This is a genomic window from Mesorhizobium sp. M0001 (assembly GCF_040324255.1).
In the GTDB taxonomy this organism is placed as follows: Bacteria; Pseudomonadota; Alphaproteobacteria; order Rhizobiales; family Rhizobiaceae; genus Mesorhizobium.
Map to the genome: position 1 here is coordinate 55,499 of NZ_JAMYVS010000005.1, position 423,338 is coordinate 478,836.

At 62.5% G+C, this 423,338-nt stretch carries 432 protein-coding genes, 2 tRNA genes and 5 pseudogenes (1 of these 439 cut by a window edge); 178 read left to right on the top strand and 261 right to left on the bottom strand.

Features of this window, described 5'->3' with window-relative positions:
* The 3 genes in view from NKK50_RS15780 to nanR are tightly spaced (at most 47 nt apart) and all read right to left on the bottom strand, a layout consistent with a single transcriptional unit that may run on beyond the window.
* On the bottom strand, nt 1–485 hold the 5' portion of the coding sequence (locus tag NKK50_RS15780) for an HpcH/HpaI aldolase family protein (protein WP_023730901.1). 292 nt of this gene lie to the left of the window's left edge; 485 of the gene's 777 nt are visible here — the first part of the coding sequence; the start codon lies at nt 483–485; its stop codon lies off the left edge, out of view.
* Between the two features lie 47 nt (nt 486–532).
* Entirely contained in the window at nt 533–838 is a 306-nt protein-coding gene (locus tag NKK50_RS15785; protein ID WP_023693328.1) for a putative quinol monooxygenase, read from the bottom strand.
* Nucleotides 838–1,545 carry a transcriptional regulator NanR gene (gene nanR, locus NKK50_RS15790; protein WP_352543622.1) on the bottom strand — a complete coding sequence of 236 codons (708 nt, stop codon included), beginning with the start codon at nt 1,543–1,545 and terminating at the stop codon, nt 838–840. The genes NKK50_RS15785 and nanR overlap by 1 nt, the downstream gene beginning before the upstream one ends.
* A gap of 1,101 nt (nt 1,546–2,646) precedes the next feature.
* Between nanR and NKK50_RS15795 the strand changes: the two genes are divergently transcribed.
* The 7 genes from NKK50_RS15795 to NKK50_RS15825 all read left to right on the top strand — a co-directional run bounded on the left by NKK50_RS15795 (nt 2,647) and on the right by NKK50_RS15825 (nt 11,047).
* Nucleotides 2,647–4,284, top strand: coding sequence for a methyl-accepting chemotaxis protein (locus NKK50_RS15795; RefSeq protein WP_023693326.1), 1,638 nt, complete (start codon nt 2,647–2,649; stop codon nt 4,282–4,284).
* Nucleotides 4,285–4,307: 23 nt separating this feature from the next.
* Complete coding sequence (locus tag NKK50_RS15800; protein WP_023730900.1) at nt 4,308–4,775, top strand: chemotaxis protein CheW; 468 nt, start codon at nt 4,308–4,310, stop codon at nt 4,773–4,775.
* Nucleotides 4,772–6,013, top strand: a complete 1,242-nt coding sequence (locus NKK50_RS15805) for a CheR family methyltransferase (protein ID WP_023734098.1) — start codon at nt 4,772–4,774, stop codon at nt 6,011–6,013. Before NKK50_RS15800 ends, NKK50_RS15805 begins: the two co-directional genes overlap by 4 nt.
* Nucleotides 6,013–6,717, top strand: a complete 705-nt coding sequence (locus NKK50_RS15810; protein WP_084569959.1) for a chemotaxis protein CheW — start codon at nt 6,013–6,015, stop codon at nt 6,715–6,717. Before NKK50_RS15805 ends, NKK50_RS15810 begins: the two co-directional genes overlap by 1 nt.
* A complete protein-coding gene (locus tag NKK50_RS15815; RefSeq protein WP_023815638.1) occupies nt 6,714–8,987 on the top strand; it encodes a hybrid sensor histidine kinase/response regulator in 2,274 nt (757 codons plus the stop codon). The genes NKK50_RS15810 and NKK50_RS15815 overlap by 4 nt, the downstream gene beginning before the upstream one ends.
* Nucleotides 8,988–9,009: 22 nt before the next feature.
* Complete coding sequence (locus NKK50_RS15820) at nt 9,010–10,029, top strand: chemotaxis response regulator protein-glutamate methylesterase (RefSeq protein ID WP_023693323.1); 1,020 nt, start codon at nt 9,010–9,012, stop codon at nt 10,027–10,029.
* A 64-nt stretch (nt 10,030–10,093) separates the two neighbouring features.
* Nucleotides 10,094–11,047, top strand: a complete 954-nt coding sequence (locus NKK50_RS15825; RefSeq protein WP_023669440.1) for a response regulator — start codon at nt 10,094–10,096, stop codon at nt 11,045–11,047.
* A 13-nt stretch (nt 11,048–11,060) separates the two neighbouring features.
* Here NKK50_RS15825 and NKK50_RS15830 read toward each other — a convergent pair whose 3' ends face one another.
* From NKK50_RS15830 to NKK50_RS15850, 5 genes are all read right to left on the bottom strand, one after another.
* Nucleotides 11,061–11,750, bottom strand: coding sequence for an RraA family protein (locus tag NKK50_RS15830; RefSeq protein ID WP_023730897.1), 690 nt, complete (start codon nt 11,748–11,750; stop codon nt 11,061–11,063).
* Nucleotides 11,743–12,915: an alpha-hydroxy acid oxidase gene (locus NKK50_RS15835; RefSeq protein ID WP_352543623.1), complete on the bottom strand. Its 1,173-nt coding sequence runs from the start codon at nt 12,913–12,915 to the stop codon at nt 11,743–11,745. Before NKK50_RS15835 ends, NKK50_RS15830 begins: the two co-directional genes overlap by 8 nt.
* A gap of 68 nt (nt 12,916–12,983) precedes the next feature.
* On the bottom strand, nt 12,984–13,889 hold the full coding sequence (locus NKK50_RS15840; RefSeq protein WP_023693321.1) for an SMP-30/gluconolactonase/LRE family protein: 906 nt from the start codon (nt 13,887–13,889) through the stop codon (nt 12,984–12,986).
* 645 nt (nt 13,890–14,534) lie between these two features.
* A complete protein-coding gene (locus NKK50_RS15845; protein WP_023682292.1) occupies nt 14,535–14,939 on the bottom strand; it encodes an MAPEG family protein in 405 nt (134 codons plus the stop codon).
* A 194-nt stretch (nt 14,940–15,133) separates the two neighbouring features.
* Nucleotides 15,134–16,066, bottom strand: a complete 933-nt coding sequence (locus NKK50_RS15850) for a LysR family transcriptional regulator (RefSeq protein WP_023742812.1) — start codon at nt 16,064–16,066, stop codon at nt 15,134–15,136.
* A gap of 92 nt (nt 16,067–16,158) precedes the next feature.
* Here NKK50_RS15850 and NKK50_RS15855 point away from each other — a divergent pair, with 92 nt between their 5' ends.
* Nucleotides 16,159–17,172, top strand: coding sequence for an NADP-dependent oxidoreductase (locus NKK50_RS15855; RefSeq protein WP_023743583.1), 1,014 nt, complete (start codon nt 16,159–16,161; stop codon nt 17,170–17,172).
* Nucleotides 17,173–17,233: 61 nt separating this feature from the next.
* On the opposite strand, the gene NKK50_RS15860 is transcribed toward NKK50_RS15855, so the two are convergent.
* The 6 genes and pseudogenes from NKK50_RS15860 to NKK50_RS15880 all read right to left on the bottom strand — a co-directional run bounded on the left by NKK50_RS15860 (nt 17,234) and on the right by NKK50_RS15880 (nt 21,559).
* On the bottom strand, nt 17,234–17,869 hold the full coding sequence (locus NKK50_RS15860) for an SGNH/GDSL hydrolase family protein (protein ID WP_023743584.1): 636 nt from the start codon (nt 17,867–17,869) through the stop codon (nt 17,234–17,236).
* Between the two features lie 130 nt (nt 17,870–17,999).
* Complete coding sequence (locus tag NKK50_RS31355) at nt 18,000–18,236, bottom strand: alpha/beta fold hydrolase (protein ID WP_348524527.1); 237 nt, start codon at nt 18,234–18,236, stop codon at nt 18,000–18,002.
* A gap of 10 nt (nt 18,237–18,246) precedes the next feature.
* A pseudogene (locus NKK50_RS15865) lies at nt 18,247–18,846 on the bottom strand (alpha/beta fold hydrolase); the annotation flags it as partial.
* Nucleotides 18,847–19,077: 231 nt separating this feature from the next.
* Nucleotides 19,078–20,007 (bottom strand): ribokinase, encoded by a 930-nt coding sequence (gene rbsK / locus NKK50_RS15870; RefSeq protein WP_023697413.1) that lies wholly within the window; start codon nt 20,005–20,007, stop codon nt 19,078–19,080.
* 4 nt (nt 20,008–20,011) lie between these two features.
* Nucleotides 20,012–20,464, bottom strand: coding sequence for an RbsD/FucU family protein (locus tag NKK50_RS15875; RefSeq protein ID WP_023834209.1), 453 nt, complete (start codon nt 20,462–20,464; stop codon nt 20,012–20,014).
* A gap of 42 nt (nt 20,465–20,506) precedes the next feature.
* Nucleotides 20,507–21,559 carry an ABC transporter ATP-binding protein gene (locus tag NKK50_RS15880; RefSeq protein WP_352543625.1) on the bottom strand — a complete coding sequence of 351 codons (1,053 nt, stop codon included), beginning with the start codon at nt 21,557–21,559 and terminating at the stop codon, nt 20,507–20,509.
* 272 nt (nt 21,560–21,831) lie between these two features.
* Here NKK50_RS15880 and NKK50_RS15885 point away from each other — a divergent pair, with 272 nt between their 5' ends.
* The 3 genes from NKK50_RS15885 to NKK50_RS15895 all read left to right on the top strand — a co-directional run bounded on the left by NKK50_RS15885 (nt 21,832) and on the right by NKK50_RS15895 (nt 25,637).
* Complete coding sequence (locus NKK50_RS15885) at nt 21,832–23,496, top strand: ABC transporter substrate-binding protein (protein WP_352499246.1); 1,665 nt, start codon at nt 21,832–21,834, stop codon at nt 23,494–23,496.
* A gap of 98 nt (nt 23,497–23,594) precedes the next feature.
* Complete coding sequence (locus NKK50_RS15890; RefSeq protein ID WP_023689462.1) at nt 23,595–24,710, top strand: carbohydrate ABC transporter permease; 1,116 nt, start codon at nt 23,595–23,597, stop codon at nt 24,708–24,710.
* Between the two features lie 9 nt (nt 24,711–24,719).
* A complete protein-coding gene (locus NKK50_RS15895; RefSeq protein ID WP_023669427.1) occupies nt 24,720–25,637 on the top strand; it encodes a carbohydrate ABC transporter permease in 918 nt (305 codons plus the stop codon).
* 233 nt (nt 25,638–25,870) lie between these two features.
* Here NKK50_RS15895 and NKK50_RS15900 read toward each other — a convergent pair whose 3' ends face one another.
* Nucleotides 25,871–26,614 (bottom strand): creatininase family protein, encoded by a 744-nt coding sequence (locus NKK50_RS15900; protein WP_023689463.1) that lies wholly within the window; start codon nt 26,612–26,614, stop codon nt 25,871–25,873.
* Between the two features lie 3 nt (nt 26,615–26,617).
* Nucleotides 26,618–27,184 carry an SIS domain-containing protein gene (locus tag NKK50_RS15905; RefSeq protein ID WP_023821099.1) on the bottom strand — a complete coding sequence of 189 codons (567 nt, stop codon included), beginning with the start codon at nt 27,182–27,184 and terminating at the stop codon, nt 26,618–26,620.
* A gap of 183 nt (nt 27,185–27,367) precedes the next feature.
* Between NKK50_RS15905 and NKK50_RS15910 the strand changes: the two genes are divergently transcribed.
* On the top strand, nt 27,368–28,390 hold the full coding sequence (locus NKK50_RS15910; protein ID WP_023669424.1) for an aldo/keto reductase: 1,023 nt from the start codon (nt 27,368–27,370) through the stop codon (nt 28,388–28,390).
* A 90-nt stretch (nt 28,391–28,480) separates the two neighbouring features.
* On the opposite strand, the gene NKK50_RS15915 is transcribed toward NKK50_RS15910, so the two are convergent.
* From NKK50_RS15915 to clpP, 4 genes are all read right to left on the bottom strand, one after another.
* Nucleotides 28,481–28,753: an HU family DNA-binding protein gene (locus NKK50_RS15915; protein WP_023669423.1), complete on the bottom strand. Its 273-nt coding sequence runs from the start codon at nt 28,751–28,753 to the stop codon at nt 28,481–28,483.
* A gap of 196 nt (nt 28,754–28,949) precedes the next feature.
* Nucleotides 28,950–31,361 (bottom strand): endopeptidase La, encoded by a 2,412-nt coding sequence (gene lon, locus NKK50_RS15920; protein WP_023682304.1) that lies wholly within the window; start codon nt 31,359–31,361, stop codon nt 28,950–28,952.
* Between the two features lie 273 nt (nt 31,362–31,634).
* Nucleotides 31,635–32,909 (bottom strand): ATP-dependent Clp protease ATP-binding subunit ClpX, encoded by a 1,275-nt coding sequence (gene clpX / locus NKK50_RS15925; protein ID WP_023682305.1) that lies wholly within the window; start codon nt 32,907–32,909, stop codon nt 31,635–31,637.
* A gap of 295 nt (nt 32,910–33,204) precedes the next feature.
* Complete coding sequence (clpP, locus tag NKK50_RS15930) at nt 33,205–33,834, bottom strand: ATP-dependent Clp endopeptidase proteolytic subunit ClpP (protein ID WP_023682306.1); 630 nt, start codon at nt 33,832–33,834, stop codon at nt 33,205–33,207.
* Between the two features lie 310 nt (nt 33,835–34,144).
* Between clpP and NKK50_RS15935 the strand changes: the two genes are divergently transcribed.
* From NKK50_RS15935 to NKK50_RS15945, 3 genes are all read left to right on the top strand, one after another.
* Nucleotides 34,145–34,735, top strand: coding sequence for a hypothetical protein (locus NKK50_RS15935; protein ID WP_023689466.1), 591 nt, complete (start codon nt 34,145–34,147; stop codon nt 34,733–34,735).
* Nucleotides 34,736–34,842: 107 nt separating this feature from the next.
* Nucleotides 34,843–36,090, top strand: coding sequence for a cytochrome P450 (locus tag NKK50_RS15940; RefSeq protein WP_352543626.1), 1,248 nt, complete (start codon nt 34,843–34,845; stop codon nt 36,088–36,090).
* 18 nt (nt 36,091–36,108) lie between these two features.
* The gene (locus NKK50_RS15945) at nt 36,109–36,825 is read left to right on the top strand and encodes a transporter substrate-binding domain-containing protein (RefSeq protein WP_023669417.1); all 717 of its coding nucleotides are present in this window, start codon (nt 36,109–36,111) and stop codon (nt 36,823–36,825) included.
* A gap of 21 nt (nt 36,826–36,846) precedes the next feature.
* Here NKK50_RS15945 and NKK50_RS15950 read toward each other — a convergent pair whose 3' ends face one another.
* The 6 genes from NKK50_RS15950 to NKK50_RS15975 form a co-directional block, all read right to left on the bottom strand.
* Nucleotides 36,847–37,179 carry a cupin domain-containing protein gene (locus NKK50_RS15950; RefSeq protein ID WP_488505273.1) on the bottom strand — a complete coding sequence of 111 codons (333 nt, stop codon included), beginning with the start codon at nt 37,177–37,179 and terminating at the stop codon, nt 36,847–36,849.
* Between the two features lie 221 nt (nt 37,180–37,400).
* Entirely contained in the window at nt 37,401–38,681 is a 1,281-nt protein-coding gene (locus tag NKK50_RS15955; protein WP_023693295.1) for an O-acetylhomoserine aminocarboxypropyltransferase, read from the bottom strand.
* Between the two features lie 167 nt (nt 38,682–38,848).
* A complete protein-coding gene (locus tag NKK50_RS15960) occupies nt 38,849–39,370 on the bottom strand; it encodes a CoA-binding protein (protein ID WP_023711525.1) in 522 nt (173 codons plus the stop codon).
* A complete protein-coding gene (locus NKK50_RS15965) occupies nt 39,367–40,149 on the bottom strand; it encodes an AAA family ATPase (RefSeq protein WP_352543627.1) in 783 nt (260 codons plus the stop codon). The genes NKK50_RS15960 and NKK50_RS15965 overlap by 4 nt, the downstream gene beginning before the upstream one ends.
* 8 nt (nt 40,150–40,157) lie before the next feature.
* On the bottom strand, nt 40,158–40,580 hold the full coding sequence (locus tag NKK50_RS15970) for a VOC family protein (RefSeq protein WP_023689472.1): 423 nt from the start codon (nt 40,578–40,580) through the stop codon (nt 40,158–40,160).
* Between the two features lie 11 nt (nt 40,581–40,591).
* Complete coding sequence (locus NKK50_RS15975) at nt 40,592–41,413, bottom strand: enoyl-CoA hydratase (protein ID WP_023689473.1); 822 nt, start codon at nt 41,411–41,413, stop codon at nt 40,592–40,594.
* Between the two features lie 146 nt (nt 41,414–41,559).
* On the opposite strand from NKK50_RS15975, the gene NKK50_RS15980 reads away from it, so the two are divergent.
* From NKK50_RS15980 to rpsI, 3 genes are all read left to right on the top strand, one after another.
* Complete coding sequence (locus NKK50_RS15980) at nt 41,560–42,024, top strand: PaaI family thioesterase (RefSeq protein WP_023693292.1); 465 nt, start codon at nt 41,560–41,562, stop codon at nt 42,022–42,024.
* Between the two features lie 216 nt (nt 42,025–42,240).
* Nucleotides 42,241–42,705, top strand: coding sequence for a 50S ribosomal protein L13 (gene rplM, locus NKK50_RS15985; RefSeq protein WP_023669409.1), 465 nt, complete (start codon nt 42,241–42,243; stop codon nt 42,703–42,705).
* Between the two features lies 1 nt (nt 42,706).
* Nucleotides 42,707–43,189: a 30S ribosomal protein S9 gene (rpsI, locus tag NKK50_RS15990; protein WP_023669408.1), complete on the top strand. Its 483-nt coding sequence runs from the start codon at nt 42,707–42,709 to the stop codon at nt 43,187–43,189.
* A gap of 266 nt (nt 43,190–43,455) precedes the next feature.
* On the opposite strand, the gene NKK50_RS15995 is transcribed toward rpsI, so the two are convergent.
* Complete coding sequence (locus tag NKK50_RS15995) at nt 43,456–44,355, bottom strand: LysR family transcriptional regulator (protein ID WP_023693291.1); 900 nt, start codon at nt 44,353–44,355, stop codon at nt 43,456–43,458.
* A gap of 91 nt (nt 44,356–44,446) precedes the next feature.
* Here NKK50_RS15995 and NKK50_RS16000 point away from each other — a divergent pair, with 91 nt between their 5' ends.
* Nucleotides 44,447–45,319, top strand: a complete 873-nt coding sequence (locus NKK50_RS16000; protein WP_023689475.1) for an aldo/keto reductase family oxidoreductase — start codon at nt 44,447–44,449, stop codon at nt 45,317–45,319.
* A 200-nt stretch (nt 45,320–45,519) separates the two neighbouring features.
* On the opposite strand, the pseudogene NKK50_RS16005 reads toward NKK50_RS16000, so the two are convergent.
* Nucleotides 45,520–45,739, bottom strand: a pseudogene (locus tag NKK50_RS16005) (glycerophosphodiester phosphodiesterase family protein); the annotation flags it as partial.
* A gap of 98 nt (nt 45,740–45,837) precedes the next feature.
* Between NKK50_RS16005 and speB the strand changes: the two are divergent.
* The 3 genes from speB (at nt 45,838) to NKK50_RS16020 (ending at nt 48,699) form a co-directional block, all read left to right on the top strand.
* Entirely contained in the window at nt 45,838–46,839 is a 1,002-nt protein-coding gene (gene speB, locus NKK50_RS16010) for an agmatinase (RefSeq protein ID WP_023669405.1), read from the top strand.
* A 29-nt stretch (nt 46,840–46,868) separates the two neighbouring features.
* Entirely contained in the window at nt 46,869–47,795 is a 927-nt protein-coding gene (gene argC / locus NKK50_RS16015) for an N-acetyl-gamma-glutamyl-phosphate reductase (protein WP_023743592.1), read from the top strand.
* Nucleotides 47,796–47,859: 64 nt separating this feature from the next.
* Nucleotides 47,860–48,699: an aminoglycoside phosphotransferase family protein gene (locus NKK50_RS16020; protein WP_023669403.1), complete on the top strand. Its 840-nt coding sequence runs from the start codon at nt 47,860–47,862 to the stop codon at nt 48,697–48,699.
* A gap of 53 nt (nt 48,700–48,752) precedes the next feature.
* Here NKK50_RS16020 and NKK50_RS16025 read toward each other — a convergent pair whose 3' ends face one another.
* The gene (locus tag NKK50_RS16025; protein ID WP_023669402.1) at nt 48,753–49,877 is read right to left on the bottom strand and encodes a COX15/CtaA family protein; all 1,125 of its coding nucleotides are present in this window, start codon (nt 49,875–49,877) and stop codon (nt 48,753–48,755) included.
* A gap of 150 nt (nt 49,878–50,027) precedes the next feature.
* Between NKK50_RS16025 and NKK50_RS16030 the strand changes: the two genes are divergently transcribed.
* On the top strand, nt 50,028–50,243 hold the full coding sequence (locus NKK50_RS16030; protein WP_023669401.1) for a DUF2842 domain-containing protein: 216 nt from the start codon (nt 50,028–50,030) through the stop codon (nt 50,241–50,243).
* Nucleotides 50,244–50,258: 15 nt separating this feature from the next.
* Here the strand turns inward: NKK50_RS16030 and NKK50_RS16035 are convergent, their stop codons facing one another.
* Nucleotides 50,259–51,317, bottom strand: coding sequence for a polysaccharide deacetylase family protein (locus NKK50_RS16035; protein WP_023669400.1), 1,059 nt, complete (start codon nt 51,315–51,317; stop codon nt 50,259–50,261).
* A gap of 91 nt (nt 51,318–51,408) precedes the next feature.
* On the opposite strand from NKK50_RS16035, the gene NKK50_RS16040 reads away from it, so the two are divergent.
* On the top strand, nt 51,409–52,638 hold the full coding sequence (locus NKK50_RS16040) for a GNAT family N-acetyltransferase (protein ID WP_023669399.1): 1,230 nt from the start codon (nt 51,409–51,411) through the stop codon (nt 52,636–52,638).
* Between the two features lie 3 nt (nt 52,639–52,641).
* On the opposite strand, the gene NKK50_RS16045 is transcribed toward NKK50_RS16040, so the two are convergent.
* Nucleotides 52,642–53,352, bottom strand: coding sequence for a GntR family transcriptional regulator (locus tag NKK50_RS16045; protein WP_352499245.1), 711 nt, complete (start codon nt 53,350–53,352; stop codon nt 52,642–52,644).
* Nucleotides 53,353–53,616: 264 nt separating this feature from the next.
* Here NKK50_RS16045 and NKK50_RS16050 point away from each other — a divergent pair, with 264 nt between their 5' ends.
* The 6 genes from NKK50_RS16050 to NKK50_RS16075 all read left to right on the top strand — a co-directional run bounded on the left by NKK50_RS16050 (nt 53,617) and on the right by NKK50_RS16075 (nt 59,601).
* Nucleotides 53,617–54,717 (top strand): ABC transporter ATP-binding protein, encoded by a 1,101-nt coding sequence (locus NKK50_RS16050; RefSeq protein WP_352499244.1) that lies wholly within the window; start codon nt 53,617–53,619, stop codon nt 54,715–54,717.
* Nucleotides 54,718–54,751: 34 nt separating this feature from the next.
* Entirely contained in the window at nt 54,752–56,041 is a 1,290-nt protein-coding gene (locus NKK50_RS16055; RefSeq protein ID WP_023682324.1) for an ABC transporter substrate-binding protein, read from the top strand.
* 237 nt (nt 56,042–56,278) lie between these two features.
* Complete coding sequence (locus NKK50_RS16060) at nt 56,279–57,190, top strand: ABC transporter permease (RefSeq protein ID WP_352543628.1); 912 nt, start codon at nt 56,279–56,281, stop codon at nt 57,188–57,190.
* A gap of 1 nt (nt 57,191) precedes the next feature.
* The gene (locus NKK50_RS16065) at nt 57,192–58,010 is read left to right on the top strand and encodes an ABC transporter permease (RefSeq protein ID WP_023834215.1); all 819 of its coding nucleotides are present in this window, start codon (nt 57,192–57,194) and stop codon (nt 58,008–58,010) included.
* Nucleotides 58,011–58,012: 2 nt separating this feature from the next.
* A complete protein-coding gene (locus NKK50_RS16070; RefSeq protein WP_023682327.1) occupies nt 58,013–58,759 on the top strand; it encodes an aspartate/glutamate racemase family protein in 747 nt (248 codons plus the stop codon).
* Nucleotides 58,760–58,764: 5 nt separating this feature from the next.
* Nucleotides 58,765–59,601, top strand: a complete 837-nt coding sequence (locus NKK50_RS16075) for a GNAT family N-acetyltransferase (protein ID WP_023834216.1) — start codon at nt 58,765–58,767, stop codon at nt 59,599–59,601.
* Between the two features lie 113 nt (nt 59,602–59,714).
* Here the strand turns inward: NKK50_RS16075 and NKK50_RS16080 are convergent, their stop codons facing one another.
* Nucleotides 59,715–61,910 carry a GumC family protein gene (locus tag NKK50_RS16080; RefSeq protein WP_352543629.1) on the bottom strand — a complete coding sequence of 732 codons (2,196 nt, stop codon included), beginning with the start codon at nt 61,908–61,910 and terminating at the stop codon, nt 59,715–59,717.
* A gap of 264 nt (nt 61,911–62,174) precedes the next feature.
* On the opposite strand from NKK50_RS16080, the gene NKK50_RS16085 reads away from it, so the two are divergent.
* The 4 genes from NKK50_RS16085 to NKK50_RS16100 all read left to right on the top strand — a co-directional run bounded on the left by NKK50_RS16085 (nt 62,175) and on the right by NKK50_RS16100 (nt 66,765).
* Nucleotides 62,175–62,738: a polysaccharide biosynthesis/export family protein gene (locus NKK50_RS16085; RefSeq protein ID WP_023669390.1), complete on the top strand. Its 564-nt coding sequence runs from the start codon at nt 62,175–62,177 to the stop codon at nt 62,736–62,738.
* A 7-nt stretch (nt 62,739–62,745) separates the two neighbouring features.
* Nucleotides 62,746–63,876, top strand: coding sequence for a glycosyltransferase (locus NKK50_RS16090; RefSeq protein ID WP_023669389.1), 1,131 nt, complete (start codon nt 62,746–62,748; stop codon nt 63,874–63,876).
* Between the two features lie 85 nt (nt 63,877–63,961).
* Complete coding sequence (locus tag NKK50_RS16095; protein ID WP_023834217.1) at nt 63,962–65,497, top strand: undecaprenyl-phosphate glucose phosphotransferase; 1,536 nt, start codon at nt 63,962–63,964, stop codon at nt 65,495–65,497.
* Nucleotides 65,494–66,765 (top strand): O-antigen ligase family protein, encoded by a 1,272-nt coding sequence (locus NKK50_RS16100; RefSeq protein WP_023743601.1) that lies wholly within the window; start codon nt 65,494–65,496, stop codon nt 66,763–66,765. The genes NKK50_RS16095 and NKK50_RS16100 overlap by 4 nt, the downstream gene beginning before the upstream one ends.
* A gap of 37 nt (nt 66,766–66,802) precedes the next feature.
* On the opposite strand, the gene NKK50_RS16105 is transcribed toward NKK50_RS16100, so the two are convergent.
* Nucleotides 66,803–67,786, bottom strand: coding sequence for a glycosyltransferase family 8 protein (locus tag NKK50_RS16105; RefSeq protein ID WP_023743602.1), 984 nt, complete (start codon nt 67,784–67,786; stop codon nt 66,803–66,805).
* A 48-nt stretch (nt 67,787–67,834) separates the two neighbouring features.
* The gene (locus NKK50_RS16110; RefSeq protein WP_352543630.1) at nt 67,835–68,803 is read right to left on the bottom strand and encodes a glycosyltransferase family 8 protein; all 969 of its coding nucleotides are present in this window, start codon (nt 68,801–68,803) and stop codon (nt 67,835–67,837) included.
* A 145-nt stretch (nt 68,804–68,948) separates the two neighbouring features.
* Between NKK50_RS16110 and NKK50_RS16115 the strand changes: the two genes are divergently transcribed.
* Nucleotides 68,949–69,025, top strand: a tRNA-Pro gene (locus NKK50_RS16115).
* Nucleotides 69,026–70,165: 1,140 nt separating this feature from the next.
* On the opposite strand, the gene NKK50_RS16120 is transcribed toward NKK50_RS16115, so the two are convergent.
* The gene (locus tag NKK50_RS16120) at nt 70,166–70,447 is read right to left on the bottom strand and encodes a hypothetical protein (protein ID WP_352543631.1); all 282 of its coding nucleotides are present in this window, start codon (nt 70,445–70,447) and stop codon (nt 70,166–70,168) included.
* Nucleotides 70,444–70,683, bottom strand: coding sequence for a hypothetical protein (locus NKK50_RS16125; RefSeq protein ID WP_502896509.1), 240 nt, complete (start codon nt 70,681–70,683; stop codon nt 70,444–70,446). The genes NKK50_RS16120 and NKK50_RS16125 overlap by 4 nt, the downstream gene beginning before the upstream one ends.
* A gap of 222 nt (nt 70,684–70,905) precedes the next feature.
* On the opposite strand from NKK50_RS16125, the gene NKK50_RS16130 reads away from it, so the two are divergent.
* The 3 genes from NKK50_RS16130 (at nt 70,906) to NKK50_RS16140 (ending at nt 72,464) form a co-directional block, all read left to right on the top strand.
* The gene (locus NKK50_RS16130; protein WP_352543632.1) at nt 70,906–71,208 is read left to right on the top strand and encodes a hypothetical protein; all 303 of its coding nucleotides are present in this window, start codon (nt 70,906–70,908) and stop codon (nt 71,206–71,208) included.
* A 486-nt stretch (nt 71,209–71,694) separates the two neighbouring features.
* Nucleotides 71,695–72,114 carry a hypothetical protein gene (locus NKK50_RS16135; RefSeq protein ID WP_352543633.1) on the top strand — a complete coding sequence of 140 codons (420 nt, stop codon included), beginning with the start codon at nt 71,695–71,697 and terminating at the stop codon, nt 72,112–72,114.
* Nucleotides 72,115–72,179: 65 nt separating this feature from the next.
* Entirely contained in the window at nt 72,180–72,464 is a 285-nt protein-coding gene (locus NKK50_RS16140; protein ID WP_352543634.1) for a hypothetical protein, read from the top strand.
* A gap of 170 nt (nt 72,465–72,634) precedes the next feature.
* On the opposite strand, the gene NKK50_RS16145 is transcribed toward NKK50_RS16140, so the two are convergent.
* Both NKK50_RS16145 and NKK50_RS16150 read right to left on the bottom strand, forming a co-directional pair.
* A complete protein-coding gene (locus NKK50_RS16145) occupies nt 72,635–75,379 on the bottom strand; it encodes a phage tail length tape measure family protein (protein ID WP_352543635.1) in 2,745 nt (914 codons plus the stop codon).
* Nucleotides 75,379–75,765 (bottom strand): hypothetical protein, encoded by a 387-nt coding sequence (locus NKK50_RS16150; RefSeq protein WP_352543636.1) that lies wholly within the window; start codon nt 75,763–75,765, stop codon nt 75,379–75,381. Before NKK50_RS16150 ends, NKK50_RS16145 begins: the two co-directional genes overlap by 1 nt.
* A 149-nt stretch (nt 75,766–75,914) precedes the next feature.
* Between NKK50_RS16150 and NKK50_RS16155 the strand changes: the two genes are divergently transcribed.
* Entirely contained in the window at nt 75,915–77,411 is a 1,497-nt protein-coding gene (locus tag NKK50_RS16155) for a hypothetical protein (protein ID WP_352543637.1), read from the top strand.
* Nucleotides 77,412–77,961: 550 nt separating this feature from the next.
* Here NKK50_RS16155 and NKK50_RS16160 read toward each other — a convergent pair.
* The 15 genes from NKK50_RS16160 to NKK50_RS16230 form a co-directional block, all read right to left on the bottom strand.
* The gene (locus NKK50_RS16160; protein ID WP_352543638.1) at nt 77,962–78,297 is read right to left on the bottom strand and encodes a P27 family phage terminase small subunit; all 336 of its coding nucleotides are present in this window, start codon (nt 78,295–78,297) and stop codon (nt 77,962–77,964) included.
* Nucleotides 78,298–78,419: 122 nt separating this feature from the next.
* The gene (locus NKK50_RS16165; RefSeq protein WP_352543639.1) at nt 78,420–78,944 is read right to left on the bottom strand and encodes an HK97 family phage prohead protease; all 525 of its coding nucleotides are present in this window, start codon (nt 78,942–78,944) and stop codon (nt 78,420–78,422) included.
* On the bottom strand, nt 78,937–79,128 hold the full coding sequence (locus tag NKK50_RS16170) for a hypothetical protein (protein ID WP_352543640.1): 192 nt from the start codon (nt 79,126–79,128) through the stop codon (nt 78,937–78,939). The genes NKK50_RS16165 and NKK50_RS16170 overlap by 8 nt, the downstream gene beginning before the upstream one ends.
* Complete coding sequence (locus tag NKK50_RS16175) at nt 79,118–79,747, bottom strand: hypothetical protein (protein WP_352543641.1); 630 nt, start codon at nt 79,745–79,747, stop codon at nt 79,118–79,120. Before NKK50_RS16175 ends, NKK50_RS16170 begins: the two co-directional genes overlap by 11 nt.
* Nucleotides 79,748–79,750: 3 nt before the next feature.
* Nucleotides 79,751–80,284 (bottom strand): hypothetical protein, encoded by a 534-nt coding sequence (locus tag NKK50_RS16180; RefSeq protein WP_352543642.1) that lies wholly within the window; start codon nt 80,282–80,284, stop codon nt 79,751–79,753.
* Between the two features lie 174 nt (nt 80,285–80,458).
* Nucleotides 80,459–81,232: a hypothetical protein gene (locus tag NKK50_RS16185; protein ID WP_352543643.1), complete on the bottom strand. Its 774-nt coding sequence runs from the start codon at nt 81,230–81,232 to the stop codon at nt 80,459–80,461.
* A gap of 1,125 nt (nt 81,233–82,357) precedes the next feature.
* Entirely contained in the window at nt 82,358–82,564 is a 207-nt protein-coding gene (locus NKK50_RS16190; RefSeq protein WP_352543644.1) for a hypothetical protein, read from the bottom strand.
* A gap of 155 nt (nt 82,565–82,719) precedes the next feature.
* Nucleotides 82,720–84,060 carry an AAA family ATPase gene (locus tag NKK50_RS16195; protein ID WP_352543645.1) on the bottom strand — a complete coding sequence of 447 codons (1,341 nt, stop codon included), beginning with the start codon at nt 84,058–84,060 and terminating at the stop codon, nt 82,720–82,722.
* Nucleotides 84,041–84,298, bottom strand: coding sequence for a hypothetical protein (locus tag NKK50_RS16200; protein ID WP_352543646.1), 258 nt, complete (start codon nt 84,296–84,298; stop codon nt 84,041–84,043). Before NKK50_RS16200 ends, NKK50_RS16195 begins: the two co-directional genes overlap by 20 nt.
* A 220-nt stretch (nt 84,299–84,518) precedes the next feature.
* Nucleotides 84,519–84,725, bottom strand: coding sequence for a helix-turn-helix transcriptional regulator (locus tag NKK50_RS16205; protein ID WP_031244595.1), 207 nt, complete (start codon nt 84,723–84,725; stop codon nt 84,519–84,521).
* A 79-nt stretch (nt 84,726–84,804) separates the two neighbouring features.
* Complete coding sequence (locus tag NKK50_RS16210; protein ID WP_352543647.1) at nt 84,805–85,179, bottom strand: hypothetical protein; 375 nt, start codon at nt 85,177–85,179, stop codon at nt 84,805–84,807.
* Entirely contained in the window at nt 85,179–86,414 is a 1,236-nt protein-coding gene (locus NKK50_RS16215; protein ID WP_352543648.1) for a site-specific integrase, read from the bottom strand. The genes NKK50_RS16210 and NKK50_RS16215 overlap by 1 nt, the downstream gene beginning before the upstream one ends.
* Before the next feature lie 276 nt (nt 86,415–86,690).
* Nucleotides 86,691–87,254 (bottom strand): CatB-related O-acetyltransferase, encoded by a 564-nt coding sequence (locus tag NKK50_RS31360; RefSeq protein ID WP_280806358.1) that lies wholly within the window; start codon nt 87,252–87,254, stop codon nt 86,691–86,693.
* Nucleotides 87,251–88,039 carry a hypothetical protein gene (locus NKK50_RS16225; protein WP_023743604.1) on the bottom strand — a complete coding sequence of 263 codons (789 nt, stop codon included), beginning with the start codon at nt 88,037–88,039 and terminating at the stop codon, nt 87,251–87,253. Before NKK50_RS16225 ends, NKK50_RS31360 begins: the two co-directional genes overlap by 4 nt.
* A 94-nt stretch (nt 88,040–88,133) precedes the next feature.
* The gene (locus NKK50_RS16230) at nt 88,134–88,592 is read right to left on the bottom strand and encodes a YbaK/EbsC family protein (RefSeq protein ID WP_023743605.1); all 459 of its coding nucleotides are present in this window, start codon (nt 88,590–88,592) and stop codon (nt 88,134–88,136) included.
* A 244-nt stretch (nt 88,593–88,836) separates the two neighbouring features.
* Between NKK50_RS16230 and NKK50_RS16235 the strand changes: the two genes are divergently transcribed.
* Nucleotides 88,837–89,289, top strand: coding sequence for a cupin domain-containing protein (locus NKK50_RS16235; protein WP_352543649.1), 453 nt, complete (start codon nt 88,837–88,839; stop codon nt 89,287–89,289).
* Between the two features lie 77 nt (nt 89,290–89,366).
* On the opposite strand, the gene NKK50_RS16240 is transcribed toward NKK50_RS16235, so the two are convergent.
* Nucleotides 89,367–89,660, bottom strand: a complete 294-nt coding sequence (locus NKK50_RS16240; protein ID WP_023682373.1) for a helix-turn-helix domain-containing protein — start codon at nt 89,658–89,660, stop codon at nt 89,367–89,369.
* Nucleotides 89,661–89,956: 296 nt separating this feature from the next.
* On the opposite strand from NKK50_RS16240, the gene NKK50_RS16245 reads away from it, so the two are divergent.
* A complete protein-coding gene (locus NKK50_RS16245; protein WP_023669379.1) occupies nt 89,957–90,571 on the top strand; it encodes a hypothetical protein in 615 nt (204 codons plus the stop codon).
* A gap of 41 nt (nt 90,572–90,612) precedes the next feature.
* Here the strand turns inward: NKK50_RS16245 and NKK50_RS16250 are convergent, their stop codons facing one another.
* From NKK50_RS16250 to NKK50_RS16260, 3 genes are all read right to left on the bottom strand, one after another.
* Nucleotides 90,613–90,942, bottom strand: coding sequence for a hypothetical protein (locus tag NKK50_RS16250; RefSeq protein WP_352543650.1), 330 nt, complete (start codon nt 90,940–90,942; stop codon nt 90,613–90,615).
* Between the two features lie 231 nt (nt 90,943–91,173).
* Complete coding sequence (locus NKK50_RS16255; protein ID WP_023669377.1) at nt 91,174–91,377, bottom strand: hypothetical protein; 204 nt, start codon at nt 91,375–91,377, stop codon at nt 91,174–91,176.
* Nucleotides 91,378–91,565: 188 nt separating this feature from the next.
* Nucleotides 91,566–91,754, bottom strand: coding sequence for a hypothetical protein (locus tag NKK50_RS16260; RefSeq protein WP_155921569.1), 189 nt, complete (start codon nt 91,752–91,754; stop codon nt 91,566–91,568).
* Between the two features lie 36 nt (nt 91,755–91,790).
* Between NKK50_RS16260 and NKK50_RS16265 the strand changes: the two genes are divergently transcribed.
* On the top strand, nt 91,791–92,060 hold the full coding sequence (locus NKK50_RS16265) for a hypothetical protein (RefSeq protein WP_023669376.1): 270 nt from the start codon (nt 91,791–91,793) through the stop codon (nt 92,058–92,060).
* A gap of 73 nt (nt 92,061–92,133) precedes the next feature.
* On the opposite strand, the gene NKK50_RS16270 is transcribed toward NKK50_RS16265, so the two are convergent.
* From NKK50_RS16270 to NKK50_RS16300, 7 genes are all read right to left on the bottom strand, one after another.
* Nucleotides 92,134–92,436: a hypothetical protein gene (locus NKK50_RS16270; RefSeq protein WP_023669375.1), complete on the bottom strand. Its 303-nt coding sequence runs from the start codon at nt 92,434–92,436 to the stop codon at nt 92,134–92,136.
* 85 nt (nt 92,437–92,521) lie between these two features.
* On the bottom strand, nt 92,522–93,064 hold the full coding sequence (locus NKK50_RS16275; RefSeq protein ID WP_023669374.1) for a MerR family transcriptional regulator: 543 nt from the start codon (nt 93,062–93,064) through the stop codon (nt 92,522–92,524).
* 134 nt (nt 93,065–93,198) lie between these two features.
* Entirely contained in the window at nt 93,199–93,522 is a 324-nt protein-coding gene (locus tag NKK50_RS16280) for an integration host factor subunit alpha (protein ID WP_006201891.1), read from the bottom strand.
* Between the two features lie 103 nt (nt 93,523–93,625).
* On the bottom strand, nt 93,626–94,597 hold the full coding sequence (locus NKK50_RS16285) for a beta-ketoacyl-ACP synthase III (RefSeq protein WP_352543651.1): 972 nt from the start codon (nt 94,595–94,597) through the stop codon (nt 93,626–93,628).
* Between the two features lie 9 nt (nt 94,598–94,606).
* Complete coding sequence (plsX, locus tag NKK50_RS16290; RefSeq protein WP_023700539.1) at nt 94,607–95,677, bottom strand: phosphate acyltransferase PlsX; 1,071 nt, start codon at nt 95,675–95,677, stop codon at nt 94,607–94,609.
* A gap of 147 nt (nt 95,678–95,824) precedes the next feature.
* Entirely contained in the window at nt 95,825–96,373 is a 549-nt protein-coding gene (locus tag NKK50_RS16295; RefSeq protein ID WP_023669370.1) for a YceD family protein, read from the bottom strand.
* A gap of 15 nt (nt 96,374–96,388) precedes the next feature.
* Nucleotides 96,389–96,931 carry a ubiquinol-cytochrome C chaperone family protein gene (locus tag NKK50_RS16300; protein ID WP_023669369.1) on the bottom strand — a complete coding sequence of 181 codons (543 nt, stop codon included), beginning with the start codon at nt 96,929–96,931 and terminating at the stop codon, nt 96,389–96,391.
* 115 nt (nt 96,932–97,046) lie between these two features.
* On the opposite strand from NKK50_RS16300, the gene NKK50_RS16305 reads away from it, so the two are divergent.
* Nucleotides 97,047–97,559, top strand: a complete 513-nt coding sequence (locus NKK50_RS16305) for an outer membrane protein assembly factor BamE (protein WP_502896511.1) — start codon at nt 97,047–97,049, stop codon at nt 97,557–97,559.
* A 100-nt stretch (nt 97,560–97,659) separates the two neighbouring features.
* Here NKK50_RS16305 and NKK50_RS16310 read toward each other — a convergent pair whose 3' ends face one another.
* The gene (locus NKK50_RS16310; RefSeq protein ID WP_352511363.1) at nt 97,660–98,700 is read right to left on the bottom strand and encodes a helix-turn-helix domain-containing protein; all 1,041 of its coding nucleotides are present in this window, start codon (nt 98,698–98,700) and stop codon (nt 97,660–97,662) included.
* A gap of 209 nt (nt 98,701–98,909) precedes the next feature.
* On the opposite strand from NKK50_RS16310, the gene NKK50_RS16315 reads away from it, so the two are divergent.
* The gene (locus NKK50_RS16315) at nt 98,910–99,824 is read left to right on the top strand and encodes a LysR substrate-binding domain-containing protein (RefSeq protein ID WP_023727524.1); all 915 of its coding nucleotides are present in this window, start codon (nt 98,910–98,912) and stop codon (nt 99,822–99,824) included.
* Nucleotides 99,825–99,882: 58 nt separating this feature from the next.
* On the opposite strand, the gene NKK50_RS16320 is transcribed toward NKK50_RS16315, so the two are convergent.
* Nucleotides 99,883–100,440, bottom strand: coding sequence for a hypothetical protein (locus NKK50_RS16320; protein WP_352543653.1), 558 nt, complete (start codon nt 100,438–100,440; stop codon nt 99,883–99,885).
* A 75-nt stretch (nt 100,441–100,515) separates the two neighbouring features.
* A complete protein-coding gene (locus NKK50_RS16325) occupies nt 100,516–100,977 on the bottom strand; it encodes an anthrone oxygenase family protein (protein WP_023727523.1) in 462 nt (153 codons plus the stop codon).
* 301 nt (nt 100,978–101,278) lie between these two features.
* Here NKK50_RS16325 and NKK50_RS16330 point away from each other — a divergent pair, with 301 nt between their 5' ends.
* Together NKK50_RS16330 and NKK50_RS16335 are read left to right on the top strand one after the other, a co-directional pair.
* Nucleotides 101,279–101,824: a dTDP-4-dehydrorhamnose 3,5-epimerase family protein gene (locus NKK50_RS16330; protein ID WP_245259899.1), complete on the top strand. Its 546-nt coding sequence runs from the start codon at nt 101,279–101,281 to the stop codon at nt 101,822–101,824.
* A 1-nt stretch (nt 101,825) separates the two neighbouring features.
* Nucleotides 101,826–102,824: a glycosyltransferase family 2 protein gene (locus tag NKK50_RS16335; RefSeq protein ID WP_352498379.1), complete on the top strand. Its 999-nt coding sequence runs from the start codon at nt 101,826–101,828 to the stop codon at nt 102,822–102,824.
* Between the two features lie 77 nt (nt 102,825–102,901).
* Here NKK50_RS16335 and NKK50_RS16340 read toward each other — a convergent pair whose 3' ends face one another.
* The 18 genes from NKK50_RS16340 to NKK50_RS16425 form a co-directional block, all read right to left on the bottom strand.
* Nucleotides 102,902–105,043, bottom strand: a complete 2,142-nt coding sequence (locus NKK50_RS16340; RefSeq protein ID WP_023689501.1) for a sodium-translocating pyrophosphatase — start codon at nt 105,041–105,043, stop codon at nt 102,902–102,904.
* Between the two features lie 260 nt (nt 105,044–105,303).
* A complete protein-coding gene (locus tag NKK50_RS16345; protein WP_023834248.1) occupies nt 105,304–106,071 on the bottom strand; it encodes an ABC transporter permease in 768 nt (255 codons plus the stop codon).
* The gene (locus NKK50_RS16350) at nt 106,068–107,006 is read right to left on the bottom strand and encodes an ABC transporter ATP-binding protein (protein ID WP_023669359.1); all 939 of its coding nucleotides are present in this window, start codon (nt 107,004–107,006) and stop codon (nt 106,068–106,070) included. The genes NKK50_RS16345 and NKK50_RS16350 overlap by 4 nt, the downstream gene beginning before the upstream one ends.
* A complete protein-coding gene (locus NKK50_RS16355; RefSeq protein WP_352499238.1) occupies nt 107,003–108,166 on the bottom strand; it encodes an ABC transporter permease in 1,164 nt (387 codons plus the stop codon). The genes NKK50_RS16350 and NKK50_RS16355 overlap by 4 nt, the downstream gene beginning before the upstream one ends.
* A 316-nt stretch (nt 108,167–108,482) precedes the next feature.
* On the bottom strand, nt 108,483–109,394 hold the full coding sequence (gene osmF, locus NKK50_RS16360) for a glycine betaine ABC transporter substrate-binding protein OsmF (protein ID WP_023689505.1): 912 nt from the start codon (nt 109,392–109,394) through the stop codon (nt 108,483–108,485).
* 177 nt (nt 109,395–109,571) lie between these two features.
* Nucleotides 109,572–110,789 (bottom strand): MFS transporter, encoded by a 1,218-nt coding sequence (locus NKK50_RS16365; RefSeq protein ID WP_023689506.1) that lies wholly within the window; start codon nt 110,787–110,789, stop codon nt 109,572–109,574.
* Complete coding sequence (nusB, locus tag NKK50_RS16370; protein WP_023669355.1) at nt 110,786–111,286, bottom strand: transcription antitermination factor NusB; 501 nt, start codon at nt 111,284–111,286, stop codon at nt 110,786–110,788. Before nusB ends, NKK50_RS16365 begins: the two co-directional genes overlap by 4 nt.
* Nucleotides 111,283–111,777 carry a 6,7-dimethyl-8-ribityllumazine synthase gene (gene ribH, locus NKK50_RS16375; protein WP_352499237.1) on the bottom strand — a complete coding sequence of 165 codons (495 nt, stop codon included), beginning with the start codon at nt 111,775–111,777 and terminating at the stop codon, nt 111,283–111,285. The genes nusB and ribH overlap by 4 nt, the downstream gene beginning before the upstream one ends.
* A gap of 94 nt (nt 111,778–111,871) precedes the next feature.
* On the bottom strand, nt 111,872–112,489 hold the full coding sequence (locus NKK50_RS16380) for a riboflavin synthase (protein WP_023669353.1): 618 nt from the start codon (nt 112,487–112,489) through the stop codon (nt 111,872–111,874).
* Between the two features lies 1 nt (nt 112,490).
* Nucleotides 112,491–113,621 (bottom strand): bifunctional diaminohydroxyphosphoribosylaminopyrimidine deaminase/5-amino-6-(5-phosphoribosylamino)uracil reductase RibD, encoded by a 1,131-nt coding sequence (gene ribD, locus NKK50_RS16385; protein ID WP_352499236.1) that lies wholly within the window; start codon nt 113,619–113,621, stop codon nt 112,491–112,493.
* A gap of 2 nt (nt 113,622–113,623) precedes the next feature.
* The gene (gene nrdR, locus NKK50_RS16390) at nt 113,624–114,118 is read right to left on the bottom strand and encodes a transcriptional regulator NrdR (RefSeq protein ID WP_352499235.1); all 495 of its coding nucleotides are present in this window, start codon (nt 114,116–114,118) and stop codon (nt 113,624–113,626) included.
* A gap of 138 nt (nt 114,119–114,256) precedes the next feature.
* Complete coding sequence (locus NKK50_RS16395; protein ID WP_023669350.1) at nt 114,257–114,841, bottom strand: invasion associated locus B family protein; 585 nt, start codon at nt 114,839–114,841, stop codon at nt 114,257–114,259.
* A gap of 80 nt (nt 114,842–114,921) precedes the next feature.
* Nucleotides 114,922–116,235, bottom strand: coding sequence for a serine hydroxymethyltransferase (glyA, locus tag NKK50_RS16400; protein ID WP_023669349.1), 1,314 nt, complete (start codon nt 116,233–116,235; stop codon nt 114,922–114,924).
* Nucleotides 116,236–116,406: 171 nt separating this feature from the next.
* Nucleotides 116,407–118,053 carry a Na+/H+ antiporter gene (locus NKK50_RS16405; RefSeq protein WP_352499234.1) on the bottom strand — a complete coding sequence of 549 codons (1,647 nt, stop codon included), beginning with the start codon at nt 118,051–118,053 and terminating at the stop codon, nt 116,407–116,409.
* Nucleotides 118,054–118,236: 183 nt separating this feature from the next.
* On the bottom strand, nt 118,237–119,490 hold the full coding sequence (locus NKK50_RS16410) for a L,D-transpeptidase family protein (RefSeq protein WP_023708671.1): 1,254 nt from the start codon (nt 119,488–119,490) through the stop codon (nt 118,237–118,239).
* A 378-nt stretch (nt 119,491–119,868) separates the two neighbouring features.
* Nucleotides 119,869–120,384: a transcriptional regulator LdtR gene (gene ldtR, locus NKK50_RS16415; protein WP_023672997.1), complete on the bottom strand. Its 516-nt coding sequence runs from the start codon at nt 120,382–120,384 to the stop codon at nt 119,869–119,871.
* A gap of 203 nt (nt 120,385–120,587) precedes the next feature.
* Nucleotides 120,588–121,010, bottom strand: a complete 423-nt coding sequence (locus NKK50_RS16420) for a DUF6163 family protein (RefSeq protein ID WP_023705073.1) — start codon at nt 121,008–121,010, stop codon at nt 120,588–120,590.
* A complete protein-coding gene (locus NKK50_RS16425) occupies nt 121,007–122,044 on the bottom strand; it encodes an enoyl-CoA hydratase/isomerase family protein (protein WP_023672999.1) in 1,038 nt (345 codons plus the stop codon). The genes NKK50_RS16420 and NKK50_RS16425 overlap by 4 nt, the downstream gene beginning before the upstream one ends.
* Nucleotides 122,045–122,224: 180 nt before the next feature.
* Between NKK50_RS16425 and NKK50_RS16430 the strand changes: the two genes are divergently transcribed.
* Nucleotides 122,225–122,731 (top strand): pyridoxamine 5'-phosphate oxidase family protein, encoded by a 507-nt coding sequence (locus NKK50_RS16430; protein ID WP_023705074.1) that lies wholly within the window; start codon nt 122,225–122,227, stop codon nt 122,729–122,731.
* 88 nt (nt 122,732–122,819) lie between these two features.
* Nucleotides 122,820–123,875: a porphobilinogen synthase gene (hemB, locus tag NKK50_RS16435; protein ID WP_023724522.1), complete on the top strand. Its 1,056-nt coding sequence runs from the start codon at nt 122,820–122,822 to the stop codon at nt 123,873–123,875.
* 34 nt (nt 123,876–123,909) lie between these two features.
* Here hemB and NKK50_RS16440 read toward each other — a convergent pair whose 3' ends face one another.
* Nucleotides 123,910–124,236, bottom strand: coding sequence for a DUF1330 domain-containing protein (locus tag NKK50_RS16440; RefSeq protein ID WP_023693250.1), 327 nt, complete (start codon nt 124,234–124,236; stop codon nt 123,910–123,912).
* A gap of 176 nt (nt 124,237–124,412) precedes the next feature.
* Here NKK50_RS16440 and NKK50_RS16445 point away from each other — a divergent pair, with 176 nt between their 5' ends.
* The gene (locus NKK50_RS16445; protein WP_023682403.1) at nt 124,413–125,108 is read left to right on the top strand and encodes a winged helix-turn-helix transcriptional regulator; all 696 of its coding nucleotides are present in this window, start codon (nt 124,413–124,415) and stop codon (nt 125,106–125,108) included.
* A gap of 109 nt (nt 125,109–125,217) precedes the next feature.
* Nucleotides 125,218–125,862: a dihydrofolate reductase family protein gene (locus NKK50_RS16450; RefSeq protein WP_023727512.1), complete on the top strand. Its 645-nt coding sequence runs from the start codon at nt 125,218–125,220 to the stop codon at nt 125,860–125,862.
* Between the two features lie 228 nt (nt 125,863–126,090).
* Here NKK50_RS16450 and ppk2 read toward each other — a convergent pair whose 3' ends face one another.
* Nucleotides 126,091–127,011: a polyphosphate kinase 2 gene (ppk2, locus tag NKK50_RS16455; protein ID WP_023682405.1), complete on the bottom strand. Its 921-nt coding sequence runs from the start codon at nt 127,009–127,011 to the stop codon at nt 126,091–126,093.
* A 240-nt stretch (nt 127,012–127,251) separates the two neighbouring features.
* Here ppk2 and NKK50_RS16460 point away from each other — a divergent pair, with 240 nt between their 5' ends.
* Nucleotides 127,252–128,295, top strand: coding sequence for an aldo/keto reductase (locus tag NKK50_RS16460; protein WP_023715391.1), 1,044 nt, complete (start codon nt 127,252–127,254; stop codon nt 128,293–128,295).
* 20 nt (nt 128,296–128,315) lie between these two features.
* Here NKK50_RS16460 and NKK50_RS16465 read toward each other — a convergent pair whose 3' ends face one another.
* The gene (locus NKK50_RS16465; protein ID WP_023682407.1) at nt 128,316–129,287 is read right to left on the bottom strand and encodes a glycosyl transferase family 90; all 972 of its coding nucleotides are present in this window, start codon (nt 129,285–129,287) and stop codon (nt 128,316–128,318) included.
* Nucleotides 129,288–129,465: 178 nt separating this feature from the next.
* Between NKK50_RS16465 and NKK50_RS16470 the strand changes: the two genes are divergently transcribed.
* The gene (locus NKK50_RS16470) at nt 129,466–129,624 is read left to right on the top strand and encodes a hypothetical protein (protein ID WP_023673009.1); all 159 of its coding nucleotides are present in this window, start codon (nt 129,466–129,468) and stop codon (nt 129,622–129,624) included.
* Nucleotides 129,625–129,696: 72 nt separating this feature from the next.
* On the opposite strand, the gene NKK50_RS16475 is transcribed toward NKK50_RS16470, so the two are convergent.
* Both NKK50_RS16475 and NKK50_RS16480 read right to left on the bottom strand, forming a co-directional pair.
* Nucleotides 129,697–129,930: a DUF982 domain-containing protein gene (locus NKK50_RS16475; RefSeq protein WP_245259900.1), complete on the bottom strand. Its 234-nt coding sequence runs from the start codon at nt 129,928–129,930 to the stop codon at nt 129,697–129,699.
* A 109-nt stretch (nt 129,931–130,039) separates the two neighbouring features.
* Nucleotides 130,040–130,705: a GntR family transcriptional regulator gene (locus NKK50_RS16480; protein WP_352543654.1), complete on the bottom strand. Its 666-nt coding sequence runs from the start codon at nt 130,703–130,705 to the stop codon at nt 130,040–130,042.
* Nucleotides 130,706–130,848: 143 nt separating this feature from the next.
* Between NKK50_RS16480 and NKK50_RS16485 the strand changes: the two genes are divergently transcribed.
* On the top strand, nt 130,849–132,114 hold the full coding sequence (locus NKK50_RS16485; protein WP_023727509.1) for a multidrug efflux MFS transporter: 1,266 nt from the start codon (nt 130,849–130,851) through the stop codon (nt 132,112–132,114).
* 43 nt (nt 132,115–132,157) lie between these two features.
* A complete protein-coding gene (locus NKK50_RS16490) occupies nt 132,158–132,532 on the top strand; it encodes a DUF423 domain-containing protein (protein WP_023673013.1) in 375 nt (124 codons plus the stop codon).
* 39 nt (nt 132,533–132,571) lie between these two features.
* On the opposite strand, the gene NKK50_RS16495 is transcribed toward NKK50_RS16490, so the two are convergent.
* Both NKK50_RS16495 and NKK50_RS16500 read right to left on the bottom strand, forming a co-directional pair.
* On the bottom strand, nt 132,572–132,715 hold the full coding sequence (locus tag NKK50_RS16495) for a hypothetical protein (protein WP_023834256.1): 144 nt from the start codon (nt 132,713–132,715) through the stop codon (nt 132,572–132,574).
* 64 nt (nt 132,716–132,779) lie between these two features.
* The gene (locus tag NKK50_RS16500; protein WP_023705079.1) at nt 132,780–132,923 is read right to left on the bottom strand and encodes a hypothetical protein; all 144 of its coding nucleotides are present in this window, start codon (nt 132,921–132,923) and stop codon (nt 132,780–132,782) included.
* Nucleotides 132,924–133,069: 146 nt separating this feature from the next.
* Between NKK50_RS16500 and NKK50_RS16505 the strand changes: the two genes are divergently transcribed.
* Entirely contained in the window at nt 133,070–134,152 is a 1,083-nt protein-coding gene (locus NKK50_RS16505; RefSeq protein ID WP_023682412.1) for a LacI family DNA-binding transcriptional regulator, read from the top strand.
* A gap of 15 nt (nt 134,153–134,167) precedes the next feature.
* On the opposite strand, the gene NKK50_RS16510 is transcribed toward NKK50_RS16505, so the two are convergent.
* Nucleotides 134,168–135,403: an OpgC family protein gene (locus NKK50_RS16510; protein WP_023727508.1), complete on the bottom strand. Its 1,236-nt coding sequence runs from the start codon at nt 135,401–135,403 to the stop codon at nt 134,168–134,170.
* Between the two features lie 195 nt (nt 135,404–135,598).
* On the opposite strand from NKK50_RS16510, the gene NKK50_RS16515 reads away from it, so the two are divergent.
* Nucleotides 135,599–136,291 carry an alpha/beta hydrolase gene (locus tag NKK50_RS16515; RefSeq protein WP_023834257.1) on the top strand — a complete coding sequence of 231 codons (693 nt, stop codon included), beginning with the start codon at nt 135,599–135,601 and terminating at the stop codon, nt 136,289–136,291.
* A gap of 57 nt (nt 136,292–136,348) precedes the next feature.
* On the opposite strand, the gene sthA is transcribed toward NKK50_RS16515, so the two are convergent.
* Complete coding sequence (gene sthA, locus NKK50_RS16520; RefSeq protein ID WP_023682415.1) at nt 136,349–137,737, bottom strand: Si-specific NAD(P)(+) transhydrogenase; 1,389 nt, start codon at nt 137,735–137,737, stop codon at nt 136,349–136,351.
* Between the two features lie 190 nt (nt 137,738–137,927).
* Here sthA and NKK50_RS16525 point away from each other — a divergent pair, with 190 nt between their 5' ends.
* The 3 genes from NKK50_RS16525 (at nt 137,928) to NKK50_RS16535 (ending at nt 140,319) form a co-directional block, all read left to right on the top strand.
* Nucleotides 137,928–138,398, top strand: coding sequence for an RDD family protein (locus NKK50_RS16525; protein ID WP_023673020.1), 471 nt, complete (start codon nt 137,928–137,930; stop codon nt 138,396–138,398).
* Nucleotides 138,399–138,537: 139 nt separating this feature from the next.
* The gene (locus NKK50_RS16530) at nt 138,538–139,302 is read left to right on the top strand and encodes an arginyltransferase (protein ID WP_023682417.1); all 765 of its coding nucleotides are present in this window, start codon (nt 138,538–138,540) and stop codon (nt 139,300–139,302) included.
* A 120-nt stretch (nt 139,303–139,422) separates the two neighbouring features.
* Nucleotides 139,423–140,319 carry a DMT family transporter gene (locus NKK50_RS16535; RefSeq protein ID WP_352543655.1) on the top strand — a complete coding sequence of 299 codons (897 nt, stop codon included), beginning with the start codon at nt 139,423–139,425 and terminating at the stop codon, nt 140,317–140,319.
* On the opposite strand, the gene NKK50_RS16540 is transcribed toward NKK50_RS16535, so the two are convergent.
* Nucleotides 140,307–141,521 carry an AI-2E family transporter gene (locus NKK50_RS16540; protein WP_352543656.1) on the bottom strand — a complete coding sequence of 405 codons (1,215 nt, stop codon included), beginning with the start codon at nt 141,519–141,521 and terminating at the stop codon, nt 140,307–140,309. The genes NKK50_RS16535 and NKK50_RS16540 overlap by 13 nt on opposite strands.
* Nucleotides 141,522–141,756: 235 nt before the next feature.
* The gene (gene parC, locus NKK50_RS16545; protein ID WP_023673024.1) at nt 141,757–144,009 is read right to left on the bottom strand and encodes a DNA topoisomerase IV subunit A; all 2,253 of its coding nucleotides are present in this window, start codon (nt 144,007–144,009) and stop codon (nt 141,757–141,759) included.
* 404 nt (nt 144,010–144,413) lie between these two features.
* Here parC and NKK50_RS16550 point away from each other — a divergent pair, with 404 nt between their 5' ends.
* On the top strand, nt 144,414–145,604 hold the full coding sequence (locus NKK50_RS16550) for an aq_1923 C-terminal domain (RefSeq protein ID WP_023682420.1): 1,191 nt from the start codon (nt 144,414–144,416) through the stop codon (nt 145,602–145,604).
* A gap of 230 nt (nt 145,605–145,834) precedes the next feature.
* Here the strand turns inward: NKK50_RS16550 and aspS are convergent, their stop codons facing one another.
* Together aspS and NKK50_RS16560 are read right to left on the bottom strand one after the other, a co-directional pair.
* Entirely contained in the window at nt 145,835–147,622 is a 1,788-nt protein-coding gene (aspS, locus tag NKK50_RS16555) for an aspartate--tRNA ligase (protein ID WP_023682421.1), read from the bottom strand.
* A 637-nt stretch (nt 147,623–148,259) separates the two neighbouring features.
* Nucleotides 148,260–149,018 carry a DeoR/GlpR family DNA-binding transcription regulator gene (locus NKK50_RS16560; RefSeq protein WP_023689527.1) on the bottom strand — a complete coding sequence of 253 codons (759 nt, stop codon included), beginning with the start codon at nt 149,016–149,018 and terminating at the stop codon, nt 148,260–148,262.
* Nucleotides 149,019–149,125: 107 nt separating this feature from the next.
* On the opposite strand from NKK50_RS16560, the gene NKK50_RS16565 reads away from it, so the two are divergent.
* From NKK50_RS16565 to rnd, 3 genes are all read left to right on the top strand, one after another.
* Complete coding sequence (locus NKK50_RS16565; protein WP_023682424.1) at nt 149,126–150,331, top strand: MFS transporter; 1,206 nt, start codon at nt 149,126–149,128, stop codon at nt 150,329–150,331.
* Nucleotides 150,332–150,435: 104 nt separating this feature from the next.
* A complete protein-coding gene (locus NKK50_RS16570; RefSeq protein WP_023689528.1) occupies nt 150,436–151,680 on the top strand; it encodes an MFS transporter in 1,245 nt (414 codons plus the stop codon).
* A gap of 75 nt (nt 151,681–151,755) precedes the next feature.
* The gene (rnd, locus tag NKK50_RS16575; protein WP_023682426.1) at nt 151,756–152,907 is read left to right on the top strand and encodes a ribonuclease D; all 1,152 of its coding nucleotides are present in this window, start codon (nt 151,756–151,758) and stop codon (nt 152,905–152,907) included.
* Nucleotides 152,908–152,970: 63 nt separating this feature from the next.
* On the opposite strand, the gene NKK50_RS16580 is transcribed toward rnd, so the two are convergent.
* From NKK50_RS16580 to NKK50_RS16600, 5 genes are all read right to left on the bottom strand, one after another.
* Entirely contained in the window at nt 152,971–153,390 is a 420-nt protein-coding gene (locus NKK50_RS16580; RefSeq protein WP_023673032.1) for an MAPEG family protein, read from the bottom strand.
* 22 nt (nt 153,391–153,412) lie between these two features.
* Complete coding sequence (locus tag NKK50_RS16585) at nt 153,413–153,982, bottom strand: hypothetical protein (RefSeq protein WP_023673033.1); 570 nt, start codon at nt 153,980–153,982, stop codon at nt 153,413–153,415.
* Between the two features lie 19 nt (nt 153,983–154,001).
* Nucleotides 154,002–155,504: an IMP dehydrogenase gene (gene guaB, locus NKK50_RS16590; RefSeq protein ID WP_023673034.1), complete on the bottom strand. Its 1,503-nt coding sequence runs from the start codon at nt 155,502–155,504 to the stop codon at nt 154,002–154,004.
* Between the two features lie 142 nt (nt 155,505–155,646).
* Nucleotides 155,647–156,102 carry a PIN domain-containing protein gene (locus NKK50_RS16595; RefSeq protein ID WP_352543657.1) on the bottom strand — a complete coding sequence of 152 codons (456 nt, stop codon included), beginning with the start codon at nt 156,100–156,102 and terminating at the stop codon, nt 155,647–155,649.
* Complete coding sequence (locus tag NKK50_RS16600) at nt 156,099–156,344, bottom strand: type II toxin-antitoxin system Phd/YefM family antitoxin (RefSeq protein WP_023673036.1); 246 nt, start codon at nt 156,342–156,344, stop codon at nt 156,099–156,101. Before NKK50_RS16600 ends, NKK50_RS16595 begins: the two co-directional genes overlap by 4 nt.
* A gap of 243 nt (nt 156,345–156,587) precedes the next feature.
* Between NKK50_RS16600 and NKK50_RS16605 the strand changes: the two genes are divergently transcribed.
* Complete coding sequence (locus tag NKK50_RS16605; RefSeq protein ID WP_352543658.1) at nt 156,588–158,009, top strand: MFS transporter; 1,422 nt, start codon at nt 156,588–156,590, stop codon at nt 158,007–158,009.
* Between the two features lie 217 nt (nt 158,010–158,226).
* Here NKK50_RS16605 and NKK50_RS16610 read toward each other — a convergent pair whose 3' ends face one another.
* Nucleotides 158,227–158,937 (bottom strand): RlmE family RNA methyltransferase, encoded by a 711-nt coding sequence (locus tag NKK50_RS16610; RefSeq protein WP_023694903.1) that lies wholly within the window; start codon nt 158,935–158,937, stop codon nt 158,227–158,229.
* A gap of 247 nt (nt 158,938–159,184) precedes the next feature.
* The gene (locus NKK50_RS16615) at nt 159,185–160,528 is read right to left on the bottom strand and encodes a Ppx/GppA phosphatase family protein (protein ID WP_023834264.1); all 1,344 of its coding nucleotides are present in this window, start codon (nt 160,526–160,528) and stop codon (nt 159,185–159,187) included.
* A gap of 350 nt (nt 160,529–160,878) precedes the next feature.
* Between NKK50_RS16615 and NKK50_RS16620 the strand changes: the two genes are divergently transcribed.
* The 8 genes from NKK50_RS16620 to NKK50_RS16655 all read left to right on the top strand — a co-directional run bounded on the left by NKK50_RS16620 (nt 160,879) and on the right by NKK50_RS16655 (nt 170,778).
* Entirely contained in the window at nt 160,879–161,826 is a 948-nt protein-coding gene (locus tag NKK50_RS16620; RefSeq protein ID WP_023834265.1) for a lysylphosphatidylglycerol synthase domain-containing protein, read from the top strand.
* A gap of 147 nt (nt 161,827–161,973) precedes the next feature.
* A tRNA-Gln gene (locus NKK50_RS16625) sits at nt 161,974–162,047 on the top strand.
* A 9-nt stretch (nt 162,048–162,056) separates the two neighbouring features.
* Complete coding sequence (locus NKK50_RS16630) at nt 162,057–162,683, top strand: hypothetical protein (protein ID WP_031204235.1); 627 nt, start codon at nt 162,057–162,059, stop codon at nt 162,681–162,683.
* Nucleotides 162,684–163,125: 442 nt separating this feature from the next.
* A complete protein-coding gene (locus NKK50_RS16635; RefSeq protein WP_245274163.1) occupies nt 163,126–163,569 on the top strand; it encodes a hypothetical protein in 444 nt (147 codons plus the stop codon).
* 291 nt (nt 163,570–163,860) lie between these two features.
* Nucleotides 163,861–167,202: a M10 family metallopeptidase C-terminal domain-containing protein gene (locus NKK50_RS16640; RefSeq protein WP_023834267.1), complete on the top strand. Its 3,342-nt coding sequence runs from the start codon at nt 163,861–163,863 to the stop codon at nt 167,200–167,202.
* Between the two features lie 74 nt (nt 167,203–167,276).
* A complete protein-coding gene (locus NKK50_RS16645; protein ID WP_352499233.1) occupies nt 167,277–167,699 on the top strand; it encodes a hypothetical protein in 423 nt (140 codons plus the stop codon).
* A gap of 35 nt (nt 167,700–167,734) precedes the next feature.
* On the top strand, nt 167,735–169,471 hold the full coding sequence (locus NKK50_RS16650) for a type I secretion system permease/ATPase (RefSeq protein ID WP_023698050.1): 1,737 nt from the start codon (nt 167,735–167,737) through the stop codon (nt 169,469–169,471).
* Nucleotides 169,468–170,778, top strand: coding sequence for an HlyD family type I secretion periplasmic adaptor subunit (locus NKK50_RS16655; RefSeq protein WP_023700598.1), 1,311 nt, complete (start codon nt 169,468–169,470; stop codon nt 170,776–170,778). Before NKK50_RS16650 ends, NKK50_RS16655 begins: the two co-directional genes overlap by 4 nt.
* Before the next feature lie 63 nt (nt 170,779–170,841).
* On the opposite strand, the gene NKK50_RS16660 is transcribed toward NKK50_RS16655, so the two are convergent.
* The 3 genes from NKK50_RS16660 to NKK50_RS16670 all read right to left on the bottom strand — a co-directional run bounded on the left by NKK50_RS16660 (nt 170,842) and on the right by NKK50_RS16670 (nt 173,259).
* Nucleotides 170,842–172,275 carry an aldehyde dehydrogenase family protein gene (locus tag NKK50_RS16660; protein ID WP_352543659.1) on the bottom strand — a complete coding sequence of 478 codons (1,434 nt, stop codon included), beginning with the start codon at nt 172,273–172,275 and terminating at the stop codon, nt 170,842–170,844.
* 116 nt (nt 172,276–172,391) lie between these two features.
* On the bottom strand, nt 172,392–172,775 hold the full coding sequence (locus NKK50_RS16665; protein WP_023705798.1) for an ACT domain-containing protein: 384 nt from the start codon (nt 172,773–172,775) through the stop codon (nt 172,392–172,394).
* Between the two features lie 13 nt (nt 172,776–172,788).
* A complete protein-coding gene (locus tag NKK50_RS16670) occupies nt 172,789–173,259 on the bottom strand; it encodes a GNAT family N-acetyltransferase (RefSeq protein WP_023742718.1) in 471 nt (156 codons plus the stop codon).
* A gap of 394 nt (nt 173,260–173,653) precedes the next feature.
* On the opposite strand from NKK50_RS16670, the gene NKK50_RS16675 reads away from it, so the two are divergent.
* A complete protein-coding gene (locus NKK50_RS16675; RefSeq protein ID WP_352544737.1) occupies nt 173,654–174,688 on the top strand; it encodes a YeiH family protein in 1,035 nt (344 codons plus the stop codon).
* Here the strand turns inward: NKK50_RS16675 and msrC are convergent.
* A complete protein-coding gene (msrC, locus tag NKK50_RS16680) occupies nt 174,685–175,182 on the bottom strand; it encodes a free L-methionine (R)-S-oxide reductase MsrC (RefSeq protein ID WP_023824573.1) in 498 nt (165 codons plus the stop codon). The two genes, NKK50_RS16675 and msrC, sit on opposite strands and share 4 nt — an antisense overlap.
* 183 nt (nt 175,183–175,365) lie before the next feature.
* Here msrC and NKK50_RS16685 point away from each other — a divergent pair, with 183 nt between their 5' ends.
* The 5 genes and pseudogenes from NKK50_RS16685 (at nt 175,366) to NKK50_RS16705 (ending at nt 181,952) form a co-directional block, all read left to right on the top strand.
* Nucleotides 175,366–176,262, top strand: coding sequence for a GlxA family transcriptional regulator (locus NKK50_RS16685; protein WP_352543717.1), 897 nt, complete (start codon nt 175,366–175,368; stop codon nt 176,260–176,262).
* Between the two features lie 322 nt (nt 176,263–176,584).
* Complete coding sequence (locus NKK50_RS16690; RefSeq protein ID WP_352543661.1) at nt 176,585–177,889, top strand: M24 family metallopeptidase; 1,305 nt, start codon at nt 176,585–176,587, stop codon at nt 177,887–177,889.
* A 340-nt stretch (nt 177,890–178,229) separates the two neighbouring features.
* Nucleotides 178,230–178,907 (top strand): isochorismatase family protein, encoded by a 678-nt coding sequence (locus NKK50_RS16695; RefSeq protein ID WP_023826099.1) that lies wholly within the window; start codon nt 178,230–178,232, stop codon nt 178,905–178,907.
* A 3-nt stretch (nt 178,908–178,910) separates the two neighbouring features.
* Nucleotides 178,911–179,897 (top strand): alpha/beta hydrolase, encoded by a 987-nt coding sequence (locus NKK50_RS16700; RefSeq protein WP_031204238.1) that lies wholly within the window; start codon nt 178,911–178,913, stop codon nt 179,895–179,897.
* 414 nt (nt 179,898–180,311) lie between these two features.
* Nucleotides 180,312–181,952 (top strand): annotated as a pseudogene (locus tag NKK50_RS16705) (ABC transporter substrate-binding protein).
* 45 nt (nt 181,953–181,997) lie between these two features.
* Here the strand turns inward: NKK50_RS16705 and NKK50_RS16710 are convergent.
* Nucleotides 181,998–182,942 (bottom strand): DarT ssDNA thymidine ADP-ribosyltransferase family protein, encoded by a 945-nt coding sequence (locus NKK50_RS16710; RefSeq protein WP_081726112.1) that lies wholly within the window; start codon nt 182,940–182,942, stop codon nt 181,998–182,000.
* Nucleotides 182,927–183,811: a macro domain-containing protein gene (locus NKK50_RS16715; protein ID WP_023702282.1), complete on the bottom strand. Its 885-nt coding sequence runs from the start codon at nt 183,809–183,811 to the stop codon at nt 182,927–182,929. The genes NKK50_RS16710 and NKK50_RS16715 overlap by 16 nt, the downstream gene beginning before the upstream one ends.
* A 209-nt stretch (nt 183,812–184,020) precedes the next feature.
* Between NKK50_RS16715 and NKK50_RS16720 the strand changes: the two are divergent.
* A pseudogene (locus NKK50_RS16720) lies at nt 184,021–185,705 on the top strand (hypothetical protein).
* 36 nt (nt 185,706–185,741) lie between these two features.
* On the opposite strand, the gene NKK50_RS16725 reads toward NKK50_RS16720, so the two are convergent.
* The 3 genes from NKK50_RS16725 to NKK50_RS16735 form a co-directional block, all read right to left on the bottom strand.
* On the bottom strand, nt 185,742–186,497 hold the full coding sequence (locus NKK50_RS16725) for a hypothetical protein (protein ID WP_023715256.1): 756 nt from the start codon (nt 186,495–186,497) through the stop codon (nt 185,742–185,744).
* Between the two features lie 27 nt (nt 186,498–186,524).
* Nucleotides 186,525–187,403: a hypothetical protein gene (locus tag NKK50_RS16730; RefSeq protein ID WP_352543662.1), complete on the bottom strand. Its 879-nt coding sequence runs from the start codon at nt 187,401–187,403 to the stop codon at nt 186,525–186,527.
* A gap of 63 nt (nt 187,404–187,466) precedes the next feature.
* The gene (locus NKK50_RS16735) at nt 187,467–188,324 is read right to left on the bottom strand and encodes a hypothetical protein (RefSeq protein ID WP_352543663.1); all 858 of its coding nucleotides are present in this window, start codon (nt 188,322–188,324) and stop codon (nt 187,467–187,469) included.
* Between the two features lie 144 nt (nt 188,325–188,468).
* Between NKK50_RS16735 and NKK50_RS16740 the strand changes: the two genes are divergently transcribed.
* The 7 genes from NKK50_RS16740 to NKK50_RS16770 are packed head-to-tail and all read left to right on the top strand — an operon-like array spanning nt 188,469 to nt 194,787.
* Entirely contained in the window at nt 188,469–189,101 is a 633-nt protein-coding gene (locus tag NKK50_RS16740) for a DUF4129 domain-containing protein (RefSeq protein WP_352543664.1), read from the top strand.
* Entirely contained in the window at nt 189,098–190,306 is a 1,209-nt protein-coding gene (locus tag NKK50_RS16745) for a DUF4350 domain-containing protein (RefSeq protein ID WP_352543665.1), read from the top strand. Before NKK50_RS16740 ends, NKK50_RS16745 begins: the two co-directional genes overlap by 4 nt.
* Nucleotides 190,293–191,249 (top strand): AAA family ATPase, encoded by a 957-nt coding sequence (locus NKK50_RS16750; RefSeq protein ID WP_023747705.1) that lies wholly within the window; start codon nt 190,293–190,295, stop codon nt 191,247–191,249. The genes NKK50_RS16745 and NKK50_RS16750 overlap by 14 nt, the downstream gene beginning before the upstream one ends.
* Nucleotides 191,246–192,556, top strand: coding sequence for a DUF58 domain-containing protein (locus NKK50_RS16755; RefSeq protein ID WP_352543666.1), 1,311 nt, complete (start codon nt 191,246–191,248; stop codon nt 192,554–192,556). Before NKK50_RS16750 ends, NKK50_RS16755 begins: the two co-directional genes overlap by 4 nt.
* Nucleotides 192,553–193,572: a stage II sporulation protein M gene (locus NKK50_RS16760; RefSeq protein WP_023829526.1), complete on the top strand. Its 1,020-nt coding sequence runs from the start codon at nt 192,553–192,555 to the stop codon at nt 193,570–193,572. Before NKK50_RS16755 ends, NKK50_RS16760 begins: the two co-directional genes overlap by 4 nt.
* Nucleotides 193,559–194,425 (top strand): RDD family protein, encoded by an 867-nt coding sequence (locus tag NKK50_RS16765; protein WP_352543667.1) that lies wholly within the window; start codon nt 193,559–193,561, stop codon nt 194,423–194,425. Before NKK50_RS16760 ends, NKK50_RS16765 begins: the two co-directional genes overlap by 14 nt.
* Before the next feature lie 14 nt (nt 194,426–194,439).
* Nucleotides 194,440–194,787, top strand: coding sequence for a hypothetical protein (locus NKK50_RS16770; protein WP_023829525.1), 348 nt, complete (start codon nt 194,440–194,442; stop codon nt 194,785–194,787).
* 35 nt (nt 194,788–194,822) lie between these two features.
* On the opposite strand, the gene NKK50_RS16775 is transcribed toward NKK50_RS16770, so the two are convergent.
* Nucleotides 194,823–195,509 carry a D-lyxose/D-mannose family sugar isomerase gene (locus NKK50_RS16775; RefSeq protein ID WP_023829524.1) on the bottom strand — a complete coding sequence of 229 codons (687 nt, stop codon included), beginning with the start codon at nt 195,507–195,509 and terminating at the stop codon, nt 194,823–194,825.
* Between the two features lie 143 nt (nt 195,510–195,652).
* Here NKK50_RS16775 and NKK50_RS16780 point away from each other — a divergent pair, with 143 nt between their 5' ends.
* From NKK50_RS16780 to NKK50_RS16790, 3 genes are all read left to right on the top strand, one after another.
* A complete protein-coding gene (locus tag NKK50_RS16780) occupies nt 195,653–196,711 on the top strand; it encodes a D-TA family PLP-dependent enzyme (RefSeq protein ID WP_023829523.1) in 1,059 nt (352 codons plus the stop codon).
* A gap of 69 nt (nt 196,712–196,780) precedes the next feature.
* Nucleotides 196,781–197,071, top strand: coding sequence for a type II toxin-antitoxin system RelE/ParE family toxin (locus NKK50_RS16785; protein WP_502881986.1), 291 nt, complete (start codon nt 196,781–196,783; stop codon nt 197,069–197,071).
* 5 nt (nt 197,072–197,076) lie between these two features.
* The gene (locus NKK50_RS16790; RefSeq protein ID WP_023672893.1) at nt 197,077–197,373 is read left to right on the top strand and encodes an addiction module antidote protein; all 297 of its coding nucleotides are present in this window, start codon (nt 197,077–197,079) and stop codon (nt 197,371–197,373) included.
* A gap of 47 nt (nt 197,374–197,420) precedes the next feature.
* Here the strand turns inward: NKK50_RS16790 and NKK50_RS16795 are convergent, their stop codons facing one another.
* From NKK50_RS16795 to hutI, 10 genes are all read right to left on the bottom strand, one after another.
* On the bottom strand, nt 197,421–199,010 hold the full coding sequence (locus tag NKK50_RS16795; RefSeq protein ID WP_352543668.1) for a tetratricopeptide repeat-containing sulfotransferase family protein: 1,590 nt from the start codon (nt 199,008–199,010) through the stop codon (nt 197,421–197,423).
* Nucleotides 199,011–199,087: 77 nt separating this feature from the next.
* On the bottom strand, nt 199,088–199,771 hold the full coding sequence (locus NKK50_RS16800) for an outer membrane protein (protein ID WP_023672895.1): 684 nt from the start codon (nt 199,769–199,771) through the stop codon (nt 199,088–199,090).
* 201 nt (nt 199,772–199,972) lie between these two features.
* Nucleotides 199,973–200,725, bottom strand: coding sequence for a heme ABC transporter permease (locus tag NKK50_RS16805; protein ID WP_023672896.1), 753 nt, complete (start codon nt 200,723–200,725; stop codon nt 199,973–199,975).
* Between the two features lie 173 nt (nt 200,726–200,898).
* The gene (locus NKK50_RS16810; RefSeq protein WP_023672897.1) at nt 200,899–202,671 is read right to left on the bottom strand and encodes a glucan ABC transporter ATP-binding protein/ permease; all 1,773 of its coding nucleotides are present in this window, start codon (nt 202,669–202,671) and stop codon (nt 200,899–200,901) included.
* A 344-nt stretch (nt 202,672–203,015) separates the two neighbouring features.
* Complete coding sequence (locus tag NKK50_RS16815) at nt 203,016–211,595, bottom strand: glycoside hydrolase family 94 protein (protein ID WP_352543669.1); 8,580 nt, start codon at nt 211,593–211,595, stop codon at nt 203,016–203,018.
* Between the two features lie 312 nt (nt 211,596–211,907).
* Entirely contained in the window at nt 211,908–212,486 is a 579-nt protein-coding gene (locus NKK50_RS16820) for a HutD/Ves family protein (RefSeq protein WP_023739269.1), read from the bottom strand.
* A 12-nt stretch (nt 212,487–212,498) separates the two neighbouring features.
* A complete protein-coding gene (hutU, locus tag NKK50_RS16825; protein WP_023739268.1) occupies nt 212,499–214,169 on the bottom strand; it encodes a urocanate hydratase in 1,671 nt (556 codons plus the stop codon).
* A gap of 28 nt (nt 214,170–214,197) precedes the next feature.
* The gene (gene hutG, locus NKK50_RS16830; protein WP_023739267.1) at nt 214,198–215,010 is read right to left on the bottom strand and encodes an N-formylglutamate deformylase; all 813 of its coding nucleotides are present in this window, start codon (nt 215,008–215,010) and stop codon (nt 214,198–214,200) included.
* Between the two features lies 1 nt (nt 215,011).
* Nucleotides 215,012–216,550 (bottom strand): histidine ammonia-lyase, encoded by a 1,539-nt coding sequence (hutH, locus tag NKK50_RS16835; RefSeq protein WP_023739266.1) that lies wholly within the window; start codon nt 216,548–216,550, stop codon nt 215,012–215,014.
* On the bottom strand, nt 216,547–217,782 hold the full coding sequence (gene hutI / locus NKK50_RS16840) for an imidazolonepropionase (protein WP_023834283.1): 1,236 nt from the start codon (nt 217,780–217,782) through the stop codon (nt 216,547–216,549). Before hutI ends, hutH begins: the two co-directional genes overlap by 4 nt.
* An 88-nt stretch (nt 217,783–217,870) precedes the next feature.
* Here hutI and NKK50_RS16845 point away from each other — a divergent pair, with 88 nt between their 5' ends.
* Both NKK50_RS16845 and hutC read left to right on the top strand, forming a co-directional pair.
* Nucleotides 217,871–219,223, top strand: a complete 1,353-nt coding sequence (locus tag NKK50_RS16845) for a formimidoylglutamate deiminase (RefSeq protein ID WP_352543670.1) — start codon at nt 217,871–217,873, stop codon at nt 219,221–219,223.
* Complete coding sequence (gene hutC, locus NKK50_RS16850) at nt 219,220–219,960, top strand: histidine utilization transcriptional repressor HutC (RefSeq protein WP_352543671.1); 741 nt, start codon at nt 219,220–219,222, stop codon at nt 219,958–219,960. The genes NKK50_RS16845 and hutC overlap by 4 nt, the downstream gene beginning before the upstream one ends.
* Nucleotides 219,961–220,082: 122 nt before the next feature.
* On the opposite strand, the gene NKK50_RS16855 is transcribed toward hutC, so the two are convergent.
* Nucleotides 220,083–220,427, bottom strand: a complete 345-nt coding sequence (locus NKK50_RS16855; protein ID WP_023672906.1) for a RidA family protein — start codon at nt 220,425–220,427, stop codon at nt 220,083–220,085.
* A gap of 206 nt (nt 220,428–220,633) precedes the next feature.
* Between NKK50_RS16855 and NKK50_RS16860 the strand changes: the two genes are divergently transcribed.
* Nucleotides 220,634–220,972, top strand: a complete 339-nt coding sequence (locus tag NKK50_RS16860; protein ID WP_023672907.1) for a protein tyrosine phosphatase family protein — start codon at nt 220,634–220,636, stop codon at nt 220,970–220,972.
* Between the two features lie 221 nt (nt 220,973–221,193).
* Here the strand turns inward: NKK50_RS16860 and NKK50_RS16865 are convergent, their stop codons facing one another.
* Nucleotides 221,194–221,661 (bottom strand): Lrp/AsnC family transcriptional regulator, encoded by a 468-nt coding sequence (locus tag NKK50_RS16865; RefSeq protein ID WP_352543672.1) that lies wholly within the window; start codon nt 221,659–221,661, stop codon nt 221,194–221,196.
* A 139-nt stretch (nt 221,662–221,800) separates the two neighbouring features.
* On the opposite strand from NKK50_RS16865, the gene hppD reads away from it, so the two are divergent.
* Complete coding sequence (gene hppD / locus NKK50_RS16870) at nt 221,801–222,916, top strand: 4-hydroxyphenylpyruvate dioxygenase (RefSeq protein WP_352543673.1); 1,116 nt, start codon at nt 221,801–221,803, stop codon at nt 222,914–222,916.
* Nucleotides 222,917–222,981: 65 nt separating this feature from the next.
* Nucleotides 222,982–223,206 carry a type II toxin-antitoxin system Phd/YefM family antitoxin gene (locus NKK50_RS16875; RefSeq protein ID WP_023698019.1) on the top strand — a complete coding sequence of 75 codons (225 nt, stop codon included), beginning with the start codon at nt 222,982–222,984 and terminating at the stop codon, nt 223,204–223,206.
* Nucleotides 223,207–223,209: 3 nt separating this feature from the next.
* Here the strand turns inward: NKK50_RS16875 and NKK50_RS16880 are convergent, their stop codons facing one another.
* From NKK50_RS16880 to hmgA, 6 genes are read right to left on the bottom strand one after another with little or no spacing between them, the layout of a single operon-like run.
* A complete protein-coding gene (locus NKK50_RS16880) occupies nt 223,210–223,746 on the bottom strand; it encodes a DinB family protein (protein ID WP_023698018.1) in 537 nt (178 codons plus the stop codon).
* A gap of 1 nt (nt 223,747) precedes the next feature.
* The gene (locus NKK50_RS16885) at nt 223,748–224,044 is read right to left on the bottom strand and encodes a hypothetical protein (protein WP_023698017.1); all 297 of its coding nucleotides are present in this window, start codon (nt 224,042–224,044) and stop codon (nt 223,748–223,750) included.
* 7 nt (nt 224,045–224,051) lie between these two features.
* Nucleotides 224,052–224,348 carry a hypothetical protein gene (locus tag NKK50_RS16890; RefSeq protein WP_023698016.1) on the bottom strand — a complete coding sequence of 99 codons (297 nt, stop codon included), beginning with the start codon at nt 224,346–224,348 and terminating at the stop codon, nt 224,052–224,054.
* 14 nt (nt 224,349–224,362) lie between these two features.
* On the bottom strand, nt 224,363–225,376 hold the full coding sequence (locus NKK50_RS16895; RefSeq protein WP_023694416.1) for a fumarylacetoacetate hydrolase family protein: 1,014 nt from the start codon (nt 225,374–225,376) through the stop codon (nt 224,363–224,365).
* Complete coding sequence (locus NKK50_RS16900; protein ID WP_023826117.1) at nt 225,373–226,260, bottom strand: MBL fold metallo-hydrolase; 888 nt, start codon at nt 226,258–226,260, stop codon at nt 225,373–225,375. Before NKK50_RS16900 ends, NKK50_RS16895 begins: the two co-directional genes overlap by 4 nt.
* A 10-nt stretch (nt 226,261–226,270) precedes the next feature.
* The gene (gene hmgA, locus NKK50_RS16905; RefSeq protein WP_352543674.1) at nt 226,271–227,584 is read right to left on the bottom strand and encodes a homogentisate 1,2-dioxygenase; all 1,314 of its coding nucleotides are present in this window, start codon (nt 227,582–227,584) and stop codon (nt 226,271–226,273) included.
* 123 nt (nt 227,585–227,707) lie between these two features.
* On the opposite strand from hmgA, the gene NKK50_RS16910 reads away from it, so the two are divergent.
* Nucleotides 227,708–228,142 carry a MarR family winged helix-turn-helix transcriptional regulator gene (locus tag NKK50_RS16910; RefSeq protein ID WP_023834284.1) on the top strand — a complete coding sequence of 145 codons (435 nt, stop codon included), beginning with the start codon at nt 227,708–227,710 and terminating at the stop codon, nt 228,140–228,142.
* Between the two features lie 225 nt (nt 228,143–228,367).
* Here the strand turns inward: NKK50_RS16910 and tdh are convergent, their stop codons facing one another.
* A complete protein-coding gene (gene tdh / locus NKK50_RS16915; protein ID WP_023672918.1) occupies nt 228,368–229,402 on the bottom strand; it encodes an L-threonine 3-dehydrogenase in 1,035 nt (344 codons plus the stop codon).
* A 169-nt stretch (nt 229,403–229,571) separates the two neighbouring features.
* Complete coding sequence (locus tag NKK50_RS16920; RefSeq protein WP_023750492.1) at nt 229,572–230,759, bottom strand: glycine C-acetyltransferase; 1,188 nt, start codon at nt 230,757–230,759, stop codon at nt 229,572–229,574.
* Nucleotides 230,760–231,068: 309 nt separating this feature from the next.
* Between NKK50_RS16920 and NKK50_RS16925 the strand changes: the two genes are divergently transcribed.
* Nucleotides 231,069–233,135 carry a putative bifunctional diguanylate cyclase/phosphodiesterase gene (locus NKK50_RS16925; RefSeq protein WP_023745498.1) on the top strand — a complete coding sequence of 689 codons (2,067 nt, stop codon included), beginning with the start codon at nt 231,069–231,071 and terminating at the stop codon, nt 233,133–233,135.
* 21 nt (nt 233,136–233,156) lie between these two features.
* On the opposite strand, the gene NKK50_RS16930 is transcribed toward NKK50_RS16925, so the two are convergent.
* On the bottom strand, nt 233,157–233,561 hold the full coding sequence (locus tag NKK50_RS16930) for a MarR family winged helix-turn-helix transcriptional regulator (RefSeq protein ID WP_023672921.1): 405 nt from the start codon (nt 233,559–233,561) through the stop codon (nt 233,157–233,159).
* Between the two features lie 192 nt (nt 233,562–233,753).
* Here NKK50_RS16930 and NKK50_RS16935 point away from each other — a divergent pair, with 192 nt between their 5' ends.
* Nucleotides 233,754–234,161 carry a hypothetical protein gene (locus NKK50_RS16935; protein WP_023745497.1) on the top strand — a complete coding sequence of 136 codons (408 nt, stop codon included), beginning with the start codon at nt 233,754–233,756 and terminating at the stop codon, nt 234,159–234,161.
* 220 nt (nt 234,162–234,381) lie between these two features.
* Here NKK50_RS16935 and NKK50_RS16940 read toward each other — a convergent pair whose 3' ends face one another.
* A complete protein-coding gene (locus tag NKK50_RS16940) occupies nt 234,382–236,427 on the bottom strand; it encodes an oxidoreductase (protein ID WP_023835128.1) in 2,046 nt (681 codons plus the stop codon).
* A gap of 140 nt (nt 236,428–236,567) precedes the next feature.
* Here NKK50_RS16940 and queF point away from each other — a divergent pair, with 140 nt between their 5' ends.
* Complete coding sequence (queF, locus tag NKK50_RS16945; protein WP_023682931.1) at nt 236,568–237,029, top strand: preQ(1) synthase; 462 nt, start codon at nt 236,568–236,570, stop codon at nt 237,027–237,029.
* 219 nt (nt 237,030–237,248) lie between these two features.
* Here the strand turns inward: queF and NKK50_RS16950 are convergent, their stop codons facing one another.
* The 4 genes from NKK50_RS16950 to NKK50_RS16965 all read right to left on the bottom strand — a co-directional run bounded on the left by NKK50_RS16950 (nt 237,249) and on the right by NKK50_RS16965 (nt 241,699).
* Nucleotides 237,249–237,860, bottom strand: coding sequence for a hypothetical protein (locus NKK50_RS16950; protein WP_031204700.1), 612 nt, complete (start codon nt 237,858–237,860; stop codon nt 237,249–237,251).
* 4 nt (nt 237,861–237,864) lie between these two features.
* Entirely contained in the window at nt 237,865–238,344 is a 480-nt protein-coding gene (locus NKK50_RS16955) for a DUF3828 domain-containing protein (protein WP_023835126.1), read from the bottom strand.
* A 93-nt stretch (nt 238,345–238,437) separates the two neighbouring features.
* Nucleotides 238,438–240,087 (bottom strand): ABC transporter substrate-binding protein, encoded by a 1,650-nt coding sequence (locus NKK50_RS16960; protein WP_023698003.1) that lies wholly within the window; start codon nt 240,085–240,087, stop codon nt 238,438–238,440.
* A gap of 61 nt (nt 240,088–240,148) precedes the next feature.
* Nucleotides 240,149–241,699, bottom strand: a complete 1,551-nt coding sequence (locus tag NKK50_RS16965) for a trimethylamine methyltransferase family protein (protein WP_023694427.1) — start codon at nt 241,697–241,699, stop codon at nt 240,149–240,151.
* 89 nt (nt 241,700–241,788) lie between these two features.
* Here NKK50_RS16965 and NKK50_RS16970 point away from each other — a divergent pair, with 89 nt between their 5' ends.
* The gene (locus tag NKK50_RS16970; protein ID WP_023671586.1) at nt 241,789–242,691 is read left to right on the top strand and encodes a LysR substrate-binding domain-containing protein; all 903 of its coding nucleotides are present in this window, start codon (nt 241,789–241,791) and stop codon (nt 242,689–242,691) included.
* Between the two features lie 274 nt (nt 242,692–242,965).
* Nucleotides 242,966–244,819, top strand: a complete 1,854-nt coding sequence (gene mutL / locus NKK50_RS16975) for a DNA mismatch repair endonuclease MutL (protein ID WP_352543675.1) — start codon at nt 242,966–242,968, stop codon at nt 244,817–244,819.
* Nucleotides 244,820–244,844: 25 nt separating this feature from the next.
* Here the strand turns inward: mutL and NKK50_RS16980 are convergent, their stop codons facing one another.
* Both NKK50_RS16980 and NKK50_RS16985 read right to left on the bottom strand, forming a co-directional pair.
* Nucleotides 244,845–245,606 carry a hypothetical protein gene (locus tag NKK50_RS16980; protein WP_155923615.1) on the bottom strand — a complete coding sequence of 254 codons (762 nt, stop codon included), beginning with the start codon at nt 245,604–245,606 and terminating at the stop codon, nt 244,845–244,847.
* Between the two features lie 109 nt (nt 245,607–245,715).
* Nucleotides 245,716–246,609, bottom strand: coding sequence for a DMT family transporter (locus NKK50_RS16985; RefSeq protein ID WP_352499221.1), 894 nt, complete (start codon nt 246,607–246,609; stop codon nt 245,716–245,718).
* A gap of 92 nt (nt 246,610–246,701) precedes the next feature.
* Between NKK50_RS16985 and NKK50_RS16990 the strand changes: the two genes are divergently transcribed.
* A complete protein-coding gene (locus NKK50_RS16990) occupies nt 246,702–247,628 on the top strand; it encodes a LysR substrate-binding domain-containing protein (protein WP_023826123.1) in 927 nt (308 codons plus the stop codon).
* A gap of 17 nt (nt 247,629–247,645) precedes the next feature.
* On the opposite strand, the gene NKK50_RS16995 is transcribed toward NKK50_RS16990, so the two are convergent.
* Complete coding sequence (locus NKK50_RS16995; protein ID WP_352499220.1) at nt 247,646–248,251, bottom strand: hypothetical protein; 606 nt, start codon at nt 248,249–248,251, stop codon at nt 247,646–247,648.
* A gap of 113 nt (nt 248,252–248,364) precedes the next feature.
* Between NKK50_RS16995 and NKK50_RS17000 the strand changes: the two genes are divergently transcribed.
* Nucleotides 248,365–248,598, top strand: coding sequence for a DUF2093 domain-containing protein (locus tag NKK50_RS17000; protein WP_023671580.1), 234 nt, complete (start codon nt 248,365–248,367; stop codon nt 248,596–248,598).
* Between the two features lie 23 nt (nt 248,599–248,621).
* Here the strand turns inward: NKK50_RS17000 and NKK50_RS17005 are convergent, their stop codons facing one another.
* From NKK50_RS17005 to epmA, 8 genes are all read right to left on the bottom strand, one after another.
* The gene (locus NKK50_RS17005) at nt 248,622–249,140 is read right to left on the bottom strand and encodes a PM0630 family protein (RefSeq protein WP_352543676.1); all 519 of its coding nucleotides are present in this window, start codon (nt 249,138–249,140) and stop codon (nt 248,622–248,624) included.
* Nucleotides 249,141–249,229: 89 nt separating this feature from the next.
* Nucleotides 249,230–250,258 carry a tetraacyldisaccharide 4'-kinase gene (gene lpxK / locus NKK50_RS17010; RefSeq protein WP_023705757.1) on the bottom strand — a complete coding sequence of 343 codons (1,029 nt, stop codon included), beginning with the start codon at nt 250,256–250,258 and terminating at the stop codon, nt 249,230–249,232.
* Entirely contained in the window at nt 250,259–251,575 is a 1,317-nt protein-coding gene (gene waaA, locus NKK50_RS17015; RefSeq protein WP_352497297.1) for a lipid IV(A) 3-deoxy-D-manno-octulosonic acid transferase, read from the bottom strand.
* Nucleotides 251,572–252,360, bottom strand: a complete 789-nt coding sequence (locus NKK50_RS17020; RefSeq protein ID WP_023682942.1) for a lysophospholipid acyltransferase family protein — start codon at nt 252,358–252,360, stop codon at nt 251,572–251,574. The genes waaA and NKK50_RS17020 overlap by 4 nt, the downstream gene beginning before the upstream one ends.
* Before the next feature lie 5 nt (nt 252,361–252,365).
* Nucleotides 252,366–252,611, bottom strand: a complete 246-nt coding sequence (locus NKK50_RS17025) for a DUF4170 domain-containing protein (RefSeq protein WP_023682943.1) — start codon at nt 252,609–252,611, stop codon at nt 252,366–252,368.
* 68 nt (nt 252,612–252,679) lie between these two features.
* Nucleotides 252,680–253,486, bottom strand: coding sequence for a 3'(2'),5'-bisphosphate nucleotidase CysQ (locus tag NKK50_RS17030; protein ID WP_023682944.1), 807 nt, complete (start codon nt 253,484–253,486; stop codon nt 252,680–252,682).
* Nucleotides 253,473–254,816 (bottom strand): TldD/PmbA family protein, encoded by a 1,344-nt coding sequence (locus tag NKK50_RS17035; RefSeq protein ID WP_031194038.1) that lies wholly within the window; start codon nt 254,814–254,816, stop codon nt 253,473–253,475. The genes NKK50_RS17030 and NKK50_RS17035 overlap by 14 nt, the downstream gene beginning before the upstream one ends.
* Nucleotides 254,817–255,012: 196 nt before the next feature.
* Nucleotides 255,013–256,059 (bottom strand): EF-P lysine aminoacylase EpmA, encoded by a 1,047-nt coding sequence (gene epmA / locus NKK50_RS17040; RefSeq protein ID WP_023745485.1) that lies wholly within the window; start codon nt 256,057–256,059, stop codon nt 255,013–255,015.
* 129 nt (nt 256,060–256,188) lie between these two features.
* On the opposite strand from epmA, the gene efp reads away from it, so the two are divergent.
* The 3 genes from efp to NKK50_RS17055 all read left to right on the top strand — a co-directional run bounded on the left by efp (nt 256,189) and on the right by NKK50_RS17055 (nt 259,117).
* Nucleotides 256,189–256,758, top strand: a complete 570-nt coding sequence (gene efp / locus NKK50_RS17045) for an elongation factor P (RefSeq protein ID WP_023682947.1) — start codon at nt 256,189–256,191, stop codon at nt 256,756–256,758.
* A 71-nt stretch (nt 256,759–256,829) separates the two neighbouring features.
* A complete protein-coding gene (locus NKK50_RS17050; RefSeq protein WP_352543677.1) occupies nt 256,830–258,290 on the top strand; it encodes a phospholipase D-like domain-containing protein in 1,461 nt (486 codons plus the stop codon).
* Between the two features lie 26 nt (nt 258,291–258,316).
* Complete coding sequence (locus tag NKK50_RS17055; RefSeq protein WP_023671569.1) at nt 258,317–259,117, top strand: endonuclease/exonuclease/phosphatase family protein; 801 nt, start codon at nt 258,317–258,319, stop codon at nt 259,115–259,117.
* A gap of 1 nt (nt 259,118) precedes the next feature.
* Here NKK50_RS17055 and NKK50_RS17060 read toward each other — a convergent pair whose 3' ends face one another.
* From NKK50_RS17060 to NKK50_RS17085, 6 genes are all read right to left on the bottom strand, one after another.
* The gene (locus NKK50_RS17060; RefSeq protein ID WP_352543678.1) at nt 259,119–261,086 is read right to left on the bottom strand and encodes a glycoside hydrolase family 127 protein; all 1,968 of its coding nucleotides are present in this window, start codon (nt 261,084–261,086) and stop codon (nt 259,119–259,121) included.
* A 37-nt stretch (nt 261,087–261,123) separates the two neighbouring features.
* Nucleotides 261,124–261,981, bottom strand: coding sequence for a carbohydrate ABC transporter permease (locus NKK50_RS17065; RefSeq protein ID WP_023745483.1), 858 nt, complete (start codon nt 261,979–261,981; stop codon nt 261,124–261,126).
* Entirely contained in the window at nt 261,981–262,901 is a 921-nt protein-coding gene (locus NKK50_RS17070) for a carbohydrate ABC transporter permease (RefSeq protein ID WP_023682952.1), read from the bottom strand. The genes NKK50_RS17065 and NKK50_RS17070 overlap by 1 nt, the downstream gene beginning before the upstream one ends.
* A gap of 328 nt (nt 262,902–263,229) precedes the next feature.
* Nucleotides 263,230–264,468, bottom strand: a complete 1,239-nt coding sequence (locus tag NKK50_RS17075; RefSeq protein ID WP_023689585.1) for an ABC transporter substrate-binding protein — start codon at nt 264,466–264,468, stop codon at nt 263,230–263,232.
* 63 nt (nt 264,469–264,531) lie between these two features.
* The gene (locus NKK50_RS17080) at nt 264,532–265,587 is read right to left on the bottom strand and encodes a LacI family DNA-binding transcriptional regulator (protein WP_352543679.1); all 1,056 of its coding nucleotides are present in this window, start codon (nt 265,585–265,587) and stop codon (nt 264,532–264,534) included.
* Between the two features lie 310 nt (nt 265,588–265,897).
* Complete coding sequence (locus NKK50_RS17085) at nt 265,898–266,158, bottom strand: hypothetical protein (protein WP_352543680.1); 261 nt, start codon at nt 266,156–266,158, stop codon at nt 265,898–265,900.
* A gap of 440 nt (nt 266,159–266,598) precedes the next feature.
* On the opposite strand from NKK50_RS17085, the gene NKK50_RS17090 reads away from it, so the two are divergent.
* From NKK50_RS17090 to NKK50_RS17100, 3 genes are all read left to right on the top strand, one after another.
* Nucleotides 266,599–267,180 (top strand): AAA family ATPase, encoded by a 582-nt coding sequence (locus NKK50_RS17090; protein WP_352520928.1) that lies wholly within the window; start codon nt 266,599–266,601, stop codon nt 267,178–267,180.
* Between the two features lie 116 nt (nt 267,181–267,296).
* Nucleotides 267,297–268,106 (top strand): bis-aminopropyl spermidine synthase family protein, encoded by an 810-nt coding sequence (locus NKK50_RS17095; protein WP_352521094.1) that lies wholly within the window; start codon nt 267,297–267,299, stop codon nt 268,104–268,106.
* The gene (locus tag NKK50_RS17100; RefSeq protein ID WP_352520929.1) at nt 268,099–268,680 is read left to right on the top strand and encodes a hypothetical protein; all 582 of its coding nucleotides are present in this window, start codon (nt 268,099–268,101) and stop codon (nt 268,678–268,680) included. Before NKK50_RS17095 ends, NKK50_RS17100 begins: the two co-directional genes overlap by 8 nt.
* Here NKK50_RS17100 and NKK50_RS17105 read toward each other — a convergent pair.
* The 4 genes from NKK50_RS17105 to NKK50_RS17120 all read right to left on the bottom strand — a co-directional run bounded on the left by NKK50_RS17105 (nt 268,663) and on the right by NKK50_RS17120 (nt 272,665).
* Entirely contained in the window at nt 268,663–269,331 is a 669-nt protein-coding gene (locus NKK50_RS17105) for a hypothetical protein (RefSeq protein ID WP_352543681.1), read from the bottom strand. The two genes, NKK50_RS17100 and NKK50_RS17105, sit on opposite strands and share 18 nt — an antisense overlap.
* Entirely contained in the window at nt 269,328–270,317 is a 990-nt protein-coding gene (locus NKK50_RS17110; RefSeq protein WP_352520931.1) for an ImmA/IrrE family metallo-endopeptidase, read from the bottom strand. The genes NKK50_RS17105 and NKK50_RS17110 overlap by 4 nt, the downstream gene beginning before the upstream one ends.
* A gap of 60 nt (nt 270,318–270,377) precedes the next feature.
* Nucleotides 270,378–271,136: a hypothetical protein gene (locus NKK50_RS17115; RefSeq protein ID WP_352543682.1), complete on the bottom strand. Its 759-nt coding sequence runs from the start codon at nt 271,134–271,136 to the stop codon at nt 270,378–270,380.
* A gap of 635 nt (nt 271,137–271,771) precedes the next feature.
* On the bottom strand, nt 271,772–272,665 hold the full coding sequence (locus NKK50_RS17120) for a LysR family transcriptional regulator (protein ID WP_352543683.1): 894 nt from the start codon (nt 272,663–272,665) through the stop codon (nt 271,772–271,774).
* A gap of 141 nt (nt 272,666–272,806) precedes the next feature.
* Between NKK50_RS17120 and NKK50_RS17125 the strand changes: the two genes are divergently transcribed.
* The 10 genes from NKK50_RS17125 (at nt 272,807) to NKK50_RS17170 (ending at nt 283,790) form a co-directional block, all read left to right on the top strand.
* Complete coding sequence (locus NKK50_RS17125) at nt 272,807–273,997, top strand: MFS transporter (RefSeq protein ID WP_352543684.1); 1,191 nt, start codon at nt 272,807–272,809, stop codon at nt 273,995–273,997.
* On the top strand, nt 273,994–274,464 hold the full coding sequence (locus tag NKK50_RS17130) for a cyclophilin-like fold protein (RefSeq protein ID WP_352543685.1): 471 nt from the start codon (nt 273,994–273,996) through the stop codon (nt 274,462–274,464). The genes NKK50_RS17125 and NKK50_RS17130 overlap by 4 nt, the downstream gene beginning before the upstream one ends.
* 19 nt (nt 274,465–274,483) lie before the next feature.
* Complete coding sequence (locus NKK50_RS17135; protein ID WP_352543686.1) at nt 274,484–274,879, top strand: (R)-mandelonitrile lyase; 396 nt, start codon at nt 274,484–274,486, stop codon at nt 274,877–274,879.
* A 22-nt stretch (nt 274,880–274,901) separates the two neighbouring features.
* A complete protein-coding gene (locus NKK50_RS17140; protein ID WP_352510795.1) occupies nt 274,902–275,918 on the top strand; it encodes a zinc-dependent alcohol dehydrogenase family protein in 1,017 nt (338 codons plus the stop codon).
* 56 nt (nt 275,919–275,974) lie between these two features.
* Nucleotides 275,975–276,409, top strand: a complete 435-nt coding sequence (locus tag NKK50_RS17145; protein ID WP_352510796.1) for a lipocalin-like domain-containing protein — start codon at nt 275,975–275,977, stop codon at nt 276,407–276,409.
* A gap of 29 nt (nt 276,410–276,438) precedes the next feature.
* On the top strand, nt 276,439–277,620 hold the full coding sequence (locus NKK50_RS17150; RefSeq protein ID WP_352543687.1) for an arabinose transporter: 1,182 nt from the start codon (nt 276,439–276,441) through the stop codon (nt 277,618–277,620).
* Between the two features lie 308 nt (nt 277,621–277,928).
* Nucleotides 277,929–282,017 carry a Pls/PosA family non-ribosomal peptide synthetase gene (locus NKK50_RS17155; protein WP_352543688.1) on the top strand — a complete coding sequence of 1,363 codons (4,089 nt, stop codon included), beginning with the start codon at nt 277,929–277,931 and terminating at the stop codon, nt 282,015–282,017.
* Nucleotides 282,017–282,475, top strand: coding sequence for a GNAT family N-acetyltransferase (locus NKK50_RS17160; protein ID WP_031199606.1), 459 nt, complete (start codon nt 282,017–282,019; stop codon nt 282,473–282,475). The genes NKK50_RS17155 and NKK50_RS17160 overlap by 1 nt, the downstream gene beginning before the upstream one ends.
* Nucleotides 282,472–283,140: a 4'-phosphopantetheinyl transferase family protein gene (locus tag NKK50_RS17165; RefSeq protein ID WP_023752074.1), complete on the top strand. Its 669-nt coding sequence runs from the start codon at nt 282,472–282,474 to the stop codon at nt 283,138–283,140. Before NKK50_RS17160 ends, NKK50_RS17165 begins: the two co-directional genes overlap by 4 nt.
* Before the next feature lie 113 nt (nt 283,141–283,253).
* Nucleotides 283,254–283,790 carry a dihydrofolate reductase family protein gene (locus tag NKK50_RS17170; RefSeq protein ID WP_023712768.1) on the top strand — a complete coding sequence of 179 codons (537 nt, stop codon included), beginning with the start codon at nt 283,254–283,256 and terminating at the stop codon, nt 283,788–283,790.
* A gap of 168 nt (nt 283,791–283,958) precedes the next feature.
* Here NKK50_RS17170 and NKK50_RS17175 read toward each other — a convergent pair whose 3' ends face one another.
* From NKK50_RS17175 to NKK50_RS17195, 5 genes are all read right to left on the bottom strand, one after another.
* A complete protein-coding gene (locus NKK50_RS17175; protein ID WP_023712767.1) occupies nt 283,959–284,819 on the bottom strand; it encodes a patatin-like phospholipase family protein in 861 nt (286 codons plus the stop codon).
* On the bottom strand, nt 284,816–286,192 hold the full coding sequence (locus NKK50_RS17180; protein WP_352543689.1) for a M16 family metallopeptidase: 1,377 nt from the start codon (nt 286,190–286,192) through the stop codon (nt 284,816–284,818). Before NKK50_RS17180 ends, NKK50_RS17175 begins: the two co-directional genes overlap by 4 nt.
* Before the next feature lie 188 nt (nt 286,193–286,380).
* The gene (locus NKK50_RS17185) at nt 286,381–287,736 is read right to left on the bottom strand and encodes a M16 family metallopeptidase (RefSeq protein ID WP_352543690.1); all 1,356 of its coding nucleotides are present in this window, start codon (nt 287,734–287,736) and stop codon (nt 286,381–286,383) included.
* A gap of 96 nt (nt 287,737–287,832) precedes the next feature.
* Nucleotides 287,833–288,387 (bottom strand): 16S rRNA (guanine(966)-N(2))-methyltransferase RsmD, encoded by a 555-nt coding sequence (rsmD, locus tag NKK50_RS17190; RefSeq protein WP_023671544.1) that lies wholly within the window; start codon nt 288,385–288,387, stop codon nt 287,833–287,835.
* A 47-nt stretch (nt 288,388–288,434) separates the two neighbouring features.
* The gene (locus NKK50_RS17195) at nt 288,435–290,618 is read right to left on the bottom strand and encodes a pseudouridine synthase (RefSeq protein ID WP_352446223.1); all 2,184 of its coding nucleotides are present in this window, start codon (nt 290,616–290,618) and stop codon (nt 288,435–288,437) included.
* 180 nt (nt 290,619–290,798) lie between these two features.
* Between NKK50_RS17195 and NKK50_RS17200 the strand changes: the two genes are divergently transcribed.
* Entirely contained in the window at nt 290,799–291,251 is a 453-nt protein-coding gene (locus NKK50_RS17200; protein ID WP_023694762.1) for a nucleoside deaminase, read from the top strand.
* A 27-nt stretch (nt 291,252–291,278) separates the two neighbouring features.
* Here NKK50_RS17200 and NKK50_RS17205 read toward each other — a convergent pair whose 3' ends face one another.
* The 3 genes from NKK50_RS17205 to NKK50_RS17215 form a co-directional block, all read right to left on the bottom strand.
* Nucleotides 291,279–291,962 (bottom strand): hypothetical protein, encoded by a 684-nt coding sequence (locus NKK50_RS17205; RefSeq protein WP_023700630.1) that lies wholly within the window; start codon nt 291,960–291,962, stop codon nt 291,279–291,281.
* A gap of 200 nt (nt 291,963–292,162) precedes the next feature.
* Nucleotides 292,163–295,135 (bottom strand): isoleucine--tRNA ligase, encoded by a 2,973-nt coding sequence (gene ileS, locus NKK50_RS17210; RefSeq protein ID WP_352446225.1) that lies wholly within the window; start codon nt 295,133–295,135, stop codon nt 292,163–292,165.
* A 233-nt stretch (nt 295,136–295,368) separates the two neighbouring features.
* Entirely contained in the window at nt 295,369–296,172 is an 804-nt protein-coding gene (locus tag NKK50_RS17215; protein WP_352446227.1) for a MipA/OmpV family protein, read from the bottom strand.
* Between the two features lie 212 nt (nt 296,173–296,384).
* Here NKK50_RS17215 and NKK50_RS17220 point away from each other — a divergent pair, with 212 nt between their 5' ends.
* The 4 genes from NKK50_RS17220 (at nt 296,385) to NKK50_RS17235 (ending at nt 298,278) form a co-directional block, all read left to right on the top strand.
* On the top strand, nt 296,385–296,690 hold the full coding sequence (locus NKK50_RS17220) for an ArsR/SmtB family transcription factor (protein ID WP_031244613.1): 306 nt from the start codon (nt 296,385–296,387) through the stop codon (nt 296,688–296,690).
* Nucleotides 296,687–297,169, top strand: coding sequence for an SRPBCC family protein (locus tag NKK50_RS17225; RefSeq protein WP_352543691.1), 483 nt, complete (start codon nt 296,687–296,689; stop codon nt 297,167–297,169). The genes NKK50_RS17220 and NKK50_RS17225 overlap by 4 nt, the downstream gene beginning before the upstream one ends.
* Before the next feature lie 12 nt (nt 297,170–297,181).
* Nucleotides 297,182–297,595, top strand: coding sequence for an MAPEG family protein (locus NKK50_RS17230; protein ID WP_352446229.1), 414 nt, complete (start codon nt 297,182–297,184; stop codon nt 297,593–297,595).
* Between the two features lie 128 nt (nt 297,596–297,723).
* Nucleotides 297,724–298,278 carry an HdeD family acid-resistance protein gene (locus tag NKK50_RS17235; protein ID WP_023671535.1) on the top strand — a complete coding sequence of 185 codons (555 nt, stop codon included), beginning with the start codon at nt 297,724–297,726 and terminating at the stop codon, nt 298,276–298,278.
* A 29-nt stretch (nt 298,279–298,307) separates the two neighbouring features.
* Here NKK50_RS17235 and NKK50_RS17240 read toward each other — a convergent pair whose 3' ends face one another.
* Entirely contained in the window at nt 298,308–299,291 is a 984-nt protein-coding gene (locus NKK50_RS17240; RefSeq protein ID WP_023682976.1) for a bifunctional riboflavin kinase/FAD synthetase, read from the bottom strand.
* A 9-nt stretch (nt 299,292–299,300) separates the two neighbouring features.
* Nucleotides 299,301–300,161: a TIGR01459 family HAD-type hydrolase gene (locus NKK50_RS17245; protein WP_023671533.1), complete on the bottom strand. Its 861-nt coding sequence runs from the start codon at nt 300,159–300,161 to the stop codon at nt 299,301–299,303.
* A 336-nt stretch (nt 300,162–300,497) separates the two neighbouring features.
* Between NKK50_RS17245 and NKK50_RS17250 the strand changes: the two genes are divergently transcribed.
* The 4 genes from NKK50_RS17250 to NKK50_RS17265 all read left to right on the top strand — a co-directional run bounded on the left by NKK50_RS17250 (nt 300,498) and on the right by NKK50_RS17265 (nt 306,029).
* The gene (locus NKK50_RS17250) at nt 300,498–302,393 is read left to right on the top strand and encodes a pilus assembly protein TadG-related protein (RefSeq protein WP_352543692.1); all 1,896 of its coding nucleotides are present in this window, start codon (nt 300,498–300,500) and stop codon (nt 302,391–302,393) included.
* A gap of 196 nt (nt 302,394–302,589) precedes the next feature.
* Entirely contained in the window at nt 302,590–304,563 is a 1,974-nt protein-coding gene (locus tag NKK50_RS17255) for a pilus assembly protein TadG-related protein (protein ID WP_352543693.1), read from the top strand.
* Between the two features lie 156 nt (nt 304,564–304,719).
* Complete coding sequence (locus tag NKK50_RS17260) at nt 304,720–305,352, top strand: LysE family translocator (protein WP_023715207.1); 633 nt, start codon at nt 304,720–304,722, stop codon at nt 305,350–305,352.
* A gap of 242 nt (nt 305,353–305,594) precedes the next feature.
* Complete coding sequence (locus NKK50_RS17265; RefSeq protein ID WP_245265806.1) at nt 305,595–306,029, top strand: CAP domain-containing protein; 435 nt, start codon at nt 305,595–305,597, stop codon at nt 306,027–306,029.
* A gap of 29 nt (nt 306,030–306,058) precedes the next feature.
* Here NKK50_RS17265 and NKK50_RS17270 read toward each other — a convergent pair whose 3' ends face one another.
* The 5 genes and pseudogenes from NKK50_RS17270 to NKK50_RS17290 all read right to left on the bottom strand — a co-directional run.
* Complete coding sequence (locus NKK50_RS17270; RefSeq protein ID WP_352543694.1) at nt 306,059–308,677, bottom strand: EAL domain-containing protein; 2,619 nt, start codon at nt 308,675–308,677, stop codon at nt 306,059–306,061.
* A gap of 334 nt (nt 308,678–309,011) precedes the next feature.
* The gene (locus tag NKK50_RS17275) at nt 309,012–310,547 is read right to left on the bottom strand and encodes a DHA2 family efflux MFS transporter permease subunit (protein WP_023734258.1); all 1,536 of its coding nucleotides are present in this window, start codon (nt 310,545–310,547) and stop codon (nt 309,012–309,014) included.
* A 349-nt stretch (nt 310,548–310,896) separates the two neighbouring features.
* Nucleotides 310,897–312,090: an HlyD family secretion protein gene (locus NKK50_RS17280; RefSeq protein ID WP_023671526.1), complete on the bottom strand. Its 1,194-nt coding sequence runs from the start codon at nt 312,088–312,090 to the stop codon at nt 310,897–310,899.
* Nucleotides 312,087–312,557: a MarR family winged helix-turn-helix transcriptional regulator gene (locus tag NKK50_RS17285; RefSeq protein WP_023705728.1), complete on the bottom strand. Its 471-nt coding sequence runs from the start codon at nt 312,555–312,557 to the stop codon at nt 312,087–312,089. Before NKK50_RS17285 ends, NKK50_RS17280 begins: the two co-directional genes overlap by 4 nt.
* A gap of 126 nt (nt 312,558–312,683) precedes the next feature.
* Nucleotides 312,684–312,892: pseudogene (locus NKK50_RS17290) on the bottom strand (iron chelate uptake ABC transporter family permease subunit); the annotation flags it as partial.
* Between the two features lie 128 nt (nt 312,893–313,020).
* Between NKK50_RS17290 and NKK50_RS17295 the strand changes: the two are divergent.
* Nucleotides 313,021–313,851 carry an AraC family transcriptional regulator gene (locus NKK50_RS17295; RefSeq protein WP_352543695.1) on the top strand — a complete coding sequence of 277 codons (831 nt, stop codon included), beginning with the start codon at nt 313,021–313,023 and terminating at the stop codon, nt 313,849–313,851.
* Nucleotides 313,852–313,857: 6 nt separating this feature from the next.
* On the opposite strand, the gene NKK50_RS17300 is transcribed toward NKK50_RS17295, so the two are convergent.
* Both NKK50_RS17300 and NKK50_RS17305 read right to left on the bottom strand, forming a co-directional pair.
* A complete protein-coding gene (locus tag NKK50_RS17300) occupies nt 313,858–314,793 on the bottom strand; it encodes a bifunctional helix-turn-helix transcriptional regulator/GNAT family N-acetyltransferase (protein WP_352520949.1) in 936 nt (311 codons plus the stop codon).
* Between the two features lie 79 nt (nt 314,794–314,872).
* Entirely contained in the window at nt 314,873–316,060 is a 1,188-nt protein-coding gene (locus NKK50_RS17305; protein ID WP_027049676.1) for an MFS transporter, read from the bottom strand.
* A gap of 170 nt (nt 316,061–316,230) precedes the next feature.
* On the opposite strand from NKK50_RS17305, the gene NKK50_RS17310 reads away from it, so the two are divergent.
* A complete protein-coding gene (locus NKK50_RS17310) occupies nt 316,231–316,857 on the top strand; it encodes a TetR/AcrR family transcriptional regulator (RefSeq protein WP_023712752.1) in 627 nt (208 codons plus the stop codon).
* Here the strand turns inward: NKK50_RS17310 and NKK50_RS17315 are convergent.
* Nucleotides 316,854–317,723, bottom strand: coding sequence for a hypothetical protein (locus tag NKK50_RS17315; RefSeq protein ID WP_352520950.1), 870 nt, complete (start codon nt 317,721–317,723; stop codon nt 316,854–316,856). The genes NKK50_RS17310 and NKK50_RS17315 overlap by 4 nt on opposite strands.
* A gap of 83 nt (nt 317,724–317,806) precedes the next feature.
* Between NKK50_RS17315 and NKK50_RS17320 the strand changes: the two genes are divergently transcribed.
* The 3 genes from NKK50_RS17320 to groL all read left to right on the top strand — a co-directional run bounded on the left by NKK50_RS17320 (nt 317,807) and on the right by groL (nt 320,805).
* Nucleotides 317,807–318,604 carry a class I SAM-dependent methyltransferase gene (locus NKK50_RS17320; protein WP_352543696.1) on the top strand — a complete coding sequence of 266 codons (798 nt, stop codon included), beginning with the start codon at nt 317,807–317,809 and terminating at the stop codon, nt 318,602–318,604.
* Between the two features lie 185 nt (nt 318,605–318,789).
* Nucleotides 318,790–319,086, top strand: a complete 297-nt coding sequence (gene groES, locus NKK50_RS17325) for a co-chaperone GroES (RefSeq protein ID WP_006203049.1) — start codon at nt 318,790–318,792, stop codon at nt 319,084–319,086.
* A gap of 63 nt (nt 319,087–319,149) precedes the next feature.
* Nucleotides 319,150–320,805 (top strand): chaperonin GroEL, encoded by a 1,656-nt coding sequence (groL, locus tag NKK50_RS17330; protein ID WP_023709705.1) that lies wholly within the window; start codon nt 319,150–319,152, stop codon nt 320,803–320,805.
* Between the two features lie 71 nt (nt 320,806–320,876).
* Here the strand turns inward: groL and NKK50_RS17335 are convergent, their stop codons facing one another.
* The gene (locus NKK50_RS17335) at nt 320,877–321,485 is read right to left on the bottom strand and encodes a TetR/AcrR family transcriptional regulator (RefSeq protein ID WP_023697706.1); all 609 of its coding nucleotides are present in this window, start codon (nt 321,483–321,485) and stop codon (nt 320,877–320,879) included.
* A 102-nt stretch (nt 321,486–321,587) separates the two neighbouring features.
* On the opposite strand from NKK50_RS17335, the gene NKK50_RS17340 reads away from it, so the two are divergent.
* From NKK50_RS17340 to NKK50_RS17350, 3 genes are read left to right on the top strand one after another with little or no spacing between them, the layout of a single operon-like run.
* Nucleotides 321,588–322,598, top strand: coding sequence for a zinc-dependent alcohol dehydrogenase family protein (locus NKK50_RS17340; RefSeq protein WP_023697707.1), 1,011 nt, complete (start codon nt 321,588–321,590; stop codon nt 322,596–322,598).
* Between the two features lie 41 nt (nt 322,599–322,639).
* The gene (locus NKK50_RS17345; RefSeq protein ID WP_023697708.1) at nt 322,640–323,089 is read left to right on the top strand and encodes an OsmC family peroxiredoxin; all 450 of its coding nucleotides are present in this window, start codon (nt 322,640–322,642) and stop codon (nt 323,087–323,089) included.
* 17 nt (nt 323,090–323,106) lie between these two features.
* Nucleotides 323,107–323,493, top strand: coding sequence for a nuclear transport factor 2 family protein (locus NKK50_RS17350; RefSeq protein WP_352543697.1), 387 nt, complete (start codon nt 323,107–323,109; stop codon nt 323,491–323,493).
* A 76-nt stretch (nt 323,494–323,569) separates the two neighbouring features.
* On the opposite strand, the gene NKK50_RS17355 is transcribed toward NKK50_RS17350, so the two are convergent.
* Nucleotides 323,570–324,085, bottom strand: coding sequence for an OsmC family protein (locus tag NKK50_RS17355; RefSeq protein ID WP_023671510.1), 516 nt, complete (start codon nt 324,083–324,085; stop codon nt 323,570–323,572).
* A 56-nt stretch (nt 324,086–324,141) separates the two neighbouring features.
* The gene (locus NKK50_RS17360) at nt 324,142–324,567 is read right to left on the bottom strand and encodes a GFA family protein (protein WP_023734267.1); all 426 of its coding nucleotides are present in this window, start codon (nt 324,565–324,567) and stop codon (nt 324,142–324,144) included.
* Nucleotides 324,568–324,749: 182 nt separating this feature from the next.
* Here NKK50_RS17360 and NKK50_RS17365 point away from each other — a divergent pair, with 182 nt between their 5' ends.
* Nucleotides 324,750–325,742 (top strand): AraC family transcriptional regulator, encoded by a 993-nt coding sequence (locus tag NKK50_RS17365; protein WP_023697711.1) that lies wholly within the window; start codon nt 324,750–324,752, stop codon nt 325,740–325,742.
* Between the two features lie 23 nt (nt 325,743–325,765).
* On the opposite strand, the gene NKK50_RS17370 is transcribed toward NKK50_RS17365, so the two are convergent.
* The 8 genes from NKK50_RS17370 to NKK50_RS17405 form a co-directional block, all read right to left on the bottom strand.
* Nucleotides 325,766–326,377, bottom strand: coding sequence for a LysE family translocator (locus NKK50_RS17370; RefSeq protein WP_023689918.1), 612 nt, complete (start codon nt 326,375–326,377; stop codon nt 325,766–325,768).
* A gap of 69 nt (nt 326,378–326,446) precedes the next feature.
* The gene (locus tag NKK50_RS17375; protein WP_023671506.1) at nt 326,447–326,779 is read right to left on the bottom strand and encodes a YkgJ family cysteine cluster protein; all 333 of its coding nucleotides are present in this window, start codon (nt 326,777–326,779) and stop codon (nt 326,447–326,449) included.
* Between the two features lie 52 nt (nt 326,780–326,831).
* Nucleotides 326,832–326,996, bottom strand: a complete 165-nt coding sequence (locus NKK50_RS17380) for a hypothetical protein (RefSeq protein WP_023671505.1) — start codon at nt 326,994–326,996, stop codon at nt 326,832–326,834.
* A gap of 1 nt (nt 326,997) precedes the next feature.
* The gene (locus NKK50_RS17385) at nt 326,998–327,405 is read right to left on the bottom strand and encodes a hypothetical protein (RefSeq protein WP_023814785.1); all 408 of its coding nucleotides are present in this window, start codon (nt 327,403–327,405) and stop codon (nt 326,998–327,000) included.
* Nucleotides 327,405–327,629, bottom strand: coding sequence for a hypothetical protein (locus NKK50_RS17390; protein WP_023689917.1), 225 nt, complete (start codon nt 327,627–327,629; stop codon nt 327,405–327,407). Before NKK50_RS17390 ends, NKK50_RS17385 begins: the two co-directional genes overlap by 1 nt.
* Before the next feature lie 291 nt (nt 327,630–327,920).
* Nucleotides 327,921–328,130: a cold-shock protein gene (locus tag NKK50_RS17395; protein ID WP_023671502.1), complete on the bottom strand. Its 210-nt coding sequence runs from the start codon at nt 328,128–328,130 to the stop codon at nt 327,921–327,923.
* A 467-nt stretch (nt 328,131–328,597) separates the two neighbouring features.
* Complete coding sequence (locus NKK50_RS17400) at nt 328,598–328,927, bottom strand: YciI family protein (protein ID WP_023705709.1); 330 nt, start codon at nt 328,925–328,927, stop codon at nt 328,598–328,600.
* 29 nt (nt 328,928–328,956) lie between these two features.
* Nucleotides 328,957–329,610 (bottom strand): glutathione S-transferase family protein, encoded by a 654-nt coding sequence (locus NKK50_RS17405; protein WP_023735852.1) that lies wholly within the window; start codon nt 329,608–329,610, stop codon nt 328,957–328,959.
* Nucleotides 329,611–329,780: 170 nt separating this feature from the next.
* Here NKK50_RS17405 and NKK50_RS17410 point away from each other — a divergent pair, with 170 nt between their 5' ends.
* Nucleotides 329,781–329,960 (top strand): CsbD family protein, encoded by a 180-nt coding sequence (locus NKK50_RS17410; RefSeq protein WP_023835135.1) that lies wholly within the window; start codon nt 329,781–329,783, stop codon nt 329,958–329,960.
* Nucleotides 329,961–330,010: 50 nt separating this feature from the next.
* Here the strand turns inward: NKK50_RS17410 and NKK50_RS17415 are convergent, their stop codons facing one another.
* Nucleotides 330,011–331,135 carry a metallophosphoesterase gene (locus NKK50_RS17415; RefSeq protein WP_023835134.1) on the bottom strand — a complete coding sequence of 375 codons (1,125 nt, stop codon included), beginning with the start codon at nt 331,133–331,135 and terminating at the stop codon, nt 330,011–330,013.
* 131 nt (nt 331,136–331,266) lie between these two features.
* Here NKK50_RS17415 and NKK50_RS17420 point away from each other — a divergent pair, with 131 nt between their 5' ends.
* On the top strand, nt 331,267–331,860 hold the full coding sequence (locus NKK50_RS17420) for a hypothetical protein (RefSeq protein WP_023671496.1): 594 nt from the start codon (nt 331,267–331,269) through the stop codon (nt 331,858–331,860).
* 18 nt (nt 331,861–331,878) lie between these two features.
* On the opposite strand, the gene NKK50_RS17425 is transcribed toward NKK50_RS17420, so the two are convergent.
* Nucleotides 331,879–332,565 carry a TetR/AcrR family transcriptional regulator gene (locus NKK50_RS17425; protein WP_023671495.1) on the bottom strand — a complete coding sequence of 229 codons (687 nt, stop codon included), beginning with the start codon at nt 332,563–332,565 and terminating at the stop codon, nt 331,879–331,881.
* A gap of 85 nt (nt 332,566–332,650) precedes the next feature.
* Between NKK50_RS17425 and NKK50_RS17430 the strand changes: the two genes are divergently transcribed.
* The 6 genes from NKK50_RS17430 (at nt 332,651) to NKK50_RS17455 (ending at nt 338,576) form a co-directional block, all read left to right on the top strand.
* Nucleotides 332,651–333,412: an NIPSNAP family protein gene (locus tag NKK50_RS17430; RefSeq protein WP_023835132.1), complete on the top strand. Its 762-nt coding sequence runs from the start codon at nt 332,651–332,653 to the stop codon at nt 333,410–333,412.
* Nucleotides 333,413–333,540: 128 nt separating this feature from the next.
* Nucleotides 333,541–334,302 carry an SDR family NAD(P)-dependent oxidoreductase gene (locus tag NKK50_RS17435; protein WP_023835131.1) on the top strand — a complete coding sequence of 254 codons (762 nt, stop codon included), beginning with the start codon at nt 333,541–333,543 and terminating at the stop codon, nt 334,300–334,302.
* Between the two features lie 103 nt (nt 334,303–334,405).
* Nucleotides 334,406–335,392 (top strand): glycosyltransferase family 10 domain-containing protein, encoded by a 987-nt coding sequence (locus NKK50_RS17440; RefSeq protein ID WP_023835130.1) that lies wholly within the window; start codon nt 334,406–334,408, stop codon nt 335,390–335,392.
* A gap of 562 nt (nt 335,393–335,954) precedes the next feature.
* Nucleotides 335,955–337,352 carry a class II fumarate hydratase gene (gene fumC / locus NKK50_RS17445; RefSeq protein WP_023697720.1) on the top strand — a complete coding sequence of 466 codons (1,398 nt, stop codon included), beginning with the start codon at nt 335,955–335,957 and terminating at the stop codon, nt 337,350–337,352.
* Between the two features lie 255 nt (nt 337,353–337,607).
* The gene (locus NKK50_RS17450; RefSeq protein WP_023697721.1) at nt 337,608–338,030 is read left to right on the top strand and encodes a DoxX family protein; all 423 of its coding nucleotides are present in this window, start codon (nt 337,608–337,610) and stop codon (nt 338,028–338,030) included.
* Between the two features lie 138 nt (nt 338,031–338,168).
* On the top strand, nt 338,169–338,576 hold the full coding sequence (locus NKK50_RS17455) for a DoxX family protein (protein ID WP_023734272.1): 408 nt from the start codon (nt 338,169–338,171) through the stop codon (nt 338,574–338,576).
* A gap of 256 nt (nt 338,577–338,832) precedes the next feature.
* Here the strand turns inward: NKK50_RS17455 and ppx are convergent, their stop codons facing one another.
* Both ppx and NKK50_RS17465 read right to left on the bottom strand, forming a co-directional pair.
* Nucleotides 338,833–340,365: an exopolyphosphatase gene (gene ppx / locus NKK50_RS17460; RefSeq protein ID WP_023697723.1), complete on the bottom strand. Its 1,533-nt coding sequence runs from the start codon at nt 340,363–340,365 to the stop codon at nt 338,833–338,835.
* Entirely contained in the window at nt 340,365–342,557 is a 2,193-nt protein-coding gene (locus NKK50_RS17465; protein ID WP_352543698.1) for an RNA degradosome polyphosphate kinase, read from the bottom strand. Before NKK50_RS17465 ends, ppx begins: the two co-directional genes overlap by 1 nt.
* Before the next feature lie 233 nt (nt 342,558–342,790).
* Here NKK50_RS17465 and NKK50_RS17470 point away from each other — a divergent pair, with 233 nt between their 5' ends.
* Entirely contained in the window at nt 342,791–343,036 is a 246-nt protein-coding gene (locus NKK50_RS17470; RefSeq protein ID WP_023705697.1) for a zinc-finger domain-containing protein, read from the top strand.
* Between the two features lie 19 nt (nt 343,037–343,055).
* The gene (locus NKK50_RS17475; protein WP_023715184.1) at nt 343,056–344,294 is read left to right on the top strand and encodes an FAD-dependent monooxygenase; all 1,239 of its coding nucleotides are present in this window, start codon (nt 343,056–343,058) and stop codon (nt 344,292–344,294) included.
* Nucleotides 344,295–344,514: 220 nt separating this feature from the next.
* On the opposite strand, the gene NKK50_RS17480 is transcribed toward NKK50_RS17475, so the two are convergent.
* The 6 genes from NKK50_RS17480 to NKK50_RS17505 form a co-directional block, all read right to left on the bottom strand.
* Nucleotides 344,515–345,180: a TIGR02117 family protein gene (locus NKK50_RS17480; protein ID WP_023715183.1), complete on the bottom strand. Its 666-nt coding sequence runs from the start codon at nt 345,178–345,180 to the stop codon at nt 344,515–344,517.
* 105 nt (nt 345,181–345,285) lie between these two features.
* Nucleotides 345,286–346,089, bottom strand: a complete 804-nt coding sequence (locus NKK50_RS17485; protein ID WP_023671483.1) for an amino acid ABC transporter ATP-binding protein — start codon at nt 346,087–346,089, stop codon at nt 345,286–345,288.
* A gap of 22 nt (nt 346,090–346,111) precedes the next feature.
* The gene (locus NKK50_RS17490) at nt 346,112–347,269 is read right to left on the bottom strand and encodes an amino acid ABC transporter permease (protein WP_023684325.1); all 1,158 of its coding nucleotides are present in this window, start codon (nt 347,267–347,269) and stop codon (nt 346,112–346,114) included.
* 4 nt (nt 347,270–347,273) lie between these two features.
* Entirely contained in the window at nt 347,274–348,461 is a 1,188-nt protein-coding gene (locus NKK50_RS17495) for an amino acid ABC transporter permease (RefSeq protein WP_023684326.1), read from the bottom strand.
* A 62-nt stretch (nt 348,462–348,523) separates the two neighbouring features.
* Nucleotides 348,524–349,552 carry an amino acid ABC transporter substrate-binding protein gene (locus NKK50_RS17500; RefSeq protein WP_023684327.1) on the bottom strand — a complete coding sequence of 343 codons (1,029 nt, stop codon included), beginning with the start codon at nt 349,550–349,552 and terminating at the stop codon, nt 348,524–348,526.
* 89 nt (nt 349,553–349,641) lie between these two features.
* Nucleotides 349,642–349,833: a hypothetical protein gene (locus NKK50_RS17505; RefSeq protein ID WP_023684328.1), complete on the bottom strand. Its 192-nt coding sequence runs from the start codon at nt 349,831–349,833 to the stop codon at nt 349,642–349,644.
* A 178-nt stretch (nt 349,834–350,011) separates the two neighbouring features.
* Here NKK50_RS17505 and NKK50_RS17510 point away from each other — a divergent pair, with 178 nt between their 5' ends.
* From NKK50_RS17510 to NKK50_RS17530, 5 genes are all read left to right on the top strand, one after another.
* A complete protein-coding gene (locus NKK50_RS17510) occupies nt 350,012–351,181 on the top strand; it encodes a cystathionine beta-lyase (RefSeq protein WP_023824488.1) in 1,170 nt (389 codons plus the stop codon).
* 226 nt (nt 351,182–351,407) lie between these two features.
* The gene (locus tag NKK50_RS17515) at nt 351,408–352,496 is read left to right on the top strand and encodes an HPP family protein (protein ID WP_023727878.1); all 1,089 of its coding nucleotides are present in this window, start codon (nt 351,408–351,410) and stop codon (nt 352,494–352,496) included.
* 103 nt (nt 352,497–352,599) lie between these two features.
* Nucleotides 352,600–353,268 carry an RNA polymerase sigma factor gene (locus tag NKK50_RS17520; protein ID WP_352543718.1) on the top strand — a complete coding sequence of 223 codons (669 nt, stop codon included), beginning with the start codon at nt 352,600–352,602 and terminating at the stop codon, nt 353,266–353,268.
* Between the two features lie 115 nt (nt 353,269–353,383).
* Complete coding sequence (locus NKK50_RS17525; protein WP_023824487.1) at nt 353,384–353,908, top strand: DUF4142 domain-containing protein; 525 nt, start codon at nt 353,384–353,386, stop codon at nt 353,906–353,908.
* A 10-nt stretch (nt 353,909–353,918) separates the two neighbouring features.
* Nucleotides 353,919–354,230: a cupredoxin domain-containing protein gene (locus tag NKK50_RS17530; protein ID WP_023671475.1), complete on the top strand. Its 312-nt coding sequence runs from the start codon at nt 353,919–353,921 to the stop codon at nt 354,228–354,230.
* On the opposite strand, the gene NKK50_RS17535 is transcribed toward NKK50_RS17530, so the two are convergent.
* Nucleotides 354,206–355,090: a crotonase/enoyl-CoA hydratase family protein gene (locus NKK50_RS17535; RefSeq protein ID WP_023804981.1), complete on the bottom strand. Its 885-nt coding sequence runs from the start codon at nt 355,088–355,090 to the stop codon at nt 354,206–354,208. The two genes, NKK50_RS17530 and NKK50_RS17535, sit on opposite strands and share 25 nt — an antisense overlap.
* An 81-nt stretch (nt 355,091–355,171) precedes the next feature.
* Here NKK50_RS17535 and NKK50_RS17540 point away from each other — a divergent pair, with 81 nt between their 5' ends.
* Complete coding sequence (locus NKK50_RS17540) at nt 355,172–355,762, top strand: TetR/AcrR family transcriptional regulator (protein ID WP_352463018.1); 591 nt, start codon at nt 355,172–355,174, stop codon at nt 355,760–355,762.
* A 98-nt stretch (nt 355,763–355,860) separates the two neighbouring features.
* On the opposite strand, the gene NKK50_RS17545 is transcribed toward NKK50_RS17540, so the two are convergent.
* Nucleotides 355,861–357,087 carry an anion transporter gene (locus NKK50_RS17545; RefSeq protein WP_352543699.1) on the bottom strand — a complete coding sequence of 409 codons (1,227 nt, stop codon included), beginning with the start codon at nt 357,085–357,087 and terminating at the stop codon, nt 355,861–355,863.
* A 767-nt stretch (nt 357,088–357,854) separates the two neighbouring features.
* Complete coding sequence (locus NKK50_RS17550; RefSeq protein ID WP_023671471.1) at nt 357,855–358,091, bottom strand: hypothetical protein; 237 nt, start codon at nt 358,089–358,091, stop codon at nt 357,855–357,857.
* 273 nt (nt 358,092–358,364) lie between these two features.
* Here NKK50_RS17550 and NKK50_RS17555 point away from each other — a divergent pair, with 273 nt between their 5' ends.
* From NKK50_RS17555 to NKK50_RS17575, 5 genes are all read left to right on the top strand, one after another.
* Nucleotides 358,365–358,691: a hypothetical protein gene (locus tag NKK50_RS17555; RefSeq protein WP_023727873.1), complete on the top strand. Its 327-nt coding sequence runs from the start codon at nt 358,365–358,367 to the stop codon at nt 358,689–358,691.
* A gap of 772 nt (nt 358,692–359,463) precedes the next feature.
* The gene (locus NKK50_RS17560; RefSeq protein WP_023671469.1) at nt 359,464–359,631 is read left to right on the top strand and encodes a Thivi_2564 family membrane protein; all 168 of its coding nucleotides are present in this window, start codon (nt 359,464–359,466) and stop codon (nt 359,629–359,631) included.
* Between the two features lie 13 nt (nt 359,632–359,644).
* Nucleotides 359,645–359,938: a hypothetical protein gene (locus NKK50_RS17565; protein WP_352543700.1), complete on the top strand. Its 294-nt coding sequence runs from the start codon at nt 359,645–359,647 to the stop codon at nt 359,936–359,938.
* Nucleotides 359,939–360,099: 161 nt separating this feature from the next.
* Nucleotides 360,100–360,570 carry a GFA family protein gene (locus NKK50_RS17570; protein ID WP_352543701.1) on the top strand — a complete coding sequence of 157 codons (471 nt, stop codon included), beginning with the start codon at nt 360,100–360,102 and terminating at the stop codon, nt 360,568–360,570.
* 569 nt (nt 360,571–361,139) lie between these two features.
* Nucleotides 361,140–361,334 (top strand): hypothetical protein, encoded by a 195-nt coding sequence (locus NKK50_RS17575; RefSeq protein WP_023835341.1) that lies wholly within the window; start codon nt 361,140–361,142, stop codon nt 361,332–361,334.
* Nucleotides 361,335–361,418: 84 nt separating this feature from the next.
* Here NKK50_RS17575 and waaF read toward each other — a convergent pair whose 3' ends face one another.
* Together waaF and NKK50_RS17585 are read right to left on the bottom strand one after the other, a co-directional pair.
* A complete protein-coding gene (gene waaF, locus NKK50_RS17580; protein WP_023671465.1) occupies nt 361,419–362,441 on the bottom strand; it encodes a lipopolysaccharide heptosyltransferase II in 1,023 nt (340 codons plus the stop codon).
* The gene (locus NKK50_RS17585; RefSeq protein ID WP_023808296.1) at nt 362,438–363,379 is read right to left on the bottom strand and encodes a glycosyltransferase; all 942 of its coding nucleotides are present in this window, start codon (nt 363,377–363,379) and stop codon (nt 362,438–362,440) included. The genes waaF and NKK50_RS17585 overlap by 4 nt, the downstream gene beginning before the upstream one ends.
* Before the next feature lie 483 nt (nt 363,380–363,862).
* On the opposite strand from NKK50_RS17585, the gene NKK50_RS17590 reads away from it, so the two are divergent.
* A complete protein-coding gene (locus tag NKK50_RS17590; RefSeq protein ID WP_023835342.1) occupies nt 363,863–364,708 on the top strand; it encodes a glycosyltransferase family 25 protein in 846 nt (281 codons plus the stop codon).
* A 19-nt stretch (nt 364,709–364,727) separates the two neighbouring features.
* Here NKK50_RS17590 and msrA read toward each other — a convergent pair whose 3' ends face one another.
* The 25 genes from msrA to NKK50_RS17715 all read right to left on the bottom strand — a co-directional run bounded on the left by msrA (nt 364,728) and on the right by NKK50_RS17715 (nt 383,462).
* A complete protein-coding gene (gene msrA / locus NKK50_RS17595; protein ID WP_023835343.1) occupies nt 364,728–365,246 on the bottom strand; it encodes a peptide-methionine (S)-S-oxide reductase MsrA in 519 nt (172 codons plus the stop codon).
* Nucleotides 365,247–365,314: 68 nt separating this feature from the next.
* Nucleotides 365,315–365,638: a hypothetical protein gene (locus NKK50_RS17600; protein WP_023689880.1), complete on the bottom strand. Its 324-nt coding sequence runs from the start codon at nt 365,636–365,638 to the stop codon at nt 365,315–365,317.
* A 3-nt stretch (nt 365,639–365,641) separates the two neighbouring features.
* The gene (locus NKK50_RS17605) at nt 365,642–365,833 is read right to left on the bottom strand and encodes a hypothetical protein (RefSeq protein WP_023804972.1); all 192 of its coding nucleotides are present in this window, start codon (nt 365,831–365,833) and stop codon (nt 365,642–365,644) included.
* On the bottom strand, nt 365,818–366,057 hold the full coding sequence (locus NKK50_RS17610) for a hypothetical protein (RefSeq protein ID WP_023705680.1): 240 nt from the start codon (nt 366,055–366,057) through the stop codon (nt 365,818–365,820). The genes NKK50_RS17605 and NKK50_RS17610 overlap by 16 nt, the downstream gene beginning before the upstream one ends.
* A 96-nt stretch (nt 366,058–366,153) precedes the next feature.
* Entirely contained in the window at nt 366,154–366,357 is a 204-nt protein-coding gene (locus NKK50_RS17615) for a Pam3-gp28 family putative phage holin (protein ID WP_023705678.1), read from the bottom strand.
* Complete coding sequence (locus NKK50_RS17620; protein WP_352543719.1) at nt 366,354–367,046, bottom strand: glycoside hydrolase family 108 protein; 693 nt, start codon at nt 367,044–367,046, stop codon at nt 366,354–366,356. Before NKK50_RS17620 ends, NKK50_RS17615 begins: the two co-directional genes overlap by 4 nt.
* 255 nt (nt 367,047–367,301) lie before the next feature.
* Nucleotides 367,302–367,610: a hypothetical protein gene (locus NKK50_RS17625; RefSeq protein ID WP_352499190.1), complete on the bottom strand. Its 309-nt coding sequence runs from the start codon at nt 367,608–367,610 to the stop codon at nt 367,302–367,304.
* An 87-nt stretch (nt 367,611–367,697) separates the two neighbouring features.
* Complete coding sequence (locus NKK50_RS17630; RefSeq protein ID WP_352543702.1) at nt 367,698–369,557, bottom strand: pyocin knob domain-containing protein; 1,860 nt, start codon at nt 369,555–369,557, stop codon at nt 367,698–367,700.
* A gap of 245 nt (nt 369,558–369,802) precedes the next feature.
* Entirely contained in the window at nt 369,803–369,955 is a 153-nt protein-coding gene (locus NKK50_RS17635) for a hypothetical protein (RefSeq protein WP_023694660.1), read from the bottom strand.
* The gene (locus NKK50_RS17640; RefSeq protein ID WP_023694659.1) at nt 369,946–370,236 is read right to left on the bottom strand and encodes a hypothetical protein; all 291 of its coding nucleotides are present in this window, start codon (nt 370,234–370,236) and stop codon (nt 369,946–369,948) included. Before NKK50_RS17640 ends, NKK50_RS17635 begins: the two co-directional genes overlap by 10 nt.
* Nucleotides 370,237–370,619: 383 nt before the next feature.
* Entirely contained in the window at nt 370,620–370,877 is a 258-nt protein-coding gene (locus tag NKK50_RS17645; protein WP_156936355.1) for a hypothetical protein, read from the bottom strand.
* A 57-nt stretch (nt 370,878–370,934) separates the two neighbouring features.
* Nucleotides 370,935–371,195, bottom strand: coding sequence for a hypothetical protein (locus tag NKK50_RS17650; RefSeq protein ID WP_023694658.1), 261 nt, complete (start codon nt 371,193–371,195; stop codon nt 370,935–370,937).
* Between the two features lie 134 nt (nt 371,196–371,329).
* The gene (locus tag NKK50_RS17655) at nt 371,330–371,536 is read right to left on the bottom strand and encodes a hypothetical protein (RefSeq protein ID WP_023734799.1); all 207 of its coding nucleotides are present in this window, start codon (nt 371,534–371,536) and stop codon (nt 371,330–371,332) included.
* The gene (locus NKK50_RS17660) at nt 371,533–371,928 is read right to left on the bottom strand and encodes an SMI1/KNR4 family protein (RefSeq protein ID WP_023743957.1); all 396 of its coding nucleotides are present in this window, start codon (nt 371,926–371,928) and stop codon (nt 371,533–371,535) included. Before NKK50_RS17660 ends, NKK50_RS17655 begins: the two co-directional genes overlap by 4 nt.
* A 181-nt stretch (nt 371,929–372,109) precedes the next feature.
* Nucleotides 372,110–372,346 carry a hypothetical protein gene (locus tag NKK50_RS17665; RefSeq protein ID WP_023734797.1) on the bottom strand — a complete coding sequence of 79 codons (237 nt, stop codon included), beginning with the start codon at nt 372,344–372,346 and terminating at the stop codon, nt 372,110–372,112.
* Nucleotides 372,343–372,576: a hypothetical protein gene (locus tag NKK50_RS17670; RefSeq protein WP_050592344.1), complete on the bottom strand. Its 234-nt coding sequence runs from the start codon at nt 372,574–372,576 to the stop codon at nt 372,343–372,345. Before NKK50_RS17670 ends, NKK50_RS17665 begins: the two co-directional genes overlap by 4 nt.
* An 85-nt stretch (nt 372,577–372,661) precedes the next feature.
* Complete coding sequence (locus NKK50_RS17675; protein WP_084558240.1) at nt 372,662–372,976, bottom strand: hypothetical protein; 315 nt, start codon at nt 372,974–372,976, stop codon at nt 372,662–372,664.
* A 3-nt stretch (nt 372,977–372,979) separates the two neighbouring features.
* The gene (locus NKK50_RS17680; protein ID WP_352543703.1) at nt 372,980–375,898 is read right to left on the bottom strand and encodes a hypothetical protein; all 2,919 of its coding nucleotides are present in this window, start codon (nt 375,896–375,898) and stop codon (nt 372,980–372,982) included.
* Nucleotides 375,899–376,429 (bottom strand): hypothetical protein, encoded by a 531-nt coding sequence (locus NKK50_RS17685; protein WP_352499187.1) that lies wholly within the window; start codon nt 376,427–376,429, stop codon nt 375,899–375,901. It lies immediately after the preceding gene.
* A gap of 2 nt (nt 376,430–376,431) precedes the next feature.
* Nucleotides 376,432–377,151, bottom strand: coding sequence for a hypothetical protein (locus tag NKK50_RS17690; protein ID WP_352543704.1), 720 nt, complete (start codon nt 377,149–377,151; stop codon nt 376,432–376,434).
* A gap of 197 nt (nt 377,152–377,348) precedes the next feature.
* A complete protein-coding gene (locus tag NKK50_RS17695) occupies nt 377,349–379,829 on the bottom strand; it encodes a phage tail protein (protein WP_352543705.1) in 2,481 nt (826 codons plus the stop codon).
* On the bottom strand, nt 379,826–380,428 hold the full coding sequence (locus tag NKK50_RS17700; RefSeq protein ID WP_023743951.1) for a phage connector family protein: 603 nt from the start codon (nt 380,426–380,428) through the stop codon (nt 379,826–379,828). Before NKK50_RS17700 ends, NKK50_RS17695 begins: the two co-directional genes overlap by 4 nt.
* Nucleotides 380,429–380,696: 268 nt before the next feature.
* Nucleotides 380,697–381,686, bottom strand: coding sequence for a Coat protein (locus tag NKK50_RS17705; protein ID WP_352499184.1), 990 nt, complete (start codon nt 381,684–381,686; stop codon nt 380,697–380,699).
* Between the two features lie 44 nt (nt 381,687–381,730).
* Complete coding sequence (locus tag NKK50_RS17710) at nt 381,731–382,642, bottom strand: hypothetical protein (RefSeq protein ID WP_352499183.1); 912 nt, start codon at nt 382,640–382,642, stop codon at nt 381,731–381,733.
* 247 nt (nt 382,643–382,889) lie between these two features.
* Nucleotides 382,890–383,462: a hypothetical protein gene (locus NKK50_RS17715; protein WP_352499182.1), complete on the bottom strand. Its 573-nt coding sequence runs from the start codon at nt 383,460–383,462 to the stop codon at nt 382,890–382,892.
* A 258-nt stretch (nt 383,463–383,720) separates the two neighbouring features.
* On the opposite strand from NKK50_RS17715, the gene NKK50_RS17720 reads away from it, so the two are divergent.
* Entirely contained in the window at nt 383,721–384,038 is a 318-nt protein-coding gene (locus tag NKK50_RS17720; protein ID WP_352543706.1) for a YMGG-like glycine zipper-containing protein, read from the top strand.
* Nucleotides 384,039–384,159: 121 nt separating this feature from the next.
* Here the strand turns inward: NKK50_RS17720 and NKK50_RS17725 are convergent, their stop codons facing one another.
* The 4 genes from NKK50_RS17725 to NKK50_RS17740 all read right to left on the bottom strand — a co-directional run bounded on the left by NKK50_RS17725 (nt 384,160) and on the right by NKK50_RS17740 (nt 387,872).
* On the bottom strand, nt 384,160–384,645 hold the full coding sequence (locus tag NKK50_RS17725; RefSeq protein WP_245265730.1) for a hypothetical protein: 486 nt from the start codon (nt 384,643–384,645) through the stop codon (nt 384,160–384,162).
* Between the two features lie 349 nt (nt 384,646–384,994).
* Complete coding sequence (locus tag NKK50_RS17730) at nt 384,995–385,429, bottom strand: hypothetical protein (protein WP_023743946.1); 435 nt, start codon at nt 385,427–385,429, stop codon at nt 384,995–384,997.
* Nucleotides 385,429–386,775 (bottom strand): hypothetical protein, encoded by a 1,347-nt coding sequence (locus NKK50_RS17735; RefSeq protein ID WP_352499181.1) that lies wholly within the window; start codon nt 386,773–386,775, stop codon nt 385,429–385,431. The genes NKK50_RS17730 and NKK50_RS17735 overlap by 1 nt, the downstream gene beginning before the upstream one ends.
* Before the next feature lie 269 nt (nt 386,776–387,044).
* Entirely contained in the window at nt 387,045–387,872 is an 828-nt protein-coding gene (locus NKK50_RS17740) for a hypothetical protein (RefSeq protein ID WP_352499180.1), read from the bottom strand.
* A 214-nt stretch (nt 387,873–388,086) separates the two neighbouring features.
* Between NKK50_RS17740 and NKK50_RS17745 the strand changes: the two genes are divergently transcribed.
* Nucleotides 388,087–388,458, top strand: a complete 372-nt coding sequence (locus tag NKK50_RS17745; RefSeq protein WP_352447935.1) for an endonuclease domain-containing protein — start codon at nt 388,087–388,089, stop codon at nt 388,456–388,458.
* A gap of 111 nt (nt 388,459–388,569) precedes the next feature.
* Here the strand turns inward: NKK50_RS17745 and NKK50_RS17750 are convergent, their stop codons facing one another.
* From NKK50_RS17750 to NKK50_RS17770, 5 genes are all read right to left on the bottom strand, one after another.
* Complete coding sequence (locus NKK50_RS17750) at nt 388,570–388,890, bottom strand: Bbp19 family protein (protein ID WP_031246925.1); 321 nt, start codon at nt 388,888–388,890, stop codon at nt 388,570–388,572.
* Nucleotides 388,887–390,653 carry a portal protein gene (locus NKK50_RS17755; protein WP_352499179.1) on the bottom strand — a complete coding sequence of 589 codons (1,767 nt, stop codon included), beginning with the start codon at nt 390,651–390,653 and terminating at the stop codon, nt 388,887–388,889. The genes NKK50_RS17750 and NKK50_RS17755 overlap by 4 nt, the downstream gene beginning before the upstream one ends.
* A 211-nt stretch (nt 390,654–390,864) precedes the next feature.
* Nucleotides 390,865–392,052, bottom strand: a complete 1,188-nt coding sequence (locus NKK50_RS17760; protein ID WP_352499178.1) for an acyltransferase family protein — start codon at nt 392,050–392,052, stop codon at nt 390,865–390,867.
* Nucleotides 392,053–392,356: 304 nt separating this feature from the next.
* The gene (locus tag NKK50_RS17765; protein ID WP_156033718.1) at nt 392,357–392,551 is read right to left on the bottom strand and encodes a hypothetical protein; all 195 of its coding nucleotides are present in this window, start codon (nt 392,549–392,551) and stop codon (nt 392,357–392,359) included.
* Nucleotides 392,493–393,020, bottom strand: coding sequence for a hypothetical protein (locus tag NKK50_RS17770; protein WP_352543707.1), 528 nt, complete (start codon nt 393,018–393,020; stop codon nt 392,493–392,495). Before NKK50_RS17770 ends, NKK50_RS17765 begins: the two co-directional genes overlap by 59 nt.
* 148 nt (nt 393,021–393,168) lie before the next feature.
* On the opposite strand from NKK50_RS17770, the gene NKK50_RS17775 reads away from it, so the two are divergent.
* The gene (locus NKK50_RS17775) at nt 393,169–393,588 is read left to right on the top strand and encodes a hypothetical protein (protein ID WP_156929835.1); all 420 of its coding nucleotides are present in this window, start codon (nt 393,169–393,171) and stop codon (nt 393,586–393,588) included.
* Nucleotides 393,589–394,021: 433 nt separating this feature from the next.
* On the opposite strand, the gene NKK50_RS17780 is transcribed toward NKK50_RS17775, so the two are convergent.
* From NKK50_RS17780 to NKK50_RS17790, 3 genes are all read right to left on the bottom strand, one after another.
* Entirely contained in the window at nt 394,022–394,696 is a 675-nt protein-coding gene (locus NKK50_RS17780; protein WP_352447931.1) for a hypothetical protein, read from the bottom strand.
* Nucleotides 394,697–394,834: 138 nt separating this feature from the next.
* Entirely contained in the window at nt 394,835–395,590 is a 756-nt protein-coding gene (locus NKK50_RS17785) for a phage terminase large subunit family protein (RefSeq protein WP_352543708.1), read from the bottom strand.
* Between the two features lie 373 nt (nt 395,591–395,963).
* Nucleotides 395,964–396,668, bottom strand: coding sequence for a hypothetical protein (locus tag NKK50_RS17790; protein ID WP_155923799.1), 705 nt, complete (start codon nt 396,666–396,668; stop codon nt 395,964–395,966).
* On the opposite strand from NKK50_RS17790, the gene NKK50_RS17795 reads away from it, so the two are divergent.
* The gene (locus NKK50_RS17795; protein WP_352543709.1) at nt 396,649–397,536 is read left to right on the top strand and encodes a HEAT repeat domain-containing protein; all 888 of its coding nucleotides are present in this window, start codon (nt 396,649–396,651) and stop codon (nt 397,534–397,536) included. The two genes, NKK50_RS17790 and NKK50_RS17795, sit on opposite strands and share 20 nt — an antisense overlap.
* A 332-nt stretch (nt 397,537–397,868) precedes the next feature.
* Here NKK50_RS17795 and NKK50_RS17800 read toward each other — a convergent pair whose 3' ends face one another.
* From NKK50_RS17800 to NKK50_RS17810, 3 genes are read right to left on the bottom strand one after another with little or no spacing between them, the layout of a single operon-like run.
* Nucleotides 397,869–398,606 (bottom strand): terminase large subunit domain-containing protein, encoded by a 738-nt coding sequence (locus tag NKK50_RS17800; RefSeq protein ID WP_352543720.1) that lies wholly within the window; start codon nt 398,604–398,606, stop codon nt 397,869–397,871.
* Nucleotides 398,506–398,892, bottom strand: coding sequence for a hypothetical protein (locus tag NKK50_RS17805; protein WP_023730426.1), 387 nt, complete (start codon nt 398,890–398,892; stop codon nt 398,506–398,508). Before NKK50_RS17805 ends, NKK50_RS17800 begins: the two co-directional genes overlap by 101 nt.
* A complete protein-coding gene (locus NKK50_RS17810; RefSeq protein WP_352543710.1) occupies nt 398,885–399,310 on the bottom strand; it encodes a hypothetical protein in 426 nt (141 codons plus the stop codon). Before NKK50_RS17810 ends, NKK50_RS17805 begins: the two co-directional genes overlap by 8 nt.
* A gap of 498 nt (nt 399,311–399,808) precedes the next feature.
* Here NKK50_RS17810 and NKK50_RS17815 point away from each other — a divergent pair, with 498 nt between their 5' ends.
* From NKK50_RS17815 to NKK50_RS17835, 5 genes are all read left to right on the top strand, one after another.
* Complete coding sequence (locus NKK50_RS17815) at nt 399,809–400,624, top strand: class I SAM-dependent methyltransferase (RefSeq protein ID WP_352543711.1); 816 nt, start codon at nt 399,809–399,811, stop codon at nt 400,622–400,624.
* A 247-nt stretch (nt 400,625–400,871) separates the two neighbouring features.
* Nucleotides 400,872–401,315, top strand: coding sequence for a Ros/MucR family transcriptional regulator (locus NKK50_RS17820; protein ID WP_023727104.1), 444 nt, complete (start codon nt 400,872–400,874; stop codon nt 401,313–401,315).
* Between the two features lie 42 nt (nt 401,316–401,357).
* Nucleotides 401,358–401,552, top strand: a complete 195-nt coding sequence (locus tag NKK50_RS17825) for a hypothetical protein (protein ID WP_023689866.1) — start codon at nt 401,358–401,360, stop codon at nt 401,550–401,552.
* 128 nt (nt 401,553–401,680) lie between these two features.
* Nucleotides 401,681–401,950 (top strand): hypothetical protein, encoded by a 270-nt coding sequence (locus NKK50_RS17830; RefSeq protein ID WP_023689865.1) that lies wholly within the window; start codon nt 401,681–401,683, stop codon nt 401,948–401,950.
* Between the two features lie 94 nt (nt 401,951–402,044).
* Nucleotides 402,045–402,350, top strand: coding sequence for a hypothetical protein (locus NKK50_RS17835; protein WP_023671444.1), 306 nt, complete (start codon nt 402,045–402,047; stop codon nt 402,348–402,350).
* 22 nt (nt 402,351–402,372) lie between these two features.
* Here NKK50_RS17835 and NKK50_RS17840 read toward each other — a convergent pair whose 3' ends face one another.
* Nucleotides 402,373–402,786: a DoxX family protein gene (locus NKK50_RS17840; RefSeq protein WP_023804968.1), complete on the bottom strand. Its 414-nt coding sequence runs from the start codon at nt 402,784–402,786 to the stop codon at nt 402,373–402,375.
* Nucleotides 402,787–402,930: 144 nt separating this feature from the next.
* Entirely contained in the window at nt 402,931–403,404 is a 474-nt protein-coding gene (locus NKK50_RS17845) for an Lrp/AsnC family transcriptional regulator (RefSeq protein WP_023693744.1), read from the bottom strand.
* Between the two features lie 113 nt (nt 403,405–403,517).
* Here NKK50_RS17845 and NKK50_RS17850 point away from each other — a divergent pair, with 113 nt between their 5' ends.
* Together NKK50_RS17850 and NKK50_RS17855 are read left to right on the top strand one after the other, a co-directional pair.
* A complete protein-coding gene (locus NKK50_RS17850) occupies nt 403,518–404,075 on the top strand; it encodes an RBBP9/YdeN family alpha/beta hydrolase (RefSeq protein WP_023693745.1) in 558 nt (185 codons plus the stop codon).
* An 83-nt stretch (nt 404,076–404,158) separates the two neighbouring features.
* A complete protein-coding gene (locus tag NKK50_RS17855; protein WP_023712566.1) occupies nt 404,159–404,524 on the top strand; it encodes a VOC family protein in 366 nt (121 codons plus the stop codon).
* On the opposite strand, the gene NKK50_RS17860 is transcribed toward NKK50_RS17855, so the two are convergent.
* Nucleotides 404,521–404,685 (bottom strand): hypothetical protein, encoded by a 165-nt coding sequence (locus NKK50_RS17860; RefSeq protein ID WP_023685945.1) that lies wholly within the window; start codon nt 404,683–404,685, stop codon nt 404,521–404,523. The genes NKK50_RS17855 and NKK50_RS17860 overlap by 4 nt on opposite strands.
* A 241-nt stretch (nt 404,686–404,926) precedes the next feature.
* Between NKK50_RS17860 and NKK50_RS17865 the strand changes: the two genes are divergently transcribed.
* Entirely contained in the window at nt 404,927–405,103 is a 177-nt protein-coding gene (locus tag NKK50_RS17865; protein WP_023693747.1) for a hypothetical protein, read from the top strand.
* A gap of 113 nt (nt 405,104–405,216) precedes the next feature.
* Nucleotides 405,217–405,510, top strand: a complete 294-nt coding sequence (locus tag NKK50_RS17870) for a DUF982 domain-containing protein (protein WP_023685943.1) — start codon at nt 405,217–405,219, stop codon at nt 405,508–405,510.
* A 49-nt stretch (nt 405,511–405,559) separates the two neighbouring features.
* On the opposite strand, the gene NKK50_RS17875 is transcribed toward NKK50_RS17870, so the two are convergent.
* A complete protein-coding gene (locus NKK50_RS17875; protein ID WP_023671436.1) occupies nt 405,560–406,279 on the bottom strand; it encodes a Crp/Fnr family transcriptional regulator in 720 nt (239 codons plus the stop codon).
* 283 nt (nt 406,280–406,562) lie between these two features.
* On the opposite strand from NKK50_RS17875, the gene NKK50_RS17880 reads away from it, so the two are divergent.
* A complete protein-coding gene (locus NKK50_RS17880) occupies nt 406,563–406,793 on the top strand; it encodes a DUF6894 family protein (protein ID WP_023671435.1) in 231 nt (76 codons plus the stop codon).
* 106 nt (nt 406,794–406,899) lie between these two features.
* Nucleotides 406,900–407,400: a hypothetical protein gene (locus NKK50_RS17885; protein WP_023671434.1), complete on the top strand. Its 501-nt coding sequence runs from the start codon at nt 406,900–406,902 to the stop codon at nt 407,398–407,400.
* 37 nt (nt 407,401–407,437) lie between these two features.
* Here the strand turns inward: NKK50_RS17885 and NKK50_RS17890 are convergent, their stop codons facing one another.
* From NKK50_RS17890 to NKK50_RS17900, 4 genes are all read right to left on the bottom strand, one after another.
* On the bottom strand, nt 407,438–409,552 hold the full coding sequence (locus tag NKK50_RS17890; protein ID WP_352543712.1) for an EAL domain-containing protein: 2,115 nt from the start codon (nt 409,550–409,552) through the stop codon (nt 407,438–407,440).
* 144 nt (nt 409,553–409,696) lie between these two features.
* Nucleotides 409,697–410,254 carry an RNA polymerase sigma factor gene (locus tag NKK50_RS17895; protein WP_023804962.1) on the bottom strand — a complete coding sequence of 186 codons (558 nt, stop codon included), beginning with the start codon at nt 410,252–410,254 and terminating at the stop codon, nt 409,697–409,699.
* A gap of 157 nt (nt 410,255–410,411) precedes the next feature.
* A complete protein-coding gene (locus NKK50_RS31365) occupies nt 410,412–410,510 on the bottom strand; it encodes a DUF427 domain-containing protein (RefSeq protein ID WP_502896520.1) in 99 nt (32 codons plus the stop codon).
* Nucleotides 410,497–410,799, bottom strand: coding sequence for a DUF427 domain-containing protein (locus tag NKK50_RS17900; RefSeq protein ID WP_352543713.1), 303 nt, complete (start codon nt 410,797–410,799; stop codon nt 410,497–410,499). The genes NKK50_RS31365 and NKK50_RS17900 overlap by 14 nt, the downstream gene beginning before the upstream one ends.
* 818 nt (nt 410,800–411,617) lie before the next feature.
* Between NKK50_RS17900 and NKK50_RS17905 the strand changes: the two genes are divergently transcribed.
* The 4 genes from NKK50_RS17905 to NKK50_RS17920 are packed head-to-tail and all read left to right on the top strand — an operon-like array spanning nt 411,618 to nt 416,218.
* The gene (locus NKK50_RS17905; RefSeq protein ID WP_023685937.1) at nt 411,618–412,109 is read left to right on the top strand and encodes a Csu type fimbrial protein; all 492 of its coding nucleotides are present in this window, start codon (nt 411,618–411,620) and stop codon (nt 412,107–412,109) included.
* Between the two features lie 26 nt (nt 412,110–412,135).
* Nucleotides 412,136–412,858, top strand: coding sequence for a fimbrial biogenesis chaperone (locus NKK50_RS17910; RefSeq protein ID WP_023715167.1), 723 nt, complete (start codon nt 412,136–412,138; stop codon nt 412,856–412,858).
* On the top strand, nt 412,830–415,247 hold the full coding sequence (locus NKK50_RS17915; RefSeq protein WP_352543714.1) for a fimbria/pilus outer membrane usher protein: 2,418 nt from the start codon (nt 412,830–412,832) through the stop codon (nt 415,245–415,247). Before NKK50_RS17910 ends, NKK50_RS17915 begins: the two co-directional genes overlap by 29 nt.
* A 14-nt stretch (nt 415,248–415,261) precedes the next feature.
* Complete coding sequence (locus NKK50_RS17920) at nt 415,262–416,218, top strand: Csu type fimbrial protein (protein WP_023712558.1); 957 nt, start codon at nt 415,262–415,264, stop codon at nt 416,216–416,218.
* On the opposite strand, the gene NKK50_RS17925 is transcribed toward NKK50_RS17920, so the two are convergent.
* From NKK50_RS17925 to NKK50_RS17950, 6 genes are all read right to left on the bottom strand, one after another.
* The gene (locus NKK50_RS17925) at nt 416,212–417,198 is read right to left on the bottom strand and encodes a branched-chain amino acid ABC transporter permease (RefSeq protein WP_023747796.1); all 987 of its coding nucleotides are present in this window, start codon (nt 417,196–417,198) and stop codon (nt 416,212–416,214) included. The two genes, NKK50_RS17920 and NKK50_RS17925, sit on opposite strands and share 7 nt — an antisense overlap.
* Before the next feature lies 1 nt (nt 417,199).
* Nucleotides 417,200–418,087, bottom strand: a complete 888-nt coding sequence (locus NKK50_RS17930) for a branched-chain amino acid ABC transporter permease (RefSeq protein WP_023671423.1) — start codon at nt 418,085–418,087, stop codon at nt 417,200–417,202.
* A 175-nt stretch (nt 418,088–418,262) separates the two neighbouring features.
* On the bottom strand, nt 418,263–418,967 hold the full coding sequence (locus NKK50_RS17935; RefSeq protein ID WP_023827211.1) for an ABC transporter ATP-binding protein: 705 nt from the start codon (nt 418,965–418,967) through the stop codon (nt 418,263–418,265).
* Nucleotides 418,964–419,767, bottom strand: coding sequence for an ABC transporter ATP-binding protein (locus NKK50_RS17940; protein WP_352792485.1), 804 nt, complete (start codon nt 419,765–419,767; stop codon nt 418,964–418,966). Before NKK50_RS17940 ends, NKK50_RS17935 begins: the two co-directional genes overlap by 4 nt.
* 2 nt (nt 419,768–419,769) lie before the next feature.
* The gene (locus NKK50_RS17945) at nt 419,770–420,978 is read right to left on the bottom strand and encodes an ABC transporter substrate-binding protein (RefSeq protein WP_023689847.1); all 1,209 of its coding nucleotides are present in this window, start codon (nt 420,976–420,978) and stop codon (nt 419,770–419,772) included.
* A 426-nt stretch (nt 420,979–421,404) separates the two neighbouring features.
* Nucleotides 421,405–421,995 carry a YdeI/OmpD-associated family protein gene (locus NKK50_RS17950; protein ID WP_031262508.1) on the bottom strand — a complete coding sequence of 197 codons (591 nt, stop codon included), beginning with the start codon at nt 421,993–421,995 and terminating at the stop codon, nt 421,405–421,407.
* A 168-nt stretch (nt 421,996–422,163) separates the two neighbouring features.
* Between NKK50_RS17950 and NKK50_RS17955 the strand changes: the two genes are divergently transcribed.
* Nucleotides 422,164–422,778 (top strand): hypothetical protein, encoded by a 615-nt coding sequence (locus tag NKK50_RS17955; protein WP_023730413.1) that lies wholly within the window; start codon nt 422,164–422,166, stop codon nt 422,776–422,778.
* A gap of 360 nt (nt 422,779–423,138) precedes the next feature.
* Here the strand turns inward: NKK50_RS17955 and NKK50_RS17960 are convergent.
* On the bottom strand, nt 423,139–423,338 hold a 200-nt coding region (locus NKK50_RS17960; protein ID WP_352543716.1), incomplete at its 5' end, for a transposase.

Consider the following 423,338-nt stretch of genomic DNA (forward strand, 5'->3'; position numbering starts at 1 on the left):
CCGTCAATGTTCTTGACGCCGTCGGCGGTCTCGATCAGGCAGATGAACGTCGAGCGCTTGTTGGCGGCCTCGAATTTATCAGCGACCGAGCCTGGCCGGTAGCGGTCATGAGCGATCTGCAGCGCCACGCCGCGGGCGCCGGCAGGGTGGTACTTCATGGAATTGATGATGTGCTGCGCCTGTTCGACGCTGCTCACCATCGGCGCGATCAGGCCTTCGGCGCCCATGTCCATGGCGCGGGCAAGGAAGTGGTAGTCCTGCGATGGCACACGCACCATGACCGGCAGGTCAGCCGCCTCGAAATAGCGGATCGCACTCTTCAGCGTTTCCAAGTTAAATCCCGAATGCTCCATGTCGAAAAAGACGAAATCGCAGCCAGCGGACTTCAGGATGTGACCGATTCCCGGCGTGGCGAACTCGGCGACGAGCGTACCGAGCTTGACCCGCCTGTGAGAAGCTAACGCCCTGAGACTTGGCTCCGACATGCACTTCCTCCCGTTTGCCCCAATGGGCCAATCCGCCTATGTTCGCTTCAATGCGTGGCTTCAAGAACGAGGTCGCAGGTCGTCACCAACTTGGTCACGACGAGCGGCGCGCTCTGCGTATTGAATTCGTCGAAATGAGCGGTGCGGCAGTGGTCCTCGAATGCGGCCTCGCTATCGTAAATCTCATAGAGCAGGACCCGATCCGGTTCGCCGCGCGCCTCCGTCACGTCAAAGCGGCGACAGCCGGCCTCGGTGCGCATCGAGGCGGTCGCATTGGCGTCGACTAGTTCACGGAATCTGTCCCGGGCACCAGGCCTCAGGCGGAAATCGACCCAGACGACAAATCCGGTCATCACTTGGGCCTCGCAAGTTGCAGATACCGCTTGGCCACATATTCGAGATGGCTGCGCATGGCCGCCTCTGACGCGTCTGGATCGCGCGCGGCGACGGCCTCGAAGATTTCGCGATGAGCCTGGTAAGCCTTGCGGTCTTCACCCTTGGCCAATGTGGTGCGACGCTGTTCGAGCAACCATTCAGCCAACGCCGCGTGAATAGCTGTAAAGATCCGATTGCGGGTGATTACCGCCAGCACGTAATGGAAGTCTACGTCCGTGCGCTCGAAGCGCGCCAGATCGCCGATCGACTGCCGGTTGAGTTCGAGCGCCTCCTTGAGGCTTTCAACGTCTTCCGGGGTAGCATGCACAGCGGCGTTGCGGGCAAGACCGACCTCGAAAAACAGCCGCGCGCTCTGGAAGTCGTGAACCCCTCCCGGCGCCGAAATCATGTGCCGAGCCGGCCCTGAAAGGGCGTCGATCACGAATTGAGGAGTGGGTCGAGTGACGCGGGCACGCTCCCCCGATTTTATCTCGACAAGGCCCATTTTGCTCAGATGCAGCAGGGCCTCACGGATGGAAGGCCGCCCTACCCCGAACTGCCGCATGAGTTCCCGTTCAGATGGGAGACGGTCGGCTTCGGCCAACTCTCCCTCTCGGATCATCCGCTCGAGGTGCGCTGCCACCTCGTCCGAAAGCTTCCGCTGCTTGATCAGAACTCCGACCATGTGGCATACCTGTTATACCAATCAGGTACGTTATGATCCCATAGCACCCCTTGTCAACGAGATCTAAGCATCCGGTGGCCGGGCCCTTAAAGCGACTCCGTCGTTGTCGAGGCGTCCTTTGCGACGCCTTCAATGTCTTCACGAAGATTTCAGTAACTTGAGGGAGAGCGAGCACAATCTGCTCGGTGTTCCGATCGGGAACGGTCTTCGAACCCTGGGTCGGTGGTCAGTTTGAACCTGCGGTGTGGACCCCAGGAGTGCCACCGGGCCGTGCTGGCCGAGACCTACCGAACCGCCTGCTTATGAGCTGGGACATGAGCCCTCGATGGCAAGTAGACCTCGACCTGAGCAAGATCAGCGAATGGAAGCGGGTTCACAGCCGAGGCGGAAAACGCGAACTCTCGCTGCTGGACCCCTTTGGCAATACGCCTGCTCCATCTCGTAATCTTTTTCCCCGCCGCAATGTCGCAAAGGAAGGGATTGTCGGGTTAGTCCCCTCTACGCTCCAGAGCGCTCGTCACGTTGTGCTCATCCTTGTGCGGTTGGCGGCCGCCGCTTGAGGATGCGCATTTGAAACTGTCTCAAGATCATTTTAGTCCTGAGGGGCCTCAGGCGGGGGCGCTTGCCATTTAGTTATCGTCACCTGCGCATGTCGAACCCGTACTCGGCGCCAATCTACGCGCTGGCCAGTTGCGACATGTGGTTTCGGCGATCCGCTTTCAGTGCGACGATCATGCTGGACGGCTGATATGAGGCGCGTTCCCGCCTGGCAGCTTAGGGGCAGCAAGCAGGACGTCGGCTTTCTTGCCTCGACCTGGCCTAAGCAGTCATTCAATTCGTGGCCTCAAGCAGCTCGTCCACGCTCCTCCTGACGCGGCGTGCCATCCAGCCGATCTCGGGCTGATGTGCGTGGACGGCAGTCGTCCTTTGACCACCGCTTCTGGCGGCGCCGATTGGCGAGCCGCCTCGCCATCATTAGCTATGGAACGGAAAAGAAACCATTCAGCATCAGACTACCGCTTTTCGACGCACCTTTTCGAATATGTCGGAACGAGCGCTTGTCGCGCAGCCCACGATGCCCCCCATTGGTGAACCGGTTCCATGAAGAGTCTGACAATACGCCACCGCATCCTCGTCAGTTTCGCAGCCGTTCTGGTGGTCATGTCCGTGATAGCCCTCATCGCGTACGCCTGGTTTCTTCAGGCGGGGGAGGAGGCGACTGAGGTCGAGAAGGGCATCCTTCCGGACCTTTATCACAGTACCGAGATCATGACGGGCCAGATGGCGGCCCATAGTCTGCTTCAGGAATATGCCCTTCAGGACAACCCGGCAGACAGAAGCACGGTTGCAAACGCGATCACGACCAATCGCAACCAGGTGCAGCGGTCGATGGACGACTATGAGGCAACGATCGTCTCCGATATCGACAAGCAGAATTATGCAGCCGTCAAACAACTCGCCAACCAATTCCGTCTGGCTGAAACTGCTGTGCTGGAAACAAGCCGGGCTGCCTTGTCGAAAGGTGAAACTCCCAATGAAAGCCCAGCTATCAAGAACGAAGTAGAGCCGATCTTTGTAAAATTGCAGTCCGCTCTGCAGGCCATGGTTGAGGATCACAGAGGCGAGGCAAACAGCGCGACGCAGCGGATCAGCTCGATCGTCAGAACGGCCGAAGTCGGTTTGAGCGTTGGCTTGTTGATAGCCCTCGGGCTAGCCCTTCTTTTGGGTTACCAGCTGTTTCGCGCCATTACAGGTCCGCTCACCCGTTTGGTCGACGCGGTTCAATTGATGCGGCAAGGCGACTTCAGCGAACGGCTCGATCTGAGGCGCCGAGACGAATTCAGCGTGCTTGCCGACGGCTTCAACGCAATGGCGGACGATCTCACAACCCTCATTGGTCAGGTTCAAAGGTCCAGCATACAGGTCGGCACGTCGATAACTGAGATCGCCGCCACCTCCAAGCAACAGCAGGCAACTGCGACTGAAATCGCAGCGACCACAACAGAAATCCGAGCGACAGCCAAGGAAATCTCCGCCACATCAAACGAACTGGTCCGCACGATGAACGAGGTCTCCATAGTTGCCGAACAAACCGCTGCCGTGGCTGGCGGGGGGCAAGCGGGGCTGACCCGTATGGAAGAAACCATGCAGCAGGTCATGGAAGCGGCTGGCGCGATCAATTCCAAACTGGCGATCCTGAGCGAGAAAGCCGGCAGCATCAATCAGGTGGTGACGACCATCACCAAAGTGGCCGATCAGACGAACCTGTTGTCGCTCAACGCTTCCATTGAGGCGGAGAAGGCAGGCCAATATGGCCGGGGTTTTGCAGTGGTGGCGACGGAAATCCGAAGGCTCGCGGACCAGACAGCTGTCTCCACCTACGATATCGAGCAAATGGTCAAGGACATCCAGTCGGCAGTCGCGGCCGGGGTGATGGGCATGGACAAGTTTTCCGAGCAGGTCCGTCGGGGTATGCAGGACATCCAGCAGGTCGGCGGGCAACTCTTCGAGATCATTCAGCAGGTTCAGGGGCTGGTGCCACGTTTCGAAGTCGCCAATGAAGGCATGCAAGCACAGGCGACCGGCGCGGGGCAGATCAGCGACACGCTAACCCAGCTAAGCGAGGCAGCTCAGCAAACAGTCGAGTCCCTTCAGCAATCGACGCTCGCGATCGACGAGCTCAATCAAGTCTCAGGCGGCATGCGAAGTAGCATATCGAGGTTCAAGCTACGAGCATAGCGAGCCGGCAGTAGGAGGTGACAATGCTATTCCTCGCCTTCAACATGGGTCCGGATCGCTACTTGATCGATGTCCACAAAATTGAAGAGGTGCTGCCCTATATCGACGTGAAAGTTCTTCCGGGTGCGCCAACTGGTGTGGTGGGTTTGGTCAGCTATAACGGAATACCCATCCCCCTGATCGATGTCACCCTTCTTGCGCTTGGCCGACCATCGGAGCGCCTGTTGAGCACCCGGATCGTTGTGACGCGCTATCCGGCGGATGATGGCGAGCGACGCCTGCTGGGGCTGATCGCGGAACGGGTGACGGATACGATCGAGCGAGACCCGGCCGATTTCGCGCCGTTCGGACTGGAACCAGGAACCCCGCCCTATCTTGGGCCGGTGGCTTCCGATGGTTTGGAGATCATTCAGTGGGTCAAAGTGGAAGCGCTGCTTTCGGAAGAGATTCGTACCGCATTGCTCCGCCAGGCGGCAATAGGTGATCAATGACCGGAGCAATAGAAAAGCTCCTGACGGAAACGATTGGACTGGACAGTGCCAGCGTTGGTCCGACAGTGGTTCGTCAGGCGGTCAGAGAACGGATGGAAGCATGCCGGATAACCAACCCTCAGGCCTATAGGCAACACTTGGCCGGTTCCTCGCAGGAGCTGCAGGAGCTGATCAATGCGGTGGTGATCCCAGAGACCTGGTTCTTTCGCGACCGAGAAGCGTTCACGATGCTGGCGCGGCATGCGCGCGCGCACAAGCCTGCTCAGCCGATAAGAATCCTGAGCCTGCCATGTTCAACCGGCGAAGAGGCTTACTCGGTCGCCATGGCCATGTTCGATGCCGGCTTTGAGGCGCATGAGTTCAAGATCGATGGCGTGGACGTCAGCAGCCGCAATATCGCGACGGCTGAACACGCCATCTATGGCCGCAATTCGTTTCGCGGCAGCCATTTAGAATTCAAGGATCGCTATTTCGAAGCGGCCGAGGGCGGGTTGCGGCCTGTTGCTGGGGTGCTGAAACAGGTTCGGTTCATGGTAGGAAACTTGTTCGGTTCTCACGCGCCTTTCGGGCAAGAGGTCTATGACATCCTGCTTTGCCGCAATTTGCTGATCTATTTCAATCGAGAGCTGCAGGATCGCGCATTGATCTGCCTGAAGGACCTGCTGGCCAAAGATGGACTTCTTCTGGTCGGTCCGGCGGAAGCAGCTCTTCCAAGGGTGCATGGCTTTCTTTCCGCTGAATGGCCATTGGCCTTCGCCTTTCTGAAATCGGAGCCCGTCAAGACCACGGCGCCGAAGGTTTCGGCCGCCGTCCCGGTGCGGACGCCAAGCCCTAAGGTCAACAAGAGCGAGCCTCTTCGTCCGTTCCGACCGACAATTGGCAATGAAGGCCGCGGGCAGGCTCCGGCCAAGCCGCTTGCACGCGCCTCGGAAAGCCTCATCGCGGTTGAACGGATCGCCAATGCAGGACGCGTAAAGGAGGCACAGGAGGTCGCCCTGGCGCATCTCAGGGAGTTCGGTCCTTCCGCAGAAATCTTCTACCTGCTGGGCCTCGTCCAGGATGCGGATGGTTCTGCACCCGAAGCCGCGCAAAGTTATCGCAAGGCGCTCTATCTCGCGCCAAATCATCGAGAAGCTCTTGTCCATCTGGCCTTGCTGCTTAGCAAGCAAGGCGACCATAACGGCGCCGAGGCGCTGGCCGGCCGGCTGGGTCGGGTCCAGAAAAGGAGCGGCAGTTGATGGCGGCTTCGACAAGGATCGCTCAGCCGGTGGAGGAGATCGAAATCAACGACTGCTGGCGGCAAATAGGCGTACGGGGTGACAAGTCATGTCCGCTACTAGAGCAGCATCTCCACTGCCGCAATTGCCCGACCTACAAGAAGGTCGCACGACGCCTCCTCGACCGTGCAGCTCCCTCGGCATCTCGCGACGAATGGCCTGACAACGCTGGTCGTGCAGGGATCGATTCGGCAGACAGCGACGCGCTGCAGACGGCCGTTCTCTTCCGTTTGGGGGAGGAATGGCTGGCACTTCCGGTCGGTATTTTTCATGAAGTGGCTGAATCTCGTCGCGTTCATTCACTTCCACATCGCAGGAACAGTGCACTGCTCGGCATTGCGAATGTCCGTGGTGAATTGCTCATTTGCCTGTCCCTGGCCGAATTGCTCGGGATAGACGAGCGCAAGGAAGGGGAACAAGGCACACGAACCAAGGTATTTCGCCGCCTTGTCGTGGTAGGCGAGCGCGACAAGCGGGTTGCTTTTATGGTTGATGAGATCCACGGCTTACATCGGTACCAGGAACGCGACACTCTCGCTGTTCCGGCCATGATTGGCAAGGCACTGTCGGCCGCTACGGTTGCCGTGCTGCCATGGCAAGGACGAGCTGTTGGCTGTCTCGATCCACGACAACTGCTCACGATGCTGGATCGGAGCATCGCATGACAGATGAAGACTTCAGCCAGGTTTCGATGCTCAGCCTCTTCCAGGCCGAACTGGAGACGCAGTCACGGGCTCTAACCTCTGGACTTCTGGCACTCGAACGCGATCCTATCGCCGCCGACGCTCTGGAAGCATGCATGCGTGCCGCGCATTCTCTGAAAGGAGCTGCCCGCATCATCGACCTGATGCCCGCAGTCAAAGTTGCAAATGCGATGGAAGACTGCCTGGTCGCAGCGCAACGCGGGCATCTGAGGGTGCGACGGGAGCATATAGATGCGCTTCTGCAAGGTTCTGACCTTTTGAAATTGATCGCATCGGGATCATCGAGCGAGAGCGCCAACTCAGAAGTCGAAACCTTTCTCGCGAAGTTCGAGGGGTTGTCCCTCCCCCAGGCAAAGCCCGGGCCCCAAGATTCTGCAGCTGATTTCGCAACTCCAGATCATGCCCAGGAGCAACTGGCGACGACCTCTTCAGCGAACCTCCTCGTTGAGGCGGTACCGCAAGCCCACGGCAGCATCGGCTCTGATAGAATGGTTCGGGTGACGGCAGACAGCCTGAACCGATTGCTCGGGCTGGCTGGCGAGTCGCTGATGGAAGCTCGGCGGCTCAGGCCATTCGCTGACGGGCTGCTACGGCTGAAGCGACTTCAATCGGACCTCGCAAGTGCGTTCGACAATCTTCATGCAGTGCTGCCGCCGGTTTCAAACGATGCGGCGGTGGTGGAGGCGCTGGCTGAAGCGCAGCGAAAGCTTCGGTTGAGCCAAGCGTTCCTGGCGGAGCGTTTCGATGAGTTGGATTCAGTGGATCGGAAAGCGACCGATCTTGCCAACAGATTGTACGACGAAACGTTGGCGAGCCGGATGCGGCCCTTTGAGGACGGCGTGCGACACTATGCGAGAATGATCCGCGACCTCGGTCGTACCCTTGGCAAGCGGGTGCGACTGGAGATCGTAGGCGGCTCGACCGGCATCGACCGCGATATCCTCGAGCAGCTCGATGCCCCTTTGGGGCACCTTCTGCGCAACGCTGTAGACCATGGGCTTGAACCGCCTGAGGAGCGCCTCGCGATGGGCAAACCCGAAGAGGGGCTCATCAGGCTCGAAGCGAGGCACAATGCCGGGCTGCTGCAGATAGCCGTGGTGGACGACGGCAGGGGGATAGAGCTCTCGAAGCTGCGCGAGACCGTCGTCGCCCGGCAACTTGCAACCAGGGAAAGTGCTGAAACACTCAGCGAAAGCGAATTGCTCGCGTTTCTGTTTCTGCCAGGCTTTTCCATGAAAGCGGGCCTTACCGACGTCTCAGGTCGCGGTGTGGGGCTCGATGCAGTGCAAGCCATGACGAAGGAAGTCCGGGGAGTCGCAAGCGTCTCCTCAGAATTTGGCCACGGAACCCGATTTCAACTGCAATTGCCGCTGACACTGTCGGTCCTGCGCACGCTGCTCGTCGATGTCGATGGAGAGCCCTATGCTTTTCCACTCGCTGCCATTTCCAAGACTTTGAAACTGCAGCGGACGGAGATCAACGTCCTGCAGGGCCGGCCGCATTTTCGATTGAACGATCGACAGATCGGGCTGGTCACCGCTCGCGAGGTGCTCGATCGAGGTGAGCCCGGATCGGAACCGAACGAACTATCGGTCGTCGTCGTGGATGCGGGTCGGGGCGATTCGTACGGCCTGATCGTTGACCGTTTTCTCGGGGAACGCGAGTTAGTGATCAGACCTCTCGATCCACGGTTTGCCAAGATCAAGGACATCAGCGCAGCGGCCCTGATGGAAGACGGTTCGCCTGTTCTGATCTTCGACGTCGACGATCTGATCCGATCGGTGGAAAAGCTTGCATCGTCCAGCGGATTTCGAGCTCTTCGGCGCGCCGCGGGCGGTCCCGAAGCGAGCAGGCGCAAGCGCGTGCTCGTTATTGACGATTCACTGACGGTTCGCGAACTCCAGCGCAAGATGCTCGGCAATTACGGTTATGAGGTCGAAGTGGCGGTAGACGGCATGGACGGGTGGAATGCCGTCCGGTCTGGTCCTTTCGATCTCGTCGTCACCGACATCGACATGCCTCGCATGGATGGCATCGAGCTAGTGAGTTTGATCAGAAAGGACGCTGATCTCAAGAACACACCCATTATGATCGTTTCATACAAGGATCGGGAAGAAGATCGCGCGCGCGGGCTCGACGCAGGTGCGGACTATTATCTGACCAAGAGTAGTTTTCAGGACGAGGCGCTGATCCATGCCGTCGTGGACATGATTGGCGAGGCGGCTGGATGAGATCGAGATTGGAAGCCAGCGAATGAGAATCGGCGTAGTCAACGACATGCCGATGGCGGTTGAACTTCTGCGTCGACTGGTCCTGTCGACCGGCGAACATCAGGTCGCGTGGATCGCGACCAATGGGCGTGAGGCGGTCGAGGTCTGCAGACGTGATCTGCCGGATCTGATACTCATGGATCTAGCGATGCCAGAGATGGACGGCGTGGAAGCGACGCGCAGAATCATGGCGGAAACCCCGTGCTCAATCTTGCTGGTGACCGCCAGTATCGAAGCCAACCTCGCCGGCGTCTACGAAGCAATGGGTCATGGCGCGCTTGACGCAGTCGATATTCCGTCGGTGGGCATCGAAGGCAACGCGTCCTCGCAATCCGCCCGGCTTTTGACGAACAAGATACGAACGATAGGCAAGTTGATCGGTGATGCGCCTACCCAGGCAAAAAGGCGGATGTCACGTGCGGCTGAGCCGTCAACTCGACGCCTGATAGCAATCGGCGCCTCTGCGGGCGGGCCGGCTGCCGTTGCCGCAGTCCTGAGCGCGTTTCCCGTTGATTTTGGCGGCGCGATTGTGCTCGTCCAGCATCTCGATGCTCAGTTCGTTCCAGGCCTTGTTGATTGGCTAGGGCAGCATACGCGTCTCCCGATCCGTCCGGCGGGGGAAAGGGATAGTCCTCAAGCGGGCACCGTTCTCGTTGCCAGTTCTGCGGATCATCTGGTTTTCAAGTCAGCTCAGCAACTTGGCTATACGCCCAGCCCCAAGGACAATGTTTATCGGCCGTCGGTAGATGTGTTCTTCGAAAGTGCGGCGCAATGGTGGCCTGGCTCGGTGATTGGTGTTCTGCTCACAGGCATGGGCAGGGATGGTGCGCGCGGGCTGAGACAGCTCCGTGACAAGGGACATCTCACAATCGCGCAGGATAGAGCAACCAGTGCCGTCTATGGCATGCCGAAGGCCGCCGCCGACATCGGCGCGGCTGTTGATATTCTTCCTTTGGGTGCGATCGGCTCACGTATAATCGAAGCCTGCGAGCGCTCCACGTGAAAGGCCCCTTCCGATGACGCAAGAACCAGAGTTGGTCCCGCCACTCGCAGATAACTATTCATCCATGGTTCTGCTCATCGATGATCAGATCATGGTTTGCGAGGCGGTCAGGCGCGCCCTAGCCAACGAGCCCGATATTTCCTTGCACTTCTGCACCGACCCGTTGAGAGCGATGACGGTCGCGGATGAGGTAAAGCCAACCGTCATCCTGCAGGATCTCGTCATGCCCGGGGTGGATGGGCTACATCTGGTGCGAGAATACAGGAAGCATGCGTCGACACGCGCGGTTCCAGTCATTGTGCTGTCGAGCAAGGAAGATCCAGCCACCAAGGGCGAAGCCTTCGCTGCGGGCGCGAACGACTATCTCGTCAAACTGCCGGATCGTATCGAGTTGATTGCACGCATTCGATATCACACGCGGGCCTATCTGGATCACGTCCAGCGAGACTCGGCACACCGAGCGCTGAGGGAAAGCCAGCGACAGCTGATCAGTGCAAATCTAGAGCTTGAACGTCTGACGCGGATCGATGGCCTGACAGGTCTCGGTAACAGGCGCTATTTTGACGAATATCTGGCGGCTGAATGGAAACGCGCTTTTCGCGCACAGTCCCCACTGTCGCTGTTGATGATCGATGCCGATAACTTCAAACGATACAACGATACCTATGGCCATATGGCCGGCGACGATGTGCTGAAGCAAATCGCCCGCGTAATCCAGAGCGGTTCGGGCCGCTCCACCGATCTCGCTGCGCGGTACGGAGGCGAAGAGTTCGTCATCGTGCTGGTCGACACCATACTGGAACAATCCAGTGCGATCGCCGAGCGGCTCGTCCAGAGCGTGCGAGAGTTGAACATACCCCACGGCCCGGATCGCGTGACCATCAGCGTCGGCGTCGCAACAGCGGTGCCCACCGAGAACGAGACGCCAAACGATTTCGTCAATGCCGCCGATTTGGCTCTGTTTCGTGCCAAATCGGAAGGACGAAATCGTGTTGCGCTTCATATGTCCCGCAGCTAGAGAAGCTCACATCTCAGTCAACGAAGCGCGCCCTGTTCGATTTGAGGACGACCTTGGCGAAGTCGGGCATCTCGAGACCTTGCCGCACCAGGCCATCAAGAGTTTTCTCAGCCGCCCTGATGGCGGAGAGCCGGGCCAGCACAGTCTCAGCCTCCAGGCGAGGCACCACGGCGACACCGTCGCGGTCGCCCACCAGTATGTCTCCCGGCGAGATAGTCACTCCTCCCAGCACCACCGGGAATCCGACCGTGCCTGGACCATTTCGCGCAGGCGAATTCGCAATGACCCCGGCACAGTAAACCGGCAACCCGACCGCCTCGATCCCGACAACGTCGCGCACCAGGCCGTCAGTGATGAAGCCGGCGACCCCCTTGTTGCGCGCCATGCCGAGCACGAGATCGCCAGTTACCGCGGTACCGGCAAAGCTGTCGGTGGCCGCGACGATGACATCGCCACTTGCTGCGGCATCCAGTGCTCCAAACAGGGCGAGGTTGTCGGCGGGACCGCAGTGACAGGTCACGGCGACGCCGACCATCGTCGCAGTAGCTGGCGACAGTGGCTTGATCGTATAATGCAAGGCGCCGCGTCCCCCCATCGCGTCTACGACCTGGCTAACCGGCACGCCCGCAAAAGCACTGATGATTTCTGCTGCGGGCCGTTCGAAACGGCGCTTGATGGTGAGCAGTGGTGGGTCTTCAATCATGTAGCGGCCCCATTCCCTGAACGAACGAAATACAGTCCGGCCCGAGGTCGCGCAGGCTCCGCGCGCCCATCAGTCCCATGACGCGGTCGATCTCCTTGCGGTAGAGTTCGAGCACGTGGCGTACCCCCTCCTCGCCGGCGACCGCGAGCCCCCACAACTGCGGCCGCCCGATCAGACAGCACGAGGCGCCGAGCGCCAGGGCCTTGACGACGTCAGAGCCTCGCCTGATGCCGCCGTCGATAAGCACTGGTACGCGGCCGGTGACAGCCGCGACAACCGCCGTCAACGCGTCCAGGGATGCGGCGGCGCCGTCAAGCTGACGTCCCCCATGATTGGATACGATGATGCCGTCGATTCCTCGGGCTACAGCCTCGGCGGCTTCGCTGGGATGCAGGACGCCTTTCAGCAACAACGGTCCGGACCAGACAGTGCGCAGCCAGTCGACATCGGCCCAGGAGAGTCCGGGATCGAGCATTGCGGCCATTCGGCCCGCCAATGCACCGACCGTCGCCGTATCTCCGGGGCGCGCGTAGTTGCCGAAAGTCAGTTTCGGGAGTCGGGTGCGCATACGAAGAAGCCACGCCGCCTTGGTGGCGGCCGCGAGGGTTCCGGCCACACCGAAGCGCGGCGGGATGGCAAAACCGTTGCGGATGTCGCGTTCACGGTTGCCAAGCATCTGGTTATCAATGGTGAGCACCAGCGCGTCGTAGCTTGAGGCACGCGCCCGATCCACCATTTCTCGGGTGAAGCCGCGATCGGTATAGACGAACACCTGCATCCACCGTGGGCTACTTCCGGTGGCTGCTATATCCTCCAGCGTGCAGACCGATCCGTGGCTGGCGCAGTAGAATGTCCCTGCGGCCGCTGCGGCTCGGGCGGCTGCGCGCTCGCCGTCGGGCCAGAACAGCCCAGCCAGGCCGGTTGGCGCGATGCCCAGCGGGATGGCAAGTTTCGCGCCGAAGAGGTCAAGGGAAAGGTCTCGCGTCGTTGCACCGTTGAGTGGTCGCGGCAGAATGGCAACCTCGTTAAAAGCTTGCTCGTTCCGGCGCAGCGTTCGCTCATCCTCGGCACCGCCATCGGCGAAGTCGAACACCGGGCGTGGCAAAGTCCGCCGCGCGGCGACGCGGACCGCGGCCACGCTGTACAGGCACTTCAACGCCGCCATCGAAGCAGACGATGCCGCACCGCCGGCACCGCGGTCATCGCCTGTGTTTGAGGCGGACGAGGAGCTACTCACGGTTGCTTTCCGCCGATGCGACCATGATGCGTCGGTCCACCGCCTCCCGGAACACGCACGCAGGAGAGTGTTCCCTCAAAGGAGGGATCGCTGCCGGTCGCCAGCACGCCGGCATTTGTCACCCAAAGCATCTCGCCCGAGAAGACGCAGTTGGTCGTTGCCTTGCCGCAGACGAAGAAACCCTCCGCTGTGCCGTTGGGCTTCAGAACGTGAATGCCGTTGGCGGCAATATCCGTGACATAAAGGCGGCCATCGGCTCCGACCTTCAGCCCGTCCGGGATCGGATTGGCCCCAGGCAGGCGGCCCAGGTCTTCGACGGAACCATCCGGACGCTGCCGCTTGACGCGCCCCGTATAGGACTCCCCCCAAATGATCGAGCCGTCGGCTTCGATCGCCACACCATTGGGGAAGGTCGGCTTGTCGAAACCGAGAGCAAGGTAAGCACTGCCATCGGGGTTGACGGCAAAAATGTAGCTTGGGTCCGGATTCCCCGGGTTGTATGTGCCGGGATCGCTGAAGATGAGCCGGCCGTCAGCAGCAAATACAAGATCGTTTGGCCCATTGAGCCGAATGCCCGCGACTTCGCTCAGCAGGATTTCCGGCTTTCCGCCTTCGGCAACCCGCTGGATCGATGGCGTCGTCATGTCCGCAGCCCGCCAAGGTCCGGTCGTGCCGCCGTTCTGGCAGACATAGAGCAGGTCATCCGATCCGAGAACGCAGGCGTTGGGCGCTCCGGCAACATACGCGAACTGGCGAGCACTTCCGTCGCGATCTATGGCCGTCAGCTGGCTGCGATAGCTTTCGACGATGACAATTCGGCCATCGGGCAGCACCGTCGGGCCCTCGGGCCAGCCAAGGCCGGTCGCGACAACCTCGACGGCCAGCTTTTCAACCTCGTTCATCGTGCGACCCCCAGAACGGCAGCCTAACAAGATTTGTCGGGTATAATCCAGCCTGGCGGTCTCCGGACCCGGCGACTCAAAGATAGCTTGGCTGACGTGCGCGTTGCTGGGCCCCCCCTAGGCCGCCCCCCCACCCCGGCGCCGGTGAACCCCGACGGGCGGAGGCCTGGCTACAGCGCGAGCCGATCGGTGTCTACATAGCTCGGTAGCACTGGCTTGCTCCTCCAGGTTGGGTGGCAGGATTAGGTGCTGCTGAGGCCAGCGTGCCAGGAACAAGTGCAGGTGGAGAAGGTTGAATCTCAGTTCCTCTCCCTCTAACACTCACAAAGTCCAACAATTCTCTGCTCCGCTGCCAGGCGCTCTTGAGCCGAGCGTTTGCAGGGCGTGCGTGTGGCCAAAAGCTGGGGAGCGCCGCAGCGCCCAGGCGTGCAAATTGCTCTCTGAACGCCGATCCTTCTCCGAAGCTGGGGAGTAGCCCCAAAATCCAACAGCAATATCATGCCTCAACGGCGGTTTTGCCACTGCCAGTTTTGCGGTTCGCTCGCCTGTCAAAAGGGACAGTCTTTCGGGTCACGATCCGGAGTGGGTTTGCCAAGGCTCCCGGAATCGAGGTGGCCCACTTTTGCGTCGGGGCTCCGCCACTCTTCAGATCAACAGCAACCAGCACCAATACGCACCAATCACCATTTGCACAGCGAACGCGGTGAACCTGAGACTGACCGCGAGTTGGCTGGTTGAGACGAGGTGGATCACCGACTGCACTATACGTGCGCCTAACATCGTGGAGGCCAAGGGATCCGTGACATCTGTCTTTGAAATGATGATCGCGACTCCGAGCAGACCTCCGAAGATTGGAAGCCCTTCAATGCAGTTGGCGTGGGCACGGGCTAACCTCCGCATAAACGGGGAGAGGGCTCCGTTATCTGGCGTAAAGCCGTTTGCCGGGACTTGCCCAGAGATCACCAGGTAGCTCCGGATAACTTCCATCACGATCAGCAGGGCCAGCGCCCACGAGATGAAGCCAGTCAATGCGTAAGCACTCGCCGACATGTGCCCTCCCCGTTGCTAGCAATCTAGGTCGTTGTAGCCGATCAACTAGTCTAATGCTATTCGACGAGGAGGGGCGGCCTGTAGTGGGGCCGAAACGGAATAGCAGCTTTTGGACGTTGTGCCCGGAATAGCTGCCGTTCAGCCAATCAGCAGGATTGACCGCTTTCGCCCGTTAGCGACCCTTCCGCGCCAGATCAGTCGATGCTTGAAGCTGCCATTCGCAGAGTGAAAGCGGCGTCGAGCATGGTCAGAAAGGCGCGCACGGCGGGGTTGGCGCGTCGGCTTGCCGGCCAGAGCACGGTGACATTGTTTCGCTCGACCGCGAACGTGGACAGCACTGGGACCAGTTCGCCGCGCTTCACATAGGGAGCCGCCATGAAGGAGGCGCCTATGCCTATCCCACCGCCGGCTGCCAGCATGATGAGCACGGCATCGCTGGCATCGGCGACCACACCGGAATTGGGCACGATCTCGATTTCACGGTCGCCAATCCGGAAGGGCCAGCGAAAGGCCTGGCCTGTGCTCTGATATCGAAGGTTGACGGTGTCGTGCCCTTCCAGGTGATCGGGATGGGTCGGTGTGCCGCGTTCCTCGAGATAGGCTGGCGAGGCGAAGCAGCAAAGCCGATGGGGTGCGATCTTGCGTGATAGTAGCCGGGTGTCAGCCAGATCACCGATGCGTATGGCGACATCGATCCCTTCCTCGATCATGTCCACCATCTGGTCACCCAGCCTGAGATCGACGATCAGGTTCGGATGGAGCCGACGGAAAGCCGGTAAAGCCGGAGCGATCAGATGCAGTCCGATCGGCAGCGACGCGGCCACGCGCAACGTGCCCGATGGTTCGGAGCGCGCGGTCATTGCCGCCTGCTCTATTTCCTCCGCCTCGCGTAGCAGACGCAGCGCGCGCTCATGCAGGTCGCGCCCTTCGGGCGTGAAGGTGAGCGAGCGCGTTGTACGGGTAAACAGCGACACTCCTAAATGCCGCTCGAGCCGCTGGACGCTCTTGCTGACCGCCGACGGGGAAATCGACAGCGCGCGCGCCGCTGCCGTGTAGCTGCCCAGCGATCCCGCACGCGCGAAGGCGATGATGCCAGTGAGCCGATCCAAAGTGATATGTTCCGCCATGGCATTACTTAACCGCCATCGGCACCGATTATCAACCGGCGGTCATGCCGCTAGATTCGCTCCAATGACATGGATGAGCGGAGATTTCACCAATGAGCGATAAGATGAAGGCAGTCCGTCTGCACGCATTCGGTGGTCCCGAGATGCTGGTGTACGAAGACGCTCCTAGGCCGGGTGTGAAGCCCGGCGAGGTGCTTGTCCGAGCCCAGGCGGCCGGGCTTAATCCGCCCGACTGGTATCTGCGGGATGGCTATCGCGCACTGCCGCCAGAATGGCGACCCAACGCGTCCTTCCCACTGATTCTCGGCACGGACGTGTCGGGCGTCATTGAAGCGGTTGGCGCTGACGTCGCTGAGTTCAGCATCGGTGACGAGGTCTACGCAATGGTTCGCTTCCCCGATAACTTGATGACGGGTAGCAATGCCTACGCGCATTATGTCAGTGTGCCGGCATCGCATGTTGCGTTGAAACCAGCCGGCATCGACCATATTCATGCGGCTGGTGCGCCGATGTCGCTTCTGACGGCATGGCAGTTCTTGATCGAACTTGGCCACGACGAGCCGAATCCGTTCCAGCCCTTACCGCATGAGCCGGTGCCCCTCGACGGCAAGACGGTGCTCATCAATGGTGCCGGAGGCGGTGTCGGGCATCTGGCCGTCCAGTTGGCGAAATGGCGGGGCGCGCGCGTCATCGCGGTGACATCGGCCAAGAACGAGGCGCTGATGCGCGATCTCGGCGTGGATCAATTCATCGACTACAAGACAACCGCGGCGGAAGATGTCGTCCGAGACGTCGACCTTGTCCTCGACGCGGTGGGCGGCGCGGACATGGAGCGCTTCTTCCATGTTCTGAAGCCGGGCGGCGCGCTGTTCCTGGTCAACCCACTGGGCTTCGCTGGTCACGAAGAGACAGAGAGGCTGGGGATCACGGTCTCATCCACACAGGTTCGATCCAATGGCGCGCAGTTGGCAAAAGCCGCCCGCCTGCTCGACGACGGCCTTGTGCGTGTCGTCATCGACAGCACATTCCCGCTGGCCGAGGCATCGCGCGCACATGAGCGCGCCGCCGACGGCAGTATTCAAGGCAAGATCGTGCTGGCCGTCTGAATTGTTGCTTTCAGTCCGACCGACCATCGGGAGTGCAGACGATCGGGCGGGATTACGCCGTTTAGCCGACGAAGACCAACGACCGACGTCCGGCTGAATCGTGCTCGACTACAAGTGCCGCGATGGCTGCCGCGATCTTCGCGCCACCTTGCACTGACGGTTCGATAGGATTGGCGAAGTCCGCGTCCTCATTCGATACCAAGCGCAGGTCGACGAGCGGCAAACCGCGCGAGAACGCCGCCCGGGTGATGACGTCGTTGAGGACCGTCAGGGCAGTTGCGGCAAGTCTACGACGCTGTGAGTCGGGAAAGCGCGCCTCGTAGATCGTGCAGACAGCGGTGGGTAGGTTTTGGCCCAGCGCCCCCTCGAGCATCGTACAGTAGTCGTGCTCGAATTCCTCCCGGATATCGCTGATCCTGTCCAGAACCTCGGCCACCGAACAGGCCCCCTGCTCCAGAATCCCTGCATGACGAAGAGCATCATTGCCACCGACGCTGACGACAAGATGGCTAGCATCCTGGGGGAGCCGTTCAAGCTGCCGCTCGACGCCGCTTGTGATGGCGCCGTCGACGGCGTTTAGCGTTGCACGCCACCCCTCCGGCAACCGCTCCCGCAGCTGCCGCACTACGTCGGACCCGTGCGCGACATAGGCAGCGTTGTCAAAGATCGAATCCCCGAGAAGGACGACGTGTGGCATCGGATGCTCCGTTGAGGCCTCTGCCAATGCTGCATCAGCAGAGGAGGTAAGGTGGTGGGTTGTGACCGCGGCAGCGAGCACGGTCAGGAGATCACGGCGAGTCAGGCCACCTGCAGAACGGAGCGGCATCTCAGCCGTCCAGGAACGCCAGAAGCGCGGCATTCACCGCGCTGGCCTCTTCGCGCTGTACCCAATGCGTCGGCTTCTCGAACGTCTGCAGGCCCCGATCGTTGCAAAGGGCCAGACTGCGCTCGGCCAGGCCATATTCCAGAGCTTGGTCCTGCATCCCCCACAGTACAAGGGTCGGTGTCGTGATCCGCTGCTTCAGGCCTGGGCGGAAGCGCAGCGCCCGATACCAGTTGAGCATGCCGGTCAGCGCCCCCCGGCCGTTCCCAGGCCTGCCGATACTCTGCGATTTCCTCCGCCGTGAAGGCATCTGTTCGGCTGGATTTGATGAGCGCCCGTGCCAGCAGAGCCGAGTGCCCTGCTCCCAGAACAGCCTCCGGCAGCAAGGGGAACTGGAAGAAGGCGGCATAGCTGCTCCGCAGGAACTGGGTCGGAGATCGCAAGGAATGGGCAAGCAGCACCTCGGGATGGGGCGCGTTCAGGATGACGAGCCTTTCCAGGCGGTGCGGCAGCTTTGCGCCTGCGGCCCAGGCGACGATACCGCCCCAGTCATGACCGACGAGGTGAAACCTTCCGATGCCGAGCGCGTCGGCGATGGCAACGACATCGCCGACGAGCTTGGGGAGCGTGTATTCACGGATGGCTTTCGGCTTGTCACTGGTGTCGTAGCCCCTCTGGTCGGGAACGATGACCCGGAATCCGGCGGAAGCGAGCGCATCGATCTGCCGTCTCCAGCCGATCCAGAAGTCGCCGGGAGCAGTCTGTCCCGGTCCAGCCGCTAGGCTGGCAGCAGCGGAGGCGTCGATCAAAGTGAATACCTCGCGGAGTTGACGAGGAGTTCTGATAGGCAAGTTTCAATTTCGCGCTTTTTCCCGCAAATTCGAGAGCGTAAGGAATTGAAACCATTCGTTGATTAATCAGGGGTTTTCGCCGGCCTGTCACGCCGGAGGTCGCGGGTTCGAGCCCCGTCACTCGCGCCATTTCTCCTCAGGAGAAATGTGGCATAATCGTCTAGAATCATGATCTTGCATGAGGCAATTCAGATCCGGTCGGATCTGAATTCGATCTCTCCCGCAACGACGTCACCCCTTGGCCAGCAGCGCCTCGACCTCATGCAGCGTCGGCATGGATGGCGCCGTACCCGGCCGCGTCACCGAAATGCCGGCGACGGCGCAGGCGAAGCGGACGGCTTGCAGCGGCTCCACGCCTTTGGCGAGTGCGGCGGCCAGGCCGCCATTGAAGGCATCGCCCGCACCGGTGGTTTCGACCACCGGGCCGGCATTGACCACCGGGACATGGTCGGACCGAGCGGCCGTGTGCAGCAGCGCGCCTTTTTCGCCGAGCGTGATGATGACCGAGCCGACGCCTTTTTTGAGCAGGCTGTCGGCGGCGCGGCGAGCGTCGTCGATCGAAGAAACCTTGATGCCGGTCAGTTCCTCGGCCTCGGTTTCGTTGGGGGTCACATAGTCGCACAGCGTGTAGATGCGGTCCGGCAGCTTGGCCGCGGGCGCCGGATTGAGAATGGTGGTCACCCCTGCCCCGCGCGCGATCTCGAGTGCGCGCAGTGCCGCGTCGATCGGCTGTTCGAGCTGGGTGACGAAGACGCCGGCTCCACGGATCAGGCCGGCATTGGCCTCGATGTCTTCAGACGAGATCAGCATCGCCGCACCCGGGCTGACGATGATGGCGTTGTTGCCGGTCGTCTCCTCGATGAAGATATAGGCCGCGCCGGTATAGCTTTGCGGCGTGTCGATGACGGCGGATTTCACGCCCGCCTCTGCCCAGGTCGCCTTGGCCATGTCGGCGAAAGCATCGACGCCAAGCCGGGTCAGGAAAGTGATGTCGGCGCCGAGCTTGCCTGCCGCCACCGCCTGGTTCGAGCCCTTGCCGCCAGGTCCCAGCTTGAAGGAATTACCAAGAATGGTTTCACCCATGCGCGGCTGTCGATCGGCGCGGTAGGCGGTGTCGGCGACGAAAACGCCCAGAATGACGACAGGTTTGCCCGACGCCATGGCCCTACTCGGCGTCCGGCGGCACGACGCCCTTGCGAAAGGCGAAGCAGCCATAGAAGCGGCGTTCGCCGGTCTGGATGACGCAATAGGCTTTCTTGGCGCGCTCGTAGAAGGCATAGCGCTCGACCGAGATCATCGGCCAGGCCTTGCCTTCCGCCTTGTCGATCTCCTTCTGCACCTCTTTTTGCACCGGCGGAATCTCGTCCGGCTTGCCGACAATCTCCATGCGCGCGGCCGCGTCGTCGACGAAAGTGTCGAGCGGATAGAGCGACAGCACCGCCTTGGCGACATCGGCCGCCGGCGCATCGATGCGCAGCAGCTTGCCGAGCACGGTCTGGCGCGCCACCGAATCGGCGGGGAAATTGGTGTCGGCGATGATCAGATCGTCGCCGTGTCCCATTGCCCTGAGCGCTTGGAGCACATCGGCATTGAGCAATGGGTTGATCCCTTTGAGCATGGCAGTCCTCGTCAAACAGGTTTGGTCAAAGTCGATTGGAAATCAGAGCCGGTTGCCGGTCTCGGCGTCGAAGAGATGGACCTGGTCGAGGCGCGGCTTGAGATTGAGCGTGTCGCCGGGTTTGAAGTCGTGGCGCTCGCGAAACAGCGCCACCATCTCGCCGTCGCCGAAGCGCACGAAGACCAGCGTTTCGGAACCCGTGGGTTCGACCACCGAGATTTTTGCCGGCACGCCGTCGGGATGGATTTCGAGATGCTCGGGCCGCACGCCATAGACCACGGCCTGGCCCTCCTTGGCGGCGCTGCCGGCCGCGACCGGGAACAGCGTGCCTGCAATCTCGACCTTGTCGCCCTTGCGCACCACGCCTTTGAGCAGGTTCATCGACGGCGAGCCGATGAAGCCGGCGACAAACAGATTGGCCGGCCGGTCGAACAATTCCAATGGCGCGCCGACCTGCTCGATACGGCCATCGCGCATGACGACGATCTTGTCGGCCATGGTCATGGCCTCGATTTGGTCGTGGGTGACGTAGATGGTGGTGGTCTTCAGCCGCTGGTGCAGTTCCTTGATCTCGGTGCGCATTTGCACGCGCAGCTTGGCGTCGAGATTGGAGAGCGGCTCGTCGAACAGGAAGACTTGCGGATTGCGCACGATGGCGCGGCCCATGGCGACGCGCTGGCGCTGGCCGCCGGATAGCTGGCGCGGATAACGTTTCAGGTACGGATTGAGGTCGAGAATGTCGGCGGCGCGCTTGACCCGCTCGGCGACCACGGCTGGATCGGTCTTGCGCAGCTTCAGCGCAAACGCCATGTTCTGCTCCACCGTCTTGTGCGGATAGAGCGCGTAGTTCTGGAACACCATGGCGATGTCGCGCTTGGCCGGCGGCAGATTGTTGACGATGCGCTCGCCAATGGCGATCGTGCCGCCGGAGACGGTCTCCAGCCCGGCCACCATCCTGAGCAGCGTGGACTTGCCGCAGCCCGACGGGCCGACCAACACCACGAACTGGCCATCGGCGATATCGACGCTGAGCTCGTGCAGGACCTTGACGGTTCCGAACGCCTTGGCCACATTGCTGATCGCGACTTGAGCCATCGTCCCCCCTTTTCTCGCGGTGAAGCTAGCCATTGCCAACGGCAAGGGCAAGTCGGTATGTTATCGATAAAAAGCCATTCGTGTTGACAAGGTAATCGATTACGCAAATATTAGCTGTTGCCAATCCGGCAGTCGGATTTTTATCCGAAAATCGGAGCTCCAGGCGACGCAGGGTGGGGTCCCACGTCCCCGTATGATAAAGGAGAACCGCCGACGTTTCGGCGTCGGAGGGATTGGCATTTAATTCACGACTGTTGTTCTGGGAGGAATAGATGAGAGTCGGTCTGTACGAAAAACTCGTCCGCGCGGGTGCCACCCGGCGTGACATACTCAAAGGCGCGGCCTCGATGGCCGCGATCGCCGCCGCATCGGGCGCTGGGCTCGGCGCTTTCACCCGCCCGGCTGAAGCCGCCAGCGAGCTACGCTCCAAAATTCTGCAGATCCCCGGCGTCGGCAAGGGTCAGCCGACGGATGCCGATTTCCAGAAGGTCGGCGAACTCTGCCTGGAAGCCACCAAGGCCAACGTCAAGGAAGGCGAATTCGCCGGCGTCGAGCTCACCTTCATGGGCCTCAACAACCAGAACCTGCACAATGTGCTGTTCCGCGGCTTCCTGAAGCCGTGGGAGGCCTATACCGGCGCCAAGATCAGCTGGATCGACCTGGCGCAGGCCGACTACAATGCCCGCCTGCAGCAGTCGATCGCCACCGGCACCGTCGACTTCGACATCATCGAGATGGGCGCGCCCTTCGAAGGCGATGTCTGCGGCAAGGGCCTGACGTCCGAGATGCCCGACTGGGTCAAAGAGCAGATCGACATGAAGGATGTCGTGGCCTATCTGCAGCCGCCGGTCGGCACCTGGGACGGCAAGCAGTACCGGATCACCGTCGATGGCGATGCGCACAACTTCAATTACCGCACCGACGTTTTTGCCGATGCCGACCTCGCCAAGGCGTGGAAGGACGGCGGCGCGGCCACCGAATGGGGTGTGCCGAAGACCTGGCAGGAAGTCCAGGCCGTCACAAAATTCCTCAAGGGCAAGAAGTTCAAGGATCAGGACGTCTTCGGCTATCTCGATGCGCCCAAGGCCTGGGGCGGTTTCGGCTTCTACTTCCTCGGCAGCCGCGCCACCGCCTATGCCAAGCATCCCGACGACAAGGCCTGGCTGTTCGATGCCGACACGATGAAGCCGCGCATCAACAATCCGGCCTGGGTGCGCGCCATCCAGGACGTCATCGACGCGCTGCCGTCGGAGCCCGCCGACCAGATCAACGCCGACCCGAACACGACAGCCTTCCAGCAGTTCCTGGCCGGCACCGGTTCGATGGTCACCTGGTGGGGCGACGTCGGCTCCAACGTCAAGACCAATGATAGCTCGGTCATCGGCGACGTCACCGGCTTCTCGGTCCTGCCGGGGTCCGACGACGTCTACAATGCCAAGACCGGCGCTTGGGACAAACTCGCCAGCGGCCCGAACTATGCGCCGAACTGCGCCTATCTCGGCTGGGGCGTCTACGTCATGGCCCGCGTCGATACTGACGAAAAGAAGAAAAAAGCGGCATGGTCGGCCGCCGCTCATCTCGGCGGCAAGGACCTGTCAATCTGGACGGCGATGTATCCGTCCGGCTTCCAGCCCTACCGCAACTCGCATTTCGACATTCCCGAATGGGTGGCGGCAGGCTACGACGAGGCGTTCATCACCTCGTATCTGAAGTCGGAAGCCGACAGCTACAACCATCCGAACGCGGCGATCGAGCCGCGCATCCCCGGCATCTTCCAGTATTATTCGGCTGCCGAGGACATTCTGGCCAACACATTCGCCGGCAAGATGAAGGCGCAGGAAGGCGCCGACGCCATTGCCGCGGCCTGGGAGAAGCTGACCGACCAGATCGGCCGCGAAAACCAGATCAAGCTCTACAAGGCCTCGCTCGGCGTGTAGGCTGATCCTATCGTGACAACAGGTCCGGCGGTGCAAGCCGCCGGACCTGACCGGCTCGGGCCGGTCGCAGGCTTGATTTTTTAAACGGACGGGGACGCGTGGCAGACCAGACCACCAATGCATGGCCGGCCAACGCCGGCCCAGCCGATCTGATCTCGCCGGCCCGCAAGCGGGCGGGTTTTGCCCTGATGGCGGCCGCCACGCTTGGCCTGCTGGCGGTGATCGCGTTTGAGATCCTCTACAAGAACGAGATCACCACGCTCGGCTTCGAGACCTGGCGTCCGATCGTCTACGCCTATGTTCTGTGGGGCGTGGCGCTCGGCATCGGCCAGGTGCTGACGCGCGGCGAGGACGGCCAGCGCGCGCTGTTCCTGCTGCCGGCGCTGCTGTTCACCATCGCCATGGTGATCTTCCCGACGCTGTTCGGCTTCTATATCGCGCTGACCGACTGGAACCTGTCGTCCTTTTCCGGCCGCAAGTTCAACGGGCTCGACAATTTCTGGCAGATGCTGGCCGATCCCTACTACCGCAACGCGCTGTTCAACATGGTGCTTTATGTGCTCGCCGTGCTGGTTGAGTATGTGATTGCCTTCGGCCTGGCGCTGCTGCTCAACGCGCAGATCCGGGCGCGCAAATTCTTCCGAGTCGTCTTCCTGATGCCGCTGATGCTGTCGCCGGTCGCGGTATCCTGGATGATCGGCAAATCGCTGATGGAGTACCGTTTCGGGCCGGCGGCGACGCTGGCGCGCCATCTCGGCTGGGAGAACCCCGCCTTCTTCTCCAACCCGATCACCGCCCGCATCTCGATCATGGTGCTCGACGCCTGGACCTTCATCCCGTTCATGATGATCATGCTGCTTGCCGGCCTGCAGGCGATGTCGCGCGACGTGCTGGAAGCGGCGCGCGTCGATGGCGCCACGCCCTGGCAGACTTTCTGGCAGGTCACCTTCCCGCTGATGCTGCCGGTGTCGGTCACGGCGGTGATCCTGCGCATCATCTTCAAGTTGAAGCTCGCCGACATCATCATCACCGTGACCTCCGGCGGGCCTGGCGGCGCCACCGATTCGGTGTCGAGCTTTATCTACCGCGAATACCGCGACCGCTCGAATGTCGGCTACGGCACCATGCTGGCGATGGCCTATCTCGTCATCATCGTCGTGTTCGTGACCTGGCTGTTGAAATTCGCCAATCGCTTCGTGCGCAACGTGAACTGACGAGGCACAATGAGCGTCCAGACCACCGACTATGCTGCCTCGGAAATCCGCTCACCGCTGGGTTTTCTGGCCAATCGCATCTTCATCTATGGCGCGCTGGCGTTCTGGGCCTTCATCTGCCTGTTCCCGATCTACTGGACCATCACCACCTCGTTCAAGACCGCGGTCGACGTCACGCAAGGACACCTCATCCCGTTCGTCGACTTCCAGCCGGACTGGAAGGGCTGGCGCTCGCTCGGCCTGTCGCCGGATTCGATCTTCCAGACCTCGACGGTGCGCGAGGAGTTTTTCAAGCGCTTCATGAATTCGGTCATCACCTCGGTCGGCGCGTCGAGCCTCGCCATCGTCATCGGCAGCCTCGCCGCCTATGGGCTGACCCGCTACCGCTATCAGTTCGCCTGGTTCAAGAACGAGGACATCTCCTTCTTCTTCCTGTCGCAGCTGATCCTGCCGCCGGTGGTGCTGGCCCTGCCCTTCCTGGTGCTCTACCGGGAAGTCGGTCTGCTCGACACACGCATCGGCCTGATCCTGCTCTACACGCTGATGGTGCTGCCGATCGTCATCTGGATCATGCGCGACCAGTTCAACTCGATCCCGGTCGAGCTCGAGGAGGCAGCGCTGGTCGACGGCCTCTCGATCTGGGGCGCTTTTTTCCGCATCGTCATGCCGATTGCGCTGCCGGGCATGGTCGCCGCTTTCATCCTGGCGATGGTGCTGTGCTGGAACGAGTATTTTTTCGCCGCGCTGCTGACCTCGACCGACGCCAAGACCATCCCGGTCATGGTGGCGAGCCAGACCGGCTCGCAAGGCATCAACTGGTGGTCGATGGCGGCGCTTGCCACCGCCGCGATCGCACCGCTGGCGGTCATCGGGATTGCGCTTGAGCGGTATCTGATCATGGGCATGACGGCGGGCGCGGTGAAGTAGGGCGAGAGGCGGCGTGCCCCTCTACTGTTGACCTCGGCGGGACAGCACCCCCCCTCTGGCCTGCCGGCCATCTCCCCCGCAAGGAGGGAGATCGGCAGCTTTGGCTGCATCGCTTTTCTTGCGACGTAGGTGATTGGCGAAAGCGGAAATGACATCTGATCTCCCCCCTTGCGGGGGAGATGTCCGGCAGGACAGAGGGGGTGTGAAGGATCGCTACAGAGCGACTTTGTCTGCTAGCGCCCCAATATCGCCCTCAGGTGATCCATGATCATCGCGACGCCCTTCTGCCCTAGCTCCGCCGAGGCCTCCGGCGCACTGGCCGTATACCACGCGGTATTCTCGCCAAAACGCCCGGCATCGACCGCTTCCGGACACAGTGCCAGCATCAATGATGTCTCGCCAACACCGGCGTGATCGAACGGATACTTCCCGTTCATGGCAGCCGACATTAGCGGGTGCACCTGCACCCAGTTGAAGAAATTCTCGCCGGCGGCGTGCCCGGCATAATAATCGGCCATCTCGTCTGAGCCCCACCAGCCCTCGCCGCGCTGCTTCTCGAGGAAGCGGAAAATCGCCTGGCGGCCGGCGGCCTTGAAGGCGAGATCGGTCGGCATGCCGGCGGCAAAGTTCTCGGTCTGGTGGTGGATGATGGCGTTGATGTTACGAAAGCCGATGCGCAGCAGGCTGTAGAACAATTCTTCGGCGAACGGCGCCAGCTGGTTGCCGCCGACCTGCACCGAGCCGTTGCCTTCAGGTGCTGCCACCACATAGCTCGCCGCACCGTAGTAGAAAGCCGGCAGGATGACGATGTCGGCCTCCTTCTCGTAGAGCTCCAGCGTCTTGACGACGGCCAGCGTGTCCATGCCGACAGCCATGTGCTCGCCGTGATATTCGAGCACGCCGAGCGGGAGAGCGACCGGCCAGTTCTCGGCGATCGCCTTGCGGATCTGGTGCGGCAGCATCAGTTCGTAGCGCATGATCTATTCCATGTTGGTGTGGCGGGCGCGCATGGCCTCGGACGACTGGCCGGTCAGCGCCTTGAGCTTCAGCACCATGACCTCGAACAGCAGGAACAGCGCCCCTTCGAAGACCGAGCCCATCGGCAGCAGCGATGTCTTTTGCGGCCCTTGGTCACGCGCCATGGTCTGCGCCGGGATCAGCAAGGTGAAGTCGGCAAGCGCGACCGCACTGCTGCCTGCCTCGGCGGTGAGCAAAAGCACGGTGGCGCCGGCCTGGCGGGCGACTTGCATCAAGGTGAGCACCGTCGTCGTCTCGCCCGGGCCGGAACTGACCAGGAAGACATCGGCTGCGCCAAGCGGTGGCGTGTTCATGTCGCCGACCACCGACACCTCAAGCCCAAGGTGATAGAGGCGCATGGCGAAACCCTTGAGCTGCAACGCTTCGCGGCCGCAGCCATAGACGCCGATCTTTTGCGCGCGGGCCAGGGTTTCGCAGGCGATGTCGATGCCGGCTTCGTCGACGCGCGCCAGTACGGCGCCCAGCTCTTGCAGGGCGGTCGAAAACATATCCGAGCCGGCATTCGCCATGAGAGTCCCATCTGTCGGGCCGGGTTTGTGGCCGGTGATTTCCGGTTGCGCGCTTTCGGAAAAGGCTTGTTTTTGTTCATGCTATCATCGGGAAAATGCCTGTCCAACGGCCATGGCGGCTTTTGCTGAGCCAGCGGCGTGATAGTGTCATGTCAGACAATCAATCCAGGAAATCAGCACGACATGAAGACACGGCATTTCGACCGCATCGGCAATGGCGGCCTCGACTTCACCGAGCTTGGCTTCGGCAGCGCGCCGCTCGGCAACCTTTACCGCGCCGTCCCCGACGCGGATGCCAACGCGACGCTGGAGGCGGCGTGGGCGACCGGCTGCCGTTACTACGACACCGCGCCGCTCTATGGCCTGGGCCTTGCCGAAACACGGCTCAATGCCTTCCTGCGCGGCAGGAAGCGCGACGATTATGTGCTGTCGAGCAAGGTCGGTCGCCTGTTGCGCGCCTGCCCGCCGGAGGAACGAACCGGCATCGGCAAGTTCTTCGACACACCGACGCGCAAGGAGGTCTACGACTACAGCTATGACGGCGTCATGCGCTCGTTCGAGGCGTCGCTGGAACGGCTTGGCGTCGACCGCATCGACATCCTTTTCGTCCATGACCTCGACATCTTCACCCATGGCAGCAAGGAGGCGTCAGACCAGCGCATCGAGGAATTCATGGCCTCGGGCTACAACGGACTGGTTGCGCTGCGCGACCAGGGCGTGATCAAGGCCTTCGGCGGCGGCATCAACGAATGGGAGGTTTGCCAGACGCTGGCGGAGCGTGGCGACTTCGACCTGTTCCTGCTGGCCGGGCGCTACACGCTGCTGGAACAGGAAGCGCTTGCCACCTTCCTGCCGCTCTGCGAGCAACGCGGCATCGGCATCGTTCTCGGCGGTCCTTACAATTCCGGCATCCTGGCGACCGGGCCGAAGCCAGGCGCCTATTACAATTACTCCGAGGCGCCAAGGGACATCATGGATCGCGTCGGGCGCATCGAGGCCGTCTGCCAGCGCCATGGCGTCAGGCTGATCGAGGCGGCGCTGCAGTTTCCGCTGCTGCACCCTTCCGTGGTGTCGGTCATCCCCGGCGGCCAGCGGCCGAGTGAAGTCGAAAGCAACCGCGCCCTGCTCGATGCCAAGCTGCCTGCGGCGCTGTGGGCGGACCTCAAGCAGGAAGGCCTGATGCGCGCGGATGCGCCGGTGGGCTGAAGGCTCGCCTCAGCGGGCTGACGGCCTGCCGCCATCGAGGCAAAAGAAAAGCCGGGCGAACCCGGCTTTTCAACATTCTCTGAAAAATTTTTAGTTGACCGCGTCCTTGAGGCCTTTGCCGGCCGAGAACTTCGGCACGGTACGCGCCGGAATCTTCACTTCCGCGCCAGTCTGCGGGTTGCGGCCAGTCGATGCCGCACGCTTGGAGACGGTGAAATTTCCGAAGCCGACGAGCCGTACATCGCCGCCCTTCTTCAGTTCGCCAGTGATGACGGAGAACACCGCCTCAACCGCCGACTGTGCGTCACCCTTCGAAATGCTCGCGGATTCAGCGACAGCGGAAACCAGTTCGTTCTTGTTCATAAAAATTCCCTTCCATGAGAAAACCGGAACTTTCGACTCATCCGGCAGGAGAGGGACTTTAGAAAGAAGCGCTCGCAAACCCAAGTCAAAAAGCCGGAAAAAAGTTGAAAAAAGCCCGGAAATGGTGGGTTTTTCACATGAAAAAGCCGGGCTCAAGGCCCGGCTCTCTCTTTGTGCACTGCAACTTTAGTAGTTTCTAATGTGCAAGCGACTTTCCAGCATCGTCAACGGTATCGGTGGAAGCCGGCGGATTGACTGGCTCGACCCACTCGATTGGCTCCGGCATGCGCACCAGCGCGTGCCTCAGAACCTCGCCGACACGTGAGACCGGAATGATCTCCATACCGTTCTTCACATTGTCCGGTATCTCCGCCAGATCCTTGGCGTTGTCTTCCGGGATCAGCACCTTCTTGATGCCGCCGCGCAGTGCGGCGAGCAGTTTCTCCTTGAGGCCGCCGATCGGCAAGATGCGGCCGCGAAGCGTTATCTCGCCAGTCATCGCCACATCGGCCCGGACCGGAATACCAGTCATGACAGATACGATGGCCGTCGCCATGGCAGCACCTGCAGACGGACCGTCCTTCGGCGTGGCGCCTTCGGGCAAGTGGACGTGGATGTCACGCTTGTCGAACAGCGGCGGCTCGATGCCGAAATCGATGGCCCGCGAGCGGACATAAGAGGCCGCCGCCGAGATCGATTCCTTCATCACGTCGCGCAGATTGCCGGTCACCGTCATGCGGCCCTTGCCGGGCATCATGACGCCTTCGACCGTCAGCAGCTCGCCGCCGACTTCCGTCCAGGCAAGACCGGTGACGACACCGACCTGATCGTCAGCCTCGACCTGGCCGAAGCGGAAGCGCGGAACACCGAGGTAATCGGCGAGGTTCGCCGCCGTGATGCTCACCGTCTTCTTCTTCGTCTTCAGGATCTCGGTCACCGCCTTGCGCCCGAGCTTCATCAGCTCGCGCTCCAGGCTTCTGACGCCCGCTTCACGGGTGTAGGTCTGGATGATGCCGCGGATCGCGTCCTCGCCGACGGAGAATTCCTTCGGCTGCAGGGCATGATCGCGGATCACCTTGGGCATCAGGTGACGCTTGGCGATCTCGATCTTCTCGTCCTCGGTGTAGCCGGCGATACGGATGATCTCCATGCGGTCCATCAGGGGCGCAGGGATGTTCAGTGTGTTCGCCGTCGTCACGAACATCACGCTCGATAGGTCGTATTCGACCTCGAGGTAATGGTCCATGAACGTCGAGTTCTGCTCGGGATCGAGCACCTCGAGCAAAGCCGATGACGGATCGCCACGGAAGTCCTGGCCCATCTTGTCGATCTCGTCGAGCAGGAAGAGCGGGTTGGACTTCTTGGCCTTCTTCATCGACTGGATGACCTTGCCGGGCATCGAGCCGATATAGGTGCGGCGGTGGCCACGGATCTCGGCCTCGTCACGCACGCCGCCAAGCGCCATGCGGATGAACTCGCGGCCGGTCGCCTTGGCGATCGACTTGCCGAGCGAGGTCTTGCCGACGCCGGGAGGGCCGACGAGGCACAGGATCGGCCCCTTCAGCTTCTTCTGGCGGCTTTGCACGGCGAGATACTCGACGATGCGGTCCTTGACCTTGTCGAGGCCGAAATGATCGGTGTCGAGCACGTTCTGCGCAAACGCCAGGTCCTGCTTGACCTTGGAGTTCTTGCCCCACGGGATCGACAGGATCCAGTCGAGGTAGTTGCGCACGACGGTCGATTCCGCCGACATCGGCGACATCGTCCGCAGCTTCTTCAACTCGGCTTCCGCCTTTTCGCGGGCCTCCTTGGAGAGCTTGGTCTTCTTGATGCGCGCCTCGATCTCGGCGGCCTCGTCGCGGCCGTCCTCGCCTTCGCCGAGCTCCTTCTGGATCGCCTTCATCTGCTCGTTGAGGTAATATTCGCGCTGCGTCTTCTCCATCTGGCGCTTGACGCGCGAGCGGATGCGCTTCTCCACCTGCAGGACGGAGATTTCGGCTTCCATGAAGCCCATCGCCTTTTCCAGCCGTTCCTTGACGGACAGCGTGGCCAGCATCTCCTGCTTCTCGGGGATCTTGATGGCGAGGTGCGAAGCAACCGTATCGGCGAGCTTGGAATAGTCGTCGATCTGGCTGGCGGCGCCCACCACTTCAGGCGAGATCTTCTTGTTCAGCTTGACGTAGTTTTCGAAGTCGGTGACGACCGAACGGGCGAGCGCCTCGACCTCGACCTCTTCCTCCTCCGGCTCGACCAGCGCCGTGGCGGTAGCTTCGTGGAAGTCCGGACGGTCGGTGAACGAGACGATCTTGGCACGCGACGCGCCTTCGACCAGCACCTTGACGGTGCCGTCGGGCAGCTTCAGCAATTGCAGCACATTGGCGAGCGTGCCGATGTCGAAGATCGCATCGGGCTCGGGATCGTCATCGGCGGCATTCATCTGGGTGGCAAGCAGGATCTGCTTTTCCTGACCCATAACCTCTTCCAGCGCCTTGATCGACTTTTCACGCCCGACAAAGAGCGGAACGATCATGTGCGGGAACACCACGATGTCGCGCAGTGGGAGGACTGCGAAGACGCCGTCGCTGGGAGCCTTGGATATTTTGGCCATTGTCCAACCTTTCATGTCGCGGCCGCTAATCGAGCCAACCGCGAATCTCATATTAACGACCGAGGATCGTTCCGCCTACCACCGTTTGTGACGGGAGTTTTACAGCACAGAATTCGGCACCACGGCCTTCCGATGTTAGTTGGATGCACGAGGGGCAAAGATCAAGGGTCGACACGTTCGTTCATCCACTCCGTCACAAGGATCGGTACCTCACCACAGCAAAACGGCGCCCCGCGGGCGCCGTTCCATAAAAAGGTTAGGCCAGATGCCAGATCAGGCGCTGACGTTGCCCTTCTTTTCCTTCTGCTCGGAATAGATGTAGAGCGGCCGGGCGCTGCCGGTCACCACTTCTTCCGAAATCACCACTTCGCGCACGCCTTCCAGGGCGGGCAGTTCGAACATGGTGTCGAGCAGGATCGCTTCCATGATCGAGCGGAGGCCACGGGCGCCGGTCTTGCGCTCGATGGCGCGCTTGGCGATCGCCGACAGCGCATTCTCATGGAAGGTCAGGTCGACACTCTCCATCTCGAACAGCCGCTGATACTGCTTGACCAGCGCGTTTTTCGGCTCGGTCAGGATCTGGATCAGCGCCGGCTCGTCGAGGTCTTCCAGCGTCGCCAGGACCGGCAGACGGCCGACAAACTCGGGGATGAGGCCGAACTTCAAGAGATCCTCGGGCTCGACCAGGCGGAACACGTCACCGGTGCGGCGATCCTCGGGCGAAGCGACGATGGCGCCGAAGCCGATGGAAGTCTTCCTGCCGCGATCCGAGATGATCTTGTCCAGCCCGGCGAAGGCGCCGCCGCAGATGAACAGGATGTTGGCGGTGTCGACCTGCAGGAACTCCTGCTGCGGATGCTTGCGGCCGCCCTGCGGCGGCACGGAGGCAACGGTGCCTTCCATGATCTTCAGAAGCGCCTGCTGCACACCCTCGCCCGACACGTCGCGGGTGATCGATGGGTTGTCGGACTTGCGCGAAATCTTGTCGATTTCATCGATGTAGACGATGCCGCGCTGGGCGCGCTCGACATTGTAGTCGGCCGACTGCAGCAGCTTCAGGATGATGTTTTCGACGTCCTCGCCGACGTAACCGGCTTCGGTCAGCGTCGTCGCGTCGGCCATGGTGAAGGGCACGTCGATGATGCGGGCCAGCGTCTGGGCAAGCAGCGTCTTGCCGCAGCCGGTCGGGCCGATCAGCAGGATGTTGGACTTCGCCAATTCGACGTCGTTGTTCTTGCCGGCATGCGCCAGGCGCTTGTAGTGGTTGTGGACAGCCACCGACAGCACGCGCTTGGCGTAGGGCTGGCCGATGACATAGTCGTCGAGAACCTTCAGGATCTCCTGCGGGGTCGGCACGCCCTCGCGCGACTTCACCATCGAGGTCTTGTTCTCCTCGCGGATGATGTCCATGCACAGCTCTACGCACTCGTCGCAGATGAACACCGTTGGGCCGGCGATCAGCTTGCGCACCTCGTGCTGGCTTTTGCCGCAAAACGAGCAATAAAGCGTGTTCTTCGAATCACCGCTGTTGTTGCCGACTTTGCTCATTTTCCTGTCCTTTCATGGCCGCCCGCCGATGGTCTGGCTGAAAGGGCGCATATTCTATCTATCGCGGGAATTCGCCGCCGCCAGTGTCCCGGCTCCCGCAACGCATTCCGTACGAAACACAAATCAGAAAACGTCGCAATGATTCGCGCCAACCCTGCACAAAGCTAAGCCGTCGAAAATCAACATAGCCTTAACGTAGGCAATCCCATCCACCGAGGGAACAGCCAATTGTGGCCGAAATGCCGCAAATCCCAGCAAAAGCGCGTTATCCAGCCACGCAACTGCCATGCAGCGCTTATGCCGCAGCGCCTTCGACCGGCTCGCGCGACGAAATGACCTTGTCGATGAGGCCGAAATCCTTGGCTTCGTCGGCTGTCATGAAATGGTCGCGGTCAAGCGTCTTTTCAATGTCTTCGTAGCTCTTACCGGTGTGTTTGACGTAGACCTCGTTGAGGCGGCGCTTCAGCTTGATGATGTCCTGCGCGTGCCGCTCGATGTCGGAGGCCTGGCCCTGGAAACCGCCGGAAGGCTGGTGAACCATGATACGGGCGTTCGGCGTGGCAAAACGCATGTCCTTGTGGCCGGCGGTCAGAAGCAGCGAGCCCATCGACGCCGCCTGGCCGATGCACAGCGTCGACACCGCCGGCTTGATGAACTGCATGGTGTCGTAGATCGCCATGCCCGAGGTCACCACGCCGCCCGGCGAGTTGATGTAGAGATTGATCTCTTTCTTCGGGTTCTCGGCCTCGAGGAACAAAAGCTGTGCACAAACCAGCGTCGCCATACCGTCTTCGACCGGGCCGGTGATGAAAATGATGCGCTCTTTCAGCAGGCGCGAGAAAATGTCGTAGGCCCGCTCGCCGCGATTGGTCTGCTCGACCACCATCGGAACGAGGTTCATGTAGGTTTCGACGGGGTTCTTCATGGACTACCCTTTTTGGAGATGGGGATTCCGGCGCCGGAACATCGGGCAGAATCGGTTCTTGATGGTTAGAATGTAAATAGGATGCCGGCTCACCCTAGCGCAAGGCCGCCTCCTCCTAGCCATCTGGTTAAGTCGAATCAAGGTTTCCGCGCAAGGGAAAGTCCGAACGCGGCCAGCGGCGTTTTTGCGGTGTAGCAATTCCTTAACCGCGTCGCTTAACGAAATGCGGCGAAACCGCTTTCCCCCGGAGAACCTTCCCCTACAATTCAACATTGAACCTCACGTTTCGGGTTCAAACAGGGGGAGTGCCATGATCAGGAAAACTGCTTGCCTCGCCATCTCCGGCCTTGCCGGTCTCGGCATGGTGTCCGATGCGGTTGCCGGCGGCCGGGCCGCCGAATGCTATGAGCCGGTGCACAGGCCGGCGCTCTATGACACCGTCTATGAAGACGTCATGGTCAGTCCCGGCGGGCAGTTGGTCGACTATGATCCGCCGATCTATGGCACCATGGAGCGCGTCGAGCAGATCGCGCCGCCCCGAGTCACCTATGACATCGTACCGGCGAGAACCCGCACCGTTTACCGCACGGTCCAGGTCGACGATGGCGGCTATGCCTGGGAATGGCGCGTCATCCACGGCCGCAAGGTGCTGTGCAAGGTGTGGCGCAAGGCCCGCTACGCGCGTGTGGCCGAAACAGTGGTGGTTGAACCGGAGCGCACCCGCCGGGTTGTGCTGCCGGCCGAATATGAGAGCGTCGCCCATGAAGTGCTGGTGCGGCCCGAGCGGCGGCACGTCACCCAGATAGCGCCGTCATACCAGAGGATGGCGCGCCGGGTGGTGGTGCAGGAAGGCTCGACCAGCTGGCGCCGCGTGCATATTGCCAGGCATTGCGAGGATTAGACTTCGGTACTTCGCCGAGGTCCGCCTCGGTTGGCTCAATCCATAGGGCCGTCGGGTGCCAACATCCGGTCTGGCACCAAGCCGGCAAGCCGCGGTAATGGTCTGGCATGACCACATCCATGCCGCCCTACCTCGCCTTTGATCCAGCCACGCGCCGCCTGCGGCTCGATCCGCACGAACCGGCGTTTTTCCAGAACCCCTACGACGCCTATGCCGTCCTGCATGGCGCATCGAATGCCTTCTTCTGGGAGGAATTCGGCTTTTGGTGCTTTGGCGGCTTCGACGACGTCAACCGGCTGTTGCGCGACCGCCGCTTCGGTCGCCAGAACCCGGCCGGCATTCCCGACAGCCGCGGCATCGGCGAGGATCGCTCGCATTTGGCCGCTTTCGACGGCATCGAGAGCAATTCGATGCTGGAGCTGGAGCCGCCGGTGCACACCAGGCTCAGAACCCTGGTCAACCGCGCCTTCGTCTCGCGCCAGGTCGAGCGGCTGCGGCCGCGCGTGGAGGCGCTGGCCAATGAGCTGATCGACCGTTTCGAACCGCGCCAGGTCGATCTATTGCCCAGCTTCGCCGCACCTTTGCCGATCACCATCATTGCCGAAATGCTCGGTGTGCCGGTCGAAATGGGGCCGCAACTGCTCGACTGGTCGCACCGGATGGTGGCCATGTACATGCATGGCCGGACGCGCGAGACCGAGGAAGCGGCCAATCGCGCCGCGCACGATTTTTCCGACTTTTTGCGCGGCTATGTCACCGAGCGGCGGAAGAAGCCTGGCGACGACCTGCTATCGCTGCTGATCGCGGCACAAGAGGATGGCCAGAAGCTGTCGGAAGACGAGTTGGTCTCGTCTGCCATCCTGTTGCTCAATGCAGGCCACGAGGCGACCGTCCATCAAACCGGCAACGCCGTGCGCACGTTGCTGGCGCAAGGCGGCGACCCCGGCCGTTTCTTCACCTCGCCGGAAGCAACCGCTGCAACGGTCGAGGAGTGCCTGCGCTTCGACGCGCCGCTGCACATGTTCACCCGCTACGCCTATCAGGAGGTCGAGGTGACATCGGGGGTTGTCGTACAACCGGGCGAGACGGTCGGCCTGCTGCTCGGCATGGCCAATCATGATCCGCTTGCCTTTGCCGAACCTGGCGCCTTCCAGCCCGGCCGACCAGACCAGAAGAATGTCTCGTTCGGCGCCGGTATCCATTTCTGCATCGGTGCGCCGCTGGCGCGGCTGGAATTGCAGGTGTCGCTGAAAACCCTGTTCGAGCGGCAGCTGCAACTCCATCTTGCGGAGCAGCCGCGCTTCCGCGACACCTATCATTTCCATGGGCTGGAAAAGCTTATTGTGAGCTTGTGAGGACGGCGGAGCCGACGCATGCCCGAGAAAATGAGATTCGCCTTTCTACAAGAACCACCCTTCTGCTTTATCGACGGATCGGGACGTCTGGGCGGCAGCGATGCCCAACTGGCCAAGAGGGTCTGCCTGACGCTCGGGCTGGAACTTTTGCCCATCGAGACCGAGTTTGCCGAGCTGCCGCCTGGGTTTGCCGAAGATCGGTGGGACATAACCACCGGCCTGTTCTTTTCCGACGACCGCCGGAAGCTGGTCGACTTCACAAGGCCGATCTGGATGCTGGCGGATGGATTGCTGGTCGCGAAAGACAATCCCCGCGCCTTCGATGGCTATCGGTCCGTCGCCAATGATCGGACGGCGCTGATCGGCGTCATATCGGGCCAGATCCAGCACCGGACGGCCCTGCAAAACGCTATTCAGCCCGAACGGCTAAGGATATTTGCCACTCAGCCCGAAGCAGCTAACGCCGTCGCGGCCGGCGTGGTGCATGCCTATGCGAGTGCAGCGCTCGCGCATCGCGGCTATCTGAGCCGGCGACCCGACGCGCCTCTCGACGTCGTCGACGTCCCGGCAGTCGAAAAACAGCCAGCGCCCGGCGCTTTCGCTCTCGCCAAAGGCAGTGCCACCCTGCTCCAGCGCGTTGATTTATGTCTCAGTGATTTGCTTGGAAGTCCCTGGCACAGGGAGATGATGAGCGGATACGGCTTTTCCGACACTGACATCGATCGGCTTTTGTGAAGTCCAAGCGCGACCGAGCGGTCAGAGCTTGATCACATACTCCTTGCGGGTCGTTTCAAGCACTTCCCAACTGCCCCTGAAGCCTGGCCTGAGCACGAAGCTGTCGCCGGCGCGCACCGTGCGCGCCTCGCCGCCATCCTCGGCAACCACCGAGACGCCGGACAGGATGTGGCAGAACTCCCATTCGTCATATTCGATGCGCCATTTGCCCGGCGTCGCTTCCCAGATGCCGGCATAGAGGCGGCCATCGCGCTCCTCGACATTCCAGGTGCGGAACTTCGGATCGCCCGCAATCAGACGATCCGGCGCCGGGGCGCCATGTTCGGCGTCGACGCTGTCGGTCGATATTGCCAAGTAATGCGCGGACAGGGTTTGCCTCCAACAGATTAGTGAGTAGTGAGTAGTGCAGTGAGTAGTGCAGTGAGTAGTGACTAGTGAGTAGTGAGTAGTGAGCGGGAAGCGCTCCCTCGAGCGGGTGGCTGATCACTAATCACTGCTAACTAGTGAATACCGACTACTACTCACTACTCACTACTCACTACTCACTACTCACTACTCACTACTCACTCAAAAAATCAAACCTTGGTCAAAGCCTGTTCCAGATCGGCGACGATGTCGTTGACATCCTCGATGCCGACGGAAAGCCGGACCGTGTCCGGTCCGGCACCCGCCTTGACCTTCTGCTCGTCGGAAAGCTGGCGATGCGTGGTCGAGGCCGGATGGATGACCAGCGACTTGGTATCGCCGACATTGGCGAGGTGCGAGAACAGTTCGAGCGCCTCGACGAACTTGATGCCTGCGTCGTAGCCGCCCTTCAGGCCGAAGGTGAAGACAGCACCGGCGCCTTGCGGCGAGTATTTCTTCTGCAGCGCGTTGTTCTTGTCGCTGGGCAGGCCGGGATAGTTGACCCAGGCGACCTTGGGGTGGTTGGACAGCCACCCGGCTACGGTGATCGCATTGTCGCAATGGCGCTGCATCCTGAGTGGCAAGGTCTCCAGCCCGGTCAGGATCAGGAAGGCATTGAACGGCGAAATCGCCGGGCCGATGTCACGCAGGCCAAGCACGCGCGCGGCGATGGCGAAAGCGAAATTGCCGAAGGTTTCGTGCAGGACAAGGCCGCCATATTCGGGGCGCGGCTCCGACAGCATCGGATATTTGCCGGATTTCGACCAGTCGAACGTGCCGCCATCGACGATGGCGCCGCCGATCGAATTGCCGTGGCCGCCGATGAACTTGGTCAGCGAATGGACGACGATGTCGGCGCCATGCTCGATCGGCCGCACCAGATAGGGCGAGGCCAGCGTGTTGTCGACGATGAGCGGCAAGCCGTGCTTGCGGGCGATGTCGCCGATTTTCTCTATGTCGACGAAGGTGCCGCCGGGATTGGCCAGGCTCTCGATGAAGATCGCCTTGGTCTTGTCGTCTATCTGGCTTTCGAAGGTGGAGACGTCGTTGGTGTCGGCCCAACGCACCTCCCAGCCGAAATTCTTGAAGGCATGGCCGAACTGATTGATCGAACCACCGTAAAGCCTTGTGGCGGCGACGAAATTATCGCCAGGCCGCATGAGATTGTGGAACACGATCACCTGTGCGGCATGGCCGGAAGCAACGGCAAGTGCAGCCGTGCCGCCTTCGAGCGCCGCGATCCGCTCTTCCAGCACCGCCTGGGTCGGGTTCATGATGCGGGTGTAGATGTTGCCGAAGGCCTTCAGCCCGAACAGCGAGGCGGCATGGTCGGCATCGTCGAACACAAAGGAGGTCGTCTGGTAGATCGGCGTGGCGCGTGCGCCCGTCGCCGGGTCGGGCTTGGCGCCGGCATGGACGGCGAGCGTGTTGAAACCGGGCGTGCGGGTCATCGAAAACCTCCCTGAGCGGTAAACGTGTGAATGATGAAATGGTCAATGGTGAGCGATGAATGGTGGTCGCAAAGTCGGCCAGTCCCACCTTGATTGCAAGCCGCTCATATGCGGCTTTACCCGGCTTCCAGGAAAATCCTTCTATTCACCATTCACCATTCACTGCCTTACTTCTGGCGCACACCGAAACTCTGGAATCCCGACCGCATCAGCGGCTTCTTCGACGAAAGCACACCGGAGTTGACGCCGGTCCAGCCGATCTCGCCCGACAGCTTGCCATATTCGATCTTCGGGCAGCGGTTCATCACCACCTTGATACCGGCCGCCTCGGCACGCGCGGCCGCCTCGTCATCGCGCACGCCAAGCTGCATCCAGATCACCTTCGGCAAGGGGTCGAGCTTCAGCACCTCATCGACAATGCCGGGCACCGATGCAGAGGCGCGAAAGATGTCGACCATGTCGACCGGCTCCGGCAGATCGGCAAGGCTGGCATAGGTCATGCGGCCGAGGATTTCCTTGCCGGCCTGCCCCGGATTGATCGGAAACACCGAAAAGCCCTTGGCCAGCAGATATTTCAGCACGAAAAAGCTCGGCCTGACATCGTTGGCCGACGCGCCGACCATGGCGATGGTCTTCACAGAATTGAGGATGCCGCCGATATAGGCATTGTCGTAGCTATCGTGATTCACTCGTCGGTCTCCCTCAGTGCTTCCTCCATAAAGGACTGCGGGTCCGTGCAGAAGTCGCGCATCATGCGAAAATGATCGGTATCGGTGAAATCTGTGGGGTCGAGGCCGAAACGGCTGATTCGGAAGAGCCGCGCGCCGGGACAAGCCATCAGCAGCGGCGAATGCGTCGCCATGATCACTTGCGCCGTGCCTGACTGGTCCATGCGCCGCAGCATCTTCAACAATTCGATCTGCCGCGACGGCGACAGCGCGCTTTCGGGCTCGTCGAGGATGTAGATGCCTTGCCGGCGGCAGCGCTCCTCGAAAAAGCGAATGAACCCTTCGCCATGCGACCACGATAGAAAGTCCGGCGGCGGCGGTCCGAACGGGTCTTCGAGTGCCGCCTGGTCGAGATAGCGCGCGACCGAGTAAAAAGATTCGGCACGAAAGAACCAGCCGGCGGTGACTTTTGGCAGCCAGTGGCCGCGGAATGTATTCGCCAGTGCCGCACCGCTCTTGTCGATGGCGATGGAATGATCGACCGGACGATAGCCCTTGCCGCCGCCGGCTTCGTCGTAACCGGCCAGCGCGCCGATCGCTTCCAGCAGCGTCGATTTGCCGGTGCCGTTTTCGCCGACAATGATGGTGATCGGCGTGGTGAATTCGAGCTCGAATTCGCGGCCGCGGAACAGAGGCAGGTTCCAGGGATACTTGTCCCAATCTTCCACGCGCTCGGGGTCAATCAGGATGCGTTTGAGATAAGGCGCCTTAAGCCGGGTCAGTTGCTTGCGATAGCCCATGCGGACGCTCAGTCCGGCAGCGAGATGGTGCCGTCATCCGCGATCGGGAAGGCCGGATTGTGTGCGACTTCCCAGACATGGCCGTCGGCATCGGCGAAATATCCATACCAGCCGCCCCAGAAGGCGCGGCCTGCCGGCTTGACGATCCTGCCGCCGGCCTTCTCGGCGGCCGCCAGCACGTCGTCGACTTCGGCATCGGAGCGGGTGTTGTAGGCTAGGTAGACCGCCGACGGTGCTGCGGCGAAGGCAATGCCTGAATCCTCCTCGGCGCTTGGCCTCGGGAACAGGCCGAGAATGGCGCCGCCCATCTGGAAGAAGGCGACGCCATCGGTGATGCCGGCGTGGCGCTTCAAGCCCATGCCTTCGTAAAAGCGCACGGCGCGCTCGAGATCGTCGGTGGCGATGGTGATGATGGAGATGCGCGGTTCCATGGATCGAAAACCTATTCGTCCGTCCATTCCGGTTTGCGCTTGCCGATGAAGGCGCCGATGCCTTCCTCGGCGTCGCGGGCCAGCATGTTCTCGACCATGACGCGGCCGGTATAGGCATACGCGTCCGCCAACCCCATCTCGGCCTGCGCGTAAAAGGCTTCCTTGCCGGTCTTGACCACCAGAGATGATTTGGAGGCAATGGTTTGCGCGTATTTGGTGACGATCTGATTCAGGTATTCGCGCGGCACGACGCGGTTGACCAGGCCGAATTCCTTGGCGGTTGCGGCATCGATGGTCTCGCCGGTGAGCAGCATTTCCATGGCGTGCTTGTGAGACACGTTGCGTGACAGCGCCACCATCGGCGTCGAACAAAACAGGCCGATATTGACGCCCGGCGTGCAGAAGGTCGCTTCATGCGAGGCAATGGCGAGGTCGCAACTGCAAACCAGTTGCAGCCCCGCAGCGGTGGCTAGGCCATCGACTTCGGCGATGATCGGGAGCGGATGGCGCACGATCTGCTGCATCAACGCCGCGCAAGCCGAAAATGTCTGCTCGAAAAACCCCTTGCCCTTGTCGGCGTCGGCGCGGCGCGCGGTCATTTCCTTGAGATCGTGACCGGCGCAGAAGACTTTCCCGGCGGCCGCCAAGACGATGACGCGGACCGATTTGTTGGCCTTGGCACGGTCGAGCTCGGCGCTCAATGCCGCCATGACGGAAAGCGACAAGGCATTGGCGGGCGGATTGGCGAGCGTCAGGCGCAGCACGCCCTTGTCCAGCCCGGCGATGACCGGCCCGTCTATGGCAACAGGTTTGATCGAAAGGATTTCGGCCATGACAAGGGTCTCCGCGATTCCGCCGGGCGCCGCCAGACTATCTAATATCGGATCGAGTTTCATCAACACCCATCGCTTGCGCCAGAGGTGTTGCCAGAAGCGCATCATTGCGTTCATACAGGCCCGGCATAGAACGAGAGACCGACATGCCCGCCCAGGACAATCTCAAGCCGGTGCTGACGGCGGCTGAAGTCAATGCGCTGATGGCCAGCGTCTACCCCCAGCTCAACGACGAGTTCACGTCGTATGAGGCGCTCGATGTGTTTCCCGGCGGCTGCACGGTGCGGCTCAACGCCAGCGAACGGCATTTGCGTCCCGGCGGCACGGTGTCCGGGCCCTCGCTGTTCACGCTGGCCGACATTGGCGGCTATGTCTGCGTGCTCAGCCATGCCGGGCCGGATGCGCTTTCGGTTACCGTCAACCTCAACATCAATTTTGTCCGCAAGGCCGAAGCCGGGCCGATCGACGGCCATTGCCGCATCCTGAAGCTGGGCAAGAGCCTGATGGTGTTCGATATCGACATCGTCGCCGGACCGAAGGGACACACGGTAGCGCATGCGACCGGCACCTATTCGATCCCGCCGAAGCGCGCCGCCGATGTGGTAAAATAATACCTTTTGATCAAACCTTTGTTTTTATTACACTTTACGAGCAGACGTGCTTTTCCCGCGCCTTGACGTGCACCACCCCCTCGCCTATAAGCCGTCACGAAGCAGCGGCCCGCAAAGGCCGCCGTTTTGTTATTGGCGGCGGGCAAGTGCCTTGTCGCCAATCCAAGCAACAAGAAACGCCTTCTTCGGAAGGTCAAAATCGAAAGCAGAAAATCCATGGCAACCTTTTCGCAGAAGCCTGCGGATGTGGTGAAGAAGTGGGTGCTGATCGACGCCGAGGGTCTCGTCGTCGGCCGTCTCGCCACTGTCATCGCCAATCATCTTCGCGGCAAGCACAAGCCCACCTTCACCCCGCATGTCGACGACGGCGATAACGTCATTGTCATCAATGCCGACAAGGTGGTGTTCACCGGCAAGAAGTTTACCGACAAGGTCTATTACTGGCACACCGGTCACCCCGGCGGCATCAAGGAGCGCACCGCGCGCCAGCTGCTCGAGGGCCGTTTCCCCGAGCGTGTCGTCGAGAAGGCCGTCGAACGCATGATCCCGCGCGGGCCGCTCGGCCGTCGTCAGATGAAGAACCTCCGCGTCTATGCAGGCACGGAACATCCGCATGTCGCCCAGCAGCCCGTCACCCTCGACGTCGGCGCGCTGAACGCCAAGAACAAGAAGGTTGCATAAGATGGCTGAGCTTTCCTCGCTCGCAGAATTGGGCGCCGCCACCGGCAACACCAACACCCAGCCGGCAGCACCCGTCCATGTCCAGAAGCTCGACAAGTCGGGCCGCGCCTATGCCACCGGCAAGCGCAAGAACGCCATCGCCCGCGTCTGGGTGAAGCCGGGTTCGGGCAAGATCGTCGTCAACGACAAGGAATTCGCGACCTATTTCGCGCGTCCGGTCCTGCAGATGATCCTCAACCAGCCGATCATCGCTTCCAACCGCGCCGGCCAGTACGACATCGTCGCCACCGTCATCGGCGGCGGCCTGTCCGGCCAGGCCGGTGCCGTTCGTCACGGCATCTCCAAGGCGCTGACCTACTATGAGCCGGCACTGCGCGCCGTGCTCAAGAAGGGCGGCTTCCTGACCCGCGACAGCCGCGTCGTCGAGCGCAAGAAGTACGGCAAGGCGAAGGCCCGTCGTTCCTTCCAGTTCTCGAAGCGCTAAGCGCTGCGACGTTCCAGACATCGAAAGGCCGCCTCCGGGCGGCCTTTTCTTTTGGGTCTCGGCAGTCACCCCACCCGGCGCTTCGCGCCGACCTCCCCATCGAGGGGAGGTAGGAGGTCGCGGCAGTTTTGCCGCCCGGACAATCCACGATGGTCCAGCGGCTACAAACCAGTTCGACCATAAAAACGCGGCACCCTACCTCCCCTCGATGGGGAGGTCGGCGCGAAGCGCCGGGTGGGGTGATGGCGCCGGCCTCGGTTCAAGTCTCAGAACTTGCCGGCCTTGATGTAATCGATAAACGCCCGTAGCGGCGCTGGAACCAGACGCCGTCCGGGATAGTACAGAAATGGTCCGGGAAAACTCTGCCACCACGGTTCGAGCACGGGCTCCAGGGCGCCGCTTTCGAAGTGAGGGCGAAGCCAGCCCTCGAAGAGAGCGACGATGCCGCTGCCGGCAATGGCCGCATGGACGGCAAGATCGCTCGCCCCGCCGATCCGCACGATCAACGGCCCCGTCGTGTCGACACGCACCACCTCGCCGTCGCGCTCGAATTCCCACGGCAGCATCGCACCGCTGGCAAAACGACCGCGCAGACAAGCATGGCCAAGCAGGTCGCTCGGGTGCTGCGGCCGCCCATGGCGCTCGAGATAGGCGGGGCTGGCGCCAGTGGCGAAGCGCTGGACGCGCGGTCCGATCGGCACCGCGATCATGTCCTGCTCCAGTCGCTCGTCATAGCGGATGCCGGCGTCGCAGCCCGCCGCCAGCACGTCGACGAAGTTCTCATCGGCGATGACCTCCAGCCGAATGCCGGGATAGGCGGCGAGGAAGCCCGGAACGATGTCGGGCAATATCAGCCGCGCGGCGCTGACCGGGACGTTGAGGCGCAGCGAACCAGCCGGCCTGTCGCGAAAGCCATTGACCACGTCGAGGGCCGCCTCCACCTCCGACAGCGCCGGGCCAAGCCGTCCGAGCAGGCTGAGACCTGCGTCGGTCGGAACGACGCTGCGTGTCGTGCGGTTGAACAGCCTGACGCCGAGCTGCGTCTCCAGGCGGCGCACCGCTTCGCTCAGGCCCGACGCGCTGCCGCCGCCGGCGCGAGCCCCTTCGCGAAAGCCGCCGGCACGCGCCACCGTCACGAAAGCGTTCAGATCGCCAAGGTCCATCATTGTTCGCCATTCCGCACAAGCTGTACGGATTGTACCTTATTATCCCGAGGTTGAGCAGCGTCTATCTTCGCCTCCTCAAAGGAGACCGACCATGTCCACCATCCAAAAATCCGGCACATTCACCCTCGGCAGCCACACCGTGAAACGGCTCGGCTACGGCGCCATGCAACTTGCCGGCCCGCACGTTTTCGGTCCGCCGAAGAATCATGACGCGGCCATTGCAGTGCTGCGCGAAGCGGTGGCCTCCGGGGTCAACCACATCGACACCAGCGACTATTATGGCCCGCATGTCACCAACCAGCTGATCCGCGAAGCGCTGGCGCCCTATCCGCAAGACCTCGTCATCGTCACAAAGATCGGGGCGCGGCGCGGCAGCGACGGCTCATGGCTGCCTGCCTATTCCGCCAAGGAACTTGAGCAGGCCGTGCACGATAATCTCAGGAATCTCGGTCTTGAGGTGCTGGATGTCGTCAATCTGCGCATCATGTTCGGGGTGATGGGTCCCGCCGAGGGCTCGATCGAGCCGCAGTTGACCGCGCTTGCCGAACTGCAGCGCAAGGGTCTGGTGCGCCATATCGGCCTGAGCAACGTCACCCCAGCGCAGGTCGAGGAAGGCCGTGGGATCGCCGAGATCGTCTGCGTGCAGAACCAGTACAATCTGGCGCATCGCGACGACGACGGGTTGATCGATGAACTGGCGCGCGCCGGTATCGCCTACACGCCGTTCTTCCCGCTCGGCGGTTTCAGCCCGCTGCAGTCGTCGACCTTGTCGGATGTGGCCGCGCGGCTCGGCGCCACACCCTTGCAGGTTGCGCTCGCCTGGCTGCTGCGCCGCTCGCCGAACATCCTGCTGATCCCGGGGACGTCGTCGATCGGGCATTTGAGAGAGAACCTGGCGGCGGCGGAACTGGAGCTGTCGGCCGATGTGCTAAGGGAATTGGATGGGGTGGCGAAAGCGGCGTGAAGATTTTGCGGGCGGCGCTGTCACCCCACCCGCGCCTTCGGCGCGACCTCCCCATCGAGGGGAGGTAGGAGGTCGCGGCAGCCTTGCATGCCTCGCAATCGCTACGACTGTCGGAATCTAAAGCGCCAACGCCCTACCTCCCCTCGATGGGGAGGTCGGCGCGCAGCGCCGGGTGGGGTGATGGCGCCGACGTACGATTTCTAATTGATACTCGCCGTATTCGCGGCTCGGCCGGCTTCGCCTCATCCACATAAGGCACCCTAAACCCGTTGGCCCCCAGCCAGCCAATGGCAGCCTTCGGTTCGTCGGTCTGGATGATGGTGGCGCCGCGTTCGGCCCAGAAACCGTGGTCTCGGCCGGCATGCCGGCCTGCACCGCCAGTTCATCGCCGCAGCCGCCGGAGAGGAAGCCGCCGGGCCTTGCACCTTGGCGATACAAGTCCTTCGCCAAGCTGTGACTGGCATCTTGCGTGCCGGTTCTGTAGTTGTGGCAGCCCGATGAACAAAGAAGGACCCGTAATGGCGAACCAGACCATCGACAACGCGTTCACCGCCCGCTCCAAGACGGGGCCTTCCTTCGAGCCGACCTATGCCGGCGCGCTGTCGTTCATGCGGCGCAAATACACCAAGGATGCAAAGGGCGCGGACGCCGTCGTGTGGGGCATTCCGTTCGATGCCGCCGTCACCAACCGGCCGGGCGCGCGCTTCGGGCCGCAGGCGATCCGCCGCGCCTCGGCGATCCTCGACAACGACCCGCAATATCCGTTCTCGCGCGACCTGTTCGAGCATCTCGCCGTCATCGACTATGGCGATTGCCTGCTCGATTCGGGCAATCACCAGAAGACACCAGGCACGATCGAGCGCGAGGCGGCGAAGATCCTGAAATCGGGTGCCTTCCTGTTGTCGCTCGGCGGCGACCATTTCGTCACCTGGCCGCTGCTCAAGGCGCATGCCGCCATCCATGGGCCGCTGGCGCTGGTGCAGTTCGACGCGCATCAGGACACCTGGCCTGACGATGGCAAGCGCATCGACCACGGTTCGTTCGTCGGGCGCGCCGTCAATGAGGGCATCATCGATCCTGATCGTTCGATCCAGATCGGCATCCGCACGCATGCCCCCGATACGTTCGGCATCAAGATCCTTTACGGTCACGAGATCGAGGAGATGCGGGCTTCCGACATCGCCTATGCGATCGTCGACCGCACCGGCGGCAGGAAGACCTATCTCACCTTCGACATCGACTGCCTCGACCCGGCCTTTGCGCCCGGCACCGGCACGCCGGTTGCCGGCGGACCGTCCTCGGCGAAAATCCTGTCGACGCTGCGCCAGCTCGGCCAAGTCGATATTGTCGGCGCCGACGTCGTCGAGGTTGCGCCGGCCTATGATCACGCCGATATAACGGCGATCGCCGGCTCGATGGTGGCCATGCACTATCTCGGCCTGGTGGCCGAGCGAAAAGCGCGGGCGGAAGAGCTGAACAGCGGCAACCATGGCGCGGCAAACCATGGCCAGGGCATATAGGCCTGAATTAGCAGGGAATTGACGGGCACATGAAACCGAAAATCTTCATCGATGGCGAACACGGCACCACCGGCCTGCAGATCCGGGCGCTGCTGGCCGAGCGCGGCGACCTCGAGATCATCTCGATCCCGGCCGAGCGCCGCAAGGAAACGGCGGCGCGCGCCGAGTTCCTCAATGCAGCCGATGTCGCCATCCTGTGCCTGCCGGATGCGGCTGCCAAGGAAAGCGTGTCGCTGATTGCCAACGACACCACCAAGGTGATCGACGCCTCCACGGCGCATCGCGTCGCCGAGGGCTGGGAATACGGTTTTGCCGAGCTGGACAAGGATCAGGCCAAGATCATCGCCAATGCGAAACGCGTCGCCAATCCCGGCTGCTGGCCGCAAGGGCCGATCGCGACGCTGCGGCCGCTGGTCGCTGCCGGTCTGCTGCCGGCGGATTTCCCGATCACGGTCAATGGCATTTCGGGCTATTCGGGCGGCGGCCGGCCGATGATCGAGGACTATGTCGCCAAGGGCGAGGATGCCTCTGAATTCCAGGTCTATGGGCTGACCCTGCAGCACAAGCATGTGCCGGAGCTGCGCACCTATGCGAAGCTGTCGCACGATCCGATCATGCAGCCGGCGGTCGGCAATTTCGCCCAAGGCATGATCACAGTGGTGCCGCTGCAGCTCGGCGGGCTCGACCATGTGCCGGCCGGGGCCGAACTGCACGCGGCAATCGCCGACCATTTTGCCGCCATCAAGGGCGGCGTGGTCGAGGTAGCTCCTTACGAGCACGTGGAGCGCCTGCCCGAGATCAATCCCGAGGTCTATAACGGCACCAACCGCATGAAGGTCTATGTCTTTGCCAATGACGACCGGGCGCAGGCGCTGCTGATTGCGGTCTATGACAATCTCGGAAAGGGCGCCTCGGGTGCTGCCGTTCAGAACATGGATCTGATGCTCGGCCTTTAATTCAGTTGGAGAGAGCATTCTGTCGCCCGAAAACCGCTTAACACTTTTCGGCATCACGCTCTGAATGGACGCGCCTGCATTTCCAAAGCGCTGGAAGATCAGCGCGCCCGAGCTCATTGCGGAGACGTTTTCGAGCCGCATCTGGAAGGTGCGGCGTGAGGACGGCTCGCCGGCCATCGTCAAGGCGCTCAAACCATTCGACGATGTCGAGGACGAGTTGCGCGGCGAGCACTATCTCGCATGGCGGCGCGGCGAAGGCGCGGTGCGGCTGCTTGGCCGGGACGGCCACCGCATGCTGCTCGAATATGCCGGCGACACCCTGCTTTCCGACGTTCTGGCCAAAGAAGGCGACAACGCCGCGACCGCAATCGCGGCCGAGTTGATGGGGAGACTGTTCTCGCCCTCAAGACACCCTGCCCCGCCGGACCTGCAGCCGCTGCGGACACGGTTTGCCAGCCTGTTCAAAAAGGCCGGAGCCGATCGCGACGCCGGAGAGCACAGCCTCTATATCGAGGCCGCCGAAATCGCGGACCGGCTGCTCGATGCCCCGCATGCGGTCAAGCCGCTGCATGGCGACCTGCATCACGACAACATTTTGCACGGTGCGCGCGGCTGGCTGGCGATCGACCCGAAGGGCGTGCTCGGCGATCCCGGCTTCGACGCCGCCAATCTGTTCTACAACCCACTGGGGCGCGACGACCTCTGCCTCGATCCCGAGCGCATCGCGCATATGGCTGAGATCTTCGCCAGGACACTCGGCCAGACGCCGGCTGCCATTCTCGACCATGCCATCGCCTATGGCTGCCTGTCGGCCGCATGGCATCATGAGGACGAGAATGCGGTCGACGAGAACCGCGAGCTGTCGGTTGCGGGAGTGATCCGAAAGGTGCGGCTCAGCTTCTGACCGGCGCAGCCTCGCGCTTTAGACGTAGCGAGGCAGTTCGTTCGCGAAATAGATTATTGCGACGGCCAAGACACCGTAGACGATGTACCTGCGTTCATGGGCGGCCGCGTTGGCAGTGGATAGGCGCCCTTGTTGCCGCGCCAGTGGGCGGCGGCAAATCCCAGCAGGACCAGCGCGAAGGCCTGATGGGTCAGCGCCATGTGCAGCGGCACCTGCATCAGCAGCGTGCCGATGCCGATCGAGGCCTGCACCAGCACCAGCAGAAACAGCAGCGTTGCGCGGCGTGCGTGTGTCGTGCCCGGCAGCCGCCGGCGCGTCGCTATCATATGCCAGAGCGCGATGGCAAAGACCGTATAGGCGCCGAGCCGGTGGACGAACTGCACCGTCTTCGGGTTCTCGAAGAAATTGCGCCAGGCCGGTTCGAGCAGCAGCAGCTCGCCGGGGATGATCTTGCCGTCCATCAGCGGCCAGGTGTTGTAGCTCAGGCCGGCGTCGAGCCCTGCGACCAGCCCGCCGAGATAGATCTGGACCAGCGCCAGCAGCACGATGAAACCGGCCAGTCTTTGCGTCGACCGGCCGGCGGCAGGCTCCGAATGCGGCGCCAGCCCGCGCGCGACCACCATGGTGGCAGTGAAGATCAGGGCGGCAAGCGTCAAATGCGTCGCCAGCCGGTACTGGCTGACGGAGACGCGGTCGACCAGGCCGGAGGCCACCATCCACCAGCCGATGGCGCCTTGCAGGCCACCAAGCAGCAGAATACCGACCAGCTTTGGCCCAAGGCCGCGCTCGATGCGGCGCGTCGCCCACAAGACCAGCAACGGCAGGCCGAAGACCAGGCCGACACTGCGCGCCAGGATGCGGTGCGCCCATTCCCACCAGAAGATCGATTTGAAGGCGTCCAGGCTCATGCCCTTGTTGAGCTCGGCATATTGCGGAATCTTTTGATAAAGCTGGAATTCCTCCTGCCACTCCGCGTCATTGAGCGGCGGTATCACACCGTGGATCGGCTTCCACTCGGTGATCGACAGGCCGGAATTGGTGAGCCTGGTGGCGCCGCCGACCAGCACCAGCGCAAACAGCACCAGAAGCACGACATACAGCCAGCCGCGCACCAGCGCCCGATTTTTCAAGTCGCGATCGCGGTCAATGTAAGGCGCGGCGGCTGATATGGCGGCCATGGTTGGTCCCGGCAGGTTGACGTGGCGGATTGGTGAACCATCGCAACCCGGCTGACAAGACCGGACGGCGCGGCACGCCGTCGCGCCGCATCTCCCGGGTTGCACAGGCGCGCGGTTGGGCCTAAGCGGAGGCGATCAACGAGAACGCTCATGCCCATCCGCCTGAAAAAGCTGATCGGAACTTTCCTGCTGGTGGCGCTGGTCATCATCTATGCGCTGGTCGCGTCGATCATAGCGGTCGCGCAGCTGTCGCAATCCAGCCCGCTGGTGCACTTCCTGTTCTTCCTGTTCAGCGGCCTGTTCTGGGTGCTGCCTGCGATGGGCATCATCAAATGGCTGATCCTGGAGCCGCCGCCGAAAGGCTGAAGAGCCCGCCCCAGGTTAGATGGTGACCACCATTTTGCCGGCATTGGCCAGCGGCGTCGTTAAGCCCGACAACATGGTGCGGATATGGGCGACGCTCTGGTAGCGGCCGTTGATCGAAATGCGCGGCAGCGCGTGCAGGAAGCCGGCGTGCTCGGCGTGCAGCACGCCGTGGCGAGTGGTCACCGCCGAGGCGTAGCCGGCGTCGCGGGCAAAGCCCACTTCGCGGCAGCCGACAGCGCTGGCGTAACCATAGGGGTAAGCGAGATGACGGGGGTCTTCGCCGAGCTGCGCCTGCAGTTGGCGCCTGACGTCGACGATCTCATGGCGCGCATCGCCTTCGTCGAGCCGCTTCAGATTGCGGTGGTTGACCGTATGCGCGCCGATCGTCACCAGCCTGTGCCCGGCCACGGCGCGGATGTCGTCCCAGGTCATCAGCGTGCTTGGGCGCAAGCCATCGAGGTCGATGCCGTTCGAGTGCGCCAGATCGCGCAGCACGGCGCGCTGATCCTCCTCGCGCACCTCGAGCGTCAGATAGGCATGCAGACGCGCATTGGCGTGGAGTTTCTTGCCGTGGGTCGAGCAGTCTATGGTCACCGGCCCCTTCGGCGTCGCCAGCGTCAAACGCTCCCGCGCGTTGACGATATCCTCGACCACGTCCCACCATAAATCGGCGCTGCCGTCGATCAGACCCGGCGCGACATAGATGGTGATCGGCGCGTCGTGCTTTTCGAGCACTGGCAGCGCTTCGGTCATGTTGTCGCGATAGGCGTCGTCGGCGGTGATGGTGGCGAACTGGCCGTCCTTGCCGCCGGCCTTGATGCGCTCGATCGCCTCGTCGAGGGTGACGAAGGCATAGCCCCTCGACTTCATGTCGGCGACGAGAGCGTCGAGGAATCGCGGGGCGATGTTGAGGTGGCGGTTAACGCCGTCCGGCTTCTCCGGCGTGGCGGTGACCCGATGCAACATGAGGATGGCGCCAATGCCGCCGACAAACGGCTTGGCCAGCGGTGCAAGGCCGGTAAAGCGGGCGATATTAAGCGCCAGTTTCCGAACTGCCTCACCACCGTCGATCATTCATTCACCTTTTGCGCCTAGGCTCGATCCAAGCACGGAACGCGCCGACGCGAACTCCTGATCGCGACGAATACGCCTTAAGGATTGAGGTATGGTTGACGCCACCGCGTCATTTGACGGCAATCGGCTCGCCGCAAGCAAGGCGTCTGCGCGCACGCCGGCTGCCGACCAGACCAGTCTGTCGGTGTCGATCGCAGATGCTGCCGCGCTCGCCTCTTACGGCGAATTCTGCCGTTCGGCGCTGTTTGCGCCGGCGCAAAGCGCGGACTGGGTTCGTGCCTGGACGGCGCAGGCTAATCCCGATGCCGTCATTGCCACGCTGACAATCGAGGACAGGCCGGTCTTTGCACTGGCACTGGAAATCACGCGAACTGGTCCATTCCGCGTCGCCCGCTTCATGGGCGGGCGCCATGCCAACGGCAATTTCGCCGCCGCCGATCCGGCATGGCTGGCAAAGGCAGATGCTGGGGGGATCCGCAGGCTGGTGACGGCGATCGGCAAGGCGCGTCCCGACATCGATCTCGTTGCCTTGGAAAGGCTTCTGCCCGACCTCGATGGTGTTGCCAATCCGCTGGTGGCGTTCTCCAACTTTCCGAGCCCAAACCTGTCGCTCGCCGTCAATCTCGACGGTGGTTTCGATGCGCTGCTGTCGCGTGTGGGCGGCAAGCGCAAGCGCAAGAAGCACCGTTCGCAGACACGAAAATTCGAGGCGGTCGGCGTTCATCGCCGCATCGAGGCGCAGACACCCGAAGACGTGAACCGGCTGCTCGACGCTTTCTTCGAGATGAAGGAGTTCCGCTTCGCCAAGATGGGCATCGCCAATGTCTTCGGCGAGCCGGAGGTGCGGGCTTTCTTCCGTGCCCTCTTCGCCGGCGCGCTGGCCGAGGAGAAACCGGCCTTTGTGCTGCATGGGCTCGAAGTGGCCGGCAAGCTGCGTGCAATCACCGGCTCGAGCCGCTCGGGCAAACGCCTGATCTGCGAATTCGGCGCCATCGCCGAGGACGATCTCGGCCACACCAGCCCCGGCGATTTCCTTTTCTTCGACATCATCGAGGAAGCCTGCCAAACAGGCTTCGATGTCTATGATTTCTCGGTCGGCGACGAGCCCTACAAGCGGCTCTGGTGCGATATCGAGACCCAGCATTTCGAGGTGCTGGCGCCCCTGACGCTGAAGGGACGCGCCCTGGCGTCGGCGCTGCGGCAGGGCGCACGGGCGAAAGCCTTCATCAAGAACAACCCGACGGTCTGGAAGCTGACCAAGATGCTGCGCCGCAAGGCCGCCGGACAGGCAGCGCCCGCTCCCACGGACGACGAAAACTAGCGTTCAGAAATTCAGCGCTTCGCGGAGCGCCGGGCCGGCCCTGACCCGCAGGTCGAGATCTGCCTCGATGTGGTCGATATGGTGCAGCATCAGCCGGCTCACCAACCCGCAATCGCCGCTTTCCAGCGCGCCGACCATTTCCGTGTGCTCACTGTGTCCGCAGGCCGACACGCCGGATCGTCCGTAAAGGGCGATGACCAGCGACGAACGCGCCACCAGCTCCTCCATGAAGCGCTGCAGGATGGCATTGCCGGCGACGGAGGCGAGCAGCAGATGGAAATCGCCCGACGCCTTGATTTCGGAGCGCCGGGCGGCTGGGCCGCGCTCGGCGATGAAGCGGCCTTCCTCGTCGAGCTGCGCGCGGAACGCAGCGATATCGGTGGCTGTGACCCGCCCACAGGCGGCAATGGCTATGCCCGGCTCGATCAGCCGGCGCGATGCGAACACCTGGCGCGCTTCCTCGGGCGAAGGGTTGGCGACGAAGGCGCCACGGTTGCGCTCGGTACGCACCAGCCCCTCGAAGGACAGCATCTGCAGCGCCGCGCGCGCGACGGTGCGCGAGACGTCGAACAGCGTGCCGACCTCGCCTTCCGACAGCTTGGTGCCGGGCGTCAGCCGACGGTCGACGATGGCGTCCCGCAGATTGTCGCGAATCGCCTGGGCGCGATCCTGGTTGGCGCTGTCGGCGGAATGGATCTGATCGGCAATGTTCATGGCGATGATGGTTCCCAGCCTCTTCTAGCGCGACTCGTCGCCTGCGCACGAGAGGCAAAGTGGACACGAAGCCAAAAAAGATTGCATACGATTCTTGTGCAGATCGCGCACAATCGCCCATAATTTGTGCAATGCACAAGATAGCCTACCGGCTAGGCAGTGGGCAAGAACCCCGATTTCGCTGTCGATTCAAACGCTTGGGCCGATTGCCGCCGATTGGCACGCATAATGCATTGGTTAATGCGACCAAACGGGGAAGCCTGAATGTCCAAAGCCGCCGAGATCGACATCGTCTCCGTTTCGAAAGTGTACGGAACGACGACTGCCGTCGAGGCCATCAGCCTGAAAATACCGGCAGGCACCTATTGCTGCCTGCTTGGCCCCTCCGGCTGCGGCAAGACCTCGACGCTGCGCATGATCGCCGGGCACGAAAGCATTTCGTCGGGCGATGTCCGCCTCGGCAACATTGTCGTCACCGACCTGCCGCCGGCAAAGCGTGGCACGGCGATGATGTTCCAGTCCTATGCGCTGTTTCCGCATCTCGACCTTGTCGACAATGTCGCCTTCAGCCTGAAGATGAAGGGCGTCGACAAGGAGCAGCGCCGTGCCAAGGCGCTCGACATGCTCAAGCTGATGCAGATGGAGGCCTATGCGACGCGCCGGCCGGCGCAGCTTTCCGGCGGCCAGCAGCAGCGTGTTGCACTCGCCCGCGCTCTGATCACCGATCCCGAGGCGCTGCTGCTCGACGAGCCGCTGTCGGCACTCGACCCGTTCCTGAAGATACGCATGCGCGCCGAGCTGAAGAAATTGCAGACCTCGCTTGGCATCACTTTCGTCCACGTCACCCACAGCCAGGAAGAGGCCATGGCCTTGGCGGACCTGATCGTGGTGATGAATGACGGCCGCATCGAACAGGCGGCACCGCCGCGCGATGTATTCCAGCGGCCGGCCACGGCCTTTGTCGCGCGCTTCATGGGCGACCACAATGTCATCTCCGGCCGGGTCACCGGCGAGCGTGGCGGCATGGTCGTCTTCGACGTCAATGGTGGCGCCTCGCTCGCCGCCCGCGGGCAAGGCCGGGAGGCGGGCCAGGAGGTGGGCACGCCGATCGACATCGCCATCCGCACCGACCATGTGCGCATCGGCGAAGCACCCTCTCCCGGCCTCGGCTTCACCGGCATCGTCTCCAACATCGAATATCGCGGCGCCACGGTGAAGCTGTCGGTCACCGGCGGCGGCATCGACGATTTCACCGTTATCATCGACGATTCCGACTTCTTCGCCAAACCCGTCGCCCTTGGCGACGCCGTACCGCTCGCCTGGGATTCCGAGGACGCCATCGTCCTCGGCCGCCTTCATTCATGAATTCAACGAAGCAAAACAAAACAGGGGAATAGGAATGACAAAAACAGTAGAAACAAAGACCGGAATTTCGCGCCGTTCGTTGCTCAAGACAGGTGCGGCCGCCGTCGGCCTCGCCGCAGGCTCGGGCGCCATTACAGGCTTCCCGACCATCTGGGCGCAGTCCAACATCACGCTGCGCCAGTTCGGCACCGGCGTGTCGAACCTGAACGCGATCGCCGACAAGTGCAAGGCCGACCTCGGCATCACGCTGGAAATGACGGCGACCGATTCGGACGCGGCCGCCCAGCGCGCCGTGACCCAGCCCGACAGCTATGACATCGCCGACATCGAATACTGGATCTGCAAGAAGGTGTTCCCGAGCGGCGTGCTGCAGCCGATGGATGTCAGCAAGCTGAAATACTACGACGAACTGGTGCCGTTGTTCAAAACCGGCAAGCTGACGCCCGACAGCATCATTGCCCAGGGCACCGCGCCGCACACGGTCGGCTATGTCGAAGCGCAGGACTCAAAGACCTTCGCCAAGGCGCCGACCAAGTGGTTCACCATGGTGCCGACGATCTACAACGCCGATACGCTAGGCATCCGGCCCGACCTCGTCGGCCGCGACATCACCACCTGGGCCGACATCATGGACCCGGCCTTCAAGGGCAAGACCGCGATCCTTAACATCCCGTCCATCGGCATCATGGATGCGGCCATGATCATGGAGGCCACAGGCAGCATCAAATATGCCGACAAGGGCAACATGACCAAGGAAGAGATCGACAAGACGATCGACTTCCTCATCAAGGCCAAGCAGGCCGGCCAGTTCCGCGCCTTCTGGAAGTCGTTCGACGAGAGCGTCAATCTGATGGCATCGGGCGAAGTGGTCATCCAGTCGATGTGGTCGCCGGCCGTCGCCGCCGTCCGCTCCAAGGGCATCGCCTGCCGCTTCCAGCCGCTCAAGGAAGGCTACCGGTCATGGGGCGGCGGCCTTGGCCTTGCCGCCCATCTCAAGGGCGCCGAGCTCGACGCCGCCTACGAATACATCAACTGGTATACGTCGGGCTGGGTCGGCGGCTATCTCAACCGCCAGGGCTACTATTCCGCCAATATGGTCTCGGCCAAGAAGTTCATGTCCGAGGACGAATGGGGCTACTGGATCGAAGGCAAGCCGGCCAAGGGCGAGATCAAGGCGCCGGACGGCACCGTCATGGAAAAGGCCGGCGCCGTGCGCGACGGCGGCTCGTTCGAAGAGCGTATGGGCAAAGTCGCCTGCTGGAACTCGGTCATGGACGAGGACCGCTACATGGTGAAGCGCTGGAACGAGTTCATCGCCGCGTAGAGCGGACGCGTTCACTGTGATGTTGCGATCCTTCGCGCCCCCCTCTGTCCTGCCGGACATCTCCCCCACTTGGGGGGAGATTGGCAGCGTCATGGCCGGCTCTTCGTTAGCAACGTTGGAGTTTGGCGAAGGCCGTTATGAGAGTTCGATCTCCCCCCTCGTGGGGGAGATGTCCGGCAGGACAGAGGGGGGCGCGAAGGATCGCAAGTCATCGCGATCACGCGGAGGATTTTCCCAATGACAGTCGCTCTCGAACGCCCCGCCATCGCAGCAGCCAAGCCCGCCAGACGCCGGCGCTTCTCCATCAGTGCCGTCACGCCCTACCTCCAATCGGCGCCGCTGGCGCTCATCCTCGGTGCGTTCCTGCTCTTGCCAATCATCATGATCGCCGTCGTCTCCTTCTGGGACTACGACTTCGCCGCCATGTATCCGGATTTCCTGACGACGAACTATTTCGACGTGCTGGGATCATGGGTCACCTGGAAGACCTATCTCAGCACCATCAAATTCGCTGCCATCGTCTGGGCCCTGACCTTGTTCATCGGCTTCTGGGTGGCCTATTTCCTCGCCTTCCATATCCGCACCACCGCCATGCAGATGGTGCTGTTCCTTGTCTGCACGGTGCCGTTCCTGACCTCCAACATCATCCGCATGATCTCGTGGATCCCGGTGCTTGGCCGCAACGGGTTGATCAACTCGGCGCTGGTGCAGTTGGGGCTGGTGCCAAAACCCATCGAATGGCTGCTCTATTCGGAATTCGCCGTGGTGTTGGCCATGGTGCATCTCTACACGCTGTTCATGGTAACGCCGATCTTCAACACGTTGATGCGCATCGACCGCTCGCTGGTTGAGGCCGCGCGCGATGCCGGCGCGTCCGGCTGGCAGGTCTTGTGGAACGTCGTCATCCCGCTGGCCAAGCCCGGCATGGCGATCGGCACCATCTTCGTCGTCACGCTGGTGATGGCCGATTTCTCCACCGTGCAGGTGATGTCGGGCGGCCAGAGCGCGTCGGTCGCACTGATGATGAAGAACCAGATGTCGCTGCTGCAGTATCCCGCAGCCGCCGCCAATGCCGTGGTGTTGCTGGTGTTGGTGCTCTTGATGGTCGCCGGCATCCTGCGCATCGTCGATATCCGCAAGGAGCTCTGAGGTGAGCCACGAAAAACGCACCCTCGATTTCTATGTGCTTGCGGTCTTCTTCACTCTGTTCGTGCTGTTCCTCTATGGCCCGCTGTCGGCGATCCTGATCCTTTCTTTCCAAGGCGAGACCGGCGGCCTCACCTTCCCGCTCAATGGCATGTCGCTGCACTGGTTCGCCAATCTGTTCGAGCGCCAGGCGGTCGGCGATTTCGGCGGCAGCTTCAAGCGCTCGCTCGTGCTCGGCCTCATGGTGATGATCGTCACCGTCGTCGTGTCGCTGCTGGCAGGGCTCGCTTTCCGGCAAAAATTTCGTGGCGCCACCGCTTTGTTCTACCTGGCGGTCGCCAGCCTCGTCGTACCCTCGATCATCATTTCGCTCGGCATCGGCGTCGTCTTCCAGCAGGTCGGCTTCCGCCCGGCCTGGTACACATCGGCCTTCGGCGCGCACCTGACCTGGACCTTGCCCTTCGGCGTGCTCATCATGTTCGCCGTCTTCAACCGCTTCTCGCCCGCCTATGAGGAAGCAGCGCGTGACCTGGGCGCCAACTCCTGGCAGACCTTCGCCCATGTCGTGCTGCCGATGATCGCGCCGAGCCTGATCGGCGTCGGCCTGTTCGGCTTCACGCTGTCCTATGACGAGTTCGCCCGCACGCTGATGACGTCGGGCACCTTCAACACGCTGCCGCTCGAGATCTACGGCATGACCACCAATGTCACGACGCCGGTGCTCTATGCGCTGGGCACGGTGACCACCGTGTTCTCCTTCCTGGTGATCCTGGCCACACTGGGCGCCATCCTCTATGTCGGCCGCAAGCGGGCCAGGGTTTGATCGTGCAGATACTGGTGGTGAACCCCAACACGACGGCGAGCATGACCGAGACGATCGCGGCGGCGGCGCGCGCCGTTGCCGGCGCCGGGACCGAGGTGATCGCGGTCACCTCCTCGATGGGTCCTGCCTCGATCGAGGGCTATTATGACGAGGCATTGGCCGTGCCCGGCCTTTTGATGGAGATCGCCGCCGGCGAACGTGCCGGGGCTCAGGCCGCCATCATCGCCTGCTTCGACGATACCGGCCTGGATGCGGCACGCGCCATGGCCTCCATTCCGGTCATCGGCATCTGCGAGGCCGCACTCAGTGTCGCCTCCTACATTGCCCAGCGCTTCACAGTGGTGACGACCACCGAACGCTCGCGTGTCCCTGTCGAGGGGCTGGTGCACCGCTACGGCATGGCCGGGCGTGCCCGCGTGCGCGCCGCCGACATTCCCGTACTCTCGCTTGAAGACGCTGCTTCCGGCGCTGTCGAGAAACTGCGCGCCGAGATCGCCCGCGCCATAGCGGAAGACCGCGCCGAGGCCATCGTGCTCGGCTGCGCCGGCATGGCCGACCTGGCACACCGGCTGCAGCAAGAGTTCGACCTGCCCGTCATCGACGGCGTCGGCGCCGCCCTCAAACAGGCCGAGGCGCTGATCGCATTGGGCCTGTCGACCTCGAAGCGCGGCTCCTATGCCAGTCCGCTGGCCAAGCCCTATCGCGGCGTGCTGAAATCCTTCTCGCCGGGGGTGGTCGCCGCGGAGTGAACGCTATGAAGCCTACCGTCCGCGCATTGTCTCCGCCGGAACTGACCGTTCTCATCGACTGGGCGGCGGCTGAAGGCTGGAACCCTGGCCTTGATGATGCCGCCGCGTTCCGGCCAACCGATCCTGAAGGGTTCATCGGCGCTTTTGTCGACAACGAGATGACCGCCGCCATCTCGGCTGTCGCCTATGGCGGCAACTTCGGTTTCATCGGTCTCTACATCTGCCGACCAGACATGCGCGGCAAAGGCCATGGCAAAGCAGTCTGGAATGCGGGCATGGCCAGGCTGGCCGGCCGAACGGTCGGCCTCGACGGGGTCGCCGCGCAGCTGGCGAATTATCGCCGCACGGGATTCAGCTCGGCGTACGAAACCATCCGCTTCAGCGGCCGTATCGCGACCCCGCCCGTCCGAAGCGAAGGGGTGCGCATGATAACCACGCAACTCGTGCCCGACATCATCGTCTATGACGCCCGCTGTTTCCCCGCGCCTCGACGAGCCTTCCTGCACCGCTGGGCGCAGCCGCCGCATTGCGGGTTCGCCGCGATCAGTTCACTCGGCACCATAGGCTACGCCGTGGCTCGTCCCTGCCGTTCGGGTTACAAGATCGGCCCGCTGTTTGCCGACGACACCGAGACGGCGATGCAGCTCATGGGCAGTCTGGCTGCCGCATGCGAAGGTGGCGACCTGCATATCGACGTTCCTGCCGAAAATTTCGATTTCACCACGGCGCTTTCAGCAATTGGTTTCAGCCCGACCTTCACCACCACGCGCATGTACAAGGGCCCGCCTCCGAAGGTCGACTCGCGCCGAATATTTGGCGTGACGACCCTGGAGTTGGGGTAGATCCCGGCGCCGACTGACAGGCTTGGTTTTTCGGGAGCCGGCGGGCGATGGACGAGCCGATCCGTAGTAGCGCCGCCTAAGTCGAATTGTCTGATGTCTCAGGCGGCGCTACGTCATCCCGGCACGGGGTTACCCGGCGTCTCGTGGCCGATCGGCGTCACCAGAGTGAGGTCGGGATAGCCGCTTTCGATCAGCTCGACGGCGGCCTGCGCCACCTCATCGTCCGCCTGCAGCATGGACATGAAGACCTCGGTGCTGTCGCCGACCAGTCGGCTGATGCCTTGCGCATCGGCCGGTCCGCATTCGACGATGACCAGATCATAGGCGGTGGTCAGCGACTGCATGATGATCGGCAGCCGGTCGGCGGCGCGCATGGCGCGAACCGGATCGGCGGTGCCGACGGGAACGACATGGCAGTCCGAATAGAGGTCGGCGTGGATGACGTCGCTGAACTGCGCTTCCGAAGCCAGCAGATTGGTGATGCCGGGGAAAAGTCCGCTGTCCAGCATCGGCCGCGAGGCGGCACCTGACGCCGTGAGATCGAGCAGCAGCACGCGCAGGCCAGCGTCGGAGACTTCGCGCGCTACCAGCACTGCCGATGCAGCCGCCTCATCGCCTTCGGGCGACACGAAGATGGCGCGCGCAGCACCGCTGGCGATCAGCTTTTCCGCCGCCTTCTCGACATCGATCTCGCCAAGGCTGGAGCGGACAGGTTCGGCTTGCGGTTCGGAACCGGCAGCCGCTGCTCCTTCCAGCACTGAAGGAGCCGGCTCGGGCTCTGGCACCAGTTCAGACTCCACGGTCGTCGGCTGATCGTCCACTTCCACGACCTCAGGAGCCGGTTCCGGGTGGACGACCGGCGCCGACATTGCCGACATCGCAACCTGCTCGATACGCTCGAAGCGCGCCCCTGGGGCCGGACGCATGGCGCGGCCGGAAAACAGCTCCTGCAGCAGCGTGATGACCGACATCAGCAGCAGCGAGCCGACTAAGGCGGCGCCGACGATCGGCACGAGCTTGGGGAAATAGGGTTCCGACGGCACGCGCGCCTCGGAAAACACGCTGGCATCGACCGGCAGGTAATTCTTGCGCGAGGACACTTCGCGGAAGCTCGCCATATAGGATTCAAGCTGCTGGCGCCGGACGTTCGCCTCGCGCTGCAGCGCATCCAGCTGGACCTGCTCCTCGCCGGCCCGCGACGACGCCGCTTTCAGCTTGTTGACGTCCGATATCAGCTGGTTTTCGCGCGCCTGGGCGGTCTGCGCCTGCGTCAGCAACCCGCGCATGATTTTTTGCGCTTCGTTGCGGATCTGGCCGTCGAGATCGGCAAGCTGCGACCTCATCGCCCGCAGGCGGGGATGGTTGTCGAGCAAGGTGGTGGAAAGATCGGCGATGTTGGTTCTGAGCTCGATCTGACGCTCACGCAGCCGCTGGATCAGATCGGAAGACAGCACTTCGGGTACAGCGTCCAGCGAACCGCCATTCTGCAAAGCCTGGCGCACCCTTTCGGCCGTCGCCTCGGCCGAAGCGCGGCTGGCGCGCACACGCGACAGTTCGGTCGATAGCTCGGACAATTGCTGTGTCGCCAGCACCGAATTGTTGCCGCCCATCAACAGGTCCGACTGGGCGGAACGGAAGGCCGCGACCTTGGCCTCTGCATCCCTGACCTGCTTCTGCAGATCGTCGATTTCCGGCCCGAGGAAGGCGGTCGCGGCGGCGTTCGACTTGGTCTTGGCGTCCGCCTGATAGGCCAGGTAGGCCTTGGCGATGGCGTTCGGAATGTCAGCGGCAAGCTGGGGATCTTCAGAGGAAAATTCGACGGCGATGACGCGGGTCTTTTCCACGCCATAAACATTGAGCTTGTCGCGCATCTTCGTCAGCACGCGCTCTTCGAGCGGAATTTCTTCCGGATCGCTCTTCAGCCCGGCAATGACCAGGAGCCGGGTGACCGGCGACATGCCGAGCGCATAGTTGAACTCGGGCTTGTCGCCCAGCTTAAGGTCGGCAGCCACCTGCTTGAGAATGTCGGACGAGGAAATGACCTGAACCTCGGTTGCTACACCTTCCGCATCGAGCACAGGTTTGTCGTCTTCATTGGTGCCGGCAGGCCGCGTATAGGCCGATTCGCTCAACTGGATTTTCAGCTGCGTCGTGGCCTTATAATGCGGCGTGGCAAGCCACGCGAACGCGAAGGCGAGACCAGTGACGAGAAGCGTGATCACAAGAATGCGCAGCCAGTTCCGCGCCAGGCTGGCGAAGAGCTGTCTCAGGTCGACATCGACATCTGCGGCCGCGGACTGGTCGGACATGCATTCCTGCTCCGGACATGAGGCTAGATGGTAGCGTAAACAACTATGGTAACTCAGCCGTTAAGATCGCGGTAAGCAGCTGTTAGGGTTTGCTGACATCCGGTAAACAAAGCCAGCAAAACTATACGGCTTTTTGTCGATTGCCGCCAAATCGGCCGCGTCCCTTTACCGGCCATTAACCCTAACAGGATGATAACGAACCCAGATCCTTAAGGTTTGCCGCCGTGTCCTGGCGGCCATAGCGACGAAGGTGTGTGTCCGATCATGAAAAGCGCTGCTGGTCTGTTTCGCGCTCTGCTGGCCGTGTCGATGCTCGCCGGCTGCTCCAGCTACCGGCCGACGCCGGCGGCCTTCCACGAGGTACTCGACCAGCCCTATCGGCTCGGCGCCGGCGACCGTGTCCGCGTCACCGTGTTCGAACAGGACGGTCTGACCAACACCTACAGTGTCGATCAGTCCGGCTACATGTCCTTCCCGCTGGTCGGCGCGGTGCCGGCGCGCGGCCACACGGCCCAGCAGCTGGAAAAAGCGCTCGCCGACAAACTGCGCCAAGGCTATCTGCGCGACCCCGACGTGTCGGTCGAGATCGATCGCTACCGGCCGATCTTCGTCATGGGCGAAGTGGGCGCCGCCGGCCAGTATTCCTACGTGCCGGGCCTCACCGTGCAGAAGGCCATCGCGATTGCCGGCGGTTTCTCGCCGCGCGCCAACCAGGAAAGCGTCGACATCACCCGCGACATCAACGGCAAGGTGATGACAGGCCGGGTGGTTACCTCCGATCCGCTGCTGCCGGGCGACACGGTCTACGTTCGCGAACGCCTGTTCTGACATCAACGTGGCGGACCAGCTCAGGATCGTCCACTGCTTTCGCTCACCCGTCGGCGGGATCTTCCGGCATGTGCGCGACCTGACGGAGGCCCAGCTCGCCGCCGGACATGTTGTCGGCATCGTCTGCGATTCGACCACCGGCGGCGAATACGAGGAACGCCTGTTCGACCAGATGAAGGACAGCCTGGCGCTCGGCATCCATCGCACGCCGATGCAGCGCCATGTCGGGCCGGGCGACTTCGCCTCGGCCTGGCGTACCTATCGAATCATCAAGGAATTGCGGCCGGACGTGTTGCACGGGCACGGCGCCAAAGGTGGCGCCTATGCCCGTCTGTTCGGCTCATTGTTGCGGGTATCTAGGTCTCGCGTAGCCCGCCTCTATTCGCCGCATGGCGGCTCCCTCCACTATGACGAAACGACGACGACCGGGAAGCTGTTCTTCGCGCTCGAGCGCTTCATGGCGCGCTTCACCGACTGCCTGCTGTTCGTCTCCGACTATGAGCGGCGCACCTATCGCAAGAAGGTCGGCGAACCGCCTATCCCGAACACGCTGGTCTATAACGGCCTGCGCGCCGCCGAGTTCGAACCGGTGGTCGCACAGCCCGACGCAGCCGACCTGCTCTACATCGGCATGATGCGCGACCTCAAAGGGCCTGACATTTTCATCGAGGCGCTGGTGCTGGCCGGGTCCCAGCTTGAGCGCCGCTTGACCGCGGTCATGGTCGGCGATGGCGACGACCTGCCGCGCTACCATGCGCAGGTGAAACGGCTGGGCCTCGAAAAACAGGTCCGCTTCTTGCCGCCTATGCCAGCCAGGGAGGCATTTTCGCTGGCCGATCTGGTCGTCGTCCCCTCCCGCGCGGAAGCCATGCCCTATATCGTTCTGGAGACGCTAGCGGCCGGCAGGCCGATGATCGCCACGGCCGTCGGCGGCATTCCCGAAATCTTCGGTGAGGGATCCCCTGCCCTGATCCGTCCCGATCCGCGCCAACTCGGCGACAAGGTGGGTGAAGCGCTGCGCGATCTCGACGCCTACCGGCGCGTCATGCCCGATACGGCCAGCCTCAAGGCGCGATTCGGCGCCGATGTGATGGCCGCCGAAATCGAAAAGGCCTATTTCGCCGCGCTTAACAGATAGACGACCCTCCAAAACCACAAGTTGTCTCAAGGTTTTTTTAGCTCTCTTTCTGCTATCGTCATCGCGGAAGCTTGTGGGAAACCCGATGAACGAGACCGACCCCACGCGCCGCTTTTCGGCCGATGCGGTGCACAAATTCGACAGTCCTGCCGAGAGCCCCACGCCCGGCGGCATGAACAGTGTTGCCCGCCAGGTCGCCTCGCAATACCGGCGCGATACGATGTCGCCGGTCATGGTCAGCGGCGTATTGCGCATAGGCGAATTCGGCTTGCTGTTCCTGTCGGGGCTCGCGCTCTACTTCCACTTTGTCGGCTTCTTCAACTATCTCGCCTGGCAATATCCGCTGACCATTGCCGCGGCGTCATTCGTGGCCGTGGTGCTGCTCGACGTCAGCGATTGCTACCAGATCTCCGCCTTGATGCGACCGATCTCCAATCTCGGCCGCGTGCTGATGGTCTGGGCCGGCACCTTCGCGCTGATGGCGCTGACGGCCTTCATCATGAAAATGTCGGAGGATTATTCGCGTCTGCTGTTCGGCACCTGGTTTGTCGTCGGCCTGCTTCTGCTGTTCGGCCTCAGGCTGGTGATGTCGAAGCTGATCCGGCGCTGGGCGCGCAACGGCCGCATGGAACGCCGCGCCGTCATCGTCGGCGGCGGCAAGGCGGCCGAGATGCTGATCCGCTCGGTCGAGAAGCAGCCAGACAACGACATCCGTATCTGCGGCATCTTCGATGACCGCGGCGACAAGCGCTCGCCGCCGATCGTGGCCGGCTATCCCAAGCTCGGCACCATTTCGGAGCTGATGGAATTCGCCCGCATCGCGCGCATCGACATGCTGATCGTGTCGCTGCCGCTGACTGCCGAAACGCGCGTGCTGCAACTGCTGAAGAAGCTGTGGGTGCTGCCGGTCGACATCCGGCTCTCGGCGCATTCCAACGCGCTGCAGTTTCGCCCGCGCGCCTATTCCTACATCGGCTCGGTGCCGATGCTCGACATCTTCGACAGGCCGATCAACGACTGGGATTCGGTCGCCAAGCGCGCCTTCGACATCGTCTTCTCGCTGATCGGCATCATCCTGTTTTCACCGGTGATGCTGGCGACTGCCATCGCCATCAAGCTCGACAGCAAGGGTCCGGTGCTGTTCAAGCAGAAGCGGCACGGCTTCAACAATGAGATCGTCGAAGTCTACAAATTCCGCTCCATGTATACCGACCGCTCCGACCCGACCGCCAAGCAGACGGTGACCAAGAACGATCCGCGCGTCACCCGCGTCGGCCGCTTCATCCGCAAGAGCTCGATCGACGAGCTGCCGCAGTTCTTCAACTCGCTGTTCGGCACGCTGTCACTGGTCGGTCCGCGCCCGCATGCGATTGCCGCGCAGTCGCACAACCTTCTCTACAATGAGGTGGTCGACGGCTATTTCGCCCGCCACAAGGTCAAGCCCGGGGTTACCGGCTGGGCGCAGATCAATGGCTGGCGCGGCGAGATGGACACCAATGAGAAGATCCGCATGCGCACGGAATACGACCTCTATTACATCGAGAACTGGTCGATGCTGTTCGATCTGCGCATCCTGCTCATGACGCCGCTGCGGCTGCTCAACACGGAAAACGCCTATTGAGCGCGATTTCCCATGATGTGCCGCAGGCTGCGGTCAATGCCAAGCTGATCGGGCTGATATCCTCCGGCGCGGTGTTTTTCGGCGTCTTCCTGTCAGGCTTCGTCATCGACGAACCGGCGCCCTACGATCTTTTCATGCTCGGGCTGATCGGGGTGTGGGTGCTGTTTGGCCTGCGCATATCGCGCGCCGCCGTGCCGCTGCTCGTGCTGCTGATCACGATGAACATCGGCGGCATGATTGCCATGACGCAGATGGCCGATCTCGCCAACACACCGCTCTATCTCGCCGTCTCGCTGTTTCTCGCGTTCACCGCGGTGTTCTTCTCGTCGGTGACGGCGGTGCAGCCCGGCCTCTACCGGCTGATCTTCATCGCCTATGTCGTCTCCGCGGTGGTGACCTCGCTGCTCGGCATTGCCGGCTATTTCCACGCTTTCCCGGGCGCTGAAATCTTCACCAGATACGACCGCGCCCAGGGCGCCTTCCAGGATCCGAACGTGTTCGGGCCGTTCCTGGTGCTGCCCGGCATCTATCTGCTCTATCTGCTGTTGACCGGCTCAATCGCGCGCATGCCGCTTCTGGCGGTGCCGCTGCTGATCATCACCGCGGGCATCTTCTTTTCGTTCTCGCGCGGCGCCTGGGGCATGTTCGCCGTCTCGGCCATCCTGCTCACCGGCGCCCTGTTCCTGCAAAGCAACAGCGGCAAGTTCCGGCTGCGCGTCATCATCATGACCATTGCCGCCGTCACCCTGCTGGTGGTCGCCATGATCGTCATTCTGCAGCTGCCCGGCGTCGGCGAGATGTTTTCCAGCCGCGCCCAGCTGGAACAGAGCTACGACACGGCGCGCCTTGGCCGCTTCGCCCGCTACACGATCGGCTTCGAGATGGCGCTCGAATATCCGCTCGGCATCGGCCCGCTGGTGTTCGGCACCATTTTTGGCGAAGACACGCACGACATCTGGCTGAAGACGTTGATGGATTATGGCTGGCTCGGCTTCGTCTCGTTCCTGTCGCTGACGCTGTGGACGATCGCCGCCGGCTTCCGCATCCTTTTGCGCGACCGGCCATGGCAGCCCTATCTGCTCTGCGCCTACGTCGCTTTCATCGGCAATATCGGGCTCGGCACCTTCATCGACATCGACCACTGGCGCCATGTCTACCTGCTGCTCGGCCTGATCTGGGGCGCGATCGCGCTGGAATACAGGCATCAGCGCGGGTTGCGGGCGGTGGCTGCAATCCGAACCGATGGGAAAGCCGCCGAGTTCGGATGACTTCGCCTTCGGAACGAATTGCGACCGACGATTTCTTCTATCTCGCGATACCGGTCACCCGCTCGGGATACCGCACTGCCAGCATCGATTTGTTGGCGTGATCGGCAAAGATGGCGCTGACCTTTTCGGCGTCGAACCGCGCCCTGCGTTTGCGCTTCTCGTCGTTCAACAAGATGCCGCTGATGGCATCGAACTTGCGGCCAAAATTCTTCATCAACCCTCTCTTGACCGGCCAGCTGCGGCTGAAGCGTCCGGCCCAGGGGGTGCCTTTCGCCAGGTCGCGATAGACAGCCATGGCGTCGACCTCGACACCGACTGGCCGAGGCTCCCAAGGTTTGCCCCACGCGAAGTGCCGCGCATAGCACCTGCTGAAAGGGAGCTGGCTGCTGTAGTTGGTCATCACGTTCCAGAACGGGTGCATCGTCTGCCATCGGCCTTCGAAGGCCACGTTCAATGCGCCCTGATCCATTCCGTAGACATGCTCGGACGCCAGCTGCCGCGTGCGCTCCAGAAGCCCCTCAGCCCTGAGCAGGGGCATGTTGAAGAGAAGAACGCCGGCGTTGAATTTCGGCGCTCCAGGCTGCATCGGCAGATGTTGCCTGTACTTTGCATCGAAGTAACTCTGCTCGTCGTGAGCGGCCAGCAACGGTGCATTGAGCGGGGTGCTGCAGAGATCGGCTATCGATCGGTTGAAAAGCACGTCGGCGTCTGAATAGGCGATGCGGTCGTATGGCTCGAATTCAGGCAATTGATCGGCAAACAGCCTGATGTAGGTCGCAAGGGTGGGATGCGTTCCACGGTTGAAGTTCGTCGCCTCCATGAATTTCGTCACGTCGATGATGCCGATCCTCCCATCGAGCAAACGCTCACCGGCAGACCGGTCGTCACCGGGAATGACGCCGGTGTGCAAAATAAAGCCGTCGACGGCGCCGGACAAATCCAACACACGGCGCGCCGCCAAGCAGGTGTACGGAAAATACCTTTGATCGGCGGCGAAAAAGAAGCATGGCTTTTGCGACACAGTCTAATTCTCCTGCCCTGCGCCTTACGGATCAAAGTCGCGAATGTCTCAAGCGAAGCCGCCGAGTATTTCAGGAAATTGCACGGCCATCGCACCGGCAAGGGCATGCTCGGCATATATCCTATGCACCTTGCTCCCATCATACCTTGCCCGCCGCCGATACCGATCCTTGTCAGGCAACATCCCCATGATGCCGTCGAACCTGCGAGCGAATCGCCTCATGACGCCTCGCTCGAAGGGAATGCGCTGCCGGAAGGGCTGGAGCCAGGGCGTATCCCTTGCCAGACCGCGCCAGACGGCAAGCGCCTCAAGTTCCACGTCGACCTGGCTCCCCCACGGCTTGCCGCCGGCGAAATGCCGGGCATAGGCTTGGGCGAACCGAAATTCCTTCGTATCGTTGGACATCAAATTCCAGTTCGGATGCATCGTCTGCCACTTGCCCTCGAAGACGATGTTCAGCGCGTTCTGATCGTTCATCTGCCCGGCAACGGCGACATCTCTGGCGCGGTGCAAAAGTCCCTGTTCACGCACCAGCGGCATGTTGAAGACGATGATGCCGGCATTGAAGTAAGGCGCTCCCGGCTGCATCGACAATTTGTGCCGGTAGCCCGGGCGGAAGTACATATAATCGTCATGGGCGGCCAACAATGGGGCATGAAGTGTCTGGCCCAACAGGTCACCTATATCCCGATTGAAGAGGACATCACAATCAACATGGGCGATGCGGTCATAGTCCGCGAACTGAGGCAGTTGGTCGGCGAAAAGCCGAACAAAAGTGCCGACATTGCTTGGCCGGAAAGTATGACCGGCCTGCGCAAACAACGCCGACACGTCCATTATGCGAAGGCGATTCTTCAGCAGGCGTTCAGCAACACGCATATCGGCATCGCGTGCGCCGAAATGCAGGATGAAGCTTGGCGTTGCGTCTCCCGAAACGTCCAGAATTCTGCGCGCCGCCAAGCATGCATATGGGAAATAGTTGGCGTCGGCCGCCAGAAAAAAACAGGAATTTGCCACGCGCAATCCTTCTTATCGGTATTGGGCAAGCCATACCGTCTTGGCGTTGCGCCGACAAGGCCGGATGCCTCGCGACTTTTCCGGTCCAACGCGCCGTTTTAACGCTTGCACCATACCCCTTGAAAATATATGGCTTTGCGCGGTCCGGAGTGTAGCGCAGCCCGGTAGCGCACTTGACTGGGGGTCAAGGGGTCGTCGGTTCGAATCCGGCCACTCCGACCAAATAAAACAGATGGTTAGCTGCTTCCCCCAGAGGTGGCTATAAAGTTTCTAGCCAGGCTGTAGCCAGCGACGATGAAAAAGCCACGCAGCGGGCTGATGAATGATTCCGTTGTACATCACTCTCCGTGGAACCTGCCGGCTGCGAGAAGGTTGAGTCTCGTGACGGCGGAGCATTTGTTTGTCCCTCAATAGGCAATGCCGGGTGCCGTAAGCCCTCATTCGCCGTCACGCCTCACATAAACAAAAACCCCGCCGAAGCGGGGTTGTTCGTTTGGGAATGCTGGGCCGGCTAGACGACCAGCCTGTAAGCCAGTTCTGGCGTGAGCAAACAGTCGCTCCAGTCTGGATGATCATTGCCCATCAGCACCAAACTATCCGCCAGGATCATCCTATCCCTGCATGGATCCACGTCCATGAGCGAGCGCACTCCGTAGACCTCTCGGCCCTTACTGGTCCTAACCCGTCCCATAACTAGCGACGGTAAGCTTTGGTCGCGATGGGTTACAAACTCGCCCAGCCTGAAGCGCCAGGTGACGACAGGTTGTTCGGCGACGATAGCAATAGCGTTCATTTCAGTTCTCCAGTTTGGCCTCTCCAGGCCGCGCCGGATGGCCCGGCAGCCGGGGGAGAGAGGCGACTGGAGATCGCTGGCAAGCTTTTAGGCGCTTAGCCTTGGACATGGCTTGCCACCCCGGCCAAGTGGATCTTGGTCCGCCGCTGCTTCGACCGTTTTTGCAGATAACCCCTTACCCTTGCCGCAAAGCATGGCGGAGAATCGGGCGAGTTGCAAGAACCCTTACAATATTTATTTTTTACTCTGAAGTCGATAAGGCGCTTTCGCCTAATAAAGCAAGGCGAAAGCGCCTTAACTGTCAATATGGTTTATGCGAAAGCGCCTAATCTTTACTTGTGATAATCCATATGGACTCCAACGTTGTTCTGTGGAATCGATGTGTATCTGAGCGAGGGAGGATGCCACCATGAAGCACGACCTTATCTTCGACGACCTTTCCGCAGCCCTCAGAGAGCCCCGCCAGGACGTGTGGCGACCCGTCCGCGCTTTTGCCTTCGATGTGGCAAGCGAGCTGTTCCTGGGCCTTGCTCTTGGCGTAGGCGTTGGCATTGGAATGGCGCTGGCCGTTAGCTGCCCTTGGCCTTTCCGTAAGCGTTCGGGCTGGTGTCGGGCGTATAGATCAGGCCGACGTCGTTCCCGTTGCATTTCTTGCAGCGAAGCTTGGGGCGAATATCCCATTCCATGGCCGGCGCGTCAGGGCCGAAGCGGTCGCGAAGCTTCGCAAGGTCGAGCACCTGCTTATGATGGCATGCTGGGGTGTGGCAGTAGGCCGTCACCGTCATCTTGTCGTCTATCAGCGATTGGAACGTCCAGTCTTTTGCCATCTGGTCACCATAGGCAGCGCTCACTCGTCGCTGGCCGGAGTCAATTCCAGCTCGGCCGGGGATAGGCCTTGTCGCAACTGGCTCAGCCGAAATTCGTCGACCCAATAGGCCTCGCCATCGACCAGCACACGAGCGCTATAGCTACCGCCGGAATAGCTCTGCCCGGTTATGTAGACCTTGTGGCGATCAAGGGCCTTGCGCACCGCAGCGCGCTTGGAATTCTGGCTAGAAGCGGGATTGGCCATGGACTCATTACTCATCCAAAACATGGCCCGCGCCCATTGGCAGTGCGGGCGCGGGTCGACCAAGCTTTGGAGCCTTGGCCAGCAGCCTGGAAGTGAGGCCGACCTAGCTGCCGTACGTGAAACTGGCCGGGGGGCAGCGAAGTTCCGAGTGGAAACAAAAAACCCCGCCGGTTGGCGGATTGTGCTGAAACGTTAGCAACCTCTTGACGGTGCTGCCGCCCGCTCCAGAATCCTCTTATGGCTCGGGGTATCAAGGTAGGCGACGAGGTCGCCGTCACGGCGATTGTGCGCGGCCGGGTGACACCCGATCGAATAAGCGTGACGATTCCCTCCTACGCCCACCCGCATTCGGTTGTCGATTCGACATCGAAAGCCGTGATCGGCCAGCATATGGAATTGGTCGGCCCGGTCACCCGCGTCGACGGCGACAAGGTGACCGTCAGCCTCCGGCCGTTGGTGACAGTGGACGCCGAGCACGTGCGATTGGTGGAAGGCCATGTAGCGCCGAAGCGAAAAGCGCCGCTCGTCGATAAGGCGTAGGCTGAGAAGAACGAAAAAAGAACAAAAACCTTGTGGGTAAGGGCAGCCAAAGCGGGCGGAGGATTCGGATTGCCTGTAGATTGAGCAGTACTGGCTAGGGTTTGCGGCGTTCCCTAACAAGAGACAAGTGCCGCAAACCCTGCGTACCAGTTGGCTCCCCGGAGGGCGGGAGGTGGTTCGCGCCACCTCCCGTTCAGCCAACTCAAGGTTGGCTAGCTTTTGCGTTTTTCGCAACTCAAAATTCAACCGTTACGTATTTCGTCCACCGTTAGATGAGCGGCAGGATATCCTTGACAGCCTTTCTGGCTCAGATACCTTTCCACCGTGCCTTTTGAGAGAACCGGCGCCGGGCACTTTGGGAATAGCCGCGTATAGCCGACGATGGGGGAGCCCTTACGTCGTAGACAACGAGCAGCATGGCTGCCCAACACAACTCCTCATAATCAACCAGGCTCGCCGCTCGCAATAGGCGTTGAGTCCTATGTCATGGAGGAATTCATGCAAAGCGGTTACTGGTGGGCGATCAGCCTGCACCCGGAAGACAACGGCCAGCCCGAAATCATCGATGTACATGGCAAAGAAGCGTCACGTCTGGGTGACGACTGGCCGTACCATATCGGCGAATTCGACATGCTCCAGAATATAGATACTCGCGGCTGGCCGCAGAGGGGGAAGCTGACCGAAGAGGAATTGCTTGACCCGGAATACGCTGTGGATCCGGCCACGATCCATGAGGGCTATTGGTGGGCTGTCCACTCAGAAGACTTCCTGCCTCTGATCGTCCAGGTCGGTAAGAGTGGTCTTGTCTATCGGATCGACGGTGAGGACATGCTCAACGACTTCGAATTCTTGATGCCGATCGACACCAGCGCTTGGCCGACGGCCGGAACACTAAGTCGACCATAAGTCGACCCTTGTAGCAAACAGTGGAAGGTGATCTGTTGCTTAGACAACCTTTGCGAGGGTAAACAATGACGACTCTAAAGATCGCGCATATTCGTGAACAAGGGCAGGATATGATCATCGCGCCGCTGGACAGCTCGTTCGATCACAAAACATCAAGCCAACAGCAAGCAGCCATCGCCGAAATACAATTAGCGGCTGGAGGTGCAGGGCTGAAAGGAACAGTGGTACCAGTATGGATTGCTAGCGCAGGAAAAATGAAGTTCATCGCTCCTGATCCGTGGCATCCATTTTTTCAAGGCATTAACATGAAATGGGTCCAGGCAAACCTAAACAAGACTTTGACCTGGTAAGCAGATCTTCGACCGCGGCGGAATTGGATTTCAGAATAGCAGCAAAGTCGTCGGGCAGCTGCGGCTCTTCGATGTCGGAGATGCCGGTTTCATGCTGCCGAGGAGTCCGCTCCTCCTGTGGCAGCAAAATGGGTCTGTTCATAAGTTCTCTCCTTTAGAGCAGCGAGTCACTATCGACCATTGAGTGACCTCAAGCCATCGCGCACGCCCATGGCAGTCTGCCTTCGCAGTTCGGCCAGGCTTTCCTTGGATGGCGACCCGCCACCAGGGATGCTGATGTATTGTTTGATTTCTACAGGCCGCTCGCCTCCGCCAGAGGACCTCGAGGGCCCGCTGCGCTGATCGCTGATCTGATCGTTGTCGGCGATGATGATCCTCTCCGACGGGCGCTTGAACATTTCGACTTTTTGCGTGTCGCGAGAGTCGCCGCCAATCATGCCTCCCGTCGCGTAGCCGTAGACCGCACGATGGGCGATCTGCTGCGGCGTCGCGGAAAGCCCCTGAGCGCCATAGCCGATGATGCCGCTGACGTTGTGGGCGTTCGACCTGGCCGTCGCGAGCGCTTTCAAGTAAGCGGCATATTGCGGGTCGCGCTCTGTGCCGCTCGATGAAGTCGAGCCACCACCGGACGACGAGCCGCCACCGAATGAAGCGGATCCAGACGTCTTGATGTCATCAAGCAGCTGAGCCGTTTTCTTGGTGTTCACCGCGGTATCGGTGATCGCAGCGGTTAGCTTGTCCTGGTCAGCCGTCGTCTGCGATGTTGTGGCCAGAGCAATGGATTGCGCGTGCGGAATGACCGTCCCCGCCGATTGCGGCAGGACGAGTTCCGGACCCTTTTCTCCGACCCAATAAGGTGTGTTGGGCGAGATTGGACCGCCTGCCGCGCGCTGCGGGTACATGGCATTAACCTGCGCAAGCACCCTCGGATCCTGGTACGTCTTGGGCTGCGTGTAGCCCCACGAATTGGTGGAGGTGTTGAAGATCGGAGTCTGCGATACCGCCGGGCCATTTGACGAATAGCGCGTGACGCCGACGGTGCGGGTGCCGCCTCCATCCTCGCGCTGCACATCGTAGGTCGACTGCGTGCCGGTGCCGACTTGGCGCGTGACCACCGTGATCGTTATTGTCCGATCCTTTAGGGCACTGATCGCCGCGCCTAGCTGGTGCACAGCGCCGGTGTCGGTGTCCAACATCATGCGGGCGCGGACCAGGCTGTTGATGAACTTGTCTACGGCCTCGACGCCAAGTCCGCCCTGCACGAGCGTCTGGCGCAGCATGTCGACACCGGAGGCCACGTTGCTGGCCGTGATGTTACCAGTGTTCAGCGCATCGAACAGCCTGTTGACGATCCCTACGGTGTTGCCGAGAGCCGCATTGGCGCCGTCGATGTTTCGAACGTCGCCGAAGAACGCGGTGATATTCCCTTCGCTTCCGGCGGTGTCGATGGCTTCCTTCAGCGTGTCGATCTCTGCCGTTGTATCGCGGAATTGTTTGGTGAGATCGAGCATGCTCTGCGCTTGCTCACGCCGCATGTTCTGGATTGCCTGGCCCGCCTGTTCGAATTGTCCGACTACTCCTTGCAGCGAACCGCCCAGCGAGCGCGTAACCCCGAAGCCATCAGAGGCGCCACTGTCGATTGTGCCGAACAGCCTGGCGATCGTAGCGTCGGCTGTGCCAGCATCGCGGTTGATATCCTTGAAACCAGCAGCGACTTCCGCCAGCGACTTGGTGGCCTTCTGGTTGTCGACGGCGATGGCCTTTGCTTCAAGGCCAGCCGGAATCGTCGCGGCTACTTTTGCAGCCTGCGCTGCGGTGTCCTGCAGGCCTTTCGCAAAGTCGTGAGCGTTCTTCGAGAGCGTCGGATCCAGGCGAATCCTGCCGAGTTCGCTCTGCAGATCAACCGCATCGATCACACCGCTCTTGAGTTCCTTGGAAAGCTCGGCAAATCTCTGAAGCCCAGCCTTACCTATACGGGCGAAATCGCCATCGCCGGCGTTGAGCAGATCCATCTGACGACGCATGTCGTTCATCTGAGTGGAGAACGTCTTCCGCGCATCAGCAACGCTGTCGGCAGTATCTGCGGCAATCACAGACTTAGGCATCTGGGACGCCTGGTCTTCATATTTTTTTGCTGCTGCGGCTGCTTCGGGATAAGCCTTGGCGATCTCGTCGATCAGCGCCTTGTGGTTTTTGAGCACTTCGTCGGCGGACTTGATGTCCTGGCGCGCGGCCAACGCATAGGCGCCGATCGCAACGCCGGCTAGCCCTGCGGCAGTCACGATGCCGCCAAGCGGTGTCGCGACAAAGTTTAGTATTCCGGCGCCAACAGCCTTCAGCGAGCCAAGCGCACCTTGAGGACCACTTTCCAGCGCATCGAAAATCTGCCCGGCCTGGCTTGCGAAAATCTGCATCGGCGGCGCGCCGAGCGCGAACATGGTGATGACGTCGTTGCCCTGCCGCGACAGGTTTAGCATCTGGTTCGACGTTAGCTTGGCTGCAGTCCCCACGCTGGCGATATGGCTCACGCCGGCACGCGTAGAGGCGGAAACGGCATCGGTCTTCTGTCTGACAAGATCGAGAACCCTTGCCCTTTCAACCTCGTCGATACCGAGCTTGCGCGAGGCAGCATCGGCTGTGATCATCGCGCGTTCCATCTCTTGGGTCGCGCGATAGGCCGGGTCGGCGGACGCCTTCAGGCGATCCCATGCCTTGGCGGTTGAGGAGATGGAGCCGGCGGTGCCCGTCATGACGGTAGACTGCTTTTCCATCGCAACGTTCGCGGCGTTCGCCTGGTCGATCACCCTATCGACGGCGCTTTGTGCAGCCTTCATCGCCTTGACATAGGTTGCTGACCCCACCTCGGCCTGCCTGGCATCGATGGTGAGTTCGGTAATGACTACTTCGTCAGCCATCAATGGCGCGCCTCCCGCGCATCAGCTGGGCTGAACAATGCCGTTGCCCATTCTGGCGAGAACACGGCTAGCGGCATGCTTTCGAGATTTGGAACCGCCGCCGCCGCGGCAAGCGCCTCACGCGCCTCACGCTTGCGGCCGGTGCGGTACATGGCGTTGATGGAGCGGACTGTCATGGATTGGTTGCGCAGCGTGCCGGCAACCGCGGTGACGATACCGTTCTGGCTGGTCAACATTCGCGCCAGTGCCTCCAACTCGCCGGCAAGCTTGAGGGCATGCTCGGCGATGTCGGCCGGCGCCATGTGTTGGTGTGCGGTGGCGAGCATTTCGCGTGCGGACGCACGGTTGTGCGGTCGCGCCGAGGCGCGTTGGTTGGTTTTGGTCATTGGGAATCCTGTCCAGTGTGTGATGGTGTTTTAAACTGTAGGTGGACCAAGTACAGGCAAGGGTGTCGCCCTCATTTCGACTATCAAATCCCTGCACAAACAGTCATAAGCCTTCTCTGGGCTTTCGAAGCCAAGCCGGGGGTGAAGGTATGCAGCAGGAAAAGATCGACCAAATTGCAAAAAAGAGAGACGAATTGACTGCGCAGTTCGGTCAATTAACTGGCAAGTTAGTCGACATGCAGGATCAAGAAGGACAACATTTCGATTTCTCCCAGCCGATCCATGGCACGCTAGACACTTATTCTGATGTGCAAGCAAGGCTTCTCATCTGCGCGGAAATGGTAGACGATTTGCTGAAATCACAAGCATCGCCGATTATACCGAGCAGTATTGCGAATCGCATTGAAACCAGCATCGTCTCATTTAAGGATGCTGCTGCCGCCCTGGAGAGGCGGCTCGTCGAGATCGAATCGAGTTACGGGGGGCTCGGTAGATTGGAATATTCCAGTTTCGTCGCCGCAACCAAATCTGGTCAACAGATGCCTTTGACATCGGAGTTTCAGAACCTTTCTTCCAAGTCCGATGAACTGCTATCCTATTTGTTGAGTATCGCTCCCCTTATAAGGACGCGTGCCGGCTACCGGTTTGGGGTTGCAGCCAAGGCTTTATCCGGCCTGATCGAAGAGGGTAATCGCGCCTTGGCGGGTGCAAAGGCCTCTCTAGCGTCCAACCGTGCCTCGGCGGAAAAGCTGTCCGCGCTTCAGGTCGAAGCGTCGGAATCCTCCGCTACGATCCAGCGCCTGAGAACTGAAAGCGACTCCGATCGAACTACCATTGCTGGTTACTTGGCCAAGGTTACGGAAAACGCAGCATCCGTAGAAACCGTGCTGGACAAAGGAACCGACCTCGAGACAACGATTGACGCATCGCAGGACAAATTGTCAACATTTGAAAAACAGCTGTCGGAACGCGATCGCCAGTTTAAGGAGGGTGAAAAGCGCCTTTACGAGTTAATTGAGAGCGTAGTGGAGAAAGACACAGAAATTGCTAGGATTATTGCGCGGTCCGAAGAAATGTTGTCTTCTGCAACTGTCGCTGGTCTAGCGAGCAACTTCGACAATATGCGAGTAAAATTAACAAAAGAACTGACGAACGCAGGAATAGCATTTTATATAGCAATCGGCTTTCTGTTCATCAGTGCGATACCCTTGATAGCTTTGATTGTTGTTCCGACTGCCAAACCATTCATAGAACTCTACTGGCCGCAGATCCATATCGTTGACGCAGCTGCCCCTGGCTCCGAATGGCAGTATCTTGGACAAGTACTAGGCAGAGTGCTTATCCTCGTGCCTGCGGCATGGCTAGTCTCATTTACCGCCATACGTTATTCGTCTCTGTTCCGGCTGCGAGAGCACTACGCATACAAGTACTCTATGGCTGTTTCCGTCGAAGGTTTCCAGAAACAGGCTCCCGACTATCAACAGGAGATTGCTGCGATGGTTCTGGAACAGCTTGCCTTTAATCCGGCTGACAAACTGGTTCCGTCAAAGGAAATGAAAGAGGGTAAAGCGCCGCTCTTTCTTGGCATTCTCCTTGAACGATTGAAACTTCGCCTCGCTGACACACATCAAGACGGGAAAGGGTAGGTTTTCACGACCTCTCATCCGCAAGCGCAGGCGGCGGCGAACACCCGTACTCCGTTTCTTGCCACGGCTCTTTGCTGTGCAGCTTCACGTATTCGGGCAGCGCCCAAAGCCGATGCTCAGCCCACGTTTCGGCCAGCCGCCATCGCATTTCGGATCTATCCCACCCGAAGTTCTCGTCCTTGATCAATCCAAAGAACGTCGGCTCGCCTCGTAGCCATTTCAGCATCGGTTCAGATACGTGGCGGTGCCTATTCCTTTTAGCGCGAACCGGCATGGCGGCGCCTCGCGTTCGGTGGACCGAATTCACGCTCTGCCCAAATAGGCCTCTCCGGTGGACGGAAGCCGATGTGGAGTTCCGCCATCTCATCGAGCACGTCATTTCCGATCCGACGCCAAGTTTCCTCGGCAAGTTTCCGCGGTATCTCGTGCCGGTCTTCGACAACGCCGGCGTCAACCAGGTCGCTAAAAAAATCGTAGCCGCTTTGCATGTACATGACCCAGGCCTTTGCCTCGGCGGGTCTCGCCCTAGCTCCCTTCCGTCTGATGGGCATTAGGCGCGCCTCCCGTAATCACGGGTTCGCGGCGAACGCGGCGCTTCGGCGGTGTCGATATCAAGGCCGAGTTCGCGGACACCGCGCATGAAAGCGACGCGTGCATCACGCTCAATCGCGACTGCCGGGTGCGCTTTCTTGGTGCCAAAGCGATCGGTGATGACAATGCCATCTGCCTTTAGAATTTTGCGGGCGTCCTCGCCGCGGTCGTGAGCCTCGGCAGCTTTTACAAGGATCTTGAAATGATAAGTCTCAAGATCAAAATCCGCGATAATTCCGGCGACCCATTTTCGCGTTGCCGCATCCAAATGGGGCGGAATCCTATGTTCCGACATGGGTTGTCTCTCTGTTTGGATGGAAATTCGGAAGTATCTGGGGCATGCCCCGCGCGTGCAAAGCCCCCAAGCGGTCCATGCCCCATCGACGCCTCTAGGGATTTGAGTGCCCCCAGTGGGGGTCAGCGGATGCCGCGCAGACGCATGGCCGCCTCGGCTCGGCGTGCTGCATCGTTTATGCGCCGCTTGGCTGCCGCAGCGTTGTCTGAGGAGCGTAGGCTGGCAGAGGTGGTCTCGTAGGCAGGGAATGCCGTTAGCGTAATCTCCGCGCAGTCGATCTCAGTGACTGTACGCAAGGGTAGCTTCTCACCGCCGTCCTCCCACATCTCTGAGAGGAAAGCGCCAGCGAAACTGCAGCCTTTAACGTCTTGCCGTCCGACAGTGCCTAGCGCCTCCATGCCGGAGGGCGTAGTTGCGTCGACCTCTAGCGAGAAATACAAACCAATGCGGTCCTCCACGAGAGTCAGCGTGCGGGCGCTGGTGCGGCCGAGGACTCTACCCATGTCATGGCTTAGAAGGCACACGATGTCGTTGCGCTTTAGGGAATTCGTGAATGCGCCTGGCGCAATCTTCTCACGAAAGTACGAGCCGATCGTTGTGACGTCGCCGAAGCGCACGGCGTACCCTGAAATGACATTATCAGCCATTCAGCTTCCGCTCCGCTTCCTTGAGCTTGGCTTCCCGCTTGCCAAGCGCCGACTTGGCCCGCAACTCAGCCGCAATGTCCTTGGCCGCGGTGCTGTCATACCGGACCTTGCCGTCCGGCATGACGATCTTGCGGTCCCTAGCCGTTGCTTTCTCGCGTGACGTGTCCGTTCTCTCAATCGACATAGCCGGCCTCCCGCACATCCTTGGTGTAGGTTGCAATCCGCCTTTGGACGTCCCTGGCGTCCCCGAGGAAGAACGGGCGGATAGGCCCGAGCGAACCCCACGAGACGCCCTCCGCTTCAATAGCAAGGACCAGTTCGTTTAGTTCGCCGTGCGCCGTGTCGGCCGCCTGCAGGCTAGCTACGAGGGCTGCGACGCGCTTGCTAACCTCTGGACGCACCGCATCGCAGACGGCCAGGCCGGCCTTGGTTTCGAGTGCCGTGCGGCGTTTCTGTATCTCCCCCAATGCCGTCTCGGCTACAGCGAGACGGTGGCGCGCGCCGGCGATGGCTTTCCGCGTCATCGCCTTCGAGCCCACTGGATCGTCGCCAAGAAGTGCAGCAACTTCCGGGTGAATCTCGGGCGTTTCATCGGCTGCCAACTCACGCTCTAGCAGCTTCAATTCTGCGCGGTCGGCCCGGATTGAGCCGCTGATGGTGTTCTCTCGTTCAAGCAGGTTCCCCAAATCGGGCAGCACCTCTGCCGCGGAGGGAACGCGGTAATCGGCTTTGGGCTTCGGCGTGCTCCGCGGCGGACGAACATCAGCGGCGACAGCCTTGGCGGGTCGAAAAATGTGGGCCATGGGTTATTCCTTCCCGAAAAGGTTTTGGATTACGTCGACAAAGGCCGAGCCGTTGATGGTCGTGCTCTTGCGATGACCATTGGCCTGCCAATTCGTGGCCAAGGCGCCAACCGACATAAAGCGCTTCGTTGAGCCGCTTGCTGCGTCGGCAATGGCGATCTCGGGCCAATTGCTGACGACTTCGATCCGGTCGCGCCGGAGCATGTCGGCGGCACTGTGATTGGCAACATCGGCAAGGATGTCGAGCGCTTGGCCAGCCGTATCGATGCTGGCCGGAGCGCTGGTCAGGTCGGCACCGCCTGGCGTGAGCGCACGATAGCGCTCAACAGCGTCTGGTGCCTCATGCAGGGCGGTGTCGGCTGCAAGCGCAATAATCAGGGATACGACATCGTGCGCGTCGAGTTCGGGGGCAACGCCGGGTGCTCCGAGAGGTAGCTTGCCGCGCTCTTGGAGACGGCGGGAAACGGTTCGGCTACGAGAGTGCGGGAAGCCCAGATGGCGCTCGATGGCAATCAGGCTAGCGTTTAGGGTGGCCATGCATACGGCCTCCTTTCATTGTTTGAAATTGCGTGTGTGATGGCCAAAAAAAGAGCCGCAGCCCGAAGGCTGCAGCTCGATTGATCCCGCCTGTGGTACTTCCACAATGACGGGTTGCACACGACGATGACGAGGCGTCGGGCGCAAACAGAAAGGGACGCCGAGGCGCCCCAATCACTGTTCTTGTTCTATAGGTTTTTCAGGGCCACGATTTGGCACAGTGCCTCTAAGCAGCCTTGCCCACCGGCCTGCCGTAAGCAACTCAGCGCCGCCACGGCGATCGGCATATCCGTTCTTGGCGCCGAAAGCCTTGCCGACGTCGGCAACATTGCCGCCTGCCAGGATGACCTCAATGACGACATCTATACCGGCCGGTGGGTTAATCGGACCGGCAGTTGCAGCAAGCCGTACATCACCGCGGCTCTTGCCCATTTTGAGTCGGCCTAGGCCGCCTATGGCCCCGAGAAAGAAAGCGCCAGGCGCTATCTCTGGAATGCACCGGGTGTATCGTCCAAATGGGGCCAGTGCGTAATCGCCATGCTGTCGCTGCCGCTTGATCACAACACCGCGCGACACCGCATCCCAATTGCCGGTTTGTGCTGGTTCAGGTTCCGCATCGCCGAGCCGTGGTTTCGCAGACGGCAGATCGAGATATGCATCCAAGGAACGCGGATCCTGATTCTTGCCTCTTGCCCTCCCGCCCTTGCGGCTGCGGTCTACATGCAATCCAGCATCCGTTGGCAAGTTGTCGTTGGCAGCCTGCGGAAGCCGCGCTCGAGCAATGATCCACAATGCGGCGGCGCCTTTCTCGTCATGCTTTTTCAGCCAGTTCCAGGCTGGACGGCTGCCACGGAACCGGATCCGGATCGCCGTGCTTTTCTCCACCGGGTTGGCCTTCAGAATCGTGTCGGCAGCAACCAGCATTTCTTTACGAGTGGTCTTTGTCATCGGGTGGTCATCCCATTCGAGAAACCGGCCAAGCCGGGCAGTGCCATTCCGCAATAAGAAAACGGTGCATAACATCCTGCGCCGTACATTAGGTGTTGCTAATTCTTCTTTCCCGGCGTCCCAGTCCGGTGGGGCTTTCAGAAGGCGAAATGCCAAACCGCGCAGCTTCCACCTCGCGCCATTTTAACTTTCATATTCCCGATGACGTCACTGACGCTATCGTCGGGTATATCGACTGCTCTGCTCCTGGCCGGATCATTTCGACCTTTGCTGCCGTTCAGTGGGTGCGAGATAAAGTTCCCGATTGTGATATGTCCGACGATCAGCTCGAACGGTGCGCCGTATTGGCCGCAGTCGACGAAGGCCTAGCCGTGCATTTCGATCGGCGAGGACGCCAGCCGGATCCGTACTCGAGCCTAAGTAGGAGCCACTGGCATCTTGTGCCGATTTGGAAAACCAAGGTGCGGCCGCGTCTGGCTACCTCCATGCGTGCCGTGGCTCGCCCCAAAGTCCGAACGGTTATCGTTCGCGGGCTTCCTGTCCGGCCGGATTCGATGGAATTCAGCCCAAGATAGCTTGCGAACCTGCGCCGTTTCGGCGCCGACCGCGATGTTGCGGGATATCATTTGGAACTCTAGGGAAAGGCGCTGTAAGCGCGGGTTCCGGCGAGGCCGGTCTTCATCGGCGCCAAAGCGGCGCCGGTCTTGCTGACTATATAGGCGCGAGGGGCACTAGACGCAGGCTTTTGATTTCCGAGAAATGCCGTCTATCAAGTGTGGGGCTGGCTTTGGGCGTCGTGAAGCAGTCGCTCCAGCCTAACAATCGTATCGCGAACTAGATCATGAGCGCGGCTGCTCTCGCCAAGACACATAGCGGCCTCACATTCGCTCAGCACGGCGACCGCCTGCTGAATCTCGCGCTTTAGATCGTCAGTCTTTTTGCCCATTAGCGATCATAGCCCTTCAGGGTCGGGGCGGCAAATTGTTGCCCCGACTGTGTGAGGTTGTCATTCGCTGGCCGCAAGTCGGGCCTGACCTTCCAGAGTTCCGCCCACGAGATGCGGCGCTTTGTGACCGTCTCGGCGCCCACTGCTATGGTGGTTGGTCTCATTGGCGCGCTCCATCGTCATTCCTCCACCCGCCGCACGGACGGCATTGAACTGGTGTACATTTGGCCGTCGTCGCCTTCCGTTATGATGACGAACCTACCTTGATCATGCGATCCATCGTGAACCACTCCGATTACCTGGCACGCGTACCAGTCTGTCTTGCCGCCCATCTTTTTGACGGGATAGGCTGCTTCGAATGGCGCGATTGAAATTGCGTTGGTCATACTGTGCTTTCATCGTGTTCTCTCCTCGTTTCTTTGTTTTCAAGTAACGAGGGTTCGCACGGGTACGAACCCGTGTGCGAACCTTCGCACTCGCAGGGGGTATTAGGGGGTGTGCGAAGCACACAGTTCGAAGGAGTTCGAAGGTAGTTCGAAGCCTAGTTCGAAGGCACCTCCCCATACATTTCCGACGCCACCAAAAGGCGCCGATATCGCCGTGACGGCGACCCCTCTTCAACAATCTTGATGGTCCCTTTGTCGAGTAGGCGCTGTTGTGCGTCGATGAGCTGACGCTTCGTCAGGCCCTTCGATTCAGCATGCGCTGCCATGATCTTCGGAGCATACGTCTGGCTGGCATTCGGGCTGAGGCGCTGTCCCTGATGATTGAGCTTGGACAGCAGATCCATATACGTCTCGTCCGCCCGCTTGTTCAGGATGCCTGCCACCGCGGACGGCTTACCGTCATCCAAGACGAACGCCCCTTCGTGCCAGCGCATTCGCATCTCGGATCCGGACTTGCCGTAGTTGGCCTTTTTGGTGGTGAGGACACGAATGTCTTCATCGTCTGTGCCCTTGGTCAGGTACAGGCGACTGCGCACGCTGTTGCTCCAGGCGGTCGAGCCGGACGAGCCTGTGCCGCTTTGCATGCCCTGAATGGACGGGTGCGAGAGCAAAAGCACAGCCATGTCCAATTCGATCGCCGGCTTGCGCAGCATCGCAATGAACTGGCGGACATGGTTTCGCTTGATCTCGTCGCCACCAAACAAATCCGCCGAAGTGTCCAGTACTAGGAATCCCGGTCGGAATTCGGCCAGTCTTTCCCTGAGCCGCACCATATTTTCTGTAGGCTGCATGACGCCAGCTCTATCAGGCACAGCAAGCAACGCGTCGCGGTCAGCCATCGGGATAAGGCGGAAGTCGGAAAGGTCACTCATCTGGCGCTGGTGTTGATAGGTGATATCGGCCAGCCGTCTGTGAAACTCGTCGGCCTCATCCTCAGCGCCGAGATACATCACGCGGCAGGCCATTGGGCGAATGCCTGTAGTTTCGCATCCCATCGCGCTTGCCGCACTGATTTGTAGCGCCAGAAGGGACTTTCCTACGCCGCCGTCGCCGTTCAGGATGGTGACCTGCCTGCGGGGGATAAGTTTATCCAGAAACCATTCGCGGGTCGGTACGGGGACGCCGTGCCATTCGGCTGGATTAATGAAGGGGAGGTTATCGTTCGCGGGGGATGGTGCAGGCTGTGCTATTGCCCGAGCGGCATAGGTGGGAAGATCGCGACCAAGCCGCATGTTGACATAGGCGCCAAGCTGCTGCGCTGTGTATTTCCCGGTCGTTCCGTCCACAACGATGTCGCGGTTGCCGGCGATGTACATGCTGCAGACTTGGCCCTGAACATCTGCCTCACGAACATAGATGCCCTTGACTGTTCCGCCGAAAAGCCCAGCGAGTTCGGCTAATGTCACATCCGGCGTGTCAATTTGCGTTGCGGTCATGCGGCTTCTGCTCCTCGAGCGCTGCGAGTGCAGCGGCGGCGATTTGGTCGACAAGTGTATATGAGAAGGTAGCGCATCGGCTTCCCATTGCGTTCGGCGCATAGACGGAATGGCCGCCTGCCGAGCGATGGGAAAGACGAAGGCCGAACAGCCGAAGGTCGTCCGATAGTTCAATATCGAAGCGCGCAACGACGTTGCCCGAGCCAGGTGGCTCCGGTTTTATGCTCAAGATTTTCAAAGGGTGGTTCCCGTTTTGGAAGTTGCCGCCGTTGGGTCGGCGGGAGGTTTTTGAAAGAGACACGCGTGCGGCGCTTGCCGGCAGGGTTATAATCGACGCTTGGCCGCAGGCGCGTTTCTACTGGCGGGAGGCTTCCCGCTGCGCCTTCCGCCATGCCTGCACGGCACGGATGGCAGCAAGCTCGACCTCGATCTCGGCCAGGCTCATTCTGAGGTGGGCTTCATGCTGCGGCCCTCGCCGCGATGTTGTCATTCACTGGCGCGCGCCGGTTCTCTGACACCCAGGCGTCAAGATCGGCCGTGGTGTAGATGACGCTGCTGCCAAGTTTGATGTATGCTGGGCCGGCGCCGTAGCAGCGCGCCTTGTCTAAGTAGGATTTCGACAGGCCGACATAATCTGCGGCCTGACTTACGCGCATATTTGCCATGCGTTCACCTCCGTGCATGTTGTTGCATGGTGGTAGATAGGCGTTTTCGCCTATTCGATTTAGGCAAAAGAAATCGGATTTATTCGCGGGACGCCTCGTCGTGCGCTTCTTTCGCTTCTTGATATGTGCGGATGGCTGTGCGGACGTGCGTCTCTGAACAACCAAATTTTTTCGCCAATTGACGCAATGCTTCCTCGTAAAGCACGCCGTCACCGCGCAGCCAATTGAACTGCTCACTGATTTCCGACCAGTATCGCGGCAGCGCACGCTTTCGACCGCGCGATCTCTTCAGCGGCTTGAGCAAGTCGGCAGCCAAACCCTGCACAACATAATCGGCCTTACCGGTTCGCAGGATCTCGACAATCAGAGTCTTTGCATCCTCTGTGCGGTCTTCACTTAACGCAGCCTGGATCGGCGACGCCTGCAGGCTGAAACCTTTCGGAAACTTTGCCATCACTTACCCCCAATCGCATCGGCGATCTTTCCTGCGATGGCATCCGCTGCGGCGCGCACGGGGTCGACATGAAGATGGGCGTACCGTTGTGTAGTGCCCGCGTCTGAATGACCGAGCAACTTTCCAATGATTGGCAGCGACATGCCGTCGCCAGCGCCCACGGATGCGAACGTGTGACGTAAGTCGTGAAGATGAACGTCTGCCAACCCTGCGCGGCCTGCAATAGCCGCCCAAGGCTTCTTTAGATCAGCGCGGGGCGCCTCATGTTCTGTTGCGGCGGAATGCCCAGCGATCACAAACTTGCCCACGCGCGGCAATGCGTCCAACACAGCCTGTGCTGCCGCGGAAAGCACTACGGTCTTGCGACCGGTCTTGGAGTCGGGCAGCAGCAAAAGTCCGCGCTTCTCGTCGTACTCGGACCAGCGGAGATTCAGGATTTCCCGCAACCGGCACCCGGTCAGCATCAGCAATCGAATGGCGCCAGTTACGTGCGGCCCGTAAATTGTGCGGTTCTTCTCCTTCGGCGCATGTTTGGACTCAGAAGATTTGTGCAGGATGCCGATCGTCTCAGCCTCCCGCAAAGCGTCGCCCAGCCGGGCCATCTCATCTGCGACAAGGAAGCGTTCACGCGCCTCTTCCTTGTTTCGATCTACCTTCGCGGCAGGGTTCATGCCCTCTGCAACGTAGCCACGCTTGGCGCCCCACACATAGGCCGCCGATAGCAGCGCCATTGCCCTGTTTGCGGAATATTTCGCCTTCTTCGATATGGCGGAATGCGCGCGCTGCACGTCGATGCGAGTCAACGCGGCAGATTTCGTCGTACCTATCTGCGGCTCAATATGCTTGGCTAGCGTGATCTTGTAGAACGCCCGCGTCGACTCCTTCATCTCCTTGCCGTCAATATAGTCTACGACGAGCTGCTTCACCGTGCCACTCGCCCGCTCGTCCGACCGCTCCTTTACCAAGTCCTTGCCAAGCGCAGCGTTGGCGATGGTCTTCCTGGCTGCCTCACGTGCTTCGCTGGCTTTCAGCGTGCCGACGCGCCCTAGCTTTAGCCGCTTTTTGCCGCCGCCAGACACCGGACGGAACTCGGCAAAGAAAGTGCCAGTGCCTCCGGCAGTTCGGTAGAAGCCGAAGCCGGAAAGATCGTCATCAAAATAGAAAGTTGTGCGGTTCGGCCTTGCGCCATCCATGACGGCTGAAACCGCTGCCGCCGTGATCTTGATTTTAGCCACGCCCACCCCCTTTGTAGCCACTATGTAGCCAGCATTTAGGCTAAGGCAACTTACTAGTCAAGCGGGCCCAAGTTGGACAACGTTGGATTTGTGCGGATTGATCTACCCCATGCAACGCCAGGAATGGCTATAAAACTTGGTGTTTTAGACTGGGGGTCAAGGGGTCGTCGGTTCGAATCCGGCCACTCCGACCAAACAAATAGTTGGCCGCTTCCCCCAAGGTGGTTACCGTCTTTTCGACTTCCCGCAAACAAGATGCATTCTTAAGCCGTCATGCTAGGCGTGCCGCTCGATAAAGAGTTCGATGGGACCTGTGAGAAAAGCAGCCTCCTGCTTGATCTTCTCGTCGCTCCATTCCCACCACCGGATCGCCAGCAATTTCGCAATAACATCCTGTGAAAAGCGATACCGGATAAGCTTGGCCGGGACCCCGCCGACGATCGCGTATGGCGGCACATCCCTGGTGACAATGGCGCCGGCCGCAACAATAGCGCCATCCGCGATGTGGACGCCTGGCATGATCAGCGCTTGGCGGCCGATCCAGACATCATTGGCGATGGTAATGCCGACGGGTTTGCCGCCGTGCGAATTGAGATCGGTCGCGTTCATCATGCGGCTGTGGATCGGAAAAGTGGTTGCAGCCCAAGGCACGTGGCTTCCCCCGGAACATTCAAAGCTCACGTTGCCGGCGACCGAACAGAACGCCCCAAGGGCCAACGGAGTGGCGGCAGACGCTCCAAGCACCTTCTTCCGGCTCACCCCATAGGTGTGACGTCCAACGGTCACGCTTGGGGGCAGCTTGGATCGAAACAGATTCCTCATGCGCAGCCAGCCCGTCACGGTGACCTCTTAAGCTTCTGGAGCAAGAGATCCGCGGGAGTCCGCCATAGACGATATCGACTGGCCTTTGCAACCTGCTGGCCGACTGGCGCCATGCCGTGCGCGTTAAAGAACGCATGAACACGCGGCTCAGCGAACTGCTTTTTGCCTCGGGTATTGTAGTGTCGGATCGGCAGGCTATGAGGGCTTATGGTTCGGCCGTTTTGAGAAAGGGCTACCCCGAGGCAGAACTGCTCGGGCGCCCAAGTGTCGGTCACCTTATGAACGGCCTTGATAGCGGCGAAGGCGTCCACCATGGCTGTGAGGTTGTCCCGGTGGATCCCGACGATGCCGCTGTTCCACATCGGTTCCTGGCCGGTCAGGACCTGGCCGCCGACGCTGATGTTCTTGCCCGGCAGCGCGTTCTGATAGATGCGATGCGGCCCTTCGCACAGGCGCATAGTGGAATGGGTCGCAGAGATCGAGCGGAAGCCCTTCGACGGGTCACCCACCGGGTACATGTCGGTGTCCATGAAAAGGAGCCGATCTGCTCGCTGCAAAAGCTCACGCATAGCCCCGGCCTTGATACCGAAATGGTAGCTTCCGCCGAAAGACCACTGGTCTTTCTGTTCGGCCGTTATGAGCATTGTCTCAACAGGATAAGCGCGAAATAGGTCAGTCCTGTCCGTTGCGACGACTATTCTGGCGGTCGGGCAATGGTGCAAAAGCTTGAGGGCGCTGAGTAGCGCGCCGCGATGGTAAAGCTCGTTCTCACCATAGGCGATGTAACCAAAAACGTCGTTCATTCCGCCACGTATAATGGGTCGTTCAATCTTCTACTAGCTGCGCTCGCAGTCGTTTTGCTCCCAGAAATCTCCTGCTGAAATCAGCCGACGATTACTACTGGCACACATCGACCCATTCGGCATCGACAATCTGTGCCATGCGCTCAGGGCTCAGCCGCACCGCGGCGTTGGTAGCGCCGGCCGCGGGCACGACTTCATCGAAGGCGCGCAGCGAGACGTCGCAATAGACCGGCAGCGGCGCCGGCAGGCCGAATGGGCAGACGCCGCCGACGGGATGGCTGGTAATCGCGACAACCTCGTCGGCGTCAAGCATGCGCGGCTTGCCGCCGAAACGGTCCTTGAATTTGCGGTTGTCGAGCCTCGACATGCCGCCGGCCACGATCAGCATGGTCTCACCGCCGACGCGCAGGCAGATGGTCTTGGCGATCTGCGCCGGCTCCACGCCATGCGCCTCAGCCGCCAGCGCCACCGTCGCGGAACTCGCTTCGGTGACGAGCACTTCGACATCGGGCGCATGGGCAGCCAGGAAGGCGCGCACGGATTCAAGGCTCATCTCGGCATTGTCCCATTCGAAAACGGTTAGCGTTCACACTGGATAGCTTCACGCTCGGTCGGCGGCAACCTCCCCGCCCCTCGACGGCTGCAGCGATACCAGGCCAGGCGGGTCGCGCCGCATGTCAGCAACGCAAGGCGCATCCCCCGTGCGGGAGATGTGTTCGGGCTGCTGCCTTGGTAGGTCGCAATGGATCAGGGCCGGCGCTGATGCTGTGCTCCCACGACCAACCGGAGAGATCATCATGCTCAAGCTCGCCTCGGCTCTGGCGCTGCTGCTTATCGGGACGGCGCCGCTGCTTGCCGACGACATGCCGATAAACGCGGACGCCATCAAATGGGGCCCTGCTCCTGCTGCCTTGCCCGCCGGCGCGGACATGGCTGTCATCGCCGGGGACCCCTCGAAGGATGGCATATACGTGCTGCGGTTGAAGTTGCCGGCCGGCTACAGGATTGCCGCGCACAACCATCCCACCTCGGAGTATGTGACGGTGATTTCCGGCAATTTTCATATCGGCATGGGCGACAAGCTCGACGAGACCAAAGGCATCGAACTGACCGCCGGCGGCTTCGGCGTAGCCCCGCAGGGAATGAACCATTACGCCTGGGCGACAAGCGCTACGATCGTCCAGGTTCATGGCGAGGGGCCGTTCGCAATCACCTACGTCAACCCGGCGGACGATCCGAGCAAGAAGTGACATTCGCCGTTGGGCGAATGCAACAAGCCCGCCAGGGCAAACCATGGCGGGCTTGTTGAACGACGCTTGGCCGTTGTTTATGAAACGGACCGGTTTTCCACAGGCGCCGTGGGCGCCGGGGCATCGATCAGGGCCGTTTCCGGCAATTGCAATGCTGCGGCGATCCGGCGAAGTTTCGTCGGATCGGTGTCCTTGCCGCTCTCTATGTCGGCAATCTCGCTGGTCGACAGACCGCAGGTCAGGGAAAGCTCTTCAATACTGTATCCCTTTGTCTCCCGGATGGCTTTGAGGCCGGGGTGCTCGAGCGCAACGTCGGCCGCAACATCGGCCGCCAGCCTGGAGAAGGGTTCGTGTTTTGCAGTTTGGGGCATTGGCAACTCCATGGGGCTAAAGAGTTTTGGATCAAATGATAGGGTGTTGCCTGAGAGCCGGGACAATGCCCGCTTGACGGCGATTTGCCAAGGCCCAAACCGACCGTCACAGCATCGTGAACCGGCGTCAAAACCGCAGGCGCCAGGGCACATATAGGATCTCCGCCCCGATCTCCCAATCAAGTTCTTTTGAAGGGCCGCACGCCGAAGTGTTCAGCGGTTTTGCGCCGCTCGCGCGTTAGCCTGATGTTGCTGGCAGCCGCATCGGGCCAGCTTTTCCCAAGAGGATCAGATCCATGACATTCAAGACATCAGCCATCGTGCTCGCCACGATTTCAGGCCTCGCTGGCGCGAGCATGGTCGCGGCGCAAGCCGCCGAGGCCGTGCGCATTCGCGGCACGGTGACCGCCTTTGCCGGAGCGACGCTGACGGTGAAGACCCGCGAAGGCGCTACCGACGCCATCGCGCTGGCTGAAGGGTGGAAGATTTCCGGCGTCGCCAAGGCGGATGCCGGGGATATCAAGCAAGGCGATTTCCTCGGCATTGCCTCTGTTTCGAAGGCCGATGGCGGCAGCGGCGCGCTCGAGGTGGTGATCTTCCCGGCCGCGCTGAAGGGCGCCGGCGAAGGCGACCGCCCGTGGGATCTCGAGCCCAACAGCCGGATGACCAACGGCACGGTCGCCGATGTCACCGAGATTGCAGGTCGCACGGTGACGCTGACCTACGACAATGGCCAGAAAAAGCAGATCGCGATCCCGCAGACGACGCCGGTGGTGACCTTCGCGCCGGCGACGCCCGCCGACCTCAAGCCTGGCGCTGTGGTGTTCGTCAACGCCGAGCGCGGCAGCGACGGCAAGCTGACCGCGGGCCGGGTCGTTGTCGGCACCAACGGCGTCATTCCGCCGATGTAAGTTGCCGACGAAGCCGCCAGACACAATCCAGAAACAAAATTCTACAGTCCGGAAAAACTGTCGAAAAGTTCGAAGGCGATAGTCATGACTGCGGGGTTCACCGGCACCGATCTTGCTCGGTGACGGCCAAATTCAGCCCGCGCAGAAAAGGAAACGAAGTCATGAAGAAGTCCCTCCTGTCGGCTCTCGGGCTGGCTTTTGCCCTGGCTGTCTCTCTGCCCCTCATCGGCGCCAGCAGCGCCGACGCAGCACCGCTGCACAAGAAGCATCACCACCATCATCATCATCACAACAAGCATCACCGCCATCACCATCACCACCACCACCACCACCACCACCACAAGAAGGTGGAGGCCAAGAAGGCCTGACACGGCCGACTTGCCCAACGGGAAGGCTGGCCCTGGAGTCCTCGCCAAGGCCGCCTTCCCGTTGGTTTTTGCCAGGCGACACGTGGAAAAGCTGAAGGCAGGATTCGATGGCGCCGATGCGCCAGAACGCGAGCAACCACAGCGCACCCCAACGAACGTATCAGGCGCAAGGCCGACAACACAGCGGTTGCCAGTTGCAGGACACCACGGGTCTCTCAATGCTGTCGGAACCCGCTAGGACGGCGCCGCGAACGCGAGCACTATTGCGATCAAAATCAAAAGCGGTCCCATCCATTTGAAATGCTTCGCGACCTGCAGCCACCATGGCTGCTGACCTTTCTGGGCCTGAAAAGGACTTTGGAGCAGCCCAAAACCAACGCCTGTCATCCACAGCCCAGCGCAGAACATGATGAACTCGTCGATGTAATTTGCGACCACGCCCGTCTCCTCCGCCGGTACCTTTGGACTGGCGTTATAGTCGCAGCCGGGAGTGGCAGAAAGCGCGGTGCCAAGTGGCGGCAATGACTGCTGCCGCTACCTGACAAGAGCCGGGCGCGGACTAGGTCTTGGCCGGCCATTTGGGCACGCCACGGTGTGACCTTCGCATGGGATGCCGCGCCGCTACCTCAGCGGCCTTCACGCGAAAATGCATGATCGATGCCGGCCCCGCCAAGCGCCGTCCGTTGGCGAAGGCTAAAAATCGACGTCGCGAAAAAACGCGAAGAAAATTCGAACCACGCATGAACCTTTGCTTTGGAGGCCGCACTAACCGGCATGGACGCCGAGAAGGCGATCCCAACACAGAAGGACGCCATGGTGGCGATCCTCGATCCAGAGAAGGAAATGCTCAAATGACCAACTTCAAGCGCATCACGCTCGCCGCGGCCCTCATCGTCTCGGCCTTCGGTTCGGCTTCCGTTCCGACCTCGGCTTTCGCCAACGGCACGCATCCCACGGGCGACGGCGGCGCGGTTTGCAAGGGCTCCGGTCATTGCCTGGTGCTCTCGATCGAGTGCAAAGGCACCTATACCGACGCCACGGACAAGAATGGCACTGTCTATGGCAAGTGCAGCCAGACCGCGCAGGTTTCACCGCAGGCCAAGATCAAGCTCGCCAAGTAATCGGCCGCAGATCAGGGAAATGGCGGTCGTCCGCGGGACGGCCGCCATTTTCTTTTTGTTTTCGTGAATTGTTTTAGCGCCGGCTGAGCAACAAGCTGGCGAGAAGGCCGACCACGACCAACCCAACAGCAGCGGCTGTTGCCGGACGATCGCGCGCCGTCTTTTCGATCGCCCTGCCCTGCTTCCTGATCGCCGGCAGCGCATCGCTGACAAGGTCGGCAAGCTGCCCATAATAGTCCGAAGCGGCATCGCGCCCGTCCTCGTAGTAAGCACCGCCGCGTTTGGCCACGACTTTGCGCAAGGCGGCGAGCTCTTTGGAAAGGGTCGCGACCTGCTTTTCGAGATCGAGATCGGAGAGGGTCGAAAGCGATACCATGATTGTTTTTCCTTCTTTTGAGAGAAAGCCAAACGCATGGCCGCAGAACCGGTTCCGGTCTGCTTGCCCGAGGGCAGCGGAAAGGTTAGCGCACCTGGTCGAGCAGGCGCTTGCACTCCAGGAGGTCAAACAGCGCCTCCTGCAGCAAGGCCCGGTTGTCGCGCGACAGTTTCGATGCGCCGGGCTGGACCGGACCTTCCTCCTCGGTCTTGCCCAGGCCGAAAAAGCGGCGGCTGGGTTTTACCTTGGGCTGACCGACCAGCATCTCGTCATCCATGCCGCGCGGCTGGGCGGCTGGCGTCAGCGGCACCTGATCGGCCTGCCTGCGCTGCGAGATCGCTTCGACGGCAGCCATGTCGCCATTGCCGATGGCGACCAGGAAATGGTTGCCGTTCTCGCGCAGCAGTTTCTGCACGCCCTTGATCGTGTAACCCTGGTCGTAGAGCATGTGGCGGATGCCCTTGATCAGTTCGACATCCTGCGGCCGGTAGTAGCGGCGGCCGCCGCCGCGCTTCATCGGCTTGATCTGGTTGAAACGGGTTTCCCAGAAGCGCAGCACGTGCTGCGGCAGATCGAGATCCTCCGCGACCTCGCTGATGGTGCGGAAAGCGTCGGGGCTCTTGTCCATGGGCGAAATCCTCACGCTGGACGGCGATCCGGCCCAGTCTGCCGAATCGGGTATCATTTCAGCGGTTTATGAAACAATATTCAAGCCCGGCGTCAAAACGGCCCGGCGTTTTCAACCGAAGCCTGCGGCAGAACCTATTTGCCGCCCTTGGCCTTGCTGTTCTGGTGCGAGCGCAGGATACGGCTTTTCAGCACGTTCGACGACTTGAAGGTCATCACCCGGCGCGGCAGGATCGGCACTTCCTCGCCGGTCTTGGGATTGCGGCCGATGCGTTCGTTCTTGGAACGGACGTGGAAGGTGGCGAAGGACGACAGCTTCACCGTCTCGCCGCGTACGATGGCTTCACAGATTTCGTCCAGCACCGCTTCGACGAGTTCTGCCGATTCAGTGCGTGACAAGCCGACCTTACGGTAAACAGCTTCGGCAAGGTCGGCGCGCGTAAGTGTCTTTCCCCCCATGCGACCGTCCCATCAGTTCAAAAACATAAATCGATACAGGTAAAGGCAGAGCCTAAGTAATTGATCCGGCAAGGTCAAGGACCGAAACCGGACCGTTCGGCACTTACCAGCGAACGAGAACCGCGCCCCAGGTGAAGCCGCCGCCCATCGCTTCCAGGAGCACAAGATCACCCTTCTTGATGCGACCGTCGGCGACAGCCACCGAAAGCGCCAGCGGCACGGAAGCAGCCGAGGTGTTACCGTGCAAATCGACGGTGACCACCACCTTTTGCTCTGCAATCCCGAGCTTCTTGGCCGAAGCGTCAATAATGCGTTTATTGGCCTGATGCGGCACGAACCAGTCGAGGTCGTCGGCGGTTATGCCGGCCTGCGAAAACGTCGCCTCGATGACGTCGGTGATCATGCCGACGGCGTGCTTGAACACCTCGCGGCCTTCCATCCTGAGATGGCCGACCGTGCCGGTGGTCGAGGGACCGCCATCGACGAAAAGCTTGTCCTTGTGGGCGCCGTCGGAGCGCAGGCTCATCGCCAGCACGCCACGGTCGGCAATGCCGCCGGTGCCCTCATCCGCTTCCAGCACCAGCGCGCCGGCGCCGTCGCCGAACAAGACGCAGGTCGAGCGGTCGCTCCAGTCGAGGATGCGGGAAAAGGTCTCCGCGCCGATCACCAGCACGCGCTTGGCGAGGCCGCTTCTGATGTAGAGGTCGGCGGTGGTCACCGCATAGACGAAGCCCGAGCACACCGCCTGCAGGTCGAAGGCAAAGCCGTGATGCATGCCGAGCCGGTTCTGTATCTCGACGGCGGTCGCCGGAAAGGTGTTGTTGGGCGTCGAGGTCGCCAGCACGATCAGGTCGATGTCGGCAGGCGTAAGACCAGCATTGTCGAGCGCTGCGCGCGCCGCCGCCTCGCCCAGCGACGCCGTCGTCTCGTCATCGGCGGAGATATGACGCTGGCGGATGCCGGTTCGCTGGGCGATCCACTCGTCCGAGGTCTCGACCATGCCTTCGAAATCGGCATTCTTCATGATGCGGCGGGGCAGCGCAGCACCGGTGCCGCGCACGACTGATCTGATCAAAGCTCTTTCCTATTCCTTTTCGTCGACGGTGGCGTCGGATTTCCTGCTTGCCTGGGCATGCGGGTTGCGCGCATGGAACAGGTCGAGATCGGCCTCGATGCGGTCGATCAGATTGTTGCGCACCATGTCGTAGCCAAGCTCGATGGCCGCCGCGAAACCGTCCGAATCGGCGCCGCCATGGCTCTTTACCACGATGCCGTTCAGACCCAGGAAAACACCGCCATTGGAGCGGCCCGGATCGAGCTTTTCGCGCAGGCGGTCAAAAGCGCCCTTGGCGAAGACATAGCCGATCCTGGCCATCAGCGTGCGGTTCATCGCGGCGCGTAGATAGCCTGAGATCTGGCGCACAGTGCCTTCTGCCGTCTTGAGCGCGATGTTGCCGGCGAAGCCCTCGGTGACGACCACGTCGACCGTGCCCTTGCCGATGTCGTCACCCTCGACGAAGCCGTGATAATTCATCGAGGCCATGTTGGCCTCGCGCAGCATGCGCCCGGCTTCCTTGACCTCTTCCTGTCCCTTGATCTCCTCGACGCCGACATTGAGCAGGCCGACTTTCGGGCGGTCGATGCCGAACACCGAGCGCGCCATGCCGGTGCCGAGAATGGCAAAGTCGATCAGCTGGTGCGCATCGGCGCCGATGGTGGCGCCGACATCCAGCACCACGCTCTCGCCGCGCATCGTGGGCCAGATCGCCGCGATCGCCGGACGGTCGATGGTCGCCATCGTGCGCAGGCAGAATTTCGACATCGCCATCAGCGCGCCGGTATTGCCGGCCGAAATGCAGGCCTGCGCGCTGCCACTCTTGACTGCTTCGACAGCCTTCCACATCGACGACTTCCAGCGGCCGTGGCGCAGCGCCTGGCTCGGCTTGTCATCCATCCTGACCGCGACTTCGCAATGGTGGAACTCGCTGACCTCGGCCAGTTTGGGAAATTTGGCGAGTTCGGGGCGCACCAGTTCCTCGCGCCCATATATGACGAAGCGGATGTCGGGACGCCTGACGGCGACCGTCATGAGTGCCGGGATGACCACGTTTGGCCCGTGATCGCCACCCATGGCATCGATGGAAATCCTGATCACGCGGTCTTTATCTCACTAGCTTGGGCCAGGGCACATGGCCCGCGAAAGAAATACTAAACTCGCGAAATTCGGGGGCTCGCGAAGGTTCGGCGAAAATAGCGGTTTTGGGCTGCCGCACAACCGGCTTTTCTCCGATCGCTTCGTGTTTTAGGATTTTCCAAGCAAGGATCGCAGCTTTTGCTGGAATTCATTCTCGACGGGCTCGTCCGGGCCGGCGGCATCGAGAGAGGCGCCTGCCTTGCGCGGATAGGGATCGATCGCCAGCCCGAAGAACTGTTCGGCGAGCGCGCCGACGTCGATCGTGTCGCCGGAGAATGTTTCCGGGCCGTCTGGCCCGTCGGCGTCGAGCAGGATCTCGCCGCCGCCTTCGAAACCTTGCCGTCCGAGTTTGGATTGTTCGGGCAAGAACAGCGCCTCGACCTCCTCGTCGATATGGGCCGCGACCGGCTCAAGGGTGACGATGCAGGCCTGGGTGATATCAGCCTCGACGCGGCCGCTGACCTTGACGCCATTGCGCTTCCACGGCGCCACCAAAAGCTCAGCACGGTAGTTTTCGACCGAAAGCAGCTCGTGCTCGCGCGCAAGCATTGCGCGCTGCGCGGCGTCGGCGTCGATCACCACCTGCAAACCTTTGTGCGGCAGGCGGCCGACATTGGCCGCGAATGAGACCGGGCTAGGCGTGTCCACATGTTTCATCTTGGTCTCCCCTCCTCACTCCGCTTTCGCGACGGGAAACGCCACGGCACCGGAAACGATCGATTCGGACGGCTGTGCTTCAAGCTGCCTGGCGGCATCGATTACATAGGACGCCAGCGGCAAGGCTTGCGGCCAGGCGCCGGCATCGGGTCTGACATTGCGCGCCAGGGCGGCAGCAAGCGCGTCGCGATCGCTGCGTTCCAGCGCGTCGTCATAGGCGGCGGTACGGCCGTAGAACATTTTGGCCAGCCTCTTCATGCGCTTGGGCACGCCGACATCGCCAACGCCCAGTTCCCGCAGCGAATGCTCCACATCGAGAAAGAACTCGTCGATCAGCACCTGCGCGACCTCATGCGCGACGCCCTCTTCGCCGCGGAGCCGGTGCTGAAACAGGAACATGTGCAGCGACAGCATCTCGAAACGGCCGAGCGGCGTATCCGGCACATTCCAGTGGGAATAAAACACGGTCTGCCGCGCCGCCGCCACGATTTGTGCGTAAAGCGCCTCGGTGATAGCGCGGTTGGCGTTGCGTTCGCGGCCAAAAAGGCGCTGGAACATTGAGGGTGGTCTCCTGGGGACCGATTGTTTGAATGGGCCTTGTTGCATCGGCAAGCAAGCTGGTTTACCGGTTTTGCCGCCCAGCGCAAGTTGCGGTCAGCTAATGGAGTTGTTGTTGCGCGCGCTGAAATTCAATTCGACTTTTCTGCCCGGGGCCACCGCCGCGGTTTCGCTGGTGCTGGTGGCTTCCGCGCTGTCGGGCTGCAATTCGTCCAAGATGTTCGGCGACCTTAACCCTAGCGAGACGCTGACGCAGGGCTATGTTATCGACCAGCAGGCGGTCGATTCGGTGCCGGTGGGCTCCAGCCGCGAACAGGTGCTTCTGGCGCTCGGCACGCCATCGACGAAAGCCACCTTCGACAATGAGGCGTTCTATTACATTTCGCAAACGCGCAAGCGCTATGTCGCTTTCGACAAGCCGCGCCTGGTCGACCAGAAAGTGCTCGCGGTCTATTTTGGCGAGGACGGGCGCGTCACCCAGATTGCCAATTACGGTCTGAAGGACGGCAAGATCTTCGACTTCATCTCGCGCACCACGCCGACCGGCGGCAAGGACCAGAACTTCCTCAGCCAGATCATCAAAGGCGCCAGCAAGCTGGCGCCCCCCATTCCTGGCGGCGGCGCCTAAGAAGCGACCGCCTTCCTTAGATTTTTGCTTCCCCCGAAGCGACACCATCTCAGGCGACCAAAAGCCCGCGGGAGCGATCCTGCGGGCTTTTGTTTTGAGGTCATGCGGCCGCAACACCCGTCGCGCTTTGCCGCGCGTGGCCTGTTCGGCCGCCGGGCTCCAGCGAGGCGCGGTGCACAGCCGCACTCTGCCGCGCTTCCGAAGGCGTCATGCCGAAATGCCGGCGGAAGGCGTGGTTGAAGGTCGAGAGATCGCCGAAGCCGGCGTCGAAGGCGATGGCGCCGATGGTGCGGTGTGCCAGGCGCAGGTCGGATAGCTTGCTGCAAACCAGCGCCAGCCGCCGGCCAAGCACGAACTGCGACAGCGAGGTACCCTCACCCTCGAACAGCTTTCTGATATAGCGCGCGCTGACGCGGTGGCGCCCGGCCAGCGCGTCGGACCCGACATCGCCGGAAGCCAGATTGCTTTCGATATCGGCTTTGATGGCGCGCAGCCGCGCGGCGCGTATGCCGCGGCCTGCGGCGACCTCAGTGGCGTCCTGCGTTGCCCCGACCACGACCGCGACAAGGTCCTGTATGTGCTTGGCGGCAAGCCAGCGCAATTCGGACGCGGCCAGGTTCGGCTCCTGCATCAGCAGACGGACATAGCTGGTCAGCAGCAAGAACTTTTCGCCCACGCATGACATCGGAGTCATCAGGGCGGCATCCGCATTCGCAGCCACGGGCCCGAGCGCTGCCTTGGGGATGGTGATGAAGAGATGATGCGACATCGCCCGCTCGATCACATGCGGATCAGAGGAGGACAGAAGGATTGCCTGGCCGGCCTCGATGCTGGCCTCGCGGCCGAGATGCGAGAAGGTGGCAGCGCCCTCCAGACACATGAAGAAAATGTAGTCATCGGTCCCCTTGGCCATGGCGCTGGAACGGATGGTGCGGAAGGCGGTGGTCCTCGAATCGGCAATGCCGACGCCCGGCAGCCGCAGGATGGTCGCGTCGACGGAGAGCTTTTCCTCCGTGACGTCAAAATCCATGTCGGTCACCATCCGGCGCAACAGGTCGCAATAGACGTTTCTCCATTCGGCTCGGGGCCACATGGCGGTCGAAAAGCGCGCATGCGCAAACTCGGGGGGTCGAATAGTCATGGGGTACTCCCAAGCGATTGTCTTCATTTCACTGTCGTTCGTAGTCGAGGCTCGTTCCATGAACGGCCTCTCATTCCGACGGCGGCAATCGGGGGGCAGTGGATGGCTACAATGATTTGCGCACTTGGACAAAAGACTATTTACGAAGCTATGGATGAGCTTAGTTCATTCATGCTAAGGAACCCATGGGCAGGATAGGGTAACGGCAAATGACAAGACGGCTTCCACAACTGGAATCCATTCGGGCTTTCGAGGTCATTGCCCGGCTGGGCAGCTTCAAGCGCGCCGGCGATGAGCTGAATGTTACGCCAAGCGCGCTCAGCCACCGCATCGCCGATCTCGAAGCCGATCTCGGCGTGCTTCTGTTCACCCGCCATGTCCGCCGCGTCGAACTCACGCTTGAAGGCGAAAGATTGTCCGCAGGCGTGCGACGCGCATTGCTGGAAATCCAGAGCACGATCGCGAGTGTCGCGCGCAACGAGCGCACGAGGCTGAGGGTCACCGCCATTCCTTCGCATGCCGTACGCTGGCTGGCCCCGCGCCTGCACAGGTTTCGCAAAAAGCATCCCGAAACAGAGATCGACATCAATGCGGATCTTGCAGTCGTCGACCTTTCGCAGCGAACAGTCGACATCGCATTGCGCTTCGGCGGCGGACACTATCCGGCCGTCAAGACCGAATGGCTGATGGCAGATGCGATCTTTCCTGTCGTCAGTCCCGACTATCTCGCCGCCAACGGCCCGGTCAGAGACCAGCACGATGTGCTGCGACTGTTTCGCATCCTCGACACGACGGCCGAAAATGACGAGAGCGGCGCCAATTGGCGCCACTGGTTCGAGAGAAACAATCTGCCGCTGGATACGGTTGGCGACGGCATGAATCTGAACGGCACCTTGCTGGCGGTCGAAGCGGCGGCGAGCGGTCTGGGCGTCGCCATCGCGAGGAAGTCGCTGGTCGAGAGCGATTTGCGCACAGGCAGGCTCGTCCGCCTCCTGACAACGGACATACCGACGAACTGGAACCACTACGTCGTCGTCCACCCGTCCATCTCCGCCTGGGAGCCTGCCAGATCATTCATCAACTGGCTGAAGGCGGAAGCCGGCGACAGCGCCGGCGCCGGTTGACCTCGGCGGCCGTTTGGGAACTCTCCTCGGGAGGTCAGCAGAAGGCGCCCCCCGGTGCTCACGGACTCATTGCACCGGCCGGTTGGTCATCCTTGCGGCCCGACTGGTTCGCGGCCTTGGCGGCAAGCGCTGCCGCCATCTGGCTCTCCAGCTCGCGCAGCTTGGCGTCGAGTGTCGCCATGCCGCCCCAGCCGAATGTCGCGCGGTACAGCGGTGCGATCTCGGGCGTCAGGAATTCGACGAGGGTTTCGTCCTCGACCCAGACCTTGAGCACCTTGAACAGGCGCGCATCGATCAGCTCGCCATGCCAGCCCATGCGGGCGGCAATGCCCTGGATGGTTTCGGTCGAATTGGGCGTGCTGAGCAGCACATGCGAGCCGGAGCGCAGGCGCATGTTCGGGTCGAAGCCGATGCCGAGCGGCGCTTGCTGGTCCAGAACCGTGCCGCACGGCAGGATTTCGATCAGCGAGCCGAAATCGTCGCCGAGGCAGACGAACCATGCTCCCTCAGGAAATGGCGGCGACGGCGCACGAACCGCGGTGGCGACAAGCATTTCGGCAAGGACGCTGGCGACGGCCTGCGGATCGCGGGCGTTGAATGAAGCGTGGTGCAGCATGGCAATACTCCTGTTTTCAACGGCGGCGGCCGGCAGAAGTGCCGACCCATGCCGCGGCGTTCCGCGAAAACTGAATCACCGGCTGAGCGTCAGGATGACCGCGGCAAACAGGCAGGCGTATTCGGCCAGTCCAAGCACAAGGCGCAGATTGTGGTTGGCCGCCCAGCTGTCGCGCGTCTGCGCCCAATCATCGGGGATGGTCACCGGCGTCCAGCTCTGCACCTGTTTGTTGAGCGGCACCTGACGGCTGACGGTGAAGCCAATGTCGATCACCACCAGCGCCGCGGCGACGATCGTCAGGATGCGCGGCAGGCCGGCATCGACCGCAAACATCGCCGTCGCCGCGATCAGCACCAGCGTCGTCAGCCTGACGACCGGCATCACCCGGGTAAACGTCCGGTCGCGCATCTGATGCATGGCCATGTACTGGCCGGCGGTAAGATCATCGATGCGAAAATCATGGATTACGCCCGAGACGTAGATGCCGGCAATAATTCCAGCCAGCGCAAGCGAAGCCGTCATCAAAAACATGTCCATGTCTTTTCCCTGCCCGAATGTCGTTTCCCTGGCCAAAATCGCCGCAGAGGCGAGCCCGACACCGCGTCGATCGCAATGTCCTGGCCAATGGCCGGGGTATTAAAGCAGGCGAACGGTCCGGGCTTGGGTAGGATGGAACGATGTTTTGGGCAATGCGGCCCTCCGATTGCGTCGGAAACATCAAGTGCCGTGAGATCGAAGCCTATCAGCAAACCTTGACGCGTACTTGCCAGCGACCGGTCAAATTCGTATCAGACCGTGCTGGCCAATGGCGCATCACGCTGAATTGGGAGGAGCATCCGTGCCGGAAAAAACCCGGACAAAACCGACAGGCTGGATGGCGACCGGAACGGCTGACGGCCAGGTGGTCACGCCTGACTGGATACCCATCGAGCCGGTGGCGATCGATGGCGTGAGGGTCAAGGAGATCAGGCCGGTCGCAACCTCCACCGGCTATCTGACCGAGATCTTTCGCGAGGAGTGGGAGCTCGATTCGGAGCCGGTCGGCCAGGTCTTCCAACGGACCTTGTATGCCGGCGCGGTGACTGGCTGGCATGCACACGCGGTGACCACCGACCGGCTGTTCTGCTGCGTCGGCAGCGTTCGCATTTCGCTGTTTGACGGACGCAAGGCCTCGCCGACCTTCGGCGCCGTCTGGCACAAGATTATCGGCCCGTTGCGCCCGGCGGTCGTCATCATTCCACCCGGAATATGGCACGGTGTTGTTTCGCTCGGAGCGGAGACGGCGGTGCTGCTCAACCTCGTCGACAAGGCCTATGCCTACGATCAGCCCGACCATTGGCGCCTGCCGCCAGACACTGACCACATTCCCTACAGACTGGTGTAGCGTGGAAGCATCGGCGCAGCGCGATCAGGCCGGCGGCGAACCGCTGGTCTCGATCGTGATCGCGACGCACAACCGGCCGGCAGCACTGCGGCAGGCATTGACCAGCGTCATGCGCCAGACGTTGCAAGGCTGGGAAGCCTTGGTCATCGGCGACGATTGCAGGCCGGATACGGCGGCCGTTGTCGCTGAATTTGACGATGCCCGCATCGTCTACATCGATCTTCCTGTCAATTTCGGCGAACAGTCCGGTCCCAACAATATCGGCTTTGCCAGGGCGCGTGGCCGCTTCGTCGCCTTGCTCAACCACGACGATCTGTGGTTTCCCGACCATTTGGCGGCGATGACCGGCTGGATCGACGCCTCGGGCGCCGACGTGGTGCTGGCGCGCGGTGCCGTCATCCAGCCGCCGTCGGCGGCCGGCAATCCTGTCAATTCGATCTTCGGGATCGGCAAGGATGGTTTTTACGACCCCGTCACGACGGAAGGATTTGGCTCGGCACACATGTTTCGCCGCGCTTCGTTCAGCCTGCTCGGACCTTGGCGACCCGCCAGCCAGTGCTTTTGCGAAAGCTCGCAGGACTGGCTGTTTCGGGCATGGCGAAAGGGCGCGGTGATCGCGACGATGCCGCACCTCACGGTGATCAAGTTGCATTCCGGCATACGCAAGGGTTCCTATCTCGGCGACAATGCGCAGGAACAGAAGGATCTTCTGGATGCCATGCAGACGCCAGACGCCTTGCGCGTGAAAATCCTTGGCTGCGCGGGCGAACCCATTCGCCTGGCGGCATCGAGTTATCTCAGGCGCAGGCTGATGGCGGCTCTTGGCATCCATCCCCGCGCCCGCGCCTTCCGCCGCAAGTATAAGCGTGGCGCCTTCCTTGCCAAGCTGCGGCGCCTGCGTGGCCTGGCGCCGATGCCTGAGCGCGAACCTGGCGTGAGCGAATTGCTCGATCGCTACAGCAAGCGCGGCGATGCCGGGACCGAGCCGGATGAGGGTTGACTGCCACCAGCGTAAATCTCAAACAAAAACCCGCGGGATCGCTCCCGCGGGTTTGTTCCTGAAGCAGTGGCGTTGCCTTAGCCGTGCGCGAGCACGGCCAGCAGCAGAAGCGCCACGATGTTGGTGATCTTGATTGCCGGGTTGACCGCCGGGCCGGCGGTGTCCTTGTAGGGATCGCCAACCGTGTCGCCGGTGACCGAAGCCTTGTGCGCTTCGGACCCCTTGAGGTGCTTGACGCCGTCCTTGTCGACAAAACCGTCCTCGAACGACTTCTTGGCATTGTCCCAGGCGCCGCCGCCCGAAGTCATCGAGATGGCGACGAACAGGCCGTTGACGATGACGCCGAGCAACGAGGCGCCGAGCGCCGCAAAGGCGGACGCCTTGGAGCCCGAGATCAGCTGCACGCCGAAATAGACGACGAGCGGCGCCAGCACCGGCAGCAGCGAGGGGATGATCATTTCGCGGATCGCCGCCTTGGTCAGAAGGTCGACGGCGCGGGCATAGTTTGGCTTGGAGGTGCCGGCCATGATGCCCGGATCCTCGCGGAACTGCTTGCGCACTTCCTCGACGATGGCGCCGGCCGCACGGCCGACGGCCGTCATGGCGATGCCGCCGAACAGATACGGGATCAGACCGCCGAAGATCAGGCCGGCTACGACGTAGGGATTGGAGAGGTCGAAGGAGACATCGCCCATGCCCTGGAAGTACGGATATTTGTCGCCATTGGCGGCAAAGAACTTCAAATCGTTCGAATAGGCCGCAAACAGCACCAGCGCGCCGAGGCCGGCCGAACCGATGGCATAGCCCTTGGTCACCGCCTTGGTGGTGTTGCCGACCGCGTCGAGCGCGTCGGTGGAGTGGCGCACTTCCTTGGGCAGGCCGGCCATTTCGGCAATGCCGCCGGCATTGTCGGTGACCGGGCCGAAGGCGTCGAGGGCGACGATCATGCCGGCAAGGCCGAGCATGGTGGTGACCGCGATCGCCGTGCCGAACAGGCCGGCGAGCTGGTAGGTCGAGATGATGCCGCCGACGATGACGATTGCCGGCAGTGCGGTCGATTCGAGCGACACCGCAAGTCCCTGGATGACGTTGGTGCCGTGACCGGTCACCGAGGCCTGGGCGATGGAGTTCACCGGGCGCTTGTTGGTGCCGGTATAGTATTCGGTGATCACCACGATAAGACCGGTCACAACGAGACCGATCAGGCCGCAGATGAACAGGTTCTTGCCGATGATGGTCATGCCGGCGACGGTGCCGACCTCGCCCCAGCCGACGGTTGCCGAGGTAGCGACACCGAGACCGACGATCGACAGCAGGCCGGTGACGATCAGGCCTTTGTAGAGGGCGCCCATGATCGAGCCGTTGGAACCGAGCTTGACGAAGAAGGTGCCGACGATCGAGGTCAGGATACAGGCGCCGCAGATGGCGAGCGGATAGAGCATCGCCGCGCCCAGAGCGGCGGTTCCGCCGAAGAAGATGGCAGCCAGAACCATGGTGGCAACGACGGTCACCGCATAGGTCTCGAAGAGGTCGGCGGCCATGCCGGCGCAATCACCGACATTATCGCCGACATTGTCGGCGATGGTGGCCGGGTTGCGCGGATCGTCTTCGGGAATACCGGCTTCGACCTTGCCCACGAGATCGCCGCCGACGTCGGCGCCCTTGGTGAAGATGCCGCCGCCCAGACGGGCGAAGATCGAGATCAGCGAAGCGCCGAAGCCGAGCGAAACCAGCGCATCGATGACGATGCGGTCATTGGGCTGCAGGCCCATCGGGCCGGTCAGAATATAGTAGTAAATCGACACGCCGAGCAGCGCCAGGCCAGCCACCAGCATACCGGTGATGGCGCCCGACTTGAAGGCGATGTCGAGACCGGCGGCGAGGCTGTTGGACGCAGCCTGCGCGGTGCGCACATTGGCGCGCACCGAGACGTGCATGCCGATGAAACCGGCGGCGCCCGAAAGCACGGCGCCGATCAGGAAGCCGACCGCGGCGGTGATCGAAAGCAGCCACCAGGCGAGCACGAGCACGACCACGCCGACAATGGCGATGGTGGTGTACTGGCGCGCCAGATAGGCTTGCGCGCCTTCGCGGATGGCGGCGGAGATTTCCTGCATGCGTGCGTTGCCCTGATCGGCTGCAAGAACCGATCGTGTCGCCCAGATGGCGTAAAGGATTGAAAGCAAGCCGCAGGCGATGACGGCAGAAATGATGGTCATTGCCGAATTTTCCTCGATTGATGGCCCAAAAGAACCCCTCCCTGGGCCGTTGGTGCGGGGAGCGGATAAGCCTAGGCGGAATCCGTCCTTCGCAGCGGTGTATGCGAAACAGGGCTCGGAACGTCAAGATATTGTTCGGTTTTTGCCCCGCTTTCAGCCAAAAGGTTTAGGCCAGAACATTCCCGTGGCCGATGCCTTGCTATTAGATCGGTTGAAATGACGCTGCGTCAGTCAATGCTTTGCCCGCAGTCCAGCGAAGGTCAGTCGCCAGTCTCCTGCCCCATCTTGCGCGCCGTATAGCGCTCGATGGCGGACAGTCCGTCATAGATCAGCATCGCCAGCGCCGCGACGATCAGGCCGCCTTGCAGGACGAAGGCGAGATTGTTGGACAGCAGGCCGGCGATGATCACCTCGCCCAGCGTCTTGGCGGCAACCGTCGAGCCGATCGTCGCCGTGGCCAGGCTGATCACCACCGACAGCCTTATTCCTCCCAGAATGATCGGCGCGCTCAGCGGCAATTCGACCTTGACCAGTCTTTGCCAGCCCGTCATGCCGGCGCCGCGCGCGGCCTCCATGATGTTGCCGGGCAGCGTTGTGAGGCCGGTCAGCGCGTTCTCGAAGATCGGCAGCAGGCCGTAGAGAAACAGCGCAATCAGCGTCGGCTTCTCGCCGAAACCGACGGCGGGCACCGCCAGCGCCAGCACCGCCACCGGCGGAAAGGTCTGGCCGATATTGACCAGACTGCGCGACAGCGGCAGGAATTCGGCGCCCGCCGGCCTGGTCACCAGGATGGCAAGCGCCACGGCAACGATGGTTGCGGCGACGGTAGCGATCAGCACGGTCCTGAGATGCAGCAGGGTCAGCGTCAGCAGGCTGCCCTGATTGTAGATCGCCGGCGCATTGTTTTCGGTCAGCGGCTTCAACAGCGGCTCGAACCAGCCGGGATTGGTGACGAAGGCTATGAGAAGCACCACCAGTGCAAGCCTGAGCAGCGAAGGCAGCCAGGCTTTTAGACCGGCCCCTTTCATGCCGGCCTCGCCGCGCGCTTCACCAGCCCGTCGACGGTGACGCGGCCGAGCAGCTTGCCGTCTTCGCCCTTGACCGGCAGCGCCGGCCGGCCCGACCACAGAAGCTCGGCCAGCGCGTCGCGCTGGCTGGCGTCGCCTGGGATCGCCTCGCCTTCGGCAGTCCCCTTTTCCACGGCGTCGCGCACGCGGCCGAGCGACAAGAGCCGGAACGGCTTTTCGCTGGCGCCGACCAGGGTTTCGACGAAGGCGTTCGCTGGCCGCGCCAGGATCTCTTCCGGCTTGGCGTATTGCACCAGCTTTCCGGCATCCATGACGGCGATCTTGTCGCCCATATGGACCGCCTCCTCCATGTCGTGGGTGACGAGGATGATGGTGGTGCCGAAGCGCTTCTGGATCGCCAGCAGATCTTCCTGCGCCTTGGTGCGGATGATCGGGTCGAGTGCGCCGAACGGCTCGTCCATCAGAAGCACATTGGGCTCGGCGGCGAGCGCGCGCGCGACGCCGACACGCTGCTGTTGCCCGCCGGACAGTTCGTGCGGGTAGCGCTGGCCATAGGCCTCGGGGTCGAGCTGGTAGAGTGTCATCAACTCATCGACGCGGGCCTTGATGCGGTCCTTGTCCCAGCCCAGCAGGACCGGCACGGTGGCGATGTTCTGCGCAACGGTGCGGTGCGGGAACAGGCCGTGGCCCTGGATAGCGTAGCCGATGCTGCGGCGCAGCTCGTAGCCGGGCAGCGTGCGGTTGTCGTTGCCGTCGAGCTTGATGACGCCGGCGGTCGGCTCGACCAGCCGGTTGATCATTCGCAGCAGCGTCGTCTTGCCGGAACCGGAGGTACCGACAATGACGCAAACCGTACGCGGCTCGACGACCATGGACACGTCGTCGACCACGGTCGTCGCGTCATAGCGCTTGGTAATGCCTTCGATCTCGATCATGCCGTTTCAACCCTGCGCCTGGTGGCGGTCATTTCGATCACTGCGTCGAGGATGATGGCCCCGGCGAAGGCCAGCGCCACCGTCGGCACGGCGCCGAGCAGCACCAGGTCCATTGCGGTCTGGCCGACGCCCTGGAAGACGAAGACGCCAAAGCCGCCGCCGCCGATCAGTGCGGCGATGGTGGCCAGGCCGATGTTCTGCACCAGCACGATGCGGATGCCGGTGAGGATCACCGGAAAGGCCAACGGAAACTCGACGCCGAACAGGCGCTGGCCATCGGTCATGCCCATGCCGTGCGCTGCATCATTGGCCGCGCGGGGTACGCCGGCAAGCCCGACCACGGTGTTGGCCACCACCGGCAGCAGCGAATAGAGGAACAAAGCCACGAAGGCGGGCGCGGTGCCGATGCCTCTGATACCGAGCGCTGCGGCACCCGGAACATGCGCGGCGACCCAGCCCAGCGGCGCGATCAGCAGGCCGAACAGCGCGATCGAGGGTATGGTCTGGACGATGTTGAGCACATTGAGCACGCCGGCCCGCAACCGTTCGACGCGGTGGCACAGGATGCCGAGCGGCAGGCCGACGATCACCGCCGCCGCCAGCGACCCCAGCGCCAGCGTGATGTGCTTGGAGCCTTCGGCCCAGAAACTATCGGCGCGGTTTGCATATTCCTTGAGGATCGACAGGCTGTCCCACTGCCCCGATATCAGCAACAAGCCGATGGCCAGCGCCGCGAGGACGAGCACGCCGACGCGGGCCGGTGGCGACAGGTTGAGCCTGGTCAGCACGTCGGCGAGCAACAATGTGAAGGCAAAGATCAACAGCCAGAACCCGGAAGCCGGCGAGATGCGGGCGAAGGTGTTGCCGGCCGGCGTCAGGAAGGTGCCGGCGACACCGATCAGGATGGCAAGGGCGGCGAGCGCCACGACGCTTGCGGCCAGGCGCAGGACAAGCGGGGTTTTCAGCAAGGCAACAATTGCGGCCACGACGACGATCGCCAGCAGTAGCGGCCCGACTGTGGCCGGCAGCGCCTCCAGGATCGAGCGCGCCTGACCGGGAACGATACGATTGGCGCGGAAGGTGGCGAACGGAGCCAGAAACGCCGCATAGGCAACGATCGCCGCGATAACCATGCCGAGCTTGTCGAAACGCAGGGTCATGGATGCCCCTCATGAGGAGCGATTTTCCACGTTGCGCAGACTACGCTGGTGATCGGTGCAAGCCGACGCGAAGTCCGATCTCCCCCCTTGCGGGGGAGATGGCCGGCAGGCCAGAGGGGGGTGTGAAGGATCGTCAGCTCTCGAGCGTCGGCCTGTTCGGAAGCAACCCTGTCGAGGCACGCACCTGCTACCGGTTGTGAGGTCGGCGGGACAGCACCCCCCTCTGTCCTGCCGGACATCTCCCCCGCAAGGGGGGAGATCAGCAGCTTCCAGAGAGGGGTGTCTCGCACCAGCGTCACGATCAGCTATGCGCTGACTACTTCAAAAACCCGTTCTTCTTCAAAAAGTCCTCGGCGACACCCTTGACCGGCTCGCCGCCGACCTGGACGCGGCCGTTGAGTTCCTGCAGCGTGACGAGGTCGAGCTTGGCGAACACCGGCTTCAACAGCGTCTCGATCTCCGGATGCTCTTTCAGCACCGCTTCGCGGATGATCGGCGCCGGCTGGTAGACCGGCTGCACGCCCTTGTCGTCGGCGAGCACGACCAGGCCGGACGGCGCGATGCCGCCGTCGGTGCCGTAGACCATGGCGGCGTTGGCGCCGTTGGTCTGGTTGGCGGCAGCACCGATTGTCGCGGCGGTGTCGCCGCCCGATAGCGTGATCAACTGCTCCGGCTTCAGCGTGAAGCCGTAAGTGGTCTGGAACGCCGGCAGGGCTGCCGCCGAATTGACGAACTCAGCCGACGCCGCCAAAACCACCGTGCCGCCGCCGGCGACGTATTTGCCGAAGTCGGTCAGGGTCGCCAGCTTGTTGGTCTCGGCAACCTCCTTGCGCAGCGCGATCGCCCAGGTGTTGTTGGCCGGTGACGGCGACAGCCAGACGATCTTGTTGGCGTCATAGTCGAGCTTCTTGGCGGTCTCATAGGCCTTGGCGGCATCCTTCCAGACCGGATCGTCGGCCTTCTCGAAGAAGAAAGCGGCATTGCCGGTGTACTCGGGATAGATGTCGATCTCGCCGGCGGTGATCGCCTTGCGTACCACCGGCGTGCCGCCGAGCTGGATGCGGTCGGTGGTCTTGATGTTGTTGGCGTTGAGCACAAGCTGGATGATGTTGCCGAGCACGCCGCCCTCGGTGTCGATCTTCGAGGAGACGACCACCTGGGCATTGGCGGAGGCGGCCGTGATGCCGAGCGCCAACGCCGCGCCGGCCAGAATCTTGACTGAAAACATTGTGAAAACCCCTTGCTTTGGACCGAAATGCGGTGGCCGCATATGAGCATGGCTTCAACGCCCCGTCGGGGCACACGGTTTCATAACAATGGGTACAGACGCAATAATTTTGTGCGGTCGCCGCGATTCGGTCGGCGCCATGCTGACAGGTCGTGCCAAGCCAAAGATAGAACCCGATCAGGCGCGGGCTTTGCGCGATCCGGTCAGTTTGAGCGCGCCAAGGGCGACGAAACACAGGGCGACGACCGGGAAAACCAGCCAGTTCAGCATCTCCCAGCCCCAGGCATTGTAGATGGCGCCCGACATTAGCGAGGCGAAGGCGACGGAGCCGAACAGGACGAAGTCGTGGAAGCCCTGCACCTTGCTCTTTTCGGACGGATGGTAGCTGTCGGCGACCATGGAGGTGGCGCCGATGAAGGCGAAATTCCAGCCGAGGCCAAGCAGGATCAGCGCCGTCCAGAACTGCCACAAATGCAGGCCGGACAATGCCACCGCGGCGCAGCCGATGAGCAGGACCAGGCCGGTTGCGACGATGCGTTCGGCGCCGAAGCGATGGATCAGCGATCCGGTGAAGAAGCTCGGCGCAAACATCGCCATCACATGCCAGGAAATGCCGAGCGTGGCGTCGTCCGTCGAAAGGCCGCAGCCGACCATGGCCAGCGGCGCGCCGGTCATGACGAAACTCATCAGCGCATAGCTGCCGACGGCGCAAAACAGTGCCGCGACGAAACGCGGCCGGGTGACGATCTCGGACAGCGGCCGGGCGTCGCTTGACGCGACTTCCGCGTGGCCGGGAGCCTTGGCCGGGATGCGCAGGAATGACAGGATGATGGCGCCGGCCGCCGCCAGAACCGGAATGGCCACGAACGAGCCGGCAAACATCACCGGCGCCAGCAATTCGCGGGTGAAGATGACGATCTGCGGCCCGAGAATCGCGGTGATGACGCCGCCGGCCAGCACGAAGGAAATGGCGCGCGCCTTGAATTCGGGCGGAGCATTATCGGCGGCGGCGAAGCGGAACTGCTGGACGAAGGCGCCGCCGACGCCGATCACCAGCAGCGCGAAAGCGAACAGCCAGAAGCTGGCGTGGAACAGAGCCAACGTGGAGATGACGCCGCCAAGCGCGGTGACGATGGTGCCGGTCATGAAACCGCCGCGCTGGCCGAGCCAACGGATGATGGCCGCGGCCGGCAACGCGCCGAGCGCCACGCCGATGTTGAAGCCGGTGATTGGCGCCGTTGCCAGCGACTTATCGGGGCCAAGCAGATATTGCCCGGCCAGCCCGCCCATGGAAATGGCAATCGGCGCGGCCGAACCGATAATCGCCTGCGACGTCGCCAGGATGATCGCCGTGCGGCGCGCGTCCCGTGCTGCGCCGGCGACGGTGCCGGTCACAATGCGTCCTTGCCGCGCCCCTCGCCCCGCACCCGGCGCGACACACGGTCGAGCACGGCGTTGGTCAGCTTCGGCTCGTCTTCCTCGTAGAAGGCCTTGGCGATGTCGACATATTCCGAAACGATGACGGCCACCGGCACGTCGTCGCGCTTCATCAGTTCGTAGACGCCAGCGCGCAGGATGGCGCGCAACGTCGAATCGAGTCTGGACAGCGGCCAGTCTTCCGTCAGCGCCTGGCGTATGATCGGATCGATGGTCGTCTGGTTCTCGACGACGCCGGCCAGGATGGCGCGGAACCACTGCGCGTCGGCCTCCCGATAAAGCGCGCCGTCGACTTCCTTGCCGAGCCGGAACGCCTCGTATTCGGCGGTGATCTCGAAGACGCCGCTGCCGGCCACGTCCATCTGGTAAAGCGCCTGCACGGCGGCCAGACGGGCGGCGCCACGCTTATTGGCATGGCGTGTCGCGGGCTGGCCGGGCGAAGCGGGTTCGCTCACGATTGCGCTCCCAGCTTCTCCTTGAGCGCGATCATGGTCAGCGCCGCGCGCGCGGCAAAGCCGCCCTTGTCGCCCTCCGAGCGCTTGGCGCGCGTCCAGGCCTGCGCGTCGTTCTCGGTGGTCAGGATGCCGTTGCCGATCGCAATCGCTTCCTGGACCGAGAGATCCATCAGCGCGCGACTCGATTCATTGGCGACGATGTCGAAATGATAAGTGTCGCCGCGGATGATGGTGCCGAGCGCGACAAAACCATCATAGTCCTTGCCGCCCTCGCACATGCCGTCGAGCGCAAAAGTGATCACTGCTGGAATTTCCAGCGAACCGGGAACGGTGATGACGTCATAGGTCGCGCCGGCTTCGTCGAGCGCGCTCGTCGCGCCGTCGAGCAGCGCGTCGGCAAGATCGTCATGAAAGCGCGCCTCGATAATCAGAAGGTGGGCCTTCTTCTTCGGGCGAATGAACGCTTTGCCGTGTTGGGATGTGCCTGCCATGAATGTCTCCGGGGGTACCGGTGACTTAGGCTGAAGCGGTCACATTCGCAAGCTTTGTCCGACGCTCAGGCCCGGTCTAATTTCCCAGGGGGGCTCAAAGCCCCTCTTTCACTGCCTCGACCAGTCGCGCGGCGTAGCGGGCCATGGTGTCGATCTCGAGGTTGACCTTGTCGCCCACCTTGCGCTCGCCCCAGGTCGTCACGGTCAGCGAATGGTGGATCAACAGCACGTCGAAACGGGCGCCTTCGACCTTGTTGACGGTGAGCGAGGTGCCGTCGAGTGCGACGGAACCCTTGGGCGCGATGAATTTCGCCAGTTCGCGCGGCGCCTCCAGCGTGAAGCGCACGGCATCGCCCTCGTCCTTGCGCTCGACGATTTCGGCCATGCCATCGACATGGCCCGACACGATGTGGCCGCCGAGTTCGTCGCCGATCTTCAGTGCCCGCTCGAGATTGACCTTGGTGCCTGATTTCCAGCCCGACGCCGTGGTCAGCCTCAGTGCCTCTTCCCAGGCTTCGACCTCGAACCAGCGGGCATTCGAGCCGCCATCTGGCAGCGCCGTCACCGTCAGGCAGACGCCGCCGCAGGAAATCGAGGCGCCAATAGCGATGGTCGCGGGATCATAGGCAGTGTCGATGCGCAGGCCGACGCCTTCGCTCAGCGGCTTGATGGCCGCGACAGTGCCGATATCGGTGACAATTCCAGTGAACATTTCAGATATCTCTCACCCATTCGGCATAGCTGTCTTCCCCGAAGCGCATCTCGCGCAATTTGCGGAAGCCTGCCGGGATATGGTTGGCGTCGATGGGCGATGCAATGCCGCCCTCGCCGATCGCTTCCGGTCCCTGGAACAGCACGATGCGGTCGACCAATCCCTCGGCGAGGAAGGCGCTGGCCACCTTGGCGCCGCCTTCGACCAGAACGCTGGCCATGCCGAGCGCGCCGAGATCCTCGAGCAGTTCCGGCAAGGCAATGCCGCCTTCATGGGTTTCGGTGCCGATGAAGCGCACACCGGCACGCTCCAGCACCGACCGCCGCAGCGGGTCGGCCTCCAGGCTCGCGGCGATATAGAGCGGCACCCGGTCGATGCCGGAGACCAGCTTCGAGGCTTCGGGCAGCCTGATCTGGCGGTCGAGCACGATGCGCGCCGGCGAGCGGTTCTCCAGCCCCGGCAGCCGCACGGTGAGCGCGGGATCATCCTCCAGCGCCGTGCCGATGCCGACCAGTATGCCATCGGCTTCGGCGCGCATCAGATAGACTTCGCGGCGGGCGATATCGCCGGTGATCGCGACCTGGCCGGCGCCATGCCTGCCGATCTTGCCGTCGCTGGAAAGCGCAAGCTTCAGAGTCACTTCCGGACGCTTTTTCATGGATCGAATCAAATAGCCGGCCATCTGCTCGGCGGCTTCCTCGACCAGCACCTTTTCGACCACTTCGATGCCGGCGGCGCGCAGGATGGCATAGCCTTTGCCGGAGACGCGCGGATCGGGATCGCTGGCGGCGCCGACGACCCGCGCCACTCCGGCATTGACCAGCGCGTTGGCGCAAGGCGGGGTGCGGCCATGGTGGGCGCAGGGCTCCAGCGTGACATAGGCGGTGGCGCCGCGCGCCAACTCGCCGGCTTCAGTCAGCGCCTCGGTCTCGGCATGCGGCCGGCCGCCAACAGCGGTGACGCCGGTGCCGACGATCATCGGGCCGGCGCCATCGTCGCGAACGATTATGGTGCCGACGGAAGGGTTGGTGGAGGTGCGGCCGGCATTTTTCCGCGACAGCCGCAGCGCCGCGGCCATGAAGCGGCGATCGAGGGCCTGCTGATCGGCCTTCCCTGACGTTTGGCTTGCCATGCTCAGCCGGCGTCCTCTTCGCCGTTCAGCTCGTCGCCCTTGAGCTCGTCGCCTTTGAGCTCACCCAGCACATCGTGGAAATCCTTGGCCTCACGGAAATTGCGATAGACAGAGGCGAAGCGGACATAGGCGACGTCGTCGAGCGACTTCAGCGCTTCCATGACGAGCCGGCCGACCTCGCCCGAGGCGATTTCAGTCTCGCCGGAGCTTTCGAGCTGGCGCACGATGCCGGTGACGGCGCGGTCGATGCGCTCGGGATCGACATTGCGCTTGCGCACCGCGATCTCCACCGAACGCAAGAGCTTGTCGCGGTCGAACGGCACCTTTCTGCCGGACTTCTTGACCACAACGAGATCGCGCAGCTGGACGCGCTCGAAGGTGGTGAAGCGGCCACCGCAATCGGGGCAGACGCGCCGCCGGCGGATCGCGGCGCCATCCTCGGCGGGGCGCGAATCCTTCACCTGCGTATCTTCGGACTGGCAATAGGGACAGCGCATGGAGAGCCTTCAGGTTGGCGATTCTGGCGGAACGATAGGCTTAGAGGTTTTTGCCGGGACGGCAAAGGTTCGGCAACGGCCGCTCGCGCCCTCAGAGATAGCGAGGCGGGAGGAAAATTGCCAGCCGCGCCAGATATGTCAGGGCGCGACGTCCTTGGTCGGGAAGCCGCAGGACGTTCCGAGGTTGCGGTAGGCCTTGGTGAAGCCGTCCATAGGGATGCTGGCGACGGCTTGCTTGCCGAACGTCACGTCGAGCGAGATGACCTGGCGCATGGCCCGCAACAAAGCGAGACTGGTCTTGGCCTGGTTGTCGACGGTCCAGCTCGGGCGGCCGGCATCATTGGAATAGACGGTCGCGGAAACCTTGACGCCGGGGTCACCGAAGGTCGCGGCGATCTTCTTGCCGGTCGGCAGCTCCTTGTTGGCGACGGTGAACATGATCGCCGGATAGGCATCGGGCGGCAGGGCGTCGCCAGTCGAGATCGAAAGCGTCAGCGTGCCGGCATTGCCGCCGCCATCGACAAAGGCCGTGGAGGCAGCGCAGGTCTTGTGGGAATCCTGGCCGGTGTCGAGCGCATCGATGATGGTGGTCCACCTGCCAAAGGTGTTTGTGGCGGGGATATCCGTGCCCGGCTGCGGCTGCTCCTGGGCGATCGCGCCCGACACGGCGACAGCGGCAAGCGAGCCGATGAAGGCCAGAACGGCAGGACGGAACACGCGCATCGTCAGATCTCCAACAGGCCGCGCCGCCCGAACAGCAAGCGGCGCAGAGCGCGGGATAAAAGACGATGCGCCGCTGGCGGTCAACCGAGATAGGGATAGAGCGGGAAACGATCGGTCAGCGCCACGACCTTGGCCTTCACGGCTGCTTCCACAGCCGCATTGCCTTCGTCGGAATTGGCGACCTTCAGCCCGTCCAGCACCTCGGCGATCAACTTGCCGATCTCGCGGAACTCGGCCTGGCCGAAGCCGCGCGTGGTGCCGGCCGGCGTGCCCAGACGCACGCCCGAGGTGACGAAAGGCTTTTCCGGATCGAACGGGATGCCGTTCTTGTTGCAGGTGATGTTGGCGCGGCCGAGCGCTGCCTCGGCGCGCTTGCCGGTGGCGTTCTTGGGCCTGAGATCGACCAGCATCAGATGGTTGTCGGTGCCGCCGGAGACGATGTCGAGGCCGGTTTCCTTGAGGCTCGACGCCAGCGCCTTCGCGTTGGCGGCGACACTCTCGGCATAGAGCTTGAAGCTCGGCTTCAGCGCCTCGCCGAAGGCGACCGCCTTGGCGGCGATGACATGCATCAGCGGGCCGCCCTGCAGGCCGGGGAAAACCGCCGAGTTCATCTTCTTGGCGATGTCCTCGTCATTGCACAGGATCATGCCGCCGCGCGGGCCGCGCAGCGATTTGTGCGTGGTCGTGGTCACGACATGGGCGTGCGGCAGCGGTGACGGATGCACGCCGCCGGCAACCAGGCCGGCGATATGGGCCATGTCGACCATCAGATAGGCGCCGACCGCATCGGCGATCTCGCGAAAGCGCTTCCAGTCCCAGATGCGCGAATAGGCGGTGCCGCCGGCCAGGATCAGCTTTGGCTTGGTCTCATGTGCGGTCTTTTCGATCGCGTCCATGTCGAGCAGATGGTCGTCCTTGCGCACGCCGTAGGAAACGACTTTGAACCATTTGCCGCTCATATTGACGGGCGAACCGTGCGTCAGGTGGCCGCCGGAATTCAGGTCGAGGCCCATGAAGGTGTCGCCGGGCTGCAGCAGCGCCAGGAAGACCGCCTGGTTCATCTGGCTGCCGGAATTCGGCTGGACATTGGCGAAGTTGCAGCCGAACAGCTTTTTGGCGCGCTCGATAGCGAGTTCCTCGGCGACGTCGACGAACTGGCAGCCGCCATAATAGCGCTTGCCCGGATAACCCTCGGCGTATTTGTTGGTCATGATCGAGCCCTGCGCCTCGAGCACGGCGCGCGAAACGATGTTTTCCGAGGCGATCAGCTCGATCTCGTGACGCTGGCGGCCAAGCTCGTTGCGGATCGAGCCGAAGATCTCCGGATCGGCATCTTCCAGCGTGGTTTCGAAGAAGGATTCGAACTTGTTCGACGCTGCCGCTGCAGTTGCCATGGCCTGAAATCCTTCGGTTCGGGGCATCTATCTATGCATATCGCTGCCCCGAAACCGCTGCACGGTTCCGGGCGACATGCATTGCCGCGCCATTAACACAGTTGTTTTCGCCTCGCCACGTTTGCAGCGCGAAATTTGCTGGCCGGATTGCGCCAGAGCGGCCCTGAACCGCTATTTTCGCTCCTGCCGCCCCTGCAGCAAGGCTTCGGTGAGCGTGATCTCGGTAAACAGCGCCCGCGCCGTATGGTCGTTGATCGCGCCGCTGCTTAACATGTCGCGCACGGCGATGCGCTCGGCCTCGATGCCGGCAAGCCGCATTTCGAGCTCCAGCCGCCCGGCTTCGCGGGCCTCTGCCCGGGCGTCGTCGGCCTCGTCCGAAGTGGCGATCCGGCGCCGGTAGCCGGCGACGATGTTTTCGGCGGCGGCAAGCCTGGCGCCGGGCACCTCGCCCTGGTCGTCGTCGCTGGCGCCCGCCATGCTTTCGACGCGGGCGATGGCCGCTTTGGCGGCGCCGATGCGGGCGAGACGCTCCTCGATGGCGCTGCCATCCTCGCCCGGCTCGACCAGCCCGCGCGCTATCTTCGGCAGCGCCACGCTGGCGATGGCGAGCGAACAGATGATGACGCCGGCGGCGAGGAAGATCACCAGGTCGCGCGCGGGAAAAGGCGAGCCGTCCGGCATGGCGAGCGGGAGCGACAGGATGCCGGCCAGCGTGATCGCGCCGCGCACGCCCGCCACCGAGCCGGCAAGCCGCACACGCATCCCGAACGGCTCGGCCTTGCGCTTTCCCCATTTTGCCTTGAGGCCTGCCGCGATGTCGCCGACCCAGATCCAGAGGAAGCGCAGCGCGATCAGGCACAGCGTCAGCGCAATCACCGTCGCGACCGGCTGGATGATCGGGTAATGGCCAGTCAGTTCGGGCGGCACGCGGCGAATGATTTCGGGAAGCTGCATGCCGAGCACGATGAACAGCGCGCCATTGTAGACGAAGGACAAGGTCGTCCACAGCGAGATCGTCTGCATGCGCGCCGAGACGCCGAGGAAGCGGAAGACGCCGGAGCCGCCGGTCAAAAGCCCGGCGGTGACCGCCGCCAGAATGCCTGAGGCATGCAGATGTTCGGCGACGAGATAGGCAATGAAGGGCAGCAGGACCATGACCAGAACCTGCGCCTCGGCCGGAACGCCGCCGATGCGATTCAGAAGCTGCAGGAGCCTGGCGGCGATGAACAACGCGGCGATGCCGGCCAGGATGCCGATGGCGACGGCATAAACGAAGCTCAGCGATGCATCGGCGAAGGAAAAGCTGCCGGTCACGGCGGCGGCGACGGCGAAGCGGAACATGACCAGGCCCGAGGCGTCGTTGAGCAGCGCCTCGCCTTCCAGAATATGCATCAGCCGCGCCGGCACCAGGCTTCTGTCGACGATCGAGGACACCGCCACGGCGTCGGTCGGGGACAGCACGGCAGCGAGCGCGAAGGCGACGACCAGCGGGATGCTCGGCACCAACCAGTGCAAGGCATAACCGAAGCCGACAATGGTAAAGAAGACCAGCCCGATGGCCAGATCGAGGATCGGTCCGCGCAGCGCGATCAGCTCGCGTTTGGGCGCTCCATAGGCATCGCCGAACAAAAGCGGCGGGATGAACACCAGCAGGAAGAGTTCGGGGTCGATCTCGACATGGATGCCTTTCACCGGCCATGCGAGCGCGGCGCCGATGGCAATCTGCAGCACCGGCAGCGGCACCCGAACCAACCGCACCAGTGCGCCGGAAAGAGCGACGAAGACCAGCACGGCGAGGCTGAAGATTGCGACCTGCATGGCGCGATTCCGGCTGTTTTGAGGACCATGCGCAATTGCCGTTAGTCCGTCCAGATGGGCCTGCGGCGCAACGTCCGGCAGTGTTCATGGCCTGCATGGCTGGCGGCCACCAGTCTTCTTCTGTTGGGATGTCGAACGGAAAAGGCCGCCTCACGGCGGCCTTTTCATAAACAATTCAGGCACCTAGAGCGAAGAGGTGATCTGCAGTTCGCTGGCGCCATCGAGCGCGTAGACGTCGTCGCGGAACTGCACGACGCCCGGACCCGTCGACCAGGCCGACACATAGAGGAAGTGGACCGGAACCGGGTTGACGACCTGCACCGGCGTGTTCTCGCCGGTCTTGATGGTAGCCTCGAAATGCTGGCGGTCCCAGCCGGGTGTGTCGCGCAGGATCCATGTGACGAGGTCGCGCACGTTCTGGACACGCACGCAGCCCGAGGAATCGAAGCGCATCATCTTGCCGAACAGGCTTTGCTGCGGCGTATCGTGCATGTAGACGCCGTCGGGGCTGGGGAAGTTGATCTTCACCGAGGCCATGGCGTTGCCGGAACCCGGATCCTGGCGGAAGCGGTATTTCGCGGCATCATCCGTCGACCAGTCGACAGTCATCGGATCGACTTCGCTGCCATCAGGCGCAAACAGCCGGATATGGCTGTCCTTGAGATAGTCGGGGTTCTTCCGCATCAGCGGAATGATGTCCTTGCGCACGATCGAGACCGGCGCGTTCCAGTAAGGATTGACGATGATCTCGTTGATCTTGGAATTGACCACCGGGGTCTGGCGGTCGATCTTGCCGACGATTGCGGTGTGGCGCAGCACGACGCGATCGTTCTCGACCGCCTCGATCTGTGCCGCCGGGATATCGACCAGCACATAACGGCTGCCCAGCGTGCCGGCCTTTTCGCGCAGGCGCTCCAGATTGGTCTGCAGCTGACCGAGGCGGATCTGCGCCGAAACGTTCATCGCCGCATAGGTGTATTTGCCCATGGCGCCGTCGGCCGGCAGGCCATGGCGCGCCTGGAAGCGCTTGACCGCGGCGTCGACATAGGAATCGAACGACGTCGAAATGCCGGCGCTCTGCGCCAGATCGCCCGAAACCATCAGCCGCTTGCGCAGCGGCACCACGTCCGGATCGTCGACGCCAAGCTGCAGCTTCTTTGTCGCCGGCACCTCGCCCCAGCCGCCCTGGGCGACGATGTTCTGATACTGCGCCACAGCCTGTTCGGTGAAGGCGACCGTCTGCAGGCTGAAGATCGGCAGCGTCGAGGCGACCTTGCCGCCCTCCGAGGCGCGGGCATCGAACTGGTCGTCCCAATTGCCGCGGCCCGACGATTTCAGGATATCGTCGATCACATCCTGCGCGCTGGCGGCATTGGCAACCATGGCAACGGCGAGCGCGGAAGCTCCGGAAAGGAAAAGGCGGCGGCTGGTTCTCATGGACGTTCCAGACATTCTTGTCGTGTTTGGCTTCTAGCGTTTGGCTGTTGCAGCGTTCGGCTACGTGCTCGATCTTGGGCGATATCGCCCGCACTCTAAAGTTGGCACTGTTAACAATTAGCCAACCATGACCTGCATCACTGAGCCGTGAAAAGCGGACCGCGATGCGACATTACAGGCGCGCGAACAGCTTTCGCCGCCGCATCACCCGCATCCCCGCTTCCACCGCGAATATGGCGGCAACGTGGCTTACGCCGAATTTGGAAGCGCCGGCGGCTCGAAAAGAAAAGGCCGGTGCTTTTCGGCACCGGCCTGTTGGCTGAGACTTTCCTCCGGCCGCGCTTCTTCCGGCGCAGCTGCTATTCAATGGCCCGCTGATTACATCCGGTAGGCGATGGTGTCGTTCCAGAAGCGGTCGAGGCGCTGCAGCGCGCGGTTCATCTGCTTGAACTCTTCGCTGTTGATGCCGCCGACCTGTTCGATCGAGCCGACATGGCGCTCATAGAGACCGGCGACGACTTCCGCCACTTCATTGCCCTTCGGCGTCAGCGAAACGCGGACCGAACGGCGGTCGATGCGCGAGCGCTGGTGGTTGATGAAGCCGAGATCGACCAGCTTCTTCAGATTGTAGGAGACGTTCGAGCCGAGATAGTAGCCACGCGAGCGCAGCTCGCCGGCGGTCAGTTCGGAATTGCCGATATTGAACAGAAGCAGCGCCTGGATGGCATTGATGTCGGAACGGCCGTTGCGGTCGAACTCGTCCTTGATCACGTCAAGCAGACGGCGATGCAAACGCTCCACCAGCTGAAGCGATTCCATGTAAAGCGAACGGATAGCCTCGCGGCGATCGTCGGATACGTTGGCGGTCTTCGCCGCCGGACGCGAATTGATCATTGTCTTTGCCTCTCGTTTGTCGCCCTGGTGATTTTTTGTTTTTCACCTTGATTGCGACACTATCGAATACTCATAAAATTCGACTTAAACGCTAGGGCTAACAAGAGCTTACCGGTAATAGGTTTCGCAAGACGCTTAACGAACGGTCACCCGAGCAAGGATAATTAACCTAAAGATTTAGCCAATGGCTGCGGGGCGGCGTTTCAGGGGCGCGCAGGGCGCTTGCGCATCCAGATAACGACGCGGAAGGCGATGTAGAGCAGCGCGACCGCGGCATGCGACAAGACGATCAGCGGCCGGTGGCCGTACAGATCGGGGAAGCCGGCATACATGATGGTCTCTGTGACAGCACAGATGAACCAGATCACCGGGCCCCACGACGCCAACATCCAGAGGCCGGCGGCGGCGAAGGGGAAGAACACGGCCAGCATCACCGCCACAACCTGCCAGTGCACCGGCATCAGGTCGAAGCGCCACAGCGGGCCGGGATAAAAACCGATCAGCCGGATCCAGTACAGGATGCCGAACAGCAGGCAATAGCCCGCAATGACGCGCTGGAACCAGGCGAAGATGATCTCGACGCCCGAGGGCTGCAGCACGATGCGCCGCGACGTGACCTCGCTCACAGTTCGAGCTCCCGTTCGAGCGGCGCGAAATAGGCGTCCACCGAAGCAGCGTCGACCTCGGCCAGGCTTGCCGGCCGCCACTGCGGCGTCGAACCCTTGTCGACGAGGACGGCGCGGATGCCTTCATAGAAGTCGTGCCCGGCCAGCATGCGGTTGAGGATGCGGAACTCCATCTTCATGCAGGCTTCCATCGACAGCGTCAGCCCGGCGCTGATCTGGCGCCACGCGACATTAAGGCTGGTCGGCGAGCGGGTGCGGATGGTGGCCAGCGTCTTGGCGGCAAACTCGTCGGCGCCTGCCGCCCGCTCCAGGCTCTCGAGGATTTCGGCGAGCGAGGGTTGGGAAAAATGCCGGGCAATGGCTTCCAACACCGGCTGGCCGGTCTCGCGCCTGGCCGGCACGAAAAAGCCGCGCAGCACCGATTCCGGATCGCCATTGGCGCAGAGCCGGTCAAGAAAGGCAGCCTGGTCAGCGGCCTTGATGGTGTGGGTGGCCAGGCCCGACCACAGCGCATCGCCATAGCGAATGCGGTTGCCGGTCAGCGCCAGATACATGCCGAAGCTGCCGCCAAGGTCGGGCAGAAGATGGCTGCCGCCGACATCCGGGAAGAAACCGATGCCGACTTCGGGCATGGCGAACTGGGCGTTCTCGGTCAGCACACGCTGCGAACCGTGGAAAGAGATGCCGACGCCGCCGCCCATAACGATCCCGTCGATCAGCGCGACATAGGGCTTTTTGTAACTGTTGATGCGGGCGTTGAGCCGGTATTCGTCGGCGAAGAACTCGACCGGCGGCTTTCCGGCGCGGGCCTCGTAGACGTGCATGATGTCGCCGCCGGCGCAAAACGCCCTGCCCTCGGCCTTGACGATGACGACATCGACGCCGGTATCGCGCTCAAAAGCGTCGAGCGCCTTGTCCAGCGCCTTGATCATGCGATGTGTCAGCGCATTGAGCGCCTGCGGCCGCGTCAGCGTGACGACGCCTGCCTTGCCCAACCGTTCGAAGCGGATCTCGTCGCCGCCGCCAAAATCCATCGTCAGAGAATCCCTCCCCGCGCCTGCGGGACTGAAGTGCTAAAGGTGGCGCATGGGTGCGTCAACCGGCGGGCGCGGTTTGGATTTTCGCAAGGGAACGCGACCGTGCTTTGCCCCCGACAGAAATGCGCGCAAAATTGCCGGGCAAAACAGCCTTTCTTCTGATGCAGGGACAAACGCATGACGCTTGAAACCGCAGCGCCGAGCCATGGCTGGGAGATGCCGAAAAAGTTCGACCCGGATGATGTTCTCAGCCGCCCGCTGATGGCCAATCTGGCGACCGTGACCGCTGACGGCGCGCCGCGCAACGCGCCGATGTGGTTCATCTGGGAGGACGCTGCGATCTGGCTGCTCGGCTCGACCGGCGCAAGTGCTGTCAAACACCTCGAACGCGACCCGCGCTGCGCCGTGGAGATCGTCCATTTCGACAATGAGGCCGGCATCCTGCTGCATCTCGGCCTGCGCGGCGTCGCCACCATAGAAGCGATGGCGCCGAACCGCTTCAAACGGCTGCTGCACAAATATCTCGGCCCGGAGGCGACCTGGAACCGCTGGTTCATCGACAATGTCGCCGACATCGGCCATCCGGACGGGCGCCTGATCCGGCTCGCCCCGGAGAGCACCTTCACCAACAATGTGTCGTTGTTCAAAACCGGCCCAGAACTGGCGTGGCCGCCAAAGCCGTAAGCACCGCGTCATCGGCTGGCACAATCGTGTCGCATTGGTCAGCGGCAAGGCCTCGTGGTAAAAGCCGCCTCGACCCGGAGTTTTTGCGATGAACAAATTCACCCCCGCGACGAGCAACAAATTCGCGCCGGCAAAGCCCGCCGGTGCGCGCAGCGTCGACGAGATCACCGGCAGCCGCCGCTTGCGGCGCATGCGCAAGGCCGACTGGTTGCGCCGCCTAGTGCAGGAAAACCGGCTTACGGTGAACGATCTGATCTGGCCGATCTTCGTCATCGACGGCAAGAACACGCGCGAGCCGATCGCCGCCATGCCCGGCGTCTTCCGCCTGTCGCTGGACCTCGCCGTCAAGGAGGCCGAGCGGGCCGCTAAGCTCGGCATTCCGGCGATCGCCACCTTCCCCAATGTTGAACTCAGCCTGCGCGACCAGACGGGATCGCACATCCTCGACCCGGAAAACATCATCAACCGCGCCACCCGCGCCATCAAGGACGCGGTGCCGGAGATCGGCATCATCACCGATGCGGCGCTCGACCCGTTCACCTCGCACGGCCATGACGGCATCTTGCGCGACGGCATCATCGTCAATGACGAGACGGTGGAACAGGTGACCGCCGCGGCCGTCATCCAGGCGGCGGCCGGCGCCGACATCATCGCGCCGTCCGACATGATGGACGGCCGCATCGGCGCCATTCGCGACGCACTCGACGCCAACGGTTTTTCGGATGTGGCGATCATGTCCTATGCGACGAAATTCGCCTCCGCCTTCTATGGCCCCTATCGCGAGGCGGTGGGCACCGCCGGCCTGCTCAAGGGTGACAAGAAGACCTATTATCTCGACCACGCCAATTCCGACGAAGCGGTGCGCGAGGCCGAGCAGGATATCGCCGAGGGCGCCGACATGCTGATGGTCAAGCCCGGCCTGCCCTATCTCGACATCATCCGCCGGCTGAAGGACGAGTTCCAGATGCCGACCTTCGCCTACCAGGTGTCAGGCGAATATTCGATGATCAAGGCGGCGGCCGCCAATGGCTGGATCGACGGCGAAAAGGCGATGCTGGAATCGCTGCTCGCCTTCAAGCGCGCCGGCTGTGACGGCATCCTGACTTACTTCGCGCCGGAAGTGGCGCAACTGCTGAAGGGTTAGCCGGAACCTGGATGCTCCGGGTTCCGGCTTTTCCTCACGCCTTTGGCAAATAAGGAATCGTTCCGGCGAGATCGGTATCGTCGATCAGTTGGAAGCGGCTGTCGCTGCCCTTCTGACGCTCCGCCACAAACGGAGCGTATTGCGGATCGTTGGTGAAGGCTTCGGCTGCCTTTGCCGACGGAAACGCCATGATGGCGATCAGGCTGGTGTCGAGCGGCTTGCCCTCCAGCGTCTTCACATTGCCGCTGCGGGCGAGATACTTGCCGCCATGCTTGTGGACGAGGTCATGCACCGAAGCGGCATAGGCCGGCACCCATTTGTCGTCCTTCACCTTGATGTCTGCGATCACGTAAGCGGTCATTGTCCAACTCCTCATGGATCGGCACCGGACTGCCCGGTGACGTGACCGCTGCCTCGCATGGCGGCGCCGGACCGCTCCAGTCACAGAACTGTACCGGGGGTGCCAGTACAGCTTCTGTACTGGCTGAACTCAGGTTTTCTGAATAAGGTCCGGCAACATCTTTTGGAGCTCACCACATGACACAAGCCGGTTACAAGCAATTCTGCCCGCTCTCCATGGCCGCCGAGCTGCTCTGCACACGCTGGACCATGGTGCTGCTGCGCGAACTGGTGGCGGGGTCGACCCGCTTCAACGATTTGCGCCGCGGCGTGCCGAAAATGTCGCCAACCCTTCTGTCGCAACGGCTCAAGGACCTCGAGGCCGGCGGCATCGTCGAGCGGACCGAGATCGCGACCGAGAAGGGCGTGTTCGAATACCGGCTGACCGAGGCGGGCCGGGATTTGCGCCCGGTTGTCGAGGCGATGGGGTTTTGGGGCCAGAAATGGGTCGAGGCCAGGCTGTCGCTCAAAAACCTCGATCCGTCGCTGCTGATGTGGGACATGCGGCGCAATCTGAACCCCAGTCCGCTGCCGGACGGGCGCACCGTGATACAATTCCTGTACCATGACCTGCCGGCGTCAAAACGATCGTGGTGGCTGATCGTCGAAAAGCAGGGCGAGGTCGATCTTTGCTGGTACGATCCGGGCTTCGACGTCGATCTCTACGTCTCGACCGATCTGTGCACCATGACCTCGATCTGGATGGGGCTGACGACAGTTCACAAGGAACGCGACAAGATCAGCCTGACCGGCGATCTCGACGTCGCCGGCAAGATGCAGATCTGGCTTGGGCTCAGCCCGTTTGCGGTGATGCCGAAGCGCGTGGCGGCTTGAGGTCCCTGCGCATTCCACAGATCGGCTTGCCTCTAAAATACTAGTTGCAAAATGCAATCAGTTTGAATACTGATTGCAAATCACAACTGGTCATCAAAGGGAGTCTTCCATGTCCAAACTCCGCGTCAATGCCTTCACCTTGTCGCTCGACGGTTTCGGCGCCGGTCCTGACCAGGACCTGCAAAATCCGCTCGGCGTTGGTGGCGAAGATCTGCACAAATGGATGACCGGCACCCGCACCTTCCACGAGATGGTCGGCAAGGATGGCGGCAGCACCGATGTGGACGACCGGTTCACCGTCCGCAGCTTCGACAATGTCGGCGCCTGGATCCTCGGCCGCAACATGTTCGGTCCAATCCGCGGCGAATGGCCAGACGAGAGCTGGAAAGGCTGGTGGGGCGACAACCCGCCCTATCATGTGCCGACCTTCGTGCTGACCCACTACGAGCGCGACTCCATTGTGATGGAAGGCGGCACCATTTTCCACTTCGTTACCGGCGGCATCCACGCCGCGCTCGAACAAGCAAAGGCCGCGGCCGGCGGCAAGGATGTCCGCGTCGGCGGCGGCGTTTCCACCATCCGGCAATATCTGCAAGAGAAGCTCATTGACGAGTTGCATCTGGCGGTGTCGCCGGTGTTGCTCGGGAGGGGCGAGAGCCTGTTTGCCGGGCTGGATATGCTGAAGCTGGGTTACCAGTGCACCGAGCAGGTGGCGACAGCGCTCGCCACGCATGTGACGATCAAGCGGGTGTAAGCCTCATTTGGGAAAATTGCGATCCGTCGCGCCCCCTCTGTCCTTCCGGACATCTCCCCCACGCCGGGGGAGATCGGATGTCGCGCCGGCTTTCGCCACTCATCAACGTAGCAAGAAGGGCGCCATCGGCGAAGCTGCCAATCTCCCCCCTTGTGGGGGAGATGTCCGGCAGGACAGAGGGGGGCGCGAAAGAATGCCGTCCTCTCGTGTCTTCAATTGCGAAGACGCTCAATACTTCTCCGGCACGTAAAGCTCGCGCGGCAGGACCTGGCGCTCGTACTCCGGGTTGAACACCCGCTCGGGCAGCGTGATTTCTTCGTGCGGCACGTCCTCATAGGGCAGCTGTTTGAGGAGATGGTCGATGCAGTTCAGCCGCGCCCGCTTCTTGTCGTTGCCTTCGACGATGTACCACGGTGCCTCGGGGATGTTGGTGCGGGCAAACGTCTCTTCCTTGGCCTTGGTGTACTGCTCCCAGCGCACGCGCGACTGCAGGTCCATCGGCGACAGCTTCCACTGCTTCATCGGGTCGTGGATGCGCATCATGAAGCGCATCTGCTGTTCCTCGTCGGTGATCGAGAACCAGTATTTGACCAGCGTGACGCCGGAGCGGACCAACATGCGCTCGAACTCCGGCACGTCGCGGAAGAACTCTTCGACCTGATCGGGTTCGGCAAAGCCCATCACCCGCTCGACGCCGGAGCGGTTGTACCAGGAGCGGTCGAACAGCACGATCTCGCCGCCGGCCGGCAGATGCGGCACGTAGCGCTGGAAATACCACTGCGATTTTTCGCGCTCGGTCGGCGCCGGCAGCGCCACGACGCGGCAGATGCGCGGGTTGAGGCGCTGGGTGATGCGCTTGATGACGCCGCCCTTGCCGGCGGAATCGCGTCCTTCGAAAACCACCACCAGCTTCTTCTTGTGGTAGGCGACCCAGGACTGCAGCTTGATTAGTTCCGACTGCAAGCCGATCAGGTCGCGGAAATACTGCATGCGGTCGATCGACGGCGGATGCGCGTTCTTGTAGATCTTGGAGATCTCCAGCGACAGCGCCGGCTCCGACATTTCAAGCTCATAGTCCTCGTCGAGCATGTCGGCGAGTTCGGCTTCCAGCCAATCCCTGGCCGGAGAATTCTGCTTCAACTCGGTCATTTCCACTGCTCCGCTTGCCGGCTGACATGAAACCCTGAGCCGACTTGATATAGGCCGGCAATGACGGTTTTATTGCAACCCGCCAGCCAGCCGATCATCGCTGCAAATCGGCGAGGCATGGCTGATCCATCGCCGTGGCATGGCGACAAGCCGCTCAAATTGTCCTACAAATGGCCGACCCGTTCGGGCTGCCCGCCCTTCTCCAGTAAATCCCCACCCACCAAAATTGCGAGGACCGACATGGAATACCGCACGCTTGGCCGTTCCGGCTTGAAAGTTTCGACGCTGACCTTGGGAACCATGACCTTCGGCGGCAGCGGGCCGTTCGCTGCCGTCGGCAATTCCGATCTCGCGGAGGCCTCGCGCATCATCGACACTTGCATCGATGCCGGCATCAATCTCATCGACACCGCCAATGTCTATTCGAACGGATTGTCGGAAGAGATCATCGGCGAGGCGCTCGGCGGCAAGCGCAAGAACGACGTGCTGATCGCCTCCAAGGCGCGCATGCGGATCGGCAAGGGCCCCAATGACGAGGGCCTGTCGCGCCATCATCTGATCCGCGAATGCGAGAAGAGCCTGAAGCGCCTCAGGACAGATGTCATCGACATCTATTTCCTGCACGAATGGGATGGCGCGACGCCGCTCGAGGAAACCATCGCCGCGCTCGACACGCTGGTTGCCCAGGGCAAGATCCGCTATGTCGGCTGCTCCAACTATTCCGGCTGGCAGGTCATGAAGGCGCTCGGCATCAGCGACAGCCAGCACCAGCCGCGCTTCGTCACCCAGCAGATCCACTACACGCTGGAAGCACGCGAGGCCGAGTATGAGCTCTTGCCGATCTCGGTCGACCAGGGCCTTGGCGTGCTGGTGTGGAGCCCGCTCGCCGGCGGCCTGATGTCGGGAAAATACCGCCGCGACAGTCCGACGGCGCGCCAGATCGGCGGCTGGTCGGAACCACCGATCCGCGACGAGGACCGGCTGTGGCGGATCGTCGACGTGCTGGTCGACATCGGCGCCACTCGCGGCGTCTCGGCGGCCCAGGTGGCGCTGGCCTGGCTGCTTGGCCGGCCGGCCGTCAGTTCGCTGGTGATTGGCGCACGCAACGAGGCCCAGTTGAAAGACAATCTCGCCGCGGCAAGCCTGACGCTGTCCTTTGATGAACGCCAGCGCCTCGATGCCGTCAGCCGGCCGCCGGTGCTCTATCCCTACTGGCACCAGCAGTTTACGGCGAAGGACCGCTTCGGCCCGGCCGATCTGGTTATGGACCGCAGCGTTATCTGACTTAAGGGCGCCGGAAGCGGCTAGCCCGCGATAAACCGCCAGACCTGCGGATCGGGCTCGATCTGGCCGCTGAGCACGAAATATTTGTAGAGCACGAGCAGGCAGATCGCCTGCTCGGCCCGCTCGTCGGCGAATTTGCGGCAATAGGCGTTGGCCGCCGCAACGATGCGCTGGGCCTCGGCCGGATGCTGCTCGAGATGATGCACCCGCTCGGCCAGATCGCTGAAGTCGGGCGCCAGCGGCACATAATGGACATCGGGCTCGAGTTGCCCCTCGGCGAACCAGGTCTCGTAAGTCGGCGGCGGCATCAGGCAGAGCGAGTTCGAGCTCATGATCCATTTCAGATTGGTCGCGACATCATTGCCTTCGAGCGAGATGATGTAGCGATAGCGGCGCTGCTGATCGATGCTGAGATAGGGCTTGCGGTATTCCGCAAGTGCTGTCGCCCTCGGCGTGCCGACATCGCAGAACGGCAGATTGCGGGCTGCATCCAGCAACAAGGTGCGGATCGGATTGTTGAGTTCGCCGCGCCAAACGACGAGCGGATGCTTGTCGGCGAAGGCGACATCGTCGGCCGGCATGTAGAAATGACGGAACTTGTTCAGCTTGAACAGGACGCCGTTGCCGTTGTCGCCCGCTATCGGCCGGTCCTTGACGATCGACGGCATCTTCGGCACTTCGATGACGTCGCCGAATTCCAGGTCGATGCGCAGATCTGGGTCGAAATAACGGGTGAACTCCTTCAGATCGTAATAGTACATGCTGCGGTCCGACGGCAGCCGGCTGACCGGCACGGCCTCGGGGCTGGGGCTAAAAGGCTCCCGCAGCGTGTTGTAGTAATTGAGCCGCTGGCGGACCGATGCGTCGGAAAGCCTGGCCTGATCGAGCAGCCGGCCGAGCCGGCGCCGGAAAAGAACCGGCGGCGCGATGTCGCGCATGGCGTTGCGCGCATAGTAGATCAGCTTCTGTGCGTTTCTTTGAAGCGTGGCCATCGGTCGTTTTGATTCGAAATCGGTCGGCGGCGGCTCCAGCAACTGTCCCGCAGCCTTTTCTAAACCATTGTGTTCGCCATCACGCAAGTCCAGAACCGCTGGCATCTGCCCTCGCGGCGCTGTTGTGTTTGCCGGCCAATGCTTCTAGGCAGGATCAGGCACAGCGAAAGGAAACGATATGGCTCGACCACCGAATTACGGTCAGGAACGCAAAGAGCGCGACCGGCAGAAGGCCGCCAAGAAGGCGGAGAAGCTCGCCGCCAAGGTCGCGGCCAAGGAGCGCGCCGAGCCTGAGAACGAGGCAAGTTCCAAAACCGACACCGAGACAGAAAAATAGGCAAGACAGGATCACCGGCCCGCGAAACGGGCCGGATCCTGGCAAAATGCCGGTGTGATCAGGCCGATGTGATCAGGCCGGGGCCTTGTCGCTGACGAAGACGTTGACCTCGCGCGCGGCGGCGATGAAGGCGCGTCTTGCAATCATCGCCGGCTTGTCGCCGGCCAGCGCGTCATGGCAGGCCTGCAGCGCTTCGCGGTGCTTGGGGCTGCGCTTGCCGGGCCAGCTGTTGAGCAGGTAATCGGAAGCCTCGCGCACCGTACGCAAGAGCTGAGTGCTTCCCTCCGTGCCCGACTTAACGGTCACGGGTGTTTCAAATCGGTTGTTTTCCATGGCCGCCTCTTACGCCATCGGCGTCCGCGAAGCGAGGCCGAAAGCGGATGGCGTCGGCGTTCTTTCGTTTTCGTGACCGGTATCAAGCGGCGACGACGGCAAAACCCCTGGCGCGCAGGCCGCGCCGGTCATTGTGCAACGACGTCACCAGGCGGGCGCGGCTGCCGGCGATATGGGCGGAAAGTCGCGCCGCCGCCGCATCGGCATCGCCGGCCCGCACCGCTGCCAGAATGGCGTGATGCTCGCTCCAGGCGCGGCCAAGCGCCGCCTCGTCGCGCACCTCCAGCCAGCGCGCCCGCGACAGGCGCGTCATGGCATCGCGCACGGCCCGAAACAGGAACTCGTTGCCGGAGAGCCGCGCCAGTTCGATATGGAAATCCATGCCGACGCGGTGCCATTCCTCGCGCGGCGTGGCAGTGTCGCAGGAGTCCAGCATCGCCTCGATGACATCGGCTGCGCTCCTGTCGGCCAGCGCCGAAGTCAGCCTGACCGCCGCGACCTCGACCGCTTCGCGGTACACAGCGATCTGTTCCAATTCGGCAAGGTTGATCGGCGACACGATCCAACCGCGCCCGTCGCGGCAGATCAGCCCTTCCGTCTCCAGCCGCAGCAGGGCTGCCCTGACCGGCGTGCGCGAGGCGCCGAAGCGGCTCTCGATCCAGCGCTCCGTCAGCCGCTCGCCAGGACCGATCTCGAGGCCAAGGATCATCTCGCGAAGCGCTTTTTCGACGATATGCATCTGCGACATAGTTGCTTCCATTGCTGGCGATCGGCCGTTGGTCTTGCCGATCACTTTGAGAGCGCCTGATTGACAGCAGCCGGGCTTTGCGTCCATGAGGTACCAAGTTGGTATCCCAAAATGGTATCCGCAGCAAGCGGACAGGACAGGACATGCCGCAGGACAGTGCAGCGCAGGCCGCCGAAGCGCCTTCCACCTACAACATTCATTGGCGGCGCAACCTGTTCGTGTGCTTTGCCGGATCATTCAGCACGCTTGTGGCGATGACGTTGCTGCTGCCGTTCCTGCCGCTCTATGTCGAACAGCTGGGCGCCGTCGGCCACGCGGCGATCGTGCAATGGTCCGGCATCGCTTTCGGCGCCACCTTCCTTGCCGCCGCCCTTGTCGCGCCACTGTGGGGACGGCTGGGTGACCGTTATGGCCGCAAGGTGATGCTGGTGCGCGCCAGTTTCGGCATGGCGATCTGCATGTCGCTGACCGGCATGGTGCAGACCGTCTGGCAATTGGTGCTTTTGCGCCTGTTGATCGGCTTTGCCGGCGGTTATTCCTCAGGCTCGACGATCCTTGTCGCCATGCAGACGCCGAAGGAGCGCTCCGGCTGGGCGCTTGGCGTGCTGTCGGCCGGCATCACCGCAGGCTCCCTGGTCGGCCCGTTGCTTGGCGGCGCGCTGCCGCCACTGATCGGTATTCGCGCCACCTTCCTCATCGCGGGCGGCGTCATTTTCCTGGCGGCGCTGGCGACGACGTTCCTGATAAAGGAGATGCCTCGCCCGCCAGTACAGGCAAAACGCGAGGAGAAACCAAAGGGAAGTTGGGCGCAGATCCCCGACAAACGCCCTGTCGTGGCCATGCTGGCGACCGGCATGCTGTTCACCTTCGCCAACATGTCGATCGAGCCGATCATCACCGTCTACGTCCAGCAACTGGTCGCGGACGCAAGCCGGGTGACCCTGGTCTCAGGTGTCGTCATGTCGGCGGCCGCACTCGGCGCCATCCTGTCGGCGTCACGGTTGGGCAAACTCGCCGACCGCATCGGCCACTGGAACGTCATCGTCGCATCGCTGGCCGTCTCGGCGCTGCTGTTGATACCGCAGGCCTTCGTCACCGAGAGCTGGCAGTTGGTCGGGCTGCGGTTCCTTATGGGTCTGGTGCTGGGCGGGCTGTTGCCCTGCATCACCAGCGTCATCCGCCACAATGTTCCCGATGGGGTCGGCGGCAATGTGCTGGGCCTGGCAATCTCGGCGCAATATGTCGGCCAGGTTGCGGGGCCGCTGCTGGGCGGCTTCGTCGGCGGCCATTTCGGCATGCGCGCGGTGTTTCTCGGCACGTCGTTGCTGATGGCGGGCGGTGCCGCGTATAATTGGCTGGCCCAGGCGCGCCGCACGCGCGACATGCTGGCGATATCGGAAAAATCCTGACAGACAGGTCGCGCCGCCTATCGTCAATCACGGAGCCCGAGACATGAGCATCGCCGAGTCAGCACCAGCAAACAGCGCGCGCATCCTCGTTTTCGCCGGCGGCATTGCCGGCGCGGCGGGCGTGGCGCTGTCGGCGGCTTCAGCGCATCTCGGCGGCGCGTTCGTCGGCACGGCCGCATCCTTCCTGCTCATGCATGCGCCGGTGTTTTTGGCCGTCGGCCTCGCCGGCGCAAACCGGATCTTGCGGATCGGCAGCCTGGTGCTGCTCGTCGGGCTTGTTCTGTTCTGCGGCGATCTGCTGGCACGGGATTTCGTGGGATCGCGGCTGTTCCCGATGTCGGCGCCGATCGGCGGCACCTTGCTCATCGCGGGCTGGCTGGTGATCGCGGCCTCGGCGCTCGTGCGGCAACGGTCCTGACGAGGCAAGAACCCTGCCCCATCAGATACCACACGAGGCTTAATCCTGCCGGTTTTCCGGCAGCAGGTCGCGGTTGCGCTTGGCAGGCTTGGTCGGCCGCCGCCGTTGCGGCTGCTCCGTGGCAGGCGAGATACCCCAGTAATTGCGATAACTGTCTTCGAACAGATGTTTCACGGGATGCATGTTCGTGCTCCTCTTCAAGAACTTGAATCGATCCAATCAGCTGGCACGAAAATGCCGGGGCCGATCAGCTGCGCTTGCGTTTCACAAGGTATTGCAGGTCACGCCTCCACGGCCCGACCTTGTCGCGGCGCTTGCGGGTGGCGGCGTCGGAGACTATGCCCCAATCATTGCCATAGATGTCTTCGAACAGATAATTCACGGGATGCATGGCACCCTCCTCTTGAATCGATCCAAGTTGTACTTGGTGAATCCCTTGGATCGATTCAAATATAGACTCTCTCCGCCGTCCGATCAAGGGAAAATTTGAACCGATCCAACGAAAGTGCTAAACAGGCTCCGGTTCAGGAGACGAAAATGACGGCATTGACCTCCGGCAAGACGAGACCAGTGCGGCTTGCCGACATCGCCAAGGCGGCCGGGGTCTCGCACGGTACCGCGTCCAACGTGTTCGCTCGCCCGGAAATCGTGCGCGAAGAGGTCCGCGAGCGGGTCAAGGCGGCGGCGGAAGCGATGGGCTATGCCGGCCCGGATCCCAAGGGCCGGCTGCTGCGCGCCGGCAAGGTCAACGCCATCGGCGTGGCAACGGCAGAACCATTGTCCTATTTCTTCGACGATCCCTTTGCCCGCGTCATGATGGCCAGCATTTCGCAGGCCTGCGACGCCACCGGCGCCGGAATTTCGCTGGTCTCGGCCGCCAACAGCGAGCAGCTCGCCTGGAACATCCAGAGCGCCCTGGTCGACGGCTTCATCGTGTTCTGCATCGAGGGTGGGTCGCGGCTGGTCGAACTGGCGCGCGAACGCAAACTGCCTTTCGTGGCGCTTGATCTCGATTCGGAAAATGAGGCGGTCGCTGCGATCGGCGTCGACAACGTCGCCGGCGCGGGTCTGGCGGCGCGCCATCTGGCCGAGTTCGGCCATCGCAGCTTTGCCGTACTCGCCCTGGAATCTGCCGACGCTGGCTTTGGTCCCGTCACGCAGGAGCAAGTCGAGACGACATCCCTCTACTCGGGCACACGCGACCGTCTGCGTGGCTATTTCGGCGAGCTCTCCCGCTTCGGCATCGACGTCTCGCAAGTGCCAATCTACGAAACCCTCAATGACGAGGCGAGCGTTCGGGCCGGCCTCGATCATATTTTCGCGCTGCCGCAGACGCCGACGGCAATCCTGGCCATGTCGGACAAGATCGCGCTGCATGCGCTCGACTGGCTGCGCGAGCGTAACATTGCCGTGCCGGGCGATGTGTCAATCGTCGGCTTCGACGGCGTGCCGGAAGGCGCCGACTCCGAGCCGCCACTAACCACTGTCGCCCAGCCGATCGCCGAGATGGGCCGGCTGGCCGTCAAGGCGATCCTCGAAAATGACGGCTCGCAGCACCGGCAATTGCTGCCGGTCGATCTTGTGGTGCGGGGGTCGTCCGGCCCCTCGCCTGCTAGCTAGGCGGCTGATGTGGGATCATCGGCTTAGCCTTGGCATCGCGGGCATGCCGAAGGTCTGGTGAACGGCTGGCGCTTCTTTGCGAACCGGCTTTTTGCCCAAGCCGATGCCGGACAGCCACTCAAGATAGAAGGCGAGCGCGAATTGCATGGCGATGCCGGCCGAAATCAGCAAGACGTCATAGGCAAAGCCGCCCGGATTGATCAGCTTCATCACCTGCGCCGCCATGGCGATCAGCGTGCCGGCGAGGAACACCGGCAAGGAGCGCTTGCCGAGCAGGGCAAGCGGATGGTCCGGGCTGAGACGGAACAGGTTCGAGAAAGCCGGCAGGGCGACGATCAGATAGCTCACCGCCAATATGTGCAGGAGCCGCGGCAGCGACAGGAACGTCTTGTCGAAGCCGCCGATCACCACGGGCAGGTTAAACCACGTTATCTCGCCCCAGAGCGGGCTGTGCACCCAGACCGCCGCTGCCGCGACATAGGTCGCCGCGGCGCCCACCAGCCAACGATTGACGGGAATTGTGCCGCCGCGCCTGGCATGCAGCATGCCGGCAAGGCCGATGTTGAACAGGAATTGCCAGGACAGCGGGTTGAGGAACCAGAAGCCGGGCTCGGGATAGTTCGGCGGCGCGATCTGCCAGAGGCCGGCGGCAAGCCACAGCGCGCCGGAAAAGACCAGCGCCGGGAGCGGCCGGTAGCTGACGAAGAGCAGGAAAAGCGGCGCCATCAACAGCAGCGCCGCATAGACCGGCAAAATGTTGTTGTAGCCAAGCTGGTGGCCGAGCGTGACAATGCCGATCATGACCTCCGGCGTGTTCTTCATCAGCGGCTCGATGTTGATCAGCTTGAGCAGTTCCGGCCGCCGGCCGTACACCGCCGCGGCGCAGAACAACGCCATCACAACCATGGTGGTGACGATGTGGGCACTGTAAAGCACGCCGGCCCGGCGCCACATCTTCAACATCGCCAGCAGCCGGCCGCCCGGCTGGAACTTGTTGCCATAGGCGAGTGCGACCGACATGCCGGAAATCAGCACGAAGGCTTCCGCCGCGTCCGAGAATCCGAAATTCTTGTAGGTCAGCGTTTCGAAGACGGTGCCCGGCACGTGGTCGATATAGATGGTCAGGAGTGCGAGCGCACGGAACACGTCAATGCGCGTGTCGCGATCGGGGATACGCGGAGCGCGATCGGCGATACGCGGAGCGCGATCGGCGATACGCGGGGCGCGATCGGGCGGGACTGGCAGGGTCATCGACAAAAGGCCTCAAAGGAGAGCAAGGATGCTCGCGTTGTTCATGCCGGGATGCGACCATCGGCGCACACCGCTTCGATTCCTCCCGCAGGGAGCATATCGGCGCAGAAACGGTCTGAAATGAGCCTGTTGCAATCACATTTGGCGGAGCGTGAAAATATTCCGTTTTGAAGCTGGCAAAGGACCAATGTCTCCGTGAAAACAACGAGATATGAGCGTGCTCGATATAGCGACGAGAACGCCTTTCTGCACCAGGATCTGGCCTTTCCCTACCGCCTCCTCAAGCCGGAGAATGCCGGCGGCGAGAGCCTGTTTTTACTGCACGGATCGGGTGTCGACGAAACGACGATGGTCCCGATTGCGAGGCAGATCGCCCCTAACGCCACGCTGGTCGCGGTGCGTGGCCGCATCCGCCAAGAAGACGGCTTCCGCTGGTTCGAGCGGATCACGCCGACCAGTTTCGAACAGGCGAGCATCCGTGCCGAAACATCGTACTTTGCCGCCTTCGCAAGCGAGGCCGCAAAGCGCCACGGGCTCGACCTCGCCCGGGCGACTTTCCTCGGCTATTCCAACGGCGCCAATCTGGTTTCCAGCCTGATGCTGCTCAACTCCGGCCTCGTCCGAAAAGCGGCGTTGCTGAGAGCAATGCCCGTGCTTGACGATGCGCCGGCAACCAATCTGACCGGAACGCGCGTCCTGATTGTCGCCGGTGCCGCGGACGAGACCTACGGGCCGGTTGCGCCGCCACTGGTGAGGCTGCTCAACAAACATGGCGCCGAGGTCGATGCGCGCATCGTGCCTTCAGGTCACGAAATCGGCGACCCGGATGCCGCCATCGTCCGCCAATGGCTGGCGGGACCAGCATTGGTCGCACGCCAGGCAGGCTAAGAGACCTTGGTAGACCGCATCGGCGCCCGGCGGAACGGCTGAGCAGATGCTCGTCGCCTAGCCCTGTCCCATCCGGTTCCAGGCATCGAGCCCGGCGATCTTGTAGGCTTCGGCCAGCGTCGGATAGTTGAAGGTGTTGTTGACGAAGAAATCAACCGTGCCGCCGAGGTTGATCACCGCCTGGCCGATATGGATCAGTTCGGTGGCGCCTTCGCCGACGATGTGGGCGCCGAGCAGGCGGCGCGTTTCGACCGAGAACAGCAGTTTCAGAAAGCCGGAGTTGACGCCCATTATGTGGCCGCGCGAGGTTTCGCGGAACCGCGCCAGACCGACTTCATAAGCAGCGCCGCTCTCGCGCACCTGCTCCTCCGACTGACCAACGGTGGAGATTTCCGGCACGGCGTAGATGCCATAGGGGAAGGTTTCCGGCGGCGGTGGCAGTTGCACGCCGAAGGCGTGGCAGGCGGCCACCCTGCCTTGCTCCATCGATGTCGAGGCAAGGCTGGGGAAACCGATGACGTCGCCGGTGGCATAGATGTTGGGCGCACTGGTCTGGAAGGTCTGCGGATCGACCTTGATGCGGCCCCGGGAATCGGCCTCGATGCCGACCACGTCGAGGCCGAGGCTGCCGAGATTGCCGCTGCGGCCGGCGGCGTAAAGCACGATCTCGGAGCGGATGGTGCGGCCATCGGCGAGCGTCACTTCGGCATAGTCGGGTTTTGAGACGATTTCCTTGACCGTACTGCCGAGGCGAATGGTCATGCCGCGGTCGCGCATCTGGTGGATGAAGTCGTCGACGATCTCGCGGTCGACGAAATCGAGGATGGTGTTGCGCGGCTCCACCAGCGTCACCGGCACGTCGAGCGCCGAAAAGATCGTCGCATATTCAACGCCGATGACGCCGGCGCCGATCACCGTCAGCGTGCGCGGCAGATGGTCGAGTTCCAGCATCTCATCGCTGTCGAAGACGCGGATCTTGTCGAAAGGCACGTCGCGCGGCCGGTGCGGCCTGGTGCCGACCGCGATCAGCGCATTGGTGAAACCAACCTCCGAGTAGTCGCCATTGTCTGCCGTCAGGCTGACCTTGTTTGGGCCGACGAATTTCGCCATGGCGCGCACGCTTTTGACGGCGTTGCGCATAAACTGGTGCTGCAGCACCTCGACCTCGTGGTCGAGCGTCTTGTGCAGCCGCTCGACCAGGTCGGCGATGGAGATGTCCTGCTTGACCCGGTAGCCGCGGCCGTAAAAGCCCCGCTCGCGCCAGCCGGACAGGTTCAGCACCGTCTCGCGCAGCGTCTTCGACGGGATGGTGCCGGTGTGCACCGAGACGCCGCCGAGGCGCCGGCCCCTGTCGACCACCAGCACCGATTTGCCGAGCTTGGCCGATTGCACCGCGGCGCGGCGCCCGGAAGGGCCGCTGCCGATGACCAGCATGTCGTAATCCATGTAACCCCGTCCCCTCGGCGTCTTGTTGCGCCGCAGCAAGCTAACGCCATCCGTCCACCAAATTCAATCGGCTCAACCGCGTCACACTGCCGAGCAGGACCGATGGACGAACCGATCTTGATTCCGCCCGCGGTCTTCACCATTTCAGTGGCGGCGCACCCTAGCGTGGCGCCTGTTACGAGGACATGACATGAACGCGCGCGTACTTGACGGCGAAATCATCACCAGCAGGCTCGACGACGTCAGGGCCTATGACGGTGTGCGCACGCGGCGCATCCTGGCCTTCATCATCGACTATTGCATCGTGGCGCTTCTCACCATTCCGTTCGCGATCCTGGTGGCCGTGCTTGGCCTTTTGACATTCGGTCTTGGCTGGGCGCTGTATTCCATCCTCGTGCCGGCGGTCGCCATTCTCTACATCTGGAACACGCTGGGCGGTCGCAACCAGGCCACATCAGGCATGAAGATGATGGGCATTCGACTCGATCGTCTCGACGGCAGCCGTATCGACGGCCTCACCGCCGTTGTCCATTCGGTGCTGTTCTGGGCGAGCACGGTCATCCTGACGCCGCTCGTCCTCCTGGTGACGCTGTTTTCCGATCGCAAGCGCACACTGCACGACCTGCTGCTTGGCACGGTCGTCAGCCGCAGCGACCGTTGAACCGGCGTTCAACCGGGGCCAACAGGCATTTGTGCGCAAATGTGAAGGGGTCCGCTCAACCCCGCCCTCACAATCCTGTTGAATTTTTCGCCAGCCAAGCCAAAGGTAGAGCGATTCGCAGGAGTGTTCCCAAGGTTCGATGACGCACCATCCGACCCAGTCGCCGCAGTTCTTCCTGACCGCGCCATCGCCGTGCCCGTATCTCGAGGGCCAGTTCGAACGCAAGGTGTTCACGCATCTGGTCGGCGACAAGGCGCCGGAGATGAACGACCTGTTGACGCAAGGCGGTTTCCGGCGCTCGCAGAACATCGCTTACCGTCCCGCCTGCGAGACCTGCCGCGCCTGCGTCTCGGTACGCATCCTGGCGCAGGAGTTCACCGCCAGCCGCAACATGAAGCGGGTGATCCAGCGCAATTCCGATCTGATCGGCGCCATGCACGACGCGCAGCCGTCGACGGAGCAGTATTCGCTGTTTCGCGGCTATCTCGACGCTCGCCATCGCCGCGGCGGCATGTCCGACATGACGGTGCTCGACTACGCCATGATGGTCGAGGATACCCATGTCGACACCAAGGTGATCGAATACCGGCGCCGCGGCCCCGACACATTCATCACCGGCAAGGGCCAGGGCGAGCTGATCGCCGTGGCGCTGACCGACAAGATGGCCGATGGCCTGTCGATGGTCTATTCCTACTTCAATCCCGAGTTCGAGGACCGCTCGCTCGGCACCTTCATGATCCTCGACCATATCGCCCGCGCCCGGGCCATGGGCTTGCCCCATGTCTATCTCGGCTACTGGGTCAACGGCTCGCGCAAGATGAACTATAAAATGCGCTTCATGCCGCAGGAGCATCTCGGCCCGAAGGGCTGGGAACGCTACGACCACGAAGCGGTCACGCGCTGATTTTTCTTCTTACCAGATCCTGATCTAAACATTTTCAGCCGAGACGATGCTGGTCTTCCGCCCGTTGGCGGGGCGATTGCGCCGACCGGCATCTGCTCAACTCATTGCGAAAGCCGTTGCATGTCCTCTCACAATGCCCACACCAAAGGACTTCTGCTCACCGCGCTTGGCGGGCTGGCGCTGACCATCGACATTCCCCTGATCCGGCTCGCCCATGGCGAAGCCTGGACGATCCTTTTGCTGCGCACCGGCTGCACCTTCGTGGCAGGGCTGATCGTATGGGCCATCTGGGGCTCGTTCAGCAAGAATGCTCCGCAGCTGATACCCGGCTGGTCGGGGCTCGTGGTCGCCACACTCTACGGGCTCGGCGCAATCGCCTTCATCACCGCCGTCTACAACACCTCGACCGCCAATCTGGTTTTCATCCTCGCCTTCTCCACCATGTTCTCGGCGCTGCTGTCGTGGCTGTTTCTGAAGGAGCGACCGCAGCCGCTGACGCTTGCGGCAATGGCGCTGATGATCGTCGGCATCGCGATCATCGTCGGCGATTCCGTCGGCACGGGAAATCTGTTCGGCGATGTGATGGCGCTGTGTTCGGCCTTGGCGATTGCCTGCGCCATCACCGTTTCACGCGCCAGCGGCAGGGATATGGGATTCACCGCCTTGACCGGCGTCCTGCTGCCGTTCGGGCTGGCGGCGCTCATGGTCTCCAGGACCGGTTTTCAGGTGGAGGCGCCATGGTGGATCGTTTTCAACGGCGCCGTCATCATGCCGTTCGCCTTCTTCTGCCTGGCCAACGGGCCGAAATACATTTCAGGCCCGGAAGTGGCGATGTTCTATCTCCTGGAAACGGTTCTGGCGCCGGTCTGGATATGGATGATCTTTGCCGAGACGCCGTCGCGCAACAGCCTGATCGGCGGCGTGATCCTGATCGTCACGCTGGTCGCGCATTCCCTGTGGCAGTTGCATGAAGGGCGCAAGCGCCGGGCAGCGCTCGCCGTCGCTTACCCAGTCTGACTTTTCTTCGCGGGGCCGGCGACAATCTCGATCTGCGGCGGCCCGCCTTCGAGCTCGGCCGCCCCGTCGGGAACGGTGTCTTCGGCCAGTTCCACCTCGCGCAGCCATTCGCGCCATATCGCCACCAGCAGCGCCATCAGCACGGGGCCGATGAACAGGCCGAGAAAGCCCATCGTCTTGACGCCGCCGATCAGGCCGAAAAAGGTGGGCAGGAAGGGCAATTTGATCGGTCCGCCGACCAGCTTCGGGCGCAAGGTCTTGTCGACGATGAACAGTTCCACCGCGCCCCAGATGAACAGCGCCAGACCCGCCATCGGCGAGCCGCTGGCGGCGAGGTAGATCGATACAAGCGTAAACGACAGCGGCGCGCCACCGGGGATCAGCGCCATCACGCCGGTCAATGCGCCCAGCGTCACCGGCGACGGCACCCCGGCCAGCCAGTAGGCGATCCCGAGCACCAGCCCCTCGCCGATGGCGATCACGGTCATGCCGGTAACGGTCGAGGAAATGGTCGCCGGCACGACGCGCGAAATCCGCTCCCAGCGCGTCGGCAGGATGCGTTCGCCGAGCCGGTCGATCTGGCTGGCAAAGTGTTCGCCGTCGCGGTAGGCGAAGAACAGCGCGATCATCATGAACAGCAGCGTCAGCAACAGGCCGAAGGCGCTGCCGCCGGCAGCCAGCACGCCGCGATAGATGCTGCCGATATTGGCGCCGCTGACCAGCTGGATCAGCTCGCCGATGCCGCCGGGATGGCCGAAATTGTCGATCCACTGTTCGTTCAGCCACTCGCCGACGACAGGCAGCGAGGTGATCCAGTGCGGTGTGACCGCGCCGTGCCTGTTGGTCTCGATCGCCCAGCCCACCCATTCGCGGACCTCGTTGATGGCGTAGGTGCCGGCGAGCGCTATCGGCACCACCAGGAAGGCGAGGATGAACAGGATGGCGAGCGTCGCGGCGACGGTGCGGTTACCGCCGACACCGGCAAGCAGCCGGCGGTAGAGCGGCCAGCTGGCAAAAGCAATGACGAGGGCTGCCAGCACGGGAAACAGGAACCCGTGGAAGAAATAGACGCCGGCGGCGACGATCAGCACCAACAGCCAGCGCGCAGCCGACAGCGGCGGAATGACGGCGGATCGCAACGGTGTCGACAGGCCGAACAGGCGCTGCTGACGTTCCGGCTTCTGGATCTTCGCTTCCTTCAAACGGTCAATTCTCCCCAGCCTACACAGCGTTTATGCACTGTTATAGTGCCGCAATCGTGACGATAGTCCAAATGCCTTGGGATCTCCCCCCTTGAGGGGGAGATGGCCGGCAGGCCAGAGGGGGTCGCCGCGCATGAAGCGCCAGCCTTCTCTGCCAGCGAAAGGGTGTCGTGTCAGGACGTACCGACCCCCTCTGTCGCCTTCGGCGACATCTCCCCCTCGAGGGGGGAGATCCCTACCCAAATTTCCCCGTCCGCGGGAATCCCTTCGGCACCATCCGTCCGGCCGACGCTCTCGCGCCGATCCATTCCGCCAGCTCCTCGCGCGACCTGACGAAGGTGCGGTCGGCGGAATCCTGCCAGGACAGGCCGCTCGCCAGCGTGAAGGGTTTCAGGTCGAGCAGACCGCCATCCTTGTATTTCTGCAGGCGAACGCCCTTGCCGCGGCCCATCTCGGGAATTTCGGAGAGCGCAAACACCAGCATCTTGCGGTTCTCGCCGACAATGGCGAGATGATCGCCTGACACGGGGACGCAGGCCTTGGCCTCGTCGGGCGCCTTGACGTTCATCACCTGCTTGCCCTTTCGGGTGTTGGCGACGACCTCCTCCTCCGGCACGACGAAACCATTGGCATCGTAGGAGACGAGCAACAGCTTGCGCTTCGGGTCGTGGACGAAGGCGGTGACGATGTCCTGGTCGTTGTCCATGTCGACGATGATGCGGATCGGTTCGCCATGGCCGCGGCCGCCCGGCAGCCGGTCGGCGCCGATGGTGTAGAATTTTCCGCCGGTGGTGAAGACCAGGATCTTGTCGGTGGTCTGGGCATGGAAGGCGAGCTTGAGGCTGTCGCCTTCCTTGAAGGTGAGCGTGGAATGGTCGGCCAGATGGCCTTTCATCGCCCGCAGCCAGCCCTTTTCCGAGACCACCACGGTGACCGGCTCGCGCTCGATCATGGCGTGCGCAATGTCGGTCAGATCATGCTCCGGCGCGTCGGCGAACTGGGTGCGGCGCTTGCCGAGTTCGGTCTCGGGGCCGAACTTGTCGCGAACCTGCGTGACTTCCCATTTGATCGTCGACCATTGCTTGGCGTCGGATGCGAGCAATGCCTCGATCTGCTTCTTCTCGGTGGTGAGACCGTCGAACTCCTTGCGGATCTCGAACTCTTCCAGCTTGCGCAGGGCCCGCAGCCGCATGTTGAGGATGGCTTCGGCCTGGGTGTCGGTGAGCGACCAACGGGCCATCATCACCTGCTTGGGCTCATCCTCCTCGCGGATGATCCTGATGACCTCGTCGATGTTGAGATAGGCGATCAGGTAGCCGGCAAGGATTTCCAGCCGCTTCTCGATCTCGCCAAGCCGATGCTTCGAGCGGCGGATCAGCACATCGCGCCGATGGTCGAGCCACTCCTTCAGCACGCCCTTCAGCGACAGGACGTTAGGCACCTTGCCCCGCGACAAAACGTTCATGTTGAGGGGAAACCGGCTTTCGAGCTCGGTCAGCTTGAACAGCGATTCCATCAGAATGCCGGGATCGACCGAACGGCTCTTCGGTACGAGCACAATGCGGACGTCCTCGGCGCTTTCATCCCTGACATCCTCAAGCAGCGGCAATTTGCGCGCGATCAAAAGCTCGGCGATCTTCTCGATCAGCCTGGCCTTCTGGATGCCGTAGGGGATTTCAGTGACGACGATGCTCCAGGTGCCCCTGCCCTGATCCTCCTGGCCCCATTTGGCGCGCACGCGAAAACCGCCGCGGCCGGTCTCATAGGCCTCCAGGATGGATGCGCGGCTGTCGACGATGATGCCGCCGGTCGGGAAATCCGGCCCCTGGACGAACTCCATCAGCTTTGTCACCGGCGCGTCCGGCTGCTCGATCAACTGCAGCGCTGCGTCGCAAAGCTCGGCGGCATTGTGCGGCGGGATGGAGGTAGCCATGCCGACCGCAATGCCGGAGGAACCGTTGGCGAGCAGATTCGGGAAGGCGCCGGGAAGCACTACGGGCTCCTCGTCCTCCTCGTTGTAGGTTGGCCGGAAATCGACGGCGTCCTCGGTGATGCCGGCAAGCAAATCGCTCGCCACCTCGGTCATGCGCGCCTCGGTATAGCGCATGGCGGCGGCGTTATCGCCGTCGATATTGCCGAAATTGCCCTGCCCGTCGACGAGGGGATAGCGCATGGAGAAATCCTGCGCCAGGCGCACCAGCGCGTCGTAGATCGACTGGTCGCCATGCGGATGGAACTTGCCCATCACGTCGCCGACGATGCGGGCGCATTTGGCAAAGCCCTGGTCGGGGTTGAGCCTGAGCAGCCGCATCGCATGCATGATGCGGCGATGCACAGGCTTCAGCCCGTCGCGCACGTCAGGCAGCGCCCGGTGCATGATGGTCGACAGCGCATAGGCGAGATAGCGCTCTTCCAGCGCCTTCTTCAGATCGACCGGTTCGATGTGGTCACCACCGCCATTTTCAGGCGGCAAAATCCTTTTTCCCATGCGGCTGGACTAGCCGAGCGGGTGATTCGCGGCAAGGCGGGGCTGCGGAAATCCGCACTTTGCAGCCTTTGGGCTTACGAGGGCGGCTCAAGGTCCGACAATGGATGTGACGGACTTCATGTTCCCCCTTGCCGTCCCTGTGCAACAGCAGCGGTAGCAGTGCTGTTGCCAACCAACATCAATCTGTTACACGCCTTCTCTAAGGCAGGAGACGGTACGCAGGGGAGCCCGACCTTCATGACATATTCACCGCATCGGGCGAAGGCTCCCGCTCCGATTTGCCTTTCGCCGTGATTTTCGACAACTCTGCGGGAAAGCGCCTTTTTCCCGTCCAGTTCGTCACGGAATGGTGATGGCGTAGAATTGAGAAAACACTTTTTCAGGACTCTCTCAGGGAACTCGCGATGACAATCCAACGTTCGACACTCAAGAAACTTGCTTTTTCGACCTTTTTGCTGACGCTGCCGCTGAATGCCGCCTTTGCGCAAGACACGGCGGTTGCCGACCGACTGAAGGCCGCACTTGCCGTCCAGGGCGTCGATATCACCTGGACCGGCGTTACCGGCGACAATTCCAGCATGGTGCTGCAGGGCGTGTCGGTCAAACCGGCGGCCGAAAAGGAGGCGCTGCCGATCGGCGACGTCAAGCTCGAGGGCGTGACCGAAGCCAATGGCGGCTTCGATGTCGCGACCATCACGACTTCGGCCTTCGAGCACAGCAAGGACGGCGTCACGCTCAACCTCACCCCCTTCGTCATCCACGACGCCAACATCCCGGCTGAGGGCGCTACAGGCCCGCTCGGCTCGATGATGATCTACAAGTCGGCCGAACTCGAAAGCCTGACGGTCAAGGTTGCCGACAAGACCGCCTTCTCGGTGGATGGGCTTGCTGTCCAGATCACGCCGCCGGCCGACGGCAAGGCGATGGAGTTTTCCGCCACCACGGAAAAGTTCAACGCCGACCTGACCCTGGTCGACGATGCGAAATCCAAGGAAGCCATCGAGGCCCTCGGCTACCAGAACATCTCGGGCAATATCGAAATCGGCGGCACCTGGCAGCCGAGCGACGGCAAGATGGACCTGTCGAAATACGACATCTCGGTCGAGAATGCCGGCACGCTCGGCATGACCTTCGGCCTCGGCGGCTACACGGTCGACTTCGTCAAGTCGCTGCAGGAGATGCAGAAGAAGATGGCGGCGCAGCCCGAAGGGGCTGACAATTCGGCGCAAGGCATGGCCCTGCTCGGCCTGTTGCAGCAGCTCTCCTTCAACAGCGCATCGATCCGCTTCGATGACGATTCGCTCACCGGCAAAGTGCTTGAGTATGTCGGCAAGCAGCAGGGCATGTCGGGCAAGGACATCGCCAACCAGGCCAAGGCGATCGTGCCGTTCGGCATGGCGCAGCTCAACAATCCCGAACTGACCGCCGAAGTGACGGCCGCGGTGAGCAAGTACCTCGACGATCCGAAGAGCCTCGAGATTTCGGCCGAGCCGCCGGCAGCGGTGCCGTTCGCGCTGATCATGGCCGGCGCCATGTCCAACCCGGCCGACCTGACCAAGACGCTGGGCGTCCACGTCAAGGCCAACGAAGACTGATCGAAGTTCGCTCCCTTCTCCCCGTCACTATACGGGGAGAAGGTGCCGGCAGGCGGATGAGGGGCGGCGCCAACGCCTGCAAATTGTAGTTCGATGCTGAACCGGTTGTCAGAAGGCGCCAACTGCTAAGGCCGTTCGCCAATCGCCTGCATGCGTGCTGCCCCTCATTGTCCTGTCGGACATTTCTCCCCGTATAGAGACGGGGAGAAAGGGCGGCTTCAACGCTGCCGTCAGTCCTTCTTCACTGCCGCGACACGCAGCGACAGATCACGCAACTGCTGCGGCGAGGCTTCCGAAGGCGCGTTCATCAACAAATCGTAGGCCTGCTGGTTCATCGGGAACATGGTGATCTCTCGCAGGTTCTTGGCGCCGACCAGCAGCATGACGACACGGTCGACGCCGGCCGCCATGCCGCCATGCGGCGGGGCGCCATACTGGAAGGCGCGGTAGAGGCCACCAAAGCGTTCTTCCACCGTGGCGCGGTCGAGGCCAACCGTCTCGAACGCCTTGACCATGGTTTCCGGCAAATGGTTGCGGATACCGCCAGAGGCGATCTCGAAGCCGTTGCAGACCATGTCGTACTGGAAGGCCTTGATGCCGAGCAGGTCGTCGCCGTTGAGCGCGTCGATACCGCCTTGCGGCATCGAGAACGGGTTGTGGGCGAAGTCGATCTTCTTCTCCTCCTCGCTCCATTCGAAGAACGGGAAGTCGACGATCCAGCACAATTCGAAGCGCTCGCGGTCGACAAGGTTCAGTTCTTCGCCGGCACGCGTACGCGCGGCACCGGCGAAGGTAACGAACTTCTTCGGATCGCCGGCGACGAAGAAGGCGGCGTCGCCATCGGCAAGGCCGAGCTGCTGGCGGATCGCCTCGGTGCGCTCCTCGCCGATGTTCTTGGCCAGCGGACCGGCGCCTTCAAGCTTGTCGCCTTCCTTGCGCCAGAAGATGTAACCCAGTCCCGGCTGGCCCTCGCCCTGCGCCCACGAGTTCATGCGGTCGCAGAAGGCGCGGCTGCCGCCGGTCTTGGCCGGAATGCCCCACACTTCGGCCTTCGGATCGTTGGCCAGAATGTTGGCGAAGACCTTGAAGCCGGAATCGCGAAAATGGTCGGAGACGGCCTGCATCTCGATCGGGTTGCGCAGGTCCGGCTTGTCGGAGCCATATTTGCGCATGGCGACATCGTAAGGAATGCGCTGGAATGTCTGCGTCACCGGCTTGCCGTTGGCGAAGGTCTCGAAGACGCCGCGCATCACCGGTTCCATGGTCGACAGCACGTCGTCCTGCTCGACGAAGCTCATTTCGAGGTCGAGCTGGTAGAATTCGCCGGGCAGACGGTCGGCGCGCGGGTCCTCGTCGCGGAAGCAGGGCGCGATCTGGAAATAGCGGTCGAAGCCCGAAACCATGATCAGTTGCTTGTACTGCTGCGGCGCCTGCGGCAGCGCGTAAAAGGTGCCGGGATGGATGCGCGACGGCACCAGGAAGTCGCGCGCGCCTTCCGGCGACGAGGCCGTCAGGATCGGCGTCGAGAATTCGGTGAAGCCGACATCGGTCATACGCTTGCGCATCTCGGCGATGATTTTCGTGCGCGCCACGATGTTCCTGTGCAGCGTCTCGCGGCGCAGGTCGAGAAAACGGTACTTCAGGCGGATGTCTTCGGGATAGTCGGGCTCGCCGAACACCGGCAGCGGCAATTCCTTGGCTGCCGACAGCACCTCGATCTCGCGGGCAAAGATCTCGATCTCGCCGGTCGGCAGGTTGGCGTTGGTGGTGTCCGGCAGGCGCGCCTTGACCTCGCCGTCGACGCGGATCACCCATTCGCCACGCAGCGTCTCGGCCACCTTGAAGGCGGGCGAATCCGGATCGGCGACGATCTGGGTCAGGCCGTAATGGTCGCGCAGATCGATGAACAGCAGGCCGCCATGGTCGCGCACGCGATGCACCCAGCCCGACAGGCGAACCGAAGAGCCGACATCGCTCTTTCTCAACTGGGCACAGGTGTGGCTGCGGTAACGATGCATTGTCATGTCAAAATTCCGGGGTGCTGGGTTGTGGGTCGAGCATCAAAGCCCGGTCCAAAATTTGCGCGAAAAGCGCATGGGAGGCCCGATTTGTCAAGGCAAGCCGGGTTTGGGTCGCCGCCCTATGCGATCGTCAGCATAAAGTCTTTGCCAGGCTTGGCGCATTGCCGCCAGGCATGTTTCTCGCGACAGTGCCGTCCTCAAGCAATCTGGAGATGCTTCATGCCGAAACGCACAGTCCCGTCGGGCGTCGGGCCACATAATGGCCGCGAGTTGGCACTGATGCTTCAGGGCGACAAGCCGATGGCCCTGTTCGGGGCGGAGCCGGGTATGGACGCCGAAGATATTGGCGACACGGGCTTTGCACCGTTTGTCGACGAAGGCCGCATCCTGAAGTTCACCCACTTTGATCCAGAGACGTCCGTGGAAGATCGCCGCTACTGCCTGCCGACAGAGGAATGGCGCTGCAAACTGAGCTTGTTGATCTCCAGAATGTGCCGCAGCGGAGAGGCCTTTGACATCTTCACATCGAATGATCTGGCGAGGCTTGAAGGAGCCCTTCTCGGTTATCAAAGGAAGATGTCGAAGTGTTCGTCGCCCATGCTGCGTCCCGGACTGCCCGCGCGCCGAGCTCCGTTTAAGCCAAATGGATTTCGGCGCCCTGGCGTTCGAAATCCGCGAGGATCGCGGCCGGCGCGGTCTTTTCGACCACGAGGTGGCGGATCGCCTCTGGCCTGGCGACCCGGTAGGGTGCGGCTGTGGCTAGCTTGTCGTTGGTTACAGCGATGACGATGCCTGCGCTGTTCTTGGCCATCGCCCGCTTTACCTCGGCCTCAGCCGAATCGAAGGCCGTGACGCCGCGCGACGCATCGAGACCGCAGGATCCGAGAACAAACAGGTCCGCGCCAAGTTGCGCGACAGCGGCAAGCGTGTCGGCGCCGACGCAGGCGCCGAGGTGGCGGTCGAACCGTCCCCCAAGCACAATCAGCTCGACCAAAGCGTGGTTTGACAGGACGGAGGCAATTTCGAGCGAGTTGGTGGCGACGGTCAGATCGAGGTCGCGCGGGATGGCCCTGGCGATCGCGGCATTGGTCGAGCCGCTGTCGATGAACAGGGTCTGTCCGCGCGAAAGCAGTGCCACGGTCGCGCGGGCCAGCCGCGTCTTTTCTTCGACCGCATGGCCGGCGCGCAGGCCGACCGGCGTGGCCGCGAAGGGTGCGGCCGCGACCGCGCCGCCATAGACGCGGCGGCACTGCCCGGCCTTGGCCAACTCCCTGAGGTCGCGGCGAACCGTGTCTTCCGAAACGCCGAAGCGGCCTGCCAGCTCGCCGGCCAGCACCCTTCCCTCGACGGCCAGGCGATCGCGAATGATTTGATGCCGCTCATCGGTCAGCATTGCATGATCCTGTTTTCTTTGTGCACGTTCTTGCACAATTTGCATGTTTGTGCAAGATAAGGGGATATCAACGACAATCTCCGGCTCTCTTCCCCGAAAGCATCGTCATGACCTTTGGCCTCCGCCTCGCTCCGCAACACCGGGTCTACGCCGGCTTTGCGATCTATTCGTTCGCCATGGGCCAAATCTTCCCGCGGCTGCCCGACATCAAACATGCCATGGGCATAGGAGACGGCACGCTCGGGCTCAGCCTGATCGGGACGCCGATTGGCACCTTGACCGCGCTGACGCTGGCGGCGCCGATCCTGGAGGGCGTCGGCTTCCGCCGCGCGCTGCTCGGACTGGTGCCGCTTTTGTCGGTCGTCTTTGCCATTGCCGTGCATGCGCCTGGGCCGCTTGCGCTATTCCTGATGCTGTTTCCGGTCGGCCTGATGATCGGCAGCGTCGAGATCATTCTCAATGTCGAGGCCGACAGAACCGAATTCCTGCTCAAGCGCCGGATCATGAACCGGGCGCATTCGTTCTGGAGCATTGGCTTTTTCGGCGCCGGCCTGTTCGGCGCCGCGCTTGCGCATCTCGGCATATCGCCGCAACTGCACCTGGCGATTGTCGTACCGATGGTGGCGACAGGAATCGCGCTGTTTCTCGGCGGTTACGAACCGGCGCCGAGCCGCTTCGCCGGCAATGACGAGACGGCGCCAAGGCTAGCGCGGCCGACGCTGCCTATCCTCGTCCTCGTCGCGGTGACGCTGTCGGCGATGCTGATGGAAGGCGCCAGCATCGACTGGTCGGCAATCTACATGCGCACCGTGTTCGATGCGGGCCCTTTCGTCGCCGGCTTCACAGTGGCGCTGTTTGCATTCTCGCAAGCGAGCACGCGCTTCTTTGCCGACTCCTTTGTCGACCGCCACTCGCCGAGCGTCGTGGCGCGGGTGCTGCTGGCGACGATGGCGGTGGGCGTGCTGCTCGTCTTCTTCTCGCCTGCCCCGCTCGTATCGATGCTGGGCTTTGCGCTACTTGGCATCGGCAGCAGCGTGCTCTTTCCGTTGGCGATCTCGGCGGCAGCCCAGCGGACGGACCGCTCCGCGACGATCAATGTCGCGGCGCTGTCGCAGATTTCCTTCGTCGCCTTCCTGCTCGGCCCGCCGCTGCTCGGTTTCGTCTCCGACCATTGGGGCATCCGCTCGGCCTTCGGTATCGGCATCCCGTTCATCATGCTCAGCCTGCTGACCGCCGGCTCGCTTGGCCGAAGGGCTGCCCGGGGCAAGCCTGCGCCGGCGAGCGAAGCTTTGGCGAGGGCCGACGGAGCTTGAACGGCCGCACTTGAAGCCACACACCTGTTGGCGGCGGGACAAGCCACTGGCATTGGCCACACCGATGGTTCAGAACTGTGGAGCCACCTAAGCAACGGTTCCGTATGTCCTCCATCCGCCCGCTGATCCCGCTCCTCATCGCCGCCGGCATCCTGCTTGGCGGCAACGGGCTGCAGGGCACGCTGATCGCGTTGCGCGGCGCGCAGGAAGGGTTTTCGGCCTCCGACATCGGCCTGATGGGCACGTTCTATTTCGCCGGCTTCCTGCTTGGTTGCCTCGCAGTCACCCGCATCCTCAAGGCAGTCGGCCATGTCCGGACGTTTTCAGCGCTCGCCGCCATCGCCGCGGCCAGTACGCTGCTCCTGGTGCTGATCATCGATCCGGTGATGTGGTGCGCGGTGCGCTTTGCCGGCGGTTTCTGCTTTGCCGGTCTGTTCACCGTCATGGAAGCCTGGCTGAACTCCGGCGTCGAAAACAAGGATCGTGCGCGCGTGCTGGCCATCTACCGCATGGTCGATATCGGCTCGGTGACCGGCGCACAGTTCCTGATCCCGATCTTCGGCCCCGGCGGCTTTGCCATCTTCGCCATCATGTCGATGATGATCACGCTGTCGCTGGTTCCGGTGTCGCTCGGCGACCGCTCCAACCCGACGCCGCCCGAAGACGTCAAGCTCGATCTCGCCCGCGTCTGGCGGATTTCGCCGCTCGGCTGCTTCGGCTGCATCTGCGTCGGCGTCACCAACAGCGCCTTCCGCACGCTGTCGCCGGTCTATGCCGAACAGATCGGCATGTCGGTGGCCGATGTCGTCACCTTCGTCAGCGTCGGCATCTTCGGCGGCGCCCTCATCCAGTATCCGCTGGGCTACCTCTCCGACCGCTGGGATCGGCGCGCGGTGCTTTTGGCCACGACATGCGGCGCCATGTTCGCCGCGCTGGCGCTGGTCTTCGTCGCCGGCGCCGATCCGACCCTCAATTTGATCATCGTCTTCATCTTCGGCAGCTTCGCCATGCCGCTCTATTCGCTATCGGCGGCGCATTCCAACGACCGCGCCGACAAGGGCGAGTTCGTGCTGATCAACGCCGCCTTGATGCTGTTCTATTCCTTCGGCGCCATTGGTGGCCCCTTCGCGGCGTCCGCAGTGATGCAACATTTCGGACCGGGCGCCCTGTTTGTCTTCAGCGCAGTCGTCTACGCCACCCTCATCGCCGTCATTCTCTACCGCATGCAGGTGCGCGGCAGCGTGCCGGCGGGCAAGCGCAGCCGCTTCACGGCGCTGCTGCGCACATCAACCGTCTTCGCGCGGCTGGCGCGCAGAAATGGCGATTCCGACGGATCGGCTGATACTTGACCGAAGGGCGGCTTGACGAAAGCGCCCATGGCTGAAATTGAAAGAGAACCTTACCCGTTACTAAAAAGCGATTTGATGCACGTCATCACCACCCAAAATGAGCTCGAGTCCGTTCTCGCCGCTTTTGAAAAGTCGGATTTCGTCACCGTCGACACCGAATTCATCCGCGAAACGACATTCTGGCCGATTCTGTGCCTGATCCAGATGGCGGCGCCAGGCGTCACCGCGCTGATCGACCCGCTGGCGCCCGACATCAACCTCGCCCCATTCTTCCGGCTGATGGCCAATGAAGCGGTGGTCAAGGTTTTCCATGCCGCGCGCCAGGACATTGAAATCATCGTCCATCTCGGCGATCTGGTGCCGCATCCGGTGTTCGACACCCAGGTCGCGGCCATGGTCTGCGGCTTCGGCGACAGCGTCTCCTACGATCAGCTGGTGCAGCGCATCACCGGCGCACGGCTCGACAAATCCTCGCGTTTCACCGACTGGCGCCACCGGCCGCTGTCGGACAAGCAGCTCGATTATGCGCTGGCCGACGTCACCCATCTGATCGACGTCTACAAGCACCTCAGCGCCGAACTGGAGCGGGAAAACCGCGCCCATTGGCTGAACGAGGAAATGGAGGTGCTGACTTCGCGCGAGACCTACGATCCGCACCCCGAGGATGCCTGGAAGCGGCTGAAGATGCGGCTGCGCAAGCCGCAGGAGCTGGCGATCGTGCAGACGGTGGCGGCATGGCGCGAACGCGAGGCGCGCGAGCGTGACGTGCCGCGCGGCCGGGTGCTCAAGGATGACGCCATATACGAGGTCGCCCAGCAGGCGCCGCGCGATGCGGCAGCCCTTGGCAAGCTGCGCACGACGCCGAAAGGCTGGGAGCGTTCGTCGACGGCTACCGCATTGCTCGGCGCGGTCAACACGGCGCTCGCTTTGCCCCGCGAAGAGATGCCGAAGCTGCCCAAGAGCTTTCAGCCGCCCGAAGGCTCCAATGCCGCCTCCGAGCTGTTGAAAGTGCTGTTGAGGATCGTCGCCGAGAAGGAAGGCGTCGCCTCGAAAGTGCTTGCGTCCAGCGATGACATCGACCGCATCGCCGCCGAGGGCGAGGATGCCGACGTGCCGGCCCTGCAGGGCTGGCGACGCGCCGTGTTCGGCGAAGCCGCACTGAAGCTGGTGCGCGGCGAAATCGGCATCAAGTTCGACAAGCGCAAGATCGCGGTGTTCGATTTGTAGACCCCCACCCCGCTCCGCTGCGCGGAGCGACCCTCCCCACAAGGGGGAGGGTAAACAACTGCCCTACACCGCTCCGAGCAGGTGTAGCGCGAACCAGATCCATGCCAGCAAGAGAATGATCGCGCCGACGTAGAAGGCGCGGCTGCGAAACCGCAGATTGTTGCTGGTGAGGTGGACCCAGGCGTGGCCATAGCGGGAAATCACGAAAATCCACATCAAGGCCAGGGTCAGATAATTGACGCCATTGGTCGCGTGCAGCGCCAGGCACAGCACATAGAACAGCACCGGCAGTTCGAACTGGTTGATGAGATTGTTGGCAACCGTGACGCTCGACCCGGGCTCGGTCGTGCGCACCTTGTATTGACCGACCTTGGCCTCGCCCGATTTGACCGCGCCGTAGCGGCGCCGGCCCATCACGACATAGACGATATAGACGAGCAACACCTGCGCCAGCATCGGCCAGAAAATCGCGGTCTGGCTCATGGCGTTGCCCCTGCTCTGTCGTTCATGCCTGTGGACGCCGCTGGGCGGCAAGGATCAAAAACGCGATGACGATGACGGGGATCGCCAGCAGCGCGAATTTGGTGACGATCAGCGACGAGGCGAAAGACAGAGAATCCGGGTTGGCCGACAGCGCATCGGACAAGAGCCGCGCCACCGCAATGTTCTGGGCGTAGTCGGCGCATGTGTAGGGCAGCACGATTACCAGCGCGAACAGCGCCTGAAGCTGCACCGGCATGGCACGAAAACTCTTCAGCCGCCGCCCGGTTGCCAGGATCAGGCTGACCATGGTCAGCGACAGCAGCGCCGGGAAGAGAAGGTCGAAAGTCAAATAGTGCCAGACCAGGATGATCTCGCTGCCGCGCCGGCCGAGTGCCGTCAGCCAGGCCATGCCCTCGTCGGGCGTGAACCCGCCAAGGCGCACGTCGAGCGACGGCAGGCCACCGCTCAGCCGGCGGAAATAGAAGAATTCCAGCAGCGTCATGATGATGAAAACCGCCGCGGCGGCAAAGCACAGCGCGCCGGCATGGCGCGCCAGCCGCAGCACGATCGTCGCCTGGTGGCGCCAGAGCATGTACCGCTCTGGCTGCCGGTCAGGCTCCGCCAGGATAGTTCGGGCTTTCGCGGGTAATCGTGACGTCATGGGCGTGGCTTTCACGAAGTCCGGCGTTGGATATGCGCACAAAGGTGGCGCGTTCGCGAAAATCGGCAAGGTCGCGGCCACCGACATAACCCATAGCGGCTTTTAGCCCGCCCGCAAGCTGGTGCAGCACGCCAGACACAGGTCCCTTGTAGGGCACCTGCCCTTCAATGCCTTCCGGGACCAGTTTCAGCGTGTCGCGAACCTCGGCCTGGAAGTAGCGATCGGCCGAGCCGCGCGCCATGGCGCCGACAGAGCCCATGCCGCGATAGGCCTTGAAGGAGCGGCCCTGATGCAGATAGACCTCGCCCGGGCTTTCGTCGGTGCCGGCCAGCAGCGAACCGATCATGGCCGCACTGGCGCCCGCGGCAAGCGCCTTGGCCAGGTCACCCGAATATTTGATGCCGCCGTCGGCGACGACCGACACGCCTGATCTATGCGCCGTCTCGACCGCCGACATGATCGCCGAAAGCTGCGGCACGCCGACGCCGGCGACGATGCGCGTGGTGCAGATCGAGCCCGGGCCGATGCCGACCTTGACGGCATCGGCGCCGGCGTCGATCAGCGCCTGCGTGCCTTCGGCGGTGGCGACGTTGCCGGCCAGGATGCGGACGGAATTGGAAAGCTTCTTGGCCCGCGTCACCGCATCGAGCACGCGCTGCGAATGGCCATGCGCGGTGTCGATGACCAGGAGGTCGACACCGGCATCGATCAACCGCTCGGCGCGCTCGAAGCCGTCATCGCCGACGCTGGTGGCTGCCGCCGCCCGCAGGCGCCCCTGCGCATCCTTGGTGGCGTGCGGGTTGAGCTGCGACTTCTCGATGTCCTTGACGGTGATCAGGCCGACGCAATTGCCGGACTTGTCCACGACGACGAGCTTTTCGATGCGGTGCTGATGCAGCAGCCGCTTGGCCTCGTCCTGGTCGACATTCTCCTTGACCGTGATCAGGTTCTCACGGGTCATCAATTCGTAGACTTTCTGCCCCGGATCGGAGGCGAAGCGCACGTCGCGGTTGGTCAGGATGCCGACGAGGCGGCCGATCTTCTGGCCGCCGGTGCCGCCATTCTCGACCACCGGAATGCCCGAGATGGAATAGGTGCGCATCAGCGCCAGCGCGTCGGCCAGGGTGGCGTCGGGGCCGATGGTGACCGGATTGATGACCATGCCCGATTCGAACTTCTTGACCTGACGCACCTGCTCGGCCTGTTCGGCCGGCGAGAAATTGCGGTGGATTACGCCGATGCCGCCGGCCTGCGCCATGGCGATGGCAAGCCTCGCCTCGGTGACGGTGTCCATGGCGGCCGACAGGATCGGCACGTTGAGGTCGATGTCGGTGGCGATGCGGGTGCGGATGTCGGTCTCACCGGGCATGACCTCGGAATGACCGGGCTGCAACAGCACGTCGTCAAAGGTCAGCGCCAGCGCGCCGGTGGACGTTTCGATGATTTTTGCCATGGCCAGTCCTCGGATACGAAAAGCGCCGGGAGAATACAAAAAAGCGCTGGACCGAAATGGACAGCGCCGACTCGTTTCTTCCCTTTCAGGATTGGCGCTGGCTGGTAACACGTCGCGGCGTGGTTGAAAAGCCGGTCGTGGCCTATTCGGCGGACTTGCCCAACAGGGCATCGAGCAAGACATGGCGCGGTGACGCGAAAGGATTGACGACCGTTACGCCGCCCCAGGTGAAGCCGTCCTGCAGATCTTCCGACAGCAGCAGCCGGCAACCGGTTTGCGAGGCAACAGACAGGATGGTCGCATCCCAGATGCCGAAATGGTGATCGGTCGCAAGATCAGCCGCGACCGTCATCACCTCCGGCGTCGTGCCGACAACCGGAAACGCGTCGCGCCAGCTCAACAGGGCGTCGCGCGCTTGTGCACGTGATCGTCCGGCCTTGCGTATGAGAACGGTGAACAATTCGCCGAGCACTTGGACTGGAATGACGGCTGCCTCTTGCGCAATGTCGTGCAGCAGGCCGAAAACGATGTCGCGCTTCTCGGCTCCGTTGATCCCCTCGGCATAAACAAGGATGTTGGTATCGAGCGCGACCTTCACCGCTCGTCCTCGTAAAGCTCGTCGCGGCTCCAGCGCCCGGCTTCTACAACAGGCTGGCGTTCGAGGCGCGACAGCAGCGCTGTGCGCGAACGAGACGCCGCAGGGTCGGGCTGCCCTGCAGGCACGATCCGCGCCACGGGGCGCCCATGGCTGGTCACGACATAGCTCTGTCCTTCGCGGACACCGCGCAGGAGGAGCGAGAATTTGCGGTTGGCGTCGGCTGCGGAAACGGCTTCTTCCATGGCATTGTCCATATAGTAGTTATATTCACTACAGCATAGTGAACCCGGTCAATTTTCGCAAGTTCATTCAATGTGGCGAAACGCAGCGACGCCTCTTGTCCGCCCACGGTCGCACAAAAGTGACAGCAAATTAATGCGACATCGCGCCTGAGGCGTGATAACCGCCCGTTTGTATCGGCTTGCCCGCCTTTTCATTGTTTGGATTGGCCGGCAGGCACATTTAGACCAGTTCGGACGCGTTCGTTGAACCGCATCATTCCGCTCATTCTGGCGGTCGCCTTGTTCATGGAAAACATGGATTCGACCGTCATCGCGACATCGCTGCCGGCGATTGCCGTCGACATCCACACCAGCCCGATCGCGCTCAAGCTGGCGCTGACCGCCTATCTGGTGGCGCTGGCGATCTTCATTCCGATCAGCGGCTGGATGGCCGACCGGTTCGGCGCCAAGACCATTTTTCGCGCCGCGATCGGCGTCTTCATCGTCGGCTCGGTCTGCTGCGCCATCTCCAATTCACTGCCGGCCTTTGTCGTCTCGCGCTTCCTGCAAGGCATAGGCGGCGCCATGATGACGCCGGTCGGCCGGCTGGTCCTGGTGCGCGCGACGCCGAAGAGCGAGCTGGTCGCGGCCATGTCGTGGCTGACGGTGCCGGCGCTGGTCGGCCCGCTTGTGGGACCACCGATCGGCGGCTTCATCACCACCTATTTCACCTGGCATTGGATCTTTCTGATCAACGTGCCGATCGGCCTGATCGGCATCTGGCTGGCGACGCGCTTCCTGCCGCAAACCGACTCGATGGAGACGCCGCCGCTCGATTTCGTCGGTTTCGTACTGAGCGGGCTGGCGGCCTCCGGCGTCATCTTCGGCCTGTCGGTGGTCAGCCTGCCCTATCTGCCGCCGGCGACCGGCCTCATCACCGTGGCGGTCGGGCTGATTTCCGGCGTGCTCTATCTCCTGCATGCGCGGCGCGCCAAGAACCCGCTGCTGGCGCTGGAACTGTTCCGCAACCCGGTGTTCCGCTCCTCGGTGCTCGGCGGCTCGCTGTTTCGCATCGGCATCGGCGCGGTGCCGTTCCTGTTGCCCCTGATGTTCCAGATCGGCTTCGGGCTGACGCCGTTCCAGTCGGGCATGATCACCTTCGTCTCGGCCATCGGCGCCATTGGCATGAAGTTCGTCACCGCGCTGATCTTCCGGCTCGCCGGCTTCCGCCGGGTGCTGATCTGGGGCTCGCTGATCGCCGCCGCATCGATCGCCATCTACGGCCTGTTCACGCCGGAGACGCCTTACGCGCTGATGCTGGCGATATTGCTGGTCGGCGGGTTTATCCGCTCGATGTTCTTCACCGGCGTCAACGCGCTCTCCTATGCCGAGGTGACGGCTGAAGACACCAGCAAGGCAACGCCGATCACGGCGGTGTTCCAGCAGTTGTCGATCGCGCTCGCCGTGGCGCTGGCCGGCGGCATCCTGGAAGTCTCGACCTCGATCCGTGGCGGACCGCTGGCGCTCGGCGATTTCCACATCGCCTTCTTCATCGTGGCGGCGGTGTCGGCGGCAGCGTCCGTGTCATTCATGCGGCTGGCGCCGGATGCCGGCAATGCCGTATCGGGACATGGCCGGCTGACGACGCCGAAGACGCTGGAGCCGGTGAGCACGGCTGGGAAGTAAGGGGCGGCGCGACGAAAATCGTCGACGTCGGCGATCCTTCACACCCCCCCTCTGGCCTGCCGGCCATCTCCCCCGCAAGGGGGGAGATCGGATATCACGCGGCTTTCGCCAATCTTGCAACTTTGAAGGAATGGCGAGGCGGTCGCAGCTGCCAATCTCCCCCCTTGCGGGCGAGATGTCCGGCAGGACAGAGGGACGGAGCGCTACGAAGCGTCTTTCACGCCGTGCCGTCTCTGCCCTTAAAATCCTTCGCCAGCAAATACAACTCCACCGACTCATCCCGCGACGCCGGCGGCTTCACGTGGTGCACCGAGCGGAAGTTCTTCTTGAGCATCGACAGCAGCTCGTTTTCGGCGCCGCCTTGAAACGTCTTGGCCAAAAAGTGCCCGCCCGGCTTCAGCACCGACAGCGCGAAATCGGCGGCCACCTCGCACAGATGCATGGTGCGGATGTGGTCGGTTCGCTTGTGGCCGGTGGTCGGCGCGGCCATGTCGGACAACACGATATCGGGGTCGCCGCCCAGCGCCTCGGCGAGCTTTTGCGGCGCTTCCGGGTCGAGGAAATCCATCAGCAGCACCGGCGCACCCGGCACCGCATCCATTTCGAGATAGTCGATGCCGATGACATGTGGATTATCAGCCGTCGATTTCGTCCTCGCGGCCGCCACCTGGCACCAGCCGCCGGGGGCCGCACCGAGATCGATGACCTTCATGCCGGGTTTCAGCAGATGATGCTTGTCATCGATCTCGATCAGCTTGTAGGCAGCGCGCGAGCGATAGCCGTCGGCCTTGGAGCGCTGGACATAGGGATCATTGATGTGGCGCTGCAGCCAGCGGCGCGACGATTCCTTCAGGCCGCTCTTCTTCTTGATCCGCGTTTTGAGGACACGAATGCTGGCGGAGCCCGGCTTTTCCGGCTTCTTGGTCATGACTTTTTTTCTTGTTTGAGTTTTTGCACTCGCCGAGTTGCCGCCGTTTTTCGGCGGCTTCGCGTTTCGCGAAGGGCTTCCCCCACTCCGTCGCCGCTTCGCGGCGCCACCTCTCCCCCCTCCGGAGGGAGAGGAAAGGCGCTGGTCTGCATAAGTTCGCGCCCTTCCTCTACCCCGTCGATCGGGGGAGAGGTGTCGAGCGAAGCTCGACGGAGTGGGGGTCGACCGTTCACCAAAGCAATGCGGATCATGCTCGGCCCCGCCCACTGTTGCGCCAGACGCCGTCATCGGCCATCAGCTCGCTCAAAATGCCTTCGCGTAAGCCCCGGTCGGCGACGCGCAGCCGCTCCGACGGCCACACCGCACGGATGGCTTCCAGGATAGCACAGCCGGCCAGCACAAGATCGGCACGGTCGGCGCCGATGCAAGGGTTGGCGCAGCGCTGCTGGAAGTCCCAGCCGACCAGTTTTTCGACCATGCGGTCGACGCTGTCGCGGTCCATCCACAGCCCATCGACGCGGCGGCGGTCGTAGCGTTCGAGATCGAGATGGACGCCGGCCAGCGTCGTCACCGTGCCGGATGTGCCCAGCAGATGGAATTTCGGACTGGCCAGCACATGGCTCAGCCGGTCGCGGCCGTCGAAGGCTTTCAGCCGCACCGCGACGTCGTCGACCATGGCGGCAAAGATCTCGCGCGTCACCGTGCGGCCGCCAAAGCGTTCGGCCAGAGAGACGACGCCGACCGGCAGCGAGGTCCACGACACGATGTGGTTGGCCAGCCGCGGCGAGCGCTGGCCGGTGAGGTCGATCAGCGCGATTTCGGACGAGCCACCGCCAATGTCGAACAGCACCACGCCTTGCGTGTCGCGCTCGATCAGCGAGCCGCAGCCGGATACAGCCAGACGCGCCTCGGTCTGGCGATCGATGATTTCCAGCTTCAACCCCGCCTCTCGTTCGACGCGCTGCAAAAATTCCACGCCATTGTCGGCGGTGCGGCAGGCCTCGGTGGCGATCAGCCGTGCCTTGCGGATCTTGCGGTTGCGCAATTTGTCGCCGCAGATCTTCAGCGCCTCGACGGCGCGGTCCATCGCCGCCTGGCTCAGGTGCCCATTCGCCGTCAGCCCCTCGCCCAGCCTGACGATGCGCGAGAAGGCGTCGATGACGCGGAACTGGCCATGGCGCTGCGGCACCGCGACCAAGAGCCGGCAATTGTTGGTGCCGAGATCGAGCGCGGCAAACACCGGCAGTTCCTGCATCGGCGGACGATGCATTGGCTGTTCCGGTCGGGATTGTGGCGCCGAGGGCAAAGGCACCGGCGCTGGAGCGGCCGGGCCGACGGAGGCCGGCGCACCAACCGCTGCGGCCGTTGCGAGAGGGCTGTCGTCGCGCGCAAAAACCTTGCGCCCACGCCGGCGCTTGCGCCGCTTTCTCGCCTTGCCTCGCTGATGCTGGGCTTCGCCGGCCTGTCCGTTGCCGGACTGAGGCCCCGCCTGGCGGGGCCACCCGGCGGATGGGCTTGGCCCGCCTGACGGCGGCGAAGCCCTGGACACGCCCACTTCCGGCGCGCCAGCGCCGGTGTCGTGGTCTTCCACTTCAGTTCCTTCCGGCGCCGCGCGAACCGGAAAACCGGACGCAGCAGGCGCTTAAAAATTTTAAGTTGCCGCCAGAGTAGCAGCGCCGGACCGGATCACCAAGAGCAAGGGGCCAAATTTTGCCGGCTGCGTCCTGCCACGTCCCCGCTGCTTTGCAGCGTCCCGGCGTTCGCTAGCCTTTTCATCTTGCCACTGGCACGACGAATTCGCCGTTGGCGAACCGGCTGCTCACCCTTGCCGGTTGAATAGCCGGCTTCAATGAGGCATTTCTGAAATGAGGGGGAATTGGTGAATCGCGGACGTTTTAACGCCCGCCTGGGCGATGGGCAGCAACACATGACGACAACTCCATGAATTGGGGGGGCACGAATTGGAAGCGCTATCTGTGGCCGGTCATCGGTGTCGCGGCGGTCATCGGGTCGCTGTTGTTGCTGTGGCATGAGTTGCGCGGCATCTCGATCGACGATGTCTGGGACGGCATATCAGCCATCCCGACGCGCGGCTGGGTGCTGGCGGCGCTGAGCTCGGTGGTCGCCTACGCCTCGCTTGCCGGCTACGACCACATTGCCCTTCTACATATCGGCAAGAAGGTGTCGTGGCTGTTCGTCACCTTCTGCTCCTTCACCACCTATGCGCTGTCGCACAACATTGGCGGCTCGGTGCTTTCGGGCGCGGTGATCCGCTACCGCGCTTATGGCACCAGGGGGCTCACCGGCCAGGATGTCGGCATATTGGTGGCGATCTGCTGGATCACTTTCGTGCTCTCCAGCCTGCTGGTCGGCGGCCTGGTGCTGGTGTTCGAGCCGCAGATCATCGGCCGCTTCTCCGGCGCGCCCCACCATGGGCTGGCGATCGCCGCCGGCATCGCTTTGCTCATTCTGGTCGGCGCCTATATCTTCGGCAGCTGGCTGCATCTGAAGCCGCTCAAGATCGCCGGTTTCCAGTTGCATTACCCGGCGCTGCCGATCGTGGCACGGCAATTGCTGATCGGCCCGATCGAGCTGCTGGCGGCAGCCGCGATCATCTTCTTTGCCCTGCCCGTGGCCGGCAATCCCGGCTATTTCGTTATCCTCGGCGTGTTCCTGGTGTCGTTCTCGGTTGCGCAGATCTCGCATGCGCCCGGCGGGCTTGGCGTGTTCGAGGTCGTGTTCCTCGCCGGCCTGTCGCAGATGGACCCGGTCGGCGTGCTGGCGGCACTTTTGGTGTTTCGCCTGTTCTACCTGATCATCCCGCTGCTGATCGCGCTCGGCGTGGTGCTGTTCTTCGAGCATTCGCAATACAGCCGGACGGAGAGCTGAGGATGATTGGGTGCGGCGCGCCACCCGGGCGTAATTGCCCCTATGAAACGCTGTGATTGAAACGCAGCTTAGGCTTGACTATTTTCCGGCGGCGGCTACAAGGCACGCGCGGCTGCTTCGGCGGCCCACCAGCGCGACAGCGCCTGCTGGGGAATAGGTTAACGGTAGACCCACGGACTCTGACTCCGTTAGTCCTGGTTCGAATCCAGGTTCCCCAGCCAAGGCACGTCATGCCCACTGACAGCCAGTACATCCTCGAACGCATCCGCCAGGGATGCGTGGAGTTGTCCGACGACGAGTTCGCCATCGACAGGCTGGCAAAATATGTCGGCAACGGGAGAATCCGCTGGCATGTCGAGTTCCGTGGGCATCGCATCGAGCTGACAACCGGCCAGATCAAGAAGCAGCCTACCTTTCGCAGGAAAATCCTCGAACAGGCTGGCGTTCTGCCGCCGCAGCGTGCCGGGGCCGATTACCGGCGATGGGCACTCGATCTCAGGCGGAATGCCATCGAGCTTCCCTGGCGCGACAGGCCGGTCGATGCCGGTTTTGCCATCGACAGGCTGACCAGCCACGGCGATGGGCGCTGGACGGTGGAATATCAGGGCAAGGCGATAAAATTCACGACGACGAAACTGCGCCGGCAACTCAGTTTCCGCAAACGCATGCTGGCCAAGGCCAAGGTGCTTCCGCCGGAATTGGCCCCGCCTGCCTATCGCAAGTGGATGGACTGGCTCATTCAAAACGCGACTGAGGCTGTGCCGCAGGCCGGCGAAGCCTCGATCACAGAGAAAAGCTGGCTTGACGACCTGCCGGAGCTGGCCGGCTGGGAAGATGAAGCGCCACCCGAGAATTGATTGGGTTCCAATGATCATGAAATCGAGCGATGCTTCTCCGGAACTGCGATTGGGCAGCGGACGTTCTGGGGATACAGACCGAGATCGGAAGCCTGCCAAAACTGCCCTGCAATAACCGCGTGCCAAGCCTGATATCCTCCGGCAGGAGTTTGCCGCCGAAGCCAGCGGCCGGCGCCGCTCATCAAGAGATTGCCTGAGGAGGCGCCGGCCAGGCGGGCATTGGGGTACCCGCCGACGCTACATTAGCATTCACGCATAGATTTGGTATGGCGCGAACGCGGAAGGCCGGCTGCCTTCACAGCAGCATTACCGCAATTTTTCCCAAGACCAGGAACCCGCAACGGTGCAAGGGTTGGAACGCCCAGCGTTTCGGCGCGGCTTGCCTGGAGACAATCATGGCGACGTTTCATCCGAAGGTCCGCCAGCCGACCGGGCGAAAGACATGGACCTGTATGGATGGTTGATCGGCAGTTGGGACTTGGAGACGCTCCACCACCGCAACGACGGCACAATTCAGAAATGGGATGGCGAGTGTCACTTTGGCTGGGTGCTCGAAGGCCGCGCCATTCAGGACATCTGGATCAGGCCCAGGCGCCCTGCCCCGTCCACCATGTATGGCACGACCTTGCGCGTCTTCGATCCCGGGATGGGTGGCTGGCACATCATCTGGAGCGATCCGCTCAACCAGGATTACTCGCGCCAGATCGGGCGGGCCGAAGGCAAGGACATCGTCCAGATGGGCGCCGACTCGCGCGGCCTGCAGGCTCGGTGGCGGTTCACCGAGATCACCGCCGGCAGCTTTCACTGGATCGGTGAGGAGAGACGAGCGGAGAGCGACCCCTGGCGCGTGACATATGAACATTTCGCGCGCCGGACGGGTTCCTGAAGCACGCTTGCGCATTCAGCCCCTCGTGCCTACGGGCGAGGTACGACCATAGATTAGCGATAGCTCAATTAACACCAAACCAGTATCTCAAAACCCGCCGGTACAAGCGCGCCCAAGAACCTTCATATGTACCGAGCGCGAACTGAGGCTAGACAAGTGAAGATTCCAATAGCATTGTTGGCACTGGGACGGGGCTCGACCGGCAAACGCAAACGATGCTTGTCGGTGGTTGGCAACTGCTAAACCGTACAGCCGTAATTGCCACGGCTGCGAGACCAAGGAGTCCCAAGGATGCCGAACTCAAGCCAAACCAGCGATCAATGGTGGGTCAACGACCAGACGCCGGACAACCCGTACGGCAAAAGCGAAGATTACGGGGCCTTCCTCACCTACCTTGGAGCGCTGGACCGGTCGATAACGCCGGCGATCGCGGCGGGAACGCTGAGGATAAATGTCTCCGAGCTCAATGACCATCCCGAATACAAGGCCGCCGCGATCGGCGCCTTGCAGATGTGGGCCAGTGTCACCCCGTTGAAGTTCGAAATCGTCGACAATGCACCATACAACAGCGCAACGGACTGGATGCAGGTTGTCAGCCCCGAACTGGGCGAAGAGGACGACGGCAGCGCCTATTCCAACGACCGCTATGTCAGCATCGGCCAGCGTTTCCACGACACCGAGGTCAACAAGACGGATATTGGCGGCTATGTCTTCGATTCCTTCATCCATGAATTCGGTCATGAGTTCGGGCTGAACCACCCCGGGCTCTACAATTACAGCGGCCCAGGCGGCGTACAGATCAATTATCTGAACAATGCGACCTGGACCTACGACCGTCAGCAATACAGCGTCATGTCCTATTTCGACGGGATCGATGTCGGTGAAACCAGCCGCTGGTCGGCGTCAACGCCGATGATGGCCGACATCGAGGCTGTCATCCGCCGCTTTTTCTCCACCGTCGACGAGAACGGCGTGCGCACCTATCAGCATATCGATCTCAACATGGGCGACAACGTCTACGGCTTCGGCAGTGCCGTGGACGGCTACCGGCTGACCTCCTCGGGCATGCAGCACGATATCGGTTTTGTCATCCATGACACCGGCGGAACCGACACGATCGACTTCTCCGGCTCGACGGCCGGCACGATCCTCGATCTGCGCGCCGGACAGTTCTCCAGCGTCAACGGCCACAGCAACAATGTGTCGATCTTTGCCGGGCACAACGCCGATGGCACCGACTATTACATCGAGAACGGCATCGGCAGCAGCTATGACGACGTCCTGATTGGCAATGACGGAGCCAACGTGCTGGATGGCCGCGGCGGCGGCGACCGCATGGCCGGCAATGGCGGCGACGACACCTACTTCGTCGATTCCCTCGACGACATCGTGCGCGAGGAAGCGAATGGCGGGAATGACACGGTCGTTCTGCTGAACCGGAACTTGAATATCCGGAAAATCGCCAACGTCGAACACATCATCTACGCCGACGAGTCGACACTCCAGCCTGGAGACGGCGGCACCGAAACCGCACCGACCATCGGCGACAACACGATGACCAGCGTCATCTTCGGCGACAATGGCAACAATACGCTCGACGGCGGCGCCGGCGACGACACGATCTTCGGCCAGGGCGGCGATGACCTCATCATCGGCGGCCGCGACTCGCTCGCCAGCCGCGACATCAACAACACCATCGATGTCGCCGACCTTCCAGACCAGACCGAGAGCGACGACGGCAATGACACGCTCTATGGCGGCCGCGGCAACGATACGATCCTCGGCGGCCAAGGCAACGACATCCTCGACGGCGGCGACGGCGACGATACGCTGAGCGGCCAGGATGGCGTCGATATATTCAGGGGCGGCGCCGGCGTCGACACGGTAGACTTCAGCAAGGAGAGCCCCTTCCAACTGCTCGTCAACCTCGAGACGAACGTTGCCAATGGCGGCACCGCCACCGGCGACACCTTCTACAGCATCGAAAACCTGATCGGCTCCGATGACCGCATCGACCGTTTCATCGGTACGTCGGCGGCAAATCATTTCTGGGGCCGGGGCGGCGGCGACTATTTCAACGGCGGCGGCGGCAACGACATACTGGATGGCGGCAATGACGGCGACATCCTGTACGGTGAAGCCGGCAACGACACGATCATCGGCGGCGCCGGCCAGGACTATCTGGATGGCGGCGCCGGCATTGATACGGTCGTCTACGAAGGCAGTTCCGCCGGCGTGACGATCGACCTCGCCAATGGCACGGCCAATGGCGGCGACGGCGATGGCCCGGTGCAGATCGTCGGGCGCGGCACCGTTATCCGGCACGACATCCTGGTCGGCTTCGAAAACGCCGTCGGGTCGTTCTTTGACGACCATCTCATCGGCAACGCCCAGGCCAACAAACTTTCCGGCGGCGCCGGCAACGACACGCTGACCGGCGGTGGCGGCGCCGATATATTGAATGGCGGCGCCGGCAGCGACACGGCGGACTACGCCGACGCGGCCAGCGGGCAAAACCTCAAACTGGGTGGCGGCAAATCCGGCGGCGACACCTATATCTCGATCGAAAATCTGGCTGGCTCGGGCTTCAACGATCACCTGACCGGCGATGGCGCGGCCAATGTGCTGACCGGCCAGGGCGGCGCCGACAAGATCGACGGCGGCGGCGGCGATGACACCCTGCTCGGCGATTTCGCCTATCAGGGCGATGCTCCGCCACGCCCGGGCATGGGCACCGGCTACGCCACGCTCGGACCGGACGCGACCAACAATTCGGTCTCGACCGCCTTCGACATCTCGAACAACTTCTCGCTGACCGCCGACCCCGACATCTTCGATTCGACGACCACCCTTCACACCACCGTCAATGCCACCGGAAACGGCTTGGGCGGATATTACAGCATCAACCTGGCGGCCGGCACGATCATCACCATCGACATCGATGGCATTGCCGACCCCAATGTCCATGACAGCATCGTCAGGGTGCTGGACAGCGATGGCAATATCGTCGCCCAGAACGACGATGGCGGCAACGACCCCGGCTCCAACAACGGCCGCGATTCGAGCACCAGCTTCATCGTTCAGGAAACCGGAACCTACTATATTGTGGAGGGCGAATGGTCGGACTCGGCTCCTGGCGATGGCTGGGTCGAATCCGTGCCGGAGGGCTCGACTTACAAGCTGAACGTGTCGGTCGAATTCCCGCCGGCACCAGCTCAGCCGGGCGTTGCGGGCGCCGATACGCTCAACGGCGGCGGCGGCAGCGACCTTTTGGATGGCGGGCTGGCTGCCGATACGCTGACCGGCGGCGCCGGCGACGACTATTTCCGCTTCTCGACAGAACTCGGGAACGGCAATATCGACTGGATCAAGGACTTCAAGGTCGCCGACGATACGATCCTGCTGGACAACCTCATCTTTGCCAGCGTTGGCGGCGACGGCGCCCTCGCTTTGGGCTCATTCTACAAGAGCGCAGCCGGTGCTGCTCATGATGCCGACGACCGCATCATCTACGACACCGACAGTGGAATATTGTCTTACGACGCCGATGGTTCCGGACAGGGAGCAGCCGTTCAGTTTGCACACCTGAACACAAATCTGGATCTTTCGGCTGCAGACTTCATTGTCATCTAACGCGTTGCCGGGGGAGGGGTGCCGTCAGGCTCCCCTCCCGCATACCCCAGCGCAGTGAAAAGGGAGAGGACGCGATGACCGACCGCCGCACAGTGTTAATGGCCGCCGGAGTTGCGGCAGTCGCCGCGGCCACCGGGGCAGCGGCAGCGCAATCGCCAGATATTCGCGCGCCAGATATTCGCGCAACAGATATTCGCGGCGCCGTCACCTTTGTGGGCGGCAAGGCTATCCCGGAAGGTCATCTTGATATCTATCTTGAGGATCCCGCCATTCAGGACAGTGGGCGACGCCGCGCCGCCAAAACCAGCCTCAAGAGCGAGGGCGGCTCAAAGACCATAGAATTTTCCTTGCCCCTGCCCGCAAGCTCGACCGCTTCACCAACGCTGCAGGTCGTTGCGCGCCTGGAGCGTGCGGACGGCTGGCTGGTGGCGCGGGGCAGCGCGCAGTTCCAGGCCGGCTTGCCCGTCCATGTCACACTCAAGGCAGTTATCTATTGAAGGGACGAGATGCCATATCCTGATTGCGAGCCTGCATGCAGCTGACGCCATCGACGCCGCTTACGCTGGTCGGAATCCTGGCGTCCTTTCGACGTGCGTTTTCGGGCATCGTCCTGATGAGCGGGGTCGTCAACGTGCTGACCCTGACCGGCTCGTTCTTCATGTTGCAAGTCTATGACCGCGTCGTTCCGGGTCGCAGCGTGCCGACGCTGGTCGGCCTGGCGGTGCTTGCGGGAACATTGTTCGTGTTTCAGGGAGTGCTGGAGCTGATCCGCTCTCGCCTCATGGTGCGGCTGGGACAGGGGTTGGACGCAAAGCTGAGCCCGTCGGTCTATTCGGCGCTGATGCGCCTGCCGCTGCGCGCCAAGCCTTCCGGCGACGGGCTGCAACCCCTACGGGATCTCGATCAGGTCCGCTCCTTTATCGGCAGTGCCGGACCGACCGCTTTGTTCGACCTGCCATGGATGCCGCTCTATATCGGCATCTGTTTCATTTTTCATTTCTGGATCGGCGTTACCGCGCTTGCCGGCGCCGTTGTCCTGTTTGCACTGACGCTTCTGGCCGAATTCCGGACCCGCGGCCCGACAAGGATCGCCGGACAGCACGCGGCCGTTCGCAGCACGTTGGCCGAGGCGACAAGGCGCAATGCCGAAGCCATGCAGGCCATGGGTTTTGGCGGGCGTATCGCCGAGCGGTGGTCTGCCGTCAATGCCGAGTACCTGAACGCCCATGCGGCGGCCAGCGATGTCGCGGGAACGCTTGGCACGATTTCCAAGATCCTGCGGTTGATGCTGCAATCGGCAATGCTGGCGATCGGCGCTTATCTGGTCATCCAGCAAGAGGCGACCGGCGGCATCATGATCGCAAGCTCGATCATGATGGGCAGGGCGCTGGCTCCGATCGAACTGGCGATAGCGCATTGGAAGGGCTTCATTTCAGCGCGGCAAAGCTGGGCACGCCTGAAGCAGCTTCTGTCCGCGCTGCCGGAAGGCGCAACCGGCGTGACCCTGCCCGCGCCTGTCAGCGCGCTGGCGGTCGAGAATGTCAGTGTCGCCCCGCCGGGCGAACGCACGCCGGTGGTGTGGGATGCAAGTTTTTCACTGGCCAGGGGAGCAGGCCTGGGGGTCATCGGCCCGAGTGCTTCCGGCAAATCATCGCTGGTGCGTACGCTTGCAGGTGTCTGGCTTCCGGCGCGCGGCGCCGTGCGGCTGGACGGCGCGACGCTTGACCAGTGGCCGGCCGACGAGCTGGGTAAACATATCGGCTATCTGCCGCAGGATGTGCAGTTGTTCGACGGCACGATTGCGCAGAACATCGCCCGCTTCGACCCGGATGCGTCGTCCGATATGGTGCTTGCGGCAGCCAAGGCCGCCGGCGTGCATGATCTCGTCGTGCATCTGGCCGACGGTTACGACACAAAGGTTGGCGAAGCCGGCGCCTCGCTGTCGGCGGGGCAACGCCAGCGTGTCGCCCTTGCCCGCTCTCTTTATGGCGATCCCTTCCTGGTCATCCTGGACGAGCCGAATTCCAATCTCGACTCGGAGGGTGAAGTGGCCTTGTCCGCCGCCATCCAGGGCATCAGGGACCGCGGCGGCATCGTTATCGTCGTTGCGCACCGATCCAGTGTGCTGGCCAATGTCGACACCGTGCTGGTGATGGCCAATGGCCATGTGCAGGCCTTCGGTCCGAAGGACGAGGTGCTGAACAAGGTCTTCCGATCGGCGGCACCGCTCAAGGTCGTTGCCGCCACGGAAAGAGGCGTTCCTGCATGAGCGAGGACAGAAGCGCTTTGCATCATCGGCAGGTCCGCCGCTATCTCGTGGCTGGCGTTGCTACCTGTCTGCTGCTTGTCGGAGGTGTTGGCGGTCTGGCGGCGGTGACCAAGATGTCGGGTGCGGTGATCGCAGCTGGCCGGCTGGTGGTCGATTCCAATGTAAAGAAGGTTCAGCATCCGACGGGCGGCGTGGTCGGCGAGATCAGGGTGCGTGAAGGCGACCGGGTCAAGGCGGGCGATATTCTGGTGCGGCTGGATGAAACGACAACACGCGCCAATCTGGCGATCGTCTCAAAAGGTCTGGATGAGTTTTATGCACGGTTGGCGCGCCTGGAGGCGGAGCGTGACGGCAAGGACACGATCAGCTTTCCGGACGTTTTGACATCGCGGCGCGACGAAGCCGGTGTCGCCGCATCGATGGCCGGAGAACAATCGCTGTTCGATTTCCGGCACCAGGCGCGGTCTGGCCAGCGATCGCAATTGCGCGAACGGATCGCGCAGTTGAAGCAGGAGAGTGCCGGCCTGACCGAGCAGCTGCAGGCGAAACGCCGCGAGATCGAGCTGATCCAGATCGAGCTGGAAGGTGTGCGGTCGCTCTGGCATCGCAAGCTGATAGGAATCGACCGCATGACGTCGCTGGAACGGGACGCGGTGCGGCTCGAAGGCGAGCATGGCCAGTTGACCGCGGGAATTGCCCAGGTGAAAGGCAAGGCGTCCGAGATCGAACTGCAGATCATCCAGATCGACCAGGATCTTCGCAGCGAGGTCGCGACCGATTTACGCGATACCCAGGGAAAGATCTCCGAGTTCGTCGAACGCAAGGTAGCGGCCGAGGACCAGTTGAAGCGCATCGATCTGCGCAGCCCGCAGGATGGCGTGGTGCTGCAGTTGGCGGTGCATACGATCGGCGGGGTCATCACCCCCGGCGAACAGGTGATGCAGATCGTACCGGTGACGGACGACCTGACCGTTGAAGCGCATATCGCACCGCAGGATATCGACCAGGTGACGATGGGCCAGAATGCGATTTTGCGCCTGTCGGCGTTCAATCGGCAAACCACGCCGGAGCTGACCGGGACGCTGTCGCGGATCTCGGCCGATCTCACCGTCGAAGAGCGCACCGGAGCAGCCTTCTATGTGGCGCGGGTGACGCTGCCGAAAACGGAGGTCGCCAAGCTGCGCGGGCTGGCGCTGGCGCCGGGCATGCCGGCCGAGGTGTTCTTCCCGACGGGCGACCGGACGATGCTTTCCTATCTGGTGAAGCCGCTGTCGGATCAGATCCAGAAAGCTTTCCGGGAAGAGTGAAGCCGCACGTTTGAGAGCTGAAGCCTCGGGACCGGCTGGTTGCCGGTCCCCAAGGGGTAGCCCCTACTCCGCCGCCTCGTAGCCGGCGATGCCCTTGATCTCGAGGAAATCCTCGAGGCCGTATTCGGCGTATTCGCGACCGTTGCCGGATTGCTTGTAGCCGCCGAAGGGCAGGCCGGCGTCCCATTGGGGATAGTTGATGTAGACGTTGCCGGTGCGCATGCGGGCGGCGACTTCGCGGGCCTTCTGAATGTCCTTGGCCTGAATGTAGGAGGCCAGGCCATAGACGGTGTCGTTGGCGGTGCCGATCGCCTCTTCCACTGTGTCGTAAGGCATGATCGCCAGCACCGGTCCGAAGATTTCCTCGCGTGCGATGCGCATGTCGGGCGTGACATCGCCGAACACGGTCGGGCGGACATAGTAGCCGCGGTTGAGTTCGGCCGGACGGCCGGGGCCACCGGCAACGAGCGTCGCGCCTTCATCTATGCCGGCCTGGATCAGGTCCTGGATCTTGTCGAACTGGATCTGGCTGACCACCGGGCCGAGCTTGGTACCGGCCGCATCGGCCGGGCCGACGGTCAATTTTTCGGCCGCCGTCTTGGCGTAGCCGGTCGCCTCGTCGTGGCGGTCGCGCGGCACGAACATGCGGGTCGGCGCGTTGCAGGACTGGCCCGAGTTGCTGAAGCAGCCGGCGACGCCCTTGCTGACGGCCTTTTCAAGATCGACATCGGGAAACAGGATGTTGGCCGACTTGCCGCCAAGCTCCTGATGCACGCGCTTGACCGTGTCGGCGGCCGCCTTGGCGACCAGGATGCCGGCGCGAGTCGAACCGGTGAACGACATCATGTCGACATCGGGATGGCTGGACAGCGCCTGGCCGACGCCCGGGCCGACGCCATTGACGAGGTTGAAGACGCCCTTGGGAACGCCGGCCTCGTCGATGATTTCGGCAAAGATGATGGCGTCGAGCGGCGCGATTTCCGAGGGCTTCAGCACCATGGTGCAGCCGGCGGCGAGCGCAGGACCGACCTTGCAGGTGATCTGGTTCAGCGGCCAGTTCCACGGCGTGATCAGGCCGACGACCCCGATCGGCTCCTTGACGATCAGCGACGAGCCCTTGACGTGGCGGAATTCGAACGACTTCAGCACCTCGGCAATCTTCCGCAGATGTGCCAGGCCGATGCCGACCTGGCTGTCGAGTGCCATCTGGCGCGGCGCGCCCATCTCGCGCGATACGGCCAGCGCCAGATCGGCGCTGCGCTTCTTGTAGACCTCGATTATGCGGTTGAGGATATCGAGGCGCTCCTCGACCGAAGTGAAGCCGAATGTCTCGAAGGCGCGCTTGGCGGCCGCAACCGCCTTGTCGACATCGGCCTTTGAGCCGAGCGAAATCTGCGCGAAAGCATCTTCGTTTGACGGGTCGATGACGTCGAGTGTGCTGGGCACGACAGGATCGACCCACACGCCGTCGATATAGAACTGCAGATTGTGTGACACGGGCTTCTCCTCGGGGGATTTCTGAATTGATGGGGGCGATCGCCAGATCGTCGTATCGGGGATAACGATGGGGCAAGAGCGATGTCAAACGCAAGGGCGGGCGATTGAGCCTACGGCTACAGAAGCGTGTGCCCCGCCGCGACCAGAAGCCCCCTTGCCGCGGCTTCATCCTTGGCTTTGACGAGCAGATGGTCACCATCGAAGGTGGATACCAGAAAAATGCCGAGTTCGCTTTCCGACAATGGCTTTATCACCGACAGGACGATGCCGGTTTCGTCGAAGGCAAAGGGACCTTGGAGTTTCAGGGCGACCCAGTCCCTGTCATGCTTCACCCCGTCCGGCACCCGATCCTGCAGGCAGACGACCGAAAGCTCGTCCTCTGTCCTGGTGATGCTGACGAAGCCCGGCCCGTCCGCCCAGCCGGGAATGCTGTCTTTTGCTTCGAGGCGCGAAACCGCATACCGCCCCGTGAGCGGCTTCAACCGGACCCTGACTGCCATCCGATCCTCCCTGTTATCGGCCATCACCCAGTTTCTTGCTCATATAGACCGTCATGCCGTTCATGAACGGCTCCTCCCGGTCGATCGTATAGCCATGCCGTTTGTACAACAACACATTGGCCATGAAGGCGCCGTTGGTCAGCAGGCGCAGCTCGAAGCAGCTGGCCTCCAGCGCCTTCTGCTCCGCCCGTTCCAGCAACAGCCGGCCGATGCCCCTGCCCTGCGCCTGTGGCGCGACGCAGACATTCTCGATCCAGAGATGATCGTCGGCCGGGATGGTCTCGATCATGCCGACGATGCGGCCATTTTCGATGGCGAGATCGAACGGATGTTCGGCGACCGCCTTGTCATAGTCGGCGCGCATCGGCAGCGGCTCGCGGCCGATCAGAGGCACCCATTTGGCATAGGCGGCACGCACAATGTCCCTGATGGCGGCAGCGTCCGCCGGTTGGGCCGGCCGAAACAGGATGGAAGAATTGGACATGGCAAAGGCTCCAGACATGAAAACCCCGCCGGCAGACGTCGCGGGCGGGGCTGGAACGAACGAACCGACTTAGTGTGCCGGTCTTTGTCGTCGCGCCTTGCCGCTCCGCACTGTGCAGAGGCGACGTCGCTGGGCGATGGCGAGCGAGAAAATGGACATGACGCCACGCTGGAGTGCAAGACGCAGAGCGTCAAGCTGCATAACCGAGCCAGTCATCATGTTTGCATGGCACAGGCAAGATTGAAGGCATTGCCGACCGTTCGCAAAGATCGATCATTTCAATAAGAACAATTCGTTGGAAAGATCGATTCTGGAATGACATTCTCCTGAGGTACTTGCCTGGAGAATTGCATTGTCTGCCGCCGCCCAACTAGCGAACGATATTCCGATCAGCATGATTTCCGCCGACCTGCCCGTGGGCCGGAAGCGGCTCGATTCCGTGTGGAATGGCGTCATCCCCGGGATCGTGCTGGTGGCGATGATCACGGGGGTGGCCTTCTCGGCCCATAATGTCTCCGGCTTCGCGCTGTTCAGCCCGATGATCCTCGCCGTCGTCGCCGGCATGATCTATTCCAACGTGCTCGGCACGCCCGCCCACGCCAAGGCCGGCATTGCCTTCTCGCAGAAGCGCCTGCTGCGCTTTGCCATCGTGCTGCTCGGCTTTCAGCTGACGCTCGGCCAGGTCGTCTCCATCGGCGACGGCGGCGTCGGCATCGTGGCGCTGACCCTTGGAGCGACCTTCGTCTTCACCATTACGCTTGGCCGGCTGATCGGCGTCGACGCCAAGCTGGCGCAACTGATTGCCGCCGGCACTTCGATCTGCGGCGCTTCGGCCATTGTCGCCACCAACATCGTCACCGATGCGCGCGACGAGGACGTCACCTACGCCGTCGCCTCGATTACGCTGTTCGGCACCGTCTCCATGCTCGGTTTGCCGCTGCTGGCGCCGGTGCTCGGTCTCGACCAGCACGCATTCGGCCTGTGGGCCGGCGCCTCGATCCATGAGGTGGCGCAGGTCATCGGCGCCGGCTTCCAGAACGGCGCCCAGTCCGGCGAGATTGCCACCGTCGCCAAGCTGACCCGCGTCGCCATGCTGGCGCCGATGGTCGTCGCGCTCGGCCTGATGGCGCGCCGCAAGAGCAATGGCGATCGCCCAAGCGACCAATCCGGTGCGCGGCCGCCGATGCCGTGGTTCGTCGCCGCTTTCATCGCCGTCGTGGCGCTGAACAGCCTGGTTGCCGTGCCGGCCGAAGTGAAGTCGGCCATGGCGTTCGCCACCACCATCATGCTGACCATGGGGCTCGCCGCCATGGGTCTGCAGGCCAACATTTCGCAACTGCGCTCGCGCGGCCTTCGCCCGCTGGCGCTCGCCTTCTGCGCCTTCCTGTTCATCGGCGGCTTCAGTCTGATGCTGGTGAAGTTCGCTTAGTCCTCGAACGAACTCGCCGCGACATAGATCGCGGCAAGCGCCTCGATGCCGGCCTGGTCGTCCTTGTCGAAGCGGCTGGGCGTCGGGCTGTCGAGGTCGATCAGGCCGAAGACGCCGTCACTGTCCCTCAGCAGCACGACGAGTTCCGAGCGCGAGTCGGCGTCGCAGGCGATGTGGCCGGCAAACTCGTGCACATCCTTGACCAGCATCGACATTTCGAGATCGATCGCGGTGCCGCACACGCCCTTGCCGACGGCGATGCGCACGCAGGCCGGCTTGCCCTGGAACGGTCCAAGCACCAGCTCCTCGTCGGACGCCAGGAAATAGAAGCCGGCCCAGTTGAGATCGGGCACCATCTGGAAGATCAGCGCCGATGTGTTGGCGGCGTTGGCGACGGAGTCGCTCTCGCCTTCCAGCAGCGCCTTCAACTGGGTGGCCAGTTCGCGGTAGAAGGCTGGCTTGTTGGTGCTGTCGATGCTCTGGGCCGCAAACATGGCGTCGTCTCCATTGCCGGCGGGCCAAAAAGCCCGCTACATTTCCTGTCTGCCACCAATGACGCTCCCGGGAAATACACAATTGTGAATACCGACCGTGCCAGCCAAACACACGACCGGGCGCAACCCGCAGCGAGCGAAGGTCCCCTCACCTTCGCCGTGCTGGTCTTTCCCGGCTTTCCGATGATGGCGTTCAGTTCGGTGATCGAGCCATTGCGCGCCGCCAACGTGCTGGCCAAACGCGATTGTTACCGCTGGGTGATCGTCGGCGCCGACCAGGGCACGGTCGAGGCATCCAATGGGGTTGTCATACAACCGGGATTCGCAGCCTCCAGCGCACCGAAGGTCGACCGGATCGTCGTCTGCTCGGGCGGCAATGCCGACCTTGTCGTCGCCGACGATGCGGTTGCCTGGATGCGCAAGAGCCTGCGCGCCGGCGCTCACATAGGCGCAGTGGCCGACGCCGCCTTCTTCCTCGCCAGGGCCGGCCTGCTCGACGGCCATGCCTGCACCTTGCACTGGACCAGCCAGGCGGCATTCACCGAGGCCTTCCCGGATATCGAGCTCCGGCGAGATCTCTACGTCATCGACCGCAAGCGCTTCACCTCGGCCGGTGGCGTCGGCAGCCTCGACATGATGCTGGAGATCATCACCAACGATTATGGCGGCGAGCTCGCGGCGGGCGTTGCCGAATGGTTCGTGCACAGCCCCTTGCGTTCGAGCGTCGACCGCAAGCTGATGCCGCTCAGGCTGCGCACCGGCGTCCAGAACGAACTGGTGCTGTCGGCCATCGCCATCATGGAGGATGCGGTGGAAGAGCGGCTCGGCATGACGGAGCTGGCGGCAAGGCTCGGTGTCTCCTCCGACAAGTTGGAGCGCAATTTCCGCGCCCAGCTCAGCATTTCGCCCAATGCATATTACCGGCGGCTCCGGCTGCGGCGCGCCGCCGACCTGTTGGCCCATTCGACGCTGATGGTGCGAGACGTGGCGCTGGCCTGCGGCTTCGCGTCGATGTCGAGTTTTGCCAGGGCTTTTCGCGAAGAGCATGGCCACGCGCCGAAGGCGATGCGGCGGCATTAGAGGGCGCTGCGCGCTAACGCGGTGAGATGCTGGCGGGACAGCGCCCCCCTCTGTCCTGCCGGACATCTCCCCCACACGGGGGGAGATCAGATGTCGCCTCGGCTTTCGCCAATCACCAACGTTGCAGGGCGAGCGGGACGCGAAAGCTGCTAATCTCCCTCCTTGTGGGGGAGATGTCCGGCAGGACAGAGGGGGCGCGAAGGATCGCAACATTGCCCTTTGTATCCATGCCCTTCTTGCGGCATTTCGCACGACATCTGCGGATTCTCGCACAGACATTTTTCGGCGCATGGCTATGGTCTAGCCCTTCAGGAGGCGCACCATGAGCATCGTCGTTTTCGACCCCGACAGCACCGAGGATGTGGATTTCAAGGACCGCATGCGCCACCCGGTCGCGGCTGACTCCGCCGGCGGCATGTGGCTGTCGGACACCGAGCCGTCCTTCATCGATGCCGACGCCTTGCGCAAAGGGCGGCTGGCGAAACTGCGCGGCTGGATGCGCGAGGCGGGCCATGGGGGCGTCGTTTTGTTCGACCCCTACAACCAGCGCTATGCCACCGGCTCGCGCAACATGTTCGGCTATTTCCTGCGCAACTCGACGCGGTATTTCTTCATCCCGACCGACGGGCCGATCGTTCTGTTCGAATACCCGCAGAGCTACCATGTCTCGATGGTGCTCGACACGATCGACGAGGCGCGCCCGTCCAAGCTGGTATGGTCTTCGGTGTCGGGCCGCGACGACGAAACCGCGGGCCCCTTCGCCGACGAGATCGCCGAGCTTTTGAAGAAACATGGCGGCGGCTCGATGAAGCTCGGGCTCGACCGCTGCAGCCATTTGCAGGCGCTGGCGCTGGAAAAGCGCGGCTGCGACGTCAGGGATTGTCAGGGAGAAATCCTGGCGGTGCGCGCGGTGAAAACACCCGAGGAAGTCAAATGCCTGCAGGTATCGATGGCTGGCGCGGAAGCCGCTGTTTATGCCGTGCGCGAGGCGATCAAGCCCGGCGTCTCCGAAAACGAGCTGTTCGCCATCATGTATGGCGAGGTGATCCGCCAGGGCGGCGAGTTTATCGAGACGCGGTTGCTCACCTCGGGACAGCGCACCAATCCGTGGTTCAACGAGGCCAGCGGCCGCAAGATCCGGCCGGGCGAGCTTCTGGCGCTCGATACCGACACGATCGGCTGCTATGGCTATTATTCCGATTTTTCGCGCACCTTCCGCTGCGGGCCTGGCAAGCCGACCGACTATCAGAAATCGCTCTACCGCATGGCGCACGACCAGGTTCAGCACAACATTTCGATTGTCAAACCTGGCATGGCGTTTCGCGAGATCGCCGAAAGAGCGTGGAAAATCCCGGACCGTTTCGTCGACCAGCGCTATACCTCGGTGATGCATGGCGTGGGCATGCATGGCGAGACGCCGTTCATCGCGCATGCCATGGACTATGAGACCTATGGCCGCGACGGTGTTGTCGTGCCCGGCATGGTGGTGAGCGTGGAAAGCTATATCGGCGAGAAAGGCGGCCGCGAGGGCGTCAAGCTAGAGGACGAAATCCTGATAACCGACACCGGCACCGAGCTTCTGTCGCGCTTTCCCTACGAGGATGAATTTCTGGAGAAGCAGGTTTGATCGCAGCGTCCCTCACTAACGTCAGCGCGGTATCGCAAACCTTCGGGAATAGTCGCGGCAGCTATGCCTTCGTCATCCTAGGGCGAAGCAAGGAGCGCAGCGACGCGGCGCAGACCCTAGGATCCATGCCGGGACTCATCCGCGCCCCAACGGTGCAAGTTCTGCTCCGCCGCACTCTCCGACCAGCGTCACGGCATGGATCCTCGGGTCTCCGCGACGCCGCTGCGCGGCTGCTTCGCCCTGGGATGACGAAGTTCGGAGGACGCCGACCAATCTTCATCGCTTGCGCTGCCCTTGCGAGAAGAACGGCGGCGGCGGTCGCGAACCCAGGCCCGTCCACATGAAAAGCCCCATCTCGATCAAACGCGGCACGGTCGCCGCGGCGTTCATCGACCTCCAGGAAGAGCATCGGCAGGACAAGCGCTATCTGGTCGAAGGTTTTGGCGAGGTGCTTGCCAACGTCCAGCGCCTGCAGGCGGCGGCGCGGCGCAACTTCGTGCCGCTGTATCACTGGGCCTATATCGTCGATACCGCCAAGGCGCGTCCGTTCCATCCGCTCGACGCCGACGGCAAGTCCGCCTTTTCCGACAAGACCGATCCGCTGACGGAGATTTGCCATGAGGTGGCGCCCGCGGCCGGCGAGACGATGCTGGTCAAGACTCAGGCCAGCGCCTTCGGCGCCGGACCTGGCGCAACCGAACTCAAGGCGCGCGGCATCGAATGGCTGATCGTCGCCGGCGTCTGGACCGAGGCCTGCATCGACGCCACCGTGAAGGACGCGGTGGCATCCGGCTTTCGCGTGCTTCTGGTCAAGGATGCCTGCGGCAGCGGCAGTGCCGCCATGCACCAGACCGCCATCCTCAACCTTGCCAACCGGCTCTATGGCGGCGCCGTCACCAACACGATAGACGCGTGCCGGCTGATGGCGGGCGACACCATCGATGCATGGCAGGTCGAAGGCTCGGTACCGCTGCGCTTCACGTTTGAAAACGCCGAACGGCTCTACGGCGAGCTCTGAGAGATGGGCACGGTCCACAAGCTCAAGACCGCCAGGCGGGGGAAATACGCCACCCTGCTCGATCCGGCGCTGTGGGAGTATATCGACCTGGTCAATGACTGGTTCCCGCCAGAAATCGCCGAACTTCCGATCGCCGAGCAAAGGTCGGTCTATGATGCGATGTGCCGCGCCTTCCATCAGGGTTATCCCAAAGGGGTTTCGGCCAGCGGCGGCATCATCGCCGCCGATGCAGGGCACGCCATCCCGATCCGCTACTATCGGATGGCGGGCAAGCCCGTGCGCGCCGTCATCGTCTACTATCATGGCGGCGGCTTTGTGCTTGGCGGGCTCGACAGCCATGACGACATCTGCGCCGAGATCTGCGCCGGCACCGGTTTCGACGTTGTCTCGGCCGACTACCGGTTGGCGCCGGAACATCCCCACCCGGCCGCCTTCGACGACGCGCTGACCGTGTTCGAATGGGCGGCGGTGACAACGGACTTGCCGATCGTGCTCGTCGGCGAAAGCGCCGGCGGCAACCTTGCCGCCGCGGTCGCGCACGCGTCTCGCCGCCACCTGCGCCGGGCGGCCGGCCAGGTGCTGATCTATCCCGGCCTCGGCGGCGACGAGAGTGCCGGCTCCTATGTCGAACATGCCGAGGCACCGTTGCTGACGCTGCGCGACATCGCGTTCTACCGCACCATTCGCGCTGCCCCGGCACAGTCGCCCGACGACCCGACTTTTTCTCCGCTGAAAGACAACGACTTCTCCGGCCTGCCGCCGACTGTCATCATCACTGCCCAGTGCGATCCGCTGTCGTCGGACGGCGAGACCTATCGCGACCGCATCGTTGCCGCCGGCGGCCGCGCCTGGTGGTATGAGGAGCCGCGGCTGGTGCACAGTTTTCTGCGCGCCCGCAAAAGTTTTCAGCGCGCCGGCGAGGCGTTCGTGTGCACGCTTGCAGCCATCGCCGCCGTCGCCGTGCTCGGCAAGAACGACTGGCCATATTGAGGCGGCGAAGCGCTGATCTCCCCCTCATGGGGGTTGAGGAGTGGTCCGCGTAGCGGATGGAAAGCCAATTGCTTGGCTTTCCGAACGACGAAAGCCGGCAGGCCAGAGGGGGGCGCGAAGGATCGCGGCCCTTCAGTATCCTAAATCAACGCAACGATTATCTGTGAAGATACTCCAGTCGGCAGACGGGATGGCGGGACAGCGCCCCCCTCTGTCCTGCCGGACATCTCCCCCACAAGGGGGGAGATTGGCCATCTACCACTGCGGAGCAGTGCACAAGAATTGCGGAAAAGCGAACATTTCCCGGTGTCGGCCCGCTTTATCATCACCTGCTCAGGCAACGGCGCCTCGGCGATCGCATCCGCCCCCAGCGGAAGCGGACCGTCGGGGCGCCCAACAAAAAAGGGAACGACGATGAAATTCATGCTGACCGACCGTAATTTGCACCCGCAGGCGAAGCCCGTTGCCGATGATTTCAGGAAAGGCGGCGTCAACCGGCGCGAATATCTCGCCATCATGGCCGGCTTTGGCGTCAGTGCTGCCGGCGCGCTGGCGCTGGGCGGCCTCAGCGCGTCACCTGCCCGGGCCGAAGAGCCGAAGCGCGGCGGCACCTTGCGCGTCGCCATGAACGTCAAGGGTTTCAAGGATCCGCGCACCTTCGACGGTGTCGAGATGTCCAATGTGGCGCGCCATTGCAACGAATATCTGGTGCGCTGGAACCGCGACTTCACCTTCGAGCCGTGGCTGCTCGAAAGCTGGGAAACCAGCGACGACGCCAGGACGCTGACGCTGCATGTGCGCAAGGGCATCGCCTGGTCGAATGGCGACACCTTCAACGCCGACGACGTCATCCACAATCTCACCCGCTGGTGCGATGCTTCCGTCGCCGGCAACTCGGTCGCCGCGCGCATGGGTGCGCTGATTAATGCCGACACCAGGAAACCGGTCGACGGCGGCATCGAGAAGGTCGACGACTTCACCGTCAAACTCAATCTGCCGAAGCCCGACATTTCCCTGATCGCCGGTATGGCCGACTATCCGGCTTTGATCATGCACCGCTCCTATGAGGGCGGCGACGATCCGATGAAGGCGCTGGCGATCACCACCGGACCCTGCGAACTGGTCAGCTGAAATGCCGAGACAAGTGCTGAGGTGAAGCGCAAGGACAAGCCCTGGTGGAAAGGCGACTTCCATCTCGATGGCATCAAATGGGTCGATTACGGCTCGGACCCCAACGCCATGCTGTCGGCGTTCGAATCCGGTGAGATCGACACCGACCACGAAACCGCGTCCGACGCCGTGTCGCAGACCGAGCAGATGGGCTTGCTGAATTCCGAGATCGCCACCGGATCGACCATCGTTGCCCGTTTCAATGTCGGCAACGCACCCTATGACGACGTCAAGGTGCGCCGCGCCGCCCAGCTTGCCGTCGACAATTCCGCCGTGCTGGCGCTCGGCCTCGGCGGCCGCGGCAAGCCGGCCGACAACCACCATGTCGGCCCGATGCATCCGGAATTTGCCGATATCGGCCCGGCCAAGCGCGACATGGATCAGGCCAAGAAACTGCTCACTGAAGCCGGCAAGGCCGACCACGAATTCGAGCTGATCTCGGTCGACATCGAATGGCAAAAGAGCACCGGCGACGCGATCGCCGCGCAGATGCGCGAGGCTGGCCTGAAGATCAAACGCACCGTGTTGCCGGCGGCGACCTTCTGGAACGACTGGAGCAAATACCCCTTCTCCACAACCGAATGGCTGGGCCGCCCGCTCGGCGTCCAGGTGCTGGCGCTCGCGTACAAATCGGGCGCCGCCTGGAACGAAAGCGCCTATGCCGACAAGGAATTCGACACGCTTCTCGACAAGGCGCTGGCAACGCCGGACGCCGCCCAGCGCAAGGAGATCATGGCCAAGATCGAACAGAATCTGCGCGATGCCGGCATCATCATCCAGCCCTACTGGCGCTCGGTCTACCGCACCTATCGCAAGGGCGTGCAAGGCTGCGAACAGCACCAGTCGCTGGAGCAGCACTTCGAGAAGGTGTGGCTGGAGGGCTGATTCAATTGGTGTCGCCCGGTCGGGGTAGATAAGACAGAATTAGAGCTAGGCGACGACTGGCCCAGCAGCTGGAACTACTCCTTCGTATGCTGTGCACCCTTCTATCTCGATCTTCCAGATGGCATTGGGGTTCGGATTTACGATGGCCGGAATGCGCCATCTGCTTGGAGCTATCTCATATCGGAAATGCTGATCGCCGCAGGTCACCTTGACCTCATACTGGGGTTTCGATGCAGAAACAGGTGATCTGAACTCGAAATGCAATTCCCCGTTTTCGGTATACAATTCACTGATAAACATACCACGACGAAAAAAGACTGATCCGCCTTTCTCTACCGCGAAATTGTAATTCCATGCTCCCGGTCCAAGCAGCCGCTTCAGATAGCGCTCTTCATGGATCGTCCTGCACACAACGTAATTCAGGGTTGCGAGACTCAGTCTTTGGGGGACGACAACCTCAGACATTCTCATATTGTGAATGTGTTGCATTTCGTCCTGAGAGACTGCTGAGTCATGATATATATGTTCAAATTTGAGTTGGTCAAATTGATTGTCTCCGTCTCTCGGTATCTGATTAGAATTAGCAAAGTTTCCGGCAACAAAACGGCTAGACGCTAGGGTGAGCACCGATATTAGGTCAAACACTAACATCACAGGAATGCACATATGAGGATCCGCCCTATTGGGGTCACTCCGAGCCTTTATACCTTCGGTCTTTAAATGGAATCTGTTCTTGGGCCTGAAATATAACCGTACATAGTTATGAGCGGCTGGATTGTTGTTCAAAGCACCCTGATTGGCGACGTCACATAGCAAAGCGGGCACTCCATTGCGGCATATAATCTCGCCACCCCGCAAGATTTCTGCGGCAACTTCGATTTGGCATGCGTGATAGAGAGACCGACCCCAACCCGTCCTTGATGCAAAACGATCAAGGCGAGGTCCCAAGGTCGCGATATGCTGATCGGCCCTCGCTATTGAAATAGCCATCCTTGCGTCGGTTTCGCCACAGTGTAGGGAGTGTATTGATCGCGATCTAAGAAAAGCGCTTCTGCCCGAGATGCGGTTGAAGCACCTGTTCGAGACTTCACCGAACAGATATAAGGAAGCTCGGACAGGATCGGAAAAAGGTAACTCTTTAGGCGCTGTGATTTTGCGTCTGAGAAACTATCTATTGAGAGTATCCTCTCTCGCAGCCTGACCCATGAGGCTTGGAGCAACTCCCCATCAATTCGCTCTTTCTTCCCCGACTGATGCTCCACAACAAGAGAGTTGTCTGTTTGCATCTGCACCGTGAATTGAGACTCTTTGGAAGTTGCGAACACGTGACCTTTGGCAAGCTTCCTTAGATCCTCAGAGAACTCCGCAAAATCTTCCGGGATTCTTACTCGCTCTTTGTGCTCTGCTACAAAATCCGAAGGAACCTGTATGTCGTGGATGTAAACGGGGATACTTACTCGAGCCAGATAGCGTTCCATCAAAGGACGAACGTCTTCCCAATTCAAGTTGCCGTTGCCGCATCCCAGAGGCGGAAAAGAAACCGAGGTGATCCCTAAGTCCTTATAAGCCGCGACGAACTTCTGCAGACCGTGCTCGATGTACTCTATCTTCGATGGCAGTTTCCAAGTGGTTTTAGTTGGAAAATTCAACACCCACCGCGTGTCGGATCGCCACAGATGGAGATTGCCAATCCGAAGGGCGCGCGCCTCGCAAAGATCGCGATACTCCCGAAACATTCGCGGGTACCTGCTTTTGAACTCCCTGGCGATTCCCTTACCCATGACACCCACCGTGTTGACGGTGTTCACCAGCGTCTGCGCGGGAGATTCAAATACGCTGCTTTCAAGAAAAGTGATCATTCGCTTAGATGCCCCAAGGTCAGAACGAATGAGAACATATAGAGAACATTAAGCAAGGTTTCTAGCACGATTCTGCAGCGCTGTCGTTGGCGGCTCGGCATTCCGCCTGAGGTTATACACACTTCGACGTGTTGCACCTATCGGCGACTCGTCGGTGATATCCAGCATCAGCTAGTCCCATGGCACTTCAATGTGTGAGAAATGTACGCATGGATCATTTCGACCTCGGCACCTACCGCCGCCCCATCTCCACCTCTTCGGCTGAAACACAGCGCTGGTTCGATATCGGGCTGAACTGGTGCTACGGCTTCAACCATGAGGAAGGCATAAAGTGCTTCGAAAAGGCGCTGGAGACCGATCCTGATTGCGCCTTCGTGTATTGGGGCATCGCCTATGCCGCCGAGCCTTTTTACAACCTCACCTGGAAGGAGCACGGCAAGGACGAGGCTAACCGCGCCGCGCGACGCTGCTTTGATCATGTCCAGCTTGCGCGGGCTGGTTCTGCGGGCGCAAGCCCCGTCGAGCAGCGGCTGATCGAGGCGCTGGCCGCACGCTTCCAGCAGCCGCATGGCGTGACGCCGGCGGAATTCGAACAATGGGACAATGCTTACGCTGCCGCCGCGATGCGGTAGGTCTATTGTGACTTTCCCGACGACCATGACGTGATGGCTCTCACCGTCGAGGCGCTGATGATGCGCACCGTGCGGCGGCTGTGGGATTTGAAAACCGGCAAGCCGGCGCCGAACTAGATGTGCTGGAGGCGCTGGAGGTCTGCGAGCGATCGATCCGGCTGTCGGACGAAGCCGGCACTGCGCCGCATCCGGCGATCCTGCACCTGCATATCCATCTGCTCGAGATGTCGACGCAGCCGGAACGCGGCATGCGCTCGGCGGACCGGCTCGGCACCATGTGCCCCGATGCCGGCCACATGAACCATATGCCGGGCCATATCCATGTGCTGTGCGGCGAGTACGAGAAGGCAAAGCTGGCCAGCGAAAAGGCGGTGCGCGCCAACGACCTCTACCTCGCCTATGCCGGTGAGACGACCTACTATCTGCTCGGCTGCTGCCACGATTTGCATCTGATGATGTTCACCTGCATGTTCCTTGGCCAGTACCAGCCGGCACTGTGGGCGGCTGACAAGGTGCGCAGCCTGGTCACGCGCGACGTGGTCGCCATCCAGGACCGGCCAAAGCTGACGCAAACAGTGGAGGGCTATCATGCGATAAAATCGCATGTGCAGGTGCGCTTCGGCCGCTGGCAGGAGATCATCGATGAGCCGATGGTGGACGAGCCGGCACTTTATGTGCTGGCCGCCGCCATGCAGCACTACGCCAAGGGCGTCGCCCATGCGACGCTCAAGCAATTCGCGGCAGCCGAGCGTGAGCGCGAAAATTTCCGCAGGCATGTCGAGAGCATTGCGCCCGAGCGGCGCTTCCTCAGCAACCCGGCACGGGCCTCGCTAGCCGTCGGCGCCGCCTTGCTCGATGGCGAGTTGGCCTACCACCAGGGGCAGCATGACGACTCTTACGCCCATCTGCGCCAATCCGTCGAACTCGACGACAATCTGTCCTACACCGAGCCCTGGGCCTGGATGCACCGCCGCGCCATGCGCTGGCGGCACTGGTCCTCGACCAGGGCCACACTGACGAGGCCGAGCAGGTCTATCGCGACGACCTCGGCCTGAGCGGCAAGGTCCAGCGCTGCGCCCAGCACCCCGACAATGTCTGGTCGCTGCACGGGTTGGTGGAATGTCTGAAGCGGCGGCGAGAGCGTGGAACTGCCGGGGGTGCAGGAGAAGCTCGACGTAGCACTGGCCAAGGCTAATGTGGCGATCACGTCGTCATGCCTGTGCCGGACGAGACCGCAGGCGGACCGTAGCTGCTGTCGTTGAGAGGGCAGCCAACCGACCGAAATCGGCGACGTTCGCTCACGAGAAAATCTCAGCCAGATCGTCGATGCTGGTGCCTTCCTTGAGCTGTCGCAACTCCACATACATGACGACGATGGCGATCGATACCACCAAGCCTTGGGCTGTATCGACCAGGGCGTTGAGCAAAAAGCCCAGTGTCAGACCAAATGAGAAAAAGAAGGCGTTCGCCCAAATATCCACGGTGATTGAAGGCACGAGCACGACAAGCCAGATGCACAGCAACGGCCAGCGGCTGCCTTTGGTCAGGTCGCGGCTGCGTTGCATGCTGGCGAACACGCCACGCCCTTCACCGACAATTACCGGCGTCGTGACCGACCAGCGCGCCAGCAGCAACAGTCCGGGAACGATGATGAGTACCAGGCCCAGCCAGAAGGCGAATGTGATCAGGATCGAGGCGGCGCTTGCCGGTAGCAGAAGCGCACAGGCTGTTCTGATGCAATCGCGTGCCGACGGCCGTTCGCCGCGCAGATCCATCAGGGCCGCTCGCGTCAATGCCGCCTGCATGAAAGCCCCCAGCACAAAAAAGCCCAACATGAAGATTGCCGTGATCGTCAACCGTCGCATCGAGTATTCGGGCTCTACCGACCCAACGGATACCCAGAACCAGTAGGAAAATCCAAACTCCGGCAAGGCGTATACGAACAACGCCACTCCCAAGCACAGCACCGGATTGCGCCGGATAATCGCGAACGTATCGCGGAGAACCCTGCCGATGCGAAATTTGCCTGGCTGCTCCGGCGTCATCGACGTCACGATTGCCCTACCCCGGTCGATGTGCCGTTACGAAAAAATCTGCGCCAGTTCGTCGACGCTGGTGCCTTCCTTGACCTGGCGCAGTTCGACATAGGTGACGGCAATGGTCACCGACAGCATCGTCGAAAAGATCGTCGACACCAGAGTGCTGCCAATCGCTCCGACCAGGACACCGACACCGGTGACGCCGCCGGCGGTGGCGAGCGCCAGTCCGAAAAACAACGAGAACACCGCCTGGATGAGCATCGCCGCCACGCCAATGATCAGCAGCAGCCAGAATATCGACCAGCGGCTGCCTTTGGTCAGGGCACGGCTGCGCGATATCGAGCCGAACACGCCAAGCCGCTCCTGAACCGCAATGGGCACGGAAACCGACACGGAAATCAGCCACATAAAAGCTGGGATCAACGCCAGGGCAAGCCCGATCAGCCAGCCGATAGGGGGGATGACCCAGGCGATGAAAACCATCACAAAAACAGCCACCACCACAGTGACAATGACCAGAATGCCTATGCCCAGCGTGGGCAAGAAGCTGCGCAATGCTATCTGGATGCAGTCGCCGATGACCGGCCGCTTGCCGTTCAAATCCTCGATCGCCGCCCTGACAAGCGCCGCTTGCACCAACAAGGCCAGCACGAAAATGATCAAGGAAGCGATTATCGACAAGGCCGAGTAGTCTCCCATGGCCGACGTTTCGAAAGCGGCGGCGTTCCCGGCGCTGTCGACGTTCACCAATGTAGCCACCCGGGACAGGTTCCAGAGGTTGTACAGCAGTGCGGGCAGGGTTGAGAAAAGTCCGACGACCACAGCAAGGAAACCCAGATTGCGGCCGATGACCGCGAAGCTGTTGCTGAAGACCCTGCCGATGCGGAATTTTTCCGGTCGGTCCTGCGCCAGTGACGTCACGATGCCTCCTGCCCTGGCACCCGCCTTGACCTGACCGGGTCAAGGCGGTGCAAACCCGTCGGCTTACGAGAAGATCTCGGCCAGTTCGTCGACGCTGGTGCCTTCCCTGACCTGGCGCAGCTCGACATAGGTGACGGCAATCGCCACCGAAATCACCGCCGAAACGATTGTCGACAGCAGGCTGCTTCCGATGGCAGCGGCAACGAGACCGGTCGTGCTGATCCCGCCGCTCGCAATAGCAGCCTGAAACAGCAAGGTGAAAACCACTTGTAGCCCTATCGCAACAATGCCGAGGACCAGAAACAGCGCGAATATCCGCCAGCGGCTTCCCTTCGTCAGCGCCCTGCTTCGCGAAATCGAGGCGAAGACGCCAGGCCTTTCCTGAACTGCGACGGGCACAGCCACCGATATGCTGATCAGCCACATGGCTATGGGGATGAGCGACAGAAGTGCAATCACACCGCCGACGATGGGGATGGCCATGGTGATGACCGTTAATATCATCGCCATCAGAAACATTGCCACGATGATCACAAGACCAATTCCGAGCGTGGGGAGGAAGCTGCGCAGGGCTATCTGAATGCAATCGCCAATCGACGGGCGCTTGCCGTTCAAATCTTCGATTGTCGCTCGTACCAGCGCCGCCTGCGCCAGAAAGGCCAAGATCAGGAGCACCAGGCCGGCAATCATCGAAACGGCACCATAGCCCGCCATAGCCGATTGCTCGAAGCTCGCCCCAGGTACTGCTATCTTTGCAATCTGTCTAAAGCTCCAGATGTTGTACAGCAGCGCAGGCAGCGTCGAAAAAAGGCCGACGATGGCGGCAAGTGGGACGAAGCTGCGTCCGATTACCGAAAACGTATTGCTGAAAGCCCTGCCGACGCTGAACCGTTCCGGCCGCTCGCTCGCGATTGACGTCATGTTACATTCCCCCCGACTAATGGATACCCGAAATCAGAAAGTATAAATCACCGATATTGATACTTGCGGTTGCCGCCGCTTGCAATTGCCTTGGCGTATTGCCAGTGTCGGCTCGCGAACCGCAGGTTGCAGGGGGGCGAGAAGGTGACTGCTGCACAGCCGGACGCTGCGCAAGCCGAATGGCTGGCCAAACTGCACAAGCAGTTGCTGTCGGACGATTCGATCCAGTTCGACCTGCCGGCCTTCAGGCCGCCGGAGACGCCGGAGTGGCTGAAGCCGCTGGGCGAGTTCCTCAAGTGGCTCGGCCCCTATATGATCTACCTGTTCTGGGGAGCGGTGATCACAGGTGCCGCCATCATCCTCATGCTGATTTTCCTTGAGGTGAAAGGCGTCGCCTGGCGCCTGCCCTGGTGGCGCAAAAAGAGCGTGACCGAGGCGGAAGCGACATGGCACCCCGACGTTGGCGCCGCGCAGGTCCTGCTGTCGGAAGCCGATGCGCTCGCCGCCCGGGGCGAGTATGACGAGGCGGTGCATCTCCTGCTGCGCCGCAGCGTTGCCGACATTGCCGGCCGCCTGCCCGACTTCCTGCGCCCGTCGCTGACCGCGCGCGATATCGCGGGAGCGGCGTCGCTGCCAACGCGGGCGCGTGGCGCCTTTACCCAGATCGCGCGCATCGTCGAGGCCGCTCTGTTCGCGCGCCGGCCGGTCGGGCCCGAGGGCTGGCAGGAGGCGCGCAGCGCCTATGAGCGATTCGTCTTCAGGGATGCCTGGATGTGAGTGACACGACAGCCGACATCGCCCAGCAGGAACCGTTCAGCCGCAGGACGGTGTTCTGGGGCATTTTCGCCAGCCTGCTCGCGGCGGCGGGCTTCTTCCTTTTGTCGACCTATGCCCCCGATTTTCGCCAGCCGAGCGTCGGTGGCGCAACGCCGCTGTCGAAGAGCGGCATCGGCTATGCCGGCTTGGCGGAATGGCTGGAGCTGACCGGCGAAGCGCCCGACATGGCGCGGTCCGACAGCGATCTCCAGATCGACACAAACCTCCTGATCGTCACGATTTCGCCCGACAGCGACCCGGATGCGCTTGCCAACATCGTCAAGCTTCGCAAGGGCCTGGATACGCTGTTCGTGCTGCCCAAATGGGCGACCTTGCCGCTGTTCGAGCACGAGGGGTGGGAGATGAAGATCCAGCGGCTGCCGGACGTCGTGGTCAACGACTGGCTCGGCCGCATCGCCAAGGCCAAGCTCGGCGAAGGTGAGACCACGGTCAAGCAACTCGACGTCTCAGGGCAAATGGTCAGCGTTCCCGACCAGCTGCAATGGGTGGCCGACGAACACCCGCTGATTGCCGCCGGCAACGGCAAGGCCGTGCTGACCGAGGTCGAAGACGAGCGGTTCTACATTCTGACGGACCCCGATCTCATCAATAACGCCGGCTTGAAAGATCCCGACAAGGCGGCGGCGGCGCTCAAGCTGATCGAGCTCCTGCAGCCCGAAGAGGGTGCTGTCATGTTCGACCTGACGCTGCATGGCGTCGGGCGAAAATACGATCTCGCCAAGCTTCTGGTCGAGCCGCCCTTCCTGGCGCTGACGCTGACCATCCTGGCGGCGGCGGCACTTGCCTTCCTGCATGGCCTTGGCCGGTTCGGGCCGCCACGGGCCGATCAGCGCGCCATCGCCTTCGGCAAACGCGCGCTGGTCGACACCACGGCGATGCTGTTGCGCCGCGCCGGCCGGCTGGAGGAACTGGGCGACCGCTATGGAACCCTGGCGCGGGTGCGCGCCGGCGCGCTGCTCGGCGCGCCGCACGGTTTGCAGGGCGAAGCGCTCGACCGCTGGCTCGATTCCCGCGACAAGGACGAAGCCGGCGGGTTCACGACCCGCCTGCAAGCTGCGAACGCGGCAAAGACCCTGACACAAATGCATGATGCAGCCGAAAAGCTGCACGACTGGACGGCAAGGAGGCTCGGTGAACGTCGATGATGTGAAGGCCCTGGCGACACAGATCAGGGAAGAGGTGGCCAAGGCCATCACCGGGCAACACGATACGGTCGATCTGATGCTCACGGCATTGTTCGCCGGCGGGCATATATTGCTCGAAGGACCGCCGGGCACGGCCAAGACGATGACGGCGCGCTGCTTTGCCCACGCGCTGGGCGTCGCCTATGGCCGGATCCAGTTCACGCCCGACCTGATGCCCGGCGATATCGTCGGTTCCAACATCTACAATTTCCAGACCGGGCAGTTCACGCTGACGCGCGGCCCGATCTTCTGCGATCTGCTGCTCGCCGACGAAATCAACCGAACGCCGCCGAAGACCCAGGCAGCCCTGCTGGAGGCGATGCAGGAGCATGCCGTCACCTTCGACGGCACCACCCATGCGCTCGGCCCGAACTTCATGGTGGTCGCGACGCAGAACCCAATCGAGCACCAGGGCGTCTATCCCCTGCCCGAAGCCCAGCTCGACCGTTTCCTGTTCAAGCACCGGGTGAGCTACCCCGGCCCGGAAGAGGAAAAGGCGATCATCATCCACCATGGCGGCGGCACCGCCTCGCACGACATCAAGCAGTACGGCATCAAGGCCCAGGCCGACCGCAAGACGCTGGAGAAGGCGTTGGCGACCGTCGGCGAGGTTACGCTGGTCGACGACGTCGTGGACTATATCGCAAGGCTGGTGCGGGCCACGCGCGCCAGCCCCGATCTGGAAGTCGGTGCCAGCCCGCGTGCGGGCGCCATGTTGGCGAGAGCTGCACGGGCTCGGGCAGCGCTCGACGGGCGTGCCTATGTCATCCCCGACGACGTCAAGGCGCTTGCCGTGCCGGCGCTGCGCCATCGCGTTATCCTGTCGCCGGCGGCGCAGATCGACGGCCGCCTGGTCGAACAGATCGTGACCGACCTTGTAGACCAGACGGAAGCGCCACGTTGATTTATCCGAGCGGCCGGGCAGTCTGGGCAGGTGCGGCCGGTGCAATACCGGCCTTCCTGATCGCGCTCGCGCTGCCGTCGATGTGGTATCTCGGCCTGTTGTGGATCTGCGCGCTGCTTGCTTTCCTGGCCGTGGACGCGGCCGCCGGGCGCGGACGGGCTTCTCTGAACGCCAGCATCCACGCCCCGCCGCAGGTCAGCGTCGGCGGCCAGCTCACCGTCAATGTCACCGCCAGGCTCGGCGGACGGCCGCGCGCCGTGCAGGCGCGTCTTGGCCATGACGAGCGGCTGCAACCGCTGGGCGGCACCGGCGGCGCATCGACCGCCGAGGCCGGCAGCGCATCGCTCGATCTCAGATTTCAGGCGCTGCGGCGCGGCATTGCCACGTTCGATCGCCTGTGGGTGCGCTGGCGCGGGCCGTTCGGGCTGGTCTGGAACCAGGTGGTGCTGCCGATGGACGGCAAGGTGGCGGTGCTGCCCAACGTCAGCAGCGCCCGCGACGAGGCGATCACGCTTCTGCAGCGCCAGGCGCTGCCCGACGGACATGCGCAGCGCCGCGCCGGCCAAGGCCGCGAATTCGAGGCGCTCAAGGACTACCAGCCCGGCATGGGCCGGCGCATGATCGACTGGAAGCGCAGCGCCCGCCACGGCAGGCTTCTGGCGCGCGAATTCCGTATCGAGGAGAACAACAACATCGTGCTGGCCATCGATAGCGGCCGGCTGATGTGCGAGCCCGTCGACGGCGTGCCGAAGGTCGACCGCGCCGTCACCGCAGCCTTGCTGTCGGCGTTCATTGCGCTGAAGGGCGGCGACATGGTCTCCCTGTTCGGCTTCGACGCGCGGCCGCTCGTTTCCAGCGGCGCCGTGCGCGGCTCCGCCAGCTTCGCCATGATCCAGAAGCGGGCGGCGGAGATCGACTATTCCACCGAAGAGACCAATTTCACCCTGGCGCTGACGACGCTGGCGGCGCGGCTCGACCGGCGCTCGCTGGTGATCATCTTCACCGACTTCGTCGATCCGATCAGCGCCGAAGTGATGCTGCGCACCGTCGGCCGGCTCACCGAACGGCATCTGGTGCTGTTCATGATGATGAGGGATGTCGAACTGGAGACACTGGCCGACATGCCGCCGGACGCACCGGAGGATGTGGCGCGCTCCGTCGTCGCCGGCGGGCTGCTGCGCGAAAGGCAGGTCGTCATCGGCAGGCTCAGGCTGCTCGGCGCGCATGTCATCGAAGCCGACCATCAGAGGCTCGGGCCGGCGCTGGTCGAGCGCTATCTCGAGCTCAAGCGAGAGGATCTGTTGTGAACGCGCTGGTCGGCAAGGATGCGGTGCGCCAGTCGCTGGCGAGCTTCCGTTCGGAGCGCGAGGCCGACTGGAAGGCGTTCGAGGCGCTGCTTGCCCGGGTCGAGAAACGTGCGCCACGCACGCTATCGGAAGACGAACTGCTGTCGCTGCCGCTGCTCTACCGCTCGGCGCTGTCCTCGCTTTCGGTGGCGCGGGCGACGTCGCTCGACAATGCGCTGGTCAGCTATCTCGAAGCGCTTTGCCTGCGCGGCTACTTCTACCTCTATGGCGCACGTCGCGGCTTGCGGCAGCGCATCGGCGACTTCTTCCTGCATGACTGGCCGCATGCCATTCGGGATTTGTGGCGCGAGACCTTGCTGTCGGTCGTCCTGACCTTTGTCGGCGCCGGCGCCGGCTACTGGCTGGTGGCCAAAGACAAGGGCTGGTTCGACGCCATCATTCCGCCGAGCCTGGCCGGCGGGCGCAACCCGGACGCCTCAGTCGAAGTCCTGCGACAGGTGCTTTATGACGGCGCCGACAGCAATTTCCTGTCGGGCTTCGCCGCCTATCTGTTCACGCACAATGTCCAGGTGGCGATCCTGGCCTTCGCGCTGGGCTTTGCCTTCGCGGTGCCGAGCGTGCTCTTGATCCTGATGAATGGCTGCCTGCTTGGCGCGATGTTCCAGATCTACGTCGCCAAGGGGCTTTGGCTGGAGCTGGGCGGATGGCTGTCCATCCATGGCACCACCGAGATGTTCGCGATCGCCTTGGCGGGCGCCGCCGGCATGCGCATCGGCACGCGCATCGCCTTCCCCGGCGAACTGACGCGGATGACGGCTGCTGCCGATGCCGGGCGCGTGGCCGCAACCACCATGGTCGGGGTGACGATCATGCTTTTGTTTGCCGGCCTGCTCGAAGGCATCGGCAGGCAGGTGATCACCAGCGACGTGACACGCTATGCCATTGGCGGCGTCATGCTGACGCTGTGGCTTTGCTATTTCTATGTGTTCAGGGTGGTGCGGCATGGCGACCGCTAGGCGCGCTGCCGTCTTGACGATACGGCCGCTGATCACGCCGGAAGGGGTCGATCTCCGGATCAAGCTCGCCGATGCCGGCACCCGCGCCGCCGCCTTCCTGCTCGACTTTGTCATCATCATCGTCACGGCGATCGTGATCTCGATCGTTGCACTGTTCGGGCTGGCCGGCCTCAAAGGCGAAGGCGCGCAGCCGCTGTTCATCGTCTGGATCATCCTGATCTTCTTCCTGCGCAACGCCTATTTCATCGTCTTCGAAGCCGGCCGCCGCGCCGCCACGCCCGGCAAACGGATGCTCGGCATCCGGGTGGCGTCGCGCAGCGGCGCCGGCCTTTCGGTCGATCAGGTCATCGCCCGCAACCTGATGCGCGAGATCGAGATCTTCCTGCCGCTGTCGATCATCCTCGGCCGCAGCGAGATGGGGCTCGCCGACACGCTGACGACGATCTTCGGACTGGTGTGGACGCTGCTGTTTGCGCTCTTCCCGCTGTTCAACCGCGACCGCATGCGCATCGGCGACCTTTTGGCCGGAACGTGGGTTGTCGAGGCGCCGAAACTGGCGCTGGTCGAAGACCTGTCGCAACGCCAGGACACCACCACCCGCGCATTCCGCTTCACCCAGGCGCAGCTCGATGCCTATGGCATCGCCGAACTGCACAAGCTGGAGGAAGTGCTGCGCCGCGACGACTATTTCGCGCTGAAAGCCGTGGCCGAGACGATCGGGCGCAAGATCGGCATGACGATCGAGCCGGTCGATTCCAGGGCTTTCCTAACCGCCTATTATGGCGAGCTGCGGGCTCAACTCGAGCGCAAGCTTCTGCTGGGAACACGCAAGGCGGATAAATATCAGCGCTAGATCGGAGTTCCGGGATGCCGGTTCGCGTCAGCGAAGCAGAAGAAGCCAGGATTGAACGCGCCATTCAGGCCGCGATCTCGGGATCCTGGAACGAATTCGTCAAGCTCACGGATGCACCATTTTCTAACGATGCATCGATGATGGAGCAATTCGCAGACTCCTCCCACCGGCTTCGGGAAGTCGGTGGGAATTGGAAAATGAGCTCAGGCGTAGGCATCGCACCTGAGGGGACCCGTCTGATCACAGCGAGGATCGAAGCGCCACCGACCGTCGATATCGTTCTTTGCCTGCACAGTACGAGCTACAAGGACGACAGCACGATTAGCATTTGGACATTCCATCAGCAGTTGAACTGGGACTGACCATCTGGCACCTGGGGCGGTGACCGTACCGTCGCCTACCCCACCCACTTCTCATAGTCGGACACCAAAAGGTGCACCGGGGCAACGTCCTCTTCGATGTTGGAGAAGCGGCCGATCGGCTCGCGGAAGACGTTGTCGGTGAGGTCGTCATTGACGGTCGAGACCTCGCCGATCAGCACATCCTTGCCCTCGGCCCAGAAGGCGTGCCAGACGCCGGGCATCAGCGTGACGCTCTGGCCCGGGTCGAGCTTCAGCAGCCCGCCCGCCGGCAGCCTGTGGATGGTGCCATCAACCGGCACCGAGACTTCGGCCTTCGGATCGATGCCACCGTCGCGGTCGTGCATGAACAGTTCGAGCACCAGCTTGCCGCCGCCGCGGTTGATGATGTCCTCGGCCTTGATGTTGTGGCGATGCATGGGTGACAACTGATCCTTGCGCGAGATCATGATCTTCTCGGCATAGAGCATGCCCATGCCCTTCTTCATGTCGGCATAGACGCCGTTGCGCACGGTGAACAAGAACAGGCCGAGTTCGTCGAATTTCTCCTGGCCGTAGTCGGTGATGTCCCAGCCGAGCCGCGAGGTGAAAATGGCGGCGGAGTCAGCCTTGCGCGCCTTCATCTCTTCCGGCGACCAGTATGCGAAGGGCGGCATGATGTAGCCGAACGAGCGGATAAAGGCGTCGGCATCGCGGATGATGTCGTTGACGGTGGAGCGTTTCATGGTCGTGATCCCTTGGCGTCGCGTTCCTGCCTAAAGCGCATAGCCGAACAGCGTTGCGGTGTCGACGCAAACTGCAAGCTGGCCCCATGACATCCGGGCCGATCGGGGCCATAAGTCCAGCCAAATTTCCCAAGGTGACATTCATGCAAGGCATAGACGACCTCGATACGCCGGCGATCCTGATCGATGCGGCCCGCGCCGAAGCCAACATCGCACGAGCGCAGGCGCATGCCGACCGCCACGGGCTGAAGCTCAGGCCGCACATCAAGACGCACAAGCTGCCTTATTGGGCAAAGAAGCAGGTGGCGGCGGGTGCCGTCGGCATCACCTGCCAGAAGATCGGCGAAGCCGAGGTGATGGCCGATGCCGGGCTCTCCGATATTTTTCTGCCCTATAACATCCTGGGCCGCGCCAAGCTGGAGCGCCTCAAGGCGCTGCATGGCCGCGTAACGCTGTCGGTGACGGCCGACAGCCACGAAACGCTGCAAGGGCTCGCCGCCACCTTCATCGATGCCGGGCACCCCCTGCCCGTTCTGGTCGAATGCGACACCGGCATGGGCCGTTGCGGCGTGCAGAGCGCCGCCGAAGCGCTGGCACTGGCGAAGTTGATCGACCAAGCCAAGGGGCTCACCTTCGGCGGGCTGATGACCTACCCCGCGGCCGGCCGCGCCGCCGAGGCTGAATCGTGGCTGGCCGGCGCCAAACAAACGCTCGCGGCCTCGGGTCTCGCCTGTGAACGCATCTCCAGCGGCGGCACGCCTGACATGTGGCGCTCGGGCGAGGACAGCGTGGTGACCGAATACCGCCCCGGCACCTACATCTACCTCGACCGCTACCAGGTCGCCAAAGGCGTCGGCACGCTCGACGATTGTGCGCTGACGGTGCTCGCCACCGTGGTCAGCCATCCGACGCCGGCCCGCGCCATCCTGGACAGCGGCAGCAAGGCGCTGTCCAGCGACACGCTGGGGCTCGCCGATTTTGGCGAGCTGCTCGGCATGCCCGGCGCCCGCGTCACCAGCTTGAGCGAGGAACATGGCACGGTCACGCTTGGAAATGGTGCGAAGCTTCGCATTGGCGAGCGCGTGCGCGTGGTGCCTGATCATTGCTGCGTCGTGACCAACCTGTTCGACCAGGTGCATCTGATCGACGGTGACAAGGTGCTGGAAACGCTGAAGGTGGAAGCGCGTGGGCGGATGGGGTGAGGCTTTTCGTTTTGGAGGCTCGCCCTATTTCGACATTGACGAATTGTAATTTATAACTTACTAGCCACCATGGCAATCCTGAAGCAGACAGCCACCTTTCGGAGGTGGCACCAAAAGCTGAAAGACGGAAGAGCCAAGGCGGCAATTGCCGTTCGGCTGCAACGTTTGATTGTAGGAAATCCCGGCGACGTGGCCCCAGTGGGTGAAGGCATCAGTGAATTGCGCATTCACTGTGGGCCCGGCTATCGCGTTTATTTCACAAGCGCGGTGAAACGGTCATCCTGCTCCTGTGCGGCGGGGATAAAAGTTCACAAGAAACCGACATACGGACAGCAAGCGCCTGGCCGTAGAATGGAGTGACGACAATGGTTGAAAAAATCTATGATTTCGATCCCGCCGAAATGCTCGATTCCGATACGGCAATCGAGGCGTTTCTGGCAGAGGCAATGGAAACCGGAGACGCCAAATTCGTCGCGTCCGCCCTCGGTGTCGTTGCCCGCGCCAAGGGGATGAGCAACATTGCCAGAAAGACCGGCTTGGCTCGCGAGCATCTTTATACCTCGCTCAGCGAAAACGGTAATCCTACGCTGGAAACCACACTGGCGGTCATGAAAGCATTCGGCTTTCATTTGGCCCCAAAGCACGATGCAACTCAGGTCTAATCTACGCCAGCGCGCGTCGAGCGCGAGGTTGTTCGGGCCAACTGAAATCAGGACTGATAAACCGGACCCAGCGCCGCCTTCAGCGGATCCAGCGCGTCGCCATACAGCTTCCAGCGCTCGACCGAGGATGAATAGATCGGCTGGCGCACCTGCCAGCGGCTCGGCGTCCGCACCGTGCGGTCGGTTTCGTTGAAACGCAAGCAGGCATCGTCCCACTCGATGCCGAGGAATCCGATCAATCCGCGGGCGCGATTTTCGAAATCGCCGACCGTTTCTTCGTAGGGCATGTCGTGGATATCCAGCGGGATGACCTTGGCCCAATGGCGCATCAGGCGGTCATACTGCCGGTAATACTGCCCAAGCTTGGTCAGATCGGCATTATAGCCGTGCGCCTCGGAAAAATTATGCATGAAACAGGACGCGCAATTGTCCATCGGGTCACGCCGGCAATGGATGATGCGGGCATTCGGCAAGATCAGGCTGATGAAGGCCAGCAGCTCGAAATTGTGCGGCATCTTGTCGACGACAAGCCGCACCGTGTTGTTGCGCTTTTTGAGATCGTCGAGATATTTCGATCCAAGCTCCTTGGCCTTGGCTGCAGTGAGCGCCGCCATGGCCTTGGTGAAAATGGCTGGGTCGAGCTTGTCGAACCCAAGTTCGCCGGCAAGTGAACGAATGGTCGACAACTCCCCGGCGCCATGGATATCGCGATGACTGGCGCATATCTGCTCGGTCAGCGTCGTTCCCGACCGTGGCATGCCGACGATGAAGACCGGGCGTCTGGATGGATTTCCCAAATTGGCTCGCGCCTCGAAGAAGCCGGCGTCGAAAGTGTCGATGAAGCTGTCGTAAAGCTGGGTGTGCCGGTCGATGTCGAAGTCATTGCCGGAAATCGCCTTGGCCCTCGCGAAATGGCGGATGGCCGGGCCATAATCGCGCTGATCATTGAGCATCTTGCCGGCGGCGTGGTGCAGCACTACCCGCTCGCGATCGGTGGTTGTCGGCAATTCCAGGCGTTTCAGCACCAAAGGCAACGTCGGATCGTCCTTGACCGCCCGGCGCGCAAGCGCCATTCCAGCCAGCGCCTCGACATGGCCCGGGTCGATGGCAAGGGCCTTGCTGAAGCATTCGACCGCCTCGGCCGGCCGGCCAATGTCGGTGAGCAAATCGCCCATACCGGCAAGTGCCATCACCGACTGGCCGTCGATAGCCAGCGCCTGGCGATAGAACCCTTCGGCAATGTCGCCCTCGAGCTGGCTGCGGTAGGAGCGGCCGAGATTGCACAGCGCTTCGATGAGCCCTCCGTCGAGCTCGATCGCCTTTCTCAGATGTCTGCGCGCCTTGTCGACGTTGCCGGTGACATTGTAGGCATTGCCGAGATTGTTGCGGAAGATGGCGTTGTCCGGTTCGAGCGTGACCGCCCTTTCCATATAGGCAATGGCGGCGTCATGATGCTCGGCCTCGATGGCGAGCGTGCCCATCAGGTTCAGCGCCATGGCATTTTTGGGCTGCGTGCGAAGCACCGTCTGGTAGCAGAACTCGGCCTCGCGAAAACGCTTGCGCCGTTGCAGGTCGATGCCGCGCTGCAATGTCTTTTCCGCCGGCTCACCGGCGGTCGGCAGCGAGGCTGAGATCATTGCCGGCAGACCCAGGGGTTGCCGGCGTGGCAAGAGCGGCATCCGTCAGATCCCGGTCGCGACCTGCGACGAACCAATCAGAACTTCAGGGTAACGCCAAGCTGGAGATTGTGGGAGTACAATTTGGCGTTCTCGTATGTGCCGCCGCCATCATTGTCGTCTAGATCCACGCTTGTCACGGCCTTGAAGCGGTAACCGAAATCGAGGTCGACATTCTGCGTTACCGCGTAGGTAACACCGGCGCCCACCTGGCCGGCGAAACCCCAGCCGCCAGGCCCGTATCCATAGGCGTGGCCATCAAAATGAGTATCGGCGGTAACATAGGCCGCGCCGAGACCGCCGCCGACATAGAGTTTGGCATCACCAAAATGCGCAACATCGGCCCAGACGTTGGCGAGAAGATAGGTGGCCGACAGATTGCCGGAAGCTGGGCCGGAACCTTGGTCGGCAGGAGGGAAGCTGAAGCTGTACTCGCTTGCCTTGTAGCGCGCGTAGGACAGTTCGCCTTCCACGCGGAACGTGTCGTTGATCCGCCGACCGACAGCGCCGCCGATCACGAACCCACTGTCAAGATCCACGGAATACCGACCACTATCGTAGTCCGTCTTCACATTGTTGGCAAAGCTGGCGCCGCCGAAGAGCGTGACGTACCAGAGATCCTCCGCCCTCGGCACGTCGACAAGCGCGTCTGCGGCGTAGGCCGAACTCCAGCCAAGCGCCAATGCAAATGTCGAAACGCCAGCCAGCAGGCACAGTTTCATCGTCGAATCCCCTCGCAACAACTAGTGACTAATATCACTCTTGCTTGGCGGCCGAGCTGTCAAGAACGCAAACGAGATCAAGGAGCAAAGCGAGGTCGGGAACGATCTTTTGAGAATTCTTGTTGCCGCACCGCAACATAGCAGCACATGCTAATGTTTCTGGCGGCAGGCGCATGGCTGTCCCTTCCGTTTGAAATCGCGCTAGTCGGCCTGCCTTGCCGCCACCCTGCGCATGGAGATCACCCGCCGGCGGCGGATCTCGGTGCGCATCACCGTCAGGTGCAGCGCGAAGAACAGCACGGTGAAGCCGAGCGCCATCACCAGCAGCGGCCATAGCAGGCTGGGATCGATCGTCGGTCCGCCGAGCCGGAACACCGAGGCCGGCTGGTGCAGCGTGTTCCACCAGTCGACCGAGAATTTGATGATCGGGATGTTGATGAAGCCGACCAGCGTGATGATGGCGGCGGCCCAGGCGGCACGGCTGGCGTCATCCAGCGCGCGCGTCAGCGCGATGATGCCGAGATACATCAGGAAGAGGATGAAGACTGAGGTCAGGCGGGCATCCCACACCCACCAGGTGCCCCACATCGGCTTGCCCCAGATGGAGCCGGTGACCAGCGCAAGCGCGGTGAAGGTGGCGCCGATCGGGGCTGCAGATTTCAGCGCGACGTCGGCCAGCGGATGGCGCCAGACCAGCGTACCGAGCGCGGCGACCGCCATCACCGTGTAGCACATCATGGCGAGCCAGGCGAAAGGCACGTGGATGTACATGATGCGCACCGTGATGCCCTGCTGGAAATCCTCAGGCGCGGCAAAGCTCATATAGAGACCGATGGCTAGCAGGATCGCGGCGATCGACGCCAGCCACGGCACCAGCCTGTCGGCCAGCCCGACAAAGCGCGTCGGGTTGGCGAGGTCGGTCCAGCCGGCGAGGCGTGAGGAGGTGTCGCTCATAAGGTCTAGATAGACCGGCGGCGCGTTCGGGGCAATCGAGCGGTTGTCGCAGTCTTATTTACCCTCCCCATCGTGGGGAGGGTCGCTGCGAAGCAGCGGGGTGGGGGTGGTGGGGCACTACCCCCACCCGGACCCTACGGGTCCGACCTCCCCACAAGGGGGAGGTAAAAAAGCTACGCCGCTTCGATATTCACGGTGCGGCTGAGGCGGCGGACTTCCTCGTCGTTGAGCAGGCCGCCGGCGCGCAGCAGGCTGGCGAAACGGCCATTGCGCAGCGACAGTTCGGCGAAGCCGCCCATCTCGACCACCTTGCCCTTGTCCATGAACACGACCAGGTCGGCGTCGCGAACGGTGGTCAGGCGGTGGGCGATGATGAAGGTGGTGCGGTTGCGCCTCAGTTCGTCGATGGCTTCCTTGACGCGGTCCTCGGTCTCGACGTCGAGCGCGCTCGTCGCCTCGTCGAGCACCAGGATCGGTGCGTCCTTGAGCACGGCGCGGGCAATGGCGATGCGCTGACGCTCGCCGCCCGAAAGCTGGCCGCCGCGCTCGCCAACGACGGTGTCGTAACCGGCGCTCTTGGCAAGGATGAAATCCTGCGCGGCAGCCGCGTTGGCGGCGGCGTGAACCTCGTCATAAGTCGCCTCGGCACGACCGACGCGGATGTTGTCCTCGATCGAGCGGTTGAGCAGGCCGGCATCCTGGAAGACGGTGGCGATCGAATGACGCAGCGACTTGCGGGTCACCGTGCGGGTGTCGATGCCGTCGATCAGGATACGGCCATGAGACGGCGAGAAGACGCGCTGCAAGAGGTTGATCAGCGTCGTCTTGCCGGCGCCGGTCGGGCCGACGATGGCAACCGTCTGCCCGGCCTGGACCTCGAAGGAGACGTCGTCGACGCCCTGCCGCGAATTGGCAAACTCGAAGCCGACATTCTCGAAGCGGACATGGCCGGTGACGTTGGTGAGGTCGCGCAAGCCGTCCGGCTCGGCGGAGTCGGCGGCCGAATCCTCGAGGTGATAGAAGTCCTCGAGCTTGGCGCGGGCTTCCGAAATCTGGTTGGCGAAAGCCGACATCTGGTCGAGGCGGGCAATCAGCAGCGTGGCAAAGCCGGTGAAGGCGATGACGTCGCCGATCTTGAGCTGGCCATGGGTGACCAGATAGGCGCCGATCAAAAGCACAACCATCATCGATATGGTCGACGACAGGCGGTGCAACGCATTGGCCATCGCCCACCAGTCGAGCACCGGGTTCTGCGCGTCGAGCAGGTTCTTGACATAGCGGCGCAGCGTATCGGCCTCGTGGCCGAGACGGTTGTAGCTCTGCAGCACGGCGACATTGCTGACCGAGTCGGTCACATGCGCGAAGACCTGATGGTAGTGACGCTCGACCGCGGCCTGGCCCGCCTTGGTGCGCTTCATCACAAGCCGGCCGATGCCGACATAGAGAACGCCCAGCGCCATTAGCACCAGCGACATGCGCAGATCCATGCTTATCGCGGTCGGAATCAGCAGAGCCAGCGCAACCGCCGTCGACAGATGCTGGCGCATGAATTCAAGCCACAGGCTGAACAGCGTCTCGACGGCGCGCAGCAGCGTGTGCAGCGCGTTGGAGGTGCCGCGCTGGTGGTGCCAGGCGAGCGGCATGGTGATCACGCGCTCGAACGACTGGCACAGCACCTCGCTGCGCCGCTTGTGGGCAAAACGGTCGGCGCCGCGCGCCACCAGCACGAAGGCGACGATGTTAAAGGCGCCGAGACCGGCCCACAGCGCCAGCGTCGAAAACACCGAACCCTTATCGGAGATGGCGTCGATTACCCGGCCGAACATGATCGGCTCGAGGATGGCGATAATGGCGAGCGCGACATTCGCACCGCAGATAAACGCAACGCGCTTCCTGTCGGCTGCGAGATAACCCAGCGCTCTCCAGTAGATTTGCAGAAGTGACACTTCAGCTACTCCGCCCAAAACATTATTGTGCACCGCACCATTTCTTGACACGTACCGGTTAACGGGTCGCAAAACAATGCCCGTCTACCTCTTCCGTTCCCATTCTGCGAACAAAAGATGACGACGTTGCGAAATCTGCCGTGATCACCTAACGGTTTGAGATAAAAGGTGAAATGTCAGTCTTGCGGCAAAATCATGGCAGCATCTAGCGCTGCTACATTTTTAGTCACTGCACGCTTGACCCGCCGGTATCCGGGAAGGCACGCCGTACTGCGCCAGGAGCATGCCCAAGTAGAAAACGCGCGCCTCGAAAGGCGCGCGTCAACAATCTGAAGCCCTTGATTTTACGCGGGTATCTTGACGACCACCTCGATCTTGTCGCCGGCCTTCGGCTGAAAACCGGAAGACTTTGTCTTGGTTCCATTGACTTCGAGCGAGATGGATTTGGCCTTTTTGTCGCGGATGACGCGAACCTTGACCTCCGCCCCCAGCATCTTCAGCGTTGCAGAATAGCCGTCCCAATGGCTGGGCAGTTTCGGCCGGAACGTGATTTGCTTGCCCCGCCGCTCAATGCCCAGAATGCCTTCGACCGCAGCACGGTAGAGCCATCCCGCTGAGCCCGTATACCAGGTCCAGCCGCCGCGACCGCCCTTGCCCTCACCGGAATAGATGTCGGCGGCGACGACGTACGGCTCGACGCGGTAATGCTCGGCCGATGCATCGTCGAGCGCATGGTTGACCGGGTTCAGCATCGAGAAGCAGCGATAGGCATCGTCGGTGCGGCCCATTTCAGCGAGCGCGATGACAAACCAGGTCGCCGCATGCGTGTACTGGCCGCCGTTCTCGCGCACGCCCGGCGGATAACTCTTGATGTAACCAGGGTCCTTTCTCGTGTTCTGGAAGGCCGGGGTAAACAGTTTGACGATCTTGAGCTTGTCGTCGACCAGCAGGTTCGTCGCCTGCTGCATCGCCGTGGTCGAGCGCGCGGGGTCGCCCTCGCCGGAGAGCACGCTCCACGACTGCGCGATGGAGTCGATCTTGCACTCGTCCGAATTATGCGAGCCAAGCGGCGTGCCGTCGTCGTAGCTGCCGCGGCGATACCACTGGCCGTCCCAGGCGGTGCTTTCCAGCGCCCGCTTCAGCACATCGGCGTGTTTTGTCCAGGCCTGCGCCCGTTTGGTGTCGCCCTGCCCCTTGGCCACGGTGGTAAAGTCGCCCAGCGTCTTCAAAAGGAACCAGCCGAGCCAGACACTCTCCCCCTTGCCGGCTTCGCCGACGCGGTTCATGCCGTCGTTCCAGTCGCCGCCGAGGATCAGCGGCAGCCCTGCCGGGCTGCTGCGCTTGACCGCAAGGTCGAGCGCACGCGCGCAATGGTCGTAGAGCGACGCGTTCGTCTTGGAGATTTCCGGCGTGAAGAAGGCGTCGTGCTCGCCTTCGCCCAGCACCTGCCCGTCGATGAAAGGCAGCTGCTCCTTCAGGATCCCTGTATCGCCGGTCACCTCGATGTAGCGATTGGTGGCATGCGCCAGCCAGACCACATCGTCGGAGATCATGGTGCGCACGCCGGCGTCGGTGCGCGGCAACCACCAATGCTGGACATCGCCTTCGGGGAACTGCCGGCGCGCCGCATTGAGGATCTGGTCGCGCGCCAGTTTCGGATCGTGCGCAAGCAGGGCCAGCGTGTCCTGCAGCTGGTCGCGGAAGCCGAAGGCGCCGCTTGCCTGATAAAAGGCCGAGCGGGCGCGGATGCGGCAGGCCAGGCTCTGATAGGGCAGCCAGTGATTGACCATGGCGTCGAGCGCCTTGTCGGGCGTCTCGACCTGGATGGTGTCGAGGAAGCCGCGCCAGACGCGTTCATTGTCGGCCAGCCGCTGGTCGAAATCCTTGCCCGAATGGGTCTGCACCAACGCGCTCGCCTCGGCTGATGTGGCGGCGTCGCCAAGCAGCCAGACCAGCGTGACGTCGCCGCCGGCGGGGATGTCGATGTCGCTGGCGACAGCTGCGCACGGATCGTCGCCGGCCTCGACGCGGCCCGACAGGCCGGCGCCGCTGACGACGGCGTGCGGGAAGGCGCTGGTGCCATGCCTGCCGATGAACTCGCCGCGATCGGCTGTCACCGAATGCACCGGACCAGTGGCGGCCAGGAAGGCCACCCGGTCGCCGAAATCGAGACCGTAGGGGTTTTGCGCCAGAAGCGCGCCAGTCGCTGGATCCCTGGACGGGATGATGGTCGCAGCCGTGCTCGAGCGATGGCTGCCGAGGACCCATTCGGCATAGGCATAGACGCGCAGCCGCGCCGGCGCCGAGCCTGAGTTCTGGATGCGCAGCCGCGTGATCTTCACTGGATCGACGGGATCGACGACGTGCGTCAGATCCATCGACAGCGGGCCGCGTTTGGACCGGAAGGTGGAGAAGCCCTGGCCGTGCCATGTCTCATAGGTCATCGAGGGATCGCGGACCACGGCAGCCAGCGGCGAGAATGCCTTGCCGCTGGCCTGGTCGTAGATGTAGATGCCCTCGCCCGGCCGGTTGGTGACCGGATCGTTCGACCATGGCGTCAGCTGGTAATCGCGGCTGTTGCGGCTCCAGGTGAAGGCAGCGCCTTCGGCCGAGACATGGAATCCGAACGAGGCGTTCGAGACGACGTTGATCCAGGGCTGCGGCGTCGAGCGCCGCCCGGCAAGGCGGGTGACATAGTGGCGGCCGTCGCCCTCGAAACCGCCAAAGCCGTTCCATTGGCTGAGGCCGCTGCCGTCGGCGCTGCTGTCGGACGCGGCATGGTATGCAGGCGCCGCCGGCACCGGCAGAGACGGCTCGCGCAGCGACGCGGGGGCCACCGGCTGCAGGGCATCGCGTGCTTGCAAGGCTGCCGCCTCGGCGCGTTCGATCTGGTCGAAGATGGTGCCGTTGCGCGTGTGCAGAACCACGCGGGCAACCGCCAGCAGCGTCTTGTACGTCGCCTCGTCCATCAGGTCGCGGCGCACGGCGAAGATGTGCTGGCGCGGCCCGAGTTCCTTGCCGCGCAGGCGGCTGTTTTCGCACAGCGTCTCGACCGCGCGCTGCAGGTCCTGGACATAGGACGATGCCTGCTCGTTGACGACCACGAAGTCGATCATCATGCCGCGGGCGCGCATATACTCCTGGAAGCGCAGCGCCTGGGCGACAATTTCGAGGTCGGCCACGTCGCCGATGCGGACCAGGAAGATCGGGAAATCGCCCGAAATGCTGGTCGGCCACAGGCTGGACTGCTTGCCCAGCCCCGAAGCGATGGATTCGCCGGGAAGGCGCAGGAACGGATCGGGATAGATCAGGAAGCGCGCCAGCTTCTGCACGTTGGCGGCGTCGGTCAGGCTGAGACCAAGATGGCGGGTCTGCACCTGCGAACGCGTCCAGGCAAGCATCGCCTGGCGAGCAAAACTTTCGGGATGGTCGAGCCTGGCGATGGCCTCGTCCAGTTCGGCGCGGTTGGCGCCGACGGCGGTCCAGAAGGTCAGCGATATCTTCTTGTTGGCCGGCACCCGCACCTGGCGGCGCAGGGCCGCTACCGGATCGAGGGTGAAGCCGTGGTGACCGCCAAGCTTGGCGCCGGGATCGAAGGCCGCCGCTTCCGCGATGGTACGGCCACGGCCGATGAAGGCACGGCGGTCGGTTTCGGCCTCGGCATCGCGCGCCGACCCGGACGGATCGGTGACGAAATGCACCATGGTGACGTCAGGCTCGTTCTTCTCGCGCTTGCGCCTGGTGGCAAAGATGGCGCCGTTATTGGCAGCGATCTCGGTCTCGATAAACATTTTCGAGAACGCAGGATGGGCATTGTCGGAGGCTTCGTTGCCCAGCACCAGCTCGGCAAAGGAGGTCACCTCGATATGCCGGTCAGTGGCGCCGTCGTTGTAGAGCGTGACGCGCCGTCCCTCGCCATTGCCTTCCGAGATGACGATGCATTCGACCTCCGAACGCAGCGAGCCCACTGTTTTGACGAAGCTCGCCTTGTCGTCGGAAAACAGCGTTTGCACTCTCTCGCCGGTCGCCTGCTTCGGCTCTGCGGTGGCCGACCACCAGTCGCCGCTGCCGGCGTCGCGCAGGAAGATGTAGGAGCCGAGCCGGTCTTCGGTCGGGTCGGGCTGCCAACGGGTGACGGCGAGTTCGCCCCAGCGGCTGTAACCGGAACCGGTGGCCGAGACCATGACGGAGTAGCGGCCATTGGACATGACGCTGGTGGCGCGCAACGCCCTCAGCGGGTCGAGGACGATGCGCGAATCCGGGCTCTCGACCTCGGTCTCGTCCTTCGAGCGCTCGTCGGCTTCGGTCCTGACCGTGGCGGTCGGGATGTCGCGCGGCGCCCTCTCCTGCAGCAGGAGTTCGGCAGACTCGATCACCGGATCGCTGTGGAAGCGGTCGCGCAGCCTGCCCTCGAAGATGGCGTCGGCAACGGCGGCGATCGACATGCCGGAGTGATGCGCCATGTAGTTCAGGACAACGGCATGGTCGGTGCCTTCCGGCACGCGCTGCGGCGTGAAGTCGACGGCGTCATAAAAGCCATGCCGGCCGAGAGCGCCGATGGAGCGCAGCCTGGCCAGATTCTGGACGGATTCGCGCGGTGTGAACTGCGCCGCGAGGATCGTGGCGTAAGGCGCGATCACCGTGTTCTGGCCAAGGCCGCGCTTGAGACCAAGTCCGGGCACGCCGAAATTGGTATACTGGTAGGTCAGTTCGCGGTCGCGGGCGTTGTAGGCCGCTTCCGAAATGCCCCAGGGCACGTTCTTCGAACGCGCGTACTGGATCTGGCGCTTGATGATCAGCTTGCTGGTCTGGTTGAGGATCGAGCCCTGCGGCTCCTTCATCACCAAAGGCGGCATCAGATACTCGAACATCGAGCCCGACCAGGACATCAGCGCACCCTGGAAGCCGATCTCGACGATCGGCCTTCCAAGCCGGAACCAATGCTCCGTCGGCAGGTCACCCTTGGCGATGGCGAACAGGCTGGTCAGCCGCGCCTCGGAGGCGAGCAGATCGTAGCAGCTCTCATCGAGCTGGTGCTCCTCGACCCGGTAGCCGATCGAGAGCAGTTTGCGCTCCTGACGCATCAGGAAAGAGAAATCCATCTCGAAGGCATAGCGGCGGCAGCGTTCGCGCAGCGCCAGCAGCTTGGCGCGCAAGGCTTCGACGGCGTTTTCGTCGCTGTGCGAGTCATGCACATGCGCCTCGCAGGTCGCTTCCAGCCGTGCCGCCCAGTCGGCGATAATGTCGCTGCGCTGCGATCCGGCCTCGGTGTGGATGGCGGTGGCGAGCTTGCGGATCTCACCGGCAAGCACGGCCAGGTTAATGGTGCGGATCGAGGCCATCTCCGGCTGCGCCTTGATGGTCATGACGGCGCGCCGCATGCCATCGAGGCGATCGGCCAGACGCTGGCGCAACGGCCGCAGTTGCCGGCGGTCGTCAGGCAATTCCTCGAGGCTCTCGTCGAGGATGCTCACCGTGTCGAGGACGCCTTCGAAATCGCCCTGCAGGTGAACGGACGGGGCTTCCGCCCATTCGGCGCAGGCAGCCGCCACCGCGACCAGATGTCCGGCGAGATTGCCGCTGTCGACGGCGGAGATGTAGAGCGGATAGAGCGGTTTGAGCGTCGTGGTGTCGTACCAGTTGAAGAGGTGGCCGCGGTTGCGCGGCATGCTCTCGATGGTCGTCATCGTGGCGTCGATCCGGGTGATGGCGTCGGAGAGCGCAATCCAGCCGAAATCGCGTGCCGACACCACCGACAGCAGGTAGACGCCGATATTGGTCGGCGACGTCCGCGGCGCCACAACCGGCGCCGGGCTTTCCTGGAAATTGTCGGGCGGCAGATTGTGGTGCTCGGCCGTGACGAAGGTTTCGAAATAATGCCAGGTGCGGCGCGCCACGGTGCGCAGCGCGTGGATGTCGGCCTGCGATATGCGCAGGCGGTCCTCGGTCTCGGCCGAGCGGCTGATCCAGCAGGCAACCGCCGGCGAACCGATCCAGAACAGAGCGAAGAAGAAGGCGACGAAGGCACCGGTGGAATCGGCCAGCACAGGGATAGCGAGACCGACGGCGCCGATGATCACGGCGCCATACATCATGCTGTAATAGGAGCCGATATCGTTGTCGCCGCCCTTGTGCGCCTGCGACGCGGTGCGCCATTCCAGCAGGTTCTGGCGGCTGACGAACAGGCGGTAGAGCGTGCGCACGATGGCGTCGCCCATCATCCAGGCATTGTGCGCCATCAACAGCACTTTCAGCGCCACAAGCGCCGTGCCGAAGACGGTGTCGTGCGCCAGTGCGGAGAAATGGCCGCGCGGCGTCTGGTCGCCGCTCTTGGGCAGGATCGCGTTGACGACATCGAAGGTCGGCGCCATGAACAGCGACAGGATCAGCAGCGCCTGCCACTGCGCGGCCTGTGTGAAGGGCAGCAGCGTCCAGCCGGCGATCGCCGCCATCACCCAGAAGATCGGGGTCAGCGAGCGGCGCAGATTGTCGACCATCTTCCAGCGCGACAGCGCCGGCACGCCGGAACGCGGCGAGAAGATGAAGCGCAGCAGCTGCCAGTCGCCGCGCGCCCAGCGGTGGTGGCGCGAGGCGTCGACCGAGTAGCGGGTAGGATAGTCCTCGACCAGTTCGACGTCGGTGACAAGTGCTGCGCGCGCCAACGCACCTTCGAGCAGATCGTGGCTGAGGACGGTGTTTTCCTCGATGCGGCCCTGCAGCGCCGCCTCGAAAGCGTCGACGTGATAAAGGCCCTTGCCGGTGAAGGAGCCGTCGCTGAAGACGTCCTGGTAGAGATCTGAGACGGCAAAGACGTAAGGATCGAGACCGCTGTTGGACGAGAAGACGCGCTGGAAGAAAGAAGCGTCGTCGCCGCTGGTGAGCGAGGCTGTGATGCGCGGCTGCAGAATGGTGTAGCCGGCGGTAACGACGCGCTTTGTCGCGTCGAAATGCGGGCGGTTGAGCGGATGGGCGAGCTTGCCGACCAGTGACGACACGGCGTCGCGCGTGGTGCGCGTGTCGGCGTCGAGCGTCATGACATAGACGACCTTTTCCGGCAGCGGCACGTCGAGCGGCAGGAAGGTGGTGTCGCTGTCGCCGCGCAAGAGAAGGTTCAGCTCATGCAGCTTGCCGCGCTTGCGCTCCCAGCCCATCCAGGCGCCCTGCGCCTGGTTGTAGAGCCGGCGGCGATGCAGGATATAGAAACGCGGCGCGCCTTCCGAGGGATAACGGGCATTGAGCCTGGCGATCTCGTCGCGCGCATATTGCAGGATCTCGATGTCGGCGGCGTCGATCTCGGTCTTGGAATCCGGCCAGTCGGACAGCAGCGCGAAATGGATTTCTTCGGCCGTGTTGGCGAGGTGATGCACCTCGATGTTGCGGATGTTTTCCTCGACATCATCGCGCGAGCCGATCAGCGACGGCACCACGACCAAGGTGCGTGATGCCGCCGGAATGCCGTGCTTGTAGTCATAGCCGACGAGCCGCGTCGGCTTCAGGAACAGTGAAACAACGGTGTTGAAGAAGGCGAGCGCGCCTTCGCTGGCAGGCACCGCAAACAGCGCCAGCATCAGCGTGATGGATTCCACCGACAGGCCGAGATGGGCAAGCGCATTGCCGGAGACAACCAGCAGTAGCACCGTCAGCAGGAAGACCGGCACAACGATGCCGAGCCAGCCCGTGGCGGTGAAGGCGCGCTTGAAGGTCACATGGAAGGGCGGCCGATAGCCGATCGCCTTTTCCAGATCCGGCCGGCGCGGGCCGACCAGGAAGAAGCCGACATCGGTATGCATGGCCGGATCGGCTGATGCATCCGGCACGCCGGAGGCATCGGTGACCCCGGGAACATGGCTGGCCAGATCGATGGCCTTTTCGGCGACACGGAATTCGGACAGGTCGGAGCGGCGCGCCAGTTGCTCGATCGACGTGCGGTACTGGTCGCGCGAAAAGAAATCGAGCGCGGCGAAATCGGTGCGCTCGCGCAACAGCGTGTCGATGCGGCTGACGCCCTCGAACCACACCGTCCAGTCGACGTCGTTGATGAGGCGCAGGCCGCGGATGATGTTGCCGGTGGTGACATTGCCGCTGGACAGCGTGCGATGCTCGGAAATGATGATTTCCTCGGCGTCGGAGCCGGTTTTCTCGAGCTCGACCTCCAGCCATTCCAGCGCCCTGCCGGCATTCTGCGAGCCGTCGCGCAGGCGGTAGAGCAACTGGGTGGCGAAGGTGGTGTCCTGCGCATGCGCGCCGTAGCCCGACAGGATCTTCCGGCGGTCTGCATTGTCGTCGGTCGCCAGCACGCGGTCGGCGACCTCGTTGGCGATATGGCGCATCTGCCTGGTGCGGTCGACGCGCACGGCGATGCGGCGCAGATTCTCGATCAAAACGAAGCGCAGCAGCGACGGCAGCGCCCACAATTCGCCGATCTTGAGCGGCTCGACCGACTGAAAACCCTCGACGATGGATTTGAACATGGTCGCCGAAACCGAACTGTCGGAATGGGCGACATAGCTCCAGGCCAGGGCCAGCGCGCGCGGCACCGCGGCGCGGTTGGCCACTTCCAGGGTCGGCAACTGCCGGTAGAAACGGCGCGGCAGGTCGCGCTTCACCTGAAAAATGGTCTCCTCGACGAGATAATTGTTGTCGAGCAGCCATTGCGCGGCAGGCGTGATGGTTTCGCCCTTGGCCTGGGCGGCATTGGTCGAGCGGTAGACTTCGAGGATTTTCTTGGCGCTGTCGCGGATGCGGGCCTGGAAATCGAACGGCGTCAGGCCGAACAGGTCCTTGATGTCGCCGTTGGCGAGGCTTTCGCCCAGCGCGCGCAGCCGCTCTTCGGGCAGGAAATTGGAGCGTATCGGCTCTTCGGTGATGACCGGGAAGCCGGCGCTGGACTTTTCGATTTGGGCAGGATTTGTCTGGATATTCATTGAAAATTCCGCATGGGGGACGCGATGCGGCGCCACCGCCACGGCAATGTCCCTAAAACCGATTCAAATGCAATTGGTTGCATGATTACACTGGCCGAAAGTTTTGCTTCGCACCACGCCAGAGGCGTTATCCCTTCGACATTTTAAGCGGGGCTTTCGACAACTCAAGGACGAGCACCCCTGCCCTCCGTCCGCCTTGGAACGACGGAAGGATTCGGGCTTTTTCGTGATCCAGACAACAGCTTACGCCAGATTTCTCCGGCGTGCGATCATGTTTGGCAACAGGCGTTAATCGTTGTGCTGGCGGTGCGGCTAGCCCAGGCTGGCTATCCGGATGACGAACACGGTCGTCGGCCGCACCGGTTCAAGCCGCAGTTTCGCGGCCTGCGGTCCGAGCAACAGCGTGTCGCGAGGTCCAAGGCGCGACGATGTCGCGCCGGTCACGCCGACCTCACCGTCGAACGGCAGGATCAGGGTCATAGCGCTGGTCGGCCGGATATCGGTCGGAACCGAAACCATCAGACGCTGGACCGAGTGCGTTGCCCGCCCGCGGCGGGTCATGACGTTGAGGTCGGTGATCGCACCGGAGATCAGCGCGGCCGTGGTCGGCACATCGGCCGGGAAGGACAGCGGGGCGGAAGCCGCCGTCACTTCGGCCGGCGGACGGCCGGCAATATCAAGCACGATACCCTCGCCTTCCAGCACGGCAAGCGTGCGGTCGACGCCGGCAAAGCCCGAGAACGGGCCGCTGCCCTCGACTCGCGCCATCGAAACGCGCCAGTCGAAATCGTCCAGCCCGACGCCGTCCGGCGAGACGGCGATCTCGGTGGTCGTGCCGCCGCCATTCTTCCACGGCATGACGCGGTAGTCGGCGGCCCGTAGGATGCGCATCATTTAAGCCAATCAGCCTAAAATACCGGGCAGATTGAGCTGGTGCTCCTTCGCGCACTCGATGGCGATGTCGTAGCCAGCATCGGCGTGGCGCATGACGCCGGTCGCCGGATCGTTCCACAACACGCGCTGCAGGCGCCTTGCGGCGTCCGGCGTGCCGTCGGCGACGATGACCATGCCGGCATGCTGCGAGAAGCCCATGCCGACGCCACCGCCATGATGCAGCGACACCCAGGTTGCGCCCGACGCGGTGTTGAGCAACGCATTGAGCAGCGGCCAGTCGGAGACGGCGTCGGAGCCGTCCTTCATCGCTTCCGTCTCGCGGTTGGGCGAAGCCACCGAGCCGGAATCGAGGTGGTCGCGGCCGATGACGACGGGCGCCTTGAGTTCGCCCCTGGCCACCATCTCGTTGAAGGCGAGGCCCAGCCTGTGGCGGTCGCCGAGGCCGACCCAGCAGATGCGCGCCGGCAGGCCCTGGAAGGCGATGCGCTCACGTGCCATGTCCAGCCAGTTGTGCAGATGGGTGTTGCCGGGGGTGAGTTCGCGCACCTTGGCGTCCGTCTTGTAGATATCCTCGGGATCGCCCGAAAGAGCAGCCCAGCGGAACGGGCCGATGCCACGGCAGAACAGCGGCCTTATATAGGCCGGCACGAAACCCGGGAAAGCAAAGGCGTTCTCGAAGCCTTCGTCCTTGGCGACCTGGCGGATGTTGTTGCCATAGTCGAGCGTCGGCACGCCGGCATTCCAGAACGCGACCATCGCCTCGACATGCTCGCGCATTGAGGCGCGGGCGGCCTTCTCGACAGCCTTGGGATCGGAGACGCGCTTCTCGCGCCACTCAGCCATCGTCCAGCCCTTGGGCAGATAGCCGTTAATCGGGTCATGCGCCGAGGTCTGGTCGGTGACCATGTCGGGGCGGATGCCCCGCTTGAACATTTCCGGCACGATGTCGGCCGCATTGCCGAGCAGGCCGACCGACTTCGCCTCGCCGGCCTTGGTCCAGCGCCCGATCATTTCCATCGCTTCATCGAGCGTCTCGGCCTTCTCGTCGACATAGCGGGTGCGCAGCCGGAAATCGATCGAGTCCGGATTGCATTCGATGGCGAGGCAGCAGGCGCCGGCCATGACGGCGGCAAGCGGCTGGGCGCCGCCCATGCCGCCGAGGCCGCCGGTCAGGATCCATTTGCCCGTAAGGTTGCCATTGTAGTGCTGGCGGCCGGCTTCGACGAAGGTCTCGTAAGTGCCCTGCACGATGCCTTGCGTGCCGATATAGATCCAGGAGCCGGCCGTCATCTGGCCGTACATCATCAGGCCTTTTTTATCGAGCTCGTTGAATTTATCCCAGGTCGCCCAATGCGGCACGATGTTGGAGTTGGCGATCAGCACGCGCGGCGCATCGGTGTGCGTCCGGAAGACGCCGACCGGCTTGCCGGACTGGACCAGCAGCGTCTCGTCTTCATTGAGGGTCTTCAACGAGGCGACGATGCTGTCGAAATCGTTCCAGGTGCGCGCGGCCCGGCCGATGCCGCCATAGACAACGAGCTCATTGGGGTTTTCGGCGACATCGGGATCGAGGTTGTTCATCAGCATGCGCAGCGGCGCTTCGGTCGTCCAGTATTTGGCGTTGAGCTTGTCGCCGCGGGGCGCGCGCACTTCGCGGATGTTGTGGCGAGGATTGTTCATCATTGTCCCTTTGGAGTAAGGCGGCGTCTCAGCGCCCGGCCCAGTCAATGGCGGATTGGAGGATTTTCGTCAGTGTGGCGCGCATCGGCGCGGCGAACTCGGCATCATAAGGCACCGGCCAATTGTCCGGTTCGCCCTTGCCCTCGGGCTCGCGCAAATAGCCGCGATCGGCAAGTTCCATCTGCAGCGCATGGTAGCCGCCTTGCGGATTGCCGAAATAGCGGGTGATCCAGCCACCCTTGAAACGGCCGTTGATGACATTGCTTTCACCGCTCTCGGCCATGATCTGGCCAACCAGCGCCTGCAGCGTAGGATCCGCGGTCTGGCCGTCATTGGTGCCGAGATTGAACACCGGCAGCGTGCCGTAGAACAGGCGCGGCAGCACCGACCGGATCGAGTGGCAATCGTAAATGACGACCTTCTCATGCAGGCCGCGCAGCCTGACGGACTGAGCCGCCAGCATTTCATGGTAGGGCACGAAATACGCTATGCGGCGTTGATCGATCTCCGACGGCGTCGGTTCCGCGCCGGGCAAATACAGCGGATCGCCGTCGAAGGTCTCGGTCGGGCATAGCGTCGTTGTCGTCTGCCCGGGATAGAGCGAGGCGCCGGAAGGATCGCGGTTGACGTCGATGACGGTGCGCGAGATCGACGTGTGCACGACAGTCGCGCCAAGGCCGGCGGCAAAATCGTAGAGATTGTCGATCCACCAGTCGCAATCGCGGCGGCCGAGCCAGGGCGAGACCAGCCGATTGTCGATGCCGGCGAGATCGATACCCGTGTGCGGGATGGACACCAACAGGGGTGCCGTGCCTTCCGTCACTGTCAGCCAGTCGGCCATGTCAGACTCCCGAAATCGAAGGCAGTGTCACCGCGCCGGCAGCCTTGATGGCAGCGCCGCTGCGCACCATGGCGATGGCCTTTTCCATATCGGGATGGAAATGTCGGTCGTTGTCGAGATGCGGCACTTCTGCGCGGACCAGTTTGCGCACGGCTTCAAGGGCCGCGCTCGACGCCAGCGGTGCATGGAAATCGCAGCCCTGCGCGGCGGCCAAGAGTTCGATGCCGATGACGGCTGTCGCATTCTCGACCATGCCGATCAGCCGGCGCGCGCCATGTGCGGCCATCGAGACGTGGTCTTCCTGGTTGGCCGAGGTCGGGATGGAATCGACGCTCGCGGGATAGGCCTTCTGCTTGTTTTCGGAAACGAGTGCCGCCGCCGTCACCTGCGGGATCATGAAGCCGGAGTTCAGGCCGGGCTTCGGCGTCAGGAATGCCGGCATGCCGGACAGCGCCGGGTCCACCAGCATGGCGATGCGGCGTTCCGACAGCGAGCCGATCTCGCAGACGGCGAGCGCGATCATGTCGGCGGCGAAAGCCACCGGCTCGGCGTGGAAATTGCCGCCTGAAAGCGCAGTATCGTCCTCGGCGAAGATCAGCGGATTGTCGGTGACGCCATTGGCCTCGGTGCCGAGCGTATCGGCAGCCTGGCGCAGCACGCTGAGTGCAGCACCCATCACCTGCGGCTGGCAGCGCAGGCAGTACGGATCCTGCACGCGCTCATCGCCGACGCGGTGCGATTCACGGATGGCGCTGCCGGACATCAGATTGCGCAGCGCTGCCGCCGTCTCGATCTGGCCCGGGTGTTTTCTGAGGAGATGGATGCGCGGATCGAAGGGTGCATCCGAGCCCTTGGCGGCGTCGGTCGACAGCGCCCCGGCGACCAGCGCCGACTGGTAAAGCACTTCGGCCTCGAAGAGAGCGGCCAACGCATAGGCGGTGGAGAACTGCGTGCCGTTGAGCAGCGCCAGGCCTTCCTTGGCGCCAAGCGTCACCGGCTCCAGGCCGTGCGAGACGAAAGCGACCTTGGCCGGGAAGCGGCCATGCGGTGTAAAGCATTCGCCGACGCCGATCATCACCGCCGTCATGTGCGACAGCGGCGCGAGATCTCCGGAGGCGCCGACCGAGCCCTGCGCCGGCACGACGGGGATGACGTCGTTGACCAGCATCGCTTCCAGCAATTCGATGGTTTGCGGCCGCACGCCCGACGCGCCCTGCGCCAGGCTGGCCAGCTTCAGCGCCATCATCAACCGAACCACAGCGACCGGCATCGGCTCGCCGACGCCGGCGGCATGCGACAAAACGATGTTGCGTTGCAGGGTTTCCAAATCGGCGGCCGGAATGCGGACGCTGGCCAGTTTGCCGAAGCCGGTGTTGATGCCATAGACCGGCTCACCCTTGGCGACAATACGGGCGACAGCCTCGGCGCTGGCCTTGATCTTCGGACGGCAGGCAGCGTCGAGCTTCGGCACGGCGCCACGATAGATGGTGCGCCAGTCGGCCAGCGATGCATTGCCGGGCTTCAGGTTAAGTTCGGTCATTGTCCTCTCCAGATGCGGGCGTGGAGCGGGTTGAAGCCCATGCGGTAGACGAGTTCGGCCGGACGCTCGATGTCCCAGATCGCCAGGTCGGCGGATTTCCCTGCTTCAAGCGTGCCGGTCTGGCCGAGCAATCCCAGCGCACGGGCAGCCTCGCGAGTGGTGCCGGCCAGGCACTCCTCGACGGTCAGGTCGAAAAGCGTCGCGGCCATGTTCATGGTCAGAAGCAGCGAGGTCAGCGGCGACGTCCCGGGATTGTTGTCGGTGGCGACCGCCATCTTGACGCCGTGCTGGCGAAACAGGCCGATCGGCGGCTTCCTGGTTTCGCGGATGAAATAGTAGGCGCCGGGTAGGATCGTCGCCACGGTGCCGGCCTTGGCCATGGCTGCGGCACCTGCTTCATCGGTGTATTCGAGATGGTCTGCCGACAGCGCACCATAACGGGCGGCGAGTTCGGCGCCATGCAAATTGGACAGCTGGTCGGCATGGAGTTTGACCGGCAGGCCAAGCGCCTTGGCCTTGTCGAAGACGCGGGCAATCTGTTCCGGCGAAAAGGCAATGCCCTCGCAAAAGCCGTCTACGGCGTCAGCCAGGCCCTCGGCGGCGATTGCGGGGAGGATGGTGTTGGCGACGAGATCGACAAAAGCGTCCTTGTCGCCTTTTGCTTCCGGCGGCAGCGCATGCGCGCCGAGGAAGGTGGTGCGGACCGTGACCCGGCGTTGCTTGTCCAGTTGCCGCGCGGCGCGAAGCGACTTCCGTTCATTTCCGAGATCGAGCCCGTAACCCGACTTTACCTCTACCGTGGTGACGCCCTCGGCCATCAGCGCGTCAAGGCGCGGGAGAGTCTGCGCAACCAGTTCGTCTTCGCTCGCGGCACGCAGGGATTTGACCGAGGAGACGATGCCGCCGCCGGCACGGGCGACTTCCTCATAGCTGGCGCCGGCCAGCCGCATCTCGAACTCGTTGGCACGGTTGCCGGCATGGATGAGATGGGTGTGGCAGTCGATCAGGCCGGGCGTAATCCAGCGGCCTTCGCAATCGGTAGTCTCGCCGCCCTGAGCCAACGCTGACGGCATCTCGGCTTCCGGACCGGCATAGACGATGACGCCGTCACGGGCGATGATCGCGCCCTTGTCGACAATGCCCAGTCCGGCAACGCCTTCGGCCATGGTCGCCAGGCGCGCATTACGCCAAAGCTGAAGGCCCCCTGCCCGGCTTTTGTCTTGTGCCGCCATCATCTTTTTCCGTTGCTTGGATGGCGATTATGTATATACATATTGAAACGCGCTGCAAGTGCATTGTTGATGGAATGCGGAGAAAAACGTGACGGCGATCTTTGCGGAACAGGTGCTGCTGGCCGATGGCTGGCATGACAAGGTGCGGATCTCGCTGAGCGGCGGTCAGATCGCGAAGGTGGAGCCAGGTTCTTCACCGCGGAGCGGTGACGAACGCCACGCCATTCTGGTGCCCGGCATGCCGAACCTGCACAGCCACGCCTTCCAGCGCGGCATGGCCGGGCTTGCCGAACTGCGCGGTCCCTCCGCCGACAGCTTCTGGAGCTGGCGCGAGGTGATGTACCGCTTCGCGCTGTCGATGACGCCGGACCAGGTCGAGGCGGTCGCCGCCCAGCTTTATGTCGAAATGCTGGAGGCGGGATTCTCGCGCGTCGGCGAATTTCATTATCTCCACCACGATCGCGACGGAAAACCCTATGCCAACCTTGCCGAGATGGCCGAGCGCATTGCCGCCGCGGCTGGCGAGACCGGTATCGGCCTGACGCTGCTGCCGGTGTTTTATGCCCATTCTTCCTTCGGCGGCGCTGCGCCCAACGAAGGCCAGCGGCGATTCATCAACGATGTGAATCGGTTCGAGCGCTTGCTTGAGAAAAGCCGCGAATCGGTTCGTGCGTTGAATCAGGCTGTCGTCGGCGTCGCCCCGCACAGCCTGCGCGCCGCGACGCCGGAGGAACTCAGCGCTATTGCCGCCATTGCGCCGGACGGACCGATCCACATCCACGTCGCCGAGCAGGTGAAGGAGGTCGAGGATTGCCTGGCGTGGTCGGGTGCGCGACCGGTCGAATGGCTGCTCGCCAATGCCGGGATCGACAAGCGTTGGTGCCTGATCCACGCCACCCACATGACCGAGGCTGAGACAACCGGCATGGCCAGAAGCGGCGCCATTGCCGGGCTTTGCCCGATCACCGAGGCCAATCTCGGCGACGGCACCTTTTCAGCACCTCTGTTCATCGAACATGGCGGCCGCTTCGGCGTCGGCTCGGATTCCAACGTGCTGATCGGCCTGCCGGATGAATTGCGCCAGCTCGAATATTCGCAGCGCCTCGCACACCGCGCCCGCAATGTGCTGGCGTTGGCCGGCGGCTCGACCGGGCGGGCTCTGTTCGACGCCGCCCTCGATGGCGGCAGCACCGCACTCGGCGCGGGCCCGTCGCGGATCGCCGCCGGCGCCGCGGCTGATTTCGTCTCCCTCGACGAAAACCATCCTTCGCTGGCCGGAAAAAGTGGCGATGCGATCCTCGACGCCTGGATCTTTGCCAATGGCGGCAAGGTCGATTGCGTCTGGGTGCACGGAAAAAAACAGGTCAGCGGCGGCCGGCATTCCAGGCGCGAGCCGATTGCAGAGCGCTTTCGCCAGGTGATGACGGCGCTTGCGGCATGAGCATGATTGAGACAGCGGCGTCGGAAGGCGGCGGCTCGCTGCACCAGCGCATCCTGTCCGACATCAGCGAGAAAATAATGTCTGGCGCCTGGGCGCCGGGCCACCGCATCCCGTTCGAGCACGAGCTGACGGCGCAGTATCATTGCTCGCGCATGACGGTGAACAAGGCGCTGTCGCAGCTGGCCAAGGCCGGGCTGATAGAGCGCCGCCGCCGTTCGGGCAGCTTTGTCCGCCAGCCGCAGTCGCAGGCCGCGGTGCTGGAAATCCAAGACATCAGGATCGAGGTTGAGTCGCTTGGCCTGGCTTATCGTTACGAGCGCTTGGCGCGGCAGAAAAGGCGCAGCAGCGCCGAGGATCGCGCCTTGCTGGAACTGGACGCAGCCGGACAGGTGCTGGCGCTTGAATGCCGGCATTTCGCCGGCAAGCGGCCGTTCGCGCACGAACAGCGGCTGATCAATCTCGCCGCCGTCGCGGAAGCCGCCGAGGAGGAGTTTCTCGACATCGCCCCCGGCCCTTGGCTGATCGGCCGCGTGCCGTGGAGCGAGGCAGAGCACCGTATCCGCGCGGTCGCGGCCGACAGACATATTGCCGAAGCGCTCGACATCGCAACCGGCGCGCCCTGCCTGGTGGTCGAGCGCCGGACCTGGAGCGCCGAGCACCCGGTGACGCAGGTGAGGTTCACCTACGCCGCGGAGAGCCACACGCTGGTGGCGCGGTTCAGGCCTTCGCAGGGGTAGCTCCTTTACCCTCCCCCTTGTGGGGAGGGTCGCTGCGAAGCAGCGGGGTGGGGGTCGGCGCCAGCCCCCCGCCCGGACCTTCGGTCCGACCTCCCCACAAGGGGGAGGTAGAAGGCTGCACTTTAAATCGCCGCCGTAACGATAATCTCGACGGTGTATTCCGGCCCTGCAAGCTTGGCCTCACCCGTGGCGCGGGCGGGCGTGTTGCCTTGCGGGACCCACTTGTCCCATTCCTTGTTCATCTCGGCGAAGGTGCCCATATCGGCCAGCCAGATGATCGCCTGCAGGATCTTGGTCTTGTCGGTGCCGGCCTTGGCCAGCAGTTCGTCGATAGATGCGAGGATCGACCTCGTCTGTTCGCCAACGCTGGCGCCGGGCGTTCCGACCTGGCCGGCGAGATAGACGGTGTTGCCGTGGATGACGATCTGGCTCATGCGCGGGCCAACATCGATGCGACGAATGCTCATGGGATGGTTCCTTCGTTTGTCGGTGCGCCTGTTTAGAGTCGCTGCCGGCTTCGGGCAAGGCCAACAGCGCGAAACCTCTTGAGCCTAGGTTGGATCTTGGGCCGCAAATGTCTATCTGCGCCGAGGGATTTCTTTCCGGCGCGGATTGCCGACCTCGTGTGAGAGTGGCAAGACTTTGCGCCAAACCAGATTGGAGGATGAGAGCCATGGAATATCGCGAAATCAGCGAGGACTATTCGGTCTCGGGCCAGATCCAGCCCGAAGATGCCGCCGCCATCAAGGAAGCCGGTTTCAAGAGCGTGATCTGCAACCGGCCGGATGACGAGCAGCCCGACCAGCCTTCGGCCGACAGCGTCAAGGCGGCGGTTGAAGCCGCGGGGCTGGCCTTCCGTTACATCCCGGTGATCAGCGGCCAGATCACAGCCGAGAATGTCGAAGATCAGGCCGAAGCGCTCGACGCGCTCGAAGGCCCGGTGTTTGCCTATTGCCGCTCCGGCGCGCGCTGCACCAATCTCTACGGGCTGATCCAGCAGTCCAAGGGGTGAGCATCCTGAGGCGCTGGCGATCCCTCACACCCTCCGCTGTCCTGCCGGACATCTCCCCCGCAAGGGGGGAGACCGGATGTCGCCTTCGCTTTTCGCCAATCGCCGACGTTGCAGGATGAGCGCTGTCGACAAAAGCTGCTGATCTCCCTCCTTGCGGGGGAGATGGCCGGCAGGCCAGGGGGGTGCTGTCCCGCCGACGTATCAACTGAAACTCTCTCAAACTAGATCGGCAGCGCCCCGGTTTCCTTGAGTGTTTCCAGCACGATCGCTGTCTTTACATGCTGGACCGATTCATGCGGCAGGAGCACGCCGTTGACGAACTCCGACAATGATTTGAGATCGGGTGTCACCACTTTCAGGATGTAATCCATCTCGCCGGTCAAAGCGTGCGCCTCCTGCACCTCGGGCAGCCGGGCCAGCAGTTCGCCAAAGCGCCTGGCATTGTCGCGGTTGTGGGTGGCGAGCGTCACCGAGATGACGTTAACCAGCGAGAATCCAAGCTTGTCGCGGTCGAGCACGGCGCGGTAGCCCTTGATGTAGCCGTCTTCCTCCAGCCGTTGGCGCCGGCGCGAGCATTGCGACGCCGACAGGTTGACGCGCTCCGAGAGATCGTTGTTGGTGAGCCGCGCGTCGCCCTGCAAGAGAGCCATTATCTTGCGGTCAAATTGATCGATGCGCGCGTCATTCATCGATTCATCTCCAATCATGCATGAATTACGCACGAGGTGATCATTTCAAGCGTTTGAACGCAAGCACCGTGCGGTCGCTTCGCACTATCATGCGTCATCTCGTGGTCCGATGCGGCCACCATCCGTTTGGAGGAATGCCATGGGTCCCTTCCCGCACGACGCCCCGCCCGCCAAGATCAGCAAGGAAAACCCCGCCGGCACCGACGGTTTCGAGTTCGTGGAGTTCGCGCACGCGGAGCCGCAGAAGCTCGCCGAGTTGTTCACCCGCATGGGCTATGTCGCGGTGGCCAAGCACCGCACGAAGGACATCACCGTCTGGCGCCAGGGCGACATCAACTATGTCGTCAATGCCGAGCCCGGCTCGCATGCGATGAAATTCGTCGACAAGCACGGCCCCTGTGCCGCCTCGATGGCCTGGCGCGTGGTCGATGCAAAGCATGCGTTCGAGCATGCGGTATCGAAAGGCGCCACGCCCTACGACGGCAACGACAAGGCGCTCGACGTGCCGGCCATTGTCGGCATTGGCGGCTCGCTGCTCTATTTTATCGAAGCCTACGGCAAGAAGGGCTCGGCCTATGATGCCGAGTTCGAGTGGCTGGGGGAACGCGACCCGCGGCCGCAAGGCGTCGGCTTCTATTTCCTCGACCACCTCACCCACAATGTCTATCGCGGCCAGATGGACAAATGGTGGTACTTTTATCGCGAACTGTTCGGCTTCAAGCAGATCCATTTCTTCGACATCGACGGCAAGATCACCGGCCTCGTCAGCCGCGCCATCACCTCGCCCTGCGGCAAGATCCGCATTCCGCTAAATGAATCCAAGGACGACACCAGCCAGATCGCCGAATACCTGAAGAAGTACAATGGCGAAGGCATCCAGCATATCGCCGTCGGGACCGACGACATCTACGCCGCCACCGACAAGCTTGCCGACAACGGGCTGAAGTTCATGCCCGGTCCGCCGGAGACCTACTACGACATGTCGTACAACAGGGTGAACGGGCATGACGAGCCGATCGAGCGGATGAAGAAGCACGGCATCCTGATCGACGGCGAAGGCGTGGTCGACGGCGGCATGACCAAGATCCTGCTGCAGATATTCTCCAAAACCGTGATCGGCCCGATCTTCTTCGAATTCATCCAGAGGAAGGGCGACGAAGGTTTTGGCGAAGGCAATTTCCGCGCGCTGTTCGAGTCGATCGAGCAGGACCAGATCAAGCGCGGCGTGATCAAGGTCGATGGCAAGGCGGCGTGAAAACCGTAAGCTCGTTTGCGGCTCGATCGGCTTTGATCTAAGTTCCGATCACAAGAGGTCGAGCCGTGAACGTCTCCATAACCGAAGCAAAGGCCAAACTGTCGGAACTCGTCGGCCGCGCGGAAGCCGGCGAGGAGATAGTCATCACTCGTCACGGCAAGATCGCGGCGCGGCTCGTGCCACCAGTTCGAGAAGACTTGTTGTCGCGCATAGGTGCCCTGAAGGGCAAGATTTGGATTTCTGACGATTTCGACAAACTCGGCCCTGAATGGAACGAGTACACCAGATAAAGGTCAGAGGCCCAGCCGCTCGACCTCTTCCTTCCTCACCTTCAAATCATAATCGAGCAAAAACTCGTCCAGCTGCGGCGGCGCGACCGAGCTGCCCGAGAGCATCGCGTGAACCTGGCCGCGATGGTGGATGTCGTGCAGGAAGACATGGGCGAGAATGTCGCCGATCTTTTCGGGGATCATGCCGTCCTCGCGCCGGTCCGTGATGACCCGACGGTCGAGATCCGCCTCCGACAGCTTCTCGCAAAAGGCGATCAGGCGCCGGTCGGCCGCGACCTGAGCGGCAAACAGCGCCTGCGGGTCATCGAACGGCACGTAATCGTCATGGGCGGCCGCGCCGACGCCGCCCTCCTCAAGGAAATCGAGATAGAGATGATCGACCGCAAGGATGTGGTTGAGCGTTGCCTTGATCGACGGGAAGAAGCTGGTGCGTTCGGCTTCGAATTCGCCGGGCTTCAGCGCAAGCACAGCGCGGTAGAGCCGGTCATTCGACCAGAGATTGTTGCCGGCCATGCGGCTGAAGTGGGTGAGAATATCCATGTTATGCGCTTGGCCAACCGACCAAGTCCACCAACTTCAGAATGACGAGTATGGCAGCTATCCCCAGAAGACGAACGTTCATACCGCGGCGCAGTTCTTGCGTTCCTGCATCGCTTGCGACTTCCCGGTTCAAAGCGACGTACACAAGCCTCGGCAGGCGCGCCTCGCTGCTGAAATTACGCAGCCTTTCAGACCGATCCTCGACCTGCCGGCAGAGCCGAATTGCGGAAATCAAAAGCCAGCCGGTTGCGACGCTGCAAAGCCCAAGAAACCAAAGATAAGAAGCGGTATAGGCCATCTGCCATTCACGCTCCCGTCGATCGCATCAGATACAAGCCTGCCGCCATCACCGCGAAGCCGGCGACAACAATCAGCAAAAGCCGGTTCATGCGCCGCCGCGTCGCCTGCGTCTCCTCGTCCCGCGCCACATTGGTGTTGGTGATGGTGTGGAACATCATCGCCTTGCGCGGGTAGCCGCTGCGGTTGGTCAGATCGGGCGAGCGCGCCTCGATGTGGTAGCTCAGCCGGATCGCCTGGATGAAGACCACCAGAATGGCCAACGCCCAGACGCCGGCCAGCAGGTAGAACGCCTCGCCCGTCATTGCATTGCCCCCTCTTATGCCTGGGACTTCTCGACCTTCTGCTCGATGGCGCCGAAGATCGAGTTTCCGCTTTTATTCTTCATCTCGATACGCACTGTATCGCCAAAGCGCAGGAACGGCGTCTTGGGCTCGCCAGACTCAATGGTCTCGATCATGCGCAGTTCAGCAATGCAGGAATAGCCGGCGCCGCCGGCCGCCACCGGTTTGCCCGGCCCGCCATCCAGCTTGTTGGAGACGGTGCCGGAGCCGATGATGGTGCCGGCAACCAGCGGCCGTGTCTTTGCGGCATGGGCAATCAGCGCCGGGAAGTCGAAGGTCATGTCGACGCCGGCATTGGCACGGCCGAACGGCTTGCCGTTGACGTCGGCGAGCAGAGGCAGGTTGACCTTGCCGCCATCCCAGGCGTCGCCGAGTTCGTCCGGCGTCACCGCCACCGGCGAAAAAGCCGAGGACGGCTTCGACTGGAAGAAGCCAAACCCCTTGGCGAGTTCGGGTCCGGTGAGCGCGCGCAGCGTCACATCATTGACCAGCATGACCAGCCGGATCGCAGCGCGCGCCTGGTCGAGGCTGGCGCCCATCGGCACATCGTCGACGACGACGGCGACCTCCGCCTCCATGTCGATGCCGAAGGCTTCGTCCGCCGCGCGGATCGGCTCGCGCGGCGCGATAAAGGAATCCGAGCCACCCTGATAGATCAGCGGATCGGTCCAGAAGCTTGCCGGCATCTCGGCGCCGCGGGCTTTGCGCACCAGCTCGACATGGTTCACGTAGGCCGAACCATCGGCCCATTGATAGGCGCGTGGCAGCGGCGAATGGGCATCATGCTCATGGAAGCGTGCCGACGGCACCGCATTGTTCTCCAGCGATTCGGCGATGGTCGCCAGATGCGGCGAAATCCGTTGCCAGTCGTCGAGCGCGGCCTGCAGCGTGCGCGCCAGGAACGAGGCGTCGGTGAAGCGCGTCAGGTCGCGCGAGACGACGACGAGTTTTCCGTCGCGCGTCCCGTCCCTCAATGTGGCAAGCTTCATGCGGTTTCCTCTCCTGATGCGGCTTTGGCGCCGTCTAAGTTCACAACAAGGCCGTCGCGGGCAATCGTCAAGTCACCCACCCACGATTTCCTGACAGCAGCCTCCCAGTCGGCCTCGCCGATCTCGGGATCATCGGCCGGAATGAGGTGGTTGAGCACCAGCCTCTTCACCCCGGCATCGCTGGCGATGCGGCCTGCCTGCTCGGCAAATGAGTGGCTGGCAAGCAGATGCTCTTTCAGCCGCGCGCCATTGCCGGTCCTGGCGACCAGCCGCTCGATGCCTTCTTCCAGCATGGCCTCATGGACGAGAATGTCGGCATTTCGGGCAAAGCCTGCGAGTGGCGGAAAGAAGGCTGTGTCGGCCGAGAACACGACGCTATTCGCACCATGCTCGAAGCGCAGCGCGAAACAGTCGGTCACCGGCGGATGGTCGACGCGCAGTGCCGAAACCTTCAGGCCGCGCTGCGCAAAAATCTCGCCATCGCCGAATTCCACGATCGAAGCCATTTCGCGAATGTCCGGCCTGCCCTCATCGACGATGCGAATTTCAATGTCGAACTCCATCGCCTGGCAGAAGCGGCGCCAGTATTGGCCGGTGCCGGGTGGTCCGAACAGCGTCACCGGGCTGGCGAGGCCGGCGGTCCAGGCGGTGTGGAGCAACGGACCCAGTTCCAGCACATGGTCGGAATGCAGGTGGGTGACGAAGATCAGGTCGAGCGCCTTCAGGCTGACGGCGGAATCGACCAGACCTCGCGTGACGCCGAGCCCGCAATCGACGACGATTGTTCGCCCGCCAAGCTCCAGCAGCGACGAACTCGGCCACGGCCCGCCCGGCCGCAGCGCCGGGCCGCCCTTGGAGCCGAGAAGCACCAGCCGGTCGTTCATTGGGCTGATCTCAAGACCAGTCGCCCTCCGGCGTGCCGTTGAAACGCTTCTTCAGATCGGTCCAGCAATCGATGTAATTGTCCTGCCTCGTTTCAAGCTCGGCGCCGTAGCGGGTGAGCATTTGCGGGAATCGGGTCTCGAACATGAAGGCCATGGTGTTGTCGAGCTTGACCGGTTTCAGCTCCGAGCGCGAGGCCTTTTCGAAGCCAGGCGCGTCTGGGCCGTGGGCCAGCATCAGATTGTGCAGGCTGATGCCGCCCGGGACAAAACCTTCTTCCTTGGCGTCGTACTGGCCGTGGATCAGGCCCATGAACTCGCTCATGATGTTTCGGTGGTACCAGGGCGGGCGGAACGTATCCTCCGCCACCAGCCAGCGCGGCGGGAAGATGACGAAGTCGATGTTGGCGGTGCCCTCCTCGCCGCTCGGCGCCGTCAGCACGGTGAAGATCGACGGATCGGGATGGTCGAACAGGATGGCGCCGACCGGAGAAAACGTCGCCAGATCATATTTGTAGGGCGCATAATTGCCGTGCCAGGCGACGACATCGAGCGGCGAATGGCCGATCTCGGTGACATGGAAATTGCCGCACCATTTCACCGTCAGCCGGCACGGCGTTTCCTTCTCCTCGAACCAGGCGCAAGGCGTCTTGAAATCGCGCGGATTGGCCAGGCAGTTGGCGCCGATCGGGCCGCGGTCGGGCAGCGTCAGCTTGGCGCCGTAGTTCTCGCAGACATAGCCGCGCACTTCCTCGTCGATGAGCTCGACCTTGAACACCAGCCCGCGCGGCAAAACGGCGATCTCACCGGGTCGCAGCTCGATGACACCCATCTCGGTGACGAAGCGCAAGGCGCCGACCTGGGGGACGATCAGCAACTCGCCATCGGCATTGAAGAAATGATCGTCGACCATCGATCGGTTGGCGACATAGACATGCGCGGCCATGCCGCTTTGGCCCAGCACATCTCCGGCAGTGGTGATGGTGCGCATGCCGGCGATGAAGTCGGTCGGCTCACTCGGCATCGGCACCGGGTTCCAGCGATACTGCCCGAGCGCCAGTTCGTGGTCGCCGACATTGGGTGCTGTCTTCCACAAGGGATAGCTCGCTGCCTTGAAGCGGCCGGTGTGTTTTACGCTCGGCCGGATGCGGTAGAGCCAGGAACGCTCATTGGTGCCGCGCGGGGCGGTGAAGGGCGAGCCCGAAAGCTGCTCGGCATAGAGCCCGTAGGCCGGCCGTTGCGGCGAGTTGCGCCCTTGCGGCAGCGAGCCGGGCAAGGTTTCGGTCTCAAAATCATTGCCGAAGCCCGGCATGTAGGAATAGGCCATCCGATCCTCCCTGATCCCGGCACCCTTGAAGAGCGGCTGCCAGCGATGTTGACCAAACTGGTTTCATTTGTAACCATCGAAAATGTAACTATCAACGGCTGATGCCGCATCCACGGTGCGCATATGGAAACCCTCGAACTCGAAAATTTCCTGCCCTATCGGCTCTACCGGCTGGCCGACGCCGTCAGCCGCGAATTTTCAAAAATCTACCGCGACCGCCACGGCCTGACGCGGCCGGAATGGCGCACGCTGTCAGGGCTCGGACAGCGCGGCACCATGACGGCGACAGCGCTTGGCGAGCAGTCGGCCATGCACAAGACAAAGGTGTCGCGCGCGGTGGGGGAACTGGAGCGAAGGCGCTGGCTGGTACGCACAACTGACGAGAATGATCGGCGCGTGGAGCATCTGGCGCTGACAAAGGCGGGGCTGGCGGCCTATGGCGAAATGGTGCCGCTGGCGAAGGCGTTTGAACGGGAGTTGCTGGAGAGGCTGAGCACAGAGGAGCGGACAGCGATTGTGAGCGGCGTGGCGGCGCTGGAGGGAGCGTTGGGTGAATAAAGAATCTGCTCCGCCGTGATCCTTCACACCCCCCTCTGTCCTGCCGGACATCTCCCCCGCAAGGGGGGAGATCAGATGTCGCGAAGGCTTTCGCCAATCTCCAATGTTGCAGAGGTTGGCGAGGCGTCAAAGCTGCCAATCTCCCTCCTTGCGGGGGAGATGGCCGGCAGGCCAGAGGGGGGTGCTGTCCCGCCGGCTTCTCCAGCTAGAACGTGCCTCTGCGCCTCACCAATCCATCACCACCTTGCCCGAACTGCCGCTCCGCATCGCGTCAAACCCCGTCTGGAAATCGTCGATCCCAATGCGGTGCGTAATCAGACCCGACACATCCAGCGGCCCCTGCACCAGGGCGATCATCTTGTACCAGGTCTCGAACATTTCGCGGCCGTAGATGCCCTTCAAGTGCAGCATCTTGAAGATGACCTTGTTCCAGTCGATTTCGAAGCCGGTCGGCGCGATGCCCAGAATGGCGATCTTGCCGCCATTGTTCATGGTGTCGATCATGTCGCGAAAGGCGGGCGCGGCGCCCGACATTTCGAGGCCGACGTCAAAACCCTCGGTCATGCCCAGCGCCGGCATAACGTCGCGCAGTTTTTCCTTCGAGGCATCGACGACATGCTGGACGCCGAGCTTTTTGGCCAGCGCCAGCCGCACCGGGTTGATGTCGGTGATGACGACTTTTCGCGCCCCCACACATTGGGCAACGAGCGCGCCCATGATGCCGATCGGCCCGGCGCCGGTGACCAGAACGTCCTCGCCGACCAGGTCGAAGGACAGAGCGGTGTGGACCGCATTGCCCAGGGGATCGAAGATCGCGGCGATCTCGTCGGGCACATCGTCGGGGATCGGCACGACATTGTGTTGCGGGATCGCCAGATATTCGCCGAAGGCGCCGGGGCGGTTGACGCCGACGCCGAGCGTGTTGCGGCAGAGATGCCCCCTGCCGGCGCGGCAATTGCGGCAATGGCCGCAGACGATGTGACCTTCGCCGGAGACACGCTGGCCGACCTTGTATTCGGTGACCGCAGCGCCGAAATCGGCCACCGTGCCGACGAATTCATGGCCGGTCACCATCGGCACCGGCACCGTCTTTTGCGCCCACTGGTCCCAATTGTAGATGTGCACGTCGGTGCCGCAGATCGCCGTCTTCTTGACCTTGATCAGCACGTCGTTGGGGCCGATCTCCGGCACCGGCACCTCTTCCATCCAGATACCCGGCTCGGCCTTGGCCTTCACCAGCGCCTTCATCATGTTCGACATGCTACAACTCCTTACCCTCCCCCTTGTGGGGAGGGTGGCCCGAAGGGCCGGGTGGGGGTCAAAAACTGGCGGAGGTCGTGACCCTGCAGACCCCCACCCCGCCTCCCGCCCGCTTGCTTCGCAAGCGGTCGAAAGTCGACCCTCCCCACAAAGGGGGAGGGTAAAACTCTCAGCCAATCACGCCCAGTTCCTTGCCGACCGCCGCGAACGCTGCCACGGCGCGGTCGATGTCGGCGCTGGAATGCGCCGCCGACATCTGCGTGCGGATGCGCGCCTGGCCTTTCGGCACCACCGGGAAGGAAAAGCCGATGACATAGATGCCGCGCTTCAGCATGCGCGCCGCCATTTCCTGCGCCAGGCTGGCATCGCCCAGCATCACCGGGATGATCGGGTGATCGGCGCCGGCCAACGTGAAGCCGAGCTTGCCCATCTCGGACCGGAAGCGCGCCGCATTGGCATAGAGGCGCTGGCGCAGGGCGTCGCCATTGCGGATCAGCTCGAACACCTTGATCGAGGCGCCGGCGATCGCCGGCATCAGCGTGTTGGAGAAGAGATAGGGCCGCGAGCGCTGGCGCAGCCAGTCGACCACCTGACTTTTGCCCGAGGTGTAGCCGCCCGAGGCGCCGCCCAGCGCCTTGCCGAGCGTGCCGGTGATGATGTCCACCCTGCCCTCGACGCCGCAATGTTCGGCCGAGCCGCGGCCGTTTTTGCCGACGAAGCCGACGGCATGGCTGTCGTCGACCATGACCATGGCGTCGTATTTGTCGGCGAGGTCGCAGACGCCTTTCAGATTGGCGATGATGCCGTCCATGGAGAACACGCCGTCGGTGGCGATCAGGCGGAAGCGGCTGTCTTTCGCCTCCTTCAGCCGGGCTTCGAGATCGGCCATGTCGTTGTTGGCGTAGCGGAAACGCTTGGCCTTCGACAGTCGCACGCCGTCGATGATCGAGGCATGGTTCAGCGCATCGGAAATGATCGCATCCTCCTCGCCGAGCAGTGTCTCGAACAGGCCGCCATTGGCGTCGAAGCAGGAGCCGTAAAGGATGGTGTCGTCCATGCCGAGGAATGATGAAATCGTTGATTCAAGCTGCTTGTGCTCTTCCTGCGTGCCGCAGATGAAACGCACCGAAGCCATGCCGTAGCCATAGCGGTCCAGCGCGCCTTTGGCTGCGTTACGCAATTCAGCGCTGTCGGCGAGGCCGAGATAGTTGTTGGCGCAGAAGTTCAGCACCTTGTCGCCGCCGACTTCGATCTCAGCCGACTGGGTCGAGGTGATCACCCGCTCGGATTTGTAGAGCCCGGCGGATTTCAGCCCTTGCAGTTCGTTGTCGATATGGGAGAGGAATGCCGCGCTCATGATCAAGTCCTGTTGAGATTGGCGCGACTGTCGCGCTACGCGCACTAAAAATCCATCGCAAAAGCGACCGTTTCGGTGGCACGGCGGGCTCAACCCTGGCGCGACCCGATCGCATGGCCCGCATGCTGGAGTAGCAGGCACGCGAATACGGCCATGCCGCGAAAGAACATGATAACCATCTCGGCAGCTTTCGTTTACTGCCGAAGCAACAGTTCCGCCGGCTTCCAGACCTGTTAACCCTTTCAAGCCAATGGTCTTCTCGCCACGAATCGGTGGCAGAATCAATTCGACCGAGGGGTCACCTAGAATATGTCGCAGCAGCCGGCGCAAACCGTCTCGGGCAAACTCATCCTGCTGATCAAGAGCGGCTATTGGCTGGCGCTGCTGATCATCGCCGCCATGGTGATGGCCTCCTTCATCCTGCTGCAGCAGATGATGGCGGCGCAACAGCACAACCATACTCTGCTCGACATCGTCAGCACCCAGAAGGCGCTGTCGCAGCGCATCGTCTTTTTGACCAGCGCAACCGGCTCCGCCGCGCGTGACAAGCAGCCGGCCCTGGTTGCCGCGCTGAAACAGGCGACCGCCGAGTTCGAGACGAACTACGACCTGCTCCTCAAACAGACGGGAGCCGACCCGCTGTCGCCGGCATTGTCCGACCCAAGGTCGATCGAGAGCGTGCTCTACGGCAAGCCGTTCCACCTCGACTATTTCTCGGTCGGGCTGGTCGCCAATGGCGAAAGGCTGATCTCGTCCTTCGAATCCCAGCTCTCCGGCAATGCCGCCTACAAGGGCGGCGGCGAGCGCGTCAATCTCGATGCTTCCGTCGCCAATGCGACGCTGTCGGGTTATGCCGCGCTCGGCCAACGCATCGCCGCATTCGCCGACGAGCGGTCGGAAAAGCTCCTCGATCTCCACCGCACCTTGTTCTACGCCACCATCGGCGTCATCGTGCTGGTGGCGCTTTTCATCTTCCGGCCGATGTCGAAGGCGATCCTGCGCAAGACCCATGAGCTTGTCGATGCCCGCAACTCGATGGCCTTCATCGCCGTACATGACGGGCTGACCGGCCTGCACAACCGCACCTTCCTGACCGATCACTTCGAGACGCTGATCAAGGGCGCGCATCGCCGGCGTGAGAGGCTGGCGGTGATCCAGCTCGACCTCGACCGGTTCAAGCAGATCAACGACACACTCGGCCACGCCGCCGGCGACTATGTTCTGGTCGTCACCGCGCAGCGCATGCGCGATTCCTGCCGCGCGTCGGATCTGTGCGCGCGCCTTGGCGGCGACGAATTCGTGATGATCCTCAATGGCGCCGGCGGCCCCGAGGACATCAACATGCTGGCCCGGCGCATCCTGGAGGAGATCAACGAGCCGATTACCTTCCAGGGCACGACCATCCTTCCAGGGGCCAGCGCCGGCGTTGCCGTCTATCCCATCGACGCCGACAATGCCGAGGATCTGCTCGTCCACGCCGACCTCGCGCTCTATTCCGCCAAAAAGCTCGGCGGCGGCAGCTTCTCGTTCTTCTCCGAGGAACTCAGGCGCGAGCTAGACTACCGCAAGCAGCTCGAGCACGACATCAAGGTCGCGATTTCGGAGAACGCCTTCCAAGTCTATTTCCAGCCGCAGGTGTCGCTGAGCAACGGCGCCATCAGCGGCATCGAGGCGCTGGTGCGCTGGAAGCATGCCGAGCGCGGCATGATTGCGCCGGGCGAGTTCATTCCGGTCGCCGAAAAATGCGGCTTCATGCCCGAGATCGGCCGCATCGTCTTTACCAAGGCGATCGAGCAAGCAGCCGAATGGGATCGCGCCGGCATTGCCTTCGGCCGGCTCGCCGTGAACGTGTCCGGCACCGAGCTGCGCGAACCCGACTTCGACCGCTTCCTGTTCGCGACGCTGGAAAAGGCCGGCCTTGCTCCGCAGAAACTGTCGCTGGAAATCGTCGAATCCGTCATTCTCGACGACGAGAAGACGGGCATCGCGGCGAAGCTGCGCCACATCCGCGCTGCCGGCGTCCATCTTGAGCTCGACGATTTCGGCACCGGCTATGCCTCGCTCAGCCACGTCAATCCCAACGAGATCGACCGGCTGAAGATCGACCGCCGCTTCGTCCAGAACATCAACGAGAATGGCGACAACACCAAGATCGTGCGCGCCATCACCGAGCTGGCGCGCGGTCTCGGCATTTCGATCGTCGCCGAGGGCGCGGAAACCGAAGCCGAGCTCGATTCGCTGATGGCAATCGGCTGCGACCAGGTGCAGGGCTATTCCATCGCCTTCCCGATGCCGCAGGACAAAGCGCGCGAATGGCTGCTGGCGCGCAGCCCGAAGAAAGCCAAGCTGAAGGTGCTTCAGGGCAATTTAGCCTAGACTATTGCCCACCGGTGCCGGTCATTTGGCCGGCGCGACATTCGCCCGCAATGCCGCCAGCACCTCGGCGAACTCCGCCAGCCTGTCGTCCGGCAATCCCGCGCGCAGCCGCTTGTCGAAGATGAGAGCCGCCGCCCGCAGCTTCAGGAACATCGTTTCGCCCGCCTGCGTCAGCTCGACCAGATGAACCCGGCGGTTGTCCGGATCGCGGCGGCGCGTCAGCAAGCCTTGCGCCTCCATGGCGTTGAGATGGTGGGTGAGCGTGGCGCCCTGGATGCCGATCATGCCGGCAAGTTCGCGCTGGTTGGCAAGCTCGCTCGACTTGACCGAAAGCAAGGTCAGCCACACCGGCAGCGTGCCGCCGGCCTCGACCAAAGCGGCGTCAAAGGCCTGCGCCACCAGCTTGGAGGTGCGCGCGAGATTCATGCCGATTGGCGGACGGTCAAAGGGAGTCATGCGCCGACAGTAGAACAAGGCGCCGAGCGATGGAACGCGGCATTATACATTGACATCGAACCATTTGATATCTAACTATCATGCGTGTCGATCTACCGAGTTCGTATTATCCCGCATTCGACAGGGATCCGAGGACGGGCGGCGGGCAAGGAGGAAGCGGTCATGCAATATGTCTACATCGTCGTTATCGGCCTTCACGTCATGGCCGGTGTGTTCTGGGCCGGCACCACCATCACGCTTGCCCGCGACCCCGAGATCAGGGCGGAGCGCTTTATCGGACCGCAAATGGGCTCGGCCGGTATGGTGTTCGTGACCGGCGCCCTGCTCTGGTATTTCTTCCACGGCGCCTATTTCGGCTCGATGGAAATGGTGCTGGCGCTGGGCATCCTGGCCGCCTTCGCCGCTGCCGGCGTTCTCAGCGTCGTCGTCCGCAAGACCAGCCGGCAGCTTGCCGGCGCGGACGCCGCAACGGAAGCGGCGCTGCGCACCAAAATGGCCCGCGGCGAGCGCATCGCCGCCTGGCTTCTGGTACTCACCGTACTTTGCATGGCGACGGCCAGGATGATTTGAGCCCTGCCGCGCGTTGCCTCCCGGTTGAAAAGCATTCCGCATGGTGCGTCGCCTGGCTCTCGGCTGGTGGCGTACGCGGCGCGCAGTTCGGACGGATGTGCAAGGTGGCTCTCCGCACAGAGGTTTGGCTGCGCGCCACCCATCACTTTGATCGATCGAGTTGCGCCCGCCGGAAGGGTGAGATCGAGCTTTGGAACAAGCCGTAGGCCGGCTTGTAGGCTCAAACCCGCAAGCCGAACCTGATGCCGTCATAGATGGCGGCATGGATGTTGCGCGAGGCGACTGCATCGCCGATGCGCAACAGCACGAAGCCGCCTTCGGGATTGCGTGAAGGAAAAATATCGCCGCCGCCGACCAGCCGCTCATAGTCGACCGCGCCACCATTCTTCGACAGCGGTTTCAGCTGGAGATAGAGATCGTCGAGCGGCGCCGTGCCGTGCTCGACCACCACCTGGTCGACCCGCCTCTCGCCGCGCCAGCCGTCGGCAAAGTCGGAGGCGAGTTCGGCGACCAGCTGGTTGCCCTCGCGCCGTACCGAGCGCAGCCTGGTGTTGATGGTGATGGTGACGCCCTTCTCCTGGAAGGCGCGCATATAGGGCACGTGGTTCATGCCGCCCATTTCGGGGGCGAAGAAGCGCTCCGGCGAAACCAGCTCCAGCTTCGAACCGGCATTGGCGATCAGCTCCGCCGCGCCCATGCCCTGATGGCCGCCATTGTCGTCGAAGAGCAGCACGTTCTCCGCCGGCTTGACGCTGCCGGCCATGATGTCCCAGCTCGACGTGACGAGATTGTCGCCTGATGTCAGCGGCGGGTTCTGCGGCAGGCCGCCGGTGGCGATCACCACCACATCGGGCGACAGCGCCAGCACATCGTCCTGCTCGGCCCATGTATCGTAGCGGATCCCGACGCCGAGCCGGTCGAGTTCGGCCAGCCGCCAGTCGATGATGCCGATCAGTTCCTTGCGGCGCGGGTTCTGCGTCGCCAGCCGGACCTGGCCGCCGGCCTGACCGGAGGCTTCAAGCACCGTGACATGATGGCCACGTTCGGCCATGACGCGAGCTGCCTCGAGCCCGCCAGCGCCAGCGCCAACGACGACGACGTTCCGCCTGGGCCCTTCGGTCTTCAGGATGATATGCGGAATCTCGGCCTCGCGGCCGGTCGCGGCATTGTGGACGCACAGCGCCTCGCCGCCTTCATAGATACGATCGAGGCAATAGGTGGCGCCGACGCAAGGCCGGATCTCGTGCTCGCGGCCTTCCATGACCTTCTTGATGATGTGCGGGTCGGCGATATGGGCGCGGGTCATGCCGACCATGTCGAGCTTGCCGGTCGCGATGGCGTGGCGCGCCGTGGCGACATCGGAAATCCGCGCCGCATGGAAGGTCGGAAATTTCGTTGCCGCCCTCACCTCGCCGGCGAAATCGAGATGCGGGGAAGAGCGCATGCCGGTCACCGGGATAACCTTGGTGAGCGCCGCGTCGCTTTCGATCGAGCCGCGGATGATGTTCAGGAAATCGACCTTGCCGGAATTCGCGAGCCGTCTGGCGATCTCGACGCCCTCGGCCTTCGACAGGCCTTTGTCAAAATCCTCATCGGCGACCATACGGATGCCGACGATGAACTTTTCACCGACGGCAGCCCGCACGGCATCCAGCACCATGTCGGTGAAGCGCAGCCGGTTGTCGAGCGAACCCCCGAACTCGTCGTCGCGATGGTTTGTGGCCGGCGACCAGAAGCCGTCCATCAGATGGCCGTAGGATTCGAACTCGATGCCGTCGAGGCCGGCCGCCTGGCAGCGCTGCGCAGCGGACGCATAGTCGGCGACGATGCGCTCGATGTCCCAGTCCTCGATAGTTTTCGGGAACGCGCGGTGCGCCGGCTCACGCACCGGCGAGGCCGACAGCACCGGCAGCCAGTCTGCCTTGTTCCAGCCGGTGCGGCGACCAAGATGGGTGATCTGGATCATCACCTTGCAGTCATGCTCGTGGCAGGCGTCCGCCAGTTCGGCCAGCCACGGCACGATGCGGTCGTCATAGACATGCAGATTGCCAAAGGCGGCCGGGCTGTCGCGCGAGACGATCGCCGAGCCCGCCGTCATGGTCAGCGCCATGCCGCCCTTGGCCTTTTCGGCATGGTAGAGCCGGTAGCGCTGTTTCGGCATGCCGTCCTCTGAATAGGCCGGCTCGTGGCTGGTCGACATCACCCTGTTCTTCAGCGTCAGGTGTTTGAGCTGGTAAGGCTGGAGAAGCGGGTCGTTGCTGGTCATCATCTTCCTGCCATTCCAGTTTGTGTCGGAGCAGCGCGCGCTGCTCCAGTTCTTGTCTTGAGCATCGAATTTATCCGAAAATCGCTGCACACTTTTTGATCCGATGCTAATGAGCGCGGAAAATCCCCAGGAAAACCACGATGATCGATACCAAAACCCTCACCCAGCTCGGCGCCCACGTCGAGACGCCACAGAGCCCGGAGACCGCGGTCCTGGAGACCGTGCCGTTCCAGCGCGGCGACGGACCGCCGGCGATCGTGCGCTTCACCTGCCCGGAATTCACCTCGCTCTGCCCGGTAACCGGACAGCCGGATTTCGCTCATATCGTCATCGACTACGCACCCGATGCCACGCTCGTGGAATCGAAGTCGCTCAAACTGTTCATGACCTCGTTTCGCAACCATGGCGCTTTCCATGAAGACTGCACGGTGATGATCGGCCGCCGCATTGTGGCGGCAACGAAGCCGCTGTGGTTGCGCATAGGCGGCTATTGGTATCCGCGCGGCGGCATTCCGATCGATGTCTTCTGGCAGACCGGCGCTCCGCCCGAAGGCGCCTGGTTGCCCGACACCGGCGTTGCCCCCTATCGCGGAAGGGGCTGAAGCTATTTTGCGGACCTTTAGCGGGACAGCGCCCCCCTCTGTCCTGCCGGACATCTCCCGCACACGGGGGGAGATTGGCCGCCACATAGGCTTTCGCTAATCTCAAATCTTGCGAAGCGGGCGAGACGCTGGAACTGCTGATCTCCCCACCCGTGGGGGAGATGTCCGGCAGGACAGAGGGGGGCGCGAAGGATCGCAGGCGCTGACCCTCAATCAACATTATTCGCACTGATACTGGCTGAGCGCCCATTCACCGGTCACCGAAAGCAGATCGGATATCTTCCAGTCGCCGTCGACTTTCCTGAATTTCCATTCAAGGCGATGCGGGTTGCCGGCGACGACGAAGGCGACAATGACCTTGGCCTGGTCGCCATTGATCGCTTCGAGCGTCTTCAGGCTCTTATCGATCTCGGCCTTGTCATAGGCGGCATTGTCGAGCGCCATGTTGGGGTCGAGGCATTCGCCCTGCCCGGATTTGCGCAACGCGTCGCTCTTGTCGAGTACGGTCTTGGCCGGGTCGACGAAGTTTTTGCGCTGGGTCGGATCGAGCTCCAGTCCCACCTGATCGTAAAATGGCCGCACCACCGCCGTCGGGGATCCCGGCAGAATGGGTGCGGCCCGTGCGGCGTCGGCCGGCGGCCACCCAACCGGCGGTGTCGCCGGTTCCACCGCTGTCCCGGGTGGATTTGCGGGCGGTGCTGCGCCGGCCGGTGCCGCCACGGCCGGCGCATTGGCTGGCGGCGGGCCCAACAGGCCTTGTGCTGCGGCTGCGCTCATACCCACCGCCAGCACGCACATGGGCGACAGCACCAGGGCAAGACGCCGGAGCACGGGATCACTCCGGCGCTTTGTCGGGCATGCATTCCAGCGCGCTTAGCGTCCAGTTGCTGGTCTTGGAGGTGATGTCGGCGACCTTCCATTTGCCGTCGATTTGCTTCAGCGACCACAGCATTTCGCGTTTAGAATCATCGCCTTCCGCAAAAAGGCTGAAGGTGGCGGTGACTTCGGCCGTATCGCCATTGACGGTCTCGGCCAGCTTCAATGTCTTGGCAATCGACTTCTGGTCGAAATCCTGGGCGTCGAGGCCGGGATCGAAGTCGAGGCAGGCGACTTCGTCGGGCTTGTTCTTCGTTGCCTGGTCGTTGAGATCGAACAGCTTGGTCACCGGCTCGGTGAAGCGGTCGCGGTACTTTGCATCTCCCTCGAATTTCACCTCGGGCACATAAAAGAACTTCACGGCGTTGGAAGCCGGCCCGGCCAGCACCGTCGCTGGCAAGGCAATCGAAAAGACAGCGGCAAGCACTATCGGTTTCATGCAGGATCTCCGGAAGTTTGGCGGCAAGGCGGCAATACCAGACATCCTGCATATCGGCTTTTTTGCGGCTCATGAAGCCCCGGCTGCACCGTCTCAGCCATCCAGCCAGACGTTCTGCAGGTCCATCTCGAAGGTCTGGTGGACGCCGTAGTTTTTCACCTTCTTGTTCATGTGGCTGTAGAGCTTCTGCCAGAAGGGTTGAATGATGACGCCGGAATCCTGCAGGATCTGCTCGACATCCTTCATCACCTCACGCCGCTTCTCCACGTCGATCAGCGACAGCGCCTGCTTCAGCTTGGCGTCGAAGTCCGGGTTGGAATAGGCCGATTCATTCCAGGCCTCGCCGGTGCGATAACCAAGCGCCAGGACCTGGACGCCAAGCGGGCGCATGTACCAGATGGTCATCGAATAGGGATATTTCGTCCAGTCGTTCCAGAAGGTCGAGCCCGGCAGCACCGTGCGCTTGACCTTGATGCCGGCGTCGCGCAGTTGGCCGGCAATCGCGTCGCCGGTGTTCTTCTGCCAATCGTCCTCGACGGTGATCAGCTCGTGCTCGAAATCGGCCTGCCCAGCGTCGGCCATCAGTTTCTTGGCGCCGGCCGCGTCGCGCGTCTTCTTGGGCAGCGCGAAATATTCAGGATGGATAGGGCTGACATGGTGGTTTTCACCGACCGTCCCTCGCCCGGCATAGCCGAGTTCCAGCACCGCATTGTTGTCGACCGCCATCTGCAGCGCGTTGCGCACCCGCTGGTCGTCGTAGGGCTTGTGGGTAACGTTCGTGCGGGCAACCAGCGTGGTTGCCGTCGCAACCTCGGACTTCTCCAGCCCCATCTTATCCAGGATGTCGATGAAGTCGGCCGGCGTCTCGAAATTGAGGTCTATCTCGCCGGATTCGAAGGCGTTGATCGAAGCGTTGAAGTCGGTGCCGTAGTCGATGAACTCGACGCTGTCGAGCGGCGCTTCACCACCCCACCACTTGCCGTTTTCACGACGCTTGACCACCGCCTTCTGGCCGACATCGTAGGAGACCAGTTCGAACGGGCCCGTGCCGATCGGCTTCTTGACCGGGTCGGCGCCTTCGGCGTCGAAATTGCGGTGGACGACGAGCGCGGGATAATCGGTGAGGTTCGGGATCAGCGAAATGTCGGGCGCGCTGAGCGTCAGCTTGACCGTATTGTCGTCGACCTTGGCGATCGCGCCTTCCCTGGCCTTGCCCGACTTTTCGTCGATCAGCCCGCCGACGCGAGCGGCCATGGAGTTGCCGGCGACCTTCTTCTCGCACCAGCGGGTAACATTGAAGACCACGTCATCGGCGTTGAAAGCATCGCCATTGTTCCAGGTGATGCCCTTGCGCACATGCAACGTGTATTCCGTGGCGTCGTCATTGATGTCCCAGCTTTCGAGCAGCACTGGCTCGAAGGTGAATTCCCTGGTGTAGCGGACCAGCGGCTCCAGCCAGCAGCGCGAGATGTTGGCGAGTTCCACCCAGTCATAGGTGCGCGGATCTTTTTGGGCCTTGACCGACATCGATATGTGCAGCGTGCCGCCCTTCTTCGGCTCCTCGGCAAAAGCCTGTCCCGGCGCGGCAAGGCCGATCATGCCGTAGGCCAGCGCCGTCGATGCGCCGAACGCACTTGCCAATGCAAGAAACTCGCGCCGGTCCATACGGCCAGCACGCGTCTCTTGCGCCATCGCCTCGATGGCCGTTGGCACGCGATCGCCATTGCTTTTGAAAACTGTCATGTCTCTCTCCCTTGCGGTTCCCATCGGGTCTTCGCCCGTTATCAACTCATTCGTCGTTCTCTTAGCTAACGCTGTCGGGCAGCCTCTCTTCGCGCTGCGCGATAAAGTCCCTGAGGCCCTCGGCAATGCCCTCATCGAGTTTCGGCTCTTCATAGTCGGCCAGCATGTTGCGGGCTTTCTCGCGGCCGCGCGTGTCGTGGTCCTTCGCCCCTCCAGCCTTCCATTGTTCGTAGGAGTTGAAATCCATGATGGTGGGCATGAAGAATGCCGACTCGTAATGATCGAGCGTGTGCTGGGTGCCGAGGAAATGGCCCTGCGGCCCGACTTCGCGGATCGCCGCCATGGCCTCCTTGAAATCGTCGAACGGCAGGCCGCCGGCATATTTATACCAGCCGACAAGCTGCTCGCAGTCGGTGGCGAATTTCGAATAGCCGCAGGTCAGCCCGGCCTCCAACCAGCCGGCGGAGTGCCAGATATAATTGGCGCCGGCGAGGATGGCGGCATGCATCAGCATGTTGGATTCATAGCCGGCCTGGGCGTCGTTGAGCTTGGAGCCGACATGGAAGCCGGAGGTTCGCCAGGGCAGTTTGTATTTCCGCGCCAGCGCGCCCATCAGATACATCATCTGGGCGGCTTCCGGCGTGCCGCCCATCGGCGCGCCGGTCTTCATGTCGACCGTCACCATGAACTGGCCGTAGATTTGCGGCGAACCCGGGCGCAGCAGTTGGGTGAAAGCGACGCCGGCCAGTGCTTCGGCATTGACCTGCGCCACCGCGCCGACGGCCGAGGCCGAAGTCGATGCGCCGCACAGCGCAAAGGGAGCCAGGATCAGCGGCTGATTGCTGCGCGCATAGACCTTCATCGCGTCCAGCATGGTGGCGTCCCACACCAGCGGCGAGTTGCAGTTGGTAATCGACACCAGCACCGGGTTGTCGCGAACGAAATCTTCGCCAAAGACGATGCCCGCCATCGCCATCGTGTCTTCGGCGCGGTCTTTGGAAGTAACGATGCCCATGAACGGCTTGTCGGAATGCTTCAGCGCCGAATGGATGATGTGGAGATGCCGTTTCGGCACCGCGATCTCCATCGGCTCGCAGATGATCGAACTCGACGAATGCAGCGCCGGGGCCATGTAGGCGAGCTTGTGGAAATTGTTGAGGTCTTCAAGCGTGCCATAACGCCGGTTGTTGTCGAGGTCGCGCACGTAAGGCGCGCCATACATCGGCGCGAAGATGGAGTTCTTGCCGCCGACGCGCACGGTGCGCTCGGGATTACGCGCATTGAGGGTGAATTCGGACGGAACCTTCGCGACCAGTTCCATCAGCAGGCCGCGGTCGATGCGGACGCGTGTCTCGGACACGTCGGCGCCCGCCGCCTTCCACATGGCGATCGCCTCGTCGTCGCGGAACTCGCAACCGACCTCTTCGAGGATGGCGAGTGACTCCTGGTGGATCAGTTCCACCGCCTCGTCCGGGACCATCTGGTAGGTGGGGATCTCGCGGACCAGCGTCGGGAACGAGGTGACGGGGGCGCTCCTCAGCGCCTTGCGTCCGAGGCGACCGCCGCCGCGGCGGTGGGTTTGCTCGGTCAGTTCAGTGGCCGGTGCGTTCATGGAGCCTCCTCATTCCGTCCAACCAAGTTAGCGAGAGGAAATATGGATGTGATGCTGGAAAATCCTGATCTCTTGTATAAGCTCAGCTTATGCGTAGCCTGCGCCACCTCCTGCCCTCGGCCGGCAGCCTGATCGTCTTCGAGGCGGCGGGCCGGCTGTCGAGCTTCACCGCTGCCGGGCGCGAGCTCGGCATGACGCAGGCCGCCGTCTCTTATGCGGTGCGCGGGTTGGAGGAACAGCTTAGCGCGCAGCTGTTCCAGCGCCGCCACCGCCAGGTCGTCCTGACAGAAGCGGGCGAACGCTTCCATGCCGACGTCTCGCTCGGTCTGTCGCATATCCGCAAATCGGCCGAGGATCTGCGCCTGCAGGCGAGCGGCGGCCATGTCACGCTGGCGGCGTCGACCGCCTTCGGCTCGTTCTGGATGATGCCGCGCCTGCAGCAGTTCCGCGATGAACTGCCGGGCATCGACTTGCGCATCCAGACCGCCGACCGTGATCTCGACATCATCGCCGAGGGCATCCCGCTCGCCGTTCGCGGCGGCGAACCGCGCGACTGGGCCGATTATCATTCGCTGCCGCTGGCCGACGAGGAGATTTTTCCGGTGGTTGGCGCCAGCTATCTCGCGAAATTCGGCATGCCAAGGAGCGTCGCGGAGCTGGCGACGCATCGCCTGATCCACCTCGAGGAGCCCTACCGCGAGGCGGCTAGCTGGGACGAATGGTTCCAGTCTGCGGGCGGCAGGCTCGACAACACCGCGCGCGGCCTGCGCATCAACGATTACGGCCTCGTGATCCAGGGCGTCATGGAGGGCCAGGGCATCGCGCTCGGCTGGCGGCATCTGGCCGAACGGCTCCTGGCGTCGGGGCTGCTGGTGCCGGTGACCGACCATGTGCTGAGAACCGGCAAGGCGTTCTATGTGGTTTGGCCGAAGAACCGGGAGTTGAGCGAGAATGCGCGGAAAGTCAGGGACTGGCTGGCGGCGCAGGCTTGAAATCGGTTGCAGCGTAGTCACTATCGCGGAGTTCCTTCACACCCCCCTCTGTCCTGCCGGACATCTCCCCCGCAAGGGGGGAGATTGGCAGTTCATATGTCGCGTCACCCTTCAAGCATTGGAGATTGGCGAAAGCCGTCGTGACATCGGATCTCCCTCCTTGCGGGGGAGATGGCCGGCAGGCCAGAGGGGGGTGCTGTCCCGCTGGCGTCTCCAATGTCCGGCATTCATTGAAGCCTTCCGCACACCCTTCGAATCCGCCTATAATACCCCCATGCCCATTCGCCAGCTTTCCGAAACGATGATCAACCAGATCGCCGCCGGCGAAGTCATCGAGCGTCCGGCGAGCGTGGTGAAGGAACTGGTCGAAAACGCGCTCGACGCCGGCGCCTCCCGCGTCGAGGTCGCCACTGCCGGCGGCGGGCTGAACCTGATCCGCGTCACCGATGACGGCTCCGGTATCCCCGAACAGGAACTGGCGCTGGCCATTGCGCGCCACTGCACCTCGAAACTTGCCGACAACATTCATGATATCCGCTCGCTCGGCTTCCGTGGCGAGGCGCTGCCGTCGATCGGTTCGGTGGCGCGGCTGTCGATCCGTTCGCGCACGACCGCAGGCGACGCTGCCGCCGAGATCGCCATCGAAGGCGGCCGCGTTTCGGCGGTCAAACCGGCGGCGGCCAATCGCGGCACAACGGTCGAGGTGCGCGACCTGTTCTTTGCCACGCCGGCGCGGCTCAAATTCATGAAGGGCGAGCGGGCCGAAAGCTCGGCCACCAGCGACGTGGTCAAGCGCATCGCCATCGCCTTCCCCGCCGTGCGCTTCACGCTGGCCGGCTCGGACCGCTCGACGCTGGAATTGCCGGCGACCGATGACAGTACCGAGGGCAGCCTGCGCCGCGTCGCCCAGGTGATGGGCGCCGAGTTTCCCGACAATTCCATCGCTATCGACGCCAGCCGGGACGGCGTGCACCTGACCGGCCACGTCTCGATCCCGTCCTTCACCCGCGCCAACGCGCTGCAGCAATATGCCTATGTCAACGGCCGTCCGGTGCGCGACAAGCTGATTGCCGGCGCCATTCGCGGCGCTTTCGCCGATGTGCTGCCGCGCGACCGGCACGCGGTGACCGTGCTGTTCCTGACGCTCGATCCGGCGACCGTCGACGTCAACGTCCACCCGGCCAAGGCCGATGTGCGCTTTCGCGACCCCGGCCTGGTGCGCGGGCTGATCGTCGGCGCCATTCGCGAGGCGCTGGCCAATGCCGGCATCCGCGCCGCCACCAGCGGGGCCGCCGGGATGGTGGCGGCGTTCCGGCCGGGAGCCGCCTCCTACGCCCATGCGGGTCCTGCCAACGGTCATCGCAGTTATGACGCGGCCTACCGGGCCTCGGGCTTTTCGGGCTTTGACCGCTCGCCACAGCGGCCGCTGGATATGGGATTTGACGGCGCCGGCTTCCGCGAAAACGACCAGGCTGCATTCGACGCCGGTCCGCTCGCCAGCGCCGATGCGCGTGCCGGCTTAGCCGAGCCGGCCGAGACGCTGCTCGGCACCGCGCTGGGCGCCGCCCGCGCGCAGGTCCACGAGAACTACATCGTCGCCCAGACCAGGGATTCGCTTGTCATCGTCGACCAGCACGCGGCGCATGAGCGGCTGGTCTACGAGGCGCTGAAGAATGCCCTGCACTCGCGCGCGGTGCCCTCGCAGATGCTGCTTCTGCCGGAGATCGTCGACCTGCCGGAGGAGGACGCCGAGCGGCTGGCCATGCATTCCGAAACGCTGGCCCGGTTCGGCCTCGGCATCGAGCGTTTCGGCCCCGGTGCGGTGGCGGTGCGTGAGACGCCGTCCATGCTCGGCGAAACCAATGTCCAGCAATTGGTGCGCGACCTTGCCGATGAGATCGCCGACAACGATACCGTCGAGACGCTGAAAGAGCGGCTGGACAAGATCGCCGCCACCATGGCCTGCCATGGCTCGGTGCGCTCCGGCCGGCTGCTCAAACCCGAGGAGATGAACGCACTGCTGCGACAGATGGAGGCGACTCCCGGCTCCGGCACCTGCAACCACGGCCGCCCGACCTATATCGAACTCAAGCTCGCCGATATCGAGCGGTTGTTCGGAAGGCGGTGAGCACAAGCCAGGTCAGGCCACACGCTCAATTCACCAACAGGCGATAATCCTTGAACCTATGAGAGAAAACGTAATCCCTTGAGTAACCGGCGCCACCGCCGCGAAAATTCACGGAGATTATCTCGAAGCTTCTCCCAACCTGTTTTTGAACATTCATGTAGATGGGAGTCATCAGCATGCCGGCATCACAATCGTCGTCATCGAAAGCGATCTCCTGAACGACCTTCTTTTTCTTCTTATCGATGACCCGCAGCTTATTCATGCAGACGAGAAAGCCCGCTTTCTCGTAGACCCCGGCAAATCTGTGGGTGGCTGTCTGCGCCCAGAAGGGAATCTCGACGGTGCCGTCAACCTTCGCCTCACCGGTATCGTCGAGGCTTGCGACCTTCTTCAGCGTGATCGGGAACTTGTCCGAGCCCTTGCTCCAAGTCCCTGTTGCGCCGCTTTCGCCAAGGTCGAGAGAAAACGGACATCCGGCGGTGCCAACGGGCGTTTTCGATCCCATGACCAGCACCCGGTCGAACTCCCTGTCGTCCGCAATCTCGCAAAGGAAGACGCTGGTGCCACTGATCTTGCCGTACACCGCTATCGGGCTTTGCTTCGCGTCGTGGAAATAGCTCCCCTCGACCGTAATCCCGCTGCCGAAACTGTCATATCTCTGCAGCGATAGGTGGACGGGGTTAGGTCCGATGGAGCCTTCGTAGTTTTCGACCTGATACCAGCCCGCGGCGGCTTTCCCGGTCAGCAGCAAAACGCAAAACATTGCCGATATGAACAGTCTTCCCATTCCGTCCCCCAGTGAAGGCAGCGTACCATAGCTGTCCTTCCTCTGGGTGTCTGCGTTCTGATGGAAGCGGTTCCCGGTTTGAGTCCGAAAACAGCTCCAATCATTTGTTTTAACGCATCAAATTCACGACGATGACGCCGCCGAGCGCCAGCGCACCGCCGATTATGCCGAGCAGCGTCGGCACTTCGCCCAGCCAGAAGAAGCCGATCAGGGCTGACATGGGCGAGACCAGATAGAGGAAGTTCGAGGCGCGCGCTGCCGGAAGACGCGACAGAGCGGTTGCCCATGCGGCATAGGCGATCAGGCTGGGCACGATGCCAAGAAAGATCACGGCACCGATACCGGCCGTGTTGGCGACCGCGGCCTGCGCAAAGCCGCTCGGCAGAAAGGGTGCCAGGCAAAGCGCGCCAAGGATCATGTTGGAGGCCGAAATGGTCAGCGGGTGATGGCGGGCAAAGAGCGGCTTCTGCACGATCGTATTGACGGCCGAGCACAGCGCGGAGCCAAGAACCAGCAGCGCGCCGGTGTCGAAACTCAAGCCATTCTCGTCGGCCACGGCGATGATGCCGATGCCGGCGATAGAAATCGCCGTGCCGAACCAGGCCCAGCTTGAGAAGCGCTCGCCGAGCAATGCCATTGCCATGATGGCGGTGAAGATCGGGCTGACATTGATGATGAAACCGGCGGCACCCGCCGAAAGCGTCAATTCGCCGAAATTGAGCATGACAGTGTAGAGCGCGACGAAGATGGCGCCGCCAAAGACCAGGCGCCACACTTCGTCGAGCCTCGGCAGCGCCGGGCGCTTGACGGCAAGAAAGATCGCCGCCGGCACCGCGGCAATGGCAAAGCGCAACGCACCGAGTTCCAGCGGCCCGAAAGCGGCGAGGCCGGCACGGATCGCGGGAAAGGCCGAGGCCCAGCCAACCACCGTCAACGCCACGGCGATGGCCGCCGTGGTGTCCATCCGCTGTGTCGGATTCGACGTGCTGGTCGTTGCGCTCATCTGCCTGTCCTCGGGTTCCCAGAGTGTTGAAAGGCAGAAAGCGCCTTTTCGGCGCCGTTGACAAACGATCAAATCGAGGATCACCTGTGACTATGGATCACAGCTCAGACACAATGGTGCCGCTCGAGACCCTGCGCGCCTTCGATGCGGCGGCGAGAACGGGGAGCTTTTCGGCCGCGGCCGAGAAGCTCAACATCACCCACGGCGCCGTCAGCCGGCAGATCGCCAAGCTGGAAGACTGGCTGGGCCTGAAAGTGTTCGACCGCGGCGCGCGCGGCGTCTCGCTGACCATCGAGGGCAACCGCCTGCATCTGCGCACGGCGGAAGCCTTTGCGCTGATCTCCAGCCATTCCGACCGCTGGGTCGAGCCGCGCGGCACCGCCGTGGTGCGGCTGACCTCGATACCCTCCGTCAGCGGGCTGTGGCTGATGCCACGCATGGCGGCGCTGGAGAACAATCCCACCAAGCTGCGCATCGTGCTCGACGTCGACATCCGCCAGGCCGACCTTGCCGATGAAGGCATCGACCTGTCGGTCCGCTGCGGGCGCGGCGGCATTCCGGGCCGGATCTCGGTGAAGCTGTTCGAGGAACATGTCTTTCCCGTCGCCGCGCCTGGCCTTGCCCGCGAGATCGGTCGCGGCGACCCGGCCCGGCTGCTCAAATTTCCACTGATCAACGATTCCGACGCCTCCGGATGGCGTGCCTGGTTTGCCGCGCAAGGCATGGACTACCGCCCGCGCCCGCAGGACCGCCGCTTCGAGGACTATAATCTGGTGCTCGACGCTGCCGCCTATGGGCTCGGCATCGCGCTGGCGCGGCCGCCATTGACCCGACATCAGCTGGAGTCGGGCCGCATCGTTGCCGTCGATGAGCGCACGGCGCTGAACCCGGTGTCGTACTGGCTCGACCGGCCGCTGGGGCGGCCGCGCACGGCTGCCGCCGAGCTTTCGCGCCGCATCGCAATTGAGGCTGGGCTGGCGATGGAAAAGATGGAAGCGTTCCTCGAAGCCGAGCGATAGCGGCGATTGTTCGGTGCTCAGCCAAGCACCAGCAAGGCGAGCCCGACAATGGCGACGGCCAGAAACCCGGCTGCCAGCGCCATCAGGCCGACACGCATCTGCTGCCGGCCTTCGGGCTGGACCGTGTCATTCGACCCAGACATCGCCTGCCCCCGCTTCGCCGCCGCGTCGGTGGCGGAGGCGCGGCGCGGCGGCGAAACCTCCGGTGCGAGAAGCGCAAACCAGGGCAGTCCTGCCGGCTTTGCGGCAGCGCCATCATCGGCCCTGGCCGGCGGCACCGGCAGACCGCGCTGTGCTTCGTCGTTGGCTGGCGTCGCCTTGCCTGTCGCAGCCGTTGTCGGCCCGAAATCGTCGGGCGCCGCGTCACCCGGTTCGGCAAGCGCCAGATAGGCCTGCAGGATCTCGGCTGAACCCGTCTGCTGCCCCTTTGCGACGGCTGCGGACAACAGCGCCTGCAGCGCCGGCGCCGCTGCCGGCTGCAAAGGCGCACCGGATGGCGTCGGCGGCTGCACCAGCGCCTTTATAAGTGCTGCTTTCGCCGGATCGGCCTTCGCCGACGGCACCGCTGCCAATATCATGGCCTCGCGCAGCAGCGCAGTCAGGCGGGCGGATGAAATGTCCATGCCGGTCCCATAAGAATGGTTTGGAGCCGACAATAGCGCCTCAGCATTGCGTCAAGCTTGACCTTGCCGGCAATTTATGGCGATGAAATCAGCATGAACTCTGGCACCACCCCATGATGAACCGCTTCGAAGGCCCTGGCGGCAAGGAAGCCCGGATCCGCTATCTCGACGGCGACTTCCAGGTCACCAGCCCCGGCGCATTCGTGCGCTGCGCTGTGACCGGTGAGAGCATTCCGCTGGACGAGCTCAAATATTGGAGCGTCGCCAGGCAGGAGCCCTATGTCAGCGCCGCCGCCTCGCTGCGCCGCGAGATCGAAACGCATCCGGACCTGCGCAGCCGGGGCTAGATCGGCACACCGGAAAGCAAGGCTCACCGTCGATCTGATTTTCCTGGAACGCCTGCGGGACTATGCTTTGAGGATGCCGGCGCGTTTTCGACCGAAAAGTCGAATTTATGAACAAGCCGATCTCCGACAAGCACTTTGATGGAATACGGCCCGATCGGATCACCCTCGGCCATGCACCACCCATGCGAGATCCATCCGTCCTGCGGTTTGTAGAACATGGTGGTCTCGGAGACCCTTCGATCGCCCGATAGCTTGCTCAAGCTGTATTCGTTTCCGTCGATACCACCCCACTGCCTGGGCTCCGCGGGAAGCGCGAACACCTCGGTGACCGATACCAGTCTGTCGCCTTGCGCCAGACGTACGCGCCATTCAAAGCAGGCGCTATCGGGGATAAGCGGTACAATGTTTGAGGGCCGAACGTGGGTAGCACCGTCCGCTTCGGTGACCGAGACCAGAAATTCGCTGTCGGTCGCGGTGGGTGCCTGCGCCGAAGATGGGTTCGCCATCGCCACAAGAACAAAGCCCACAAAGAGTGCCCGCAACCTAACCATTCCACCCCCCGCGCTGAAGCCGGTCTGACTTATAATTGTGATAAGCGGCGAGAAATATCCTGTGTCAACGCGGGAGCGCCCTACCCTCGCAGCCGGCGCTGTCTCCAGGCATCCAGCGTCTCATCGATGATCCGCTCCGGCACATTGTCGAGCTCGAACGTGGCGTCTATCTCCAGCACGTCGAGTTGACCAAGGAATTCAGCCGAGGCTGCGCCATGGCGCAGCCGGGCTGCGTCCTTGGCGGTGGTCACGAGGCCCAGTCCCTCACGGCGCGCGGTTGCCGCCAGTTCGGCGAGTTCGTCGGGGGCATAAAAATGATGGTCCGGAAACGACCGGCTCAGCGCCACTTCCGCGCCCGTGCCGCGCAGCGTCTCGAAGAATTTTTCGGGATGGCCGATGCCGGCAAAGGCGAGGAACCGCCGGCCGGCGAACCGCTCCTTGCCGCCCGGTTCAGCATGCGCCTCGAAGATCGGCCGGCCGGCGCGCGCCGCCTGGCGCACGACCTGGTCGGCGGCGGTGCCCTCGCCCATCTTCAACAGCCCATCGGTGAACACCAGTTGGTCGACGACGTTGGCGCGCAGCGGCCCACCCGGAATGACGCGGCCATTGCCGATGCCGTAGCGGGCGTCGACGACGACCAGCGCATAATCAATATGGATGCGCGCGCTCTGAAAACCGTCATCCATGATCAGGAAATCGCAGCCATGGGCTTCCATGAGCAGCTTGGCGCCGGCGGCGCGGTTCGGGCTTACCGCAACCGGCGCATGCTCGGCCAGAAGCAGCGGCTCGTCGCCGACATGCTTGGCGGCGTCGTGACTGGCATCGACAACATGCGGCTGCGCAAACGAGCCGCCATGGCCGCGCGACAGGAATCCGGGATTGAGCTGCATGCGCCTGGCCTGCTTGGCCAGCGCGATGGCGACCGGCGTCTTGCCGCTGCCGCCGACGGTGAAGTTGCCGACGCAAAGCACTGGTGCGTCGATCTTTTCACGTACCGCCCGGTGCATACGGCGGCCGGCGACCATGCCATAAATCGCTGATAGCGGCGACAGCGCAAAGACCCGCCAGTCCGGCGCTTCCCACCAGAAAGGTGGTGCTTCGGACGCCACCTATCGCCCGTCGGCGCCCTTCAGGCGCGACTTGACGATCAATGGCTGGATATAAGGCTCAAGCGATTTCAGCGTGTGCGCCAGCGCACCGCGCATCTGGTCGACGGTGGCGGCACCGGCCGCCATCATCTCATGGCGCGCGACTTCATTGCTCAGCAGGAAATTGACGGCGCCGGCCAGCATGTCGCGGTCACGCACCAGCTTGGCGCCGCCGCTGTCGAGCAGACGCTGATAGGCTTCACGGAAATTCTGGACGTTGCGGCCGGCAAGCACGGCGGTGTCGAGCATGGCCGGCTCCAGCGGGTTCTGGCCGCCTTCCGAGGTCAGCGAGCGGCCGACAAAGGCGATTTCCGTCAGCCGGAGATAAAGCCCCATCTCGCCGATCGTATCGCCGAGCAGGATATCGGTGTCGGCGGTGATCCGCTCGCCCTTGCTGCGCCGCGCCAGCTTCAGCCCCATTCCGGAAATCTGCGCGGCAAGGGCTTCGGCGCGGTCGGGATGGCGCGGGACGATGATCGTCAGCAGGCCATGGTGGCGCTTGTAGAGCGTGGCGTGAACTTCCGCCGCGACCACCTCCTCGCCGTCATGGGTCGAAATTGCCGCCCAGGTCGGGCGGCCGGCGATCTGTCGCTTCAGCGTCGCCAGCGCCCGTTCGTCGACGGGCGGCGGCAAGGTGTCGACCTTGAGGTTGCCGGACACGGTGACCGGCCGGGCGCCAAGCGCGCGAAACCGTTCGCCGTCGACATCCGACTGGGCAACGACATGTGCAAGGTTCTCGAACAGCGCCTCGGCGATGTTGGCGCGCTTCTTCCAGGATTTGAACGAACGGTCGGAGAGCCGGCCGTTGACCAGCACCTGCGGCACGTGGCGGGCGCCGAGCTCGAGGATCGTCATCGGCCATATCTCGGATTCGGCGATGATAGCCAGGTCCGGCCGCCAGTGATCGAGAAAGCGGCTGACGGCCGGCTTGAGGTCGAGCGGAACATATTGGTGGATGATGCGGTCGCCCAGCCGTTCGTCGGCAACCTGCGCCGAAGTGACTGTGCCCGTCGTCAGCACGATGTTGACACCGTAGTCGAGGATGCTTTGCACCAGCGGCACGACCGCAAGGGTCTCGCCGACGCTTGCCGCATGGATCCAGATCACCGGCCCTTCGGGGCGCGGCCGCCCGGCAACGCCGTAGCGCTCACGGCTGCGGCTGCGGTCTTCCTTGCCCTGCGATGTGCGCCAGGCGACATAGGGACCCATCAGCGGATAGGCGGCTGCACCGGCAAGGCGGTAGGCCGCCAGGAAGGCGCGCGCCCAGCCGACGCTCATGGCCTGCCGTCCACGAGCCGATAGGCCTCGGCGGTTGCGGCATTGAGCGCGGCCGTGACTTCCTGGCGCTTGCGCTCCATTTCGGCCTCGTCGGCATTGGCCGGCACGAAAACCGGCGTTCCGATGACGATCGAGGAGCGGCCGAACGGCAGGTTGATGGTGGTCTTGTCCCAGCTCCTTTCCAGCACCTTGCGGCGGCTGGTGGCGATGGCGGCAGGCATGATCGGCCGGCCGGAAAGGCGTGCCAGCAGAACGATACCAAGCCCCGCGTCGCGCGGCGTGCCGTGGGGAATGTCGGCGATCATGGCGACGTTCTTGCCGGCCACGAGTGACTTTTTCAGGGCGATGAGCGCCTTGGCGCCGCCCTTGTCGAGATGCTTCGTGCTTTCACGCCCGCCGGAGCCGCGCACCGCCTCGATGCCGAATTTTTCGATCATCAGCGCGTTGAGTTCGGCGTCCGCGCTGCGCGAGACCATGGCGACCAGCGGCCGTCCCTTGGGATAATAGGCTGGGGTCAGCAGATGCTGGCCATGCCAGAGCGCGATGATGCCGGGTTCGAATTCGGCGTAGTCGCCGCCTGAAAATTTAGCCGAGCCTTCGACCACGCGGTTGGTCAGGCGCACCAGGCGGACGAACTGGGCGAGCAGGCTGACGATCATGCTCTTGACGATTCGCGACTGCGCCAACGGCTCGCGGATCTTGCGCCAGAATGTCTTCGAACTGCCGCCGCGTCTTCTTCGGACCGCGGCGCCGGTGGGCTGCCCTTTCACCGCTTCATGCTCCATCGCTGTCAACCGGCGGCCTTGCTTTCAGGGTCGAGCAGCCGGTGCAGATGGACGACGAAATAGCGCATATGGGCATTGTCCACGCTGGCTTGCGCCTTTGCCTTCCACGCGGTGTGCGCGGTTTGATAGTCCGGATAAACGCCAACGATGTCGAGCGCGTCGAGATCGCGGAACTCGGTGCCTCCCAGCTTCTTCAGCTCGCCGCCGAACACCAGGTGCAAAAGCTGTTTCTTTCCGTCTTCCGCGGCCATTTCGGTCCTTCACATATTGTGAGTTTGCGACAGGTCTAGCCCAAAGCTGCCGACTTTGGAACCTTCGATCACGCTTCCGTATCGGCAATGACGCCGGCAAGCACGGTCAGCAACTGCCCGCTGCCGGCGACCAGCGCGCCGTGACGGATGATCTCCCCGGCATAAAGCGGCGCGCGGCCATGGCCGTCGAGCACGGCGCCGCCAGCCTCGCGCAAGATGAGATCGGCGGCGGCGATATCCCAGTCATGCGCGTTGGGCTTGACGAAGGTTGCGTCGAGCGTGCCGTTGGCGACCATCGCCAGCCGGTAGGCGAGAGAGGGAATGTGCGCCGCCCGCCGCACCCGGCCCTGCCATTGCGCCGGCATCAGGTCGATCAACTGCTTCAGCCCGCCGATCTCGACCGTCTTACCCAGGCCGCGCACGGCAATCGGCTTGCCGTTGCGGAAAGCTCCATGGCCAGGCAGCGCCCAATAGGTTTCGCCCTTGGCCGGACATTCGAGCACACCGGTGAGCGTGCGGCCATTCTCGACCACCGCGACGCTGACGCACCACGAGCGCAGACCTTCGAGGAAGCCGCGGGTGCCGTCTATGGGGTCGACGACAAAGGTGCGCCGCGCCAGAAGCCGCGCCGGATCGTCAGTCGTTTCCTCTGATAGCCAGCCATAGTCCGGCCGCGCCGCAAGCAGGGTCTCGCGCAGATAGGCGTCCGCCGCGTGGTCGGCTTCGCTGACCGGCGAGGTGCCGCCCTTCATCCACACTTGCGGGTTCTTGCCGAAATAGCGCATGGCGATCGCGCCCGCCTCGCGGGCGGCGTCGCGCAGCAGATCGAGGTCTTCCGAGGCCCCGGCCGATATGACCGGGTCACGCTCCGGCAAGGGTCATTCCTTCGATCAGCAGCGTCGGTGCGGCAGTGCCGAAATCGCGGTCAAGATCGCTCGCCGGAACCATATTGAGGAACATCGTCTTCAAATTCGAGGCGATGGTCACCTCGGCCACCGGATAGGCAAGCTCACCATTGTCGATCCAGAAGCCGGATGCGCCACGGCTGTATTCGCCGGTCACCATGTCGACGCCCTGGCCGAACACTTCAGTGACATAAAAGCCGGATTTTAGCGACCTGATCAGGTCTTCCGGCGTCCTGTCGCCCGGCTCGATGGCGAGATTGGTCGAAGACGGCGATACCGACGAGCCGCTGCGCGCGCCGCGTCCGTTGGTGGTCAGCCCCAATTCCCGCGCGGCGGACGTCGACAGGAACCAGTGCTTCAGCACGCCGTTCTCGACCATCAACAGCTTTTCGCCCTCGACGCCTTCGCCGTCGAACGGGCGCGAGGCCTGGCCGCGACGCCGTAGCGGCTCGTCGGTGACGGTGATGGCAGCCGACGCAACCTGCTTGCCCATCATCTCGCGCAAAAAACTGGTCTTGCGCGCCACCGAAGCGCCGTTGATGGCGCCGGCGAGATGACCGGCAATGCCGCGCGCGACGCGCGGATCGAACACCACGTTGACCGGACCGGTCGCCGCCTTGCGGGCGCCGAGGCGGCGCACGGCGCGCTCGCCGGCCTTGCGGCCGATCAATTCCGGTGCGTCCAGATCGGAAAAATGCTGGTTCGAAGAGTATTCGTAGTCGCGCTCCATGCCGGTGCCTTCACCCGCAATCACGCTGGCCGAACGCGAAAAGCGCGACGCGACATAGTGGCCGACGAAGCCGTTCGACGTGGCAAGCACCAGCCCGCCGAGGCCTGCGCTGGCGCCGCTGCCGGCCGAATTGGTGACACCCTTGACTGCAAGGGCCGCTTCCTCGGCGGCAAGGGCCGCTTCCTTCAACTGATCGGCCGAAACCTCGGTGGCGTCGAACAGATCGAGGTCGCGCACCTTGCCAACCAGCAAAGCCGGATCGGCGAGACCCTGATAGGGGTCCTCGGGCGAGACTTTGGCCATGGCCACGGCGCGCTCAGCCAGCGCCTTGGGGTCCGATGCCGCCGTCGCCGAGACGCTCGCCACCCGGTTGCCGACGAAGACGCGCAGCGAGACATCGTCGCCCTCGGACGCTTCGGTGTGCTCGACCTTTCCCAGCCGCACCGACACGCCGATCGAACGGCCGCGCACGGCAACCGCGTCGGCGGCGTCGGCGCCGGCCCGCTTGGCAGCCTCGACCAGTGCCGCGACGCGGTCGGTCAATTTCGCTGCCTCTGATGTATCGGTCATGCGCGTGGTCCTGGCTGAAGCCGCGCCGGGCGGTAGCGGCTGCTGCACCATCTATTGTCCCAATGCGGCTTGTGCAATGGCGCACGGGCAATTGTCCCGCTGCGGCATAGCGCCCAAGCGGCCCGCAAAGCCATCCGCGGCGGCGCCACAGACGCGCGGCTTGACCGGTTTGTGAGTTTAACCGAGGCCGATTCCGTCAAGGAGTGGCGACCGGCGTCCAGATCACGTCATCGATCCTCGTCGCGCCCGTTGCCAGCATCACCAGCCGGTCGAAGCCAAGCGCCGAGCCGCTGGCTTGCGGCATGATGGCGAGGGCGGCGAGAAAATCCTCATCCAGCGGATAGCGCTCGCCATAGACGCGCTCCTTCTCGTCCATCTCGGCGGCAAAGCGCCGGCGCTGCTCGGCCGGATCGGTCAGTTCGCCAAAAGCATTGGCGAGCTCGACGCCGCAGCAATAGAGCTCGAAGCGCTCGGCCACGCGCTGGTCCTCCGCGCTCGGCCGGGCCAAGGCGGCCTCGGAGATCGGATAGCCATAGAGGATTGTGGCCCGCCCCTGCCCCAGCATCGGTTCGACCTTTTCCACCATCACGCGGCTGAACAAATCGGCCCAGTTGTCATCGTCGGCCGTGCGCAGGCCGGCCTTGACCAGAGCATCATGAAGTGCGGCGCGGTCTGTGCCGCCATCGGCAGAAACGGTGGCAAGAAGATCGATGCCGGCGTAACGCGCAAAAGCTTCCGCCACGCTCACGCGTTCCGGCTCGGCAAACGGATCGGCCTCGCGGCCGCGAAAGCGGAAGGTTTTGGCGCCGGCCCGCTCAGCCGCGAGCTTCAGCAGTTCGGCGCAATCAGCCATCAGGCTCTCATAGGTTTCGCCGACTCGGTACCATTCGAGCATGGTGAACTCCGGGTGATGCAAAGGACCGCGCTCGCGGTTGCGCCAGACGGCGCCCAGGCTGAAGATGCGCCGTTCGCCGGCGGCAAGCAGCTTCTTGCAGGCGAATTCCGGTGAGGTGTGGAGGTAAAGCGGCCGGCGCGCACCGTCGGCGCCGATAGCCTCGGTGGCAAAGGCGGAGAGATGCGCCTCATTGCCCGGTGATATCTGCAGCGCCGCCGTCTCGACCTCGATGAAGTCGCGCTCGCCAAACCAGCTGCGCATTGCGGCAGCTATGGCGTTACGCGCCATCAGCCGCGGCCGGCGGTCGGCGTGAACATCCGGCGTCCACCAGGGCGAAGCGCCAGTCATGGGTTTGCCGGGCAACGGAATTGCTGACAGGGCTGGCGGTTCGGGCCAAGATGCGCTACGGCGACGGCTCTCGCAGCCGATTTGCGCCGAACGATCGTTTCAGGCCAACGAAGTCTAGGATTGAAAACCGTGGTGAAGGTCATCGCCAGTTCGCTCCGTAAAGGCAATGTCGTCGACAAGGACGGCAAGCTTTACGTGATCCTCTTTGCCGAAAACATCCACCCTGGCAAGGGTACGCCGGTCACCCAGCTCGACATGCGCCGCATCTCCGACGGGGTGAAGGTTTCGGAGCGCTACCGCACCACCGAGCAGGTCGAGCGCGCCTATGTCGAGGAGCGCGAGCACACCTTCCTCTACGCCGACGCCGAGGGGTATCACTTCATGAACCCGGAAAGCTACGACCAGGTCGCGGTGCCGGAAAGCGTGGTCGGCGACATGGCGCCCTACCTGCTCGAAGGCATGGCGGTGCAGATCTCGCAGTTCAACGGCATCGCCATAGCCCTGGTGCTGCCGCAGCGCGCTACTTTCGAAGTGGTCGAGACGGAGCCGACGACCAAAGGCCAGACGGCGTCCTCGTCATACAAGCCGGCCGTGCTTTCCAACGGCGTGCGCACGCTGGTGCCGCCGCACATCGCGCCGGGTACCCGCGTGGTGGTGATGACGGCCGATGGCGCTTATGTGGAGCGGGCGAAGGACTGAGGCGCGAGCGCCTCCGTCCTGGTTGATCCGTTGCATTGCCTTCTGCGGCCGCTGGCTCGATAGTCCTGCCGATGTGGCAGACCTTTGTGACCTACTGGCCTCTAATCCTTGTGATCATTCCGATGCTGATGGCCGCCATCGGCATCGTCCACGCAATCATGACCAAGGAAGACGTGCGCGCCGCCACCGGCTGGGTCGGCGTGATGATCTTGTCGCCGTTCCTTGGCGCGATCATCTATGCCATTGCCGGCATCAACCGCATCCGCCGCGCCACGATCAGCGCCATGCGGCCCGTCGCCGGTGAAGCCGAGACAGCCAAACACGACCACGACATTGCGCTCGAAACACTCATCTCAGCCGAATTCGGCCAGCGCTTTGCCGGCCTGAAGACGCTAGGCGACAGGGTGGCGCGGCGCGGCCTGCTTTCGGGAAATGCAATCACCATCCTGAGGACCGGCGACGAAGCCTACGCGGCAATGTGCGGGGCGATCGACGGCGCACGGCGCAGCATCCTGCTCGAGACCTACATCTTCGACAATGACGAGATCGGACGACGTTTTGTCGGATCGCTGGCCGGAGCGGTCCGGCGCGGTGTGACGGTTCGCGTGCTGATCGATGCGGTGGGCGTGCGTTATTCCGTGCCCAGCATCCTTGGGACACTCCGGGAAGCCGGCGTCACCGTCGATCTGTTCAACGGCAACATCGTCATGGGCCTGAGACTTCCCTATGCGAATTTGAGGACGCACAGGAAAATCCTGATCGTCGACGGTGTGGTGGCGTTCACGGGAGGCATGAACATCCGCAAGGGATTTTCGGCCGAATTCGCCGGCAGCGCCAGTTCCGCGGATACGCATTTCCAGGTGACGGGGCTGGTCGTGGCCGACCTGTTCGCGGTTGCCGCCGAAGACTGGCGTTTTGCCGGCAACGAGGCCCTCAAGGACGAGGTCTGGCACGTAGAAAGGCCCTCGCCGCCTCCCGGTCAGCCGATCCTGGTGCGGGCGGTGGCGTCGGGGCCGGACGCCAGCATCGAAACCAACCACAAATTGCTGACGGGGGCATTTTCCGTCGCCCGCAAATCGATCCGCATCATGTCGCCCTATTTCCTGCCGGACCGGGAATTTGTCAGCGCGCTGGTCACGGCGGCCCGGCGCGGCGTCGAGATCGACATCGTCGTGCCCGCGGTCAACAATCTCTTCCTGGTCGGCCGCGCCATGACGGCGCAATACGACCAGGTGCTGAAGCACTATTGCCGCGTCTGGCGGCATGAGGGGTCGTTCGACCATTCGAAGCTGTTGTCGGTCGATGGCGTCTGGGCCTATGTCGGCTCCTCCAACCTCGACGCCCGCTCGCTGCGGCTGAATTTCGAAATCGACCTGGAGGTGCTGGATACCGGCTTTGCCGCCGAGATCGAGGGGCGCATCGGAGCGGCAATCGCTTCCGCCAAACCCGTCACACTCGCAACCCTAAGAGCGCGGCCATTTGTCATCCGGGTTTTTGACCGGTTGTTATGGCTGGGATCGCCCTATCTTTAGAATCAGGACAGATTGAACGCAGGCCTATGGATATAAACGGACGCAGCCTTCCTGAAACAGTGCTCCTGTCGATCCGCGGCAGGAAAGCGCGCAAGGCGAATGCGACGCCGCGCAAGCACATTGAAGGCGCCCAGATGGTGGTCGCCTCCTACAACGTCCACAAATGCATCGGCACCGACCGCAGGTTCGACCCCGAACGCACCGCCCGCGTCATCCGCGAGATCGGCCCCGACGTCATCGCGCTGCAGGAGGCCGACAACCGCTTCGGCGATCGCGCCGGGCTGCTCGATCTTGCCCGGATCGAACACGAAACCGGGCTTGTGCCGGTGCCGGTTTCCGGAAGCGGCAAGGGCCATGGCTGGCGCGGCAATGTGCTTTTGTTCAAGCGCGGCACCGTGCGCGACGTCCATCAGATCAAGCTTCCGGGACTGGAGCCCCGCGGAGCGCTGGTTGCCGAGATCGACCTCGACGAAACGCGCACTCTGCGCGTCATCGCCGCGCATCTCGGCCTGTTGCGCCGCTCGCGTTCGGAGCAGGCCCGCGTCGTGCTCGACATCATGAGCAACCAGGATGAAAGGCCGACCTTGCTGCTCGGCGACCTCAACGAATGGCGGCTGGGCAACCGCTCGGCGCTCAAGACGCTGCACGCCACCTTTGGTTTCACGCCGGCGGCGGTGCCGACTTTCCCCTCAGGCCTGCCGGTGCTGGCGCTCGACCGGATCATGGCCAACCGGCACGGCATGGTCTCGTCGGTGGAAGCCCATGACACGCCGCTGTCGCGGGTTGCGTCGGATCATTTGCCGCTGACGGCGTTCGTCAGCCTCTAACTCATCCGTCCCGCAGCCAGACCAGCATCTCGCCGGGTTTACGGTTGTCCCAGGCAAAGTACGGGACGGCGGTGATTTTCGTTTCGCTCACCGCCGGCGGATCGGTGCGATAGAGCCCGGTTTCCCAGTTTTCCTGGGCTTCCTTGCTGGCAAGTGCCGAAAGCGTGACGATGCCGCCGAGCAGGTTCGGCTCGGCATGCGCCTCGATTGTTGCCGTTCGCGGCAGAGCGATCCGATGCAACTGGCCGGCATTGTCGGTCTCCTCGACGCAATAGATCAGCGGACCGCGCGCAAGTGCGACGCGGCCGATGTCCTGACGCACCTCCGGATTGGCGAACAGACGGGCGATCGACATTTCGAGATCGAGTTCGACCCGGTCGCCCTGGCGCCACTCGCGCCGGATCGCGGCATAGCCGTCGCTGGTGATGCCGTCCAGACCGACCGCGGCGCCGTTGACCTTGAGCGCCGCCTTGCCGCACCAGGAGGGGACGCGCAGGTGCAAGGTGAACTCGACCGGCGCGTCGGCTTCGATCCGGATCGAGACCGCGCCATCCCAAGGATAATTGCTGGTCTGAATCAGACTGACCGCCCGGTTCGATATGTCGAAGCGCGCGGTGCTGTCGCCGTAGAGATGAACGGCGAGCGCGTCGTCCGACAGGCTGTAGAAATAGCTGCCGATGGAGGCGACCATGCGGCCGATATTCGGCGGGCAACAGGGGCAGCGATGCCATTTCCAGCGATTGTGCCTGCCCCGGCTCTCCAACGGGTTCTCGTAGAAGAACAGCGAGCCGTCGAGCGACAGGCCGGAGATCGAGCCGTTGTAGAGTGCCCGCTCCATCATGTCGGCGTAGCGGGCGTTGGGACCCATGCCGAGCATGCGGCTGGCCCAGAACACGAGGCCGACCGAGGCACAGGTCTCGGCATAGGCGGTTTCGTTGGGCAGGTCGTAGTCGCTGGTAAAGCCCTCATTGTGCGCCGATGGCCCGAGGCCGCCGGTGACATAGAGGTTCTTGGTGGTGAGATCGTTCCACAGACGGTCGAGCGCTACCCTGAGCGTGTCGTCGCCATATTCGGTGGCGATGTCGGCCATGCCGGAATAGAGGTACATCGCCCTGACCGCATGGCCGACGACCTTGTCCTGCTCGCGCACCGGCTTGTGCGACTGGTTGTACTCATAGGTCTTGAAATGATAGGCCTTCGGGTCGGCGCCGCGCGCACGCGCCTCCTCGTCGAAATAATGCGGCTGTTGCCCGCGCTGGTCGATGAAATACCTGGCCAGGTCCATGTATTTCTGCTCGCCGGTCGCCCGCGCCAGCTTGACCAGCGCCAGCTCGATCTCCTCATGGCCGCAATAGCCCTTCTTCTTGCCCGGCTCCGGACCGAAGGTGTCGGCGATATGGTCGACATAGCGGCACATGATATCCAGCAGCTTGCGCTTGCCGGTGGCCTGGTAGTAGGCGACCGCGCCTTCGATCAGATGGCCGGCGCAATAGAGCTCGTGGCAATCGCGCAGATTGGTCCAGCGCTTGCCGGGCTGGATACGCTGGTACCAGCTGGAGAGATAACCGTCTTCCTGCTGCAGTCTGCCGTAGAGGTCGATGACGGCATCGATCTTCTTCTCGAGTGCCGCGTTCTTGCGCCGGTAGAGCGAATAGGCCGCGGTCTCGATGGTCTTGCCCCAATCGGAGTCCCAGAACATCTGCGTCGTCACCGTCGAGCCGGTGAAGCCGGGGCTGGCAGCCTCGTCGGGCGACGGCGAATGGAACGGAATGACGACGCCCGGCGAGGGCCGGTCCGGGTCGATCTGCTCCAGCATGCGCGCCTCGACGCAGCGCTCGTAGAGGATGTCGGCGGTGCGCGACGCCACGGCATCGACACGGTCGCCCCAGAAGCCGCGGACATCGACCTGCGGCACCGGCAGTGGGCGGAAGGCGAGTTTGCCGGGCTTGGCGGATGGTTGAACGGTCATCGTGTCACTCCGTTGGATATTGGTCATTCACGGCGGGTCATTTCACCGCGCCGGCCATCAGGCCGCGGATGTAGAAGCGCTGCAGCAGCAGGAAGAGCACCAGGCACGGCACCATCATCACGGTGACGCCCGCCTGCACGGCGCCCCAGTCGATGGCGCCGAAGCGGCCCGACTGAAGTGCGGTCATCATGATAGGCAGCGTGAATTTGGACTGGTCGGTCATCAGCACGAGGGCGGCCAGGAATTCGTTCCAGGCTCCGAGGAAGGCAAACAGCGCGATGGTGACGATGCCCGGCCAGACCAGCGGCAGCATCACCTTGAGCAGCATGGTGACGTTGTTGGCGCCATCCATGCGCGCGGCCTCCTCGATCTCGCGCGGCACCGCGTCGAAGGCGTTGCGCATCATGAAGATCGAGAACGGCAATTGCAGCGTGGTGTAGACCAGGACCAGCCCGGTCAGCGTGTTGTGCAGGCCGACCTTGGTCAGCACCAGGAAGATCGGCGTCAGGATCGACTGGAACGGGATCATGATCGTCGACAGGATCACGATGAAGAGCACATCCTTCATCGGAAACCGGAAGCGCGAAAAGCCGTAGCCGGCCAGCACGCTGACGATCACCGACAGCACCACCGTCATCGATGCGACATAGAGGCTGTTTTGCGCCGGCAGCCAGAGGCCGTCGCCAAAGGTGTCGAGCGTGCGATAGTTCTCGACCGAGAAGCCTGTCGTCGGCCATGGCGGCAGCGGCGGCTGGCGCGCCTCCTGCGCCGGCTTGAAGGTCGACAGCACGGCCCAGACGATCGGCGCGATGAACAGCACTGAGGCGATCATGCCGGTCGAATGCTCGGCGATCCTGAGCCAGAGGCGGCTGCTGCGGCTTCTTGCCTGCGCCATCAGTCGATGCCCTCCGGCTTGCGCAGCAGCCACAGCTGCACCAGGCTGAGCGCCACCAGTATGGCCAGCAGGATCATCGACAAAGCTGCGCCATAGCCGAGCTTGAACGAAACGAAGGACTGGTTGAAGATCCAGTAGACGGCGGTCAGCGTCTGGTTGCGCGGGCCGCCGCGCAGGATGATGTAGAACTGGTCGAAGGCCAGGATCGAGCCGGCGATCGACAGGATCAGCGCCAGCGCCAGCGTGCGGCGCATCAGCGGCAGGGTGATGGCGCGAAAGCGCGCGAACGGCCCTGCCCCGTCGATCATCGCGGCTTCCTGCAGATCGGTCGGGATCGACTGCAGGCCGGTCATCAGGATGATCATGGTGAAGCCCGCCACCTTCCAGACGACCATGGCGATGATCGACCAGAAGGCCGGCTGGAAGGTCGCCAGAAGGTTGAACTTTTTCGCCGTCAGGCCGAAATCGTAGGCGGCAGGGCTGAACAGGCCGGAATCGACATTGAGCAGCCACGACCACAGCAGGCTGGCCGAGGCGAAGCCGACGACCGCCGGCATGAAGAAGGATGTCCGGTAAAAACCGGTCAGACGCCTGGGCTTTTCGATGAACAGCGCCAGCGGAAAGGCGACGGCGAAGATCACGATGGTGACGATCACGGTGTAGTAGGCGGTGAAGCTCAGCGCGTTCCAGAAACGGTTGTCGCGCAGGATCGCCCGGTAATTGTCGAAGCCGATGTAAAAATGCTCGCCCATCAGCGGCCAGTTGTGCAGCGACATCCAGGCCGTCATGCCGAGCGGAATGATGAAGAAGACGACGACCAGCGCCACGGCCGGCGCGACATAGAGCAGGCCGATCCACTGCCGGCGGCCGGCACCGACCAGTTTTCTGGCGCGTGGCGGGGTGGTGGTGGTGATGGTCATTTACCCTCCCCCTTGTGGGGAGGGTCGCTGCGCAGCAGCGGGGTGGGGGTGCGGCGCCGGCCTCCCACCCGGACCTGCGGTCCGACCTCCCCGCAAGGGGGAGGTAGGGCGTCGGTGCCATGATTGAGAATGCCAGGGGTCATGCTGCTCTTCCGTTGGATCTCGTAGGGCGTGGGACACACCTCCCCACCCCGCTGCTTCGCAGCGACCCTCCCCACAAGGGGGAGGGTAAGGAGCGCCGGCCGCCCGTCCAGGGAGACGGACCGGGCGGCCGGATCAGGACCCGCGGCGGCAAGGGCGTTGCACCGCCCTCGCCGCCGGCCAGTCCTTATTTCTGCGCCTGGTCGATGATCGACTGCATGGTCTCCTGTGCATTGGCGATGGCGCCGTCGACGTCGTCGCCGAAGACGACCTCGTTGATCATCTGCGTCCACGGACCGTTGGCCGAGTTGATCAGGTCGTTGAACACCACGGAATAGGGCGTGCGGCCCTTGGCCATGGCTTCGGCGGCGATCTGGTAGCGCGGATCGAGATCTTTCAGCGCCTCCTTGGCGATGTCGCCGCGCACCGGCAGGCTGCCGTATTTGGCCAGGATGGTCTGGCCTTCGAGCGAATAGGCGAAGTCGAGAAACTCCTTCACCACGGCGAGCTTCTTGGTGCCCTTGGTGACGACGAAATTGTCGCCGCCGGCAAACGAAGACCAGCCGCTGTCCTTGCCCGGCAGGAAGGTGACGCCATAGTCGATATCCGGATACTGCGTGTTGAGCGCACCGATGGCGAAGGCGCCGGACGGCGAAATGCCGATATTGCCGGTGGCGAAGGCGGCAAAGAAGTTGGCGCCGGTGTCGGTCTGCGCGCCGGCCGGCACCAGATCCTTCTTGACCATCGAGCGGTAGAGGTCGATGGCGCCACGCAGCTGCGGGCTGTCCAGCGTCGCCTTCGAGCCGTCCTCGGAGAGGATGTCGCCGCCCGAGGCCCAGATCAGCGGCGTGAAGGTGAAGATGTTGCAGCCGCCGCAATTGCCGGAGAAGTAGAAGCCCTTGATGTCGCCGCCGAGCGCGTTGACCTTTTCGGCATCGGCCTCGATCTCGGCCCAGTTGGCCGGCCCCTTGTCGGGATCGAGCCCCGCCTGCTTGAACAGCTTCTTGTTCCAGATCAGCACCGAGGCGTCGGCCGAGAACGGCAGCCCGTAAATGTGGTCCTTGTAGGTGCCGGTCTTGACATGCGCCGGCGACAGGCTGGCGAAATAGGGCAGCGATTTCGCCCAGTCGGTGATGTCTTCGAGCTGGCCGGCGGCGGCAAAGGACGGCGTGTAGATCAGGTCGAGCGACAGCGCGTCGGGCGCCGTGCCGCCGGCGGCGGCGGCGCCATATTTCGGGATGATCTCGGCATTGGGAATGATGTCCAGCTTGACCTGGTTCTCATGGCCCTTGTTGAAGGCATCGACGATGCGCGGCATGAAGTTCGAGCCGTCGGCGCGAACCCAGATGTTGGCGGTGTCGGCGGCCATTGCAGGCAAGGCAATGATGCTCGCGGCGAGCGCGAACCCGGTAATCACGGTTTTCATGGTTTTCCTCCTCATGGTTCTGTTCTCCTCCCTGTTGCGGCGCAGATCGCGCCGCGCGTTCTCCTAGCCGCCCAATGGACGGCCGCATGACTGACGCACCACCAGCCGGCACGGCAGTTTTCGAATGCCCGGCGCGGCGGGTTGGCCGCCGACGAGCGAAAGCAGTGTGAGGCCGGCCTCGCGGCCGAGCGCTGCCAGGTTCATGTCGACCGAGGTCAGCGGCGGGCGGGTCGCCTCGGCCACGATCTCCCAATTGTCGAAGCCGATGACGCCGACATCGCCAGGCACGCCTAAGCCGCGCTCGCGCAGCGCATCGATCACGCCGCGCGCGATCTGGTCGTTGCCGCAGAACACGGCGTCGGGTTTCTCCCCCTTGTTGTTGAAGAGCGTTGGGCCGTCGAACAGCTTTCCGACGGCTTCATGCCCCCAGGCTTCCGACCACGAGCCGAGCAAGGGCTCGGTCACCGGCAGGCCGTGCGCGGCCAGCACATCGCGAAAAGCCTGTGCCCGCTCATTCACCACGGCAAAACTTTCGGGACCGCTGACATGGGCGATGCGCCGCCGCCCGAGGCGGCAAAAATGCTCGACCGCCAGCCGCGCGCCGCCGGCATCGTCGGAGACGAAGGCGATGGCATCGGGATCGGGCTGGCTGAAGGCGTAGATGACGGGCACGCCGAGATTGGCGAGGTCGACCGGCAAATGGCGGTCGATGCGCTTGCCGCTGGCGATGATGCCGTCGATGCGCTTGTCCAGCATCGCCTCGACATGCAGCTGCGCCAGCCGCGGGTCGTCCTCGACATTGCACATGAACACCGAAACGCCGGCATCGACCAGCGCGTCGGAAATGCCCGACATGACCGGCAGCGAAAAGCGGCCATAGGTATCGTTGGTCAACAGGCCGACGGTGAAGGAGCGCCGCCGAAGCAGGCTCTGCGCCAGGCTGTTGGGGCGAAAGCCCAGCCGCTGCGCCGTCTCGCGAATGCGCTGGCGCGTCTCGGCAGTCATCCGCCCCTGCCCATTCAGCGCCTTGGAGGCCGTGGCCACACTGACACCAGCCATCGCCGCGACTTCACGCAGGGTGACGGGGGTCTTGGCGGGTGTTGGCGTGTCGGAGGCCATGTTTCGGGTGTGGGTCCTCGAGTTGGGAAAAGGTTTTCTCTTACTTGGCCATTGCGTGTCGATGTGGATGATCGACGGATGCTGCGGGAGTTGGGAAAAGGTTTTCTCAGGGAGATTAGGATGAGAATTTGGGTATGGCAAGGGGGGAAGGAGTGAGATCGAAGGGTTGAAGCCTGCCTCTTGGTCACGCTTGCATGCCCATTGAGATGTTGCCAATTCATCAGGTTGCGTCTTTACAAACGCATAGATACCGTCGTTCCTTGGTAGAAATGACCGGTACTAACTTAGGGCATCGAACTTAATGGCCAAATCAAGCATGCCACGCCAGTCTAGCACTGCGGATGTCGATTGGAGCCTGGTCTCTGACCACGCTTGGCGGTACTTCGAGCTCCACGCCAACCAGCGAATGGCTGTGTTTAATTTCTTCACGGTATTGTCTGGAGCTGTCGTTGCCGGCATTGCTGCGACCCAAGGCGCGCCACGGTTCGGAGTGGCGCTTGGCCTCGCCCTGACGATATTGTCCTTTATATTCTGGAAGCTTGATCAGCGAGCCGCGTTTCTTATTAAACATGCGGAGGAGGTGCATGTCATCGCGGAAGCCCAACTCTGCCCTACTGCGACACGTCTTTTCACTCTCGAGCCGGCCAAGCAGGGGACCGCGCATGCTCACCAGAATATTCTGCAGCGCCCTTGGACCTTCGGAAGATCGTTCCGGACTACCTTCTTTGTGATGGGGCTAATCGGGGTTGGATCAACTATCCTATCGGCCTTTGGCTTCTAACAAAATGCGATTCCACCCAAGCTAATCTGGTATCTCCTGGGAGATGCTTTTCTGCGCCTGCTAACACTGTTGGAACACTGAACCGGAAGCATAAGGTGCACTTGGGACTCCCTCGCAGTTTTACTTGCGTTTACTGGGTATCCATGTCAATGTCCTCAAAATAGCAGTCAAAAATAAGTTCTGCCGGGCAGGCTTCTTTGTTAAATTTAAGCCCGGCACTAGGGGGGAGCTTGGGTAAGGTCATTTATCTGACGGGCGCGCCAGCGTCCGGCAAAAGCTCTACAGCACGGTTGTTGGCCGATGCCATACCGGGATTGCTTGTATGGGAGTATGGCGCAAGATTAACAGACCACGTGAGGTCACGTTCAGCAAAAGTGTCGAGCCAAGACAACCTCAGGGAGCATTCATCCGCAGTTGTGACGCCGGAAGATGTTGCGCAGGTTGACTTGGCATTGCTTGACTTTGTCGCGGCCAATCGAGCATCGAAGAATATTATAATAGACAGCCACCCGGTTACCAAAGAGCGCTATGGGTTTCGCATCACGCCATTTTCGCTAGAGCAGTTCAATCAGCTAGACCCTGACGAGATTTGGCTGCTCTACGCATCTCCTGAAGTCACTATCGCCCGCATTGAGAAAGATGCTGCGGGAAGGCCGATGATCTCCGAAGAGGAAGCGCGGATGCACACGGCTCTTCAATCCTCCGTGGCCGCGACATATGGCATGTCTGCCGGCGCTGCCATCTATCTCTTCGACACATCGGCGCCAGACAGGGCAAGCCTAATTTCGCTATTGGGAAGGCGACTAACTTGATGTCGCCGCTCGCCGTAGCGCGCAGGTTGCTGACCTGCCGCCCGAAAAGGCCCAAACAGCGAGGACTAGCGAAATCCGAACCCTCTCAGCGGAACCGGATCGACCTACGCGCAGCATTGAACGCAGTCTCAGACGTCGTCCAGAACAGGCCGAGACCGCTTCGAGTCTTTGATCAGATCCATATGAAGTCCGGTGACATGGTCATGCAGAGCGAAATTGTAGCAGATTGGGCTGACGGGAAGCGGCTGGCGTTCATTGGTGATGGCGACGCAATCAGTGTTTGCGTCGCCTACCTCCAGGCGAAGGACGTGCTCCAATTCGGCCCATCGCACATCACCGTCTTCGACTTCGACCAGCGGACCGTGAACGCGGTAAATCGCTTCGCGGACAAGGAGCGAATTAGTAACTTGGATGCTCGGCTTTACAACGTGCTTGACGCGTTGGACCCGGCTGTGAACTACGATCTATTTTACACCAATCCTCCTTGGGGCGCCTCGAACAAGGGTGAGAGCGTAAACATTTTCGTTGAACGGGGCATTGAGGCCACGCGATATGTTGGAGAGGGTATGGTTGTCATCGCGGACGATGACGAACTTGAGTGGCCAAAGCGGGTGTTGGCGAGCGTGCAGGCCTTCGCGGCGCGCAGCGGTTTTTATGTTTCGAGGATGCAACGCAAGTTGCACGAGTACCATCTTGATGACGCTCCTGAATTAAAATCCTGCAACCTCTACCTCAGCGCTTTGCCGGACAACGGACGAGATCGCGCCAAAAGCAGCCCGATCAAGGATGTAGAAAGGCTCGCGAATTTCTATGGCCGATCAAAGGAGCCGCGGGTAAGGTACGTGATGGAGCGCAACCGGCTCGACTATGGCGTGGCTCACGAGGATGAGTACGAACTCGTTATGCTGGAGAAAGACGTTGAATGACATCTTAAGGCCCGGCGAAGGCCTTCTTTTCATGAAGATCGGGACGCATGCCCGCGAAAGTCTTGCGGATATCATCGAGCGAAAGTCGCGTGAAATAAAGGAGACGGGCTATGGAATGTGGGGGTACGGTGGCAACACCTGCCATCCGTCCTCTATGGTTCAACCGTTCGCACAAGCGTTTGCCGAGAAAGGGCGTGTAATTCATTTGTGCATGGAAGAGATGGAGTCCGGTCATCTGGCTGAGCCACTCTGCGCAGCCGAATACTCTGCTGATGGGATAAAGTGGAGCACAATACCTAAGACAATCGAAGTGCGCGGCTCAAAGTACGCGCTTGTAATAGACCAGCTTCATCGTGAGCAATTTAAACTACCCCTTGATCAAACCCGCGTACCAGTTGGCCGTAGCACGGGCCGCCTGGGTAGCCGGTATGTGAAAGGCCGGGTTGATAAAGCCTGCCTTGAATTTCTTGAGCGACCGGAGCTCAACAATGAAATACCACCGCGCGATATAGATATCGGCTTGGTAGCAACATTATTGGAGCCCTATGCAGTTTTCTTAAGAGGTCAACGCTGAAAGGTCAGCGGATTTCAAGAGAGTACCTGCACCGTCTGCTCTAAGATGGTTTGTGTAGCTCTCTAGTCCTTCAATAATCTTCGCACGGCTTACCGACACCTTGCTTGAGCAGCTAAAGCAAATGGATGCGGCCATGTCAGCCTTCGGCGCACGACAAATTTTCTGACGCATTTCCTCGATGTCAGATCGGCTGGCAATGTCTGATAGAACCTGCTCTAAACAAGCTAGCTTTCCCTGAGCTAGAGCAGTGGCAATGCCTGCGATCGCCCGGATCGCTCTTTTGTCACCTGTAAGAAGCACTTTGCACTCACGAACCAGCAAGATCGTCAGAAGCTGACTTTCTCCGCCGTCCAATTCAAGGTTTCGCCGTGTTGCTGCACTTTCAAATTCCGCAGCAATTGCGAGTTCGTCCTGGGTTGGTTCCAAGAGCACTAGCGATGAAAGAAGTGCCTCAAATGCCACCAAGGCAGCCTTGGGATCAGGAATCCAACCAGCTCGTGCAAGCCTATCGCGGACGACAAACCGCCCTACTCCCAGCATTGCTGGTGGACCAGCAGCGGTCCCCGTCACCGCTTTCTGCAGCTCGTCGCCTAATCCGTACGCGGAAATCTTGATGATTACGTCATTGTCAATGAGCGACGCTTGGGTCATCGGCCAGTCATTACGTTGCGTAGATATTGGGCCGCTTCATCGCTGAGTTGATCCCAACCAATTTCGCTTTCGGCTATCCCGTTGACTTCGCGCCACACAGGTTTGGGCTCGGTGTATATGAATCGAAGAGCGGCGTTGGCTATTGGCCAAGCCTCGCGTTGAAAAGCCAAGCACAAAGCGAGAGTCCCTGGCTCAATATTGTAGAGAGGGCCGGCGTTCAGGACCGCTGAGGCTAAGCTGGGTGCGTTAAATTTGTCGACATTCGTTTCTATGTCGGGTTTCGGCGAGCCCGTAAGCAGCGTCAAGGCATAGGCATCCGCCTCGTCTTCTTGCTTATCTCCGTCTTGGGCCGTGGCCGGATCTTTCAGATCAATGAGCGCGGGCGCATCGCCCAGATGGCGACGAAAGATGTGGCCTAACTCATGAGCTAGCGTGAAGGCGACCGGTGCAGGATAGGAAGCATCGCGCCCCAACAAGATCGCGAACCTTCCGTCAACCGCAACCACCATTGCGTGCATTGCCTTGGTTTCCAGGGGGAACACACGCAGGTGGATAACCGGAATGCCAAGCGCCCAGCATGTCGTGAGCAGTGATCTCAGATCCACGTATGGGGCGCCAGCCAGTATCGCCTCGCGAAGTTCCTCAGGTGTCGCGTTAAGTGCTTCCCCTGGATCTGGCGTAGCGTGTAACAGCAAACGACCAAGCGAAATTCCATAGGACGTAAGGGCAGATCGCTCCGCCGCATCTTCCGTCGAAAGATGCTTGAACCGAGCCTCATCATTCCAAACGAATTCAACTCGTTCGCCGAGCAACGGCTTGGGATCTAGGCCGAGCCGTCGCGCCAAAGCAAAGCGCAATTCGGCACGCCCAGAGGGAGACTCATTGATTTCCTCAGTCCACCACGTCGGCCACGCTGCTTCAATCGCGGCCCGGCTAATCCCGGCTTCCCGTAGCTTGTCGACTAATTTCTCGTTGTCGGTGGCCACCTATCACCCTGCCTTCGCTACCCAAGCTACTAAAGCCGGTAAGCAAGATGAGGACCTTGCTTAGAGCAGCGTTCCGGTCGTCTGCGTCGAGGATAACCCAAAACTCGGCCCTTCGCGCACGGCCTTGCTGAGATCAACCCAATCAGCCTCGCTCGATTTGGTGGCACGCTCGATCAGTTTTCGATTAGCGGCGGTGAGCAAAACCGCATCGGTTAGCCGAACCCAATATGCGCCAGTTAGCCAAGCGCTCAAGTTAACCTCATAGTCCGATCCGCCGTGGAGGCGATCCACTCTTCGGAGCAGTGCGGTCACCTGCGAATTGCCGACTGGTGCACCTTTCCCGCTGGCATTGCGGAATGCGGCCGGATCAAAAGACTCAATCCCTCTGCGCAATACCAACGGCTCAGGGGAATAGCACATGAGAGCGTAGTGTGACTTCTTCGGACCAGAGGCACTATCGGCTCGGCTTGTAACCAAAGCATTTGGCGGCAGCGTGCGTTCAGCACCATAGGCATCAATGTAACGGCGCCACACAACCGTCCTCTCGGGGGCGACATCAACCGCCTTGGGGCGCGATTTCATGATGGAGAAGATAGCCCTTACTGGCATCCCAGAGCGAGCGAGAGCGCTTGCAATCACTGCTGGCGGATTTCCTACCCCCCAAAAGAAGGTGCCATTGCCTGCGCGCCGCTCCTGCTCCTTCCGCTCTACAATCGCTTCGAGTGGTTGCCCCGCCTCCGCCTGCATTCGTGACCAGCAAATGAATTCGTCCACACGCGAGGCGGTGGCCGACGTATCAAGTGCCAATGACGCGTTCATAGTTTGTTTCCCGGCGGAAGGTTTCTCACGGCGGTATCTTTCACCTCAATCGCCCCGGCACAACTGCGCTTGCAGGTTTCGGTCGTCATAGCTGTGGAGCCCCAAGTGCATAGCCGGTGGATAGTCATTGGATAACATTGGTATCTGTCCTCAGCCTGACCTCGTGAATGGGCTGCCTATCGCACTTGTTCCCTATTTGTTCCTATTCGTCAAGATGGCGTCGCAAGCGAGTTGGCTGCCGGCCATTGCCGCATATTAGATGCCCAAAACCAGGCCGCACCCTGGAGAACCAATTCTCGCGGGAACGCTGGTCACCCCGCCTAGCATCACTTGTCGGAGTGCCTTCAGCCGACGCCAAAGAGCAAGTAAGGCGCGCGCCCGCAAGGTCAACAAGGGGCGGGCAATACCCGCACCCCCAGACACACTCCAGAAACAAAATTCAACAGTTCGGAAAAACCGGCGAAAAGATCGGGTGGCATAAGCTTCCCAGTCGGGATTCCGCGTTCTTCCTTTTTGGACCACCAACAAATTCGCAGCGGCGGCGCAGCGCCTGCTGCAGCGGCGGCATGAACAGCCTGGCCAGGTAGAACCTGCCATCTACCAAGCTCAGCCTCTATGATCCAAACAGTCTCGGGTCAGATGCGATGGCGGAGCGCGTCGATGATCACCGCCATGGCAGGGGAGAGCTGCCGCCTGCTCGGATAGTAGAGGTGATAGCCGGCAAATGGCGGGCTCCAGTCGTCAAGCACGAGCCTGAGGCGTCCCTCGACGATGTGGTGGCTGACGAGGTTTTCCGGGACGTAGGCGATCCCGAAGCCGCTTGTCGCAGCCTCGATCATGGGAATGGACGAATTGAAGGTAAGTTGGCCTTCCACCCGCACACGTAGGTCGCGGCCATCCCTGGCGAATTCCCAGGCATACAATCCGCCGAACGTCGCCTGCCGCATATTGATGCAGTCATGGTCGACCAGGTCCTGAGGCGCGGTCGGAACCGGATGGCGGGAAAAGTAGTCGGGCGACGCCACGGCCACGAGCCTCCAATCGGGCCCGATGCGCACTGCGATCATATCCCTGTCGATGCTCTCGCCAAGCCGCACGCCTGCGTCGAAGCGCTCCTCCACAATGTTCTTCATGCCGTTGTCGCCGTAGAGCTCGACGCGCACGTCAGGATTGTCGTTGAGCAAGGGCTGGAGCTTCGGCCAGACGGTCGTCTGGAGCGCATGGTCGGACAGGGTGATGCGGACCGTTCCGGAGGGCTTGTCGCGAAACGCCACCAGGCTTGCGAGGTCGGATTCGATTTCCTCGAAGCGGGGAACGAGAGATTGGAAAAGTCGCTCGCCGGCCTCGGTCGGAGAGACGCTCCGCGTGGTACGCGTCAGCAGGCGGACGCCAAGGCGAGCTTCAAGCTCCTTGATTGTCGAACTCAGGGTCGACTGCGAGGTTCCCAGCTTGGCCGCTGCCCTGGTGAAACTGCGCTCGCGGGCGACCGCCACGAACCATAGCAGATCCTTCATGCCATCGCGCTGCATAGGGCACCTCCCATCGGACATTCATATCATGAGCAGATAAGTCCATGCGGATTACTTAGTCTACTTAAATGGGTTCCCCTGCAATATCTTCTGGCAGCGACGGCGGCTGATCCGTCCGGTCGCTTTGCCAGGATGCCAATCATGGAAACCACATACGACACAAGGCTTGTTGAAAACCGCGCCGCATGGGGCGCGGTGTTGTCGATGGCGCTGTGTGTTTTCGTGCTCATCGCGTCGGAATTCATGCCGGTCAGCCTGCTGTCGCCGCTAGCGGCCGATCTCGGCATCACCGAGGGCCGCGCGGGACAGGCGATCTCGATTTCGGGCGCTTTCGCGGTCGTGACCAGCCTGCTGGTCGCCGGCCTCACGCGCCACATCGACCGCCGACTGGTCGTGACCGGCTTCACCCTCCTCCTCATCGTGTCCGGTCTGGCTGTCACCTTCGCGCCGAACTACGCGTTGCTCATGGTCGGCCGGGCGCTGCTCGGCATCGCGATCGGCGGGTTCTGGTCGATGTCGACCGCGATCGTCATGCGCCTCGTGCCGCAAGACATGGTTCCGAAGGGTCTCGCCATGCTGAACGCCGGCAATGCCATTGCGGCCACCATCGCCGCGCCGCTGGGCAGTTTTCTCGGCGCCTATGTCGGCTGGCGCGGCGCTTTCTTCCTCGTCGTGCCATTTGGTCTCCTGGCGCTGGCCTGGCAGTGGACAAGCCTGCCGGCGCTGCCGCCGCGCCGCAGGAATCGTGCCGGCAACCCGCTGGCGCTGCTCGGCCGTCTTCCTGTCGCCACCGGCATGGCGTCGATCATGATGCTGTTCATGGGTCAGTTCGCGCTCTTCACCTATCTGCGGCCCTTCCTCGAGAACGTCACCCGGCTCGATATCGCCGCCCTCTCGGCGGTCCTGCTGGCGATGGGGCTGGCCGGGGTGCTCGGCACATGGTGCGTCGGCCGGCTTTTGCGCACGCGTCTGTTCAGCATTCTCACCGTCATCCCGCTGGTCATGGCTGCACTGGCCGCCGCGCTCATCGCCTTCGGTGCACTCCCGGGTCCCACAGCGCTGCTGCTCGTTGCCTGGGGCTTCTTCGGCATGGCCGCGCCGGTCGGTTGGGGCACGTGGCTCAGCCGAACGTTGCCGAACGACGCGGAGGCCGGCGGCGGGTTGCAGGTAGCCGTCATCCAGCTCGCCATCACCGGCGGCGCCGCGATCGGCGGCACGCTGTTCGATACGGTCGGCTGGCGGGGGCCGTTCACTCTGAGCGCGGTGCTGCTCTGCGGATCGGCGCTCGCCGCCCTTGCCGCAGCGCATATGGCCCGGAGGTCTTTGCCGTGACGAACGAACATGCGCCGCTCAGCCGCCGGACATTGCTCGGCGTCGCGCTCGCGGTGGCGGCCCTGCCTCGCACAGCCGCCAGCCAGGAAAGCCAATCTCCCGTCAGCCAGGAGCCCACCGGCATGAAGATCAGGATGGTTTTCAACGGCCGCACCATGACCGCCACGCTCTACGACAATCCCTCGGCGCGCGACTTCTTCTCCATGCTGCCGCTCGACGTCGAGATCGATGACTACGCCCATAACGAGAAGATCGCCTATCTGCCACGCAAGCTGACCGAGGAGGGAAGCGGTCCGTTCGCCGACGAGCAGCCCTATGACCTGTGCTATTTCATGCCCTGGGGCAACCTGGCCATGTTCTACGCCGACTACCGCCACCCCGGGCTGATCAGGCTTGGCCGCTTCGACGAGGGCGAGCAGGCCCTGCACGTTCGCGGCAAATTCCCGCTTCGCATCGAACGCATTTGAGGACGCAAAGGAGATCACCATGGACATTCTTCGCGCCGGCACCAGGCCTTCCGGCAAGGGACCGCCTGACTGGTTCACCGGAACGGTGCGGATCGATCCGCTCTTCAATCCCTTCGACGCCGAGCGGGTTCAAGGCGCACAGGTAACCTTCGAGCCCGGCGCCCGCACCGCCTGGCACACGCATCCGCTCGGCCAGACGCTGATCGTCGTCTCGGGCCTCGGCCGAGTTCAGCGCGAAGGTGGCCCGGTCGAGGAAATCCATCCGGGCGACGTCGTCTGGTTCGCGCCCGGCGAAAAGCACTGGCACGGCGCGTCGCCTCAGACCGCCATGACCCACATCGCCCTCCAGGAGGTCAAGGATGGCAAGGTCGTGGACTGGCTGGAACATGTCAGCGACGCCGACTACGGCGCCTGATCTCTCCTCGAAAGGAACCAACATGCTTGCAACCGTTCTTCACAAACCGGGCGACATCCGCTGCGAGGAAATCGCCGATCCGAAAATCATGCGGCCGACGGACGCCATCATCAAGCTGTCGGCAAGCTGCATCTGCGGCTCGGACCTGTGGCCTTATCGCGGGCTGCAGCCGGTCGCCGGGCCGATGCATATGGGCCACGAATATTGCGGCATCGTCGTCGAGGTCGGCGCAGAGGTGCGCACCGTCCGTCCCGGCCAGTTCGTCGTCGGGTCGTTCTGCCTCTCCGACAATACCTGCCCGCATTGCCGCTTCGGCTTCCAGTCGTCTTGTGTGCAGCGCGAGTTCATGTCGGGCGCGCAGGCGCCTTACGCCCGTGTACCGTTGGCGGATGGCACACTGGTCGCCACCGCCGAAGTGCCGCCGGCCGAACTCATCCCTGACCTGCTGGCGGTGTCCGATGTGCTCGGCACCGGCTGGTATGCGGCCGACGCAGCCGAGGTCCGCGAAGGATCGACGGTGGTGGTGGTCGGCGATGGTGCGGTCGGCCTGATGGGCGTGCTTGCGGCCAAGGCGATGGGCGCCGAGCGCATCATCGCCATGAGCCGGCACGCCAGCCGCCAAAAACTCGCCCGCGAGTTCGGCGCCACCGACATCGTCGCCGAGCGCGGCGAGGAAGGCGTGGCCCTCATCAAGGAACTCACCAAGGGCGTCGGCGCGGACTCCGTGCTGGAATGCGTCGGCACGGGAGAATCCTTCGACCAGGCGCTGGCCTGCTCCCGCCCCGGCGGCACCATCGGCTATGTCGGCGTGCCGCATGGCGTGAACTTCGACGGCCAAAAACTATTCTTCGGCCAGAAACGCATGCTGGGCGGCCCGGCGCCGGTGCGCCGCTTCCTGCCCGACCTGATGGACCGTGTGCTGCAAGGTCGGATCAAGCCCGGCAAGGTCTTCGACCTCAAGCTGCCGCTGGCCGAGGTCGCTGAAGGCTACCGCGCCATGGACGAGCGTCGCGCCATCAAGGTCATGCTTTCGGTGTGAGCAAAGATCGAGGACCGCCTGTGCGTACCCACAACTCAGAAAAGGAACAACGACATATGACTATGAGATTGAAGATTGCCGCGCTTGCGCTTGCGCTTTCGGTCGCCACGCCGGCTTTCTCGCAAGAATCCGCGATCATCGGCGCATGGCGCATGATTTCGCTCGAGGCCGGCGCCGAGGGAAACCTCAAGCCCGTGTCCTATTCCGGCCAGGTCATCTTCACCGAGGCCGGCACCCTCTCTGTGCAGGCGCAGAACCCCGACCCCAAGGCGCCGGACACGCCTTACACGGCGAATGGCTACGAAGCCTATTACGGGCCGGTCGCCATCAACGACCAGGACAAGACCTTCGTCATCACGATCGAGTCCTCCCTGGTCCGCAACCTTGTCGGCAAGAGCATGAAACGCAAATTCGAGGTCTCGGGCAACAAACTGGTCCTCACGCCTGACAACCCGGCCGAAGGCTGGCGCGTAACCTACGAACGCTACTGATCCGAACAGTTGGGTTACCGAAGGCCAAAATGGCGCGGATGTCAGACCGAAATGGCGTCATCGCGGAACTGGTGCCAATCATGGCGGCTGTCTTCGCCGGCTTCCTGCTGATCGGACTGGCGCTACCCGTCCTGCCGCTGCATCTTCACCAGCAGCTCGGCTTCGGCCCCTTCGCAGTCGGGCTGGTGACGGGCAGCCAGTTCGTCGCCTCGATGCTGTCGCGCATCGGGGCTGGAAACTATGCCGATGGACGCGGCGGCAAGCGCGCCGTCGTCGTCGGCCTCATTGCCGCTGCCCTTGCCGGGTTATTTTACCTCGGCTCGCTGGCATTGCTCGACCGGCCGGTAGCGTCCGCATCGGCGCTGTTCGCCGGACGGGCGGTACTGGGCGCGTCCGAGAGCTTCATCATAACCGGCGGCGTCGCCTGGGGCCTCTCCGTTGCGGGCGGACAGAACTCCGGAAAAGTCATAGCCTGGGTGGGCACGGCGATGTTTGCGGCGCTCGCGCTAGGGGCGCCGGCCGGATCTGCGCTTTATGCAGCGAGCGGTTTCACCGCGATCGCACTCGCGACGATCATCCTGCCGCTGGCGACGCTGCTTGCCATCCTGCCGATGCGCGGCACCAGCGCTGTCGCGAGCAGCGCGCCGCAATCATGGAGGAGCGTGGCGAAAGCGGTCTGGCTTCCTGGCGTCGGAGCTGCTTTCAGCAGCCTCGGCTATGGTGCTATTCTGGGCTTCGGCGCCCTGCTCTTCGCCGAGCGGGGCTGGCAGCCGGTCTGGCTTCCTTTCACGGCCTATGCTGCGTCGCTGATCGTGGCAAGGCTGTGCTTCGGCCACCTGCCCGACAGGCTTGGGGGCGCACGCGTCGCTGTGATCTTCGTTGTGGTCGAGGCGGCAGGGCTGATGCTGGTCTGGCTTGCGACCGGGCCTGTTGTCGCCGCGATCGGAGCGGGCCTGACTGGCCTCGGCTACTCGCTGGTCTATCCCGGTCTCGGCGCCGAGGCCGTAAGCCGTCTTCCGTCGCGCAGCCGCGGCCTGGCCATGGGACTCTACACCGTCTTCCTCGACGTGGCGCTCGGCTTCGGCAGTCCGGCGCTCGGCCTGGTCGCCGCGTCGACCGGGCTGCAATTCGTCTTCTTGGCCGTCGCGGCGGCGACGCTTCCGGCGTTGGGCATCGCTCTGCTGCTGGGTCGCCGTAGCGCTCCAAGATAGACAGCTCGCCGGCGTCGTCCGCATGAGGTTCGCTCATATTCTGTTTCCGGGTTGCCACCAACGCTGAAGCCCTCCCCCGCAAGGTGCAGCGAGCGGCCGGCCAAGCTCCCCGCCCAGACACACTCCAGAAACAAAATTCAACAGTTCGGAAAAACCGGCGAAAAGATCGGGTGGCATAAGCTTCCCCGTCGGGATTCCGGGCACTTCCTTTTTGGAAGCCCTCCACCAACAAAATCGCAGCGGCGGCGCAGTGCCTCCTCCAGCGGCGGCACGAACAGCCGGGCGATGCCCGGCGAGGACGAGAAAGTATGGACATGGACTACGATATCGCCGAACTGGACAGCGACGCGGCAACACCGATCGGCGGCCTGCCAGGCATCGATGCGCTGGCACGGATCGCTCGCGGCCCGACAAGGAACGGCCAGGTCCTGACGGGCGCCGACTTTGCCCGGCAGCCGGGTGAGCGGCTCGATACGGTGTTCGAGCAGCTCGCCGTAACGTTTGCCGCACTGCCGGCGGTGATCTCCGAAGGGCGCGTGTGGACCTATCAGGAGCTGAACAGCCGCGCCAACCAGTTCGCCCGCATGCTGATCAAGCACGGCGTGCGGCCGGGCCACCGGGTCGGGCTCATTCTCGACCGATCGGCGGAAACCTATGTCGCGTTGCTGGCGGTGATGAAGGCGGGGGCTGCCTTCGTGCCGCTGGCCACCGCGTTTCCGCAGGAGCGGATGGCGCTGATCATCGAAGACGCCGCCGTCAGCATGATCGTCACCATCGCCGCCTATGCGTCGCGCTCCGGTCAACTGCCCGTTCCGCATGTGCTGATCGACAGCGCCGCCGCCGAGATTTCCGCGCAGTCGCCCGCGCCGCTGAAGCCGCAGGCGGCCGACGACATTTGCTACATCCTCTATACCTCGGGCACCACTGGCAAGCCCAAGGGCGTGGTCATCACGCACCAGAGCTTCGTCAATTTCATACACGTCGCGGCCGCCTCCTACGGCTACCGGCCGGGCGACCGGGCGTATCAGGGCATGACCATTGCCTTCGACTTTTCCTCCGAAGAGATCTGGGTGCCGTTCGTCGCCGGCGCGACGGTGGTGCCGGCACCTGGCCAGATGCCGCTGGTGGGCGAGGAACTGGCGGATTTCCTGCGCCTCCATGACATCACCTGCATGGCCTGCAGCCCGACATTGTTGTCATCGATGACATCGGACGTTCCCAGCCTGCGCACGCTTTTGGTGGGCGGCGAGGCCTGCCCGCACAATCTGGTGGTGCGCTGGTCGAAGCCGGGCCGGCAGATCCTCAACACCTACGGGCCGACCGAGGCGACCGTCACCGCAACGATGGGGGCGCTGACGCCGGACCGTCCCGTCACAATCGGCGCGCCGTTGCCGACTTACTCGATCGTCATTCTCGACGCTTCGCTGCCGCAACTTGCCGAGCCCGGTGAACTGGGCGAGATCGGCATTGCCGGCATCGGGCTCGCCGTCGGTTATCTGAACCGGCCGGACCTGACCGACCAGAAATTCATCGCCGATTTCGTCGGCCTGCCGAACAACCCGTCGCAGCGCATCTACCGCACCGGCGATCTTGGCCGGATCAACGATAGCGGCGAGATCGAGTATGCCGGGCGCATCGACACGCAGGTGAAGATTCGCGGATATCGCATCGAACTCGGCGAGATCGAGGCGGTGCTGCTCGACCAGCCCGAGATCGCCCAGGCCGCCGTGACCACCTGGGAGATCGAGCCCGGCCGCGTCGAACTCGTTGCCTATTACGCGCTTAAAACCGGCGTAGCGGCGGTTTCCCGTGCGGATCTCGCCCAGACGATGAAGCGGCGGCTGCCCGACTACATGGTGCCCGCCTATCTGGAGGAACTGCCTGCCATCCCGATGACCGTCTCCAACAAGGTAGACCTGCGCCAGCTGCCGAAGCCGACGAGCATCCGGCTTTCGGCCGATCGCACGATGGTGCCGCCCGCCAATGAGGACGAGCGTTTCCTGGCGGAAGCGCTGGCCACGGTGCTGAAATTCGACGCGGTGTCGGTCGAGGATCACTTCTTCGACGATCTCGGCGCCAACTCCTTGCTGATGGCGCATTTCTGCGCGCGCGTGCGCACCAGGAAGGAATGGGCGACGACGTCGATGCGCGACATCTATCTCTATCCCACAGTGGCGCGCCTGGCGCTGCATCTGGGGGTAGCGGAGGAGATGACGACGGCAACCAACGAGCCGGTCCTCACCCGCCGGGCCTCGAATTTCGCCTACTGGACCTGCGGCGCGGCGCAGCTTTCGTTCTACGGCCTCTACAGCTACGTGGCGCTCTGGGCGATCAATGACGGCCTCAACTGGATGTATGACGCGCTCGACGATCCGCTGCAGCTCTATATCCGGTGCGTGGCGCTCTCGGCCGCCGTGTTCTTCGGCATGTCGGGCTTTGCAGTCCTGGCGAAATGGGTGCTCATCGGCCGCTGGAAGGCCGAGGCGTTTCCGATCTGGGGCGTGCGCTACTTCCGCTTCTGGGTGGTCAAGACGTTGATCCGCACCGCACCCGTCGTGCTGTTCCGCGGCAGCCCGCTCTACAGCCTCTATCTGCAGCTGCTCGGCACCAAACTCGGGAAAAACGCCGTCATCGAATCGAAGTCCGTGCCCGTCTGCACGGATCTTATTTCCATCGGCGCCAACACCATCCTGCGCAAGGAATCGATGATCCTCGGCTTCAGGGCCCAGTCCGGTTATATCCACACCGGGCCGCTGACCATCGGCCGCGATGCCTTCGTCGGCGTCGGCTCCACGCTCGACATCGACACCAGGATCGGCAACGGCGCCCAGCTCGGCCATTCGTCCTCGCTGCATCGCGGGCAAAGCATTCCCGACGGCGAGCACTGGCATGGATCGCCGGCGGTGCCGACCACGGCGGACTATTGCAAGGTGCGCAATGTCAATCCTTACCAGGTCCGGCGCTTCCTCTATGAAGCGCTGCAGCTGGTCGGCCTGTTTGGCCTCGTCACCCCGCTGCCGCTCCTGTTCCACAGCTACTGGGAATATGTCGGCGACGACTATCAGGAGACGATCGGCCTTGTCGCAATCGGCACCACGGTCACGCTTTTCGGCTATATCGCGGCGGCTTTCCTGGCAGCGACGCTGGTGCCGCGCCTGACGAGCCTGATCTTGAAGCCGGGCCGCACCTACACGCTTTACGGTTTCCGCTACTGGCTGCAGACCGTCGCCGAATTCGCCAGCAATTCCCGCGTGCTCGGGCTCCTGGCCGGCGACAGCTCGGCGATCGTGCACTACATGCGCGCCATCGGCTGGAACCTCAACAGAGTGGTGCAGACCGGTTCCAATTTCGGCTCCAACCAGCAGCACGAAAACCCGCTTCTGTGCGAGATCGGCACCGAGACCATGGTGTCGGACGGGCTGTTCATGATCAACATGCACAAGTCCGCCTCGGCCTTCAGGCTCGAGCCGACGCGCATCGGCGAGCGCAACTATCTCGGCAACAACATCTATTATCCGCCGGACGGGCGCACGGGCGACAACGTCCTGCTCGGCACCAAGGTGATGATCCCCATCGACGGGCCGTTGCGCGAGAATGTCGGCCTTCTCGGTTCGCCCGCCTTTGAAATCCCGCGCATGGTGAACCGCGACAAGGAGCTTATCGCGGGCGTCGACGAGGCAGACCGGCGCCGGCGCATCCCGTTCAAGAACCGCCACAACCTGGTGACCATTCTTCTGTTCCTGGCAACGCAATGGGTCATGCTGTTCGTCACGCTGGCGATCTGGGACCGGGCGCTGAACTACTATACGGAATGGGCGGAGGTGGCGCTGTTCGCCGCCGTCATCTTGACCTCGGCGATCACCATTCCGTTCTACATTCTGGTCGAGCGGGCAAGTCTTGGTTTCCGCGGCTTGAAGCCGCAGATGACGACCATCTACGACGTCGCCTTCTGGCGCCACGAGCGCCACTGGAAGCTGGCGGATTCGCCCATCGTGCGCCTGTTCGCCGGCACGCCGTTCCGGCCGATGATCCTGCGCCTGCTCGGCGTCAAGGTCGGCAGCCGGGTCTATGACGGCGGCAGCAATTTGACCGAGCGTTCGCTGGTCGAGATCGGCGACGACGTCACGCTCAACGAGGGCTGCGTGATCCAGGCCCATTCGCTGGAAGAAGGCGCGTTCAAGTCCGATTTCATCCGCATCTGCGATGGCTGCACGCTCGGGCCTTCCGCCTTTGTCCACTACGGCGTGGTGATGGGCAAAGGCTCGATGGTCGACGCGGACTCCTTCGTGATGAAGGGCGAAGAGCTGGAGCCCAACTCGATCTGGCGGGGCAACCCGGCCAAGCTGCATCGCTTCGTCGAGCCGCTGCCGGAGGATAGCGTCAAGGCAACGGCTTGATGGGCGCAGACGTCCGTCTCGTTTCGGTGACTGCGGCCAACCGGGCCCTGGTCGCGGCTCTGGAACTGGCCGCGGATCAGATCGATTTTGTCGCCAGCAATGCGGAGTCGCTGGACGAAGCCGAAACCGACGGGGACGCACGGCCGCGCGTCGTCATGGCAGGGGATCGCGTCGTCGGTTTCCTGATGTATGAGGCGCCAGAGGACGACGACGAGGCGCGGATCTACCGCTTCATGATCGATCGCGTCCATCAGGGCCAAGGCTACGGCAAGGCCGCTTTGCGCGAAGTGCTGGATGAAATCATGCGGCTCGGCCACATCAGCCACGTTTCGATCTGCTACGAACCTGGGAATGAAGCGGCACGCCGCCTCTATCGCGCTGCCGGTTTCGTCGAAGAAGGGCCCGACGAGGACGGGGAAATGATCGCCGACCTCGCTCTGCGGGGCGAACAGCCATGACGCGCCCGCTCGATGCCGGCGCCAGCCTGTCGGCGCAGTTGCTGGCGGCGATGGCCGCCATGGCACCCGCCGGCGTTCGGATCGGATGCCGCACGATCCGCGAAGGCGATGAGAACCATTTGCTGCCGCAGGAAGCACGCTCCATCCCGTCACGCCTGCCGCTGATGCGGCGGGCGAGTGGCGCGGCGCGGTGGATCGCGCACGAGTTGCTGGCGGATATGGGCTTGAACGACGTCGCTATCCTCCGCGGCTCCTCCGGCGCACCGGTATGGCCTCATGGAGTAACGGGGTCGCTGGCTCACGACGACGAGATGGCCGTGGCGGCCGTCGCGCCGCTCTCCCACGTCGCCTCGCTCGGCATCGATATCGAGCCCGCTTTGCCCCTGCCCGACGACATCTTCGCGCTGGTTGCAGCCCCCGCTGACCGGATCGACGCAACCGACTTGTATCTTGCCGGTCGCATCCTTTTTGCCGCCAAGGAAGCTGTCTACAAGGCCGCCTACCCGCTTGATGGCGAAGTGCTGGGCTATGAGGACATCACCGTCGATCTCGACGCAAGCGACGCTGTGACGAAGACGGGCCGCAGAGCGAGACTGGTTTACTGCGTTGCTCCGTGTGTGGTCGTTCTGGCGTTTGTCGATGGTGTCCGAAGCGCCCCCCTTTAAGCGCGATGGGCCAGCGCCCGACAGCAACGCCTGCTCAACAAAGCGCTTTTTTTTCGCAGAGCGGTCGCAAAAGGCTCACACGGTTCGTCCTTTGACAGAAGAAGGAGAGCGCCATGAGAAACCTTATTGTCACCGAATTCATCAGCATCGATGGCATCGCCGAGGTCGAGAAGCTGCCCAGCGTGACCTGGAACGATGAGATGCAAAGGTTCAAGGAGGACGAGCTTGCCGACAGCGGGGCCATGCTTCTGGGGCGCACGACCTACGAGATTTTTGCCGGCTCTTGGCCCAAGGAAACCGGAGACTTCGCCGACCGGTTCAATGCGCTGCCGAAATATGTCGCGTCGACAAGCCCGAAGGCACTCGACTGGAAACCGGCCGAGTTGCTGAAGGGTGTGTTGCCGGAAGCGGTTCGGGCGCTGAAGCAAGGCAGCGGCGGCAACATCTATGTGCATGGCAGCCTGAGCGTCGCGCGGGAATTGCTGCGCCATGGTCTGGTCGATCGCGTCAGGCTGCTGAGCTACCCTGGCTCCGTCGGGGAGGGCAAGAAGCTGTTCCCGCCCGATATGCCGGTGGCGTTGGAGCCGATCTCGACCGTACAGTTCAGCAATGGCGTGGTGGCGCTGGAATATGCGGCTGGGAGGGTGTGAGACGCTGGTGGGGTAATCTCCCCTTTAGGGGAGATGTCGCCGAAGGCGACAGAGGCGGTCGGTCCGTCCTGACGCAACCTCCTATCGACAGTAGGAGGTCTAGCTTCACGCGAGACGACCCCCTCTGGCCTGCCGACCATCTCCCCCTCGAGGGGGGAGATCGGCAGCTCACCCTACTTTCTTCCCCCGCTTGCCCTTGGCACGCGCCTCGACCACTCTTTCCACCTCGCGCTTCAGTTCGTCCTTGACCTCCTGCGTCTCGGCCATCAGCGTGTCGATCTTCATGAAATCGAGCACGCGGTATTTCGACACTGGCGGGCGGATCAATATGTCTGGTGGGCGCTGGTTCAGCTTGTGGGCGATGATCGACTGCATCATCAATTGCGTCGCGCCGTACATCAGGTCGACCGTGGTCGGGTGCTTGCGCTCGGCCTCGCTCGGCGCGCCGACGACGTCGATGGCGATGATGATGTCGGCGTCGTTTTCGATGAGGTCGAACGGCACCGGATTGTAGATGCCGCCGTCGATCAGCACGCGGTCGTCGCGCGTCACCGGGCGGAACACGGCGGGAATGGCAGCCGAGGCGGCGAGCGCCGAATGCAGGTCGCCCTCGTCGAAGACGGCCAGCTTGTGACCGAAATAGTCCGTCGCCGTCACCTTCAGCGGGATTTTCAGCTCGGCGAAGGTTTCCGGGATGGCTTCCGGCAGGAACGCCTTCAAGATGCGCTCTATGTTGAACTGGCTGACTCGGATGCCGCCCTGCATCGCCTCGGCGATGGTGCCGGGACGCGAGCGCCACATGCGCGCCGCCACCTCGGCGCGGCGGCCGAGGATCGAGCGGGCGTAGTCCTCGATGTCCTTGCCGCTCATGCCCGAGGCCATGCCGGCGCCCATGATGGCGCCGATCGAGGAGCCGGCGATGGCCACGGGCTTGATGCCGAGCTCGTCCAGCGCCTCGACGATGTGGATATGGGCGAGGCCGCGCGCGCCGCCGCCGCCAAAGGCGATACCGAAAGTCGGACCTGTCATTTGGCCTCCAGCTTCGGCCCGATGCTCATGATCGCGGGCGCCGGCGTCAGCAGCTTCTTCGCCGCTGCCTTGACCTGATCGAGCGTCACGCCGTTGATGAGCGCCGCGCGGCGCTGCACGTAGTCGATGCCGAGATTGTCGAGCTGCAATTCCACCAGGGTCGCGGCAATGGCGCTGGAAGAATCCAGATTGCTGATAGCATAGGAGCCGACCATGTATTTCTTGGTCGCGTCCAGCTCGGCCTCGGTCGGCCCCTCCTGCGCCATCTTCTTGACCACCTCCTTGACGATGCCGAGCGTCTCGGCGGCGCGGTCGGAACGCGTCGCCGTGGTGATGATCAGCGCATTGGAATGCTGGTGGTCGACCAGGTTGGAATCGACGGAGTAGGCCAAGCCGCGCTTTTCCCGCACCTCGTCATAGAGGCGCGAGGTGAAGGTGCCGCCGCCGAGAATCTGGTTCATCAGCACCGCAGGGAAGAAATCCGGCGCATCGCGCTTCACACCGGGGTAGGCAAACTGCAGCGAGGTCTGCGGCAGGTCGTAGTCGACCTCGAGCTGCTGGCCGAGCTTCAGCTCCGTATCGGCAACCGGTTGCAGCACCTGCTTTTCCGGCAGATCGCCGAAGACCTCATCGAGCTTCCGTTTCAGCGTCGCGGCATCTATGTCGCCGACCACCGCAACATGCAGGCCGCTGCGGGCGAAATTGGCCTTGTGGAAGGCAGCCAGATCCGCTGCCGTGATGGTGGCGATGCTGTCCTTGGTGCCCTGGTCGGGCCTGGAATACGGATGTTCGCCATAGATCGCGCGCAGCCATTTGGTTTGCGCGACGGTGTTGGGGTCACGCTCATTGGCGATGATGCCGGACAGGATCTGGGCGCGGATGCGGTCGATCGGCGCCTGGTCGAAGCGCGGGCTGGTGACCGCCAGCCTGAGCAGGTCGAAGGCCGCATCCTTCTGCTCGGCCAGCATCCGCATCGCGCCATAGGTGCCGTCGCGCGCCGCTTCGAAGCCCATCTCTGCGCCGGCATCGTCAAGCTTGATCTGGAAGGCCTCGCTGTCGAGGTCGCCGGCGCCCTCGTCGAACAGGCCGGTCATCAGATTGACCAACCCTTCCCGCCCCGCCGGATCCTGCGTCGAGCCGCCATCGAAGACGAAGCGGATGGCGATGATCGGAATGGAGTGGTCCTCGACCAGCCAGGCATTGACGCCCTTTGACGAGGTCACCGGTTGGATGTCCATCGCGTGCGCGGCAAGCGCCGGCAGGATGAGGAAGAAGATGCCGAGGAACAGTGTGGCGAGGGCGTGGAGAACCGCGATGCGCCTATGAGTAATCGCATCAGGCCATTGATCGCCAAGGTCAGCTCCGCCCCTCATCCCGCTGCCGGGCACTTCTCCCCGTATAGTGACGGGGAGAAGGGGTCTCGCCGCGACGCTGGCGCTCTTCTTACGACGCTGATGGTTGGCGAAATCGACGATGACAGCGCCCCTCTCCCCGTCACTATAGGGGGAGAGGATGCCGGCAGGCAGGTGAGGGACAGCGCTAACGCTCAATCTCGTCATCATCAATTCCCCGCCTGTTGCTGCGGCAAGAGATAGCCGGTCGTCGTACGATCGAGCAGCAGATAGCGTGCGGCGACCGCCTTGATCTTATCGGCGGTGACCTTGCGAATGCGGTCCGGCCATTCCTCGATATCCCTGACGTTGCCGCCGGTGGCGAGCTCGGCGCCGTAGAGATTGGCCATCTCGTCCTGCTTGTCGCGGGCGAAGATCATGGCCCTGATATAGCGGGCCTTGGCCTTCTCCAGCTCGTCCGCGGTGACGCCGTCCTTGACGATGCGGGCGATCTCGGCCTCGACGGCCGCCTCGACGTCGCTCAGCTTGGCGTCGCCGCGCGGCGCGCCATAGACGGTGAAATTGGTGGCGTCGAGCATCGTACCCTGGAAGAAGGCGCCGGTCGCCGATGCGATGCCTTGCTTGACCACGAGTTGCTGGTAGAGCCTGCTGCGGCTGCCGCCGCCAAGGATCTCTCCCAGCAGGTCGAGCGCCTCGGCCTCGCCGGGTTTTGCCGTGTGGTAGGACGGAACCACCCATTGCGTCGAAAAGCTCGGCACCGAAACGCGCCCATCGGTGAGCGTCACCGTGCGCTTGGTGTTCTGCTCCGGCTCGACCGGGCGGATGCGCGGGGGCAGGTCGGGACCGCGCGCGACCTTGCCATAGGTTTTTTCGGCCAGCGCCTTCACGACCTCCGGCTCGACATCGCCGGCCACGATCAGCACCGCATTATTGGGGCGGTAGTATTTGTCATAGAAGGCAACCGCATCGGTGCGGTTCAACTGCTCCATCTCCTGCATCCAGCCGATCACCGGAATGCGGTAGGGCTGGTTCTGCCAGAGCGTCGCGTCGACCTCTTCGTCGAGCACCGCCTGCGGATTGCTGTCGATGCGCGCGCGGCGCTCTTCCAGGATCACGTCGCGCTCGGTCTTGATGACCTCGTCGGTCAAGATGAGGTTGCGCATGCGATCGGCCTCGAAGCTCATCATCTCACCAAGTGCCGAGGGCGCCACCGTCTCGTGGAAGGCAGTGTAGTCATATGAGGTGAAGGCGTTGTTGGAGCCGCCGATGGCCGATATGGCGCGGTCGAACTCGCCCGCGGCGTGGTTGGTCGTGGCCTTGAACATCAGGTGTTCGAAGAAGTGCGCTATGCCGGACTTGCCTGGCGGCTCGTCGGCGCTGCCGATCTTGTACCACACCATATGGGTGACGATGGGGGCGCGATGATCGGGAATGACCACCACCTCCATGCCATTGTCGAGCAGGAAGTTGGCCACCTTGCCATCATCCGCGGCCAGGGCCGGGCCGGCCATGGTCAGCGCGGTGGCGAGCAAGGCTCTCCGCAGCCATTCAGTATGAAATGTCATTGATGGCTCCGGTTGTTATCGCGCGACGATAGGCAAGGTTAGCCGCGGAGGCAAAGTGAATTGTGCGTCATTTTGAAGGCGCCGATCGCCCCACCCTTACGCAAGCTCGATGAACCGGACCACCGTCTCGCCGTAGTTTCGTTCATCAACCACCGAGAATTCCGGCCCAATCTCGAAGGGCGCCGAGGCGGCTTCCTCGACCACGCAGAGCGCACCGGGCAGCAACCAGCCGCCATCCCTGGCCGAGCGCAGGGCGCGCTCGCCAAGGCCCTTGCCATAGGGCGGATCGGCGAAGACCAGGCCGAATGCCGCAAGCGTACCGGCCTCACCCAGGGCGGTCGCGTCGCGGCGGAAGATCTTGGTGCGGCCGGTAAGGCCAAAAGCTTCGACATTGGTGCGGATCAGGCCGCGTCCTTCGGCCGATTCTTCGATAAAGACGCCATAGGAAGCGCCGCGCGACAGCGCTTCGAGGCCGAGAGCGCCGGTGCCGGCGAAAAGGTCGAGCACACGCGCGCCGTCGAGCTTGTCGGCAAAGCGGTGCGCCAGCACGTTGAAGACGGCCTCGCGGGCGCGGTCGGTCGTCGGGCGGATGGCATGGTCGCGCGGCGTCGCCAGCGGACGCCCGCGAAATTGGCCGCCGACGATTCTCATTTATGCCCGGGTCTCATTTAAGGCCGGATCTCATTTAAGTCCCGGCATCATCTGGTCCTCGGGCCCTTGGGACCGTTGCGTGGCCGCTCGCCGCCCCGACCGCCATCCGGACGCTCGCCACCCGGCTTGCCGAACGGCTTGGCTCCGCCCGGCTTGCCATAGGCCGGCTTGCCATAGGACGGCTTGAATGACGCCTTGCGCGCCTTGGCCTCGGCCGCCTTGGCGGCATCGGCTTCCGCCCTGCCCTTGCCGATCGGACGCGCGCCCGGCGCCATCCAGACATTAGCCTTGCGCTGGCCCGGCGGATCGATCGGCCGCTGCTCGCGCTCGGGCTTCTTGCCGCCGCGCGGTTTGTCACCAAAGGCGCCGCGCGGCTTGTCGCCGAAGCCTCCACGGGGCTTGTCGCCAAAATCGCCGCGCGGCTTTTCGCGAAACTCGCTGCGCGGCTTGTCCGAAAACTCGCTGCGCTCGGGTCTCGGGCCGCGTTCGCCAAAGCTCTTTTCCGGCCTCGCGCCCCTTTCGGGACTGGTCGACAGCTTGCCGAGCGCTTCGTCGCGGCTGCCTTCGCGGCGCTTGCGGTTCTTGATCAGACCGCCCTCGCCGATCGGCCGATGGTCACCCTCGCGGGTGACTTTCGGCCGTTCCGGCTCCGCGTCACGCTCTCGCCGCACCGGCTGGTTGGAAAACGGCTTGATGATCTCGGCGTCGAAATTGGCGCCGGATTCCTCGACCAGTCGCTCGCCGAGCTGGTCGCGCAAGACGCGGCCCTTGATCTCCAGCACATGGCCTTCGGCGAGATAGTCGAGCTGGAACGGTCCGTAGGAGATACGGATCAGCCGCGTCACGTCGAGGCCGAGCGATCCAAGGATGTTCTTCACTTCGCGGTTCTTGCCTTCGCGCAGGCCGATCGTCAGCCAGGCGTTGGTGCCTTGCTCACGGTCGAGCGTCGCTTCGATGGCGCCGTAGAAGACGCCGTCGACGGCAATGCCTTCACGCAGGCCTGCGAGCATGCTTTCCTCGACCTTGCCATGGACGCGCACGCGGTAACGGCGCAGCCAGCCAGTGGCAGGCAGTTCGAGCACGCGCGACAGACCGCCATCATTGGTGAGCAGCAGCAGGCCTTCGGTGTTGATGTCGAGGCGGCCGATGGTCATCAGCCGCGGCAATTCGGCCGGCAGCACGTCGAACACGGTCTTGCGGCCCTCGGGGTCGCGGTTGGTGGTAACGACGCCGGCCGGCTTGTGAAACAGGAACAGGCGGGTGCGCTCGATCGGCGGGATCTCCATGCCGTCGAGATGGATGATGTCGCCCGGCATGACGTTGAAGGCCGGCGAGGTCAAAGCCCGGTTGTTGACCTTGACACGGCCCGCCGCGATCAGGTCTTCGGCGTCGCGGCGCGACGCCAGGCCGGCGCGGGCCAGCCGCTTGGCGATACGCTCGCCGGCTTCTTCCGCATCTGCCGGACGCGGGCGCGGCTTGAAGGCGCCGCCAGATGCTTGCGGCCGGTCACCACCGAAATCGCGCTTGGGGCGATCGCTGAAGTCACGCTTGGGACGATCTCCGGCGTCGCGCTGCGGGCGATCGCCAAAATCGCGCTTTGGCCGGTCAAAACGCTTTTCGCCCTCGGCGGAAGCAGGCCGATCGCCACGCGGTGCGTAGGGCTTGCGCGGCCCTTCACGCTTTTCGAAAGGCTTGCCTTCGGGACGCGGCCCCTTGCTGAATGGCCGATCGCCGCCCTTGAAATCGCGCTTTGGCCGCTCGCCATCGGCCGCAACCGGCCGATCGCCGCGCGGTGCATAAGGCTTGCGCGGCCCCTCGCGCTTTTCATACGGCTTGCGTTCACCCTCGGCCGGCATAGGGCGATCCCCACGCGGCGCATAGGGTTTGCGCGGCCCTTCGCGCTTTTCATACGGCTTGCGCTCGCCTTCGGCTGCCATCGGCCGGTCACCGCGTGGTGCATATGGCTTGCGCGGTCCCTCGCGCTTTTCGAAGGGCTTGCCTTCGGAACGCGGACCTTTGCTGAATGGCCGGTCGCCACTTTTGAAATCGCGCTTGGGCCGCTCGCCCTCAGCCGCTGCGGGCCGGGCGCCTCGCGGTGAATAGGGTTTCTTGGCCCCGAAGGAGGGTTTGCCGCTTTTGCCGGCGGCGCCATCGCGGCGCGGCCCCGCGGCTCCAGGGCCGCTTTTGCCCGGGCCTTTGTGGCGCGGAGATTTCTTGTCGTTGTCGTCCATGTGGCCTTTGCCTTGTTGCGCTGCTACAGCGTGGCGCATCCTTTCGGACGCGCAAAGGACGCTATAGCACTTTGATTTGGCGCATGATCATTTCCGAAAATCTGTTCCGATATTCGGGTTGACGCGCTCCATAACAGGATCACCGCCAAGTGGCGAGGAGATAATCGGAATGGAAACCGCGTGAAGCGGCCGGATTTCATGGCGCTGGCGCTGAAAGAGGCGCAAGCCGCCGCCTTGCGCGGAGAAGTTCCGGTTGGCGCCGTCATCGCCAGCGGCGACACGGTGGTGGCATCCGCCGGTAACCGCACCCGCGAACTTGCCGATCCGACGGCGCATGCCGAAATGCTGGCCATCCGCGCGGCCTGCCAAACGCTCTCCAGCGAGCGGCTGACCGGCCACGACCTCTATGTGACGCTGGAACCCTGCGCCATGTGCGCCGGCGCCATTTCCTTCGCCAGGCTGCGCCGGCTCTATTTCGGCGCGGCCGACGAGAAGGGCGGCGCGGTGGTCAACGGCGTGCGCTTCTTCGCTTCGCCGACCTGCCACCATACGCCCGACATCTATCCGGGCATGGCCGAGGCCGATGCGGCGCTGCTGCTCAGGGAATTCTTTCGGGAAAGACGCGAAACGTAGAGCCTTCAGCTACCGAAGGCGGCGTTCCTACCAGGAGGGCAGCCAGTCGAAGAGCCCGCCGCTCTTGCCTTTGGCGGCCGCTTCCTTCTTGAGGCGGCGTTCCTTCTTGTATTCATCCTCGCCGAGTTCGCCCTGCGGCGCCGTGTCGGAGGCAGCTCGGTAGGCCAGAGGCGGCTCGCTCAGATATCTGCGAGTGTTGGGATCGCCCTGCTTTTGCTCTGCGGTGCGGCGCTGGATCTCCGCGGCGCGGCCCTTGTCTGAATCCTTCGGCGACCAGGCCGGCGGGTGGCTGGAGCCCGAATCCGCCAGCGCCTTCTTCACGGAAGCCGGATCGGTCTGCACGTCATCGACGATCCCCGATTGATAGGACGGGTCGTCCTGGTGGGCAGTGGCGTCGGCACGCAGACGGGCGCGGCGCTGCTCGGGCGATTCGGGCCAATCGGTGCTCGCCGTCTCGATGCTTTCCTGAGGCGGCGGCAGCACTTCCTTCTGCCCCGGCGCCGGCTTTACCAGCTCCGGACGCGGCCTGTAGTCGATCTGTTCCTTGTGCTTGGGCGTGATCGCGAAGGCGCCGGAAAGGTCTCCGGCAAGCTGCTCGCCAGCCGTCTTGTCGGTGCCGTAGGTCGGCGAACCCATGCAGCCGGACAGAGCGAGGCCGGACGCGACAAACGGCGCCAGCAGCGCAACGCGCGCATAAGTTCTCTTGGTCATGCCAAAAAGTCCCACTCTAGACAGCCTCTCGATCGTCACCGGCCGAAGGCCCGGTCCCCATCGTCCACGCTCTTGCGACGGAATTCCGGCGACAATTTGTCTTCCGGAGTTTCGCGTGTTTATCTCAACCACTCGTTAAGGGCAACGCGCGGGCGCTTTTCACCCGCCCGCCGTGGCATTTGTGCACCGGCTTTGAGCACTCACAAACGTCCCAGAGCCTTGAGTTCATGCAGCACGGCGGCATCGCGGGCAGACACGTCGGGGAATTCCACGTCCTGCCCGACATCGGCGGTATAGCGCCACGAACGCGCGCATTTGACCAAGCCGCGGTCCTCGGCCTTTTCGACCACCACCGAGACACCTTTGACATCGTCGAGCGCAAAGGCGCCTTCCGGCGCCTTGCCATGGGCGATGACGAGATCGCTGGTGATCGCCATCTCGGCCATGTCGACATCGGCGATCGCGGCTTCAAGCGCGGCATCGTCGAGGGTCACGACCGGCACGGCTTCCAGAGAGGCACCGATGACCTTCTGAGCGCGTGCGATCTCGAGCGCGCCGGTGACGACACGGCGAACCTGCCGCACCTTGCGCCATTTCTCAGCCAGTGCCTCGTTCTTCCAGTCGGCCGGAATCTCGGGGAACTGGTCGAGATGCAGCGAGACAGCATCCGGATGACGGTCGAGCCAGGCTTCTTCCGTGGTGAAGGGCAGCATCGGCGCCAGCCATTTCACCAGGCAGTCGAAGAGGTGGCGCACCACTTGTACCGAGGCCTTGCGCTTCACGCTGGCGGGTCCCTCGCAATAGAGCGCGTCCTTCCTGATGTCGAAATAGAAGGCCGACAGCTCGACCACCATGAAGTCGAGCAAAGTGCGGGTGATGCGTTTGAACTCGAACGCGTCGTAGCCCGAGCGCACGACCTCATCGAGTTCGGCCAGCCGATGCAGCATCAGCCGCTCCAGTTCCGGCATCTTGTCCAGCGGCACCTCCTCGCCATCATCATGGGCGAGCGTGCCCAGCATCCAGCGGATGGTGTTGCGAAGCTTGCGGTAGGCGTCGATGTTGGTCTGCAGCACGTTCTTGCCGAGACGCTGGTCTTCCCAATAATCCGTCGTCACCACCCATAGCCGCAGAATGTCGGCGCCGGACTGCTTGATGACGTCTTGCGGCACGACGGTGTTGCCGAGCGATTTCGACATCTTTCGCCCCTCCTCATCCATGGTGAAGCCATGGGTGACGACGGTGTCGTAAGGTGCCCTGCCCTTGGTGCCGCAGCTTTCGAGCAGCGAGGAGTGGAACCAGCCGCGGTGCTGGTCGGAACCTTCGAGATAGACGTCGGCCGGCCATTTCAGGTCCGGACGGTCTTCCAGCGTGAAGACATGCGTCGAGCCCGAATCGAACCAGACGTCAAGGATGTCCATCACCTGCTTCCATTTGGAGGCATCGTGATTGCCGAGGAAACGCTCCTTGGCGCCGGCAGCGAACCAGGCGTCGGCGCCTTCCCTCTCGAATGCGTCCATGACGCGCTGGTTGACGGCATCGTCCTTCAGCACATTGCCGTCCTCGTCGGCAAAGACGGCGATCGGCACGCCCCAGGCGCGCTGGCGCGACAAGACCCAATCCGGGCGTTCCTCGATCATGGCGCGGATACGGTTCTGGCCGGCCGCCGGCACGAAGCGTGTGTCATCGATCGCCTTCAGCGCACGGCTGCGCAGCGTCGTGCCGTCGCCGAGGTCCTTGTCCATATAGACGAACCATTGCGGCGTGTTGCGGAAGATGATCGGCTTCTTCGACCGCCACGAGTGCGGATAGCTGTGCTTCAGCCGGCCGCGCGCGAACAGCGCGTTGCGCTTGATCAGTTCGTCGATGACCGCCTGGTTGGCATTGCCCTTCTTGCCGTTGTCGTCGATGACGCGCGCCGCCCCGCCTTCGCGATCCGGGCCAAAACCCGGCGCGTCCCTGGTGAAGAAGCCGGCATCATCTACAGTGAAGGGGATGGCAGGGTCGATGCCGCGTGCGCGCAAATCCGATGCCGCATCCATCCAGGCATCAAAGTCCTCGCGGCCATGGCCGGGCGCGGTGTGGACGAAGCCGGTGCCGGCGTCGTCGGTGACATGATCGCCGGCCAGCATCGGCACGGCGAATTCGTAGCCGCCGCCGAGACCTTCGAAGGGATGTGAAAGTGTAAGGCTTCCAAGCTCTTCGACCGAAACGCTGCGAAGGCGATTCAAGGTGACCTTGGCCTTGGCCGAAGAGTCTTCGGCAAGCGCATCTGCAAAGATCAGCTTTTCACCGGGCTGTGGACCGAACGAATTTTCGGCTGCGGTAACTTCATAAAGGCCGTAGCCGATCCGTGACGAATAGTTGACGGCACGGTTGCCGGGGATCGTCCACGGGGTTGTCGTCCAGATGACGACGTGGGCATCCCTCAGTTCCTTGATAGCTTCCCAAGCGCCACCCAACTCGGGTGTCGTGACAGTTCTTCCTGATCCAGCGCCGACGATCGGGAACTTCACCCAGATCGTGTCGCTCTCATAATCATGGTATTCGATCTCGGCCTCGGCCAGTGCGGTGCGCTCGACGACGCTCCACATTACCGGCTTGGAGCCGCGATAGAGCTGGCCCGACATGGCGAACTTCAACAACTCCCCGGCGATGCGCGACTCCGAGTGGAAAGCCATCGTCGTATAGGGGTTCTTGAAGTCGCCGACGACGCCGAGCCGCTGGAACTCGCCACCCTGCACCGTGATCCAGTTCGCGGCGAAGTCGCGGCATTCCTTGCGAAATTCGTTGACCGGCACCTCGTCCTTGTTCTTGCCCTTGGCGCGGTACTGTTCCTCGATCTTCCATTCGATCGGCAGGCCGTGGCAGTCCCAGCCGGGCACGTAATTGGAGTCATAGCCGCGCATCTGGAACGAGCGGGTGATGACGTCCTTGAGGATCTTGTTCAGCGCGTGGCCGATATGGATGTTGCCGTTGGCGTAGGGCGGGCCGTCATGCAGCACGTATTTTTCGCGGCCGGCGGCCGCCTCGCGCAGCTTGGCGTAAAGGTCCATATCCTGCCAGCGCTTGACCAGCAGCGGTTCCTTTTCCGGCAAGCCGGCGCGCATCGGGAAATCCGTCTGCGGCAGGTAAAGCGTCTTGGAATAGTCGATCGTTTCAACAGTGTCGGTCATTGGTCTGCCATGTGCATTGCCCGGCGGGCGTAAAAGCTCGGGCGTGAACTATCATGATTTGGAAAAGCGCGAGGGGGCGCGCAAAACTCCCGGCGGCTCCGGCGGCGCTCAGGCCGCCCGGAACACCGGGCCTGTAATTCGTATCGTCAGCGCGCGAAGGCGTGAAAAGCTCGTCATTGCCGGGCTTTTAGCCGAGAAAGCCGCAGGAATAAAGCGTCTCTTGTTCGATTCACTTACATCGCGAAGTCGAAGCGATAGGTGGTCGAGACGCCGACCGTGAACTGGTTACGGTCGCCGCGCTCCTTGACCAGGCTGGAATCGGCGGCCGGGCCCATCAGGCGCGCATATTCGCCGAACAGGCTGGCGGTCATCGGATCGGTCACCTTCCAGGTGATGGCGCCACCAAGGCCGGTCGATTTCAGGCCGCCGCCAGGATGGTATTCGCTCAGGTCCGAGGCCGCAGCCTCCTTGGCGTTGACACCATAATAAGAGTCGAAATAGCCCGACGAGGCAAAGGACACGCGTGGTCCGCCCGAAATTCTGACAGTCGGCGTCACGTCGTAGAAAGCATCGGCGGCGATGTCGGCGACAAAGCCATCATGGGCACGAATGCCATGGCGCAGTTCGGCGCGGGCGCGCAGCCAGTCCGTCGGATAGATTTCGAAGAAGCCGCCGACCTCACCGCCCCAGCGCACCGGGTCGAGGCCATTGAGCTCATCCTTGCTGTCGCGCGAAAACAGGAATTTTCCGGTCAGGCCGGCGCGGACGCCGCCATCGTCGACCAGCGCCAGCGAGATGTTGTCGTTGCGCGAGGTAAAGCGCGCGGCCGGGCCGGCCTTGCCCAGCGAGATGATCGGCGATGCGCTGAGCAGATAGCTGTTGGAGCCCTCGAATTTCGGCGCGACCATGCCGGTGGCGCCAAGCGTCAGGTACCAGTCGCCGGACATCCAGCCGAAGGCACCCTCGCCCGCATTGGCGGTGGACACAGTGAGCAGCGCCGAGGCGAGAAACAGCGGAATCGTCCAGACAATACGCATCATCACCCCATACGCGAAACAAACGGAGAGAACACCCGGCAGCCAAAGCCATGGCGCCGGTTCGGTAAAATTTGACTTAAAATCTACAGCAGTGGCGGCAACTGCGACCCTGTTTTTTTGCGCTGTGGCCCATTTGAACAGGGCGCCGCCGGGCCTGTGGCGATTTGACAGAAATAGCGAGGTTGCCTAAATTCGCGTTAGTGCAGACTAACATGAACACATGGACCGCGCTTGGCGACCCGACCAGGCGGACGATCTTCGAACTGCTGGTCGAACAACCCTGTTCGGTCGGGGAATTGGCTCGTGCGCTTCCTGTCACCCGGCCGGCGGTCTCGCAGCACCTGAAGGTGCTCAAGGACGCCGGCCTCGTGGCCAACACACGGCTAGGCAAGCAACGCATCTACCGGGTCGAACCGGAAGGCTTGGCCAGCCTGCGCGCCGAACTCGACCGGTTCTGGAGCAAGACCTTGGCGGCCTACAAAGTGGTCGTCGAACAGCCCTTGAAGGAGCAGGAATGAGCACACATCAATCGCCCGTGAGGCACTCCATCCTTGTCGAGGCTCCGATCGCACATGCCTTCAAGGTCTTCACCGAGGACTTCGGCAGTTTCAAACCCAAAGAGCATAACCTGCTTGCGGTGCCGATCGCGGAGACGATCTTCGAACCCCGCGTTGGCGGTCACGTCTACGACCGCGGTGTGGATGGCAGCGAGTGCCGCTGGGCACGAGTGCTGGCCTACGAGCCGCCGAACCGACTGCTTCTGAGTTGGGATATCAGCCCTCAATGGCAGATCGAGACCAATCCGGACAGGACCAGCGAGTGGGAAGTCCGGTTTACGGCGGAGACGAATAGCCGGACCCGCGTCGAGATCGAGCATCGCAATCTCGAACGTCATGGCGAAGGCTGGGAAGGCGTGCGCTTTGGGATTGACGGTGATCGAGGCTGGCCGCTGTATCTCAGGCGATTCCAAGATCTTTTTGCCAGCAAGGTGACCTGAAGGAGCACAATTATGGAACCCTATCGGCTAAGCATCCTCGGTGTACTGATCCTCTGTCTTTTGTCAGTCGCGCTGGCGGTTTACTCGGGTTCGTCCAAGGGATTTGCCGGAGCGCTTTCCGGTCCGGTGATCCCGGCCGACGACGCCAATCTCCTCTACAGGATCGACCGCGTGCATATGAACTCGGTCGAGGCGCTGGCGCCTTTTGTCGTCCCGGCGGTGCTGGCCATGATGGTTGGCGTTGGGTCGGCCACGTTGGCGACCATTGTCTGGGTTCATGTGGCGATACGCCTGCTTCACCTGGGGGTTTACCTACGCGGCGGCAATGCCGCCAAGGGTGGCAGTGTCAGAACGATCGTCTACGTCTCTGGAGCGATCGTCACGCTTGTCCTCGTCCTTGTGACTGGGTGGGCTGCCATAAATTGACACGTACGCGCGAACCTCAAGCCACCGACGCTTTGTTTGTTTGCTAGCCGTCGCCATCGGCTGGACGTCCGCTACAGCCGGGGCTAACCTCCCGGCAAGGTGCCAGGCGATTTCGAGGAGATGCAGCCATGACCCTGCACGGTGATACCCTCAAAGATGCGATCGGCCGGACACGGGACAAATGGGGGTGGTTCGTCGCGCTCGGCGTGCTGCTGCTCATCTTCGGCGGCATTGCCTTCGGCAATCTGTTCATCGCCACCGTCGCCTCGGTCTATGTCGTGGGCTGGCTGATGCTGATGGCCGGCATCATCGAGATCGTGCATGCCTTCGGCGTGAAGACCTGGAGTCGCTTCTTCTATTGGCTGCTCAGCGGCCTACTTTATGCCGTTGCCGGTTTCTTTGCCTTCGACAATCCGCTGCTGGCCTCGACGGTGCTGACCTTGCTGCTGGCGGTGGCGCTGGTCGCTTCAGGCGCGCTCAGGGCCTGGGTCGGCTATAGCCACCGACCGGAAAAGGGCTGGGGCTGGGTCGTCGCGGCGGGCCTGATCAGCGTGCTGGCGGGGCTGACCATCGCCATGGGCTGGCCGGTCAACAGCCTGTGGGTGCTCGGCCTGTTCCTGGCCATCGACCTGATCTTCCAGGGCTGGAGCTTCATCGCTCTCGGACTGGCGTTGAAGAAGTAGGGGCTTGAAGAGGTAAGCGGCCGGAAGGCTCAAAAAGCGATGGCGCCGTCCAGATCCGAAAGCGGCCTGACGCCGGCCAGCAGCGCGCGCGCCTCCGCCTCGTCGCGCTTCATTTGTGCCACCAGCCCATCGAGCCCATCGAACTTCACCTCGGGACGCAAAAAGCCGAAGAGCGATACGTCGCAGATCTCGCCATAGAGATCGCCGGCAAAGTCGAAGACGAAGGTTTCGAGCAGCGGCGCGCCATTGTCGTCGACAGTCGGGCGACGCCCGAAGCTGGCGACACCATCATAGAGCGTGCCGTCGGCGCGGCGAAAGCGGACGGCATAAATCCCTTCCTTCAGAGTCGTTTCCGGCGAAAGCCTCATGTTGGCTGTCGGGAAGCCGAGCGTGCGGCCGAGCTGCTGGCCGCCGATCACTTCGCTTTCGACGGTGAAGCGGTAGCCGAGCAGGCCTGCGGCCTCGGCGACCTCTCCCTCGCAGAGCAGCTCGCGGATACGGCTCGACGACACCACCTCGGCGCCCTCGTCGCGAAAGGCGTCGACCAGGGTGACGCCGAAACCATGGCGCTCGCCTGCCGCCATCAGAAACGCAGGACCGCCCTGCCGGTCCTTGCCGAAGTGAAAATCGAAGCCAGTGACGGCATGGGTGATGCCGAGGTTCGTCTCCAGCACATCGGTCACGAAAGCCTCGGCCGACAGGCCGGCAAAGGCGCGCGTGAACGGCTGTTCGACGAGTGCGGCAAAGCCCAGATGCGACAGCAGCCGCGCCTTCATCGGCGGCGGCGTCAATACGAACAGCGGCATATCGGGCCTGAACACCTTGCGCGGATGCGGGTCGAAGGTCAGCACTAGCGCCGGCACGCCGCGCCGCCCGGCTTCGGCAAGCGCGCGATCGAGCACCGCCTGGTGGCCGCGATGGACGCCGTCGAAATTGCCGATCGCCACCACGCCGCCGCGCAAATGCGGCGGCAGCGGCGCGGTTGCTGAAATGTGTTCGAAAGCTGCGCTCATGCAGCAACCCTACCGCAGTCTCGGAATGACGGCGACCGGCCGGTAGCCGTGCTTTTGCAGAAAGGCTGCAAGCCTGGCGGGGTCCGGCTGCATGGGATCGCCATAGTCGCGCGCGTGAATGCCGCCCGAGACGTAAAGCACGTCGATGCCGTTGTCGGCGGCGCCCTTGACGTCGGTCATCATGCCGTCGCCGATGGCCAGCACCTCGGTGCGCGCGACGTCTCGGCCGAGAAGCACGGCGACCTCCCGCAGCGCTACGTCATAGACCGGCGCATAAGGTTTTCCGGCGATCAGCGTGCGGCCGCCAAGCTGGGCATAGTCGCGCGCCAAGGCGCCGGCGCACCAGATCATGCGCTCGCCGCGTTCGACCACGATGTCGGGATTGGCGCAGATGAAAGGCAGGTTCCTGGCGCGCAGCCGGCGCAGCAGATCGGCGTAATCCTCAGGCGTTTCCACCTCGTCGTCGAACAGCCCGGTGCAGACCGCGCCGGAGGCCTCGAACTCCTCGACGAGCTCGACGTCCAGACCGTCATAGAGGGTGAAATCGCGGTCGGCGCCGATATGGAAGATTTTTCGTGGGCCTTCGGCGATAAGGTCGCGGGTCACATCGCCTGAGGTCACGACGCGGTCGTAGGCGGCGGCGGGAACGCCGATCGCATTCATCTGCGCCACCACATCGGCATTGCGGCGCGGCGAGTTGGTGATCAGGACGACCGGGACCTTCGCCGCACGCGCGGCGGCAAGCGCTTCGGCAGCCGCCGGAAAATGCCATTCGCCATTGTGGATCACGCCCCAGACATCGCACAGGATGGCCGAGTAGGCGCCCGACAAATCCGCGAGCGAGCCGATGATATCAGGCGAATCCGCCATGCCGTTTACCTGCTGTGACGATCATTGCGAGAGCTGCAGCCGACGGTCCGCCGCAACCGGCCCCGCATTAACCGAAGCGTTTCATCCTGTCACCAGCTTTTCGGCACTTGCCAGGCTGTTGCGCAACGGGCTGATCGAAGGTTGCACAGGCAGGAACCACCCTTCTCCGAGCTTCGGTCTATCGAAACAATGTCGCACCGCTGATCACCAGGGCCGAGTGGTTAACGAGCCTTGAAAAGATGGGCCTATGTTGAACGCATTTCAGCAACCTGAAATTTAACGATTTTGTGGGCATCTTCGGACCGATATTGGGGTCCTGGCAGGGGTGCTGAAGGCATGATCCGCAGATTTCTGAACGACAGACGCGGCAACTATGCCTTGATGACAGTGATCACCATGGTGCCCTTGATGGGCGCGCTGGCGCTTGCCATCGACTACACCGATCTCTTGCGCCAAAAGCAGAACATGCTGAACGCGCTGGATGCCGCCGGGATTGCCACGGCACAGCAGATCGTCACCGGGGCGACCGACACGGCAGTCAAGGCCTATGCGAAGGATTTCTTCGAAGCCAATCTCGGCCGCGTCAAAGCAGCCAATACGGCCCTGACGGTGACGCTTCCCAACAACAACGCAGGTGGTGGCACGCTGAAGCTGTGCGCCGAATTGACGTACCACCCCTATTTCCTGCCGGCAGCGGCCATGATGATCGGAAGAACCGCCGCCGACGTCACAACATCGGCATGCTCGGAGATCCGCCTCAAAAACACGCTGGAAGTGTCTCTCGTGCTCGACAATTCCGGCTCTATGAGCATCAACGGCTCCGGCACCGGCCAGCCGCGAATAGATTTGCTCAAGAAGGCCGCGACCGAGCTTGTCAATACAATGGCGCTCCAGGCCGCACAAATGAGGCAGGTCACCAGGCCGGTGCAGTTCTCGCTGGTCCCGTTTTCTGCGTCGGTCAATGTTGGCCCAGCCAACAAGGACGCAACCTGGATGGATACGACCGGCATTTCGCCAATCCATCACGAGAACTTTGATTGGCAGTTCATGTACAAGAACGCGTCGTCTGGTTATGACTCGAATAAATACATTGAAAAGGTTGGCAGTGCTTACTGGAAGCGCGGCAGTGGCTGGGGCACTGGGCAATACGGCCAAAATACCACGGCGACGCGGTTCAGTCTATTTGCAAACGACATGAAGGCCGCGACCTGTACGAAAAAGAACTCGAACGGCAGTTGCAAGACCTCTGTGACCGCCCAATACGAAGCCTGGAAGGGCTGCGTAGAGGCGAGGCCGTATCCCTATAATGACGACGACACATCGCCGACCACGAGCACACCCGCCACCATGTTCGTGCCGATGTTCGCCCCGGACGAAGCCGGCAATTTCTGGCTCGACACAACTCGCACCAGCACATCGACATGGGGTTACGCCAACAATTGGTGGATCGATTATTCCGACACGCTGACTGTCCCCAAACGCCAAGCGGATATGCGAAAGTATTTTCTGACAAAGCCCTGGGACGCAGCGGCCGCAGGCTCTGATGATGGACCCAATGCGGCATGCACGACCGCTGCGATCACGCCGTTGCAGGACATAACCACCACGGCCGGCAAGAAAATCCTGACGGACGCCATCAATGCCATGGCGCCGACCGGCAACACCAACGTGCCGGAAGGGCTGGCCTGGGGCTGGCGGACGGTGTCGAGCAACGAGCCATTCACAGAAGGCCGGCCGAACACTGAAAGGGGCAACGACAAAGTCGTCATCGTGCTGACCGACGGCGCGAACACCTACAGCATCGGCCCCACAAACGACATGACCAGCAGCTATGCTAAGGACGGATCGACCTACGCCGCCTATGGTTATACCGGCCCGAAAACGGGGGAAACCGCGACCCGCCTTTTCGTCAACACGACCGTCCCCAAGACAACTTATACGGCGGCCAACTACACAACCGCGCTTGACCAGCAGATGCAAACGCTTTGCAGCAATGCGAAGAATTCGAACATTCTCTTGATGACGGTCTCGCTTGACCTGGTTACCACCAAGCCGGCGGAAAAGACTGCCATAGACGCGCTCAAGAAATGCTCCTCGGATTCGCGCTTCCGCAAGGATCCGACCGACCCGAGCAAACCGGCGAAGCTGTACTGGAACGCGACCGGCGCCACCTTGTCGCAAAGTTTCAAGGAAATCGCCGACGAACTGTCGAACCTGCGCATCGTCAGTTGATCGGCGCGATCTTTCGAACAAGGCGCTCCGCCTCGGCGGGGCGTTTTGTTGCGGCGTTGCTCACGTGTCCGCACCTTTGGTTAGCGCCTGGTGAAGCGCTATCCGCGCAATCGAGCAGTTTCCCAAACCCATCCTTCAACGTTTTGTGAAACTGTGGCGGCATTGAAGAATCCGCAGGCGGGGCCGCTTACATCACATGCGTGAACTCTGGCGCACATTCCGGCGTGACTTCTGGCGTGACCGCCGCGGCAATTACGCTCTGATGACCGTTGTGGCGATGGTGCCACTGATGGGCGGAGTGGCAATGGCTGTCGACTACACCGGCGTGGTCAGCGAGAAGCAGAGGGTGGTCAACGCGCTCGACGCCGCCAACTTCGCCACAGCGCGCCGGCTGGCGGAAGGCGCCACCGACGACCAGTTGCGGGCCTATGCGCTCGACTTCTTCAAGGCAAACCTCAACGACGTCAATCCCGCCGACACGACGCTCAGCGTTACGCTGCCCAGCAGCACGACCGGCGGCGGCATCGTCAAGCTGTGCGCCAGCCTGGTCTACAAGCCCTATTTTCTGCCGGCAGCGGCGATGCTGATCGGCAGGACGTCGGAAAACGTCACCTACTCCGTGTGTTCGCAAGTCCGGCTGAAGAACACGCTGGAAGTGGCCATGGTGCTCGACAATTCGGGGTCGATGTCGAACACAGGCACGGGTGCCGGACAAAAGCGCATCGACCTTCTCAAGCAAGCCGCCAAGCAGCTCGTCGACACGCTTGCCTTGCAGGCCGCGATGATCAAGCAGATCGACAAGCCGGTCCAGTTCAGCCTTGTGCCGTTCGCCGCCTCGGTCAATGTCGGCGCCAGCAACGACAACGCGTCATGGATCGACGCCTACGGGCTGTCGCCCATCCACAACGAGAATTTCGCCTGGTCGACGCTTAACGCAGCCGACAAATATGCCCAGAAGATCGGCGGCATCTGGTACAAGAAAGGCACTGGCTGGGGTGAGCAGGAGGGGCAGATGCTGACCCGCTTCTCGCTCTACCGCGACATGAAGGTGGTCACCAGCCACGAGCGCATCGTCGGCAGCAAACGCGTGGTCTGCGACAAATATCGTGCCAATCATACATGCTCGGACAGCCACAACGAATACGACTACAACGACACATACGGACCGTTCGCCAGCTGGCAGGGCTGCGTCGAGGTCCGTCCCTACCCCTATAATGTCACCGACGCGCCGGCCTCCGGCGGACCGAACAACACCGGCACCGGCGTCGGCGATCCCGCGACCATGTTCGTGCCGATGTTCGCGCCGGACGAGCCGGGCAATCATTGGTACATAACGCAGGACCCCGACGAGGTGGCCCCTAAGACCTATGGCGCGGCCAACAGCTGGTGGAACGACGATCCGGCGAGCACCACCGGCAAGACCAGGCAATCCAACATGGCCAAATATTTCCAGCCACGGCCGATGAACGCGCCGGTGCTGGGGACGGGTGCCGGTCCGAATTACAGCTGCACCACCACGCCGATCACACCGCTGACCGACGTCGCCAACGCCGCCGGGCTGACCAAGATCAAGGCCGCAATCGACCTGATGGCCCCCAACGGCAACACCAATGTGCCGGAAGGCATGGCCTGGGGCTGGCGCACCGTCTCCAGCACCGAGCCCTTCACCGAGGGCCGCCCGGAGACCGAGCGCGGCAACGACAAGGTGGTCATCGTGCTCACCGACGGCGAGAACACCTATTCGACGGTGAACAGCGACCCGGCCGGCAACAAGTCGACCTATGCCGGCTATGGCTATACCGGCGTCGGCTACAACGGCACTGCGGTCACCCGCCTGTTTGGCGGCACGTCGAGCGCCATCGGCCAGCTCAACTATTCGTCGAGCAACTACACCGCCGCCCTTAACGAGCAGATGGCGACGCTGTGCAACAACGCCAAGGCGGCCAACATCATGGTGATGACGGTAGCGCTCGACATGTCGACGACCGACGCCGGCGACAAGAGCGCGATGGAGGCACTGAAGACGTGCTCGTCGGACTCGCGCTTCCGCAAGGATCCGACCAACCCGAGCAAGCCTGCAAAACTGTTCTGGAACGCGACCGGCGCCACGCTGTCCGACAATTTCAAGGAAATCGCCAACGAGCTCTCGAACCTGCGCGTGGTGAGCTGAGGGTTGAAGCTGCTGATCTTCCCCACCTTGCGGGGGAAATTGGCGGCTTCGCCGCTTTCGTCATTTTCGACGCTGGCGCAAAGGCTCCGGCCATCATGCTCTTGCGGTGAGTCAAAACGCGTGATGGGTATCGTCACCGCTTCCCGGAGATCGCTCGTGCCCGAAACCGCCAACCATCTCGCCTTCGCGCTGGTCTGCCTCGGCATGGTGCTGACGCCCGGGCCGAACATGATCTACCTGATCTCGCGCTCGCTGTCGCAAGGCCCCAAGGCCGGGCTGATCTCGCTCGGCGGCGTGGCGGTCGGCTTTCTGTTCTATGTCGTATCGGCTGCACTGGGCATCACCGCGCTGCTGCTTGCCGTGCCGTTTGCCTACGACGCACTGCGCATTGCCGGCGCGCTCTATCTGCTATGGCTCGCCTGGCAAGCGGTGCGGCCCGGCGGGCGCTCACCATTCCAGGTGCGCGAACTGCCGAAGGACAGGCCCCGCAAGCTGTTCGCCATGGGTCTAATGACCAATCTCCTCAATCCCAAGGTGGCGGTGCTTTATCTGTCGCTGCTGCCGCAGTTCATCTCGCTGGGCAACGGCCATGTGCTGTCGCAGCTTCTGGTGCTCGGCGCCACGCAGATCTCGATCAGCCTGACCGTCAATGCCATCATCGCGGTAACGGCCGGTTCGATCGCCACCTTTCTTGCCGGACGGCCGCTATGGATGGTCATCCAGCGCTGGATGATGGGCACGGTGCTTGCCGCGCTGGCGCTTAAAATGGCGACCGACGCGCAACGCTGATCGGACGCAGCGCGCCGAGACTACATCGGCCGCCGACCTTCCCATTCGAATCGGCCGGCCGAACCTGCACGGAGGCCAGCGATTGAGATTTTCGCAGCCCTGCCCGGCAAAAGCCATGATCGCCGCTAAGTCAGGCAGGCATGACAATGATCTGCACCACCAATCATCCGCTCGCGCAAACCCGCTCTGGCGAAGCAAGTCCAAAATCAAACAGGCGCCTACTGCTGATCGGCCTTGCAGCCATGGCTGGCCTCGCTGCTTGCAGCACGGTCTCGGTGCCGACCGGCGAAGGCGCCGGTGTGTCGTCCTCGGCCACCGCGGCGCTGGCCGGCATCCGAGCTTCGGCCGGACTGCCGGCGCTGGTGCCGGACGCCCAGCTCGAGCAGGCCGCTCTGCAGCAGGCCGGCTATATGGCCTCGCGCGAACGCATGAGCCACACGACCGGCTGGGGCAAGGATTTCGCGTCGCGGATGAAAGACAATGGCGTGCGGGGCGCTGCTGCCGAGAACATCGCCGAGGGCCGCTTCGACCAGCAGAAGCTGTTCGACATCTGGATGCATTCGGCCGGCCACCGCCGCAACATGCTCGATCCGGATTTCAGCCGCTTCGGCCTCGCCTATGTACGCGACGGGCGCGACAGCGCCATCCGCTACTGGAGCCTGGTGCTCGGAAAATAGCAGCCAGCGGTCACGGCGCGACCCAGCCGTCAGCCTTTCGCGATCAGCTCGCCGATATCCCCAGGCGACAGGGGTTTGCTGAAATAATTGCCCTGCACCTCGTCACAATTGTTCTTGCGCAGGAAGGCGACCTGGTCTTCCGTTTCGACACCTTCGGCCAGCACCCGAAGGTTCAACTTCTGCCCCAGGGAAATCACGGCGCCAGTGACCGCCTGATCGTTCTCGTCGGTCGCGAGATCGTTGATGAAGGACTTGTCGATCTTCAGCCGCGCCACCGGAAACGTCTTGAGGGCGCTGAGACTGGAATAGCCTGTTCCGAAATCGTCGATCGATATCTGCACGCCGAGCTTTTGCAGTCCGTTCATCGTTGCGACCGCCAGCTCGAAATCCTGCATGATCAGGCTTTCCGTCACTTCGAGCTCGAGATACCTCGCCTCCAGGCCGCTTTCCTTCAACGCGTTGACGACGCGGTCGATCAGGTTCTTCTCCCGGAACTGCCGCGCCGACACGTTGACGCAGACGGTTACGGGCGACAGACCGGCGCGCTGCCAGGCTTTGTTCTGCCGGCAGGCTTCGTGCAGGATCCAGTCGCCGAGCGGCACGATCAGCCCGGTCTCCTCGGCGGTCGGGATGAACATCGCCGGCGAAACCAGGCCTCGCGTCGGGTGGTTCCAGCGCACCAGCGCTTCGACGGCGAAAACCTGCCCCGATCGCAGATCCACCTGTGGCTGATAGTGCAGAGCGAATTCCGACCGGGCGAGCGCGTTTCGCAATTCCTCCTGAAGCAGGAATTTTTCATGTGCAGTTGAGTTGAACTCCGGGGCATAGAACTGGAAATTGTCGCGGCCGAATTCCTTGGCGCGATACATGGCGGCGTCGGCATTGGCCAACAGCGTATCCGGGCTGGTCCCGTCCTTCGGGTAATTTGCGATGCCGATGCTGGCCGTCGTTCTCAGCCGATGCTCTCCGACAAGAACCGGTTCCGCGATCGCATCCCTGATCGTCTGCAGGGTTTCCGAGACCACATCGACATTGGTGGTTTGGTCGAACAGGACGATGACAAATTCGTCGCCGCCAAGCCGCACGACGGTGTCGGTGGCCTTCACGCATCCAACCAAACGGCTGGCGACGGTCTTGAGGAGTTCGTCGCCGGCATTGTGGCCAAACGTATCGTTCACCAGTTTGAAATTGTCGAGATCGATGAACACCACCGTCATCCAGCGATTGTATCGCTGCGCGTAGAGGACCGCCTGGGAAAGCCGATCCTCCAGCAAAGCGCGATTGGGCAGGCCGGTCAGCGCATCATGGTTGGCCATGAAGTGGATCTGGTCTTCCGCCAATTTGCGCTCGATCGCGATGCCGGCAATGTGTGTGGTGAATTCGATCAGGCGGGTCTCGGCATGGGTGGGTTCGCGCACGGTCATCGAATACATGGCAAAGGCGCCCAACACGACGCCCCGATGCGACAGGATCGGGGTTGACCAGCACGAACGATAGCCATGGGGTGCCGCCAGTTCGCGGTAATCGTCCCAAAGCGGATCCTGCAGAATATCGGTAACAATGACCGGTTCCCGCCGGTAGATGGCGGTTCCGCAGGATCCCACCTTGGGACCGATGGCCGCCCCATCGATGGCGCTCGTATAGGCTTTCGCCAGGCCCGGCGCCGCACCGTGACGCAAATGAATGCCGTCCTTGTCGAGCAGCAGGACGGAACCGAATATCCCCTCCAACTGAGCCTCGACGAAGCGCATGAGGCGGTCGAGCACGTCCTCCAGCGGCGCGCTCGTGGCAATCATTTCGAGGATCTGCGCCTGCCCGCTGCGAAGGACATCCGCCTGCTTGCGGGCGGTGATGTCGTGGGCAATGCCAACCAGGCCGAAGATTTCATTTTGGCGATTGCGCAACGGCACCTTCGTCGACGAAAGCCATTTGCCGTTCCCCAACGCATCCACGACAAACTCTTCCGCGTCGATCACTGGTTGTCCGCTCTTGAGCAGGCGCTGCTCGACCAGGCGAAATTTCCGCGCAACTTCCGGGGGGTGGAGATCAAAATCGGTCAAACCGATCATGTCGCTGGTCTTGTTGCGGCCGCTATCGGTCGCAAGGGCGCTGTTGACCACGACGAAACGGCTTTGCGTATCCTTGACCCAGAGGTAATCGGGCACCCAGTCGATCAGCGCCTGCAGCGAAATGCGCTCGTCGACGATCTGCCGATTGGCGAGGAGTTCAGTGATGTCCTCATGCGTGGCGATCCAACTGCCATCGGGCATGGGCTGGTTACGGATCTGGATTGTGCGACCATCGACAAGTTTGGCGGTCCAGAGCCGCGAAGCCTTGCCCGAATTGATCGAGCGAGCCGTTGCGAGATAGGTGTCGGCGGCCGTCGCCGCCGTGCCGGCGGCGACGCGGCGTTCGACGATTTCGCTCAGTGTCACGCCAGGCCGCAATTCCTCGGGCGCAATGCGGTAGATTTCCGCATAGCGCCGGTTGCTCAGGATCAGCCGTTCATCGGCATCGAAAAAGCAGATGCCTTGCGAAATATTCTCGATCGCAGTCTCGAAGCGCAGGGTCTGCCCTTCGAGACCCGCAATGGTCGTGCGAAGTTCTCCCTCGAGCGTATCGTAGGAAACGTCAGCCAGTCTTGCCAATGCGGCTACGCCCACCGGCCCGCGCGCCCCGACGGATCTTCTGGATGACTTCGTGACCAAACAGACCTCCTCCGGTTTGGCACCTGAAACAAGAAAGGGCCTCTGTCGTGCCAGACGAAAGTCGACTGACAATGTTACAGATGTGCTAATTCAAGATGAACTGTAACGGAATTGGAGGCGTCAGCAACCAGATACCAAAGGTGCAAATGTCATTTCAAATCAACTTCCAACGGCTCATTATCGATATTCTTTTGCACACGCGGGTTTTGACGATCATCCGAGCAACAAATCATCAGGGGCAACCAGCTTGCTGCCAGCGCTACCGGCGCCCGCCTCAATCCATATGCGCGGCAGGAGCTGCCGCGCCGGCCGGAGCGGTCTTCGGCTTGCGCAGCAGGAAGACAAACGGAATGGCAACCAGCGTCATCACCATCAGCAGTTTGAAGTCGTTGACGTAGGAGATCATCATCGCCTGGATGTTGACCATGCGGTCCACCTGCGAAAGTGCCGTCGGATCGCCGCCTGCTGCCGCCGGCGAGGCCGCCCACAAATTGGGGTTGAACGGGTTGATGAAAGCCGACAGTTCGGTGTGATTGACCTGCGTGTTGCGCACCATGAGAACCGTCACCACCGACACACCGATCGACGAACCGAGATTTCGAACCAGGCTGAACAGGGCCGTGGCGTCGGTGCGAAAGCGCACGTCGAGCGTGGCGAAGGCCACCGTGGACAGCGGCACGAACACCATGCCCATGCCCAGGCCCTGGATGACGCCGGAGCTGAGGATCAGCCAATTGTCCATTTGCGGCGTGAAGGAGGACATGGTGTAGAGCGACTGCGCGGTGAGCAGAAAGCCGACGACGACGAGGATGCGGGCGTCGATCCTGCTCATGAGCCGCCCAACGACAAGCATCGAAATCATCGTGCCGACACCGCGCGGCCCCAGGACGACGCCGATGGTGACGGTCGGATAGCCGAAGATGGTCGACAGCATCGGCGGCAGCAGCGACATCGAGGCCAGGATCAGCACGCCCATGACGAAGATGAAGGCCAGACCGGTGACGAAATTGCGGTCGAGGAAGATCTTGGGGTCGATGAAAGGCCGTTCCGCCGTCAGTGTGTGGATGATGAACACCCAGAAGCCGGTGATCGAAAGAGCAAGCTCGATCCAGATTTCGACCGAGGAAAACCAGTCGACCTCGCCGCCGCGGTCGAGCAGCAGCTGCAGTGCGCCGACGCCGAGCGAAATCATGGCGAAACCGAAGAAATCGAAGCTGCGGATCCGCCGGGCAACGACCGGCAAATAGGCTGCCATGCCGAGGAAGGCGATGATGCCGACCGGCAAATTGATGAAGAACACCCAGCGCCAGTTGAAATTCTCGGTCAGCCAACCGCCCAGCGTCGGACCCAGGATCGGCCCCAGCATGATGCCGGCGCCCCAGATGGCCATCGCCTGGCCGTGGCGTTCCCTGGGGTTGATGTCGAGCAGGAAGGTCTGCGACAGCGGCACGATGGCTGCGCCGAACACGCCCTGCATCAGCCGGAAGAACACAATGCTCTCCAGGCTCCAGGCAATGCCGCACAGCATCGAGAACACGGTGAAGCCGACAACCGCCGCCAGGAACAGTTCCTTGCGGCCGAAGCGGTCGGCCAGCCAGCCGGTCACCGGCGTCATGATCGCGGCGGCAACGATGTAGGAGGTCAACACCCAGTTGATGTTGTCGGGCGACGCGCCGAGGTCGCCGGTCATGGTCGGCAGCGCGACATTGGCGATCGTGGTGTCGAGCGCCTGCATGACCGTCGCCAGCATCAGCGCCACGGTGATCAGGCCGCGATGCGGCACTTCCTTGAAAGGTTCTGGTGTGGTCATGATGCGGAACTTCCGACAGGTAACAAAAAGGTGTACATTAGGTTTCCGGGCGGCGAGGCCTTCTCTGGTGAAGAGACCCTCATCGCGGTGGGACGCGATCTATCGATGTGGGGGTTACATCGATCGAAGGTCTCGACACATCAGGCGCTTGCCGCCCGGAAATCCAAGGTCCGAAGGATGGGCGCCGAAGTGGTCCAGGTTCTGGGCAGGCCGCGATGCGGCCCGGTCCAATCCACCCCTCGTTCAACCTGCCGTCGGACCGATCCTGTCATCTCAACTTCACCTCGCCTGCGGCGGGCGTTCTGCCGGGCCGTGATCCTGCTTTTCGAGATCACGGTCCATTCACAGTCTATTGTGCTTCGCCTGCGGTGGCGTGGCCGAAGATAGCGGGGAACCCGCGAGCAACGCCGGTATCCACCGTAACCGAGGCGCTCATACCGGTGCGCAGCGCCATTTTGGCGTCGGCATCGGTCAGCTCCAGGCGCACCGGAATGCGCTGCGTGACCTTGACCCAGTTGCCGGTGGCGTTTTGAGCAGGCAACAGCGAAAACTCCGCGCCGGTGCCGGCGCCGATCGCCTTGACGGTGGCCTCGAAAGTTCTGCCCGGATAGGTGTCGACGACGATCTCGGCCTTCTGGCCAGGCTTCATGTGGGTAAGCTGGGTTTCCTTGAAATTGGCATCGATCCAGGTGTCGCCGGTCTCGACCAACGCAAACAGCGGCGTGCCGGAACCGACATACTGGCCGATCTTGAACGAGGAGGCCTGGCTGATGACGCCGTCGGCCGGCGCCTTGACCGTGGTCTGCGCCAGATCGTAGGCGGCCTTGTCGCGCGCGGCGAGTGCGGCCATCACCGTCGGATGCTTGTCGGTCTCGATATCGGGATTGCCGGCGAGAGCCGCCTTGGCGCTGATGATGCCTTGCTCGGCAACGGCCAGTTGCTGCCTGGCTTTGTCGAGATCGTTCTTGGCCTCGTCCAGCGACGATTTGGCGTTGATGCCCTTCTGGGCAAGGTCGGCGGCGCGGTCATACTGCGACTGCGCGTAGTCGACCTGGCTGGCATCGGACTTTTCCTGCGCCAGCGCCTGGCTGTAGGCGGCGCGCAGCTGTTCGATACCGACGCGTGCGACTGCGACCGCCGCGTCGGCCTGCGCCAATGCAATCCGGTAGGGCTCGGGGTCGACGGCAAACAGCACATCGCCCTGCTTGACCTGCTGATTGTCCGAGATGCCGACCTGAACGATGCGTCCGGCGGTGTCCGAGGCGATCGACACCTTGGCCTGCTGCAAATTGGCGTTCTCGGTTTCCTGATAGCGGCCGCCGGTCACCCAGACATAACCGCCACCAATGGCCAGCGCGGCCGGCAGGGCGACCATCAGCAGCAAGCGGCCGAGGCGGCGCTTCTTGACCGGAGCCGGAGCGGGTTGAACCGGGGGAGCCACCGCGACAGGTGCTGCGGCCGGCTGTGCAGGCGCTTCGGCGGCCGGCTTTGCCGGCGTCTCGATCTTGGTTACATTCTCGTCTAGTTTGGCTGCCGCGTTCATGCTGCTGCCCCTTCCGTACTCTTCAAGGACGACGTCTCGCCGTCCGCCAGGTTTTGCACGATGGTGTCCAGCGCCCGGATCAGGACGCGGCGGTCGTCCGGCGAAACGCCGACCAGCGATTCCTCATAAACTTCGCCGGCAAGGCTTTTGACCTCGGCATAGGCCGCGTTCGCCTTGGCTGTCGGGAAGATCATGCGCACGCGCCGGTCAGTTGCATCGGAGCGCCGTTCGATCCAGCCGCCCTCCTCCATCCGGTCGACGAGGCGTGAAACGCTGATCGGCTCGATTTCGAGAAGTTCGGCGAGGCGAGCCTGGGCGACGCCCGCCTCCTTCGCAACGCGAACCAGAAGCCGCCATTGTGCCGAGGAAAGGCCAAGTCCGCTGGCGCGCGCCTCGAAGCGCTTGCGCATAAGGCGCTGCACGTCGTGGATCAAAAAGCCCAATCTATCTATGCCGTCGGAAACCATGAGCGGTATATATTATAAGCGTGCTTACCATTCAAGGCGCCGCATTGCACCAGAGCCGAAAAAGAGGGATGGCAGCCATGCAGATGCGGTCATGGCACAGTCAATGACGGTTGCGGATGACCTCCCGACCGTGACGTGAATTGCCGTCGAGAACGCCGCGAGGAGAAAGGTCGTCTTGCGCGTCCTCGCCACCGGCACACCTAGGCTTTCGGCGGCATTTTCGCCGGCGGCGAAGGCATCGAGCCGGCGGTGGTTCCACAGCGCATAGGCAAGGATGGTGCCCGCACCCAGCGCGCCCAGATATTGTCCCAGCGAGCCAGGCCGAGGCCGCCCAGCAACGGCTTTCCACGATGGTGACCTGCCACAGTCGACCAGCGCCCTTCGATTTTACGACAGGCGCAATTTCGATCAAACTGGCCTCGCAAAAAGCCGACAAAATATGCCGCCAAATGCGAGGAGACCTATGAACCCGACCGAGAAAGCGCTGTGGTTTGTCGAGAGCCATCTGCCGGAAGCGATCTCGCTTGAAGATGTCGCGCAAAGCAGCGGCGTCTCGCGCTTTCATGTGACGCGCGCCTTTGGCGCCGCCACCGGCCGTTCGGTGATGGGCTATATCCGCGCGCGCCGGCTGACCGAAGCGGCGCGCAAGCTGGCTTCCGGCGCGCCCGACATCCTCGCGGTCGCGCTCGATGCCGGCTACGCCTCGCACGAAGCCTTCACCCGCGCCTTCCGCGATCAGTTCGGCACGACGCCGGAACTGGTGCGCGCGCAGGGCAGCCTCAGCAATCTCGACCTGGTGGAGCCGATCCTGATGGACCAGTCCTTCCTCGCCTCACTGCCGCCGCCGCGCTTCGAGACCGGCCGTCCCTTCCTCATTGCCGGCCTCGGCGAGCGCTACAGCTGCGAAACCAGCGCGGCCATTCCGATGCAGTGGCAGCGCTTCGGTCCCTATATCGGCAACATTCCGGGCGAGACCGGCGACGTCGCCTATGGCGTCTGCGTGAACGGCGACGATGCCGGCAATTTCGACTATATCGCCGGCGTCGAAGTTTCGGATTTCTCGGACCTGCCGAAGGAGCTTTCGCGGGTGCGGGTGCCGGCGCAGAAATACGCCGTGTTCACCCATGCCGAGCACATCTCCACGATCCGCCGCACCGTCAACACGATCTGGAACAAATGGCTGCCGGCCTCGGGGCACGATATAGCCGACGGCCCCGAATTCGAGCGCTACGGCCCGGAGTTCGATCCGCGCAGCGGCAATGGCGGGCTGGAGATATGGGTCCCGGTGGCCTGAACGCCGCTACAGCTCCAGGTTCCAGTTCTGGCCGACCAGATCCTTGCCGAAGGCGTGATGGCGCTCTTCGTCTACCAGCCTGAAGCCGGCACTCTCGTAGATGTGGCGGGCGGCGGTCAGGATGTCGTTGGTCCATAGGGTCAGCGTCTTGTAGCCCTTGGCACGAGCAAAGCCGATGCACTCCTGAACCAGCCGCTTGCCGATGCCGAGGCCGCGCGCCGATGGTTCGACATAGAGCAGGCGCAGCTTCGCCACCGCGTCGGATTTGCGCACGACGAAGACCGAGCCGACCACCTCCCCTTGCCGTTCGGCAATCCAGCTGCGTTCCCATTCTGGATCGAAGGATTTTACGAAGGCGCCGAGGATTTCGGCGACCAGCGCCTCGTAGGTTTCGTCCCAGCCATAGTCCTGTGCGTAGATCTGTCCTTGGCGGCGCACCACCCAGCCGATGTCGCCGACCTGCAAGGGGCGCAGCATATACGGCACTTTGGACTCCGGGCTGTCGCCCAGGAGTTGCTGCACCGTCTGCATGGCCTTGACCAGCCGGTCCTGTTCGGCAGCAGGAAGCCGCTCCAGCAAGGCCGCGACCTGGTCGTGCGAAGCCCGGTTCAGCGGCGCGAAGGCCTGCCGCCCCACCGGCGTCAGCGTGATCGACGACTGCCGCGCATCCGACGCCAGCGACGCGCGCGCAATCAGCTGCAGGTGCTCGAACTTCTTCAGGAGCCGGCTGACATAACCGGCGTCGAGGCCGAGATCGCGGATGAGATCGCTGGCGGTCAGGCCATCGCGATGCGCCAGTTCGTAGAGCACCCGCGCCTCGGTCAGCGAGAAGGCGCTTTTCAGCAGGCCTTCGTCGAGCAGACCTATCTGGCGGGTGTAGAAGCGGTTGAAAGCCCGCACCGCGTCGATGCGCTCCTTGCCGGGTTGATGATGGATCGTCATGGGAAGCCTCCTGCCCATCAACGATCGGTCATTTATTTGACTTAGTCAAGTATGTACGAGATGCTCACGCGGTCGCTTCTCAGGCGATCGCGCGGCGGCGCCGCGCGATCAGGACGAACAGGCCGAGCAGCACGACGCTGGCCGCCGCACTGGCGGCGGCAAATTCCGGCACCGGGCGAAAATCCTTGCCGTCGATCAGCAGCGATGCCGCGACCGGGCCGATCGCCAGACCGAAAAGCTGGGCCGCCGGCACCAGAAGCACGGCCGTGCGCGTCTCGTCGGCGGTGATCGCCAGCCGGATCTGATAGGGCACGATGAACAGAAGGATGAAGCCCATGATCAAGGCCGCGACCCAGAAAACCGTCAGGCCGGGGCTGCCGGCGAGCACCACGGAACTGGCGACGGCGACCACGCCGATCGCCACGATCGCGAAGCGGTAATCGATGCGCGCCTCGAAGACGGTAGCCGTCATTGCGCCCAGCACCTGCAATGCGAGGTTGGCCGAGACGATCAGGCCGACGGTGCGGCCATCGATGCCGTATTGTGCGCCAAGTGGCTCGAGAAACGCCCAGACCGAGCCGAAGAACATGAAGTAGCAGAAGACGCTCAGCAAAGCGGCAAGCGAAGGAACGGTCAGCACATTGCTGAACTGTTCCTCCTTGGGCAGGTCGGCATAGCTATCGGGGACGATGAAGGCGACCGCCACCGAAGCGATGCAGACGACGGCAAGGACGATGAAGCCGCCTGCCGATCCGGCGGCCGGGATGACGTAAAGCGCCACCAGCAGGGCAAGGGCGCATTGCGCCAGGGTCTGAAGGGTGACGAAGAAGCCGCCGATGCGCTCGGCCCGGCGCGAACGGGCGATCAGTTCCGTGGCGACCGCCACCAGCCCGCCCTCGGCGAGGCCGGCCACCGCGCGGGCGGCAATCAGCGAGGTGGAGGTCAGCGCATAGGAGGTCGCCCAGTTCGCCAGCGCCAGCAGGACCAGAAGGACGGCACTTTTCCAGCGCATATTGTGGGCGGAAAGCATCATGGCCACCACAGCCGAACCGATGCCGATGGCAATCATCTCGGCCGTGGCGACCAGCGCGAGTTCGTCGCCGCTGACATGCCCCTCGGTATAGAGTGCGCCGAGCAGCACCGGCTGCAGCCCGAGAATGAGCAGGCCGACCGAGCCGATCCACAATGCCGAGGCGAGTTGCGCCCCAGTGGGGTTGCCGACCAGCCAGTCGCCGTTCCCGGCATCGGCGTTACCAGCAGAAGTCACGGTCGCCTCCCAACGTCCTTGCCTGGCGGCAAAAAAACTGACAGTCTGTCAGCATTTAGAAACTGATACTCGATCATATTCGTTTGTCAATCAGTAGCGGGACTTGGCACCAACAAGGCTGGGGATGGTCTTGGCGATCGAATGGTCTGGGCGATCGAGAGGATGGCGGCATGAACGAAGCAGTGCAGATGACGACCGAACCGAGGCGCAGGCCCAAACAGGAGCGCAGCCGCGAGCGCATCGACGCCATCCTGTCGACGACCATGCGGCTGATCGGCGAGAAAGGCATCGACGCCGTCACCATGAAGGAAGTCGGCGCACAGGCCGGCGGGCCGATCGCCACCGTCTATCATTACTTCCCCAACAAGTCGGCGATCCTGGCGATGCTCTACGAGCGATTCTCCGAAGTGAGCCGCGCCCGGCTTGCCGCGATCGTTGCCGACGTCGGCGGGCTGAGCGACGTTATCGCTGCGGCCGACCGGCTGCTCGACGACTACTATGAGCGCGTCGCCGGCGACCCCGCCATTCAGGACCTGCAAAACGCCATCCAGGCTGACAAGGCGCTGAAGAATCTCGACATCGCCGAAACCCGGCACCAGGCGACGATGTTCTGCGACCATGTCGGCCCCTTTCTCGCGCCAGAGCGACGCAATGAGTTCGGCCGTATGGTTTTCCTGATCTTCCAGCTGGCCGGCGGCGTCGTGCGCATGGCGCTGACCCAGGACCAGGAGGAAAGCCGCCACACCATCGAGGACTACCGGTCGATCATCCATACGCAGTTGGGACTGTTTCTCTAGCGCCCGATTCGACCCCGTCCGGTCTGGTGGATGAGGTTTTCGAAGCCGTCGGCCAGGTTGGCGGCGCCGGCGGCGACGATCTTCGACAGGTTTCTGGCGCGACCCGGGGTCTTGTTGGCATCGAGCAGCACGGCCCTGCCCTCATGCACGACAAAGTCGAATTTGCCATAGTCGAAGCCCAGCTTCCGACGCAGGGCGCGCAATTCGTCGGGAACCGCAACCGGCTCCCGGCGGATGGTGTCGTCGCCCTTGACCAGGCGCTGTGGCGAGACATAGCGGATGCAGCGCTCCCGATCGCCGCAGAATATCCAGAACCGCGCCGCAAACCCGTCGGGCTCGATTTCGGGAATGAATTTTTCCACGATCAGGTCGGCACGCCTGAAAATCTCCGGCGCCACATCGGCCAGCGAGGCATGCACCTGATAACGGTCGAAGGTCTGCGCGCCCGGGAAAGGCACTGCCTTGCCGGCGCGAACGGATTTTCGGTTGAGCTGCTCCTCGGGCGTCCCCCAATGATTGAGGTTGCTCTTGACGATGACCTGGCCGCTCCAGTTGGCACCCTCCTCGAGGATCGCACCGCTGATGCGGCGCTTGGAAATGTCGGTCGCACCAAGATTGAGACAAATCGGAAATCCGCGCGCGTAGTCGACATAGTCCGATGGCGTCACTGTCGCGTCGACATGCAGGACGGCAATATCGGCGTTATGACTTGCCGAGGGTCCACGCATGATCTGCACGGAGTGACCGCGCCGTTTCAGCTCCGCCAGGACGTCGAACAGCATGTAGGGGCTGTCCTGGCGCAGCAGGAGGCCCCGCCGGCTCTGGAAGCGGTCAAATTCATGCGTTATGACGGCAATGCGGGCCATGGCCTTTCCATGCATGAGGTAACTCGCAAGGCAACCAACAGCCTGGAAGGAAATATGTCCAGCCTTTCCCCAAACCGTTCCGCATGACTGAGCATTGGGACGCAATTCGCCGTCACTGGCGGCTTCTCGGGTCGCCGCTGTGTCCGCCCCCGGAAGCTGTCGCCGCCTATGAGCGCGAACTTAGCCTGCAATCGGTCGATGTGGTGCTGCTCGGGGTCACGCCGGAGCTTGCCGGCCTCGGAAGGACCATGCTCGCGATCGACGAGTCCACTGCCATGATATCGGGCATCTGGCCGGGCGATACCGCCTCACGCAAGGCGGTGATCGGCAACTGGCTGGAGTTGCCGCTGGGCGACGAAAGCGCCGGGGCGGTGATCGGCGACGGCTGCCTGTCGGCGCTGGACTCCTCGGTTGCACGGCAGGCGCTGCTTGCCGAGATCGCGCGTGTGCTGAAGTCCGATGGGCGGGCTGCATTGCGCGCCTATGCAAGCCCTCAGGTGCCGGACGATCTGCAGGAGGTCCGGGCGCTGACGCTGTCCGGTGGTGTCGCGACCTTCCACGAACTCAAATGGCGCATTGCCATGGCTTGTGCCGGCGGCGATCCCGACCGCGCCATTCCGGTGCGGGCGATCCTCGACGCCTTCGATGCGCTGTTTGCCGAACGGGAGGCCCTTGCCGCGACGACCGGATGGGAGATGCCGGTCATCGGCACCATCGATGTCTATGCGAATTCGCAGACTGTCTACAGTTTCGCCCCGGCGGCGACGCTGGTCGAAGAGGCGAGCCGGTTTTTTGACAGTGTCCGCCTCGCGCCGACAGGGACCTATGGGCTGGCTGAACGCTGTCCGCTTCTGGTGCTTAAATCGCCGCGGCGCCGGTAGGGTCTGCCGTCGGATCGCGGCACGGCTCCAATTGGCACAATTGTGCTCACCGTTCGCCTTGACTCTCGAAAGCCACGCGCTTATTTCAGCGCGACGTTAGCACTCTCCCCAGGTGAGTGCTAACGCACATCCGGCACCGCCGGATCGAGGAACAGCTCTCACCGTTCTCATTCGAGGAAGAAAAAATGGCAAAGTCGAAGTTCCGCCCGCTTCATGACCGCGTGGTCGTACGCCGGGTCGAATCCGAATCCAAGACCGCCGGCGGGATCATCATCCCGGATACGGCAAAGGAAAAGCCGCAGGAAGGCGAGATCATCGCCGTCGGCTCCGGCGCTCGCGACGAAGCCGGCAAGCTGGTCCCGCTGGACGTCAAGGCCGGCGACCGCATCCTGTTCGGCAAGTGGTCGGGCACCGAAGTCAAGCTCAATGGCGAAGACCTTCTGATCATGAAGGAATCCGACATTATGGGCATCATCGGCTGATCATCGGCCTCACCGTCAACTAATTTCGGGCTTGATCGCAAGCCCCCTGCCAGGAGCTAAAAAATGGCTGCTAAAGACGTAAAATTCTCCCGCGACGCCCGCGAGCGCATGCTGCGCGGCGTCAACATCCTCGCCGACGCAGTGAAGGTCACGCTCGGCCCCAAGGGCCGCAACGTCGTCATCGACAAGTCGTTCGGCGCACCGCGCATCACCAAGGACGGCGTCACCGTCGCCAAGGAAATCGAGCTTGAAGACAAGTTCGAAAACATGGGCGCGCAGATGGTCCGCGAAGTTGCTTCGAAGACCAACGACATCGCCGGCGACGGCACCACGACCGCGACCGTTCTGGCGCAGTCGATCGTCCAGGAAGGCCACAAGGCCGTTGCCGCCGGCATGAACCCGATGGATCTGAAGCGCGGCATCGACCTGGCCGTGACCGAAGTCGTCGCGGCTCTCGGCAAGGCTGCCAAGAAGATCAAGACCTCCGAGGAAGTTGCCCAGGTCGGCACGATCTCGGCCAATGGCGACGAGTCGGTCGGCGCCATGATCGCCGAAGCGATGCAGAAGGTCGGCAATGAAGGCGTCATCACGGTTGAAGAAGCCAAGACCGCCGAGACCGAGCTGGAAGTCGTCGAAGGCATGCAGTTCGACCGCGGCTATCTCTCGCCCTACTTCGTCACCAACGCCGACAAGATGGTTGCCGAGCTCGAGGACGTCTACATCCTACTGCACGAGAAGAAGCTGTCCAACCTCCAGGCCATGCTGCCGGTTCTCGAAGCCGTCGTGCAGACCTCCAAGCCGCTGCTCATCATCTCGGAAGACGTCGAAGGCGAGGCTCTGGCCACGCTGGTCGTCAACAAGCTGCGTGGCGGCCTGAAGATCGCCGCCGTCAAGGCGCCGGGCTTCGGTGATCGCCGCAAGGCCATGCTGGAAGACATCGCCATCCTGACCGGTGGCCAGGTCATCTCGGAAGACCTCGGCATCAAGCTCGAGAACGTCGGCCTCAACATGCTCGGCCGCGCCAAGAAGGTGTCGATCTCCAAGGAGAACACCACCATCGTCGACGGCGCCGGCAAGAAGGCCGAGATCCAGGGCCGCGTTGCCCAGATCAAGCAGCAGATCGAAGAGACCACGTCGGACTACGACAAGGAGAAGCTGCAGGAACGTCTGGCGAAGCTCGCCGGCGGCGTTGCGGTGATCCGTGTCGGCGGCGCGACGGAAGTCGAAGTCAAGGAAAAGAAGGACCGCGTCGATGACGCCCTCAACGCGACCCGCGCGGCCGTGGAAGAAGGCATCGTTGCAGGCGGCGGCGTCGCACTGCTGCGCGCTTCGGCCAACATCAAGGTCACCGGCGTCAATGCCGACCAGGCTGCCGGCATCAACATCGTTCGTCGTGCACTGCAGGCTCCGGCCCGTCAGATCGCTTCGAACGCAGGTGCTGAAGCTTCGATCGTTGCCGGCAAGATCCTCGACAACAAGGGCGCGACCTACGGCTACAACGCCCAGACCGGCGAGTATGGCGACATGATCGCCATGGGCATCGTCGACCCGGTCAAGGTCGTTCGCACCGCTCTCCAGGACGCGGCTTCGGTCGCCGGCCTGCTCGTCACCACCGAAGCCATGATCGCGGAGGCCCCCAAGAAGGAGTCTGCTGGCGGCGGCATGCCTGGCGGCATGGGCGGCGGCGGCATGGGCGGCATGGGCGGCATGGATTTCTAATCCAAGCTATCTGGCTTATGCATACGGAAAGGGCGCCGAGAGGCGCCCTTTTTGTTTTGGAAAGCGGATGGTTAGGCGGCGCTGTCCGCCTGCCGCGCAACCTTGCCTGCAAGCACCGCCTGCTCGACAAGCGCCGCGACCTCGTCGGCCACCACCAGCACCGGGCCACGATCGCGGGTGGCCCTCGCAATCACCATCAGCCCTTCCAGCGAGGATTCGACCAGCAGTGCCAGGGCATGCGCCCGGCGTTCGGGCACTCCTGCCCTGACAAAGGCCTGTCGCAGCAAGCCGATCCATTGCTCGAAAGCCGATCGGCAGAGTTCCGCCAGTTCCGGCACATCGGTGGGTGAATCCAGCACCACCGGCGCGATGGGGCAACCCAGCGAAAAATCATTGTCCTCCAGCATGCGCCCGACCGACTGGTAGATGTGATGGACGGCCACTGCAGGATCGCTCTCGGCTGCCAGTGCTTCGCCCAGCCTTTTCGTGACGTCGGCAACGCTGTTGCGCGTCACCTCGATGACCAGTTGGTCCTTGCCGCCTGGGAAATGAAAATAGAGCGAGCCGCGCGGCGCCCCGCTGGCGCCCAGAATGTCGTTGAGCGAGGTGCCGTGATAGCCGCGCTGCCTGAGCAACAGGCCTGTGGTCTCGAGTATGCGGGTGCGGGTGTCGTTGGCCATGTCAACCTCTGTCAGCAGTGACGCATTATAGGCCTTGCCAAGAATATGACAATCGGTCTATATAATATGTGGATCAGTCTATATACTATTAAGGAGAGTGACATGCGCAGCTACCGTCTCGAAGGGTTTGGTGGAACCGAATCCCTGGCGATGCGCGACGAGGCGCGGACGGAACCGAAACCGCATGAGATCGTGGTGCGAGTCCGCGCCGCCTCGCTCAATCGGCGCGACACGATGATCCTTGGCGGCACCTATCCCTTGCCGGCGCGGCAAGGCATCGTGCCGCTGAGCGACGGAGCCGGTGACGTCGTCGCAATCGGCGATGCCGTCACCCGTTTTGCCGTCGGCGACCGCGTCACCGGCAGCTACTTCGCCCGCTGGATCGATGGCCGCATCAATGCCGGTCTGATCGACCAGCTCGGCTGTACGCTTGACGGCATGCTGACTGAGTTTGCCGTGCTCGACGAACAATGGGCGGCGCGACTGCCCGATCATCTGAGCTGGCACGAAGCGGCGACGCTGACCTGCGCCGGCGTGACGGCCTGGAACGCGGTGACCGGGACCCGGATTCCGAAGCCTGGTCAATGGGTTCTCACCATCGGTTCGGGTGGCGTTTCGCTGTTTGCTCTGCAGTTCGCCAAGTTGCTCGGCTGCCGGGTTGTCGCCATCACATCGCGCGCGGAGAAGGCCGACAGGCTGCGGGCGCTGGGCGCCGACCTCGTTGTCTCCAGCACCGACATACCGGAATGGGGCGGCTGGGCGCGCGAGCAGACAGGCGGAGTCGACCTCGTCGTCGAAACCGGCGGCCCGGCCACCTTCGCGCAGTCGCTGATTGCCAGCACGCTTTATGGACACATCGTGCTGCTGACGCTGCAGGACGCCAGTGGCAGATCGATCGAGATGCCGGCAGCGCTTTATCAGCGCAGCCTCGCCACCATCAGCCGCCTGTTCGTCGGCAGCCGCAGCAATCTTGAGGCCATGCTGCGCGCCGTGTCGCAGCATCGCCTCAAGCCCGTTGTCGACAGGGTCTTCCCCTTTGCCGAAGCCCCAGAAGCGTACCGCCACTTCCAGCAGGGCGACGTGTTCGGGAAGGTTGTCATCGACTGCGCCTGACCCAATTGCCCGCTTTTCAACCCCGAATCAGGAGAACGACCATGACCATCCGTGAAGCTTCCGCAGAATGGCAAGGCACGCTGAAGGAAGGCGGCGGCCGTCTGCGGCTTGGCAGCGGCGTCTTCGAAGGCGCCTATTCCTTTCCGTCGCGGTTCGAGGACGGTCCGGGCACCAATCCCGAAGAGCTGATCGGGGCAGCACATGCCGGCTGCTTCTCGATGGCGCTGACCTTCATCCTCGGCCAGGAAGGCCACGTCGCCCGCACCATCCGCACCGTCGCCAAGGTGCATCTCGGCGCGACCGCCGCCGGGCCGACGATCACCCGCATCGAGCTCGAAACGGAAGCAGAGATTCCCGGCCTTCAGCCTGCCGAATTCCAGCGTATGGCGGAGACGGCGAAGACGACCTGCCTTGTCTCTCGCGCTTTGGCCGGCGTTACAACCATCACCCTCAAGGCCGAGCTGGCCGCCACCACTGCCACGGAACAATGAAAACCAGGAGGTATGAGATGAGCCAGGACAGCATCACGAGCATTCATCCGGGCGACCACTCTAGCCAGACGGCCGAGATCATGCGTCGCTTCAACGATGTGTTCCAGTTGCACGATCCGTCCGCGCTTGCCGAGTTGGTGGCGCAGGATTGCGTTATCGAAAACACCGTGCCGGCGCCGGACGGCGCCCGCCATGCCGGCAAAGAGGCATGCATTGACCTATGGTCGGCGATCGCCACCCAGCCCGGCACGCGCTTCGACCTCGAGGAAACCTTCGTCGCCGGTGAACGGGCGACGATCCGCTGGCGCTACTTCATGGCCGACGGCAACTCCCTCCGCGGCGTCAACCTGATGCGTGTCGCGGACGGGCTGATCGTCGAGGCGATGGGTTACGTCAAGGGATAGAAGCGTTGCCCGATACGGCACTCCCGTTCCCAGCCCGGAATCTCGCTCAAGTCGAGTTTCCGGGCCGGTTTTCTGGTCACTGGATGACGCGGTGCAGCTTCACCGTGGTGCTGGGACTGTTCTGGATGGTCTGGAAGATCACGCAATAGCGATCCGTGAGTTCGAGCAGTTGGTCGAGCTGACTTTGGGGAGCGTCGGTGTCGATGTCGAACCGCAAGCGGATTTCCTTGAAGCCGACTGGAACACCCGCAGTCACGCCGAGCGTGCCGCGAAGATCGACGTCACCTTCCGCGGAAACTTCGGCGGACCTGATCGGAATTTCGAGCACGGCCGCCGCCGCGCGCATCGAGACACCGGCGCATGCGATCAGCGCCTCCAGCAGCATGTCGCCGGAGCACAGTTCCTGGCCGCTGCCCCCGGCCATCGGATGAATGCCGGCAAGCGCCAGCCCGCGTCCGGTCTCGACCTTGCAGGTCACGGTGGACGCGTCGGCGACGCCTTTGGCCTTCAAGGTGAGGAACGCGGCCTTCGCATCCCTGCGATAGAGATCCTTGATCGGCTCCTGCGTGGCGCGAAATGTTGCGATTTCCATGAACAATCTCCTGTCTTGAATTGTCGTTGTCAAAAATGGCGAGCAGTGGCCGGGCCTTATTCCGGCACCGCGATGCCGGAGCCGCCGAGCTCAGCCGGAAAGTCCCTGAGCTTGGGCAGCCCATCCTTCATCGGCAGCACGGTCTCAGCGTAGTTGACGTGAACCCCAGGCGTGAATTTCACGCCTGGTATGGTTGCCGCATAGACATCGACCAGGCCGAGCGGCGGATGAACGGTCATCAGATGACCACCGCATTTCGTGCAGAACTGGCGATCGCTCATTTCGGTCTTCTCGAACCCGGACAGGAACTCCGCGCCCCTGGTGACCTTGACGTTCTGAGGCTTCCACAGCGTGAAGGCGTTCACGGGAGACGCCGACCACGATCGACACGAACCGCAATGGCAATAGCCCATTGCCTCGGCGGCTCCGTGCACTTCGATTTCCACGGCGCCGCAAAAACACCCGCCCTTATGTACCGTCATGACATTTGTCCCTGGTTGGTTTCGACAGCACTCAGCGCCCTCTCTCGGCAGCGCTTGAGCACCGGTGCAGGTTTAGGAGTTCTGGCCGCGAACTGAATGATACGGCGTCCGCCTCGCTTGACAGCGCGTCCGGAACTCGAAAGGGATGGCTGACCGGCTAGCCGGGTGCGGGACGAAACGGAATGGCCGGGGATGCTCTGTCTGACCTGTTGAGGACGGTACGCCTTACCGGCGCGACGTTTTTTGACATTGAGGGCCACGAGCCGTGGGCCGTCTGCTCGCCGGCGCCATCGTCCATCCTGCCGAAGATCCTGCCCGGTGCGGACCATCTGATCTCCTACCATGTGGTAACGGCCGGTCGCTGCTTCGCGCGCATCGTCGGCCAGGAAGCGATCGCGCTGGAGGCCGGCGAAGTCGTCGTCTTCACCAGGAGCGACCCGCATATTATGTCCAGCAATCCGGCGCTGCGCGCCGATCCGCCGACAGCCGACGTTCTCGACATCGCAACAGCCGGCCGGATGCCGTTTTACATCAACTGCGCCGGCGACGGCGCGACCTCGGCCAGGCTGGTTTGCGGCTATCTCGCCTGTGATGCACAGCCTTTCAATCCACTGCTCGAGGCTTTGCCGCCGGTGATCAAGGCCGGAGCTGCCAAAGGCGATGGCGGCTGGCTCAGCCAGTTCATCAACCTGGCTGTCACGGAGGTGGCGCAAAAGCGCGCAGGCAGTGAAACGGTGCTCACCAAACTGAGCGAACTGATGTTTGTCGACGTGTTGCGCCGTTACTTGGAATCGCTGCCGCCACAAACCACGGGATGGCTGGCTGGCCTGCGCGATCCGCACCTGGCGAGGGCACTGGCGCTGATCCACGACCGGCCGGCGCATAACTGGACGGTGGAGGCGCTGGCGAAGGACTCCGCGCTGTCGCGCAGCGTGCTCGCCGAACGCTTCACCAGGCTGGTCGGCATGCCGCCAATGCATTATCTCGCCAAATGGCGCATGCAGATCGCCTCGGAGCTGCTCAGCGCCGGCTCCAGCAACATGGCCAGCATCGCCGCTGAAATCGGATACGAATCCGAGGCAGCGTTCAGCCGCGCCTTCAAGAAGATGATCGGCCTTCCGCCCTCCGCCTGGCGTCTAGGCATCCGGACCGGATCCGGAACCGACGAAGAGTAGGCCGATGCCTGCCAGATCCTGTTCTATCGATCAGCAAGCGCCAGCTTGGCCCCAAGCATGACAAAGGCGCCGGCGAAGGTGCGGCGCATCCAGGTCAGCACCATCGGCCGCGACACGACATGGCTGCGGATCGAGGCGGCAAAGATGCCGTAAGCGACGAAGACGACGAAGGTCAGCAGCATGAAGACGCTCGAGAGCTCCAGCATCTTGGCAAATGCGTTCGGTTCGGTCGTGCTGACGAATTGCGGCAGGAAGGCAAAGAAGAAGATCGACAGCTTCGGGTTCAGGATGTTGATCAGGATGCCGGAGGTGATGACCTTGGCTGCCGAGCGGGGTGCCGCGTTTTCATCGACGCTCAGGCCGCCCTTCTCCTTCAGCGTGTTCCAGGCCATGTAGAGGAGATAGGCGACGCCGAGATATTTCAGCGTCTCGAAGGCGACAGCACTTGTGTGCAGCAGCGCCGCCAGGCCGGTGATGGCGGCGGCCATATGCGGGATGATGCCAAGCGTGCAGCCGAATGCAGCAGTGATCGAGGCGCGCGCGCCTCGCGAAAGCCCGGCGCTCAGCGTGTAGAGAACGCCGGTGCCGGGCGAAGCCACGACGATCAGCGACGTCAACAGGAATTCGATGCTCATGGTTCCTCCAACGCCCTGCCCGTAGTGGAAGCTATCGGGGGATGTGGGATCAGGCAAGGTGGGCGTCGGCTAGATCGTTGGCATCCCGTGCGCCTTGCGCGCCATCAGGCAATCGTCGCCGCCAGGCATGCAGGCGTGGCAGACGTCCGGGCGGATCTCGTAGATGCCGCAGGCCGTGTGCTTGCCGATCTCGCCCGTAAGCGCCGAACAGCGCACGCCCTCGCAGCGCATCCCGGACAGGTCGGCGGACACGAACTTTTCCGGAATCCGGTCAAGTTGCGCATCGTCCTCGGTCGAGAAGCGCGGCCATTCGGCCGAGTAGGAACAGCAGGCGCCGCAGCTCTGGCAATCGAAAACCGGCTGGTCGTCCTGTTTTGACGACCGGATATCCCTGGCGGCCAACGCGACCAGCCCAGGTGCTGCGAGATTGCGATCGGCTTGGTGCGGCAAGGCGCTATTTCTTCTTGCCTGCCTTGCCCTTGGGCGTGGCGGCTGGCGCCTCGAACAGATCGGTTGCCGACGGTTCGGCGGCCTTCGGCGCGGCAGCGGGCTTGGCCTGCTTTGCAGTGGCAGCAGCCGGCGCTGCCGGCTGGTCCTTGGTGGAAAACTTTATGGCCATGTCAGTCCTCGTCGGAAAAGCGGGATGATGGTGCGCGCGGATTGCGCAAGCGGCCGATCAGCGCCGAGACCGCTGTGATGTTCATTTCCTCGGGCGACCAGTTCCTCGCCTCGGCAATGTGGTGCGCCGCCAGTTCGCGATGCGTGCTGCCGCTATAGGCGGCATCCTGGTAGGTCACGCGCTCCTGGGTCCTTTTGTCCTCGCGGACATATTCGACCAGATAGTTCGGGGCTTCGGCACGGCCGCGCACGCCGACGCGCACCTGGGCATCGCCATGCGCGCGCTTGCAGCGCTCGAGCTTTTCCAGCACACGGCGGACATATTCGACCGGCTTGTCCAGGCCCGGGACCATGGACGCTATGGTCGCATCGGCATCGATCGGCGTCGGCGGTACGCGCTTGGTGGCCATCAGCGTTTGCCTGCCCGCTTCGGCAGCGCCGCAAGGACTGCGGCCGCTGCCATGTCGTCGGCTTCCTTTTCCTTGCGCAGTTCGCGCAAGCGCGCGGTCTTGGCTTCGCGAGCCTCGCTGACGGCATCACGCTCGGACAGGATGCGGTTGAGTGACATCGACTGGGTTTGCGTCTTGCTGAACAGCGAGCCGGCCTGGTCGGCGGTCTTGGATTGCGTGGTCAAAACTTTCTCCTGTCGGGAGCCTGGTGCCGATAGAGCGAGAGCGGTCTTCGATTAGGACCAAAGCAATACGGCAGCGGGGCAGTATGGGCGGTTCAGATTGCTGGAGCGTCCCTTAGCACGTTCCGGCCGGCGTGCGGCGCACTTTTAGCGGCATGACGCACAAATGAAAAAGGCCAGGCACCGCCTGACCTTCCATGAAAGCGCCGCGCATCCAGTTGGATGCGCAAGGCGCTCCTTTCAGCCTTTCATCGGTGCCAGTACATCCGTGGTCACCGGAAGGCCGAATCCTTATCAGGCCGCCTTCAACTGGTCGGCGGACATCTTGCCCGACTTGTTGTCGCGGGTCATCTCGTAGCCGAGCTTCTGACCCTCGACGATGTCACGCATGCCGGCGCGCTCTACGGCCGAGATGTGGACAAAAACGTCGGCGGAGCCGTCGTCAGGCTGAATAAAACCAAAACCTTTGGTGGCGTTGAACCATTTCACTGTGCCGGTGGCCATGAAGAACCCTTTCCCTGGCAAATATTCGTTCACCATCGTGCGACTGCACAACAGCGTTTTGTCTCGATTTTTGATGGGGAAGTTCGTCAAAGGCGCGCATGCATGCGCGGATAACAAAAGTCGGTCAAACAAATATCGACATGTTTCTTATAGACTTCTTTTAGCGCCGAGTCAATTTCTGGTTTGCCCGCAGCCAAAATTCAACCTGAGGATGCCTGAGGCATAAGCCTCAACTGACGAGGTGGCGGAGCGCAAGGCGTTCCCAAAAAATATTCCACGCCCCCGGAACCAATCGCAAGCCGGCGCATTTCCGTGGTGTCAGCAATTCAGAGAGCAATCTCAGTAATGCTGGCAAAAGGACGCCTCCCGCACATTAAACGGTGCGAGAGGCGTTCTTGTATGTGCCGTTGTCTGACACAATTTCCAAGGGAAAACCGTTTCACACTTTTCCTTAAACTTACGCTCGCCTACAGGATCGCGCTGATCAGCGGCAGGATTTCGTAGCGGAAACCACGGCCGGAGTTCGACACCGGATCGCCGTCGGTGACCGCTCTTGCCTCGGCTTCGCTGCCGACACGTAGGATCAGCAGACCCCAAGGGCCGGCCGGGTCGGCGACCGGCCCGGCCAGGATCATGGTGCCCTCGGCAAGCTTGCCGCGCAGATAGTCGGCATGCCGGCCCATCAACTCCCTCTCCTCCTCCGTCAGGGTGAAGGCGAAGTCCGGCCGAGGCGGGATTAGCCGGCAGTGGAAGATTGTTGGCGCGGTAGTCTCACGCGGTCCATCATTGCCGGCCATCGGTCACTCACCGTGATGTCACTAGTGTCCTATTCGTCCGGGCCGGGTTCCGGCCAGGTCTCCTTCGCTGCTTCCGCATACCAGTGCCGCATCGCCGGCGTTGCCAACACGGCGTCGACATAGGCGCGCGTGTCGGGCGCGAGCTTGCCGCCATAGGTGTCGAAGCGGGTGACGACAGGTGCATACATGGCATCGGCCGCGGTGAAATGACCGAACAGGAAGGGGCCGCCCTTGCTGTATTGTTCCCGGCACTGGCGCCAGATCGTTTCGATGCGCGCGCGCTGCATGTCGCCTTCGGCGTCGAGCGGCTTGTGGGCCTTCGGCCGGCGCAAATTCATCGGCCAGCCATAGCGCACCTCGCGAAAGCCGGAATGCATCTCGGTCGCCACCGAGCGAGCCAAGGCGCGGGCGCCGATATCCTGCGGCCAAAGTTTTTTCTCAGGAAACAGGTCGGCCAGATATTCAAGGATGGCAAGGGTTTCCCAGACGATCCTGCCATTGTGATTCAACACTGGCACCAGGCCGGTGGGCGAGACTTTCGCCAGATTGGCAAAAGTCTCGGGCGTGCGCAGGCGCACGAAACCTTCCTCGAACGGGATCTCCAGATGCTTCATCGCCACCCATGGCCTCAGCGACCAGGACGAAAAGCACTTGTTGGCGATGATGAGCGTAAATTCAGCCAAGGCGGTCTCCCCAAAATTTCGTCACACTAGTCACATGATACGACGCGGCAAAGCGTTTCGGCGACCTATAAGCGACCAGATGCGACGATGATCGCCGCCCAGGGAACCTAAGCCAAGCCGGCCCGTTTGCCTCCTGCGAATGAATCCCCGGAATCCCAGGAGATGCAAAGATGGTGAACAAGGATCAGGTTGCCGGCGTGGCCAAGCAGGTCAAGGGCTCGGTCAAGGAGGCCGGCGGCAAGGCGGCCGGCAACAGGCAGACCCAGGCCGAAGGCACGGCCGACAAGACCGCCGGCAAGGTGCAGAAGGTCTATGGCGACGTGAAGGACAAGATCAAAAAGGCGCTCTGATTCGATCTTGCAGGCAATGAGGAAGGCGGCTCAAGGCCGCCTTTTTCTTGTCAGAGGCTGAGGCTCTTGCTGAAGGCGCTGGTGAACTTGACCCCGCCCCGGTCGCCCGCCGCCTCGCCCAGCACCACGTCCATGCCGTCCCCGGTTACCCTCACCAGCGCGAAGCCACCCATATAGGCAGCCTTCGGCTTGAACAGGTCGAGGCCATCGCTTTTGTAGATCATCGGCACTTCGTGCTGATGGCCATGGAAGATGGCGATGACATTGTAGCCCTTCAGCGCCGCCAGCATCGCCTGGCGGTCGGCCTCGCTCCACCAGTGCGGCGCGCCTGCGCCGTCATCGTCATAGGTGCGCTTGGCCGGGTCCCAGCGCTCGACCGAGAAAGTGTCCCAGCCATAGTGCTGGAACAGGATGACGGGACGGCCATCCGCCGCGTAGGTCGCCAGATCCTGCTTCAGCCACGGCAGGCTGCTCACCGCGCCATGGCCGGTGTCGCCGGCAAAGCGGTGGGTCTGGACGAGATGCAGGCCGCCCCAGTCCCAGGAATAGCAGTCGGTGTCGACATCGTATTCGGTGGCCGGCACCGGCGGCTTGAAGAACACGCCGGGGCGGTGGTTGACCTCGACATAGTCGCGCAATTCACGCCGATACCAGTCGACATGGGGCGGCGAGCCATTCTGGTCGAGATCGTGATTGCCGAGGCCGACATAGACCGGCATGTGCACGCGATCGGGACCGACGCCCTGTTGATAGCGCTGGCTGAACTGCAACAGTTGCGTGCCTTCGCTGGGCTCGGTGATCTGGCCGCCGCCATCGTCGGTGATGTCGCCGCCGACAACGAGGCCGAGCGGCGCATCGATGCGGCCGCCGGCCGAACGCAGGCGGGTTGCAACGCCATCGATCTCGACTGGCCATTGCCGGCCGACCAAGCCATTGAGGACAGCGACATTGCGCAACAGCGCGGCATCGGTCTTGCCTTCCTCCAGGCAGTTGGGGCTGAGGCCGCTCGACATGCGGCAGGCATGGACATCGGCGATGAACAGAAAGGTGGCGTCGATGGGCTGGATGCGCTTGCCGGTCTGGCCAAGCGCGGCGCGCGGCAGCATGCCAGCCATGGCAAGGCCGGCTGCCTGTGCGAGGAAATTGCGACGGGAGAGGACGAGCTTGCGATTCATGACCTGAAATTCAGCACAGCCGGCGCCCCACCGTCCAGTTGCCAGGAATGGCAGGTCGACACGGCACTGAGGCTCTGGCATTTCTTGGGTCATGCTGGCGCGCAGCAAATACAAGCAGAGGGGAGGATTTCATGAGAGCCGTTTCGATAGGCGTGGTGCTGGCTGGGTTGCTGCCGGCGGCTGCGGTGCATGCCGCCGATTGTGTCGACGCAAAATCGGCCAAGGCCGGCTTCGTTCTGGAAATGCCCGGCGTCCGCAGCGAGTTTCGGCCGGTGGCCGGCGGCATGGTCTCCGTTGCCAACACCTACGAATCGCAATCGCCGCAGACACAGTTCCTGTTTGCCGGCCTGGTCGAAGTGTTTCGCGACAGCGATACCGGACGGGTGGCGACGATCCCGTTTTCCGATCTGCGAAAACTGTTTCCGCTGAAGACGGGAGCCAAGAGCACGATCGAATTCGTCGAGCTGTCGCCGAACAAGCAGCCGAAGAGCACCAAGACGCTGAGCCTGGTCGTCAAGGGCAAGGAGACGTTCAGTGTCGGCGGCTGCAAATACAACGTGCTGGCGGTCACGGAGACCTTCAAGAACGGCGCCGGCGAAACGCTGGACACATTTACCGCGCTTTATGCGCCTGATCTGCAAGCGTCCCTCGCCCGGCGCTACGACGAAGGGACCAGCGCGGAATCGGTGAACGGTTACGAGACGATCAAGCCGCTTTCCAACTAGAACAGCGCAGTTCCGGCCTCAAGGTTTTCCCGGCCGCAGCAGGATCCTGCTACGCCGCTTCGCTCTGCTCAGGAATGGCGGCGTTGAGCTACCCTGAAGTTCGGCCAGGCAATCGCGCAGCACGCTGGCATCCTGTGCCGCCTTGGCCATCGACATGGCGCCGGAATAGGCGGCGATGGCGAGTGCCGCAAAGCGCTCGGGGTCGGTGCCCTGCTCCCTCCCCGACTGCTGGTCGGCTCGCACCTTGTCGGCAACCGCCTGACGCCATCCGGCAAAGATATCGTCCAGAGCGGCGCGGAAATCCGGGTCAGCGAGCGACAGTTCATGCGCCAGATTGTTGAGCGGACAGCCGCGCACGAAGCCTTGCTGCTCAAGCTCGGTCGCCACCGCCTCGAACACCGCGCGCACGCCTTCGCGCGCCGAGCCTGCCGCCCGTACAGGGTTGATCCAGGTTTCATCGAGGGCCGCTGCCACGCGCTCCTCGATCACCGCCAGAGCGAGCGCCTTCTTCGTCGGGAAATGATGATGCAGCGCGCCGCCGCTGACGCCTGCGGTCGTCATCAGCTCGCCAAGGGCGGATGCATGATAGCCACGCGCCTGGAACGACGCTTCGGCGATATCGAGCACCTTGTTGCGCAGCCCTTCGGGATCGTTGGTGCGTTTTCGCGGCGGCCCTTTCGGAGCCCGAGCAATCTCTGCTGACATTTGCCAACGATAGCAGATTGACAAAACAGGACAACCGGTCTGTTTTATAAACCGGATGATCATCCTGTTTTTTGGAGACGACACAATGACCGTACCCCTGAATGCGCCTGCGGCGGCAAAACTGCTCGCTTCGCCTGTCGTCGAGTTGCGGCAGTACACGCTGAAGCCGGGCCGGCGCGAGACGCTGATCGACATCTTCGACAGTCGGTTCATCGAAGGCCAGGAACACGCCGGCATGACCATCATCGGACAGTTCCGCGACCTCGACCGCCCCGACATGTTCGTCTGGCTGCGCGGCTTCGATGGCATGGAAGCGCGGAAGCAGGCGCTCACCGCCTTCTATGACGGGCCGGTGTGGACGGCGCACCGCGACGCCGCCAATGCGACGATGATCGATTCCGACGATGTACTGCTCTTGAAGCCGGCATGGCCAGGCGCCGGCTTCGATCTGTCAGGCGCGCAGCGAGGCGCCATGCCGCCGGATGGAAAGCTGAGCGCAGACAACCGCTTGACCGCTATCGTTGCCATCCAGATTCATCATCTGCGGTCTGGCGCCGAAGCCGATTTCGCCGGCAATTTCGAAACGGATGCCGTTCCGGTCCTTATCGGCGTCGGCGGACGGTTGCTTGGCGCCTTCATCACCGAGCACGCCGAAAACAGCTTTCCCCGCCTGCCGGTGCGCTTGAGCGAAAACGTCTTTATCGCGGTGACGGGTTTCAACAGTCCCGAGGCGCATGCCAATTACGAAGCCGCAGTTGCCGCTTCGCCCCAATGGCAAGCGGCCGATGTGACCTGGCGGACCGAAACCTTGCGCCTGACGCCGACGTCGCAGTCGCTGCTGCGGTAACCGGATCGGCACGCGGCCAACCGAAGTTCATACTGAGCGATAGGCCGGCGGCTTGACCGCCCTCGCCGATCGGCATTGCCTTCGTGACGCGGGCAACAGCGAGAGCATTCGATGCGACTTGGCCTTCAATGAGACTTTCTGGCAAGCGAGCACTGGTGACCGGCGGCTCGGACGGCATCGGCCTGGCGATATCGGAAGCTTTCTTGCGCGAGGGCGCCGACGTGCTGATCGTCGGTCGCGACACCAGCAAGCTCGAGACCGCCCGCGAGACACTTGCGGCGGCGGGCAACGTCGGCACCCAGTCGGCCGATCTCTCGACCTCTTCCGGCATCGATGCCGTGGTCGATCGCGCGAAAGCAACCGGCCCACTCGACATCCTCGTCAACAATGCCGGCGTCGCTTATCTGGTGCCTTTCGAGACCGTCACCGAGCACCAATTCCAGCAATCCTTCGCGCTCAATGTGACGGCGGCGTTCTTCCTTACCCAGCGGCTGCTGCCGCATCTCGGCGCCAACGCCTCCGTCATCAACATCTCGTCCTACTTCGCCGACAAAATGATCCCGAAGCGGCCGTCGAGCCTGTATTCCTTGTCCAAGGGCGCGCTGAATTCGCTGACCAAGTCGCTGGCCTTCGAGCTTGGTCCGGGCGGCATCAGGGTCAATGCGATTGCGCCCGGCACGGTCGACACCGCCATGCGGCGCAAGTCGATCGACAACCTGCCGGCGGCAGCGCAGGCCGAGCTGAAAACCTATGTCGAGCGCAGCTACCCGCTCGGCCGCATCGGCCAGACCAGCGATCTTGCCGGCATCGCCGTCTATCTCGCCAGCGACGAGGCGGCGTGGACCAGCGGCGGCATTTTCGCGATCGATGGCGGGTATACGGCGGGGTGACCGTTTGGACGGCCCTCTGCCTCGAACAAGCGGAGCACTTGACCAAACTTCCGATACCGCGTCTGTCTGCAGATTGAGCAATGCTTCAGACATTCGTGGTGCCATGCTGTCTATCGATCCACTGATCCTCTTCTACACAACGTTCTTCAGCAAACCCGTCGATATCGCGTCGATACAGTGCGAAATGCCCGGGCGGTGGACACTGGACAAACGACGGATTTCCGAGGCCGCGGCAGTCGTCTTCCATATTCCGAACTTTCGCGAAGTTGGCGATGCCTACAAATACCCTGGTCAATATTGGGTCGCCTGGTCGATGGAATGCGGCCAAAACTACAAGCGACTTGCCGACCCCAAAATCATGCGGCACTTCGATATCATCATGACGCATGAATCCCGGTCTGATGTCTGGGTACCCTACCTTCCGCGTGCGGTGTGGTGGAAAGATGCGCTGGCCAGACCAATCGTACCGAAAACGGAAGAAGCGCCGGTCGCACTCTTCCAGTCGGCCGGCCTGAATTATAGCGGCCGTGTCGATTTGGCGAACGAACTGGCGCGCCACATCAAGATCGATTCTTATGGCCGATATCGCAACAACCGATCGGTCTCTGGCCCCGATCTGGGCTCGAAGACCAAGATCGAAACCATTGCGCGGCACAAATTCTGCCTGGCCATGGAGAACTCGACCGAGGCCGACTATGTCACCGAGAAAATCTATGACGCGTTCATGGCGGGCACGGTGCCGATCTACCTTGGCGCTCCCAATGTGGACGAGTTCGTTCCGGAGCACTCCTTTATTGACGCCAGTGCCTTCGCCAGCGCCAGCGATCTTGCAGCCTATCTCCAGCACCTGATCGCAACGCCGAAAGACTACGAGGCTTATTTCGACTGGCGCTCAAAGCCATTGCCCGACAATCTCGTCAAACGGGTGCAATCATTGGAAACACCCGCGTTCTGCAGACTGATGAGCGTCGTGCGCCAGCGTCTGGAGGCGCGGACAAGCACGCCTTCCGGACGGCGAACACTTCCGTTCGGCTATAGATCCTATCTCAGGACAAAGCTGCGCCGTTGGAGGAAAAAGGTTCCGAGCTGACGGTCCGCGATCAGGCGCGCTTTCAGCAAAATACGGAGGACAAAGAGCGTCTCTTGCGACGTCGAGACGGCTTCGGCCTTGCCGCCATGCATCTTGGAAATCTCCGAGGCTATGTGGAGGCGCTCCCAGGGTGGACTTGAAATTCTCGGCTTCGCGATCCGAAGCTCGATCCGGATGCGATGCCGGATTTTGGTCGGGAAACTGAACAGAAGGACAAGTGCATAAGCTACCTCATCGCTGCTGTTGCCAGTGAGACGCTTGTGTGGCATCGTCGCTCGTATGTAGACGAGAATTGCGCATTGCTGATCCTGGGGGAAGTTTGCGTAGAGCAATCCGCCAGCTCGACATGATCTTATCGAGCTAAATCCGCAAGTTTCCGTCCACTTTATGGGATCAAGCCGCACTGAGGAGCAATTTCCTTCACACGAAAGTGGAGGGTGCAGGATCCCGAAGGGCGGCGCTACCGCTTCAACCGATTTACTGCCTGCCGGCCGCAATCTCTGCTTGAAGGCCATTGTGCAACGCGATACGCCGTTGCCGAATTCGATCGTCGGAGAGACAAGTGACCGCTGCCAGGACCAGAACCGAAACCGACACGTTCGGCCCCATCGAGGTTGCCGCCGACCGTTATTGGGGCGCGCAGGCGCAGCGTTCCCTCGGCAATTTCAGGATAGGCTGGGAAAAGCAGCCGGCCTCGATCGTGCGTGCGCTCGGCATCGTCAAGCGAGCGGCGGCGGAAGCCAATATGGAGTTGAAGCGGCTCGATCCGGCAGTCGGCAAGGCGATCATCGAGGCGGCGCAAGAGGTGATCGACGGCAAGCTGAACGATCATTTCCCGCTGGTCGTCTGGCAGACCGGCTCGGGCACGCAGTCCAACATGAACGCCAACGAGGTGATCTCCAACCGGGCGATCGAACTTCTGGGCGGCGTCATGGGCTCGAAGAAGCCGGTGCACCCTAACGACCACGTCAATATGAGCCAGTCGTCGAACGACACCTACCCGACAGCCATGCACATCGCGTGCGCCGAGCGCATCGTGCACGATCTGCTGCCGGCGCTGAAGCATCTGCACGCTGCGCTCGAGGTCAAGACGAAGGCCTTCGCCCACATCATCAAGATCGGCCGCACCCATACGCAGGACGCGACACCCCTCACGCTGGGCCAGGAATTTTCCGGCTACGCCGCGCAGGTGGCCTCTTCGATCAAGCGCATCGAGATGACGCTGCCCGGCCTGCAGGAACTGGCGCAGGGCGGCACCGCCGTCGGCACCGGCCTCAACGCGCCGGTGGGCTTTGCCGAAACGGTGGCGGCGCGCATCGCCGAAATCACCGGCATCGCCTTCGTCACCGCGCCGAACAAGTTCGAGGCGCTCGCCGCGCATGATTCCATGGTGTTCTCGCATGGCGCCATCAACGCGGCGGCCGCCGCCCTCTTCAAGATCGCCAACGACATCCGCTTCCTCGGCTCCGGCCCGCGCTCGGGCCTCGGCGAACTGTCGCTGCCGGAAAACGAGCCGGGTTCCTCGATCATGCCGGGCAAGGTCAACCCGACCCAATGCGAGGCTCTGACGCAGGTCTGCGTGCAGGTGTTCGGCAACAACGCCTCGCTGACCTTCGCCGGCAGCCAGGGCCATTTCGAGCTCAACGTCTACAACCCGCTGATGGCCTACAACTTCCTGCAGTCGGTGCAGTTGTTGGCCGACGCCTCGATCTCCTTCACCGACAATTGCGTCGTCGGCATCGAGGCTCGCGAAGACAACATCAAAGCCGCGCTCGACCGCTCGCTGATGCTGGTGACCGCGCTGGCGCCGACGATCGGGTACGACAATGCCGCCAAGATCGCCAAGACCGCGCACAAGAAGGGCACCACCTTGCGCGAGGAAGCACTGGCCACTGGGCTGGTCAGCGAGGCAGACTACGACCGGCTGGTGCGGCCGGAGGACATGACGCATCCGGGTTAAGCGATTCCAGGGAAAGTGCCTTGCGTTTCCTCGGGAAGCGCGCAGCCCTCTTCTTGGGGATTGCGTCAACTAGAAATCCGAATTTTGTGGCGGGACAATTTGCTCCCGCCGCTGCTGGCCGCGACAAGAATTTTGCGTCGGTCGAACGATCCCGAAATGTACGTCCTGTGAACAATGTGTCGCCGGACTGGCGGCTTTGGTGAACAGTCGGCTTGGTCTATCTGACGGGACATCAACCCTTTTCGGAGAGCCACCATGTCCATCAACACTTCCGCTGCCGGCGCCGGCATCGCGTCCAACAGCTCCACCACCATCCTGCTCGGCCGCATCCTGCTCGCCGCCATCTTCCTGCTTTCCGGCTTCGGCAAGCTCACCGCCATTTCCGGCACCGCCGGCTATTTCGGCGCCATGGGCCTGCCGGTGCCGACCGTAACGGCCATTGTCGTCGGCCTGATCGAATTGCTCGGCGGCCTTGCCGTGCTCGTTGGCTTTCAGACCCGCATCGCCGCCTGGGTGCTCGCGGTCTTCACCATCGCCTCGGCCTTTGTCGCCCATACCGGCTGGGCCGACCAGAACCAGATGATCCATTTCCTGAAGAACGTCGCCATCACCGGCGGCTTCCTGCTGCTGGCTTCCTCAGGCCCTGGCACCTACTCGATCGACGCCAAGCGCGGCTGAGCTTTCCCTTCCCAAGCCTGAAATAAGCGGCGTGGAATTTTCCACGCCGCTTTTTCGTTGTCTGCCCAAGCGCACGCTCGACCCATCCCTGCTAGGATCGGTCTCGAAACAGCCGGCGGACAGACATCGGAGATGACCATGCCCCGCGATGCATTGCTTCTGATTTCCCGGCTGCTGCTCGCCGTCCTGCTCGTTCCCTCCGGCTACCACGCGCTCGCCGACATTGCCGGGACGACCGGCTATTTCGCCGGCCTCGGCATGCCATTGCCGACGCTTGCCGCCTGGGGCACCGGGCTGTTCGAGTTGATTGCCGGTCTCTTGATACTGGTCGGCTTTCAGACGCCGGTCGTTGCGATACTTCTTGCCGCTTTCTGCATCGTTGCAGGCTCCATCGGCCACTACGGCCAGGGCGGCGATGACCCGATGCTCACCTTCCTGCACCAGCAGATGCTGATGAAGGATATTGCCATCGCCGGTGGATTCCTGGCGCTAGCCATGGCCGGCGCCGGGGCCTGGTCGATCGACGGGCGCCGCGCCGCGGTCTGATATCGTCAAATATCGTCCCGGTTGAACCATCCGTGCCAGGTCGACCCCCACTCCGTCTCGGCTTCGTCGAGCCACCTCTCCCCCGATCGACGGGGTAGAGGAAGTGCGCGAGCCTATTGCCGCCAACGCTTTCCAACGAGGCTCCCTTCCTTTCCCTCCGGAGGGGGAAGGTGGCGGTGCGAAGCAGCGACGGATTGAGGAAGCCGGTCCTCGAACGCGAGGCCGACGACGACATGGTTTTGCTGTCAGGCCGCGCCTACTTCACCGACACGCTCTGCCCACCCTCGACCGCCAGCACCAGCCGGCGGTTGGTGATCCGCGCCAGTTGCGCCAGCCGTCCGGCCGGGCGTTCGCCGTAAAGATCGGAAAGTGAGGCCGGCAGCACCAGCGCCAACGTGCCATTGCCGCGGTTTTCCCATTTCAGCCGCGGCATGACGCCGGGCATGGCCGCAGTCAGCAGATAGACGACGCGCAGCACCGCCGCCAGGATGCGGGCGCGCTCGAGATAGCGCGGCGTCGCCAGGCCGCGGATTTCCGGCGCCGCATCGTTGAACACGCCTTCGTGGCGGAACAGGCCGACCAGCGCCAGGAAGGCACGGCCGGGGTGATCGACGCCAATGAAGGACGCGTGGGCAATGATGTTGAGCGACTGCTTGCCGCGATATTCCGGGTGTGCGCGCCAGCCTATATCGGCCAGCAGACAGGCAGCGTGGCGATAGCGCGCCTCATCCTCCGTCTCGTCGATGCCGAAGGCGGCAAAGGTCTTGTCCGTCCATTCGACAAGCTCATGCGCATGGGTGACCGAGCGCGACCGCAGCCGCGCCAGTTCCTCCGAAGCGGAGACCAGCGGATCGGCCTTCTGCTCGGCAGGGTCGAGCAGCGAATAGAGAAACCCTTCGCGCACGCCCAACGCCGAGACGATGATCTTCGACGGCTGCATCGCCGCCATGATCTCCTGCAGCACGACCGCGCCATAGGGCAGCAGCGAACGGCGGTTCTTCGACACACCTTCGATGCCCTTGACCTTCTCGATCTCGCCTTTCGCCACCTGCTTCAGGAAATTGGCGGCGCTTTCGACACCGATCTCATAGTGGTGCATGACGCCAAGCGGGTAGTTGGTCATTTCCATGTGCAGCCGGGCAAGGTTTCGCCAGGTGCCGCCAACGGCGTAAAAGGGCCGTCCCAGCCCGCCCTTCAACAATTTGGCGCGCGCCAGTTCGTCGCGGGTGATCTTTGCCGCCTGGGCGAGCGAATTCCTGGCCATGTCCTGCAGCCGCAGGCCACCCAGCGGCAGCGTGATGCCGTCGCCGATCGCCTCGCCATTGATGTCGATAAGCTCCAGGCTGCCGCCGCCAAGATCGCCGGCAATGCCATTGGCGGGGTGGAAGCCCGAAATGACGCCAAGCGCCGAATAATGCGCCTCCTGCCGGCCAGTGAGCACGCGGATCTCGGTCTTGAGCACATCCTGGGCGCGGTGGATGAAGTCGGGGCCGTTGATCGCTTCGCGGGCCGCGGCCGTTGCCAGCACAAACATGTGCTCCGCACCCGCCTGGTCGGAGAGCGCGCGGAAACGGCGGAACTCCTCCATCGAGCGCGTCACCGCCTCGGGGTCGAGCTTGCCGGTCGAAACGATGCCGCGGCCGAGGCCGGCCAGCATCTTTTCGTTGAACAGCAAGGTCGGCGAGCGCGCCAACCCTTCATAGACGACAAGGCGGATCGAGTTCGAGCCGATGTCGATGATGGACAGCGGCCGGCGATCCTGCAGCCGGCCTTGGGACGTTGAAATCATCAGCCGGTGTTCTTCTTGCGACGCTTGAACTGCGCGATGCGCTTGGGCGCATGCGACTTCAGCGCGTCACCCCGTCCCGACAGGCTCGGATTGGTCATGAAATATTCCTGCGCGTTGAACGGTTCCTCACCCTCCTCCAGCACGACGCGCCGGGAGGTTCCGTCAGCCAATACGTCGAAACTTTGCTGGTTGTCCATGATGTTGCCCAGCATGATCTGGCCAAGGATCTGTTCATGCACCGTTGGATTGGTGATCGGCACCATGGTCTCGACGCGGCGGTCGAGATTGCGTGGCATCAAGTCGGCCGAGGCGATGTAGACGATCGCCTCGTCCGACGGCAGGCCATGGCCGTTGCCGAAGCAGTAGATGCGGCTGTGTTCGAGGAAGCGGCCGACGATCGACTTGACCCTGATGTTTTCCGACAGGCCGGGCACCTGCGGCCGCAGGCAGCAGATGCCGCGCACGACGAGATCGATCTCGACGCCGGCACGGCTGGCGTCATAGAGCGCGTCTATGATGTTGGGATCGACGAGCGCGTTCATCTTCATCCATATGCGCGCCGGACGGCCAGCCAGCGCGTGGGCGACCTCGTCGGCAATGTGCTTGAGGATGCGGCTGCGCAGCGTAAATGGCGAGATGGCGATCCGCATCTCATCGGTCGGCTCGGCATAGCCGGTGATGAAGTTGAACAGCTGGGCGACATCGCGCGCGATCGTCGGATCGGTGGTGAAGAAGGACAGGTCGGTGTAGATGCGCGCGGTCACCGGATGGTAGTTGCCGGTGCCGAGATGGACATAGTTGCGCAGCTTGCCGTCCTCGCGCCGCACCACAAGCGACATTTTCGCATGGGTCTTCAGTTCGAGGAAGCCGAACACGACTTGGACGCCGGCGCGTTCGAGGTCGCGCGCCCAGCGGATGTTGGCCTCCTCGTCGAAGCGCGCCTTGAGCTCGACCAGGGCGGTCACCGACTTGCCTGCCTCGGCCGCGTCGACCAAGGCGCGCACGATCGGGCTGTCGTTGGAGGTGCGGTAGAGCGTCTGCTTGATCGCCACCACCTCCGGGTCGGCCATTGCCTGGCGCAGGAACTGGACCACCACGTCGAAGGATTCATAGGGGTGGTGGACGACGATGTCCTTCTCGCGGATGGCCGCGAAACAATCGCCGCCATGCTCGCGGATGCGCTCGGGAAAGCGCGGATTGTAGGGGGTGAACTTCAGGTCGTCGCGCGGCACGGCGACGATCTCGGAAATCTGGCTGAGCGCCAGCGGGCCGGTCAGAACGCTGATGCGGCTCGAAGAGACGCCAAGCTCGCCGGCGACGAACTCGCGCAATTCACCGGGCATCGACTTGTCGAATTCGATGCGGATGACCGAACCGCGGCGGCGCCGCTTCAGCGCCGTCTCGAACAGGCGCACGAGATCTTCCGACTCTTCCTCGACCTCGATATCGCTGTCCCGGATGATGCGGAAGGTGCCGGAACCCTTGACCTCATAGCCGGGGAACAGCTTGCCGATATAGAGGCCGACAGCCTCCTCCAGTGGAATGAAGCGAACGTGCTGCTTGCGGTCGGGCAGGCGGATGAAGCGCTTCAGCGCCACCGGCAGGCGCAGAAGCGCGCTCATCTCCTCGCCATTCTTGCGGTGGCGCAATTGCAGCGCCATCGAGAAGCCGAGATTGGGAATGAACGGAAACGGATGCGCCGGGTCGATCGACAGTGGAGTCAGGACCGGGAAGACCTGGTCCTGGAAATGATCTTCCAGCCAGACTTTCTCATCCTTGGTCAGTGCATCGCGGGTGATGCTCTCAATGCCTTCCTTGTTGAGCAGCAACATCAGCGCCGAAAGGCTGTTCTGCTGGTCCTCCTGCAGCCGCTCGACCTCGCGCAGCAATTGTTCCAGCTGCTGCTCCGGCGTGCGGCCGTCGGGGCTCTTGAGCGCAATGCCTTCGCGCACCTGGCCGGCAAGGCCGGCGACGCGGACCATGAAGAATTCGTCGAGATTGGCGGCCGAAATCGACAGGAAACGGACGCGTTCGAGCAGCGGATGGTGCTCGTTCTGGGATTCCTCGAGCACACGCCGGTTGAACTGCAGCCAGGAGAACTCACGGTTGACGAACCGATCGGGGTTGCCGCCCTCGGGGCTCGCCACCTCGACATTGATGAATTCGCTCTGCACCGGCTTCAGTTCGTTCATGGTTCCTGCTCTTCCCCGCCAACCGTCCCTTGGAGCGCCGCTGGACGTGCCATGCCTCTAACACGCTTTTGTGGCGCATGACCCTTCGGCGAAAACCGTTCCGATTTCAGGGACATGCACTTAACCGGCTCAACGTATCCTCTGACAGGCTTTTGCGACAGTTTCATTTCATCGATCTTGCAAACAGGCCTGTTATGTTCCAGATGCTTTTCGACGAGATCAAGGAGACGACGATGGCAGGCGGTTCCATTCCCCATTTCCAGAACGATGCGGGCCATCCGGCAATCGACATCGGCGTCAAGGAATTCATGTGCACCGGCGCCAACCCGCCCTTCGACCACCCGCATGTGTTCCTCGACATGGGCGACGACAATGAAAAGGTCTGTCCCTACTGCTCGACGCTCTACCGCTATTCGGCGAAGCTGAGGGCGACGGAAACGCTGCCGGCCGGTTGCCTTTATATCGACCAGGCCGCCTGATCCTTCCGCGACAAGCCCGATGGAAGACATCAGGTCCCGGCAGGTCATAATCGCCGGGGCCGGCATCGCCGGGCTGACCGCTGCCCTTGCCTTCGCCGGACGGGGTTATCCGGTAAAGCTGATCGAACAGGCACAGCACCTAGACGCGGCCGGCGCCGGCATCCAGCTTTCGCCCAACGCAACACGCATTCTTGGAAAACTCGGCGTGCTCGACCGGCTGCTGCCGGCAGCGTTGCGGCCGGAAGCGGTCGTGCTCAAGGACGCCGGGACGCTGCGCGAACTGGCGCGGGTACCGCTTGGGCAAGCCGCCGAAGCGCGCTGGCAGGCGCCTTATCTCGTCGCTCACCGCGCCGATCTGCAGGCAGCGCTGCTGGCGCAAATGGCGGAACGGCCAGAGATTGAGCTCATCACCGGCGCCCGCGTGACCGGCATCGTCAAAGACGCGCAATATGTCGCCGTGACCGCCGAAGTGGACGGCCGCGAGATCGAGGCACGCGGCAAACTGCTGGTCGGCGCCGACGGCGTCTGGTCGGCGGTCAGGGCGCAACTCGCAGGCGAGGACTTCGTCAAAAGCCGTTTTTCGGGCGAACTCGCCTGGCGGGCTACAATCGCGGCCGACGGTGCGGCCGGAGAGGCCTTTGCCGCGATCGGCGCCGCCGACTGCGTCACCACGTTCCTGCATCCAGGCTTCCACATGGTCGCCTATCCCGTCAGCAAAGGCCGGGCCTTCAATCTCGCCGCATTCACCAAGGGTGAGCGCATGGCCGAAGGTTGGTCGGGCCATGCCGATCCCGCGATCCTCACGGCTGCCCTGCGCGGCACCGCGCCGGGCCTGACGAAGCTTGTGGCACTGGCTGGCCCATGGACGGCCTTTCCGATCCACACCGTCGAACAACAGCGGTGGACGAGCCCGCGGGGCATCGCGCTGATCGGCGACGCTGCGCATGCGATGACGCCGTTTGCCGCACAGGGCGCGGCAATGGCGATCGAAGATGCCATCACGCTTGCCGACGCTATCGCCGATTTCCCTGGCGATCTGCCCAGAAGTTTTCAAATCTGGGAAAATCTTCGGCGGCCGCGTGTCGCCAAGGCCGCGCGTCGTGGGGCCGTAAACCGCCTCGCCTGGCATGCTGCCGGCCCGGTGGCGATCGCCCGCAATCTGTTCCTGGCCATGCGCTCGCCCGACAAGCTCGCCGCCGACCTCGACTGGCTCTATGGATGGCGAGCGGACACTCGGCAGTCTAGATCGTCGACGTAGCGATCCTTCCCACTCCCCTCTGTCCTGCCGGACATCTCCCACTCAAGGGGGGAGATTGGATGTCGCCGTCGCCTTCGCCAAAATCGCCGGCGTTGCAGACAGGAGCGCGGGCAAAACGGCTGATCTCCCTCTTGCGGGGGAGATGGCCGGCAGGCCAGAGGGGAGTGCTGTCCCGCTGACTTCAAAAGATCCAACACTGTCGCGGTGCGATGAAGGACTGCTAGTTATAAAACCGCATCGACAAGCCCAGCGAGGCCGGCAGCGGGTTCCACCAGCCGGTGCGCAGGCCGGCGGTGCGCAGGCCGGCGGCTGTCCAGGTGTTGCAGCCGACAAGCGCGTTGAAATGGCCGTTCGCCTCGAAGAAGCGGTCGAAGCTGGAATGGGCGGCGTTCTCGATGACGACCGGACCATGCGGCCCTTGCTGGAAACTCGCGTCGATATAGTTGAGCAGCGCTGCAAAACGTTCCTCATCGATGTCGAAACCGGTGACAGCAGGGTGCGGCTCGGCGATGGCCCCGGCGATATCGACATGCATGACCGAGGCGTCCAGTGTCAGCGCCTTGAGGACGGGCACTGCTTTCAGCTGCGACCAGCTCGGCGTCTCCAGATAGAAGGCCCGGCCGCCCCAGCCAAAGACGATGTAGCGCACTTCCGGGGCGTCGACAGGGATGCCGGCAGCGACCAGGAAATGGAAGCGCCGGCGCACCTCGTCATCGACGGGAATGGCAATGTCGGTGTGGATCGGATTCTCCAGCACCAGAATATGGCGCGTGCCCTCACCCGCCGCTGACGCCGGCCACAGCGGACGCGGCACCAGCGTGCCGAGCGTGGCAGCGAGCGCGACCACGATAATCAGCATGGCCACGAAACGCAGGGCTTTTCTCATGCGGCGGCGGCTTTGTGTTTCAATGGAGAAGATCAACCCCGACCCCAGATAGCAAAAGAGCCCGGCCGCATTACGGCCGGGCTCTTTTGGTTCGCATTAAAATGCTCAGTGCAGGATCTGCGACAGAAACAGCTTCGTGCGCTCGTGGCGCGGATGGTCGAAGAACTCGGCCGGCGTGTTCTGTTCGACGATCTGGCCCTGATCCATGAAGATCACCCGGTTGGCGACCTTGCGGGCAAAGCCCATTTCGTGAGTGACGCACAGCATGGTCATGCCTTCCTCGGCCAGGCCCACCATCGTCTCCAGCACTTCCTTGATCATTTCTGGATCGAGCGCCGAGGTCGGCTCATCGAACAGCATGATGCGCGGGTTCATGCACAGCGAACGCGCGATCGCCACGCGCTGCTGCTGGCCGCCCGACAGCTGGCCCGGATATTTGTTGGCCTGTTCGGGGATCTTGACGCGCTTGAGGAAGTGCATCGCGATTTCCTCGGCCTGCTTCTTCGGCGTCTTGCGCACCCAGATCGGCGCCAGCGTGCAGTTCTCCAGGATGGTCAGATGCGGGAACAGGTTGAAGTGCTGGAACACCATGCCGACCTCGCGGCGCACCTCGTCGATCTTCTTGAGATCGTTGGTGAGTTCCTTGCCGTCGACGATGATCTTGCCCTTCTGGTGCTCTTCCAGCCGGTTGATGCAGCGGATCATGGTCGACTTGCCCGAGCCCGAAGGACCGCAGATGACGATGCGCTCGCCGCGCATCACCTTGAGGTTGATGTCCTTCAGCACATGGAACTCGCCATACCATTTGTGCATGCCGATGATGTCGATTGCGACATCGGTGGTCGAGATGTGCATCTTCTTGGCATCGACCTTGATCTCTTCGGCGCTGACGGCGTTTTCTATGACCATGGCAGGTTCCCCTTTTTTGTTTTTAACGTTTGTGGCCGGTGTCCAGCCGGCGTTCCGTATACATCGAATAGCGCGACATGCCGAAGCAGAACAGCCAGAAGACGAAGGCAGCGAAAATCAGGCCGGACTTGGTGGTCTGCGGCGTCGCCCAGTTGGGATCGGAGAAGTTCTGCTTGACGACACCGAGCAGGTCGAACATCGAGATGATGATAACCAGGCTTGTGTCTTTCAACATGCCGATGAAGGTGTTGACGATGCCGGGTATGACCAGCTTCAGCGCTTGCGGCAGCACGATAAGGTTCATCTTCTGCCAGTAACCGAGACCAAGCGAATCCGCACCCTCATACTGGCCCTTGGGGATCGCCTGCAGACCGCCGCGCACCACCTCCGCCATGTAGGCGGCGGCAAACAACGAGAAGCCGATCAGCGCCCTGAGGAACTTGTCGAACGAAACGCCGGGGGGCAGGAACAGCGGCAGCATGACGCTGGCAAAGAACAGGACGGTGATCAGCGGGATGCCGCGAACGAATTCGATGAAGATAACGCACAGCATCTTGACTATCGGCATCTTCGAGCGCCGACCGAGCGCCAGCACGATGCCGAACGGCAGCGACACTGCAATGCCGACGAAGGCCAGGCTGAGCGTCACCAGCAGGCCGCCCCATAGCTGCGTCTCCACATGCGGCAGGCCGAACATGCCGCCGACCAGCAGCACGAAAGCGACGATCGGCAGCACCAGGAAAAGCAGGATCGCGTTCAGCCCCTTGCGCGGCACGCGCGGGATCAGCAGCGGCACCAGCAGCGCCACGAACAGTATGGCGACCAGGATCGGCCGCCAGCGCTCCTCAATAGGATAGCGGCCGAGCATGAATTGGCCGAACTTGGCGTTGACGAACGCCCAGCAAGCGCCGGACCAGCCATCCGGCTGAACGCCGCCTTGCGCCGCCGTGGCGCATACCGAGCGATCGGACCCTACCCACTGGGCGCTGATGAAGGCCCAGTTGATGATTGGCGGCAGGATCATCACCACCAGTGCGATGCCCAGTACGGTCAGGATGGTGTCGCCCACCGAACCGATCAGGTTCTTGCGGACCCAGGCGATAGGCCCCCGCACGCCGGCCGGCGCCTGTTGCGCCAGTGCCATTTCGGTCCGCACCCAAGCGGTATCATGTTCCTGCATGGCCTTACCTCTCCACCAGCGCCATCCTGGCGTTGACCACATTCATGACCGCCGACGTCACCAGGCTGATGACGAGATAGACGACCATCATGATCAGCACGTTTTCGACCGCCTGCCCCGTCTGGTTGAGCACTGTGCCGGCGGTCGCCGTCAGGTCCGGGTAAGCAATAGCGATGGCCAGCGACGAGTTCTTGGTCAGGTTCAAATACTGGCTGGTCAGCGGCGGGATGACGATGCGCATGGCTTGCGGCACGACGACTAGCCGCAGGATCGATCCCGGCCGCAGCCCCAGAGCGCCAGCCGCTTCCGACTGGCCCTTCGAGACGCCGAGAATGCCGGCACGCACGATCTCGGCGATGAAGGAGGCTGTGTAGCAGGACAGCGCCAGATAGAGCGACAGGAATTCCGGCCCGATGTGGAAACCGCCGGCCAGGTTGAAGGTCGATTGCTTCGGAAAATCGAAGGTCAGGGGAAAGCCGCTCAGCGCATAGGCCAGAATCGGCAGCCCGACGATCAGCGCCAGGGACGTCCAGAATACGGGAAACTGCTGACCGGTCGCCATCTGCCGCTGGCGCGCCGTGCGGGCGACGAACCATGCCATGGCGATGCCGACAAGCAAGGCGACAAAGATCAGCCAGGAGCCATCACCCCAGATGGCACGAGGAAGATAGAAGCCGCGCTGGTTGAGAAACGAGCCGAATGGCAGGTTGATGCTTTCACGCACCACGGGCAAGACCGCCAGCACGCCCGAATACCAGAAGAAGATCACCAGCAGCGGCGGGATGTTGCGGAAAATCTCGACATAGACCGTGCAGATCTTGCGGATCAGCCAGTTGTGCGACAAGCGGCCGATGCCGACGATGAAGCCGATGATGGTTGCGGTGATGATGCCGGCAACGGCGACGATGAGGGTGTTGATCAGCCCGACGACAATGGCTTTGCCATAGGTGTCGTCCGAGTTGTAGGGGATGGCGCTGACCGAGATATCGAAGCCGGCACGGCTTTTCAGGTAGCCGAACCCGGAAGAAATGTGCAGGCGCTGCAGATTGTCGATGACGTTGTGGACAATCCACCAGACGCTCGCCACCAGCAAGACGACAACCACCGCCTGGAAGACAACTCCACGGACTTTTGGATCGTTGATGAAGGAACCGCGGCTCGGCTCCTCGCGTAGAACTTCCTGCGACGCCATTGCCCATCCCCTGCAAAAAGAAACCGGAAGGCAGACAATCTGCCTTCCGGATCGCATTTCGATCAGCGGATCGGTGGCGCGTATTGCAGGCCGCCCTTGGTCCACAGCGCATTGATGCCGCGCGCGATCTTCAGCGGGCTGCCGGTGCCGACATTGCGCTCGAACATCTCACCGTAATTGCCGACTGCCTTGACGATGTTGACGACCCAGTCATTGCTAACGCCGAGATCGGTGCCGATCTTGGTTTCGGGTTCCTGGCCGAGCACGCGCTTGATCTCCGGGTTGTCCGAGGTCTTCATCTCGTCGACATTGGCCTGGGTGATGCCCAGTTCCTCTGCCTGCAGCAGCGCGAAATAGGTCCACTTGACAATGTGGTACCACTGGTCGTCCCCCTGGCGCACGGCCGGGCCGAGCGGTTCCTTGGAGATGATCTCGGGCAACACGACATGGTCGGCCGGCGCGCTGAGCGTCAGGCGGATGCCGTAGAGACCCGACTGGTCGGTGGTGTAGACATCGCAACGGCCCGCGTCATAGGCGGCGTTGACCTCTTCAAGCTTTTCGAAGACGACCGGGTTGTACTCCATCTTGTTCGCCTTGAAGTAGTCGGCGAGGTTGAGCTCGGTCGTGGTGCCGCTCTGCACGCAGACTGCCGCACCCGAAAGCTGCAGCGCCGAATTGACGCCCGGCAGCTTCTTGGCGTTGATCATGAAGCCCTGGCCGTCATAATAGGTGACGCCGACGAAGTTCAGGCCAAGTGCCGTATCGCGATTGATGGTCCAGGTGGTGTTGCGCGACAGGATGTCGACTTCGCCCGACTGCAGCGCGGTGAAGCGCTCCTTGGCGCTGAGCGGCGTGAACTTGACCTTGGTGCCGTCGCCGAAGACGGCGGCCGCGACCGCGCGGCAGAAATCCACATCGATGCCTTTCCATTCACCCTTGTCGTCAGGCGCAGCGAAGCCGGCAAGACCTGTGTTGGTACCGCACTGGATGAAGCCTTTCGCCTTGACGTCGTCGAGCGTGCTCGCCGACGCGGCCGAAGCCATCCATCCAAGCGCAGCGGCGCCGAGAATGCCAATTGCAATGTGTTTCATAACCCACAGACCCTTTTCTGTTTTCAGGTAAACCCTGATCCTCAGGCAAATCCTGATCTTTTCCCGCGTGAACCCGGCTCCCATCCGGCTCATTCCCGGAACCCCGCGTCGTAACCGACGCCCGGCCCCTCCCATTCACGAACTGCATCGAAGGCGATTATCTCTGTGAGGTCAAGGGAAATGACCGTTTCACGACAGCTTTGAAAACCAATTGCCGCAAATGCCTGAATTGCAGACAACAGCATCAGGAAAGCAGCAAGCCCCGCAAATAAAACCGGCAAAGTCCGTCGACGCTAATCCACATCCACTCATGAAATCCGCGGCTCTGGATCGCCACGCATTCCAGACTATTCATGGGGGAATTGGCCTATGCAAAGGGCACCGCCTGGCGGGCGCCCGCTGTTGCACGGCCAATGCCGCCGCTCTATGGCTAGCGCTTTCACCACAAGGCGAAGAGCAATGGCGACTGACGGCAACGAAATGGGTATCAACACGCGGCTTGCCCATTCGGGCAACAATCCGCACGACTATTTCGGCTTCGTCAATCCGCCGATCGTGCATGCCTCGACCGTGCTCTATCCCAATGCGTCGGCGATGGCGGCTCGCAGCCAGAAATACACCTATGGCACACGCGGCACGCCGACCACCGATGCGTTGGCGCATGCGATCGACGCGCTGGAAGGCTCCGCCGGCACCATAATCGTGCCGTCGGGCCTGGCGGCGGTGACCGTCCCGTTGCTGGCGTTTCTCTCGGCAGGCGATCACATCCTGATTGTCGATTCCGTCTACCATCCGACCCGCAATTTCGCCGACACGATGCTGAAGCGGCTGGGTGTCGAGGTCGAGTATTACGCTCCGCATGCCGGCGCCGGCATCGCCAGCTTGATCAAGCCGAACACCAAAGTCGTGTTTACGGAATCACCGGCCTCCAACACCTTCGAGGTGCAGGACGTTCCGGCGATCGCCAAGGCCGCGCATGAAACGGGCGCCATCGTCATGATGGACAACACCTGGGCAACGCCGCTCTATTTCCGCCCGCTCGACCACGGCGTCGATATCTCGATCCATGCGGCGACGAAATATCCGGCCGGGCATTCGGACGTGCTGCTGGGCACAGTGTCTGCCAATGCCAACTGCTGGAAGCAGCTTTGCGAGACGTTCTACACGATGGGCTGCTGCGCCGGCCCCGACGACGTCTACCAAGTCCTGCGCGGCCTGCGCACGATGGGCGTTCGGCTGGATCACCATCAAAAGAGCGCGCTTGCCATTGCCGTCTGGCTTGAAGGCCAGCCCGGCGTGGCCCGCGTGCTGCACCCGGCGCTCCCCAGCCACCCCGACCACGCGGTGTGGAAGCGTGATTTTTCCGGCTCGAGCGGCATCTTTTCCATCGTGCTCAAAGGCGGCGGCCAGAGACAGCAGCATGCCTTCCTCGATGCGTTGAAAATCTTCGGTCTCGGCTATTCCTGGGGCGGCTATGAGAGCCTTGCCGTGCCGGTCTTCCTCGGCGACCGTACCGTCGCCAAGGGCCCCTATGACGGCCCGCTGATCCGGCTGCAGATCGGGCTCGAGGATGTCGAGGACCTCAAGGCCGATATCCTGCGCGGGCTGGAAGCGGCCGCTGCGGCATGACACCAGCAAACTTGCCAAGCTGATTCCGCTAGCCGGCTTAACCCGTTGAAAGGATTGGCGAGCGACTTTCGTAGGACGATCGACCTCGCAAAGCCGCTCATCGGTCAACCAAGCGCAATGTTATTTCCCCAACGCGCGCATTTTCGGATCGGTTTGACTTTCAAAATCGTCGGTCCAACGCCATTGCAGGCGCTGCGCGCACAATTCCAGCCGGACTGAGCTTGCCATGGCCTTTCGTCTCTTTGTCCCCATTCTCGCCGGCGCGACGCTGCGCGAGCGCCTCATCGCCTGCATCGGGGCGATGATCGGCATTGCGCTGACCGGCGCGATCGGCGCGCTGGTGCTTGGCAACGGCCCGCATGTGCCGCTGCTGGTGGCGCCGATGGGGGCGTCGGCGGTGCTGCTGTTTGCGGTGCCTGCAAGCCCGCTGGCGCAGCCATGGTCGATCATCGGCGGCAATACAATATCGGCGCTGGTCGGCGTGATCGTGGCCCATTTCGTCCATCAGCCCGTTCTCGCCACGGGCATTGCCGTGGCGATGGCGATCGCCGCCATGTCGTTCTCGCGCTGCCTGCATCCGCCGGGCGGAGCCGCCGCACTGACCGCCGTGCTCGGCGGGCCGGCCGTGATCGGTGCGGGCTTCCTGTTTCCGTTCGTGCCGGTGGCGCTGAACTCCATGATGCTGGTCGCGCTCGGCTATGCTTTCCACAGGCTGTCGCGACGCAGCTACCCGCATGTGCCGGCCCCTGCCCCGAAAAGCACGCACGGAACCATCGATCCGCCGGCTCAGGAGCGCATCGGCTTCCGGGCCGAGGACATCGATGCCGCGCTGGCTGCGCTCGACGAGACCTTCGACATCGACCGCAACGATCTCGAACAGCTGCTGCGACAGGTCGAACTGCAAGCGACGATGCGCGCACACCGAACCATGTTGTGCGAGGACATCATGTCCCGCGACGTGATTTCGGTCGATGAACACGCGTCCGCCGATCGGGCGCGTCATCTGCTGCTCGACCACAATATCCGCACGCTGCCGGTTGTCGACAAGGACGCCAGGCTGGTCGGCACCGTTGGATTGAGGGAATTGGCGCGAGCCGACGAAGCCGTCGGAAGCGTTACGTCGACAGCGTCGACCGCCGCCGCCGGTACGCCCGCCATGGCCCTGCTACCGGTGCTCACCGACGGCCGCACCCATGCAGTCATCATCGTGGACGGGGACAGCCGCATCCTTGGCCTGATCACGCAGACCGACCTGCTTGCGGCCACGGCGCGAGTGCAGGCTGCTGACAAGCCGCTGGCGGAAGCAGTATTCTAGGCGCCGTCGGAGCCGGGCGAAAATGGCCGGGAACCTTTTGCCGGCGATGTCATCCAATGTCTTGATCGAGGTTTCGGACGGGGATTGGATCGAGGAACTGGCCATGCCTGCTATGTCTGTACCAATGCCCACGGCTGCTTCAAGCGAGATGCTTCTCGTGCGCCGCGCGCTGGCACGCGAAGGCAACGCCTTCTGCATCATCATGAAGACCCATAATCAGCGGCTCTATCGCATCGCTCGCGGGGTGGTGCGCAACGATGCCGAAGCCGAGGACATCGTCCAGGAGGCTTATATCAGAGCCTTTGCCCATCTCGATGCCTTTCGCGGGGAGTCCTCATTGGCCACCTGGCTGTCGCGCATCGTCATCAACGAGGCGCTCGGCCGTCTGCGCAAAAGGCGGCGGACGGTGGCGAAAAACCCGCAAGCCGAAATCATCCAGTTCCCCCTCAATCCCAGCGACGATCCGGAGCGGACGATGGCGCAGCGGCAGATACTCGAGTTGGTGGAACGGGCGACCGACAGCCTACCCGATGTTTATCGGACGGTGTTCGTGGCGCGGGTTATCGAGGGGCTCAGTATCGAGGAGACCGCCGAGCTGCTTGGCGTGCGGCCGGAAACCGTCAAGACAAGGCTACACCGCGCCCGCGCCCTGGTACGCAATGCACTCGACGACCAGATCGGGCCGGTGCTGCTCGACGCCTTCCCGTTTGCCGGCCGGCGCTGCGACAGGCTGACGAGCGCCGTCATGCAGCGGCTCGGCCTGGAGAGCTGATCATCGGCTGATTTGGCCGATTTCCTCGGGAACGTTTGCCGCCGCTGCGCATCCAATGACCGTCAACTGAAAAACATGGCCCGGCGCGATCCCGCGTCCGGGCGAAGGAGATGCCATGCTTACCCGACACACCGCCACCCTCGCAGCCTTGCTGCTGCTTGGCGCCGCCCCGCTTGCACAAGCCGCCGACAAGCCGACGGACCCGCAGATCGCCCACATCGCCTACACCGCAGGCGTCATCGATGTGGAAGCCGCCAAGCAGGCGATCAAGAAATCGAAGACCAAGGAGGTCGTGGATTTCGCCAACGACATGGTGCGCGACCACGAAGCGGTCAACGCGCAGGCACTGGAACTGGTAAAGAAGCTGAAGGTGACGCCGGAAGACAACGCAACCAGCCAGGCGCTGACCAAGGCTGCGGCCGAGGAGCGGGCGAAGCTCGCCAAACTCGACGGCGCAGCCTTTGACAAAGCCTATGTCGACAACGAGATCGCCTACCACAAACAGGTCGACGGCGCGCTTGAAACCCTTTTGATCCCATCGGCCAGCAATGCCGAGTTGAAGAGCCTGCTGCAGACCGGCCTGAAGATTTTCCAGGGCCATGAACAGCACGCCGAGCATGTTGCAGGTATGCTGAAGTAAGGACCAGGCCATGTCGAAACGGCTGCTATGGATTGCACTGGCGCTGGTCTTCGGGACCTCACCCGTGCAGGCCGAAACCATCCAGGTCACCATCGACAAGCTTGTCTTTTCGCCGGCCACCGTCGAGGCGAAGGTCGGCGACACGATCAAGTGGGTGAACAAGGACGTGTTCGCACATACGGCTACCGTCAAGGGTGGCTGGGAAGTGATGATCCCGCCGAAGGCAACAGCGAGCCTGACCCTGCGGAAGGCGGAAGCGGTCGAATATTTCTGCCGCTTCCACCCCAACATGAAAGGTCATGTGGCCGTGACGGCGCCTTGATCCCGGTCCGCAAGCCCGTCCTGCTGCGTTGAGGCTCGCCTGGCTTCATCCGGCCGGGTGATGTGCGTCCACGAGCCGTGACAGCCCGGCTGGCGGCGTGCGATCCAGGCATCCAGCCCTTCGCGCAGATCAGCGGTCGGAGCCATGCGGGCGAACTGCTCGGCCTCGACAGCCAAGCCATCCGCGATGCTCTGGTTCAGGCCGCGCGCCACTGCTGTGAGGATCGAGGCAATTGCTGCAGGAGAATGCCTGGTCATGCGCCGGGCGAGATCAATTGCGGCGGGCATCAGTTCCTCATGCGGCACCACCTGATTGACGAGGCCGAGTTCGAGGGCGCGCGGCGGCGGGAACCAATCGCCGGTCAACAGCAGCTCCAGCGCCCGCTTGCGCCCTGCCAGCCTCGGAAGCCGCTGCGTGCCGCCGAAAGCAGGCGGCATTGCAAGGTTGATCTCAGGCTTGGCGAACAAGGCGCGGTCGCTGGCGATAGCGAGCGGCACGGCTTCGGTGATCTCGCAGCCGCCGCCGAAGGCGATGCCGTTGACGGCGGCGATGACGGGCTTGCGGAACGCCTCCAGCCTTGCGGTCAGGCGCTGTCCGCGCATGACGAAGTCGCGCAGGGCAACGTCGACGCCGATGTCCACGCTGCCTGAGAATTCATGGATGTCGCCGCCGGCGGAGAAGGCGCGCTCTCCTGCTCCAGTGAGGATGACGGCGCGGATGGCATCGTCGGTCTCGGCGGCATCGAGGAGCGCAAGCAGGCGATCAATCAGCGCATAGTTCAAGGCGTTGAGCTTTTCCGGCCGATTAAGTGTGAGGATGGCGATCCCGTTGCGGGCCTCGGTGAGCACAAGCTCGGTCATGTCTTTTCCTTCCCTGTGTTTGTCGACGGAGAGGATCAGGCTTTCGGTTGTATGTATATTCACTAGTCGGTATACTTGCGTATGAGCGAAGCACCAAGCCCTACCCGCAAACGCATTGTCGATGCCGCAACGAAGCTGTTCTATGCCGAGGGGATCGGCCGCGTCAGCGTCGATGCAGTGGCGGAAAAAGCCGGGCTGACCAAGCGCACGCTCTACTATCATTTCAAGAGCAAGGACGATTTGATCGCGGCCTATCTCGACGGTCGCGACCAGCCGAACCTCAAGCAGATGGCCGGCTGGTTCGAGATGGCCGAAGGCGATGTCGAGCGCAAGGTCGAGGCGATTTTCACCAATCTGGCGCGCGTGGCGAAGCACCCGAAATGGAGAGGCTGCGGCTTCCTGCGCACGGCAGCCGAACTCGCTTCCATGCCCGGACACCCCGCCGTTAAAGCGGGGGCGCGGCATAAGCAGAATTTCGAGACCTGGTTGGCCGGCGAACTCTCAGGCCACGGCGTCGACGAGCCGCGGACCCTGGCGCGCGAAATCGTGCTTTTGATGGACGGCGCGTTCTCGATCATGCTGATCCACCGCAACCCCGACTATGTCGAGGCCGCCGGACATGCCGCTGCAACGCTGGTTCGGGCAAGGTCAGGATCGGCGACTATCCGCTAGACGTTCACCGTTTAGTGGAGACGGCGAAACACGCTATCTCTTTGTTTTGACGCAATTCCGGACCGAAAAACCGCTTCACACTTTTTCCTGGAATTGCTCTAGAATCCAGCCGCCAGCCATGCCGTGCCGACGGCAAGGGTGAGCAGCGTCAGTGGCAGGCCGACCTTGAAGAAGGCTGAGAAGGACAGCTGCGTGCCGGCCGCCCGCGCCTGTTCGGCGACGATCAGGTTGGCGACCGAGCCAAGCAAGGTGAAGTTGCCGGCCAGCGTCGAGCTCATCGCCACCACCAGCCAGGCACGCCCGGGGTTCTCAAGGCCGGGTATGAATGGCCGCAGCGCCAGCACGGCCGGAACATTGCTCATGATGTTGGAGAGCACCGCGGTGAAGCCCGATAGACGCCAGACGTCGTCCAGCCCGAGGTTCTTGGCCGAGGCGATGATGTCGGGCGTCAGCAGCGTCTTTTCGGCGCCGGCGACAACGATGAACAGGCCGGCGAACATGAACAGCAGCGGACCGTCGATCTCGCGGTAGATGCGGGCCGGCTTGATGGCGCGGGTGAGCAACAGGATGGCGCCGCCGATGAGCGCTGCCTTGGCAACCGGAACACCGGCGAAGAAGGCGATGGCCAGGCCGATGCAGACAACCACCGCCTTCAGCACCTGTCCCGGCAGCATGCGGCCGCGATAGACTTCCGGGTTGAGATCGGCGGTGCGGGCGAATTCGGCGCGGTAGACGATGCGCACGATGACGATGACCGCGACGAGGCCGAAGAGGGCAACCGGCGCCAGGGCGGCCGAAAAGGCCGGGTAGGAAATTCCCGACAGCGCGCCGATGACCATGTTCTGCGGGTTGCCGGTGATGGTGGCGACGCTGCCGCAGTTGGACGCGGTGGCGGTGGCGATCAGATAGGGAATGGGATTGCGATTGATGACACGGGTGACGTGGACGACGATCGGCGCCATGACCAGGCAGATGGCGTCGTTGACCAGGAACGCCGACAGCACGCCGGTCAAAAGCGTCACCATCACCAGCAGCACGAAAGGCGCGTGCGCATGCTCGATAGCGTAGGCGCCAAGCGCCCGGAAGGCGCCGGACACCTTCAGATGCGCCACCACGATCATCATCCCGAGCAGCAGCGTAATGGTGTCGAAATTGATGGCGCGATAGGCATCTTCCATACTGAGTGCGCCGATGGCGATCATCGCCGCACCCCCCAGCAAGGCGATCCCTGCCCGGTCGAGACGGAGGCCTGGAATACGCCCGATTGCGACGCCGGCATAAGTCGGGACAAGGATCAAAAGTGCCGCTGCGCCCATCAATGTCATTGGCAGACATCCTTGTCCAAACGAACCGACGCAGAAACGGACTGTTCCCGCTCAGGCATTTGCCGGGCAGCTTTAACGCCGCTCCAGCAAAGCGAAAGCCTATAACGATCCGAATGCGAAAATCGGTGGGCAAAATCGCGGGTCGACCGATGCCGGGAGCAACCGGAGCTTGACTTTGAGACGGCCGAGATTGGGAACGAGACACGCGCGGCGGACTGCCGGTGGCCTGAGATCGCCATCCGCGAAACTTCCCCCTCGGAAGGCTCGTGATCTATGTGATTAAATTCTAATTTAGGCTTTCCGGGTATGGATAGCTTAGCCGTATTTCGGCCTTGGGGTTTCAGATGGTCCAGGTTCTTGAGAGGGAATGCCGTGTCTCGGAGAACGAGGCTCTGCTGGCGCGTCCGATAGAATGTCCACAATGCCACGGAACCCGCAAGGTGTTTGTCTGTGCCCGGTGGGCGAGCTCGAACGGCCATTGCTGCCCTGGAGGAACACACCGGCTCAGGTGCCCCGGTCACAGCGTCACGTGCATGGAGTGCGAAGAGAACCTTGAGCGTATCTGAAAGCGATCGCGACCATTTCCTGTTCGGAAAACGCAAAAAGCCCGCTCCGGCGAACCGGAGCGGGCTTTGCAACCATACGCCAAGAGTACCCTGCTGAGACCAGTACCCTGCCGAGAGCCGACCCGCTTTGCGTTTCCGCCACTGCAATAAATTGGTAGCGGCACTTCCAGAAAAAGCGATTGTTGGCTAACCGCCGTCGGATTACTCGCCCGACTGGCCGTCGCCAGTCACACTGCTGCCCAGAATTCCAAAGTCCTGAGACTTTGTTCCTTGTCCCGCAGTCAGGAATCCATCCGCATCCAGGCCGCGCCGCAGCAGTTCCCGCACTGCCGCGGACCGGCTTGGCATGCGCTTTTCGAAGCGCCAGTTTTCCAAGGCAGCCAATTCCTCGGCTGTCAGCATGATCTGCAGTCGCTCGGGTCGTTCCAGCTCGGCCATTCGCGCCTCCAACCGTCAAGACCAAAAATATGGTGAGTTAGTATGTGTCTCAATTGCAGTATAGCTAGGGGTCCCCGTGCAGCGCGTCAAGAGAGGCTGGTGGGTGACTCACATACAAGACCAACGATGAGGAAGACACGCCGATAGCACAACCCTCGCAGTCTGCTAACTACTTGATTTACTTGAGAATATTTTATATTCTTCTTGCCATCTGAAGGTCGTTGGCGCATCTTGATCACGACGGGACAACCGGCTCCTGAAAGGAAGGTTTCCATGCGCTACGGATATTCGGCTCGGCTACGGGAGGATCTCAATTCACGGGTCCTGGGCGCGCTGCGCTCGCGCGGAATGGTCAATATTGCGGTGGTTGCCGAGGACATACGATTGCGTAACCTGGACGAGAACGTCGCCCTTGAAGATGTCGAGCGGCTTGTGATGCAGACGGCCCAACTCTACGGCGCGGTGATGGAATTGGACGGACTGACCTCCGTCGAGGCGGGGAGATTGACTTCGCTTGCCGACGATAAGCACGAACTGTCTGGCATCGGCAATTCCGACACCACAGGCGGCCAAACCGCTCCCCTGCTGGGATTGTCCTAAGGCGCGACCCGCTCTTTCAATCGACAAAATCCGCGAGAGAGATTTGGACCGAGCGCAGCGGCGCCTGGAGCGTCCAGACGACGCCTTGTTCCCCAAATTCCAGTTGTCCGGTGCCGCTAAGCGCTTGTGGTGCAACCCGCTTGAGCACGACGGAGCCAAAACCGCGGCGCGTCGTCCCACTCAGGTTCGGCGGCCTCGTTGTAGAAGGTGATGCGGCCCTGTGTGTCGATGGTGTAGGCTGCAACGGGCAACGCTTCCAACAAACTGGCGGGCCCGACACCTGGGATTCCAATCCCCGCATGTTGGATGACGTATTCCCCTACCCCAAATTCCCCACCTGCTCGATTTGCCCGTTCCGCGGTACCTGAGATGCACGTGCGAGGTTTCGGTTCCCGTCGTCCCCTTGGGACGGCAATTGTTCTCCTCAGAAAAGGCGATCACCCGCCGGGCGGCGCCGGATCTCAGGGCTCGCGCAAATGTCGACAACGAAGCGCAACTCAGGCCGTTTTTGTCGGAACCCCGTCAACCCGAGGCGGTTCTCCCGTTAGCTCGCCTGACGCCAGCAACAAGTTGCCTGGGACTGTGTCGCCGATGGCAAACGACAACCGTGCGGCAAACAGGCCCTGATCGGCGTTCAGCTTCAAAGGCCGCGGAACGCTGTTTCGCAGCCTTTACGTTGCGCCGGCGGCTTCGCATCGACAGGAACCAATCTATGGCCAGAGCGTTTGCCGCTGCGTACTCTTCTCAGACGTAGCCAGACGGAGTGAGGGACATGGCTTCATCGGTACTTATCGGCATTCTGATCACTTTCCTGGTGATCATCCTGGTGCTCTATCTCATCCAGCGTCTGCCACTCGATGGCCGCACGAGGCAGATCGCGCAGATCGTTGTCATCATTATCGGCATCATTTCGCTGTTGAAATACCTGGCCGTATTTTAGGATAAGGATCGCCATGACATCCCAAACAATCGCATGGATCATTGGAACGGCGTTGTTTGCAGCAACAAGCACGGCCCACGCCCGACCCGACACGCGTTCGATGAGCTGCGAGGAGACGCAGCGCCTGATCCAGAGCCATCACTCGGCGGTGTTGACGACCGGCCGGAATACTTACGATCGCTATGTCCGCCAATACGGCAACGAGTGCGACTGGCCGGAGGTGCCGGTCGCTGCCTCCGTTCCGACACGTGATCGCCAGTGCCGTGTCTATTGGTGCCGGGAACCGGTGTTCGATTTCCCGAACTGACACATCCAGCAGCCTTGCGGCGGTCGTTGCCATGGCGCTCCCGGGTTCAGACGATGCTTTGCGCGAGGCGACATGGAACCCTTGCGCTGCGGGTGAATTGATTGTGCGCATGGCGCTGCAAGATGTAGTGGTGTGATGCCCAACCAGATGGAGGAGCGGTCATGCCCAATGATACAAGGCGGAGCGGCAGCTGCCTGTGCGGCGGCATCCAGTTTTCGGTGACGGGAGATCCCTTTCGGATTGGCCTTTGCCATTGCAAGGACTGCCGCAAGGCTAGCGGGTCGGCTTTTTCGGCGTTTGCAGTGTGGCCGCTCGAGGCGTTCGAAACGACGGGTATCGTCAGCAGCTACGGCGACAGAAGTTTTTGTCCCACCTGCGGCGGCCGGGCCCCTTTGGTTCGTGAGAATGAGGTGGAAGTGACGATTGGCAGCCTCGATGAGGTGCCCACCGAAGGGCTGGAGCCCAGCTATGAACTCTGGGTCAATCGCCGTGAGCACTGGTTGCAACGCTTGCCTGCCGCCCGGCAATTCGAGCACGACCGGGTCGATGACGAGCCGACAAACCGGACAGCCGAACCGATTTCTGACGGTGTCGAGACGCCGTCTAGCTTGCCGCAACGCAAGTCGGCCTAGCGCGAGCGGCGCAGACAGCCGGCAGGCAGGAAATCATTCTCGACACCGCCCGATGCCGACAGGACCGGGTCCGACAACATTTCACCCGGTAGAAGCCAAACGCAAAAAGCCCGCCTTGGCGTCAAGCCAAGGCGGGCGGTAGATCATCCGGCCTGCGCTGCCGTGGAACGATGGGTTGGCCAAAGCCCTGGGCTGAGACACGGTGCCGTTTGTAACCGGCGATTGACTACGGAGCGGCCCCGGTTAGCTGGAATTCGTCTTGTGGTTGCAACGATGCTAGATTTTGTTTGGAAACGAGAGCTTAAGACCACGCAATATCGTTACGTCAACTATGCTGTCCAAGTATCTCGTGGTGTGAACTGAAGGAATCTTGCTGTCTTGTACAAAAGAACGCTTTGTTTATTTTCTTTCCGTCACATAGTGTAGCGAATCTTGAAGCCGGATGGGGCGATTTTCGTGCAGCCAGCGCCTTCGCAGGATCGCGGTCCGCACGTGCAATATCCACTTCACGGCAATCTTCATGCAGCATAGCCAGCGCAAAGTTCATACGCAGACGTTGGGGGGCACCAATGGACCAGCCGAGCAAAATGGAGAACCTGCAGTTCGCGCAAGGGATACTGCGGGAGCTTCGGCAGAAAGCCGAAGCCGACGGCCAGAAGCTTCTGACCTACCTCATCGACATGGCCTACCTTGAAGCCAGCGACCGCATCCGTGCACATTGGGTCGGCAATCACGAGCCCGAAAACCGCAGGGCCAAGGGGTAGGTGTCAAGGGGTAAACCCGAAACGGGGCGATGGTTGCCCCCACGGAGCGTTTGATCAGACGCTTGGGGCCGGCGAGGCCACCGGTCAGTTGGCAATACCGGCTGAGAGGTCAGCCAGAACCTCCCTCACCCGAGTTTCGCTGACGCCGCGCGTGTCCTTGACCCAGCTGGGCGTCGAAAGCGGCGGTTCGATAAAGCGAACATGGTTGTTTACGGGCCCATGCACATAGGGGCGATTCAGCCCGTAGATGAGCGCGCATGGGACGTTCAGGGCAGCGGCGGCGTGGGAAATCCCGCCATCAACCCCGAGGAACATGGTCGACGCAGCGATTTGGCACATCGCGTCAGCAATCGACGGGGTCGAGGTGAAGTCGATTGCCTCAGGAATGGCGGCGCGGATTTTTGCGGCACCGGCGTGCTCGCGCGGTCCGCCTACAATCCAGATTGCCCAGCCGCGATCATGATGGTCTCTGGCGATCGAAATGAAGCGCTCGACGGGCCATGAGCGGAAATTCTCAATGTCGGCAGTATAGAGCGCCAGTGCCGGTCGGTCGGCATCGATCTTCTTGTGCTGGCGCCATTCGTCCAGTTCGGCCGGATCGACCACAAGCCGGGGCGCCGGCCACTCTGCGCCCGCAGCCGGCTTTTCGCCAAGCGAGGCAATCGAGCAGACTTCCTCGAACAGCCGCGTCTTGCGGGGTCCGAAGGCCCATAGATGGGCCAACCAGCCGGCGGGGAAGCGATTGAGGAGGCCGAATTGCAACTCCTGCGGATAGCCGATGCGCTCCTCTATTCCGGCCATGAACGCCATCAGCGCCGCCTTGGTGCTGCTGGTCATCAGATAGGCCGTACGGTAATTTTCCTTGCGCAACTCGCCAACCAGGCGGCTGCGCTCGCCAAAACCGGGGCGCTGATGACGCTTGGCAAGCGCCCAGCCCTTCCTGACATGCGGCATCAGGCGCGCCAGCGGCGCTGCAACGGGCGAGGTGACGACATCTATGGGGCGATCAGGAAATCGCGCGGCAATGATCTGGATGGCGGAATGGCAACGGACGAAGTCGCCGACCGCGGGGAAGCCGACGAAGAGGATTGGATCGCCGGTCGTCAAGGAAGCGCTTCGCCGTCAAGGATGCGGGCATAGAGATCCAGATAGCCGCGCGCCGCTTTTTGGATGGGAAATCTCGTCGCGGCCGATTCGCGGCATTGCTGAGGCGTAAGGTCGGCGACGGCCTCGAAAGCGGCCGCAAATTCTTCATCGGTCTCAAAGAAGCGCCCGCTGTCGGCATCGACCGTCTCGGGCAATGCGCCTCGCGTCGTCGTCAGCACCGGAGTGCCGCACAACATGGCTTCGACCGGTGCGTTGCCGAACGGCTCCTCCCAGGCGATGGGGTTGAGGAAGGCTCGCGCTTCGCCGAGAAGGCGAAGCTTCGGCTCGCCGTCAACGATTCCGTGGAAACGGTATCGCCTGCCAAGGCTCTTGAAAAACAACCCTTCGCGGCGGGTCTGACTTCGGCCCAGCAGTTTCCAACGCGAGCCACCGGCGATATCGAGACCGAAATCGAATTTTTTGGCGAGATCGACGGCGCGGTTGAGGCCTTTGCTTGATCGTGCAATGCCGGCGAGAAATAGCAGGCGGTCGCCCTTTGCAGCCGACAAACGATAGGCGTCCACCGGAAAGCCATTGTAGACGAATGTCTCGCGCCCATGCTGGCGGGCATGATTGGCGCTGATAAAGCTCCAGTTCGCAACTGGCATCGGCTGGTCCGGCATAAAGCCGCGCTGCGTATTCAGCGTTGGAAATGGCACCTCGACGGGCCAACTATGGGTGTGGACGATTTGCGTGTCCCGCGGAATGGCTGCCCGGCATTCGGCATCGGTCGAAGCGTGCCGGACTTCGAAGAGCGGGTGGCTGGAGCCAGGGCCAGCGATCACCACGACTTCGTGTCCGAGACGAACCATCTCCGTGGCCAGCCATTCGACCTGACGCTGAATCCCACCGTAACCTCGGCAGGGTATTACGCCCTTCAAAACGAGCGTCACCCGCATTGACCTTGCCTCACAATGCTCTCAAAGACGGCCCAGTTGCGTCACGGGCTGGGCATTGTCAAGGTCGCGCCACAAACGCAAAAAGCCGCGGCGGCCTCGATCGGGTTACGGAATCGTTAATCAGCGCTTGCTACTATACCGGATGACCAAGAATCTCGGCAATGCACCCAGGACCATCTCCAGGCAACAGCCAAAGACCTCCGCTCTTGGTGGGCTGACGCCCGCCCTGTTTCCCCTTGTGGTCGTCGCGCTCGGATACATGATCGGTCGGCAATTCTTCGGCTTCTAGGGCGACTCGTCTAGGCGCGCACGGTAAAGGCTCGCGCCACGCGGGGGACGCCGTCAATGTCCACCCAACCTCCAAAACCAACCGGCGGCACCGTACGCCGCTACCCACTGCCCCGCACGTAAGCAAATTTTGTGCAATCACGGGAACGTGATATTCACTGATCACCGGACAAGGGGGCGCTGATGAGGTGTCTGGTGATCAATCTTGATCGTTCTCGCGATCGGCTGGCGCATGTCGCGTCCGAGTTCGGCCGGATCGGAGTACCATTTGAGCGTGTCTCCGCCATCGATTGCCCCGATTGCTGCTCTGTCGCCAAAAGCCCGCTAAGCGCTGCTGAGGTTTGCTGTTTCCTGAGCCACCGCTCGTGTTGGGAGATCGTTGCGAACGGCGCGGATCAATATGGCGCGGTTTTCGAGGACGACGTCGTTTTCGGCGCGGGCGCCGGCTCGCTGCTTGCTTCCGATCGATGGGTGCCGCGCGATGCCGATGTGATCAAGCTGGAAACGCATTTTGCCAAAGTGAGGGTCGGACGCAAGGAAGTCGCTCTCGATGATGGGTTTTCGCTTGCCAGACTTTATGGCCTGCACGCGGGCGCCGCAGGCTATGTCCTCTCCAGATCGGCAGCGCAAAGATTGCTGCGCGGGACCATGCATCTGAGAGGAGAGGTCGACTTCGTTCTTTTTCACCCAGGATTCATGACCTGCTCGCTCAACCGAATCTATCAGATCATGCCGGCGCTTTGCGCACAGCACCATTTTGTTTCGGGACGAGAGCGCTTTCCAAGCCTAGTGCGACGGCCCGGGAGGCGGGCAAAACCGTTTCTCGATCGAATTGTTGGAGAAGCGGTGCGAACCTTCGCCTATCTTCGAAACCAGAGCCTGACCGGAACAAAGAAGATCGAGGCCGTCGCGTTCTCAGGCTCTGAGGTCGACGGCAAACCCGTCCACGGCGCGTTCGTCTATGGGCAGCCCGAGCACGGCCACCTCTACGAGGCGGCCGGCATACCGATCGCGCGGAAGAATAGTTCGACCGCCAGATAAGCAGACGATAGCGGCTGCGTTACGAAACAGCCTTTTCGCGGACCGGAAGCTTCCAGCCCGGCCTGACAAAGTGGCAGGTATAGCCGTTGGGGCATTTCTCGAGATAGTCCTGATGCTCTGGCTCCGCCTCCCAGAAATCGCCCGCCGGCGCAAGCTCGGTGACGACCTTGCCCGGCCACAGTCCAGAGGCATCGACATCGGCGATGGTGTCTTCGGCGACGCGCTTCTGCTCGTCGCTGGTGTAGAAGATCGCAGAGCGATAGCTCATTCCGACATCGTTGCCCTGGCGGTTCCTGGTGGTCGGATCGTGGATCTGGAAAAAGGATTCGAGCAATGTGCGAAAGCTAATCCTGGCCGGATCGAAAACGATCTCGATGGCTTCGGCATGGCTGCCGTGGTTGCGATACGTGGCGTTGGGCACATCGCCACCGCTATAGCCGACGCGGGTAGAGATCACGCCGGGATAGCGCCGGATCAAATCCTGCATGCCCCAGAAACAGCCGCCGGCAAGGACTGCACGTTCGGTGGACGTCGCCATATCATACCTCCATTGGATTGCTCCTTAGGTAGGCATTGTCGCTGGCTTTTTCCAGCATCTCAAGTGCATCACTCGTTGCCGGCCGAGCCGAACCGCCGCACGATGACCTCGAAGACGATGTCGGAAATCCACATGGCCGAGACGCCGATCAAAAAGGCGGCGGCGAGCGTGGTGGTGTCGTCGGCCGGATCGGGGATAGGCATGCCGGTTGCCCTGAACCAGGCGACGGCAGGCAGCGTCAGATACGCAGCCGCCAGCGCCCCGCAGATCGGCGAGGCAATCATCTCGCGCAGCTTGTAGCGATGGCGCGACAGTGCTCGCAGCACGCCGCCAGCTAGCCCGGCGGCGACGACCGGCCCCTTGATGCCGAGCATGTCGAAGAGGTCGTGCATCGGCTAAGGCCTCCATCCGCAGAGCTTTTGTCCCTTGCGGTTGTGCGCCAAGAGCGCTCTCGCCTCGGCGTCCGACAGGACGTCGACGGCTTCGGCCGACAGGCGCAGCGGGCTCGAAATCGCGCAGAAGCCGCCCGAAGTAGTTGTGCACCCGGCAAGCGCCACAAGCAGCGCAAGCATCAGTCCCTTGCCCATGATTTTAGCTCCTTTCGAACAGCGTCCGCCGGCAGTGCGCCGACGTCGTTCTGCACCTGCTCAGCGACCGCGCGCGCCGCGGCCTCAGCGGCCGCCAGTTTGCCGCGCTCGGCCCAGGCGCCGGCCAGCCGCTGGTGAGCGCCCCAGCAAAGGGCGGCGATGGCCGATGCCAGGAAGCCCAGCAGCACTTTGTTGCCAAGCAGGACGGCGAGGAGCGCGCTCACAGCAGCCACCCGGCGACAAGCCCGGCGGCAAAGCCGATAGCATAGGGTTGCGCGGCTTCGAGATAGGCGATGATCAGTTGTTGAAACCCTTCCATGTCAGTGCTCCCAGCCGGATTTGCGGGCCAGCCAGTGCCAGGTCTCGGTGACCGAGGCGATGGCGAGACCGGCGGCGATCTCCAGACCAGCTTGAGTGTCGGGGTCGGAAGAAAATGCCGCCGCGTCGTCGGCGCCGAGCAGGCCACGCGCGACCAGAACACCGGCGCCGTAACGCAAGCCGATGCGGATGAAGACGGCGATCATGTCGAACTCCTTGCGAAAATCGATTTCAGGATTTGAAGCAGCGCACGCCAGAACGGCAGGCGTTCGACGGGGCTGACGCGCCCGCCGGTAGACACCGGCGGCATCGCACTGCCGGGCTTCGGCGAGAGCGCTGATGGCTGGGTCGGGGAGCCCGGCAAAGGTGCCGGAGCGGGCTGTAGTGCCGACATCAACAGCGCCTGGGAACGGACCGACCTGATGCGATCGCTCCAACCCTTGCCGAAAACCGGCCAGGTCGGCAGCCGCCGCAGGAATGCCAGGCGGGCATCGCAAAGATCGTCGATGACTGCGCCCGGTGGCCTGGCGCCCACAGCTTTGAGCGTGGCCGGGCCGATCCTGCCGTCCTGTGCGGTGCCAACTGCAGCCTGCAGATATTTAGTCGCCCTGCCCGGCCCACTGTTCACGGCGAAGTCGAAGACGGCATAGTCGACACCGCCGGGAAGCTCGACGCCGGCAACGGCATCCCAATAGAAGCGGCGATAGACCTTCGCCACCTGAGCATCCGTGATATGGTGAAGGTCGTCCTTCGTCGCATCCGCCTTCACGTAGCGGCGGAAATTGGCCAGCGTCACGCCCTTCATGGTAGCGCCGCCGGGATCGGCCGGATTGTCGGACCAGCCGCCTTCCGATTTGAGGACGAGCGCAAGCGCCCGCGCGAAGTTGCGGTTCATTTTGTGCCTCTTTTGGGGTTGTGGGCTAGGGGCGAGGATTACCGCCGGATCGAGCCCGAGCGCTCGGACCAAGTTCACAGCATCAGGATCGTCGCTGTAGAGAGAGGGATCGTCCGGAGCGAACCAGCGGGCGAAATAGATCGGGTTGCCGGTGAGCATGCCATAGGCCTGCGGCATCTTGCCGCCGCCGATGATGCGGGCTTGCACTATGGATTTCAGCACAATGTGGCGGACTGCCGGGGCAGCACTCCAAGCCTAGCCATCCCATATTTGACGCGCATCTTCCGGGGCTTCAGGCACTTCGATGCCATTTTCAGGAAGCTCGAGGTCTTCACCATCAAAGCCGCCGAGATAGGCGCCATTGCCGTCAACGAGTATTTTGTCATGGTGTCGCCTCAAAATTGGAAAGGGCTTTTTAGATGTGGCTTCTGTACCGGTATCAGTCCCTGCAAATTGGACTGGTGGCACTTGTCGCTCTTGGCGCCTATGTTGCGGTGCCGGATGGCTGCTATCGACAGGCGGCTTCTTTTTGGCTGTTTTGCCTGTATCGGTAAGCGTAGACATATACATTTCCCGGTATACGGGGTCGCCCTACGAGAAATACTGCGCTCAGCAGGATCTGCTGCAGGCCAGGAGAGAAGCCGCTAATAATTAGGCCCACGCTCGCACGACGAGCCTCCAGCTACTATTGGTAATTGTGGTGCCTGCGCCGGTGCCTTTGGCAGTGATATCAACAGCGGTGGACGAAAACCGCACATTGATGTTGGTGGCGTCCGGGACCAGCGATAGACCTTTGTTGCCTGTACCGCCGCCCGGATTAGCCAGTACTTCGTCTCCAATGGAATACCCGGCATCTGCCGTAGTGCATTGCAGCACGGCAAAGTAGTTTTTTGGCTTGACGCCGAGTCCATGAGCCAACGTCAGCGACCCGCCGGATGTGATGGTCTGTTGCGGGCTTTCATAAAACTTCTGAAGCAACGCCGTGGACGACTGGACATAGCGTGCATCCTGTTCGGCCTGCGACCATTGCAGCTTGATCCATCCTCCCCAGGCACCGCCAGCCTGCCTGCGCCGCCATAGCTTTTGGTCTGCCGCCGTAGTGTCGTTGACGAAATCATGCACCGTCTGCGTCCGGTAGCCAGTGCTTCCGTGCGCTTCCACAAACCCCAGGAACCAATTTACGCCGTCTGGCGCATTAGCCGCCGCCGAGGCCATATACCAGCCATTGTCCAGGGCGTTGTTCCAATCGGTGATCGTCTGCGCGACGACACCAAGGTTGGGTCGGCTATCAAGTTTCAGATCAAACCCAGCCTTGACGAACCCCGTTGTAGCCAATTGCGTGGTATTCGTTCCAGGCGCTGCGGTCGGCCCCGTTGGCGTCCCGGTAAATGTCGGGCTGGCCTTCGGCGCCAGGCTGGACACCGCGATCCCACTATCCTTCCCCACCTTGCCCGTCGTGCCCGCGAAAGTGACAATATTGTCGGTTGCCGAAGACGCAGGCCCCAAAAAATCTCCTACTCCCGTCCCGTCGGCGCCTCTGTCGCCGGCCCGGTCGAACATCAGCCAGATGCCGTTGGCCGTCGTCGGCAAAGTGCCGGCGCCACTGACATAGGCGAGCGTCAGTTTGCGGTAGCCGCTACCATCCACAACTGCGCCACTGACATTATAGACAGAGTAGATAGCGGTGGAGGCTTTCGAGCGCAGGGTCAACTGGCCCTTGATGGGGTTCGTGCTGTCGTCAAAGCCATCGAGGATGCCACTCACCGTGGAGCCGCCGGCGTCGAGATTGTCGATATAGGCCGCGGTCACCAAGGCAGCGCTCGCATTGTTCAGCCGCAAGGTGCCATTGCCCGGATCGGCGTCGGCTGTGGTCGTGGAAAAGGTGTAGCCGAGCGCCGCCACCGAGGTTAATGCCGCCGCAGCGCTGGCCGCCGCATTGGAAGCGGAGGTCGCGGCATTGGTGGCTGAGGTGGAAGCCGCGGTTGCCGAGCCCGAGGCAGCGCTCGCCGAACCGGCTGCAGCTGTAGCCGAGTTGCCTGCGTTGGTGGCGCTGGTCGCCGCGCCCGATGCCGAGCCGGAAGCCGCCGTTGCCGAATTGCCTGCATTGGTGGCGCTGGTCGCGGCTGTTGTGGCGGAGCCGGCGGCGGCCGTGGCCGAACCCGCGGCGGCGCCGGCCGAGGTGCCGGCATTGGTGGCGCTGGTGGCGGCAGCGTTCTTGGAGGTGAGCGCCGCAGCGGCGCTGGCGGCGGCGGCGCTGGCAGCAGCCACCGCATCGCCCAGCGTGTCCTCCGACAGGTAAAAGGCGATCGTGACCGCGTCGGTGCCGATCACCGGATCGAGCGTTTCGAAAACATAGACGAAGTCGGCCGAGACCGCGCCCTGCTGAACATGCACCGTCGTGCCCTTCTGCATGGTGCGGCTGGTGCGGGCATCGGCGGCGCGGAACCATTGGCCTTCGCTGGCGGTATAAATGCCGTTGTCGCGGGCATCGGTCTGGTTCTTGACCAGCACACGGTCGCCGACCTCGGCCGGCACGCCGTCGGTGGTCTGCAGGCCATAAAGGGTGATGTTGCCCGTCGTCGCCAGGCGCACGGGTTCGCGTTCGCCGGTCAACAGACGAACGGCGGCAGTTGCAGGTCGGGCCATAAGGCTTGCTCCATTAAAAAAGCCCCGCGAAAGCGAGGCTTGAAAGAAGTTCCAATTTGGTGCGCGACGATCAGCGCTGTGATGAAGACCGAAGAGTTAGACGCGGCGCATCACCCGTCCTCAGGGTGCTTGCGCAGGTAGCGCAGCCGCTTGCGCTGCGCAGGCGTCACATAGCCATCCCCGGCCTCGGCCAGAATACGCTCTTCTTCGGTCGGCACTTTCTCCGGTTCAGCCGGCAGCCCAAGCTCGATCCTCAGCGCCATTGCCTCGGCGTCGCCCTCTGCATGACTGTGCGACCGATGTCATCAACGTCCAGCAAGGGGCAAAAGCTGCGGTGTTCCCAACCCTTGGCATTCCGCTTTTTCTCTTCATGGAGTTGATTCCATTCTTCGTATTTGGCCAGTAGCTCTGGCCTTTCCGAAGGATCACATGTCCCCAGCCGCCACAACCAGGCTATGGTCGGGTGTTGCCGCCGCGTGTTCAGTTCGATGTCGTCGTCATAGGAAACGGTTCCACCGAGAAGTATCTTCCTGCCCATGTTCATTGCGGCGAGCCAAGGCCGCCGTCCCATGCGCTTTTCAAAGTGACCGCTGGCCAGCCCTTCAGATGTAAGTGGGCGCCAGCGCAGCGAATCTAATAGACATTGCTGTTCTTCTCAACGGGTCCGTCCATACTGGAGCCACTTTGTCCGCTGGACAAGTATAATCCGGCAGTTCCTCCAACGCCCACGATCAGGCTGTCCAGCTGAATTATGCGTCTCAATGCTTCGGAATTACGGTGACAGTGCACTCTTTTCAATTTGTCAGCTTTAGAGCTTTCGCTCTACCTCGCACTGGTGCGGACCTCTAGAAATACGCTGTCACCGTAATCCATCATTCTCGAAATTTTCATCTACGAACATCTCGGCAAATTTCTGAGGCGAAAGCGTTACGTCGTTGTCGCGAGCGATTTCGAGGTTCCTCGCCCATAGACCCCGGATTTCCGCCGGTATTCCTCGGAAAAATGAACAGATGCGGCAATTGCGCCCTGCCACTGTCCATCGCCGCCATAGAGAGTGTGCAGTTTGGGAGCTATCGCCTTCAAGGATTTATCCACCTCTTCGGGCAGCTCACCAATTACCCACAAAACATAAAATTCCAATAGTTTAAGCAGCGGCTTTCCGTCATAGCGCGGGTTATGTTCCACTCTATCTCTCCTATGCGTCATTGATGGCGTATTCGATAAGCCTTTGACAAACCCCCGCTAGGCTAGGTTTTTCTTTATTGAGGCAAGCCAACCCTCGATGACTTCTCGACAGATATGTATCTCAAGAAAATATTCCAAACCGGCTTCGACGGCCTCCGGTGGCGATCTTCCCGTGTCCAGCCCGGTAGCAACCATCGCAACGGAATCCTCGGTCCAAGGCTCCGACGCATAAATCGTGTCGTACTCGTCAAACTCCGACAGCCTTTCGACTATCTCTATCAGCCTACCTACTTTCCCCAAAGAGAAACCCTCCGCCACGATTCGGATGCAAAACCTCTGGAAGATGGTACCATTATTATGTTGGGATCTAGGGACGAGTTGCTTACGCCGGCGGTTCGGTGGATTTGCAAAATGATCGTCCGACGCTGGTCATGGCTCGTGCTCCTTGCACTCTATTCCCCGTTTCGTCCCGCCTTTTCCAGCGCCGCCTTACGCTGAACTTCGATAGTTCGATTCCAAAAGCGCACCACTTGAAAATGCTCTTGCCTGGTCAACCAGATCTTGTTTTCCATGCTAACTGGATCGCCGCCAACCGCTACCGGTTTGATCTCGAACAATTCCATGCCTTTGGAACGCGAATCTGTACCTTGGACGCTCATTTCAAGTCCTCCAACGCAGCAAACAGACCGGCGAGGTCACGCGCTATCGTCTCGGCGGATTGCCGTTCCATAAATATGAATGGGATGCGCACGATCGGCATTTCCACGTCGTGGGTGTCGAAGCCATAGGCTTCCCCTCCTCCATTCGACGCAAACAAGAGGATGCCTGGTGCGTATTTCTCAACCTCATATTCTCGATTGAAGTCTACCAACTCTTCAGCCTTGAAAAAAATTATATAGCTGTCGCCGATGAAGCCTTCACCTCCATTATGCTCCCTAACGAAATCGGCGTAATCCTTCGGCAATGTCACTCCCAGGCTTGCGGGCAGGCCATCGACAACTGCAGCTTGAGCCGGTGGGTCGAAACGTCCCTTAGTTAGTGTATATCCCACTGCTATTCTCCAATGTCTTTTAGTAATTTGTTCCACCAGGGCGTAACCTGCTGCTGATGAACTTCTCGGGGCAGAATCACCTTGTTGGACGGATCGGTCGGACTCCCGCCAAACTTCACTGGCTTAATTTCATGCACATCCACGGGCTGGCCGACAAGTCGTCGCTGCACGCTTCTTGGCATCACCCTTGAAGCAACGGCAGAATCCTCTCATCGAGGAACTCGAGGCGACTTGCCAGCATCTCGGCATTGGCAGGAGTCGCATCGACATTGACTGGTATCAACTTCGCCACGGATTTTCCCTGACGCGCGGCCTCAACCCAATCTTCAAGCGCACCGATGTAGCCATCCAGAGCCTCGAAAGGGGTTTTGGTGTCGTCAGCCGGGTTATATGTCGTTGGCACATCGCCGACGATCACCCAAATCCATCTTGGTATGTCCGGCCTTCCAGGCTCGATCTCGAACAGAAAGATATGATGCCTTCGCCGCCGTAGCCGAGATACTCGCCCTTGATGGACAAAACCCAATCGAAGAATTCGAGGTGTTCGCGAGCCTCGACGCGGGCAGAGTCAAGTTCGCTTTCACCGGTGCCGACATTGGCTGGAGGCAACCTTACAACGGTGGACAGGTCCGGAATTGCGTTGTTCATTTCTCTCCCGCGCCTTCACTCACGCGTTGAGCTTCAAATTATAAAATCCGTCCCATTCGAACCTATCCCATTCGGGATGATGGAACTAACTCAGCGTCGACCCTGGAACCTCGTCAGGCATTTTGGCTCGCTTCCATGGCGAGGTTTTTGCATCGCGCCAAGCATGCCAGCCCAATGGCAGATCCGCCAGCTGTGCAACTGTTTCATCAAGCTCCACGACCTCAACCAAGCCTACCAAAATCAAGTCGTTCTGATCGACTTCAGCTTCATTTCCGTAGAACTGCCACGACTCGTCGTCAGCATCATGTGACGCGTATGCAATCCAGCCGCCGCCACGAAATATTTTACGCGTCGATATGACAGCCAAGTTTCTGGGGTCCTCGAATTTCCATTCGCCCATATTTTAGGCCCTTCTGCCTCGCTTCCATGGCGACGATTTCGTCTCACGCCAAGCATGCCACCCATAAGGCAGGTCGGCCAACTGCATGATAGTATTATCTTTTTCCACAATGTTTCTTAAGCTTAGAATGATAATATCTACATCATCGATATCTTCAGATACATGCGCATGAAACTGCCATGCCCCATCATCATCATCATGCACTACACGGGCAACCCAGCCTCCATCCTGTATGGCCTTTCTATTTACGAAAACAGCTACGTTCTGCGGATCTTCAAATTTCCATTTCATTGTCGCCAACCCTATTTGTTGGATTTTTTTTCTATTTCGTCTTCTTGCTGCCAGACTTGCGTTTCTATAGCTGTTGGTTCCTGGAGATTTGGTCGGATCTGCTGGGTTGAGGGGATTTATGTGATCAAATTGTGCTTCGTTTGGTGGAGGCGTTACACCTTTTTTACTCTTCTGAGGCGGTATCAATTCCTGCCCGTCCTCGTCGTCTCTTAAGACCCCTCGGTTCCATTTTCTATTCTCCTCCGCCATTTTAAACTTCTGCGCCCTTGTAAAATCCTTGCCAGGCGCAACGTTAGGAGGGTCTTCCAAATGTGCATAGGGCCTCCTTATTTCGGGTGCCTGGTCGGTTGAGACTGGAATCTCTTCCGCTTTGACCGGAGGAACCGGGGTTGGATCATTATCTGGGACGGTCGTGGGCTTAGCAACTGCTGCGCGTTTCGCGAGCCGTGCAACCACCTGTCTGCCAATTGAAGCAAGTCCTTCGGCAAGGACATTGCCGGCAGCACCCCAAAGCGCGCCATTCAGGACGCCTTGCGGGACGCTTTCTCCAACATTGTAGGCATATGCCCCACCATAAGCGCCGCCAGTCGCGGAGCCTACCGCGGTTCGAGCTCCAAGACCAGTCAGGCTCTCCGCACCCACGCCGATTCCTGCCCGGCCGAGCACACGGTAGAGGCCGATCGCAGCCCCGTACCCTGCCAAGCCGGCACCGAGGCCCCCGGCCACCCAACCGGCCGAACCGGCCCGGTCCTCGGCATCCTCCGTCTGCTCCTGTTCGAAAGCGAGACGACCTTGGTAGCTTTCACCTGATCCCGATGATGCGAGCTTGGCGACGATTGCATCCGCGCCTCCAGCGGTCGCACCCTTGGCTATGGTCCGGCCAATATCCCCGAATGCCATGCCGAACTGCCGAAACGTCGACATGGTGCTGTACTGGGCCTGAGCCGGATTTTCCCCAATCCACGTCAGACCATTCTTCAGCGCTGCAAGTTGGAGTTCCAATACCTCCGGCGTCATGGTCGGATCTTGGGCGGCCTTGGCTCGCCACCGGGCTTCCGCTGTCAGCAAGATTTGTTTGGCTACTGCCTCGCGCGCTTCCGGATCGCGAACTGCGAGGACAATCGAACTCAACTCCGCGAGACGGGTGTTGAATGGCAAACTTGGGTCGATGTATTTCGCAGCCCACTGGTCAGCTACAGCCCAGGGCAGCGGCAGTCTCGTGTCGAAGCCCATCTGCTCTTGAGCGGCCCTGGCCCAGGTCACCGCTTTCTGGAAATCCTGTGGCGTTGAAACCTTGCTCCAGTCCGGAGCTTCGCCGGGGAACAGTTGGGTGACATAGGCCACGGGATCCCCGCGGCGGGCGGCCATGATCATCTCGGCGGCGCCGGCCCTTATGTCGTAGCGTTTGTGCTCTTCTGGCGTACCCTTCGGGCCGGGTTCGAAATCACGAAGCTCGGCATGTATCTCGCGGTTCGATGCGCGGTAGAAATTGTGAAATGAGTTGGCGGCATCAACCGTCGCCCTGAACTCATCGAAACGCGTCTGCCCGTCTGTGGCGCCGTAGGTACTGACGAAATCCTGAGCGGCTGGCTCTTCCTCTTCCGGGCAATTGCCTGTGAAGGCGATGACAGCGGGCGCGTTTTGTTCGGCAAGCCGCACCCTCGCATGCCCGTCGATCAATCGAGCCGCGGTGGCGGAGTTCGCCTCATTCTTCAATGCGGCAATATCGCTGGACTTAAGGTAGGTGATGGCTTCCAGTGGAATATCCGCTTCGCCATTCGGCGCAGGAGTTCCGCTAGCCTGTGCCCTGCTTTCGTCCAGCGATAGTTTGCCCGACTGTTCCTGCGTCACCGCGGTCGCATTGGATTCACCTGAAACATTCGAGCCGCCTACGGCCGCCGTATCATTTCGTACCCGCCCTCCCACCGGCACCGCACCCAACATTTCAGCAGCGCGCTTCGGGTCCGTGGCGATCATCGCCTGAACCAGCGCCTTGGCCGCGTTGGTGCGCCAGGCTGCTTCCGCCGCTTGCCTGGCAAGCGGGTTGCCGATCTTGGCGATCAGGTCGAGCCCGCTCTGCCGGATCGCTTCGAAGGTCGCGGTGTCGTTCGGGTCGCCTTTTGCGATGGCGATGGCATTGGTTGTCAGCGTCGTGTCGACGGTGGCCTTCTCGTAGTCGTCGCGTTTGGTCCTTTGCCGCAGCGCCATGCGGTATGCGCCAACGAAGCGCTTGTTTTCCTTCTGACCTGCGAAAGCGGCTTGCTGGCTTTCGGGCATCGTCCGTTTCGCATCGTCGAACAGCGTATCGTACAGGCCTGGTTTCACCACCCGGCCGGCGCGCAGGTCGACCTCGCCATACATGGCTTCATGCATGCCTGCGCCATCCGCCGGCGCGTTCGCCGCCACTTCATCTTCGGCCTGCGCGATCCGCGCGTCGAAGCCGCGACGCGCCAGCTCGGCGTCGAACGCGTCCTGCTGGTCCTTCATCTGCTGGTAGCGTTCGGCAAGAGCGGAAAGGTGGTCGCCGAAACCTTGCATGGCGCCGCCGATCGGCGACCCCTGGGGATATTGCACGGCGTTGCCGGTATCGAGCCGGCGCTGGCCGACGGAAAGGGGGATGATGTGTACCATCTAGGTGTTCCCCGCCCACGGAGCCCTGAGGACCGCACTGCCGAAGATCACGGAGCGGCCCGGCACAGCGGCGGCCGCAGCGCTTGACGCTGCCGCTTTCGTCGGGTCGTAGATTTTGGAGAGGCCGCCAACGAGCGCGCTGCCGGCGTTGAAGATCGACGCCGTCACCGCCTGCTTGCCCTGGAAGCGCGAGATGGCGGCTTGGCTGTTGAGATTGTTCTGGCGCAGCTTCGAGCCATACAGCAGCGCGCCGAGATCCGCCTGGCCCTGCCTGGCATTCGCCGCCAGCACCTCGGTCGGCGAGCCGGCTATGCCGACGCCGGACGCGCCGGCCTGGGCGCGCGCCTGCGCCTGCAGCAGGTCCTGCTTGTGGCGCTCCTGGCCTTGCTCGAAGGCGGCGGCTTGAGCGTCCGCCTGCGCCTGCTGCTGATACGCCTTGGCCTGATAGTCGGCCATCTGCTTCGACTGCTGGCCCTCGGCCAGCGCGCCGCCGACGGAAAGAACGGTGCCGAGAAGGGCAAGTGTGCACATGGTCAGCCTCGTTCGCCCAGGGGTTTGATTGCAGGAATGGGTTTTCTCGCGGGAATGGGTTTGATTGCGGGAATGGGTTTGCTTGCGGGAATGAACTTGCTTTTGACGCCGGCGACCGGCGCGCCAAGCTGCGGGCGCGGGTCGAGCGCACCGCCGGTGGCGAGCAGGGACAAAAGCAGCCGGTCGGCCTGCAGGCCGGCGCGGCTGAGGCGAGCGGGTGCGGCTGCCCCTGCGCCGGCCATGGCGGCGCGGCGGGCGGCGGTGAGGTTTATCTTCAGCTCGGCGACGCTGGCGGCGTCGAACAGGCCATTGGCGGTGGCGATGGCACGGACGAGCGCATCGGCCTCGAACAGTTCCTGGCGCAGCAGCTCGACCAGCCGGGCAGCGTTGCGCCAGCGCTCGGTCAGGGTGGCGGCTTTGGCCGCAATCTCGTCGCCAATAGCGGCAATGTCGGCGCGGGCTTCGCTCTCGGCGGCGTCGATGCGGCGCGTGTCGGCGACGCAGATGGTTTTTTCCAGCAAGGTGATGACGTCGTTGCAGGCATCGAGCGCGGCGCGCGCCGCGGCCAGGTCGCCGTCGCCAAAGACGGCCCGGTCCTCGGCCTGCTCCAGCGCGCGCCTGCGGACGACGGCGTCGTTAATGTCGGTGTCGAGCAAGGCGATGACGGCCGCGAAATCGGCAGCCGTCCGCGCCTTGCCGAGGGTCTCGGCATGGGGGGTCATTGGGGTGGGTTCCTTTTTGAGAGGAGCGTTATCTCCCCCCTTGAGGGGGAGATGGCCGGCAGGCCAGAGGGGGTCGTCTCGCGTGGAGCGCTGGCTTCTTTCTCTGCGAGGTGGGCAATTGGGTCGCGTCCGGTCGCACCGACCCTCTCTGTCGCCTTCGGCGACATCTCCCCCTCAAGGGGGGAGATCAGCAGGCCCTACGGCTCGGCGTCGAATACCGGCGTAAACGCCCGGATCGTGCAGGGCGTCGGGTTGACGTGGCGGATGCGGACCCTGCCCTGCCCTTCCCAGCTGTCGTCGACCGGTACATCGACATTGCCGGTGTAGAGTTTCGCATTGCCGTCGGGTGCGACGATGCTCGGCATGCGCACGCTCTCCCAGCGGCCGCGGAGGAAGGACTGCACCTGCAGCCCGGTGGTGTCGGTCTCGAGCAGCGACAGGATGACTTTCGCCACCTTCTTGCGGCGGCCGATGACGGAACCGTCCTGGCCGCCGACGTCGAGTTCCAGCGTGTTGGCCTCGGACTGGAAGGGCAGCCCGACCTGCCACTTCCCAGCTGTGGCGCCGGCGGGCAGCGTCACCTGGCCGGAGGCAACCGGCAGGCCGCGATAGACCTTGCCGCCGGCCAGCACGTCGACCAGTTGGCCGTTGAGATGGCCGAGCCCGGAGACGACGTTGACGGGTGCACCCGAATAGGTCAGTCCGCAATCGACCTGGAAGGCATCCTCCAGCATGCCGTATTCGAATGGCGTGGTCATGATTTCGATGTAGCGCCTGGTCACCCCGCCAATCGTGCGCTTGACGATCAGCCAGATGTCGTCGACGCCGTTCTGGCCAGGCGTCACCACGGCGCTTTCAACGACCGCCCAAGTGGGTTGACCGGGGGCGGATCCAGCGAAGCTGCCGCCGAAGCGATGGCGGTGCATGCCGCGCACCTCCTGGCTCGGCTGGTGGGTGTAGCCGCCAAGTTCGCCATTTTCGAGCGGGAACCACAGCATCGGGTCGGGGTCGGTCTGGAAGGCGAGTTCGACCACGCCTTGCTTGGGGATATGTTCCGAGATCTGGCCGATGTCATCGGAGGTGAATTTGGCTGTAGAACTCTGCGTCAGCTCGGCAATCGATTTGCGCGAGCGGGTGACATAGAGGAAGGACTGCCCGGCATCGACCGGGCGGATGCGGGCGCAGCCAAAGGTGCGCGAACGGCGGTTCTTGAACGAGGACGGGGTGAGTGCCTCGTCGATGCCGGAGCCGGACAGTGCCCTGATACCGCCCGACGTGCCGATCAGCAGCGCACCATCGGAATCGGCGATCCAGACGATGTCGTTGGCCTGGCCGCCGCCGGCCTGGACGAATTCCAGCGCGTCGTCATCTTCCTCGCCGAGCGCGAAATTGTCGAAGTCGCCGGTCGCCGATGCATAGACCGAGAATTTTCGACTGAAGGCCAACCGCTCCTCATAGAGCGAGCCCGCCTCGACATATTTTCCGGGCACGAAGGTACCAAGCCGCCAGCGGCTGATCGGACTGAGATCCGGCAAGGCATGGCCATACAGACGAACGGTAACGACTGTCGCGCTCGTGCGTGCTGCAATCTTGGCCCAGCGCCACCGCCCATCCGAACCGAGCAGCCGGATGGCGCGGCCAATATCCGATGTCTGGAACCCGGTATCATCGTTGATACCGGTGATCGATGACGCCGTCAGATTGAACGGCGTCATAAGGTCGCCGTCCTCGTTCGGCGCCCATTCGGCGAAGTCGGTTCTGGTACTGTCAGAGCCGCCGCCACCGTCCATGTCCATGCGCAGATATTCAAAGGCGGCCTTGTTGAAAAATTCGAAGAACCGGCGCTCGGAGTTACCCCAGCCTATCTGCCCAATCCGCGAGTCGATGGTTGTCCATGTCGATCCGTCGTTCGAGCCCTGGATTTCCCATTGCGTCGGCATGTTTTCTGCTTCCGACGCGCTGTTCATGGCTTGCACCCAGTAGGCGTTGCAAACCTTCTGCGCTCCGCTCGCCTGCCGATATTGGACCCAGCCATTGGTGCCGGCACCGATCTCCGCACCTGTTCTGCTGTCCTTGTCGAAAATCGCCCACGCTGACGCGGAACCGTTGCTGGCCAAAGCCGTTCCGGCCGGAGCCGTCAAGCCTGTCATCTTCGGCACGTACGAGCCGTAACTGGCCGGCGTCATCGTGGTGCCGGTCGTGTTGATTGGATCGTAAGGGCCGTCGAGGAACTCGTAACCTGCCAGCGTCCATGTCGTGTGGGCGGTGCGGGTCAGCACTTTGGGCGCATAGTTCTTGTGGGTGATCCACATCTGGTCGGCTGACTGGACATAGGCGAGGTCGAACAAATCGGCCTCCAGATAGGGCGAGGCCACCTCGACCGTGCCGACGCGGGCGCCATAGGCACAGACGCGGATATAGAGGTCGCCGAACTCCAGGCAGTAGGCCTGCTCGGAGGAGAAGATGAAGGGGATGGCGCGCGTCTTCCTGGCCGAATTCTTCACCTCGTTGACGAAATAGCTGCCGCCGCGGGCGCGGATACCGCCATGCGGCAACGTGACGAAGTTCTCACATTTGGACAGCGCCGCACGATAGAGATCGAGTGAGGCGCGCGCGTGCAGGCGCGGGCTGATTTCGCCACGGGTGAAAACGTCCTGGATAGGGTAGAGCGCGGTCATCGGGCAGACACCCTGAAGTCGCCGCGCTGCTGCGCCCAGGATGAGGTGTAGAGCCGGCCGCCGCGCTGGATGGCGTTGGCGGCGAAGGCCGCGTCCAGCGCCCGGTCATAGGCGGAGCGGGCGATGTCGATCATGCCCGCCTTGTGCGTCAAGGGATGCGCGATCTTGATGGCAAGGGCGGAGACCAGCACTTCGGTGAACAGCGCGTCCCAGTCGTTCGGGTCGGTAAGGTTGGCGATATAACGGATGATCAATGGACCGGACCGATCGCTGTAGATCAGTCCGGCTTCCTGGCGCCACGAGATCGGCACGCCGTTGGGCTCGCCATTTGCGGTCAGCGGCAGCGGCCGCAGGCAATCGGCGGGCAGTTCATAGGCGAAGTTCAAGGTGCAATTGCCGCTGCCGGTGTCGGCGCCGGCGACGCTGGCGGCAAGGATGGCGAACACCCAGGCGTGCCTGGCGAGTTCGGCTTCCCGCGTCAGGTCGAAATGCAGGTTGAGCAGGCGCGCCGCCTTGACGTCCTGGTCGAGACTGTCGATCGGCGCCTCGTCGAGGACGGCGAGCGCCATATTGGCGATGTCGAGCGGGGTGATGGCCATGGATCAGCGCCTCGTGGATGGTGGTTGATTGGGCAAGGGCATATGGCGGAGCGCCAATCTCCCCCCTTGCGGGGGAGATGGCCGGCAGGCCAGAGGGGGGTGCTGTCCCGCCGACCTGACGTAATTTGGAGAAGCGGTTGTGGGTTGAAGGGGGTTGAAAGGGACCGGAAGTTGGCGATCCTTCACACCCCCCTCTGTCCTGCCGGACATCTCCCCCGCAAGGGGGGAGATCAGCAGTTTCGGCGACCCGCTGGCCGGACGAAAGGTACTACGCCTCGGTCGTTTTCAGCGCGATGAACGTCATGCTCTTGACGCTGGAGGCCGTACGGTCCCAGTTTGCCGCCAGCGCGAGTTCGGCGTCGGTGGCGAACTCGCCGGCCGAAGACGCGTCGAGGAAACGGGTGCCGGGCACGTGCGGGACGAAGTGCCTGCGGCCGACCATCTCGGTGACGCCGCCGCCATGGCCCTGGCGCGGCTTGCGGTCGAACTCCAGCGGGCCGCCTTCCGTGTTGACCGGAAGCTCGTTCCACAGGATCGCCTTGTCCTTGAACATGAAGGCGGTGTAGACGCCGGCCGCGACCGGAATGTCGTCATCGACCACGCAGCGCAGCCCCATGTAGTAGGGGATGAGCGGCCCGCCCTGCTCTGACGACGGAACATAGTCGATGAGATCGGCGAGCTTCAGTGCCTTCATCTGCTTGGAGTGCATCCAGATCGTCTTGAACTTGTCCGCGCGGTCGCCCATCAGATAGGCGGCCTCGATGATGTCGGTATCGACGATGGAGGCGCCGGTGACGCGCACCAGGTCGCCGCCGTCATTGGCGATGTTGTCGGCGGCGACACCCTTCAGAATGCCGAGCAGGGTCAGCTTGTTGGCGCGCTGCCAGTACTCGGTCTGGCGCTTGACGATCAGCTTCTGCGGATCGTCGCCGGCCAGGATCGAGGTCAGGTCCGGAACGCCCCAGGCCTGGGCGCGGACATTGCGGGCGGCGACCTCGCGGCGGGCGCCGATCTTCTTCATCTCGATGGAATCGGCCGGATCGTCATTGACCGGTTCGGACGGATCGTTGCCGAGATCCTTCCAGCCGGGCATGTCGACCGAGCGGCCGCCCATCGACAGCTTGGCGGTGATGGCCGGGTCGTTGAACAGGATGCCGGCCTGGAAGATTTCCAGCGACTGGACGTGCTCCTCGAACGAGTACTGGGCATAAACGGACGGAACGATCGCGTCCGCGATACGGGTATAGGCGTCTGCCATTTTTCACTTCCTTTGAGGTTGATGTGGCGGCGAGCTTTGGAGGACTAGAGCGGGTTGTTGGGCATCCAGAGGTCGGGGTTTTCACCGGCCTCGCGTGCCAGCCGCCGGGCGCGGGCGGGGTCGCTTTTGACAAGGGCTGAAATCGCCGAAATGTTGCGGTCACCGGCGGCGTTGCGCTTGAACGGATTGCCGCCGCTCAAAGCCGCGCCGCCGTCGATCGTGTCTTCCCTGAACATCGCCTCGCCGACGGCATGGAACGCCTTGGCGATCTGCGGATCGGTCAATGCGCCGTCCGGCAGCAGGATGCCCTTGGCCTTATAGGCGTCGACCAGTCCGAGCTTCTTCATCGCCCGGTTGGCGACCTCCAGCTTCTGGCGAAAGCCATCACTGCCGGTCGGTCCCCAGTCGCGCACGAGATCGTCATGCGTGGCCTCGACCGAGCGGGCAAGCGCGATGTCCTGGCGCGCGGCCTGTTCGGCCATGTAGCCGACGAAGCGGTCGTGATAGGCCTGCGCCACTTTGGGCGTGGCGCCGGCCTCGACTGCCCAGGCCTTGGACGCCTGGGCAAGCTCGTCCGAATAAGCGAAGTTTTCAGGCAGGCCGTCGGGCCGCCTGTACTCGACCTTGTCGGGCGATGTCAGCGGACGCATGGTCTCCGGCAGCCGGGCATGAAATTTCTGCCAGTCTTCCGGGGATGCGTCCGGTGCGGGAACGCGCAGGCTCTCACCCTGCTGCCGCTCCAGCTCCGCATAGGAATTGAAAACCCGATCGAGGTTTTCGGCCCTGGTCCAGCCCTTGGCTTCAGCGAGCTTGCGGTTGCCTTCGGAAAGACCGTCAAACCAACTTTTGGCCGGAAGCGCGGCGGACCCGTTATCCGCGCCTGCCGGTGGCCATACTGGGTTGCCCGCCGGCTGCGCACGCGCCGCCACGGACCCGGAATCTGCCAGATCTGTCATGAGTGGATTCCTTTGATTGTTGTTAGAAGGAGCCGGCGGCGAAACTGCCAATCTCCCCACCTGTGGGGGAGATGTCCGGCAGGACAGAGGGGGGCGCGAAGGAACGCCAGCGTTCGGGCACTTCGTCAGCCGAAGCCTCTCCGAATAACGCAAGTGTAAAATCGACAGGACAGGCCGGCGGGACAGCGCCCCCCTCTGCCCTGCCGGGCATCTCCCCCACGAGGGGGGAGATTGGCTATATCACCGCCTACGCGTTATCGCCCCAGTTCTCCCACAGCAGCGTGATCGTGCCCGTCACCGCCAGCGTCCCGTCGGCGTCGATATCGGTGCCGGTGGCAAACGCCAGGTTGAGGTAGAGATCCACCGGCGTCGCCGTGCCGTCCAGCGTGGCGGCTGCCGCGACATCCGCGGTCGAGGCCGTCGACAGCGCGGCGCCCAGGCCATCCAGTGTGCGGGCCGTCGAAGCCAGCACATTGACCATGGCGCCGGCCAGCGTCGCACTCGATGCCGCCACAGAGCCCAGCGACCAGGTCAGCGCCGCATTGTCGTTGATGGTCGCCGCGCGGGTGGTCAGTACCGCAAATTGCAGTCTGGCCGTGCCGCCCTTGATGCGCACCTTGCCGTCGGCGAAATCGAGCAGTTTCTGGCTGGCATAGGCCAGCGCGTCGGCGACCGGCACCTGCATGCCGGCAAGGGTGAAGACGGTGCGGTACGAGCCGCCCTGCCCCGTGGTGACGGCCTTGAGGCCGAATTTGGGCGGGGCAGATCCGGCCTCGCGGGCGGCGGCGCGCGACAGCGTCCGGGGAAGACCTCGGGTCATTGGTATCTCCATTTCTGTTCGGAATTCTGGAAAGGACGTTATTCAAAAAGCGCCGGATCAGCGCTGGCGTATCGATTCAAACCGGGGCGCTATGGCCCTGTTCGCGCAAGGCGTTTCCGCTTTGGCGACCATTGTCTTCAAGGCCCGAGAAACCACGTCTCATTTCGTGAGCGGGCGCGCCGCCGTTTGGCCGCAATGCGACAGCTACTGGCAACCATTCGCTCCAATCCGCGTTTGGGGCTTCAAAGGAGTTCCAAGATGATCATCAGACAAGCCCTTGCCGCCGTGCTCATGACTGCCGCTCTGGCAGGCTGCGCGACCCAGACCGAACAGCAGCAGAGGGCAACCAACGGCGCGCTCATCGGCGGCGGCGTCGGCGCGCTCGCCGGCCAGGCGCTGGGCGGCAACACCAAGAGCACCGTGATCGGCGCCGCCGGCGGCGCCTTGCTCGGCGCCGTTATCGGCCAGTCGACCACGCCGCAGCGCCGCGGCGAACAGCTCTGCCGCTACCAGGATCGCTACGGCCGCATCTACACCGCGCCTTGCGACGACCGGTATTACAACGGCGATTATTGAGGACGGGTTTCCCCTTCTCCTCGTTCAACGGGGAGAAGGTGCCCGAAGGGCGGTTGAGGGGCAGCGCGATCCTCTGAGAGGCTGGCCCCTCACCTGCTACCGGCATCCTCAATCGTCAGAATTACCTTTTAAGCTCCGGCAAGATTTTTTCGTCGAGAAATTTGAGGCGGCCAGCCAGCATTTCGGCGTTGGCGGGATTTGCGTCGACATTGACCGGTATCAATTTCGCCACCGACTTTCCTTGTCGCGCTGCCTCAACCCAGTCCTCAAGGGCACCGATATAGCCATCAAGAACCTCGAAAGGCGTCCTCGCGTCGTCGGCAGGGATATATGTCGGCGGCACATCGCCAACGATCACCCAGATCCATTGGTTCACATCCGGTCGCGGCTCTATCTCGAACAGGAAAATGTAGATTATTCCTTCCGCGCCATATCCGAAATATTCGCCTTTGATGGATAAGACCCAGGTGTAAAATTCGAGATACTGCCGTGCCTCGATTCGGGCGGCATCAAGATCGTCATCGGCGGTGCTGATGTCGGCCGGAGGCAGACGCATAACGCTGCTTAAGTCTGGTTTGGCGGTCTCTATGGCTAACTCCCTTGCCACCTTCGTCTAGCCTAGCGCACCGAGGCGGTCACCTCAACATCTGCAAAAGCCACGCCCGAAACACCTATCCTCCAAAGGTTCCCGCTTGGCTTGCTCGGTGACAAGATAGCAGGGGAAGCTTGTTATGAGGACGTCACCTATCCAAACGTCAATCTCGTAGTGGAATTTGTGGACAATGGCGGGTGAACGCGATTGTCGAGGAGAGTATTTTTGCCAAAATCACCAGCGGCAAAAGGCTCTACATAATAGTAATCCATTTCTCACCTATATATTCCGAGAAGTGGAATGAGTGACCCAGAATTGGCAACTCTGGTGGATTAGGGTGACTTATTCATTGCATCGGCCCTCGTCATGAGTCTCTTTCGCCAAAAGGCTCAATCACCGCAGAGGGAATTCCTAGTCTTTCAAACAAATCAAGGACTCGCTCTGATATGACGAGATCGTAATTCGAAGCGATGCCAAAATCGTCGCGACCTGCTTGCCCGTCCACTTTTAACCAGACGAAATGTGGCAGTTCCTGCCCAGGCTGCAACTCATGAAATTCCTCCGACTCTGCCACCTCAGCATCGGAAAAATCAGCACCAGATATCCCCATCTTCAGCAACGCCTCCTTTGCTTCATCCGTTACAAGAAAGCATGGAAAGGTTGTGACAAGCGCGTCGCCGAACCATCCTTCTACCTCATAGTGCAGCTTGTGGACGACTGGTGGGTGAACGTCGGTGTCTAAAACCGTATGGTTACCCAGCCCACCAGCCACATCCGGCCTGATATCAAAATATCGCATTATTCACCTATCGGCGGGTCGAACAAATGGCCATATTTCTTGTCGATTTCTGTAATTTTATCAAGCCATTGCTCGCGCGTGAAATTGGGGTTGCGTTTATAGAATTCATCCCATTCAAACCTGATTACCTTTTTGTGTAGGTTTCTATCTCGTTTTTTTGGGATTCCTCGAAGATTTTCGTATGAATTTATTTCTTCTATATTTGTAATTCTTGGATCTCTCTCAACAACCTGCCTCTCGCCAGCATGATGAACAACGTTATCACTGCTCTTTAATTTCGGATTTCTGGCGTAAAAAATCTTGCGGTAATCCTCTGACTCGGCAACGCCTAGTTTTGCGCCGGAGTATCTGACCTTGTCTGGATCCCGGGCGAGCATTGCGCCTAGCATTGCATTGTCAAATGCGCGGTCGGATTTGGGGACCGATTGGAAAGCGAAGCTGGCCAGCCCCTGCTGGTATCGGAGCGTTTGGGCGTCCACGCCACCAACAAGCGCCTCGCCTTCGTCAGCTAACTCGCCCGGCCGCTTGGCGACGAGGCCTTCGGCTCGCTCGGCCGCGATAGCGCTCATAGACTCAACTGCTCGCGGTATGCCTTTCTCGGCGGCTCGGCCAAATCCGGGCACCGGTATCGCCCAGCCGAATGCGTCACCTCCCTGACGCATCATCACTTTCTCGGTGGGATTTGCAGGCTCGTAGTAGCCTTGGCTGAAATCGGGAGGGTCGATTGATCCGAAGGAAAGCCCGTAGCCAACTCCCTTCGTCAATTTGCCCGCGAATATCCCGGCATTTGCACCCGCCTTGCCAAGCGCCTTGGCGTCAGCTCGAAACACCTCGCCCGCTGAAAGGCCAGGCTTGCCGCCGGGGAGTATGCCGCCCAGGCCGGCTTCATCCAATTCCCGGACCAAAGCTGCCCGCGCGACAGGATCTTTGGTGCGCGCAAACAACTCGCTCGCCTTGGCGTAGCGGTCCATCAAGTACGCGCTTCCGCTGTCGCGCTGTTCGGCAAGCTCGAGCAGGTAGGAAAACGTTATTGGCTGAAGATTTTCATCTTCGATGCCCAATACTTTTTGCAGAGCGACAGACAAGGCTATCGTCTGATCGTAAAGGTTCGGATCATAGTTCCCCGGATTCGAAGCCCCGCTGCCAAACACGGCTTCCCAGCCCTCGAAGGTCTTTTGAGACAATCCGCTGACGTAGCCACCGGCACCGACCCGCCGCCTCTCCCGCACCAGCTTTGCCGCGGCGTCGGTGATCTCATAGCGCTCCTGGTCCTCAGGTGAAGCGTTCGGCCCCGGCTCAGCGCTGACAACAGCGGCATCGATCGCCTGGTTCGACATGGTACCCATGTCAAAGATTTTCTTTCCGACCCCGGCTCGCCATTCGAGAACCCGCCGGCGCCTGTCGCCCTCATCGAGGCCATAGATGATCCGGTAGGCATCCTTGCCCGGTATTCCGCCGGAGTAGGCGCCCGTGCGTGCGAACTGGTCCGGCGCTTCCGCCTCGGCGCGACCGATGGCAATGCGCGTCTGGATGTCCTGCGAGAACTTGGCGACCTTTGCCTTTAAGGCCAGGACATCCTGTTCCTCCTGGGGAAGATCGTCCCTGAATGCCTGCGCTATGCGTTCGTCCGGAGTCTGCGTGCCGACGCGGCCTTCTTCCCGGGCGCCATCCTTGGGCCTTCCACAAAGGAGTTGCCCGCAGCCTGCGCGCTGTCGCCCATAGCCCCACTGCCGGCGGCCGGGGTGCCAACGCCAAATATCGCCAGCGCGCGCTTCGGGTCCCTGGAAATCAGCGCCTCGAACCGCGCCTTGGCGGCGGTGCTGTGCCAGTCCTTGGCCAGTTGCTGCCTGATACCAGGATCGACCCCCATCTTGTCGATGAGATCGGGCCCGTCCTGCCTGGCCGCCTCGAAGGTCACGTGGTCGTCGGGGTGCGCCTTGCCGATGGCGATGGCGTTGGTTCGCAGCGCCGTGTCGACTTGGGCCCGCTCATAGTCTTTGCGGCGTTGCAGCTGCTGCGCCGCCATCCGCCAAGCACCCTCGGTGCGCAGCGTCTCCTTGCGAGCGCTGAGGCCGGGGTGCAGCTCGGGCGGCACCTGGCTCAGGAAACCCTTGAACAGGGTGTCGAACCGACCCGTTTGCAGCACGCGCCCCGTGTGCGGGTCGACCTGGCCATACATGCCTTCGTGCAGGCCGGCGCCATCTGCCGGCGCATTGGCTACAGCGTCGGCCTCGGCCTGCGCGATCTCGCCGTTCAACTTGCGTGCGGCGACCTCGGTATCGAAGGCCTGCTGCTGCGATATGAGCTGCTCATAGCGCTCGGCAACCTCCTGCCAGTAGCTGTCGGGCTGCTGGCTTGCCCCGCCTGCCGGCGAGGAGCCAGTACCTTGCGCCGCACTGCCTGACCGACGCCGGGCAACCGAGAGAGGAATGATGTGGACCATGTGTCTGGTTCCTGCCGATGGAGCGCTTTGCCGGAGGCATGGCAAGCCGCAACGCACGCCGATCGCGTCGTTTGCGGACTTTTGGAGTGGCGTTGTTGGAAACACGGCAACGGTTGAGCAGAGCGCCGGTGACAGCTAATCTCCCCCCTCGTGGGGGAGATGTCCGGCAGGACAGAGGGGGGCGCCGTAGAGTGCCCGCATCGGGGCTTTCATAATGCCGCACACACCTTTGCCCCCAAGGCATCGTTCAAAAGCCAGATCGATGCGCAAGGTGATGACCGACGCCGAGTTGAAGCTTTGGAATGAACTTCGCGCGCATCGATTGATGGGGCTTGGCTTCCGCCGGCAATTTCCGATCGCCGGCTACATTGTCGACTTCGCTTGCCCTGAAAAGAAGCTCACCGTGGAAGTTGACGGCTCCCAGCATGCGGAAGCGGATTCAGCCGCGCGCGACGGAGCGAGGACGACGCGCCTTGAGGAAGACGGATGGACTGTTCTTCGCTTCTGGAACGACGACGTCCTTCGCGACATCGATAATGTTTGCCAGCATATCGTGATTGCGGCTGGGCTTGGCGCAGCGCGTTGATTGGGAAATCGATCTGTAGAAACGGCAAACGCTAGCGGGACAGCGCCCCCCCTCTGTCCTGCCGGACATCTCCCCCACACGGGGGGAGATTGGCAGCTTTGCGGATGCCGCCTATCCTTCCGCCCGTGCCGCCTTCTCCAGCGCAGCCAGCTGCGTCTCGTCCAGCGTCAGAAACCCCATAATGTGCTGCACCACCTCAGCCCGCGCATTGCTCAGCGCGCTGTGCAGTTCGAAGCCGTTCGGCGTCCTCGTCCTGGCCATCCACTCGCCATAGGACGGGCGGCGGTAGTAGCCGACGGTTGCCGCGAGATCGGCCAGCACCATTTCGCCGTCCTCGCCGGAGAAGACCCTGAGATAGGCCTTGGTCAGCGCGTCGCGCGCCTTGGCGGGACCGCCGGCCTGACTGGCGCGGGCGAAGCGTTTGCCGCTCATGCTCCCTGCTCACTGTTGGCGGCTGGCGCGGCCGGCACGGCCGTCGCTTGCCCGCCGCCGCCCGCCTGCAGCATCAATGCGTCGAGCAGGCCGCTGTCGCGCGCCTGCACGGCGGCCGGCACGGCATCCTTGGCGACCTTGCCGGCGGAGGCGATCGCCGCCATGCCGGCCTGGGCTTGCTGAGCTTGGGCTCTCGCTCCCCGCAGACCCTCCACCTCCTCCTTGCGCCGAAAGATGCGCTGCGGGCTGCGGCCGGCGCTCTGCACGATCTTCAGCGCCTCGTCGCCGTCAATATTGTCCATGATGCCGGGATCGAACTGCGCCATCTGCATGGCCGTCGTCACCACCTGGATGGTGTCGCGCGCCTCGGCCGAGCGGCGCAGCACATCGAGCGGGCCGGTGAAGGTCGGCCGCACCGCCTTGCCGGCGAGGCTTTCCGGCGGCGCGAAGCGGCTGTCTTCATCATAGAGGCCCTTGTCCTCGAGAATGCCGAGTTCACGGTCGAGATTGCTGGCAAAGCCGGCCTGGATGATCGAACCCGAGGGGCCGAGCAGCGCGCCCTTCTCTTCCTGGCGAATGAGCGCTTCGGTCGCCGTCATCTGCGGGTTCTGCACCAGCGTCTGGAACAGGTTGACGAACATCATGTCGCGGATTTCCTCCGCCCGGCTGGCCGCATAGTTGAAGGCGTAGGTCGGGTTCTGTCCGGTCGCGATCGGCTGGATCAGGGGCCTTCCATTGTCGTCGATGAGGCCGGGATAATTCTCGCCGGGGTTGAGCACCGGGACATAATCGAGCCTGGCCTTGGACGCGGTTGCCGGATCGGTGATCTGCTGCAGGGCGCGCAGGCCCGAGCGGCGCACCGCGTTTTCCTCGCGCACCGTCGTCAGCGCCTCGATGGTCGGCGAGATACCATAGGGATCGCCCTCGTAGCGGCGCCAGTTGAATGTCGACACCGGGAAGGAGCGGAAACCGCTTTCCCTGACGATCTCCTCCTCGTCCTCGATGACGTGATAGGAGGCGAATGCCGTGTCGAGATACTGGTAGTCGCCGGAAAGCCGGTACATCTTGCGCTCGTCGCGCGGCTGGATGCACTGGATCAGCGAGATTTTCGTCTCGCATTTGGCGGGATCGTCGACCAGCATCTTGATCCGCGCCGGCATTTTTTCGTAGCCGAGCAGCTGCGCCGCCTGTCTTGCCGTGCGCTCGTAGCGGCGGTGGAAAATGTCGACCTGGCCCCAGCGGTTGCGGGCGAGATAGCCCTCGACCACGGGGATCGAGGCATAGCGGATCAGCGTGCCGCCAAAGCCTTCCTCGGCATAGAGATAGGCCGGGCCATAGCGCACGACATTGCGCAGGCAGGCCTGCGTGGCCGGCACGAAATTGGAGTTGGCGGAATAGCGCAGCGCAAACAGGAAGTCGCGCAAGCCCTCCGCCCATTCCTTCTCCTCATCGGTCTCCTCGTCGTTCATTTCTGCGGTGGTCAGCCCGTGCCATTTTTCCGACTGCGGGATGATCAGGCTTTCGAGCCCGGCGGCGAGGCGATTGGCGGCCGAGTTGATGGTGTTGGCATAGACGCGGGCACCGCGCCGCTCCTGCCGCTCGGCCTGCGAATCCGGTCCGCCGCTCCTGCGGCCGCTCCAGACATCGGGCGCATCGGGATCGCAAAATTCCGCCACCTGCTCCCACACCGCCTCGTACTGAGAGCGCTCGGTCTCGAGCTCGGATTGGCGAGACAGGATATCGCGGGCACGGGAATCGGTCATGAAGGGCTCGCTGGGTAGGATGTGAATGGACGGCGAAGCAGCTAATCTCCCCACTTGAGGGGGAGATGGCCGGCAGGCCAGAGGGGGTCGCCGCGCGTAGAGCGCTAGCGTCATCTGTCGGTGGTGGAAGGTCGCGTCCGGTCGCACCGACCCCTCTGTCGCCTTCGGCGACATCTCCCCCTCGCGGGGGGAGATCGGCAGCTTCAGCCGACTACGCGCTGCGCTTGATGCCCTCGAGCACCGGCGCAGTTTTCCGGCCAAAGCGCTGGACGACGAAGCGGCCCGCCTTCTGGCCGGGGACCTCGATCAGAGTGTAGGTGATCCAGGACAGCAACGTCACCGTCGGCAGCACAACGGCAACGACGATGGCGAAGCGCAGCGGCGCCGACAATTCGTGGCCGAACTCACTGATGACGAACGCCGCGACGGGCTGCAGCACCAGCAGATGGATCAGGTAGATGCTGAAGGAAAGCTCGCCCATCAGGTGGAAGAACCGGTTGCTGAGCGTCACGGCGATCGCTCGCGCCAGCGTTCCCGCCCTTCCAGGCAGCATGCGGTAGAGAACCAGCGCAAAGAAGCCCGCCACCAGCGCTTCACGCACCAGAAGCTTGCCCAGCCCCTGGTCGCCGCCAAAGGGCAGCGCCGCCAGCAGCAGCGCCAGTGCCAAGTACAGGATAGATCGCGGCTGGCTCTGATGCACGACTCCGGCCAGCAGCATCCCGCACAGGAATATCTGTATCTTGAGCGGCAGAAAGGACGGCATCGGAAAATGGATCGACAACAGCCGCATCGCAAACACGATGACGCAGCCGGCCGCCGCGACCACAAGGGCGCTCCTCATCCAGTCCAGCCTGCGCACCAGCAGCATGACGGCCGGGAACACGGCATAGAACTGCATCTCCAGCCCCAGGCTCCAGTCAGGCAGCGGCGTGCGATAGGCGAGGTTCGGCACCAGCCCAAACAGGAAGGTGAGATGGGCAACGATGTTTTTCAGGCTGCCGTCGAGGTAGCGTTCCGGCGCCTGGTGCGATCTGGAGAGGAAATCGTCGATGATGATCCTGCAATCGTAGAGATAGGGGCCAAGCGCCAGCGCCAGGAAAAGCATGACATAGAACAGCGGCGCGATCCTGAAATAGCGGCGCGTCCAGAATTTCAGCCAGGTTTCCGGTCTTTGCCAAGGCTCCTTTTCCTGGCGCAGCTGATAGTGGAACACCATCAGGAAGCCGGACAGCATGATGAACAGGTCGACGCCGAGATCCGGCTCGCCGACGATCGGAATTTGCCAGCCGGTCAAAAGCATGCAGTGCCCGACCAGCACCCAGATCGCCGCAAGCGCGCGAAGCCCGTCCAGGCATTCGATGCGCGAAGACTTGATGATGCTGGTTTCGTAGCTAGCCATGTTGCACTGCAGCATGGCGCCTGAGGAGCGATTGTCAAGCCGCTGAGAGATGACGAATTGCTACACCCTCTCCCTTGTGGGGAGGGTCGGCGAGTTCGCTTTGCAAAACAAAGCGAGGGAGACGGGTGCAGCGCAGACCCCACCCCGCAGGCTGAACCGCACGTACCGTGCGGCTCAGCCTACGACCCTCCCCACAAGGCGGAGGGTAAGATGCGTCACCTCCGCTTCACCAGCCTGGCATGCCGTCGCCAGTACCACCACGCCAGCACGCGCTTGCTGAAACTGCGTTTCATCGCGGTCATGGTCATACCCCCAGCAGAACGCGGCGCTGGCCGGTGAGGTCGCCGGGCGCGAGGTCGGTTTTCACCGTCGCCGCCGTGCCCTGGCGCTGTTCGAGTTCAGTCCGCAGGGCGGCCTCGCGCGCCTGCACGTCCTTGTCTTCAATGGTCGGGGTCGGTGGCAGCGGCTTCAGCGCCGGCGGCTTTTGAAAGAGACACATGGTTCCAGCCTTCTCTTGTCCAGTCGTAGAGGAAAAAGTCTTCGCCATTGCGGCCATATCCAGGCAACCGGCAGCGTTGGGTGGCGCCGAGCCGGCCGAGCCAGCGCAGAGCCAGTTCGTTGGCGGCGAGCGCCCGCGCCTCGACCCGCCAGGCGCCCCGCGCCGCGACCTGCGGCCCGAGCACGGCGTGGAAGTGGCCGGTGATGCCAGGCACGCAGCGCTTCATGCGGCGCGTGCCCCAGCTCCAGGCGATCCACAGCCCGCCGCGCTGTTCGGCAGCGCCGAAGCCGGCCTCCGGATTGCCGTCTAGCTCGGCAACATAGGCAAAGCCCTGCAGCGCGGTGACCGCCAGCAGGGCCGGCGACCAATGGTCAAGCTGGCAGTCGATCTCGGCCCGGTCCTCGGCACGCAGAATCGCGGCGATGTAGGAGAGATCGCGCAGCGTGGCGGGAATGATGCGGACGGCCATGGATATCCCATCCCGCGCGAGGCAGCGTTGCGAAGACCCTCGGAATCCTGCCATCAAAGGCGTCGAAAGATGACGTCAATGCTTTCGCAGCGCTTGCCACAACCATAACAGGGCTATAACGTTCGAAATACAACCATAGGAGGTATCGTTGCGATCGCTCATTCTCGCCGCGATGGCGGTGTTTGCGTTGCCATTTGGCGCGGCTCAGTCGGACGACGTGGATAAGACGGACACTCTGTGGCAAAGCTGCCCAAAGGGCGTGCTCTTCAAGGAACTCGAGTCGGGGATTGTCGTGACCGTCATCAGACAAGGTTCCGGTAAAGCCGCCTTCACGGCGGATAAGAAGCTTTTGCAGCCGGCCACGGCGGCGGAGCTGGTGACGAAAGAGGGCGACCACGGATTTATCAGTGGTCCGATGCCTTCCTATATGTTTGCGGTAGGTCCGGATACAGTCAAGAACTTCAATTGGAGGTCCGCTGAAACTTACCCAGATGCATTCTATACCGTTCGGGACGATGAAGGCGTCGAACCACTACTAAATTTTGTTGATGTTGGCTGCGCGCCGTAGCTGAACGGATGATGATTGTTTTCACAATAAAGGACACCGCCTAATAAAGAGGTGGCCCTTTCTGAGCGGCACCGATATCGATCTATTTTACGGCCAAGCTGAATAGTAGTCCTCTGGTAAATTGATACCAAATTTTCCCGGAAGGAACCGCAGCAAATCGGGAGGCGTACCATGCAAATGAAGACCACGCTTCATTTTAATTTCAGTAACCACTTAAGACCAGATTCGCCTGCATAATCTGGACTACCATAGCTAAGATTATCATCAACCGATGACGGCTCGCCTGATGCACGCTGCATTAGGTATTCGTCAACTATCCTCGATGCTTTAGGAAAACGTGGGTCGCCGATGGGTACTTGATCGATGTCGGATCGATTATGCTTAGACCTGGAGGTCGGACCATTAACGTCTGAGAATTGATCCTTGCTGTTTACTACGCTTTCAATGCTGTAGCCCCAATCCGTGTCCTTGCCGTGCTATCCCGCCACGCGGCTTCGGCCTGCAACTTGCCCTGCGGGTCGAGGCCCATCTTGTCGAGAACATCGAGGCCGCGCCGGCGAGCGGCGTTAAAAGCCACAGTGTCGTTGGGATTGCTTTGAGCGATGGCGTCAAGCTCGGCGCGCTGGACCCCGGACCATTGGTTCTGTTCATAATCCTTGCGCCGCTGGAGCTGCCGCTGCGCCATGCGCACCGCGCCTGCCATGCGCATCGCCTCCTTCTGCTTGGCAAAGTTGGCGCGTTGGCTTTCGGGCATGCTCGGCAAGACCTCGCCGAACATCTTGTCGAACAGACCGGGCTTCACCGCTCGGCCGTCATACGGGTCCAGCTGGCCGTACATGGCCTCGTGCATGCCCGCGCCGTCGGCCGGCGCCTTCGCCGCCACCTCGTCTTCGGCCAACGCGATCCGGCCGTTGAATTGGCGGCGCGCGATCTCGGCGTCGAAGGCCTCCTGTCGCTCTGTCATCTTCCGGTAGTGCTCGGCCAGTGCGGAAAGCTCGTCGCCAAAACCCTGCATGGCGCCGCCGATGGGCGACCCTTGCGGATACTGCACTGCGTTCCCCGTATCGAGCCGTCGCCGACCAACGGAGAGTGGGATGATGTGTACCATTGTTGGCTGCTCCCTGGCTTTGAACAAAGGCGCGCAGCGCTGGCGACCACAGCAGGGCCGGGCCACACGCGTTCGCCCGCCCGCCTCGCGGGCTTTGTCGGATCGAAGACTCTTGGAAAGATCGAGGGCGCTTGCCCCTCACCGAAACGCCCCCAGCGGATCGCTCTGCCCCGCCGGCCTTCGCGCCGCCCTGAACTCCGCCGGATCGACGACCGCTTCCCGCAGCATCATCACGCCGTATCGCGTCGCAGCCATCAAATCGTCGCGCAGTTTCACCACCTTGCCGTCCTTTCGGTGAAAAAGCCGAAATTCCTCGAACCAGGGCAGCAGCGACGAGAACACCTTGAAGCGGCCGGACTGCATGCGGTCGAGCATCTCCATCAGCCCGGCCTCGACCGAGACCGAGCCGTCGGCGAAGCGGGCGTGGCCCGACAGCATGTTCAGCCCATGCGCGGAATATTGTCTGGCAAGTGCGGTGCCCGCCCCTTCCAGCGTCTCGCGGCGGCCGTCGCGCGGCCAGGCCCAGGGCAGCCACTCGCCCCACGGCTTCAGGGCCAGTACCTGCATGGCCGGCGTCTGCTGCGAGGCGCGCGCCGCCTTGGAGATATAGACGACATCGGCCTCCGTATCCCAGGCCAGCTCGACCGCGGCCGACGGATGGTCCCAGCCGAAATCGAGGGCGCCGATCCGCGGCCAGTAGCGCGGCAGCCGGAACGGCTCGCAGGCAATCAGCTCCTCGGCAATCGGAAAGATGCGGCCGGAGCCCAGCACCGGAATGCCCTTGGCCCTCGCTTCGCGCTCATGTTCGGGATAGGCGGCGATGATCGCGGCACGCTCGTCCGGCGAATAGTGTTCGACGTCGTCTATGGTCATGAAGGTGACGTGACGGGTCATGCAAGCATGCTCCAATAGAGTGTGGCCATTGATACCACCGCTCGTCAATGCGAAGCTGACCCAAGACTTGGGGGAACACATGATTCGGATTGCAATCGTTGTCGCCATTGCCGCCAGTGCATCGGCATGCACCAGCCAGGCGAATGTTCCTTACGATACGAGTAAAAAAATCTGCAGAACCCGTACCGATCCAGGAACAGGGTTCAAACGCGAGGTCTGCGTCCCCGACACTCCCAATCAATCCTGTATGCTCTATATATATCAGTATACCGGTCGAGAGAAAATATTGTGCGGCCCATTAACGCGCAAATCGCCAACCGCCGAAGGTCGTGCCAGGCAACTTGCCGGCACCAAATACCCCTGATTCGACTTATCAACTGGGTTTGATGCGGATCACCTTTGGCGCCTGCGCATCCATGAACATGTAGCACCTGCCAAGCAGCGCCTTTTTGCCGAGCTCATCGAACACATTCTGCCCCAGCGGCGTGATCAGCACCTCGCCCGTAGCCAGCCCATCCTGGTGGCGGGCCTCGATCTCTTGCCAATGCGCATTCGCAACGTCGGAAAGCACGACATTGAAGGCTGGATGATTGTAGCTGACCAGCACGTTGCCATCATCCATGTCGGACGGCTTCATGTCCGGGTGATAGTTGTAAATCATGGCAAGCGTCTGGATGGCGGCCATGGCTGCCGCCTCATCGGACAGGCCGGCTTCCGTCAGCACGCAGGTGCCGTTTTCAAGGATGGCAAAGTCACGGCCTCTGTCGAAGTAATAGCCGAACCGTTCCTCGATGCGATCGATGGGTTGTGAAAACGAGGGTCGCCATTTGGGCACCTGGGGCTTTGACACCTCAGCACCACCCGCCGGCGACACGACAAGCGACGACAAACCGCCTGTCAATACCTGCCGCCTGTTCATGGACTTGGTTCCTCGACAACCTGGCCACCAGTCTAGTCGCGGTTCGCGATTCCGCAACGCGCCGAAACGGGAAAGCTTCGCTCTCATCTTTTCCTTTATCGCTTTATGCGGTAGGTCTTGCCGTGCATCGGCGACATCGATGCGTCTGGGCTGGTGCATTCTGCGCGGCCTGTACTCTACGCGGGTGGGACAGCCACTCTTTGCCATGACAGATCTATTCGAGGCGATGCGCCTGTCCGCCGAGGACAGCGAGGTTGCTCATCTTTTTTTCAGCGAAGGCGGTAAGATCCTGCTGCCACTCGGCAAATCGACAAATGCCATGACAGGTCAGGAGATGCTGGAGCGGCTGCTGTCGTCCCCGCATGATGACGATGGCGCGCTTGCCAACGACCTTCTCGGCGAGCTCGGCAAGACGGTGCCGTTGGAAAGCCTTCGTCTCCTGCTGACCTCTGCCAATGCTGAGACGCGAGCGGCGGGTGCGTTTATTGCCACCTTTCAAAACCAGAACATAAGTTCGATGGTGGGTGAGCTGGCCGCGCTGCTTGGGGACAGCAACCCGCGCACGCGCTTCGATGCCGTGGAGTCTATCTTGCGATGCAGTACGCGGAACGATGGTCAGCATCTCGCGCAGGCGTTGTTTGCCCTTGATGATTATCACGATGGTGTACGCATGGGAGCCGTCAAATTTGTGCGCTTTGCAAAAGACTGGCAGTTAAAGCTTGCGCGTCAGCACGCCGCGTTGCTCGGGCCGCAAACGCCGTTTTCGGCGATCGCCGATATCTCTGGGCAATGGCGAGGTGATGCATCAGGCATGATCCGTGCGATGCTCGACCATTCAGAGCCGGTAGTGCGCCGTTACGGCTTGGGGCTGGCCAGCCGGGCGAGGTTGGTCGTTGTTGACGCGTTCGTCGAATGGGCGCAGGCGTCCGCCGATCCTGAAATCAGCAAACTGGCAACCGATTGCATCGAGCACAACCAGATATCGCGCCACGCCGTATGGCAATCATCATTGCCGGCAATCGCCTGAGGCACCGCTGATCTCGGGGTCAAGATAGCGACGTGACAGGACGTAGAGCCTGCCGAACTGATTCAAAGTAATGTCGTATGATGTTGTCCGCGCACGATATTTGCGCCGGGCGTGGCGGCTCTTACCTTCCCCCCTTGTGGGGTGAGAAGCGGTCCGCGTGGCGCACGAAAAGCGAATTGCTTGGCTTTTCGAGCTTCGAACGCCCTGAGCCTGCGAAGGGCCGGGTGGTGGCCGATCCAACCTGCCGGGTCCCCGCCGCTCCGCAGCGTCCCGGCATTCGCCGGCCTTTCGTCGTGCCACTGGCACGACGATTCGCTTCGCGAACCAGCTGCTCACCCCACAAGGGGGGAAGGGAGAACCTCCTGCGCCGTCAAGAACCGCAACACCACGTCGCTCATGCCCAGCAGCGGCGTGAACGTCACGATGGTGATGCCGCCCGTCGCGTTGGTGCGGGTCAGGCCTTCGGAATAGATATCGAGCGGCGGCTCCTCGTCGAACCAGACGCCGTGCAGGGTTTCGCCCTGCCACTTTTCGCGGCCCTTCTCATAGCTCTTGAACGAAAGCACCGATTCATCGGCCTGCACGTCGCCGCCGCCGCCCCAGCGCACCACGATGCTGTCGAGCGCGCCCGGGGCGCCGCGGCCCATGGTCGTGTGCAGGATGGCGTTGGCCGGGATCATGCCGGTGCCCCATGCCGCCTGCTGCTGCGGCGGGCCGACCAGCACGCGCTGCGGGTTGTCGCGCGTGCCCTCGCCGGTCACGCCGGCAGCCCATAGCCTGACGGCGGTGTCGAAGGTCTTGCCCTGCCACCACGCGGGATAGCGGCCGGTGAGGTGCATGGCCCATTCGGCGCCGCCGGCCCTGGTCTTGCCCAGCTGGTTGCCGGCCATGAACAGCCGTTCCCGGTTCTGCGCGCCGGCGGCGTGAAACTGCGCCTGCCTGGGATAAGGCCGGTAGGCGGCAAGCTGGTTAGTCCTGCGCCTGCGGTCCAGCTCCTGCAGCAGCGCCAGATAGTGGCGGCGCGTCTTCAGGCTGGTCGCCAAACGGCCCGAGGACGGCTTCGAAGCCACGGATGCGGCGGCGGATCTCGTCATCGCTCAGGGCTTCCAGATTGTCAGATGAAACATGCAAATCCTTGGCCAGATCCTTGGGCAGCACCGATTGCACGATCTTCAGATACTGGTCGGGCTTGTCGGCCCGGACCGCGGCAATCACGCCGGCGCCATGGGCGCGGAAATCGGCGCGAACCGCGTCGAGGAAATCATCGCCAAGCGTCTTCTTCGTCCGCTTCGGCTTGGCAGCGGCGGCAGTCGCCTTGCGGCCAGGGCGCGCACGCGGCGCCGTCCGGTCAGCCATGATCCGAGATCCCGGCGGGCTCGGCGGTCGCTGCCTGCTTCGCCTGCTTTGCCGGCCTTGCCCGCTTGATCTTGCCGGACTTGATCTTGCCGGACTTGCGCCGTGCCGATTTTGGCCCTGACCGTGTTGGGGCGGCCTTGCGGGCGCCATCAGCGGCCGGCGCGTGGCGCTTTCCGGCAGACGCGGCTTTCAGGCTTGCCCTGGCGATCGCCCTTGCGTCGTGCGCGCCGCGCGGAAAGCCGAAGCCGCCGATGGCATCGACAGGACCACCGCGAACCATGCCGATCAGCACGCCCGGCACGACCGGCTCCATACGGCCGATGCGCGCCTGCGGGGCAGCGCCCTCGAACACGCCAATGGCGCTGACGACCTCGCGGCCGTCATCGTCGGTGATGATGGTGGCATAGCGGTTGGACAAGGGAGGCCTCGCGGATAAGGCAGAATGAACCGAGGATAGCGTTCCTTCACGCCCCCCTCTGTCCTGCCGGACATCTCCCCCTCAAGGGGGGAGATTGGCAGCTCCAGGGTCGCGACCAATTTGCAGCGCCGACGATTGGCGAAAGCAAGGCGGCAGTCCGATCTCCCCCCGTGTGGGGGTTGAGGAGTGGTCCGCGCAGCGGACGGAAAGCCAATTGCTTGGCTTTCCGAACGACGAACGTCCGGCAGGCCAGAGGGGGGTGCTGTCCCGCCGACATCCGATATCCGCACGTTGTGGGCATCAGGAAAACAAAACCCGCCTCGTGGGCGGGTCGGTGGCGCAAATCAGCACCATGGACAAATCATAGCAAAGCTGCCCTCACCCGTCAATGCAAAAAAGGAAATAATTCCTACTTCGGTCAAAGCCGCGTCTTGGCGCGGCCGCGCATTGCGCGAGGGCCGCTTCGATGGGATGCTGGGCCTCGTCGGAGAGCGCACAATGAGCGATGTGACCAGTCACTATGGCAGCGGCGGCATTGTCGAGCGCATCCTGTCGGCTGTGCCGGACGCCAGGGCCGGCAGCCTCGCAGCCAAACAACTCTATCCGTTCGATCAGCTTCATGGCCGCGAGCTGATCGCCACGCAGGAGCATGCCGCGCGTCTTGCGCCCTCCGCCGGCGATCGGGTTCTGGACATCGGCAGCGGCATTGGCGGCCCGGCCCGGTTCCTTGCCGAGACCTATGGGTGCAGCGTCGACGGCGTCGACCTGACGCAGGCGTTCGTCGAGGCATCCCGCCGATTGACCGAGCTCTGCGGCCTCGGCGACAAAGTGCGTTTCCATGAGGCCGATGCGACAAGGCTGCCTTTTGCAGACGACACATTCGACGCGGCAATCTGCTTCTATGTCGGCATGAATATCGCCGACAAGGCGGCGGTCATCGGGCAAGCGTGGCGCGTACTGAAGCCGAAGGCCAGGCTTGTCTGGACCGAGGCGGTGCTGGCGGACGGCGAGCCTCACTATCCCTTGCCTTGGGCGGTGTCGGCTGTGGCCAGCCATCTCGTCGACCGCGAAACCCTGAAGGCTCTGTTTGCTTCAGCCGGATTCCAGGTCGACGACGTCATCGACGAAACCGGCGATCACGTCGAGCTGGCGTTGAAACGGGCAAATTCCAGCATCGTGCCCTCGCCCGCCCAGCAGCAGGCCAATGAGATCGTGCTCGGCGCCGAGTTCGTGCATCGGCGAAAAAACTACATAAGCAGCCTGAGCGAGGGAAAACTCGCCTCACTGGCCGTTATTGTTTCCAAGCCGGCATGAAACAAAAACCCGCCTCGGCGGCGGGTTGCTGGCGCAAATCAGCACCATGAACAAATCATAGCATAGCTGCCCTCACCGGTCAAGATATGTCAGGAAAGAATTCCTACATCGACATCGATCGGAGACTCGGCGATGCTAGCGCTACCACATCCGGCGTCAAGTCATATGCATATGTTCTAAAGTGCCATGCCGTCGGCGGATGTTGTCTGATAATTTGCCCTTTGGCATCAAGGGGGCAAAAGAAGCCATGTCTGAGGACAAAATCCGAAATATAAATCTGACCGCCGACATCGTCGCGGCATTCGTGCGCAACAATTCAGTGCCTCCGGATAGCCTGCCGGCGTTGATCGAGAGCGTCAATGCAGCGCTCGCGGCCGTGGACAATCCCGTTGCTCCGCCGCAACCTGCGCCTGAGCCCGCGGTCAACCGCAAGCGCTCGGTAACGCCGAATTTCATTTACTGCCTCGAGGATGGCAAGAAGTTCAGGTCGCTGCGGCGTCATCTCGGCTCCGCCCATGGCATGACGCCGGAAGCCTATCGCGCCAAATGGGACCTGCCCGGCGACTATCCGATGACGGCGCCCAGCTACGCCGCCAAACGATCGGAGTTGGCAAAGGAGTTCGGGCTCGGCATCAGAACACCCGAGGCCCCGGTCGCCAAGGCGCCGGCCAAGAGCAAGACCAAGGCGTAAAGGCACGCCCCCTCCGTGCCGTACGCCTGCTGGAGGACGATCGTGGTGGCCGGAGAGCCCAATGACGTTCGCGTGGAACGTGTCGACCGCCGCCAATGGGCGGTGCTGGTTGCCGAGAATGGCACGGTGACCCAGCATCTGTTCATGGCCCAGGAAGCGGCCGAGGAGTTTGCCGACGGCGAGCGGACAAGGCTCGGCCTTCCCGCCAGGCCGCCGGCGGCGGATCCGCTGGCCTGAACAGTCCTTCAACCGGCTGCAGCATATCGCCGGCACTTGCGGCGGATCACAAGACGCAGCCTTCTACAGGCATCGACCGACTGGTCATTAGCTGGCTCTTATGGAACTCCAACTCGGGGGAGAGCGGGATGGACAAACCAGCCATGGCATCCGTGTTCAGGATGCGGCAAGCGCCAGCCACTGTTTCGGGCGTTCGCAGCGTCGGCCAAGGCCAGGCCGATCCGGTCATCGGCAGAAGGCCGCTCGGCGAGGCGATCCGCTTCGTCATCGACGCCCACCCCCATTACGACATCAGCGGCGTTTCGATCGCCTATGGCGACGGCGCCGCCCCGCGCCTCGGCAGCCGGGAGGTCAAGGCGCTGTGGGCCGAATATGGCCGCCGCTGGATAGAAGAGTAGCGCAGGCCATCGACGCACGCCTATCGCTTGTATCCCCGTCCGGATCGTAACAGCGGCTCATGCGTTGAGCGTGAGCCAAATGGGAGCAACAGCCATGAACGTCGCCAATCTGCAACTCGAAGGCCTGCTGATGGCCGTCGCCTCGATCAATCAGGTGCTGGTGCGCAAGGGCCTGCTCACGGTGGAGGATATCGACATTGCGCTGCGCAAGGCCGAGGCCATCGAAACCGGCGAGGAGCGGTCCGACGGCATGTCGGAGTCCAACCGCGACGCCGTCAACTTTCCGATCCGACTGCTGGAACTGGCCAATCAATGCCAGCCGGAGGCGGACATGCCGTCCTTCTCGAAACTGGCCCGCATGGTCGGCCAGATGAAGGAACCCTACAACGACCAGATGTGAGGCGGTCTGCCGACGCGGGGCCTCACCCTCGGCCGAGTTTCGAGGCCAGCACGCTGCCCGGTCCATGCACGGCGGCGAACAACAAGCCGGCGGCGAACGGGAAATGGGATATGAAGGCGCCGACCTCGGCCTGGTTGCCGGTCCAGTGCGACGGACCGTGGAAGGCAAAGCCGAGGAAGACCACATAGACGGCGGCGACCAGGGCAGCCGGCGTGAAGAATGCTCCGGTCAGCAAGGCGATCACCAGCAGCGTTTCGAGGATCGCGGCGCACCAGGCCAGAAACAGCGGGAACGGAAAGCCGGCGGCGGCGATGTAGCCGGCGGTCAAGCCCATATCCATGAACTTGAGGCCGGCGCCCATCGCGAACAGGGCGGCCAGGGTCAGGCGGGCGATGAGAATGGCCGCGGTCTGCCATGGCGATTGAACGGCTTCCATGATGTCCTCCAAGGGTTGCAACGGGTTTCGCCCCAAGGACGGGCGCCACGCCGCCGATCCTACACCAGCCCGCGAAATTCTTTCGCGGCAAAGCCGGACCTCGCAAAAGGAGGCGCTTGCAATCCTCTTGCCGCGCGTGGCCGCTCAGAGCTTCGCCATCAGTTCCCGCCCCAGCCGCTTCGGCGGCTCGGCCCGAAGCACCACATTGGTCGTCACCGCGCCGTAGCGGCCGATGGCGTCGACGATGCTTTCGAGGTCGGGCGGCGACGGGACGACCACCTTGACCAGAAAACAATCCTCGCCGGTCACCCGCAGCACCTCAACCACTTCCGGCATGGCCGCGAATTTCTTCAGGCAGGTCTGGATGTGCTCATGCGTGGTGCGCAGGCGGATCATGGCCATGGTGCCGAGACCAAGGGCGGTGGGATCGATCGCGGCCCGGTAGCCGGCGATGATGCCGCGCTCCTCCAGCCGCTTCACCCGCTCCGACGTCGCGGGCTGGGACAGGCCGACGCGGCGGCCGAGTTCGGAAATGCCGATGCGGCCGTCCTCCTGCATGATCTCGATGATCGCCATGTCGGTCGGGTCGAGCCGTGGCCGGTAATCGCCGTTTGCCATGAACACCTTCAATCCATCGGAATTCTTCGTCGCTTTCCGATGATCTCTCATTCCGCGAACAAGGAGAAGCCCTAGGATTAGGGCATCATCTGCGGCGAAGAAACAGGATTTCCATGACCGACTTCATCATTCTGCCGGGCAGCGGCGGATCGGGCGAGGCCCACTGGCAGACACGCTGGCAGCAGGCCAACCCGGCGATGCGCCGCTTCAGCCCGGCAAGCTGGGAGCTGCCGGATTTCGACGACTGGGTGGCGGCGCTGGACGTCGCGGTGTCACAGGCAAAGACCCCGCCGGTGCTCGTCGCCCACAGTCTCAGCTGCCTGCTGGTCGCGCATTGGCAGGCGGTGTCGAGCCGTCGGATCGGCGGGGCGTTTCTGGTTGCGGTTCCCGACCCGGCCTCGCCGGTCTATCCCGCTTACGGAATTCCCTTCGCCGATACGCCGCGCGGGCCGCTTCGCTTCCCCTCGCTGATCGTGGCCAGCACCGACGATCCCTATGATCCGAACGGCTATGCCGGTGAGAAAGCCACACAATGGGGCAGCGAACTGCACATCGCCGGGCCGCTTGGTCACATCAACAGCAATAGCGGGCTGGGCGACTGGCCGGCGGGAATGGAGCTGCTGACGGCCTTCGTGAGAGACAGACAGGCCGACCACGCAATCGCACCGTAGGCGCCCGAAGCGTGCGCGCGGGCTTGCCCCGACTTGTCCCGCCAGCTATCTCTCGGGAGGGGCGTTTGTGAGGGAGCCTGCGAATGGTGTCCGTCCGATATCTGGTCCGCGATGTCGATCTGTCCATCGCGTTTTATACGAGCCATCTGGGCTTCGCGCTGAAGCAGCAATTCGGTCCGGCGATGGCCATCCTGACGCGCGGCGACCTCTCGCTCTGGCTCGCCGGTCCCTTGGCGTCGGCAGCCAGGCCGATGCCGGACGGCCGGACACCCGAGCCGGGCGGATGGAACCGCTTCGTGCTCGAGGTCGAGCAATTGCCGGCAATCGTGACTGAGATGGGCGAGGCCGGCGTGGGGTTCCGCAACCAGATCGTCGAAGGTCCGGGCGGGCGACAGATTCTTTGTGAAGACCCGTCCGGCAACGTGATCGAGCTGTTCGAGCCAAGCTAGACTTCGGCCGTCGCCTCGGATTCGGCGCCGGGCTTTGCCTGGCCTTCCCACTGCCGCTCCGCCTCTGCTTTGCGCTTCGGACAATCCTCGTAGTCATGCTCTCGCGAACCGCAATAGGAGCAGCATTTTGCCGGCGTGTCGGTTCGAAGCATTGTGGCCATGCACAAGAATGCACGAAAATTCATCCGGTTGCAGCAGCGTCTGCGACGCCGCTGCTGGGATGCGTGACCGCCAGCCTGGCGCCGCCCTCAATAGCCGCCGCCGAGGATCGGCAGAATCTCGGCGGCAGACATTGCGCGCGGCGCGTATTCGTCCGGCCTATATCAAAGTTAAATGCGGATGGTGGGGGTGAGGTGGTAGGTGATCGCCATGGGGGGACTCTCAACGCGCTCGAGGTGTCCCATGGACGTTCGAAATCTGATTGCCAAACTGTCTGCCGCGGTACTGCACCGCCGCGCCGCGTCTTCGCCGATACTGTACAGGCCGATCCGCAACTCGCTCGCCGACATCCCGTTGAAGCCGGCGCCGCGGCCGCCTTATCGTCCGCATCGGCCGATCTGGCCGGCAAGCAACATGTAGCTCGCCGGGCTGCAACCAGTTTGTGATTTCCTCGTTTATGGCGATCCCGTTTTCAAGGAGGCAAGTGATGAGATCGATCCGGGCGAGACGCGAATGGTTTGGATGGTGAGCGCATGAGCCGTTTTCTGCCCCTGACGATCAGATTCGTGGACGGAAGCGCGATGACGGTGTCGTCGATCGCCGACGCCAGGAGGGCGCTAGGCGGAACATGGAAGAACAAGCAGACGGCGGCCTACAAGGCGGCCGACAGGCTGGTGGACGACGCGTTGAACGGCATTTGCCGCCCGGACATCGCCTTTGCCGCTTTCCAGAATGCCGCCGCCCAACAGGGCTTGCTGAAGCCGGCCAAGCCAAGTGCCGCCCTTGCCATGCTCGACGAATTGGCGTCGCTGGATGGGCATCGTTGAAAGACCGGCTGACGGATTGCCGGCGATGTCATGGCGAACGCCGGATAGCCTATCTCGGCTCGCGGTTCATGCTGAGATAAGTCGGGTCGAACTCGGCGATTTCCACCAGTTGCTGCCAGTCCAGAATGGTCACCATGTAATTCGCCCAGCCGATCACACCGATCTTGCGCAGCGCGCCGATGACCCGGTTCATGTGGACGACCGAAAGCCCAAGCACATCGGCCAGTTCCGCCTGCGACAGGGGAAGCCGGAAACTCATGCCGTTGGTCTGCTTGACGACCTGGAGCCGCACGAACAGCTCGCACACAAGATGCGCCAGATGCGAAGTCTTGGACCGCCGGCCCATGGCCACGATCCATTCCCGATGGATGGCGCCATCGACGAGCGTGTCCAGCCAAAGCAAGCGGCTGAGATGAGGCGCCTGTTCGGTGATCGTCCTTAGCCGACTGTGGTCGGCGGCGATCACCCGGCATGGCGACAAAGCTATAATGCCATGGTCCATTGTCTTGAGCAGGAAGGCGTGCAAATCGACAAAATCGCCTGGCACCTGCAACGAGGTGAACTGGCGGCCGCCATCCTCCAGCACCTTGTAGCGCGCCGCCAGACCCTCGATGATGAGCGTGCTGTAGCCTGGCCTCGATCCCTCTGAAACGATGTCCTGACCGGTGGCAAAATCCATCTCGATGGTCATGGCGGCGGCCAGCAGCCCCTTTTCCTGCTCGGACAAAGCGTCATGCTGGCCAAGGTTGAGATAAAGCGGTTCTAGCATCGAGGATCCAGTTCGAGATTTCGTGGACATTCGTGGCCTAGCCAAACGCCGGAGATCGGGTGCGGTTGCAATCGGCCGGCACGGCGACGGCTCCTGGCAGGAAATCTGCTCAGGGCACAGTCGCATGGAACCATGGGTGCGGGTTGGGATTTAATCCATGTCGCTCAAAAATGGCCCCGATTTTGAGACAACGACATGCATAAAAACACAGACCTGAAGCGCGTCGCCTGCGTCCTTCAACCGCGATGCGCCTTAGCGTTCTCACGCAGGGATCCTTGCACACATGGAACGGTTCTACTTCGACTTGTACAACGCCGAGACCCAGATTGATGAAGAGGGGCAGCTTTTTCCCAGCCGGGAGCGTGCGGGAGCCGAAGCGCTGCGCATATTGCACGATGTGGCGCGCGACGAGATACCGGAGGGCGACCACCGGCGGATCACCGTCAAGATGCTGAACGAGAACAGGGAGCAGATATTCGAAGCGTCGCTGACCATGGCGTCGCTGTGGAGTTGAACTCGTCGACCCTGTCGAGGACTGTATGGAACCTCTTGCCCTCCCCTCTGTTTCCTAAGGAGGGGCCAGCGGCAGAAGCTGCACGGCTGATTGACTGGAGGCATCTATGTCCTTGCAAAAGCTTCATCCCGAGCAGGTCGACGACACACGCAGGCTTGCCTATTCGACCTTTGCCCCGGCGCTGATCGGTTCGCTCACCAAGCGTCTGGCGCGGTGTCAGGGCGTCAAGGAACTGGGCGCCCTGGAAAAGTCGCTCATCCGCCTGATCGAAGACTCTGATGTCGATGGGCCGCAAGCCGAGGCGATGAAAGAGTTCGCCATCGAGCTGGTGGTGTCGACGATATCGGAAGCCCGCGCTCACCCCGACACCAAGAGCGATGTCGAAGCCGTTGGCGAGCGCCGCGCCGAAGGCCGCTCCGAGAACCCGCAGACGCTCGAGGAGCAGTTGCAATCAGGCCTCGAAGACAGTTTTCCGGCCAGCGATCCGCCCGCCGTCCTCTCGACCGCCATTTCCGGCGGCTCGAAGGACCTTGTCGGCACCGACGAGGTGTTGCGCCGCAAGAAGGAGGCGGCGCAGCGAAAGCAGGAGAAGGCCGACGCCGGTTAGCCGGACAAGTCGCGCCAGCTCGGGCGATGAGAAGCCGTCAGCCGAAGCGCTTTTCCGGTGACTGTCCGCTGGATGGTGACTGTTCGCCGGCCCGCGCGACGATCGCCTCGAGCGGCTCCGGCCGGTGCAGCAGAAAACCCTGGCCATAGGCCACGCCCATGCCGCGCAGAATGTCGAGCGCTTCCTGCTGCTCGATCTTTTCGGCCACCACCGCGCAGCCGAGACTTTTGGCGATGCCCGCTATGGCCGAGACGATCTCGCGGTCGAAACGGCTTTCCGCGATATTCTCGATGAACGAGCCGTCGATCTTGATCTGATCGACCGGAAAGCGCCGCAAATATTCGAACGAGCTCATGCCGGCGCCGAAATCGTCGAGGCTGACGCGGCATTGCCGCTCGCGCGCCTTGCGCACGAACTGCTCGGCGGCGTCGAAATTGGTGACGGCCGCGGTCTCGGTGATCTCGAAACCGATGCCGGAATGCGGCGCCCCGGTCTCGGCGATGACGGCGTCGACGAAATCCCACAGCAGCGGATCGCTCAGCGTCTGCGCCGACAGATTGAAGCCGAGCATGATGGCGCCTGACCGCATCGCCGCGCCATGCTGCGAAAGCGCTGTCCTGATGATCCAGCGGTCCAGCCGCGAGGCAATGCCGAAGCGCTCGGCGACCGGAATGAATTCGTTGGGCGGGATCAGCTTGCCATTGCGCCCGGCAAGCCGCGCCAGCACCTCGACATGGCGGCTCTCCTGCCAGGGCTGGCCGAGCAGATGGATTTCCTGGCCGAACAGTTTCAGCCGCCCGTCATCCATGGCGTCGACAGTGTCGGCGGCGACACGCGCCGCGTTGAGGCCGCCGGAGCCCGACGCCGCATCGGCCGAAAACACCGCGAAGCGATTGCGCCCGGCCGCCTTGGCCGCATAGCAGGCGTCGTCGGCGCAGGCCAACGCATCGGCAACCGTGGTGGTGGTGTCCTCGACGAAGGCGATGCCGATGCTGGCCGCGAGCTTTCGCGAGGTCGCCGGCAGTCCGAGGTCGGCGTCACGGACCGCCGCAAGGATGGCGCCGGCCAGCGCCTCGGCCTTGGCCGATTGGCAATTGGGCACCAGCAGCGCGAACTCGTCGCCGCCGAGGCGCGCGGCACGTGCCGATGCCGGCAGGCAGCCCAGAATACCGGCGGCCACGCCCTTCAGCGCCAGGTCGCCGGCGGCGTGGCCGGCAAAGTCGTTGAGCGCCTTGAAGTAGTCGAGATCGACGTAAAACACCGCCAGCGGCAAAGCCCGCTCGGTGGCGATATGCACGGCCAGCAGCCGGTCGAAGGCGGCACGGTTCAACAGGCCGGTCAGCGCATCGTGGTGAGCGGCGTAGGCGAGTTCCCGCTCGCGTTTCTTGTCCTCGGTGATGTCGCGCACGGTGCCGAGAATCTGGCCCGCCGTCTCGGGCGCCGCGATGAAGCGCACCAGCGATTCGACATGGCGGATTTCGCCGTCGCGCCTGACGATGCGGTATTGCGCGGCGACGACGCCGTCGGTCGAAAGTGGCGCCAGATGGGCGCGCTCTGCGGCATCCTTGTCGTCGGGATGCAGATAGGAATGCCAAAGGTCGGCAGCCACCTCGTCGGTGTCGGCGACCAGGCCGAATATCTCCCTGGTGCGGGCGTCCCAATAGCTCTTGTTGGCGTCGATGTCGTGATGCCAGATGCCGGTGCCGCTGGCCGCCAGCGCCAGGCGAAAGCGCACATTGACCCGCTCGAGTTCGGCTTCCGCCTCTTTCTGCCGGCTGATGTCGGTCTGCACGCCCATCAGCCTGACCGGCTTGCCCGTCTCGTCACGCTCGACAATGCCGCCGCGGTCCAGCACCCAGATCCAGTGGCCGTCCTTGTGCTTGAGGCGCAGCTCGGTCTCGATCGAGGCGGTCAGGCCGGAAATGTGCCGCTCGCCGCTGGCCAGCGCCCGCTGGCGGTCGTCGGGATGCGTCAGCTTCAGCCAGAGGTCGTCGCTGTTGGCAAGCTCGCCATCCTCATAACCCAGCATGTGCGACCAGGTCGGCGAATAGAAACAGTCGCCGCTCAAAATATCCCAGTCCCATACGCCGAGATGAGCGCGTTCGAGCGCAAGCGCCCAGAATTCGCCGTTGCGTATTTTCTCTTCAGCCATGCCCTGGTTTCGCTCACTCCGTCGCCGCCACTATGCACGCAAGCAGAGAAGAAACCGTTACCGGGTGCGCCGCGCCCACAGTGCGGACAAGGCCTGCAACGTGCCGGACCATGCCGTAAGGCATCATCATGCGATTGGGGCTCGTCATGCCATTGGCGCCCTGATTGGAACCGCCCTGCCCGGGCCTGGCTCGACGATCCTTATCGCGCGGCGGCGCGCATTGTCCTCAAGCAGGCCGCGCAGTTCCTCACGGCCGCGCGCGATGCGCGACATCAGCGTGCCGGCCGGCACGCCGAGCATCTCGGCGGCCTCGGCATAGGAGAAGCCCTCGATGGCGACCAAGGTCAACGCGGCACGGCGGTCCGGGCTGATTGCCTGCAGCGCGTCGATGATCTCGCGCGCGGCGACGTTCTCCAGCTGGTCGGCGGGAGAGGCCTGCACCTCGCCGGCCTCCAGCGGCAGCATCGAGGCCTCGCCTCGCCGGTTCACCTTGCGCATCTGGTCGATGAACAGATGATGCATGATCGTGAACAGCCATTTTCGCGGGCTCTCTCCCGTCTGCCAGTTGTCCAGCCGCAGCAGCGCCCGCTCCAGGCAGTCCTGGACGAGATCGTCGGCGGAATCGCGGTCGCGCAGCAGCGAGCGCGCATAGCGGCGCAGGCGCGGGATTTCGTCGAGAATTGCTCTCTGCTTTTCGTCCATGACCTTTTGTCTTCGTTTCGGCATGCCGTTGCCGCAAAACCGCTGCGCCCCCGGGTGAGGACAGCTTTGGCTGATCTGAGAAAATTCCTCTGTTCATGCCTGTCGTCGGCTCCAAAAACGCTGGGCACTTTTGGGCGACAGGCATGACGCGCTCAGCTCAGCGCGGCGTGGCGTCGATGGTGACCCGGTCGGGATAGAAGGCGCCGTGGGCGCGAATCTCGGCCATCTCGTCGAAGGGCTGCTCATAGGCCCACATCGTCGTTACCGGTTTCGCCCGCCGGCAGCACGTTCCAGTAGCTGGAGTCGCCCTTGTAGGGGCACAGCGTCGACCGCTCCGTCTTCCTGAGCTTGCGGAAGTCGATGTCCTCGAACGGGATGTAGAAGGAGAAGGGATGGGGCGGCTCGGTCACCATTTTGGCTTTTGCCGAGGAAGCGATGATGGTGCCGTTTGCAAACACGACGACACGCCCGTTGAAGGGCTCGACGGTGATCACCTTGCCCGGATTGCGCCTGAAGCCGGGTGACGGGTTCGCATGCTGATCCATGACTGCTCTCCTTGTCCGCTGGTGGCTCGATGCCGGTCGACGGCGTCAGCTCTCACTGGCCACTGATGGGCCGGCGACAGCGGTCACACGCGACAGCTTCTGGCGCTTTTCGAGCTGTGGCTTTTCATAGGTCTTCTTCATCGTTCTTCCTTTTCTGACGTCTGGCAGCCGGTCCGCGCGGCTGCCGGTCGTGGATCATGGCTCCAAGGGACAACAGGCGCATCTCCCGTCCGGCCGATGCGCCGCCGAAGGAAATCCGGGCCAGCGTGGCAAGAACGATTCGCATGTGTTTCGCCGCGATCCGACGGCGGTGGATTTATCTCAGCCGGGACGGCCATGCTTGGGCCGGGCGGAACACGGTTTTGGCGAATGCGGCCCTGTCAGCACGACCGCAAGGCTTGGACAGGCGCGAACAGCTACCGGCGCGGCTATGGCGATGGCTGCTTGGCGCCGGTGCACGCCGCGAAATATCGATAATAAAGGACGACAGGTGAGACTCTACAAAATCAAGATGATTTGCCAGATATTTCGCCTTTTCGGCACGAGAAGCAAAATAAATTTTCGACAGACAAACTTTCACTTCGGAAAAATGTCCATTTCATCTCTGTTAACCAAATATTAACCAAAATTATCCGATACATACCGAAGTTATTCGCTGTCGCAATCCGAATCTAAGTTGTAATAATCATTGCACAGTTCGCTTATGACATTACTGTATCGTTGATGTCTTGCGAAGCATGCAACGGAGGAGCTGTAGGAGTGAAATCCGGGTCAAGACTGTGTTGCGAGGAACGGTCTGCCCGACGGAGGAAACACGCATGAGATTGCTGAAATATGCGCTGCTGGCGGGAGCGTCGCTGCTTCCCATCCTGCCCGCGATCGCCGCGACCGCGACGGGCAGCATGAATGTCCGCATCACGATTACCGACGAATGCAAGGTGCAGACGGCGAGCGATCTCGATTTCGGCTCGCACGGTGTCATTGATGCGAATGTCGACCAGACCAGCACCATCAACGTGCAATGCACGACCGGCAAGTCCTACAATGTTGGTCTGAGCGCCGGAGCGGGCGCGGGCGCAACGGTTGCTGTTCGCAAGATGACCGGGCCGGCGTCGGCGACGATCGACTACACCATCTACAGGGAAAGCACCCGGACGCAGCTTTGGGGCACCACGATCCCCACCGACACGGTCGGCGGAACCGGCAACGGCGCCATTCAGCCGCTGACGGTCTACGGGCGTGTTCCACCGCAGACGACACCGGCGGCGGGCCTCTACACCGACACCGTTGCGATCACCATAACGTACTGACAATCGATACCAACACGAGGACGATCATGCGATCCATGCTTTCACGCATCGGAGCCACGGCTGTTCTGTTGCTGTGCGCCGGTCTCTCACAAGCCGCTTCGCTCAGGGTGGCGCCGACAGGTCTCGAGCTGATCTCGCCCGACGCCTCGGCGGTTCTCAACCTCAGCAACGATGACCCCAAGCGGCCGATCAATGTGCAGATACGCGTCTTCGCCTGGAGCCAGGCTGGCGGGATCGAGACACTGACGCCGACTACCGACGTCGTCGCCAGCCCGCCATCGACCAAACTCGGACCCAATGCCCAATACGTGGTTCGCGTCGTGCGCGTCAGCAAGGCGCCGGTGCGGGCCGAGGAAAGCTACCGCGTCATCGTCGACGAGTTACCCGACCCGTCGCGCAAGAAGGCCGGTACGGTCGCGCTCGCGCTGCGCTACTCCGTGCCGGTGTTTTTCCGCGACGCCGATGCGGCCGCGCCGGCAGTCGCCTGGAGTGTTTCGCGCAAGGGCGGCAGTCTTGTGCTGACAGCCAGCAATACCGGTGAAAGTCGTCTCCGCTTGTCCAACCTATCCCTGACCCAGAACGGCAAAAAGCTCGGCAACCGAAACGGGCTCGTCGGTTATGTCCTGGGCGGCGCGACCATGCAGTGGCCGATCGGCAGCGGCAAATCACTGTCCGCGGGCTCCGTGCTTTTGAAGGCACAGAGCGATCTTGGACCCTTCGATGCCAACGTTGCCGTCAAGGGCAAGTAGCGTCGCTGTCATCGTCGCGGTTGCGACTTTCACACCTTGCTTGGCGGTGCGTTCGCAGGAATTTCCGGCCGTGACGAACCTCGAACAGCCGGCTTCCGTTTTACCAGCGGGCCGCAGCCTCTATCTCGAGGTGTTCATCAACGACGTTTCGACCAAGCTGGTCGGCAATTTTATCGAGATGCCGGATGGTGGGCTGGCGGCGGCGCCCCAAGAGCTGAAGGAGGTCGGCCTGAAACCGCCGGAGGACATAGCCGACGCCGGCGGCCTGGTCAGGCTCGACCAGTTGGCCGACGTTTCGTTTCGGATCGATGAGGTAGCCCAGCGCCTCTACGTCACCGCCGCCAATGACAGCCGCGAGGCGCGCATGGTGGATCTCGGCTTGCGCTTGCAGGACCGGCCGGCGCCGCAATCGGGCTTGGGCGCGGTTCTCAACTATTCGCTGTTTGCCAGCTCCAACACATTGTTCGACAAGGACGTCGAGCTGTTCCAAGGCGTTTCCGGCGGCTTCGATGCGCGCGCGTTCAGCCCCTATGGAACGCTCAGCCAATCCTTCATCGCCGGCTATTCCGACGGCAGGCTGGGCGGCTTCACGCGGCTCAACACGACATGGAGCTATTCCGACCCCGACCGGCTGATGACCTACCGCGCCGGCGACTTCATCTCCGGTGGATTGTCGTGGACGCGTCCGATCTATCTCGGCGGCATCCAGGCGCAACGCAACTTCCACCTGCGATCGGACCTGGTGACGCTACCCCTGCCCTCCTTCGGCGGCACGGCGGCGGTGCCGTCGACGCTCGAGGTCTACACGCAGAACGTGCGCACCTATTCCGGCGACATCCAGCCCGGGCCGTTCCAGGTCACCAATCTGCCGGTGTTCACGGGCGCCGGACAGGCGCAGGTGGTGCTGCGCGACAGCCTCGGCCGCGAGACCACGGCCACCTTGCCGTTCTATGCCTCCAGCATGCTGCTGCGCCAGGGACTGCTCGACTTTTCCGTCGAGGCAGGGATGGCGCGGCGCAATTTCGGCATCTCCTCCGACGATTATGACGGCCGCGTCATGGGGGTCGCCAGCGCGCGTTACGGCGTGACCGACCGGCTGACATTGGAAGCCCATGCCGAGGGCGGCGCCGATCTGATCAATGGCGGCATAGGTGCTGCCTTCCCGCTCGGGGCATATGGCGCGGCTTCGCTGGCGGTCGCCGGCAGCCATCATGACCGGCGCACCGGCTCGCTGGTCGATGCCAGTGTCGAATTCGGCTATGACGGCTGGGCGATCAACGCCCACATGCAGCGGGCCTTTGGCGGCTATGAAGACATCGCCTCGGTGACGGCGGAGCCGGTTCTCGACCCCGACGACTTCACCCGTTTCAGCGCTGGCGTGCCGCGCTCGGTCGACCAGGTGACGCTCAGCGTGCCGATGCCGATCGATTTCTCCAGCCTCAACCTGTCCTATACGCATTTGAAGAGCGCCGAGGGCGAAAACAGCCAGATCGTCGGCCTGTCCTACAGCCAGGCGATCTTCAAGCGCAGCACGCTCTATGCCACCGCCTTCGCCGATCTCGACGACGACAGCAGCTATGGCGTGTTCGCCGGGATTTCGATCCCGTTCAACGACGAGATCTCGGCGTCGACAGGCGTCGAGCAAGGCCCTGAGGGCCTCAATGTCACTGCCGACCTCGCCAAATCGGAGCGGGCCGAGGACGGCAGCATCGGCTGGCGGCTGCGCACCTCCGAAGGCGAGGTTCCCAACCGTTCGGCAGCGGTGAGCTACCGCGCGTCGTTTGCGCGTTTTGAGGCCGGCGCCCAGCAATTCGACAAGGACTTTCGCGTGACCGGCCAGATGGACGGCGCCATTGCGGTCGCAGGCGGCGGGGTGTTCGCCACCAACCGCATCGACGATGCCTTTGCCGTCGTCGATGTCGGCACGCCTGATGTCGAGGTCTTGCATCAGAACCGGCCGGTAGGCAGGACCGACAGCAAAGGCCGCATCCTGGTCACCGGGCTCAACTCCTATGAGCTGAACACGGTCTCCATCGACCCGAAGAATCTACCAGTCGACGCGGATGTCCCGGCTACCAAGGAGACCGTCGTCCCAGCCGACCGCAACGGCGTCGTGCTGAAGTTCGGCGTGTCCGAGGCGGCGCAGGCCGCGCTGGTGACGCTGGTCGACTCGAGCGGAACGCCGCTCGAAGCCGGACTGTCGGGACGCGTCGATGGCGGCACCGAAGACTTCGTCGTCGGCTATGACGGGCAGGCCTATATCAAGGGCCTCGGCAAGCAGAATTCAGTGCAGGTCGAGCGCGCTGACGGCGGTTCATGCCGGGCAGAGTTTCCCTTCGAGGCGGCGCGCGGCCGACAAGTGGTGATCGGGAACGTGGTGTGCCAATGATAGCTGGAGGAAAAATGCTGCGCGCCGTAATCATCGCCCTGCTGCTGGTGCTGCTCCCGTCGCTCGCCCGGGCGCAGAGCTGCAGTTACACCGTCACCAGTTTGAATTTCGGCCTCATCGACACGCTGTCGGGCACCGCGGCGACATCGACAGCCACCTTCACCGCGACTTGCAGCGGCAGTTTGCCATTGCTGCTGCCCGTCCTGGTCTGTCCGCATATTGCCGCCGGCACCGGCGGTGCAACCTCGGCGGCGGCCCGGCAGATGGCGAGCGGCGTCAACAGCCTCAACTATCAACTCTATTCGGACCCCGCAATGAGCGTTGTCTGGGGCACCTATAACTGGGCCTATGCCTCGCGCCCGCCACCGCTGCTGCTGAGCCCCAATCTCTTCGGCAACTCAATCGACACCCTGACGCTCTATGGCCGGGTTCCCGGCGGCCAGGCGACCGTTCCGCCGGGCACTTATCTGTCGACATTTTCGGGCGGGCAACTCGAGTTCCGCTCCCGGACAACCCTGTTGAGCAGCAGCTGCAACACCGGCGCGGGCAACTTGGGCACCAGTCCGACCTTCACCATCAACGCCACGGTCGCGGCAAACTGCCTGGTCGCCACCCAGAACATCGATTTCGGCTCCAAGGGCGTGCTCGACGCCAATGCCGATGCCACCGGCCAGGTTACGGTCACCTGCACCCCGTCGACCGCGTACACGGTTTCCCTCAATGGCGGCACGACAGGGGGCACACCGACCAATCGCAAGATGTCGAAGGGCGCCGAGAGGATCACCTACGGCCTCTACAAGGATCTGGCGCGCTCGCAGCCTTGGGGTGACGCCGGAACGCCGGGAAGCACGGTGGCCGGCACCGGAACCGGTACGGCCCAGGCGCTCACCGTCTATGGCCGCGTGCCGCCGCAGACGACGCCCTCGGCCGGCGTCTACACCGACACGGTGGTGGTGACCATCACCTATTGATCGCGGCCCGCCTCGCCGTTGGCCGGCGCCAGCCAGCGCGCGTAAATCTCGCCGACGATGCCGCGGCGAAAGACCAGCACGCAGATCATGAAGATCAGGCCGGTGGCGATGGTCACCGGGAAGCCTGAGGTGGCGAGCGTGTTTTCCAGGCCGACGACGAGGCCGGCGCCGACGACAGGACCGACCATGGTGCCGATGCCGCCGAGCAGCGTCATCAGGATCACCTCGCCCGACATCTGCCAGGTGACGTCGGTCAGCGTCGCGAACTGGAAGACGATCGCCTTGGTCGCGCCGGCAAGCCCGGCAAGGGCTGCCGACATGACGAAGGCGGCGAGCTTGTAGCGGCCGACCGAATAGCCCAGCGAGATGGCGCGGTTCTCGTTCTCGCGGATCGAACGCAGGATCATGCCGAAGGGCGAGTTGACGATGCGCCAGACGGCGAAGACGCCGATGAGGAAGACGGCAAGCACGACGAAATACATGTTGAGCGTGACGTTGAGATCGACGATGCCGAACAGATGCCCGCGCGGCACGCCCTGTATGCCGTCCTCGCCTTCGGTGAACGGCGCCTGGACACAGAAGAAATAAAACATCTGCGCCAGCGCCAGCGTGATCATCGAGAAATAGATGCCTTGCCGGCGGATGGCGAGGAAGCCCATGACCAGGCCGAGCACGGCCGCTCCGGCGGTGCCGAGCAGGATGCCGGCCTCGGGCGGCCAGCCCCATGCCTTGACGGCGTAGGCGCAGAAATAGGCGGCGGCGCCGTAGAAGGTGGCGTGGCCGAACGACAACAGCCCGGTGTAGCCGAGTAGCAGGTTGAAGGCGCAGGCAAACAGCGCGAAGCACAGCATCTTCATCAGGAAGATCGGATAGACGAAGAAGGGCGCGGCTATCAGCGCCAGTATGGCCAATGCCAGCAATACCCGCTCCAGCCGCACGGAGGCGGCGGTGCGCTGTTGGTGAAGGGTTGCCTCGCTCATCTCAGGCGTCCCTTCCGAACAGGCCGGCGGGGCGCAGGAGCAGCACGACCGCCATGATGACGAAGACGACGAGGTTCGACGCCTCGGGATAGAACACCTTGGTCAGGCCCTCGGCGAGGCCAAGCATATAGCCGGTGACGATGGCCCCGAGGATCGAACCCATGCCGCCGACCACGACGACGGCAAAGACGACGATGATGATATCGGAGCCCATCAGCGGACTGACCTGGTAGACGGGCGCGGCGAGAATACCGGCAAGGCCGGCGAGCGCCGCGCCGAGCCCATAGGTGAGCGTCAGCAGCAGCGGCACGTTGACGCCGAAGGCCTGCACCAGCTCGGGATTTTCGGTCGCGGCGCGCAGATAGGAGCCGAGCCTGGTCTTTTCGATCAGGAGCCAGGTGCCGATGCAGATAATGAGCGAGGCCACCACCACCCAGCCGCGATAGTTGGGCAGGAACATGAAGCCGAGATTGGTGCCGCCGGCAAGCTGCGCCGGAACGGCATATGGGTTGCCTGACACACCGTAGTAGAAACGGAACACGCCTTCGATGACCAGCGCCAGTCCGAAGGTGAACAGCAGCCCGTAGAGCGGATCCAGGCGGTAGAGCCGCGACAGCGCCACGCGCTCGACCGCCATGCCGAAGACGCCGACGATGAGCGGAACCAGGAGCAGCGCCGGCCAGTAGCCGATGCCGAGATGGACGAGCAGCAGGTAACCGATGAAGGCGCCGAGCATATAGAGTGCGCCATGGGCGAAATTGATGATCCGCAGCAGGCCGAAGATGACGGCCAGGCCGAGGCTCAGCATGGCGTAGAAGGAGCCGTTGATCAGCCCGACCAGCATCTGGCCGAGCAAGGCCTGGACGGGGATGCCGAAGATCATGGTCATGGCGTCACCGAGGGTGTTGCAAGCGGGATGCGTCTGTGCGGCACGTACCCCCACCCGGACCTTCGGTCCGACCTCCCTACAAGGGGGAGGTAGGGCGGTGGCCCTCCACCCTCCCCCTTGTGGGGAGGGTCGCTGCGCAGCAGCGGGGTGGGGGTACTGCCGTGGGCTGTCGTCATCATACCCCCAACACCTCGTGCAGCTGTTGCGTGTGAGCGGCAAGCTCGCTTGCGGCAAAACCCTCCACCACCTTGCCATGCTCCATCAGGTAGAAGCGGTCGGCGATGCGCGCGGCGAAGCGGAAATTCTGCTCGACGAGCAGGATGGTCATGCCGCGCTTTTTCAAGGTCGCCAGCAGTTCGCCGATGCGCTGGACGATGACCGGCGCCAGGCCCTCGGTCGGCTCGTCGAGCAGCAGCATCTGCACGCCCGTCCGCAGGATGCGGGCCATGGCCAGCATCTGCTGTTCGCCGCCGGAGAGTTTGGTGCCGGGGCTGTTGCGGCGCTCCTTGAGGTTGGGAAAGAGATCGAAGATTTCCTCGACGCTCATGCCGCCCTTGGCCACCACCGGCGGCAGGATCAGGTTTTCGTCGACGGTGAGCGTGGCGAAGATGCCGCGCTCCTCCGGCACGAAGCCGATGCCGCGATGGGCAACACGATGCAGCGGCAGGCGCATCAGGTCGCTGCCGTCGAACGCGACGCTGCCGCTGCGCTTGCGGACCAGCCCCATGATGGCGCGCAGCGTTGTGGTCTTGCCGACGCCGTTGCGGCCGAGCAGCGTCACGGTCTCACCGCGAAAAACGTCGAGGTTGACGCCATGCAGCGCATGGCCCTCGCCATACCAGGCATGGAGATCGCGCACGGCAAGCAGCGGCTCACTCATGCTCGGTCCCCCTGCTCGGTCCCCATGTAGGCGACCCTGACGCGCTCATCGTTGCTCACCGTCGCGTAGTCGCCGGCGGCGAGCACCTGGCCGCGCTGCATGACGGTGATCCAGTCGCAGAGGTCGGCGACGACGGTGAGATTGTGCTCGACCATCAGCACGGCGCGGTCCGTTGCCAGCGAGCGGATGATGCCGGAAATGACACCGACATCCTCGTGCCCCATGCCGGCCATCGGCTCGTCGAGCAGCAGCACTTTCGGGTCGAGCGCCAGCGTGGTGGCGATCTCGAGCACGCGCTTCCTGCCATAGGAGAGATCGCCGGCCGGACGATGCGCGACATCGTCGAGACCGACGACGGCAAGCAGTTCGCGCGCCCGTGGAGTCAGTTGGTCAAGCGCGGCCAGCGAGCGCCAGAACTGGAAGCCGAGCCCGCTCGGCCGCTGCAAGGCGACGCGGACATTGTCGAGCACGCTCAGATGCGGAAAGATCGCCGATATCTGGAACGAGCGGACGAGACCCATGCGGGCCACCCTGGCCGGCGCGGTGCGGGTGATGTCGTTGCCCAACAGTTTGATCCTACCGCTGCTCGGCTGCAGGAACTTGGTCAAGAGGTTGAAGATCGTCGTCTTGCCGGCGCCGTTCGGCCCGATCAGCGCATGGATCTGGCCGTGATGGACGTCGAGGTCGACATTGTTGACGGCGACGAAACCGGCAAAGTCGCGCCGCAGGCCGCGGGCGGAAAGCACCACCCGCGGCTGGATTTCGGCACCGTCCTGCTGGACGGCCACGGCTTGCACCATCGTCACTTGGTGACGAGCGGGCAGCCGCTGTCTTCGGCCTTGATGAAGGCCTTGTCGCCCGGAATGGTCGCAAGGTAGGTGTAGTAATCCCAGTCCTTCTTCGACTCCTCGGGCTTCTTGACCTGGTAGAGATACATGTCGTGCACCATCGAGCCGTCGGCCTGTACCTTGCCGTTGGCGTTGATGATGTCGTCGACGGGCATTTCATGGAGTTGCTTGGCGACCGCCTCGGTCTCGTCGGTGCCGGCCTTGTCGATGGCCTTGAGATATTGCAGCACCGCCGAATAGGTGCCGGCCTGGATCATGTTGGGCATGCGGTTGGTGCGCTTGAAGAAGCGCCCGGCGAAGTCGCGGCTCTTGTCGTCGCGGTCCCAGTAAAACCCTTCGGTGAGCACCACGCCCTGCGCCGCCTGCAGTCCGAGGCCGTGCACCTCGGCAAGCGTGAACAGAAGTGCTGCCAGCCGCTGGCCGCCGGCGACGATGCCGAACTCGGCCGCCTGCTTGATGGTATTGGAGGTGTCGAGGCCAGCATTGGCAAGGCCGATAACCTTGGCGCCGGAGGACTGCGCCTGCAGCAGGAAGGAGGAATAATCCGTCGATCCCAAGGGGTAACGCACCTCGCCCAGCACTTTGCCGCCGCTTGCCTCAACAACCTTTGAGGTCTGCTCCTTCAGCGAATAGCCGAAGGCATAGTCGACGGTGATGAAATACCAGCTGTCTCCGCCCTGCTGCACCAGCGCGCCGCCGGTGCCGACCGCCTGCGAGTGAGTATCGTAAGCCCAGTGGAAACCGTAGGGCGAGCATTGCTTGCCGGTCAGGTCGGCCGATGCCGCTCCGGTGACGATGTCGATCTTCTTCTTTTCCTTGGACAACCCCTGGACGGCGAGCGCCACCGAGGATGTCGTCAGTTCCATGATCGCGTCGACCTGCTCGGTGTCGTACCACTGGCGCGCAATGTTGGAGGCAATGTCGGGCTTGTTCTGGTGATCGGCGTTGACGATCTCGATTGGCGCGCCCTGCACCTTGCCGCCAAAATCCTCGACCGCCATCCTGGCGGCCTCGACCGACCATTTGCCGCCGAAATCGGCATAGACGCCCGACTGGTCGTTGAGGATGCCGATCTTGACCTTGCCGTCGGAAATTTCGCCGGCCGCCGCCGGCATCGCAGTCGCCGCAAGCAGCGCGGCTGAGACGAGATAGGATGCTTTCACAGGTGGTTCCTCCCTTGTGGCCGACGCCGGGAAACGCGGCGGCCTTGCAATGGTTCAACAGTTCCGTCCGGTTCTCGCTGAATCCGGGCCAGCGCCCGTCACTTCTCCTCTTGGCAACCCCTCCGCCCTGGGTGCGCCGGGAACCGTAGCATCACATTTCGCGAGGCGAGAATGCTATTTTCGCAGCATGGCGTGCAGGCATAACGACAAGCCTTGGAGGCCGAGTTCCTTCACCCCCCTCTGTCCTGCCGGACATCTCCCCCTCAAGGGGGGAGATTGGTTGTCACTGCCGCCGTTGCCAGTCGCCGACGTTGCAGGGTGGCGCCCTCAGCGAAGCTGCTGATCTCCCCCCTTGCGGGGGAGATGTCCGGCAGGCCAGAGGGGGGTGTTCAAGCGCTAGCTTATGAGTGACTAGGAGCGAACGCCTCACCGATTCTGCGGATAGATCGTCTCGCCGCGCTTCAGCATCGCGACGAAAGCCTCGATCTTCTTCTTGCGCCCCGCCTCCGTCTTCATGTTGTGGGTGCGGAAGGCGAGCGCGAAGCGGTTTTGGGCGGAAAGCTTCGCCAGCATCTCTTTCGCCTTTGGCTCGGCATCGATGGCGGCCTGCAGATCGGCGGGGATTTCCATGGCTGAGCCATAGGCACGGTCCCAGCGGCCGTCGGCCTTGGCCGCCTCGACCTGTTTCAGCCCGTGTTCGGTCATGCGGCCCTCCGCGACCAGGCGGGCAACATTGTCGATGTTGATCTTGCTCCAGATGCTCTTCTTGCCGCGCGGCGTGTAGCGCTGCAGAAAGCTCTTGTCGTCGAGCCCTTTGCGTACCGCGTCGATCCAGCCGAAGCACAGCGCCACGTCGATGGCCTGCTTCGGCGTGATCGAGGCGAGGCCCGAGCCGACCTTGTGGACCTTGATCCAGACCTCGCTCTCGCCGGCATGATTTTCGCGCAGCCAGGCGTAAAAACTGTCGGGATCGGGGAATTCATGAACCTTGTCGGGATCGACCTTGAACGGCGCCATCATCACCTCGTTGTTGCCGGGCCGGCTGTATCGGCTGTCGATGCCAGTTTCCGTCAGCTGCGTCGATAATCCCTAACTATTCCGCGCTGGCTTGCGCCGCAGCCGACGCCCGTGGCAGTTTCCTGCTGGTCAGCCGGGCAAGGCAGACTGCAATTCGGGGGAAATGCCATGCGAGCGATGTTACTCGGCCTCATCCTTCTGCTGCCGGCCTCGGCACTGGCCGAACCGATCGAAACCCAGAAAATCATCACCGCGCTGACCGGCGACTTCAATGGCGACGGCGCCGCCGATCTGGCGATGATCGTCGAGACCGAGCCCGAAGACGATACCATGGACATGCATTTCTTCCTGAGGGACAAAAAGTACAATTTTCTGAAACCCGCCGGCGTCGTGCATGAGCAGGTCTACGGCGAATGGAACGACTACGACCAGCCGCATTATGAGGGCTCCGGCATCGAACCGGAGTTGACCTTGCTGCCCAACGGCTCGATCAAGATCTATCTGCCGGGGCTGATCGGCCCCGGCGAGCGGACCGACATGACGCTGACCATCGCCTGGCGCAACGAAGCCTTCGTCGTCGCCGGCGTTGCCTATGACCATTACAAATACCAGTCTGTTGTCGTCTACAGCAGCTGCGACTACGACGTGCTGACCGGCAAGGGCAAAAGTATGCAGACGCAGGATGATGACAGCAAGGTGAACAGTATCGTGTCTGTCGAAGGCCAGGTCGTGCCCTTCGCGGAGTGGGACACGGGGACGCCTTTTAGGGTATGCGGGGATTGAGGGGGCAGCCAATCTCCCCCTCGTGGGGAGATGGCCGGCAGGGGGGCCGCTGTCCCGCCAACGCACCGGCCAGTGTCAGCCACGTTTATCCCGCGATTCTTGTCAGAAAATAGATCGAGAGGTCGCGATCCTTCGCGCCCCCCCCTCTGCCCTGCCGGGCATCCCCCCCACTTGGGCATAGGCGCTAAGATAGCTTTGGCATGGACTGAAATTTGCGCTTTCGTGGTGGTTCGCGCCAGCGATATCGCAAGGCATGGAGATTTTGGCGCAGGGCCGCCAAGGAAGGTTGAGTAAAGATGGTCGCGATCAGAGAGGCGACGATCTGGCGGGTGGCGCGCCACAGCAGCGGGCGCCCGTCGCTCAAGGGGGAGAGACACCCAACTCCTGCGAGAGGGGTTCGGTCACAAGCGCGATGAGGAAGTGTGCAAGGATCCAAGGCCTTGCGATCCTTGGGTCTTTGGCGGGAGGAGAGCGCAGCCCGATCAGGCTCTTCAGGCGCTTGAAGGCGAGTTCGATGCGCCAGCGCATGCGGTAGAGCTTGAGGACCGTATCGGCGGGAA

What these genes read in the sequence shown, in the direction of transcription:
- NKK50_RS15785 (WP_023693328.1), bottom strand. Translation starts at nt 838, where the DNA reads ATGACCGGATTTGTCGTCTGGGTCGATTTCCGCCTGAGGCCTGGTGCC.
- nanR (WP_352543622.1), bottom strand. Translation starts at nt 1,545, where the DNA reads ATGGTCGGAGTTCTGATCAAGCAGCGGAAGCTTTCGGACGAGGTGGCA.
- NKK50_RS15795 (WP_023693326.1), top strand. Translation starts at nt 2,647, where the DNA reads ATGAAGAGTCTGACAATACGCCACCGCATCCTCGTCAGTTTCGCAGCC.
- NKK50_RS15800 (WP_023730900.1), top strand. Translation starts at nt 4,308, where the DNA reads ATGCTATTCCTCGCCTTCAACATGGGTCCGGATCGCTACTTGATCGAT.
- NKK50_RS15805 (WP_023734098.1), top strand. Translation starts at nt 4,772, where the DNA reads ATGACCGGAGCAATAGAAAAGCTCCTGACGGAAACGATTGGACTGGAC.
- NKK50_RS15810 (WP_084569959.1), top strand. Translation starts at nt 6,013, where the DNA reads ATGGCGGCTTCGACAAGGATCGCTCAGCCGGTGGAGGAGATCGAAATC.
- NKK50_RS15815 (WP_023815638.1), top strand. Translation starts at nt 6,714, where the DNA reads ATGACAGATGAAGACTTCAGCCAGGTTTCGATGCTCAGCCTCTTCCAG.
- NKK50_RS15820 (WP_023693323.1), top strand. Translation starts at nt 9,010, where the DNA reads ATGAGAATCGGCGTAGTCAACGACATGCCGATGGCGGTTGAACTTCTG.
- NKK50_RS15825 (WP_023669440.1), top strand. Translation starts at nt 10,094, where the DNA reads ATGGTTCTGCTCATCGATGATCAGATCATGGTTTGCGAGGCGGTCAGG.
- NKK50_RS15830 (WP_023730897.1), bottom strand. Translation starts at nt 11,750, where the DNA reads ATGATTGAAGACCCACCACTGCTCACCATCAAGCGCCGTTTCGAACGG.
- NKK50_RS15835 (WP_352543623.1), bottom strand. Translation starts at nt 12,915, where the DNA reads ATGGCGGCGTTGAAGTGCCTGTACAGCGTGGCCGCGGTCCGCGTCGCC.
- NKK50_RS15840 (WP_023693321.1), bottom strand. Translation starts at nt 13,889, where the DNA reads ATGAACGAGGTTGAAAAGCTGGCCGTCGAGGTTGTCGCGACCGGCCTT.
- NKK50_RS15845 (WP_023682292.1), bottom strand. Translation starts at nt 14,939, where the DNA reads ATGTCGGCGAGTGCTTACGCATTGACTGGCTTCATCTCGTGGGCGCTG.
- NKK50_RS15850 (WP_023742812.1), bottom strand. Translation starts at nt 16,066, where the DNA reads ATGGCGGAACATATCACTTTGGATCGGCTCACTGGCATCATCGCCTTC.
- NKK50_RS15855 (WP_023743583.1), top strand. Translation starts at nt 16,159, where the DNA reads ATGAGCGATAAGATGAAGGCAGTCCGTCTGCACGCATTCGGTGGTCCC.
- NKK50_RS15860 (WP_023743584.1), bottom strand. Translation starts at nt 17,869, where the DNA reads ATGCCACACGTCGTCCTTCTCGGGGATTCGATCTTTGACAACGCTGCC.
- NKK50_RS31355 (WP_348524527.1), bottom strand. Translation starts at nt 18,236, where the DNA reads ATGCTCAACTGGTATCGGGCGCTGCGCTTCCGCCCAGGCCTGAAGCAG.
- rbsK (WP_023697413.1), bottom strand. Translation starts at nt 20,007, where the DNA reads ATGGCGTCGGGCAAACCTGTCGTCATTCTGGGCGTTTTCGTCGCCGAC.
- NKK50_RS15875 (WP_023834209.1), bottom strand. Translation starts at nt 20,464, where the DNA reads ATGCTCAAAGGGATCAACCCATTGCTCAATGCCGATGTGCTCCAAGCG.
- NKK50_RS15880 (WP_352543625.1), bottom strand. Translation starts at nt 21,559, where the DNA reads ATGGCTCAAGTCGCGATCAGCAATGTGGCCAAGGCGTTCGGAACCGTC.
- NKK50_RS15885 (WP_352499246.1), top strand. Translation starts at nt 21,832, where the DNA reads ATGAGAGTCGGTCTGTACGAAAAACTCGTCCGCGCGGGTGCCACCCGG.
- NKK50_RS15895 (WP_023669427.1), top strand. Translation starts at nt 24,720, where the DNA reads ATGAGCGTCCAGACCACCGACTATGCTGCCTCGGAAATCCGCTCACCG.
- NKK50_RS15900 (WP_023689463.1), bottom strand. Translation starts at nt 26,614, where the DNA reads ATGCGCTACGAACTGATGCTGCCGCACCAGATCCGCAAGGCGATCGCC.
- NKK50_RS15905 (WP_023821099.1), bottom strand. Translation starts at nt 27,184, where the DNA reads ATGGCGAATGCCGGCTCGGATATGTTTTCGACCGCCCTGCAAGAGCTG.
- NKK50_RS15910 (WP_023669424.1), top strand. Translation starts at nt 27,368, where the DNA reads ATGAAGACACGGCATTTCGACCGCATCGGCAATGGCGGCCTCGACTTC.
- NKK50_RS15915 (WP_023669423.1), bottom strand. Translation starts at nt 28,753, where the DNA reads ATGAACAAGAACGAACTGGTTTCCGCTGTCGCTGAATCCGCGAGCATT.
- lon (WP_023682304.1), bottom strand. Translation starts at nt 31,361, where the DNA reads ATGGCCAAAATATCCAAGGCTCCCAGCGACGGCGTCTTCGCAGTCCTC.
- clpX (WP_023682305.1), bottom strand. Translation starts at nt 32,909, where the DNA reads ATGAGCAAAGTCGGCAACAACAGCGGTGATTCGAAGAACACGCTTTAT.
- clpP (WP_023682306.1), bottom strand. Translation starts at nt 33,834, where the DNA reads ATGAAGAACCCCGTCGAAACCTACATGAACCTCGTTCCGATGGTGGTC.
- NKK50_RS15935 (WP_023689466.1), top strand. Translation starts at nt 34,145, where the DNA reads ATGATCAGGAAAACTGCTTGCCTCGCCATCTCCGGCCTTGCCGGTCTC.
- NKK50_RS15940 (WP_352543626.1), top strand. Translation starts at nt 34,843, where the DNA reads ATGACCACATCCATGCCGCCCTACCTCGCCTTTGATCCAGCCACGCGC.
- NKK50_RS15945 (WP_023669417.1), top strand. Translation starts at nt 36,109, where the DNA reads ATGCCCGAGAAAATGAGATTCGCCTTTCTACAAGAACCACCCTTCTGC.
- NKK50_RS15955 (WP_023693295.1), bottom strand. Translation starts at nt 38,681, where the DNA reads ATGACCCGCACGCCCGGTTTCAACACGCTCGCCGTCCATGCCGGCGCC.
- NKK50_RS15965 (WP_352543627.1), bottom strand. Translation starts at nt 40,149, where the DNA reads ATGGGCTATCGCAAGCAACTGACCCGGCTTAAGGCGCCTTATCTCAAA.
- NKK50_RS15970 (WP_023689472.1), bottom strand. Translation starts at nt 40,580, where the DNA reads ATGGAACCGCGCATCTCCATCATCACCATCGCCACCGACGATCTCGAG.
- NKK50_RS15975 (WP_023689473.1), bottom strand. Translation starts at nt 41,413, where the DNA reads ATGGCCGAAATCCTTTCGATCAAACCTGTTGCCATAGACGGGCCGGTC.
- NKK50_RS15980 (WP_023693292.1), top strand. Translation starts at nt 41,560, where the DNA reads ATGCCCGCCCAGGACAATCTCAAGCCGGTGCTGACGGCGGCTGAAGTC.
- rplM (WP_023669409.1), top strand. Translation starts at nt 42,241, where the DNA reads ATGGCAACCTTTTCGCAGAAGCCTGCGGATGTGGTGAAGAAGTGGGTG.
- rpsI (WP_023669408.1), top strand. Translation starts at nt 42,707, where the DNA reads ATGGCTGAGCTTTCCTCGCTCGCAGAATTGGGCGCCGCCACCGGCAAC.
- NKK50_RS15995 (WP_023693291.1), bottom strand. Translation starts at nt 44,355, where the DNA reads ATGATGGACCTTGGCGATCTGAACGCTTTCGTGACGGTGGCGCGTGCC.
- NKK50_RS16000 (WP_023689475.1), top strand. Translation starts at nt 44,447, where the DNA reads ATGTCCACCATCCAAAAATCCGGCACATTCACCCTCGGCAGCCACACC.
- speB (WP_023669405.1), top strand. Translation starts at nt 45,838, where the DNA reads ATGGCGAACCAGACCATCGACAACGCGTTCACCGCCCGCTCCAAGACG.
- argC (WP_023743592.1), top strand. Translation starts at nt 46,869, where the DNA reads ATGAAACCGAAAATCTTCATCGATGGCGAACACGGCACCACCGGCCTG.
- NKK50_RS16020 (WP_023669403.1), top strand. Translation starts at nt 47,860, where the DNA reads ATGGACGCGCCTGCATTTCCAAAGCGCTGGAAGATCAGCGCGCCCGAG.
- NKK50_RS16025 (WP_023669402.1), bottom strand. Translation starts at nt 49,877, where the DNA reads ATGGCCGCCATATCAGCCGCCGCGCCTTACATTGACCGCGATCGCGAC.
- NKK50_RS16030 (WP_023669401.1), top strand. Translation starts at nt 50,028, where the DNA reads ATGCCCATCCGCCTGAAAAAGCTGATCGGAACTTTCCTGCTGGTGGCG.
- NKK50_RS16035 (WP_023669400.1), bottom strand. Translation starts at nt 51,317, where the DNA reads ATGATCGACGGTGGTGAGGCAGTTCGGAAACTGGCGCTTAATATCGCC.
- NKK50_RS16040 (WP_023669399.1), top strand. Translation starts at nt 51,409, where the DNA reads ATGGTTGACGCCACCGCGTCATTTGACGGCAATCGGCTCGCCGCAAGC.
- NKK50_RS16045 (WP_352499245.1), bottom strand. Translation starts at nt 53,352, where the DNA reads ATGAACATTGCCGATCAGATCCATTCCGCCGACAGCGCCAACCAGGAT.
- NKK50_RS16050 (WP_352499244.1), top strand. Translation starts at nt 53,617, where the DNA reads ATGTCCAAAGCCGCCGAGATCGACATCGTCTCCGTTTCGAAAGTGTAC.
- NKK50_RS16055 (WP_023682324.1), top strand. Translation starts at nt 54,752, where the DNA reads ATGACAAAAACAGTAGAAACAAAGACCGGAATTTCGCGCCGTTCGTTG.
- NKK50_RS16060 (WP_352543628.1), top strand. Translation starts at nt 56,279, where the DNA reads ATGACAGTCGCTCTCGAACGCCCCGCCATCGCAGCAGCCAAGCCCGCC.
- NKK50_RS16075 (WP_023834216.1), top strand. Translation starts at nt 58,765, where the DNA reads ATGAAGCCTACCGTCCGCGCATTGTCTCCGCCGGAACTGACCGTTCTC.
- NKK50_RS16080 (WP_352543629.1), bottom strand. Translation starts at nt 61,910, where the DNA reads ATGTCCGACCAGTCCGCGGCCGCAGATGTCGATGTCGACCTGAGACAG.
- NKK50_RS16085 (WP_023669390.1), top strand. Translation starts at nt 62,175, where the DNA reads ATGAAAAGCGCTGCTGGTCTGTTTCGCGCTCTGCTGGCCGTGTCGATG.
- NKK50_RS16095 (WP_023834217.1), top strand. Translation starts at nt 63,962, where the DNA reads ATGAACGAGACCGACCCCACGCGCCGCTTTTCGGCCGATGCGGTGCAC.
- NKK50_RS16125 (WP_502896509.1), bottom strand. Translation starts at nt 70,683, where the DNA reads ATGAGTAATGAGTCCATGGCCAATCCCGCTTCTAGCCAGAATTCCAAG.
- NKK50_RS16130 (WP_352543632.1), top strand. Translation starts at nt 70,906, where the DNA reads ATGGCTCGGGGTATCAAGGTAGGCGACGAGGTCGCCGTCACGGCGATT.
- NKK50_RS16135 (WP_352543633.1), top strand. Translation starts at nt 71,695, where the DNA reads ATGGAGGAATTCATGCAAAGCGGTTACTGGTGGGCGATCAGCCTGCAC.
- NKK50_RS16140 (WP_352543634.1), top strand. Translation starts at nt 72,180, where the DNA reads ATGACGACTCTAAAGATCGCGCATATTCGTGAACAAGGGCAGGATATG.
- NKK50_RS16145 (WP_352543635.1), bottom strand. Translation starts at nt 75,379, where the DNA reads ATGGCTGACGAAGTAGTCATTACCGAACTCACCATCGATGCCAGGCAG.
- NKK50_RS16150 (WP_352543636.1), bottom strand. Translation starts at nt 75,765, where the DNA reads ATGACCAAAACCAACCAACGCGCCTCGGCGCGACCGCACAACCGTGCG.
- NKK50_RS16155 (WP_352543637.1), top strand. Translation starts at nt 75,915, where the DNA reads ATGCAGCAGGAAAAGATCGACCAAATTGCAAAAAAGAGAGACGAATTG.
- NKK50_RS16160 (WP_352543638.1), bottom strand. Translation starts at nt 78,297, where the DNA reads ATGTCGGAACATAGGATTCCGCCCCATTTGGATGCGGCAACGCGAAAA.
- NKK50_RS16165 (WP_352543639.1), bottom strand. Translation starts at nt 78,944, where the DNA reads ATGGCTGATAATGTCATTTCAGGGTACGCCGTGCGCTTCGGCGACGTC.
- NKK50_RS16170 (WP_352543640.1), bottom strand. Translation starts at nt 79,128, where the DNA reads ATGTCGATTGAGAGAACGGACACGTCACGCGAGAAAGCAACGGCTAGG.
- NKK50_RS16175 (WP_352543641.1), bottom strand. Translation starts at nt 79,747, where the DNA reads ATGGCCCACATTTTTCGACCCGCCAAGGCTGTCGCCGCTGATGTTCGT.
- NKK50_RS16180 (WP_352543642.1), bottom strand. Translation starts at nt 80,284, where the DNA reads ATGGCCACCCTAAACGCTAGCCTGATTGCCATCGAGCGCCATCTGGGC.
- NKK50_RS16185 (WP_352543643.1), bottom strand. Translation starts at nt 81,232, where the DNA reads ATGACAAAGACCACTCGTAAAGAAATGCTGGTTGCTGCCGACACGATT.
- NKK50_RS16190 (WP_352543644.1), bottom strand. Translation starts at nt 82,564, where the DNA reads ATGACCAACGCAATTTCAATCGCGCCATTCGAAGCAGCCTATCCCGTC.
- NKK50_RS16195 (WP_352543645.1), bottom strand. Translation starts at nt 84,060, where the DNA reads ATGACCGCAACGCAAATTGACACGCCGGATGTGACATTAGCCGAACTC.
- NKK50_RS16205 (WP_031244595.1), bottom strand. Translation starts at nt 84,725, where the DNA reads ATGGCAAATATGCGCGTAAGTCAGGCCGCAGATTATGTCGGCCTGTCG.
- NKK50_RS16210 (WP_352543647.1), bottom strand. Translation starts at nt 85,179, where the DNA reads ATGGCAAAGTTTCCGAAAGGTTTCAGCCTGCAGGCGTCGCCGATCCAG.
- NKK50_RS16225 (WP_023743604.1), bottom strand. Translation starts at nt 88,039, where the DNA reads ATGAACGACGTTTTTGGTTACATCGCCTATGGTGAGAACGAGCTTTAC.
- NKK50_RS16230 (WP_023743605.1), bottom strand. Translation starts at nt 88,592, where the DNA reads ATGAGCCTTGAATCCGTGCGCGCCTTCCTGGCTGCCCATGCGCCCGAT.
- NKK50_RS16235 (WP_352543649.1), top strand. Translation starts at nt 88,837, where the DNA reads ATGCTCAAGCTCGCCTCGGCTCTGGCGCTGCTGCTTATCGGGACGGCG.
- NKK50_RS16240 (WP_023682373.1), bottom strand. Translation starts at nt 89,660, where the DNA reads ATGCCCCAAACTGCAAAACACGAACCCTTCTCCAGGCTGGCGGCCGAT.
- NKK50_RS16245 (WP_023669379.1), top strand. Translation starts at nt 89,957, where the DNA reads ATGACATTCAAGACATCAGCCATCGTGCTCGCCACGATTTCAGGCCTC.
- NKK50_RS16260 (WP_155921569.1), bottom strand. Translation starts at nt 91,754, where the DNA reads ATGGCGTCCTTCTGTGTTGGGATCGCCTTCTCGGCGTCCATGCCGGTT.
- NKK50_RS16265 (WP_023669376.1), top strand. Translation starts at nt 91,791, where the DNA reads ATGACCAACTTCAAGCGCATCACGCTCGCCGCGGCCCTCATCGTCTCG.
- NKK50_RS16270 (WP_023669375.1), bottom strand. Translation starts at nt 92,436, where the DNA reads ATGGTATCGCTTTCGACCCTCTCCGATCTCGATCTCGAAAAGCAGGTC.
- NKK50_RS16275 (WP_023669374.1), bottom strand. Translation starts at nt 93,064, where the DNA reads ATGGACAAGAGCCCCGACGCTTTCCGCACCATCAGCGAGGTCGCGGAG.
- NKK50_RS16280 (WP_006201891.1), bottom strand. Translation starts at nt 93,522, where the DNA reads ATGGGGGGAAAGACACTTACGCGCGCCGACCTTGCCGAAGCTGTTTAC.
- NKK50_RS16295 (WP_023669370.1), bottom strand. Translation starts at nt 96,373, where the DNA reads ATGAAACATGTGGACACGCCTAGCCCGGTCTCATTCGCGGCCAATGTC.
- NKK50_RS16300 (WP_023669369.1), bottom strand. Translation starts at nt 96,931, where the DNA reads ATGTTCCAGCGCCTTTTTGGCCGCGAACGCAACGCCAACCGCGCTATC.
- NKK50_RS16310 (WP_352511363.1), bottom strand. Translation starts at nt 98,700, where the DNA reads ATGACTATTCGACCCCCCGAGTTTGCGCATGCGCGCTTTTCGACCGCC.
- NKK50_RS16315 (WP_023727524.1), top strand. Translation starts at nt 98,910, where the DNA reads ATGACAAGACGGCTTCCACAACTGGAATCCATTCGGGCTTTCGAGGTC.
- NKK50_RS16320 (WP_352543653.1), bottom strand. Translation starts at nt 100,440, where the DNA reads ATGCTGCACCACGCTTCATTCAACGCCCGCGATCCGCAGGCCGTCGCC.
- NKK50_RS16325 (WP_023727523.1), bottom strand. Translation starts at nt 100,977, where the DNA reads ATGGACATGTTTTTGATGACGGCTTCGCTTGCGCTGGCTGGAATTATT.
- NKK50_RS16340 (WP_023689501.1), bottom strand. Translation starts at nt 105,043, where the DNA reads ATGACCATCATTTCTGCCGTCATCGCCTGCGGCTTGCTTTCAATCCTT.
- NKK50_RS16345 (WP_023834248.1), bottom strand. Translation starts at nt 106,071, where the DNA reads ATGAAAGGGGCCGGTCTAAAAGCCTGGCTGCCTTCGCTGCTCAGGCTT.
- NKK50_RS16350 (WP_023669359.1), bottom strand. Translation starts at nt 107,006, where the DNA reads ATGATCGAGATCGAAGGCATTACCAAGCGCTATGACGCGACGACCGTG.
- NKK50_RS16355 (WP_352499238.1), bottom strand. Translation starts at nt 108,166, where the DNA reads ATGACCCTGCGTTTCGACAAGCTCGGCATGGTTATCGCGGCGATCGTT.
- osmF (WP_023689505.1), bottom strand. Translation starts at nt 109,394, where the DNA reads ATGTTTTCAGTCAAGATTCTGGCCGGCGCGGCGTTGGCGCTCGGCATC.
- ribH (WP_352499237.1), bottom strand. Translation starts at nt 111,777, where the DNA reads ATGGCAGGCACATCCCAACACGGCAAAGCGTTCATTCGCCCGAAGAAG.
- NKK50_RS16380 (WP_023669353.1), bottom strand. Translation starts at nt 112,489, where the DNA reads ATGTTCACTGGAATTGTCACCGATATCGGCACTGTCGCGGCCATCAAG.
- ribD (WP_352499236.1), bottom strand. Translation starts at nt 113,621, where the DNA reads ATGGCAAGCCAAACGTCAGGGAAGGCCGATCAGCAGGCCCTCGATCGC.
- nrdR (WP_352499235.1), bottom strand. Translation starts at nt 114,118, where the DNA reads ATGCGCTGTCCCTATTGCCAGTCCGAAGATACGCAGGTGAAGGATTCG.
- NKK50_RS16395 (WP_023669350.1), bottom strand. Translation starts at nt 114,841, where the DNA reads ATGCGCGTGTTCCGTCCTGCCGTTCTGGCCTTCATCGGCTCGCTTGCC.
- glyA (WP_023669349.1), bottom strand. Translation starts at nt 116,235, where the DNA reads ATGGCAACTGCAGCGGCAGCGTCGAACAAGTTCGAATCCTTCTTCGAA.
- NKK50_RS16405 (WP_352499234.1), bottom strand. Translation starts at nt 118,053, where the DNA reads ATGCAGGTCGCAATCTTCAGCCTCGCCGTGCTGGTCTTCGTCGCTCTT.
- NKK50_RS16410 (WP_023708671.1), bottom strand. Translation starts at nt 119,490, where the DNA reads ATGAGAACCAGCCGCCGCCTTTTCCTTTCCGGAGCTTCCGCGCTCGCC.
- ldtR (WP_023672997.1), bottom strand. Translation starts at nt 120,384, where the DNA reads ATGATCAATTCGCGTCCGGCGGCGAAGACCGCCAACGTATCCGACGAT.
- NKK50_RS16425 (WP_023672999.1), bottom strand. Translation starts at nt 122,044, where the DNA reads ATGGATTTTGGCGGCGGCGACGAGATCCGCTTCGAACGGTTGGGCAAG.
- NKK50_RS16430 (WP_023705074.1), top strand. Translation starts at nt 122,225, where the DNA reads ATGACGCTTGAAACCGCAGCGCCGAGCCATGGCTGGGAGATGCCGAAA.
- hemB (WP_023724522.1), top strand. Translation starts at nt 122,820, where the DNA reads ATGAACAAATTCACCCCCGCGACGAGCAACAAATTCGCGCCGGCAAAG.
- NKK50_RS16440 (WP_023693250.1), bottom strand. Translation starts at nt 124,236, where the DNA reads ATGACCGCTTACGTGATCGCAGACATCAAGGTGAAGGACGACAAATGG.
- NKK50_RS16445 (WP_023682403.1), top strand. Translation starts at nt 124,413, where the DNA reads ATGACACAAGCCGGTTACAAGCAATTCTGCCCGCTCTCCATGGCCGCC.
- NKK50_RS16450 (WP_023727512.1), top strand. Translation starts at nt 125,218, where the DNA reads ATGTCCAAACTCCGCGTCAATGCCTTCACCTTGTCGCTCGACGGTTTC.
- ppk2 (WP_023682405.1), bottom strand. Translation starts at nt 127,011, where the DNA reads ATGACCGAGTTGAAGCAGAATTCTCCGGCCAGGGATTGGCTGGAAGCC.
- NKK50_RS16460 (WP_023715391.1), top strand. Translation starts at nt 127,252, where the DNA reads ATGGAATACCGCACGCTTGGCCGTTCCGGCTTGAAAGTTTCGACGCTG.
- NKK50_RS16465 (WP_023682407.1), bottom strand. Translation starts at nt 129,287, where the DNA reads ATGGCCACGCTTCAAAGAAACGCACAGAAGCTGATCTACTATGCGCGC.
- NKK50_RS16470 (WP_023673009.1), top strand. Translation starts at nt 129,466, where the DNA reads ATGGCTCGACCACCGAATTACGGTCAGGAACGCAAAGAGCGCGACCGG.
- NKK50_RS16480 (WP_352543654.1), bottom strand. Translation starts at nt 130,705, where the DNA reads ATGTCGCAGATGCATATCGTCGAAAAAGCGCTTCGCGAGATGATCCTT.
- NKK50_RS16485 (WP_023727509.1), top strand. Translation starts at nt 130,849, where the DNA reads ATGCCGCAGGACAGTGCAGCGCAGGCCGCCGAAGCGCCTTCCACCTAC.
- NKK50_RS16490 (WP_023673013.1), top strand. Translation starts at nt 132,158, where the DNA reads ATGAGCATCGCCGAGTCAGCACCAGCAAACAGCGCGCGCATCCTCGTT.
- NKK50_RS16495 (WP_023834256.1), bottom strand. Translation starts at nt 132,715, where the DNA reads ATGCATCCCGTGAAACATCTGTTCGAAGACAGTTATCGCAATTACTGG.
- NKK50_RS16500 (WP_023705079.1), bottom strand. Translation starts at nt 132,923, where the DNA reads ATGCATCCCGTGAATTATCTGTTCGAAGACATCTATGGCAATGATTGG.
- NKK50_RS16505 (WP_023682412.1), top strand. Translation starts at nt 133,070, where the DNA reads ATGACGGCATTGACCTCCGGCAAGACGAGACCAGTGCGGCTTGCCGAC.
- NKK50_RS16510 (WP_023727508.1), bottom strand. Translation starts at nt 135,403, where the DNA reads ATGACCCTGCCAGTCCCGCCCGATCGCGCCCCGCGTATCGCCGATCGC.
- sthA (WP_023682415.1), bottom strand. Translation starts at nt 137,737, where the DNA reads ATGGATTACGACATGCTGGTCATCGGCAGCGGCCCTTCCGGGCGCCGC.
- NKK50_RS16525 (WP_023673020.1), top strand. Translation starts at nt 137,928, where the DNA reads ATGAACGCGCGCGTACTTGACGGCGAAATCATCACCAGCAGGCTCGAC.
- NKK50_RS16530 (WP_023682417.1), top strand. Translation starts at nt 138,538, where the DNA reads ATGACGCACCATCCGACCCAGTCGCCGCAGTTCTTCCTGACCGCGCCA.
- NKK50_RS16535 (WP_352543655.1), top strand. Translation starts at nt 139,423, where the DNA reads ATGTCCTCTCACAATGCCCACACCAAAGGACTTCTGCTCACCGCGCTT.
- parC (WP_023673024.1), bottom strand. Translation starts at nt 144,009, where the DNA reads ATGGGAAAAAGGATTTTGCCGCCTGAAAATGGCGGTGGTGACCACATC.
- NKK50_RS16550 (WP_023682420.1), top strand. Translation starts at nt 144,414, where the DNA reads ATGACAATCCAACGTTCGACACTCAAGAAACTTGCTTTTTCGACCTTT.
- aspS (WP_023682421.1), bottom strand. Translation starts at nt 147,622, where the DNA reads ATGCATCGTTACCGCAGCCACACCTGTGCCCAGTTGAGAAAGAGCGAT.
- NKK50_RS16560 (WP_023689527.1), bottom strand. Translation starts at nt 149,018, where the DNA reads ATGCTGACCGATGAGCGGCATCAAATCATTCGCGATCGCCTGGCCGTC.
- NKK50_RS16565 (WP_023682424.1), top strand. Translation starts at nt 149,126, where the DNA reads ATGACCTTTGGCCTCCGCCTCGCTCCGCAACACCGGGTCTACGCCGGC.
- NKK50_RS16570 (WP_023689528.1), top strand. Translation starts at nt 150,436, where the DNA reads ATGTCCTCCATCCGCCCGCTGATCCCGCTCCTCATCGCCGCCGGCATC.
- rnd (WP_023682426.1), top strand. Translation starts at nt 151,756, where the DNA reads ATGCACGTCATCACCACCCAAAATGAGCTCGAGTCCGTTCTCGCCGCT.
- NKK50_RS16580 (WP_023673032.1), bottom strand. Translation starts at nt 153,390, where the DNA reads ATGAGCCAGACCGCGATTTTCTGGCCGATGCTGGCGCAGGTGTTGCTC.
- NKK50_RS16585 (WP_023673033.1), bottom strand. Translation starts at nt 153,982, where the DNA reads ATGCTCTGGCGCCACCAGGCGACGATCGTGCTGCGGCTGGCGCGCCAT.
- guaB (WP_023673034.1), bottom strand. Translation starts at nt 155,504, where the DNA reads ATGGCAAAAATCATCGAAACGTCCACCGGCGCGCTGGCGCTGACCTTT.
- NKK50_RS16600 (WP_023673036.1), bottom strand. Translation starts at nt 156,344, where the DNA reads ATGGAAGAAGCCGTTTCCGCAGCCGACGCCAACCGCAAATTCTCGCTC.
- NKK50_RS16610 (WP_023694903.1), bottom strand. Translation starts at nt 158,937, where the DNA reads ATGACCAAGAAGCCGGAAAAGCCGGGCTCCGCCAGCATTCGTGTCCTC.
- NKK50_RS16620 (WP_023834265.1), top strand. Translation starts at nt 160,879, where the DNA reads ATGAATTGGGGGGGCACGAATTGGAAGCGCTATCTGTGGCCGGTCATC.
- NKK50_RS16630 (WP_031204235.1), top strand. Translation starts at nt 162,057, where the DNA reads ATGCCCACTGACAGCCAGTACATCCTCGAACGCATCCGCCAGGGATGC.
- NKK50_RS16635 (WP_245274163.1), top strand. Translation starts at nt 163,126, where the DNA reads ATGGACCTGTATGGATGGTTGATCGGCAGTTGGGACTTGGAGACGCTC.
- NKK50_RS16640 (WP_023834267.1), top strand. Translation starts at nt 163,861, where the DNA reads ATGCCGAACTCAAGCCAAACCAGCGATCAATGGTGGGTCAACGACCAG.
- NKK50_RS16645 (WP_352499233.1), top strand. Translation starts at nt 167,277, where the DNA reads ATGACCGACCGCCGCACAGTGTTAATGGCCGCCGGAGTTGCGGCAGTC.
- NKK50_RS16650 (WP_023698050.1), top strand. Translation starts at nt 167,735, where the DNA reads ATGCAGCTGACGCCATCGACGCCGCTTACGCTGGTCGGAATCCTGGCG.
- NKK50_RS16655 (WP_023700598.1), top strand. Translation starts at nt 169,468, where the DNA reads ATGAGCGAGGACAGAAGCGCTTTGCATCATCGGCAGGTCCGCCGCTAT.
- NKK50_RS16665 (WP_023705798.1), bottom strand. Translation starts at nt 172,775, where the DNA reads ATGGCAGTCAGGGTCCGGTTGAAGCCGCTCACGGGGCGGTATGCGGTT.
- NKK50_RS16670 (WP_023742718.1), bottom strand. Translation starts at nt 173,259, where the DNA reads ATGTCCAATTCTTCCATCCTGTTTCGGCCGGCCCAACCGGCGGACGCT.
- NKK50_RS16675 (WP_352544737.1), top strand. Translation starts at nt 173,654, where the DNA reads ATGATTTCCGCCGACCTGCCCGTGGGCCGGAAGCGGCTCGATTCCGTG.
- msrC (WP_023824573.1), bottom strand. Translation starts at nt 175,182, where the DNA reads ATGTTTGCGGCCCAGAGCATCGACAGCACCAACAAGCCAGCCTTCTAC.
- NKK50_RS16685 (WP_352543717.1), top strand. Translation starts at nt 175,366, where the DNA reads ATGATGGCGTTCAGTTCGGTGATCGAGCCATTGCGCGCCGCCAACGTG.
- NKK50_RS16690 (WP_352543661.1), top strand. Translation starts at nt 176,585, where the DNA reads ATGAGCATCGTCGTTTTCGACCCCGACAGCACCGAGGATGTGGATTTC.
- NKK50_RS16695 (WP_023826099.1), top strand. Translation starts at nt 178,230, where the DNA reads ATGAAAAGCCCCATCTCGATCAAACGCGGCACGGTCGCCGCGGCGTTC.
- NKK50_RS16700 (WP_031204238.1), top strand. Translation starts at nt 178,911, where the DNA reads ATGGGCACGGTCCACAAGCTCAAGACCGCCAGGCGGGGGAAATACGCC.
- NKK50_RS16710 (WP_081726112.1), bottom strand. Translation starts at nt 182,942, where the DNA reads ATGGCTATTTCAATAGCGAGGGCCGATCAGCATATCGCGACCTTGGGA.
- NKK50_RS16715 (WP_023702282.1), bottom strand. Translation starts at nt 183,811, where the DNA reads ATGATCACTTTTCTTGAAAGCAGCGTATTTGAATCTCCCGCGCAGACG.
- NKK50_RS16735 (WP_352543663.1), bottom strand. Translation starts at nt 188,324, where the DNA reads ATGACGTCAATCGCGAGCGAGCGGCCGGAACGGTTCAGCGTCGGCAGG.
- NKK50_RS16765 (WP_352543667.1), top strand. Translation starts at nt 193,559, where the DNA reads ATGGCGACCGCTAGGCGCGCTGCCGTCTTGACGATACGGCCGCTGATC.
- NKK50_RS16770 (WP_023829525.1), top strand. Translation starts at nt 194,440, where the DNA reads ATGCCGGTTCGCGTCAGCGAAGCAGAAGAAGCCAGGATTGAACGCGCC.
- NKK50_RS16775 (WP_023829524.1), bottom strand. Translation starts at nt 195,509, where the DNA reads ATGAAACGCTCCACCGTCAACGACATCATCCGCGATGCCGACGCCTTT.
- NKK50_RS16780 (WP_023829523.1), top strand. Translation starts at nt 195,653, where the DNA reads ATGCAAGGCATAGACGACCTCGATACGCCGGCGATCCTGATCGATGCG.
- NKK50_RS16785 (WP_502881986.1), top strand. Translation starts at nt 196,781, where the DNA reads ATGGCAATCCTGAAGCAGACAGCCACCTTTCGGAGGTGGCACCAAAAG.
- NKK50_RS16790 (WP_023672893.1), top strand. Translation starts at nt 197,077, where the DNA reads ATGGTTGAAAAAATCTATGATTTCGATCCCGCCGAAATGCTCGATTCC.
- NKK50_RS16795 (WP_352543668.1), bottom strand. Translation starts at nt 199,010, where the DNA reads ATGATCTCAGCCTCGCTGCCGACCGCCGGTGAGCCGGCGGAAAAGACA.
- NKK50_RS16800 (WP_023672895.1), bottom strand. Translation starts at nt 199,771, where the DNA reads ATGAAACTGTGCCTGCTGGCTGGCGTTTCGACATTTGCATTGGCGCTT.
- NKK50_RS16805 (WP_023672896.1), bottom strand. Translation starts at nt 200,725, where the DNA reads ATGAGCGACACCTCCTCACGCCTCGCCGGCTGGACCGACCTCGCCAAC.
- NKK50_RS16815 (WP_352543669.1), bottom strand. Translation starts at nt 211,595, where the DNA reads ATGAATATCCAGACAAATCCTGCCCAAATCGAAAAGTCCAGCGCCGGC.
- NKK50_RS16820 (WP_023739269.1), bottom strand. Translation starts at nt 212,486, where the DNA reads ATGCGCATCCTACGGGCCGCCGACTACCGCGTCATGCCGTGGAAGAAT.
- hutU (WP_023739268.1), bottom strand. Translation starts at nt 214,169, where the DNA reads ATGAACAATCCTCGCCACAACATCCGCGAAGTGCGCGCGCCCCGCGGC.
- hutG (WP_023739267.1), bottom strand. Translation starts at nt 215,010, where the DNA reads ATGGCCGACTGGCTGACAGTGACGGAAGGCACGGCACCCCTGTTGGTG.
- hutH (WP_023739266.1), bottom strand. Translation starts at nt 216,550, where the DNA reads ATGACCGAACTTAACCTGAAGCCCGGCAATGCATCGCTGGCCGACTGG.
- hutI (WP_023834283.1), bottom strand. Translation starts at nt 217,782, where the DNA reads ATGGCGGCACAAGACAAAAGCCGGGCAGGGGGCCTTCAGCTTTGGCGT.
- hutC (WP_352543671.1), top strand. Translation starts at nt 219,220, where the DNA reads ATGAGCATGATTGAGACAGCGGCGTCGGAAGGCGGCGGCTCGCTGCAC.
- NKK50_RS16855 (WP_023672906.1), bottom strand. Translation starts at nt 220,427, where the DNA reads ATGAGCATTCGTCGCATCGATGTTGGCCCGCGCATGAGCCAGATCGTC.
- NKK50_RS16860 (WP_023672907.1), top strand. Translation starts at nt 220,634, where the DNA reads ATGGAATATCGCGAAATCAGCGAGGACTATTCGGTCTCGGGCCAGATC.
- NKK50_RS16865 (WP_352543672.1), bottom strand. Translation starts at nt 221,661, where the DNA reads ATGAATGACGCGCGCATCGATCAATTTGACCGCAAGATAATGGCTCTC.
- hppD (WP_352543673.1), top strand. Translation starts at nt 221,801, where the DNA reads ATGGGTCCCTTCCCGCACGACGCCCCGCCCGCCAAGATCAGCAAGGAA.
- NKK50_RS16880 (WP_023698018.1), bottom strand. Translation starts at nt 223,746, where the DNA reads ATGGATATTCTCACCCACTTCAGCCGCATGGCCGGCAACAATCTCTGG.
- NKK50_RS16885 (WP_023698017.1), bottom strand. Translation starts at nt 224,044, where the DNA reads ATGGCCTATACCGCTTCTTATCTTTGGTTTCTTGGGCTTTGCAGCGTC.
- NKK50_RS16890 (WP_023698016.1), bottom strand. Translation starts at nt 224,348, where the DNA reads ATGACGGGCGAGGCGTTCTACCTGCTGGCCGGCGTCTGGGCGTTGGCC.
- NKK50_RS16895 (WP_023694416.1), bottom strand. Translation starts at nt 225,376, where the DNA reads ATGAAGCTTGCCACATTGAGGGACGGGACGCGCGACGGAAAACTCGTC.
- NKK50_RS16900 (WP_023826117.1), bottom strand. Translation starts at nt 226,260, where the DNA reads ATGAACGACCGGCTGGTGCTTCTCGGCTCCAAGGGCGGCCCGGCGCTG.
- hmgA (WP_352543674.1), bottom strand. Translation starts at nt 227,584, where the DNA reads ATGGCCTATTCCTACATGCCGGGCTTCGGCAATGATTTTGAGACCGAA.
- NKK50_RS16910 (WP_023834284.1), top strand. Translation starts at nt 227,708, where the DNA reads ATGGAAACCCTCGAACTCGAAAATTTCCTGCCCTATCGGCTCTACCGG.
- tdh (WP_023672918.1), bottom strand. Translation starts at nt 229,402, where the DNA reads ATGTCGAACATGATGAAGGCGCTGGTGAAGGCCAAGGCCGAGCCGGGT.
- NKK50_RS16920 (WP_023750492.1), bottom strand. Translation starts at nt 230,759, where the DNA reads ATGAGCGCGGCATTCCTCTCCCATATCGACAACGAACTGCAAGGGCTG.
- NKK50_RS16925 (WP_023745498.1), top strand. Translation starts at nt 231,069, where the DNA reads ATGTCGCAGCAGCCGGCGCAAACCGTCTCGGGCAAACTCATCCTGCTG.
- NKK50_RS16930 (WP_023672921.1), bottom strand. Translation starts at nt 233,561, where the DNA reads ATGAATCTCGCGCGCACCTCCAAGCTGGTGGCGCAGGCCTTTGACGCC.
- NKK50_RS16935 (WP_023745497.1), top strand. Translation starts at nt 233,754, where the DNA reads ATGCAATATGTCTACATCGTCGTTATCGGCCTTCACGTCATGGCCGGT.
- NKK50_RS16940 (WP_023835128.1), bottom strand. Translation starts at nt 236,427, where the DNA reads ATGACCAGCAACGACCCGCTTCTCCAGCCTTACCAGCTCAAACACCTG.
- queF (WP_023682931.1), top strand. Translation starts at nt 236,568, where the DNA reads ATGATCGATACCAAAACCCTCACCCAGCTCGGCGCCCACGTCGAGACG.
- NKK50_RS16955 (WP_023835126.1), bottom strand. Translation starts at nt 238,344, where the DNA reads ATGAAACCGATAGTGCTTGCCGCTGTCTTTTCGATTGCCTTGCCAGCG.
- NKK50_RS16960 (WP_023698003.1), bottom strand. Translation starts at nt 240,087, where the DNA reads ATGACAGTTTTCAAAAGCAATGGCGATCGCGTGCCAACGGCCATCGAG.
- NKK50_RS16965 (WP_023694427.1), bottom strand. Translation starts at nt 241,699, where the DNA reads ATGAACGCACCGGCCACTGAACTGACCGAGCAAACCCACCGCCGCGGC.
- NKK50_RS16970 (WP_023671586.1), top strand. Translation starts at nt 241,789, where the DNA reads ATGCGTAGCCTGCGCCACCTCCTGCCCTCGGCCGGCAGCCTGATCGTC.
- mutL (WP_352543675.1), top strand. Translation starts at nt 242,966, where the DNA reads ATGCCCATTCGCCAGCTTTCCGAAACGATGATCAACCAGATCGCCGCC.
- NKK50_RS16980 (WP_155923615.1), bottom strand. Translation starts at nt 245,606, where the DNA reads ATGGGAAGACTGTTCATATCGGCAATGTTTTGCGTTTTGCTGCTGACC.
- NKK50_RS16985 (WP_352499221.1), bottom strand. Translation starts at nt 246,609, where the DNA reads ATGAGCGCAACGACCAGCACGTCGAATCCGACACAGCGGATGGACACC.
- NKK50_RS16990 (WP_023826123.1), top strand. Translation starts at nt 246,702, where the DNA reads ATGGATCACAGCTCAGACACAATGGTGCCGCTCGAGACCCTGCGCGCC.
- NKK50_RS16995 (WP_352499220.1), bottom strand. Translation starts at nt 248,251, where the DNA reads ATGGACATTTCATCCGCCCGCCTGACTGCGCTGCTGCGCGAGGCCATG.
- NKK50_RS17000 (WP_023671580.1), top strand. Translation starts at nt 248,365, where the DNA reads ATGATGAACCGCTTCGAAGGCCCTGGCGGCAAGGAAGCCCGGATCCGC.
- waaA (WP_352497297.1), bottom strand. Translation starts at nt 251,575, where the DNA reads ATGAGCGTCGGCTGGGCGCGCGCCTTCCTGGCGGCCTACCGCCTTGCC.
- NKK50_RS17020 (WP_023682942.1), bottom strand. Translation starts at nt 252,360, where the DNA reads ATGGAGCATGAAGCGGTGAAAGGGCAGCCCACCGGCGCCGCGGTCCGA.
- NKK50_RS17025 (WP_023682943.1), bottom strand. Translation starts at nt 252,611, where the DNA reads ATGGCCGCGGAAGACGGAAAGAAACAGCTTTTGCACCTGGTGTTCGGC.
- NKK50_RS17035 (WP_031194038.1), bottom strand. Translation starts at nt 254,816, where the DNA reads ATGACCGATACATCAGAGGCAGCGAAATTGACCGACCGCGTCGCGGCA.
- epmA (WP_023745485.1), bottom strand. Translation starts at nt 256,059, where the DNA reads ATGACTGGCGCTTCGCCCTGGTGGACGCCGGATGTTCACGCCGACCGC.
- NKK50_RS17050 (WP_352543677.1), top strand. Translation starts at nt 256,830, where the DNA reads ATGTGGCAGACCTTTGTGACCTACTGGCCTCTAATCCTTGTGATCATT.
- NKK50_RS17055 (WP_023671569.1), top strand. Translation starts at nt 258,317, where the DNA reads ATGGATATAAACGGACGCAGCCTTCCTGAAACAGTGCTCCTGTCGATC.
- NKK50_RS17060 (WP_352543678.1), bottom strand. Translation starts at nt 261,086, where the DNA reads ATGACCGTTCAACCATCCGCCAAGCCCGGCAAACTCGCCTTCCGCCCA.
- NKK50_RS17065 (WP_023745483.1), bottom strand. Translation starts at nt 261,981, where the DNA reads ATGGCGCAGGCAAGAAGCCGCAGCAGCCGCCTCTGGCTCAGGATCGCC.
- NKK50_RS17070 (WP_023682952.1), bottom strand. Translation starts at nt 262,901, where the DNA reads ATGACCATCACCACCACCACCCCGCCACGCGCCAGAAAACTGGTCGGT.
- NKK50_RS17075 (WP_023689585.1), bottom strand. Translation starts at nt 264,468, where the DNA reads ATGAAAACCGTGATTACCGGGTTCGCGCTCGCCGCGAGCATCATTGCC.
- NKK50_RS17080 (WP_352543679.1), bottom strand. Translation starts at nt 265,587, where the DNA reads ATGGCCTCCGACACGCCAACACCCGCCAAGACCCCCGTCACCCTGCGT.
- NKK50_RS17085 (WP_352543680.1), bottom strand. Translation starts at nt 266,158, where the DNA reads ATGTTTAATAAGAAACGCGGCTCGCTGATCAAGCTTCCAGAATATAAA.
- NKK50_RS17105 (WP_352543681.1), bottom strand. Translation starts at nt 269,331, where the DNA reads ATGACCCAAGCGTCGCTCATTGACAATGACGTAATCATCAAGATTTCC.
- NKK50_RS17115 (WP_352543682.1), bottom strand. Translation starts at nt 271,136, where the DNA reads ATGAACGCGTCATTGGCACTTGATACGTCGGCCACCGCCTCGCGTGTG.
- NKK50_RS17120 (WP_352543683.1), bottom strand. Translation starts at nt 272,665, where the DNA reads ATGCAGCGCGATGGCATGAAGGATCTGCTATGGTTCGTGGCGGTCGCC.
- NKK50_RS17125 (WP_352543684.1), top strand. Translation starts at nt 272,807, where the DNA reads ATGGAAACCACATACGACACAAGGCTTGTTGAAAACCGCGCCGCATGG.
- NKK50_RS17135 (WP_352543686.1), top strand. Translation starts at nt 274,484, where the DNA reads ATGGACATTCTTCGCGCCGGCACCAGGCCTTCCGGCAAGGGACCGCCT.
- NKK50_RS17140 (WP_352510795.1), top strand. Translation starts at nt 274,902, where the DNA reads ATGCTTGCAACCGTTCTTCACAAACCGGGCGACATCCGCTGCGAGGAA.
- NKK50_RS17145 (WP_352510796.1), top strand. Translation starts at nt 275,975, where the DNA reads ATGACTATGAGATTGAAGATTGCCGCGCTTGCGCTTGCGCTTTCGGTC.
- NKK50_RS17150 (WP_352543687.1), top strand. Translation starts at nt 276,439, where the DNA reads ATGGCGCGGATGTCAGACCGAAATGGCGTCATCGCGGAACTGGTGCCA.
- NKK50_RS17155 (WP_352543688.1), top strand. Translation starts at nt 277,929, where the DNA reads ATGGACATGGACTACGATATCGCCGAACTGGACAGCGACGCGGCAACA.
- NKK50_RS17160 (WP_031199606.1), top strand. Translation starts at nt 282,017, where the DNA reads ATGGGCGCAGACGTCCGTCTCGTTTCGGTGACTGCGGCCAACCGGGCC.
- NKK50_RS17165 (WP_023752074.1), top strand. Translation starts at nt 282,472, where the DNA reads ATGACGCGCCCGCTCGATGCCGGCGCCAGCCTGTCGGCGCAGTTGCTG.
- NKK50_RS17170 (WP_023712768.1), top strand. Translation starts at nt 283,254, where the DNA reads ATGAGAAACCTTATTGTCACCGAATTCATCAGCATCGATGGCATCGCC.
- NKK50_RS17175 (WP_023712767.1), bottom strand. Translation starts at nt 284,819, where the DNA reads ATGACAGGTCCGACTTTCGGTATCGCCTTTGGCGGCGGCGGCGCGCGC.
- NKK50_RS17180 (WP_352543689.1), bottom strand. Translation starts at nt 286,192, where the DNA reads ATGAGGGGCGGAGCTGACCTTGGCGATCAATGGCCTGATGCGATTACT.
- NKK50_RS17185 (WP_352543690.1), bottom strand. Translation starts at nt 287,736, where the DNA reads ATGACATTTCATACTGAATGGCTGCGGAGAGCCTTGCTCGCCACCGCG.
- rsmD (WP_023671544.1), bottom strand. Translation starts at nt 288,387, where the DNA reads ATGAGAATCGTCGGCGGCCAATTTCGCGGGCGTCCGCTGGCGACGCCG.
- NKK50_RS17195 (WP_352446223.1), bottom strand. Translation starts at nt 290,618, where the DNA reads ATGGACGACAACGACAAGAAATCTCCGCGCCACAAAGGCCCGGGCAAA.
- NKK50_RS17205 (WP_023700630.1), bottom strand. Translation starts at nt 291,962, where the DNA reads ATGACCAAGAGAACTTATGCGCGCGTTGCGCTGCTGGCGCCGTTTGTC.
- ileS (WP_352446225.1), bottom strand. Translation starts at nt 295,135, where the DNA reads ATGACCGACACTGTTGAAACGATCGACTATTCCAAGACGCTTTACCTG.
- NKK50_RS17215 (WP_352446227.1), bottom strand. Translation starts at nt 296,172, where the DNA reads ATGCGTATTGTCTGGACGATTCCGCTGTTTCTCGCCTCGGCGCTGCTC.
- NKK50_RS17220 (WP_031244613.1), top strand. Translation starts at nt 296,385, where the DNA reads ATGAACACATGGACCGCGCTTGGCGACCCGACCAGGCGGACGATCTTC.
- NKK50_RS17225 (WP_352543691.1), top strand. Translation starts at nt 296,687, where the DNA reads ATGAGCACACATCAATCGCCCGTGAGGCACTCCATCCTTGTCGAGGCT.
- NKK50_RS17230 (WP_352446229.1), top strand. Translation starts at nt 297,182, where the DNA reads ATGGAACCCTATCGGCTAAGCATCCTCGGTGTACTGATCCTCTGTCTT.
- NKK50_RS17235 (WP_023671535.1), top strand. Translation starts at nt 297,724, where the DNA reads ATGACCCTGCACGGTGATACCCTCAAAGATGCGATCGGCCGGACACGG.
- NKK50_RS17240 (WP_023682976.1), bottom strand. Translation starts at nt 299,291, where the DNA reads ATGAGCGCAGCTTTCGAACACATTTCAGCAACCGCGCCGCTGCCGCCG.
- NKK50_RS17245 (WP_023671533.1), bottom strand. Translation starts at nt 300,161, where the DNA reads ATGGCGGATTCGCCTGATATCATCGGCTCGCTCGCGGATTTGTCGGGC.
- NKK50_RS17250 (WP_352543692.1), top strand. Translation starts at nt 300,498, where the DNA reads ATGATCCGCAGATTTCTGAACGACAGACGCGGCAACTATGCCTTGATG.
- NKK50_RS17255 (WP_352543693.1), top strand. Translation starts at nt 302,590, where the DNA reads ATGCGTGAACTCTGGCGCACATTCCGGCGTGACTTCTGGCGTGACCGC.
- NKK50_RS17265 (WP_245265806.1), top strand. Translation starts at nt 305,595, where the DNA reads ATGGCTGGCCTCGCTGCTTGCAGCACGGTCTCGGTGCCGACCGGCGAA.
- NKK50_RS17275 (WP_023734258.1), bottom strand. Translation starts at nt 310,547, where the DNA reads ATGACCACACCAGAACCTTTCAAGGAAGTGCCGCATCGCGGCCTGATC.
- NKK50_RS17280 (WP_023671526.1), bottom strand. Translation starts at nt 312,090, where the DNA reads ATGAACGCGGCAGCCAAACTAGACGAGAATGTAACCAAGATCGAGACG.
- NKK50_RS17285 (WP_023705728.1), bottom strand. Translation starts at nt 312,557, where the DNA reads ATGGTTTCCGACGGCATAGATAGATTGGGCTTTTTGATCCACGACGTG.
- NKK50_RS17295 (WP_352543695.1), top strand. Translation starts at nt 313,021, where the DNA reads ATGAACCCGACCGAGAAAGCGCTGTGGTTTGTCGAGAGCCATCTGCCG.
- NKK50_RS17300 (WP_352520949.1), bottom strand. Translation starts at nt 314,793, where the DNA reads ATGACGATCCATCATCAACCCGGCAAGGAGCGCATCGACGCGGTGCGG.
- NKK50_RS17310 (WP_023712752.1), top strand. Translation starts at nt 316,231, where the DNA reads ATGAACGAAGCAGTGCAGATGACGACCGAACCGAGGCGCAGGCCCAAA.
- NKK50_RS17315 (WP_352520950.1), bottom strand. Translation starts at nt 317,723, where the DNA reads ATGGCCCGCATTGCCGTCATAACGCATGAATTTGACCGCTTCCAGAGC.
- NKK50_RS17320 (WP_352543696.1), top strand. Translation starts at nt 317,807, where the DNA reads ATGACTGAGCATTGGGACGCAATTCGCCGTCACTGGCGGCTTCTCGGG.
- groES (WP_006203049.1), top strand. Translation starts at nt 318,790, where the DNA reads ATGGCAAAGTCGAAGTTCCGCCCGCTTCATGACCGCGTGGTCGTACGC.
- groL (WP_023709705.1), top strand. Translation starts at nt 319,150, where the DNA reads ATGGCTGCTAAAGACGTAAAATTCTCCCGCGACGCCCGCGAGCGCATG.
- NKK50_RS17335 (WP_023697706.1), bottom strand. Translation starts at nt 321,485, where the DNA reads ATGGCCAACGACACCCGCACCCGCATACTCGAGACCACAGGCCTGTTG.
- NKK50_RS17340 (WP_023697707.1), top strand. Translation starts at nt 321,588, where the DNA reads ATGCGCAGCTACCGTCTCGAAGGGTTTGGTGGAACCGAATCCCTGGCG.
- NKK50_RS17345 (WP_023697708.1), top strand. Translation starts at nt 322,640, where the DNA reads ATGACCATCCGTGAAGCTTCCGCAGAATGGCAAGGCACGCTGAAGGAA.
- NKK50_RS17350 (WP_352543697.1), top strand. Translation starts at nt 323,107, where the DNA reads ATGAGCCAGGACAGCATCACGAGCATTCATCCGGGCGACCACTCTAGC.
- NKK50_RS17355 (WP_023671510.1), bottom strand. Translation starts at nt 324,085, where the DNA reads ATGGAAATCGCAACATTTCGCGCCACGCAGGAGCCGATCAAGGATCTC.
- NKK50_RS17360 (WP_023734267.1), bottom strand. Translation starts at nt 324,567, where the DNA reads ATGACGGTACATAAGGGCGGGTGTTTTTGCGGCGCCGTGGAAATCGAA.
- NKK50_RS17365 (WP_023697711.1), top strand. Translation starts at nt 324,750, where the DNA reads ATGGCCGGGGATGCTCTGTCTGACCTGTTGAGGACGGTACGCCTTACC.
- NKK50_RS17370 (WP_023689918.1), bottom strand. Translation starts at nt 326,377, where the DNA reads ATGAGCATCGAATTCCTGTTGACGTCGCTGATCGTCGTGGCTTCGCCC.
- NKK50_RS17380 (WP_023671505.1), bottom strand. Translation starts at nt 326,996, where the DNA reads ATGGCCATAAAGTTTTCCACCAAGGACCAGCCGGCAGCGCCGGCTGCT.
- NKK50_RS17385 (WP_023814785.1), bottom strand. Translation starts at nt 327,405, where the DNA reads ATGGCCACCAAGCGCGTACCGCCGACGCCGATCGATGCCGATGCGACC.
- NKK50_RS17395 (WP_023671502.1), bottom strand. Translation starts at nt 328,130, where the DNA reads ATGGCCACCGGCACAGTGAAATGGTTCAACGCCACCAAAGGTTTTGGT.
- NKK50_RS17400 (WP_023705709.1), bottom strand. Translation starts at nt 328,927, where the DNA reads ATGGCCGGCAATGATGGACCGCGTGAGACTACCGCGCCAACAATCTTC.
- NKK50_RS17410 (WP_023835135.1), top strand. Translation starts at nt 329,781, where the DNA reads ATGGTGAACAAGGATCAGGTTGCCGGCGTGGCCAAGCAGGTCAAGGGC.
- NKK50_RS17415 (WP_023835134.1), bottom strand. Translation starts at nt 331,135, where the DNA reads ATGAATCGCAAGCTCGTCCTCTCCCGTCGCAATTTCCTCGCACAGGCA.
- NKK50_RS17420 (WP_023671496.1), top strand. Translation starts at nt 331,267, where the DNA reads ATGAGAGCCGTTTCGATAGGCGTGGTGCTGGCTGGGTTGCTGCCGGCG.
- NKK50_RS17425 (WP_023671495.1), bottom strand. Translation starts at nt 332,565, where the DNA reads ATGTCAGCAGAGATTGCTCGGGCTCCGAAAGGGCCGCCGCGAAAACGC.
- NKK50_RS17430 (WP_023835132.1), top strand. Translation starts at nt 332,651, where the DNA reads ATGACCGTACCCCTGAATGCGCCTGCGGCGGCAAAACTGCTCGCTTCG.
- NKK50_RS17435 (WP_023835131.1), top strand. Translation starts at nt 333,541, where the DNA reads ATGAGACTTTCTGGCAAGCGAGCACTGGTGACCGGCGGCTCGGACGGC.
- NKK50_RS17440 (WP_023835130.1), top strand. Translation starts at nt 334,406, where the DNA reads ATGCTGTCTATCGATCCACTGATCCTCTTCTACACAACGTTCTTCAGC.
- NKK50_RS17450 (WP_023697721.1), top strand. Translation starts at nt 337,608, where the DNA reads ATGTCCATCAACACTTCCGCTGCCGGCGCCGGCATCGCGTCCAACAGC.
- NKK50_RS17455 (WP_023734272.1), top strand. Translation starts at nt 338,169, where the DNA reads ATGCCCCGCGATGCATTGCTTCTGATTTCCCGGCTGCTGCTCGCCGTC.
- ppx (WP_023697723.1), bottom strand. Translation starts at nt 340,365, where the DNA reads ATGATTTCAACGTCCCAAGGCCGGCTGCAGGATCGCCGGCCGCTGTCC.
- NKK50_RS17465 (WP_352543698.1), bottom strand. Translation starts at nt 342,557, where the DNA reads ATGAACGAACTGAAGCCGGTGCAGAGCGAATTCATCAATGTCGAGGTG.
- NKK50_RS17470 (WP_023705697.1), top strand. Translation starts at nt 342,791, where the DNA reads ATGGCAGGCGGTTCCATTCCCCATTTCCAGAACGATGCGGGCCATCCG.
- NKK50_RS17475 (WP_023715184.1), top strand. Translation starts at nt 343,056, where the DNA reads ATGGAAGACATCAGGTCCCGGCAGGTCATAATCGCCGGGGCCGGCATC.
- NKK50_RS17480 (WP_023715183.1), bottom strand. Translation starts at nt 345,180, where the DNA reads ATGAGAAAAGCCCTGCGTTTCGTGGCCATGCTGATTATCGTGGTCGCG.
- NKK50_RS17485 (WP_023671483.1), bottom strand. Translation starts at nt 346,089, where the DNA reads ATGGTCATAGAAAACGCCGTCAGCGCCGAAGAGATCAAGGTCGATGCC.
- NKK50_RS17490 (WP_023684325.1), bottom strand. Translation starts at nt 347,269, where the DNA reads ATGCAGGAACATGATACCGCTTGGGTGCGGACCGAAATGGCACTGGCG.
- NKK50_RS17495 (WP_023684326.1), bottom strand. Translation starts at nt 348,461, where the DNA reads ATGGCGTCGCAGGAAGTTCTACGCGAGGAGCCGAGCCGCGGTTCCTTC.
- NKK50_RS17500 (WP_023684327.1), bottom strand. Translation starts at nt 349,552, where the DNA reads ATGAAACACATTGCAATTGGCATTCTCGGCGCCGCTGCGCTTGGATGG.
- NKK50_RS17510 (WP_023824488.1), top strand. Translation starts at nt 350,012, where the DNA reads ATGGCGACTGACGGCAACGAAATGGGTATCAACACGCGGCTTGCCCAT.
- NKK50_RS17515 (WP_023727878.1), top strand. Translation starts at nt 351,408, where the DNA reads ATGGCCTTTCGTCTCTTTGTCCCCATTCTCGCCGGCGCGACGCTGCGC.
- NKK50_RS17520 (WP_352543718.1), top strand. Translation starts at nt 352,600, where the DNA reads ATGCCTGCTATGTCTGTACCAATGCCCACGGCTGCTTCAAGCGAGATG.
- NKK50_RS17525 (WP_023824487.1), top strand. Translation starts at nt 353,384, where the DNA reads ATGCTTACCCGACACACCGCCACCCTCGCAGCCTTGCTGCTGCTTGGC.
- NKK50_RS17530 (WP_023671475.1), top strand. Translation starts at nt 353,919, where the DNA reads ATGTCGAAACGGCTGCTATGGATTGCACTGGCGCTGGTCTTCGGGACC.
- NKK50_RS17535 (WP_023804981.1), bottom strand. Translation starts at nt 355,090, where the DNA reads ATGACCGAGCTTGTGCTCACCGAGGCCCGCAACGGGATCGCCATCCTC.
- NKK50_RS17540 (WP_352463018.1), top strand. Translation starts at nt 355,172, where the DNA reads ATGAGCGAAGCACCAAGCCCTACCCGCAAACGCATTGTCGATGCCGCA.
- NKK50_RS17545 (WP_352543699.1), bottom strand. Translation starts at nt 357,087, where the DNA reads ATGACATTGATGGGCGCAGCGGCACTTTTGATCCTTGTCCCGACTTAT.
- NKK50_RS17550 (WP_023671471.1), bottom strand. Translation starts at nt 358,091, where the DNA reads ATGGCCGAGCTGGAACGACCCGAGCGACTGCAGATCATGCTGACAGCC.
- NKK50_RS17555 (WP_023727873.1), top strand. Translation starts at nt 358,365, where the DNA reads ATGCGCTACGGATATTCGGCTCGGCTACGGGAGGATCTCAATTCACGG.
- NKK50_RS17560 (WP_023671469.1), top strand. Translation starts at nt 359,464, where the DNA reads ATGGCTTCATCGGTACTTATCGGCATTCTGATCACTTTCCTGGTGATC.
- NKK50_RS17565 (WP_352543700.1), top strand. Translation starts at nt 359,645, where the DNA reads ATGACATCCCAAACAATCGCATGGATCATTGGAACGGCGTTGTTTGCA.
- NKK50_RS17570 (WP_352543701.1), top strand. Translation starts at nt 360,100, where the DNA reads ATGCCCAATGATACAAGGCGGAGCGGCAGCTGCCTGTGCGGCGGCATC.
- NKK50_RS17575 (WP_023835341.1), top strand. Translation starts at nt 361,140, where the DNA reads ATGGACCAGCCGAGCAAAATGGAGAACCTGCAGTTCGCGCAAGGGATA.
- NKK50_RS17585 (WP_023808296.1), bottom strand. Translation starts at nt 363,379, where the DNA reads ATGCGGGTGACGCTCGTTTTGAAGGGCGTAATACCCTGCCGAGGTTAC.
- msrA (WP_023835343.1), bottom strand. Translation starts at nt 365,246, where the DNA reads ATGGCGACGTCCACCGAACGTGCAGTCCTTGCCGGCGGCTGTTTCTGG.
- NKK50_RS17600 (WP_023689880.1), bottom strand. Translation starts at nt 365,638, where the DNA reads ATGCACGACCTCTTCGACATGCTCGGCATCAAGGGGCCGGTCGTCGCC.
- NKK50_RS17605 (WP_023804972.1), bottom strand. Translation starts at nt 365,833, where the DNA reads ATGGGCAAGGGACTGATGCTTGCGCTGCTTGTGGCGCTTGCCGGGTGC.
- NKK50_RS17615 (WP_023705678.1), bottom strand. Translation starts at nt 366,357, where the DNA reads ATGATCGCCGTCTTCATCCGCATCGGCTTGCGTTACGGCGCCGGTGTT.
- NKK50_RS17620 (WP_352543719.1), bottom strand. Translation starts at nt 367,046, where the DNA reads ATGAACCGCAACTTCGCGCGGGCGCTTGCGCTCGTCCTCAAATCGGAA.
- NKK50_RS17625 (WP_352499190.1), bottom strand. Translation starts at nt 367,610, where the DNA reads ATGTCTACGCTTACCGATACAGGCAAAACAGCCAAAAAGAAGCCGCCT.
- NKK50_RS17635 (WP_023694660.1), bottom strand. Translation starts at nt 369,955, where the DNA reads ATGGCGCTGAGGATCGAGCTTGGGCTGCCGGCTGAACCGGAGAAAGTG.
- NKK50_RS17640 (WP_023694659.1), bottom strand. Translation starts at nt 370,236, where the DNA reads ATGAACATGGGCAGGAAGATACTTCTCGGTGGAACCGTTTCCTATGAC.
- NKK50_RS17655 (WP_023734799.1), bottom strand. Translation starts at nt 371,536, where the DNA reads ATGAGCGTCCAAGGTACAGATTCGCGTTCCAAAGGCATGGAATTGTTC.
- NKK50_RS17670 (WP_050592344.1), bottom strand. Translation starts at nt 372,576, where the DNA reads ATGAACAACGCAATTCCGGACCTGTCCACCGTTGTAAGGTTGCCTCCA.
- NKK50_RS17675 (WP_084558240.1), bottom strand. Translation starts at nt 372,976, where the DNA reads ATGGGCGAATGGAAATTCGAGGACCCCAGAAACTTGGCTGTCATATCG.
- NKK50_RS17680 (WP_352543703.1), bottom strand. Translation starts at nt 375,898, where the DNA reads ATGGTACACATCATCCCCCTTTCCGTCGGCCAGCGCCGGCTCGATACC.
- NKK50_RS17685 (WP_352499187.1), bottom strand. Translation starts at nt 376,429, where the DNA reads ATGTGCACACTTGCCCTTCTCGGCACCGTTCTTTCCGTCGGCGGCGCG.
- NKK50_RS17690 (WP_352543704.1), bottom strand. Translation starts at nt 377,151, where the DNA reads ATGACCCCCCATGCCGAGACCCTCGGCAAGGCGCGGACGGCTGCCGAT.
- NKK50_RS17695 (WP_352543705.1), bottom strand. Translation starts at nt 379,829, where the DNA reads ATGACCGCGCTCTACCCTATCCAGGACGTTTTCACCCGTGGCGAAATC.
- NKK50_RS17700 (WP_023743951.1), bottom strand. Translation starts at nt 380,428, where the DNA reads ATGGCCATCACCCCGCTCGACATCGCCAATATGGCGCTCGCCGTCCTC.
- NKK50_RS17705 (WP_352499184.1), bottom strand. Translation starts at nt 381,686, where the DNA reads ATGGCAGACGCCTATACCCGTATCGCGGACGCGATCGTTCCGTCCGTT.
- NKK50_RS17710 (WP_352499183.1), bottom strand. Translation starts at nt 382,642, where the DNA reads ATGACAGATCTGGCAGATTCCGGGTCCGTGGCGGCGCGTGCGCAGCCG.
- NKK50_RS17715 (WP_352499182.1), bottom strand. Translation starts at nt 383,462, where the DNA reads ATGACCCGAGGTCTTCCCCGGACGCTGTCGCGCGCCGCCGCCCGCGAG.
- NKK50_RS17720 (WP_352543706.1), top strand. Translation starts at nt 383,721, where the DNA reads ATGATCATCAGACAAGCCCTTGCCGCCGTGCTCATGACTGCCGCTCTG.
- NKK50_RS17730 (WP_023743946.1), bottom strand. Translation starts at nt 385,429, where the DNA reads ATGCGATATTTTGATATCAGGCCGGATGTGGCTGGTGGGCTGGGTAAC.
- NKK50_RS17735 (WP_352499181.1), bottom strand. Translation starts at nt 386,775, where the DNA reads ATGGGTACCATGTCGAACCAGGCGATCGATGCCGCTGTTGTCAGCGCT.
- NKK50_RS17740 (WP_352499180.1), bottom strand. Translation starts at nt 387,872, where the DNA reads ATGGTCCACATCATTCCTCTCTCGGTTGCCCGGCGTCGGTCAGGCAGT.
- NKK50_RS17745 (WP_352447935.1), top strand. Translation starts at nt 388,087, where the DNA reads ATGCCGCACACACCTTTGCCCCCAAGGCATCGTTCAAAAGCCAGATCG.
- NKK50_RS17750 (WP_031246925.1), bottom strand. Translation starts at nt 388,890, where the DNA reads ATGAGCGGCAAACGCTTCGCCCGCGCCAGTCAGGCCGGCGGTCCCGCC.
- NKK50_RS17755 (WP_352499179.1), bottom strand. Translation starts at nt 390,653, where the DNA reads ATGACCGATTCCCGTGCCCGCGATATCCTGTCTCGCCAATCCGAGCTC.
- NKK50_RS17760 (WP_352499178.1), bottom strand. Translation starts at nt 392,052, where the DNA reads ATGGCTAGCTACGAAACCAGCATCATCAAGTCTTCGCGCATCGAATGC.
- NKK50_RS17765 (WP_156033718.1), bottom strand. Translation starts at nt 392,551, where the DNA reads ATGTGTCTCTTTCAAAAGCCGCCGGCGCTGAAGCCGCTGCCACCGACC.
- NKK50_RS17770 (WP_352543707.1), bottom strand. Translation starts at nt 393,020, where the DNA reads ATGGCCGTCCGCATCATTCCCGCCACGCTGCGCGATCTCTCCTACATC.
- NKK50_RS17780 (WP_352447931.1), bottom strand. Translation starts at nt 394,696, where the DNA reads ATGGTACACATCATCCCACTCTCCGTTGGTCGGCGACGGCTCGATACG.
- NKK50_RS17785 (WP_352543708.1), bottom strand. Translation starts at nt 395,590, where the DNA reads ATGACCCGTCACGTCACCTTCATGACCATAGACGACGTCGAACACTAT.
- NKK50_RS17795 (WP_352543709.1), top strand. Translation starts at nt 396,649, where the DNA reads ATGCGTCTGGGCTGGTGCATTCTGCGCGGCCTGTACTCTACGCGGGTG.
- NKK50_RS17790 (WP_155923799.1), bottom strand. Translation starts at nt 396,668, where the DNA reads ATGCACCAGCCCAGACGCATCGATGTCGCCGATGCACGGCAAGACCTA.
- NKK50_RS17805 (WP_023730426.1), bottom strand. Translation starts at nt 398,892, where the DNA reads ATGGCTGACCGGACGGCGCCGCGTGCGCGCCCTGGCCGCAAGGCGACT.
- NKK50_RS17815 (WP_352543711.1), top strand. Translation starts at nt 399,809, where the DNA reads ATGAGCGATGTGACCAGTCACTATGGCAGCGGCGGCATTGTCGAGCGC.
- NKK50_RS17820 (WP_023727104.1), top strand. Translation starts at nt 400,872, where the DNA reads ATGTCTGAGGACAAAATCCGAAATATAAATCTGACCGCCGACATCGTC.
- NKK50_RS17830 (WP_023689865.1), top strand. Translation starts at nt 401,681, where the DNA reads ATGGACAAACCAGCCATGGCATCCGTGTTCAGGATGCGGCAAGCGCCA.
- NKK50_RS17835 (WP_023671444.1), top strand. Translation starts at nt 402,045, where the DNA reads ATGAACGTCGCCAATCTGCAACTCGAAGGCCTGCTGATGGCCGTCGCC.
- NKK50_RS17840 (WP_023804968.1), bottom strand. Translation starts at nt 402,786, where the DNA reads ATGGAAGCCGTTCAATCGCCATGGCAGACCGCGGCCATTCTCATCGCC.
- NKK50_RS17845 (WP_023693744.1), bottom strand. Translation starts at nt 403,404, where the DNA reads ATGGCAAACGGCGATTACCGGCCACGGCTCGACCCGACCGACATGGCG.
- NKK50_RS17850 (WP_023693745.1), top strand. Translation starts at nt 403,518, where the DNA reads ATGACCGACTTCATCATTCTGCCGGGCAGCGGCGGATCGGGCGAGGCC.
- NKK50_RS17855 (WP_023712566.1), top strand. Translation starts at nt 404,159, where the DNA reads ATGGTGTCCGTCCGATATCTGGTCCGCGATGTCGATCTGTCCATCGCG.
- NKK50_RS17860 (WP_023685945.1), bottom strand. Translation starts at nt 404,685, where the DNA reads ATGGCCACAATGCTTCGAACCGACACGCCGGCAAAATGCTGCTCCTAT.
- NKK50_RS17865 (WP_023693747.1), top strand. Translation starts at nt 404,927, where the DNA reads ATGGACGTTCGAAATCTGATTGCCAAACTGTCTGCCGCGGTACTGCAC.
- NKK50_RS17870 (WP_023685943.1), top strand. Translation starts at nt 405,217, where the DNA reads ATGAGCCGTTTTCTGCCCCTGACGATCAGATTCGTGGACGGAAGCGCG.
- NKK50_RS17875 (WP_023671436.1), bottom strand. Translation starts at nt 406,279, where the DNA reads ATGCTAGAACCGCTTTATCTCAACCTTGGCCAGCATGACGCTTTGTCC.
- NKK50_RS17880 (WP_023671435.1), top strand. Translation starts at nt 406,563, where the DNA reads ATGGAACGGTTCTACTTCGACTTGTACAACGCCGAGACCCAGATTGAT.
- NKK50_RS17885 (WP_023671434.1), top strand. Translation starts at nt 406,900, where the DNA reads ATGTCCTTGCAAAAGCTTCATCCCGAGCAGGTCGACGACACACGCAGG.
- NKK50_RS17890 (WP_352543712.1), bottom strand. Translation starts at nt 409,552, where the DNA reads ATGGCTGAAGAGAAAATACGCAACGGCGAATTCTGGGCGCTTGCGCTC.
- NKK50_RS17895 (WP_023804962.1), bottom strand. Translation starts at nt 410,254, where the DNA reads ATGGACGAAAAGCAGAGAGCAATTCTCGACGAAATCCCGCGCCTGCGC.
- NKK50_RS31365 (WP_502896520.1), bottom strand. Translation starts at nt 410,510, where the DNA reads ATGTGGGCCTATGAGCAGCCCTTCGACGAGATGGCCGAGATTCGCGCC.
- NKK50_RS17900 (WP_352543713.1), bottom strand. Translation starts at nt 410,799, where the DNA reads ATGGATCAGCATGCGAACCCGTCACCCGGCTTCAGGCGCAATCCGGGC.
- NKK50_RS17905 (WP_023685937.1), top strand. Translation starts at nt 411,618, where the DNA reads ATGAGATTGCTGAAATATGCGCTGCTGGCGGGAGCGTCGCTGCTTCCC.
- NKK50_RS17910 (WP_023715167.1), top strand. Translation starts at nt 412,136, where the DNA reads ATGCGATCCATGCTTTCACGCATCGGAGCCACGGCTGTTCTGTTGCTG.
- NKK50_RS17915 (WP_352543714.1), top strand. Translation starts at nt 412,830, where the DNA reads ATGCCAACGTTGCCGTCAAGGGCAAGTAGCGTCGCTGTCATCGTCGCG.
- NKK50_RS17920 (WP_023712558.1), top strand. Translation starts at nt 415,262, where the DNA reads ATGCTGCGCGCCGTAATCATCGCCCTGCTGCTGGTGCTGCTCCCGTCG.
- NKK50_RS17925 (WP_023747796.1), bottom strand. Translation starts at nt 417,198, where the DNA reads ATGAGCGAGGCAACCCTTCACCAACAGCGCACCGCCGCCTCCGTGCGG.
- NKK50_RS17930 (WP_023671423.1), bottom strand. Translation starts at nt 418,087, where the DNA reads ATGACCATGATCTTCGGCATCCCCGTCCAGGCCTTGCTCGGCCAGATG.
- NKK50_RS17935 (WP_023827211.1), bottom strand. Translation starts at nt 418,967, where the DNA reads ATGAGTGAGCCGCTGCTTGCCGTGCGCGATCTCCATGCCTGGTATGGC.
- NKK50_RS17940 (WP_352792485.1), bottom strand. Translation starts at nt 419,767, where the DNA reads ATGGTGCAAGCCGTGGCCGTCCAGCAGGACGGTGCCGAAATCCAGCCG.
- NKK50_RS17950 (WP_031262508.1), bottom strand. Translation starts at nt 421,995, where the DNA reads ATGGCGCCGTTCAAGGTCGATCCCGACAAGGTTCATGAATTCCCCGAT.
- NKK50_RS17955 (WP_023730413.1), top strand. Translation starts at nt 422,164, where the DNA reads ATGCGAGCGATGTTACTCGGCCTCATCCTTCTGCTGCCGGCCTCGGCA.